The following is a 461,373-nucleotide window of genomic DNA, read 5'->3' on the forward strand; positions in this document are numbered from 1 at the left end:
GGGGTGAGTGGATTGATCATGACGATCAGTTTAATTACGCGCTTGCTGCACAAAATGTTAATTGGCCTAAGGCATGGTTTATTGCAGGAGAGAATGACACTGTATTAGGTAATCCATCTGATGTACAAGATATGATGGCTGAATGTGGTTTTCAGGCAGCAAAATACACTTTGTTGGCTAAAAAACATGGTTACCTAAACGATTATGGTCATGCTGACATGTTGACTCACAAACAAGCAAATGATGATCACTTTATTCAGATTAAAAAGTGGTATCTTGAGCAGAATGATTGAGTATTGATTCTTCATCACAATGCTTATTTTTACTAGATATTTAAGAGGCCGCTGGAGCTTGTTTAATCAACCCTGTACAGAGTTGAGGGAAACGTAATTTCACTTCAGAGGTGATATCTAGAAACTCACCTATACCAATGATTTTAAAGAGTTGTTCTTCAAGTTGTTTGGCTTTGTGATTTGCATGAATATTGATATATCCTAATTCACGCCGAATGTAGGTCATATCCGGTTTGTCTGCGGCACCAAAATACACTTTTAGTGCCATAAATTTGCCTAGTCTTTGGCTTTGTTCTATAAAAGATTGTTGTTCTGCTACACTGATATCTGCTGTAACTTTGCAATTTAGATTAATTGTGCCACGAGCGTGTCGAGTGATTTGAATGAATACTTCAAAAAAACGCATATTATCAGCGGCTTTCATGGTTTTGATTGGGTCGGTAATTTGACTTTTTAGGACCCCATCCGCCATGATCGGTGTGAGGTTATATTGCATTATTTGATCGGTATCTTGAGAGAATAAGTGGCTGATTTCATCTACTTTGGTGCCAATGCCAATGGCGGAAAGGGAGAATGATTTACTCTGTTTTTCAATAAAATATGGCACACTAACCAGTTCACGCATCATCAGATTTTTCATACCATCAGCAAGCTCTTTTTGCTCACCATCTTTATCTGACAGTTGAGTTAACTTTGCTTTATTGTGACTTATCAGTTTATTTAAAAACTCAACACCGATATGCGGTGAGTGACCAATTAATGCACTTAAATGCAGTATGCTGCCGTTTGAACGGGTTCTAATCAGTTGATACGGTAATGCACTTAAGTCAATCTGAGTAGCTTTAGCTTGTAAGCTAGGGAAACTAAGACTTACAGATGCCGGTGAGTTAAAGTCGAATGCTTCCTCTAAGGTTATTTGTAAGCCTCGGCTAGAAATATCATGGGTCACGCCTGAAGCGATCTTATTGCCTTGTTTAATTTTAACTAATGTTTTAAAGGCATATCTTGATTCATGACGACGCTCTGTAAATGGCATTGATATTCTTTTAATGCTATTCACACTGATTTTTGCTTGTGCAAAGGTTTTTAATTGGTTTACGTCTTGATTATTAAACCAAGTTTGGTATTGCGAATTTACATTCGGATTAGTTATATCGCAAACTTGAATAATATGGCTGAAACAAGCCAACTGTTGCTCAGTCAATGGTGAATATTGTGCATCATCGCCAGGAAGTGTCGAGGTTTTATAATTGAGCTTATGATCCACTTTTTGACTCACTAACTTATATACTCGCCAGCTAGATTTTTTTGAACCAAAACCTAAAAATAATCCTAAATGACTACTTTGTATCAGTTCAAATAATGTTGCTGAATAAAAGTGTACTTTTTCGTTGCTAATATGAGTAAAGCAGAAAATTAACTGATGTTCAGTAATATCTGGCGATTTTAATAAATGCACTAAGCGATTATTGGTTAACATTCCTGGTAGTTGGTTAATATCATCCTCATTTTGAAACAAATGCAGTAATGGTTGATTACCTCGACCAAGAAGGGCATGAGTGATACGAGGTTTACCTTCTTTAATTGAGATGTAGACTGGTAAATGAGGTTGCAGGGGTAAATAATGACGTTCGTAACCTAGTCCTGTCGCATTGACAATAACGTCGTTGACATCCACTTTGTAGCGGAATTTATAACTGCTAATTAATTGAGTAATAACTTTGTCGAGTTCTTCACTGCTACCAATACGTTTTAAGCGTAATATATCATTTTCATCTTTATTTTGAATATCAACAATAGCGTAATCAACACCTTGTTGTAAGTCTTCAAAGTAAAACTCTTCATTCAGTTCAAGCAGTTTTACTCTAATTGGTTTTTCTGGTTGGAGATTATGTTTTACGGGTAATTTTATCCTGGCGCCGCCAACTGATAAGTCTAGCGTAGCCCCTAATATTTCAGCTGATTCAGATTGTGATACTGAAATTTTAATGCTGTAGTTCATTCGCTCTTCACTGCGATTAAAATAACTGCCTAAAACGACGCCCGGTACTATAAAAGGTGATGCATTTAAGCTTGGTTCATTAGATGGACCTTCTTGTTTCAGAAGTTTACGTTTTTTGTGAGTTTTAATGACTTTTTCATATACACCTAAAGTATATTGGTTTCGATAAATGGGTAATGTTTGTTCAAGGGCTTCTTTTGAGGGCATGTCTAAAAAATGTCTTTGGTTACCAATGAGTACCTCTTCACATGCTAGCTCGGTTTTATCACGTAAATCGATTACACGAGTACACGGTGCCGATATACGGTTTAGCTCCATTTTAAGTAGAAAACGGGTAGAGTTTGATTCATCAGCCGTTAGACTTTCGAACAGTTCCTGAAAGTCAGGTTCCATTAATAAAGGCTTTAATTGTTCTATTAGTGCGCTGTGGTTGTCTAGGCTCATCTTCTATTATCGTTTTTAATGCTTATTGTGTGTCTGGCTGTTAATCTTATCGGCATGAAAAGACATTGCTTTATCAATAGTGTGGTCTGAAGTTAATCTTAACCCTATTTGAGATAAATGATAAAGTTTACAGTACAAACTCGTGTCTATGATTTGATATATCTTGGACTGAAAAGCGATCTTCCTCAACTTTTAAATTTATTAACCGAGCATTATGGCAAAGAATAAAACAGCATATGTGTGCAATGAGTGTGGTCAAGACTTTCCGCGTTGGCAAGGGCAGTGTAATGCTTGCCAGGAGTGGAACACGATCACTGAGGTACGTTTAGGCGCGAGCAGTGCAACACGTACTCATCAGTTTAGTGGTTATGCTGGCGCCACGAGTAAAGAAGTACAGACACTTGATCAAATTGACTTAAATGAATTACCGCGTATTGCCAGTACATTTGGTGAGTTAGATCGGGTTTTGGGTGGCGGTATTGTCCCTGGCAGTGCCATATTAATTGGTGGGCATCCTGGCGCAGGGAAAAGTACTTTGTTATTGCAAACTTTGTGTCAATTAGCGCAAATTATGCCAGCCTTGTATGTCACGGGGGAAGAATCATTACAACAAGTCGCAATGCGTGCTCATCGCCTAGGGTTACCGACTCAAAATCTACGTATGCTGTCTGAAACCAGTGTTGAAACTATTTGTGATATTGCGATACAAATAAAGCCCAAAGTGATTGTGATTGACTCTATTCAAGTCATGCATATGAGCGATATCCAATCTTCACCTGGTAGCGTATCTCAGGTACGAGAATCCGCTTCATATTTGACCCGATTTGCAAAACAACATGGCATAGCGGTTATTATGGTCGGCCATGTTACTAAAGATGGCAGTTTAGCTGGCCCTAAGGTATTAGAACATTGTATTGATTGCTCGGTGATGTTTGAGGGGGATAGTGATAGTCGCTATCGTACTTTACGCTCACATAAAAATAGATTCGGCGCAATTAACGAGCTAGGTGTTTTTGCGATGACGGAGCGTGGCTTAAAAGAAGTAGCTAATCCATCAGCAATATTTTTATCCCGTGGTGATGAAGCGGCCTCGGGATCGTTAGTGATGGTGGTATGGGAAGGTACGCGTCCATTGCTGGTGGAGTTACAGGTTTTAGTCGACAGTTCAGCCATGTCTAACCCTCGTCGGGTTGCGGTAGGTATGGATGCTAATCGTTTAGCCATGCTGCTTGCTGTAATGCACCGCCATGGTGGGTTGCAGATGGCTGACCAAGATGTGTTTGTTAACGTTGTGGGTGGAGTTAAAGTGACTGAAACCAGTGCCGATTTAACTTTATTGCTGGCGATGGTATCGAGTTTTCGCGGCGAAGTTTTACCGACAGATTTAGTCGTTTTTGGTGAAGTAGGCTTATCTGGTGAGATTAGACCTGTGCCTAATGGGCAAGAGCGTTTAATTGAAGCGGCTAAACACGGTTTTAAACGCGCTATAGTGCCTAAGGCAAACATGCCTAAAAAACCGCCCGAGGGAATGGACGTTATTGGGGTAAATAAATTAACTGAAGCGTTAAACGCACTCTAACTGTGCGTTTTTATCAATATTTGATTCCAAATTTAAGGGGTATTTATTCTTCGGGTTGGATCAACATTTCTAGCTCTCGATTAAGTAGTTCAGCATCACCTAAATTCAGTTCAATAATACGGCGTAAGTGGCTAATACTTTCAACATCGATATGTAAACAGCGTAAGCCTAAGTGCTTACTGGTTTTATGTACAATCTTGGTGCTCATGACTAACTGAATGTCAGAGTCAGGTAGTACAAACTCTAATGTGATATTACTGTCTTGTGTGCCGTTGAATGTTTCAGGGATGTCGACCAAAGCGCCATTAAGGCTTAAATCTAGAATCGTTGTGCGCCAGGTAGACTCGGCCTGGGCAAGATAGGCATTAGCACCAAATAGAATTCTCGAAAATTTGCGTCTCTCGTCCATTAGTCTGTCCTTTAATATTTAGGGTCAGTATTGCATTTGTTATTATCAATTAGCATACGATATAACCACACATAAAACACCCTGATTCAATTAATTTGTTTAATGATTATTAGTTTGGGTAACTCAATTGTGAATAAGGCACCTTGCTTAATAGCTGTGAATAAAGCGATTTGTTCCTTAATACTTGATTACCAGGCAGGCCCATATTCGTTTTATTAACATAACCAGCTATTTAGCCTCAGACTAGGGGGGAATAAATGCTGACTAAACAGCCTTTATCTTGCTAACTTCGTTTTCTTAACGTGCAATAGGCTAGCTATTGACGTGTTAATGTCCCTTGGTTTGAAAACAAATAACAAGTTTGCTATGAAATAAGCTAAATCTGTTGAAGTTAGCCTATTAAGCCCATCTATATAACCCGAGTTGAGGTTTAATTACGTTGTAGTGATTGCGCAAGCGCCATACTAACTTGGCTTGATTACTGATTACTGATTACTGATTACTGATTACTAGCCTGGGATATTTACCAAAACATTATGAGTCATTTATTGAAATGTTTTGACGCTTTGAACTTTCACTCAAGAGGATAGACAGGGTATCCTCGAGAGGTTAAGTTAAAACATAGCAAGTGTCCAAATAGAAAAAATGCCCTTCAGCTTAACTAACTGGCATTAACTCGAAGGTTGCTTTTACTTAATGGTTAACTAATTTAAGGTTAACCATTCGCTGCTAACCTGCAATATCATCATCAGGATCAACAATGGGGGAGTTTGGCATAATTCTGACCGATTTTATCATATTATCAGCCACTTCAATCACTTCAATATGGTAATCAGCTAAGCGTAAACTGGTTTTTGCGGCAGGGATATCCTCAAGATATTCGACAATTAATCCATTTAGAGTTTTAGGGCCATCAATAGGGAAATCCCATTTCATCTCTTTATTTAAATCACGAATGTTAATAGTGGCATCAATTAAAAAGCTGCCATCTTGTTGGATGTTAATATCTTCGCTTGGTGTAGCTATCATTGATGTAGTGAAGTCACCAACGATTTCCTCTAAAATATCTTCAAGTGTAACAAGTCCTTGAATGTCACCATACTCATCAACAACCAGTCCTATACGTTCTTTATTTTGCTGGAAATTTGCCAGCTGTACGTTCAATGGTGTGCCTTCAGGAATAAAATATAGCTCTTTTACTGCACGTAATAATGATGACTTACTAAATTGCTCTTTTGATTGTAGACGAAGAGCGTCGCGCAAATGAATAAATCCCACTGAATCATCAATGGTGTCGCGATACACTAATACACGAGTGTGTGGACTTTGGGTGACTAATTTATTAATGAGCTTAAAATCATCATTCATGTTGATGGCGTAAATATCGGAACGCGCAATCATAATGTCTTCTACAGTGACTTTTTCTAAGTCTAATATTGACAATAACATTTCTTGGTGACGCTGAGGTATAAGTGCACCAGCTTCATGTACAACGGTACGTAATTCTTCCTGGCTTAATGCATCATTAGTTTTCACCGTTTTAATGCCCAATAAACGCAAGAAACCTGTGGTAATAATGTTTAAGGTTTTTACTACTGGTAATAAGATAAACAATAACCATTTCAGCAAAATACTAGAAGGGAATGCAATTCGCTCTGGATGTAAGGCTGCATAGGTTTTTGGGGTCACTTCTGCAAAGATTAGCACAACAATTGTCAGTACACCGGTAGCTATAGCAACACCCATATCGCCAAATAATCGCATACCAATGATGGTGGCGATAGCAGAGGCAAGAATGTTAACCAAGTTGTTTCCAATTAGGATTAACCCTATTAGTCTATCTGGTCTGTCGAGCATTTTTAATGCGCGTTGGGCACCTTTATGGCCGCTTCCAGCAAGGTGGCGAAGTCTATACCGATTAAGGGTCATCATGGCGGTTTCTGAACCAGAAAAATAAGCTGACATCAGAATTAAAACCAACAGAAAAATGAGGAGTGCGCTGGTAGATATAGCGTCCAAGGAAGGGGGCTCCGTTATGGTAATTTGGCCGCTATATTAGCAGCCCAAATGGATAAATTGAATCAGCATTATTAACCACTGACGATAAGAGTCAAGCTATAGAGGTTTATAATATCAGCAAAATAAAATACAAAATGAACAATGAGTACTTCACGCCCTTCAAAGTCCCCGTTTTTAATGGTCATGATTATTTGTTTACAGTCATGATTTAGGTGGGTGTTAATTAATAATCAGTTCTTTAACAATACGAGCGCCAAAGTAGCCTAATGAAAGTAGCCCAGCACCAGATAAACTGTAAACCACGGCTGTGCGGATCCGACAGCCTATAGTGTAGTGTTGCCATAACATAGTGCCATATACGACCCAAGCCGCCATTGATAAAATAGCTTTGTGGCCCTTGCCATCAATAAACATATCCTCTAAAAACACAAACCCAGTAACTAACGACAAGCTTAATAAAATAAAGCCAATCACAATAAGATGATATAGCTGACGTTCTACAGTCATCAGTGGTGGCATAGCCAGGCTCATGAACATTTTTTTATTTTTAAGCTTGTTTTGAATAATCCATAATTGCAGTGCATAAAGTGCAGCAATCATTAAGGCACTGTAAGCCATCAGCGACAATACAACATGAGCAAGAATTTCAGGATGCAATTCAAAATGCATAATAAATTGAGGTGGTAGTAGCCACAGTAATGCGACCGAAATGATAGAGCAGGCGTAAATTACCGGAAGTACTACGATGACTTTTAGTCTAGGTAAAGTGACCATAAAGGTAAAGGTGATAATCCAGTTCACCATTGAAATAACATTGGTTAAACTAAAATTAAGTCCATCGGCAGTAAACATTGATTTCGACAGAGCAAAACCATGCATCAATACACCCAAACCAGAGATGAGCATGATGAGTTTACGGTTAGGGCCGTCAGCATGAAATAGTCGACTAGTCACCAGTACTAGTGCAATACAATAAAAAAACATAGCCGAAGCTGAAAAAATAACCATCCGATTTAAACCTATCAAGTTATATGTGCATGCTGACTGGATATAATATCGAGTCTCAAAACGTTCATGAACATTATTAGGTAAGATTAACATGAAGTCACCCTATAAGGGCAGTGACCTATTACGCAAAATTTAACAGTATCTGACTGTTAGCTGCAAATAATTTACCTTAATCGAGTCTGTTATGGGGAATAAGAGGCACTCGTGTCACGATTAATTATGGGTTTGATCCTTTTATAAATAAGGCGCAAGGCTAATCGTTCGAGCTAAAAATGAATAAATTGTCACACAAGCGCGCATCTTAAAATTTTTTGAGTATAATAGTGCGCATTATCGATAAGCGTATTAAGAGCGGTTAAATGTTTGAGAATCTATCTGACAGACTATCAAGAACACTAAAAAATATAAGTGGTCGTGGTCGATTAACGGAAGACAACATTAAAGACACCTTACGTGAAGTCCGCATGGCTTTGCTCGAGGCTGATGTTGCATTGCCAGTAGTAAGAGACTTTGTGAGCAGCGTAAAAGATCGCGCAGTTGGACAAGAAGTCTCAAAAAGTTTAAGTCCTGGTCAAGCGTTTATTAAAATTGTTCAAAGCGAACTTGAACGCGCTATGGGCGAAGCTAATGAAGAGCTTGACTTAGCCGCTCAGCCGCCAGCAGTGATCATGATGGCAGGTTTACAGGGGGCAGGTAAAACAACCTCGGTAGCCAAGTTAAGTAAATTTTTACGCACTCGTCATAAAAAATCAGTATTAGTTGTCAGTGCTGATGTTTATCGCCCTGCGGCAATTAAACAGCTTGAAACTTTGGCTGCTGAAGTTGAGGTTGAATTTTTCCCCTCTGACGTCAGTCAAAAACCGCTTGATATAGCAAAAGCGGCAATAGCTTATGCCAAATTAAAGTTCATTGATGTTGTGATTGTCGATACCGCAGGTCGTTTGCATGTCGATGAAGCTATGATGGATGAGATCATTGAGTTGCATGCGGTTATTAAGCCGGTAGAAACATTATTTGTTGTCGATGCAATGACAGGTCAAGATGCGGCAAATACAGCTAAAGCATTTAATGAAGCACTGCCATTAACTGGGGTCATTTTAACCAAGGTTGATGGTGATGCTCGCGGTGGTGCGGCGTTATCAATTCGTAGCATAACCGGTAAACCTATTAAGTTCTTAGGTGTTGGTGAAAAAACTGATGCATTAGAGCCGTTTCATCCTGATCGTATTGCCTCACGTATTTTAGGCATGGGCGATGTACTTTCATTGATTGAAGAAGTTGAACGCGGTGTCGATAAAGACAAAGCGATGAAACTGGCTTCTAAAGTGAAGGCTGGTGGTAGTTTTGATTTAGAAGATTTTCGTGAGCAGCTGCAGCAAATGAAGAACATGGGCGGCATGATGAACATGATAGAAAAACTGCCTGGTGTAGGTAAGCTGCCTCCAGAAGCTCTAGCGCAAGTTCAAGACGGCAAAATGACTGGCCAAATGGAAGCGATTATTAACTCTATGACCGCCAAAGAGCGTAAAAATCCTGATGTTATTAAGGGATCACGCAAGCGTCGTATTGCACTAGGTTCAGGTACACAAATTCAAGATGTAAATCGCTTATTAAAGCAATTTACTCAAATGCAAAAAATGATGAAAAAAATGTCAGCTAAAGGCGGCATGAAAAAAATGATGCGTGGTATGAGCGGGATGTTGCCGCCAGGTATGAAGATGCCTGGTCGTTAGTTTATCAATTTAATCTTCGGTAGTGACGCTTTGCTTGACGCTATAATCCTTTTTGCTGCAAAAAACGGCGCTTTGGGTTGCATTAGTTTCAAAGTAGGGTAAAATCTTCCGGCTTTCTTACTGGGACCTTCGCGAACACGGGTTCCAGTTTTTATTTTTGCTTCTAGCAAATCATTAGAGGAATAAAACGCATGGTTACCATTCGTTTAGCTCGTGGCGGCGCAAAAAAGCGTCCATTTTATAATATCGTTGTTGCTGATAGCCGCAATGCTCGTGACGGTCGTTTCATCGAACGTGTAGGCTTTTTCAACCCACTAGCTCGTGGTCAAGAAGAAACTTTACGTTTAGATTTAGATCGTGTTGAGCATTGGGTTGCTACAGGCGCGGCAACATCTGAGCGTGTTGCTAAGTTAATTAAAGACGCACGTAAAGCAGTAGCTTAATTGCGTTTAGGTATAGATAGATGAGTAGTAACCAACAGCCAATAGTGCTGGGTAAAATAGGCGCTTGTCATGGCATTAAAGGTTGGCTAAAAATCACTGCCTATACCAATTCTGTTGAAGGCATTTTTGATTATTCTCCTTGGCTTATTTATGACCAAGGAAAATGGCGTGAAGTTAAAGTCAGCCAATGGCGCTCACAAGGTAAAGCGGTTATCGCTGAACTTGAAGGTGTAGCGTCACGGGAACAGGCACAAATGCTCACAAATTGTGAAATTGCGATTATGCCTGAACAAATGAAAGAGCTCAGTGATGATGAATTTTATCACCGTGATCTTATCGGCTGTGAAGTGACTAATAATAACGGCTACAACATGGGCATCGTTGACCAGATCGTGGAAACAGGATCTAACGATGTTTTACTTGTTAAAGCTAATGCCAAAGATGCTTTTGGCAAAGTGGAACGTATGATCCCCTTTGTCCCTGAACAATTCATTTTAACAGTGGATTTGCAAGGCAAACAGATAATAGTGGATTGGGATCCTGACTTCTAAGTCGAGGTACAACATATGTGGTTAGGGGTAATAACCCTGTTTCCAGAGATGTTTCGTGCTGTTACAGACTTTGGGGTGACGGGTCGAGCCGTAAAAAACGGCCTGCTTAAGGTGCACACGTGGAATCCTCGCGATTTCACCCATGATAGACATAACACGGTTGATGATCGCCCATACGGTGGTGGACCTGGAATGTTAATGATGGTGCAACCTTTGCGAGATGCCATTCATGCAGCGAAAGTTGCAGCGGGTGACAGAGCGAAAGTGATTTATCTATCTCCTCAGGGTCGTAAGCTGGATCAGCAAGGCGTCACTGAGTTAGCTAAATCAGACAGTTTGATTTTAGTGTGTGGTCGCTACGAAGGTATCGACGAGCGCATTATTCAAACTGAAGTGGATGAAGAATGGTCAATAGGGGATTACGTGCTTTCGGGCGGCGAAATACCTGCAATGACATTAATAGATTCGGTGGCACGCCTAGTACCTGGTGTACTGGGTAAGCAAGCTTCGGCAGAGCAAGATTCTTTCTCTAACGGATTACTGGATTGTCCTCATTACACTCGCCCTGAAAACTTAGATGGCATGGACGTACCGGCAGTGTTGTTAAGCGGTGACCACGAAAAAATCAGACTCTGGCGGTTGCAGCAAAGTATCGGAAGAACTTTTCTACGACGACCAGAAATATTTGAAAATCTAGCTCTGACTGACGAACAAACAGCCTTATTAGCGCAGTTTGTAAATGAAACGGATACGTCCGTATAGTCATTGTTTCAGTTATTCTAGAATGGAGTAAGTTATGAACAACATCATTAAAATGCTCAACGATGAGCAAATGAAAACAGACGTACCTGATTTTGGTGCTGGTGATACAGTAGTAGTTCAAGTACGCGTAAAAGAAGGTGATAAAGAGCGTCTTCAGGCTTTTGAAGGTATCGTTATCGCTAAGCGTAACCGTGGTTTGCACTCAGCATTCACAGTACGTAAAATCTCTAATGGTGAAGGTGTTGAGCGTGCTTTCCAAACGCACAGCCCATTAATTGCTAGCATCGAAGTTAAGCGTCGCGGCCGTGTTCGTCGTGCTAAACTTTACTACTTACGTGAGCGTTCAGGTAAATCTGCACGTATCCGTGAAAAATTGGGAACTAAGTAATAGTTGTCAATTTAGTTTAAAAGATGCAGTGTTCGCACAACTAACCGCCGAAAGGCGGTTTTTTGTTTTTTGTATTAGTCACAGTCATGCTTGGGTTATATAAGCGTTTATTATCCCTAGCTGAGGTTATTTAGCCCTAAGCTTTATGTCATTAACCTAAATCATTATCTGAGTTTTATATTAACCACTTAGGCATAGCCACATGAACATTGAAATATCGGTAATTGATACGGCAGTAAAAGCATATTGGGATTAAATAAGCCTTGATCTCATTAAAATGCACAGGCATAGTTATCTTTATGCTGTAATGGTGTATCATTACAAAAATACAGTGGTTCTAGTTACGACGAATAGAGTGTAACTAGATTGATTTTTGCCTTATTACAGTGAGCCGATATCATGCAACAAGATACCATCAACAATATCCATATAAGTTCTGAGCAAATATTGTCAACGCCGTCACAACTGAAACAAGAATTACCTTTATCAGCGCATGCTTATCGTTATATTTTGGATGCGCGTAAAACAGTAGCAGACATTGTCCATAAACGGGATAGTCGGGTATTAGTTGTCACAGGGCCTTGTTCAATACATGATATTGATGCTGCTAAAGAATATGCGCTTAAGTTAAAAAAATTACACGATGAGCTCAGTGATGATTTCTACATATTAATGCGGGTTTATTTTGAAAAACCTCGCACAACAGTAGGTTGGAAAGGGCTGATTAATGATCCTAATATGGATGAGTCTTTTGATGTAGAAAAAGGGCTTCGTATGGCCCGCGAATTGATGATTTGGTTAGCTGAATTAGAATTGCCGGTAGCAACTGAAGCGCTAGATCCCATTAGTCCTCAATATATTTCTGAGTTAGTAACTTGGTCTGCTATTGGTGCCCGTACAACAGAATCTCAAACTCACCGAGAAATGGCATCGGGGTTATCTATGCCTGTTGGTTTTAAAAATGGCACTGAAGGTAAGCTAGATGTTGCGATTAATGCACTTAAATCAGCAGCCAGTAGTCATCGTTTTATGGGGATTAACCAAGAAGGCCAAGTCTGCTTGCTGCAAACTGCGGGTAATCCTGACGGCCATATCATTCTGCGTGGTGGTATTGCGCCTAATTATGATGCTCAAAGTGTTGCTGAGTGTGAAACACAAATTCATAATGCTAAGTTAAATGCACGTTTAGTGGTTGATTGCAGTCATGGAAATTCCTCTAAAGATCACAATCGTCAAAAACAGGTGTGTGAAGATGTATTTAATCAAATTGTCTCGGGCAATAAATCAATCATTGGTGTTATGCTTGAAAGCCATTTAAATGCGGGTAATCAAAGTACCAATAAGCCACTAAATGAACTCGAATATGGTGTGTCCGTTACTGATGCCTGTATTGACTGGGCAACCACTGAAACAATTTTACGACAAGGCGCTAACCAATTATCTGCCGTACTGCCAACGCGCTTTAATGTACTGCAAGTTGCTAATGGTTAATGAAAAGTATGATGAACGAAAAGACTACAGCCGATTTAGAAAAACTACGTGATTTAATTGATGGCGTTGATCAACAGCTTCTACATTTATTGCGTAAACGTTTAGATTTAGTTGCCCAAGTTGGTGCAGTAAAACACGCAGCTGGCGTGCCTATTTATGCCCCTCAGCGCGAAGCGTCTATGTTAGCTAAGCGTCGTGATGAAGCACAAAAGATGAATGTTTCTCCGCAGCTGATAGAAGATATCCTACGTCGATTAATGCGTGAATCTTATTTGAATGAAAAAGATGTAGGCTTTAAACAGGTAAAAACGGATTTAGGCCATGTGGTCGTGGTTGGTGGTGATGGTCAGTTAGGGCAGCTATTTACGCAAATGTTAACGCTGTCTGGTTATCAAGTGAAAAGCTTGGACAAGAATGATTGGCACCGCGCCGAAGCGCTATTTGATGGCGCTGGAATGGTATTGGTTACGGTTCCCATTAAAGTCACCTGTGATGTTATTCGTGAACATCTAACTCATTTACCAGATACATGTATTTTAGCTGATTTAACCTCGATTAAAGAACAGCCTGTTTTGGCAATGCTAGAAGCACACAAGGGGCCTGTGGTAGGTTTACACCCTATGTTTGGTCCAGATGTAGGCAGTTTAGCCAAACAAGTTGTGGTGGTGTGCCATGGGCGTCAGCCAGAATCATATCAATGGCTGCTTGAGCAAATTGCTATTTGGGGCGCAAGAATTGTTGAAGCTGAACCAGTTAAACATGATAAAGCAATGCAACTGGTACAAGCAATGCGCCATTTTTCTAGTTTTGTATATGGTGTGAATTTATGTGAAGAGCAGGCTGATATAGATACATTACTGCAATTTAGTTCGCCTATTTACCGATTAGAGCTGGCAATGGTAGGTCGACTATTTGCTCAAGATCCTGAGCTTTACGCCGATATTATTTTTGCACAGCAAGGCAGTCAAGATGCGATAAGCGATTATTTAGACAATTATCGAGACGCGTTAGCATTATTAAAGTCAGGTGATCGGCATGCATTTGTAGAAGAGTTTAAACGTGTCGCTAAGTGGTTTGGTGACTTTGCTCCACAGTTTCAACATGAAAGCCGTGCCATGTTACAGTCAGTGAATGATATGAAAACAGGTTAATCATTTTTCATTTTTTGTTGATTGCGTAAATGCAGTATAGGGCTTACATTTATATTCTAGTGGTCAGCTATATTATCGATGACAGTGCATGTAAAGTGCCCTTTACCTATTTTTATTCTGGAGATGTACCTATGACTTCATTTGATACGCTGTCAACGTCAACATCACAAGATAATGCAGTCGGTCATTTCCTGTATGCGATGATGAGTGCTTTTCCGCTTTTTTTTATTCCCGTGTTAATCAGCTTTTGGCTTAATCTTATTCAGAAAAACATTCAACCTAATTCATTACTTGCATCGCATTTACGTTGGCAACGACTCAGTATTATTGGACTGTGTCCCTTTTTTATAGCGGGCTATTTATTAAGTCCTGTGTGGCTAAGCGTGTCGCTATATCTTATTGGTATCACTTGGTTTAGTTACCGTATATTTAAAGGCTGGGTGAGTTTGAATGAAGGCTTAATGGTTTAAGTTTTATAGTGTCATTGAGTAGTAACAGAAAATGCCGGTTAATACCGGCATTTTTGTAGATAAATACTACTGATAAAGCTCACGAAGTAGGTTGCTATCAGCATCAATACAAGGCGCCGCTAATACAATACCATCTGCGTTAAGTTGCTTGGCTGCCTTCGCCTGTGGATATCGGTTATTGGCAGACTCATTAGCGATATTGCAGATGATAGGTAGGTGACACATTTGTTTTATGGTGACTAAGGATGATAAGTCCAGGCTGATATGGTTTGGCCTTGCAAAACTTCTTACCCCTGAGTCACACAAAATAACCTGCTGATTACCTTGAGCTAATACTATCTGCGCTGCTGCAAGCCAATCCTCCACACAGGCCATGTTATTACGTTCAATAATCACTGGTCGATTTAAACTACCGAGCTGGCCGAGTAAGTCTTGATTAAACATATATTGACCACTTAACATAACCATGTCGGCTAAGTGACCGCTGTTAATATCGTTTTCTTGTTCAATAAGCAAAACGCTTACTAACCCAGCTTGCTCAATCACCTGAAGATACTTCTTTAGTTGGCTTTCGCTTATTACGCCCGATGGATGATGAAGAATAATAGCTTGAAAACCTGCTTCTTTAGTTTGTTTTGCAAGAGTTGCTAACTCGGTATCAGTTTTTGGGGCATCAACTAATTGAAATGCGCCAAAATGATTATTACCTACTTGTAATTGTTTGCATTGAACCTCACTGTCCTGTGACTTATATTCGCGACTATATTTGGTTGTGGCTGGTGTAGTAAGCTGACTTGGAGGCTCGATAACTCTTGAGCTGTCCGGTTCAATCAGTAATTGAGCTTGAGACAGCTGTGTTGGCTTGACTGATTCACAAGGGTAGCAACCTAATACCTTAATAAAACGGGTTAATCGCTCTAATTCCTTAATGGCTTGTTGTACGTCATGATTGGCAAGGTTGCCATCAATGTCGATATAAAACATTTCTTCCCAAGGTGTACCAGGAATAGGACGCGACTCAAGTTTAGACATATTCAAGCTATGTGCTTTTAACACCAGCAGGGCTTCAACCAGCGCACCAGGTTTTTGTCCTGTAGCCATAATTAACGTGGTTTTAGCGGGTAATTGCGCTGGTACATCAACTGATTTTCGTGCAACCACAATAAACCGACTTTGATTTATCTTTTGGTTGGCGAGTCCATCTTCAATAGCGCTCAGCTGATATAAAGCACCTCCTTCAGCACTACCAATAGCGGCCACACTTAGGTTATCAGCTTCAATCACTTTAGACATCGCCTCGGCACTACTAGCGCAATATTCAAGTTTAAACTCTGGATGTAAGCTCAGGTAGCGACTGCACTGGCTAATTGGCTGTGGGTGCGCGTAGACGGTTTTAATTTTGGTCGCATCAGCACCAGGTTTTGCTAATAGGCAATGCCCGACCTCTATGGTGGTTTCCCCTACAATTGATAAGCTGGTATGTTGCAAAACGTCGTATACCTCATTAATTGATCCCGAAGAGGTATTTTCAATCGGTAAGAATCCGTAATCAGCATGACCAGATTCAACTGCGTTGACGATATCATCAAAGCTTTGGCAACCAAAGTCGATCATTGTCACCTGCCTACGGTCACAGTATCGAGTGGCGGCAAGGTATGAATATGAGCCTCTAGCCCCTAAAAAGGCGACAGTATAGTGTTGTTTCTGGGTGTCAGGATTGGCTCTGCCGTGTAAAAAAGCTTGCTGGTTAAGCACTGAGTCTTCAATGATGCTTTGGTAAAGCGAGATAACAAAATGTGCATCAAGCCCTTTGTCACGGCCAAGCTGAACAAGTCGTTCAAGTAATTCTTTTTCTCTTTGGGTATCTCGAATAGGTCTAACATCAATTTCTTTGCTGCGGGCCACTTCAAGACTTAATTCGCGACGTTTGGAGAGCAAGGTCAGTAACTCATTATCTAACGTCGTAATTTGTTCTCGAGTTAGATCCAATCCTTGTGGTTTATTCATACTAACCTCTTAATATTGTTCAATTCGATTGTAACTTCGATAGTTAAAACTAAAAAGCCTCCCATTTGGGAGGCTTTGGTATTTTCATTTTCTTTTTGATACAGAAAAACCGCCTCCCTATGTGGGCTGCATAAAAAAGAAAATAAAAACGCGACACAGTATTTCATTCATGGGTTAAAACTAAAACTTCGCTGGGTGAGTGTCAATGTAAAATTGCTCACTTTGACTTAAACCAGCATAAAAAAGCGCACCCGAGGATGCGCTGTGTGTTTCTGGTATGAGTATCAAGCTGCAGTATCCTCCTTATAGATATACTCAAAATCATCTTCTGCACGTTCAAATGTAGTATGACGTTGAGCTTGGGGTTTATGGGTCAGGCGATTTAGCTGTTTCTCCAGTTTTTTACCCATTGCAGTAATTGCTGCGTAAAGGTTGTCGTTTTTCGCCTGGGCAAATAGTTCTCCACTTGGCAAGCCTATTGAAGCTTCAATTTTAAAGAGCTGCTTTTCCTGAGTAATAATGACATGTGGGTTAATTAAGTGAACATCGTGTCTTGAGAGCTTGTCAAATTGTCCTTCAATACGTTCAAGAATAGGGGCAGTGACTTCAAGTTGCTTGCTAGTGATTTTCAGCATATTTTGAACCTTCTGTTGTATTACTTAACTTCAGACTACCAACTTAGAACAATTAAAATGTGATCTGTATCACATAAATGAGCGGAGGTTTTGTTAGGTGATATTAATTTGAGCGCGTAGGCATTTTCGTTATAAATAGCGTCAATTAAGCTTGAAAAGCTAATTAACTAGGCGCATATTTGAATGGATAACAACAGCGTGTTAGGCGGTTTAATCATGAGTTAACCGGTATTTTTTGAGGGTAAAGGTTATTTGACTTAAGTTAGCTTTTCATTGCTTCACTTCAACTTGAGCTAAGGGCGCATTCAATCAGTTCAATTCAACACGTTTATGCTATTTAACAGCAAACTAGCCATTGGTTTGAAAATAAGGCTTGTTAACACGTCAATAGCAAAGCTATTTCACGTTAATGCAATACCGATAGCAAGGGAAAAGGCTGTTTGATAAGTGTTTATTATCCCTAGTTGAGGTTACTTACACTTCTTTACGTTTTTATCCCCCCTAAATTGAATAAATAATTTTATAATGAGTGACGTTTTCGCTGATAGCGAAGTATGACAACATTTACCAAGGTCGAGCAATTAAATGCAATCTCAATTCAAGCAAATCAAAGTGTGGGATTTTCCAGTAAGAGCGTTTCATTGGGTTATGGTGGTATTACTCGGTGCATTATGGTGGAGTGCCGATGCAGGAGAGATGAGCCTACATCAAATATTCGCCTATTTATTACTGACGCTGTTAGCTTTTAGACTTGTTTGGGGAGTTATTGGTAGTGATACTGCAAAATTTACCCATTTTATCCGTTCCCCGAAAACGGTTGTTCAATACGCAAAAGATAAACATAAACCTCAGTCCTTAGGGCATAATCCGCTGGGTGGTTATATGGTTGTATTACTACTAAGCCTATTAACAATACAACTCGTGACAGGGTTATTTGCTACTGACGATATTTTTACTGAAGGTCCACTCTATAGTTATGTCTCCTCGGATGCTGTAAGTACATTGACATGGGTGCATAAACAAAACTTCAATATTATTCTTGGTTTTGCAGCAATGCATGTGTTGGCGGTCATTGTTTATCTTGTTAAAGGTGAAAATCTAATAACAGCAATGATAACAGGCTATAAACGTGTTAAAGGTGAATTACTACATCCTAAAATGACATGTATTTGGCTTGCGTTAATTGTTTTTGCTGTTTTATTTGCTGCGGTATGGTTTAGCTTACTGGCTGATGTCGTTAAATATATGTAGTCGATGCTTTAGCGTCTATGCTCGTTAAATTAAAGCCCATTCGATATCATCGATATAGGCTTTTTTATAAGGCTTGGTGGTTAATTTTAAAAGCTATTTCTTAGTCTTTTTTATAAACGTCGTGACAACCTTTACAGCTTTGACCTGTATCACCAAATGCTTTTTTGATTTGTCCTAAATCCGCATCTTGCGCAACTGCGGCAAGTTTAGTGGCATTTTTTTGGAACTCGTTCATCTTGCTATCAAAATCAGCTTTGTCGGTCCAAATTTTTGCTAATGCGTCAGTATTTCCTTTGTCTGAACCTACAATAAAGCCTTCATGAGGGATTTTAGACAGTGCAGCGACATTAGTTGCACGATCTGCAAATACCGTGGCATCAAATTCTTTTTTACCTTTTAACATCGCACCCATATCACCAAAATTGTAGGCAATTAAACTGAATGCTGACTGACGATATTTAATGGCGTGGTCAGTATCTTTAAAGTTATTCGCATAAACACTTGGGATGAGTAATGCAGTGGCAGTCATTGCTAGTAAAATTTTTTTCATCGTATTCTCTATTATTATCAGTTGTGTATTGGCTTTATTTTACACATTTATTGTATGAAATCACCTTTAGATTGTTTCTGAATGTGAGGCGAATTTACATAACTTCACTTTCGGGCACCACTATATAGTTTGTTGCAGCTTTTGCTTTCGGCTGTTTCCTTGTTATTATCAGTGTGACTTTATTAAAGAGAGTACCTATGAGAGCGAATTGGAGTTTGGTGGTCGATAAAATTTTGACTCATTCAAATCATGATGAATTAGCAGTATTATTTAGGCTATTACTGACAGAAGAAGAGCGTAGCGCTGTCGCTGGCCGATTAAAGGTGTTTCAAACCTTGTTAGAAGGTGAGTTAAGCCAAAGGCAAATAGCAGCTGAGTATCAAGTCAGTATTGCCACTATTACACGCTGCTCTAATTACCTTAAAAACATGTCCAATGAACAGCGTGCGCAAGTTCAAAAATTGATTTTATAGATACCTAGTCACAATCGTCAGTGTTCATTTCCCGAACTGATATTAACTATCGGTCATGGCTTTAAACTGGAATTTTATGACGTCTATAACTGGATCGCCTTAAAAGTAAGTAAGTCCCAAAGGTGACCAGACAAATAGCAAACAGCGCGCTAGAATCTTTCGGGATAAAACGATACAGCAAAGCTGCCGATAAAATATAGAGGAATGGCATGTATCCATAAAACCAGTCTGGCCATAACCCTTCTTTGCGCCTATGTTTAGTATCGGTTCGACGGTTTTGTGAGCGTAAGTTATAAATTCTGGCACCAAACAAAAACACTACAATAGCGGCTGCAATTGCATACTCTTGTTGGAGAAGCAAAATACTAACCCCGCCTATAGCAATATATGTATAAGGTAATAACTCATAAAGTGGCTTAATTAACATGAGCACTCCGTCGCTAATCATTAATTATTATTATTTTTATACTGGAAATAAGTCACGTTGCTAACTCATGTTTATTTCATTGTCCTTACTAATAAACAAGGTGAAAAGGGCAAGCGTAACGCTATTAAATCGTGTATCGAGTGATATCGTACAGAATAAAGTATAGCTTATAAAAAAAGTCGCTGACTATATTTTAGTCAGCGACTTTCGTTTATGCAAACTTTCTACAGATCTTATCAGGTGAAATAACCTAGCAGTTTAGTATAACAGTCTAGATTTATTACGAGTTACAACTACATTTGCCATTGCCAACACAACCCCGCCTTGGATATAACAAGGTTGTTGGTCATGATGATGTTAATGTCCACCGCCACAACTGCCACCATGGGCATGAATGTGTCCGTGAGCGATTTCTTCTGCAGTCGTTTCTCTCACATCAATAACTTCAACATTAAATGTTAATGCTTGACCAGCTAAGGGGTGGTTACCATCAACAATGACACTATCGTCTTTTATTTCTATGACTTGAACAGGACGTTGGCCCATCTCTGTTTCAGCGATAAAACGCATGCCAGGAACTATATCTTCAATGTCACCAAATGCAGTTAAAGGCACTTCTTGCTTCAAACCTTCGTGATATACACCATAAGCTTGTTCGGCGGGAATGCTTGCTTCAAACTTGTCACCAACAACTTTCCCTTCTAATTCAGCTTCTAGACCAGGTATAAGATTTTCGGTCCCCTGAATATAAATCATTGGCTCACCATCAAAAGAGCTTTCTAATAATAGACCCTGTGCATCGCTTAGCTGGTAATGAATGGTAACCGCGGCATGTTTTGAAATTTTCATAATGACTCCAATTGCTGATATGGGCGCATAATACCTTTATTTTTTTTGAGCTGCGATGATTTGTGTCAGATTTTGCACAATTATTACTGATTTAATTAACTCGCTATTATTTTGGCCCCGAAGAATAGATTGACATAGAAATTTACTTTTTTATGAAGTATCGCTGACTATTATCAGCGAGATCATTTTTACAGTGCTTTTTTTTAGGTAGGAGAATAGACTTATTTACCTTTATTGATTGAAAAATATGAATATTTATCTTCTGTTTGCATTTGGTTGACGCTGACGTAAATGCAGCGTTTACGTTGTTTTATTGCGTATGCAATTGACGTTTCAGTTTATGAAATATGAAATGTGAAATAAATCAACTTAAATACTAATTAATATTCAAATTTATTGGCAACTGGGGTTGACAATATAGTGTTAAAAAAGCAATTCTGTAAGCATTAGTGAATAAGAGTTACCCGCGACTAACAATATATGCGCTTGGTAGCATTGATGAAACCCGAATAAGTGAGCGATATGTCAGCCTACAAGTATGTTGTAATTACAATCATTACAACCACCACTATTAATATAGTGGGGGCGGGCTGATTCATCCTAAATAGAATTCAGTAACAAGCCCGCTTCCCACAAAAGAAGCGGGCTTTTTTATTATAAAATTTTGCATTAATGTCATGATATTGGCAGGAGAAGACGGTATGAAGGTGATGAAGTTTGGTGGTACGTCGTTAGCAAATTGGCCTCGTTTTTTAATGGCGGCTGATATTATTGCTGAGTCCTCTAAGGCTGAACCAGTAGCAACGGTCCTTTCTGCACCCGCAACAATTACTAATGCATTATTAGAAATGGTTGATTTAGCGGTAGAGGGAAAATCTTATCAAGCGGTTGTTGATCATATCGATCATGTTTTTAATCATTTATATACCCAAGCGGGTGAAACCTTGTTGTCTGTAGCTCAACAGGAATTACTTAAGCAGAAACTTAGCATGCAAATGCTGCAATGGAAGTCTAAGTTAGAGGGGATAGCCTTATTAGGAGAGTGCCCTGACTCTGTTAGGGCTGCCATTGTTGTTTCTGGCGAGCGTTTATCTGCAGCGCTAATGGAGCAAGTCATGCTTGCTAAAAATATTACTGCCGCACAGTTAGACCCTGTCTCGTTGTTCCTTGCCCATGGGCAGCCATTGGAGTCTGTCGTCGACATAAGTATCAGTAAACCTCGCTTTGCTGTATTGCCTTTAAGCAAATATAGGGTATGGGTTATGCCTGGTTTTACTGCCGCAGATGCCCAAGGCAAAATTGTCACCTTAGGGCGTAATGGATCAGACTATTCTGCTGCAGTATTAGCCGCTTGTTTAGATGCATCTAGCTGTGAAATTTGGACTGATGTAGACGGTGTTTATAATACCGATCCTCGCGCTGTGACAGATGCTAAATTACTGTCGCAGTTAAGTTATCAAGAGGCGATGGAATTATCATATTTTGGTGCCAAAGTATTACACCCTAAAACTATTGCTCCAATTGCGCAGTACCATATTCCTTGTTATATCAAAAATAGTTTTAATCCATCAGCTCCTGGTACTTTAGTATCGAACGATATAGATAAAACAGGTCTACAAGTTAAAGCGATTTCAAATCTTGATGATCAAACCATGTTTAACGTATCTGGACCTGGTATGAAGGGGATGGTTGGTATGGCCAGTCGTACTTTAGCGGCCATTTCACGTAGTGGTATTTCGGTATCATTGATCACCCAAAGCTCTTCTGAATACAGTATCAGTTTTTGTGTTGGAACCCGTGATGCGCCTAAAGCAAAATGGGCCCTTGAACAAGAATTTGAATTAGAAATTAAATCCGAATTACTTGAACCTATTGAGTTACGCCAAGGTTTAGCTATCGTGTCCTTGATTGGTGATGGCATGAAAACGCACAAAGGAGTTGCAGCTAAATTCTTCAGCGCGTTGGCTAAGGCGAGCGTTAACATTATTGCCATTGCTCAGGGGTCGTCAGAGCGCTCTATTTCAACCGTTATCCAGCAAAGTAAAACCAAACATGCTATTAGTGCTTGTCATCAAGCTTTCTTTGATGTGCAGCAATACGTTGATGTGTTTTTAGTGGGGGCTGGTAATGTCGGTGCGGGGCTGCTTGAACAAATAAAACAACAAAATGACATGCTAAAAGAGCAGCACATCAGTATTCGAGTATGCGGTATTGCTAATTCACGTCAAATGTTACTAGACAGTAATGGTGTTGATTTATCAAATTGGCAAGCTTTAATGGGGGATAATGCCCAACAATATGATTTAAATGCTTTATTGTTATGGGGACAAGAGCAACAATTGCTCAATCCTGTTTTAGTGGATTGCACCTCAAGCGAAGCGGTATCAGACCGTTATTTAGATGTGATGAATGCCGGGTTTCATGTGGTCACGCCAAATAAAAAAGCCAATACCCGTGATTATGCGTTTTATCAATCACTACGCAAAGTGAGTTTAGAACAACGTCGTCAATTTTTATATGAAACCACGGTTGGTGCAGGTTTACCCGTTATAGATAACCTGAAAAAGTTGCTGTGTGCAGGTGATAAACTGCATAAATTCAATGGTATTTTATCAGGATCGTTATCGTATATTTTTGGGATGCTCGATGAAGGAATGAGTTTATCGCAAGCTACATCAATTGCCGGGATAAATGTTTTACAGAGCCCGATCCCCGTGATGATTTAAGTGGAATGGATGTTGCTCGTAAAGTGCTTATTTTAGCTCGCGAAGTTGGCTTACCGTTAGAGCTTAGCGATATTAATATCGAGTCGGTATTACCTTCTGATTTTGATGATAGTGGTGATGTTGAGACATTTATGGCTAACTTATCCCGTCTTGATGCACAAGTCTCTATCCGTGTCGCTAATGCTAAAGCGCAGGGAAAGGTCCTACGTTACGTAGGCCAAATTGATCAAGGTAAATGTTATGTTCGCATTATTGAAGTCGATGCTACAGATCCTCTATATAGCGTAAAAGGTGGTGAGAATGCGCTGGCTTTTTACAGCCGCTACTATCAACCCATTCCATTTGTGTTACGCGGCTATGGCGCGGGGACAGACGTGACAGCCGCTGGCGTATTTGCTGACGTACTTAGAACCCTTAATTGGACACGTGAGGTGGGTTTGTAATGAACAGCAGTAATCAAGCTCAACTGAGTGTTTATGCGCCAGCATCAATGGGTAATGTGGGTGTTGGTTTCGATTTGTTGGGGGCAGCATTAGCGCCTATCGATGGCAGTCTACTTGGTGATAGAGTAACCATTAGTGGTATTGAATGCGGGGTTGAGTTTGCTCAAGTAGGTCCTTGGGCACATAAACTGCCAACGGATTTACAAGACAATATAGTTTATCAGTGTGCCGTTTTCTTTCTTGATAAACTACAACGTCAAGATGGCGTTAAACTTATTTTAGAGAAAAACTTACCTGTTGGCAGTGGGTTAGGTTCGAGTGCAAGTTCTGTAGTTGCCGCGTTATATGCACTTAATGAGTACTTTAAACAACCATTTGATCAACAAGCTTTACTTCTATTAATGGGCGAGTTTGAAGGACAGATTTCAGGGAGCGTCCATTATGACAACGTTGCTCCCTGTTATTTAGGTGGTATGCAGCTAATGCTTAACACCGTCGATAAGGTTTGTGCCGCGATACCGAGCTTTAAGCAATGGTATTGGGTGGTCGCATATCCTGGTATTTCATTGTCGACGGCTAAGATGCGTGCTTTATTACCTGCACAGTATGATAAAGCTGTGGCGATTGATTTTGGCCGTTATTTAAGTGCTTTTGTACATGCTAGTTATCAGCAAGATGCTGCTATGGCAATTGAAGTGCTTAAGGATGTACTAGCTGAGCCTTACCGCGCTGCAGCAATTCCAGGGTACCTTGATGCTAGAGAAGCTCTAGCGCAACAAGGGATGCTGACCACGGGTATTTCAGGCAGTGGACCAACATTATTTAGCGTCACCGACTCATTAGAAAAAGCTCAGCAGGCAAAGGCGTGGCTAGAGCAGCACTATGTGACAGAACAAGGTGGTTTTGCCCATGTATGTCAATTAGATGAACAAGGTACTCGACGGGTTTAGTATCGAAACAAAATTTTTAATTTAATAGGTAGTGGTAATGGAATTATATAATTTAAAACATCCTTCGCAGGAAGTTAATTTTAGTCAGGCAGTTCAATTAGGGCTTGGTAAGGATAGGGGACTATTTTTCCCTAAAACGATCCCTGTGCTAAACGATATTGACAGCTTACTGGCTATGCCATTTGCGCAGCGCAGTAAACTTGTTTTAGGTGCTTGGTTGGCTGATGAATTAGGCCAAGATAATGTTGACGTGCTTGTTGATAAAGCATTTACTTTTGATGCGCCTCTAAAAGAAGTTGATTCTAACCGCAGCTGTTTAGAGCTTTTTCATGGGCCAACCCTTGCATTTAAAGATTTTGGTGCACGTTTTATGGCGCAGTGCATCAATTTATTATCAGGCGATAAAGGGTTAACTATTCTGACAGCGACTTCTGGAGACACAGGCGCTGCAGTGGCTGATGCATTTTATGGCTTAGATAAAGTACAAGTCGTTGTGATGTATCCAAAGGGTAAAATCAGTGAGCTACAAGAGAAAATGTTCACTACGTTAGGTAAAAATATCCACACAGTGGCGGTAAATTCTGATTTTGATGCTTGCCAGCATTTAGTCAAACAAGCCTTTGATGATGAAGAGGTTAGAGAAGGATTGGCGTTGAATTCTGCCAATTCAATTAATATAAGCCGTTTATTGGCGCAAATTTGTTATTACTTTGAAGCCGTAGCGCAAGCTAAGCAAGCTGGTCATGAAAATTTTGTCTTATCAGTCCCTAGCGGTAACTTTGGTAATTTGACTGCAGGTTTATTTGCTAAAGCAATGGGGCTGCCGATCAAACGTTTTATTGCCGCCACCAATAGTAACGATACTGTGCCGCGTTATTTGCAAAACGGTGACTGGGCGCCACATGATACGGTCGCGACTATGTCAAATGCGATGGATGTGTCAGAGCCGAGTAACTGGCCCCGTGTAGAAGCTATTTGTCAGCAGATGGGCTGGCCATTATCAAACATTACTGGTTTAGCGTTAAATGAATTGCAAACCTCTGAAGCGCTTAAAAATCTATACCAATTGGGATATCAATCAGAACCTCATGCAGCGATTGCTGCTCAGGGATTACGTCAATTATTGGCTAAAGATGAATATGGGATCTTTTTAGGGACAGCGCATCCTGCAAAATTTAAAGATGTGGTTGATAGGGAGCTACAAGTTGACTTGCCTTTACCACCTGAACTTGCAGCTGTAGTTAATAAAACTATTCTATCTGTTGAATTAGATGCTGATTTCTCTCAGTTAAAGTCGCATTTATTGGCAACGCTTAGATAGTACATTTTTGATGATTAAAGTGGGCTTAATCATCAAATTAGCATAAACACAAAAGCACCTTAATGGGTGCTTTTGTGTTTATGGAGCAACTAGTGTGTTAATTATCTGGAATATGATCTCTGTCATAACTAATTTATATCACTGTAGTAGATTGGAAGTTAACTAGGCTGTTGACTACAATTTGAGTAAGTGAGATTGACATGACGGAGAAGACGATGCTTAAGCGATTAATGCGTGATCACCAGCATATAACCATTTTATTGAATATTCTCACCAACAAAAATGCTCGTTTAGCAGAAGGTGAAGCTGTTAACTTCAATCTTATCAGAGATATTGTTGAGTATATGCAAGGGTATGCAGAGCATAGCCATCATCCAGTAGAAGATATCACTTATCATTATTATGCCCAAAAGATGTCTATACCTAATAGTGATCAGCTTAGTGATGAGCATGATAAGTTAGCTCAAGTGTCCGGATCTTTAATGTACAGTTTAAATATGGTCTTATCAGATGTGGTGATTTCAAGAGATAAATTGATTAATGATTTAGCTAATTATATTCATTTACAAGTGGGGCATATGCAGTTCGAGGAAACGGAGATTTTTCCTCATTTAGCCAAAACATTAGACAGCAGTGATTGGCAAAACATTGAGTTGTTATGCCAGAATAAATTGGTCGACGATCCGTTATTTAGTCAAGATGATAACATTATTTTTGAGGAGCTTAGGCAATATATTGTTAAGGCAGAAAACAAAATAAATATCTGATTTGGAAAGTGTTATCAGTATGATCGAAAAGAGCACTCTAGGTGCTCTTTTATTATATTACTTTTTAATGAATAAATATTCGCTATTGTCAGTATTTATAACACTAAAGTATTGGCATCAAATTCAAAAGAATCATCAATATCCTGTAACTCTTTCAGTAAGCGTTGCTTATCCTTAATTGCTTCAATCTCTCGCCATTTACGCTTTTTATTAGATCCTTTTGAACGGCTTGGTCTTTCAACAACTTCGTCTAACGCACCACCATAGTCTAAACGATCCATGGTAACCTCCCTTGTTATTATGATGTCTCTATGCAAATAAGTATCATATTTCTATTGTAGGGTGCAACATTTATGTTTCAATTGTGTTAAATCGAAATGATAGTTTAATGAAGATATAGAATTTAATTGGTTTGACATGCTGAATAATGATAAGGCAGAGCAATAAAAAACCAGCTTTCGCTGTAATGCCGATCAGTTAAGAACTGAAGTGATAAAAAATATACCGATCTATTGACCGATCCTTTTAGTCTGCCAAAATCCGATAATCTTTATTATCGGATTTTTTTATGGAACTTTCAGAAGCACTTGCTCGCACTTCAATTAACCGACTCACCGAATTTTCATCTCTTGCTGATGTCCTTGAACCCGATATTATTCAATCTTGTCTAGACTCCAATGGTGTTGCCACATTAAGACGTCGAAAACTACCCATGGACGCTATGGTTTGGGCTGTTATTGGGATGTCTTTATTTCGCACTGAATCCGTTCGTCAATTGATTAACAAGCTTGATATTGTGCTGCCACAAGAGGTTGATTATGTGGCGAGAAGTGCTGTCACACAGGCCAGAAAAAAGCTTGGCAGTGATGTGGTTCGCGATATATTTCATCGCTCAGCGGCCACATGGCATCAACGTGCTGAACATCCTCATTGGTGCGGTTTGAACCTCTTTGGCGTTGATGGCGTAGTCTGGATAACGCCTGAAACGAAAGAGAATAGTGCAGCTTTTGCGCGCACAGCAAACAAATCAAGTGAGTCTGGTTACCCTCAAGTGCGCATGGTTTGTATGATGGAACTGAGTAGTCATTTACTGGTTGATAGCGTCTTTGACAGTGTGGCTGAAAATGAAATGAACTTAGCGGCTAAGCTTATCAAAAGTGTACCCGACAACAGCTTAACCTTGTTTGATAAAGGCTTTTACTCGCTAGGCTTATTACACGATTGGCAGGCTAAAGGCGTCAACACCCATTGGTTATTACCGTTAAAAAAAGGCACTCAATATGAAACAATCCGCAGTTTAGGTAAGCACGATAAGCTTGTCAGGTTAAGTACAACGCCTCAATCGAGAAAGAAACGCCCTGAATTACCATTAACAATAGAAGCCAGATTAACCACTCGTCAGATAAAAGGTAAACAGGTCAACATTCTGAGTTCAATGCTTGATGTTATGGCCTATCCGGGTGCAGAAATAGTTGATTTATATACACATCGCTGGGAGATAGAGCTGGGTTATCGAGAAATGAAACAATATATGTTAGAAAGTCGATTTACGCTGAGAAGCAATCTTCCAGAGTTAATAAATCAAGAGCTATGGGGACTATTATTAGCTTATAATTTAATACGTTATAAAATGATTTTAATGGCGAAATCGCTTAAAAATGTATTTCCAAATCAGCTGAGTTTTCGAGATGCTTCATCTCATATTATCAATCAACTCACTAATATGCCGTTATATGCACCAGGAAATGTTCCGAGGTTTATTTTAGATATAGAGAGAAATGCCAAGCAGTTTAAGCTGGAAGGAAAACGAGAAAGAAGTTATCCAAGGTGCTTAAAAGTCAGTAAAAATGGCTACCCAGTCGCAAAAATAAAAAATGCCGCTCACCTTAAGTGAACGGCATTAAGCTTTCGCTGGCTATTTAGTGGTTAAATCTGTCCTTGACGATACAAATTGATTAATGAATTACTAGAGCAATCTAATTCATTCGCATCCTTGCTAGCGCCGATCCTATTAAGAACATCGTTGCCAAGCAATTTACCTAACTCGACCCCCCATTGATCAAAGGAGTTTATTTGCCAAATAACACCTTGAACAAATGTTCTGTGTTCATATAAAGCAATTAATGCACCTAAAGTTTGCGGGGTTAATTTATCCATTAATAAAGTGTTACTTGGCTTATTACCAGTCATCACTTTATGTTTAGCAATAAGCTGTTTTTGAGCATCGTCAAGTTTACTTGAACTCATTTCGGCTAATGCTTCTTCGTATGTACGACCTTGCATCAACGCCTGAGTTTGGCCAAAGCAGTTTGAGGCTAATTGATTGTGGTGTTCACCTAGCGGATTATGGCTCTGTAAAGGCATGATAAAGTCAGCAGGAATAAGTGCTGTACCTTGATGCAATAACTGGTGATAAGCGTGCTGACCATTAGTACCTTCTCCCCCCATATCACTGGGCCAGTACTATAATCAACGGTATGACCATCTAAAGTGACTGATTTACCATTACTTTCCATATCTAGCTGCTGGAAATAAGCAGGTAAGCCACGTAAGTAATGGTCATAGGTCAAAATAACATGAGATTGAGCACCATGAAAGTTGCTATATAAGACCGATAACATTCCCATAATAACAGGCATATTTTGTTCAATAGGAGCGTGTTGGAAGTGTTGGTCCATATCAAATGCGCCGGATAATAATTGTTTAAAATTATCCATACCAACAACCAATGCTATTGGTAAACCAATAGCTGACCATAAAGAATAACGGCCGCCAACCCAATCCCACATCGGGAAAATATTGTCTGCATCCATGCCAAACTCAGTTGCTTTTGCCACATTAGATGTCACAGCAACAAAGTGCTGGGCAACATCTTGTTGCGATGCACCTTGAGCTAAAAACCACTCTTTTGCACTTAGGGTATTTGTAAGCGTTTCTTGTGTGCTAAACGACTTTGATGACATGACAAATAGAGTCGTTTCAGCGTTTAAGCCCTTTAATTTCTCACAAATTGATGTCGCATCTACATTGGCAACAAAATGACAGTTTAACCCTTTCCAATACGGTCTTAACGCCTGAGTGACTATTTTGGGGCCTAGAAAAGATCCGCCAATACCAATACTGACGATGTCAGTAATGGCTTTGCCTGTATAGCCTGTCCATTGTCCGCTTTGAACTTTTTCGACAAACTCAGCCATTTTAGCAAGAGTTTGCTGTACTTCAGGAACAATATTTTTTTCTTCTGCATTAATGGTTTGAGAAGCTTTGCTGCGAAGAGCTGTATGCAATACGGCTCGTTGCTCGGTATTATTGATGATGTCACCCGAGAACATGCCAGCAATTTTATCAGTTAACTGTGCTTCATTGGCGAGTTTGAACAGCAATGCTAATGTTTCTTCATTTACACGGTTCTTTGAATAATCTAACAGTAGCCCACAACTCTTTATGTGCATTGCATCAAAGCGTTGGCTATTCTTTTCAAATAACTCACGCATGTGCGGTAAAGCAGCCGTGTGAGTGGCTAACTGCTGCCATGTAGCCGATTGTGTTAATTGAGTCATTAATTCACATTCCTTGTTTAGCTTAACTTTTCTTTTAGCATGACCTCAAGCTTACCTTGGTCAATTGCAAAGTTACGAATACCTTCTGCTAACTTATCAACGGCCATTGGATCTTCGTTAAATGCCCAGCGGAATTCGGCTTCTGTTAGCGGTGTAGGAGCCGTTGATGATGCTGGTACTGCTTTAAGTTTCTCAGCAACAAGGATATTAGTATTGGCCAACTCTTCTAATAGAGCGGGTCCAATAGTTAAGCGATCACAACCTGCTAATTCGATGATCTCACCGATATTACGGAAACTTGCTCCCATTACAACCGTGCTATAACCGTGTTGTTTGTAGTAATCATAGATTTCAGTAACAGAAATTACCCCTGGATCAGTATCAGCAGTATAATCTTTACCCGTATCTTTCTTGTACCAGTCAAGAATACGGCCTACAAAAGGAGAAATAAGGTAAACCCCAGCTTCAGCACAAGCTCTTGCTTGAGCAAAGCTAAATAGTAAGGTTAGGTTACAGTTAATGCCTTCTTGCTCTAACTCTTTAGCGGCACAGATACCTTCCCAGGTTGATGCTAGTTTGATTAGAATGCGTGATTTATCAACCCCAGCTTCTTTATAAAGCTTGATAAGCTTATGTGCCTTATTGATAGAACCTTGCTTGTCGAAAGAAAGACGTGCATCGACTTCTGTAGAAATACGACCCGGTACTAACTTTAGTATCTCTATGCCGATATTTACCGCCAGTTTATCACCAGCATCTTCAATTTGCTGTGCTTGATCATTACTTTGGGTTTGAGCCCATGCAATTGCATTATCAATTAGAGGGGCATATTCAGGAATTTGCGCAGCTTTCAAAATCAATGATGGATTTGTTGTAGCATCTTCAGGTTGATAGCGTTTGATTGCTTCAATGTCACCGGTGTCTGCGACAATAGTAGTAAATGATTTGAGTTGAGTGAGTGCATTGGCCATGTGACGTTTCCTCTCGATAAGAAAATGGTTATTTTAATTCCTTTATTAAACGTGATTTTACTCTTTATTCCAACGTTTTGGTAAAAAAATTACCAAATATTGCGCAATTTTACTCATTTTCTGTTTTTTATTGTTGTTAAATTTCGACTTAGATGCAAATGGGTGTTTATTTAATTGAGGAGGAAAAACAGAATCATGACAGAAAGTAGAGGTTTAGAGGTTTTTACTATTGTTCATTAAACAAAAAAGCCGCTGATATCAGCGGCTTTTTATCGAAAACGATTTGTATTAAACTATTTTAATACAGCGCGTTTCTCTGTACCAGTAACGATTGCTTCAATACGACGATTCAGTCTATGCGCTTCAGCAGTATTACCTTGAGCTACAGGTTTAGTTACACCATAACCGACAGATTTAATACGGTTTGCACTGATACCATATTTAGTTCTCAATGCATTTGCAACTGAGCTAGCACGAAGATCAGATAACTTCATGTTATATGAGTCTTTACCTACGTTTGACGCATGGCCTTCAACAATAACAGTGTGCTCTGGGTTTTTCTTCATGTAGTCTGCTAACTTTTCTAAATCAGCAAATGAAGCTTGGTTAATCACTGCAGAGTTATTAGCGAACAAAATGCCACCTAAGTCATGCTTAGTTGTCGCGAATTCATATACTGTACAACCAGTCGCATCCACTTTGTGGTTGCTTGGTGTATTAGGACATTTGTCTAAACGATCAACAACGCCATCACTATCAGAATCTGCATCAGCAACAACTACTGGAGCAACAACAGCAGCAACAGGTGCTGCTTGGGTAGAACCAAAGCGGTAGCTTAATTCTAGACCCCAATAGTTACTTTCCATTTGTAAGTTGTTTAATACATCAGCATCAAGGTTTTCGTAACGACGATATTTAGCTGCTAACTTTAAGTTTTCGTTAAAGTTATAACCAACACCAACACCAGCAAATAAGGCAATGCCTGATTCGCTTAAGTTTACGCCGTTAAAAGACTGTTGATTCTCTAAAAGGTAGCTATAAGTACCTAGTTCTGATGATAAGCTCCACTTATTTGCTAGTGGATAAAAACCAACTAAACCTAAACTAACACCAGTAGCACCTACGTCATACATAGTATTATCTGTACCAGTCCAGTCAGCGCGACCTAGATCACGATAGCCTAATTCTAAACCGATATATTCATTGAATAAGTAACCACCAACTACATCCCAAGCGTATGGGGAGTCTTCACCACATACTTGAGTACCTGGTTGGTCACAGTTTTGCTCGTAATTGTTGACACCTAAGCCACCACCAACATACCAAGGTGATAGTTGTTCTGCAGCTGATGCAGCGAAAGGTAACATAGAGGTGAGTAATACTACTTTTAATGTGTTCTTCATCATTTATAAGTCCATTGTTATTATACTTCACCAAAACGCATATTTTACGATTATTGAAAACATACGCAACTGACACTTGAGAGGTGAATCCGTTATGTTTTAGTCAGCGATGTAATTATCATCGTTAATTATGTGATTTGCTATAGTAAATATGATTAATTTAGCTTTAATATCGAAATAATAGCATTTTTTGAGTATTTTGAAAGTTCCGCATTTACATTCTATTAATGCTTTCATGCTTTTGTTGCAGCTTTGTTAGGTTTCTTGGAGACTTTTTGCCAATTTACCTTTGGCGTTGAAGTATAAAAAATGCGTTTTTTAGGCGCATTTTTTATTTGAGTAGCTTAATTTACTGTTAAATCAATTAACAATAGTCCAATGCTAACGAGTCCATACCCAGTTTTCGATTTCAACAGGATCTACCCCATTTACCTTAATGTAGTTTTTATGATCAACCAAGCGTTGTAACATGTCAGTGGTAATGCGCACGTGTTGAGTTTCGTCAATTACGCTTTGTTGGAATAACTTGTATGCCATATCAATTACTAAGTGGTACCGAGAGGTGCCGTTACGTACACCCATATCAAATGGAGTTGTAGTTGAACCTTCTTCTTCGTAACCCTTAATACGGAAGCGGCGGTTACCTTTATAATCAAATACCAGTTTCTTGATGGTGTTTGGGTAACCGTGGTAGTTAAAGACCACGCCTTTATCTTCAGTGAATACTTCATCCATCATCCAAGGCTTGCTTTGGAACTCAAGGCTGCCTAAACCGCTGCTGTGAAGTTCTGACACACTCACAAAGCGGATACGTACTCTTGGTAATATTTCACGTATTAGCACTAAAGAGGCCATACATTCTTGAGTCGCATAGTCGCCACAACCGGCTAGTACAACATCAGGATTATTATCTGACGCAAAATCCCACACCATCATGCCATCTTTAGCTTGCTTGCGAGCTTCAGCTAACGACAACCACTGTGGTAGTGATTTCTTACCAGCAACGATAATGTTCAGTTTATCTCTATCTGCATATGCTTTTTCGGTATACACCAAAGTACTGTTAGCATCTGCTGGTAAATAAGCAGAGATAATGTTTGGGTGCTTCTCCAGCATAGCGCCTAGGAAAGACGGGTTCTGGTGAGAATAACCGTTGTGATCTTGACGCTCTAATAGCGATGACAATACTACGTTACAGGCTGGAATTGGCTTACGGAAATGGATCCCTTGGCTTGCATGAACGTATTTACAGTATTGGTCCGCCATAGATGACACTACTTGAGAGAAAGCCTCATAAGTTGGGAACATACCGTGACGGCCCGTTACTGTGTAGCCGTGTAACATACCAAAAAGTAAGTTTTCAGATAACAGCTCAATCACGCGGCCATCACGAGACATGTCTTGATCCCAGTTTTCAATTGGCCACTGCCAAGCACGATCTGTTTCTTCAAATACGGCTTGTAATTGGTTTGAATAGGTTTCATCAGGGCTGAAAATACGCAGGTTACGTTGATCGCGATTTAGTTTGAATGCATCACGCATCCATTCACCCATTTTGAGCATTGAGAAACCACGTTGACCACGGGGAGTTTCAGCGCCGTAACCTAGTTTAGCTAAGTCAGGGTTGGCTAAGGCACGCACCACTTCACCACCGTAGCTTAGGCGTTGACGACCACAGCAAAGATCTTTTGGTGGCATTAAAGACATAATGTCTTTATCAAATACGAGTTCGCCAGTATCAGTAATTTGTACTAGTTCATCAAACTTATAGCTGGCTAACCATGCATCTAATGCTTCAAGGTGGCCTTTATCTTTAGCACAGTTGCTAACGATAACTTGGTGTGACTCACAGTTACCAGCAAGTTTTTTACCCTCATATTCAGTAGTACCAGTCCAGCCTTTTGCTGTTCTCATTAAGATCACCGGCCAGCGTGGTTTAACTACGTCTTCACCAGAACGTGCACGGCGTTGAATGTCATTGATCATGTCATAGGACAAGTCCATAGCGGCTAACATCTGATCATAGATGTCAGTATCAAGTTCGTCGTCAACTATGATTGGGTGGTAGCCAAGACCACGGAATTCTAAATCAAGCTCTTCATGACTCATGCGTCCCATACGGGTTGGGCCAGAGATTTTATAACCGTTGATGTGAACGATTGGCAGAACTGCACCGTTATGCTTAGGTGCAACTAAACGGTTAGCATACCAAGATGCTGCTAGTGGGCCAGTTTCTGCTTCACCGTCGCCGATTAAACAGGCTGCAATCAGATTTGGGTTGTCCAGTACTGAGCCCCATGCCACAGACAATGAATAGCCAAGTTCGCCACCTTCTAAGATTTGTCCTGGTGCTTCTGGATTTGCGTGTGATGGGTAACCATATGCGGCAGAGAATTTTTTACAGATGTCTTCGATACCTGTTTCTGTATAAGGAATTGTCTCTGAGTAGAAATGGCTTAATGAACCTTCCATAAATAGGTTGGCCTGTACTGCAGGAAAACCATGGCCGGGGCCAACAAGATAGATGAACTCTCGATTATGTTTAACAATGAGACGGTTTACGTTAGCGTAGACAAAATTGATCCCAGGGCAGGTTCCCCAGTGACCTAGTAGCCTAGGCTTAATATCTGTGTGCTCAAGTTTACGTTTGTAAAGTACGTTTTGTTTCAAATAAATTTGCGAAGTTGCAAGGAAGTTAGTGGCTCGAACAAACTTTTTGAGTGCGGTAATTTCATTAGCAGTTGTCATATTGACCTCATTGGAACGAGAAATATTGAATGATTAATCTTAATTTAAGAACACTGTATTTCATATTGAGGCTTAATAATGTGTGGTGGGTCTAACTTTTGTTAATTACGTGGTGATATTTCACTGTAGAGTTATATTGTTTTTGTTGTAGTGTTGGTTTTGTAACGTGGAGGTTTGTTACGTTGCTGTTGAACTAGAGGCTGTGAAGTGATTTTTAAGGCAAATTTATTAAATTCTAATTGACTGCTTATGTTAATTTGAAGACAGAAAATACCATCGAATATCGTAATGAGTCTTAATGTAATTTCAAACTAAATTACAGATCATTTGTTGAAAAGGTATAATAAGCCAAGCCACAAGACTGGTTTTCAGTTAATCAAAATTTAAACCAATAATAATCAAGCAATTAAAATAACTTTGTTTGTCGTGATGACAGCATCTATGCCGAGATATAGATAAGCTGTCGCATGCAGGTAGCGTTATTTCAAAGGAATAGATAAGCATTATGGCAATGTTAGAAAAAATAATTAATTATTTAAACGGCCTGCTTTGGGGCGAGCTATTAGTTTATGGGCTGGTGGGAGCAGGTTTGTATTTTACGGTACGCCTAGGGTTTATTCAGTTTACTCAGTTTGGTCATGGCCTGAAATTACTCGCGATTAGTCGTAGACCCGGTAAAAATGGATTATCTTCTTTTCAAGTTTTCTGTACCAGCATGGCTGCTCGAGTCGGTGCGGGTAATATGGCCGGTGTTGCTTTTGCAATAGGTGTAGCAGGCCCTGGAGCTGTTTTTTGGATGTGGGCTATTGCTGTTTTAGGCATGGCAACCGCGATGATTGAATCTACTCTAGCGCAAGTTTATAAAGTGAAAGATGTGGATGGGCAATACCGTGGTGGCCCTTCTTATTATATGGAACAAGGATTAGGGCAGCGCTGGATGGGAGTGTTGTTTTCAGTGCTATTAATTATTTGTTTTGGTTTGGTTTTTAATGCAGTTCAAGCCAATACAATAGCCGGTGCGATGACCGCGGTATTTGATGTTGATCCATTGTATATAGGTATTTTGATTACGATCTTTAGTGGTGTAGTCATTATGGGTGGATTAAGAAAGGTTGCTAAAGTATCGGAATTTATTGTTCCTCTAATGGCATTGGTTTATATCATTATGGCGTTTATTGTCGTAATGATAAATATTGAGGAACTACCAAGAGTATTTATGCTCGTTATCAATAGTGCATTTGGTTGGCAAGAGGCTGCTGGTGGTGCTATTGCGTATAGTGTGTCCCAAGCTATGCAGGCAGGGATTGCGCGTGGATTATTTTCAAATGAAGCCGGAATGGGCAGTGCTGCTAATATTGCTGCAAGTGCTTCTCCCAACCCAAATCACCCAGCATCTCAAGGTTATATTCAAATGATGGGGGTATTTTTTGATACTATCGTTATTTGTACCGCAACAGCGGCAATAATATTGCTTTCGGGTGATGCTGCTGGTTCTGGTGAAGGCATTGGCATGACAATCAATGCATTAACTTTTCATGTTGGTGCATGGGGCGGTGCCTTTATTGCTTTAGCTATCTTGTTATTCTGTTTTACCTCTATTATTGCAAATTACTCTTATGCTGAAACTAACATCATGTTTTTGTCTGGTAACAGCAAAAAAGCATTACCTTTATTTAGACTGGTAGTATTAGGCATGGTGATGTTTGGTGCTATGGCTAAAATTGGTTTGGTATGGGATTTAGCTGATGTGTCTATGGGGCTAATGGCGTTGGTTAACATTGTCGCAATAGTGTTACTTTCAGGATTAGCCATTAGAGTCATTAATGATTATCGTCAGCAAGTTAAAGAGGGAAAAGATCCGGTATTTGATACCAGTAAATTTCCTGAGTTAGCAGATCAATTGGAAGAGAAAATTTGGCCAGACTTATCTGCTAATAACAAAAAATAAGCGACTGTTGTTTTTTATGCATTGATTTAATGCGTTAGTCTAATCGAAAAAACCATGCTTATTCAGCATGGTTTTTTTGTATCAGTCACGTATTATGGACAGTATTCAGATAAAGGAGTTAACCATGCTGGTTTTAGTATCACCTGCCAAAACATTAGATTTTGAACATCCGCCCATAACGGCAACGTTTACTCAACCGACATTATTATCCCATAGTGAATCACTGATTAAGATATGTCGGCAGCTAACTCCTGTTGATATTGCTAGTTTAATGAAGGTAAGTGATAAAATTGCCGGTTTGAATGCTGCTCGTTTTGCACAATGGCAGCCAGACTTTACCCCCACTAATGCCAAACAAGCTATGTTCGCTTTTAGAGGCGATGTTTATACCGGATTTGATGCAGACAGCTTGTCAGAACCGCAAATTGAATCCGCACAGCGACATATGCGTATATTGTCAGGTTTATATGGCTTGCTTAAACCTCTTGATTTAATTCAGCCTTATCGATTGGAAATGGGGACAAAACTAGCTAATTCAGCAGGAGATAATTTATATGCTTTTTGGGGGGAGATTATTACTGATGAAGTGAATAAAGCATTGGCAGAGCAGGGCGATGACATTATCGTTAATTTAGCTTCTAATGAGTACTTCAAGTCAGTTAAGGTCAAGCAACTTAAAGGGCAACTTATTACCCCAGTTTTTAAAGATTGTAAGAATGGTCAGTATAAGATAATTAGTTTTTACGCCAAAAAAGCACGCGGTTTGATGGCAAGGTATATTGTCAATAATCAACCTAAGACATTAAAACAGTTAATTGAATTTGACTTAGAGGGTTACTATTACAGTCCTGAGCAGTCTAAGGTTGATAGCCCAGTGTTCTTACGTGATGAGCAGCACTAGAAACCACTAATCCTGTAAAATGAAGATGTTGATTGCATCAACAGGATGATAAAAAATGCCCTGATGTTAAGGGCATTTTTATGAATAACACTTGGCAAAATATCAAGTAGGGTTCATCACTATGATCATTCAGACTTTTTTAATGGTCTTAGGTCAATCTCAGATTGCGCCATCATATAAGCAAATTGCACATAGGCTGCTACATTTTGAGCCAATGCCTTTGGATCGATTTTATCTAAAGTATCATTAGGGGTGTGATGATAATCAAAGTAATCAGTACCATCTTGTTTTAACGATGCAACAGGTACGCCCAAACTAGGCATCATAGAGACATCAGGGCCGCCAGAAGCGTCATTAGTGCCTAAAGCTACGCCGTTTAATGTCATAGTCGATACTTGGTGTTGAATTTGACTAAAGCTTGCTGGCGCAACATTAAAGTCAATTTGATAAACAGGACCTGCACCAAAATCAGATTCTGCTGCAATATAATGCTTTTCTAGTTCGCTGGCATGCATCTCTGCGTAGGCTTTTCCACCAACTAAACCTACTTCTTCAGCGGCATATAGCACAACACGAATAGTACGAGCAGGTTTTTGTGGTAAATCTTGAATTAACTTTGCCGCCGCAGTAACAATAGCGACTCCAGCTCCGTCATCAATCGCACCGGTGCCTTCGTCCCATGAATCTAAATGTGCTCCAATTAATACGATTTCATCAGGCTTGCTACTGCCAGTTACCTCGGCTATAACATTGTAAGAGGTAGCAATACCTAAATTTTCTGATGTCATATTCAATGACATAATAATATTAGGGTCACGCTTTAACATGGCGTTGATTAAGTCGGCATCTGGTGCTGACATTGCCGCAGCAGGAATTTTAGGTACATCTTCTTGGTAACGCATCATACCCGTATGAGCCATACGGTCATGATCTGTTCCAATTGAGCGAATGACTACCGCAACAGCGCCTTTTTTAGCGGCCTCTACAGCGCCTTTAGAGCGTCCACCAACAGTAACACCATAACCATTACCATCTTTATGTCGATCAGTTTTATGGTCGATAAAAACAATTTTTCCCTCAATGCGCCCAGGTGAGGCCAAAGTGAGCTCTTCTAACGATTCAAAGCGTACTATGGGTGCTTGAATGCCTGTATCTGGAGTGCCTATGCTACCGCCCAGAGCGGCGATCACCAAAGGCTGCTCAAACGGTGACACAATACTGGCAGATGTCATGGTCCCTCTAGACCATGCCGGAACTTGAACTGATTCTTTATAGACTTTATCAAAGCCCATTAACCACAGTTTTTCCATTGCCCATTCGACAGCCATAATATCCTTATCTGTGCCAGCTAATCGAGGTCCTACTTCTACTGTGAGTGACTCAACAATATCGTAGGCTCTATTTGAACTAAGCGCTTGTTGCGCTAATTGTTGACTGATTTGCGCATCTTCAGAGTCATTAATGACCCGTTCGAGCGATTTAGGTTTAGATGGTGTTGTTTGCTGGCAGCCAAATAATGCCACTGCAAATAAAGCTGTTAAGCTGAGGTGTTGATAATTTCGCATGAGTTTCCTTCAAATATTCTAACTATGTCTCATTTTTTTAAACAATCTACCAAAAAGTGTGCTTTATGTCCCGACTCTATTTTTAAGGTGACGCTATATTAGGCAAATGTTAGATGAGGAGAGTATTTTAGGTGATGGATATAGAGAAAATGCAGCAACAAGCCGATCATGCGGTGGTCTTATTAAAAGCGCTAGCGAATGAACGCAGACTGTTTATTTTATGTCACCTGCTTAATGATGGTGAAATGTGTGTAGGTGATATGAATAAAAAGCTAGGGCTAAGTCAGTCAGCTTTATCGCAACACCTTGCATGGTTAAGAAAAGATAATCTAGTTGGCACACGCAAAGAGGCACAAACTGTTTACTACTCATTAAAAAGCGATGAAGTAAAAGCGCTTATTCAGGTACTGAATAATATGTATTGCCACTAAGCGGTATTCGTTAAGCCTTAATCGTTATTAAGCGGTTAAGGTTTTTATTACCTACTTGGCTAAGTTGTGGCATTAGTTTTACTTCTATTAATTGGTTTAATGCTTACATCGAATAGATTAATTGAACTAATCCGCTGAATTTTAAGCATAAAAAAACCGGCCTAGGCCGGTTTTTTGAGATTGATTACTAAATTAAGCAACTAGTGCTTTGATTCTAGCATTCAAACGTGACTTTTGACGGCCAGCTCTATTCTTGTGAATAAGGCCTTTTGTCGCCATACGGTCAACTATTGGTTGTGCAACTGCGAACGCTTCTGTAGCCGCTTTGTGGTCACCGATCTTGATAGCAGCGATGACTTTCTTAACGTATGTACGTAACATTGAGCGACGGCTTGCGTTATGCTGACGACGCTTTTCAGACTGAAGCGCGCGCTTCTTTGCAGACTTGCTATTAGCCAAGGTGCAACTCCTAAAAACTGGATTTGATACTTTTAAAGGTCGAGGAATATGCCTGCTTTAAGTCGCTTTGTCAACGACTAAAATTGAAATCTCATCATAAATGATAAAATATACAATCGGCGTGCTTATCTTCAACCCACTCGTGTAATATGTGGCGTAATTCTAACAGCTCTTTAGCCTCTGTGACAGAGTTTGCTTAGAATATTTGCAACAAATCCCATTAAATTTTATGGGCAAGATGAGCTTTTGGGGGTCAATTGAGTAAAAAGTTAATTAAATCAGGTGTCGTTGTTAGTGCTATGACATTGATTTCTCGTGTAATGGGGTTAGTGCGTGATGTTGTTATTGCAAACTTAATGGGAGCAGGAAGCAGCGCAGATGTTTTTTTCTTTGCTAACAAAATACCTAATTTTTTACGTCGTCTATTTGCTGAAGGTGCTTTCGCACAGGCATTTGTGCCTGTTTTAACGGAATATCAAGAAAAACATTCAGCCGAGGAAACGCGGGAGTTACTCGGTAAGGTTACCGGTACACTAGGTTTATTGGTCACTATCGTGACCTTAGTTGGTGTTATTGGCTCCCCTATACTTGCTGCGTTATTTGGCGGTGGCTGGTTTTTAGACTGGTTGAACGATGGACCCAATGCCGAAAAGTTCGAGCTTGCATCATTAATGCTTAAAATTACTTTTCCTTACTTATGGTTTATTACTTTTACTGCGTTAGCAGGGTCAATCTTAAATACTAGAGGCCGGTTTGCAGTATCGGCATTTACACCGGTTTTTCTTAACATTGCCATTATCGGGTTTGCTTTATATGCATCTCCCACTATGGAAAGCCCAGAAATAGGATTGGCATGGGGGGTTTTTGTTGGTGGCCTGGTGCAATTTGTATTTCAAATCCCTTTTTTAATTCAAGAGCGCGCGTTAATTAAACCTTCTTGGGGTTGGCATCATCCGGGTGTGGTTAAAATTCGTACCTTAATGCTTCCCGCACTGTTTGGGGTATCCGTTTCTCAAATTAATTTACTGTTTGATACCTTTATTGCCAGCTTTTTAATGACGGGATCGATTAGCTGGCTATATTACGCTGATCGGTTACTTGAGTTTCCACTCGGATTATTTGGTATTGCTATCGCAACGGTAATTTTACCCGCTCTTTCTAGAAAGCATATTAACGCTGAAGGGGAAGGGTTTCGTCAAACCATGGATTGGGGCGTTAAAGCCATTTTGCTATTAGGCATGCCAGCTATGTTTGGTTTGATTTTGCTCGCGCAACCTATGTTGATGGTGTTGTTTATGCGCGGTGCATTTAGCCTCACCGATGTTGAAATGGCCTCGTACAGCCTAGTGGCTTATGGTGCAGGCTTGCTGAGTTTTATGATGATTAAAGTGTTAGCGCCAGGTTATTATGCTAGGCATGATACAAAAACACCCGTTAAGTTCGGTATTATTGCTATGGTAACTAACATGGTGTTTAACCTTATATTTGCTATTCCATTTGGTTATGTAGGTTTAGCAATAGCGACATCCTTATCAGCATTACTTAATGCTGGATTATTATACCGTGGTTTACATAAGGCTGGGGTGTACAATCTTAGCCGCGCAACATTGATATTTACGCTTAAAATTGTCATCGCGACAGCGGTAATGTCTGCAATGTTATGGTATTTTTTACCTGTTCAATCACAATGGCTTAGTTGGAGCATTAGTGAAAGAATGATGGCGTTAGTCGCGCTTATTTGTAGCGGCGCATTAACTTATCTGGTTACCTTACTTTTGCTCGGTGTCAGACCATGGAAAATAAAAACAGCCCCAGTTGTTCCTTAAGCGCAGATTTATAGTCGCTTAATAGAGTTAGTGGGTTTAAGTGAACGGTGGTTTGGGTATATAATCTGCCGATTTACTATTAATAAACAATTTAGGCAAGTATTGGCGTAATGGAATTAATCCGCGGTATACACAATTTATTACCTTCTCATCATGGTTGCGTGCTAAGCATAGGCAACTTTGACGGTGTGCACCGTGGTCATGCAGAAGTGATCCGTAATTTGGTAGATAAAGCGCATCATTTTCAACTACCTGCGACCATAATGACATTTGAACCACAACCTCAAGAGTTGTTTCGTGGTGAGCATGCTCCAGCAAGATTAAGTTTGTTAAGAGACAAAGCCAGGCTTTTGGAAGAATTAGAAGTTGACCGACTATTATGTGTTAATTTCACTCGCTCTTTTGCTAGTCAGCCAGCACAAGCATTTATTGAAGAATTATTAGTTAATAAACTGGGGATTAAATACCTGGTTGTTGGTGATGACTTTTGTTTTGGAAAAGGCCGTGAAGGCAACTTTGATATGCTGGTAGCGGCAGGCAAACAGTTTGGTTTTAGTGTTGTCAGCACTCAAAGTTTTGTTGTTGGTACCCACAGGGTGAGTTCAACGTTAGTTCGTGAACAGCTCATGTTAGGCAATTTAGAACAAGCAAGGCGGTTATTGGGTCATCCATTCATGCTGAGTGGTAAAGTGGCTCATGGGCAAAAAATTGGTAGAACTATTGGTTTTCCCACGGCAAATATTGCTTTAAAAAGAAAAGTAGTTCCAATACGCGGAGTATTCGCAGTACGATTTTTTTGGAACGGCAGTGATATATATGAAGGTGTTGCAAATGTCGGCTTTCGTCCGACAGTGCAAGGCCAAGTTTGTCAGTTAGAAGTGCACTTATTTGATTTTAATGGTGACTTATATGGCAAGCGAGTAGAAGTTGAATTAGTGGCTAAAATCCGTGACGAGCAACCATTTGAGTCATTGGATGCACTAAAAAAACAAATTTTGAATGATGCGAATGAAGCTAAGGCTTTGTTCTGCTTTGATGCAAGCTGATTATTCAGCTTAATTAACGGTATGGGATCAATGAGCGACTATAAACTGACTTTGAATTTGCCGGAAACAGAGTTTCCGATGCGCGGTAATTTAGCTAATCGCGAGCCAGAAATGTTAAATCGCTGGACGCAGGATGGGTTATATCAACACATTCGTGACAGTAGAACCGGCCGTAAACCGTTTATTCTGCACGATGGCCCTCCGTATGCGAATGGCAGTATTCATATTGGTCACTCTGTAAACAAAATCTTAAAAGACATTATTATTAAATCAAAAACCATGTCTGGTTTTGATGCGCCTTATATCCCTGGTTGGGATTGTCACGGCTTGCCGATTGAATTGAAAGTTGAGCAAAAAGTGGGCAAGCCAGGGCAAAAGATTTCAGCTGCTGAATTTCGTGAGGAATGCCGTAAATATGCTGCAATTCAAGTAGATGGCCAGCGCGATGACTTTATTCGTTTGGGTGTGTTAGGTGACTGGCAAAACCCTTACCTAACCATGGACTTTACGACTGAAGCCAACATTGTGCGTTCATTAGCCAAGGTTATCGATAGCGGCCATTTGCACAAAGGTGTAAAGCCAGTGCATTGGTGTACTGACTGTGGTTCTGCACTTGCTGAGGCTGAAGTTGAATACGAAGATAAAACATCACCAGCGATTGATGTCAGTTTTACCGCAGTAGATAGTGCTGCTGTTGCGGCAAAGTTTGGTGTTGAAAATTATGCTTATCCAGTATCAATGGCGATTTGGACCACAACTCCGTGGACATTACCTGCTAACCGCGCGTTATCTGTAAGTCCTGAGTTTACCTATAGCTTAGTTGAATTTACTAAAGATGGTGTGACCGCTGCAGTGATCTTAGGTCAAGTGTTGGTTGAGCAGTGTGTTGAACGTTATGGATTTGATTCACATAAAATTATTGGTGAAGTCAAAGGCGCAGAGCTTGAGTTAACTCGCTTTAAACACCCATTTTTAAGCTTTGATGTTCCTGCCATTCTTGGTGACCATGTTACCACTGATGCAGGTACTGGGATTGTTCACACCGCTCCTGGGCACGGTCAAGACGACTTCGTTGTGGGTCAGTTATACGGTTTAGAAGTGGCCAACCCTGTTGGCGATAACGGTGTATTCAAACCTGATACTGAGTTCTTTGCTGGCCAACATGTGTTTAAAGCTAATGACAATGTAGTCGCACTATTAAAAGAAAAAGACGCACTGCTTAATCATGTTGCTTACCGTCACAGCTATCCGCATTGCTGGCGCCATAAAACACCGATTATCTTTCGTGCAACACCTCAGTGGTTCATATCAATGGACAACAAAGGCTTACGGACTCAAGCTTTATCTGAAATCAAGAAAACGCATTGGCTACCAGATTGGGGTCAAAGTCGAATTGAAAAAATGGTTGAGAATCGTCCAGATTGGTGTATTTCACGCCAACGTACTTGGGGTGTACCAATCACATTATTTGTACACCGTGAAACCGATGAGATACATCCTGATAGCGTGTCATTGATGGAGCGCATCGCTCACCGTATTGAGCAACAAGGTATTCAAGCTTGGTGGGATTTAGATGAATCAGAACTATTAGGTGAAGAAGCTTCTCAGTATCGTAAAGTCACTGACACCTTAGATGTTTGGTATGACTCAGGATCTTCTTTTTCATCAGTGGTTGCAGCGCGCCCAGAGTTTCAAGGCCATGAAATTGATTTATATCTTGAAGGTAGTGATCAACACCGCGGCTGGTTTATGTCATCACTGATGATCTCTACCGCGATGAACGGCAAAGCGCCTTATAAGCAAGTGCTTACACACGGATTTACCGTTGATGGTAAAGGCCGCAAAATGTCTAAGTCTGTTGGTAACGTGATTGCGCCATTGCAAGTGACCAATAAATTGGGTGCCGACATTTTACGTTTATGGGTTGCAGCAACCGATTATAGCGGTGAAATGACTGTATCTGATGAGATTTTAAATCGTAGCGCCGATGCGTATCGCCGTATTCGAAATACCGCTCGTTTCTTGTTGGCTAACTTAAGCGGCTTTAACCCAGAAACCGATATGGTTGCGCCAGAAGATATGGTGGCATTAGATCGTTGGGTCATGCGTCGCGCTGATGCACTACAAAGTGAAATTATTGCTGCGTACGATCAATATAACTTCCACTTAGTGACTCAAAAGTTAATGCAATTCTGTTCAATTGAATTAGGTGCATTCTACTTAGATATCATTAAGGATCGTCAATATACCGCTAAGCAAGATGGTAACGCTCGTCGTAGTTGTCAATCTGCATTATTCCATATATCTGAAGCTATGGTACGTTGGATCACCCCAATTTTAAGCTTTACTGCAGATGAAATCTGGCAATTGTTACCAGGTAAACGCGATAAGTATGTGTTTACGGAAGAATGGTATCAAGGGCTACAGTCTGTCACTCTTGAAAGCGATTTAAGTGATGATTACTGGCAGAAGCTACTTGCTGTGCGCAATGAAGTGAATAAAGTGATTGAACAAGCCCGCCGTGATAAACGTGTTGGTGGTTCATTAGAAGCTGAAGTGACTTTATTTGCCGATGCAGAACTTGCCGCAGAGCTAGCTAAGCTAGATGATGAATTACGTTTTGTATTATTAACCTCAAAAGCGGTAGTTGCGCCTTTAGCTGATGCACCAGCAGATGCAGTGGTAACTGAACTTGAAAATCTAAAACTAGTGGTGACTAAAAGTGAAGCGCAAAAGTGTGAGCGTTGCTGGCACCATCGTGAAGAGGTCAGTACTATTGAAGCCCACCCAACATTGTGTCAACGCTGCGTGACCAATATTGAAGGTGAAGGCGAACAACGCGAATTTGCATAAGGATATAATGTTATGAGTACTGTTCCAGCGACATGGAAGGACAGTGGCTTGCGTTGGTATTGGGTAGCTGTATTTGTATTTATTGCAGATCAGTTATCTAAACAATGGGTACTGGAAAACTTTGATTTATATGAATCAATTCAGTTACTGCCATTTTTCAATTTTACTTATGTACGCAATTACGGCGCAGCATTTAGCTTCTTAAGTGATGCGGGTGGTTGGCAACGTTGGTTTTTTGCCGTTATCGCGATAGGTTTTAGTACCTTATTGACCATTTGGTTGAGAAAACAGTCACATAAAATGCTGCGTACAAATCTTGCCTACACATTAGTCATTGGTGGGGCATTAGGTAATTTAATTGATCGTTTAATGCACGGCTTCGTAGTGGACTTTATCGATTTCTATTGGAAAACTAGCCATTATCCAGCTTTTAATATTGCTGACTCTGCCATATTTATGGGGGCGATATTAATTCTGTGGGAAGCCTTTAAGCCTGATGTTGCTCAAACTGAGCAGGAGCAATCAAAGTGACCGATTTAAACAAACCTGATAACCATGCCATCTTGTGTCATATGAACCTTATTTTAGAAGACGGCTCAACCGCCGATAGCACTAAAGCATCAGGTAAACCTGCGCGGTTTAATTTAGGCGATCAAAGCTTAAGTCCAGCGTTAGAAGCGCAAATTAAAAATTTATCTGAAGGTGATAAGCATACCTTTACCCTTGATGCTAAAGATGCTTTTGGAGAGTCGAACCCTGATGCGATTCATCATATGGATCGTAGCCGTTTCCCTGCAAACATGAAGTTAGAGCCTGGTGTTATTGTCAGTTTTTCTGGCCCAGGTGGCAGTGAGATTCCAGGGATTGTGCGTGAAACAATAGGTGATTCGATTACTGTAGATTTAAATCATCCATTGGCTGGGCATAAAATTACTTTTGAATTGGATGTTGTACAGGTCATCACGGAGTAAACATTACCTATGTTAAAAGTCGATCCTACTTCAGCTAAACTCAACATTTTATTAGCTAATCCACGGGGTTTTTGTGCGGGTGTTGATCGTGCAATTAGTATTGTTGAACGCGCTTTAGAGTTATTTGAACCACCGATTTATGTACGTCACGAGGTCGTGCATAATCGCTATGTGGTGCAAAATTTAAAAGATCGTGGGGCGATATTTGTTGAAGAGCTAGAACAAGTGCCCGATAACTCAATTGTTATTTTCAGTGCTCACGGTGTTTCTCAAGCTGTAAGAAAAGAAGCTAAACACCGTGGTTTGAAAGTGTTTGATGCCACTTGTCCTTTAGTGACGAAAGTACATTTGCAAGTGACTCGAGCAAGCCGCAAAGGTATTGAATGTATTTTAATTGGCCATGAGGGTCACCCTGAAGTAGAAGGGACCATGGGACAATACGATAATGATCAGGGCGGCGTTTATTTAATTGAGTCACCTGAAGATGTCGCAGCATTGTCGGTTAAAAATGCTGATAATTTATGTTTTGTGACCCAAACAACCTTATCTGTCGACGATACGCTGGATATTATTGCCGCGTTACAAAAACGCTTTCCTTCCATTGAAGGGCCTAGAAAAGATGACATTTGCTATGCAACTCAAAATCGTCAAGATGCAGTGAGAAGCCTTTCTGCGCAAGTTGATTTATTGATTGTTGTTGGTTCTAAAAATAGCTCTAACTCAAACAGATTGAGAGAGCTGGCTGAAAAAACTGGTACTCAGGCTTACCTAGTGGATACAGCAGCAGATGTAGATCCTAGTTGGTTTAAAGATGTATCTAAGGTTGCAGTTACTGCCGGAGCTTCAGCACCAGAGGTACTGGTTCAGCAAGTTGTCAATGCAATTGCTGAGCATGCACCGAGTGCGATTACCGAAGTTGAAGGACGTAAAGAAGACATCGTTTTTGCTGTTCCTGCCGAGTTAAGGTAGCGTTAACGCTTTTTCTCAACCATACTGTACTGAATAAACCCGTAGCTTTAAGTTACGGGTTTTTTTGTGCTTAAAATTTAATCGGAGTATAGTTGTTGTTAATAATCGCTTTGCGGAAACGTAAACAGATTAAACTAGATTGTTACTAACTTGTAAGTTAGAATTATTTATCTACACATACGCTATAAGTTATAGATTTTTAAGCTTAAAACGTTAATTTTGAGGTCAGAAACATGACGATTGTCGAAGGCTTGACATATGCAGGTTAAAGTTAAAGGATTCTCTTTAATCGAGGTTATGGTCTCACTGGTTATTTTAGTGATAGGCCTTATTGGTATTTTTAATTTACACATAGTGGCTAAACAAGGCAGCTTTGAGTCTTTTCAACAAACTCAAGCATCTTATTATGCCAATGATATTGTTAACAGAATGCGAATGAATCCATCTGAGCTTAACAACTATGAAGGAACCTATAACGGAGGTACATCGGCGCCGACTAAAGCCTGTGATGTGGGAATTGGTGGTAATACTATTTGCACTAATATTGAAACCCGTTTATGGGATATTTACCAGTGGGAGCGCTCGTTTCAAGGTGAAAATGAAAAGTCTTCTGGTGCTAATGTCGGTGGTCTAGACTCTACCACAGCGTGTATTAATATTAATGACCGAGATGTCACCGTTGTTATGACGTGGCGCGGTATTCGAGCTTCAACTGATGGATTAAGCGAGGGCAGTACTTTTGCAAAAAGTTGTGGCACATCAAGTAATCGGCGTCGTGCGTTAGTTATTAATACCGCGATTTTGTAAGGTAAAAAAATGCCAAAAAAATTAACATTACAAACGGGTTTATCGCTTGTTGAATTAATGGTAGCCATGTTGATCAGCTTGTTTTTATCAGCGGGTCTTTTTAGCATGTTTAGTATGTCATCAAGCAATGTGACCACGACAAGCCAATTTAACCAATTACAAGAAAATGGCCGTATCGCATTAGCTATTATGGAAAGAGATATTAGTCAGTTAGGTTTTACTGGTGATATAACAGGCACTGATTTTACTGTTGGGGTTAATACTATTATATCTGCGACTGCCGTACCAAATGATTGTGTTGGTGCCGGTGTCAATAATGCGAGCTTTCCTATTAACCAGCCATCTCACTTTAGGCGCTTATGGGGTTATGAGGCCGGTGTGAGCGGCGAGAGTTTTACCTGTATTACCCCAAAGGCGAAGACTGATGTTATACAAATGAAGCGTCTTGTTGGTCCGTCCGTTTTACCTGCTAATATTAATCCAACTCGTTATTATGCCGCTTCAACATCTACCCAAATTGAAATTTTTAATGGCAATGCTGTTCCACCTACACTAATGAACAGCCGTATTTGGGAGTATCAGCATCATATTTACTATATTGAAAATGATGGCGATATTCCAATATTAAAGCGGCGGACACTTTCAATTGGCAACGGGATGAATAACGATGAACAATTAGTCGAAGGAATAGAAAATATGCGTATTTTGTATGGCTTTGACAATAATGGTGATGACACTGCAGACAGTTATATGCCAGTACAGAATGTCACGACACTGATGTGGGATAATGCATTTTTTCAGCGTTTGGTGTCTCTTCGGGTTTATCTGTTAGTACGAGGCACTCAAAAAGACAGAAGTTACACTAATGATGTGACATATACTTTGGGTGATAAAACCATTGGTCCGCTTAATGATAACTATCGTCGAAAGGTCGTTTCCACAACTATCGTATTAGAGAATCCAGTTCTGATTAGGAATTAATCATCTAGTTAGTAAGTATATTTAGGTAAAAGCAATGCAAAATTCAATAAAAAAGCAGCAAGGAGTAGTATTATTCTTCTCTTTGATCATTTTGGTCATAATGACGGTTATTGGTGTAGCGCTTGCAGTTAACTCTACCCAGTCATTGCGTATGGCAGGTGCTGGCTCTGAGCGAATAGAAGCCATGATGTCAGTTCAAGGCGCACAGGTAAAAGTAATCGCCGATAATGAAGGCGCTGTAATGAGCGCTATGAGTGTCGTCACTGTACTAAATGATGCGGCATTAGGCGTGACCAATACTATTACCCCTATGTCAGCAGGGGATGTTGACTGCCAACGCAGTATGAAAGCTAACTCGGGTACTTCGCTAATATGCCGACGTTTTGAAGTATCTAGTAATGCCAGTTTTGGTCGCAGTAATTTAGGGCAAGTTACTGTTATTTTAGGCTTTGAACAAGAAATGTTACCTTAGGAGCTAATTATGATAAAGCTAATATCGTTTTCATCGTTATTTGCGGTACTTTGCTTATCTGCCAATAGCTTCGCAGATGACACTGAACTGTATGTTTTTGAGTCGACAGCACGATCAGGTTCACGACCCCAGGTACTCATTATATTTGATACCTCGGGCAGTATGGACAGTAACTTTAAAACGGATACACCTTATGTTCGAGGTGATGAAAATGTCGATAAAGGGGGAACATTAAAACCTAAGACTAAGTTATTTTATACTCGTAGCAGTAGTAATATCCCTAACTCTTCTAGCAAGCAATTCTTTTTACACGAAGTTAATGGTTGTGATGTTGGCGAAAAGTATCTTCAAGACTACGGTATGTTTACAGGTTATATACGTGAACATAAATACGTTGGAGAGAACGGTACATGGTCTGAAATACCGTTAACAGACGGTTCAGGTATTACTCAAGTCGATTGTTATGAGGATATCGCTGAAAAAAATTATTACAACAATAACACTAACTTCTGGGGCTTTCCAGTTGATGGGTTAGGAACAAGTGCAACTCCTATTCGTTATACTGCTGCAAACAACTCCTCAACACCAGCTCAAATTGATGATGCTGTAGCTAAAGCTAAACTAACTAATTTTGGTATTGGCCAGCCGATTACCTTATATACCGAAAAATACATAAATTGGTATCATAGTTCAAAAGTACAAAAAAACTATTCCCGTCTAGAAATTGCTCAACGAGTAATAGAAGATACTATTGTCACGACCCCGGGGTTGATTTTGGGCTTTCGGTATTTAACTATAATGATGGTAATAACCGTAATGGTGGGAGAATTGTTTATGGAATATCTCCTTCTAATGAAGCATCAAAAGACAAATTGTTGACAACCATAGGTGCATTTAAAGCCGAAACCTGGACACCATTGTGTGAAACCTTGTATGAGTCATATCGTTATTTTGGAGGGCTAGGTGTTTATTTTGGTGATGATGACTCCAGTCGTAAACCTTCAAGGGATCCCTCTAGCGAATCAGAAGGTAAATACAAGTCACCTTTTGTGGGTAAACAATGTCAAGATAATGCTTATGTGATTTATGTAACGGATGGCGAGCCAACATATGATAATAATGCCGATGAACTTATATTAAAACTTGATGGCGTAACTGAAAAAAATAAAATTTATGGTAGTTATCTTCCAGCATTAGCCGGTTGGATGAATAAAAATGATGTTAACACCTCTGTTGATGGGGTCCAAACTGTTAGTACTTATACGATTGGCTTTAGTTCTGGTGCTGATAGCGCAGCGCCTATATTAAAAGAAACCGCATTGCGTGGCGGTGGCGCATATTATTCTGCGAAAGATGCACAAAAATTGCAGGAAGCATTACAACAAATTTTCTCAAATATTTTAGAGGTTAACTCGAGTTTTACTTCGCCTTCTATTGCAAGTAATAATTTTGATAGAACCCAAACCCTTGATTCTGTTTACTATGCAATGTTTTTGCCTAATAAAGGGCCTCGTTGGTTAGGTAACTTGAAAAAGTTCAAAGTAACTGGCAGTGGTGATGTTGTTGATCAATCAGGAAATAACGCCATTGATGATGATGGTAATCTAAAATCCTCAGCCTGTTCATATTGGACTTCAAAAGCTGTTTGTGATGCGACAAGTGGTGGTGGCGATGGCAATAATGTTGCTATTGGTGGTGCTTCATTAATGCTTCAAAATACAACCACTAGAACCTTGTATAGTAACTTTGGTTCCGGTGGTGCATTAAAGGCATTAACTAAAGCGAATGCAATAAATGGTGCAGGAATAGGTAATGAAGATGCACTCGCTCGTTTTATGGGAGTAGACAAATCCGAGTTAGATAAATTGTTTAAATGGACCCAGGGCATTGATGTCGATGATGAGGATAAAGACAAATCCACCTCAGATACGCGTGTTGATATTATGGGTGACCCTCTTCATTCAAAACCTTTGGCAATAAACTACGGTACAGCTGGTTCTCCTGATGTTCGTGTTATATTGGGGACAAACCAGGGTTTTATTCATATGTTTAAAGATAAAGGTAATACAGTAGAAGAGACTTGGGCATTTATGCCGCAAGAGCTATTACCTAATTTAAGAGAGTTACGCGCCAATATTCCAACAGGTGTCCACTCTGTATACGGAATGGATAGTCCTTCAGTTGCCTATGTTAAACGCAATGCTTCTGGTGTAGTAGAAAAAGCCTGGTTATTTACCGGTATGCGCCGTGGTGGTAAGTCATATTATGCCCTTAATATCACCGACCCAGATAAGCCATCATTTATGTGGAAAGTCAGTCCAGATTCTGCGGGTATGAGTGATATGGGCCAGTCTTGGGCTGAGCCTGTTGTTACGTTTATTCCAGGTTTGCCTGCAGGTAATACAACTCCTGCTAATGCGTTACCGGTAGTTATAATTGGTGGCGGCTATAATCCATCAACAAAAGATGGTGCAGGCGTTGGCCAGGATGATACTAATGGTCGTGGAGTGTATATTCTGAATGCAGAAACAGGTGCGCTGGTACATCACTTTGGCGTAGCGGGCGGTACCAATAAAACTAAACTTGATGGTATTGTTGATAGTATTCCCAACAGTGTTGCTGTGCTAGATAGTAATAATGATAGATTGACAGACCGAATATATGCAACCGACACTGGTGCTAATGTGTGGCGAATGGATCTTCCCAGTGCCTCACCAGACAGCACCACAGTGCCTTGGACCGCATTTAAGTTTGCAAGTTTAGGTGGAACCTCTCAAGCCAATGACCGTCGTTTTTTTGCAGAACCAGCAGTCGCTCAAACGGTATTTACTAATATATCTGAAGTCACAGTGACTCCAACAACAGGACCGTCAGTGACAACACGTACCTATCAAAACGTACCTTATGACGCTGTTACTATTGGTAGCGGTCATCGACCACATCCTCTTGATAAGTCGCGTTCAGATAAGTTTTTTGTCCTACAGGATAGAAATGTCGTGAGTAAGTCTTTTACCGGGACAGCAGGTAATACGGTTCCTGTTACTTTAGGGCTATCGAACCTTTACAATGTGTCTTCAGCAGCCCCTGTAACAGAAGATGAAAATGTTGCGTTTGGTAAGATGCGGGGTTGGTATTATAACTTTGGTGCGACGGGTGAAAAGAGTTTGTCTGCATCAACGATTATTCAAGGGCGCGTGTTCTTCACATCATACGTACCAGGAGATACAACATCTGCTAATCAATGTTTAGTATCAGGTAAAGGTCGCCTATATGGTTTTGATTTGCATAAAGGTACTCGCTCATATACGAAAGAGTTTATGGAAATGGGCGCTCGTGTTCCGGATACGCCACAGCTGGTTATTCCACCTAATGGTGAAGATGACAGTTACATGTACCTTATCGGTATTGGCAACGCGGGAGAGCAAATGGAGAAAATAAAAGATCCTCTAAACCCTAATCCAGACGGCTGCCAAGCTGGTGATGAAAAATGCATTGGTGCAGGACCAGGCGTAAACAAGATTTATTACCATATTGACGAGTAAAGTTAATGAAAATAACAAATGGTTTTACCCTTATAGAGATCATGATTGCCGTAGTTATAGTGGGTATTTTGGCATCTATCGCATACCCTAGTTATACTCAGTTTGTCGCTAAGGGCGCGCGAGCTGACGGTGTAGCGGGTCTGATGAGTGCAGCAAACAGGCAAGAACAATATTATCTGGATAATAAAAAGTATACCGATGATATGAGTAAGTTAGGTTTAGGAGCTGATCCCTGGATAGTGGATAACAAGTTTTATTCAATTGACGCTGTTGTGGTAAATAATACTAATTTTACATTAACCGCAACAGCACTGGGAACCCAGGCTACTCGAGATTCAGCTTGCGCTTCAATTACCTTAAATTCTACAGGAAATAAATTACCTAAGGAGTGTTGGAAATGAAGTTATTACCTTTATTTATCGTTGGTTTAACATTCAGTATTACTGCGTATGGTGATGAGTTACCTATAACCTATAAATGTTTTATTGAAACTCAGCACGGTGCAGATATTGCGAATTTTAGTTGGTTAGAAAATGACTTGGTAAAAGAGCAGGCTGCTATATTAACTCAGGATGTCAGCACTATGACAGGTAAGCGCGGTGTTGTAAGGCATATTGACGAATGTGTAAAACTCGATCAAAAGTTCAAGTCTAAAATAGCCAATAAAATAGATCAAGAAATCACTCAATAGTTTATAGTGTTAACTGTATGATTTGATAAGGTAACCAGAGTTTAACTTGGTTACCTTTTTAATTACAGTTTACACTAGTAGTAATAGCTGAAATACGACCTGAAACCCCAATAGCTATCCCTTTAGAGTCCGGATTGCTTTTATCCCCTGGGCAATAAATAATACTGCCAGTTTGAGCCTGATTCATTAACCCATCGGCATTAAATGTGTAACGTGATAACGTTGACTTGATAAAGTCATTACTGTCTACAGCATCGACGGTGCGTAAAATAGTGTCCTGTACACCATTATTATTTTCCAGTGTTCCCAATACCCCATTGTCAATAAATACACTAAACCCTTTAGTCCAGTCTGAGCCACAACTTGTACCATTAAATGGGCATATTGAGACTCTGCTACCATAGCTAACGGCTTGGCTACGGGCGAATAATATAGTGGATTCAATATTACTGATAACGCCTCTGGCGCGTTGTCCCTCGTACATGGATACTAATGATGGTACTGCAACAGTCATTAGTATGCCTGCGACGACGACAGTCACCATTAGTTCAACGAGGGTAAATCCTTTAGTGGCTAATTTCATTTTATTATCCTTGGTCATATGTATTCAGTATAACCAAGAGATCAATGAAATTCAGCGATTTATTCTATTCACGTAAATTTAAGTTGAACGTTAGGGTTTACAGGCAATATTTTTCTTAGTGGAAAATCTGACTCTGCCCGCTTGATTGATAATAATTGCTTTAGAGTAAGGGCTATCAAATGTTTCAGGACAATATGTTAGTGTACCATTTGTTCCTGATGCTAGACCGTCAGGCTGGTACCGTAAGGCTTTTCGGTTATATTGTATGATATCTTCTTTATGGAACTGGCTGACTTCTTGAATGATGATATCTTGGCCATCTAACTCATTCTTTTTTCCTGAATCAGTAAAGATTGAAAAGCCGGTATGCCAGTTATTACCGCATTTTCCTTGATATAAAGGACAAACCGTAATTCTTACGCCATAACTAATCGCCATGTTTCGAGCAAACTGCATAGATTGCTGAATAGTTCTGATATTACTGTCGACTCTTATTTGTTGCTGTAGTGATTTAAACGAGGGAAAGGCGATAACAGATAGTAGGCTAGTGATCATGACAGTGGTCATTAATTCAATAAGATTAAAACCTAAATGGCGTTGATATAACATCATAATAAACTCATCCTTGATTTATCAGTATGTCGCTCCCTGCGACGTCTGGCTAAACTATAGTCAAAAAATGGCTTTTTGCTTAGAATAAATCAATTTAAAAATAAGTCTAAAATGCAGCAGAAACTTACCTCAGTTTCGAGTAAGATATTCGATAGCGATATAAATTAATATAAACTGTAAAAGTTACATCATCTTAGGTAATTAAATTAACCTATTCAGCCCTTTTAGGAGTGATTAAATGAAGAAAGTAGAAGCCATTATTAAGCCATTTAAATTAGATGATGTGCGCGAATCACTCGCTGAAATTGGTATTACAGGTATGACAGTGTCTGAAGTCAAAGGCTTTGGCCGTCAAAAAGGGCATACTGAGCTATATCGTGGTGCTGAGTATATGGTCGATTTTTTACCGAAAGTAAAAATTGAGCTAGTTATACAAGATGAATTACTTGAGCAAGCTATCGATGTAATTGTTGATACGGCTCGAACAGGAAAAATTGGTGACGGTAAAATATTTGTCACCGATGTAGAGCGAGTTATCCGAATTCGTACCGGTGAAGAAAACGAAGAAGCTGTGTAAATTAAGGCCGTTATGGCCTTTTTTATTGGCTGAGTTTTCTGTTAGTCACTCTAGATTGTTATGAATTTTTATTGTTGGTATTTAATAGGGTTATGTAATGACTCAAAAAATTGTAATCGTAGGCGGTGGGGCTGCTGGTTTAGCATTAGCTTCTCGATTAGGTCGAAAATTTGGCCGTAATAAAAAGCTTGAAGTCTGTTTAATTGATAAAAGTACCATTCATATTTGGAAACCCAAATTGCATGAAGTCGCGGTAGGGGTGATAGATCAATCTATCGAAGGCCTGCAGTATCGCGATCATGGCTTAAAAAATGGTTATCAATATATTCGGGGCAGTATTGAAAATTGCCATCCAGATCAAAAGTGTATTTATTTAGCGCCAGTATTAAATGATGAAAATGAAGTTATTATCCCACAGCGTAAAGTTGAATATGATTACTTAGTGCTCGCATTAGGAGGTGTATCTAACAGTTTTAATACTTTAGGTGCAGAGAAAAACTGTATCTTCTTAGACAGTTTAGAAAGTGCTAATCGTTTTCATGACAAGTTGTTAGATGCGCTATTGCAACTCAACGAGACGCAGACGCACCTTAGCATAGGTATTGTAGGAGCAGGCGCAACGGGTGTTGAATTAGCCGCTGAGCTACATCATGTTATAGAGTCGGTCACTCAATATGGTTATGCCAATATTTCAAAGCAGCACTTAGAGATCCATCTAATTGAGGCCGCCGATAAAGTGTTGCCACAGTTGCCTGAACGAGTCAGTTTTCGTGCTCAAGCTGTGTTAGCCAAATTGGGTATTAAACTGCACTTAGCAGTGCAAGTAAAAGAAGTGACTAAATCAGGCTTTATCACTGCGACAGGTGAAACAATAAATGCCAATATCAAAGTCTGGGCAGCGGGTGTAAAAGGGCCTAAAGTGTTAGAAAACTTCACCGCATTACCGATTACCGCTCGAAACCAAATTGAAGTCGATGAATATATGAAAGTGAAGGGCGTAGACAATATCTATGCCTTAGGTGATTGTGCCCAGTTAATATTGGGTAATGGCAAGCCTGTGCCGCCAAGAGCTCAAGCCGCTGCACAAATGGCTGAAGCACTTTTTAGAAATATCAGTGCACAAATGAAACAGCAACAACAAAAAGTGTTTGTCTATAAAGATTATGGCTCTTTAGTATCACTCAGTCGTTTTTCTGCAGTGGGTAATTTAATGGGGAACTTACGTACAGGAACATTTTTTGTTGAAGGACATTTGGCTCGCTTGATGTATATATCACTTTATCAGCGTCACCTTATTAGCTTATATGGTTGGTTCTCAGCATTTGTATATCGCTTAGCGCAAAGGTTATTGCGCTGGAAAAGACCTAAGCTTAAATTACATTAGTCTTTATAAATCGCGGATATAAAAAATGCCTTATTTATAAGGCATTTTTTATGCAGTAAAAGACACTTAACTGTCTCTAGATTGTGGTGATGAGGCAGAATCTCGGATCACTGGAGTTGGAGTGAACACCTTAAAGGTTTCTTTTCCCTGATCTTTGCGTTTATCAATCAATAATTGTGTCGCAATTTTTGCAATTTCAATATTGGGTTGATGCACAGTCGTTAGTTTCGGCCAGGTTTGACGTGAGAAAGGGCTATCTTCGAATCCTACGATGGATAAGTCGGTAGGTATATCTAATCCCGCGAGGCGTGCAGCAAACAGCGCGCCAGCCGCTATTTCATCGTTACAGGCAACAATGGCAGAGGGCCTATTTTTCATAGCGATCAATTTATTCGCGCCTTCAACACCGGATTCAAAAGAGTATTTCCCGTCTAATACCCAGTTTTCGTTAACGGTTAAATTATTTTTCTCTATAGCTTGTTTGAAGCCATGTAGTCGCTCTTTTGTTGATGCATGTTGATGATCGCCACTTAAAAAACCAATATGTTGATGGCCAAGATTTATCAAATGTTGGGTTATTTCAACCGCTCCGTGTTTGTCGTTAACTAATACAGTTAAACCTTTATCACCTTTGATCTGTTCACCTGCGATGATTCTGACGTAATTAGCATTAATTTTATCTAGTGCCGCTAAAATATTAGGATCTTCTGACATCGGCGGGGTTAACACTAATCCTGCTAATCGAGAATGTTTCACCATACTAGTGAGTTCTTCACAAATTGTTGCCGATTTAGCATTACAAGGGTGAATGAGCAGTTCAAACCCCCTATCTTTACAAGCCGATAAAATACCATTTTGCATATCAATAATATAATAAGCATTTGGATTGTCATAGATGAAGCAGATGACATATGAACTTGTACTGGCTAAATTTCTAGCTGCAACATTAGGTTGATAATTTAATGCACTAATAGCTTGATTGACTTTATCTATTGTTGCTTGTTTTACCGAAGGTTCCTTGTTGGTGACCCTTGATACTGTTTTTATAGAGACGCCTGCATATTTAGCCACGTCATTAATGGTTACTTTCATGTGAAAATTAACTCTTATTCAGGCGAAATCCAATTAACTGATCCCCCGTAACAGATCAGCTAAAAAGGTTATTTATCTGTCAATAGTGCGAGTTTTTAAATAAATAGGCAATCATCAATTTATAACGGGTAGGATCTGTCCTATTTTAAAAGGGTAACAGAGTGTGATTTTTACATTACGTTTACATTCTTTACTGTTTTGTTTTATATAAGGTTATTTGATGTTTAGTCTGTTTATCAGACAAAATTACAGTAAAAAATAGCGCGAATAGTTATTTTGTTGTGGCGTGACTGTTAATTTTTGTGTAATCTTTGCTCTAGACATGACAGCGTTGTCATTCCGTCGGAATGGTTATGAACTCTAAAACGATAATAAAGTTATGGAAGGGGAAAAAAAGATGCGACCATCTACCTTTAAAAAAAATGTACTAGCGACTAACATCGCAATTCTACTTGGCAGTCTTGTATCTGTTGGCGCTTATGCTGCAGATGAAGCTGTTACTGACGATAACATTGAGAAAATTGAAGTACGTGGTATGCGTGCATCGATGAAAGCTTCTGTTAATGAGAAGCGTTTTTCAAATTCAGTTGTTGATGCTGTGACAGCGGAAGATATCGGTAAATTCCCTGATGGTGATGTAGGTGAATCATTAGGCCGTATCCCTGGTGTTGCTGTTAACCGTCAGTTTGGTCAAGGCCAACAAGTTTCAATCCGTGGTGCATCAAGCCAATTGACTAGTACACTACTCAATGGTCACTCAGTTGCTTCAACAGGCTGGTTTGATCAACAAGCGATTGACCGTAGCTTTAACTATTCTTTATTACCACCTCAAATGGTAAGTGGTATTGAAGTATATAAGTCTTCACAAGCTGATTTACCTGAAGGTGGTATCGGCGGTACAGTTATCGTTAAAACACGTAAACCGTTAGATTTAGATGCCAATACTGCATTTATCAGCGCTAAAGGTGATTACGGTACAATTTCAGAAGAAACTGATCCTGAGTTATCTGGCTTATATAGCTGGAAAAATGAAGATGAAAACTTTGGTTTCTTAATCTCTGGTGCAGGTGCTAATACACAGTATCAACGTAACGGTATTGAAACACTATTAGGTTGGGGGGAAATTGTTCCTTCAACATTCCAACAAGACCGTGAACGTACAGCATTAAACGTTGCTGCTCAATACAGAGCAAGTGATGCATTAGAATTTGGCTTAACCTATACAGGTTTAAGCTTAAAGGCGAACAACACAAACACCTCGATATTTTTATTCCCGACTCAACAAGGTGAAAGTACTTGTAACCAAACAAATGCTGCGGGTGTATGTACAGACATCACTCACTCAGGTGTTGGAGGGTTTGCTTGGAACCAAGCTTGGGCTCGTGAAGCTGAAATGAACTCAGATACCATTGATTTTGATTTCACTTACAACAACGATAATTTTAAACTTGAAGGCCGTGTAGGTAATACTACTGCTGACGGTGGCACTAGCTTAACATCTAACTACGGTGGCTCTATTGGGCAGCCTGGTGATTTCGCTGGTCACTATGATGCGACGGGTAAGATTATTGATATTGATATCGCTAAGAAAAACTTTGATGCCAGTGATTATAATGATCAACTATCAGGTGCTGGTTGGGCGTTAAAGAAACAGCCTAACACAGATGAAGAAACCTATGCCCAATTTGATATTACTGTACCAACAGATTTAGGTGCCATTTCATCGATTAAAACTGGGGTACGCTATGCAGACCATAGCGTAACTCAAGAAACTGATGCTGCCATTGTGGGTGATATCGCGGTTCGTGATGCATCATATTATTATGATGGCACTATGAGTTCAGGTGCAGGTTTTACTTTGCCTAGACCAAACTTTGATAACATGATCAATGATGCTAAAGCCGCAATTGAAGGCTTTACACGTGATAAATCTGGTTACGGCACATTGAACGAAGAGAACCTTTCTTTGTATGCAATGGCTAACTTCGAGGCTGAAGGTATCCGTGGTAACTTTGGTTTACGATATATTTCTACTGATGTTGAATCAGATTATTATGATTTAAGCAGCACGGGTCAGTTTGCTGATACATTGTCTACCGACTCATCAAGCTACAGTGACGTGCTACCAAGCATTAACGTTGCATTTGACCTAGCACCAGACTTAATTTTACGCACCTCAGCATCTCAGGTTATTTCTCGTCCTAACTATGCAGAATTGTTTGCGACTTCTAGCTTACCTGGCTTAAATGATGGTACGCCAAGTAATGAAAAGCTTAACCGTGGTTCAGTGTCATTAGACCCGTTTAAAGCTTCTCAAGCTGATTTAAGCTTAGAGTGGTACTTCAGTGATTCAGGCTTAGCCGCGGCAACATACTTTATTAAAGATGTTAGTTCGTTTATTTCTACTCGTCAGAAGTTAAATCAACAAATTGGTATTAATGATAATGATTTAATTGCTCAAGGTGGCAGTGCTTGTGGAGTTGGCGTGTATGACTGCTGGACTGTCAGCGAGAAGTACAATGCTAACGGTGGCCGTATTGAAGGGCTTGAATTACAACTTCAAGATTCTTATGACAATGGTTTAGGTTACTCTGTTAACTATACTTATGCTGATGCAGGTTCACCTTCAGAAAACTACCCTGATCAAATGGGGGTGTTCTCTGATTCTTCTAAGCACACTGTTAACTTAGTCGGTTATTATGAAATGGATGCCTTCTCTGCCCGTTTAGCTTATAACTGGCGCAGCGAGTACATGATGCGTGAATTACCATATTTCTATGGTAACCGCCAACATCAAGACTATGGCACACTTGATTTAAGCACCACTTATAGTGTGACAGAGTGGATGGATATTACGTTTGAAGCAGTTAACTTAACTGAAGAAGACAGTATTCAAACAGGTGTTTCGCCATTAAGTGCTGAAGTTATCCCTGAGTTCAAAGCTGATTACCCAGTTTGGAGCTTTGAAGGTGAAGCACGTTATAAAGTGGGTGTAGCGTTCCGTTTCTAATCAAGTAACCGAGTTGATTATAAAACTTTAAAGCCCAGCCTATGCTGGGCTTTTTATTATATATTGAGGTGCAATATGAATATTCAATCAGTTGCGATTATTGGCGGTGGTACCGCTGGCTGGTTAGCGGCTAATCATCTTGGTAAGGCATTACTTAATAAGAATGTATCAATTACCTTAATTGAGTCGCCTGATATCCCCACCATTGGTGTAGGTGAGGGAACCGTTCCTAGCATACGTAAAACATTACAAAGCTTTGGCATTAGTGAAACTGAATTTATTAAGCGCTGTGATGTGACATTTAAGCAGTCGATTAAATTTCAAAACTGGTTAGATAAAAATTACCATGGAAATAACAACTTCTATCACCATCTTTTTGACCCACCTAGTCCAATGGGCGATGACTTATCTGATTTTTGGCTTCAAGGCTCAACTAAAGCTTATGCCGATTTTGTGTCAAGCCAACATGCTGTTTGTGAAGCTAATCTTGCGCCTAAATTGATCACCACTCCCGAGTATCAAGCTGTACAAGGCTATGCATATCATCTTAATGCGGCCAAATTTGCATTACTACTTGCTGACAATGCAAAACAAAAATTCGCCGTTAAGCACATTAAAGCGAATGTATTGGGTACCCGTTTACACCAAGATGGCAGTATTGATGAATTAGTATTGGATTCATGTGATGAGCAGAAATTTGATTTTTATATTGATTGCAGCGGCTTTGAATCAATACTGCTAGCTAAAGCATTAAAGGTTCCCTTTGTTGACAAATCACAGCAGCTGTTTATTAATAAAGCGATTGTTGTACAAGTCCCTACAGAACCTGAAGCGATTATTCCACCTTATACCAAAGCAACAGCACATCAAGCGGGTTGGATTTGGGACATTGCCTTATCAAATCGTCGTGGCATTGGTTTAGTGTATTCCAATGCACATCTAGAGGATGAACAAGCTGAACAAAAGTTAAATCGTTACCTTAATGGGCGGCTAGATCAATACACTTACCGTACTATTCCGATGCAAGTGGGTTATCGACAACAATTTTGGGCAAAAAACTGTGTTGGACTTGGCTTAGCTCAAGGCTTTTTAGAGCCGATTGAAGCGACTTCAATTATGTTAACTGATTTTTCTGCTGGGTATTTAGCGAGTCGTTTCCCTACTGATAGTCATCAATGCGAGAGTTTATCAGTGCGCTTTAATCACACGATGATATATGCCTGGGAGAGGGTAGTAGAGTTCGCTAAAATGCATTACTGCTTATCCGATAGGACGGATTCTGACTTTTGGATGGACAATAAAGACACTAACACCATTCCACAAGGCCTACAGCAAAAGTTAGCTTTATGGCAGCAATATAGCCCATTAAGCGAAGATTTATTTTCAAAGTTTGAAGTATTTAATGTCGAAAACTACCTCTATGTATTATATGGAATGAAGTACATAACCAAAGCACCTCAATTAACCCCTAAATCAGTCCAAGTAGCTCAACGGCATGCAGCGCAGATAGCATTAAGAGGTCAAAAGTTGACTGAAAGTTTACCGGGGCATAGAGAATTATTGCAAAAAATTCACCAATATGGATTGCAAAAAATCTAAAAAGAATTCTTTTTGGTGGATATTTGAGCGGTTAACACCTTGTTATCTGGATAAGCTCAGTTCCCGCTTGAAAAAGTTGAGTATCTTGGTAGTTTCAAGTACTCATTTATTTTAAACATATTATAACAAGCCACAAAAGTTGTTATTACCACAACCCTATTTAACGAGAAGCGCCTCAAGGAGCCAAGATGTCTAACCAAATTACTCTACTCGATCATGCCAAACACGGTGATCTGAAAATCATTGCTAGCGATTTTTCTCATGTTGTAGATCAGCATATTGTACCAGTCACTTTACATGAGATTGCTAGAGCGGCAACTGAGTATCCAATCGTTTTTGTTAAGAACAATGATACCGGTGAGTTTCAATCTGTTGCCATGTTAGGTTTGAAGCCAGGTCAAAACTTAAGTGTTAAAGACGGTAAGTGGTTAGGTTTGTATATCCCCGCAGTGGTTCGTGACTATCCATTAGGCTTAATCTTAAACCCGGATGTTAAGGATAAAGTCTGGATTGGGGTTCGTGAAGAAGCCAAAGATATCAGTAAAACCGATGGGCAAGCGTTATTTGAAGGTGAGCAAGAAACGCCATTTTTAGAGTCACGTAAAAAGGCACTAATTGCACATTATGAAGAGGATCAAGCTACACGTGGTATTTTAGGTTTCTTAGCAGAAAAAGAACTACTTGTAAGCCAAACTCTTACGGTTGATGTTGCCGGTGAAAAACGCAATATTAATGGTCTATATTTGATTGATGAACAGAAACTAAATCAACTTGCAGACGAAGACTTTTTAGAGCTTAAAAAGCGTGGGTTATTAGGCCCAATTTTTGGTCATCTAGGTTCGTTAAACCAAGTTAATCGTTTAGCACGTATGGAAGTATTAGGACGTTAAATTTTAATGTTGATCATAATATGGCGCAGATTAAGGCGCCATATTTAGTTTATACCTGTCTAAAACCCTGCAAGTAGACTTCAGTTAATACAATAAGCCTATTGAGCTAAGCGATAAACAGCATTACCGTTCCCGTTAAGATTATCCATATCGCAAAAAATAGCTTAAGTTTCATAACAGAAAAAAACAGTGCGACCCGTTTAGCTATCAACCCTCCGATTAATGCCCCCGGCCCTGCAAAAAGTAATACTTCAAAATTGGCTAATGAGTCTGGACTTAGGGTGATTGGCGTTGCCGACCAAACGGTTACAGCGCTGACAACCACGCCTACCGCGATTGACAATTTGGTGCAGTACCCTCGAAGCATTAAGTAAATAACCGCTATTTCACCTACGCCAACAGATAACCAAGCAGTAATAATACCGCCGATAAAGCCTATACCACACAAGATGGCACAGTCTAATAGAGGTTTGCCTCCAAATTGAGTTGTGACATCGCTGCTCGGTTTCTTTAGGCTATTCAAAATGATAATACTGCCTAAAATGATTGAGAAAAGGCTAAAGCTAGTATGTAAAGATGCCGGAGCATTGATGTGCATTATTTTACTACACCATAGGCCAGCGATAGAGAATATTGAACAACAGGTGATCATGGTTATGAAGCCATGCCAGGTTTTATTATGATGATGTTGTTTTATATAATGATGACACCAGGTTAGTGCGCCGGCTGTCATGCCAAAACATTGGACCAGAAATGAAGTAGATATGGCTTCTTCGGGACTAAATCCTAATGTAGAAAATGCTGGAATAAATATAACTCCACCTCCAGCGCCAGTAGCACTAGCAAATACTGCACCGCATATGCCTAGCAAAACAAAAAAGCTATTATTGATTAATAACTGTGCAATATTAGGAGTATACCAAGCCCATAATAACCAAAAGCTAAATAAGATAAATGCAGCAATCAAGCTGGGACGGGGCATTTTAGCAACCAAACGATTTATTAGCATATAAAACAAACTACTGCTCCAAGGAAAGAGGCTTAATCCTATCAGTGTGTTGATGACCTGTCATCGTACTATGTTAATAATTTGTAGTATTTAAAATATGACAAAAATAATTTAACATGCTGATTAATATTAAGTTAATCGTTTTTTAATCTTGAGTTAATAAAAATATGTCAAAAAGATGTAGATCTTACGCCATTTATTAGGTAAGTTAGTAAATGACAGCGTTGTCATTGGTTGTTGATAACGTTGTTATTTAAGGTCAACATGAAGAGGAAGAGGTCTCCAATTCATGGGTGATAATGATTACTCGGTCGGGCGAGGTATCATTATCCATTTTAATATACTTTTAGTCTCTCCCCAGAAACGAGTATAGGCTGGGTACATGTCTTAACTGATTTATGTCCCAGCTTTTTTTTCCTTAAATTTAACATTGAACATTTATCAAGCACTTATTTTACAAATTGGTGAGCTGAATCAAACCAGCAGGATACTATTTTATAGGCTGTACCCTAAACTCAGTATTTTTTTGGTTATGATATCAACCGACACACTCAATAAGCCCTAATAAAAACAAAATTTATAACGAGGACGCTATGAAAACGACTTGGGCGCTCAGTGCCATAATGATGTCATTAAGTTTGACTGCATGCTCTCCATCACCATCGACAACTTCGATACCAACCTCTCCAACAGCGGCTAGCTGGCAGCAGAACCATCTTGCAGAATTTGCAGATCAGCTTATCGTTAAATACCGTTTAGTCTCCAACTTACCGGAAGAAGCCTGTCTTGCAGATGCTAAAGCAGATGAGCGTTGTTTTATTGCCGAAATTGATTTCATAAGTGAAAAAGATATGTTGCAAGGTGGTTGGGCAATATATTTCAGTCAATTGCGTCCAATTCAAGCAGTGCTTAACGATGAGTTTCATATCGAGCGTGTTAAAGGTGATCTTCATCGTTTAACACCAACTGATAAATTTACTGGTTTTAAAGCTGGGCAGGTAAAAACTTTACGTTTTCGCGGCGAGTTATGGCAATTGTCAGAAACTGACGCTATGCCGAATTACTACATAGTGGCTAAAGACGCTAAAGGTATTGAGTTAGCGCCACAGATCATAACTAGCACGCAAGTTCAGGTCGATGCTGACACAGGCATGGAAGTTCGCCCGTATGTTGAAGCATTTGTTGATGCTAAAAGACAGTATCAGCGCAGCGACAAAGATAAATTGGTTTGGGCAAAACCCGCGGTGTTATTTGAACACAATAAAGCGGTATCAGTTGAACCGACATTAACGGCTAATTCTTTATTGCCAACACCTCAAAAACAAACCCTGTTAGATAACGCTAAAGCGGTGTCTTTAGCTCAAGGGATCCAATTAAACACTCAAAGTTTAACTGATGCAAAATTGAATGCTGGTGACATTCAAGCGGCTTTAGCCCGTCTTGAACGTATCGGTGTGCCACAAACAGATAATGGTGTGCAAGTCTCATTTGCAGTGTTATCGCCAATTGAAAGCGTAAAAGTAGGCTCATACCAGTTAACGATTGCAGATACTGGCATTGTGATTAAAGCCGCCGATGCCAGTGGTTTTAGCTATGGTATAGCGTCAATAGCTTCCTTAATTAATGTGAATGATTTAACCATAAACGCTATGCAAATTGATGACAGCCCACGTTATCAATACCGTGGTATGCATGTTGATGTATCGCGTAATTTCCACAGTAAACAGTTTTTGTTAGATTTGCTTGATCAAATGGCAGCCTACAAGCTGAACAAATTACATTTGCATATGGGTGATGACGAAGGTTGGCGTTTAGAGATTGATGGCCTACCAGAGTTGACCGATATTGGCAGTAAACGATGCCATGATGTCACCGAATCAAGCTGCATTTTACCTCAACTAGGCAGTGGGCCTTTTGCTGAATCAAAAGTAAACGGTTACTACACAAAAGCTGACTATATCGACATTATTCAATATGCTGAAGCGCGCCAAATACAGGTTATTCCATCAATGGACATGCCAGGCCATTCACGTGCTGCGATTAAATCAATGGATGCTCGATACCGTAATTTCATGGCCAAGGGGGATGAGCAAGCGGCAAAAGAGTTCGTGCTAACAGACCCTGACGATACAACCCAGTATTCGTCGGTACAGCACTATGACGACAACACGTTAAACGTTTGTATGGAATCTACTTATCATTTTGTTGATAAGGTTATTACCGAAATAGCGGCTTTGCATAAGCAAGCGGGTCAGCCCTTAACCACTTATCATATTGGTGCAGATGAAACTGCAGGTGCTTGGTTAGCGTCACCTATTTGTCATGATTTTATTGCCAATAACCAATACGGTGTAACAGATATAAAGTTAGTGGGTCCTTACTTTATTGAGCGCGTAGCGAATATGTTGGCTAAAAAAGATATTCAACCCGCTGGTTGGAGTGATGGAATGAGCCATACAAAGCCAGCTAATATGCCATCTAACTCACAAAGTCATGTGTGGGATGTGGTGTCTCATAAAGGTTATCAGCGCGCTCATCAGCAAGTCAATAACGGTTGGACAACGATTCTGTCTAACCCTGAAGTGCTTTATTTTGATTTCCCTTATGAAGCAGACCCACAAGAACACGGTTACTATTGGGCGTCTAGAAGATTGAATAGCAAGCATATATTCAGTTTCATGCCAGGTAATTTACCTGCCAATGCAGAACAGTGGTTAGATATTGAAGGTCACCCGTTTGAGGCTGATGATCGTCCTCAAGTTGATGAGAATGGTAAACAAACCAGTGGGCCTATTATGACAGGCAAGGCCTTTGATGGCATTCAAGGTCAGTTATGGAGCGAAACATTACGCAGTGATCAAACCGTTGAGTATATGATTTACCCGAGATTACTAATGCTTGCAGAAAGAGCATGGAACAAACCTGAATGGGAAGTACCTTATCAGCATGCTGGCGCAGTATACAATCAAACTACACAGCATTTTAGTGTACAAATGAGACAGCAACAAGCTGCTGAATGGCAAAAAATGGCTAATCATTTGGGTCACAAAGAGTTAGCCAAACTTGATAAAGCGGGTATTGAATATCGAGTTCCTACAGTAGGCGCCATTATCAATGATGAAGGCGTACTCACGGCAAATGTTGCTTTCCCTGGACTGCAAATTGAATTCAAAGAGCATGGTAAAGTGTGGCAGTCTTACCTTAGCCCTGTTGCGGTTAAAGGTCAGGTTGAAGTGCGCGCTATTACACCTGATGGCAAGCGAAAAGGACGTACATTAGTTGTAAACTAGTTGTGGCCTTGTTAACTCATGAAGTCGTCAATAACGACAGTTTTGACGACTTTTTGTTTTATAATGTTAACTTTTTATATCATTATTATCATCCTATCCACTTGTTTTTTAATGACTATATTTTAAATTTAATTTAGTAAAACATTTTTATTCAAAAAATAAATGACAACGCTGTCATTTTAAGTGTAACATAGCCTTAACTTATTAGTTGGCTCAAATACAATCAAAAAACAGTAGCCATAAACTCAATACCGAGAGGAAAGTCATGGGTGAAAATCAGCTTAGTGATCCGCAGCTTTATATCGGCATTGATGGCGGTGGCAGTAAATGTCGTGCCACTATTTATAGTCATAACCATCAATTGTTAGGTACTGGCGTTGCGGGAAGAGCTAATCCCTTACATGGTTTAGAGCAAACTTTTAAATCGATCACTGAATCAACTCATCTTGCTCTGGCTGATGCAGGTCTCTCTACCGAGACTTGCAGTCAGCTTGTGGCGGGTTTAGGTTTGGCTGGCGTAAATGTTGGTCACTTTTATCAGCAGATTATTAATTGGCAACATCCGTTTAAAAGCATGTTTTTAACAACAGATCTTCATACCGCTTGTATTGGTGCTCATAACGGTGAAGACGGTGCGGTGATCATTACTGGTACAGGATCATGCGGATATGCCCATGTAGGTCATCAGAGTATCAGTTTAGGTGGCCATGGTTTTGCCCTTGGTGATAAAGGCAGTGGTGCCTGGCTTGGTTTAAAAGCCGCTGAGCATGTATTACTCGCCCTTGATGGGTTTGCAGCCAACACTCAACTAACACAAAAGTTACTGGCTCATTTCAATGTATCAGACGCTATCGGCTTGGTTGAAAATCTTGCTGGTAAGTCATCAAGTGTTTATGCCCAATTAGCGAGGTTAGTGATAGAAAGTGCCCATGACGGTGATGACGTTGCTAAAACTATTGTTAAAGATGGCGCTTGTTATATCAGTGAGCTTGCTCGACGACTTTTTAGCATTAATCCGAGCAGATTTTCAATGATTGGTGGACTAGCAGAACCCTTACTGCCTTGGATAGATGATGATGTTGCTAGTAAGGTTTCTCCTGCGCTTTCCTCGCCTGAATTTGGCGCGTGTTTATTTGCTCAAAAACAATTTAAAACCCAGTCGGTAGCTTAATAAAGTAGCGTCGATTTAATTGCCTAAAAACATGTAATTGAATCAAGCTAGTTTAAAAATGAGTTACTGGTAATGACATCACAATTTTGTATGAAGGTTTACTATGACAACTAATACCATAATGGAACAAGAAGCTCGCACTGCACCGCAAAAAATAGCTGAGCAACTAAAGGCGAATGAAAGCATTACAGAATTACTGGGTAAAAAGTTACGAGACTTTAAGCCGAAGTTTGTCATGATTGTTGGCCGAGGGTCGTCTGATCATGCTGGGGTGTTTGCTAAATACTTATTTGAAATAGAAGCGGGCATTCCAACATTTGCTGCAGCGCCTTCGGTTGCAAGCGTATATGGTAAAACATTACAGCTTGAAGGTGCTTTAGTGATTGTGATTTCACAATCTGGCCGCAGCCCTGACATTCTTGCTCAAGCAAGAATGGCTAAAAATGCTGGTGCTTACTGTGTTGCCTTAGTGAATGATGAAACAGCACCGATTAAAGATATTGTCGATGTAGTGGTGCCATTGCGCGCTGGCGAAGAGAAAGCGGTTGCAGCAACGAAAAGTTATTTAGCAACACTGTCTGCTATTTTACAAGTTGCCGCTAAATGGACCCAAAGTGAATCTTTAGCACAAGCGGTTGACTCGCTACCACAGGCATTGCAGACAGCTGTTGATGCAGAGCCGCAGCTCACTGCTGAGTCATTAGATGGAGTGAAAAACCTTGTGGTATTAGGGCGTGGTTTAGGCTATGCCGTGTCCAAAGAAATCGCCTTGAAAATGAAAGAGGTCTGTTCAATCCATGCTGAAGCGTTTAGCAGTGCTGAATTTTTACATGGCCCAGTCACCTTAGTTGAAAAAAAGCTGGCTATTGTAGATGTGTGTATTAATGATGAGTCTTACGCAAGCCATGTAGAGCAAATTGATAACGTTAAGCAACGTGGTGCAGATTTAGTTCATTTAAACCAAACTGCAGCGAATATTCATCCTCGTGTCGCACCTTTAGCATTATTACAACGTTTTTATATTGATGTTGCAGCGGTTGCCCTTGCTCGTGGTATTAATCCAGACCAACCTGCTGGGTTAAAGAAAGTGACACAAACACTGTAATACCTTCAATAAAACTAAAATAAAATGAGAGCATTATGAAACAAATTCTGATTGTTGAGCGATTATTCGATGGAGAACGTTTTCATCAAAATATGGCGGTGACTATCGAAGCTGGCTGTATTACTTCAGTGACACAAGCTGACGCTATGGATGATATTGAACCTAATACTATCTCTAAGCTAGCGGGTACGCTAACGCCAGGATTTGTTGATGTTCAAGTTAATGGCGGTGGCGGGGCACTGTTTAATGCTGAACCGAATGTTGAATGCATTGAAACTATTGGTCGTGCCCATGCAAGATTTGGCACGACGGGTTTTTTACCGACCTTAATCACAGATGATGTTGAAGTGATGGCGAAAGCTGCCGATGCGGTAGCCCTAGCTATTAAGCAAAATAAAGCCAGGGTGTTGGGCGTTCACTTTGAAGGGCCGCATTTGAGCATCCCTAAAAAAGGTGTTCATCCACAGCAATATATTCGCAGTATCAGTGATGAGGAGCTGGCTATATTTAGCCGCCAAGATCTTGGCATTAAAGTGGTTACCTTAGCGCCTGAAAACGTTTCAGCCCAAGTAATTAAAAGCTTAGTTAACGCTGGCGTAAGAGTCTGTCTTGGCCATTCTAACGCCGATTATGACACGGTTGTTGCCGCGCTTAACGCTGGCGCTACTGGCTTTACTCATTTATTTAATGCTATGTCAGCTTTAGGTTCACGCGAGCCTGGTATGGTTGGCGCGGCACTGGAAAGCCAAGATGCCTGGTGCGGTCTTATTGTCGATGGGCATCACGTACACAGCGCCGCAGCCAAAATAGCAATCAATGCTAAGCCGCGCGGTAAAATGATGTTAGTCACTGATGCTATGCCACCGGTTGGTATGAGTGAAGATGCGAGCTTTGAATTATTTGGTATAAAAGTGGTGCGTCAGGGGGACCGACTCAATGCAACAACCGGTGAGCTAGCGGGTTGTGTACTAGACATGGTTGGCGCAGTCAATAACACCGTTAGTATGCTGGGCTTATCTCATGGTGAAGCATTACGTATGGCATCGTTATATCCGGCCCAATTTCTGGGGTTACAAAATGACCTTGGTTTAGAGAGTTCCTCTGGTTTAGCAAATAATTCTAGCTTAGCAAAAAGTTCAGTTTCGCCTAATGGCTTAGGCTTGATTAAACCTGGATATAGAGCTGACTTGGTATTACTTAATCAAAAAAATCAGGTCAGTCGAACTTATATTGGCGGCAAAATAGTTTTTGCCCAGTAATCGACTCATCCGTTCAGTTTTTGCTTCTCGATAACAATAACAATAGAGGCCTGTATGCCTGTTAAGCCCACTGCGACAATAAATATTGAACAAACCAAGTCAGATAAGCCAAGGCTAAAATCTCTTGATGCTTTACGGGGTTTTGATATGTTTTGGATTATCGGTGGCGAGGGCTTATTTTCCGCCATGTTTGCGTTAACTGGCTGGGCTGGATGGCAGTTAGCCGCTGGGCAAATGCAGCATAGTCAATGGCATGGCTTCACCCTTTATGATTTAATTTTTCCTCTTTTTATTTTCTTATCAGGTGTCGCATTAGGTTTGTCGCCTAAGCGATTAGATAAACTACCTTACAAGCTACGCGCACCTTTATATAAACATGCCATAAAGCGTTTATTGTTGTTGATTTCTTTAGGGGTGCTTTATAACCATGGCTGGGGAACGGGAATTCCCGTCGATGCTGAACAAATTCGTTTCTCTAGTGTATTAGCCCGTATTGGTTTTGCTTGGTTTTTTGCGGCATTGCTAGTTTGGCATACCTCACTTCGAACTCAAATTTTTACCGCTTTAGGCATACTTGTTTTCTATTCATTATTATTGTGCTTTATGCCTTTTCCTGGTGGCCAAGCTGGTGTGTTCACTATGGATGGCAGCATCAATACTTATATAGACAGTGTGCTTCGCCCAAGTATTGCATATCAGTATAGAGCACTCGATCCTGAAGGCGTGTTATCAACCTTGCCTGCAGTGGTCAATGCGTTAGTCGGTGTTTTTGTGGGGCAATTTATTGTAAGACCGCACCATAAAGGCAATTGGGCAAAAGTGGTGACTATGGTGTTGTCAGCTTTGGTGTTGTTAGCCTTAGGTTGGTTGCTAAATCCCCTTATTCCAGTCAATAAAGATTTATGGACTCCAAGCTTTGTATTGGTTACCTCTGGTTGGAGTGTACTTTTTTTAGCATTATTTTATGCCATTATCGATGTGCTTAAATGGCAGAGATGGTCATTTGTATTTGCCGTGATAGGGACTAATGCCATTATTATTTACCTAGGTTCAAGTTTAATTGATTGGCAGTATATTACTCGCAGTGTGTTTGGTGGTGTTATTCAAGCATTTCCTTCTGCAGGTCAACCGCTTGTTGGCGTAGTGGGTTTAATCGCAGTGCAGTGGGTAATTCTGTTGTGGATGCATCGTCGTAATATATTTATCAGAATTTAAATTAAAGTTAGCATATTGTTGCTTTATAGTTAAATGACAGCGTTGTCTTAGTGGTGGATTTGTTCTATTATCGAACAAGATGGTTTATGTATGACTCAATTCATATTTAGACTGTTAAGACCCAAAAGGCCCTATAAATAAAAAATAAAGAGCAGGTTTATGGAAATGACAACTACAGAACAACAATCTAAAAGCAGCATTGTCCCAATGGCGATTGTCGCGACACTATTTTTTATTCTTGGTTTTGCCACATGGTTAAATGGCTCTTTAATGCCATATCTTAAACAAATTTTACAATTAACCCCTTTTCAAGCTTCACTCATATTATTCTCATTTTATATTGCGGTAACCTTTACGGCACTGCCTTCGGCTTGGCTGATCCGTAAAGTTGGCTACAAAAATGGTATGGCTTTAGGCATGGGCATTATGATGCTAGCTGGGTTACTGTTTATTCCTGCAGCTAAAACGCAGATATTCATACTGTTTCTACTTGCTCAACTTGTTATGGGAACTGGACAAACCTTATTGCAAACAGCGATAAACCCTTATGTGGTTCGCTTAGGACCTGAAGAGTCAGCCGCTGCTCGCGTCAGCGTGATGGGTATTTTGAATAAAGGTGCCGGTGTTATTGCGCCCATGGTATTCACAGCGTTAATCCTAGATAGCTTTAAAGGTCGCGTTGGTACTGAACTAAGTCAAATTCAAATAGATGAAATGGCTAATAGTTTGATTTACCCTTATTTAGGCATGGCTATATTCATTGGTATTCTGGCTATAGCGGTTAAGAAATCACCGTTGCCAGAGCTTGAAAAAGCGGAACGAGAAGAAGGTTCAGATAAAGGTCAAATCAAACAAGCTTTAGCTCAGCCTAATTTAGCTTTAGGTGTGGTAGCTCTATTTGTCTATGTTGCCGTTGAGGTGATTGCCGGTGACACTATTGGTACATTTGCATTAACGCTTGGGGTAGAAAACTACAGCATGATGACCTCATATACCATGCTGTGTATGGTGCTTGGTTACACCTTAGGTATTATTTGTATTCCACGGTTTATTTCACAGCCGAATGCATTAATGGTCAGTGCTATTTTAGGGTTAATGTTAACCGCTGGCATCGTATTTGGTGATAGTCAGTCTTACGTTATCGCTGATGTATTATTAGTGCCATTTGGCGGTGCTCAGCTTCCTGATACTTTACTGATGATTGCATTGTTAGGTTTGGCTAATGCGATTGTTTGGCCTGCAGTATGGCCACTGGCATTATCTGGTATGGGTAAGCTAACCAGTACTGGCTCAGCATTATTAATCATGGGTATTGCTGGTGGTGCTTTTGGACCACTATTTTGGGGATTAACCAGTTCAGCTACATCATTAGGAATGCAGGGCGGATATATGGTGATGTTCCCATGTTACTTATTCATTCTATTTTATGCCGTTAAAGGGTATAAAATGCGAAGCTGGAAATAGCTTGTTAATTGTTAAGTTCAGTTAATTGATTAAAGAGCGCACTCGCGCTCTTTTTTATGTCTAGAAATTACAGTAGATAATTTTTTTTGGTTCGTGTGGGGGGCGATGGGAGGTTTATTAACGTCAGTTGATTGTTTATGTATTCAATATGCCATATTAGCAGTATGGTATTAATCGCTGCTACAGCGTCTATCTATAGTGGCTTATATGAGATCAACTCTGCACTAACCAGTATTATGCTCTATATTCTATAATGGCTTTGTTTGATAGCCTAGGTTTGCATCATATCTATTATTCCACCCTGCTAGCTATAATTTTAAGAAATGGATAACGTTGGGGCATCGAAAAGTACGGTGCTGAAGCTATAGGGTTAAATATAAATGCTAAAATTAAGATACAAAAAAACCACTCATTGAGTGGTTATTCTGTTTATATGGTGCCGGCACCAAGAGTCGAACTCGGGACCTACTGATTACAAGTCAGTTGCTCTACCAACTGAGCTATGCCGGCTAAATTGTGGTGCCCGAACCGGAATCGAACCAGGGACACGAGGATTTTCAATCCTCTGCTCTACCGACTGAGCTATTCGGGCAACTAAACTAAGTGTCTAGTTATCTACTTCATACTCAACAATCTTACTTAGTAAGGCCTGTCTCGTTTGGAGTGCGCACATAATATAGTGATGGTTTTTATCGTGCAAGTGGTTTTTAAAAGTTTTTACTCGTTCGGTTAGTTTGTGCGCAAGATGGTGGTTTTTTAAATGCTGTCGCTGCTTTTTAAGACAAGTGCTAGGTAAAATAAGCATTTAGATAAAGATATCTAATGGTATTTAGCGGTTTAATGACAAGTTTTTAAGATAGTTCTATTTAATAGAATGATTTTAGCAATTTTTAGAGGTTTTATTTCAATAAATAGTAAGTAGACTGTTTGGATTCGTTTTAGCCATTGTTACTGAGTAAAAATCAAGGATCCGTCAATGTTAAACAATACTCCGACTCGATATGGATTGCTTAATATCTTAGTTCACTGGATATCCGCTTTAGCTGTTATAAGTCTATTTGGCCTAGGTTTTTGGATGGTAGATTTAACCTATTACAATAGTTGGTATAAAACTGCCCCCGATATTCATAAAAGTGTAGGGGTTATACTATTGTTGTTAACGCTTATTAGAGTTTTTTTGCGAGCAGTAACAGTAAAACCTAACCCTATTTCAAGCCACAAAACTTGGGAGAGAAAAGGGGCTAGTTTGGCACATAAGTTACTTTATGCCTTGATGATAGCCATTATGGTATCAGGCATATTAATCTCGACCGCAGATGGACGTGGAATATGGGTATTTAATTGGTTTGAACTACCAGGTGTAGGTGAGCTATTTAACGACCAGGCAGATTTAGCCGGATTGTTCCATCAATATGCTGCATATAGTTTAATCACTCTGGTGGTAGTCCATGCAGCCAGGGCGTTAAAACATCATTTTATTGATAAGGATTCAACCTTAACCCGTATGTTATGGGTTAAGCGCAAATAATGACTAAATCATTTATACAAAGGAAGCATTAACATGAAAAAACATCTAATAGCAGCATTAATGAGCACAGCAATGTTAACGTCTGCGTTTACCACAAGTACAGCCAATGCTGCTGATTACGTTATCGATACTCAAGGCGCGCATGCTTTTATTCAATTTAAAGTGAGTCATTTAGGCTATAGCTTTGTGATGGGCCGTTTTAATGATTTCTCTGGTGACTTTAGCTTTGATAGTAAGGATGTGAGCAAAGGCAATATACAGGTTAATATTAATACCACCAGTGTCGACTCAAACCATGCTGAGCGTGATAAGCATTTACGTAGCCCTGATTTTTTGAATACCGAGAAATTTCCACAAGCCAGTTTTAAATCAACTTCAGTAGAAGATAAAGGCGAGGGTAAGTTTGTTGTCAATGGTGACTTTACCTTTAATGGCGTGACTAAGCCGATAGCGATTAATGCGGTGATGATTGGCGAAGGTGACGATCCATGGGGTGGATACCGTGCAGGTTTTACCGGTACAACAAGCTTTAAAATGAAAGATTACGGCGTAAAAATGGACCTAGGCCCTGCATCCGCTAATGTCGAGCTTGAATTAGTTGTTGAAGGCATTAAGAAGTAATAAAGCCATAATTAAGATATAACGGTTAATCTGTAATAGCTTGCAGCATTAGCGTGAGAAACGGCCTGTAATTTAGATTACAGGCCGTTTCTATTTGAACAATTACACGACTGCAGAGATCAAGTGATGATAATTATCAGTCACTATATTTAACACTAGGGAATGTGTTGTGAGCGATTTGTTGATACAGGCAAGTTTAAGGTGACATAAATGAAGGAGGTTTCTAGCGGGCATAGCACCAATAAAAAAGGATAAGTAAATACTTATCCTTTAATCAAAAGCCGTCAGTATCGAATTAGTCTGCAGCAGGCGGCACGTAGCCTTCGATTTCAACGTCTTTGCCTTCAAATAAAAAGTTAACCATTTGTTCTTCAAGAAACTTACGGTCCTCAACATTCATCATGTTAAGCTTTTTTTCATTGATTAACATGGTCTGTTTTTTCTGCCATAAACCCCATGCTTCTTTACCAATGTTATCAAAGATACGTTTACCCAATTCGCCTGGATAAAGTTGAAAATCTAAGCCATCTGCTGACTTGTTTAAATGAACGCAATTTACCGTGCGAGCCATGTTTACTCCTTAATATGAACTGGGAAAACCACAGAGTCAGACTGTTGATTTAACACTGCATCAAGATTAGCTAAAATCTTTTCTGTTGCAGCGGCTAATCCGACTTTGGCTGGATGTTTGATGTTATACCAGAGTGCTGGGCTTTGTTCCATCACCCCATTGAATTGCTGAGATACTGTGGCGTTATTTTGATCTGACACTTCGACTACAATGGGTTGAATATCTAAGTGGAAGTGACTAAATGTATGCCGAAATCCGACTAAATCGATAGCCGATTTTTGCATCGATTGTACTGCTAAATGCTGCTCAATTGACGCTTGGTCTTCAAATTGCGGAAAACACCATAATCCCCCCCAAATTCCCGCTGGCGGACGTTGTACTAATTGTACTTGGCCTTGATTAAGCATTACTAGCATCCAGGCTTGTTTAGTTGGAATCGTCTTTTTAGGTTTTTTACCTGGGTATTGGGCTTGCTTACCACTAAGTTGGGCTGTGCAATCAATGGCTACAGGACAAGATGCGCATTGAGGTTTGCTTCTACTGCAAATGCTCGCACCTAAATCCATCATAGCTTGATTATACTTTTGCACATCGTCACTAGGGGTTAACTGTTCCGTTAACTGCCATAAAGTTTGTTCAACGGCTTTTTGTCCTGGCCATCCTTCAACTGCGCCATGTCGAGCTAATACGCGTTTAACATTACCGTCTAAAATAGGGTGATGCTGACCAAGCGACAATGACAAAATGGCTCCAGCTGTTGAGCGACCAATACCAGATAATGCCAGCACTTGTTCAAACTCTGTGGGAAATTCGCCCTTAAACGCATCACGAATGTGAATAGCAGCTTTATGAAGGTTACGTGCTCTAGCGTAATAGCCAAGGCCAGTCCAAAGATGAAGTACCTCATCCTGGGGCGCATTGGCTAAATCGACAACGGTAGGAAACCTTGCCATAAATTTTTCATAATAAGGGATGACTGTCGCAACTTGAGTTTGCTGCAACATTATCTCAGAAACCCACACTCTATAAGGGGTTTTGTTGATCTGCCACGGTAGTTTTTTACGACCGTGAACATCATACCAAGCGATAATTCGCTCAGCGAAAGTGGCTGTTATTTTCATTCGGGCAGTGTAGCGATACGCATATAATCAAACAAGGTTTATATAAACAATTCTGAGTAGATTAGGTATACTGTGTCGCTGAAATAAAAATTTAAGATTAACTATTATGATTAGGGCCGTTTCGTTGGAAATTGCGCCATTGTAATAAAGAGGCAAAAATGAGCGACGTTACCACAGCTGAATTTAATGAAGAAGGTAAGTACCTTCGTAAAATCAGAAGCTTTGTATTACGTGAAGGCCGTTTAACTAAAGGTCAATCACAAGCTATTGAATCACATTGGCCGGCAATGGGGCTTGATTATAGTCCTGAAGCATTGAATTTAAGTCAAGTATTTGGCCGTGAAGCTGATACCGTATTAGAAATTGGTTTTGGTATGGGTGGCTCTTTAGTGCAAATGGCTACCGCTGCACCAGAGCTAAACTACATAGGCATAGAAGTACACAAACCTGGTGTTGGTGCATGTTTAGCTGATGCTGGTGAAGCTGGCGTGACTAATTTACGTGTATATCATCACGATGCAATGGAAGTGTTAGAGCACAGTATTGCCGATGGTTCATTATCACGTGTGCAGTTATTCTTCCCGGATCCTTGGCACAAAAAACGTCATAATAAACGCCGTATTGTTCAGCCTGAGTTTGCTCAACTAATTCGCCGTAAACTTAAAATCGGCGGCGTATTCCATATGGCGACTGACTGGGAAAATTACAGTGAGTATATGCTTGAAGTGATGCAAGTTGCTGACGGTTATAAAAACCAATCTGCAGATGGCACAGTGGTCGAGCGACCAGATTATCGTCCATTAACAAAATTTGAAGCCCGGGTCATCGCTTAGGCCATGGTGTTTGGGATATTATGTTCGAACGTATTAGTTAATCACGTCTAAATTAGGAGACAGTATCATGGCAACAAATCGTAGCCGTCGTTTACGTAAGAAATTACGTGTTGATGAATTCCAAGAGTTCGGTTTTGACATTCAATGGACGTTTGAAGAGTCTGTGTCAGAGCAAGACATTGATAGTTTAATCGATCAATTTATTCATGAAGTGATAGAGCCTCGCCAATTAGGCTTCCATGGCGGCGGACATAAAGAATGGCAAGGTATTATCGCCACTCAACACATTGGTAAATGTACCGATGAAGATATTGCTGTGATTACTGATTTTTGGAAAAGTAAGCCAGTAAAAGATGTAGAAGCGACAACCTTATATGATATTTGGTGGGGTTAATTGCTAAGCCAAGCATTATTGCAAGAGGCGGTCGACAGTGTTCGGCCGCTTTTAGGTAAAGGTAAAGTAGCCGATTACATACCTGCATTAGCCAATGTTGATAACACTAAGCTTGCTATTGCGGTAACCACAGTCGATGGTCAAACAATTGGAGCAGGGGATTATCTAGAGCCCTTTTCCATCCAATCTATTTCCAAAGTGTTTAGCCTTACCCTCGCGCTTAATCTTTATCGTGAAGATGAAATATGGAGTCGAGTAGGTAAAGAGCCCTCAGGACATTCATTTAACTCGTTAGTCCAAGTGGAGTTAGAGCGGGGTAAACCGCGTAACCCATTCATAAATGCTGGCGCGTTAGTCATTGCTGACTTGTTACAAACTCGAAGCGGCGCACCAAAACATCAAATGCTAGAAGTGGTGCGTAAACTGAGCATGAATCCCTCAATTAGTTACGACAAAGTCGTCGCTGATTCAGAATTTGCCTTTAGTGCCCGTAATGCGGCAATTGCTTACTTAATGAAATCGTTTGGTAATTTTGACGGGGTCGTTGAAAACGTACTTAAAAACTACTTCCATTACTGCGCCTTAAGAATGAATTGTGCTGACTTATCTAAGTCGATGCTTTACTTAGCTAATCGTGGTAAAACCTTGTCAGGTGAGCAATGGATAACACCTATTCAGACAAGACAGCTCAATGCCCTGTTAGCCACCTCGGGTTTATACGACGGTGCGGGAGAGTTTGCTTATAGAGTCGGTATGCCGGGAAAAAGTGGCGTTGGCGGAGGCATTATTGCCGTGATCCCTGGAGATATGTCTGTATGTGTCTGGTCGCCAGAGTTGGATGTAAATGGCAACTCTTTAGCCGGTACCGCGATGTTAGAGCATCTTTGTCAAAAATTAGGTCGTTCGATCTTCTAAGTTAATTGCCGTTTTAATAAATGATAATGAATTTAACTAACTTTTAGTTTATTTTACTAAGTTAGTTTGGTTGTGTCGGCTAATCATATTTGTGTTTTCATGTAATGCATTGAAATTAAATTGTTTATTTTTGTTGGCATATTACCTGCTTATCATTGGTAATATACAAATAATTGTTAGTAATTGACTGTTTATTGTTAGTCAATTGTAATCCCATACTTAAAAAGGATTTATTAAATGACTCAAGATAATCAAACAACTAAGACCATTTTTACAGGCCAAAAGCTACTGACAGGGATGATATTCTCGGGACTGATTTTTACTGCCGGAGCCTATACTCCAGCAATGGCTAAAATGTCTTTAAACGATCAAAACTGCAACGTCACCTTACACTATGATGTCACCGTTGAGCCTAAATCCGTTAAGGTTAGCGAAAAGGGGCTAGAAAAATATCGTGTTGAGGTAGGGCAGTTATACGTTGAAGGTAAAGCGGTAGCATTAACGCCAGCACAGCAAAAAACATTAACTCAATACTCTGATGAAGTTTCTCGTCAGGTGCCTGAGGTAGTAGAGCTTGTCGGTGAGGTTGTTACCTTGGCGACCCAGGCGGTGACAATGGCGCTGACTCCATTACTCGGAGATGCAGCAGGTAGCCAAATTAATAAATTGATGAATGGCATTGAGCAGCGTGTTGATGCTATGGCTTTTCAACAGGGTGATAAGTATTTTATTGGCTCAACAGAGTCATCGTTAGAGCAAACCTTTAATGATGAATTTGAGCAAGAAATGGAAAATATTGTTTCAAACTCAATTGGTAGCTTAATGATGAGCATGGGAAGTCAGATAATGTCTTCTGAGGGTGGAACATTTGAACAGAAAATGAATGCCTTTGCCGCTAAAATGGACAATGTGGGTAAAGATATTGAGCTACAAATGGAGTCACAATCTAAGGCTTTAGAGGGGCGAGCTGACAAAGTGTGTGGCGATTTTGAAAAGTTAATGGTACTTGAGAATCAACTTAGAAAAGATATTCCACAATTAGCACCTTACAAGTTAGCGAGTTTAGAAGTGCAATCTTCATCTAAATAAGCTTATTTATTCCCTGACCCATAATACTGTAAGCAACTCAAGCGTGTTAACTTGAGGTTTGACCATGTAAGTCATTGGTTTACCGGTCTAATGTTCATCTCCTGACTTTCCCCTGCTTGTGCTTACCTTGCAGGGGCTTTTTATATTAGTGCTCCTCCTCAATGTTAACAGCCTTAGTTGAACCCTCAGTTTGTTCTGATAAAAAAATTCTCAATTATAAATATAGAGCAATGATATAGTTTTTTGTTATACTCATAAAAATTATAAGAAAAATACACTCTATTTAAATTTTTGTTAGTTTTTCGGATAATTGGCGTAACCTTACAACTTATTCGTGGTTAATTAGCGTTTAATAATGCGATTTAATCCACTGTTTTTCATTGATATGACATTCGTGGAAGATAAAGTGAGTAAAGAAATTGCCGAAAATCGTTTTCAATGTCGTAACAGCTTAAGGCGACTTTCATGTTAGAACTGTTAGAACCAATTGCCATTTTTACCCATGTTGCTCGCGCAGGCAGTTTTAGTGCTGCCGCAAGACGCCTTGGAATATCTAAATCTAAAGTTAGCACTCAAGTTGCTGATTTAGAACATAAACTAGGTGTTCAGCTTATTCAGCGAACCACGCGTAGTTTAAGTTTAACTGAAGCGGGTAATTTACTTTATTTACAAGGTGAAGAGTTGCTTCGCGACGCTGAACAAGCGGTTTCTAGTGTGCATAATTTGAATGATGCCACACGTGGTGTACTTAAAGTGGGTATTTCACAGTCTTTCGGAACAATGCATCTTATTCCTGCCTTACCAGCATTTATGGCTAAACACCCTGAGTTAGAGTTACAGGTAAGTTTGTTGGACCATAAAGTTGATGTCGTTAGCGAAGGTTTAGATTTGTTACTGACCATGTCAGAGCAACTACCTTTAGGCATGGTAGCGCGCCCATTAATGAAGTGTCAGTTTTTATTAGCGGCATCACCAGAGTATGTTGCTAAACACGGTAATATATCGCGCCCAGAACAGCTTGTTGAACATAATTGCCTTGTGTATCAAGGTGAGTGGCATGAGCACAGCATGTGGCAGTTCAAGAAGGGTGACGATTACTGCGAAATTGGTGTATCTGGTAATTTTCGAGTGGATAACGCTCCTGCATTAAAATCAGCAGCCGTCAGTGGCTTAGGCATTGCTTATCTTGCCAGTTATTTAATGGAAGATGAAATTGAAAAAGGCACATTAGTGCCTTTATTGACCGATTGGCAATTGACCAACAATTTACCATTGCAAGCAGTGTATCCACGACGTAAACACTTAGCCCCAAAAGTCAGTGCCTTTATTGACTTTATTAAAGGTCATATTGGTACATCGCCATACTGGGATACTAAATTCGAACACTTGTATAAATTACGTAAGTAATTTTGGAAACATTGTTCTTTAAATAGAATAAAGCCATGCTGAATAGCATGGCTTTTTTATTTTCATTTATTTTCATTGACTTAGGGGTTTTGTTGTCTGGTATGGGCTAAAGTGGTAAATCAATGGTTTACGAGTTTCTTGTTGTAAGGGTGTTGCAGTCTGTTCTTATTTGAATACAATAGGTGTTAGTTGATTCGAAATGATTTGAATAAGTACGATTTTGAGAAATGACCCCTTTTCATTAGCGTGTACAAATCAGCCACTTCGCAAGTTTTGAGTCACGGCTGGCAACGGTTTATAACTAAAACAATGCCAGCTTTGAAACCATCATCCTAGTTTAATTGGTTTACCCCAGACTTTGTCTGGGGTTATTTTTTTGTGCAAAAAAGCAGCAACCTATGGTTGCTGCATATCGTTAAAATACTTATCTTGTACTAAGGTGGTTATTTAATCGACTTAATCCACAGGTCTACTTTAGTTTCCAATACATCTAATGGTAACGGTCCATTCTTCAACACCAATGTATGGAAGTCACGAATGTCGAACTTATCGCCTAACTGTTTTTTGGCGTGTTCACGCAGTTCAAGGATCTTCAACATACCAACCTTATAAGCGGTGGCTTGAGAAGGCATGACTACATGACGCTCAACCATTTTGATCGCATCAGACTCTGCATTGGGTGTGTTATCAGTGTAGTAAGCAATACCTTGTTCACGGGTCCACTTTTTAGTGTGAATACCGGTATCAACCACTAAGCGACAAGCACGCCATAATTCCATTGCTAAGCGACCAAAGTCTGAATAAGGATCTGCGTATAAGCCCATTTCTTTAGGGAAGTATTCAGTATATAACCCCCAACCTTCGCTATAAGCAGTATAACGACCATACTTACGGAATTGTGGAATACCCTCTAATTCTTGTGCGATGGCAATTTGCATATGATGACCAGGAATACCTTCATGGTAAGCCAATGCTTCCATTTGATAGTTAGGCATAGCGCTCATGTCATACAGGTTAGCGTAATATATACCTGGTCGTGAGCCATCTGGTGCAGGCTGGTCATAGAATGCTTTACCGGCTGATTTTTCGCGAAATGCTTCTACCAGGCGGACAACTAAACTGGCTTTAGGTTTAATTTTAAATACTTCATCTAAACGCAATTCCATATTATCAATCAGTGCTTTAGCATCAGTGATGTAAGCATCACGACCCGCTTGTGTGTCTGGGTAGTAGAATTGCTTGTCATCTCGCATGAAGGCAAAGAACGCTTGTAAATCACCTTTAAAGCCTACTTTTTTCATGATAATACGCATTTCATCTTGAATACGCGCGACTTCACTTAACCCTAAGTCATGAATTTGATCAGAGGTCATGTTAGTCGTTGTTGTGCGGATTAAAGCGTTGTTGTAATAAGCTTCACCGTCAGGAAACTTCCATGCGCCATCTTTGTTGTCTGCTTTTTTCTCTAATTTAACAAGGTAACTTACTAAGCTTTCGTAGCCTGGTTTTACATTGGCTATTAAAGCGGATTTTGCATCAGCAAGTAATGACTCTTTTTCTGATTCAGTAATAGATAATTTTGCTACTTTGCGATTGAAATCAGCCCATAACGCACTGTCTTCACCGGTTGCATCAAAAGGTGCACCAGTAATAATGTTTTTGCTGTCTGATATTATGTAAGGGAATACGAATTTAGGTGCAATAATGTTTTTCTCTGCACGTATGGCCAATTCAGTTTCAAGTTGCTTTAGCAGCGGTTTTACGCCCACTAAACGACCAATATAAGCTTTAGCATCACTGATGTCGGTAATTTGATGTTGATTGATTAATAGTGAAGCAATCATTGAGTGCATGCCATACATCTGATTAACCGGGTAAGTATGGTAACGCCATTTATCATCAGCGATAGCTTGCTCTAAGCTTGCTTTAAATAACTCAAAACTTAAGGTTGTTTGTTGATCGAGTTTGCTGACATCTAACGTGAGTAATTGAGCTAACTGTGCTTTAGCCAGTGCAAGCTTTTTATCTGCACCAGCATCTGAAATATCACTCCATTTATCATAATCTTGCTTTATGCCTAAATAGGTTTGATTGATAGGGTCAGCCATAATACTTTGCATGAATAATTCATCAAACAATGCATTAGCTTTTTGAGACTCTGTTTGTGGGGTACTGACTGTCTCAACACTTTCTTTGGTGCTATCAACAGGCATTGACTGTGAATGGGCGTAAACATGACCGCTTAAAAGGCTAGAAAGAGTTAACGCAAGTAGAGTTGTTTTAGTTTTTATCAGCATTGCAGACATTCCAATCTTATTTTTAAAAACGCTATCCTAATAAAGCTGAAGGTAAAAGTGTAAATTGAAGTGTTAGTAAGTGTTTCGATATTGTGAAATTAACCTGAAAAGACATAGCGTGGTGATGTTGTATTAGCCTATTTGCAGATGAGTTAGAATAATCCAACTAGCCACCTCATGCTAACTTAATGCCTATTACAGTTAATAAGTTAGCATGAGCAAATTGATAACAATGAGGCCAGGATTTAATGAACGTCTATCAATAAATACGCTGGCAGGTATACGATAACAATAAATATCAGGCAGATTAAATAAACTGCGATAAAAGATCGTTTACAAACATATGGCCTTTTGAAGTCAATTGCCAATGAGTGTCGGTTTCAGTTAATAGGCCTCTATTAATCGATTTAACCATGCCTTCTTTAACCACTTCAGCACTTTGACCTGTTCGTGCTTCAAATTCCGCTTTAGGGATTGGCGTCATTAGGCGTAAACGGTTCATCAAATACTCTAAGGCCCTATCTTCGGTAATAACCTCTGTGGTTTCTGAGGTGTAATCTCTGGCTGCTAAGTAGCCCTTAGGGTGCTTAATTTTTACGGTGCGAGTAATGCTATCGGTATCGGGCTGAGTAATTTTACCGTGGGCACCACAGCCAATACCTAAGTAGTCTCCAAATTTCCAATAATTAAGATTATGTCGGCACTGAAACCCAGGTTTAGCGTAGGCAGATATTTCGTATTGCTCATAGCCTAACGCTGCAAGTCTTTGTTGTCCTTGCTCGTAAATGTGCCACAACTTTTCATCATCGGGTAATTGTGGTGGTTTAGAGTGGAATAAGGTATTGGGCTCAATCGTGAGTTGATACCAAGATAAGTGCGGTGGCATTAGTGCGCCTGCGGTATCAATATCATGCATAGCTTCATCAAAGCTTTGATTTGGTAGACCATGCATTAAGTCTAAATTGAAACTTAAGTAGTCAGCTTGTTTCGCTTTTTCTGCTGCGGTTTTTGCTTCATCTTGGTCGTGTATGCGCCCCAACAGATTAAGCTTTTCTTTAGAGAAACTTTGTACCCCAATAGACAAACGCGTCACACCAGCGGCGCGGTATGCAGCAAAATCATCGTGCTCAAGCGTGCCAGGGTTAGCTTCCATAGTAATTTCAATGTCTTCTTCAAAAGGGATCATGGCTTCAACCCCCTCGAGTAAACGTTGTATTTGGCTGGCGTCGAATAATGAAGGAGTACCGCCACCAATAAAAATGGTGTGAATAGGCCTTTGCTGGACATATCTCAAATCATTTTTAAGATCAGCTAATAAGGCATCGACATATTGCTGCTGGGGTAACTCGCCATTTTGACCATGGGAATTAAAGTCGCAATAAGGGCATTTTTGCACGCACCACGGAATATGGATGTACAAACTGAGTGGTGGTAATGACAACATCGATGGATAGCCTATTTAATTGGGTGTGATTACATTATTCGTTTAGCGGAAACGATTTAAAACTTCTATTCAAGTGGTTGCTTTGTAAGTGATTGTTATACTTGGATAATGCCTTTATCCTGCATGGCTGTCACTAACATGGCTAATGCCTTACCGCGGTGACTATGGGCATTTTTCTCATCACTGGTTAATTCTGCGGCGGTTTTATCAAATCCGTGCGGAATAAAAATAGGGTCATAGCCGTGGCCTTGTTCACCTTGGGGGGCTACATTAATAGTACCCTCCCATGCAGCCTGGCAAATAATTGGCGTAGGGTCTTTGGCGTGACGCATATACACTAACACGCACTGAAAACGAGCAGCACGATTCTGATGAGGCTTCATTTCGGTTAGCAGCTTTTGGTAGTTGCTTACTTCTGTCGCCCCTTGGCCTGAATAGCGTGCCGAATAGATACCCGGTTGACCATCTAACGCGTCAACTTCGATACCAGAGTCATCGGCTATGGCAGGTTTACCTGTAATTTCAGCAGCATGGCGAGCCTTAATAATGGCATTTTCAACAAATGTAGTGCCGGTTTCAGCGACTTCAGAGACATTAAACTGGCTTTGGGCAAGCACTTGAATATTGAATTGGGCCAACATTTGATCAAACTCGTTAAGTTTACCTTTATTGCCACTGGCTAACACAATTTGTTGTGAAATGGGTGCTTGCATGATATTGCCTTATCTTGTCATCTCAAAAGTTCGGCATTATACCTCAAGCAAGCGCTAAAAAAAGGCTACAGTTTGGCAAGCTATGTTAACCAGTAAAGTTTAATCAATATTTAGGTAATGCTTAGCTAACGTTTAGTGCGTCAAATAGCTGATATATAGTGTTATTTACTGTTTATTTAACCGCTATTTATTGATTAGGATTAATCGGCTAATGCTAATCAATATAGAATTTCTGTTTAAATTTTAACGAGGTATTTAACTTTTTAGCGTGTTTAATGACAATCGAAAAATTAATTTCTTGATCGTCACGATAGGGGACCTCAGCAATGTAATAAATGGCGTTACCTTCACGAATTTCTTTAAAGTTGAGCGCCATTTTGGCATCAAGCAAATTATTAGCTATTCCTGATATTTCAACCGCAACAGCTGGATTACCTGCTTGGCTTGTATCTAATACAGCGATATTGATAATGCCGTTATAGCGGCTACGCTCAATACCATAGGTTTTAGCTATAGCAGGCGTAATAAAGGTGCTACTAAGCGCCATATAATGAATGTCAAAACTACCGACTTGTTGCTTCTGTTCTGCTTGGGCTGGTGCTATTAACAGCATTAAGCTCATGATGAGTGCAAATGGAAATATTTTATTAAACATCTTAATATCCTTTTTAACAGCAGGGCAAACTGCCATATGTCTGAACGATAAGTATAGCGCTATAAATTGTGTGTCGCGGTTAAATCTATCGTTAAGCGTTGTAATAAACGTAACGTCACTGATTACCACAATCTAGTGTCGTTTTTTGATATAAAAAAGGCAGGCTATAAATAGCCTGCCTACACAAGGTGATATTTTTGTAACTAAATCATCGCCCAAAATGGAATGTATTGGGAAAATAAAATATTGATAAAATTCATCGCAATAAACAGCACTAATACGGATAAATCTAACCCACCAATTGCCGGAATAATCTTACGAATTGGCGCTAAAATTGGGTCGGTAAGCTGAGACATTATCATTATAATAGGGTTGTTGCCCTGGTTAAACCAGCTTAATACCGCACGGATCAGCAACATCCAAAATAGTAATACCCCAGCGTTTTTCAATACCGAAACTACCGAAAACAGTAATAAGGTCGCAATATCAATTCCCGCGCCAGCAATAAATGTCAGCAATAACATTTTTACTATTACTACGATTAAAGCTAATACTAGCGATGCAGTATCAATGCTTCCTATAGAAGGAATAACTCTGCGCATTGGTGCCACAATCGGTTGGGTGGCTTTAACAACAAATTGGCTAAATGGGTTGTAAAAATCGGCTTTAACTAGCTGTAGCCAAAAACGTAAAATAACCACCATTAAATATAAATCAAACAAGGTGCTAACTAAAAAACTCATCGCATTCATGATGTTGCCTTTACCGTTTTAGTGAACTGGGTGTAGTCATTGTGCTTATTTATCAAATTAAACCAATGCTGTAAAAATAGTATGAGTGATTTTAGCACTCAAAACTGATAACACACTTAATTTATAGACTTAAAATGTTTTTGCCATTTCTTCAGCTTTAGCCACACAATTACTCATCGCGCTATCGACTAATTCACGCAAGCCACCTTTTTCAAAGGTTTCAACAGCTTGGGCCGTTGTGCCTCCTTTTGAGGTGACATTGTTACGCAATGTTGCTAAAGATAAATCTTGATTCTGAATCACCATTTGCGCCGCACCTAATGCCGCTTGCTCGGCTAATGCCCGCGCTTTGGCTTCATCCATCCCCATTCTTTTACCTGTTTCTATCATTGATTCAATAAACAAGAAAAAATAAGCTGGCGAGCTGCCAGCAAGGGCGATAACTTGATTCAGTTCACTTTCTTTTTCGACCCAAATAACTTTGCCACCACTTTCCATCAAAGTTTGGCATATGGCTTTATGTGCTTCAGTAATACTGTTATCAGCAAAAATACCAGTCATGCCATAACCTATTTGTGTAGGCGTATTAGGCATAGTGCGAATAAGTTTAATGGGCTGATTGAAATATTGTTGGTATCTAGATGCTGGAATACCTGCAGCAATAGTGATGACTAACTTATTTGATAAGTCGAGCGTTTGCATCGACTCGCAAACTTGTTGCATCAATTGAGGCTTGACGCTGAGTACAATCACATCGGCATCTTTTGCCGCTTGAATATTATCGTTAGACACCAAAATACCAAAGTCAGCACTCAGGGCATCAAGCTTGGGTTGACTTGGGTTGGTCGCGTGAACTAATTCACTTGGGTAACCGTTTTTTACCAGTCCGCTAATAATGCTGCGAGTCATATTGCCCGCACCAATAAAACATACTTTTGCTTGTGTCATTGTATTGTCCAACTTTTAATTCAATTGTGTATCAATATTGTCTATATGAGGGCAAAAACGTCATTTTCAATCTTGGGTGCTTGAGGTATTGCTATTTAAAGCACATTTAACGACTAGTTTGAGACGACATATAATGATATTTGTTAATTTTGTTTACGATCTTTCGCCAAATATCGCACTGCCAATTCTTACCATGGTTGAACCATTAGCAATGGCCATATCTAAATCGCCACTCATCCCCATTGAAAGGGTATCAATTCCTGCAAACTTTTGTTGTAACTGTTGATATATTTGCTTCAGTTGACTGAACTCAGATTGCTGAACCTGAAGGTCATCGGTTGCGGTAGGGATAGCCATAACCCCGCGTAATGCTAAATTAGGCATTTGGTTTATTTGTTCCGCTAATGTAATAACCGCCTGTGGATCAATACCCGATTTACTGTCTTCTTGACTAATATTAACTTGAATACACACCTGCAGCGGTAATTTTTGTGCCGAGCGTTGATCGCTTAGCCGTTGAGCGATTTTTTCACGGCTTAAGGTATGCATCCAATCGAAGTGCTCTGCAACGATTTTAGTCTTGTTTGATTGTAATGGGCCAATAAAGTGCCATTCAATATCAGGATAAGCCTGCTGTAATGCAATAATTTTTTGCTCACTTTCTTGGACATAATTTTCGCCAAAAAGTCGTTGCCCAGCCTGATAAGCTTCTATAATGTCGCTAATTGGTTTGGTTTTACTCACCGCAAGCAGCTTTATCTCACTGGGCAAGCGTGAACATTTTTGCGCCGCTTGATTCATTCTACTCTGGGCGATTGATAATCTGTCTGCTATTGTTGTATTCATGTTGTTAAAATGGACGTCTCTATAATGGAAATCACTGAATTACTGGCCTTTAGTGTAAAACATAAAGCATCAGATCTACATCTTTCTGCAGGTGTTTCACCTATGATCCGTGTTGACGGTGAAGTCAGAAAAATTAACTTGCCACCGTTAGATCATCAAGGCGTACACAGCTTAGTGTATGACATTATGAACGACAAGCAGCGTAAAGATTACGAAGAACATCTTGAAATAGATTTCTCGTTTGAAGTACCCAACTTAGCACGTTTTCGTGTTAACGCATTTAACCAATCCCGTGGTGCAGGTGCTGTTTTTCGTACTATTCCTTCAGATATTTTGTCACTTGAACAACTCGGTGCGCCAGATATTTTCAAAAAGATCTCCAGTTATCCCCGTGGGTTAGTGTTAGTAACTGGACCAACAGGTTCGGGTAAATCAACTACGTTAGCGGCAATGGTCGATTATATTAATGAAAATCGCCATGAGCACATTTTAACGATTGAAGACCCAATAGAATTCGTGCATCAAAACAAGCAATGTTTGGTCAACCAACGCGAAGTGCACAAACATACCCATAGTTTTAATGCCGCGCTTAGAAGTGCATTGCGTGAAGATCCCGATGTTATTTTAGTGGGTGAGATGCGTGACTTAGAAACTATCCGCTTAGCTATGACAGCAGCTGAAACTGGTCACTTAGTGTTTGGTACCTTACATACCACTTCAGCGGCAAAAACCATTGACCGTATTGTTGACGTATTTCCTGCCGGTGAAAAAGGCATGGTACGTACTATGTTGTCTGAATCATTACAGGCGGTTATTTCACAAACGCTGGTTAAAAAGGTTGGCGGAGGACGTGTTGCTGCACACGAAATTATGATGGGGACACCGGCTATTCGTAACTTAATCCGTGAAGATAAAGTGGCGCAAATGTACTCAGCTATTCAAACCGGTATGGCTCATGGTATGCAAACATTAGATCAGTGCTTACAAACCTTAGTCAATCGTGGTTTGATTACACGTGAAGATGCCATGCAGAAAAGCGGTAATAAACAAGCCAACTTTTAAGGAATAGTACAATGGATGTCCGCCCTTTTTTAGCCACTATGGTTGAAAAAAAGCTTCTGATTTATTTATCACAGCTATGTTTCCACCCAGTGCCAAAATTGATGGTGAGTTACATACTCTTTCAGAGCAAAAGCTAACACCTGCCCAGTCATTAGAGTTTGTTGAATCTTTAATGACAGATGTGCAGAAAAAAGAGTTTAAAGAGTCTCGTGAATGTAACTTTGCCTATGCGGTATCGGGCTTAGGGCGTTTTCGTGTGAGTGCGTTTTGGCAGCGTGACTCCGCAGGCTGTGTTATGCGCCGTATTGAAACCAACATTCCTGAAGTGGATGATTTGAAGCTGCCGCCCATTCTTAAAGATTTAGTCATGAGCAAGCGTGGCTTAATTATTATGGTTGGCGGTACGGGAACGGGTAAGTCAACTTCGTTAGCAGCGTTAGTGGGTTATCGTAACGCCCATGCTCGTGGACATATTTTAACCATTGAAGATCCTGTCGAGTTCGTGCATAACCACCGTAAAAGTATTGTCACCCAAAGAGAGGTGGGTATTGATACCGTGTCTTTTGATGCGGCGCTTAAAAGCTCTTTACGCCAGGCACCAGATGTTATTTTGATTGGTGAAATCCGTACCCAAGAAACCATGGAATTTGCACTGTCGTTTGCAGAAACGGGTCACTTATGTATGGCAACTCTGCATGCTAACAACGCTAACCAAGCACTTGATCGTATTATGCATTTAGTGCCGGAAAGTAAGCATACTCAGTTGTTGTTCGATTTATCACTCAACTTACGTGGTATTGTTGCCCAACAGCTCATTGCTAAATCTGATGGTTCAGGCCGTCGTGCTGCAATTGAAATCCTTATCAATACACCGCGTATTGGTAGTTTGATTGCAAAAAATGAACTGCATTTACTGAAAGAAACCATGGCTAAGTCGAATGAGCAGGGCATGCAAACCTTTGACCAGGCCCTACTTGGTTTGTACTCTGAAGGTGAAATCAGTTATGCCGATGCATTACACCATGCCGATTCTCCTAATGATTTACGCCTAATGATTAAGCTTAAAACCAATGACACGTCTAATTCAGGCTTTTTGGAAGGTGTAACACTAGACATGGATTAAGCGAGGATAATTAGCGCTTAGTCTCATTTATAAATAAGCCGCAACAATCGTTGCGGTTTTTTGTTATAATAGATGCCCTTTTTTCTGTACCTTATCCCATAAGTAATTAAGCCGTCACTTTACAGCAGTTATTAAATGGGGCTTTGCATTCATTCCGTTAACACCACCCTAAGGATTATTTCATGTCTTTCCTCAAGAAATCATCACCATTACTGCTCGCTATTTTATCTTTCCAGCCCCAAGCCGTTGAGGTCACTGATGAGCTAGATATTGGTGGCGCAGTTCGCGTTAATTATGGCTGGAAAGACTATGACAATAACGCAAAACTAGAGTTTGAGTTATTTCGCGCCGATGTGAATTATAAAACTGATGATGGCTTGTTTGCGTCTGCTCAATATCGTTGGTACCAGGATATGGATGTCGTACATCATGCCTATATGGGCTATCAATTTGATGAGGCGCAATCAGTACAAGTCGGTGTTACCCAAGTGCCATTTGGACTATTGCCGTATGCAGCACATTCTTTTTGGTTTGGTGCGACATACTATATAGGCTTTGAAGATGATTATGATGCCGGAATACATTATCAGTATCAGCACGAAAATTTGCGTGTTGATTTAGCTTATTTTGCCAATGACGAATACGGTAACGGTAGCCGCTTTGATCGCTACTCTTTTGATGTTGCGACGACAGAACAGTCACCTTATCAAGAATCTGGCCAATTAAATGCCCGGTAGAATATGAGATAAGCCACAATAGTTTTAGCCATAAAGTGGGCGGTTCAATTCAATATGGCCAGCTAGATTATGTTGCCAGTGAAGGGGGCATTGATAGTACCTTTGCTAATGCAGATGATATAAACGCATTCGCAGGTGCAGTGCATTGGCAAGCAGATTGGCAAACCTGGCAACTTCAATTGCAATACTTACATTATAACTATGATGTTAAGCAGGCTAATCGTATCGCATTATCTGCATTTTCATATCCATTTGAAATAGCGGCGCAAGCAGATGTAGTCACGGCTAACGTATCAAAATCTATCGATGTTAAGTGGGGGCCTATTTCAAATATTAATTGTTATAACGACTACAGTACCGTCCTTGCATCTGGTAACGGACTGGCTGACTCGGTTCAAAATGTCACGGGTTGTGCTATTACTGCCGGTAAGTTTTATTCATACGTCGATTGGATAGCGGGTAAAAATATGTATTTTGTGGGCGGTGACGGTGTTGGTATTGATAATGGTGACACTTCGTGGCGCTCTCGCTTGAACATTAATGTCGGCTTTTATTTTTAATCGTATTTATACAATGATCTAAGCCCGCAGTTTAATCGTATGCACAACATGTACAACCCGTTATTCGTGTTGATTCAATCGCTGCTAGCCCCTGTGAGTTAGTGCTTACTAGCTCGGGTTTGAAAAGTAAGAGTATATTAAGTAAGGTTTTGTACGTTGGATCTCAGTATATTGAGTTAAATATAGTAGTAACTTCACGTGTTCATCAATTTAATAAGGATTACTTATGTCAGGTTTATCGCAAATGTTTTTAAAGGCTCTTCCTTCGATGGCAAAGTGTTCTTTGGTGTTATCATCGCTAGTGGTAGTGACTATTGGTATGACATTTTTCAGTGCTAATGCTAATGCTAATGCTAATGTCAGTGCAGCAAGTTGCCCTGACTATCTCAATGTTGAAGCACGTAAACTGCATTCAGACGATAACGTCAACTTGTGTGAGTTAACCCAAGGCAAAACAGTGTTAATTGTAAACACGGCTTCCAACTGTGGTTTTACCTCACAATTTGAAGGGCTTGAAGCTTTACATAAACAATATAAAGACAAAGGGTTAGTGGTTATTGGTTTTCCATCTGATGATTTTTTCCAAGAAGAAAAAGATGAGGCTAAAACCGCGGATGTTTGTTTTATCAATTATGGGGTGACATTCACTATGGTTGCCACCTCACCTGTGCGTGGTGACGATGCCAACTCAGTGTTTCAACACTTGAATGAAAAAAGCACTGCACCTAAGTGGAATTTCTACAAATATTTAGTATCTGGTGATGGCGAGACTGTGACCCAGTTTAACTCGCGCGTAAAACCTGATAGTGAAGAGCTTAAAAAGGCTATCGACAAGCAGTTAAGTCTTTAATTATTTACTTTCAGTCGCATTTTTAATAAAAAATTGAGACAAGAGAATATTTTCCAAATATCCTCTCGTTATAAAGAAACATAATCATCAGTGCATCATCAGTCTATTATATTAGGAGCGAGTTTTGGCGCGATTTTCAGGATTAGATAAAGAGACAGGGCACAGTGCTCGCGGTAAAACAGGCGTATTGCTATTAAACCTAGGTACACCTGATGCACCAACTGCCTCAGCCGTCAGACGTTATTTAGCAGAGTTTTTAGCCGATCCTCGTGTAGTCGAAATTCCTAAACTCATATGGATGATTATATTGCACGGTATTATTTTGCGGGTTCGCCCTGCAAAATCTGCTGCTTTATATAAACAGATTTGGACTGAAAATGGCTCACCTCTGCTGGCAATCAGTCAGCAACAGCAGGCTAAATTAGATAAATTATTAGCATCCAGCGGCGTTGATGCTAGCGTACACCTTGCTATGCGATATGGCTCACCCTCGGTGGCTGCAACTTTGCAAAAAATGCACAAGCAAGGAATTGATAACCTGGTGATATTGCCGCTATATCCTCAATACGCCGCGCCAACTACAGCATCAGCATTTGATGCGATAGCTAAAGAATTATATAAGTGGCGCTACTTACCTGCTTTACATTTTATTAATACCTATCATGATCATCCTGATCTAATTTCAGCCTTGGCCAATTCTATCGAACAAGATTTTGCTAAACATGGCAAACCGCAAAAGTTAGTTTTGTCCTATCATGGTATGCCTGAGCGCAATTTGCATCTAGGCGATCCATACTATTGTTTTTGCATGAAAACTACTCGTTTAGTGGTTGAAAAACTAGGGTTGACCGAAGACGATTACATTACAACGTTTCAATCTCGTTTTGGTAAAGCTAAGTGGTTGCAACCCTATACAGATGCAACTATTGAAGCATTACCCGCAAAAGGCATTAGTAACATCGCCGTTATTTGTCCTGCTTTCAGCGCTGATTGTTTAGAAACCTTAGAAGAAATTCAAGGTGAAAATCGGCATGTATTTGAAGGTGCTGGTGGTACAGACTTTAGATACATTGCATGTTTAAATGACAATGATGACCACATTCAAATGATGGCTAACATTGTAAAACCTTATTGTTAGTAACAGATCCGGCCCACAAGCATTGCCGGGATGACGTGTAGAAGCATTGCCGGGATGACGTGTAGAATCATTGCCAGGATGACGTGTAGAATCATTGCCGGGATGACGTGTAGAATCATTGCCAGGATGACGTGTAGAAGTATGCCGGAATGATTTTGCGTTTGTTGCTCACAGTTAATCATTTCAATACAGAATCTCTTCAATTTTTATGAGGAGATAACATCTGAATAATTGTAGTTTTAAAAATACACTTAATTTGTGCGTAAAATGTTCGTAATTTAGCCCTGCCTATACGTCATCCCCGAGAGCTTTTATCGGGGATCTATTTTTGTTGAAACTTAGTACCAACCCTACAGTATAAAAATTTACTTTCTCGCCTGTTCTATTTCAATTTGATAGACTAAATCCACTGTTACAAATCAAAAATTAATTATGAGAATAGATCCTAATATAAGGTTGGTATTCAGTACCGATAAAGGCCGTATTGAGCCAGAAAAACAAGTTGAAGCAGTACCTGATGGTGATGGCATAGTTCGGATCCATAAAGATACTAAAGGTCGAAAAGGCAAAGGTGTCAGTGTGATAAAGGGCCTGGCTTTAGAGCAAACTGAACTTAAAGCCTTAGCACAAAAACTTAAAAAACAGTGCGGTTGTGGCGGTACTGTGAAAGACTTCGATATCGAAGTTCAAACCGATAACCGTGAACAATTAAAAACATTATTAGAAAAAATGAGTTATACGGTAAAGCTAGCGGGTGGATAACGCCTTAAATATTAAAGCTCTCACATCAAAAAATTATTAATATAAAGCCTAGTATTCAAATAAGGGAAGATATTATGGATGGTTCAGAAGTCAGTGTTACTAAAAAAGGCCGTCTACTTGGTGACTGTCTTCAAGGACATCTATTAATTGCTATGCCATCGCTTGAAGAAACATTTTTTGAGCGTAGTGTTATCTACATTTGTGAGCATGATGAAAAAGGTGCTATGGGATTGGTTATTAATCGCCCTATTGGTCTTGATCTTGAAGACTTGTTAGATCAAATGGGACTGAATCCTTCACCTGAATCGGCTTTTTATATTAACGCTCAAGTATTGTCGGGCGGCCCAGTGTCACCAGATCGTGGCTTTGTGCTTCATAGTCCACAGTCGAATTGGATGAATAGCCATCAAGTAACAGACTATTGCATGCTCACCACATCACGCGATGTGTTATCAGCAATTGGTACTCAAAAATCGCCGGCAGATTATGTGGTTGCATTAGGCTATGCCGGTTGGGGGAAAGACCAATTGGAACAAGAGTTAGCTAATAATACCTGGTTAACCATTAAAGCCACTCCTGAATTACTTTATACCAAACAGCCTGAGCATTTATGGGATATTGCCTCTAAACAGTTAGGATTTGATATGTGGCAAATTTCATCCCAGGTAGGTCATGCTTAAGGTGATAAGTTGGAATGGTTAATCGCTAAAACTGCCGCACTGTTCATTGTTGGCATTTCTTTATTAACTGCCGAAGTCACGGTACATATAGCCAACAGTGTTTATAGCAGAGTCGTGTTCCAGTCAGACAGCATTAACCTTAAGCGCTGACGATAGGTTTAGAATATACACTTTAGCACCAAATTACTTCCTGAAGGAACATCATGCAACCTCAAACCATATTAGGTTTTGACTATGGTACCAAAAGCATTGGTATTGCAATCGGACAAGCTATTACAGCCAGTGCCAGCCCGTTAATGTCGATTAAAGCGGTTGACGGCATTCCCAATTGGGATGACATTGGCAAATTGATAGCCGAATGGCAGCCAGATCTAGTGGTAGTAGGGTTACCGTTAAATATGGATGGTACCGAGCAAGAAATGACCCAACGTGCGCGTAAATTCGCTAATCGAATTAATGGTCGCTTTGGTATAAAAGTCGCCACTCAAGATGAGCGCTTAACAACGGCAGATGCTAAAGCACGGTTGTTTGAGTTTGGTGGATTTAAAGCATTATCGAAAGGGCAAATTGATGCAGTTTCAGCAGTACTGATTGTTGAAAGTTATTTTGAAAACCAATTCGGAGACTAATCGGTTGTATCGTGATTTTAAATCTGACTATTCGTTAGCTTCAACAATATTTAATTTATTGATTAAATACTGAACTTGACAATCGTTTTACTGTCTATAACCTTGTGATTATTTAAATGTTTTTGGAGCTTCTATGAAAAAGTTAGTTTTAGCGATAGCGGTATTAGCCTTAAGTGCTTGTAGCACACTAAAAACCAATACCGATTTTGACCCTGCTGTAGCATTTGATCAATATAAAACATTCACTTGGGTTGCGACAAAAGAAGCAGACAAAGGTTATCACTTAGATGGACTGCTTGATCAGCGTGTTAGAGATGCTGTTGATAATCAAATGGCAGCCAAAGGATTAACTAAAGTTGCCGCTGAAGCGGATTTATTAGTTAATTACCTGACCAAAGTAGATAAGAAAATTAATATTGATACTTTTAATAACAACTTTGGCTATAACCCATACTATGGGCCAGGTTGGGGATGGAGTGGTTCAATGCACACTCAAACCACTGTACGTGAATATGAAGTGGGTACATTAATTATTGATCTAATTGACAACAAAACAGGTAAGTTAGTATGGCGTGGCAGTGTTGCAGACACCATCCGTGATCAAAACACCCCACAAGAGCGTGTCGATATTATCAATAGTGCCATTGGACATGTGATGTCAGCTTTCCCTCCACAAACAAAATGATAGTATAAAATTGATACTGGTTATAAAGCGCTTTTCTTTTGGACTGCGCTTTATTTGTTAACAGTTCTGTGAGCAGCTCTTCCTAAGTATAAGTATTACCAGGATAAGCAGACTCAAATAAACATGATCGACCAGCCATATAAGTAAGCATCCTCTGCTTTTTATCTTTACCCATTCTCACCCATTTGATAAAATTCTTAGCTGTGATAAGGAAATTCACCCTTCATATGTAAGTGAGTCATCATGAAATCTTGGTATCTTTTATATTGTAAACCGCGTGAAGAATTACGCGCGCAGCAAAATTTAGCGCTTCAACAAATTGAAAGCTACTTACCAATGATTAAAGAATCAAAAAAATCCAAATCTACCACCAAAATGGTCGACGTGCCTTTATTCCCTAATTATCTCTTTATCTACTTTGACCCTACCGAGTTCAGCGTGAGTAAAATTCACTCAACAAGAGGTGCAAGTCGGATTATTGGCTGCAAAGAAGTCATGACGCCTATAGACGATAGACTTATTAATAGCCTTAAAAGGCGGGTTAATGCATTTGTACCTGAGCAGGAAAAATGTTTAGCTAAAGGCGATAAAGTGACATTTATAGATGGTCCCTTTATTAATCTAGAAGCTATTTTTGAAGAGCGGAACGCTGAAAAACGTTGTTATGTGTTGTTTAATATTATGGGTCAACAGAAACGTATTTTAATTGATGAGCAAGCAATCAAAAAAAGTACAACAGATAATGAGTATTAATTAAACGAGTTGAACGAAAGTTGGTCAGTTAACTAGATATGTACTTATAATGTTGTAAGATATTGGCTATACAACTTAGTTTTAAGAGATGTAGCGACTAATCAACCCGTTTAATGTTTTTGCGTTATGGCATTTAAAATCAGTGGTTTACTGTATTTTCTTTATGTTTTTTTTGCTAGGTTTGGTCTATCAGTTTAATAAAATGGTTTTTAAGTGCCGACTGGCTGATTTTTCTACATATTTAACAACACACTTCAGTTATAATACGAGCCAAATTTTTCATTGGTTCACTTTGGACTAATGAATCTATAATTAAAAATAAGAAGTTTCGCGAAGCGAAGGGCACTATAGAAGCCGCAATCTATGGGCGGTAGCGTGTCTGGAAGGCAAAATACAGAAAAATTTCTGTCTTTTAGAGCGCGTCTAAGACCGTCTCGGTCGCTACGCGGAGCGATAGCATAGATCTTGAAAGTTCAGCATGCTGCCGATTTAATCCGTTTTGACTTTTGCTACCAAAAGCTTTACTTATTTTACCGAAACATTCCGTCATCCATAAGTGATACGGCCTGTAATCGCTTTATTTACCGCTTTTATAGCAGCGAAGCCCTCTAGCCGGACTAAGTCCGTTCTAGGCTCTCGATGCCACCCTAATTCTATTAATAATATTGGAGATACCTGGTGTTTCATAAAACCAAAACATTATTCATTGCAGGCTTATCTGCCTTTATTATACTCACTACGCCAGTAGACGCGGTTACCCCATCACCACAAATGATTGAGCAATTTAAACAGTTGCCTAAATCAGAGCAAGCAAGAATTGCAAAGCAATATGGTATCGATCCATCCGCTTTTGGCGGAACCAGTAGCACGGCGTCAAGAATTGAAAATCCTGAGGTGGTTACTGAACGAGCCGGTGAGTCGGAATCTTTAGCAACAAGAAAATCAGACTCTGAATCTGAATACGATTTTAAACGAGATAGTAAGCGTAATGAGCTAACTAGATTTGGTTATGAAATGTTTGCAGGTGAACCTTCAACGTTTGCTCCGGTGTCAGATGTTCCAGTACCAAGCGAATATATGATAGGCCCTGGCGACGTCATTAATGTTCAATTGTATGGTAAAGAAAATCAGGAATACAGTTTAACAGTGGGTCGCGATGGTAACCTTCAGTTTCCATCTCTTGGGCCTATACCTTTAAGTGGTATGAGTTTTTCAGAAGCCAGAGAGTCAATTAGCGAGCGAATTAAGCAACAAATGATTGGTATTGAATCTAATATCAGCATGGGTGAGCTTCGTTCTATTCGTATTTTTGTCGCGGGTGATGCTTATAAACCGGGCTCTTATACAGTGTCGAGTTTATCAACTATCACGCAAGCGCTATTTGTTGCGGGTGGTATTAATGAAATAGGCAGTTTAAGAAACATTCAAATTAAACGTGGTGGGCGTTTAGTCGGCAAATTTGATTTGTATGATTTGTTATTACGAGGTGATGCATCTGGTGATATTAATCTGCGTTCAGGTGATGTTGTGTTCATTCCAGCCGTTGGTGGGTTAGTAAGTGTAACCAGGAAGTCAGAAGACCTGCAATCTATGAAATATCGCCCAATGAAACTATCTCAGACATTGTTACTATGGCAGCAGGCGTAAAAGCCGGCGCATACCCTAAAGCCACCAGTTTGGAACGCTTTAATAGTAACGGATTGAAAAGTCTTATTAACCTTGATTTAACATCAGCCAAAGATCAAACTTTATTAGCTAAAAATGGCGATTTTATTCGAGTTAAAAATTCATCTAGCCAATTTGAAAACACCATTACGTTAGCTGGTGCAGTCGTTCGTCCTGGTAAATATCAATGGCGAGAAGGAATTACTATCGCCGATGTTTTGCCGAGTGTGTGGGGCGATTTAGCACCGAGTGCCGATTTAAACTACGCCTTAGTTATTCGTGAAGTGAATAAATATGGTGACATCAATGTGCTGCAGTTTTCATTAGGTGCAGCAATTGCAGGTGGTAGCTTAACTGATAATCTAGCTTTGTCGCCACGTGATAAAATTCTGGTTTTTAACTACGACGATGCTACTCAAAACCGTTTTGAGTTAAATAAATTGGTTAAGCAACGAGTTGCAAAAGTTGCTGAGCTTAAAGGTGACTCACTCTTAGGCAACGATTTATTTCAATCTGGTTTTGAATCATTAGACTTTTCAGGCAACAAAAAAGTCTCTAAAACAAACATTGGTGGTGTCATCATTACAGGCACTGAGGCGTCGAAAGAGCAAAGTGCTGTAAAAACTGAAGTGTCACAAATGTTAGCTAACTTATTTGACGATATTGAACTTATTAAAGTCAGCTATGCAATGAGCAGAGGCGAATTACTTTATCCAATCATTAGCAAGCTTTACCAACAGGGTAATAGTCATTCTAATGTTAAAGTTGTTGCTGCAGCGGGTAAGGTTAGACACCCTGGTTTATATCCTTTAAGTGAAAATTCAACTGTGAGTGACTTAATTAAAGCTGCTGGTGGCTTAACTGAAGGCGCATACATTGAAAAAGCTGAACTAACCAGGACACAAATTAATGCTAATGGTTCAGGTATCACGCATTTAAGTGTTGATGTCGCGTCGGCCTTAATGGGCGACCGGTCGGCTGATTTTGCTTTACAAAGTCGCGATGCTTTGACCATTCAAACTATTCCAGACTGGCAAGAAAGTAAAAGCGTTGAGCTTCGTGGCGAAGTTAAATTTCCTGGCGTTTATAATATCGCCCGTGGAGAAACATTAGCCAAATTGTTAGAGCGTGCGGGAGGTTTTACTGAGTATGCCGCGCAAAACGCATCTGTGTTTGTACGCGAATCAGTAAGACAGCAAGAAGAGTTAGAAATCAAAAAGCTTGCCAATCAGTTACGCCGTGATATTGCCAGTCGTGGTATTTCTAAAGATGGTATTCAAGTCAATTATGCTGATGCTCAAATGATGCTAACTGATTTAGAGAATATAAAAGCAGTAGGTCGATTGGTCGTTGATTTAAATGCTATTAGCTTAGGCATTGATGAAGCCGATTTGCAGTTAGAAGATGCCGATGTACTTTATATTCCAGCCATAAAACAAACAATCGCAGTCATGGGCGAAGTTCAACACCCATCAACGCATAGGTTTAAATCTGGTTATACGCTTGAACAATATCTTGCATTATCAGGTGGGCCACGCGAACGTGCAGATGAAGACCGTGTTTATATCATTAAAGCCGATGGCTCAGTGACTTTACCGAGTAACAGCGCTTGGTTTGCCAGTGATACAGAAATGTCACCAGGTGACACTGTAATAATGCCGTTAGACACAGAGTATAAAGATAACTTAACTCTTTGGACTCAAGTTACCGGAATTATCTATAACACCGCCGTAGCAATATCCGCTATTTCTGGCTTGTAATTTTACATCATAAACAACAGAGTAATGATTAGAGACATGCACTAATCATTACTTTCAGTACTCTGTTACAACAGTTATCACTGTTAATTTTATAATCATTTAAAGAGATAATTCATTAATGTCGACAGAAATACATAACTATCCCGACGCAAACTTTTCACCAAACTCATCGCAGAATAATTCAGATGAAATAGATCTTCGAGAGCTATTCTCAGTGATTTGGCAAGGCAAGTGGATAATTATTGCCATTACTTTTGTTTTTGCAGTTGGCTCGGTATTTTTTGCTATTAGTCAGCCAAATATTTATAAGTCAGAAGCATTATTGTCGCCAGCTGATACCCAGCAAGGCGGTGGTGGTTTAGCGGCGCTTGCTGGACAGTTTGGCGGCTTAGCAAGCATGGCAGGGATTAATTTAGCTGGCGGCGGTGGCGTAGACAAAACCCAAATGGCCATCGAGGTAATGAAATCACGTCAATTCGCTAGCTCATTTATTCAAAAGCATAATATTCTTGCTGATTTAATGGCCGCTAAAAAATGGGATATGGCAAATAATGCCATAATCTATGATCAAGAGTTATATAGTGCTGCAGAACAAAAGTGGCTTCGTCAAGTACAAGCACCTTTTCAGTCAGAACCTTCTATGCAAGAAGCGTATAAAGAATTCAGTAAAATCATGACAGTTAATGCAGCAAAAGACACAGGTATGGTGACTGTATCAGTAGAGCATTTGTCCCCAGTGATTGCTCAGCAATGGGTAAGCTGGTTAATCGCTGATATTAATAAAGAAATGAAAACGCGAGAGGTAGCTGAAGCAAATCGTAGTATTGATTTCTTACAGAAACAAATTCAGCAAACCAATGTTGCAGATATCCGCACTATTCTATACAAATTAGTTGAAGAGCAAGCTAAAACAGTGATGTTTGCCGAAGTGCGTGATGAATATGTATTTAAAACGATTGACCCTGCATTAGTACCTGAAGAAAAAGCTAAGCCTAAGCGTGCATTGATTGTTGTGTTAGGCACCATGTTAGGTGGTATGTTGGCTATAATGTTGGTATTAATTAGGTATTTTTCTAGAAAAGGAAGTTAGTACTTCATTACTGTATTTAATAACGACAGTTTGCTAGAACCTAAAGCCTCAAATTCACACAACGACACTCTTCTTAGAAATTAAAAATGTCTCACGTGAGTTTGAAAATTTAATATGAAAAAGTAAAATTTTATTATTTAAGGATATTTGTAATGATGTTTGATATAGCAAATGCCAAAGTTGGCATTATTGGCTTAGGTTATGTAGGTTTACCACTGGCTGTTGAGTTTGGTAAACAGCGTTCTACAATTGGATTTGATATTAATCAAGCGCGCATAGATGAACTCAGTGCTGGTCATGACAGCACATTAGAATGCTCAAGTGCGGAATTGTCGGAAGCAATAGAACTAGTTTATACCACATCACTAGAACTACTAAAAGAATGTAATGTCTTTATTGTCACAGTACCAACACCAATTGACGAGCATAAACAGCCAGATCTTACTCCTTTGATTAAAGCTTCAGAGACTTTAGGTAAAATAATTAAGGAAGGTGATGTAATTATCTATGAATCTACGGTTTATCCTGGTGCAACTGAAGAAGATTGTATACCTGTTGTAGAAGGTGTTTCTGGACTTAAATTTAATCAAGAGTTTTTTGCTGGTTATTCACCAGAGCGTATTAATCCTGGTGATAAAGAACATCGTGTCACCAACATTTTAAAAGTTACTAGTGGTTCGACACCAGAAGTCGCTGAATATGTAGATCAGTTATACAAGACAATTATTGTTGCAGGTACGCACAAAGCGTCTTGTATTAAAGTTGCAGAAGCGGCAAAAGTTATTGAAAACACTCAGCGCGATGTGAATATTGCTCTCATCAATGAACTATCTATTATTTTTAACAAACTTGGTATTGATACTCTAGAGGTGCTCGAAGCGGCTGGAACTAAGTGGAATTTTCTTCCTTTTCGCCCAGGACTTGTCGGTGGACATTGTATTGGCGTAGACCCTTACTATTTGACACACAAGGCACAAAGCGTGGGTTATCACCCTGAAATGATCTTAGCTGGCCGCCGCTTAAACGACGGCATGGGGCAGTATTTGGTTTCTCAACTAGTGAAAAAAATGCTAAAAAAGCGTATCCATGTTGAGGGGGCCAATGTATTGGTTATGGGCTTTACTTTTAAAGAGAATTGCCCTGATTTACGCAATACCAAAGTTATAGATATTATATCAGAGCTAAAAGAATATAATATTAACGTTGATATTATTGACCCTTGGTGTGCTAGTCGCGAAGCAGTGCATGAGTATGGGCTTTCTTTATGTGATGAGCCGAAAGTGAATCATTATGATGCGATTATTATTGCTGTTGCACATAATGAGTTTCGTGCTATGGGGGCTAAGGCAATACGTGCGCTAGGTAAATCTGAACATGTATTATATGACTTAAAATATGTTCTTGATAAACAAGACGTTGATATGCGTTTATAACTTATTAACTTATTAACTTATTTTTGAATTATAAAACCTAACACCTTAAAGAATTAGGAATATCAATGTCTCCTTATAGTGAAATAAAAGTACAATTACAAACCACCCCAAAAGTATGGTTAATAACGGGAGTTGCTGGCTTTATTGGTTCAAATTTGTTAGAAAAATTGCTTGAATTAAATCAAACGGTTGTAGGATTAGATAACTTTTCGACAGGTCATCAACACAACCTTGATGAAGTTCAGTCTTTAGTTACAGTAGAGCAATGGGCACGTTTTCGCTTTATTGAAGGAGATATTCGCGATTATTCTGTTTGTGAAAAAGTCTTGAAAGGCGTTGACTATGTGCTTCATCAAGCCGCACTAGGATCTGTGCCTCGCTCAATTTCTGACCCTATAACTACTAATGCAGTTAATATCACTGGTTTTTTGAACATGCTTCACGCTGCAAAAGAGGAGCAAGTAGAAAGTTTTATTTATGCTGCTTCTAGCTCTACTTATGGGGATCATCCAGCATTACCCAAAATTGAAAAGAATATCGGTAATCCACTCTCTCCTTATGCCGTTACCAAATACGTAAATGAACTTTATGCAGGTGTATACGCTCGTACTTATGGATTTAAAGCGATCGGATTACGTTACTTTAACGTTTTCGGTAAACGTCAAGATCCAAATGGTGCTTACGCTGCAGTTATACCGAAATGGATAGCAGATATGATCATGGATGAAAACGTGTTTATAAATGGTGATGGTGAAACTAGTCGTGATTTTTGTTTTATTGAAAATACGATTCAAATGAATATTCTAGCTGCTACTGCTGCTGATACAGCTAAAGATCAAGTATATAACGTTGCGGTGGGAGATAGAACAACACTAAATACCTTATATGGAAGTATTAGCGAAGCATTAATGGCCAACGGTATTGAATGTAAAAAATTACCGATATACAGAGATTTTAGAGCTGGTGATGTTCGTCATTCACAAGCTGATATATCAAAAGCACAAAATGCTCTAGGGTATCAACCAGAATACAAGATTCTTGAAGGAATATCTAAAGCAATGCCTTGGTACATAGAGTTTTTAGGTTCTAAATAATGAAAATACTTATAACAGGTGGCGCAGGGTTTATCGGCTCTGCTGTCGTTCGTCATATTATTTATAACACTCAGGACTGCATCATCAATGTTGATAAACTGACCTATGCCGGTAATCTTGAGTCATTGGTCAATATTGAGTCAAGTGACCGGTATGTTTTTGAGCAAGTCGATATATGTGATCGTGCTGAATTAGATCGAGTCTTTAAACAATACAGGCCTGATGCCGTAATGCACCTCGCCGCTGAATCTCACGTTGACCGTTCAATCACCGGGCCATCTGACTTTATTCAAACCAACATTGTAGGCACTTATACGTTACTTGAAGCGACTCGAGCATATTGGAACGAATTGTCAGACGAAGCGAAGAAAGCATTCCGCTTTCATCATATTTCTACAGATGAAGTGTACGGTGACTTACCTCACCCTGATGAAGTGAACAGTTCAGATGAGCTAACCCTCTTTACAGAAACGACCTCATATACTCCGAGCAGCCCCTATTCGGCATCAAAAGCATCAAGTGACCATTTAGTCAGAGCCTGGCTACGTACCTATGGTTTACCGATACTTGTAACTAATTGCTCCAATAACTATGGTCCGTACCATTTTCCTGAGAAGTTAATTCCTTTAGTAATTCTAAATGCATTAGAAGGCAAATCACTTCCAATCTACGGCAAAGGTGATCAAATTCGTGACTGGCTATACGTTGAAGATCATGCTCGTGCATTATACAAAGTGGTTACCGAAGGCAAGGTCGGAGAAACCTATAATATAGGTGGCCATAACGAAAAACAAAACCTTGAGGTAGTACAAACTATTTGTAGTATTTTAGATGTTTTAGTGCCTAAAGATAGCCCTTATGCCGAGCAAATTATCTATGTAACCGACCGACCTGGCCACGATCGTCGTTATGCTATTGATGCCAGCAAAATGAGTAATGAACTTAACTGGAACCCTATTGAGACCTTTGAAACGGGTTTACGCAAAACGATTCAATGGTACTTGGATAACCAAACATGGTGCCAACATGTACAGGACGGAAGTTACCAGCGTGAACGGCTAGGTATTACTACCTAATCGATAATTGATTATGTTGTTGAACGATTACAGATAAAAAGTTTATTTTAGGGATTATTTATGAAAGGCATTATTTTAGCTGGGGGCTCTGGTACTCGGCTTTACCCGATAACGATGGGCGTATCAAAACAGCTTTTACCCATTTATGATAAACCCATGATCTATTATCCACTTTCAGTGTTAATGCTAGCCGGTATACGTGAGATATTAATCATTACTACAGCAGAGGACTGCGATTCATTTAAGCGTTTGTTAGGTGATGGCTCACAATTTGGAATTGAGCTTACCTATACCGTACAACCTAGCCCTGATGGATTAGCTCAAGCATTTATTCTTGGTGAACAGTTTATTGGAAACGATGATGTATGCTTAGTGCTTGGGGATAATATTTTTTATGGTCAAAGCTTTACATCAAAATTAAAACACGCTGTCCAAAATGCTAAATGTGGACAAGGTGCTACCGTATTTGGTTATCAAGTAAAAGATCCTGAGCGTTTTGGTGTTGTAGAGTTTGATGTAAATCAAAAAGCGATTTCGATTGAAGAAAAACCTACTAAACCCAAGTCACACTTTGCAGTAACGGGTTTATACTTTTACGACAACTCTGTCGTTGAAATAGCGAAACAGGTTAAGCCTTCAGAACGAGGAGAGCTTGAAATTACCTGTGTTAACGAATTTTATTTACAGCAAAATAAATTGAATGTTGAAATACTTGGACGAGGTTTTGCGTGGTTAGATACAGGTACCCATGAAAGCCTACTTGAAGCAGCTCAGTTTGTTGAGACTATCGAAAAACGTCAAGGTTATAAAATAGCTTGTTTAGAAGAGATTTCATTTAATAATGGCTGGTTAAGTAAGCAACAAATTAATATATTAGCCAAACCATTTTTAAAGAATAGCTATGGCCACTATTTAATGGAACTCATAAAAGAGTAAATTATGATAGCACTCAATAAACCACTTCCCCCAGATTTAGAAAAACTAAACGCGTATTTAGTTCAAGTCAATGATAGTAGCTGGTACACAAATTTCGGCCCATTACATGAGCAATTAACTAAACGCCTTGAAGCATATTTAGGTGTTCAAAACTTACTGCTTGTATCAAACGGGACATTAGCACTTCAAGTTGCATGTAAAGCACTAAATATTAACTCCGCAATTACGACTCCATTTAGCTTTGTAGCAACAACAAGCTCATTGTTATGGCAAGGTATTGATATGGCATTTAGTGATATTGACATGAATAGTTATAATTTATGTCCAATAGCGCTTGATGATGCGCTGCAGCAAAATAATAACTATGATGGCGTAGTTGCAACTCATGTTTATGGTAATCCATGTGATGTTAATGGTATTGCAGATGTGGCAAATAAACACAATAAAAAAGTGATTTACGATGCTGCACATGCCTTCGGTATTAACGTCGGTGAGCAGTCTGTACTGAATTTTGGCGATGCAAGTACGTTAAGCTTTCATGCAACCAAAGTGTTTCACACCGTTGAAGGAGGAGCAATAGTTTTTAAGCATAGAACAGATTTTGATAAAGCAAAGCAACTTATTAATTTTGGAATACAAGCAGATGGTTCATTAGGTGAGCCAGGAATTAATGCTAAACTTAATGAATACCAATGTGCTGTAGGACTAACGCTACTTGATGATATAGACGGTGTAATAAAGCATCGCGCAGCGTTATTTAAAATTTACACCAATGAGCTAAATGGTATTGTAGAATTACCTCAATGGCATGCGCAAGCCAATTTTAATGGTGCTTATATGCCTATTTTCATCGCGTGTGTGCAAAAACAGCAAGATGTAATGCAAGCTCTGGCTAAAAATAATATTCAATGCCGCCGTTATTTTACACCTTCACTTGATTTAGCCTATGACCAACAAAAAAGTTTCGGCTGCGCTAATAGCCAGAAGATAGCTGGCGGGGTAATTTGTTTACCTTTGCATAACTTTATGAGTGTTAATGATGTGATAGCGGTCACTGACGTTATTAAGGAAGTACTATGAGTTTTGCCGTAATGCAGCCTTATTTATTTCCTTATTTGGGCTATTACCAACTGGTTAATGCTGTAGAAAAATTTGTTTTTTACGATGATGTTACCTTTATAAAAGGTGGCTATATAAACCGTAATAATATTTTATCTAATGGTAAAGCTCAGCGTTTTACTATTCCAGTGCCAGGCCTATCATCAAACACACTGATTAATGAACTCAATTTCGATTCGAATATTAAAAAAGTGCTTAAAACAATCGAACAGAGTTATAAGAAAACACCTTATTTTGAGCATGTTTTTCCACTTATTGTATCTGTATTGAGCGATGAGAATAGGCGTATAGATCATATTTGTGCAAAAAGCATTTCAGTAGTATTTGAGTATCTAGGTATTAATAAAGACTTTTATTTTTCAAGTGAACTTGAGTATAACCGTGATTTGTCTGCAGCTGATAAGTTGATAGCAATGGCTGATGTTTTAAAATCAAATGAATATATAAATAGCCCAGGCGGAAAATCACTTTACGATAAAAAATATTTTGCTGAAAATAAAATTCGTTTATCGTTTATTGAAATTGAAAAGTACGAGTACTTACAGAATACAAACGAATTCATTCCTCATTTATCTATGATTGATGTACTTATGTATAACAGTAAAGCTGATGTTATCGATATGCTGTCTAAATATAAGTTGGTCTAATAAATGGCTATAGGTGGCTACAACCAACTTTCACTGACAAGTTTGAACACTCAGTTAGATGTTAAAGCATATCGGTTTCAATCAGCACGTTCTGCTTTATATGCATACTTAGATACCGTAAAAATTAAAACGCTGTATGTGCCAAATTATATTTGCGACAGTATTTTTCCAGCCCTTGAATCATTAAATATCAATGTTATATTTTATTCTATTAATGAGCTGTTGCTGCCTGCTAATATCTCTGAATGTATAAGTACGCATGAGAGTAAAATATTAGTCGTGAACTATTTTGGCTTGCTTTCAGAGCAGATTAAAATATTAACCACAACAAAACCCGAATTTTTTATTGTTGATAATTCACAAGCTTTATTTTGTGAACACATAGAGGGCACTACAAGTATTTATTCACCACGTAAATTTTTAGGTATACCAGATGGTGGTTTACTACGAACGTCAATCAATATTGATATGCCTGATGATTGTTATGATGCAAGTAAAAATTGTGGTCACTTACTGCTGCGCGCAGCAGGCTATGTGCAAGCAGGATATAGCCAGTTTTTAGAGGCAGAGCAAGCGCTTGAATGTTTTATACCAAAAAAAATGTCAGTAATATCTGCATTCTTGATCAACTGTGCTGACATTAATCTAATTAAAGAAAAAAGACAGCGTAACTATAAGATTTTATATAACAAATTTAAATCACTAAACCAATTACAACTCCCGATTAATCATCAAGTACCGCTGTGTTATCCATTAAAAATTAGCCATGGCGTTGAAAGTGTTTACAAACAGCTTATTGATAATGCTATTTATTTACCTCGTTACTGGCAAAGTGAATTCAGTGGTGAGGTTGGGGTAGATATGTTTCAAAATACCTTGTTTTTACCCATTGATGAAAGATTAGAAGAAGATGATGTGCAAGCATTATCCGATATTATAGAGCAGAGGATAGAAAATGAATATTCAAGGTAAAGTAGTCACTTTGCGAGCAATAGAAATGGAAGATTTAGCGTTATTACATCAATGGGCTAATGAACCAGAAATTTGGGAAGGTCTCGGAGGGTGGCATTTTCCTTACTCTAGCACTAGTACTGAAAATTGGATAAAAAATATAAATAATAATGATCCAAAAAACCAAAACTTTGCTATTGAGACACCTGAACACGGTTTGATTGGTACAATAAACTTAGTCAACATAGATTGGAAAAATCGCAACGCCTTTAGTGGTGTTAGCCTTGGGAATAAAGATACTCGCGGAAAAGGTTATGCCTTAGATGCAGTCATGACGATTATGCGCTATGCATTCGACGAGCTAGGCTTAGTACGTTTAGATGGCGATATGATAGCAACAAATAAAGTATCAATAAACTTTTTTCAAAAAAGATGCGGCTGGGAAATCGAAGGTATCAAAAAAAGCTGGTTCTTTAGAAAAGGAGCCTTTCATGACAAAGTAGTTGTAGGTATTACAGCTGATCGTTATAAAGAGTTCTTGATAGAAAATGATTATTGGAGATAGTTAAAGATGCTGAAAAGTGTAGTGGTTGGGGCTGGTACAATGGGGCTAGGTATTTGTTACCTGTTAAGTAAAAACAAAGGATATGTTACGGTAATTGTTAAGGATTTAGCCAAAGAGACTGACAAGCGTGCCTTTTTAGAGCGTCTAGCAAAAAAAGATGAAAAGCGTAATAATCTGACCGATGGCGATACTGCGACAGACTTGATGGACCGGATTACTTTCTCTGATCATTATAAAAGTGTAAACGAAGCACAGTTTGTTATTGAGGCAGTATCTGAGAATATCGATGTCAAATTAGATATCATCAAAAATATAGCAATTTACAGTAAAGATACGACGATAGTCGCTACAAATACTTCAAGTTTGTCTATAACTGAATTGGCCAGTTCTTACCTATACCCTGAACAAATTGTCGGGATGCACTTTTTTAACCCTGCAACAATTATGCAGTTGGTTGAAGTTATTAAAGGTTTTAATACATCACAAAGCGCAGTAGATTTCGTTTTAAATCTCGCAAAAGACTTAGGGAAATCACCAATCGTGGTTGATGAGTATCCTGGTTTCGTCGTAAATCGTTTACTTATGCCTATGATTAATGAGGCTGTGAATTTACTAGATTGTGGTGTCGCGACATTAAAAGGTATTGATACCGCAATGAGGCAAGGAGCTAACCATCCAATAGGGCCGTTGGAGCTTGCTGATTTAATAGGTATTGATGTGGTCTATGCAATTTTAGATACTTTGTACGCAGAAACTGGTGAGCATAGATATAAACCATCATATACGCTAAAAAAAATGTGTTTAGCTAATAAGCTAGGCAGAAAAAGTAGCCAAGGTTTTTATACTTATTAAGTGAACTTTTTTATGTTGGTAAAGTTTGATAGTTTATGTCGCTGAAAAAAAATATAATTGCAAACTATGTTAGTCAACTTTATGTTACCGGAGTTGGTATATTAATACTTCCTCTTTATGTAAAGTACATGGGGGCTGAAGCATATGGTTTAGTCGGTTTTTTTGCTATGTTACAAGCCTGGTTTGCATTACTTGATCTTGGTCTAACGCCTACTATCAGTAGAGAGACTGCCCGTTATTGTGGTGCCAGCATGAGTGCGCTTGATTATCGGCAGTTATTCCGTGCTCTAAGTGGTATATTTATTACAATAGCATTGCTTGGCGGAATTATACTGTGGTTTTTAGCAGCTTCAATAGCAGTTAAATGGTTAAAAGTTGATACTATTCCAATTGATGAGGTTATATTTTCAGTCCAAATTATGGCTGTAAGTGTCGCTTTAAGGTGGATGACTGGTTTATACCGTGGTGTTATTACTGGGTGTGAGTTATTGGTGTGGCTTAGTGTCGTAAATACGATTATTGCCACGTTACGTTTTATCGGCGTATTTATTTCAATGTGGATATACGGTTTTACGCCGACCGTTTTTTTTGTACATCAACTCATTGTAGCCATTTTAGAGTTACTAATTCTTTATGCAAAAGCGACACTTACCCTACCCAGCAAAAAAAATTACCGCAAGCCATAGGTTTTTCATTTTCACCAATCAAACCTGTTTTAAAATTCTCATTAGCAATCGCTTTTACATCCGCGGTGTGGGTATTGGTTACACAAACAGATAAGTTAATACTATCTGGTATTTTGCCCCTTGCAGAATATGGGTATTTTACCATGGCGGTACTTGTAGCTGGCGGTGTAATGATTATAAGCGGTCCAATTAGTAGCTCTATAATGCCAAGAATGGCACGCCTTCATGCTGAGGGTAAACACCAAGAACTCTTGATCGTTTATAGAAACGCTACACAACTAGTGAGCGTAATATGTGGTTCTGCAGCGATTGTAATCGCTTTTTTTGCTGAGTCTTTGTTATATGTGTGGACAGGTGATCGTGAACTAGCCCGAAACACTTCATTGACACTTACTTTATATGTTATTGGCAATGGATTTTTAGCTGTGTCTGCATTTCCATATTATTTACAGTATGCTAAGGGTAACTTACGTTATCACTTAATTGGTAATGCTGTAATGGCTGTTGTATTAATCCCGAGTATTATCGTTGCCGCTACTTATTATGGTGCGGTTGGAGCTGGGTATGCATGGCTAGCCGTTAACGTGCTTTATTTAGTGAGCTGGGCGGGTTACGTACATCATAAGTTAGAGCCAGGCTTGCATTATAAGTGGATGTTATCAGACATCATTAAAGTAGTCGCAGCACCTGCGATGACTGTATATTTCTCAAAATATCTAATTAATACGTATTATATATCAACCTCGAGGTTTTCAGAGTTCGTGTTAATTATTATTGTTTCTTTAATTACTCTTATGCTTGCAGTGCTAAGTTCTTGTTATTTTAGAACTGGGTTATTTAGACTTATTTCATCAAAGTATAAAATGTCTTATTAGAAGCTATAGATTATCATGTTTTTATTAGTAACTTATATCTAATTGTGTTCTGGGAATAAATTTTGATTAATCATGAAGTGTTATCCGTAAGACCCAAGGTCTCTGTTTGTGTTGTTACATACAATCATAGTAAATATTTGGCTAAATGTTTACAAAGTATCATTGATCAAAAAACTAGTTTTAAATTTGAAATTATTGTCGGGGAAGATTGCTCAACCGATGACACTAAGGAAATCCTTGCTGATTTTTATTCTAGATATCCTCACGTGATAGTGCCGATTTACCACTCAATCAACGTCGGAGGTTCTGAGAATTACTTAGCAGTGCATAAGCAAGCAGTAGGGGACTATATTTGCCATGTTGATGGTGATGATTATTGCTTACCTGGAAAGTTAGAGTCGCAGGCTTCATATTTAGATAGTAACCATGACGTTAATTTAGTTTGGCATAGGATGGGTATTCTAAGCGCAACAACAGGTAAAATAAAATATGATAATTTAAATAAATCGATCTGTTCAAAAAAGTATACTCAAAGCGAACTGATGAAATATATTACTATTGGTTTACACAGTTCTGTAATGTATCGTTCCGAGTGTAGACTAAATCATTCTCCTTCTTTTCCTGTATTAGATTATTTAGCAAATGTAGAAATTATTCGTGATGGATATGCTTCATTTTGTAATGATGAAGTTTATGGCGTTTACCGAGCAGGTATTGGGATCGCTAGTGAAGGAGGTACGACGAAAAGAATTATGGGGCAAACAATTGAGTATCTATATGAGAAATACCCAAGATATAAAAGAGAGCTTTCCTGTGCATCATTACTAATTTTACTATTATTGTTGAAAAGTAAAAAATACCGAGATCTATTTTTTATGCTTCAAATAAATTATAAATTACTACATGTTAGCTCCTTTTATGAGCTATTAAAAAACAAAGAATTTATTTTAAAATTGAAACTTCCAAGTGATTCTAATTGAAAAGTGTTAAGTTTAGGTAATAACGGCTTGAGTTTTTATTTCTAATTAAATTCACTTCTGTATATAGGGTTTTATCTAGCCACTCTTTATTGTAAAAATAATATATCAAAGGATGAAATCTGCAATGCTTGTAGTTCAATACTACAAATGTAAGCATTAACAGAATACTTGCTTGTATTTTTTTAAGCTTTAGCTATTAATAATAGTTTAATTTCAAGACCAGTGGCTTTTATTATAAATCATTTTAATTTATTTGAAATGCCATTTTAATACATGAGTTATTTATTATTAAAGTGGTAAATGAAATTACCAAATTTTATTTTTGCTGAACTAATTACATCAAACCTGATTTGTGGGGTTTAGGGCTGTTGATCTTTGTTTGAACTTTGTGCTAAGAAGGTAATCTCGTATAATTCACTTCGCCAAAAACAAATACAACGGGATTTCCATGCCCCGATTAATGCTCACTGATGAGATGTGGTCTAAGCTAAAAGCTATTCTGCTTGATGATAGAGTTTATAACAAGTAAGAGCATCGATTTACGATGGAAGGGATCCTTTAACGATTGCGTGTCAGTTGCCCTTGGCGAGATTTACCTGAATTTTGGCTTATGGAATACCAGTTATCGTCGCTTTTTACTGTGGTCAAGAAAAGATATTTTACTCAGACTGTTCAAAACATTATCGACTAATAGTGATACTGAATGGGAATTTATTGATGGAATTTATGTAAAAGCCCATCAACACAGTTCAGGTGCATCATCCGATGAAAAGCAAGCAATTGGGCTAAGTCGTGGTGGTAATACAAGCAAAATCCATCTCGCTGTAGATAGCTATGGTTTACCGATAGAATTCATTGTTACTGGTGGAGAAGTTCATGATAGCAAAGCAGCTAATGCCCTTATTGAGCTATTGCCACAAAGTCATTTCATTATTGCAGACAAAGGCTATGACAGTGAAGCTATTAGAGATAAAGTGCGTGAATGTGGTTCAATGCCAGTGATCCCTAGAAGACAAAATTCGAAGCAAGGAAATGGCGATATAGATTGGTGTTTATACAAATATCGGCATTTAGTTGAAAATGCTTTTGCTCTGCTCAAGCATTTTAGAGCTATAGCGACCCGCTATGATAAATTGAAAATTAATTTTGAAAGCCTGCTGTCTCTAGCTGCTCTATAATTTTGTTGCCAATGTGAAAGATCAACTGCCTCTAGTTAGTTAAAGTTCATTAATTTAGTGTTAAACGTGAGTAAAGTATGACTTCTGAAAATAATGATAATGTTCAATTTGGTTTCTTTTTATACTCATTAATCTTTTTTGTTTTTTTATTCTACTTACTTAATACAGGATTAGATTTAAGTTCTAAAAAGGTTCCTTTAGCTATTTTCTCTATGTTATTGGGTGCGGCTTCTTATTTTTTTTGTTGTGAGGTCTCTTTTAAAGTAAAATTTCATATTTATTTGTGTGCATTTATAATTTTGTTCTTAGGTTTTTATTCTGCGGTTATAGAAATTTTTTTTGATTATTCTGATGGTAGTTTTGTATTCTTTAAGATCGCTATTAATGCAGTGGCTTCTTTGTTTTTTTCTTATTTTTTCTCTAAATTTCTTATTAAATTTAATTTTAACGTGTATCATGTTTTTAAAATGTTTTTTTATATAGCTACATTAAATGCAATGATTGTTATTTTTTCATTTCTTATTCCTGATTTCAGAGTTTTTTTGGAGTCATATTTATATCAAAATATAAATTCTAATATAGACTATGAAAGTGTGGACTGGCGATTACGAGGCTTGGCCGCAGCTGGTGGTGCTAGCACCTCAGTTTTTATGGCATTCTGTATGGTACTTGGTTTGATTGCTAGTCGGGCAAAGTATATTATCCCCACTAAAGCACTTTGTTTTTCATTAATAATATTAGTATCTCAAATGTTTATAGCTAGAACTGGACTTATGTTAGGTATGTTTTTTATTTTTTTTTGGTTCGCTATAGAGTTTTTTAAGTTCAAACCTAAGTTTGTCATTTTTAGTTTTTTATTGTTAATGATTTTATTTGGTTGTTTTTATTATTTTGAAAATGAAATTCAACGTATTCTTCCTTTTGCTTTCGAGGTTTTTTATAATTTGATGTCAGGTGATGGTGCAAGTAGCGAGTCAACAAAAGAACTTATGAGTATGTTGACATTTCCTGACCGTGTTCAATATTTAACATTAGGCTTCGGTTGCTTCGAAGGTTGCTTACTTTATCGGAGTGACTCTGGTTATTTAAAAACATTAGCTGCTATTGGTCTTCCTCTAACAATGCTTGTTTATTTATTTTTGTTCTTTGTTCTTTATTCATGGTTACCTAAAAGGATACCTTATGGTTCATATTTTTGGAAAGTAATGATATTATTCATTTTTATTATTGAAATAAAGGAGCCTTTTTTATATCAAAATTATTTATCAAGGGCTCTTATTTTTTTGGTTGTTTATTTGTTTGTAATAGACATAAAGGGTCGTAATGATGAAAGTTTATCATATAATAACTAGTTTAGATGTTGGAGGAGCTGAAACAGCTCTTAAACGACTAGTTATTGATACAAAAGATGATTATGATATTAAGATTTTCTCATTAACTACATCTGGGAAAATTGCTGGTGAGTTAATAAAGGAGGGGGTGGATGTTTATTCTTTAAATATTAAGACACTTCGAAATGTAATAAAAAGTATCAATCTGTTAAAAAATATATTTATTATGGATAAGCCTGATGTTATTCACTCTTGGCTTTATCATGCAGACCTTATTGGAGGGATAGCATCTAAGTTAGCTGGGGTAAAAAACGTTATTTGGGGGGTCCGTACTACACATTTAAAGAAAGGTTCTTTTTCTACAGTTGTCATTCGCCAACTTCTTTCTTTTCTCTCTTATTTCATTCCTTCTAAAATAGTATGTGTTGCAGAAGCTGCTCGTGATTTTCATGTGAAAATTGGGTATTCCAGAAAAAAAATGATAGTCATTGGAAATGGTTTCTCATGTGATCCTCAAAAATTATCCGAATTAGAGGTATTTCGTGAAAGAGAGCGTTTAGGTATTACTGTTTCTGATATTGTAATCGGGTCTGTAGGGCGTTTCAGTCAAGATAAAGCTCAAGATTTATTTGTGCAAGCAGCTTTGTTAGTTGCTCCTAATAATCCTGATGTAAAGTTCTTAATGGTAGGGAGAGAGATAGATATCAATAATTCACTCTTAATGAACCCTATTAAAAAAAGTGGATTTTCTAGCAAGTTTATTTTAGTAGGTGAGCAATCAGATATTTCTAGATGGTTTTGTTTATTCGATATTTTTTGCCTGCATTCCAGAACTGAAGGTTTCCCTAATGTATTAGGGGAAGCAATGAGTCACGGTTTATGCTGTGCATCGACAAAAGCCGGTGATGCTGAATTTATTCTAAGTAACACAGGAGTCTTATCTGAACATATTACTTCAGAAAGTATTGCTTTTTCCATAAATCAACTACTTATTTTATCAAGTGCACAACGTATTGCGTTAGGTCGTTTAGCTAAGAAAAGAGCAAATGATTATTTTAGTATTCAAAAAACAACATCCCAGTATAATAAATTATACAAAAAAATGATGGTAGGTAATTAGATATGTGTGGTTTCGCTGGCTTTTTATATAAGCAAAGTTTACCTGAGAATGTTAACTCAATTCTAGATGAAATGGGGATGTCAATATTATCTCGCGGGCCTGATAGCTCAGGGGTTTGGAGTTGCAATGAAGATATGATAGGCCTTTCACATCGTCGTTTAGCCATTGTGGATTTATCTCCTGCTGGACACCAACCCATGGTTTCACATTCCGGACGCTATGTAATCGCCTTTAATGGAGAAATTTATAATCATCTTGATATTAGAATAGAAATTGAGAAAGAGAAACCCGTTCAATGGTTTGGTCATTCAGATACTGAAACGTTATTAACAGGTATTGAGCTTTGGGGCTTAGAAACTACATTAAAAAAATCTATAGGTATGTTTGCCATATCGCTTTGGGATAAACATGAAAAAGCACTATATCTTGCTCGTGATCGATTTGGCGAAAAGCCTCTTTATTATTCAACTTTAGATAATATGTTTATTTTCGGATCAGAACTTAAAAGTTTGAGAGCTCATCCTGATTTTAAAACTGAAATATCAAGGGGCGCGCTCGCATTATTAATGCGCCATAATTATATACCTGCGCCTTATTCCATATATGAAGGTGTTTCTAAGTTGATGCCTGGTACCTTCTTAAAGAAAATAGGTCATGCACTCGAAATTAAAGAATATTGGAATATTCGCGATTCGTTTGTTGAAGAAGGTAACAGTTTCGAATCAAATACTGTCGCGATTGATTCATTAGAAACAACGTTAAAGCTAGCTATTAGTAGACAAATGATGGCTGATGTTCCGCTAGGTGCTTTTCTCTCCGGAGGCATAGACTCTTCATTGATCGTTGCTTTGATGCAATCTTTGTCCGATAGACCTGTTAAAACTTTTTCTATAGGTTTTACTGAAGAGGCTTTTAATGAGGCCGAACATGCTAAACGTGTTGCTAAGCATCTTGGTACCGAACATACTGAACTTTATGTCAGCGATCAAGATGCGCTCAATGTAGTAAAACAATTAGCGGATATATATGATGAGCCGTTTTCTGACTCATCGCAGATCCCAACTTTTTTAGTTTCTAAAATGGCTAGAAAGCATGTCACAGTTTCTCTTTCTGGTGACGCTGGTGATGAACTATTCTGTGGTTATAATCGTTATCTTATGACTGCTAAGCTTTGGAGTAAGTTGAGTCTAATACCATTGTTTATGCGTAATTTTTTGTCGAAAGGACTATTGTTAGTCACTCCTGATAACTGGAATAAATTTAATTTATTACTTCCAAGTGGTTGGAGAATGGCTAATTTTGGCGATAAACTCCATAAAGCTGCTGGTGTTATTACTTGTAGTAGTGTAGACGAGTTATATAAAAGTTTAGTCTCTCATTGGCAAAACCCTGAAGACATGGTGCTTAAATCACAAGAGCCTTTAACAGCAATAACCGATCCTGCCAGAAAGCCACATTTGTCGAATCCTATTAGCGAGATGATGGCATTAGATACAATTTCTTATATGACCGATGATATTCTTGTTAAAGTTGATAGAGCAGCCATGGCAAACTCCCTTGAAACTCGAGTTCCTTTTTTGGACCATACCGTTTTTGAACATGCTTGGAAAATGCCTTTTGAAACAAAATTAAATAATGGTGTTACTAAGGATTGTTTGAGAAAAATTCTTTACAAATATGTTCCCAAAGAATTAATCGAACGGCCTAAGGTTGGTTTTGGTGTACCTTTGGATAGCTGGCTAAGAGGCCCCTTAAAAGATTGGGCTGATAATTTACTCGATAAAGATAGATTAATAAATGAAGGTTTTTTTGATGCTGATCTTGTGGTTAATAAATGGGATGAGCACAAATCAGGTAAACGTAACTGGCAATATTTGCTTTGGGATGTACTCATGTTTCAGGTTTGGTACGAGAAACATCACAAATGAAAAAAAAGCTATTGTTCATCGTAAACGTCGATTGGTTTTTTTTATCTCATCGTCTTCCTATTGCTCTTGCTGCTAAGCAGCAGGGTTATGAAGTTCATGTAGCTTGTCAAATGACTAAGAAAGGTGAAGCATTGCATCATCATGGTTTTGTACTTCATGAATTGCCTATTGTGCGAAATGGGACATCTCTTCTTCAGGAATATAAAACGTTTTCGTCTATAAGGAAGCTAGTTAGAAAAATTAATCCTAGCCTAATGCATGCTATTACAATAAAACCTGTTTTATATGGTGGATTAGCCACAAGGTTCTCAACAATCCCGCTAGTGGCATCAATATCTGGGTTAGGTTATATTTTTATATCTGAGGGAGTAAAGGCTACTATTACTAGAACGTTAGTTGCTTTCCTTTATCGTTTGGCATTAAAACGTATAAATATTCGAGTTATTTTCCAAAACCCTACCGATAAACAGCTATTTGAGTCCGATAACATCATAGATGCAGAACAGGCTTTAATTATTAGAGGTTCAGGTGTTGAGCTTGATAAGTATCAAGTTATTGAAGAGCCTAAAGGTGCTCCTGTGGTTATGCTTTTGGCACGTTTACTTATAGATAAAGGCGTTTTGGAGTTTATTGAGGCTGCTCGTTTATTAAAAGAACAAGATGTAGTTTGTCGTATGGTGCTAGTAGGTAATCTCGACGAAAATCCCAAGTCAATTACTAAGCATCAGCTTGCGGCATGGGTTGATTCCGGATTGGTTGAATATTGGGGATTTAGTAGTAACGTTAATGATTCTTATGCAAAATCCAATATTGTTGTACTTCCTAGCTATCGTGAGGGATTACCCAAGTCATTAATTGAGGCCGGTGCAGCAGGTCGGGCAGTAATTACTACTGATGTTCCTGGTTGTCGTGACGCTATAACTCCAAATGTTACAGGGATTTTAGTTGATGTTAAGGATGCCGTATCACTTGCTACTGAGATACGACGGCTTTGTAAGGATAATCAGATGCGTTCAGCTATGGGAAAAGAAGGTCGTTTGCTAGCAGAATCGGAATTTGATATCAAAACTGTTATCAGTAAGCACTTAGATTTATATCGAGAACTGACAGAGGGTGTGTCGAATGTCAGATAATATTTTAATAACAGGTGCTACCGGTTTTGTCGGCACAACTGTAAGCTTAGCTTTGAATGAACTGGGCTACACTATAACGGAAATTGGTCGTCGTTTTTCTGGACTGAACCATAAGTTTTTCCCTGTTGAATTTGATGATGAAACTGAAGCTCTAAATGCTCTGGTTGGAATAGATATTGTCGTACATATGGCCGCTAGGGCACATGTTATGAAAGACTCTACGATTAATCCTCTTCAATCTTACAGGCTCGTTAATACTTATGGTACTCTCAAACTTGCAAGACAAGCAGCTTCCTTCGGAGTTAAACGTTTCATTTTTATCAGCAGTATTAAAGTTAATGGTGAATCCACTTCATTAGACAAATCCTTTACAGCTGATGATGTCCATCATCCTCAAGATGCATATGGTATTTCAAAGTCTGAAGCTGAGACCCAATTGTTAGCCCTAGGGCAACAAACCGGGATGGAGATTGTAATTATTCGACCTCCTCTAGTATATGGTCCTGGAGTAAAAGCTAATTTTGCCTCCTTACTCAATTTGGCTTCAAAAGGGTTACCTTTACCTTTTGCCTGCTTTAACCAAAATAAACGCAGCATGGTGTCAGTTGATAATCTGGTTAATTTGATTATTACTTGCATTGAGCATCCTAATGCTGCAAATCAAGTGTTTTTAGTCTCTGACGATGAAGATTTATCTACAGCAGACTTAATCAGCCGGTTATCGAAAGCTTGCGGTAAGTCAGGCTTTATGTTGCCTATTCCTGTTAGTGTATTTTCTATTTGTGCTAAAATTCTGAGGAAAAAAGATTTTATAGATCGTTTGTCGGGTTCTTTGACCGTTGATATATCAAAAACTAAGACACTACTAAGTTGGAGTCCGCCTCTATCCGTTGATGAAGGCTTTAAAAAGACTGCAGATGCTTTTTTATTGAGTAAAAAAAATGATTAAACTATTAGATTTTTTCGCCGCTTTTTTTGGCCTGTTGTTGCTTTGGCCAGTTTTGTTAATTGTTACCATTGTTGGTTTATTTGATACTGGCTCGCCTATTTTCATACAAGTCAGAGTAGGTAAAAATAAAAAAGCCTTCAAACTCATTAAATTCCGTACGATGTCACGCGATACTCAATCTGTAGCGAGTCATTTAGCGAGTAATGCAGCGATAACTAAATTCGGTAGTTTTCTACGTAAGACAAAAATTGATGAACTCCCTCAATTGATTAACGTACTTAAAGGTGAAATGAGCTTAGTGGGTCCTCGCCCTAACTTGTTTAACCAAGAGGATCTGATTAACGAGCGTGATGCTCTCGGTGTGTACAATGTACTGCCGGGTGTGACAGGGTTGGCCCAAGTGAAGAATATCGATATGTCCACCCCACAACTTCTGGCCGAAACAGATAGACAAATGATTGATGGATTAACTATTTCGAAATATTTTAAATATATTCTGATGACCGTTACTGGTAGTGGTTCCGGTGATGCAGTGAAGTAAAAGTTATAGTGTAAGTATTAAATTTTATTTTTTGTGTTTATTCTTTACTGGCTCGTATATGTAAACTAGTCACACTTCATGTAGTTTAAGCGTAATTTTTGTTTCCAATGGCTATTTGCTTTAACTATACAAAATTCAATTGATGTACCTATTTTTTAGGTTATAGTAGTTTTGATGAAAAATAATTTTATTCTGGAGCGAAAAATGGACTTTTTGCAAAGCATCTTTTCTTTGCCACGTGCCCACAAACGAGTGATCAGTTTGTCAATAGACACTCTGTTTATTTTATTTAGCTTCTGGTGTGCTTTGTTTGTTCGATTAGATAACGTTTCACTGTTATGGGACACATCCTATTGGATGGTGGCTGCGACAATTTTACCTATCAGCTTGGTTGCATTTACTCGGTTGGGTTTATATCGTGCAGTGTTAAGGTATATGGGATTGCAGGCTCTTATGGCAATATTTGTTGGTGTTGTAATATCAACAATCGCATTAGTCACAGTATCTTTTTATGCCGATACTAACATTCCTCGTACTGTTCCATTGATTTACATGGCTTTTTGCTTAGTGTTAATTGGTGGTTCGCGCTCTTTATTACGCTCTTTAGTGGGGACTGGTATTAAAAAAGTTGGTGAACCCGTTATTATTTATGGTGCGGGAGTCAGCGGGCGTCAGTTACTTACCGCCTTAGTGCAAAGTCACGAGTATTATCCTTTTGCGTTTGTTGATGATGATAAAACTCTTCATGGCACTGTACTTCAGGGGGTTCATGTTCATTCTCCTTCTATTATTCGCAAGTTAATTAAGCAAAAGTCTGCTACAAAAGTATTGCTTGCTATACCTAGTGCTAGTCGTTCTAGACGCCAACAGATTTTAAATTCACTCGAGCCTTTAGCTATTCAGGTTTTAACTATTCCAGCAATGTCAGACTTAGTCAGTGGTACAAAATTATATACTGATATAAAAGAAGTCGAGATTGACGATCTTTTAGGGCGTGATTCGGTGTTTCCCCGCCAGGACTTACTTGCTGCGAATATTAAAGGCAAAGTCGTTATGGTAACCGGTGCCGGTGGGTCTATAGGCTCAGAATTATGTCGCCAAATTTTGAAACAACAACCTAAAAAGTTGGTTTTGTTCGAGCTCTCAGAATTCGGACTTTATGCCATTGAGCGAGAATTAAGTGCTACGGCATTAGAGTTAGGGTTGGATGTTAAAATTTTACCTATGATGGGCTCGGTGCAACGTGAAAATCGTGTTAAAGCTATAATGGAGTCGTTTGGTGTACAAACGGTTTACCATGCAGCGGCTTACAAACATGTTCCGCTTGTTGAGCATAATGTTGTTGAAGGGGTGCGAAATAACGTATTTGGTACTTTATATACGGCCAGAGCAGCGGTTGAAGCTAAGGTTGAAACGTTTGTGTTAGTGTCTACCGATAAAGCCGTTCGTCCAACAAATGTAATGGGCACAACTAAGCGTATGGCTGAGTTAGTACTGCAAGCTTTTGCTAAAGAGAAACACAGCACTCGTTTTTGTATGGTGCGCTTTGGTAATGTGCTCGGTTCATCGGGATCTGTTGTGCCATTATTTAGAACTCAGATAGCTAACGGTGGCCCAGTTACCGTTACTCACCCTGAAATCACTCGTTTTTTCATGACAATTCCAGAGGCTTCACAGTTAGTTATTCAGGCTGGGGCCATGGGCAAAGGTGGTGATGTCTTTGTACTTGATATGGGTAAGTCAGTTAAAATTGTTGACTTGGCAAGCAAAATGATACGTTTGAGTGGCTTTGAAGTTAGAAGCGATACAAACCCAGACGGCGATATCGATATTGAGTTTAGTGGTTTACGTCCGGAGAGAAACTTTATGAAGAGTTACTTATTGGCGATGATGTAACGGGCACTGAACATGAACGAATTATGACTGCTAATGAGCTACATTTAACTTGGGCTGAGTATTCTAAAATCCTTGAACGCTTAGACATTGCTTGCCATGAATTTAATCATGAAGCAATTAGAGATATTTTGTTAACGACGCCAACAGGTTTTGCACCGACTGATGGTATATGTGACTTGCTGTACCAACAAAAAGCAAAGAATTCGGCTTCTCAAGGCAAAGTTGTTAACTTTGGGACTTAAATAACTGACCGCATTAGTTGCTTATTGTTCTTTATTTACTTATATAAAAAATATTGAAAGCCTTGAGTGAAAACTCAAGGCTTTTTTATTGGATTTTATTTCTCACCTATCTGACTCTGATTTTATCCCTTTTTTATTTCTCGAACTCTGCTATCGGGGATCTCGTTTTTAGTTTTATAAATGTTTGGAGAAGTAGATCCCGGCTCACAAGCTTTGCCGGGATGACGTTAGGCGGAAGCGTTACCAGGATGATGTTGCTTTCCTAAAGTTGCTTTCCAAGAAGACGATAAAGTATGACGTTCCATCTCGTCATCCCCGAGTGCTGTTATCGGGGATCCCGTTTTTAGTTTTATAAATGTTTGGAGAAGTAGATCTCGGCCCACAAGCTTTGCCGGGATGACGTTAGGCGGAAGCGTTACCGGGATGGCGTTAGGCGAAGTTTTTGGGGATCATGGTAGGTGAGGTTTTTTAGTGGGATGACGTTAGGTAAAGTTTTGGGGGATCATGATCGCTGGGTTAGGGGATCATTACTGTGCATTGTTGGGGGGCGATATGTGTGACATGCTCTAAATGACTATTGTTTAGTTTTTGTGTTAAGTTAAATCCATCTAAAATATAAAAAGGATTTTTTATGCAGATACTTCATCATGGTGCGGTTAATGGCGTGACTGGATCTTGTCATCAATTGGATATCAATGAAACCAGCAGTGTATCGAGTTATCTTATTGATTGTGGGTTGTTTCAAGGCGCAGAAACAGCTGGTAAATCTTCTGCACAACAGCTGCAAATTGAGTTTGATATTAGTGCTATTCAAGCATTAATTGTTACTCATTGCCATATTGACCATGTTGGTCGAATCCCTTATTTAATCGCTGCTGGTTTTAATAAACCGATTTATGCCACTAGAGCAACAGCGGCGTTGTTGCCGCTAGTGATTGAGGATGCGTTAAAAATCGGCGTGACGCGTGATAAAAAGTTGATAGATGCTTTCTTATTAAAGCTTGAGTCTTTAATACGGCCAATAGATTATCATCAATGGGTATCATTACCTTTAGTTGATCCCAATACTCAACAACATGAAGTTACTGAGGTAAAACTTAAGTTTAAACCCGCAGGGCATATCTTAGGTTCAGCATATGTGGAATTTGATCTAATAGGTAAAGCAAAACATCGAGTGGTTTTTTCGGGTGATTTAGGTGCAACTTATGCCCCTTTGTTAGCCAGTCCCCGCAGCCCGTATCGTGCAGATACGCTAGTGATTGAATCAACCTATGGCGATAAGAATCATCAAGGTCGAAAAGATCGCAGCAAGCAGCTTAAGCAGATTATTGAAAAGTGTGTTGCAGACAATGGCGTCGTACTTATTCCTGCATTCAGTATCGGCCGAACTCAAGAGTTACTATATGAATTCGAGCAGATAATAACTAAAAACCAGCATAATTCTATTTGGCAAAATATTGATATAATTGTCGATTCACCTATGGCTGCTAAGTTCACACAAAAGTACCTTGAGTTTCAGGCCCTATGGGACAATGAAGCTAAACAGGTGGTCAATAAAGGCCGTCACCCATTAGATTTTGAACAACTTTATACTATCGATAGTCATCAAGACCATTTAGCGGTGATAAATTACCTTAACTCCCGTAAAAAGCCTGCCATTGTTATTGCTGCCTCTGGTATGTGCAGTGGTGGTCGGATTATGAATTACCTAAAACGCTTTTTATCTGAGCCTACCGCTGATGTGTTATTTGTGGGCTATCAAGCTCAAGGTACACCGGTAGAGATATTCAAACCTATGGTCCGAAAGCCGGCTATGTGCTGTTAGATGACGAGCGTATTGATATTAAAGCTGGTGTTCATACTATAAGTGGTTACTCGGCTCATGCAGACCAGTCTAATTTAGTTAATTTCGTCAAACGTATGCACCATAAACCTAAACATATACGTATTGTGCATGGTGATGATGACGCTAAACAAGCACTTGCAGACAAGTATCGCCAAATGCTACCAGACTGTAATGTGGTGATTGGTAAAGCTTAGGGTCTACGTCATTTCGCGAGTTGTTATTTAAGGCATTTAGATTTTATAAATCAGATCCTGGCCCAGAAGCATTACCGGGATGACGATGGGTGATGCATTGCCTTTATGACTGCCGATGCGGCATTACCTATATGTCTGCCGGTTTGATGTTTTTTCTTCGTCATCCCCGAGATCTGTTATCGGGGATCTCGATTTTAGATATTTTGTATGAGGACAGGATCCGGCCCAGAAGCATTACTGGGATTACGGTGGTTTTGTATACCGAGGTGACGGTGTTACCGTAATACCGGTGGTACATCTTAATCGTTAACCCTTGGTAGACTTTGTATTGTCACTTACAATTAACCTTAATGATTTTGATATGGCTTAGTGAATGTCTTTGAAGATTTTAGTGACGGGTGGAGCAGGTTTTATTGGCTCGGCCTTAGTGCGTTTTATAATTGAAAAATGAATACGGCCAATACCTACTACGTTTGATTGAGGAAGTAAGATAATGCGTTTGTTGATCACTGGGGCCAATGGTCAGCTGGGGCGATCGCTAGTCGCATATTTGCACTGCGTTATGATGCCTCATGTTGAAGTATTAGCGTTAACAAAGCAGCAGTTAGATATTTCAAACTTTGATGCCGTTGAACAGGTAATAGCTCAATATCAGCCCGATTATATTATTAATACAGCAGCTTATACCGCAGTTGATAAGGCTGAAGATGATATTGAATTGGCTTTTGCAATTAATTGTGATGGTGCTGCGAATGTTGCTAAGGCTGCGAATAATATTGGCGCGACAATATTTTATATATCAACGGATTATGTTTTTGCAGGTGATAAGCAGGGCGATTACCAAGAAAACGATATTACCGCTCCTTTAAGTGTGTATGGCGAAAGTAAACTCGCCGGTGAAGTTGCTGTAATGCAAACAAATCCTAAACATATTATTTTACGTACCGCCTGGATGTTCAGCGAATACGGTAATAATTTTGTCCGCACTATATTACGTTTAAGTCAGCCTAACCCCACTTTAGCTATTGTTGATGACCAGTTTGGCGGGCCAACTTATGCTGGGCATGTGGCGCAAACTTTGATTTCTATAATGCTGCAGTTGGCTAATAATACGGCACTTGGTAAAGATGCTGAAAATGTTAACAATGATCAAGACAACCCCATTAATGATGCGCTTTACGGTGTATATCATTTTGCGGGTTTGCCACATGTTAGTTGGTATCAACTTGCTCAGCAGATACTTCAACAAAAGTCTTTGAATCATCATAAGCGGGCTGAAAATCATCGAATAGCAACAGAGTTAAATCTTGCTAAATTAAAGCCTATTCCCACAGAACAATATCCTGTTGCCGCTAAACGACCTAAAAACAGTAAGTTAGCTTGTCAAAAAATTATAGATACATTCGGTATTCAGTCCAGTGATTGGATGTCGGCTTTATCTAAGGTGGTGACAATATTAGCGCCACTTGGATTAGAAGATGATGCTTCGCAGATAAGATTTATACCTCCAATTAAGTCCGAAAAAGAGCAATAAATGAACGTGATTGAAACTAATATAGCCGATGTGAAAATCATCGAGCCTAAGATGTTTGGTGATGACCGAGGCTATTTCTGCGAAACCTGGAGTCAGCAGCAGTTTGAGCAATCAGTGACAGGCAAGCCGACTCATTTTGTACAAGACAATCATTCAAAATCGGTAAAAGGCACCCTGCGCGGATTACATTTTCAGCGTCAGCAGGCTCAAGGTAAGTTAATTCGAGTGATATCTGGTGAGATATTTGATGTTGCAGTTGATATTCGTATTGATTCATCGACATATGGCCAATGGGTTGGGATAGTGTTATCTGCTGACAATAAACGCCAAGTGTGGATCCCGGCAGGTTTTGCTCACGGTTTTTATGTATTAAGTGATTCGGCAGAATGTGTTTATAAGTGTACAGATTATTATCATCCACAATCAGAACAAACGGTCCTGTGGAATGATCCTAATCTAGATATTAAGTGGCCTGTACACGCAGAGCCTTTATTATCGGTAAAAGATCAACACGGACTGTTATTTAAAGATATTAGGCCACTTGTTGTTTGATTAGAGCAGATCCCGCCCACAAGCTTTGCCGGGATGACGTTAGGTGGGGCGTTGCTGGGACTTAGGTGGAAGCGTTACCTAGTAGATCCGGCTCACAAGCTTTACCGGGATGAAGATAGGTAGGAGCGATACGGGTATGACGTTAGGTGGAAGCGATACGGGTATGACGCTCCATCACGTCATCCCCGAGATCTGTTATCGGGGATCTCGTTTTTAGTTTTATGGTTGGTTTAGAAAAGCAGATCCCGCCCACAAGCTTTGCCGGGATGACGTTAGGTGGTAGCTATACTGGGATTTAGGTGACGTAAGATGGGCAATAGCCTTATGACAGTAGGTGGAAACGTTACAATTGCAGTGCTGATGTTTTCATCGTCATCCCCGAGATCTGTTACCGGGGATCTCGTTTTTAGTTTTATGGTTGGTTTAGAAAAGCAGATCCGGCCCACAAGCATTGCCGGGATGACGTTAGGTGGGGCTTAGGTGGAAGCGTTACCTAGTAGATCCTGGCTCACAAGCTTTACCAGTATGACGTTAGGTGGAAGCAGGGTTGATGTTTTCATCGTCATCCCCGAGATCTGTTATCGGGGATCTCTATTTTGGGGCTGTTAGTCGCTATGATGTTTGCATGATTAATTTAGCATAATATTTTAGTATTTAAAGTAAACCATAATAAAGATCGACCCAGCGAGGGTTACTTTTATCTATCAATTTTATTTTCCAATCACGATTCCATTTTTTAAGCTGTTTCTCGCGAGTGATAGCTTGATAAATATCATCATAAACTTCAAAATAAACTAATTGCTTGGTGTTATATTTTTTGCTAAATCCATCAAAAACGTTATTTTTATGCTCATATATACGCTTTACCAATGAAGCGGTTACTCCTATATAAAGAGTACCGTTAGGTTTGTTGGTGAGTATATAAACGTACGATTGCTGCTCCATAGCAATGAAGTCCTATCCATGGTCAAGTTATTCTTTAACCTTTATGTTAGTTCATAAATTTGACTTAGGGCTTGTCTATAACAAGATTGAGGCGCTTGTAATAATATTATTGAGGTCTAAAGTAGGGATAACGTCATCCGCTATATTTGTTAGTGCGGATGACGTCATTTAAATGAGTTAATCTAGCCCTAAAAAACCGCCTGTTTGATGTGCCCAAAGTTGGCTATAAATACCGCCGCTGGCGATAAGTTCTTGGTGGCTACCTTGTTCAACTATTTTGCCTTTGTCTAACACGATTAATCTGTCCATCGCGGCTATGGTTGATAGTCTATGAGCAATAGCGATAACGGTTTTACCTTCCATTAATTCATATAATGATTCTTGAATGGCCGCTTCAACTTCTGAGTCGAGTGCTGATGTGGCTTCATCTAAAAGCAAAATTGGGGCGTTTTTAAGTAGCACCCGAGCAATGGCGATACGTTGACGTTGTCCGCCTGACAGTTTTACACCGCGCTCACCGACTTGCGCGTCTAAGCCGACATTACCATGTGGATCTGTTAAGGCGGCAATAAACTCGGTGGCTTGTGCCTGTTGAATGGCTGCAACTAATTGTGCTTCGCTGGCATTAGGGTCACCATAAAGAATATTTTCACGGATCGAGCGATGCAACAGCGATGTGTCCTGTGTCACCATACCGATATGAGCGCGTAATGAGTCCTGGGTAACATCCTTTAATCCTTGATGGTCAATTAAAATCTCACCTTGTTCGATGTCATGAAAGCGCATTAATAAATTCACTAGGGTAGATTTACCCGCGCCTGAACGTCCTACTAAACCGACTTTTTCACCGGCTTTAATGTGTAAGTCTAACCCTTCAATTACCCCCGTTTTTTCCCCGTAATGAAAGCTAACCTGATTAAAATCAATCTGACCTTGGCTAACATTGAGCGGCTTGGCATCGACTTTATCTTCAATCAAAATAGACTTAGATAAGGTATTCATGCCATCTGTCACTGTGCCGATATTTTCAAATAATGAACTGATTTCCCACATTATCCATTGAGACATGCCATTGAGTCGCAGCGCTAAACTGACCGCAATGGCAATTGCGCCGACTGTGATAGCATCGTCCGCCCATAGCCAAATAGAGACTGCAGCAATGGTGAAGGCTAAAATGTAGTTGATAATTTGTACCGATACGTTAATCACGGTTACCAAACGCATTTGGCCGTAAACAGTTTTTAAAAAAATCATCATGCTGTCTTTGGCATACTCGGTTTCTTGCTGGGTATGAGAAAACAGTTTTACGGTGGATATATTGGTATAGCTGTCAACAATACGCCCAGTCATGGTTGAACGTGCATCGGCTTGTTCTGTGGCGATCGCTTTTAGTTTTGGCACCAGTTTCCATTGAATGGCCACATAGGCGGCTAACCAAATTAGCATTGGTAACATTAAGCGTAAGTCAGCACTGGCTATCATGACTAACATTGAAGTGAAGTACACTAAAATGTATACCAATACATCCAGTAGCTTCATCACAGTTTCACGCACAGCAAGGGCTGTTTGCATGACTTTGGTGGCGACGCGACCTGCAAAGTCATCTTGGTAGAATGAAATACTTTGTTTTAATAGGTAACGGTGCGCCATCCAGCGGATAGCCATTGGATAGTTACCTAGTAAGGTTTGATACACAATTGATGCATGCAGCCAAACCAGAAACGGGATAATGACTAACACAATAATTGACATGGTGATTAACGTGTTACTTTCATCTTGCCATAATGTTTCGGGGTCTTTAGTGACCAGCCAGTCAACCAGTTGCCCCATAAAGCCAAAAAGGGACACTTCTAGCATCGCCAATAGCGCCGTTAGCACTGACATGATAATTAATGGCCTGCCGAACCCTTTGGTATAATGACGGCAAAAAGCATATAAGCCTTTTGGCGGTTGAGTCGGTTCTTCTGGTGGCAAAGGTTGTACGAGTGATTCAAAAAATTTAAACATGCAAGGCTCTGGTTATTCTTAAATATTCTTTGTTGTTAGGATACCTCAAGTGATCAATAACCTCAGTATTATTTGCTGCTAATATGAATCGAAATATAAATGGCTGTGTTTGTGGTGGGTAAGTCAACTAGGCTTAGCGTGAGTGCCGATTTCCGCTAGTGCAAAGTGGTTTGCTGACGTACAGTAGGCTTCTTATTAATTCTACAGGTTTCATTGTGGCTATTCTTCCCGAACATGATTGCACTATTTTGGCAGAGGTTTGTCGTCAAGCTAGGCTTAGCCGTGATGCGCGATTTGATGGTCAATTTTATACTGGCGTTTTTAGCACGGGTATTTATTGCCGCTCTATTTGTCCTGCGTCACCGCCCCATGAGAGAAATGTTCGTTACTTTGATAGCTCAATAAAAGCCGCTAATCATGGCTTACGTCCATGCTTACGTTGTCGACCAGATAGCGCACCTCATTCTTATGCCTGGATTGGCACTCAAACCACATTGCAGCGAGCGATAAAGCTGATTGATAATGGCGCTATGTCGGGTGAATCGGCGCTTAGTGTTGAGCAGTTATCCGATAAACTTGGTATTAGCAGCCGCTATTTAGTGAAATTATTTAGTCAATATTTTGGCACATCACCAAAGCAATATGCCTTATATCAACAAGTGATGTTTGCTAAAAGATTATTACACCAAACGAGATTACCGATAACCGAAGTTGCACTTGCATCAGGGTTTAATAGTATTCGCAGTTTTAATGAAACGTTTAAGAAAGCACTACAATTAACGCCTACTGCGCTTAGAAAAGGTCTAAATAAGGTCTCTGTTAATAAAAGCGAAGAAATAGTTCAAACAGCATCGACACTTAAGCACAGCAATGATCAAAAAGATGACATTAACACTTGCGCAAGCATTACATTAAAACTCAGTTATCGCCCTCCATTAAACTGGTCTGCAATGCATGATTTTTATCATTTAAGGCAAGTTACCAATATGGAGTGGTTGGCTGAGAATGTTTATGGTCGAAGTTTTAATCTTAATGGTGTTAAAGGTATATTGCAGCTCAAGCACATAAAGACTCAGTCTTTGTTTGAACTAACCGTAAAATTTGTGCAACCAGAGGATTCGCGTTACTTAGCCGCAGTGGTGAATGCTGTTAGAAAGATGCTTGACCTAGATGCAGACATGTTGACTATTGAACGCCAACTGAAAAGTATTAAGGCTATCGATATTAATGCTGTTGTATTAAAGCCAGGGTTAAGAATACCGGCCACGTTTTCGGTGTTTGAAGCGGCATGTCGAGCTGTGCTTGGTCAACAAGTTAGCGTGGTACAAGCCTCTAAATTGCTCAATACCTTAGTTGAACATTATGGTGAGCGTATAATGCTTGATCAGCAAACGTTTCGCTTGTTCCCGACACCTGAAGCTATTGCAAGTGCTAGCCTAGATGAACTTAACATGCCAGGAGCAAGAAAGTTAGCCTTAAATGGGCTCGGTCAGTTTGTGAATGATCATCCGCAATCTTCACCACTGGATTGGCTTAATGTTAAAGGTATTGGCCCCTGGACTGTCGCCTATGCGCAAATGCGCGGTGAAAGTCAGTCTAATATATTGCTAACTGGCGATCTTGTTATCAAAAACCGCTTAAACGCATTATGTAACAAGGGCGGTATTAGCATTGAAACCGTCAAACAATATCAACAGTTGGCAGATCAGGTTGCTGAGCAAGCTGCACCATGGGGCAGCTACTTAACGTTTCAGTTATGGTCAGCCGAGTAAAATTGCGGCGACTTAATATCGATGCAGTTTAATGTAGATGCTATTTAGTTTTAGTGCGGCTTCATTAAAGCTCGCCAAGATTTAATTTACACTAGGGATAAATAACCATGGTTAATCAATATCAGCCGCCAGTATTAGCAGTTAATTTAACCAGCCCAGTAGGCCTGTTGTCAGTAAAAGCCTCAAGCGAAGGGCTGACTCATTTGACGGTTGTTGATATTGACCGCAAGTCAGCTGACGTTGAAATATTTGAGCAGGTTATTGAGCTTGAATTCAATAATGAGCAATCAGATGTGCTAAAACCACAACAAAAACATCAGGCTTTGCAACACATAAACAAGGTTCATCAGCAGTTAACCGAATACTTTGGCGGGAAACGAAAGATGTTTGAGTTATCACTCGCGCCTAAGGGCACTGTATTTCAGCATCAAGTTTGGCAAGCGTTATCAGCCATGCACTATGGTGAGGTTTGCAGTTACAGCGACATTGCTAATGGTATAAATCGCCCTAAAGCGGTCAGGGCTGTTGGGGCCGCAAATGGGGCAAACCCGATTGCAATAATCGTCCCGTGTCATAGGGTTATTGGTAAAAGTGGTAAATTAACCGGCTATGCCTATGGATTAGCGATGAAGCAGTTTTTATTGGCGTTAGAGATTAAATATCAAAACTAAGACGCCTGGTGAGACTTTGTCAGGAATGAATTAATAGAAAAGCTAGATCCGGCCCAGAAGCATTGCCGGGATGACGATAGTTAGACATTGCGCCATCCTTGAGGCTATTCTATTTCGTGAACCTGAGACTATTCTATTACGTCATCCCCGAGATCTGTTATCGGGGATCTGGTTTTAAATACTTTGTATGAATACTCGCTCCTGGCCCAGAAGCATTACCGGGATGACGATAGTTCGACATTGCTGGGATGACGATAGTTAGACATTGCGTCATCCTTGAGGCTATTTTATTTCGTGAACCTGAGACTATTCTATTACGTCATCCCCGAGATCTGTTATCGGGGATCTGGTTTTAAATACTTTGTATGAATACTCGCTCCTGGCCCAGAAGCATTGCCGGGATGACGGTAGCTCGACATTGCGTAATCCTTGAGGCTATTCTATTACGTCATCCCCGAGATCTGTTATCGGGGATCTGGTTTTAAATACTTTGTATGAATACTCGCTCCTGGCCCAGAAGCATTACCAGGATGACGGTAGCTAGATATTGCCGGGATGACGATAGTTCGACATTGCGTCATCCTTGAGGCTATTCTATTTCGTGAACCTGAGACTATTCTATTACGTCATCCCCGAGATCTGTTATCGGGGATCTGGTTTTAAATACTTTGTATGAATACTCGCTCCCGGCCCAGAAGCATTACCGGGATGACGGTAGCTAGATATTGCTGGGATGATGGTAGTTCGACATTACCGAGATGATGGTAGCTCGACATTGCGTCATCCTTGAGGCTATTTTATTTCGTGAACCTGAGGCTATTCTATTACGTCATCCCCGAGATCTGTTATCGGGGATCTGGTTTTAAATACTTTGTATGAATACTCGCTCCTGGCCCAGAAGCATTGCCGGGATGACGATAGTTCGATATTACCGGGATGACGATAGTTAGACATTGCGCCATCCTTGAGGCTATTCTATTTCGTGAACCTGAGACTATTCTATTACGTCATCCCCGAGATCTGTTATCGGGGATCTGGTTTGTTATTTCCTATTTAAAGTATTTTCGATAATGTCGTCGCTCTTTCTAAATTTTAGAATGGTATTATCAGCTTACAAAACCGCACTCAGCTTAGTGAATTATTTCAGACTTCACCTACAAACTAATGTAAAATTGCGGTTTACCCAAATTAATTGAATTGATACATGACCCAAACTGCTACTTTTACTGATTTTGGCTTATCTGCGCCTTTGCTAGCGCGGCTTGTTGAGCTAAATTATACCTCCCCAACACCGGTGCAAGCAGCGACAATTCCGGCGTTATTGCAAGGTCAGGATATTCTTGCCGGAGCAAATACCGGTTCAGGTAAAACAGCTGCGTTTGCATTACCTATCATTCAACATTTAAGCCTTGCCACCAAAAAAAGTACCTCAAAAAATAATAATGTCAGTTGCTTAGTGTTGGTGCCAACGCGTGAGCTAGCTAAGCAGGTGGCCGATAGTTTTCAGTCTTACGCAAGTCATTTAAATGGCTTGATTAAAACCGTGGCTATTTATGGTGGGGTGTCAGTTAATACCCAAATGTTAGCTTTGCGTGGTGGTGCGGATGTTGTCGTTGCGACGCCAGGGCGATTACTCGATTTACTGTCTTCAAATGCACTTAAGTTAAATACAGTTTCGCATTTAGTGCTGGATGAAGCTGATCGCATGTTAAGCCTTGGTTTTACCGAAGAGTTAAATCAAGTATTAGCGTTAATGCCAAAACGTAAACAAACATTATTATTTTCGGCGACATTTCCCGAAGATGTTCAAACCTTAGCTTCATCATTGCTGACTAAGCCACTTGAAATACAATTGCAAAGTGCTGAAGCGAGCACTCTGGTGCAACGTGTTTTTACTGTAAACCGTGAATCTAAAACAGCTTTGTTAGCGCATTTGATCAATGAAAATCAATGGCGCCAAGCGCTTATTTTTGTGAATGCTAAAAATACCTGTAATCATTTAGCGCAAAAATTGGCTAAAAGAGGCATTAATGCTGAAGTGTTTCACGGCGATAAAGCTCAGGGTGCAAGAAATCGTGTATTAGAAGCTTTCAAATTGTCTGAAATTGATGTATTAATTGCCACCGACATAGCAGCTCGCGGTATTGATATTGAAAAACTACCTGTGGTGATTAATTTTGACTTGCCACGTAGTCCCGCTGATTATATGCACCGTATTGGTCGAAGTGGCCGAGCTGGTGAAGTGGGTTTAGCCATTAGCTTGCTTTGTCATGATGATTATCATCATTTTTCAGTAATAGAGAAAAAAATCAAATTCGCCTTGAACGTGAGCAAATAGCTGGCTTTGAGGCTGATGAAGAAATGCCATTAAGCGCGCAAATCGTTAAACCAATGGCTAAGCCGGCAGGAACGGGAAAAAAGAAGCGTAATAAACTTCCTCCTGAAAATGTAAATGTTTGGTCTAAAAACGAAATTAAGTAGTAGGTATATGAAACAAGTTTTTTGGTTAATAGATGGGCAACTTGCAGGACGTAGTGGTCCCAATAAAGATGCATGGGATTTAACAGAGTTAAAGGCCGCAGGGTTTGGTGCGATAGCCTCTCTGAATGATGGTGCTATGTGTGACACACAAGCTATGGCTGATTTAGGTATAGCGCATCAAGTATTTAACTTACCTGATAATATTCCACCTGTTGAAAGTGATGTTGAAATTTGTGCTGAAATTATGCCTAAGGTATTAGCATTTATTCGTCAGGCTGAATCGGAAAATAAAGCAGTATTACTACATTGCCGTTCGGGGATTAATCGTACCGAACTTATGATGGCGTATTATTTAATGGAAAATGGTGCTGCACCTGTGCATGCAGTGAGTCAGGTACGCAATGCCAGTGGATTAGCGTTTGACGCTGAAGGCTGGGACCAGTTTGTTTACGACGTGTTATACAGATTACAAAGTTCATCTAACTAATTATTTGTATTGGTTAGAATAAAGGAATACTTAACAGTTCAATGCTGAGTCGGTTTATTCATGATTCTGTACTGTTCTGCTGAGTATTCCTTTTTTATTGGATGTCACCTTCTGAGGCAATATCCATTTTACTTAACGATTATCTCCAAATGGTATTGAAATAGTCATTTATTCTTTTTTGCTATATTTTTTCAAATAGAAAATTGAATCGATAGCACAATAATGACAACCATTTACTGCTATATTGTCAAAGTAGTCATTTTATATTTTTAGTGAGGACACTCAATGGCATCAAAGGTTAGTAAAGCAAGTCAATCACAAGGATTGCTCTTGTTTCATTTAAATCAGAGTCAATTGTTTGCATTGGGCACATTAAAAATTCGTGAGTTGGTGCCTTTTACTGCATTGACAAAAATCCCTAATTCTCATCCTAGTATTATGGGCGCAGCGGCTGTGCGTGGTGGTACTATTCCGGTTATCGATATGGCCGCAGGTATTGGATTTAGACCGATTGATGAAAGTGAATTAAAAAATTGTTTTATTATTATTACTGACTGCCAGCGAATGGTGATTGGTTTTGTTGTGCGTGCAATAGACAAAATTATTGAATGTAATTGGCGCGATATTGAACCGCCGGCGACTAATTTAGGCAAGAACGCCTTTTTAACGGGAGTCACGCGTTTTGAAGGTCAGTTAGTGCAATTGTTAGATGTTGAGTTATTACTATCAAAAATCTTCCCGCATGACCCATCAGTTAACCGTGCCATTTTGACCGATGTGCAACGTGAAAAACTCAAACCTTTGCGTATTTTAATTGTTGATGACTCAAAAGTTGCCCGTAAGCAGCTATCCGATGCATTAGATTCAATGAATATTGCCTACCAAGTGACATCTAATGGCCAAGAAGCATTAACTATGATGGTTGATGCGGCAAAAGAGCGCAGACCAGTAGACTTACTGGTGAGTGACATAGAAATGCCTGGTCTTGATGGATATGAGTTATCATTTGAGGTCAAAGATAATCCCGACATTGCTAAAGCTTATATTATTTTACATACCTCGCTTTCAAGTGAAATTAGTTTAAGCCAAGCTAAGCAAGTTGGTGCTAATGAAGCGTTAACTAAGTTTGATGCCAAAGAGCTGATTGAAGCCATGCTTCGTGGTGCAAAATATCTTAGCGATACAGCAAACTTGGTTAAATCCCCCCGTTAGCATGTTTAATTTATGTGGCTAACATGGAAGTTTAGGGTAATTTCTGCATCAATTTAACGTCTTTGCTAGACTTTGCCCGTCGCATCCTGATATACAGACCCCAGTAAGTAAATCAATAATAATAAATAATGTTAAGGTAAAGTAATGAATCAAAACACATCACTGTTTGCACGTATTGCTAATGGTAGCTTAGTACTACAAATTATTGGCGGGATCATTTTTGGCGTTATCCTTGCCTCTGTGTCAAGCGAAGCCGCAGGGCAGGTTGCTTTTTTAGGTGATCTATTTGTCGGCGCATTAAAAGCTATTGCACCTATTTTAGTGTTCGTTTTAGTCGCATCATCTATTGCGAATCAAAAGAAAGACAGCCAAACCAATATGCGTCCAATTATCATGCTGTATTTGATTGGTACTTTAGCCGCAGCGATTACCGCGGTTATGTTCAGTTTCATGTTTCCAACCACATTATTATTAGCCACAGGTATTGAAGGTTCTAACCCTCCACAGGGGATTGGCGAAGTACTAAATACTTTAATGTTTAAAGTGGTTGATAATCCGGTTAATGCATTAATGACAGGTAATTATATTGGCATTTTAGCCTGGGGCATTGGCTTAGGTGTGGCAATGCACCATGCAAGTGAGTCAAGCAAACGTATGTTATCTGATATAAGCGATGGCGTGTCGACCATTGTACGGTTTGTTATTCGTTTAGCGCCTATTGGTATTTTCGGTTTAGTTGCGGCAACTTTTGCCACCACGGGCTTTGCAGCGTTAGCCTGGTACGGTCAACTATTGTTGGTGCTAGTTGGCGCTATGTTGTTTATTGCATTGGTGGTAAATCCACTAATTGTATACATTAAAATTAAACGTAACCCTTACCCACTGGTATTAAAATGCTTACGTTCAAGTGGCGTTACCGCGTTTTTCACCCGTTCAAGTGCCGCTAATATTCCAGTTAATATGGCCTTGTGTGAAGAGTTAAAGCTGCATAAAGATACTTATTCAGTGTCAATTCCACTGGGCGCCACTGTTAACATGGGTGGGGCTGCGATTACGATTACAGTACTGACTTTAGCTGCTGTTAATACCTTAGGAATTCAAATTGATATTATGACGGCAATTTTACTCAGTGTCGTTGCTGCAGTATCTGCTTGTGGCGCATCAGGTGTTGCTGGTGGCTCGTTATTGCTAATCCCTTTGGCATGTAGCCTATTTGGTATTTCAAATGATGTCGCTATGCAAGTTGTTGCGGTTGGCTTTATTATTGGGGTTATTCAAGACTCTGCTGAAACAGCCTTAAATAGTTCAACTGATGTGGTGTTTACCGCTGCGGCTTGTGAAGCGGCGGAGAATAAAGCAAATCTAGTTTAATCGCTATGTTATTGCGTTTTTTATATTCAACAGACCCCGATACAATGATGCTAATGTCATAATAGTCATGTAATAGTGTTGATGTATTTGAAACAAAAATGCCGCCCCTAAAAAGGGGCGGCATTTTTATTGGAATAAGCAGGTTAAATCACGAACCAAGAGGTGCTAAAAATGAGCCAAGCTAACAAATGCTAATAGGGTTTGCTTATAGGGATGAGTAATCGTTAACGACTGAGCATGTAATTTTAATCGTGGGCTAGCATCTATGCCAGCTTTATCAGCATAAAATGTGTCGCCAAGAATAGGATGACCTAACGCCAACATATGTACCCTAAGCTGGTGGGTTCTACCAGTATGCGGGCTAAGTTCAATTAAAGTGGAGTGGGGACGTAGTTCAATGACTTTATAGTCGGTTATAGCCGTTTTGCCTTGGTCGGTGACATGTTGAAAAGGCGGATTATCTATCATTGGCCCTAAAGCTAAATCAATTTGGCCTGCTTGGCTGGCGATATGGCCAATGACTTCTGCAATATAGACTTTTTTAGCCTGCCGATTTTGAAATTGAGTTTTTAAATGTGATTCCGCTTTTTTATTACGGGCGAAAATTAAAATACCTGAGGTGTCACAGTCAAGTCGATGAACCAAAATGGCGTCAGAATATCGCTCAAGTACCCGATTAATCGCACAGTCACGAGTTTCAGGCGCTCGCCCTGGATTAGATAATAATCCTGACGGCTTATTGATTACAATAATGTCTCTGTCTACGTATCGAATGTCTAGCCAAGGAATGCTGGGTGGCTGATAAGTAAAAATGTGCATTGATTTTCTCTTTGGTCACTTAATACAGAGTGCAGTTTAGGGCTCTACAGTCAGTTCAGGTTTCTACAATAAGTATTGCTAATGATATTGCTTGTTTGAGTTTACAAAAAAGTCGTCAGCCATAAACGTAATTTTAAGCCCCAACTCGTGGTGACACCTGCGGTAACAAAGCGGATATGCTGATTATTATCAATAATATAAATAGAAGGAAAAGCATTTGCGCCCCATTGTTGCGATAAACTCGGCTGATTTAATACTTGTGGTAATTGTTCTTCGTTAATGACTTCAAAACTGAGCTGATTCAGTTGCATATGTTGTGCGATATCATCATCAGAGCCTGAAGCAACGGCAATCGATATGACTTGATAATCGGTTGACTCAGCAACTGAGTTGACCATTGGTGAGGTTATTTTACACGCTGAACACCAGGTGCCCCAAAAGTAAACCAGTGTGGGCTTAGTTGATGTTGATGCTAACGACGTTAAGTCAAAAGGCTGTTGGTTTATCGTCACAGCCGTTAAAGTGGGCGCTTGGCCATTGATCATGTCGCGTTGTAAATAAGCGGCTATAGCGAAAAAAATCACTAGCATAATACCGAGGTCGCGCAGTTGTTTTAGCCAGAATGAGCCGGTACGCATACGTTGGCGAAGTGAGATTTTACTGTTCATTAGCTGTTATCCTAAGCGTTAATAGCTTCATCTTATTTACCGTATAATAAATGGCTAAATACTTAATGATTAAACTAAATATTCTGCAGGCGTTTTACGACTATAAATACGGCTGTACGCCATTAGTTGAGGGTAAAAGGTGCGGAATGCAATTTCAATTTCGATGTAAAGTTTATCAACATCTTTTATCGCGCTATTAAATAACTCAGGTTTAGACAGACGCTTACTGACGCCAGTAATGGCCTGGTTCAAACCTTGTTTCGATTGATAACTGCTTAACCAGTCTTGTTGAATAATACTTGGAATAATCGTTTGCAGTTTGGCTGGTAAGTCTGCAGTTGTCTGCATGCATTGATAAGCTTTTTGAGTGAAATCTTGTAATGATTGTTGATGATATTCTTCCCAGTAATAAGCCAGATAATGATCAAATGCGAGATCGATTAAAATAGGCGCAACCCGACGAGAACTGGTTGGAAACTGAGTTAATAAATCCTTAATGATTTCATGAGAGTCCGTCACTATGTCAATTTGTCTATGTAACCAGATCCCTTGCTGCAAGTGTTTAGGGTGATCGATTATGCTGCCTTTAGCAAAATCACCAGCAAGATTAGCAGAGAGGTGGGTGTCGCTAATATCTGCGAGATGTAAATGTGCTAAAAAGTTCATAATTTTATACTTCTTTTTTAAAAATTTTACAGTATGATAGCGGGTGAAAAATAATCAATCTATTCGTTAGTTATGCATTAATCCAATGCATTGATAACGCATCGAGCTAATGTATCACAGAGTCTGTCTCGGCTGAATGAATAAAGCCGTAATCATGATGCTATTAAGATTATTTAGAAACACGATTAATATTATTTTTAGGATCATGGAAGATGAAAAGCTGGATTAATAAAATATTAGGTCGCGAACCTATGCAGGTACGCCGCAAAGTACAGGTCGATTTACATTATCATTCTTACCGTTTTAGTATGGATGATTTTAAACATTCAAATACTGACAATGCCACTAATATAGATGGATTAGCTTCTGGTGAAAGTGAAGCATCTGATATCGCTTCTTCTCCGGACTCTTTAATTAAGTGATCAACGAGTAAATCGATTAAGTCATGACATAGGTTAATTGCTCGAATTACTAGCGTTTATAACCAGGCCATACTAATAATATTGTCATAAATAGGCAGTCTAGACTTGATATTAATTGATGGTAGCCATAGACTGGCGGCCGTTTTTTGCCTAGTTGAGATCCCATTATGCGCGTCACTGACTTTTCGTTTGATCTTCCTGATGAATTGATTGCACGGTATCCAACCGCACAACGTAATGCATCACGTTTACTGACGCTTGATGGCCATAATGGCGCGTTAGCGGATAAAACATTCACCGATTTATTACAAATGATAAATCCTGGTGATTTGATGGTGTTCAACAATACCCGCGTGATCCCCGCACGATTATTTGGCCAAAAATCAACTGGCGGAAAACTAGAAGTCCTTGTGGAGCGCATGTTAGATGACAAGCGTATTCTGGCTCACGTGCGCAGTTCAAAATCGCCAAAAGTAGACAGTTTAATTAATTTAGATGCTGGCTACCAAATGAAAATGGTTGCTCGCCATGATGCTTTATTTGAGCTTGAGCTGCTATCTGATAACACGATTTTAGAAGTCCTTGAGCAAATCGGCCATATGCCGTTACCTCCTTATATTGACCGTCCCGATGAAGATGCTGATAAAGAGCGTTATCAAACAGTGTATAACCAAAAGCCAGGTGCAGTTGCTGCCCCTACGGCGGGTTTACACTTTGATGATGCAATGCTTGCGGCATTGAAAGATAAAGGCGTAAATATTGCGTTTGTTACGCTTCATGTTGGTGCGGGTACTTTTCAGCCAGTAAGAGTGGATAACGTGCTTGAGCACATCATGCATTCGGAATGGGCGGATGTGCCAAAAGAGGTGGTTGAGTTAATTGCACAAACTAAAGCCGCAGGAAAGCGTGTTGTCGCGGTCGGTACGACTTCTGTACGTTCGTTAGAAAGCGCAGCTAAAGCATGTGGCGATAATCCATTAACCGAGTTTTGTGGTGATACAGATATTTTTATTTATCCTGGTTATCAATTTAAAGTCGTTGACGCTATGGTGACTAATTTCCATCTTCCTGAGTCGACATTAATCATGCTATTGAGCGCATTTGCCGGTTATGAAGAGGTGATGAAGGCCTATCATCACGCAATTGAGCAAAAATATCGCTTTTTTAGCTATGGCGATGCGATGTTTGTGACGAAAAAAGCCCCGTAAGTGGTAAAATTGATTTAAAATAAGCGCCCACTCATATGTGGGCTTTTTTATTGAATTTTTACGGGTTTGACTGTTCATTACTTGAAGTATGAACATTTGCCCTCATTACTATTGAAACAACAACGAGTCAGACTGTTTATCTGACAAGGTGATTTATGAAATTTGAGTTAGATACAACCGATGGACGTGCGCGTCGTGGCCGCCTAGTATTTGAGCGTGGCACAGTAGAGACGCCAGCCTTCATGCCTGTAGGGACTTACGGTACTGTAAAAGGTATGACCCCAGAAGAAGTCCGCGAGACGGGCGCTGATATTCTACTCGGAAATACCTTCCATTTATGGTTGCGTCCTGGTGAAGAAATCATGCGTAAGCACGGTGACTTACATGACTTCATGAATTGGCAGCGGCCAATTTTAACCGATTCGGGTGGATTTCAAGTATTCAGTTTAGGTGATATACGTAAGATCACTGAAGAAGGGGTACATTTTCGTTCACCAATTAATGGTGAAAAGATTTTCTTAGACCCTGAAAAGTCGATGCAAATTCAAAATTCATTAGGCAGTGATGTAGTGATGATTTTTGATGAATGTACACCTTATCCAGCAACACATGATGAAGCGCGTAAATCGATGCAAATGTCTTTGCGTTGGGCTAAACGTTCACGTGATGAGTTTGACCGTTTGGAAAATCCTAATTCGTTATTCGGTATTATCCAAGGTGGTGTATTCGAGGATTTACGTGACGAATCTATCGAAGGCTTAACCAATATCGGTTTTGACGGTTATGCGGTTGGCGGATTAGCGGTAGGTGAACCTAAAGCAGACATGCATCGCATTCTTGAACATGTTTGTCCACAGTTACCTGCTGATAAACCGCGCTATTTAATGGGCGTAGGTAAACCAGAAGACTTAGTTGAAGGTGTGCGTCGTGGTGTTGACATGTTTGATTGTGTTATGCCAACACGAAACGCTCGCAATGGTCATTTATTTACCAGCGAAGGTGTGATTAAAATTCGTAATGCACGTCATCGTGATGACACTTCAACGCTCGATCCTAAGTGTGATTGTTATACCTGTAAAAACTATTCACGCGCCTATTTATATCACTTAGATCGTTGTAATGAGATCTTAGGTGCGCGTTTAAACACCATTCATAATCTACGTTATTATCAAATTTTGATGGAAGGTTTGCGCGGTGCGATTCAGACAGGTACATTAGACGCCTTTGTAAAAGACTTCTACACCGGTTTGGGACGTGAAGTGCCTGAGTTTAAAGGCTAATTTACTGTTTATTTAGGCTTTTTTGTTCATTTAATTGTTTATTTATAAGAAGAGAGAAAACTATGTTTATTTCAAATGCATATGCAAGCGCAGCTGGCGGACCTCAAAGTGGCGGCACCATGGAATTAGTGTTCATGCTGGTCATGTTCGGCTTAATCTTTTACTTCATGATTTTCCGTCCACAGTCAAAGCGTGTTAAAGAGCATAAAAACCTAATGTCATCGATTTCAAAAGGTGATGAAGTGCTTACTAGTGGTGGCATTTTAGGCAAAGTGACCAAAATCAATGATGAAAATGATTATGTATTATTAGCGATTAATGATAACAATCAAATCACCATTAAGAAGGACTATATTGCGGCAGTATTACCTAAAGGTTCTATTGCATCGCTATAAGCCAAGAGGGCGTCAGAGTGTTAAATAAATACCCTATGTGGAAAAACTTGATGGTGATAATTTTTATCGCCGTCGGGTGTTTTTATGCAATGCCGAACCTTTTTGGTGAAGACCATGCTGTTCAAGTTGTCGCGACTCGTAGTGCTGAAGTCACAGTCACCACGCAATCAAACATCACAGCCGTACTTGAGAGCAAAGGCATAGCGATTAAACGCTCTGAGCTCGAAAATGGCCAATTGTTAGTGCGTGTCAGTGATCCTGAACAGCAACTACTGGCTAAAGAAGCGATTGCAGAGGCATTAGGTAACAACTATACCGTTGCATTGAACTTAGCGCCGGCAACACCAGAATGGCTTGAAGCTGTTGGTGGCTCACCAATGAAGTTAGGTCTTGATCTTCGTGGTGGTGTTCACTTCTTAATGGAAGTGGATATGGGCGAAGCGTTACGTAAAATGGAAGAAGCTAAAATAGCTGATTTTCGTAGCCAACTGCGCGAAGAGAAAATTCGTTACGCGGGGATCCGTAAAACCCCTAAAGGTATCGAAATTAAATTTCGTGATGCCGAAACTGTGGGCGTAGCTGAACGTTTTTTGAAAACCAAAAGCAACGACATGGTTTATTCAGATGGCAGTCGTGATGGCAATTTCTTTTTAGTTGCCGATATGAGCGATGCTTATATCAAGCAAGTTAAAGAAGAAGCGTTACAACAAAACATTACTACTATCCGTAACCGTGTAAACGAGTTAGGGGTAGCTGAGCCAGTTGTTCAACGTCAAGGCGCCGAGCGCATTATTGTTGAATTACCAGGTGTTCAAGATACGGCACGTGCTAAAGAGATTTTAGGTGCAACCGCTTCAATTGAATTCCGTATGGTCGATGACAAAGCCGATCCCGCTGCTGCGGCAAGTGGTCGAGTGTCAGCTGCTTCAGAGGTTTATCCTCGACGTGACGGTGGAATAGCTGTTCTGCGTAAAGAAGTGATGTTAACCGGTGATCATATTACAGGTGCACAACCTACTTTTGATGAGTATAGCCGTCCGCAAGTGGCGATTAACTTAGACGCTAAAGGCGGTAATATTTTCTCAAACGTGACCAAGGACAACATTGGCAAACCAATGGCGACCTTGTTTATTGAATACAAGGACAGCGGTCTACGTAATCCTGATGGCACTGTGAAAATGACTAAGATTGAAGAAGTCATTTCGGTTGCCACTATTCAAGCACGTTTAGGACGTAACTTTGTCATTACCGGCCTTGAGCATAAAGAAGCGCAAAGCTTGGCTTTACTGTTACGTGCTGGTGCCTTGATTGCACCTGTGACGATTGTTGAAGAACGTACCATTGGTCCAAGTTTGGGTGCTGAAAATATTCAAAACGGTATGCAAGCCATGATTTTTGGTTTGGCTATCGTATTGATATTTATGCTGGTTTATTATCGTGCATTTGGCTTTATTGCTAACTTGGCACTGCTTGCTAACCTAGTGATGGTTGTCGGCGTGATGTCAATGATCCCTGGAGCAGTATTAACGCTTCCTGGTATAGCCGGTATGGTATTGACCGTAGGTATGGCCGTTGATGGTAACGTACTTATTTATGAACGTATTCGTGAAGAGTTACTGGCTGGACGCAGTGTTCAGCAGGCGATTCATGAAGGTTATGCCAATGCATTTTCAACCATTGCTGATGCCAACATTACCACCTTTATGACAGCGCTCATTTTGTTTGCTGTTGGTACTGGTGCTGTGAAAGGTTTCGCGGTGACCTTAATGATAGGTATTGCGACTTCAATGTTTACCGCCATTGTCGGTACTCGTTCAATCGTGAATGCGCTTTGGGGCGGTAAACGTCTTAAAACGCTGTCAATTTAAGGGAGGAGTTGAACATGTTTCAGTTATTTTCAGTTAATAATACCGTCAACTTTCTTCGCCATGCTGCGCCGATAAGTATTATTTCGATGCTTCTAGTGATTGCCTCATTTGTTTCTTTAGGAACAAAAGGCATTAACTGGGGGTTAGATTTTACCGGTGGTACGGTTGTTGAAGTAGAGTTTTCAAACCCTGTTGATTTAAATGTGTTACGCGGCAAGCTTACTTCTGTAGAAACGGAAGGTGCAGTGGTACAAAACTTCGGTTCAAGCCGAGATGTGCTATTTCGCTTACCTGTTCGTGAAAACATTAAAAGCGACCTACAAGCCATTGGCATTATGAAAGTGGTTAATTCAATGGATGACAACGCGATTCAAAAGCGTGTTGAATTTGTTGGACCTCAGGTAGGTAAACAGTTAGCCGAGCAAGGTGGTCTAGCGGTTATTGTCGCATTAATCTGTATTTTGATTTATGTGTCGTTTCGTTTTGAATGGCGATTAGCTGCGGGCTCTGTAGCCGCGCTTGCCCATGACGTTATTGTTACCTTGGGCGTATTTTCTATATTACAGCTTGAGTTTGACTTAACCGTTTTAGCGGGACTATTAACCGTAGTGGGTTACTCACTGAACGATACGATTGTTGTCTATGACCGTATTCGTGAGAATTTCCTCAAAATGCGTAAAGGCACGCCTGAAGAAATTGTTAACCAATCAATTACTCAAACAATGAGCCGTACTGTTATTACGACTGGTACTACGCTAATTGTGGTTATCGCGCTATTTTTAAAAGGTGGCACTATGATCCACGGTTTCGCTACCGCGTTACTGTGTGGTATTTTTGTGGGTACTTACTCATCGATTTATGTTGCGAGTTATTTAGCGATTAAATTGGGTATTAACCGTGAGCATATGATGCCAGTTGAAATTGAAAAAGAAGGTGCCGATCAGCCTCCAATGATGCCTTAATCAGCATGAGTTGAAAGCATAGAGTAAGCACAAAAAGCCACTTCATATTAATGAAGTGGCTTTTTTATGTTTAATCCCTACAAACTACATTTTTAACTCGAAATGGTATTCAGCTTGGCCATTAGTGGTTGATGAAAAATGGCCTTTACCTACAATGTTAGTAAAATCACCACGACCTGAATCAGCCACAACAGTAAATTCGCTGCTAGCAATGCCATTTCTATACTGCCCCAAGTGTTGTAAGGTTAGTGTGCCGGATAAATTGTTTATGGTGGCAGTGATAGTCTCATAACCAACAAATACCGCTTCAGTGGCTGACTGGTAAACCATTAAATACATTACATCAGCTTTACCATTGAGTTCGCCTGTGTAGTGTTGACTGATTTTTGCTTGAGTGTGTTTCACATCATTCTCAAACGTCGCATAAGCCTTTTCATCCCATGCTGTAATTTTGGAAGTACTGTTAACTATTTTAATTGAAGCCATCATCCACTCTTTTCTATATTTCAATGATAAAGTTATAGTCTTAATTGTTGATGTTGTCGAATGACGGATAAGCAACATAATCTCATCTCGACAGCTAATAACTTTGTCAGTAGGATGAATGCAAAATTTTGCTAAAGTGATAAATTAAACTTTGGTTTTAATGACGCGAAAAGCAATGTAGTAGGATAATAATAATGGAACAACGCAAAGTGTTATTAACCGGCGGCAATTTACTTCAAGCACATACTTGGAAAGGTTTGTTGGAAACCAGTGGGATTGAAGTTGATTTACGTGGTGAGGCATTAATGGGAGGTGTAGGTGAGTTACCTGTTGATCTTCAAAGTGTTGAGTTATGGATAGATACAGAACACATAAGTACAGCCCAAAGCATTTTGGCTAACTTAGATGTTGAGCAGCCACAATGGCAATGTATACAGTGTCATGAAACCAATGAAGGTAGTTTTGAGCTTTGTTGGCAGTGTAGCTCTCCCAAAAGTGAGACTCACAACTAAGTTTATGGCTCCTTTTTGCATTTTTATCGATTTATTTACGTATCCGTTTGTCGATAAGTTAAGCAATTCATTATCAAATTAAATGCTTTTATATTCAGGATTCAGTACAGGGGGAATTATGCAGTCTACTTCAGCATTTGCGCAATTGGTTGATTCAATTAATGACAAAGTCACTCATGTTAGCATTGAACAATATCAAGCAGATGACAAATGGGTATTAATTGATGTTAGAGAAGATCACGAATGGTTACAAGGCCATTTACCTAACGCAAAACACTTAGGTAAGGGAATTATTGAGCGTGATATTGAAACGCGATTTCCTGATAAATCAACACCGTTATTGCTGTATTGCGGTGGTGGACATCGCTCATCATTAGCCGCTTATAATATTCAGCTAATGGGATATACCCAGGTTGGATCATTAGTCGGTGGTTTTAAAACCTGGGTTCAACATCAATTTCCAGTGGTGCAAGATTAAGTGCAATATTTTCCATTATTTGTCGATACAAAAGAACTGTTTGTTTTAATCGTTGGTGCGGGTGAAGTGGCCAGTCGAAAACTTGATTTACTGGCCCGTACTGATGCCACTATTCATGTCATTGCACCACAAGTGGCTGCAGATATTGAAGCTTATGCCAATAAAGGCAGAATAAAGCTCTCGCGCCGAGAAATTTCTGTAGAAGACATGTCATGTTATGACCTCATTTATTTAGCGACTGCAAACGAACAGCTGAATACTGAATTAGCCGTCATAGCAAGTCAGAATGGTATTTGGGTTAATGTTGTTGATAACCCTAAATTCTGCCGCTTTATTACGCCATCAATTGTTGATAGAGGACGACTTGTTGTGGCGATAAGCACCGCAGGTGCTGCGCCGGTATTTGCTCGTACAATTCGTGCACGTTTAGAAACCTTACTACCTAATTCATTAGCCCCTTTATTTGATTATGTAGCGAGCAAGCGAGAGGACGTGCAGCAAAAGCTCACCAACGGCAAAGAGAGACGATTATTTTGGGAACGATTTTTTAATCTTAATCAAGATCGTTTCGATACCACCACTGAAGCGCATTATCAGCAAGCATTTAGCAGTTATGCTAGCCGTGGTGAAATTTTATTGTTGGATGAAACAACCCCAGCAAGCTTATTGCCGATAGCTGTCATGCCACTATTGCAAAAACTGGACGTAGTATTTTTTGAGAATGATTTAGATGAGTATACCAATGAGCTGTTAAGGCGTGACGCATCACGCGAGTCATTACCTGCGTTAAGCACTATTTCAAAACAGTTTGAGCTTGGTGATAGGATGTTGCTTGTCGCGCCATCTGAAAAAATTAATCAACTTAAAGCACACTTTCCCATGGCAAAACATTTAAGACCAGGGGCTATTTAAACGTATTTCATTTATGATTGCGTTTATCTTTTATAACCGAGTTAGCACCTAACTCGGTTTTTTATTTTTGAGGTCAATATGGCGCCTAAATCTACCGTCTATAAAGTCAATTTACAAATAGCTGATATGGACAGACATTACTATGGTGAACATCCATTAACGATTGCACAGCACCCATCAGAAACCGATACTCGTATGATGGTGCGTTTATTGGCATTTGCGCTCAATGCCAGTGAATCTTTGCAATTTAGTAAGGGGCTTTGTGTTGATGATGAGGCTGAATTGTGGGATGTCGATTTATCTGGTGTGGTGAATTTGTGGGTTGAGTTTGGTCAGGCCGATGAAAAGTGGCTGCGCAAAGCCTGCGGACGGGCAAAAAATGTCATTTTGTATACTTATGGTGGTCGCAGCGTTCCTATTTGGTGGCAACAAAACCAAAGTACTTTAAGCCGTTACAAAAACCTAAAAATAGTCAATTTCCCTGAAGCAGCGGTAGAGCAATTAGCTGCATTTGTTGGCCGTAATATGGCGGTGCAAATCAATATTAATGAAAGCCAAGTATGGTTATCTAATGCCGATATTAGCGTACTTGTGGAACCTGAAATACTACAATAATTTTAATAATCACTGGCTTTTCTATGGTCAGTGATCCTTCTTTTAACTATCTTAAAACCTTCTTACCTATCACAACCCATACTTGATAAAGCTGAATTGAACCTTAATTATCGAAGTGTGAACTAAATTTAATCCTTCGATGTGTTGTGAAATGCTTACCTTGGGCAGATAATAAATTTCAGTTAATAACAGTTGTAACTCTTTATAATGCATATAAATCAGTATATTAGATTTATTTTTGCTAAGGATGTCGTTGTGAAAAAATTAACCCTACATGCTGTAGAAGCTATTGATGAGTTGGCTTGGCCTGATAATCATCAAGAGCATACCCTTTATTCATCTGCTTTAGATGTGTTTACCGACTTTAAAAACGTAAAACCTCTTGTTATCGATGCACACTCTTCTGCAATTGAAGTTGAACGTTTGATGAAAAAAGCACACGTTAGATTAAAGTTAGTTGTTGATAAGAAAGAACATTTTATTGGTTTAATCAGTTATGATTTATTGAGTAGCCAAGAAATTGTTAAAAAGTTAGGCAAAGGCGATTTACGCGAAAATTTGTTAATTAGTGATTTTATGATCCCGAAATCTGAATTAAAAGCGATTGCCTATGCTGATATTGTCAATGCTAAAATTGGTGATGTGATTGAAACCTTAAAAGCAGCAGGCCAACAACATTGTTTAGTGACAGATCATGAGGATCACACAATACGTGGTGTGTTATCAGCAAATGATATCGCTAAAAAACTACAGTTAGAGATAGATGTCAGTACGCCAACCAGCTTTGCGAGTATTTTTGAAGCGATCTCAATCATCCCTCAACCTCTCGTTGTATAAAGTATCAATAAAAAGCCCCGTGTCGCTAAATCGCTTCACGGGGCTTTATTATGTTAACCATTTAAAACAGGATTACGTTATTGATTAATTACTGAAAACTCAGTGTCCAAGTATCGATATAGCCAGTATCACTTCTGGCGTTGTCTACTGCTTTTAACTTCCAAGTGCCACTAGATTCAACACCGCTAAAGTTTGCCGTATAGGTTTTATTGATATTGTCAGCTGAGCCACCAGTGTTGCTATGCAAAGTCACTTTTTGGCCTGTAGGGCTAATCAGTTCAACTTTTAAATCACCAATATAGGTATGGATGATCCCCACGTTCACCGAAACTGTACCTGAGTTACCAGTACGTGCCACATTGATTGAACTGGTAATACCGGTAGTATTGTTATCAGGAATGCTAAAGTTATTGGTATTCGTATAGCTTGCTGGGCCACCGGTGTTTCCACCACCTGTGCTACCTGCGGTGTAATTAGCAACTAAGTTTACACCACTAAATGCGCTGTAACCTTTAACCATTACATAATAGGTACCAGATTGTACTGTCGTTATCGGGCAAGATTCGTTATTACCGCCTTTCCAAGGACGACAGTCATAGCTAGTGGTTGATGGTGAAGCGCCATACTGAACATATAAGTCAGCATCACCAGTACCACCGCTCATGGTAAAGCTTAGGTTTGTCGCACCTGTTGGCACATCTAATGAGAAATAAAGCTCCTCATCTTTTGTACCTGTAAGATTCGATTTTGCCACGCCATTAACAAGCACTAAATCTCCGCCACCATTGCCCGGGTTTGTTGGACCATCACAAGATGCATCTAAATACGCTTTCGCCGCGGTAGCATTAACCATGCCGTAACCGGTTTGATTGTCACGTCCTGCAACACTTAAATCATCAGCAGTTGCATTTAATGCGGCACGAACTTGCGTAGCGGTACATTGTGGATGATAGCTCCACACTAAGGTGGCTACACCTGAAACGTGAGGTGTTGCCATAGATGTACCATTGTAATACGCGTAGTCCTTGTTGCCTTGGTTAGCAATAGTAGTACTTAAGCCAAGCTTGTTACGCAGCGCTAAACCAGTTGCTCTGTCTACAGACATTGTAGGAATGGTGATTTCGCTGTTAGCGTCAACTAGGAATGGGTTTTGTAAACCAGGTAAGGCACTATTACTGTAAACAATTGCGCCAACAGCACCTGCTGTTTTACACGCTTTGGCGGCATTGATCTCAGGATAACTGCTGCCTTGATTACCAACACGCTCCACTAAACAAATTTTGTTACTCATGTTGCCACAATTAAAGCTGGTTCCGCTCACGGTACATTCAGCTAGTGTAGCGGTCACTTGAGCATTAACTGGGCTAGGGGTGTAGCTGGTTCCAGATGGTGTTAAACGATTATGGGGTACAACGCCATTATTGAAATAGGATTGACCACCAATAGTGATGTCAGCCAAGCGGCCTTCACCAACTGTTACCGTTGATAGAATAGCTTCACCTGGTCCAGATATTTCTACTTGGTTAGTGTATTGAGAAAATGCAGCACGATCACGATTACTATCAACAGCAGCAACAGACATAACACCATCATATGATGCAGGATAACTGTGAGTGCTGTCACCAGCATTACCTGCTGCAGCAATCAGCAATACACCATTATTATAATGTGCATTTAATGCATTACGTTCTGTGGTAGTAGAACCACTGCCACCTAAGCTCATAGTCACCACGTTAGCACCATTGCTCACACAGGTGTCAACGGCAGCGACAAGTGATGAAGAATATCCCCATCCAGCTTCATTAAAGACTTTAATGACATGAATTTTGGCATTTTGGTTAGGCATTACGCCAACAACGCCTTCATTGTTGGCAATGGCTGCAATTGTACCTGCTACATGCGTACCGTGGGCATTATTATTGCCTGGTTGATACCAGTTACCTGTACCTGAGTTATTGGTACCTGTGACATTATTACCACTTAAGTCATTGTGACTACGGTCGTATCCTGAGTCGATAATACAAATAGTACGGTTACCTGTTTGGCTATCGCTAAGAGCTGTAGCACCTACAAAGGTTTGGCCCCATGGCGTAGTTTCAGCCAGTAAACGGCGTGGCATATCTTCTTCGACATATTCAACGTCAGCACGAAGACGAAGCGACTGCACTGATTTTGAATCTAATTTAACGGTATAGCTATTACCACGAGCAATACGTTTCATTTCTTTAGCTTGAACACCGTTTAGCGCTCTAAAATGAGAAAATATTTCGTGTGAACGCGGTTGGTAGTCAACGGCATTATCTGATTGGCTGGTTGCTTGAGAGTTAAACTGTTGTAGATTTGATTGCATAGATGTGTCATTTCTAAACTTTACAATATAACGTTTAGGTAATGGCGAAGTATTGTCTAAGCTGGCCGCTGAAATCCCATTTTGTGATGTTAAGTTTAGGGATTGAGGTGCAGCATACAAGCTAGTAGATACAGCAAGTGCTATACCTGAGAGGCTGAGTAAAATTAAAGGTCGTTTATTTTGCATTTTTTATATTCCATGTGATGTTTTGCTATTTATATTTTTTATGAGTTGAACTCACGGGTTAATACTCAAGGGTGAATTTTGTTCAACCGCTAAAATGTAACAGGGTGATTGCATATGTAAACAAATTGTTACCGTTTGCTGTTTTGTATAATGTTATTGTTAGTTTATATCGCTGTGCTTTTATGTATTTTTTGTGATTTTTTATGCATCTTGTTGAGCGGCTATATTGAGTGAACATACCTGCCACATAAGAGACCTCTAATGATCGAAACAAAAAAATCTATGGTGATGTAGTGTTCAATTATGCTTAATGTAAAATGTGATCTTGTGTCTTGGGTCGTATATAGATAAAAGGAATAACATATACATGAATGGAATATTAAGGCGGGCTAGTAAGGCTGATGCATTACCAGCCTTTGAACTCAGAAATCTTGCTATATTATCTCAATGTGTTGATTGTTATGGTGTTGATGCTATGACTAAATGGACTGAAGGTGAGATGCCTGCTGCATACGCAGAGAAGCTATTAAATGATGGTTATGTCTACGTTGTTGACGGGCTGCCAAATGCACCAGAACAACAGTTAATTATTGCCACTGGTATGCTTGATGTTAGCACCGGGTTTATTGATGCGCTGTTTGTTCATCCACAATACATGAAGCTAGGCATTGGTAAACTCATGTTGGATCATCTTGAGCTTATCGCGAAGGCATCTGGATTGGTTTTTATTGCATTAGAATCAACCTTAAATGCAGCCGATTTTTACCGTAAATGTGGCTTTAATGGTAATAAGAAGAGTGTTTATCATTCGCCTAGAGGCTTTGATTTAGACTGTGTTGTGATGCAAAAACAATTGGTTTAGTTAACTTTTCGATAGTTTTTATTGGGGGAGTTAAAGAGAAATGCCTTCATCGGTTAAATAAAGGCATTTTAAAATCATATGCGACTAGTTCGTTAAAACTGCACATTCGAACCGTTTAATTTAAGGTTTTGATGTTATTAGTGCATCAATGCCGCCAGCGTTAGCGGTATGATTAAACCCTGCTTGAGTTAATGCATCATCGGCAATGCTGCTTCGACGCCCACTTCGGCAATATAAAACAATATTGTCATCTTTCTTAAGCCCGAGTTGTGCCACGCCTGCAACAATGTTCTCAAAAGGGATATTAATAGCACCTTCAACATGCCCCTCAGCAAACTCTTCCGCTGTACGCACATCAATGACTAACGCTTGTTGCTCAATCATTTGCCACGCTTGTGCGGGCGTGACATCTTTTGCATAACTTGTTGGTAAAAATGCTATTAAGCCTACTGTCAATATCGTTAACAACAAGGTTTTAGGATTGGTTTTTTTTATGGTTTTCATTAAACTTAATGTCCTTTATTCTATGGCAACTTAGCTGCAGTAATCGTCGTTAAAGCATTATTTTTGGTGGTAATTGCTTATTTTTCGATGGCAAGCATAGCTTCAGTTTTTAAGCCTAGCTTTTTCATTACCATTGCCGCCAGGCAAAAACCGGTAAATGCGCTTTGAAATAGGTTAGCACCTACAAACACGGTCAGCCAGATAAAATGATGGCTAACAATAGTGGTTAGTACTAATGATAGTAATACCATAAAGCCAGCAAAGGCCATAATAGTACGTTCGACAGACATTCTGTTCGCTTTGTGAAGTGTTTCATTTACCATGGTGTTTCTCCTTTATTGTACTGTTAATCGGCTGCGCATCACTGCAAAGTACAACACAGGGATGACAACTAGGGTTAAAATTGTTGAGATAAAAATGCCAAAGATTAGGCTAATAGCAAGGCCGTTAAATATTGGGTCATCTAAGATAAACAAGGCCCCAATCATCGCCGCGAAAGCGGTTAACATTATCGGTTTTGCTCGAACAGCCCCTGCACTAATGACTGCTTTGTCTAATGCGACGCCTTGAGCTAACTGCTGGTTGATAAAGTCCACCAGTAATATCGAATTTCGCACAATAATACCCGCTAGGGCGATCATGCCTATCATTGATGTGGCGGTAAATTGTGCACCTAATAACGCATGTCCAGGCATCACACCAATGATGGTAAGCGGTATTGGCGCCATGATAACCAATGGCACTAAATAAGATTTAAACTGGCCAACGACTAATAAGTAAATGGCTATCATGCCAACCGCATAAGCAATGCCCATGTCGCGAAAAGTCTCATAAGTAATTTTCCACTCACCGTCCCATAATATCGCCACTTGTGATAGTCCATCTGGCTGATTAACAAAATGTTGGGCTATGGGGTAGGGCTTATCAATATTGGCATCATCAATTTGAGCTGAAATATCAAACATACCATAAAGTGGGCTATCGGTTGGCCCCGCCATGTCTGCGACGACCATGATCATCGGTAGCATATTTTTGTGCACAATAGCGGCGTTAATGTTGCCTTGATGAATGCTAGCGACAGAGGATAAATAAATTGGCTCACCGGCTGTGTTTATCATTTTTAAATTAAGCACCTGCTGTAAATCCACTTTGTCAGCGTCATCTAACTGCAGCCTAATTGGGGTGGGATATTTATTGGTTTGAGAATGTAAATAGCTGACATCTTTGCCGCCAATACTAGTGGCAATGGAATTAACTATTTGTGTGTAAGATAGTCCAAGTAAGCTGGCTTTTGCACGGTCAATATTAACTTGCCATTGCTGCTGCTTGGCGGGTAAATAAATATCCACATCAACCACATGTTCAGTATTGTTAAAGCGCTGCTCTAAATCGCTAGCAGCTTGCTCACGAAGTGCAGTGGTCGGCGCGTAAACTTCAGCCAAAATGGGCGACCATACCGGCGGGCCTGGCGGCACTTCAACAACTTTGATGTTGGCATTATAGCGATTGGCAATTTCTTTAAGTGGCGCCCGTACAGCCAAAGCAATACTGTGACTGTCGCGGCTACGGTGTGACTTATCAACCAAATTAACTTGAATGTCGCCTAGTTCCTGGCTGCTACGCAAAAAGTAGTGGCGAACCAGACCATTAAAGTTCATTGGTGCGTGGGTTCCGGTATACCATTGCTGGTGGTCAATTTCTTCCACTGTACTAAGGTACAGGCTCATCTCTTGTAATACTCGTTGAGTTTGTTCAACGGGCGTGCCTTCGGGTAAATCTACGATCACCTGAAACTCAGACTTATTATCAAATGGCAGCATTTTAAGCACCACAGCTTGCATTACAGGCAGCGCAAGTGCGACAGCAATCAGTGCAACAATACCAACGGCAAGGCCTTTTCGAGCTTTGCCAGCATGCTCGCCAAGTAAAAATGGTGACATTAAACGACTAAATAATTTAGCCATTTTATCATTTGGTTGATCTATCTCAGCGGATTCGGAGTGCTCAGCTTTTGGGTGGTGTGCGAGTAACTTATAAGCCAACCAGGGCGTTAAGATAAAGGCGATCGCCAAAGATAACAGCATGCCCATACTGGCATTAATGGGAATTGGGCTCATGTATGGGCCCATTAAACCAGAGACAAATGCCATAGGAAGTAGCGCTGCAATAACCGTAAATGTGGCTAATATAGTTGGGCCGCCCACTTCATCAACCGCTTCGGGAATAATTTCAAGTAAAGGTTTATTGCTTAACGCCATATGCCGATGAATATTTTCTACTACCACAATGGCATCATCGACCAGTATTCCAATGGAGAATATAAGGGCAAACAGCGAAATACGGTTTAGGGTAAACCCCCATGCCCACGAGGCAAACAAAGTTAGCGCTAGTGTAATAATAATCGCGATACCAACTACGGCTGACTCACGCGCCCCCATGGCAAATAACACCAATAACACCACTGCCGATGTCGCAAATATTAGTTTAAAAATAAGCGTGTTTGATTTATCGCCTGCGGTTTGGCCATAATCGCGTGAGACGGCAATGCCAACATTATCAGGGATTAACAAGTTATCCACTTTTGCAATTCGGTTGAGCACAGCATCCGCAATATCAACTGCATTTTGGCCAGCTTGTTTACCTATCGCGATAGTCACGGCTGGGTAGTCACCAGTGCTGTCAACATGCCTGACATTGTGTTTTGGTGTATCGCTTTTTAAGGTGATCTCAGCAACATCGGATAAATATACCGTTGATGGCATATCTTGTTTGTTTGCGGTGGTATTAACTTTAATAAGTAGATTTTTAACATCATCAATAGTATTGATAAATTGTCCTGCACGGACTTTAATTTCTTGGTTTTGCTGTACCAAAGAATGCAACATAGAGATTTGATTATTATCTTGTAAACGCTGGGATATTTGCTCAATAGTGATCCCAAAGCTATTCATTTTAGCACTATCAAGACGGACGTTTAGCACCATGTCATGACGGCCCTGGGTATAAATCTCTTTGGTTCCCGGTATCCGTTTAAGTTCTGTTTCTAATCCGTTAGCAATTTGTGTGAGCTGCTCGGCGGTCATGTCGGCAGACTTAGCATACAAGGTCAGGCTAACGATAGGCACGTCATCAATGCCTCGGGGTTTAATTAATGGCTCACCTATACCAGCAGCGTGATTAAACTTATCTCGGTTAGAAAATAGTTGATTGTAAATGTTGACCACGGCTTCGTCGCGGGGAATACCCACTTCAAAAACGGTAATAATTAATGCGCCATCGGGTTGGGAAAAAGAGTAAAGGGTATCAACGCCTTTAATTTCGGAAATAATCTGTTCAGCAGGAAAAGTCACCTGGTGCTCAACTTCGCTGGGTGTCGCACCTGGATAAGGTATAAATACGTCCGCAAAGGTGACGTCAATTTGCGGGTCTTCTTCTTTTGGGGTGACGATGACCGCAAAAAGTCCCAATAATAAACCTAATATTGCCAGTAAAGGCGTAATTGCACTGGCTTGAAAGGTTCTGGCTATCCTACCTGAAAAACCAACAACAGGTGTATGTGATGGGTTCATCTGTTTATTCCTGCTTAGTGAGTTGTGGTTTGGCCAAGATGAAGCACATAGTCGGTCGCGTTTAATACTATTTCGTCTCCAGGCATGACACCCGCGAGGACTTCCACCATTTCGACACCTTGATCATTTATATAGGCATTACCTAAGCGAATTTGAGTTTGTAAGTAGCGCTGTTGTTGCTTGCGATACGCAGTGGTCATTTCGCCAACTTGATATAGCGCTGATTTCGGAATACTAATCACCTCTTTAGCTGCAACGGGGAGGGCGACTTTTAACCATTGCCCTGCTTGCAAAGTGTTATCAGGGTTATTGATAATAGCGCGCACTTCAATACTGTGATCTGACTGAGTGCTAAATTGAAATGGATTGATTTGCTCACTAATATATCGATGCTTATCATCAGACAAACTCAATGTCGTCAGAGAGTTTAGTTGTTGGCGATACTGCTGCGGAACATAAAAAATAGCTCTAAGCTTATCGGTGGCATAGCCTGACAGCAGCGCTTGACCATAACTAATTGTTTCACCTTGCTCTATCATTTTAGCGGTTAAACGGCCGGTAAATGGGGCGCTAACAACGGTATAATTAACACTTTCTTTGGCACGAACTAAACGAGCTTGCGCGGCTGACACTGCTTGTTTTGTGCTTTTGGCATTGGCCGTGGCTTCATCCATTGCACCTTGGGATATCGCACCTTTGGGAAAGAGTGTTTGATAGCGTTTAAATTGAGCTTGTGCTTCCACGTTCATCGCTTGTGCTTTAGCCAGATCCGCTTCTGTAGCAGCGAGTTCAGCACCTTGTTCTTTATTGGTAATTTCCAATAATGCAGCGCCCTCAGGCACCAGATCGTTTACATCATAATGAACCGCTAATACTCGCCCCGAAGTTTGTGCTGCCACGGTAGCCGCTTTGACGGGTTCAACTTTTGCATCAAGTTGTAAATAACTTGCTTGCTGAATTAATTGAATTTTAATCGTTTCAAAATGGGTGTTTTGCGCTAAGGTCACCTTAGATGTAACAAGCGCGGCTATTACCAGTATGACCTGAGTGAATAATTTGGATAGACGACGTGCTGACGTGTTCATATAGAGTAGCCTAATTAATGTTTATAAGAAAATTCTAATGGACTTTAGTAAAGCTTGCAAGTTGTTTATTAGAAAAAGTTAATGGATTAGGCATTGCTTAAGTTATCGGCAGATAATATTGAAAAGCAGCCATAAAAAAACCGCTCTAAAAAGAGCGGTTTAAATATTCAATATAATCTATCAGAACTTATGCTTACTAAAATTTATGCTTATTAAAATTTATAGTTATATTGAGCTGAGTAATAGGTTGCTCCTGACTCAGTAAATGCATTTACCGTGGAACCTAAAGCACTTTGCTCAATAACATGTACCTTTTCGCCAACAACCTTAGTAATACCAAAATCAAGTGAAGATTTTGGTGACATATTATAAGTGAAACCTGCTGAATACCACATGCGATCTGAATCTGGAATCGATAATGAAGAGACTTCGCCCACTACGCCATCATCACTGGCAATACCGGTTCTTACTGTCCAGTTGTTATCGATATCATAGGTTGCCCCTAAGCTAAGAAACCAAGAGTCTTTCCAGTGGTATTCTTTTAAGCTATGTGACGCGGTGCCTTTGTCACCCTCGTTGAGTGAAATCTGATCAAAGCTGCTCCATTGAGTCCATTGCGCCGTATAGTGCACCGCAAACTTTTCAGTTAACTGATGAAAACCAGCAAATTGAGCGATATCAGCAATAGGAATATTAATTTCCTCAAAATTTTCAGCTAGGTAACGTACATCACCACTGGCATTCATTTCTGGGCTGAAACGATAACTTAAACCAAATCGGTTATTGGGGTTAACTTCATATGCTAGGCCAACAATGCCGCCTAAAGCCCAGCCATCGGCTTCAACATCGACCAATGAGCCAACAATATTACTGTTTCTGGTTAAGGTGCCAGAGCCTTGAATCACATCTAAACCTAGGCCAAGACTAAGTGATTCATTAATGCGATATGACACACTGGCATTTAAGTTTATTGTGGTTACTTCAGTATTACCGAGTAAGTCCGCTGGTGCTGGAATGGTATTTGGGCCGAGTGAGCCATGATTATTGGCTAACGGGGTTAAATCTGTACCCGTGCCATAGTTACTGAATACGGCAAAACCATAAGCAAAGGTGTCATTAACAGGGTTAATAAAATAGGCATTAGGAATAACTTTGGCTTCAGCGGCGTTATCAATATGTCCGAGTTCAAATGTTTGCCCCATGAAGTCCATTTGAGCATCACTTACCTCTACGTTAACATCGGCATATGACACGCCAACTGAAAGTGCTTTTTGATCAAACAAAGCCATTGCCGCAGGGTTACGTGCTAAAACAGCTGCATTGTCAGCAATAATGGCATCCCCAGCCATCGCTCGACCAATACCCGCAGCAGATTGGCTATTAAGTTGAAAACCTGCAGCGGTCGCTTGAGTGCTTGTAAGTGCTACCGCAGCAGCGAGTAATGTCTTGTTGAATTTAGTCATTGTTTATTACCTATTTTGAGCTGTCATTATGATTGAAATTATGACTGGGTAAGCCAATTTCACTTTGCAGCTTTGAATGTGCAGGCATCTTAGGTAACAGGGGAGAAGCTAACAAGTCCGACCACCTGTTAGTTGTTGTTAACATTGGGTTAATTCAAAAGGTGGCTTTCTGTGATTTTAAGAGGTGATTAATGGATTTGTATTTTAACTTGTTATTTAACAGCTTGTTATGTTTTGTTTTGGTTGTTTTTGTTGTTAAATCTATGTTGCTTTCAAACGCAGCTATTAGGTAAATTTAAAGTGTAAAAAAGCGTACATATGTACGCTTTTTTACACAAAGGTTGTTTATTTGTTCAGTTTGAATGATTTGAGTGCTTAAGCTGTTATTTCAATTGATCACTATTTCTGGCTTTGTAGGTTTTGTTCAAACGCATTGAACTGGCCTTGTACTTCCGCCGTGGGTGGGAATAACTTACTAAATACTATTCCAAAAATAGTGGCGAATAAGAAGCCTGGAATAATTTCATATAAATCGAAAATCCCGCCTTGTAACTGCTCCCAGCCTACAACGGTTACCGCACCAACTAATATTGTGGCTATAGCGCCGTTACGGCTAAATTCTCTCCAGAACAGCGATAGAATGACCACTGGACCAAATGCCGCCCCAAAGCCCGCCCATGCATAACTGACTAAGCCTAACACGCTGCTTTGTGGGTCAAGGGCGATAATGCCCGCGACGAGTGCGATACTGATAACACCCATTCGACCCACTAGCATTAATTCTTTACTGCTGGCTTTAGGGCGTAACCATTTACGGTAGAAATCTTCCGTTATGACACTTGAACAAACCAATAGTTGTGAATCAATAGTGCTCATAATGGCCGATAAAATAGCCGCAATTAGCAAGCCTCCTACCCACGGATTAAACGCTGCTCGGGCTAAGTGAATAAACACGGTTTCAGGGTTTTCTAAAGGTGATTGGGCAAAATAGAGAGTACCCGCTATGCCAGTGGCTAAAGCACCAGCTAATGCGAGCAGCATCCAACTCATGGCTATACGACGGGATAAGCGTAAATCTTTCGCACTGCCAATCGCCATAAAGCGCGATAGGATATGTGGTTGGCCAAAATAGCCAAGTCCCCAGGCAAGTAACGAGACTAAACCAATAACCGTGGTGTTTTCACCCACAAATGACAGCATGGCAGGATCTAAACTGTCCATATTTGCCTGAGTGTCAGCGTGATTAAATATGGCGATAGGCACAATAATTAACGCAACTAGCATTAAACAGCCTTGAAAAAATCAGTCCAGCTGACGGCAAAGAAGCCGCCAACAAAGGTGTATGACACAATAATTACCGAGCCAATGACTAAGGCTAGGGTGTAATCAAGGCCAAAGACTTTTTCAAATAAAATAGCACCACCGACCATGCCAGATGAGGCATAGAAGGTAAAAAATATTAAGATGGTTACCGCAGACACTAACTTCAGTACACCATTATTATCGTTAAATCTATGTTCGAAAAAATCGGGTAGGGTGAGGGAGTTATCGGCAAGTTCGGTATAGACTCGTAAGCGCTTTGCTACAAATAGCCAGTTAAGCCATGCGCCAAACACTAAACCAAAGCCAATCCAGGCTTCGCCCAGTCCACCTAAATAGACTGCACCAGGCAAGCCAAGTAACAGCCAGCCAGACATGTCCGATGCGCCGACACTTAATGCAGTAACCGCTGGGCCCATTTTGCGACCGCCGAGAATATAATCATCGACAGATTCCGTTTTTTTATAGGCCCAAAAACCGATCCCCATCATAACGGCTAAATAGCCGATGAAAGTGATTAAAATAGGTGCTTGAATTTCCATGATTGTTCCATATGGTTATTTTTATGGAGCAATGCTAGCAGAAGATTGATGTAGTTCACACTTTCACTGAGGGAGGAAAGCAAAAAAACACTCAGCCACACTGTAAAGCATGGCTGAGTGTTATATTAAACTTGTGTCGATTACCTTAAATAAACGTTTGCTCAATTTCGCGTTTAATGTAATTAAGATCTGATTGCTGTTCACCAACAAGTAGCATATAGGCTCCAGCAAACTTGAACCCTTGTCCTTTGTATTTCGCATCGGAAAAGGCTTCATCTAAGGTTAATCTGTTTTCTGCAGGCACAATAAACAAGGTGACTTTGTGGCCATTTTCATCTTGCATAACCAGATGCAAAGATTGAACCCCTTGAAAATCGCAGTATGCGGTAAAGAAGACTCTTCCTGGCTGCTGAATAAATTTAGATTGTTGTAACCCAGATAGACTGGCTAACTTGAAGTTGACGTCATTAAAACCGATGTTTTGTTCCATCTGTAGCGCTTTGGTTTCATGGTAAACATGGGCTAAAGCATTCTCAGATAAATCAATTGGGGTAAAACGTAGCATACTAAAGCTTACCCCAACAACAAATGCAATAGAGGCAGCCATAGCGATTAAATAGCGAGTACGTTTTTGCGTTTGTTGATGTTGATTTAGCTGTTGACGCAGTATTAACTTGTCGGCTAAGTCATCAGGTACCGCAATGTTAAGCGCTTGTGTCAGTCGAACATCAAGGGCTTTTAACTCTTTAACCAATTTCGCATCATCTGAGTTATTTACAATATGTTGTAAAAAGTCATCTGACTGATTATTGGGATCGCCATAAGCTTGGCGACGAAATTGTAGATCATCCATTTGATTGACCTCTTACTGCTGGGCTGTCTAATGCATCTTTTAATTGGTTTCTAGCACGAAATAATCGTGTCATCACTGTGTTGCGATTTAATTCAAGCATGTCAGCGATTTCTTCTCCACTAAATCCACCAATGAGCTGTAATAGCAAAGGTTCACGATACTCTAGATCAAGTTTGCCGATTTGCCTGCGCAGCCAATATTGCTCAGTTTCATCTTCAGTGCTACTAGAGATAACATCTTCAAGTAGCTCTTGCTCTACATCACTGTAATCAAACTGTTTACGCTCAAAACGTCTGGCATTTTCTCGACGTAAAATAGTAATAAGCCAGGCTTTGGCTGCTTTATCATCTTTTAAAGAATCTAACGCACGCCATGCCCGTAAAAAGGTTTCTTGAGTAATGTCTTCAGCCACATGTTTATTACCGCATAACCAATAGGCATAACGGAAAATGTCGGTATGAAGTGCCCTGACAAGGCTATCGTAACGTCTTTGTTTATTTACCATGTCAGATAAGACCGAAGGGTCGGACTTTTTCTTTCGCAGAATTTCAAACATTTTTATATTTTTCTCATAATAGTTACCGTTAGCTTACTGGGTCGCAGACAGAGTGCAACTACTATTGTGGATGTTATTTTATTGCTGGGCGTAAGAGTTACAAGAGGCTGTTATGAAAAAAGCTAATAACTATAAGTGGTTACAAGGTGCCAAATAACAGCTCCCGTTTTATGTTAGTCGATAAAGCGGGAGCACAACTTATATGATAAATCTTAAGGATTTAATTTAGCGATGATTGAATCAGCGTGGTTATTGCTGTTAGGTTGATACGATTGGATAGCCTCAATAAGCTGTTTTTTATTCACCAGGGTTTGATGTTGGCTGTAGCGGCCTGATTGTAAAACACCAATAGCTTGTGACAGTAATGCTGAAAGCTGACTAATTTCTGCCAAAGTGACGTTGCGCTTTAATCGTGCCGAAAAATACTGTTGCAGCGTGCTAATTACCTCGCTGACATTATTACGATCGCAGGCATCCACTATGGCGGCTAAGTTAGCCATATCTGTTGTTGGACGTGAAGTGACGTTTATGTCACGAGCCTGTATATGATACCTTTGGCCTGCGGCTTTACGCCATAACACTAAGGTGACTAACCATAGTGCTGCAAATAATCCGGTTAACCATGGCCAATAATCTGCGCTGTTATTAGATTGAGTTTGAGAGGTAACAATTAGTGCATTATCTGTCATTTGACCGGCAACAACCGTAATGGTTTTAGCGGGTAGAATGGCATATTCTTGTTGCCTTAATTGAATATTCCACCAAGGGACTTTTATTTCTGGCAGGATATAAGTCCCTGGTTTAGTGGGCACCATAGCGGCGGTTAAACTGTATTGAGAAATCACTTGGCCATCACGAATACCCGTTTGGCGTATCGGCTTTTCAGGGTAAACTTTCATCCCTTCTGTTGTCGGCATCGCCAGTTCTGGAAGGCTATGTTCATCAACATTAATGGCAATCAAACTGATGGTTCGAGTGATAGGGCTACCTGCTTCAAAGGTGGTTTTGTCATCTGGCCATACTTCGCGTAATGAGACTAAATCACTCACTAACCACTCACCTTGGTAACTCGGTGGGTAGCTATTTATTTGAACCACTTTACGATCAGCTTCGGTTTGCATTGGAATGCTTTCATTAAAACCAAACATACCGCCACGGTTTTGTGTTTCAATTAATACATCACCTGAAAAAGTCGCACCGTTAATAATAATTTCACCAGGTAAGCCTGCAACAATACCGTAGTTACGCTCTATCACCCTAAAACGGCGACCATTTACGATTTCAGTGCTATCGGTATCTTCACCAATTTGTTTTATTTGTGCACCTTTCACCACAGGTGCACTGAGTACGCCGCGTTGTAACTCCACCGCTAAATAGAGTTTCACTTTATAGTTAATTAACTGACCTACATAGGCTTCATCAACATTAGTGCTGGCTTCAATATACAAATTAGCAGCCGCTTGAGGCTGACTGCCGGCGGGGTTAACCTGTAGCGTAATGGGGGATGAACTTACTCCGCCGATAGTGAACGCTGGAATAGTGACTTTACCGGTATATTTAGGCGACAACAGCACTTGCCAGCGGGTTTCTTTGGTGGTGGTAAAATTGATCATTTGGGTACTTCGACCCACGCTCGTACGGCCTACAATAAAGTTATCTAATAATGAAGAAGTATCTAATGCGCCGGCGTTGAGATCGTCATCGGCACTGATATTTAGCACAAAGTATTCACCTTCGCTGACCGGATTTTTGTCGATACTGGCTTCGACCTGGGTGAGCGCCATAACCGAAGGAGCCATAAAAATAAGGATTAGGCTTAATAAAATTCGAATTACCACTGTTCTTTTTCCTTGACCTGTTGACGACGTTTTTGATATTCCAATTGCATTTTATTGCGGATTAATACTTGTGGGTCTTCATTTATTGCTCTTAATGCTCGTTCCATATCTTCGGGCAATGGTTGTTGGCCTATCGTTGTTGGACTAATGGCTTGATTGATAGGCTTGCCATCTTCATCTAATGTCTCTTCTAAAGATTTTCCTGATGCCATTTGCTGATTTGATTGTTCAACATTTTTAGCATCGCTACTTTCAGCATTAGCACTTTGCTCAGTATTGGCTTGCATACTCGCTTCATTACTTGGCGCGGGTTCATCCGCCTCAGTTGAGCTTTCTGAAGCACCTGATTCAGACTGATCGCTGTCAGTATTTTGTGCTGCTTGATCATCAGGCTTATCATTGGATTGACTGCCAGATGATTGTTGCTGATTTTTGTCCTGGTTATCTTCAGGCTGTTGTTTGTCTGGTGCTTCATTGTTTTTAGAATGTTTATCTTGCTCAGCATTTTCAGACTGCTTGCCTTGTTGGTCCTGGTTTGACTGATCAGAGTCTGAACTTGACTCTTGAGCGTCTTGTTGCTGATCATTTTGTTGGTTACTGTTTTTCTGGTCTTGATTTTGTTGCTGATTTTGTTGATTGTCCTGCTTGTTATTTGGGTCATTACTTTGTTGATCTTTATCCTGTGAGTCATTTTGCTCATTATTATCGCTATCTTGCTGATCTTTTTGTGACTGTTGTTCAAGTAATTGCTGCGCTAAGGCTAGGTTTTCTTCAGCCTCAATAAAGTCAGCTCGTAACCCTAAAGCCTGCTGGTAGCGTTTAATCGCTTCAGGTAAATTGCCTAACTGCATCAAACTATTGGCTTGGTTATATAAGCCTTCGGCGCTGTTGTCTAATTCGAATCCTTCAAGTGCTTGTTGGTAGTTTCCAGCTTTATAATGGGCGCTAGCTTGCCAATTAGGTGGACTGAAGTTAGCCGCAGCTTTGGCGTACTCTTTTTTATCAAAAGCTTGCTGGGCTTGTTGATCAGCAGTTAGCCATAAATTGTCCCAAACATTGGCCTGTGCAGGCTGGCTATAACTTGTGCTAAAAGCGAATAAACCTATTAGCCCAGCTAAAGGTAACCAGGATGTGGGTAATATAAGGTTAGCTAGTACGCCGTGTTTAAAGCTTAATAACATAGGTAACAGTAATAATAGTGCTAAATAGGGGCCTAAATCTTGCCATGATTCACCCTCAAGCTCAGTGGCTTTTGCTTGGCCATCTTCGGCAAGCCATTGGACTAACTGCTTAATATCGCTACCATCCGACTTTGCTGCTATCAGAATTCCTGAGCCTTGCTTGGCCAGTTTGTGCAGTAATTTGATATCGGTTTTAGCGACAACCACTTCATTGCTGCTATCACGCATTAATTGGCCATCAGATAGCTTTATCGGGGCACCGGTTTTACTGCCAAAGGCTAATATTGATAAACGATAGCGGCTATTTTTTAATTCGTTATATACCTGATTAAATTGCTGATCAGAAACTCCATCAGTCATTAAAATAATATCGCCAGTAACGTGACCACCTTGGGCTAAAAGCTGCTGGGCTAATGTAATGGCTGATGACAAATTAGACCCTCTTACAGGCATAATATCCGGTGATAATGTCGGTAATAAATTCAGTAAGGTGCCATTGTCACGCGTTAAAGGGCTAATGGTAAAGGCATCACCTGCGTAGGCAATTAAGCCTGTTTCGCCTTCTTTTATGTCAGACAATAAATCTGTCGCGCGAAAGCGAGCGTGGGATAACCTGTTTGGAGTCAGATCGGTCGCGTACATGGAGTAAGACATGTCCATAATCAACACTCGACCTTGATCTGTCGCAAATACCGGTAAGTTTTGTTTACTGATAGCAGGGCCTGCTAATGCTAATACTGCAATAATCCAGCAAAAAGCCAGCAATCCCTTAGGCTTATTGCTTTGCTTAGAACCGTCGTTGATCAACATGCGGCTAAGGTGCGGCGCAATATAAGCTTTCCAAGCAGATTGCTGCTGATGACGGCGCCAAAATAGTAAGCTTAATAAAATAAGTGGCACTAGAGCTAATAGCCACTCTGGGCGGATAAAATGGATCATACTATTTTACCTCCACGCTTAAATGCAGGTAATACCAGACCAGCTTGAAAGTGTTGCTGGGCACTAATTAACATACTGAGTAATAACGACATTAATAAAGGCCAGTAGAATAGTTCTTTCTTGGGACGATAACTTAATTGATCGCGGCTAACCGGTTCTAATGTATCTATGGTCTGATAAATTCTTGCCAGATCTTCACTGTTTCTTGCGCGAAAGTACTGCCCGTTGGTCATGTCTGCTAACTTTTGTAGCTGGGTTTCATCTAAATCCATTGATGGGTTAATGCGTTCTTTACCAAAAATAGTACGGCGTTCAAGTAACTCGGCGCCCACACCTACGGTATAAATGGTGATGTTTCTTTTTGCAGCAATTTCGGCTGCCATTTCAGGCTCAATATTACCTGCATTGTTAGAACCGTCGGTTAACAAAATCAGTACCCGATTACTTTCATCAACCATTTCAAAACGCTTTACTGCTAATGCAATGGCTTCGCCAATAGCGGTTTGTTTACCAACTAAACCAATTTGAGCATCGGTTAAAAACTTTGCTACAGAGCGTCTATCTTGGGTCAGTGGGGCTTGTAAATAAGCATGATCAGCAAATAATATTAATCCGAGCCGATCGCCTTTACGACGTTCAATAAAGTCGGCTAACACATGCTGAATTAAGGTAAAACGGTCCACAATTTTTCCATCAATCACCATGTCTTCAATTTGCATACTGCCTGATAAATCTACGGCCATCATTAAATCACGACCTTTAGATGGTAGCTCAATAGGGTCGCCTAACCATTGCGGCCTTGCGACTGCACATAATAAACATATCCACATTATCCAATATAGCTTGCGTGAGCGCTTAACCGTTTGTTGGCTGTGATTTTTAATGGAGTGACTGACACCGGGAAGTTGTAAGTGCCCGCCTTGGTCAACAATTTTTGTTTGTCTAAAAAATAACGGTAATGGCAATAAAATAAGCACAAAAGGCCAAGTGACACTTAACATGCTGCCTCCTGCTGATCTTGTTTATCGGTATCTTGGTTGCTGACAGGCTCAAAGGGGGATTTATTGGCTAGCCACAGACTGGCCAGCATTAATAATTGCTGATTATCGTCCAGAGTAAGCCCTTTAGCTTGGTGGCGTTTGACTAATAGCGTGCCTATAAGCTGTTGTTTAGTCGGTGGTAAGCGTTGATCTAGCCAATTAAACCACGGCTGACCATTTAAATGTGCCAGTGATTGCCTTGGCAAATAGGTCATTGCGGTGCGTTTAAGTAAGCTATTAACCTCTGAAGCAAAGTTATCTGCATTACTGTCCATCGATTGCAGTATTTTAAGCGCAGTTTTACGTGGTGCGTGATAACGGCGTTGTTTGATAATTTTACTCATGATCCAGCTCAATATTAGGACTGCTAACACAAGTAATAACCAATAGCCTGGGGCGATTGGCATAGAGGAAACCATGTTAGGCAATAAAATGTCATGCATTTGGGCTAACGGCGAAACACCTTGGTTAGCCGCAGCGGCGGGAGCAACTGCCGATGATATGATTGAGTTAATTAAAATAGGTAACATTTAGCGTAATAATTCCAATTGGTCACTCAATGGTTTACCTGCATCGATGAATTTAGGTTGTACATTGAGTTGCTTCATTAATTGCACAAAGCCTTGTTGGGCTGCTTGCTGCTCTACTAACCATTTTTGGTAGCTGTCACGGGTTAATGTTAATTGCTGCTTGCCGTCACGTACCGGAAAAGCAAACTGTTTGGGCAAGTTCAAGGTACCTTGGCGAAGTGGATCTGTTATGACAAATGCACCGATATCACAATGACGTTTTAGTTGTGTTAGCGGCGCAAGGCATTGCTGGCTGAAAAGCTGGCCGTCGGTAATGATCCACACTAATGACCCAGGTTTTGCTATCCGCTGTAATCGCTGGCAAGCTTTGAACATATGCTCGGGGTCTTGCGGCAAATTATCAAATTGATTGAGCTGTTTTTGATGTACATCAATTAAACCTGATGACAGCTGCAACATGCCTTGTCTGCGGCTGCGGGGCTTAAGCTCTAAATGGGTGGTTTCACTGGCAATTAATGCGCCCAGTTTATCGCCGTGTTTTACCGCGCTCCAGGCAATGGTTGTTGCCACGTGCGCAGCCTGAACGGCTTGTAATAATAATTGTGACCCAAAATATAAACTGTGGCTCAAATCGACTAATAATAGAATAGGGCGTTCGCGTTCTTCAATAAACAATTTAGTGTGGGCCACCCCCGTACGCGCGGTGACTCGCCAATCAATAGAGCGCACATCATCACCATTTTGGTAATGACGTACCTCTGCAAACTCCATACCGCGGCCTTTGACTAAACTTGCTCTATGACCTGCCATGGCTGCTTTAGTGCGTGTTTTGCGGTCGGCAATAACATGAGACAGGCTTTGGCAGGCAATTAATTCCTGCTCGTTCAAGTTTATGCCATCACTAAATAACGGCAGTGACAATTCTGCTGTACTCATTGTTTAAGGCACTGCGACTTGAGATAAAATTGTGTCAATAACGCGATCAGCCGTGATGCCTTCTGCCTGTGCTTGATAGCTTAGTAATAAACGGTGACGTAACACATTAGGGGCAACGGCTTGAATATCTTCTGGCGACACATAATCGCGGCCATAAAGCCAAGCTCTTGCACGGGCACAACGTTCTAATGAAATCGTTGCACGTGGACTGACACCATATTCTAACCATTTAGCCAATTCAGGGCTGTATCGTTCAGGCTGACGAGTGGCCATGACGATTTCAACAATGTATTGTTCAAGGGGCTCTGCAAGGTATATTTCTAGTGCTTGGTCTCTTGCAGCAAATACATCGGCTTGCGCCACCGGCTCAGTAATGGGCAGTTGATGGCTAATCGCTTCTTTACGTGACTGACGTAAAATAAGGCACTCAGTTTCCGCATTGGGATAATCCAAATTAATGTGCATCAAAAAACGATCTAACTGCGCTTCAGGTAATGGGTAGGTACCTTCATTTTCTAGCGGGTTTTGAGTTGCCATGACTAAAAACAGTTTAGGTAACGGGTAACTGGTTTTACCGACCGTCACTTGACCTTCTGCCATTGCTTCTAATAAGGCTGATTGTACCTTAGCCAGGGCACGGTTTATTTCATCAGCTAGAATCAAATTATGAAAAATAGGCCCAGCTTCAAATTCAAATGTACCTGTTTGTTGGCGATAAATATCAGTACCGGTTAAGTCAGCTGGCAGTAAGTCGGGGGTAAATTGAATACGATGAAACTCGCCCTCAACACCATCGCACAGGGCTTTAACGGCGCGGGTTTTAGCTAGGCCAGGAGGGCCTTCAACCAGTAAGTGACCGTTAGCAACTAAGGCAATTAAAAGATTTTCAGTCAACACAGGTTGACCTAAAATAACAGTGTCGAGATAAGTTCTTAAAGAATGAAATCGGCTTAAAGGCATACGGTTACTCAATCATTTGCTAATAACATGAAGACAATGCGCCTTATGTTATGAATTCTATATGGATTTAGCTAGTAGGATTAACAGATTTTAACCCTTAATGAAACCAATAAGCGCAATAAGCTACACTAAGGATATTTTGCTGTTAATAGCTAAAGCCTGTGATAACAGATGTGGTGCTATTTCAAGATATATCTAAACATGTGTTTAAAACCAGCAAATAAAAAGTTAGAATCAAATAACACTTTGATGGTCTGACCACTGTGGTCGGGCGAAACGGATATTAACAACTTGAGCTTGTGTCGCCAGGTTAACTATAAAAAGAGGGTGAAAAATGAGTGATAGACAACAGGTAACAAATGCCCGCGGAGAGCGTATTGCAATCGTCGCCGGTTTAAGAACGCCTTTTGCAAAGCAGGCTACCGCATTCCATGGCGTATCAGCATTAGATATGGGCAAAATGGTAGTTAATGAGTTGTTGTCTCGCTCAGAATTAGATCCCAAAACTATTGAGCAATTGGTCTATGGTCAAGTTGTTCAAATGCCTGCAGCGCCCAATATTGCCCGTGAAATCGTGCTAGGTACTGGTATGGATGTTTCTACCGATGCTTACAGCGTAACGCGAGCGTGTGCGACATCTTTTCAATCAGCGGTTAACGTTGCAGAGTCAATTATGACAGGTAACGTTGAAATTGGTATTGCAGGTGGTGCTGACTCTTCATCTGTACTGCCTATTGGCGTGTCTAAAAAGCTAGCCCATGCATTAGTTGACTTAAACAAGGCGCGCACTTTTCAGCAAAAATTTGCCATTATGCGTCGTTTAGGCCTGAAAGATTTAATGCCAGTACCGCCTGCGGTTGCTGAGTATTCAACCGGTTTATCTATGGGGCAAACCGCTGAGCAAATGGCTAAGACCTATGGTATTAGCCGTGCCGATCAAGATGCATTAGCCCACCGCTCACACACGCTTGCGACACAAACCTGGAACTCAGGCGTATTGCAGCAAGAGGTGATGGCAGCGCATATTCCACCTTATAAACAGTTTATCGACCGTGATAACAACATCCGTGAAGATTCTGTACTTGAGTCTTATGCCAAGCTTCGACCTGCATTTGACCGCAAACACGGTACGGTGACCGCGGCTAACAGTACACCATTAACCGATGGCGCATCAGCGATCATTTTAATGAGCGAAGGTCGAGCCAAAGCACTTGGGTATCAGCCAATTGGTTATATTAAAAGTTATGCTTTTACTGCCATTGATGTCTGGCAAGACATGTTAATGGGCCCATCATATGCGACGCCATTAGCACTGAAACGTGCTGGTATGGAATTAGAAGATTTAACCTTAGTTGAAATGCACGAAGCATTTGCAGCTCAAACCCTTGCCAATATGCAGATGTTTGGTTCGAAGAAGTTTGCGGCAGAAAAATTAGGCCGTAATCGTGCTATTGGCGAAATCGACATGAGTAAGTTTAACGTGTTAGGTGGCTCATTAGCTTATGGACATCCTTTTGCGGCAACCGGTACTCGTTTAATCACTCAAGTATGTCAAGAACTTAAGCGCCGTGGCGGCGGAACTGGTTTGGCAACGGCGTGTGCCGCGGGTGGTTTAGGTGCTGCAATGATCGTGGAAGTGGAGTAATTACAATGGAAAAGACATTTAATTTACAACGTCGTGACGACGGTATTGCTATTTTGACTATGGATGTTCCTGGTGAAACCATGAACACCTTAAAAGCTGAATTTGGTGCTGAAATTTCAGAGATTCTGATTGAAATCAAAACCGATGCTAGCATTAAAGGCTTAGTCGTTGTTTCTGGTAAAAAGGATTCATTTGTTGCCGGTGCTGATATCAGTATGCTGGCCGCTTGTAAAAGCGAGCAAGATGCAAAGGATTTATCGCAGCAAGGACATGTGGTATTTAACGAATTAGCGGGTTTGAATATTCCTGTGGTTGCAGCAATAAACGGCGCGTGTTTAGGCGGTGGTTTAGAGCTGGCTTTAGCGTGTCATCTACGCGTTTGTAGCGATGACAACAAAACCGTACTTGGTGTGCCTGAAGTACAGTTAGGTTTATTACCTGGTGGCGGTGGAACACAACGTTTACCTCGCTTAGTGGGCGTGGCTACCGCCTTAGATTTAATGTTAACCGGTAAGCAAGTTCGTCCAAAGCAAGCGTTAAAAATGGGCTTAGTGAATGATGTTGTCCCTAACTCAATTTTATTGGCGACAGCAATTGAGCTCGCTAAAAAAGGTAAAAGTGCAGCTAAACCAGTTAAGCAATCGAAATTAAATCAATTCTTAGAATCGAGTTCATTTACACGTGACATCATGTTTGATCAAGCGCGTAAACAAGTTGAAAAGAAAACTGCTGGTAATTATCCTGCTCCTGCAAAAATTATTGACTGTGTTCGCCAAGGCTTAAATAAAGGCATGGCCAAAGGCTTAGAGATTGAAGCAACTCACTTTGCTAATTTAGTGATGTCCAAAGAGTCAGCAGCACTGCGCAGTATTTTCTTTGCTACTACTGAAATGAAAAAAGAAACCGGTGCTGAAGGCACTGAACCTCGCATCGTTAAAAAAGCCATGGTATTAGGTGGTGGTTTAATGGGCGGCGGCATTGCTTCTGTTACTACAACCAAAGCTAAAATTCCGGTACGAGTAAAAGATATTTCAGAGCAGGGGCTAAGTAATGCCCTAGCTTATGCATATAAATTGCTGGATAAAGGCGTTAAGCGCCGTCATATGACGCCTGCTGCCCGTGATAATGTGATGTCTTTAATGACGACTACAACTGACTATAAAGGTATAAAAGATGCTGATATCGTCGTTGAAGCCGTATTTGAAGACTTAGCATTAAAGCATCAAATGGTTAAAGATGTTGAACGTGAATGTGGTGAAAATACTATTTTTGCCTCTAACACTTCATCATTGCCTATTGGTCAAATTGCTGCTGCAGCAGCGCGTCCTGAAAATGTGATTGGCTTACACTATTTTTCACCGGTTGAAAAAATGCCTTTAGTGGAAGTCATTGCCCATAAAACCACGTCACCTGAAACTATTGCTACTACAGTCGCCTTTGCCCGTAAACAAGGTAAAACACCGATTGTGGTTCAAGATGGTGCTGGTTTTTACGTCAATCGTATTCTGGCGCTTTACATGAATGAAGCGGCGCAATTATTACTTGAAGGTCAGCGAGTCGAGCATCTTGACCGCTCATTAATTAAGTTTGGTTTCCTGGTTGGTCCAATGACTTTATTAGACGAAGTGGGCATTGATGTTGGTGCTAAAATATCGCCTATTTTAGAAAAAGAATTGGGTGCACGTTTTTCTGCTCCAGCTGCATTTGATAAGTTACTTGCCGATGATCGTAAAGGGCGTAAAAACGGTAAAGGTTTTTATCAATATGGTCCTAAAGCGAAAAAAGCTAAGTTGGTTGATGAATCGGTTTATGGCGTATTAGGTATTAAAGCTTCATCTGATAAAGAAGCCAAAGAAGTTGCCGAGCGTTGTACTATTCAAATGCTTAACGAAGCGGTTCGTTGCCTAGAAGAGGGCATCATTGCTAACCCAAGAGATGGTGATATCGGCGCTATTTTTGGTATTGGTTTTCCACCCTTTTTAGGTGGCCCTTTCCGTTATATTGATTCGTTGGGTGCCAAAAATTTAGTGGATACTCTGAGCCGTTATCAGAAACTATATGGTGATCGTTTTGCTCCCTGTGAAATGCTAAAGAATATGGCCACCGAAGGAACACATTTTCATACTAATTAATGAAATTTGATTCACTGCATTTGCTTTTGATTAATAAAGCGGCAATTGTTTGCCGCTTTTTATTGCCTTAAAGGAATACTTTTGCCTGAATTTTAATCGAACTAAGTGATGCTTTACGCTATAATGCTGGCCGTTTATAATCTTTTGGTATTATTAGGATGTATGATATTTGTTATAAACCAAAAGAAACTTTAATAATACAAATAGCCTAGGCTGAAAGTGGAGTGCTGTAGTGCAGCATGTTCAGCGATAATAATGATGGAATGCAGTTAACTGAGAGTACGAAGAGGTTTCAGTGATTTTTCAATTAGATTGGTTATTACTTTCGCTAGTGCTAGTCGTGAGTAGCGTGTTTCTTGGTTTTTCTGCATATTATGCGGGCTTAGCCGTCAAACGCTGGGCGTTTTTGGGTGTCATTTTAGGGCCAGTAGCATACCTGCTATTCAATACACATAAGCATTTAGCTTATCGTAAGGTAGAAGGCGCAAGAGCTCATAGAGTCAACTTTTGAAGCTTAGTACGTTGCTGTAATGAGATATACTGGCCAGATGAATCAGATAGATGAATTCGCAATAGATAATTATTCAGGTTGGCAAAGTATAATTGAGCCAATAAATTATTATTAGCATGTTTAGGGTCTGTTGATCTTCGCTGCAAACACAAGCTGAAAGATCAACCGCTCCTAATAACGGTAAATGTCTAGACAATAAAAAAGGAGCTTACAGCTCCTTTTTTATTGATATCTTGCTTAGTTATTTCCACCAAGCTTTAGCTTGAGTTACTTCTAAACGCTCTAATCCTGCAGGTAATTTCACTTTCTTACGTGCTGGTTTAGCTAAACCCAATGCAATTTTTAATGAATTAAACATAGTTATATTCCTTATGCAGTTTGAGTGTTTAAGACTTTAACGCCTGGAAGTTTAGCGACTTGAGTTTCAAGTACTTTAACGCCTGGAAGTTTAGCGACTTGAGTTTCAAGTACTTTAACGCCTGGAAGTTTAGCGACGTGAGTTTCAAGTACTTTAACGCCTGGAAGTTTAGCGACTTGAGTTTCAAGTACTTTAACGCCTGGAAGTTTAGCGACGTGAGTTTCAAGTACTTTAACGCCTGGAAGTTTAGCGACGTGAGTTTCAAGTACTTTAACGCCTGGAAGTTTAGCAACGTGAGTTTCAAGTACTTTAACGCCCGGAAGTTTAGCGACGTGAGTTTCAAGTACTTTAACGCCCGGAAGTTTAGCGACGTGAGTTTCAAGTACTTTAACGCCCGGAAGTTTAGCGACTTGAGTTTCAAGTACTTTAACGCCAGGAAGTTTAGCGACGTGAGTTTCAAGTACTTTAACGCCAGGAAGTTTAGCGACGTGAGTTTCAAGTACTTTAACGCCCGGAAGTTTAGCGACTTGAGTTTCAAGTACTTTAACGCCCGGAAGTTTAGCAATAGAAATGTCCGTTAACTTTAAAACTTGAGTGCTATTTTTCTCAATTGAGAAGAGTTCTGCTGATGCTGCAGTTGAAAGTATTGATAAAACAGATAGTGCAATTATTCCTTTAATCATTTTCAGTCTCTCTTAGCTCAGGGTTATTATTAAATTGTTATTTTTGACAACTAACGGTTCAATAGCATTTCCTGTGCCAATGTTGACTAAAAGTAGTGTATTTGTTTTTTTTATGGTTTTTTACGCAATCTAACTTTATTAGAATCTGCAGTTAACAGAGCTTCAAAGTCTTTTTCAGGAATCGGTTTGCTGAATATATACCCTTGTATTTCTTCACAATTAAGTGCTTTTAAAATGTTAAGTTGTGCAGCCTGTTCTACACCTTCACCTACAACAGTTAACCCCATATTATGAGCAATAGTAATAATCGAATCGACCATTTTTAAATCGCGATCAGATTTGTCGATATCATCAACAAATGATTTATCAATTTTTAAGCAATTGATTGGAAAACGCTTAAGGTAAGATAATGATGAATAGCCCGTACCAAAGTCATCTAAAGCGAGGCTAACGCCCATTTTTGCAAGCTGTTGCATCACTTTAATAGCATTTTCAGGGTTCTTAATTACCGTTCCCTCGGTGATCTCTAACTCTAAATGATGGGCTGGAAGCTTAGTGAGTCGTAAAATTGACTCTATTCTTTGCTGTAGATCTGGGAGTGCAAATTGACGTGACGATAAATTGACGGCAACGCGGCCATTGAATAAGCCTTGTTCTAGCCACTTTTGAGCAGCAAAACACGCTTTACGCAACACAACATCACCAATTTCAACGATTAAGCCGTTTTCTTCAGCTAGTGGGATAAAATCATTAGGTGGAATAATGCCATGTTTAGGGTGGTTTAATCTGACGAGAGCTTCCATACCAGTTAAACAGTCACTTTTTAAATCGACTTTTGGCTGGTAGTAGACTTCAAATAAGTCGTCCTTTAAGGCCTCACGAATTAAGTTCTCAACTTCTAATTGTCGTAATGCATTTTGGTTAAGAGACTCAGAGTAGAATTGATAACGACTACCACCAGCTGATTTTGCATGGTACATAGCAATATCTGCTTTGCGTAATAATGCTTGTTCGTTTTGTTCGTCTTCTGGATAAAGCACAATGCCAACACTTATACCTAACACCAAAGAGTCCTCATTGATTTCAAATGCAGGTTTGAGCGACTGAATAATATTAGATGCAATCATGGCACTAGAACCAATATCTGGATTTTGGTCAATAAGTAATGCGAACTCATCACCACCCAGTCGATATAAGCTGGCATGGTTGGGGATTGAGGTTTTGATACGTTCAGCAACGGATATAAGCAATTCATCGCCTACTTGATGACCTAAGGAGTCATTTATTCGCTTAAAATTATCTAAATCTAAGACCATTAAAGTATGATGAATATCTTTTTTCACTAGGTTGTTTAAAGTCACCTGTAAACTTGAGCGATTTGGCAAACCAGTGAGTAAGTCGTTATTGGTTAATTTTCGTAACTCTTCTTCTTGTTGTTTACGGCGGGTGATATCTGAAAAAACCCCGACATAATGACTCGTCTCACCCTGTTCGTCATACATAGCATCTATGGTCAGCTCCATCAAAAAGAAGCTTCCATCACCTTTACTTGCTTCTATTTCGCCATTCCAACGTCCTTGTTGACGTAATGCACTTCTAATTTGCTCTGAATAAGAATTAGGATAACGAGTAAATTTTAGCTGTTGTTGTAAGAAGTTATCGCGACAACACAGCGCGATATCGCAACATGCTTCATTTACTTCAACAAACACATAATCTTGGTTGAGAATGAACATCCCCTCAGAAATATTCTCAATTGCACGGGCAAAAAGCTTAAGCTGTTCTTCAACTTGCTTAATATTATTAATGTCTTTTATTGTTCCGGTCATACGAACGGGGTGATCTTTCTGATCTCGTTCAACTATTTTAGCCCTGTCTAAAATCCACATCCATTGGTTATTGCGACCTTTTACCCGATAAGCTATTTCGAAGTGATCTGTGATACTGCTAAAATGATCATTGAGGGCTTTTTGCACTCTAGGTTGATCTGTGGGGTGAATATTACTTTCTTCGCCTATTTGTCCCGAACGACGTCCATCCTGAGGGAAATCTAATGTTCCCCAAATATTAGAGCGAAATATTTTACCGCTTTCTATATCCCAATCCCACATTTCATCGCCACTGCCCCAAAGTGAAAGCTTAAGACGCTCTTCACTAAGTGCTATTTGTTTTTGAATTTGACGACGACGAAGAATAGCTTTTGTGATTACTAATAGTAAAATTAAAAGTATAAAGCTATAAACAATTTTAGCTCGAATGGATAGCCACCATGGTGGCGTAATTGAAATCTCAAGTGACTTTATATCTGATTTGTGGCCTGTTAATTTGTCTTCTGCAAAAACATTAAATGTATACATACCATGAGGCAGGCTAGTGTAAGTTGCAGTATTATTCCTGGTAGGTAACCAATCCGCATCTATTCCTTCAAGGAAATAAAAAAAACTGAATTTAGATACATCTTTACCAATAATATTAAAGTTTAATGAAAAAGGGTAATCTGAGTTTTTTAGTGTTATTTTATCGGTATATTTAATTGGGTTGTTTAGTATGCTTGATTCTAAATTTACTGCTTTGTTGAATACTGATAGTTCTGTAATAGATACTGTGTTTTCATCTTCGTCATTAATGATGTTTTTTATTTTTTCAGGTGTGATTATTGTTAAACCTTCTACCCCACCGATGATTAAACTAGCACCTATTTGCAAGGAGGATTGGGTACTATAATCCTTCAAGCTACCATGGTCACTATTGATTTTTAGTAGGCTTTTTGTATCTAAGTCATATAAATTTATCTCCATGTTAGATGGAGATACTAAAAGATTGTCAAATAATGAAATTGAATAGATTACTTTATTTGTGTGGATAACCTCTTCTGTTGTTCCATTAGTTAAATTGAAACTATTTATTCCAGTCCTAGTTCCGAATAATATTTGGTTATCTTTAAGTAATAAGCTGAATACTAAGTCTTTATTGTATAATGATGAAGTTTCATTATTCTTATGGATCAGCAATCCTTTTTGAGATGCTATAAATACTGTATCTTCAATATAGAAAAAGTCATAAATAGGATAGTTTGTCCTAGTATCTATAACGTTTGTTTTGTTTCCATCACTATCGAAGGATATGATCCTACCATCAAAAGTTGATGCTGAAATGTATTGGTTATTAACCGCGTTAACTCTTAATATATTCTCATTTGAAACTTTCAGTGTTTTATCGAGTATTGTATTTAAAATGTATAGGCCTGTAGATGTACCAATAAATATATTGTTATTGATTTTTGAGATTGTTTTGTGACCGCTAGGTAAATTAGAACCAATTTCGTTGATAATATCTAGTTTTTTATTTAAGACTAATACTTTTTCAGATGCACTTGCTATGTATATATATTCTGTGTCATTAGTGATGGACCAAATATCTTCAACCTTTAATGCGCTTTTTTTTGCTAGGTTGTTCTTTTTACTGATTACTTTGAATCCATCTTGTAAGTTAGAGATAAATATTTCATTGTTGTTGCTAAACACTGATAATTGTTTATTTCTTGAGGGTGTTAACTCGAATGCTCCCACTGTTTTAGTACTGAGTTTTGTTGTATTATTAAGTATGGCGCTATTTAGTTCATAAATGTGAGTTTTAGAAAAAACTTGAATGTCACTGTTGTTTTTATAAATAGTTGTAATGACATCACTACTGTTTTTTGTACTGACTTTTTGTTTTTCCCAATATAATCCAGATATATTTGAGTATAGTATTTTCCCATTGTATATTTCAAAGTCATAGGTTTTTTTACTTAGTATTTTTGTTTTTAAGTTTTTTATTTCTATGATATCACCATCATAATTTCTTATTATTATAGTGTCTCCTATTACTCTTATTTTTTTTATTTCTTTTAATTTGGTGTTTTCAACTTTGTTTATCTGTTTACTTAAATCGTGGTTGAATATATATAGTGTGTTATTTAGCCCTATGTATAGTTTTTCATTCGCAATGTGAGTAGACCAAATTGCTTGTGTCCAAATAGGGTGTTTATCCGTGTTTGTTTGAAATTTTTCAGTTTTATTATCATATAAAGCTAAACCGTTATCCGTACCAACTAAGATAATTCCGTCTTCATTTATAAGTAGATTTCTAATAAATGAACTTGGTAGGCTATCTTTTTGTGAATCATTATAATAGGTCTTAAATTCAGTTCCATCAAATCTGTTTAGCCCGTTAACTGTGCCCACCCAAACATAGCCTTCACTATCTTTTATGATGCTAGTTACAGTATTTTGTGATAAGCCATCAGCAACACTATATTGTTTATAATTAAGCGTGATATCAAATTGTTCAGGATTTATATCTGAAAAAGACATTGATGTAGCGAATGACGATTGAAAACATGCAAAAAGAAGTAGTAATAAAGATAAGATTTTAGGCATAATTTAATTTTCTTGTTCTCGTAGATGCCAAGTAGAAGCGTTGATTAGTCTACTTTTTCAGAATCCATGGGGTTTGTCAAAAGTCTGTTAACAAAAATGAGACTAAGTGTTGTTTTTTCACTCTTTTTGAGAGGGTGAAATTTCATACGAGTTAGTTTTTTTAGTTAACTATTGCTAATTAATTAGTGATTTACACTGATTACTTTAATAAAATTGGTTTTTTGTATGGCCAGATCTGATGTTAAATATTTACAAAGTAATTTAATGTATAACAAGGATTATCTCTAAAAGTTAAATTTTTCAGCAGCTTGCTTAAATTTTCTTAGATCTAGAATCATATTGTTTGACTCTAGTTGCTGCTGGGAATGTTGTTCACCACAACTGAACAAGATTAAGCGGTTGCAATGCTTGCTTCGCATATGTTGCATCATAAACTTGATTAAGTCTGCTCTAGTGAGCTTTTCAACCTTTGCTGCAACATTTTCACGTTGATCAAATTGATAATCTCTATTACCCAAGCTAACCCAATAGCGTTGCCCACGGGTTTTGAGATTAGAATCGTGCTCCATAATTTGGCTTATTAAGCCTTGTTTAGTACTTTCCCATTGGTCATTAGTTATCTGCATGACTGCATAGCTAAAGTCTGCTATAAACTCATCAATGGCTTCAAGTAAAACTCGAGGACCAGTGGAAGGGGATTGAATATAAAAAATCAGTCCAGGGTGCCTATTGAGTGGCAGGTAGCCTGTGCCGACCATATAACCTAACTGTTGTTTTGTGCGCAGTTCATGAAAAAAGGTTGATGACATTGTATGATTCAATAAGCTGAACAGTGCCATTTTATCTGTGGTAGCTTCACTGGATTGATAATAAACAATAATTGCACTGTCTTGGTGTTGAATTACTTTTTCACGTAAGAGGGTGCCTACACCTTGTAAGTTGACCAACTCCCGTGATGATTCATGGCTAGGTTTTGTCACTAAGGACAGTAAATGTTGTAAGTGTTTACCTAATGCTTGAGCTTCTGACACTAACCAATCACCATAGACAAGCCCCTCTAAGTAGATTTTTTCATAAAATTCACTGACATGATTATGAAGCTCATCTAAGGTAATTGTTTCAAGCTCTTCTGCCATTCTGACCGGTTCAAAACTACGCTTTTGTAAGGTCACCGTTAGGCTGGTAAATAATTGCGATATGGGTTTTGCTTGGGCAACATTATTCCAGCTTCTTAAAATTTGCTTACGGATCATGTTAAAGCGTTCTTGGGTAAATTGTCGCTCTCGGCTTTTATGAATGATCAACGCGAGTAAGGTTTCCTGGTTGCCCGTAAACCCAGTAAGGTGAAGAGTAATTCCACCTTGATGCGGATAAATATTATAATTTAATCCTGCTACTTCAGCTTGGTAGGTTGATTCAGTTAAGTAGTCTAGTAATAATTCCACATACAAGCGGGTTAAGGTTGCATGACGTGGTGACATACTGGCTTTTTGGGAATCAAGTGATAAGTAAAGATGCCCTTTAGGTACATTAAACTCATCATCTTTTCTATGCCAAATTCTATAACCTTCGCCCTCTGCGACTACTACAGGTACCGGGTGTTGGCTTGCCTCATTTCTAGATTGAGGATCTGGCACGATAAATGGGTTAACTTGAGGCAGTTTTAAGGCAGATCTGATCTCAGTTTGTTGCCAATATGCTAACCTTGATAACTCAATATCTGATACTTTATAAGGTGTGTGGTACCAAGCAGCTTGCTTGTCGGTATCAAGATCTTGGGCTACAACCTGTAGACGCATATTAAGTGGGTGCATTAACTCAAGTAATGACAGTGTTTCAGCCACATCCAAGTTATCCATTCTATAATCACCGTACACTACATCTTCAATATCATAGTGATGCATATTAATGCTGAGGTGACTGGCAAGATCTAATGCTTTAATTTGTTCTTGAAATCGAAAAGCGGTATTTAATAAGTTAGCGCGCTCTTGATAGCGCCAATCTTCAAGTCCATGTGTTTTGATAAGTTGAATATACTCAAAAATACATTTAACCACTTCATCAATAGCATTAAAGCCTTTATCAGTTAGCTGAATACTGACGGAGTAGTCTTTAAAGTTAAATCCATTAATACCTCCGCCAGCAGATAAGTTATTAGCTAAGCCTTGTTCTTTTAGATAAGACAATAAGCTGCCTGGGCTTTCATTGCCCAGTAGGTGACTAATAAAAGTTAATGGTTTGCGTTTATAAAATTGGTCAATACCAGGAGCGAAAAATTAACACTGATGCGTTTTTGTTGCTTTAAAGGGATAATTGAAATTTGTTTTAAACGCTCTGCATCAGTAATGAGTGCTTCTGAGGGGTAGTGTTTACTTACTCCTCGATTAACTATGCCTTCAAAGTAGGTTTTTGCCCATATTTCAGATTGGTCCAGTGAAGCTGGGGAAACCAAGCATAACGTCATAATATTTGCACAATATTGCTGCTGATAAAATGACAATAACTCTTCACGTAATTCAGATTGAGGGCCAGCTAATGTTGAGAGGTTTCCTACTGAAAACTTAGAAAAAGGATGGGCTTGGTTAGTGGTTTCTTTTTGCACCTGATAAACACGGCGAATATCGTCTTTTAGTTTTAAACTATATTCAGACTCAATAGCATGGCGCTCTCTATCGACGAGTTCGATATCAAATTTAGGCGCAATAAAAAATTGGCTGAAGCGATCTAGTGACTCTTCAAAAACATCAGCATTAATGGTGTAAAAAAAGTTTGTTTGTTCTGTGCCTGTCCACGCATTGTTACTACCGCCATGCTGATTAATAAAAGCATGATACTCACCTGAGTCAGGGTATTTCTCCGTTCCTAAAAACAGCATGTGCTCTAAAAAGTGTGCCATACCTGGGCGTTCAACAGGATCGTCAAAATGACCGACTTGGACTGCCATTGATGCGGCAGCTTGGCTGGTTTGTGCATCTTCAACCAATAATACCCGGAGTTGATTCGATAAGCGGGTAAAACGGTATAAACGATGATCATTTTGACTAGTATGTATTGCTGGAAAATCGGACAAGTGAAAGCTCCAAGTTACGGTTCTAGTTATATATTGATATTGTTATCGGTTTTTAGCAAATAACTCGTCAAACTTTATTACCACTATCGACTAAAGTTAGGTTAAATTTTATTTGCCGACGGTTTCGTAACCGGCTTAATGGCGCTACAATTGTTGCACTAGTGAAATAAGATTGATAATGAGTTAAGTATGCAGCTATTTTTGATGCGCCATGGTGAAGCCAGTTTTGATGCGCCATCAGATCGTGAAAGGATGTTAACGCATCACGGACGATACCAAACAGGCCAAATGGCTAACTTACTTAATAATAGAATGTCTCAGCTTGATCTGGTGTTAGTCAGTCCTTATTTACGTGCTCAGCAAACGTGGCAAGTCGTCAGCAAACACCTACCTAAAGCGAGAAAGTGTGTTGTTGTAGACGATATCACCCCTTCAGGTGATCCTAAAATGGCAGCTGAAGTTATTCTTGCCTATGCGCAGCAATATAAAGCGGATACGGTGTTAGTGATTACTCACATGCCGATAGTGAGTTTTTTGGTGAGTGAATTAGTTGCAGGAGTTGAACCGCCTATTTTTGCCACCTCTGCTTTTGTACAAATTGATAAACATTCAGAACAAGCAAGCTTTGTGGCAATGAATTACCCTAGTGCGGTTTAACGTTTATTTCTATAAAGTTTCAGTGAAATAATAGGGCTGTTTATCTTGGAAGATAAGCAGATAAATAGTCGACTATTAATCAAGCTAACATTTTATCAGGCTATCTTCGATGTGGCTGATCACCAATATCAATCAAAATCAATAACGCAGCATCACCGCCCCATTCCTTAGGTGCTTGATGAAAGGCCTTTACTTTTGGGTGTTGTGCTAGCCACATAGGCAATTGCTGCTTTAATATCCCCATACCATACCCGTGCATTACACTGCAGCACATACTATTTTGTTTAACACATGCTTGAATAAGGGCCGCAAGCTCAAGTTTGGCTTCTGACTGCCTTAATCCGTGTAAATCGAGTAATAGGTCTGGGACGTAATCGCCACGGCGTAAACGTTTTAACTCTATTTTATCAACGCCGTCATTTGTCCAGCGCATTGGTCCCGTGACGGGCAATAACGGTTGATAGGTGTCAGAAAAGTAGCTACTTGAATGAAGCAGTTGCTCTTTTATTTCCACTTGCTGTTTGTTTTTTACGGGTTGTTTAAAGTGATGCGCTTGTTGCTTAAGGGGTTTAATGCCGGCAACCAAATCACTAAACGACTCGAAATCAGTGATATTTTTGTCATTCATGGCGATATTGTATTGAATTCTAGCCCATCTTAATAGACATCAGTTACAATGCTGCAGAACTATTTTTTAGGAGTGTGTTTTGGATAAAATTTTTGTAGATGAAGCGGTAACCGAGTTAAGTACTATTGGCGATATGCTCCGTTGGGCTGTCAGTCGTTTTAATGATGCCGGAATTTTTTATGGCCACGGTACAGACAATGCTTGGGATGAAGCCATTGCATTAGTTTTTCATGCATTACACCTACCGGAAGAAATAGGTCAGCAAGTTATTCAGAGTAACTTAACGAGCAGTGAAAAACATAAAATCGTTGAGTTGATTATTCGTCGCGTTCGCGAGCGATTACCGGTTCCTTATTTAACCAATAAAGCCCATTTTGCCGGATTAGAATTTTTTGTTGATGAACGTGTGTTAGTACCACGTTCACCGATTGCTGAAATGATTAATAATAATTTCAGCCCTTGGTTATATAACAAGCCTGTACATCGCATTATGGATTTGTGCACTGGTAGTGGCTGTATCGCAATTGCTTGTGCTTATGCTTTTGAAGATGCTGAAGTTGATGCGCTTGATATTAGTGAAGATGCCCTAGAAGTTGCTCAGATTAATATAGAAACCTTGGGTGTGTTAGATCGTGTATTCCCAATTCAGTCCGATATGTTTGCAGCGATTGAAAAAGGACCTCATTACGATTTGATCGTATCTAATCCTCCTTATGTAGATGCTGAAGATATTGGTGATATGCCTAATGAGTATCATCATGAACCAGCCATTGGCTTAGCATCGGGGCGTGATGGGTTAGATTTAACCAAGCGTATTTTAGCCAACGCCGCAGATTACTTAACCGAAAATGGTTTGTTGGTGGTTGAGGTAGGAAATTCTATGGTGCATTTAATGGAACAGTTCCCTGATGTACCCTTTATGTGGGTCGATTTTGAATTTGGTGGTGATGGGGTATTTGTATTAACCCGTGATCAGCTAGTTGAAAATCAATCACTTTTTACCATCTATAAAGATAGTGAATAATCATGTTGTAATAGTGTAGCATTACGTTATTCAGTTTTTATTGGTAAAGGGATCAAAGCGTATGTCAGGAAACAGTATTGGGCAAAACTTTGTCGTCACCACATTTGGTGAAAGTCACGGTGTGGCACTTGGGTGTATTATTGATGGTTGCCCACCAGGGCTAGAGTTAACCGTTGAAGATATGCAACATGATCTTGACCGTCGCCGCCCAGGTACGTCACGCTATACCACAGCACGTCGTGAAGCTGATGAAGTGAGGATTTTATCCGGTGTATTTGAGGGTAAAACCACAGGGACTTCGATTGGTCTATTAATTGAAAATACCGATCAACGTAGCCAAGACTATTCCAACATAAAAGATTTATTTCGCCCAGGACATGCAGATTACACTTACCAGCAAAAGTATGGTCTTCGTGATTATCGTGGTGGTGGGCGCTCATCAGCCCGTGAAACCGCAATGCGTGTTGCAGCTGGTGCTGTGGCTAAAAAGTATTTAAAAGCGGTGCATGGCATTGAGATCCATGGCTATTTATCACAACTGGGTCCAATTAGTGCTGAGTCTGTTGATTTAGCGCAAGTAGAACAAAATGCCTTTTTCTTCCCTGATGCGTCTAAGCTTGATGCGTTAGATGAATATATGCGCGAGCTGAAAAAGTCGGGCGATTCTATTGGTGCAAAAATTACCGTGTTGGCTACAGGAGTGCCGGTTGGTCTAGGTGAACCAGTATTTGACCGTTTAGATGCAGATATTGCCCACGCATTAATGGGGATCAATGCGGTAAAAGGTGTTGAAATTGGTGATGGATTTGGTGTGGTGACACAGAAGGGCTCAGAAGGGCGTGATTTGATGTCCCCCCTTGGATTTGAGTCAAATCATGCTGGTGGCGTTTTAGGTGGCATATCCTCAGGTCAACCGATTGTGGCTAATATTGCATTAAAGCCAACATCAAGCATTAGCGTGCCAGGTAAAAGTATGACAGCCCAAGGCGAGGTGGCTGATGTTGTCACTAAAGGTCGTCATGATCCTTGTGTCGGCATTCGCGCCGTGCCTATTGCTGAAGCTATGTTAGCGATTGTATTAATGGATCATCTATTACGACATCGCGCTCAAAATCAAGATGTTATTAGCCAAACACCTGTAATCGGAATGCGTTAAATGCCAATCAGTTCTAGCCCTGAGTTTCAGCTTCGCTGGCTCAGGGCTTGTTATTTTTTCTTCTTTGCTATTCTTGGTGTTCTCGTTCCCTATCTTGGGGTGTTTTTTGATGCCCGCGGGTTTGATGCCCAAGAAATAGGTTCATTACTTGCCATACTGATGGCAACACGGATTGTAGCACCCAATCTTTGGGCTATAGTCGCAGATAGAACAGGGATGAGGGCGGGGTTAATTAAGTTAGGTGCTTTTTGTGCCGCACTGACTTTTATCAGTTTTTTCTTTGAGGGGGGCTTTTGGTATTTAGCGATTAGCTTGACCATCTATACCTTCTTTTGGAATGCTATTCTAGCGCAACTTGAAGTCATCACCCTCGAGACATTAGGTGGCAATGCCAATCAATATGGTGCAATTCGAAGTTGGGGCAGTGTTGGCTACATTGTGTTAGTCGTGTTAGCTGGCGTAAGTATTGAACGTTTAGGCGCAGAGGTATTACCTTACATCGGTATGGTTCTATTTATTGGGCTATTAATATGTTCAATGCCACTACCTTCGACTAAAGCAGCTGTACTAAGCAGTGCTGAACGACCTAAATTATTGTTAGACAAATCAATCATCCTCTTCTTGTTATCAGCCTTATTATTGCAAATGAGCGTTGGGCCTTTTTATGGTTTTTTTGTGCTTTATCTTAAGCAAGTGGGTTATTCAGAAACCTTTGCTGGGATCATGGTTGCTTTTGGGGTGTTGGCCGAAATCGTTATCTTTTTATACGCGTCAAAATTGATTGGCAAATATGGTTTACGCTTGCTACTCATTGTTAGTATTGTGCTGACCTCCGCGCGCTGGTTAATTTTAGGGTATTATCCCGATGTTATTGTAATGCTGATATTCAGCCAAACATTACATGCATTTACCTTTGGTTTAACCCATGCGGTGTCTATTCAATTTATTCATCGCCACTTTGGTATTCATCATCGCAGTACTGGTCAAGCCTTATATGCCAGCCTAAGTTTTGGTGTGGGTGGTGCGTTAGGCACCTGGATTAGCGGCTATATTTGGGGGGATGGCAGTGGTGCAGCTCATGTTTGGTTATTCGCAGCAGCTTGTGCAATTACCTCTGCCGTAGCTGTAGTGTTTATTCCTGATATAAATGGAAAAAAACAGCGCAGCTGATATTGCGAATTCAAATGTAGATTTACTGTTTCATTCAACTGCAACATAAATAGAAGGAGTTAATGTGAAACCGTTTCGTTTAGGGTTACTCATCAATCCATTAGCAGGTTTAGGCGGCAGTGTCGGTTTAAAAGGATCAGACGGTGTTGTCGAGGAAGCATTGGCCAAAGGAGCAGAGCCCAAAGCACATCTGCGTATGCAGCAAGCGCTAGAGGTCGTGGCCGCTTATAAAGACCGAATTGAAATCGTGACCTCGTCTGGCAATATGGGCGAAAACTTGGCTGTTAAACTGGGCTTTAATACTCAGGTTGTGCATCACTGCGGTGATAAACAGAATCAATCTGGTACAGATTTAAGTGAACTTAATAATATCACTCAAAGAGTATTTACCACCCAACAAGATACTCGTGACGCAGTAAAGGCATTATTAGATCAGTCACTGGATTTATTACTCTTTGCTGGTGGTGATGGTACAGCCAGAGATGTGTATTCTATTGTTGATGATGCAATTCCGGTTTTAGGCGTACCCGCAGGCGTTAAAATTCATTCAGGCGTTTATGGCATCACGCCTAAGGCTTCAGGCTTAGTGATTAAAATGTTGCTTGACGGTGAGCTGGTGAGTTTAATGACCGCAGATGTCATGGATATTGATGAAACCGCATTCAGACAAGGCACAGTTAAAGCCAAACGTTTCGGTGAAATGTTAGTGCCTGCTGAGCCGCGTTATGTACAAGCGGTAAAAATGGGCGGCAAAGAAACCGATGAATTGGTATTGGCCGATATTGCCGCCGATGTGATTGAGTCTATGGAGGATGAGATTTTTATCATGGGCTCTGGCAGTACCGTTGCTGCAATTATGGATGATCTTTATTTAGATAATACTTTGCTTGGCGTTGATGTTATTCAAGATAAACAGTTAATTGCCACTGATGTAACAGCTCAAGAGTTACTGCAGATAACCAATGGTAAACCAACCAAGCTTGTGATTACCTTGATTGGTGGTCAAGGGCATGTGCTTGGAAGAGGTAATCAACAATTATCACCAGCCTTGATAAAACAGCTGGGTAAAGACAATATTTTGATTGTTGCCACAAAAACTAAGCTAAAAGCACTTGAAGGACGGCCATTAATTGTGGATAGTGGCGACCCAGAATTAGATGTAGCCCTTACAGGCTATTATAAAGTAGTAACCGGTTACCATGATTACGTCATGTATCAAGTGGCTAACCCAGATTTGGTGGAATAAACCCATGTTAGAAAAGTATGATGTCGCAATGGAATCTTGGATAGAAGAAACCGTTAGCAATGGTGATGATGATGCATTGTTTGCCAGTGGTTACCTACAAGGTCATATTGCAGTGGTATTAGCAAAACTTGAAGTGGAAGCTGATCAAGGTCTTGAGGCACTCGATGAACAAGTCATTCAATGTCTTGCGCTCGCAAATGAAGAACTTAATGACGCTGATTACGTATTAGTTGCCCAAGCTTGGCAGCAATTACGCGGCCGTATTGTGTCTGCAGTAGCATAGTTAATGTCACCTATTATATTAGATGATAAACAGTCCGAGACCGCATTAGAGCTAACCTCGCATCATGTAGCCATTGGGCTAGTTAATCCTAAAACCCCAGTGAATGTGGGCGGGATTATGCGAGCGTCAGGCTGCTATGGCGTCAATGAGGTTTTTTATACAGGTCGGCGTTATGATTTTGCCGTCAAAGCGGATATTCAATATGAAGTTGATAAAAAGCAAGCGGCCAAAACCATTCCACTTAAAGGCGTTGAATCATTATTAGCCCAAGTGCCACAAGGCAGTAAAGTCATCTGCGTTGATCTTGTGGTTGGTGCTATTCCATTACCGCAATTTATCCACCCAGATAATGCCTTTTATATTTTTGGCCCCGAAGATGGCACTATTCCTCAGCAGCTTATCGATGCTGCTGATGACGTGGTTTATGTGCCGACAAAAGGGTGCATGAATCTTGCCGCTTCAGTAAACGTGTTACTGTATGACCGATTAGCTAAATCCACTGAGCATCAAACCGATGATAAGCTGATTATGAAAAATCGCGATACCAATAACCGTACCCGCGTGAAACACTGGTTAAAGAAGAAGTCATAAATAGTAAGGTGTTTTGTTTGCCACTATCAAAGCACTTTGCTTCTCTCTAAGTTTAACGCTGTTGTGGCTTTGGCTTGCTTCATCAACAAACATCCCATTGTTAGTCTCTGTAAAAACTTATCATAATTATGATTCACTCCTAGGCACCCTTAATTAGCGATGCTTTTTTTGACTTAAATAAAGATCTGTTCTCGAATCGATACTATTCGTTGGCTGGTATAAAGTTGGCTGATATAAAGAGCTGAGTCCGACGAGTTGCTTTAAGTTTTGTTTTATATGTGGGATTTTATAGCTAGAGATAAATATGATAATAAATTGGTTGCGGGAGCCGGATTACTGTTAACAAGAGAGGCGACGACCTTTGTTGGCTGGTATAAAGTTGGCTGGTATAAAGAGCTGAGCCCGACGAGTTGCTTTAAGTTTTGTTTTATATGTGGGATTTTATAGCTAGAGAAAAATGTAATAATAAATTGGTTGCGGGAGCCGGATTTGAACCGACGACCTTCGGGTTATGAGCCCGACGAGCTACCATACTGCTCCATCCCGCGACTGTATTTATTCTTTTCTTGCATTAAAACTAACTGGCGTTAATTTTAAATTGGTTGCGGGAGCCGGATTTGAACCGACGACCTTCGGGTTATGAGCCCGACGAGCTACCATACTGCTCCATCCCGCGACTGTATTTATTGCTTTTACTGGGTAAATCTATTTTTTACATTAGTTATAAATTGGTTGCGGGAGCCGGATTTGAACCGACGACCTTCGGGTTATGAGCCCGACGAGCTACCATACTGCTCCATCCCGCGACTGTATTTATTGCTAAATATTGCTTTCACATTTTATTGGTTGTGGTTGCCGGATTTTAACTGACGACCTTTGTAGGTAATAAGAGCTGAGCCCATCATATCTACAAACTTAACAACACTATTTTATTGGTTGCGGGAGCCGGATTTGAACCGACGACCTTCGGGTTATGAGCCCGACGAGCTACCATACTGCTCCATCCCGCGTCCGATAAACGCTGCTTTTATGACTCGCATCCTTAAGAAAGTTTGCTGTGCCCTTCAAAGCGGAGCGAACTATAACGACTGACCTATGGCTTTGCAAGTGTATTTTTAAAATATGCAGTTGTTTGCGGGTAAAGTGTTCTGTTTGGTTGTTTAAATAGCGATTTGTAGCGTTAAGCTCTAGAAGAGAGAGCAATCATTGTTACGTTAGGTTACAGAAGCACGACCAAATTAGATAAGTCGTTGGGGATATCCGTTTGAACAGGTATAATGCGCCTCAGAATTTATTGAGTAAAGATGACTAGCCAACCCATGTTTAATTTTTTTGCTGCCTCCCCGAAAGGGTTTGAATATAGCCTTGCTTGTGAACTGAAAGAATTCGGTGCACAAGAGGTAAAAGAAAGTGTTGCAGGTGTTTATTTTTCTGCACCCCTTGAACTCGCCTATCGAATCACTTTATGGACAAGGTTAGCAAGCCGAATTGTGTTGGTTATCTATAAAGGACCTTGTGAGTCACCTGAGCAGTTATATAACGCTGCTTACTGTATTGATTGGCCATCGCACTTTTCGAATAAAAAAACTTTTAGTATCGATTTTCACGGTACTGGCGGTTTTATTAACAACACCCAGTTTGGTGCGTTAAAAATCAAAGATGCTGTAGTTGACCGTTTCCGCGACGATGGTGACAATCGTCCAGATGTTGAAAGGGTAAACCCTGATTTTAAAATTGATGCTCATTTCCGTAATGGACAAGTCACCATTTCGATGAACTTTTCGGGTGCATCGTTACATCAACGTGGTTACCGTTCAACAACAGGTGAAGCTCCGTTAAAAGAAAACCTGGCAGCCAATATGTTGGTACGCAGTGGCTGGCAAGCAAATCAAACGACTATCCTTGACCCATTTTGTGGTAGCGGTACGGTATTGATTGAAGCAGCTTTAATGGCCGCTGATATTGCACCTGGCTTGAAACGTGAAAAATTTGGTTTTGAAAATTGGCAAAGTCACAATAAAGCGATGTGGCAAACCATTTTTGACGAAGCCCAGGCTCGTGCCACTTTAGGTAAAAGCCGTTGTAAAATTAAGTTTTACGGATCTGATATTGAAGCGCACCTCGTTTCAATTGCTAAACGTAATGCTGAAAATGCTGGTGTAGCAGAGTTTATTGAATTTACGGTTTCTGACGCTTTAGATGTCTCGCCACCAGTAAGCGAGGGCTTCTTAATCACTAACCCACCTTATGGCGAGCGTCTTGGAAGTGTGACTGAGCTATTACAGCTTTACTATCAACTAGGCGACAAGTTCAAAAAAGAATTTGGTGGTTGGAAAGTGGCTATGTTGTGTAGTGATGTAGAGCTTATCTCATCGCTGAAGCTGAAAGCCGATAAACAAATGAAAATGTTTAACGGTGCACTCGAATGTGTGTTTAACCTTTATACCTTACATGCCACCGATACTCGCCGCATTGCGCCTGAATTGCCTGAAGGCGTGGATATTGTTGATATTGCTCCTGCGTTTTCTAATCGTATTAAAAAGAATATGAAGCAGTTAGAAAAGTGGGCAAAGAAAGAGAATATCAACAGCTACCGTATCTATGATGCCGATTTACCTGAATATAACGTCGCTATCGACAAATACGTTGATTATGTCGTGATTCAAGAATATTCAGCGCCAGCGACAATTCCTGAAGCTGTTACTAAACGTCGTGTTAGCGATGTGTTGTTGTCTTTACCGGTGCCTTGGGGATTAGTCCAGACCGAATTACATTAAAGACTCGCGAGCGCCAAAAAGGCACCAATCAATATGAAAAGTTGGATGAGAAAAAGTTAGAAGTGATCACCCAAGAATATGGTGCACGCTTCAAATTAAACTTAACTGGTTACTTAGATACGGGTCTGTTTTTAGATCATCGTGTTACCCGTAAACTTGTGGGTGAAAAATCACGTGACCGTAATGTATTAAACCTATTTGCTTACACGGGCACCGCATCGGTTCACGCAGCATTAGGTGGGGCAAAATCGGTTACTACGGTTGATATGTCTAATACTTATATTGGTTGGGCGAAAGAAAACTTTGCTTTAAACCGTCTGAACGGCAGAAATTATCAATTTGTTCAAGCCGACTGTTTACAGTGGATTAAAGAGAATAGTGATAATAAATATGAACTTATTTTTATTGATCCGCCTACATTTTCTAACTCAAAACGTATGGAAGACAGCTGGGACGTTCAACGTGACTACGTCGATATGCTGGGTGATGCGATCAAATTGTTGGCAGTAGGAGGTGAAATTATCTTCTCCAACAATAAACGTAAATTTAAAATGGATATCGATTTACTCACCAAGATGGGCATGAATGTAGTCAATATAGATGACCAATGTTTGCCGCTTGATTTTAAACGTAATCCTCATATTCATAATGTTTGGTTAATCACCCATGCCAAGTAATGGTGAATATGTGTTGTATCATACCGAAGGCTGTCACTTATGTGAGTTAGCTTTAGCTTTGGTTGAGCAATCAAAAGTGAGTTTTAAGCATGTCGATATTTGTGAAGTTGCAGACTTAGCCCAGCGCTATGGCACTTCAATTCCCGTGTTTGCTAATGGTCAGCGTGAAATATGCTGGCCTTTTAATGCGTCTGAATTAGCGCAATTTTTAGGAGAGTAGTGTGAGTCTTGTTCGAATTAGTAATGGCTCATTAGCCTATGGTTACACGCCATTATTGCAAAATGCCGATTTTACCATTGAGCCTGGCGAACGGGTGTGTATCGTTGGCCGTAATGGTGCGGGAAAATCGAGTTTAATGAAAATTTTGTCGGGTGATGTATTACTCGACGATGGCGAATTTAACATCACTAATAATGTGAATGTCAGTCGCTTACAACAAGACCCTCCTAAAGCTGAAACTGGCACCGTTTATGCGTATATTGCCGCGGGTTTACAAGAAGTTGGTGAAGCTTTAGAGAAGTATCATCAATTGTCTCACGACATCGCCGATGCATCGCCCGAAGAAATGGAGCGTATGTTAAAGGAAATGCAGCCTCTTCAGGACATTCTTGATCATAATAACGGTTGGCAGCTAGATTCGCGCATTATTCAAACCTGTGAGCTACTTCGCTTAGATGCTGATAAACCGTTATCAGAATTGTCAGGTGGCTGGCAGCGTAAAGTCGCGTTAGCGCGTGCGTTAGTTAGCGAGCCAGACTTATTATTACTTGATGAACCAACCAACCATTTAGATATCGATACTATCGAATGGCTTGAGCAGTTCTTATTGAATTTTAAAGGCGCTATTGTATTTGTCAGCCATGACCGTGGTTTTATTCAACGTATGGCGACCCGAATAGTCGACTTAGATCGAGGTGTGGTGACATCTTGGCCTGGTAACTATCAAGCTTATCTTGATGGCAAGCAAGAATGGTTAAGAGTTGAAGCTGAAAAGAATGCCCAGTTTGATAAAAAATTGGCTGAAGAAGAAGTCTGGATAAGACAAGGTGTTAAAGCACGTCGTACTCGAAATGAAGGACGAGTGAGATCTCTTGAAGCTTTACGCAGAGAACGAGGGGAGCGTTTAAATCGTCAAGGTAATGCCAAGATGGCAGTGTCTGATGGTCAACGTTCTGGCAAACTAGTGTTTGATATTCTAAATGTTGATTACAACATTCCAGAGAAAAACTTAGTTAAAAACTTCAGTTCAACAGTGATGCGCGGCGACCGTATAGCCTTAATTGGGCCTAATGGTTGTGGTAAATCAACCTTAGTTAAACTACTTATTGACCAACTTAAACCACAGTCTGGTGAAATTAAGGTCGGTACCAAGTTAGAGGTCGCTTACTTTGATCAGTATCGTGAAGCACTTGACCCTGAGAAAACCGTTGAAGAAAACGTCGGTGAAGGCAAAAGTACAGTCACAGTAAATGGTCAAGACCGCCATATTTTAAGCTACTTACAAGATTTCTTATTCTCGCCTATGCGAGCAAGAACCCCCGTTAAAGCCTTATCTGGCGGAGAGAAAAACAGACTCTTGCTTGCGCGGTTACTGTTACGTCCAGCAAACTTAATTATTCTAGATGAACCAACAAACGATCTTGATATTGAGACCTTAGAGTTGTTAGAGTCATTACTGGCTGATTTCGAAGGAACTTTATTGATCGTCAGTCACGACAGGGCATTTATCGATAATACGGTTACCAGTAGCTGGTGGTTTACCGGAAATGGCCATTGGAGTGAGTATGTTGGTGGTTACCAAGATGCGGTATCTCAAGGGGCAAAGTTTTATTCTGAGGAACCTGTGGCAGAAATCGTTGTCCAAGCTCCAGTAGTTAAAGAAGCTGCCCCTGCTAAGGCTGCTGAAAAACCAGTGAAAAAGCTATCTTATAAGATGCAACTAGAACTGGACGAGTTGCCCGCTAGAATGGAGCAGTTAGAGCAAGAAATCGCAGCCTTACAAGCAAAGACCAACAATGCTGACTTTTATAGTCAGCCGCAAGATACGGTTAATAACGCATTACAGCTATTAGCGACAACCGAACAGAATTTAGAAAAATGTTTTGAGCGTTGGGAAGAGCTTGAATCATTAAAATAAAGAATAATAAAATAGGAATAGTTTACATGAAGTTAAAGTTAGACAGAGCCTTATCATTGGTTGCTATCAGTGTGTTAAGTGTTATTGGCAGTGCGCAAGCTGCCCCTGTATATGAAATTGTTAATCTAGATGAAGCCACTTATGATTTACGCGGTACGCTGACAGGCACTCGAGCAGGTTATGCATTAGGTGTTGATAATAACGATGAATTAGTCGGTATTTCAAAAGGTAAGAAAAAACTTAATACAGAGGATATCGAAGGCGGCATCATAGATGTTGAAGACGGTATTGCACCAGCAGAGCAAATTAGTTATTCAATTTATAAACCAATTGAAGCAAATAATTTTACTTTTACTGCAGCAGCTAATGCCGCTGAAGCATGGAAGCCGACTTTTTTTAGCATTGCTGGTACGACCGCACCTGATGCGTTAGACGCTGAAGGCAAGCAAGTCGTTAATTCAGTTGATAGCTATTTGTACGGTATGAATAGCAGTGGCATTAAAGTGGGTGCCTTTAGTGCGCCAGAACAAAAAATAGTTTATCAAGGTACCCTAGAAGATCAAGATTATTGGTATATTCGTGATTTTGAGCTGCGGGGTGTCGCGGTTAAATCTAACGAAAGTCCAGCGGTTGAATTGCCTTTGGTTCCGCCATATACCACCTTTACGCGTGAAGCGAATGGTGACAAGCCTGCCGCTACTGTTGAGTTAGGTGGTTGGTCTTCTGCGTCGGCTGTTAATGACAGCAATATAGTCACTGGTTACGGTAGTACAGGACTGGCTTCATTTAGTAAAGACCGAGTCAACCTTTGTATAGATAATTACAATCCTGAGGCAGAGAATCCTTTACCTATCGACATTTGTGTTCAAGCAGAGCAATATCCTGTTAATAACCGTCGTAACATTCAATATCAAACTCGTGCACTAGTGTGGGATTTAAATAATATTGATGCTGAGGGTAAGCCTTTGGTTACCGAGTTACCTTTAGGGCTAACTCCTGGTGATTCAACACTGGTATTTACCGCACAGGGATTAGGTATTAATAGTCAAGCAGATATAGTTGGACGCTCTCATGTCTATCGTAATGGTGACACTAACAATTTACGCCAGGATGCCGCTTTCTGGAAGAAAGATGCAAATGGTGTATATCAGTATAATTGGGTAGATTTTAAAGATAATGATATTTTATCTTCCGCTTTATATGATGTTAATGATGATGGTCTAATGGTTGGTAACTACCGAAAATATATCGGGGGTTATTTACGTGATAAGTTTTTTATTTTTGACTCTAATAATACAACCGAGTTACCGATAACACCTGAGGATTTTAACCTAGGACTTTCTGATCTGAGTAGTAAAGCGAAAGGCATTAATAATAAAGGCCAAGTAGTTGGTCATATTGAAGTCACTTACGACAAAGAGAAACCTAGACCAAAAGCGGGTTTTTTATATAATCATGCCGATAAAGAGTTTCTCAATATTAACAACCTTTTGGTTTGTGAATCAAAAGGATATGAAGCCGCTGGTGATTCATGGGCTCGTAGAAAAATTACTATCCAAGATGGTACAGGTGAAGAGCTCACCTATGACTCAGAATTTTATGTCGTAGAAGCTAATAATATTAATGAAGATGGTACGATTGTAGGCACCGCATTTATTAGAAAACCACAGTATCAATTCGATATTTTTGGTAACTTGATAATTAATGAAGAAAATGGCTTACCTTACTTTGCACTAGACGGTAACGGAAATCCGGTAACATCGTATCTTCCGCGTATGGTGGTATTAAAACCCACTAGCGGTGAAGCGTGTACTTACACTGACGTACCAGAAGAAAAGCCTTATGAGCGTAAAGGTGCAGCGAGTTTTGCATGGTTATTTGCTCTGCCATTATTATGGTTAAGACGACGTACAGTAAAATCAGCTAGTTAATCACAGTTTATTAAACTCAGATAAGTGGCGATAAAAGCCAAATGCTGATACGGATATTGTGTAGGCTATGAAATATTAAAAATCGAGAAAATATTCTCGATTTTTTTTATTTTCATTCTCAATATGTTAATTAACCTTCATGGTAATTGATGTTTTTTTGTGTTGATCTTGTTTGAAAAACGAGCTATTTATATTTGTCTGGCTTGTTAAATATAATGGGTTTTAGGTATAGCGAGTCAGTTTAATCACAAACGAGGACGCTTGCATGAAAAGACAAAAAAGAGATCGATTAGATAGAGCTTTTTCAAAAGGATTTCAAGCTGGAATAGGAGGACGCTCTAAGGAATTGTGTCCCTATGCTAGTTTAGATCCCCGCTCGCAATGGCTTGGCGGTTGGCGCGAAGGTATTGATGGCAGGTTGAATGGACTATTTAATAAATGATCTGAATCATTTGTGCATTATATAGACCAAAAAATGCCCTCACGTTGAGGGCATTTTTATATATTACGATAAGCTTGATTTAGAAAGTAGAAGTGTCGCTAAACACGCCCACTTTTAAATCTTTAGCTGAATAAATTTGACGACCATCCACTTCTAATGTGGCATCCGCAATACCCATCACCAATTTACGGTGAATAGTGCGTTTAATATTAAGTCTATAGGTCACTTTTTTAGCATCTGGTAAAACTTGCCCAGTAAATTTAACTTCACCAACGCCTAATGCACGGCCTTTGCCGTCTGCGCCTTCCCAGCCTAAGTAAAACCCAACTAATTGCCACATAGCATCTAAGCCTAAGCAACCTGGCATTACAGGATCAGTAATAAAGTGGCAGTCAAAAAACCATAAATCAGGGTTGATATCGAGTTCAGCAACGATTTCGCCTTTACCAAATTCACCGCCATCATCATTAATAGTGATAATACGATCCATCATTAACATATTGTCGACGGGTAAACGTGGGCGATTAGGGCCGAGTAAATTGCCGTGACCACATGCGACGAGTTGTTCTTTGGTAAAACTGTTTGCTCTTTCCATTTTTCTCAATACCACTAGAATGACTTTTTGATGCAGACAAGATAGCGAACACGTGTAAGCTAAACAACTCCGATCACTAAATAATACCTAATTTTGCTAATAATCTTGCAAAAAAGTTAAGTTCGACCTCATCCCCATGTCCTGCAAGACGATCGAGTCGTTGTTGTACCATACCGTATAAGGTTTCTGGTGGAAAATCATTATCTTCATTCGCCACACCTGCAGGAATAGACATCAGTAGTTCAACAGCTTGGTCCATGTGCTCAATAGCGTAAATATGGAATTGTTCCTCAGCTACGGCAGCAATAACCTCTGGCTCAAGGTTTAATTGTAAAATGTTAGCCTTAGGAATAATAACACCTTGTTCACCCGTTAACCCTCTACGTGAACATAAATTAAAGAAACCTTCAATTTTCTCATTTACACCGCCAATGGCCTGTACATTACCAAACTGATCTAATGCACCTGTAATGGCTAAGGATTGTAAAATAGGGTGTTCAGCAATGGCGGACATTAAACAGCAGTATTCAGCTAGTGAAGCACTGTCACCATCAATCTCTTGATAGGATTGTTCAAAAACAATATTGGCATTTAAATGAAGTGGCGCATCACGGCCAAAGATGCGATATAAACAAGACGAAAGGATCATCATGCCTTTTGAATGAATATTGCCTCCAAGCTCAGATTTTCTTTCAATATCTGCAATTTCTCCGTCACCATAATGTACAGATGCTGTAATACGGGCAGGTTCACCGTAAGAGTAATCGCTACTATCAATAACCGTTAATGCATTAATTTGCCCAACCATAGCGCCTTCGGTAGGGAGATTAATAAAGTTATCATCAAAACTTTGGGCTGAATAAATTTCTGAACTATTGTGACGAAACTTGAGTTGCTGTAGAGCTTTAGCCACGGCATTACTGTTAACGCCGTTGCCTTGTTTATTACTTGGTAGGCTAGGTGTGAAAGCCTTAGCTTGAAGCATTAACGATCGCATACCTATCATGTTCAAACTTAATCTTTGCTGGTGCTCAATTAATCTAGAGCTGTACCAAAGTAACGGTAATATGCTTGATGTCTCCAGCACTATACCTTGCTTATTGGCTAAGGTTGCTAACCACTGCACATATTGCGTTTCTGAATGTTTGGTTAAATCTAACTCATAACTTATTTCAGCCAATATCGGAAAATGCTGACTAAATAATCTGTCTTCACTTTGTAGGTGACTATAAGATATACCCGAGCCAACTAATATAATTTTACAGTTTAGTGGAATAGGGGCTAAATCTTGATTAATACGATACTCACCATCAGATAGGATTTGTAACAACAACTCCCATAGACCTTCGCGCTTCCAAATTGATTGCAAGCAAATAAACACAAAATGATTAGAGGCTAAAGCACCCGCTTTATATTGGCTATTTTTATCAGTTTTCTGCATTTTTCCAATAAGGTCATTGCGTTTAATTGGGCCTTGTAGATAACAAAATAGTGATTGTTGTTTGGCAATTGTGCCTACATTCTCTGGCGGACGTTGTGGTTGCCATTTAAATTTAACCGGCAGGAGTTCTTCTGTCGATTTTGTGGCCACTAAGTATTGATCCGCAGGCGTGTCAGCTTGTGTACATAATGCTTCAATAAAATCGACACGGTCCACACCGGAAAATCAGCCAGAAACAGATTTTGCCCGCTTACTTTATTCATTAATTTAAAGCTATCAACAACTCTATCCTGACCCAGCAATAAGTGACTTGGATAAAAAGTACTTGGTACCTCTTTAGGTACATGAAATTGTGGTGCCAGTTTGGCACTAGGAAGCAATGTTAGATTCATAAATTAATAAGTGGGCGATATACTGGAAAATAATGACTCAAATAGTAGCATAAAGTGCTGTAAAGTCTTTAAATGAATCGTCTAGCAAGTTAACAGTTATTAAGGGATATAAGCCCAAGTAGGTCGGTTTTAATCCTTTTTGCATAAAAACACATCATAGTGGTCAAATGCTAAACATTTAGATTTTTTTTTAAAGTTTATAGTTTACAAGCACCAGAGATACTTATATTATGCGTCTCGTTCGGAGGGATGGCAGAGTGGTCGAATGCACCGGTCTTGAAAACCGGCAACGGTTTATCCCGTTCTAGGGTTCAAATCCCTATCCCTCCGCCACATTAAATACGAGAAAAGCCGTTGATAATCAACGGCTTTTTTGCTTTCTAGCATTTGAAAAATCATATTCTCAGACCCAAAACGGATGACTGAGACATATGTACCTATTCAGAGCCACAAATTGTACCTATTACACCCGCATGGTGTTGCCTGCTTCTCTGCGTGATAAAGGCTTCGCTGCCGACATCAAAGTATCCTTACTCACTAAACAGCGCTCTATCGCGATAGGTCGTAACCTTGTGGTTGCGGGTATCTTACGACCATTAATCAGTAACTTAACCCCACAATCACAGCCTGATGTGTTTAAAGCACACGTTAATCAATTGATTAATGATGCGCGTGTAGGCTTTGTTGGGGTAACCGAAACGCTTGATGAAAATGCCAAACCAGTGCGGGAAATCATCCAGTTTATTCCCACTCGGCCAACGCAATTAGCCCATAATAGTGCGACATATGACAATTATCCCTCGTCAACAAACTTGGCATTGTCAAATAGTTCGGGTAGTAAAAAGCAAACAAATTCAGTAGATAACGTCACATTAACGGATGCACTAATTAAGTTTATTGCGTCTAAACAAAAGCAGTCTGTCTCAGTCTTAACGGTAAAGCAGCTAAATCAACGTATAGGCCACTTTATTGAGCGAACCCACCTAGATGATGTATTCGACATCACCAGCGCTGAGGCGATGGAATACAAGGATTGCTTGTTAGAAGAAGGTCGAAGCCATAAAAGTAATAAAGGCTACCTCGCGGCTGTGTCGCAGTTCTTTAAATGGTGCAAACTGATGCGCTACACCAGCGCTAATCCGTTTGATGAAGTGAAACTGTCCAAGCCAAGTAATCAAGCTGGACATGATTTAGCGCGTCAGCGCTGGCAACCTGAGCAATTAAAACACGTACTGCAATCACAAGACTTTATCGATAAACAAGCTGACTTTAAATGGATAACACTATTGATGCTCTATCACGGTTTACGGCCTTCAGAAGCCTGTCAGCTACACAGCAATGATATAACCGTCATCGATGGCATCAATGTCATATACGTCACCAATGATGGCATGAGCCAACAACTCAAGACCGCACAGTCAAAACGAACCGTTCCACTACATCAAAAACTCATAGAACTCGGTTTTATAGATTTCGTTCAAACCATTACTGACCGAACATCAAAAAGCTATCACATAAAAAATAGTCCGTTAAAAAGCGGCCAGTTAACAAGCAGTCCGTTATTTCATTATCAACCCAGTAACGATGGTGTTTGGTCACATAAGTTTTGTCGTGAATTTGGCAAATTACTCGACCAACTTAACTTTATTGCAGGTAAACGACCTACAGCCTATTCATTCCGTCACACCTTTATTGATGAGCTTAAACAACTACAAATTGAAGAATCGATGGTGGCACAGCTTGTTGGACACGCTTATCACAACATCACTTATGGGCGATACGGTAAGCAATATGATGTCAAAACACTCAATCCAGTGGTAGATAAAGTCGAGTACGCGCTGAATTTGTTACAACCCATATAAAGCGTTTGATTGAAAAGGGGTCAAGGGGAACACTTGCCGATGCGGTATTAGGCACGACATACCGCTTAGTCGGTCACTAGCGGTATCTTTTTTACTTTTTGCGCTAATTTACGCCCGTATGATTGAGGAAACTGATTTGTATGAGCGTTTTTTTGGCTTAATTGGTCACCGTAGGATGGAACAAATGACAACAGTCAGTAAATCCTGAGTGACTTTATACGCCAAAATTTGCTCTCACAGAACCAATACCAGTCTGAGAAATAATGAAACGTACCCGCGACATCATTTCTCAGCAGCATTTATCAAATCCTACGGGCGTAAATCGATAGTAAATCTTGCTGGGAAATCGAATTTTCACTTTTTTCGCGTTAATTTCACGCTCATTTCACGTAAAGAATGCAATTTAAACCGCTTCGCACTCAGTGAGTGCGAAGCAAAAACAGCCCACAATTATGTGGGACTACAACGTAACTTGGTACGCTTGTATCCCACTTTTTGTTCCAAAAAGGTCGGATACAAGCTCGGGCAAGGGGAAACCCCTTAACCCCAAAGCCACATGCTACGCATGTGAAAATCAAAAGCGTAAAAGACAAAATCAGCATTGACACTTTTATATGGTACGTACTGATTTTATGTACAGTTATAATGGTGTTTCATCGATTTACGCTAAAAATCGATTGAAAATCGTTCTTTAGTTGTATCACTTTAAAAATATAGAAATCATAATTATCTGATTTTATTGTCTTTAATTTTTAGTACAATAAAGGAAAATCCTACTTTACGCGCAAGCTCGGTTTGTTTTTTACATGGGTCATATTTTATTGCTTTACTTCAATAAGATAGTAAATGTAGGATGATATTAATCAATAAGTTAAGGGACTGGCTTTACAGCGCAAGCCCTTCAATAAGCGTTATGTTTCAAGGAGAGTCATGAAGTATCTATCTATTTTCGTTGCATTATTATCTACCCAATCATTTGGCTGGGAATGCAACGATCCGAATGGATATATCAAAAAGGAAGGTGTGTTAGTCGTCAAAAAAGTGTGTGACACCGAGTTATGTCAATTCACTATTGAGGCTCCGCACAGTCTCGAAGATCGAGCATTCCAAGATTTTACTTTGTCACAAGAGCACGAAGGTAAGCCTATATTTGTCGCTCCACTTCAGCACAAGCAAATGGGTGCTGTATTTTCTACCGAGATCACCATCAAGAAGTCGAAATTATCGGGCTTCTCTGTAATGGCAAATTACTTAAACTTTGGTTACGGTTGCACCGCAGGTTCTACCGTTTACCTAGAAAAAACATAACAAGGCGCTAAAATCAGAAAAACTAAAGTCGGCCATCGCTTCGCGATTATAGCCAACTGTAGTTTTCTGCTTAGCTTAGCGTTATAAGCCATGGAAAAGTATGAGATGGACTCTTTTTTTATCGTGTACGTTGCACTAGCCATTTATCTTGTACTGAATCTAGCAGTTTCATTTTTCTTGGCGAAAAGAGATGACTTAGATACTGTTCAAAAAGTTGCACAAATCATTATCGCCTGGTTAATCCCATATATAGCTGCAATTGCTCTTTGGCAATTTAACAAAAGTCAGGATCGCCCTATCAAGAAACATTCTGAATTTGGTGGCGGCCCCAGAGATAGTAGCGGGGCTGGCTCAGATGGTAATCATTAACAATGTCTTATAATCGGGTAGCCGGAGGTATCTAGCCTCCAGCCCCCACACCACCCTGCATGCGGCTCCGCACAGGGCGGTTCATTTAGAACATCTAACTAGCTTTCTGGTTAGGATATTGAACTGCGATCCATCCGTCTCTCAATGAATATAATCCTGCTTTCTTCAGATATTCATTACTCAGCGCTTGCTGTATCCCAGGTGTTTTAGAGCTACGCCAAGGGCCTTTACTTGTGATACCACAAGCAACAGCGGCTTGGATTTTCTGTTCATTTACAACCAGTTTAGCCTAGTGGCAAGGTATTGAGTAATGCTCATTAGTACTCGTTCGCCTGCGAGTTGAAACTTTACCAAGATGATAAAATCGTCCGCGTAGCGGGCGAATTGATGCCCTCGACTTTCCAGCTCTTTATTCACACTACACTCAGCACTGAATCCAAAAGTGATCGGCATGGATATTATTAGGCGATCGGGATGGATGGTAGTATGCAGCATTAACAGTCATAATGATTTAAAGCTTTATGGTGATAGCTAATTTGGTATTATGCAAACCTAGCATCACAGTTGAGGAATTCAAGATGAACAAGAAAGTTGAGGCATATGGTGTTAATGCAATTATTCGTCCGAAAATAACAGCCACTAAAGAGCTTGATTTGTCTGGAATTTATGGACAACAAATTGTTAAGTCTGAGACAAAGCTAGCTTTGAGAACACACCGTAAAACGTTCGAGAAATTGGCTGATATGTAATGGATATCATTTGCTTTCCATTCGAGCGTGTTATCGAAATCAATACTTTTATTTTAGAAACTGAACCTGGCATGAAAGGGCAGGTAGATGTTTCAAAATTACAAGGTGCATTAGGGCGTATTGATAATGCAATTGTGTACGATGGTTTAGATGATATTTTTGAAATTGCTGCAAAATATACTGCAAGTATTGCTATTGCTCATTCACTACCAGATGCGAATAAACGCACAGGATTGATTGTTGCACTTGAGTATTTGTCATTAAATGATTTTGAACTTACAAGCGACAACACACTATTAGCCGATGCAGTAAGAGATTTAGTTCTTGGTGTGATTGGTGAAAGTGATTTTGCTGACATATTGTATGCCCAATATGCGCAAGAAAATCAGTAGTATTGTTTTTAAATTGACAAAATACTCAATAAATATTTAAATGTCATATATCGACTACGAATGTTCACTATCTGAGATGTGATTTTTCGATTAGTGATTGATTATAATGAATTTTAGTTTTATTTTGTGGCTGATTGCTTGGGTTCAAATCCCTATCCCTCCGCCACATTCAAATAAAAAGGCTCATCAGAAATGATGAGCCTTTTTATTTGGGCGAAAGAAAGGGCTTTAAACCCTGGGTTCCTCTTTATTACAAGCAGGCTATCCCTCCGCCATATTCTAATGAAGAGGCCTATCGAAAGATAAGGCTTTTAGTTTGGCGAGAGATAGGGCTGTGAGCCCACAGGTTTATCAGCTAACCAGTTGACTAGAAAGGCGATTATGGCGCATAAGCTAGTCGTAATATTGGTGTTACAGATACACATAATAGTCATCAAATATACAGTCTCTTGAATGGCTATCAATGACTTTATTTGCTATTTTGATGAAGTCCGCAACACCAATATTTGGCCAGCTTTATGAGCTTGTATCACACTTAATCTGACACTCGTTTGACCAAGCCGTAGTGCTTTTTCCCGCGTTGAATTAACCAATATTGATCATACAAAGGGAAGCTCAATGTTGAGTTACCTGACTCAACTTTTTCTCCATTGATGCTAATAGCATTACTTTCAATCAACTCTCTTGCAATACGTTTCGAATTAGCCAAACCTGATTGAACTAATAACTCAACTAAATCATGTTGCGTGCTTTGTATACACGGCAAACCATCTAGCTCAAGCTGCTTGAGTTCATTCAAACTCAATTGTTGTACGTTACCGCTAAACAAGGCTTGAGTAATCCGCTCAGCACTTGCTAGCCCCTCATCACCATGAACAAAATGTGTCATTTGTGCTGCCAGCATGCGTTGCGCTTTAGGCTTACTGGTATTGGCATTGTCTTGTGCCTCAATCTCCGCGATGTCGTCACAACTCAAAAAAGTGTAATAGCGCAAGAAGTTGTAAACATCGGCATCGTCCACCGATAACCAAAATTGATAAAAAGAATAAGGCGATGTTTTGATGGGGTTGAGCCACACCGCGCCACCTTCGGTTTTACCAAATTTAGTGCCATCCGATTTAGTGATTAACGGTAATGTAAGCCCAAATACTTGCTCATTGTTTTGACGACGGGTGAAATCGATGCCGCTGACGATATTGCCCCATTGGTCATTACCACCAATTTGCAAACGACAAGCATATTGACGATTAAGCTCTGCAAAGTCATAAGATTGCAGCAGTGAGTAACTGAACTCAGTGAATGAAATTCCCTGGTCTGGACGCTGTAAACGCTGTTTTACCGATTCGCGATTAATCATACTATTTACCGAGAAGTGTTTACCCACGTCACGAAAAAAATCAATCACATTTATGTTCTTAACCCAGTTAGCATTGTTAACCATCAGTATAGGCTTAGTTTTATTATGCATTAATTGTTGGATCTGATTAGACAAATCTTGTCCCCATCCAGAGACCACATCTTCTGAATGTAAACTTCGTTCAGTGGCTTTAAAACTGGGATCACCAATCATACCCGTTGCCCCACCAATTAAAGAAATTGCTTGATGTCCTGCATCCTGAAAACGTTTGAGCATGATAAGTGGTACAAGATGGCCGATGTGCAAACTGTTTGCGGTTGGATCAAAACCACAATATACCGTTTGAGGCTTATTGAGGAGTTGTTGTATTTGCTTTAAGTCACTGGTATTGGCGATTAAACCACGAGCTTGTAAATCTTGGATTAGTGTCATTGTCTTGTCCTTAGAAGCTAGAGTCGCATCTAGATTAAGGCGCAATGCACACACTCAACATATCCTAAAAGGGACAGTTTATGATCTTGAATAAGTGATCATATGGTTAAAAAACAATTGAAATAACTCACTCAGTGAAGCGACATTTAACTGTACATAAATACGTTTTCGATGGTTCTTTACCGTGCCTTGGGTGATATTAAGCTGCTTAGCGATATCTTCGGTATCAAAACCTTGAGCAATTAGCGCCACGACTTCTTGCTCACGTTTGGTGAGTAATGCTTGCCCGAAAGTGGTTAGTGCTTGTTGAATAGACTCACGTATTTCAGTTGATGAATGACTGCGATTCAATACCGTTTCGGCTAAATTGAATTCGTTTTGCTTCCAGTGCTGCTGACACAAAGATTGAATGATACAAAAGTAGGATTTAAGTTTACTGATTTGTTGCTGAGTAAAACATTTATCGTCCCGCATATGACCGAAATAAAGCATCACCCATCGCTCTGGTTCAATCTCAATCAACATACTCAACTCATCTTTCCAGCCTGTTTGATGATAAAACTGCTGACAATAGGCTTTATAATCGAGGTTTTTATGTACAACGTCTTTTAACGTAAAAATACCTTGCTGCTTCTGGATAGTTAATTTTTGATAGAAGGGATCATGTTGAAACGATGTGGTGAGATAATATTGAAACAACAATTCACGATCACTTTCGATTGAGTCATACAGATAAATAGGACGCTTACCTTCTCGATAGCCGAGTATAACCGCACAATCGAAACGCAAAACCAAGCTTATCATCCCCATCAGTTTTGGGGTAAATCTTGGTGTATTAAGCGCAGAAATCACTTCTGACAATTTTATATTGAAAGTGTCGTTCAGCATGAAGTTACGTGTCGGTGAAAAGTAATGATAAGCATATATCATGTTAGCTATTATTCAAAAATGAATGCTGGCTTTATGCAAAAAATAACAGGTGATATACAGACACAGCAAGTGAGAAAAACGATGATTTACTTACTGAAGGCTTGAGCTTAAATATTGTATTTAATCGCTCACTTTTGTGATTGGTTTGAATGTGACTCATTTGCCGCTAAACCTTGTCGTATGTTGCAGATGTTGATAAAAAGGGCGGGATTCAAATTGATACTTTATAAGTTTACTTAATCCCGTTTTTTAGATCCTCGATAAACTTAGTTACGGCCAAAAACGCGATAGTGGCCATAACTAAGTAGATTATCGCAAGTAGATATTTATACGTAAGTGTTATGGACTATCGTCTGCATTGGCGAATGTGTAATCTAGTATGATTAACAATTAATTATGTCAGGGCTAGTAAACACCCTGTGCCAACATGGCATCGGCCACTTTGACGAAACCGGCGATATTCGCGCCATTCTCATAGTTCACATGGCCTTCTTTATCTTCACCGTAGTTGACACAAGTAGCATGAATACTTTGCATTATCTCTTTGAGGCGAGCATCAACTTTTTCTCGGCTCCAAGACAGACGTTGCGCATTCTGACTCATTTCTAAACCAGAGGTTGCAACCCCGCCAGCATTAGCGGCTTTACCGGGCAAATAGCACCTTGGCTGCGTGAAAGGCTTTTACTGCTTCGGCGCTACTCGGCATATTTGCCCCTTCAGCCACCACTAATACGCCATTGGCGATTAGCACCGTGGCATCTTCTTCCAACAATTCGTTTTGGGTGGCACAAGGTAAAGCAACTTGAGTCGGTAGATGCCAAGGAGTGCGGCCGCTAAAATATTCGAGCTCCATTTCATAGGCGTAGTCTGCTACACGTTGACGTTGTTCATTTTTTAACTCCATAAGTCTAGCTAACTTCTCCAGGGTAAAACCTGATGGATCGTAGACAGTGCCGTCTGAGTCAGAGGCTGTGATGACACGCGCACCCAATTCCATCGCTTTTTCGATGGCATATTGCGCCACGTTACCAGAACCCGATACTGAGACTGTCATGCCAGCTAGAGATTGGTTATTGTTAGCTAACATAGCTTCGACAAAATAGAGGAGCCCATAACCAGTGGCTTCAGGTCGGATCAAGCTGCCGCCGAATGAAAGTCCCTTGCCGGTGAAAACACATTCGGCGCTGTTGGTAAGCTTTTTCATCATGCCCGCCATATAACCCACTTCACGTCCGCCAACACCGATATCACCAGCCGGTACATCGGTGTTAGCACCCAGATGGCGATAAAGTTCCAACATTAATGCTTGGCAGAAGCGCATGACTTCACCCTGACTCTTGCCTTTGGGATTGAAATCACTGCCACCTTTGCCTCCGCCCATGGGTAAAGTTGTTAGGGCATTCTTGAAAGTCTGCTCGAAGGCGAGAAATTTGAGTACTGACAGATCTACCGAAGGGTGAAAACGCATACCACCTTTAATTGGCCCTATGGCCGAGCTGTGTTGGATGCGATAACCGCGATTGACTTGTACCTGACCTGAATCATTGACCCAGCTTACCCTAAATTGAACCAGCCGTTCAGGCTCTACTAAACGATCCAATAGCCCATGTTCCAGATAACGTGGGTTTTGAGCTAAAAATGGCCAAATGGAGGTGATAACCTCATTTACAGCCTGAATAAACTCTGGCTGGTTAGCATTACGTTTTGCCACTTGGGCTATAAAATTTTCTTTAGAAAGGGAATGACTCATCGCTAACTCCTATAGTAAATCACATCGGCTTTATGCCAGATAAAGGCCATGCCCTGTATTAATCTAAGTGCTACATGCTTGGTTTGCTTTCATAAAACACTAAGGTTTGTAAAAAAAATTGACTCATCTGTACCATGAGAACCAAGTCATCAAATGCTTAAGATGGTAGTTTTATGCATTTAATTCACATAAATAGCAAGCGTTAATTATATGTTCACTTTGTTGTTAGACCATTTATATTGTTGGGGTGTAAGTTTTAGTGTTTGATATATATGTTATTTTTGTGACTTTTGCTCGTGTGGTGTTATAGCCAATAAATACATAAAAACTTTGTTTTAAAATGTATTTGTATGCATTTTATAATGTTGAGCTTTTTTAGAGGTTGAGCCTAGTATGAAGAAGTCGATCTATTATTTAACATTACTATGCGCATTAAATAGTATTGATAATAATGTTGTGAACTATGATTTGTAGGACACTTTGAAGTGACGACCATGTAGAGCATAGCTTTACTATGAATAGCTAAGCTGTCAGCTGAGGTAAGTGAACGCACTTTATTGATAATTGCTTTTAAGCATTTGCCATTAACCGGCTTTTGAACTCATAAGTGGCAACACTTTATAAGCGGATGCAGTAACAGGTTAGGTGTTTGGTAAAAGTGAATTGACTGAATGAGATTGTGCACTTGGCTAATTTGTGACTCTATGATGAGTTTGACCCATGAGATTTTAATTTTAATTTTTGAATCTAATATCGTTGTTGCCACGTATAGACTGTGTTGGAGGTATTTTTACGCCACAATGTAATGAATGAAATAAAATGAATGATAAGCCGCAATAATGCTATTGAATGATTATGGGAAGCGCTGCAGATTATGGAACAAGACACTTTATTGGGGTTGCTTAGTGCAACTGGTGCCGGTGATAAGCAGGCCTTTGCTGAATTGTATCAATTGACCAGTGGTCAGTTGTTTGCCGTTAGCCTAAAAATGCTGGGGCGACGAGAGCTGGCCGAAGAAGCGTTACAAGAGGCTTATGTAAAAATTTGGCATAACGCAACAGAGTATCAGCATGGTAAGGGGGCGGTATTAACCTGGATGATCAGTATTGTCCGTTACCGTGCTTTAGATATGCTGCGCTATCACAAGGTCAGAAAAGAAGAGGCACTTGAGGACGGGCAAGAAGCGATTTTTGAAGCGTCAACCCCAGATGATGGTCCTGATGTGGCTAAGAGTAAACTCGATGACTGTATGGGCGAGCTTGAACCACAGCAAAAGCAAGCTATTCATTTAGCTTACTATAATGGCTTAACACATCATGAGGTAGTAGGGCACTTAGACTTACCACTTGGCACGATTAAAAGCTGGATCCGTAGAGGCTTACAACAACTGCAGAGGTGTTTAGCATTATGAATTATCGCGACCCCGAATTAAAAGAAGCATTAGCCGCTGAATATGTATTGGGCACATTACGTGGTCAAGCACGTCGTAGGTTTCAAAAGTTAATGATGCAAATCCCTAGCTTGCGTGAAAGCACCTGGGTATGGGAGCAACATTTACACGGCATGAATGACAAGCTAGCGCCGATAAAACCAGACGCGCGAGTATGGCAGCAAATTAGTCTACGTCTTGGATTTACTTCACTTGAGGCTAAAACCGAGACTGGACAAGGTGTTGAGTTGACGGCTGACACTGAATCTAATGTGGTGTCTATAGCATCATTTAAAACCCGTTTATGGCAAGGTGCCGCGTCATTGGCTACCGCCGCCGCAATCATAATGGCGGTTGTGATGGTCAAGCAGCAACCAATAGATATGCCTATTGCGCAACAAATGGCGGTTGTACAAGGCGCACAGTCACAAGCTTTATGGTTAATTGAAGTGACAGATAGCACCATTGAGGTACGTTCAACCAGTAACTTCAAGCCATTGGCGAATAAAGATTACGAGTTGTGGATGATAGCAAAGGGTGTAGAAAATCCGATATCACTCGGTTTGTTGCCGAAATCAGGCCAATTATCATTGCCTAAAAACAGTCAGTTTGATGCGGTTGATATTGTGGCGTTAGCTGTGAGTTTAGAGCCATTAAACGGCTCACCTAATGGTTTACCTACTGAGGTACTTTACACCGCTGAGTTAGCGATCTTATAACTAAAGTAACCGTAGACAGAATGGTAACTGTGGTATTTATTGAAAGTGTAAGTGCGACTCAGTAGCGCATTAATCCATTACGGTTAGCATTGCTTACAGCATGATACTTAATAAAAATGGCCTGAATTTGATTCAGGCCTTTTTTTATCATTAATTTACCAAATTAGTTTTTTCTATAAAAAAAATAAAAATATATTTCATATTTAATTGTATTAAAACAGTATCTTAAGAATTACTTTGGTTAAATGTAAAAATTAAATCCAATTTGTTGCATCCAATATCGCAGCTCAACCGTTTACTGATATGACTCTATTAAATAACAAGGAAATAGTCATGCAAGTACTCAAAGTATCGCTTATCGCAAGTATCGTATGCAGCAGCTTATTAGGCGCAAATGCTTTTGCATCGAGCCACAGAGAAGCACCGAACATTACCCGTATGCCAACATTAGACTCTACTGACTTTTATGCCTTTAACAGTTATGAGGCTGGACGTGAAGAATACGTCACGTTAATCGCTAACTATATTCCATTACAAGACGCTTATGGTGGACCGAACTATTACGCAATGGATCCCGCAGCGGTATACAGCATTCACATCGACAATGATGGTGATGCAGTAGAAGATTTAACCTTTCAATTTAAGTTCACTAACGAATTAGCTAATAACAACCAAGGTATTGCGTTAACCGTTGGCCCTGCGGGTAATCAACGCACGGTAGCTGTGCCGCTTAAAAATATTGGCGCTATTACCGCTGGCGATCAAAGTGCAGCTAACTTTACAGAGTCTTATCAACTGAGTTTAGTTAAAGGACCACAAACCGACGGTATGGCTACCGTGTTAAGTAACAGTAATGGCGCCACCATGTTCCATAAGCCACTTGATTATATCGGTAATAAAAGCTTTGGTGACACAGCAGCCTATGCCGACTACGCCAGTCAGTTTGTGTATCAATTTTCTATCGAAGGTTGTGCAAGTCCTGCCAAGGTGTTTGTTGGACAACGTAAAGATCCATTCGTAGTTAACCTAGGTAAAACGTTTGATTTAGTTAACTATGTACCCGTTGAAGGTGATAGTGCTCCCGGTGCTGGCGATCAAGGTGGCTTCCCAGGCGGCATTACTCAATCAAGTGACAACGATAATTTAGTCGATAAAAACGTTACGGCACTGTCTATCGAAGTACCAAAATCTTGTTTAACCACTCAAGGTAACGGCACCATTGGCGCATGGACAACGGCAAGCTTACCGCAAGCGCGCATTTTAAATCCAAACGCTAAAATCGGTAAAACTGAAGTTAATGGTGGGGCGCTTACCCAGGTGTCTCGTTTAGGTAATCCGTTAGTTAATGAACTGGTTATTGGCTTAAAAGATAAAGACACATTCTCGAGTGCACATCCAAAAAATGACACTCAGTTTGCTGATTATGTGACTCACCCAAGTTTACCAGAGCTGCTAAACATACTGTTTAAAGATGCAGTGAATCAAACCTTGGGCGCTAATATTGAAACCCTAGCACCGACTAACTTTCCTCGTACCGATCTTGTTACTGCATTTTTAACCGGTTTTGCCGGTGTAAACCAACTTGAAACCGTTACGCCGTCTGAAATGCTGCGATTAAACACAGGTATTCCTGCTAAACCACGTGACATGCAGTCAGCTTTTGGTGTTGCGGGCGATGACTTAGCCGGTTTCCCAAATGGCCGCCGTCCTGGTGATGATGTGGTTGATATTGCGCTACGTGTTGTGATGGGGCGTTTATGTTATCCGATCCCAGTAAACGGAACCGACACTGACTTAGGTTTGTGTACAACCGATGATGCAAGTGTAGGTAATGTGCCCTTTACTGATGGTGCTCCTGTGAATGCCAGCATGATGATGGACCACTTTCCTTACCTAGCGACGCCATTGTCTGGTTCAAAATAGGGAGTCTTAGATGAATACATCAACTAGAAATTTAACCAAACCGCTATTGTTAGTCAGCCTTTTGAGTGCCAGTTTATTGGCCGGTTGTAACTCTGATAATGACGCGATGAAAAGTGTTAATCAAGCTCCTGTAGCTGACGACATTATGCTAACCACAGTGACTGAAACGGCCGTTATGGGCCAAGTTAAGGCTACTGACAGCGACAATGATCCATTAATGTTTACGCTAAAACAGCAACCAACGTTAGGGATGGTGAGTTTACAAGCTAATGGCGAGTTCATTTATACGCCAGCAAATGAAGTCACTGGCATGGACAGCTTTACGATTACCGTAACCGATAGTGTTAATGCCCCGGTAAATGTGATGGTGTCGGTCGCTATTGATGCTCAGCAGTTGCAGTTTTCAAGTTTAAGTCGTGAGGCATTTTTACAAAATGCTAATGATAAACCGTTACGGATTAATGGCCGCGAAATAGAAAATGATGTCAGCGGAATTAACTTTTACGACGACTTATTGCTTGATCAGTAACCGCATGAGTTAACCCGTTATACAAGGACGTTTATTGCCATGGAAGGCATTAGGAGAATATATGCAAGGTGTAGCAACTAGAATAAAACGTGCCACAATAACAGCCTTAATCGGCGGCTGCTTAGTGTTGGCTAATACCAGTGTGGCTGAGCCATACACACCTAAAAGTGATGATGAAGTGGTCGCAAAGTGGAAAGTGCTTGATGATTCTCCTAACATTAAATCTGATCAAATTAGTCTAACCCAAATCAGTGACTTTATTGAACAAGGGCAGTATCCGGGAGAAGCCGATTATCGTTATGGTCGCGCTAAAGCTTGGCTCCAAGCGAAAATGAATAACACTAGCCCAGATGCACAAACCTTGTATTTATATGCCCGAGTATTACAGCATCAACATCAATTTGATAAAGCGATTAAAGTGTTGCAGCGCGCAATTAGTTTAGATCCCTCAGCGATAAATAGTTGGTTATTAAAAGCCAATATTCATTTGGTGCAAGGAGATATTATAAGTGCGCGTGAAGCTTGTTTAGCCTTAATAGGTAAGGCGAGCATTTTACTTATTTCGGCCTGTGCATTAGAGGTTTCAGCACAAAACGGCAAACTAGCAGAAAGTTATCAAGAGCTAGCTAGGTTATACACGGTATACAGCCCGACTAATGAGCAAGAAAAACAGTGGATCAGCCAAATACTGGCTGATATGGCTTTAAGGCAAGCACAGGCCGACAATGCATTAGTGCATTTACAGCAAATTGAGTTAAATGTTGCCCCTGTCAGTTTATTAGCCCTATGGGCCGATGTGCAGATGTCGCTAAATCAGTATGAACAAGTTATTGATAAAATTGGTGATATTGTTAATAGACATCCGGTTAAAGATGATGCTTTATTACTGCGCTTAGCTAAAGCAGAAAAGCAGCTTAATACCAACCTTGAATGGCAAACATTATTTGCCCAACGCGTTGAGTTGCGTGAGCAAAGACAAGACAGTTTACACGCATCAGAACTGGCACAATATTATTTATACGTAGATGTGCAGCCGATAAAAGCACTTTATTGGGCCAAAATTAATTGGCGGGTGGCAAAGCAAATTAACGATCGACTTTTACTCGAAAATGCTAGGTCACTGTTAAAAAGTAGCCAGCAAGATAAAGAGACGGCATAAGCGGTGTATTTGGGATAATAAGGGAATAGACAGTGAATGTAATTAAACCAGTATTATTGATGATGAAAGTCTGTGTGATCTTACTAGCAATTCTGTCTAGTTATGGCAGCATGGCTCATCAAATGAGCACCAGTTATTTGTCGATAAAAATTGACGCTCAGGGGCAAGTTCAGGGAACATGGCAACTTCGTCTATTTGACCTTTCTCAGCTAATTGATATTGATAATAATCAAGATGGCCAACTTACCTGGCAAGAGATACAGATTAATAAACTTGCCACTAGCCAGTATTTACAGTCAGCTTTACAGATCAGTCGTGAGCAAACCTGCGGGCTAATTTTTGATGTTGATCAGCAAATCGATCAACATTTTAATGAAGGGTATTTAGTGACTTCATTTAGTGGCCAATGCCATAGTATGGGGGCATTAAAAATTGATTATCAAGCGATGTTTGAAATCGATACCGACCATAAATCGATAGTCACTATTGAAGCACCCGAGCATCAATATACTCGAGTCATCAGTAATGATAATCGCACCTTGTTGATTAATCTCGCTGAAAGCCAAATTAGCGATACCTTTGTTGAGTATGTTTATCAAGGCATTATTCATATTTGGAAAGGCACCGACCATATTCTATTTTTATTAGCTTTACTGCTAACGTGTGTATTAAGCCGCGAGCAAAAACAATGGCAAGGGATTAAAAGTAAAATCCAAATTGTAAAACAAACTGCTTGGATTGTTACCGCATTTACGCTGGCGCATTCAATTACGCTTACCACCACAGCAATGGGTGTTATTAATTTTAGTAGCCACTGGATAGAGCTGGGTATTGCCTTATCAGTATTGTTAGCAGCCTTGAATAATGTTTGGCCAGTCGTGTTGAGATTAGGCTGGATTACCTTTGCATTTGGCTTATTACACGGTATGGGGTTTGCGGGAGTTTTAGGTGAACTTGGATTACCTGAAAATCAAAAAGTATTCACTATTCTAGCGTTCAACTTAGGTGTAGAAGTTGGGCAACTCGCTATTTTAATGCTGGTATTACCTTTGTTAATGTTGGTTCGCCACACACTCTGGTATAAAAAGTGGGGGATGCAACTGGGGTCAATCATGATTGCCTTAATGGCCATTCAGTGGTCTATAGAACGCTTTTAATAGGTAATATCGACATATTATAGATGTTGCTATTTTAGAGGGGTTAACTTCCAATGAGGAAAAGATTGTTCGAGTTAATCCCCTTTGTTTTTCGTAGATCAATGTTATGCAAGCCGTTATGCTTGGTCTTTACAGCAATATCTTACGACGCAGCTATTAGTCCCTGGCCATCTTTTGTAAAAACTCTAAGCGTTGCAGTTCTTGCTCATCGGGTTGCCATTGCTCATCTGATAGTTGCTCTACAGCAAAGTCGCCAAGATCAAAACTAGCTTGCTCGCTATGGCCATAACGCGTTAACTCTCCAGGCACTCCTGGGCGAAGCTCTAATACAAAAGTCGCTATTTTGAACGGACCTGAGTGTTGTGCAAGTACCGCTTTATAGGCTTTAAGCTCGATTTCAGCCTCACCTTGTGACAGTTTTTCTGAGCCGGTAAGTAGTGCTATTGGCTGACCGTTTTGTTGGTGTAAGTTGGCCCGTAAACGATAATAGCCCGCTTTTTCAACGGCGAGTTTGACGGGGATAACCATATCACTGCCTTCTGCCCGTACGTTACCTACACCGGTAATCGTGGCTGCTGGATAACTGTACTCAATACCTGTTGATATTGTTTGTTTTTTGCCTTTAGCGCTAAATGTCACCCTGACTTCTATGGGGCCGTCCCATTCTTCTTTGGCGTCTAACCTTGCAGTCCATTCCCCTTTACTGCTAAGCATATCCTCTTTGCCTAATATGTCATTACTCTGATTTTGTTCGCTTTTAAGCGAGACATTTACCGAGGTCACTGCCATGCCGTTGACGACAAGTTTAACTATTACAGGTTCAGGGTAGCTGAAACGATATTGGGGGAGCACTATGCTAGCGCTGCCACCGTCTTGTAACATAACGGATTGTGGCAGGTAATTATTGGGATTAAGTAAGTGGGTATCTTCAGCTGTTAATGGCATTGAGTAAGCTGGTAGCGTCAGCTCACTTGCATAAGCATCGGCCAACAAAGAGAAACTCTCACTGATAGACTCTGGAATGGTTTCTACTTGATCCTTTATCCTGGGCTTTGTCTGAACAGTTTGAGTTGACGGCTGAGTAATAGAAGGCTCCTTTTGGGGCGTAATCGACGCCTGATCGGGCAATGTTGCCGGCTCAGAGGTGAAATACCAATACCCTGCTAGACCGACTAGCAGGGTAATAGTACTGACAACTTTTTTATTAGGCTTTTTCATTAATAGTTAATTTGCCGCTTGATAAACGAGTGATGACATACTCGTGCTCGCTGAATTGCGGACTAATCGGTAACGTGAACTAAACACCCACCAACCGCGTTTTTCTTCATAGGTATTAAACTGCAAATTGCCACCATTTAGGTAATTAACACGGCTATTCGCTGTTGTTACTTCATCTTTAGCGCTGTTTAAAATCGTGTCACCGTGGCTGTAGCCTTCACTCATTAACATAGGATAATGATATGGCATAAACTGGCTTGGACCACTGACCGATTTAAGTTTACCATCGAATGCAACACTCGTTGAGCAGCTGTTATAACTGCCTACTGATGCAGCACCACAGCTTGAGTGACTTGCGACAACACCATCATCTTCACCGGGTAAAAACGCACCTGTTGCCCCTAAAAAGTCAGACCCTGCCCCAGCAAAACGTAAACGTGGCACTCTACTGCCAGGAAAGGCTGCAAGTTGGCGAGCACTATTAACCCGTAAATCATTAAGCACACCAATTGTTGATGGTGTTGGAGTGGTACCTAACCATAGGGAAACTGCAAATCTTAATGTGGCATCGATAAGCCCTGTGCCATTGGCAACATTGACGGCAAGATCGGCTAATTCAACACCACCACCTGCACCAGCAAAGTCGAAGGTAGCCACAATGTTTAATGGCTGTAGACCGGCATTTTGTAACCATAGTGCCTGATTATCAATAATATAACGGGTAACTAAATCACCAGTAGAGTGGGTTACAAATATGCAGCCGCTGGCACAGGTGCCATCACGGGACATTTGCTGTAATTTAGGCCATACGTAATTGCTAGTGATCTTGTTTGCAATACGTTCTTGTGATGGCCAATCGATACGTTCATCGGCACGATCCCGCCAATATTCGGCCCAATATTGATCGCCATTATTGCTAACTTGGGCACCGGTGGGTTTACTTTGTAAGTTGTCAGGTTGAAAGCCGTGTACTAAAACGACTGGGTGGCCACCTACAGCAGCTTGAGCTGCACCACTGAGTAAGCCCGCCAAGAGTAGAAATAGTGATTTATTCATTTGATATCCTTGTCTATTGCCTGCTACTGCGGCCACAATTACGACGATCATTACGACGATCATTACGGCGATCAACTACCGCAATAGTGGCGCTAGCATTTTTATTAAAATTCGGGGTTTAATTAATTTTTTTTACTTTCAGCAATCAACATAGAGGAGAAAAAAAGATTGCAACAGTTAAAAATTTGCCATTTTATGGCAATGAAGGGGCTTGCGTTTGAATGTTTTATGCTCAACTTTATAAGGTTATTTCAAAGGTGTTTGCCATGAGTGATTTTACGACATGGTAATTGTCAGTTTTAATTAGATGTCGATTAACAATTTATTAACACTGGCGTTTTAAGTTTTTACTCCAATTATTTTTAAAAGAGGTTACTTAATCTATGATTACTTGTTATTTCGCTTTGTTAGAATAAAAAACAAGCTTGCGTAGGTATTTTTAGCTGCAATCGCGATTATTACTAGCATCGTATTTAATTGGTTGGTCACAACAAGCGCGATGTCACCTATTACCGATATCCTTTCTAAGTTAAAAGTGATTAAAAGTATTGTAGAACAAACCAACTTGTTAGCGCTAAATGTTGCTATTGAGGCCGCTAGAGCCGGATAGCAAGGACGAAGCTTTGCGGTTGTTACTGATGAGGTACGTACTTTAACTAAGCGTACTCAATAAATCGTCGCATTATCGCTATTAATGACATTGCCCAGCACTCGATTATGGCTGCTGAAGAGTTATATCCTCAGTGAATAATTTATTAAAACTAACGAACGCCATGCGTGTTCAAGTGGGAACCTTTAAACAGCATTAAGTTGTCTGTATAAGTATAAGTATAACCCTAGAGTTAGCTTGTTTTTAATAAGACATTTTACAAAAAAGAAGCCAATAGTTTCCTATGGCTCCTTAATTTATTACTGTTACGCTAATCTGTTAACTGGTCACTCAATTGGTCACTTAGTTAGCTAAAAGATAAGCTACTAAGCTTTCATCGCCTTTTCTCCACGTGAAAGACCGACGACACCAGAACGAGACACTTCAATTACTTTAGTGACTTCGGTTAATGCTTTGATAAAAGCATCAACTTTATCACTTGTCCCCGCCATTTGTATGGTGTAAAGACTTGCGGTTACATCAACAATTTGGCCACGAAAAATGTCCGTAGTACGTTTAACTTCCTCACGGGTATCACCAATGGCTTTTACCTTGATTAAGGCTAACTCGCGTTCAATATGAGCCGCTTCAGTGATGTTAGCGACTTTTAGAATATCAATAAGCTTATGCAGTTGTTTTTCTATCTGTTCTAGCACTTTTTCATCAGCTACTACGGTAATGTTTAACCGTGATAACGTGTGATCTTCCGTTGGCGCAACGGTTAAGCTTTCAATGTTATAACCACGCTGTGAAAACAAGCCGACAACGCGAGAAAGGGCACCAGGTTGGTTTTCAAGTAATACAGAAATAATACGACGCATTAGCTTTTCTCCGTTTTGCTTAACCACATTTCATTCATTGCACCACCACGAATTAACATGGGATAAACGTGTTCAGTCTCATCAACACTAATATCAACAAACACTAATCTGTCCTTAATGGCCAATGCTTCGGCCAGTTTTGACTCTAACTCGTTTGGATCGCTAATGGTCATCCCTACATGACCATACGCTTCGGCAATTTTGGCGAAGTTAGGCACAGAATCCATGTAGGAGTGTGAGTGGCGGCCGGAATAAATCATATCTTGCCATTGTTTAACCATGCCTAAAAAGCGGTTATTCAAGTTAATAATTTTAACCGGAGTATCGTATTGCAATGCTGTTGATAGCTCTTGAATATTCATTTGAATAGAACCATCGCCAGTAACACACACGACAGTTTCCTCAGGGAAAGCCATTTTAACGCCCATCGCCGCAGGTAAACCAAAGCCCATGGTGCCAAGGCCACCAGAGTTAATCCAGCGGCGTGGTTTATCAAACGGGTAATATAGTGCGGCAAACATTTGATGCTGGCCCACATCAGAAGAGACATAAGCATCACCATTGGTTAGCTTGTATAAAGTTTCGATAACTTGCTGTGGCTTAATGCGGTCAGTGGTTCTATCAAACTCTAAGCACTGTTGAGCACGCCATTGGGTGATTTGTTGCCACCATTCATTTAATGCTTCAGTGTCATTTTTTCCCTTACTGCTAGCTAACAACTCAAGCATTGTATCAAGGATATTATCTGCTGAACCTACAATTGGAATGTCTACCCTGGACCGTTTTTGAAATAGAAGAGGGGTCAATATCTATGTGTAAAATTGTGGCATTAGGGCAATACTTATCAACATTGTTAGTCGTACGATCATCAAAGCGAACGCCAATACCAAAGATTAAATCACAATTATGCATAGCATTGTTGGCTTCAAATGTACCATGCATACCCAACATGCCTAAGCTTTGCTTATGGGTGCCAGGGAACGCCCCTAAGCCCATTAATGTGCTAATGACTGGAATATTAAGTTGTTCGGCAAGTGATAAAATTTGTTGATCACACTCAGAAATAATTGCCCCACCACCGACATAAAGCACTGGCTTTTTGGCTGCTAATAACGCTTGAAGCCCACGACGGATTTGACCTTTATGGCCAGTTGTCGTTGGATTGTATGAACGCATTTTTACACTGTCTGGGTAAACATAGTCATAAAGGTTATCAGGGCTTAAACAATCTTTAGGTAAATCAATGACCACAGGGCCTGGGCGACCTGTAGAGGCGATAAAAAATGCCTTCTTAACTATTTCAGGAATATCTGCGGGGTTTTTTACTAAAAAGCTGTGTTTAACGATAGGTCTAGATATACCAATCATGTCACATTCTTGGAAGGCATCATTACCAATTAACGAGCTTGGTACTTGGCCAGATAACACCACCAAGGGAATAGAGTCCATATAAGCTGTTGCAATACCGGTAATGGCATTTGTTGCCCCAGGACCTGAAGTGACAAGTACCACGCCAACTTTACCCGTGGCGCGGGCATACCCATCGGCCATATGAACAGCAGCTTGCTCATGACGGACTAATATATGTTCTACACCAGCTATTTTATGGAGGGCATCATAGATATCTAAAACAGAACCACCGGGGTAACCAAAAATATGGCTAACACCTTCATCTATTAATGAGCGCACAATCATACTGGCGCCAGAAAGCTTTTCCATGAAATGAATCCTCTTAAGTTACCGTTATGGTAAACAGTATCTTGCATACAACGACGGTAATCGTTCTAAAAAATAAACTTAAACGGTTATTTAAGTCTGTTAAAGGTAAGACTTGCCTTAATCCTATTATCCGCTCTGCAGAACGGATAAGCTTCATCATATGTAAATCTATATTTACTGCAAGTGTTTTGTTTATTTTTTTAATTTGTTTGAAAATATTTCATATTTAATCTATGTAAAATGCTGTTGACGCAATAGTCTGTAGGGCACATAAACAAAAAAGCCATCAAACAAGTGTTTGATGGCTTTAAGTCACTTACGCGTTAACTTACGAATGATAGTTATCAGTTATCAGTTATCGTATGAGATTTACTTTGATAGTTTTGTAATATCTGACATGCGGCAACCATTAAAATGGCGACTAACATTAAGCTAGCGAATGGCACAGCAGTGCCATTATAAAAATAGGCGAGTAGCGGTCCCGCAGTTGCCCCGAAGCCAAATCGTAATGTACCAATAACCGCAGTAGCCGTACCGGTTTCTTGCTTGAATTTCATTAGCACAATCGCATCAGCATTCACAGACATAATCCCTAATGCGCCCATTAATGGGATCAGCATCATCACTGTAAAGTGGTAACTTAAATCAGACACATTAACCAGTACCAGTCCAATAGCGGCGATAGCGGCAAAAAAGGTACCCGCATGCAGCATACGTTTTGAGCCATATCGACTGACAATGCGTGAGTTCACAATGTTGGCTAACATTAATGCACCGACATTAGAGCTAAAGAGGATGGCAAACAATGACTTGTCTAATTCAAATACTTCCATGTACACAAATGGAGATGCGGTTAAATAGCAAAAGAATGCAAAAGAGGTTAGTACGCCACTGGCAATGTGTAATTTGACACCTTGGCGAGAAAAAACGGTGTAATAAGATCGAAAAAACGATTTTTGGCTACGTTGTGCTAAGTCTGTATCACTGGGCATTTTTAGCTTTGTTAGCACCACGATAAGTAGTAATGCTGCGTAGAAGCTTAATATAAAGAAGATTAAATGCCAGTCACCCAATTCTAATATAAAACTGCCTATTGTTGGGGCTATTAATGGTGCTAACATCATGATTAAACTAACGTAAGACATGCCCTTGGCGGTATTGTCACCGTAGATTTCTTTAATATAACCTGGTACCACAACTGTGGCAGCAGCGCCAATAAAGGCTTGTAAAAAACGCAGCACAAGAAACTGTTCAATAGTTTGACTAAAACCGAGTAATAAACTGATCACACTAAAACCAATTAATCCAGTAATGACTAAAGGTTTACGGCCAACTCTGTCAGCAATCGGACCAAATGTTAGCATGCCTAACGCATATCCTGCCAAGTAGATACTGAGCGATTGCTGCACCATGGTTACATCGGTACCAAAACCTTTAGCTAAAGTTGACATAGCAGGTAAGTACATATCAATGGCTAAGGGTGTTATCGCAACGATTGCCGCTAACATAGGGAGCAGCATTGCTAAGTGAGGAAAAGCACTTAGAACAGCTTTGTTTGAAGATTGAGACACAAAAACCTCAGGAAATTAGGGAAAAGCCATTTGGAGTAAATAAATGAGAAATTATATTTCAGCAGAATAGTTTAGCATGTAATTCGGACTTTGGATTTGAGATTTTGTAATCAAAAGTCTCAATTTTTCTAATCATCTAACAAAGCGGGTTAATGTCTATCAAGGTCTATTACTACATTATGTCGCATCAGTTCCTAAATAGATGTCATATTTTTGTGTTAGAAAAAAATTACCTATAAGTTGCTGTAATTTGCCTAATAAGAACCTATGATTGCAGCATTAGCTGTAATGACAAGGAAACTGCTGTGTTGTCACGTTTGTATGAGTTTATGCCTGGTTTAAATACACTGATTAATTATGAGCGAAAGTGGTTTGCTGACGATGTTAAAGCAGCATTATCCGTTGCTGCGGTAGCGCTTCCTGTTGCAATTGCTTATGCCCAACTTACTGGTGTTAATGCTGCTGTTGGTTTGTATTCATGCGTTTTGCCTATGATGATATACGCCTTATTTGGCACATCTAGACAACTTATTGTTGGACCAGATGCAGCAACTTGTGCGGTTATTGCCGCAGTGGTAACGCCACTCGCGGCCGGTGACAGCGTTAAGCATTGGCAACTGGTGATGACCATGACTGCAATGACAGGTTTTTGGTGCTTAATTGCCAGCCGATTTAAGTTAGGGGTATTGGCTGACTTTTTGTCCAAGCCTATTTTAATGGGGCTATTAAATGGTGTCGCTATTACCATTATTGTGGGTCAGTTTTCAAAAATATTCGGTTTTACTTTCGACGAAAGATATTTACTTGAACGTTTAGGTGGCGCCCCCACTTATTTGTCCAAAACACATATCCCAACCTTTTTAATGGCAATTCTGACCGTGGCTATTTATTTCGGTATGAAACGGCTTAGACCAAGCTGGCCCTCCTCGATGTTTGCCATCGCTTTTGGGGCGATATTAGTTTGGGTGTTTAACCTTGAACAATTTGATGTCAAAACTATAGGCACAGTAGCTGGTGGGTTACCTTTATTTCAGGCCCCCGAATTTAACGTTGGGATTATTCGTGAACTTGTTATGCCCGCGCTTAACTTAGCGGTAGTCAGCTTTGTCAGTATGATGCTAACGGCCCGCAGTTTTGCTGCTAAAAATGGTTATGATATTGATGCGGATAAAGAGTTTAGAGCATTAGGACTGGCTAATATCGCCTCGGCATTATCACAGGGCTTTGCGGTAAGTGGCGCCGATTCCCGTACCGCTGTTAATGATGCCAATGGCGGTAAAACACAATTAGTGTCAATTATTGCAGCGGCTATTATTGCCATAATCGCTATTTTTCTGACTGCGCCGCTGGAGTTTATTCCCAGTGCCGCGTTAGGTGTGGTATTAGTGATAGCGTCAGTGCATCTGTTAGATTTAAAAGCGGTATGGCAATTAAAACGACGTGACAAACAAGCTTTCTACTTAGCGTTCACAACTTTGTTTGCGGTATTGTTTATTGGTGTTATCCCTGGGATCACATTGGCAGTATTGCTGGGGTTGTTCCAATTTATTCGTACTGTGATGCGCCCAACCGATCAAGTTTTAGGCGTTGATATTACAGGTGTGATTAGAAGTTTAGACAGCAGCGACAAAGCCAAAGCTGTACCTGGTATTTTTATCTACCGTTTTAATTCACCATTAACTTACTTCAATTCAGGTTATTTTAAACGTCGCTTGTTAGAGCAATACGCAAGACAAAAAGGCGATGTAAAATGTGTCATTATTGATGCTGTGCCTTGTTTTACCCACCTTGATTTAAGTGTAATGGCAATGCTTGCCGATCTAGATACGCTTTTCAAAAAGCGTGGTGTGCGACTTGAGCTTGCTGGACGAAAGCGTCAATTACGGTCATGGTTTGAACAAACGGGGATGAAATCAGGCGACGAAGGTATTTATATTCGTTCAGATTTGTATCTAGCGTTAAAAGTGAATCAAAGTAAACAAGCAGCAGATGCGGTAATTCAGGATCACACTCCCGATACAGGGCAAGATAAGCCAGAACTAGATAAGTTAGAGCTAGATAAAGTTGTGTTGAACCATAGTCAGATATAATTTGGGGGGTGAATTAGGGTGGGTCTTTGTGGCTGAAATTGGTTAAGAGGAAACCGCTTTGTTCTTTACATAAAAGTGCAACGCAAAATGTGATATCAAATCATTTAAGAGAATGTTTGCAGATCACCGCTAAAGAGATAATCTCGACAGTTTAACAGGCCTAGCAATAGCAGAGTTTTCTATGACTGTTATAGATTGCTTTTTTTGTTGTCATACTGCCATTGTTAAACTAACATTCGCAGCCTAAATGAGTATTCACACTCTATTGAAAAATTTGGGCGTATTTAATTATTCCCTTTTAATTTAGCAACACCACGCCCCCTCGAAATTCTGACTTAATTTTGTTACATAAGTCCTAAAGTAAAGTAAAAAGCGTCGTCTCTTTGGATGTAGCATGTATGGTTTCGCCGATAAGTGAAGCAGTGCTGGATGTGATCGCAGATGCGTTAGTCGATAAAGGATACATCCTTTTATCTGATATCATTCCTGATTATGTAAGTTTAGCCCTGCTTGAAAAAATGCAGGTTAAGCATGATGTTGATTTTAAATATGCGGCAATTGGCCGTGGTATTGAACAACAAGTCAATGCTGAAATACGCTCAGATAAAATCAGTTGGCTTGATAAGCAAGATCATACAGACAGAGCATATCTGTCTATTATGGAACAACTCAGAGAGGGTCTTAATCGACGCTTATTTATGGGGTTGTTTGATTATGAAAGTCACTACGCCGTTTATGAACCTGGTGCACATTATAAGAAGCATGTCGATGCTTTAAAAGGCAGTCAAAATCGAATTCTGACAACGGTATTTTTCCTTAATCCACATTGGCAGCTAGATGATGGTGGCGAGTTGCTTATTTATGATGAATTTGATGTACCGCTTGAAACGGTTCAGCCTCAAATGGGCACGTTAGCGATATTTTTAAGTGAACGTTTTCCCCATGAAGTGTTACCGACATTAAAAACCCGCAATAGTATTGCTGGGTGGTTTAGGGTAAGTCATGCAACACATGGTTTTTAATGACTATTGTTTATAATGAATTGGGTTGTTTTTGGATCAATTAAACAGATAGCCTTAAGGTGAGTCGCTTTAGTCGTTAGATTAACAATAGATATGCCTTAGTTATCTAGAAATGCCACATTAATTGTGGCATTTTGGTTTAATGGGTTGTTTTCATTGGAGCTAAATTCGATTAAGGTAATATACTCTGATGGTTGTTAATTAAATTTTCAGTAGCATTTTTTGATTCTACAAACAGATTTTATGCCTTAAAATCAGCACACTAAATAGGACGGGATATGAGTATCAAAGGAAAGTGGTTTTTAACGGCCTCGTTAGTATGTTTAAGCCAAGGTGCACAGGCACAAGATCAGGCGGAGCAGGCTTTTACCGATGAGGTTGTTCAGTGTGCGGCCTATTACCAAATCGCTTCAGAAGCGATTGCCTCGATGAATGCGCCGCAAATGCAGGCTGTGGGTGAACGCTTAAAAATATCGGCCACTGATGCTGCCACATTGGCGAGTCAATATCGCAGCGTAGAGCAGGTGGATAGAGATATCGTCGTCCAGAAACAACAACAAATTGCTAAGTTAGGTGGGTCGACTAATTTGGGCGGATTAATGGGGCAATATAAAGAGCTATGTAAAACCGTTGTCTATGAACCTCAAAAAAGACTGGATTATTGGTCGATGGTGACCATGTAATTATCGCCTTGCTCATCTTAAGTTACTGATGAAAACCGTATTCAATGAATGCGGTTTTTTATTAGGTATTCACAAACTATTTTTGTGTAGACCATAATTAGCCGCTAATCGAGGTAATATTTTTTGTTCCTGTAACTGTGATATCCACTTTGTGAGTTGTTGTTTACTTATGGGAGCTTTGGGGTTTAATAAAATACCATGGTCATATTTTTGATCCCATTTTTTAGAGACTAACAGCTGTTGTTTGATCTCAGGATATTGGGCTAAATAAAATTGTAAATAAGACCATGTTACCAGGGCAATATCGGCCCTACCTTTAAGAATGCTCACAATTGAAGCTTTGTTGGAACTGACAAATTGGATGTTGTACTGAGTATTAAGTTGCTTAGGATCGACACCCCACTGGGCAAATGCATAATGATAGCCCTTTACTAAACTCAGTACCTTTGTACTAAAGTCATCGAAGTAGGCTTGTTCGACCGCTTTGTCTTTTAGTGCGATAAATAATTCACCATCATGAATGTTCAATGGTACAAACTCATGTTCAATATTTTTCCAGCCCCAAATAGGGCTTTCAAATAATATCATGTCAAAACGTTTCATTTTATACGCTTTATAGCGGTTACTAATACTGGTTGCAACAAATTCAAATTGTACTTCTGATTGAATGCCGTTTAATGCTTTTACGACATCAATTGATAATCCGGTATAAAGCCCATCATTTGATTGACTCAGGTAAGGAGCAAATTGATAGCCAGCAACCTTAACGATAGGTTTACCGTAGGCTGATTGCACTGACAGGGTTGCCAAAATGAGTAATATGAATAACAGGCGATGCATAAGATTTTTTATTAGTTTTATATATGTGTACGAAAAGGTATCACAATGGTTGTAAGATAAATACACTAAATTCAAAGCAACAATAAGGTGTGTTGAGGATATCTTTATGATAAATAAACTTTAAATGAGGAAGTTATGTGGTTGCAAAAAAAGTCTAGTGAGTCGCTCAAAAAACGAGGTTTCACCTTATCTGATGATGCGTTATTACAGTCATTGAAAACCTTTGAAATAGGCTTAGCGCATTTTTCATTCGACATACTTTAGCGTCACTGACATTATTAATAAACATGCCGTTCCAATGGTAAGAGAAGATTTTGAACGACACCCCAATGTTACTGTATCCAATGTTACTGTATCTGAAAATGCGCCTTCATTATAGACATACATATGAAGGTGTGATGACATGCCTGCTCATCTTAAATCAACACTTATATAGGTGCTGAACTCACTATCTCCATTCGTAATGGTCGCCTTAATGTGGGGATATGGCAGGGGGCATACCTGTGTGAATATCGAGTTCAAGGTTCAGCGCCCAGTATCATCGCAACTTTAAAATGGCCAGTAAGTAATCAGCTTGAGTCTTTGAGGCTTTTTATTTAGTTGAAATTCAGCTTATCGTGCCGGTCTTGCTTGTGTGAGTTGAAGGATTAGTGATAAATTTGTTGGCTTGAAACTTCAAAAGCATCATATGTTTTATTATGTTGATGTTTCGCAAAACAAAAAATGCCAATGTTCAGGATGAATGGCAAATAATAAATAGGTGGTTGAAGTTGATATCAGTATATTTAGTTGATGATCATGAATTAGTTCGTACAGGGATCCGTCGCCTGTTAGAAGATGAGCGTGGGATAAAAGTCGTTGGTGAAGCACATGACGGTGAAACCGCCGTACAATGGTCTCGCCAAAATGAAGCTGATGTGATTTTAATGGATATGAACATGCCTGGTATGGGCGGTTTAGAGGCGACGCGTAAAATACTGCGTTATCAGCCTGATGCTAAAATAATTGTATTAACGGTACAAACTGAAGATCCTTTCCCGAAAAAAGTCATGCAAGCAGGCGCATCAGGCTATTTAACCAAAGGGTCAACCTCCCCTGAAGTGATCCGCGCGATTAGCCAAGTGTCTCGTGGGCAGCGTTATCTGTCCCCTGAAATTGCCCAGCAAATGGCGTTAAGCCAGTTCGATAGTAGTGATGAAAATCCTTTTACTAGCCTTTCTGAGCGTGAGTTACAAATCATGTTGATGATAACCAACGGTGAAAAAGTGAATGAGATTTCTGAAAAGCTTAATTTAAGTCCTAAAACGGTTAACAGCTATCGTTATCGCTTATTCGCTAAGTTAGCGATTAATGGTGATGTTGAATTGACCCGCTTAGCCATTCGATACAAAATGCTCGACACGGGTTCATTCTAATCAAAGCTTGCGATAACCCGAATTAGGTTGTCGTGATTTTTATTTGTGTCACCATTAACTGTGTTGTAATCAATTATGTCTCACGGGTTCCAATCTAAACCATTCCTTAGCACTGTGACATCATCACCAGGCGTTTATCGTATGTACGATAAACTTGATAAAGTGATTTATGTTGGCAAAGCCAAAGATCTTAAAAAGCGTTTAACCTCTTATTTTCGCGCTAATTTACCCAATGTAAAGACCCAGGCATTAGTGGCTAATATTGATCATATTGATGTCACTGTCACTCACAGTGAAACGGATGCGCTAATTCTAGAAAATGACTATATCAAGCAATACATGCCTAAATACAATGTATTGCTACGTGACGATAAGTCTTATCCTTATATTTTACTGAGTGGTCATAAACATCCGCGTTTGGCTTATCATCGCGGTGCAAAGCGTGAAAAAGGTCATTATTTTGGGCCCTATCCTAACGGTGGTGCTGTACGCGAAAGCCTTAATTTAATGCAGAAGTTATTCCCAATTCGTCAATGTGACGACTTGTACTACAAGTCTCGTTCCTGGCCGTGCTTACAGTATCAATTATCTCGTTGTAGTGCCCCCTGTGTAGGTATTGTGTCTGATGATGATTATCAAGAGCAGGTAAAACTAGCCACGCTATTTTTACGCGGTAAAGATCAACAGGTGATCAGCACCTTAGTTGATAAAATGGAACACGCTGCGATTAACATGGCCTATGAGCAAGCGGCTCAATATCGTGATCAAATTAGTGCCTTGCGTAAAGTGAGCGAACAACAGGAAGTTTCTAATAATAAAGGCGATATGGACGTGATTGGGGTGCATTATGCGTCCGGAGTTGTCTGCTTCCACTTGCTGTTTATTCGAGAAGGTAAGATTTTTGGTAGCCGCAGTTATTATCCCAGTGTGCCAGCCGAGACTGAGTTAGATGAAGTGTTATCATCATTTTTGGGGCAGTTTTATTTAAATGAAGATGTCCAGCGTACAGTACCCAAAGAAGTGATCCTCAGTCATGACTTTGAGGGAATGGAGTTAATCGCAGCCTCAATAGAGCAAGCGTTACAGAAAAAGTTTTCGATAAAAACCCAGGTCCGTGGTGAACGAGCCAACTTTTTACGCTTAGCCATAACCAATGCCAGTAATGCCGTCGCGACTAGGTTGTCGCACAAGAATACTATTGAACAACGATTTAGCCTACTTGAAGAAGCTCTAGAGCTGTCTACGCCAATAAACCGTATGGAATGCTTTGATATTAGCCACACCATGGGGGAGAGCACTGTGGCTTCGTGTGTGGTGTTTAATCGTGATGGGCCACACAAGGCTGATTATCGGCGCTACAATATCAACGGTATAACCGGCGGAGATGACTATGCCGCAATGGAACAAGCGATTGGCCGTCGTTTTGACCGAATTGATGAAACCGGTAAGGTTCCAGATATCTTATTTATTGATGGTGGGTTAGGGCAGCTGCGTATTGCACAAAACATCGTTGATGAAAAATGTGCTCACTTAGCCAAACCACCTTTACTGGTCGGAGTGACTAAAGGAGAAGGGCGCAAAGCTGGGCTGGAAACTTTTGTATTAGGCGGCTCAGAAGAAATTATTCAAATAGCCAGCGACTCACCGGCATTTCATCTTGTTTTGCATATTCGAGATGAGTCACATCGTTTTGCCATCACAGGTCACCGTAATAAGCGCCAGAAAACCCGTAACACTTCAACTTTAGAATCGATAGCGGGTGTCGGCCCCAAAAGACGCAAAGCGTTATTGCAACATTTGGGCGGATTACAGGAAGTAAAGAGTGCTAGCGTGGCAGAATTGACAAAAGTTCCCGGAATTAGCCTAGAAATGGCACAAACGATTCATGACACATTGCGAGGGGGCTAAAATTAAGGCAAGATTGGCGCAGCTTATGAATAATTGGTCTATTTATGCCGTTTAACTTACCTATCGCATTAACACTGTTTCGTTTAGTGTTACTGCCTGTTTTTATATTTTTCTTTTACTTGCCATATACTTGGGCACCTTTCGCTGCGGCATTTATTTTCTGGCTTGCGGCGGTGACAGATGCATTGGACGGCTATGCCGCCCGAAAATTAGGGCAATTAACCCGTTTCGGTGCTTTTTTAGATCCAGTTGCAGATAAGGTGATGGTGTCGACAGCATTAGTCTTGTTGGTTCAGCAAAATGATAATATTTATTTAACTCTAGCGGCATTGTTTATGATTGGCCGTGAGATAGTCATTTCAGCATTACGAGAGTGGATGGCTGAAATCGGTAAACGCGGTGTCGTTGCCGTGTCTTGGATTGGCAAATATAAAACTGCAGCTCAAATGGCCGCAATAGTCGGTTTGATTTGGCAACCTACGCCATTTTTGACGGATATGGCTTATGCGTTGTTCTATGTGGCAGCATTACTTACTTTCTGGTCGATGATAAGTTACATTTCAGCGGCTTGGAATGATTTAACCGCTGAATAGCACATAAATACTTCAATAAGATTATTTAGTGCGCAAACGATAAGTTTTAATAAAAACAGCAATTGACACCAGGGATGAAATCGGTAAAATGCACCCCCGTAGACAAGAGATGAACAGCCGGATAGCCTTGGTGCTTAAAGCGAGTTAATCAGATTTACGCGACATTAGCTCAGTTGGTAGAGCGATACCTTGCCAAGGTATAGGTCATCGGTTCGAACCCGATATGTCGCTCCAAATCCTTTTTTACATGTGGCGCGATGGCAGAATGGCTATGCTGCGGATTGCAAATCCGTCGACCTCGGTTCGACTCCAGGTCGCGCCTCCACTAAATTGCGTTTGATTGTTAATTTATATTGACTATTAAAACAACACTTTGCCCGAGTGGTGGAATCGGTAGACACAAGGGATTTAAAATCCCTCGCTGAATAAGCGTGCCAGTTCAAGTCTGGCCTCGGGTACCATTATTAGACTCACTTTGATATTTCATATCTGGATTGAGTGATGGATAAACCAGCCTCGACATTGCGTCGGGGCTTTTTTATGTCTGTCAGTTTGTAATGTGATTATTTTTTAGAGGGGCAACCCTGCTAGCAAGCACGCCAAAGCAAGCGTGCCACTCTTGGTTATCAGAACAGTCTGGCCTCGGGTACCATTATTAGACTCACTTTGATATTTCATATCTGGACTGAGTGATGGATAAACCAGCCTCGACATTGCGTCGGGGCTTTTTTATGTTTGTCAGTTTATAAAATACTATTTTTATAAATGCTTTTTAAAAGTGCATTGCTAATCTGGTACGCCAAAGCAAGCGTGCCACTCTTGGTTATCAGAACAGTCTGGCCTCGGGTACCATTATTAGACTCACTTTGATATTTCATATCTGGACTGAGTGATGGATAAACCAGCCTCGACATTACGTCGGGGCTTTTTTATGTCTGTCAGTTTGTAATGTGATTATTTTTTAGAGATGTTTTTTAAAAGTGCATTGCTAATCTGGTACGCCAAAGCAAGCGTGCCACTCTTGGTTATCAAAACAGTCTGGCCTCGGGTACCATTATTAGACTCACTTTGATATTTCATATCTGGACTGAGTGATGGATAAACCAGCCTCGACATTGCGTCGGGGCTTTTTTATGTCTGTCAGTTTGTAATGTGATTATTTTTTAGAGGGGCAACCCTGCTAGCAAGCACGCCAAAGCAAGCGTGCTACTCTTCGTTATCAGAACAGTCTGGCCTCGGGTACCATTATTAGACTCACTTTGATATTTCATATCTGGACTGAGTGATGGATAAACCAGCCTCGACATTGCGTCGGGGCTTTTTTATGTCTGTCAGTTTTTAGCGATATTTTTAAGACTGTAGCCCTGAGAAGTTTTAAAAGGAAAGATGAGCTGAAGAATAGACAAGACAAACGGTTAATCGTTTGTCCTGCTTAAAATGATGGTACTGCTTTTAAAACCAATATCTTGGATAGTGGCGTAAAGGGTTTCTTGATAGGTTATTAATCACTAATGCGATAATGAGTAAAATTAATGCGCCTGTGGCAATAGGAGATAGTACGAAATAGTATCCATGATCATTGCCGCCCATTACCGCAATTAGAGCTGTAGCACCGCCTGGTGGGTGCAATGTGCGGGTGAAGTGCATTGCGACAATCGACAATGACACCGCAAGCGAACCCAAAAGTGCGATATCTAGTGATAAGTATTGTTGTAACGATACGCCAATAAAAGCAGATATAATGTGCCCACCGAGTAAATTTCTTGGTTGGGAAAAGTCTGCTTGAGGCGCGCCGTAAATTAATACTGCAGATGCGCCAAATGACCCGACTAAAAACATGCTTTGCAGGATATCGATATCTGAAATTCGGTTCAAAATAGAAATGCTATATATACCGATAAATGCGCCAACCCAAGACCAGGCAACTTTTGAAAATGGCATTCTCGGAGGGCAAATAGCCCCACCTTTCATTCTTGAAAAAACGACTTTGATCATAAGATAAACACTTCACTCAGTACTGCTGTTGCACATTTAATATCATTATTGGTACCAAACATCTGAATCCGCTTGGCGTGTTAATGACAATTATAAATCAGAGGTTATTCACAACAAAAATTATCCAGATTAATGTGATTTCAACTCTAAACATGCTTGATTTTAAGCAAGTTACCATCTCCTGTTGTGAGTATGGCTGCGCAATTTATCAGGTAGCATAGGGTAAAGCAACGGCTGTTTCTTGTTGGTTTTTATCAATATTCGGGACAAAATTGATAAATAAGGGATTTCTTAACTTACTTAGGTTTCTAATCATTTAAATATAAATTATATCCATTAGTTAGAGATGAGGCTGGCTCATATTGTACGTGAGGCTTATTCATATTGACGCCTGTTTTTATGATTGACTTAGGTACTTGCTGAGGTGACGTAAAATTGTGCAGATAAAAGATGGTGATATTGATTTTAGCTTCGATATGTCAGTGATTGATTTATCAGGTAATCACTGACATATCGGCCGGTAATAAAGCTAAATAACCTCAGTTTGAGATAATAATCTCTTATTAAATAATAACTTCTATTGCTAGGCGTGTTAATGCTTTTTGTTGTTAAAATAAATGACAAGTTTGCTACAAAATAAGCTAAATCTATTGGATTTAGCTTATTGAGCCCACCTTATACCCAAGTTGAGGTTAAATATAACGAGTGGAGTGTAGTCACATTCACATTATGATCAAAGCACAGATCATTGCTAATATTTATATCATTGCCATTAATTGCGGATAAAACTCACTGTCTAACTGTGCTATTTCAGTTTGCTCTTTAAGTACAGCAGATAGAATTTCATGGCTTGTTAAAGGATTCGCTAATACGACTCGGAATACAGTTGTGGCTTGGCGTTGATAAATTGCGGGTCGAATACGGGTGCGTGACACAAAAGATTTACCCTGTTCACGTTGATGTTTCTGAATAAACTGGGTTAGTCCATCAAGTAATTCATTGATGGTGGCTATTTTCTTTAAATTATTATTTTTGACCGCTTGGTTTAGTAAAGATTGTACTTGTTGGGGAACATAGCGGTAAGTTAACAGGCAAAGCTCTGGCTCAGTCACTAATTCAAACTCAGCGTGTTGCTTGATCAGCTGTGCAAAGTAACGGGCTTTCTCTAAGCTGTTATTGATTAATATTTCATAGCCTTCTTGGCCAATAATTTGCAAACATGCGTGGACTAACATCGCCATACCAGGACGAGAACCTTCTAAGGTTTGGCTGCCGAGGTCTTTTGAACCGACACGGAGAATATATTCCGCATGATGAGCAATTGCATGAGCCAGTTCAGGATTTTTAAATAGCACCATACCCGCACCCATAGGTACATACATTTGTTTGTGGGCATCAATAGTCACAGAGTCCGCCAGTTCAATCCCTTTAAGTAAATGGCGATACTTATTTGACAATAAACTGGCACCGCCCCAGGCTGCGTCAACGTGAAAATGGCAGTCCAGTTCAGCGGCTAGTTTGGCTAACTCGGTTAATGGGTCAACATTTCCGGTCTCTGTGGTGCCTGCAACGCCCACAATCGCCATCACTTTGATATTACTTTGTTTAAGCTTTAACGCTGCTTGGCGCATGGCAGATACATCGACTTTGTTATTGTCATCTGTAGGGATGCTAATAATATTGTCTCGGCCAATACTAAGTAAGTCAGCCGCTTTACCTAAGGAATAATGACCCCGTTCAGACACTAGAATAGCCAAGTCATCATAGCCATAATGACGCAGAGCTTTAAGCATGCCTTCGCGGCCGACACCTTTGAAACTGCCTTGTGCTTTTAACACTTGATTACGTGCTATCCACAGCGCAGTAATATTTGCCACAGTACCACCAGAGCAAAATGCGCCTAAAGAATGATTGGCGCTGTGCATCCATTGTTGATAAAACGGCTCGTCTTGGTCATAAATTAAATGATGCATCATACCTAAAACCTGGCGTTCAAGCGGAGTAAAGGCTTTAGATGTTTCTATTTTAACGAGATTTTGATTAAGCCCAACCATCATTTTAGACAAGGGCAATACAAAATAGGGTAAAGCTGAGGTCATGTGGCCAATAAAACTGGGGGCTGATGTGTGCACCGAGTGTGCCACCAAATTTTGCATAATCTCATCAGTGTAATCCGATACAAAACGAGGCATGCTAGGAATTTCATACGCCTGAAAGTCCGTTTCTATGTCTGCTAATGGTTTTTCTAATGCGGCAATGCTATTTCCCAGAAAACCTGCGAGGTCTTGGGAAAGCTTTTGTTCGATAATACTTAAGGTCGATTGAGCATCTTCTGGCACAGTAAAAATGCGCAATAAACTTTGTTCTGATGCGTCAGCTTGACGGGTTATATTCGAGGTCATTTAGGCTTGCCGTTATAATAAAAATGCGCCCAATGAGTATTGATTAATCTTGATAGAAGTACAATAACACTCATTGACGAAATGAGGGGGCTAACTTTACTTTATGGCTTTGTTTGCTTCAAGTTTTTATCTTCACTGCCAGCAGGATAATGGTCATATTTATGTTTCAGCTTGATTTAACCATAACGCTATAGCTTGAATTTGATGAGTGCCACAATATTTGCTGAGGTGCACGCTGGCATCAGTTTGCACTTCATCTGTGGAGTAGGCACCGGAGAATGGAAAATACAATAGTCATGTACGCCATGATAGCATTGGCACGTTCACCTAAACTGCCAATAATAGCTATTTATTGCAATCAGGTTATTATAATCAGAGTATTGAATGAGTCTTAGTTGACGATTTTTAACTCATTTAATATGCTTAGTTTATCTATGGCCAACTGAAACGTTCAATTAACGCACTAAAGCCATGTTTATCGGTATGCCTGCACTAAATAGCAGTCAGTTATGCTACTATTAGCCACTAATTAGCCACTAATTAGCCACTAATTTTTGTGCTGTTTTAATTAAAGAATAACATTTATTATTTAATTAACGTTTTGGTGCAAAGTGTTATTTTTTAAGGGAGACATTATGTCTATTAAGACAAGTATCAACCCGCCAGTATTTTTCTCTTCAGTTATTCTTATCACTATGATGGTTTTACTATGCGCCATCGCCCCGACTGAAGCCAGCCAGTTTTTTAAATCAGTACAACACTGGTTAGAAGTTAAAACAGGTTGGATGTATATACTCGGCGTTGCCATTTTTTTGGTTTTTATCATTTTTGTCATGATGAGCCGCTTTGGAGATATTAAGCTGGGACCAGAGCATTCTGTGCCTGATTATAGCTATAAAAGTTGGATCGCCATGCTGTTTTCAGCAGGTATGGGCATAGGACTGATGTTCTTTGGTGTTGCAGAGCCTGTAATGCATTACCTGGCGCCACCCGATGCTACACCCGAATCTATTAAAGCGGCCAAAGATGCGCTAAAAATTACCTTTTTCCATTGGGGAATTCATGCATGGGCAATTTATGCCGTGGTGGCGTTGTCACTAGCCTATTTCTCATATCGTCATAAACTGCCTTTATTACCTCGCTCCGCTTTATACCCGTTAATTGGCGAGAAAATTTATGGGCCAATCGGCCATGCCGTTGATACTTTTGCGGTACTGGGCACCATGTTTGGTGTGGCGACTTCATTAGGTTTTGGGGTGCTGCAGATAAACTCAGGTTTGAGCTATCTTATTGATGGCCTGCCTAATAACACTACAGTGCAGGTGGTGTTAATTGTGATCATTACAGCCATTGCGACGTTATCGGTGTTTTCTGGTCTCGATAAAGGGGTGAAACGTTTAAGTGAGTTGAACTTAGGGTTAGCATTATTATTGATGTTATCAGTATTAGTGTTGGGTCCAACGGTGTTATTGATGCAATCTTTTGTGCAAAATACCGGTGGATATTTAAGTGAGATTGTTGGTAAAACTTTCAATTTATATGCCTATGAGCAAAAAGATGACTGGATAGGCGGCTGGACGCTATTGTATTGGGGCTGGTGGATTTCATGGTCTCCTTTTGTGGGCACCTTTATTGCGCGCGTGAGTCGTGGACGAACTATTCGTGAGTTTTTAATCGGGGTGTTATTTGTACCATCAGCGATTACTTTCTTATGGATGACAGTATTCGGTAATACAGCAATCGATGCGATAGCAAATCATGGTGCGACGTATTTATCTGAAGCGGTATCGAGTGATGTATCCGTTGCACTATTTAAGTTCTTTGAGCACATGCCATTCTCGACTATTTTGTCAACAATAGCCGTCTGTTTGGTGGTGACATTCTTTGTGACATCATCTGATTCTGGCTCTCTGGTTATCGATAATTTAACTTCAGGTGGTGACAATAACGCACCTGTTTGGCAGCGTATATTTTGGGCGGCATTACAGGGTGTTGTAGCATCTGTGTTATTGCTGGCAGGTGGTTTACAAGCGTTACAAACCGCTGCTATAGCCAGTGCTATGCCGTTTTTAATCGTGATGCTATTAATGTGTGTCGGTCTGTATAAAGCGTTAAAAGATGATTGGCTTAAAATTAACAGCGTACAGTCACACAATACTAGTGTGCAATATGTTAAAGCTAATATGACCTGGCAAGACAGGTTAGATGTTTTAGTGTCTATGCCCAGTAGAGATGATGCGCAAACATTTCTGGATACCATAGCTCAACCTGCTTTAACTGAAATGAGAGAGACCTTAATAAAAAAAGGCCAATTGGCTGATATTATTTTTAAGGATGAACGAGTTAGGTTAGTGATAGGCCCTGACGATCCATTGTCATTTGTATATGGTCTTCGTGTTCGAGCTTACACAGTAACAGGCACAACAGAAGGAAATATTAACTCTGATCAAGCCTATTATCGTGTCGAAGTATTCCTTGAACATGGTGGCCAGCAATATGATGTTATGGGATACACTCAAGAGCAAATTACAGCGGATATAGTGACGCAATATGAACGTTATTTACATTATGTGCATTTATCCCATGCGGAACTTGTCGATTAATCGACACTAATTAAGGCACATTTGTGCATTAGTAAAACAAAATCATTGCCCCAAGCGATAAGCCTTATTATCCTTGGGGCAATTTATTTGTGGTGAGGTTATATTGACATGGCTGGTGAGAGTAAATTAGATAAAGTATTGGCTGAAGCAAGAGATTATAAAGCCAAGCGTGAAACAGGTTATCGTGAACAGGCGTTAAAACTTTACCCTTGGGTGTGTGGCCGCTGTACTCGCGAGTTTACTCATAAAAACTTGAGTGAGTTAACCGTGCATCATCGTGATCATAACCATGATAATAATCCATCGGACGGCACCAACTGGGAACTATTGTGTTTGTACTGCCATGATAATGAGCATTCACGTTTTGAAGAGTTGATTCGTTACGGTAGTACCACAGAAACTAAACAAGATGCAGCAACCCATAATCCGTTTGCGAATTTAAAATCGATGATGAAAAAGTAATCTTATTTATTCATAGTGCCGATAAACATATCAGCTTGAATGCCGCTATGGGTCAAGCTGAATGCTATATTCAAGTTGGCTCAAGCGTCTCAGTTATTACATTAATTTGATTTTTAATGCTTGCCGCGACTTGTGGCAGCACTTTGATTTAGTACTTTGATCTAGTACTTTGATCTAGCACTTTAAATTAGCACTTCAAATGAGGTCGCTGAGATAAGAGAACGATCAATGTCGACAGTGTCACTTAGCAAGCGGGGGTTACTTCCAGCCTTGAAGCCAAATATTATCGTCTTTTAAATCTTGCCAATTGAGTGGCATTGTCCGTTTGGTCATCACAGCTTCAATTACGCATGCAATAACGCAATCTTGTTCATCAAATTCAATTTCAGTCACTAAAAAATGTTTTTCTTTATGGCTAGGTTTAACGGCAGTCCACTTACTATTGAGTAGTTTTGCAGGATTAATTTTGTTCATTACACAGTCTCTATATTTTTCAGCAGATAATGGCGTTATAGCCAGAAAAGGTCGAATAGCCTATTTAACTCTCTGATATTTACTGGTTGAAATACAAATCAGATCAATAAACACGCTTAACTTTCTCACAAAGGCCGATATTGACTATGTTAAGTTGTGTAATACTGTCTAATTAAAGCAGTCTTTTTTCAGCATCTAACCATTTAGCTCTTGATAACGCTTGGCTATTTTTACTGTCAGCAAACTGTAATTTACGCGATTCAAGCTGATTTAAAATTTGTTGTTGTTGCTCATCATTGGCCTGTGACCAGATAACAATTTCATCGATATGTCGATAACAGCCCATACAAAAATCATCTTCATTTAAGCCACATCGTGCCACACAAGGAGAGTGCATTAAATTTACCTGCCTATTTTTCGGTAATCATAGGTTTGGATATTATCATGTTTAAAATTGAGCTGTTACAATTGCAGTTACCGATTTGCTAATGTGTTAACTGTCATTATGACCCAACAGGTTCAAATATCTCAGCAAGATAGTGCGTTAACGCAATCTGCAGCGTCCCCTCAAAAAGAGGTTATAAAGCAAGATTACGCCACTCGGCTAGGTGAATTGTCGACGCTATTAAGGTTAACTCAACCTTTATGGCAGGTGGTGGCGTTTGATTGCAAGCACTTACCTTGGCAGCAAGCATTTCCGACATTAGCTGCAAAGTTATGGCACATTCCAGACGCGGATATTGATCTTATAGACAGTAATCCCTCATTATTGTTAAGCCGTTTACTGCCTGCATTACAGCAGGATTTTCAAGCAGCCAAACAGCAGCAGACTTTAAGTTTACTGCCGTTACTAAAGTGTCATGCCTATGAGTTGGCTGCCAAAATAAATCAGCCAATTGATGAGTCTTCACTCAAACATTTTCGTGGCCATATTAAAGGCCGTAAATGGCAGCAAATTATGGCTTTTACCGAACGTGTTTTTGCCGAACAGATTGCTGACTACACAGATACTGATAACAATGACCATCTTCCTGTACTTGAGTGGTGCGCGGGGAAGGGGCATTTAGGCCGATTAATAGCCAAAACACAACAGCGTTCAGTGACCAGTTTAGAGTGGCAACAGGATCTCTGTGAACAGGGGCAGTCTTTTGCTGAACAATGGCAGTTAGACCAGCAATTTATTTGTGCAGATGCGTTTGCCGATGTTGGCGTAAAGCGTTCGCCGATTACGTCCAAGCAACATGCTGTGGCTTTACATGCTTGTGGCGATTTACATGTTCGTTTGCTTCGTTTGGCGAGTGAAGCAGGCACCCAGATTATTTCAATTTCTCCCTGTTGTTATCATTTGATCCAAGATAGCCATTATCAAGCATTATCAAGTACCGCAAAACAAGCTGAATTGAGCTTGTCTCGGCATGACTTACAATTGCCATTACAGCAAAGTGTGATTGCCAATCAAAAACACAATGCCCTAAGACAACAAGAAATTGCATGGCGTTTAGGGTTTGATAGTTTGCAGAGAATGGTGCGTCAAACGGATCAATATTTGCCTGTACCTACCATCAAGCAAAGTCAGTTAGCAGGCAAGTTTAGTGACTTTTGTTTTTGGGCGGCGGCCCAGAAAAATATATCGATACCCAGTGATACTATTTTTGATGATTATCTTCAGCAAGGGGTCACTCGCCAAAAACTAACTCAACGGATCGATTTGGTCAGGCACTTATTCAGACAAGCTATCGAGCAATGGTTGTTATTAGATAGAGTGTGTTTTTTAACCGAACAAGGTTATAAGGTAACACTGACGCAATTTTGTCCAACTGAAGTTACCCCAAGAAATGCCCTAATTCATGCCCATAAAACACATTTGGTTTAATTTATGCTATTAAGCTTTTGTTTAAACTGTTTTATTTTATAAAAGTCTGATTGATTCAGTTATCTAGCGCAAACTTAACTAACAGCAAGCGAATAATTAAATAGCAAAACTCAGTGAGTTTTAACGGTTTTTTATTGCAGTTTTAAGCCATTCTTGTTCAAATGTCGGGTTATTAGTGAATGACAACAAATCAAGCCACCTAACAGTGATGTTAATCTAATAACATCTTGGTATTAATGACCCTGTGCTTTGGATATGTAAACCAAATCTGAGTGGTATTGAATAAAAGTGAACAAATGGTTTAATGAAATACTCTCGTGTGTTTATCAATAGTCTGGCTTATGAGCTAGCGCCTCAAATCGTCTCAAGTCTGGATCTCGAATCTCGTCTTGCACCTTTATATCAAAAGTTTCGTATTCCTATGGGGCAACTTGCAGCCTTAACTGGCATCACTGAACGTCGTTGGTGGCCCAAAGGTTATCGACTCTCTGACGGTGCAATTGCCGCTGCAAATAAAGCCGTTAATGAAACTGGCATCAATGTGAGCGACTTAGGGGCTGTGGTTTATACCGGAGTGTGTCGTGATCAACACGAACCCGCTACAGCTTGCCGTATTGCAGCTAAGTTAGGCGTGTCTAAAGACACCGCTATTTATGATATCAGCAACGCATGTTTAGGTGTTTTATCCGGTATTTTAGATATTGCTAACCGTATTGAGCTAGGACAAATTAAAGCCGGTATGGTGGTGTCCTGTGAATCTGCGCGCGATATCGTTGAAGCCACCATTGACCATATGTTAGCTGAGCCCACTATGCAAAATTTTGCTCAGTCATTAGCAACCTTAACCGGTGGCTCTGGCGCGGTGGCAGTGATTTTGACTGATGGCAGTTTACCGCTTAAAAATACCCGTCAGCACCAATTATTAGGCGCAAGTCATCTTTCTGCGCCTGAACATCACAATTTATGCGAGTGGGGCTTACAAGAAGCCGGCCATATGTTGTACCGCGAGTTTATGCGTACCGATGCGGTAACCTTGTTAAAAGAAGGCGTCGACTTAGCTAAACACACCTGGGATCACTTTCTTGAACAACGTGATTGGGTGGTGGAGCAAGTTGATAAGGTTATTTGCCATCAGGTAGGTGCATCTAATCGTAGGCAAGTGTTGAATGCGTTAAATATTCCGCAAGAAAAAGAATATCCAACCTACCAAACCTTAGGCAATATGGGCACGGTCTCATTGCCTGTTACTGCGGCAATCGCCCATGATGAAGGTTTTTTATGTCAAGGTGATCAGGTTAGCTTTTTAGGTATAGGCAGTGGTTTGAACTGCATGATGTTAGGGATTAAGTGGTAAAAATCCCTTATTAATTGAACACAACTCATTGAAGATAAAAAAATAAGCATTCAATAGGACACATCATGACGTCGCATATAGAACAACTAAAAGCGCTATTACCATTTAAACATCATTTTTTAGACCGCAATGGTCATCAGCTGCATTACATTAATGAAGGCTTGGGTGAGCCTGTTGTTATGGTGCATGGTAATCCAAGTTGGAGTTACTATTATCGTAATTTAGTCAGTGCCTTAAGTGTTGACCATCAATGTATTGTGCCAGACCATATGGGTTGTGGCTTGTCTGACAAACCCAATGATCCTGATTATGATTATACCCTTAGTAATCGTATTGATGATTTAGAAGCGTTATTAGACAGTTTAGACATTACTGAAAACATCACTTTAGTGTGTCACGATTGGGGCGGGATGATAGGCACAGGGTTTGCCGCGCGTCACCCTGAGCGGATTAAACGGTTAGTGTATTTAAATACCGCAGCGTTTCATTTGCCAAAATCTAAGCCGTTTCCCTGGGCATTGTGGATTTGTCGCGAAACCTTATTAGGCACCTTATTAGTGCGCGGTTTAAACGCTTTCTCAGCTGCGGCATCTTATGTGGGTGTTAAACGTAAGCCGATGGATAAAGCGGTACGTGAAGCCTATGTTGCGCCGTTTAACTCGTGGAACAATCGTATTTCGACCATTCGTTTTGTGCAAGATATTCCATTAAAAGCTGGCGATCGTAACTTTGATTTAGTCACTGATATTGGTGACAGCTTAGCTAAATTTGCTGATGTGCCCACTTTGATTTGTTTTGGGCTACAGGATTTTGTGTTTGATAAACATTTTTTAGCTGAGTGGCGAGTGCGTATGCCCCATGCTGAAGTGCATGAGTTTGAAGACTGTGGACATTATATTTTGGAAGACGCCAGTGATGATGTTATTGAGCTAATCCAAAGATTTATCAAACAAAACTAAAGGCTCTTCGGAGCCTTTTTCATTAAAGACTTAAGCATTTTTATCGGTAATAACGGCAAATTGATTTAATTGGCATTATTTTTTATTCCACTTTGATTAAGTAACTCAGCTATTTATGACTAACATAACATCTTTGCCTGATCCTACAGCGGTTCAGCACACCCAGCCTGACTCAGTGATTGAATATGCTAATTTGTGTCAGCATTTAGTAAATGCCGCTATGCATAGTCCTGATTTATTAGCGGTTGCCGTGCAACAGGCTAAAGGTCACGGACAATATCAATACCAAGAGTTAACCTTTGCCGAACTGGATAAACAATCCGACGAGATGGCCTATAAGCTAAACGCAGCAGGTATTAAACGGGGCATGAAAGCGGTATTAATGGTGACGCCAAGTATCGCTTTTTTTAATCTCACTTTCGCCCTTTTTAAAGCCGGTATTATTCCTATTTTAGTCGACCCAGGCATGGGGGTTAATAATCTAAAGCAATGCTTTATTGAAGCCAAACCTGACGCATTTATTGGTATTCCTAAAGCGCATATAGCAAGGCGTGTACTCGGTTGGGGTAAAAAGTCAGTCAAGTATTGCATTAATGTGGGCGGTAATAGAATTCAGCGCTGGCTAGCCGGTTGCCTCAGTATTGAGTCGTTAAAGCAGGTCAATGGTACCCAGTACAATCGTTATCCCATGGTGAGATTAGCCGAAGATGACATGGCTGCAATTCTGTTTACCAGTGGCAGTACCGGCACGCCTAAAGGCGTAGTTTACAGTCATAAAATGTTTGAGGCTCAAATCAGTGCCTTAAAAAATGACTATGGCATTAGCGTCGGCGAACGCGATCTAGCCACTTTTCCGCTGTTTTCTTTGTTTGGCCCCGCATTAGGCATGGCATCTATTGTGCCAGACATGGACGCCAGTAAACCTATTACCGCTAACCCTGCACATTTATTTGCCGCCATAACCCAATATCAATGCAGTAATATGTTTGTTAATCCGGCATTACTTGAGCGTTTAGGCAAAGCGGGTGAGTTAAGTCAGCACAAATTATCCAGCGTAAAACGGGTAATATCCGCCGGTGCGCCGGCAACCATTTCTTCCATTAAATGTTTTAGCCACATGCTTAACCAAGGGGTTGAGGTATTAAACTCTTACGGTGCCACAGAGTCTTTACCCATCAGTAAAATAACCAGCAATGCATTGTTTGCTACCACTGAGCAAACAGATAACGGCGGCGGGATATGCGTTGGCAAAGCGATTGACGGCGTTGAGCTAGCGATAATCGATATTACCGAAGCTGCCATTACAAATTGGGATAGCAGCTTAGCATTACCAGCCAATCAAATAGGGGAAATTGTGGTTAAAGGCCCTATGGTGAGTCAGCAATATTATCAACGCGATAGCGCCACTGTTAGCGCCAAAATAGCTGATGGCTCTGTTGTGCGTCATCGTATGGGCGATGTTGGCTACCTTGATGATAATGGCTTATTGTGGATGTGCGGCCGTAAAGCACACCGAGTCGATGCCACAGTGGCTGGGGTATTGAATAAGCGCTATTTTTCTATTCCCTGTGAGCGAGTATTTAATACTCATCCACAAGTCATGCGGTCGGCTTTAGTGGCGGTTAATGTTAATGGTAATATTGTGCCACTTTTGTGTATTGAACTTGATAAAGCCATCGTGTGTTCAACCTCAAAAGTGCTTTATCAACAACTGCTTGAACTTGCGATTAAATATTCACATACCCAAGGGATTAATCGCTTTTTAATTCATCCCGACTTTCCAGTTGATGTGCGTCATAATGCTAAAATATTTCGTGAAAAACTGGCCGTTTGGGCACAAAAAAAGTGGAAAGAGTAATGATAGTAAATACACCCGCTTTGAGCGATTATCATGTTGATGAAAAAGCCGCGTTACAAAAGCTAAAACACACAGTCTCTAAGGTGTTTGTCACGGGCGCAGGCGGATTTTTGGGCTTTGCCATATGTCAGCGCCTAGTTGCAGTGGGTATTGAGGTTGTCGGCTTTGCCCGCGGTGATTATCCAAAGCTGAAAAACATCGGGGTTAATTTAGTTCAAGGTGACATTGCTAATTTACCGCATTTAAAGCATGCGATGCAGGGGTGCGATTTAGTGTTTCATGTAGCCTCAAAAGCGGGAGTCTGGGGCAGTAAACAAAGCTACTTTTCACCGAATGTTGACGGTGCCCAGAATGTCATTACCGCATGTCAGGACTTAGGCATTCAAGCTGTAGTTTATACCAGCACCCCAAGTGTGACCTTTGCTGGCGTCGATGAAAATGGCATTAATGAGCAAGCTCCCTATGCCAAACACTACTTAAACTATTACGGTGAATCTAAGGCTATTGCCGAAAAAATGATGCTTGAGGCGAATAGTGCCACGTTAAAAACCACTGCACTGCGACCACATCTTATCTGGGGGCCAAGCGATCCTCATCTTGTTCCCCGAGTGATTGAGCGTGCTAAAGCAGGGCGCTTAAAGCTTGTTGGTCGACAAGATAAGTTAGTCGATACCATTTATGTTGATAATGCGGCCTATGCCCATATTCTAGCTGCGGTTGATTTAACCTCAGCGGCCAAGTCCGCAGGTAAAGCGTATTTTTTAAGTAATGATCAACCAATTACCATGGCGCAAATGCTCAATAAAATACTCGCCTGCGTCGACTTGCCGCCGGTTAGCAAGCGAGTACCTGCAGGGCTAGCCTATGGCGTTGGGGCACTGCTTGAATCGGTTTATTTGGCATTAAATAAAACCGAAGAGCCGATAATGACCAAGTTTGTCGCCAAGCAGTTATCAACCAGTCATTATTTTGATATAAGCGCCGCTAAGCAAGATTTAGGCTATCAGCCGTTGATATCGATTGATGAAGGCATGCAGCGATTAGCTGATTCGCTAACCAGTGCGCTGTAGTTTATGCCGTTAATCAGTTCGCTACACGTTTGACACACAGGCGGATATGCAGACTTTAGTGTAATTTACTGTTCATCCTTTTAAGGTATGCTGCTAGCTAATTTACCGTCGCGCCTTATTTACTATCAATACTATAAGGAAGTAGTGTTATGAATATCACACCCGTTATTTTATTCTCAAGCGCCCTATTATTAGCTTGCCGCCGCAGTCTATTGCTGATTATTACTAGTTTGACTATGATTCAAGTAGGGCATGCTATTCCGTTAAATGATCAGCTTGAAGCGTTTTATGCCGAAAAAAATCAAGTTAACACTCACACTTTGGTTGGCACATGGGAGTTAATCTCAGGCCAATATCTTGACGATAAACAGCAGTGGATCGATTATAAAAGTCTGCATTTAACGTCGCTCAAAATCATATCTAAAAGTCATTTCAGTTTTACCACGATGAAGTCTGTCCAGGGCACTAAACAATTTTGGGCAGCAGGAACCGGCACTTATCAGCTTACCGACAAATTTTATATCGAAAAACCTGCACTGAATTCATTTGGAGTCGCTGAAGATGAAAGCTTCAAATTTGAATATCAGCTTAAGCAAAACCAATTACATACAAAGCGTATTGAAAATGGTGTGTTAAAAGAACAAGAAGTGTGGCAACGAATTTAATCAAAACGCGTTATGTGGGTTTGTTAAAGGTGGGGCAATAGGGATTGTTTAAGTTGTTCTCGAATCGAGCCTAATAACCGATTATTTTCATAAGTTCGCCTGCTTTTATTTATATTTTCGTTTTCATACAGTTGTAATTGTTTCAGGCTGATTGACCAGTCATCAGGTTGTAAATCATTCATAGGTAGTAGGTGCTATTAAGGCGGTTTTTTGATAAGTTGTTTATTCTATAAGTATTTTTTAGCATGGAAGTAGAGAAATAATATTCAAAATTTTTTGCACGCTTTATTTTGCGATTATTGAGGTGAAAAGTACTTTACATCAATGATATAGTAAATGTAGTATTTTATTAATCAATAACTTAAACGACCGACATTGAATGATGCGCCGTTGAATAAGCTGTTAGGTCTTAGGTTGAGGTTCCCAATGCGTTTGATACTTACCGCGATTCTTATGCTTCAGCTCTCATCTTGCGCTTCCTTGCCAAAGGGTCCACTCATGTTGACAAGCTCTGATTTCTTTCACCTGAAGTTTCTCGAAGGTCGTTGGGAAGGAACGGGACCTGATGGAAAACCATTCTATGAAGAGTACAGCTTTTCAAGTGAATCACAGATGGAATCGAGTCGTTTTGCAGATTCGAGTTTTCGCGAGGTGAAAGACGGTAGCTCTGTGACGTTGAAAGAAGGTCGAATCACTTCACAGTGGAATGAGTTCACTTGGTCGGCCTCAACGATTTCGCCAGGCAAAGCTTGTTTCGAGCCGATCAACGCACCAAGTTCGTTCTGTTGGGAAAGTACTTCTGACTCTACGGTTGAGGTCACGCAACGCTGGAAGGACGAGAGCGGGACCGAGCAGAAGTATGTAGTTCCCATGCGTCGGCTTTAGGACCTAACATGGCGCTAAAGACAGTATTTTGAGATACAGGCTAACGAGATACTATGGCGTCAATAGTTAATTTTATACTTTTGGCGCTTCCCATAAAACGCCATCTCTTAACATCGAATTTAAGATCACAACCCTCTTTCTAATACAGGTAATAATAGCCACTTTCTTTGGTTTTACTGCCGCAACTAACCGCTGATAAGTCTCTTTGAAATCAGATTGTGGCAATGTCACGAAGGTGAATCATGATGATTTGCGAGCCGACCGTCCGCCCCATGGACGAGGTGGTTGAGCTATAGGGATATACTTGTGCGTGTCGGTGAGTGAATGTCATGGTTCGCCTGTAAAGTGAACTTAGACGGTTCTAGTTTGATCTTGGCCAAGTCCCACGAGTTATTGGCTTATCAGAGTAGCATTGCATCACCACTCTGTAACATTGTATTTACATATTCTTCATAGATTATTTTGCTTATCCATATTGGTTATATCTTATTCCACTGTATCTTGAATCGACTCACTACTTTAAAACTACTACAACTAAAGTGAGCTAGGAGAACAAGATGCAAGACAACAAGCAAGCCAAATGGAATTTGGCGACATTAGCAATTCATGGTGGTCATCAGCGTGAAGCCTTTGGTGCCCTAGTGACCCCACTTTACCAAAGTGCCACATTTGTATTTGATAGTGTAGAACAAGGTGGGGCTCGCTTTGCCGGAGACGAAGCTGGCTATATTTATACTCGTTTAGGTAATCCCACTACTTCAGAGCTTGAGCGTAAAATGGCGTTGCTAGAAGGAGCCGAAGACGCAGCGGCTTGTGCCTCTGGTATGGCTGCGGTATCAAGCGCGCTACTTACGCATTTACAAGCAGGTGATCATTTAGTCGCTTCTAAAGCTGTTTATGGTTGTACCTTTGCATTAATGACAACCCAATTAAGCCGTCTAGGCATCAAAGCAACCTTAGTCGACTTTGCTGATTTAGCAGCGATTGAAGCCGCTATTACCCCACAAACCAAAGTGCTTTTCTGTGAAACTCCAGTTAACCCCCATTTAGATGTGTTTGATTTAGCTGCCATGGCCAGTATTGCTAAAAAGCATAAGCTGGTGTCGATTGTTGATAACACCTTTATGACGCCGTTATTGCAACAACCATTGGCGATGGGGATTGATATGGTGATCCATAGCGCGACTAAATATCTTAATGGTCATGGTGATGTGATAGCTGGCATAGTCTGTGGCAGTAGTGAGCATTTACATAAACTGAAATACGAAATATTAAAAGATTTTGGTGGGGTTATTTCTCCCCACGATGCATGGCTTATTTTACGCGGTTTAAAAACCTTAGATGTGCGTTTAGCACGTCATTGTGACAATGCTGAAGTATTAGCAGAGTATTTAGATAAACATCCTGCATTTGGTAAGGTATTTTACCCAGGCCTTGCTAAACATGCCGGACACAAATTTATTGGTACGCAAATGAAACGTGCTGGTGGCGTTATTGCCTTTGAGCTAAAGGGGGACAAGCAAGATGCGATGAAGTTTGTTAATCGTCTAGGTCTGTTTACCATTGCGGTGAGTTTGGGCGATGCCGAGTCACTTATTCAGCACCCAGCATCGATGACCCATTCACCTTATACACCTGAAGCTAGATTGGCAGCCAGGATAACTGATAACCTGTTACGGATTTCGGTTGGTCTTGAAAACGTTCAAGATCTGATTAATGACATTGAGCAAGCACTAAGCTAATTGCTAGATGTTAAATATAAGATTTTATTGGTCTTATGTTAATTGTGTCAGTTGCGTATGTAGTCAGTGGATAGAATAATTGCAGCTTGTATCCAACTTGCTGCATAAGTTCTGGCACGATATCAACAAAGTGAGTTCTTGGCAGTTTTCGATTCAATATCTCAGCACCTAATACACCGTGGCAGCAGCAACAATCCCAAACCTGCTCGGGGGGATCATATTGATAATTTGACCCAAACGGTGACTGAGCTTCATATTATCAATTTCAGTCAACTTGATTTAAAAAACAGGATTGCAACGGCAAAAATACTGGTTCGCTAGCGCAGATAATCTCGATTTATATAGATATTAGCGTGATTCTTCCATAAAATGGCAAGTTAACTTTTTTGCCGCTATCTTGACCATTTTCAGCGGCGCACTTGGGTGTAATGAATGTCGGCTAAACTGTTTAATCTTCCTATCAAGTTGTCTCACGAATTATTGGCTAAATTGTTTACAGCCATTCAAATTCAAAAGGCGCAAAACTACCTGATCCAGGGGCGAGTATTGGAAGTCACCGCTAGCCACGATAACCATAATATAGAAGCTTATACCCAAGGTGCAGCAGATGAGCCGTATCGACAAGACATCAGTTTAGTCAACGTGAACCATAAAGTGATTATGCGCTCTTATTGTACCTGTCCTGTTAGGCGAGACTGTAAGCATGTTGCCGCGGCCTTATTGGCATTAATAGATAATAAGCCGGTTGAAGAGCAAAGAGTTTCCCAGTGGTTAACCCAGCTAAATGGGTTAGATAAACCCCACGCTAATTATGATGAGGAAGCCATACCCGAGCGCATTATTTACTGTTTATCTAGTGATCCCCAAGGCGTGTATGTTGAGTTAAAAAGTAGCAAGCTAAATAAAAAGGGCATGTACAATCGCGGCAGTAAACTGACCATTAGTGATTTACGTTTGCATCTGCCTTGGTGGGTAGGCCCTGAAGATAAGCAAATTATCGGTTTATTATTTGCCAATAATTTGCAAGGTAATAAGGTTTACCTTGAAGGCGAGATTGGTTACTTAGCCTTAATGAAAATGATGCAAGCGGATGTGGCTTTTTGGGAGGATAACCGTTTCCCACTGGCTACCTGTGACAGTATTACCCCTGAATTTATCTGGGCTGATATGGAAAAAAATCACACTCAAATGCAGATGACTATGCCAGGACTAAACAACTGGGAGTTTGTTGCGACTGAGCCGCCATTATTTATTGAACTCGATTATTTGAAACTAGGGCAAATTGACACTGACTTGTCGGTTAGTCGACTCTCTTTACTGCAACAAATGCCACCCGTGCCAAAAGGTAAATTGGATGACATTAGCCATGCTTTATTAAAACATTTTCCATCGAAAATAGTGCCTATTCCAAGTGAAATTGAATTTAAAGAAATTAGCCAAACCCTGAAAGCTCGGCTGACATTTTGTTTAATTAATCGCACTGACAGCGTGTTAAAACAGCCAGCAATACGGGTTGAATTTTGCTATGGCGATATCCGTTTTGATGCCAGCGAGCAGTTTGAACACATCAGTTTGCTTAAAAAAAATAATGTGCAATATCAGGTCCACCGTCAAGTTGAGCATGAACAGCAACGCTTGAGTGAACTATATGAGCTGAATTTATTTCCGGTGTTAAATGAGCTTTTAGATTTAAGCCAGAACAAACGCTATTTTGTCAGCCAAGGTTTATTGCCCGAAGCCATTTTTGCTTGGGCTGAACTGTCCACCGACGGCGCTGACGAACTGATTGAAAAAGGATTTGATGTTCGCTTTGATAATGACTTTGACTTACACATTATTGATGCAGAGCTTGCAGTAGACCTAGTTGATGAAGATGAATCAGGTTGGTTTTCACTGTCGTTAACCGCTGATATTGATGGCCAACGTATTTCATTGTTAGCGCTGGTGGCAAAATGGTTGCAACAACATGGTGAACCCGATGATGAACAAGAGCTGATATTACCCAGTGACAATGGCCGCTTTATTAAAATTAAAGCCAAAGCGATTAAGCCATTGATTTCTGTTATTCAAGAGTTGTTTAATCGCAATTCATCCGATGCTATTCAAATTCCTCGCAATCGCGCCCATTTGTTAAATGATCTTACCGCCAGTGAAGTGCGGTTACTGAATGGCGAGCGCATACGTTTGCTTGCCAGTAAGTTAGCCTCGTTTAACGGGATAACGCCAATTGAATTGCCCGACGGGCTGAATGCCACTTTACGAGATTATCAAAAGCAAGGCGTAGACTGGTTGTGCTTCCTTAAGGAATACCAACTCGGTGGCATTTTGGCAGATGACATGGGTTTAGGTAAAACGGTTCAGGCGTTAGCTTTTTTATTGTATGTGAAACAGCACACCGCCGTTAATGATCGTAAACCGAGCCTGATTATTTGCCCAACTAGTTTGGTGGGTAACTGGCAAAAAGAAGCTGAAAAGTTCACCCCAAGTTTAAAAGTGATTGTGATACACGGTAGTCAACGCCATCAATGGTTAACCAAGCTAGAGCAGTATGATGTGATAGTAACCACTTACCCATTAATTATGCGTGATGAAGATATTTACCATGAACATGTTTTTGAGCACATTATATTAGATGAAGCTCAGCAGATTAAAAATGCTCAGGCTAAAGTCACTCAAGTGATTAAAACCTTGAAAGGGCGCTTTAGATTATGTTTGTCAGGTACGCCGCTGGAAAATCACTTAGGTGAACTGAAATCATTAATGGATTTTTGCTTGCCTGGGCTGCTTGGCCAACATACCTATTTTAATAAAGAGTTTAGAGGCCCAATCGAAAAACAAGGTGATGCGGACAAGTCGACTTTATTAAGCAAACGTATTTCACCGTTTATGTTAAGACGGACGAAAAAGCAGGTTGTGGCAGAATTGCCGGAAAAAACTGAAATTATTCAATCATTGGAACTTGAAAAAGATCAGCGAAATTTATACGAGTCTATCCGTCTGGTGATGGAGAAAAAACTGCGTGAATTGTTTGCTAAAAAAGGCGTGTCGAGTAGTCATATTGAGTTTTTAGATGCGTTATTAAAACTGCGTCAGGCCTGCTGTGATCCTAGACTAGTCAAATTAGAACAAGCACAAAAAGTAACTGATAACGCTAAGTTGAACTGGTTAGTTGAAAACTTGCCAGAAATGTTAGAGGAAGGCCGCAAAGTACTTATTTTTAGCCAATTTACTTCAATGTTAACCCTGATTGAACAAGAGCTTAACGTATTAGGTATTGCCTACAGTAAGTTAACCGGCCAAACCAAGCAGCGTCAAAATCAAATTGATGCGTTCCAAGAAGGTGATAACTCAGTATTTTTGATTAGCTTAAAAGCTGGTGGCACAGGGCTTAATTTAACCGCAGCGGATACCGTGATCCATTATGATCCGTGGTGGAACCCTGCGGCAGAGCGTCAAGCAACTGATAGAGCGTACCGTATTGGTCAACAAAACCCCGTTTTTGTGTATAAGTTAATTGCAGAGGGGACGGTTGAAGAAAAAATTCAAGCGATGCAACAACATAAACAAGGGTTAGCTGATTCTATTCTGTCTGATGGCCAAAAAGGGCCTTGGAAAGGCAGTGCTGATGATTTATTGGCATTATTACGTTAGTGAGACAGGAGTAATTTATGCGCTATTTTAAGAAAGCATGCGTTTTAATGACATTTTTATTATTAGGGTGTACTGATTCAAATGTCCCTAAAGTGCTATCTGCTCAAACAGCGGATGAAAATATTCATACTATTCAAATACAATGCTCAGAGGTCTGGTATCAACAGGTTGAAACGCGGTTAACCTCAGGGGACGGTCAAGGCCACGGGCCAGATCTTGGTAGTGAAGAATGGCAAAGTGTTATCGAATTTAAGTTAGGGATAAGAGGCGACAGCTCAGTGCCTCAACGCAATACTGATCAATGGTGCACTTTTATCGACGGACTGCTTCAGCATTGATAAACCTGGTATGTTTATAGTCATAGTATTCTAGTGATCATAACGTTTTTATAACTATGGTATTTTTATAGCAATAGCATTTTAATCGTCATGTGTATTTTTGTTATCAGCGACAGTATTAGTGCTGTGCTTTATTCGCTGCTGCAATACTTGAAGGTATAAATGAACATCATATTACTCACCCATCAACGAGAACTAGGCCGTGAAACCAATACGGGTAGGTTGGTTAGTGCCGTGATGTTGAACCAAGTTAATGTGGTTATATGGGATAGAGTTAAACCAAATCGATATTTACTCGACCTTATTGCCGGTCAAAAGGTGGGGTTATTATTTCCCAAACAAGAACATAGCGGGTTGAATGATATTCAAGCACCACAGCAATGTTTTGTTGATATCGATAGTGACAATGCCCACCAATTAGCCGCATTTAGCCATGTAATTTTGATTGATTCAACATGGCAAGAAGCTCGCAAGATATATAATCGAAGTGATTATTTGCATCAATTGACTAAAATCACCTTAGACAATGAACACCCATCGACTTTTAGCCTGAGAAGAAATCAAATTGAAGGAGGGCTGTGCACCGCAGAATGTGCTTGTTTGCTGTTATCTTATTCTGGGCAGTATAAAGAGGCGAGTGAGTTACGGGAAAAGCTAGCGAATTTCAATCCCAAAGGTGAGAGGGGTGAAAGTTATAAATAAATTTAGGCAAGTTCCATTTGCCCAAATTTCAATCACAAGATAATTCATTTGTTAATATAATGTTAAGTGGTGGTGCAATGCAAGGGCTTTACAAAAAAACCGCTAATCTGCAAGACAGATTAGCGGTTTTTGGTTTAGGTTTTTACCGTTCTATATTCTAATGCGTTATGATCTCGTGCGTCAGAACTAACCGCGTTCGCTATAGTTTATAGTGCATACTCAGCATAATCATATGCGCTGTGTAGTCATGGTTATTACTGCCAAAGCCAAGGATATTCCAAATAGCATCTGGGGTGATGTCGTTAGCGGCATCATTATCTAAGTACTTTTCAATTTTATAGTCTAACCGTAGCCCCATTTTGTCAGTCGCTTGATAGTGTGCATACAGATTAACATTATGTACTTTGGCAAAATAATCACCATAGTCACCGGTAATACCCTGCCTAACCTGTGTGGTGCTATCAGAATCTGAATAGGTGTAATCTAGGCCTAAGCGTAAACGGCTATCCATTAAGTTGTTGTAACTTAACCCCGCACCCATTACATCAATGACATCTTCAATATCAGCTTGCCACGTCGCAGTAGCGAAGTTACTGCTACCCGATTGAGCTGACTCGATAACTTGATGGTTATAAAATGCATTTAGCATAACATCGGCACTAAATATATAGCTTAAGTTAGCATCAAAACTGGTGTCTTTAGATTCAGTTAAGCCGATCGCGGTATTGGTATAGTCATCAAGCGCATAACGTACGCCAAAATCAATGGTTAACTCATCAATTGGAGTATGACTTACACGGGCTTCAACTTGGCTTCTGTCTCTGTCAGCAAGATAGTATTTACGCAGTAATTGATTCTGCTCTTGTGATGTCCATTCAGAAACTTCATAGTCTGAACCATCTCGTTGGCTAAAGCTGCCTTTTACCCACATGTCCCAATTGGCGACACTATTGACACGAATTCGCGCCCAAAGGTTATTATCGTCAGTGATTTCACGATCTTGATAGCTTCGCTCGTCACGTCTGAATTCATAACCCCCGTCTAATTTAATACCATAGTTGATACGATAATCGGCTCCTAATTTAGCGCGATGTGAAGTGTGATCATAAGGGGTATTATAAGCCACTTGACCGTTAACATTATTGATACTAATTTGGCTCCACTGTTCTACTTGAGTGTTGTTTTCTCTGTCGCTGTAATCATAACTGCCATTCACTCTTAACGTACGGCTAATTCTGCTGACGGCTTTTAAGTTCATTCCAGTGAGATCAACACTTGCATCCAATGACTCAGCAGGCAATTGATAACCGTAACCCGATGTGACAAATTGTTGATCTTGACTCATTTGCCCCATCATTAACCGACCAGATACCGCTGTGACAGAATCATTGAACTGACCCATAAGCGACACAGTATGGGCTTCATTATCGGGATCAAGCGCCATATAACCACGGGTTTGAGCGCCAAAAGTGGGATTAAAAACACTGTCATAACTTAATTGGTTGTTAGCATTTTTAAATGATGAACCATTGTAGTTTAAGCTAGTAAACCAATTATCGCCTTTAAGCTTAATGCCCGCTTCTAACGTATCAGTGGTGTAATCGACGGGCTCAGCAAGCATCATTGACTGGTTAAAAAAACTGCCTGAAGTTTGCTTTACGCCTGTTTTATCTTCACGTTGGTAATTCACAAAGGTAGTGAACAACGACTCCGTTTGGTATTCAATGCCTAACCCCGTTTTTTCGCGTTTAAGTGATAATTCAAGTGGATTAAGACTTGAGTAAAGCATGGGCATTTGTGAGCTTGCCCCAGCTGTTACCCAGTTGTCAGGTAAGGTTAAATCGTTACTGCCAACACCTTGGTAGGGTGTTTGTGCGGTATTCGTTTTATAACTAGCAATTGAGCGATAATTGAAATTTAAATTGTATGTGCCCAGTTTGCCAATATTAATATCAGCACGGCCATTGTCCATTCCGATATCGGTGGCGTCTACTTTGGCTCTATATCCCTGGTTACTACGATAATTTATATCTGCATCGAGCTTGCCTGCAAACTCGTTATCACTTTGAAAGGCGTTAGCTGACTTTATATCGCTTTCGCTGTTATAGCCTGCGCCCACACCAATACTGCCTGTAGTGACGGTTTCGACGGCACACCCTTTACAGGCCCATGCATCAAATTTTACATTGTCTGTATTGGCATTGGCTAAACCATAACCTCCGGCCATAGCGGTAAAGCTGGCTGGCGCTAATAAGGCGAGGGTAATTAAGTTTAATTTGTACTTCATAGTGTTAACTCCCTAGCGCTGTAATAGCTTGCCTGATGGATGGTTAGAACCATGTACCTGGCTGTGACAATTTAAGCAACTGCGTCCACCGGTAAATGCATTATCACCAACAGTAGAACCCATACCTGTATTACCTAAATAGGCATTACTTGCATGGCCATCGCTGGTATGGCATTGCTGGCAAAGTTGCGGTGCACGGGTTTTCAGCATGGCGTCATTCACACTACCGTGTGGATTGTGGCAACTGACGCAGTTTTCGGTTACTGGAGCATGCTCCCATAATTTGGGGCCGCGTTTTTCGGTATGACATTCGTAACAGGTTTCATTTACGCTTGGTTTGATTAAATCAGCATCAGCCAAGCTACCGTGTGGATTATGACAATCACTGCATGTCATTTGATTCCATTTCATTGGGTGGCTAGAGCGCTTGTGCATGTCGGTTTTTTGTTTAGTGTGACAGCTAGTACAAACTGCCATTTCAGTCTGTTTAGACAGCACTGGGTCTTTGGCGGTATGAACACTGTGACAAGAGGCACAAGAAACATCAGCATTATCATGGTGGCTTGTGTTCCACGACATACGTTTGTCATCTAAGTGACAACTCATACAGACACTGTTTTGCTTATCTGCTGGCAGGGTAGAGTTTGGACCAAAGGCGATCATTGGCTCTTTACCGCCTTTGTTATGGGCACCTTGCGGACCATGACAGGCTTCACATTGTAAGCCCGCCATTGGACTTTTGCTTGAATCAATCGCACCATGTACGCCTTTAAAAAGATCCATGACCTTTTCTGAACGTTTGTGACACATTAAACAAGAGTCTGCACCTTTAGGTGAGTATTTGCCTTCAGCAAATTTTGTATCTAAGGTCGCTTCCACTTCGGCAGGCGACATTTTTTCATCCCATTTTGCGGCACTCGCCGGGCTGGTTAACCCCATTAACAGCACCAGTGAAAACAAGGCTGATAACAAGGTTCTAGATGGTGTTTTGGTCTTCATAAGTCGACTTCCTAATTTGTCCATAAAAGCGCTAAATAACTAAATTATTAAGCGCATTGCCAATAAGTAAGGGGGAAGTGGTGAGCTTCTCCCTGTGGGCAAATTAAAACTTCATCGCTGCATGGTTTTCAATGCTGGGCACATGACAACCTAAGCAGAACTCAAGTTGCGCTGCGTCATTCGCTTCCTGATATGAACCATTCACAACGGCGCCTTGACCTTCAGCGTGTGCTTTTATTTCATCAAACCCATGACAAGATGCACAAGTGGCTGTAATTGGTGTGGTGTAAAGGCTACCACTGTAATTAGGGTTATCAGTGGCCAGTGCTCCCTTTACTTTGAATGCATCAAGGTTGAAGTCATTATGACATTGGGTACAGTCGCTAATAATAGCTTGTTCGCCATGTACGCTATGCAGCTTCATTTCAATCGCGCCCTTATTTGCACCAGAAGCATAAGTACCGTCAGGTGTATGACAAGCAACACAAGCATCGACACCAATAATGACTTTGCCATCAACTTCACGGCCTAACTGTTCAGTCATAACAAAACCTGCATGATGGCCTTTATGGATTTCAAAGGTTTCACCATGACAGTTTTGGCAAGTACTGAAACTAACCGAGTCAGTGTGGCGATAACTAGGTGCAGCCCCTGATAATGTTCCATAAGCTAATTCAGCTTTCATTGATGTTGTCGCTACGCCGTCAGCACAATCAATAGCCTGCATGCCGTTATTACACATTTCTAACCCGATCATAGTGAATGCGGTATCAGTATCACCGGCACCAAAAGGAAGTGAGGCGATATTAAAGTGTAATACACCATCAAGGATAGTGACCTTATCTTGCAGTAAACCACTGCTAACTAAGTCTTGGGTGACTTTTTTGTAACCCGTAACCAGGCTTGGGTTGTAGCCCATGATAGGGAAGTTAGGACCAAGGTTGGTGATAGTTTCCAGGCGCTTAATTTTGCTCACTAAGGTGCTAGCATCAACTTTAGTCCCATTAGCATCAAGTATGGTGACCGATAGTGTTGCCGATAAATCATTTGGGCCTGCTTTATTCGCAACCAAAGTTGCACTCATGCCATACATGTCAATAAAAGCGGCTTTTTGCGTAAATGGGCTAGTATGAATGTCTTCAGTCCAGCTAGCATTATGACAGGCAATACAGTTTGAGTTATCGAGTTGTTGTGAGTGACCATTACCCGCTTTAAAGTCAATATTAGTGTGGCAACTTGTACAGGTTTCCATGGTTGGAATACGTGACCAATTTTCCCATTCTGAAAGTGCCTCATCTTTAACATGACAAGACTGACAGTTATTGTCGATTAAATGCTCAGCAGCAGCACCTGTGTATTCTTTACCATTTTTATCGGTAAAGGTTTTTGATGTGTTATGGATGTTGTGAACCAAATGGTTCCACTGACTTTCCATTGACATTGAGCTGCTATGACAAGTGGCGCATGTTTCTTGGGTATAATAGTTGCTATGACGAGTGGTTAAGGGTTTATCTTCGGCGTGACAACTTGTACAGGTTGCATGTGAGACTATATTTTTTGTGTACTGTGCTTGATAGCCGTCACCGTCAAAATCTCTTACTATTTCTTTTCTAGGTACAGCCGTTACGCCGTCAAGTAGGGTGGAGCCTTGCCCGCCAGCGTAAACATTATAACGTTGAGTCAGCGCTTGGTTGTAACCTTGAACGTCGAATGTGAAAGTATAGTGGCCATTTTTCAGGTCAGTATAATTTGCGGTACCTGACACTCTAGCGGTGCGAGTCCATTGTGCACTGTTACCTCCTCCAGTGGCGCCTACTGGCGTTAATTGTGCTGCAGTAATACCTAAATCTTGTAAACCAATAATGGGCATATCTTGTTCGTTGGTTGCGAACACATTAACCACAGGTTTGCCATCGATATAGGTGACGCTAGTAACATCTAGGTTAAGTACTTTAATATCAGCTGCAGGCTCACCACCAGGTAATCCTGGGTTGCCCGGTTGCCCATCATCTCCACCACCGCAGCCTGCTAACGTTAATGATATTGCGACTAATATTAGTGCTATTTTTGAGTGTTTTATGTTCATCATATTTCCCTGCAAAGGTAAGACATATTCTTAACTGTCAGTATTTTTCTGCGTTTTACGTCAAAGCGTATTGTTTTCAGTTAAGTCGATGTTGGAAAACCTTGTTAATAATAAGATTACGTTATTAAAGTGAGTAAATCTTCATCGGTCTTTATATTGTGTGAAGCCGGTCAGACTATTTATAAAGTGGTAGGTGAATTATTCATATAGACACCAATAAAGGTAACGTTAGCTAGCAAAGCCGCTCTATAGAGCGGCTTAATTTTCACTTTCCGTTAACCGTTAATGACCGCCCCAATTTGAATGAGACCGAAGGATGCGAGCATCGGTATGACACGTTGAACATGTTTCTTGAACATTCATGGCTCCATAGTCAGCAGCAGGAACACCAAGTTGATTTATAGTGCCCACTACTCCACCATTACTTTCAATATGGCCAATTGTTGAGTTGTTTAATCCATAGGGCGGTAGGTGACAACTGACACAGGCTGCTGTTTGCGGTGAAACAACGAGTAAGCCACCATTGCTGTCTTTACCAAATGCGACAGGCGATGCCGTTGTTTTGATATTCTGAATTGAGAAGCCATCATCAGCGTGACAAGCTTGGCATTCTGTTTTCTTGAAGAATAAATCACCGCTTGAGTCGTAAACATAGTGCTTAGCATGTACCTTGATAGCTAAGTTTGAGTTTGATCGGGTGCCATTATGACAAGTTGCACATCCATCAAGATCATTTGAATAGCGATGAGTAATCTCAGTGGTATGGCATTGTTGACAGTCAGCCATTTTAGCGTGTTGCATGCGTGGCGATGAGTTAACAGGGCTGCCATCTAGGTTATAGTAGAAAGTATCTGAGGTAAGGTATGGCGCATATTGTTTACTTCTATCGCCATCTTCCTGGTTTAAGTCATCCACAACACAGTCCGCAATAATGCCTTTTTTAGAGCAAACGTGAAGTTGGCTGCTTAATGCTATGGTAGATTTTGCATCAATTAACGTTTTAATATTGAAACTCGTAGCGCTAATTAAAGCATTGATAGAACCATCACTTTGTTGAGTAAAGGTATTAATACCGACTTTTTGGTAGTTAACTAAAAAGTCATCGCCTAAAGTACCGTTGATCACAATCGCGCTATTAAAACCGCCATATTTGTAAGGGCGAGGGTCAATTTGCTTAAGGGTAACCAGTTCAGAGCCATGTTTAACAGTAAAATTAGCCGTGATAGATGATTCATCTGCAGCTAGCGTCATTGAGTTAAAGGTGACTTTTAGTGCCGATGCTAAGTGAGTACTGTTAAGTGTGTAGTGCGCATCTTCTGCACCACGACCACGGCCTTCGCCACCATGACAAGCTAAACAGTTTTTACCTTGCTGATGTGAAGCTTTTGTTCCTGCAGCTTTAGCCGCTGGGCTTGGGCTATGACAACTCCAGCAAGATGTGGTATCCACATCTGCTTTCCAGCCATCAGTTAGGTTGAAGTCTTGATTTGGGTTGTGGCAGGTTAAACAGTTGGATGTCATTTGCGGATAAACACCGCTACTTGAGGCATGTGAATTAGTATGGATACTATGAACCATACCTTTGATTGAGCCGTCATATGCATATGCTTCACCTATGACATTGCCGCCGGAATCTTTATCTTGTTTTAAATATCGGTTGTAGTCGGTATGGCAGAATGAACAAGCTTCTTCGGTATTATGCTTGCTACCATGCATTGACAGTTTGCCTGCTTGTCCTTCGCGGTGACAGCTTTGGCAGTCAGCGTTTGCAAGTATTTGCAGTGGTTTATCAACTTGCACATCGGTTGCCGGTACCCAATAGAAAAAGCTATTGTCGACCATAGTTTTTGATAAATTATTTGTTGTTTTTATTGATAAATAGACACCATTTGTCGTGTCGGCTACATAGTCATATTTGGCTAATGTATCGATAGTTTTATCTATTTTAATTGAGTAGCTACCATTATTGTTGTCAACAAAACAATCAGTGCACTGACTTTTTGTGCCATCAAAATAACTAGAGCCGGTAAAGTATCCTTCGCCTTTATCTTTATTAAAGTAACTTAACCAGATTTTACGCTCAGGATTAGGGTTAATCGTCTCATTTTCCCCCAGCTCTGTTGCAGCCCCGACACGACCAAAAGAGATAGTGGCAATATCTGTTTGAACAAGCCCTAAAATAGCGGCGCCGTTAGCATCGGTAAGATTGAAGCTGAGGGTAAGCCGTTTATTTTCGTCTACTTGTGCTGAAGTGATAGTGCTTTTGATATTGTTTGCAGATTTTATTGGTGTGCCAGTCGGGCCATCAATACCGTCCTCACCATCTTTACCATCGCTGCCACAGCCCATTAGTGCAAAGGAGAGTATCCCTGCACTAAAAACAGCTTTTGCTGTTGTATTGAAATTGAATCGTTTCATCATATTTCCCTGCTTATTTTATCACTTCAAATGTTAATCATTATAAAGTGTATGGTTTTTACCTGTGGACAGTGTAGCTAACCTCAAGCACTTGTTCAGCGTGATGATGTAAGAGTTGTGAACTATGTCAGACTATTCCTTTAGTGGTACTTTTTTTCGTGGTGATAATGGTTGCTTACGTGAGTTTTTTCAGCAAAAGACATCTACTTTTTGCCAACTACAGTTCCATTAGTAGAAACTGTTATGTAATAAATAGATTAGCAACATTTGCCAGATTTACGCTTTAAAGGTGAGTGTTTTTTAAGCTATTATCAATAACTGGGTGATGAGTCACACTTTGTAACTGGCTGATAAAAAATTAACTGGTAATAGATTGCATTACTGTTAATGGCGGGCGTATTTAAACGTAGTGTTAAGTTTTTTCTCAGATAAGAGGCTATTGTATATTGCGATTACTGAGCGCTTCATTATTTGCGTAGGTATTAAGTGATGATGAGAATTGTTGGCGGGGAAATGGTTTGGCTGTGTTAGGTGGCTAAAATTAGTGTGCCACTACAGTTCTTATATCTTAAATGAAAGAGTGAAATTGAGCGATCATTGTTCAAGTAAGACATTAAAGACAAAAAGACCAGATTTAGGGGTTGATTGCATAGGAGGGTTAAGGGATAATCCCCGTGTTCTAGATGAGTTTGTGTTTATATCACTTGTTTAGAAGTCTATGGTGACCCTAGGGTCCCCCCGCAATGATAACTTGTGAACTCGGCCAGGCCGGAAGGGAGCAACCGCAGCAAGCGACTCGTGTGCCGGGGTGTCGGCTCTAGGGGAGCCTCCAATATACTCCCCAAAAATAATTAACTTCAGTATTTAGCTTATTCATACACTTATGGTGCAGTCTTTCTAAGCTTTCTATATTACTCATTAAGCTCTATTAAATTATTCAGAGTGTCCTAACTGCACAATTGGTTCACTTGGCGCATTGTTATTCAGCTCCTTTTCCTCTTTCAATTTATTGTGTAAATTGGCTTTTAAAAATGCTCTTGAACGCTCTAAAGCTGTGTTTATTTCGTCCTTCATCTGTTTAAGCTCATTGTAATCTTCAAAAAAATAAGTGTCTACGAGATGTCGAATGTAGCGTACGGGTAACTGGTTTAACGTGACACAACAAAGATCTGCAAGATAATCTTCAGGCAATTCTTCCATTAAACCTTCATCGCGCAAGATTTCCAAAAGTAAGACTTCATAATAATTACGAAATTCTAAATGCATGATTTACTCCATTATGTATCGTGTTAGTTTTACCATTTATTATAGTAGAAAGAAAAACCATTTATCATTTAGTTTATTTTTACACCCAAACTTGGTTTGCTGCAATCAGCAATTGACTGTGCCTTTGGGTTAACTCATCTGGCTGGCGGCTATATCCGCCACCTATTACTGCAGCAACTGGAATGTTGTGATGCTTGGCTAGGGTTAATACTAGCTTATCTCTTGAGTGAATACCCTGTGTAGAGATATTGAAGTACCCTAAATCATCATCTTGATGAATATCAACGCCAGCATCATAAATAATGAGGTCAGGTTGGTGCAGTTGGATTAAATAGCCAAATATACTGTCAATGTATGATAAATACTCCTCATCAGAGCAGCCCTTATCAAGTTCAATATCATAATCGGAAAGTGGTTTTCTCGATGGGAAGTTTTGTTTGCAGTGAATTGAACAACTGATGATGTTGGGATTATCTTGGCAGAGTGTTGCTGTGCCGTCGCCTTGATGAACATCACAATCGAAAATTAACACTTTATCGACTTGTTGTGTTTCTATTAGGTGGCTAGCTGCAATAACCAAATCATTGAAAACACAAAAACCGCTGCCAAAATCATGGTGAGCATGATGGTAGCCACCTGTAAAATGCAACGATATTTGATATTTAAGGGCAAGTTGGCAGGTTAATAATGTGCCATTTACCGCATGTAAAGTGCGTGTTACTAAGCTTTCGCTCCAGGGAAAGCCTATTCTACGCAGTGCTTTAGGGTGAATGGAGCCATTGATAAACGTATCTACATAATCAGCACAATGTACTTTTTTTATCAGATCAATTGCTATTTTATCAGCTTGGTGGTGCATGCTTAGGCAAACTAAATGTTGCTCAATAGCGAACTCAAACAAGTTTTGATATTTGCTGGTTGGAAATCGATGGTGAGATGGTAACGCCAGCTTTGAGTAGCTGGCGTGATAAACAAAGGGGATTTTCATTAACGATTACAGTTGCTTTATAGCCCAGCCCATAAATTCTTTACGGGTTTTCTCATCGGCTTGTAACCACCAATACTGCAACATTTGCTCAGCTTGTGCTGCGCTAGTCGCTTTTGGCAAGTTATCTGTATTGAGTGGGTTAACAGTGACAGCTGTCGCGGCTACCGCTGGTGAAATCGTAGCTGGTGTTGTTGCAGCAGTATTCACGGTGAGATTGTTGCTTGTCGCATTTGCTGACATGGCATCGATATCTGCGGTTTTATTGCCACCGAATAAGTTAGCAAAAAAAGACGCTTCTTCAAGTTGGGTATTTTCTACCGAATAACTGACCGACCCCTTGTCTTGGCGAGTAATTATAATGTCAGGTTTTTTAGCAAAATATTTTGGACGTTTTACGACTTCACCTGTCGCTGGAGAAAGGGTGTAATTAAAATCTCCATCAACATTGAGGGTGACAATAAAAGGCGCTGATTTTATAAAGCTTTGACTATCGCTGAAATTATCTTGAACCATATCATGGTATCTAATGGCGATTTTATGGCTGCCAGTGGTTAAGTTTAAATCTGATTTATGTTTAAACGAATTTGTTTCTATCTGTTGACCATCTAAAGCCAAATATTCAAACGACATTGGAATGGTAAGATTAGCTGCCATCAGTGAGGTTGATGAAAGTAATGCTAAAATTGCACTGGTGGATACGAATGATTTCATTGTTGCTCCTTAACGATTTAAACTTTGGCGTGGTCGCTCAAAGTGTTGTATCCGCTCTTCAATATAGCTAATGGCTTGGCGGCATTTACCTAAACGACGATGCATTAAAAGAATGTCATTTTGCAATGTAATTTTGTCAGCAGCATGACATACCTCTAGGTTTGATTCCATCTGTTGAATTTTGAGTTCGATTTTTTTAGCCCAGTCAAAATGTTTACTCAACTCTTGATAAAGTTGATGACTGTTTTGCATGATGTTATTGGCAATCCACCCAAAGCCACTATCTTGTACAGATTGTTGTTTTTTAGCATATCGAGCACGATTACTGGCTTTTTTCTGCTCTGCAGATTTTAAGTTTAATCCTGTTGTCAGTAGAGCTCGTCTTAATGCGGTGAACCTATCTTGAATGCGCTGACAACTAAGTTCAATAGTGCTTTTAGCTAAGTTAAGGGTCAATTGTTTTTCTAATTGAGCGATATCTTTTTTTAGTTGCACAATGCAGGGGCTTAATTGAGCACCTTCTTGGATAAAAACGCTATGATTAAATCGTTCAACATGTTGCAGTGTTTTCTTTTGATGATCGCCTAATTGATTATCATGTTGCAGTGCTTCTTGTTCAATATGAGCAAGTTGTTGTTTCAGCATTAGGATTAATTGTTGGGTGTTCATGCCCAAGCGCTCCAAGCTAGATGGGTAGCAATTGATACCACAGAGATAATAAATAATGGCTTGATAAAGGGAATACCAAATCGAATCGCACTTCTCGCGCCAATAAATGATCCCGCCATCATGCACACTCCCATCCATAGGCCTAATAACCAATTAACTTGCCCTAAACTTGCAAAAATAATCAGTGCAGTAATATTACTGATAAGGGTCATTATTCTTGCTAAAGCGCAACTTTCTAGTAATGGCAACTTATGTAAAGAAATAGAGGATACCGTCCAAAAAGCGCCAATCCCAGGCCGGCAAATCCATCGTAACCTCCTAATATCAATCCCTGAATACCTTGACGTGAATTAGTGGGCGCTTTGGTTGGCGCAATAAAATGTTTACTGCCCATGGCCTTTGGGCTGAATAACGTGTAAATCGCAATACTGATGATAAGCAGTGGAAGTAACTTCTCAAGCCAACTTGAGTTAATTAAAAATACCAGCCCACTACCTAGTATTGCACCAACAAAAGTAGCAATAGCACAGGCCTTCCAAAATGCTGGCACAAATAACTGCTGCTTATAATAGGTATAGCTAGAGGTCACTGAGCCAAAACACGCGGCTAATTTATTGGTCCCCAATGCTAAGTGTGGTGGTATGCCCATGGTAAGCAAGGCGGGAATAGATAATAGTCCGCCGCCGCCGACAACAGCATCAATAAAGCCTGCAATAATTCCGATAACAGCCAATGCCGCAAGATGGCTTGGGTCTAACATTAATTCCAAGGAAATACCTACTCTATCACCCGCCGAAAGGGCGGCAATGCATCAATTAACGATTTACCGTAACGTTTAGTCACTAAACGACGGTCTAAAATAGTTACGCGCCCATAATCTTGTTCTTTTCGCAGTAATCTACCACAACTTTGGACTAACTTGCGCGAAGCATCTGGAATGGTGAGTTGTAAAAATGGATTACCACCTTTGACTTTTATATATTCAGCATGGGCTTGTTCAACCGGTGATGTCGGCACGGCAAAGGGCAGTTTGGTAATAATAAGGTTAGTGAGATAGTCACCAGGCAAATCCAGTCCTTCAGAGAAACTACCTGTGCCGAAAATAATGCTCGGTTTATCATCATCACAGCGTTGTTTATGTTGACTTAAAATTTGTTGTCTTGGCATAGTACCTTGAACGAAAAGTTGCTCACTAGGGATTTTCCCTTCAACTAATTCGACCACTTTGTCCATTTGCCAATATGATGCAAATAATACTAAAGACGCCATTTCTCCTTCAATTAAGGCAATGATTTGGCTGGCAAGTTCTGCGGTGTAATCATCATCTGTTGGCTCATTATCCATATGGGGAATAAAAAGCGTGGCATTATTTTCATAATCAAATGGTGATTGCAATGCTAAAAAGCGGCTGCCATCATTGATACTTAAACCAACCTGATGGGCAAAGTGATTGAAGTTATTAAGCGCTCTGAGTGTAGCACTGCACAGCACTACCCCAGCGGCCTTTTGCCATAACATGGATTCAAGCATAAAGCCGACTTCAATAGGTGAAGCACTGACTAAATAATCTTGTTGTTTACCGGTAATTAACTCAATCCATCTTGCGGTAGGCGCGCCTTTTTTATTGTCTTCTTTAGCGATCATTTTCCACACTTTATGCAGATTCTCTAATCGTTGCAGAATAAAACCTGTTTCAGACAGTAGGCCTTCAGATTGGTGTTTTGGGACTTCACCATCTTTAATTGCCTCAGACAAAACTGAAACCACTTTATTAAACTGTTTTAAGCCGCTACCTGTCGCCGTTGCGATGTTTTCAGCTTGAATGGTTAACGACTGGGGTAATTGACCGTGCTCAAAGCGCCATCTGGTTTCTGGGTTGGCAAAAAATTGCGGTTGGGTATCACAAAATTGAGCCACTTGATTAAGTAAGCTAATAATGTCGGTGATGTGATCAAGCATGGCTTGAACCAGGGCAATAATATTATTAGTTTTTAACTGGTTCTGCAGCTTGCTACAGGTTTTAGTTGCCTTGTCTAGCCAATCACATGCGCCACGTATAGTCGCCTGCCCGCTAGAGAAATCCCTTGCCACTATGGGTAAGTGATGGGCTTCGTCTATGATGTAAAACATATCTTCAGGCTCAGGTAAAATAACCCCTCCGCCTAATTCTAAGTCAGCAAATAATAAACTGTGATTAGCAATAAGCACGTCCCATGTGTCAACATCTTCACGGGCTTTATGGAAAGGGCAGTTATGGTGTGCAGAGACTTGGCGATGGCAGCTGTGTTTGTCGCAACATATTTGTTGCCATAAAAAATCTGGAATAGGCTCTTTTAAACTGTCGAGTTCACCGTTCCATTTTTTCTGGTGATAATCCTGATGTATTTTTTGCAGTTGCTCAACTTGGCTCTGATCTGGCTTAGTTTGCCACATCGCCATTTGCGAACTGTCTTGAGAGCCCATCATCCCCTCTAATTTTGCTAAGCAAACATAGCGTTGACGACCTTTCACTAAGCCAAATTTAAAATTTAAACCTGAATGCTGTAAAAAGAACGGCAAATCTTTATGTAGCAGCTGCTCTTGCAGTGCAACCGTTGCAGTAGCTATGCAGACTTTTTTCTTACTCGCGATACCTAATGGAATAGCACCTAAAAGGTAGGACAGTGATTTGCCAATACCGGTACCCGCTTCAACAACAATGATAGGGCGTTGTTTGTCATATTCACCGGCTAAAGTTTTAGAAATTTCTGCCACCATATAATTTTGTTCACGGCGTGAACGAAATTGTGGCATTGCCGAGGCAATGTCTTTATAGATGGTGCGAATTTGCGTTTTTACCTGGTCAGTGAGCATGAGTAGTTTTTATTCTGCGGTGACTGATTTATGCTGTACATAATAACAGTGAATCTTTGTGCTTAAAACAGATAATCAAATTGAACTCAAATCTCTTGCCCGTAAATAAGGCCCTTATTCGTATTGAAGGGCTAGTGCTTACTCGTCATGCCAGCTATCGGCAGGGGCAGTTGGTGCTGCAATATTATATTAAAACGACTAGTGGACCTGTGCTCGTTGAACTTCATAACGAGGATGTTGTGTGCTTTTGCCGTCAAACTGACGTGGTCAAGCTAACGCCTTATTTAACTCAAGCTCGTGTGGCTGCTTTGGCGATGACCAACTTTGATCATCAAATTGTTTGTGGCATTTATTTAAAAACTAGTGCTGCACTTAAGCAATTGCAGCGTATCGCGAATGATATAGGGGTGCCTTTATATGAAACTGATATTCGTGCCGAGCAACGTTATTTGATTGAGCGATTCATCGCATTTGATATCGAATGCGAAGGTATTATGGCGTCTACGGTAAACAACTTACCTGTACTCATTGCGCACAGGGCAAGAAGAGGTGTAGTTAGGACACCCCAGTTAGTTATAAAAGAGGATTTGTTGCAAGATGCTGTTAGCAATAGTGTTGTTTTGCGGGCAGGGGGGCAGATAAACAAAATGTATTGTCAAAAAGAAGTCATTTAAAGGTTATTTCCCTCGATTTTGAATGCAGTATGCAAGGCGAGTTATATTCGGTTGGTCTTTATGGGACAGACTATCAGTGTGTCATGATGGTGGGCGATCAAGCGCGATACCCTGAAGCTGAAAATTACATTGTGTGGGTTAAAGATGAAGTCGCTTTACTGCATCGATTAATAGATTGGTTTGGTCTGTATGACCCCGACGTTATTATTGGCTGGGCAGTAGTCGTGTTTGATTTAGCCTTACTATTCAAACGTTGTAAACATCATCATATTCCGCTCACTATTGGTCGAGGCTGTAGTGAGTTAACTTGGAAAGTAGAAGATAAATATCGCCCAGAAACCTTAAGTTTACCCGGTCGAGTTGTACTAGATGGTATTGATTGGCTTAAAGCTGCATTTTATAGTTTCGATCGTTTTTCGCTTGAGTTCGTTGCACGTGCTTTATTAAATGAAGGCAAAGCGATTGATCATGTTGACAATCGAGGCGATGAAATAAGTCAAATGTTCGTTGACGATAAGCTCAAGCTTGCGCATTACAATTTAACTGATTGCCGACTAGTGTGGGATATTTTTGATAAAACTCAGCTACTTGATTTTGCCATCGAGCGGGCTAAGTTAACTGGACTGGAGTTTGGCCGAGTCGGTGCCTCTGTCGCCGCTTTTTATCACTTATACCTGCCACATTTACACCGCAGTGGTTTTGTTGCCCCCCAAATGCCTGCAAGTAATGGGCTGGAAAGCCCTGGCGGCTATGTAATGGAGTCCATGCCGGGACATTATAAAAATGTGTTAGTTCTTGATTTTAAAAGCTTGTACCCCTCTATTATTCGTACTTTTCTGATAGATCCAAAAGGTTTGGTTGAAGGGTTAAAGTTAGCTGAGTCAAATGATGACACTAGTGAAGTGCTAGTTGATGGCTTTTTAGGGGCAAAGTTTAATCGTCATAATCCCATTCTTCCTAAGTTGATCGCTAGTTTAGCCGCACAGCGAGAGCAGGCTAAAGCAGACCGCAATGCACCATTATCGCAAGCTATCAAGATTATTATGAACTCCTTATATGGCGTACTAGGGTCAAAGGGCTGTGTATTTCATGATGCAAAGCTCGCCAGTTCTATTACGATGCGCGGTCACCAGATAATGAAAATGACCAAGAATTGGATAGAAGAAATGGGTTATCAAGTCATTTATGGTGATACCGACTCGACTTTTGTTTGGCTTGGTAACGACATTCAATTCAATGCGTCAGAGATTGGCTTACAGATGGCCAAAATCATTACCGATAAATGGACTCATTGGTGTGCAGCAGAATTTAATTTGGCGAGTTATCTTGAACTAGAATTTGAAAGTCATTTTCAACAATTTATTATGCCCACTTTGCGGGGAAGTGATATAGGCAGTAAAAAACGCTATGTTGGCTTGAAATTAGATAAACATGGTAAGCCAGAAATAGTGTTTAAAGGGATGGAGCAGGTAAGAAGCGACTGGACCCCGCTTTCTAAGCGTATTCAATATCAGCTTTATCAGCGATTCTTTAACCAACAAGATATTAGCGAATTTTTAGAATCCCAAGTGGCTTTATTAAAGCAAGGGGTATTCGATCAAGAGTTGGTGTTTAAAAAGCGTCTGAAACGTAATGTTGAAGACTACACAGCTAAATCAACTCCACATGTTAAAGCGGCAAAGTTGATGGCCGAATATCAGCAAAATACCGATTGGTTAAAAAGAGGGACGGTAATTGAGTATGTTATTACCACAGCAGGCGTTCAGCCTGTGTGTGATAAAGACTGGTTAATGGACTATGACTATTATATAGAAAAACAAATCCAACCTATTGCAGAGCCCATTTTATCATTGCTTGGTTTAAGTTATGACGATTTTTCTAATGGCCAAATGTCGTTAATCTAATGTTACAAAAATGATTGTGTTGACTGTTTTGTTATAACTTCAGTATCGGAAGATTAAGCGCAGCTGTTTATTTTTAAGCCTATATAGCGTTCTAAAACCCTAGTTACCATGAAGTTTACTCGTTTTTTATGCTCTATATAAAATTATATGCTCTGCAGAATCAGACTTCTACATCAGATCTCTAGCAGTTACTGTGGAATTTTTTTATATACACCTGCTGTTATAGCGTTAAAAATAAAAAATTAACCATTCATCTGTGCAGTTTGCTATCTATCTGATTTTTTTTGTTTTAATTTTAGATGATATCCATTTGTTCATAAAAATGAACGGATATGATATATCAACTTGATTAACTTTTGTTCTTACGATGCATCAATTGTTGATTACTTGTTTCAAATGTGATTTTATTGCGTTGCAAATGTGATTTTATAGCGAAAGGTGTTATAGTATCTCAACACCAATACTTCAAATTATGAAGATTGGAATTATAAGAAAGACAAATATATCCAGGGAGATAGACAATGCATAAGAACGTATTAGCTAAATCAGTGCGCTTGGCTCTGATCAGCGGTGCAGCAGCAGCTGCATTTAGCGCACCAGCAGTTTTTGCTGCTGAAGAAGGCGCAGCAGTTGAACGAATCGAAGTAACTGGTTCGCGCATCAAAAGAACTGATTTGGAAACTGCAAGTCCAATTACAGTATTCTCTTCTGCCGATATCGCCGCTACCGGTGTATCAACAATGGAAGACTTTATTCAAACAATACCTGCAATCAATGGTGGCGCTGAAGGTGCTTCAAATAACAATGGTAGCCGTGGTTTCGCAACTGCTTCTCTTCGTGGTTTAGGTTCTGGTCGTACCTTGGTATTAATCAATGGTCGTCGTTTTGCTTCTGGCGATTTGAACTCAATCCCAACAGCTTATGTTGAACGTGTTGAAGTATTACGTGATGGTGCATCGACTGTTTACGGTTCAGATGCAATTGCAGGTGTTATTAACTTTATTACTAAAAAAGACTTTGAAGGTGTTGAATTTCAAGTTCAGTATGACGAAACTTCAGAAGGCGATGGTGAGAAAAGTTTAGTTTCAATGACTACTGGTACATCTAGCGATAAAGGTAACGTTGTACTTTCATTACAATATACTGATCGTCAAACGATTTTCCAAGGAGACCGTGATTTTTCTGAATGTCCTATTTTTGAACGCGGCGGAGAGAAAGTTTGTGGCGGTTCAGGTACTATCCCTTATGGTAACTTTGGTGGACGAGTTAAAGATCCTGTTACTGGCTTAGTACGTCCGTTTGATCAAGCTGTTGATGGTTATAACTATGCAACTACTAGTTACATGGTTACTCCTCAAGAAGTATTTAGCATCAACGGCGCAGGTCGTTATGAGCTAAGTGATAATGTTAGTAGCTTCTTAGAAGGTGGTTTTACTAACCGTAAATCAGATCAGTTAATGGCTGCAGAAGGTACTTTCTGGGCTCCTAAAATGCCAGCTAGCAACCCGTATAACCCTGTTGGGGAAGATATTTATGTTGCGCGTCGTTTAACCGAGTCTGGTGGACGTGCGTTTACTCAGGATTTCTCTGATTACCGTATGGTGTTTGGTTTTGATGGTACAGTTTTCGATTCGTATGACTGGGACATATCGTATAACTTTGCGCGTTTTGTTGATGCTCGTTTAGATGAAGGTCGTGTAAACCCAACTCGTATCGAGACTTTACTTGACCCAGATTTGTGTGCTGCCGATAGTGATTGTCCAGAAGTTTGGAACATTACAGAAGCTAATACATTAACGCCTGCAATGCTTAATTATGCGTTTGTACCAAACTCTCCAATTGTTCGTGGTGAAACTCGTCAATTACTAGGTAATATTTCTGGTGGTTTAGGCTTTGAACTACCAGGTGGTGAAGTAATGTTTGCTGCTGGTTTTGAAAAGCGCTGGGAAGAATACCAAAGTGTACCAGATGGTGCAGCTTCAATTGGTCAAATTTATGGCGTTGGCGGCGAACCTACTGAAGGTGAGTTTTCTGTAGACGAATTATATGCAGAAGTAGATTTACCTATTTTAGAAGGTCTTCCTTTTGCGGAATCTTTACGTGTTACTGCAGCCGTTCGTTATTCTGATTTTGATTTCTTAAATGACTCTGCAACTAACTCGAAATTTGGTTTTGAGTGGGTTCCAGTTGATGGTTTATTACTTCGTGCAACTCAAGCTACAGGCTTTAGAGCACCTGGTATTGGTGAGTTGTTTGCACCACAAAATCAAACTAACTTAGCATATAGCGAGCCATGTACTAATTATGCTACTGGTTCACAAAGCGCAATTGTTAAAGCTAACTGTGCTGCAGAAGGTTTACCTGGAAACTTCCAGTTATCATCTAACCAGTCTGCTACTTTAGTTGGTGGTAACCCAAATCTTAAACCTGAAGAGTCTGATAGCTTAACGGCAGGTTTTGTATATAGCCATGATATCGGTATTAGTTTCAGTGTTGATTATTTTGACATCGAAATTACTAATGGTATCGGTACAGCTGGTACTGACAACGTGGTTAGTGCGTGTTGGGCAAGTGCTAACTTCTCTGACCCGTTATGTGCTCTAGTTAAAGGTCCAAGCGCAACTGGTGACTCACCACACCCAAGCTCACCTTACCGTACTACTTTAGGTGCTGTAGCGGGTATCTCATTAGCGAATGAGAACTTGTCAACATTTGAAACCAGTGGTTTCGACTTTGACTTGTCATACAAAACTGACCTAGGTGCTGGTAACTTATCTGCAGTGTTAAATGGTACTTACTTAGATAAGTATAACTACTCTCCATTCGCTGGTGGTGAGGTTGTTGAAGCTGCTGGTAAAGTTGCTGCTGACCAATGGGAAACTACACTTGCAGTATTCTCTCAGTTAAAAACTAACTTAACGTTAAGTTATGCTATGGATGACTGGACTGTTACATGGCAGTCACGTTACCAGTCTGAAGGCGAAGATTATTTCGCAAGCGATGACAACTTAGATAACATAGCTGATGCAGTTTTCTATCATGACGTTCAAGGTACATACTTCGTATTAGAGAATACTTCTCTAACTGTAGGTATCAAGAACTTATTTGATCAAGAAGCTCCATACCTTACTAACAACCAAGATATGAATACAATTCCATCTTCATATGATACTGCTGGTCAGTATTGGTATGCTAAAGTAAATGTTAAATTCTAGATTGTAATGTCTAATAAAAAGCCAGCATTTGCTGGCTTTTTTTATGTGGGAGAATATTTAGATGGATAAGATACTATCTGAGCTATCTCATTGTTATCGTAATGGTCTTTTTAATGAGATTATTAAGCTTGTTGAAGCAAACCCTCAGCTTTTACGAAATATTCAAGTTGCAAACTTACTAGCTGTTTCTTATCGTCGTATAGGAGCTTTTGAAAGTAGTAAGAAATGCTTTGAATCTATTCTAGTTTCTTCAAAACACCCTGGAATTTATGTTTCATATGCCATGCTTTTATCTGAGATGAAACAGTTTCAGAAAGCATGTCAGCTTTTAGAGAAAGCTATCGAGTTAGACCCTGTGTATTTTGATGCTTTTTTAAACTTAGGGATAGTAGCGACTGAAAAAGGAGATTATAAAAAGGGGTTAAATTCCTATAAGAAAGCCCTACAAATTAAGCCTCAGCACTTTGGTGCATATCTAGGTTACATTCAATCATTAATGAGAGTAGAGGATCTAAACAGGGCTTTAGTGCTTTGTATGCAGGCTAAGTTTGATGCACCGTATCAGTTAACTTTTAGATTGCTTGCAGTCACAATTAAGCTTAAGCAATTTAGTTTAATCGAAGCTGAAAAGGATTTGTTAGCACTTATGGACACTTATCCATCACGATTAGATGTTAAAGTGTTGATGGTTAGGTTAATGCTACAGAAAGGGGATGTATTAGAAAGCATAGAAATACTAAAGGAAATCAACACAGAAGCTCCGTATGACATAGAAGTACAAACTTTATTATTTGAATGCTTAATGTCTAGTAAGGCACATCATCCATTTGAGTTTTATGAGTTAGCTTGCCAGTCGCAAGTGAATAAACCTTTATTAATCGACTATTTTTTGAAACTGATGAAGTTAAAATACTTCGATGTCGCTGAGCAGTTAATTGAAGTAAATGCAATAGAAGTGAAAGAAGATGATACATTTTCTGTTTTAAAAGCTATGGTGTATAGAGAAAAACACTGTTTTGCTAAGTCTCTAGCGCAACTCGAACATATTGATATTAATAACGCTTTATATGCTTCAGCTCTCTACGAGAAGGCCGTAACTCTACTCTGTGCTAAAGAATATTATCAAGCTTATGAAAACGTTCTTGAAGGTATTAAACTAGAACCTGAAGTTAGTCGATGGCAGTCTTTGGAGTATACATGCCGTAAATGTTTATCTTTAGTTAGCTCTATCGATCTTACGACAGATATTTGGATAATAGACAATCTCTTAACACCTGAATTGTTGAATGAGTTAAAAATGTTTTTATTATCACTGCATAAATTAAAAAAAGATTTCATTATGCAGTCGATTCGTGATGGAAGCCAAACTGAAGGTAACTTATTCCATCGAGATATCCCCATTCTAAACAAAGTTAAGGCGCAGTTTATTGAACAACTACAAATAAATTGTAAGAAACGAGGAGTTATTCATACCGGTGTGATTAATGGGGCATGGTCTATTTTAATGGGTGAAAATGGAAAGCATGTTAACCATACTCATTCCGAAGGTACTTACTCGGCATGCTTTTATGTATTGATACCTAAAGGCTGCAAAGAGCAGGGGAATGGTTGGTTTAAGTGCGGTGGAGCTAATATTAGTCAAACATTTATCGATGAAGACGACTATTATATAGAACCTATAGAAAATAGATTAGTCATTTTTCCTTCACATTTATCGCATGGCACTAATTCACTGGTAGGTACCGAAAAAAGGCTAACATTAGCTTTTGATTATAAAGTCTTTTAGGTGTTTTTACGTTTAGGGCTGAAACTTATTGTCAGTTTTACTCCTTTGGAAGCAGGAATAAGTGCAGTCGTGTGAATAGAGCTATTAGTATTAATTCGCTTTATCTCGATTAAATGTTTACTAATTAACCTTTAATTATAATTATAAAGCTGAACTCCTCTTTCCACTTGTTTTTGATGTTTTCAAATGTTGACACAGGTCAACATTTTGTGAAATGATGCTACCAGGTCTATGCCTAATTAGGTGTAGAAAAGGGAAGAAAAACTAACAATCACAAGAGAAAGATAGACTTAGCGTTATTAACGATTTATTAACATTGTTATAAGTCATTTACAATAATAATGTCTACACTTTTTTAATTCACTTCAAATTGGTTGGGAACTATGTCCAAGGTAAGCAATAGAACAAAAATCGCTACTGCACTTGTCGGCGCACTGGCTTTAGCCAGTAGCAACTTGGTAGTTGCAAATCCTCTTGCCGATGTGCAAAAGGCGGACAGCAGAATTCATGCTGACACTGCAGCGTCACAACAAAAAGTTGACAAATATTTTGACCAAGCTCAAGACATGTTGTTTGAGTACGGCAATGTTGCAGATGAACGCGAATCGCTAAAGTCTTATAATGACTACGTAGCTGGTTTAGTGGCTGATCAACAAAAAACACTTGATTCAATACAAACAGACATCAATGGCGTTGATAAATTACGTCAAGGCGTTGTGCCATTAATGTTTAAAATGGTTGATGCGTTAGAACAGTTTGTTCAATTAGATCTTCCTTTTAATACTGAAGTGCGTACTGAACGTGTTGAAAATCTAAAAAATATCCTAGATACAGCAGAAGTCACTTTGGCTGAAAAGTATCGTTTGATCCTTGATGCGTATAGCATTGAGCGTGAATACGGTAACTTTGTATCAGTTAATACTGGTAAGTTAAGCTTAGATGGTAAAGAAGTACTTGTTGATTTCTTTAATCTAGGACGCGTAGCACTTTACGCTCAAAGTTTAGATCAAAAAATTGCGTGGATGTACGATGCTGAAGCTAAAACTTGGAACAAGTTAGATGACAGTTATTTACGTGACATCACCAAGGGTATTCGCATTGCTCGTAAGCAAGGTGCTCTAGATCTATTCGCATTACCAATTCCTGCTGCGGAGACTGCTCAATAATGAAGAAGTTAATTACTACAGCTGTATTAGCTGCAAGTTTGTCTTTAACTGCTGGCATGGTTTCTGCTGCTGATGCACCTAAAACTATCGACCAATTATTGCAAAAAGTTAAAGTTGAACGTGCCAATGAAGGCAAAAATAACTCGAAACGTGAAAGAGAATTTCAAAACGAACGTGGTGACAAAGCGTCGCTATTAAAACGTGAGAAAGATGCTTTAGCTTCAGAGAAGCAACGCGGTAAGGATCTTAACCAAGCGTTTTTAGATAACGAGCGTAAAATTGCTCAGTTAGAAGAAGATTTAAAAACAGCTCAAGGTGACTTAGGTGAAATGTTTGGTGTTGTTAAAGGTGAAGCTGGCGATTTCGCTGGTAAGCTAGCAGCGTCTAATATTTCTGCTCAATATCCTGGTCGTGATGCGTTCATCGCAGAGTTAGGGTCGCGTAAATCATTACCGAAAATTGAAGAACTAGAACAATTCTGGGAAGCGCAATTATTCGAAATGGTTGAGTCTGGTAAAGTTGTTAAATTCACTGGTAATGTGACAGCAATCGACGGTAACGTTGTTAGCACTTCTATCTACCGTGTGGGCGCATTCAACTTGACTGCTGATGGTCAATATGTTGTTTACAAGCCAGAGTTAAGCCTAATTCAAGAGCTTTCACAACAGCCTGAAGGCTACCAAGTATCTGCAGTCGGTTCATGGGAAAATACCACTACTGGTGTATCTGAGTTCTATATTGACCCAGCTCGCGGTGTATTACTGAATATTTTCACCAACAAAGCTAGCATTCAAGATCGCTTAGAAGCTGGTGGTCCAATTGGTTATATTATTCTAGTGTTGCTTGCTTTAGGTGGTTTAATCGCATTAGAGCGTTTAGTCACGTTAACAATTACTTCTGGTAAAGTTAAAAGCCAACGTAAGAATATTGATAATCCAGGTAAGAACCCACTTGGCCGTATTTTAAAAGTATATCAAGACAACAAAGATGTTGATGTTGAAACATTAGAGTTGAAACTTGACGAAGCTATTTTGAAAGAAACTCCTGCTTTAGAAGCACGTATTTCGATCATTAAAGTACTAGCCGCTATCGCTCCAATGATGGGTCTTCTAGGTACAGTAACCGGTATGATTGCAACATTCCAATCAATCCAGTTATTCGGTACAGGTGATCCTAAGTTAATGGCTGGTGGTATTTCTATGGCTCTTGTAACAACAGTACAAGGTCTGATTGCAGCGTTACCATTAATGTTATTACACGCAATTGTTGTTGCTCGTAGTAAGTCTATTGTTCAAGTTCTTGAAGAACAAAGCGCTGGTATCATTGCAGAACATGCTGAGAAGAGGGCTGACTAATGATGCTATTCCTGATGGATATATGGGATTCCGTCAGGGGCTTCATGGCCTCCGGGGGAGATGTCCTCTGGTTGGTAGCAGCTGTGCTTTTCCTAATGTGGGTATTAATGCTTGAGCGTTACTGGTATCTAAATTGGATATCACCAAAGCAACATCAAGCTGTTATATCTGCGTGGGAATCAAGAGATGAAACACACTCTTGGCACGCTCACCGTATCCGTGAAGCTTGGGTGTCCCAAGCTAAGCAAGATTTGAATGCACGTATGCTGTTAATCAAAACCCTAGTTGCAATCTGTCCGATGATTGGTTTACTAGGTACCGTAACTGGTATGATTTCAGTATTCGATGTGATGGCAGTTCAGGGGACGAGTAATGCTCGTCTAATGGCAGCTGGTATCTCAATGGCCACAATGCCGACAATGGCGGGAATGGTAGCAGCGCTATCGGGTGTGTTCTTCAGCACTCGTTTAGACTCGAAAATGAGAATCAGATTAGAAATGCTAAAAGACAGCATGCCTCACCACTAAAGAGAGATTGAACATGGCACGTAAGAAGCATTCCAGTATAGACGAGGAAGCGCAAATTGATATGACCCCGATGCTTGACATCGTATTTATCATGTTGATCTTCTTCATTGTAACAACATCATTTGTTAAGCCATCTGGCTTAGACTATAACAAGCCTAAAGCGTCACAGGCTACGTCTAAACCATCGGCAAACATCTTTATTGGCATCAGTAAATCTGGCGTCATTATGATGGAAAATCGTCAGGTTGATATTGAGCGTGTAACTGCTAACGTAGAACGTATGTTAGCGGAAGCACCGGAAGCTGCAGTACTAATTCAAGCAGATAAAGATACTACTCATGGTTTAGTAGTTAAAGTGCTTGATAACGTTAAAGCAGCGGGTATCGACAAAATTTCTGTATCAGCGGGGAATGACTAATATGCTAAGAGCACTCGTATCAATCATAATTGGTGCCGCAGTGACTTTTGGTCTGTTTGCCTTCATGGCATTCTTAGTCGGCGGCGGTGCACAGCGCAACGATGAGTCGACTGAGACCCCTGTTATTGAAATTACGATGGATAAGCAGGATTCGAAGGCACAGAAGAAACCAAGGGTAACTCCTAAGCCACCACCACCACCAGAGCAACCACCGAAGCCGGATACTACTCCGCCAGATGCTTCAAACAATATTGACACTAATATGTCGTTTAATATGGGTGGAGTTGAAGCGGGATCAGCATCAACAGGCTTTAAGCTTGGTAATATGATGACTCGTGATGGTGATGCTACACCTATTGTTCGTATCGAGCCTCAATATCCAATTGCTGCTGCTCGAGATGGTAAAGAAGGTTGGGTACAACTTTCATTTACAATCAATGAACTAGGTGGTGTAGATGACGTTGAAGTTATCAAAGCTGAACCAAAACGCTTATTTGATCGCGAAGCAATTCGTGCTCTTAAAAAGTGGAAATATAAGCCTAAAATTGTTGATGGCAAAGCGCTTAAGCAAACGGGCATGGCTGTGCAACTTGATTTCACTTTAGAGAAAGGAGGTAGATAATGCGCAAGATTACAACTATTGCAACAGCACTACTTCTTTCTGTTTGTGGAAGTGCAATGTTGAGCAGTGTCGCAATTGCCGCCGAAAAGTGTGAGATTGACAAGCGTCAGTCTCGTGCTGTTGGCGAAAGTGCAGCTAAAAAAGTACAAAAATCTTTTGAGGCATACACTGAAGGCAATTTAGATGAAGCAATTTCCATCTTACTAGAAGCTAACCCTAGAAATGATTTCGACAAAGCTTATGTCGATCGTATGCTAGGTAACTTTTACGCTGAGAAAGGTCAGATGCAAACGGCAATCAAATATTTAAAGACTGCTGTTCAAGCTGACATTCTTGGTGGTACAGATCACGCTGCGACAATGCGTTTGTATGCTGATTTGTTACTTCAAGAGAGAAAGTTCAAGGAAGCTATTCCATACTATTACAAATGGATGGACTTTACCTGTAAGGCTGATTCACAAATGTATCGCCGTGTTGGTATTGCCCACTCAGAGTTAAAAGAATGGAATAAAGTACTTGAAGTTGCTGATAAAGGTTTATCTTTAGCCGATGAGCCGGATAAAAACTTATATCAAATGAAACTAACGGCATACTTTAATCAGAAAAAGTATAAAGATGCAGTTAAAGTTTTAGAGACTATGGTGCCTTTATTCCAAGATGATAAGCGTCTATGGGTTCAGTTAGCACAGTTTTATTTGATGACTGAGGATTACGATCGTTCTTTAGCAACTTATGACTTAGCTTATAAAGCTGGTTTCTTAGATACTGATGGGAACATCACTCGTTTGGCACAACTTTTAGCGCAAAAAGGCTCGCCTTATCAAGCCGCTAAAGTTTATGAAAAACACTTGAAATCAGGGTTGATTCCAGAAAATCAGAAAACGTTAAATATTCTGGCTGGATTCTATCACAATGCTAAAGAGTTTAAGACTGCAGCAAGTTACTATGGTAAAGCAGCGGTTGCAGGTAATGATGGTGAATTATATTTGAAGCAAGGACGTTTATTGTCTATTGACCAAAACTATAAAGAAGCTATTGTTGCACTTGAAAAAGCACTTGACTTGGGCATTGATAACCCAGGCGAAGCGCAATTTGAGTTAGCGTTAGTGCATCTAACCTTAAAACAGTATAAGTCAGCTTATAATCGTGCTGTTCAAGCATCGAATGATAAAAAGACCGCTAGAAGTGCTAAAAGCTACATTTCTTATATCAAAGAAAAAGCCCGTATACATAACGTGGCCCTGTAGTTAACAGCTATTTCTAAGCATTTAAAAAGCCCCGTAAGGGGCTTTTTGTTATGCGCATTTTATGAGTTATTGTAAGTAGGTTAGAGCTTGATGACGAGTATGGTCTAGCGCTAACTCATTTGAGAGTGATTCCACTTGAACAAATAGACCTTCAATATTTTTATTATCACTTGGCAGGCATACTCCCCCAGCTAGTTTATAATCAACACTAAAATTATGATCTTTACCATACTTGGTGAAAAATTGAGTTATTTGCTCGTCAATCCTTTGTAAAACAACTTTAGTGCCTTGTTCATCGATATTAAATAAACCAAGGGCGAAATGGTTTGTATCTAATCTTGCGATTAGATCGGTTGCGCGTAAAAGTGCTTCTTGCACCTGATTAGTAAATAATTCCAGTAAATGAGACTGTTTAACTGTTTCATGTATGTGTGAGCAAAGATACAATAACGCTAAGCTTTGTTTTTCACGCTGATGGCGATGCCATTCACGATTAAACACCTCCATAAAGTAGGTTTGATTGTAGACACCCGTTTCAGGATCTCGAAAGCTTGAATTGCGAAAAGAATAGATCATTGAGGAACTCCATTGAATATTCTTATTTAATTATAGATATGATTTTTGATTCATGTGTAACAGGACTAATAAAAATGAAGAAAACCTTCCTAGCAGCCAGCATATCGTTACTATTTGCGGTCCAAGGTTGTAGTGATAATACACCGCAGACATCTTCGACTGAAGCGGCTGCAGCTCAATCAAGTTCGCAATCAACAAAAGTAACTGCTGAACAAGCTTATCTAACTATGGTTGATAGTTTTTTCAAAGAGCAATTAAAGCTTGAGCCAATCTATGCCACATTCGTAGGTGTGAATGAATTTAATGATCAGTTTGGTAAATCATTGTCTGAGCAGTATTTAAAGGCTCGCCATGATCTTAATGCCAAGTATTTCTCACAGGCTAAAGATATTAATGTTGATGCTTTGCCTGCGGATTTGAAAATCAGCTATAGCATGTTTATTTACGATCGTGACATGGAGCTGATGGGTGAGACTTATCCTGAACATTTTTTACCGATGAATCAATTTTATAACACGGTTTTCACTATGGTTCAGTTAGGTACAGGTGAAAGCGCACAACCTTTTAAAACGGTTGAAGATTATCAAAATTGGCTTGCTCGTTTAGACGGATTCGTTAATTGGCTCAAATTAGCTCAAGTGAGAATGGACGAAGGTATTAATAGTAAGGTGGTGCTACCTAAAGTATTGGTTGATAGAATGATCCCTCAGCTATCAGCTCAGGTAGTCTCTACTCCTGAAGAAAGCCTATTTTATTCACCAATAAAATTGATGCCTGAATCATTTACCAATGAACAAAAAACATTACTTACTCAAGAGTATAAAACGTTTCTAAGCGTTAAATTAATTCCCGCATTAGCAACCCTTCGTGATTATGTTCAAGATACCTATTTACCGAATGCAAGAGCTTCTGACGGTTGGTGGGGATTACCGAACGGGAAAGTATGGTATCAACACTTAGCGAATAGCCATACAACGACCAAAATGCCTGTTGATGAAATCCATCAGATTGGTTTGTCAGAAGTGAAGCGTATTTTAGCTGAAATGGATAAAGTCAGGCAGCAAGTCAAATTTGAAGGCGACTTAACAGCATTTTTTGCTTCTGTATCATCAGAGCCGCAATACTTCTTCACTAACAAGCAAGACTTGATCGATGGTTATATGGGATTAAAAGATACTATTAACCAAGTACTGCCTAAATATTTTAATGTTATGCCTCAAGCTGATTATGTAGTGAAATCAGTAGAAAGTTTCCGTGAGCAGTCTGCTGCAGGTGCATCATACCAATCACCAGCTGTTGATGGTTCTCGTCCCGGCGTTTTTTATATCAATACATTTAATTTAAAAGCTCAGCCGAAATGGGGGATGACCACGTTATCTTTACACGAAGCAGCACCAGGTCACCATTTTCAAATAGCGATTAAACAAGAATTAACTGAAGTTCCTGAATTTCAACGTTTCCAAGGTTATACAGCTTTTGAAGAGGGCTGGGCACTTTATGCTGAGTACTTAGGCATTGAGATGGGGTTGTTCTCCGATCCGTATCAGTATTTTGGCAAACTGTCTGATGAAATGCTACGCGCTATGCGCTTAGTTGTTGATACAGGACTTCACGCCAAAGGGTGGAGCCGCGAACAAGCGATTCAATACATGAAAGATAATTCCCCAATGGCTGAGTCTGATATTGTTGCTGAGGTTGAGCGTTATATGGCTATTCCAGGTCAAGCGTTATCCTATAAGGTCGGTCAGTTAACGATTCTAAAATTACGCGCTGATGCTGAAAAGCAATTGGGTGATAAATTTGATATTAAAGATTTCCATGATCAAATTCTCACTACAGGTTCATTACCTATGGCTGTAATGGAAAGAAAAGTTTCTGATTGGGTTGATGCCGAATTAGCAAAACATTAATTTTCATACGTGTGTCACACATCTTCTTTATGCTAAGGTGTGCGGCACATTTATTTCAAAGTAAGTAGGAGTCAGAATGGTACAAGCAACCGCAAGACATTTGTTAGTCAGTACAGAAGAGCAATGTAACGAATTAAAGCAACAAATTGAAAATGGAGCAGAATTTGCTGAGATAGCGAAGTCTTACTCTTCATGCCCTTCAGGTTCTCAAGGCGGTGACTTGGGTTCTTTTGGCCCAGGCATGATGGTAAAAGAGTTTGATGAAGTCGTATTTAATGCGCCATTAAACCAAGTGCAAGGTCCAGTGAAAACTCAGTTTGGATACCATTTATTAGAAGTGACTAGCCGAGGTTAGTCTTTCTATTAGTCATGATGTTAAAGGCGACGAAATGTCGCCTTTTGTTGTTATTGTTGGTGAGAATAATGTGGACATAGCACTGTATAGCGATAGATTAATTATAAGAAGCTTACAGCCTAAAGATTGGAATAATTTTTTAGCTATCAATCAAGATCCCCAAGTTAATCAATTTGTTCGTGAACCGACTACTGAATTAGTATTACACACGAAGTTTGAAGCAAGCTTACTGCCTTGGTGTATTGAAAGCGGGGAATGGCTAACGTTATTGATTGAAACGATTGATGGCGAGTTTGTCGGCTTAACCGGTTTCTATTGTCAGGACTTTTATTCAAAGCGCGTAGAGGTGGGTTACTTATTGTCTGCAAGTATGCAGGGGATGGGCTATGGATCTGAAAGTCTGCGAGCTGTAGTAGACTGGGGGCGCTTACAATTTGATATTCATAAATATGTTGCGGTTTGTGCTCAAGCCAATTTGCCTTCCATTAACGTATTGCAGAAGGTGGGCTTTATTTTAGAGGGCACTTTTTTACAGCATACCTATCTAGCTGGCAAATGGATTGATGACTATCAATTTGGTTTAGTGTTGTCTACAGCATAAAGATGTTTCAAAATTCATGAGAAAACCCTTTTTTTAGTAAGAGGTTTGTCACATAATACTAAATACAATTGAAAACAATTCTCGTTAACACTAAAAACTTAGATCTAGATAAAGTTTTAACAGTCTAATCTTCGTTAGAATTGTCTGGTTATCAGTGATGTAAAAGGCGTACCTTAATGAAACTTAGCGAGCTAAGTCCTGGCGATAAGGCAATGATTTGTCAAATTGGCCATCTTTCTCTTCCGCAAACGGTAAAGCGTAAATTACTCTCAATGGGAATTACCCCTAACACTCACTTTAGCTTAGTGCGTCGAGCGCCAATGGGTACCGGTGTTGAACTTAATCTTCGCGGTAGCCATATTTGTATGCGTAAAGACTTAGCTGAAGTTATTGAGGTGGTTAAATCATGATTAAACAATTCCATTGCGTCACTGTAGGTAACCCTAACGCAGGTAAATCGACTCTTTTTAATGCGCTAACTGGCTCAAATCAACAAGTGGGTAATTGGTCAGGTGTTACGGTTGAAAAGAAAACTGGCCAGTTTAGTCTTGTCGATACAGAGGTTTTTTTAACTGACCTTCCAGGTATCTATGATTTATTACCCGCAGGTAACAGCTGTGACTGTTCGCTAGATGAGCAGATAGCTCAACAATATTTAGCTGATGAAAAAATCGATGCCATTATAAATCTGGTTGATGCCACTAATATAGAACGTCATTTGTACTTAACTGTGCAACTACGCGAACTTGGCATCCCTATGGTTGTTGTGCTTAATAAAATAGATGCCGCTAAAAAACTTAAAATTGATATAAATATCGAACAAATGGCAGTAGCACTTGGCTGTCCTGTCATTGGAGTGTGTTCCCGAGATCTGAACGATGTTGAACGCGTTAAGTCTGGTATATCATCGATTGTTAATAAAGACGTAGTAGAAAAACCACTTGAGCTTAACTATCACGCCTCAATTGAACAAAGTGTCATTACTTTACAACAACAAAGTGACTTGCATAACTTACCGTACTTGAGCCGTGGACGTGCGTTAGCCATGCTAGGTAATGGTAATGGTAATGGTAATGGTAACGGTTGTGGTAGCTGTGACAGTAGCCAGCTGAAAGATATTGTTAGTGCTTGCTCTAAAATAGCAGAACAAAGCGGTGAAGATATAGAAGTGATGGTGGCAACAACCCGATATGATTTTGTTGAAACAATCTTTCATGCTTCTGTTAATGTTGGCCAGCACCTTAGTATGACAGATAGGTTAGACCGTTTTGTTTTACATCCATTTTTAGGTATTCCGGTGTTCTTATTCGTCATGTATTTGATGTTTATGTTCAGTATCAATGTTGGCAGCTCTTTTATTGATTTTTTTGATATGACGGCCGGCGCTATTTTTGTTGATCATTTTGGTGCCATGTTAAGTTCACTAGGCTCTCCAGATTGGTTGGTAACAATTCTAGCCGGTGGCGTTGGTCAAGGTGTTCAAACCGTTGCAACCTTTATTCCCGTTATTGCCGCATTGTTTTTAGTGTTATCTGTGCTTGAAGCATCGGGTTATATGGCAAGAGCGGCTTTCGTTGTTGACGGTTTAATGCGTCGAATTGGTTTGCCTGGAAAAGCTTTTGTGCCAATGATAGTCGGTTTTGGCTGCTCTGTTCCGGCGATTATGGCCACACGTACTTTAGGCAGTGAGCGTGAACGGATAGTAACCGGTATGATGGCTCCCTTTATGTCTTGCGGCGCACGGTTACCTGTTTATGCATTATTTGCCGCGGCTTTCTTCCCTGAGTCAGGGCAAAATTTAGTTTTCTTGCTTTATATTATTGGTATTTTTGCCGCTATTGGCACAGGATTATTGTTACGCCATACCGTATTGCCTGGTAGTAGCAGCGCTGTGGTGATGGAGTTGCCAAGCTATGAAATGCCGCGAGCTAAAGCGGTAATGTCTCGAACGGTTAAACGGACAAAAAGCTTTATTCTTGGTGCGGGTAAAACGATTGTAATTGTAGTGACGCTGCTTAACTTTATTAATGCTATTGGTGTTGATGGTAGTTTTGGTCACGAGGATAGCCAAGAGTCTTTATTAAGTGTCGCCAGTCAACAAGTGACTCCTTTATTTTCTCCTATGGGGATAGAGCAAGATAATTGGCCTGCAACTGTAGGTATTATTACCGGAATATTTGCTAAAGAAGCGGTAGTTGGTACCTTAAATAGTTTATATAGTACGCCTAACGCTGGTGATGAAGAATTAGCATCATTAGGTGCAACATTCCATGCAGCGTGGTTAACAATACCTGAAAACTTACTCGGTATAGCGCCTGATGATCCATTGTCGATTGATGTGGGTAGCGTTGACAATATTGACACTGCTGCGGCAGAGTTAGCGGTTGATAAATCAACATTCAGTGCCTTGCAATCTGGCTTTAGTGGGCAAATAGCTGCTTTTTCATACCTATTGTTTATTCTACTTTACACGCCATGCGTTGCCGCTATGGGCGCATTGGTTAATGAATTTGGCGTTAAGTGGGCAAGGTTTGCCGCACTGTGGACATTTGCTTTAGCATACGGCTCAGCAACGGTTGTTTATCAAGGTGCAACATTCAGTGAACACCCTGTACAATCAACAGCATGGATAAGTTTCTTTATCTTTGCGCTGGTGATCTTCTATGCTTGGTTAAAGAAGAAAGGGCTCAAAGCACAGCAGATTATTCCAGGGATAAAAATTATTACTGGTTAATCTAATTAAGTGATGAATATTGAACCATAAACCCAGCTCAAAGCTGGGTTTATGGTTTTTTTTACGCTTTTTGTAGTGCAATAGTTGTAACTGCTACAGTTCTGTAGGATCATCTTATTTTTGACAATATCGCCATGTGTGCCGAGAGGATTTTCATGAGTCAAGTGGACACCGAAGTACGTCCAAGTAACTTCATTCGTAATATCATTGACGAAGACCTAAAAAGTGGTAAGCACAATCAGGTGCACACTCGTTTTCCCCCAGAGCCGAACGGCTTTTTACATATTGGTCATGCCAAGTCTATTTGCTTAAACTTTGGTATTGCGAAAGATTATCAAGGCCAGTGTAACTTACGTTTTGATGATACTAATCCTGAAAAAGAAGATATTAACTATGTTAAATCTATTCAGGAAGATGTGCGCTGGTTAGGATTTAATTGGTCTGGCGATATTTGTTATTCTTCTAACTATTTTGATCAACTTCATCAATATGCGATTGAGTTAATCACCAAAGGTTTAGCTTATGTTTGCTTCTTAAATGGTGAGCAAACACGTGAATATCGTGGCACCTTAAAAGAACCTGGTCGTAATAGCCCTTACCGTGATACTTCAGTTGAAGATAACTTAGCGTTATTTGAAAAAATGCGTTTAGGCGAATACCAAGAAGGTGAGTGCGCTCTGCGTGCTAAAATTGATATGGCATCCCCCTTTATGTGCATGCGCGATCCGGTAATTTACCGTATTCGTTTTGCTCATCATCACCAAACCAGGGACAAATGGTGCATATATCCAATGTATGACTTCACGCATTGTATTTCTGATGCACTAGAAAATATCACTCATTCTATATGTACTTTAGAGTTTCAAGATAACCGTCGTTTATACGATTGGGTATTAGATCATTTAAATGATTTCCAAGCGCCAAACCGAACTCGTCAATATGAGTTTTCGCGTTTAAATCTTGAATATACCTTAATGTCTAAACGCAAATTGAACGACTTAGTCACACGCAAACTTGTCGACGGTTGGGACGATCCGCGTATGCCAACTATTGCAGGTTTGCGTCGCAGAGGTTATACACCAGGCTCTATTCGTGAGTTTTGTCAGCGTATCGGCGTGACTAAACAAGATAACTTAATTGAAGTAGGCATGTTAGACGCCTGTATTCGTGAAGAGTTAAACGAACATGCACCACGTGCCATGGCAGTACTTCGCCCAATTAAAGTGGTTATTGAAAACTATCCACATAGTGAGCCTGAAAGTATTCAAGCTGCTGCGCATCCATCTAATGAAGCGATGGGCACCCGCGAGTTATTTTTTGGGCGTGACTTATTTATTGATGCTGAAGACTTTAAAGAAGAAGCGAATAAGCACTTTAAGCGTTTAGTGTTAGGTAAAGAAGTACGTTTACGCAATGCATATGTGATTAAAGCAGAGCGCTGTGATAAAGACGCTGATGGCAATGTGACAACCGTTTATTGTAGCTTTGATGATCAAACCTTGGGCAAAAACCCAGCTGATGGTCGTAAAGTAAAAGGCGTGATCCATTGGGTTGAAGCCACTTCTGCAAAACCGGCTGAGTTTCGTCTATATGAGCGTTTATTTACTGACGCAAACCCAGCGACATTTGATACAGTGGATGAAGTGATTAATCCTAATTCATTGGTGGTATTAAATGGATTGGTCGAGCCTAGTTTGGTGAGTGCACCAGCTGAAAAAGCATACCAATTTGAGCGCGAAGGTTACTATTGTGCTGACAATAAAGACTCAAGTGCTGATCGTTTAGTATTTAACTTAACAGTACCGTTAAGAGATTCTTTCGCTTAACTCGTATCATGTTATATAAAGGCGCTATATGCGCCTTTTTTATTATTTTTTAACTATGTAGAAATGCTGATGAAAATAATTGCTGATGAGAACATGCCTTTTGTTGAGGCATTATTTGCCGACCTTGGCCAAATAGAGTTCGTCAATGGTCGAACCCTAACGGCTAAACAAGTCAAAGACGCCGATGTATTATTAGTGCGCTCAGTTACTAAAGTTAATCAAGCTTTGTTGCAACATGCCCATAAATTGAAATTTGTCGGCAGTGCCACAATTGGCACTGATCATATTGATATCGAGTATTTGCAACAGCGTGGCATTATGTTCTCAAGCGCCCCTGGCTGTAATGCAACTGCGGTAGGCGAGTTCGTTTTTATTGCACTTTTAGAGTTAGCGAAAAGATTACAAACGTCATTGAAAGGTAAAGTGGTCGGTATTGTAGGGGCTGGAAATACAGGCTCTGCAGCCGCGAAATGCTTTGAAGCATACGGACTACAAGTTTTGCTATGTGATCCAATTAAGCAAGCTGAAGGCGATAGTCGTCAATTTACTTCGCTTGATGAATTGCTTGAACGTGCAGATATTGTGTCTTTACATGTGCCTATAACCAAAATGGGTCCACATAAAACCTGGTATTTATTCGATGAGAAAAGGCTAAAGTCATTAAAAACAAATCTTTGGCTAATCAACTGCTGTCGTGGTGAGGTTATTGATAATCAAGCATTAATAAAAATTAAACAAACGCGAACTGATTTGAAAGTTATTCTGGATGTATGGGAAGGTGAGCCTAACCCAATGGCCGAACTGGTTCCCTTAGTTGAATTTGCGACCCCCCACATTGCTGGATATAGTTTAGAGGGTAAGGCTAGAGGGACTCATATGCTATATCAACAGCTTTGCCAGTACTTAAACATAGCCGCTAATCAATCATTGAATTACTTATTACCAAAATTTGAGTTTAGTCAGTTATTGAATGCCACCGACTTAGATGAAACCAGCTTACTTAAAATGTGCCGTTTAGTATTTGATTTACGTGATGATGATGCGCTATTTCGACAGCACTTTGGCAGCGCCTCTGGGTTTGATTTACTGCGTAAGCAACATACCCACAGACGAGAGTTTAGTGCCTTATCGGTTAAATACCCTGTTAATGATGCAAATAGTGCAAGTACAGATTGCAAAAACACCTTGTCATCATTGGGTTTTTCACAATAAAAGAGCCTCTTTACTAACTATTCTTAACCTGTTTAACCATAAGATTAGCTAGTTGAGAAAAAATCACCTAAGCGTTCGGTTTTTAACTAATCAGGCCTAGCATAAGCGCAGTAAACTAGGTAGATTGTTAGTCAGATTAGGTTGTCAGTTCAATAAGATTATTAGGAGTCGAGCGTTCATATGTCTCAGGAATTTAATGTTGTCGTTTTAGGTGCATCGGGCGCAGTGGGTCAAACAATGATTGAGATCCTTGAAGAGCGAAATTTCCCGGTTGCTAAGTTATTTCCTTTAGCAAGTAGTCGCAGTGCTGGTGAAACCGTGAGTTTTCATGGTAAACAAGTTGAAATTCTTGATGTAGAAAAATTTGACTGGTCTCAAGCTCAAATAGGATTTTTCTCTGCAGGTGGTGATGTCTCTGAAAAGTGGGCGCCAATCGCAGGTGAAGCAGGTTGTGTTGTTATTGATAATACCTCACATTTCAGATATGACATTGATGTGCCATTAGTGATACCTGAAGTGAATCCTGAAGCGATTGCCGATTTTCGTAACCGTAACATTATTGCTAATCCTAACTGTTCAACTATTCAGATGTTGGTTGCATTAAAGCCGATTTATGATGCATTTGGTATAACGCGTATTAACGTGGCTACCTATCAATCGGTTTCTGGCACGGGTAAAAAAGCCATTGATGAGCTAGCGGGTCAATGTACTAAGCTACTGCAAGGTTTACCTTCAGAGCCTAGTGTCTATCCGAAGCAGATAGCATTTAATGTGTTACCACAAATTGATAAATTTATGGAAAATGGTTACACCAAAGAAGAAATGAAAATGGTGTGGGAAACACAGAAAATATTTGGTGATAGCGAAATCGTGGTTAATCCAACCGCAGTTCGGGTGCCCGTATTTTATGGTCATTCAGAAGCCATTCACCTTGAAACCCGCGAACCCGTTGATGCCGAAGCTGTTAAAGCTGTACTTCGTGGCGCACCTGGGGTGGTGGTATTTGAAAGTGATGATGAATACCCAACAGCGGTAACCGACGCGGCGGGTCAAGATCCTGTTTTTGTAGGACGTATCAGAAAAGATATTTCTCATTCTCATGGTATAAATTTATGGGTAACGGCCGATAACATTCGTAAGGGTGCGGCCTTAAACAGTGTTCAAATTGCTGAAATTTTAATTCGGGATTACTACTAAATATCCGATGAGTTAAATTTATCTCAGGTAATTGAGTGATTTAGACTAAAAAGCCCGCATTTTGTGGGCTTTTTTAGTTTTAGGCTTGCCTCTATAGTAGCAGGGCTGACAAACTTAGTTTATAGTCGTAAAAATGCCAAAATTTCATTAATCATCAATAATGTTTATAACAGTTAACGAAATTTTATAGCAAGTAATTAACGATAGAAATGACCTAAAGCCAATTGTCATCATGACAAATGTTTCGTGCTAAAAGGGAAGGATTGAATGACATCTCGTAATTCATATTGGGTAGGTTTACTTTTATGTGCCACCTCAGCAGTCTCAGGAATTCAACTTTTTGCTTCGGCTCAAGCTGATACGCTTAAAATAACTGGCCCTAATGGCGAGGTTAAGCAAGCAAATAAGCAATATGGCCCCACGACTTCAGCTGATACTTTTTGGAGCATAGCTCAGAAGGTACGTCCTAATGATCAAGTTACTATTTATCAAGTCATGGCTGCATTATTTGATGCCAACCCTCAAGCATTCAGCGGCAATAATTTTAACACCTTAGAAAGAGGCATGATCCTAACGGTGCCTTCGGCGGACGTGATTGCCTCTATTCCAAAGGAACAAGCTAAATTACGTGCAGAGCGTGACGATAGAGCGGTGAAACCTATTGTTAAACAAACGCCACGCCCCGTTGCTACGCCAGTAAAAGTTGAACAAGTATCAACCACAATACCTGAAAAACCATTGCAAATTATTGCTCAACAACCTGCCAAAATGAATGAAGCTGAGCCTATTAATGCAGCTAAAAAGAATGAGCTTATTACGCTAAATACTCAACTCGACAGCGCCAATAATAAAACATTGATGCTGACAGATGAGCTGGCAAGAGCGCAAGACCAGCTGATGGCGACACGCAGTGATAATCAAATTTTAAAGCAAAAGTTAGCCGAATTAACCCAGAGCATTGGCCGCCTAGAAGAAGATTTACAGCTTTCTGGTGAAAAGCAAGCACAGCTAATTGCAGAAAATGAAGCTCTGAGAATTGAGCTTGAAGAGGCTAATAAACCACCTATAGAGCAACCTACTGATTTCTGGCGAAACTTAACCAGTAACACTGGGTTATTAATTGCAGCAGCAAGCTTACCCATTTTATTGATCTTTGGCGTTATTGTTTTAATTATGCGTCGTCGTTCAAGTGCGTCAGTGCCGGCAGAAAACAAATTAACCACTAATACAGAACCAAACGACACAGACAGTGAAAATGATCTGGAAGGTCTGGCTATTCATCTAGATGATAACGATGAAGAGTCCATCGATGATTTATTAGATTTAGACAGTTTAGACATGCAGTCAGAAGCGGATTTAGTGATTGATGATGACAAAGTTGACATGGCATCTGAAATGTTTTTAACCCAATCTGAAGATGAAATTGCTGTTGAGCCTGAGGCCGAAGAGGAAGATGAAGGAACTTCACTTGATGCTTTGTGGGCTGAAGCTATGGATGAGCAAGACTCAGAACTTGAGCCACTTGAAACGGATGAAGATTTAGACAGTTTATTGGCAGGCTTAGACGATGATGAAACTGTAGCTGTAGCGCCAGAAGATGATTTAGACGCATTGCTTGCTAATCTTGACGGCGACGATGAAGCCGATGCACCTGTAGCCGCAGCGCCAGAAGATGATTTAGACGCATTGCTTGCTAATCTTGACGACAAAGCTGATGAAGCCGATGCACCTGTAGCCGCAGCGCCAGAAGATGATTTAGACGCATTGCTTGCTAATCTTGACGGCAAAGCCGATGAAGCTGATGCACCTATAGCTGTAGCGCCAGAAGATGATTTAGATGCACTGCTTGCTAATCTTGATGGTGAAACCGATGAAACCGATGAAGCCGATGCACCTGTAGCCGCAGCGCCAGAAGATGATTTAGACGCACTGCTTGCTAATCTTGACGACGAAGCTGATGAAGAAGGTGAAAGTAGCTCTGTTGCAGATAAGCAAGTTGATCAACAACATAACATTGATGAATTATTAGCTGGCTTTGATTCACCTGATGGAGATATTTCAAGTGAGAGTGCCGCTGAACTTGAACCAAAGGATGAAGCCAACAATGTCGCTGTCGACAAAAGTTTAGCCGACGAAGATGACATCGATTCACTATTAGCAGGTTTTGATCTTATTGATGAAACCGCAGAAACCGAAACAGAAGATTTAGCCGATGCAATTGCCGCGGAACTTGAGTCAGATGATGAAGTTGATGCAAATGAAGTTAATACCGATGATGATATCGATGCACTGCTAGCCAGTTTTGAGGCAGACGATGCCACAACGGAACATGATGAAGAACGTCCTACAAGCACATCAGAAACCGCCACATCAGAAACTGAAGAAACCGAAACAGAAGATTTAGCCGATGCAATTGCCGCTGAACTTGAGTCAGATGATGAAGTTGATGCAAATGAAGTTAATACCGATGATGATATCGATGCACTGCTAGCCAGTTTTGAGGCAGACGATGCCACAACGGAACATGATGAAGAACGTCCTACAAGCACATCAGAAACCGCCACATCAGAAACTGAAGAAACCGAAACAGAAGATTTAGCCGATGCAATTGCCGCCGAACTTGAGTCAGATGATGAAGTTGATGCAAATGAAGTTAATACCGATGATGATATCGATGCACTGCTAGCCAGTTTTGAGGCAGACGATGCCACAACGGAACATGATGAAGAACGTCCTACAAGCACATCAGAAACCGCAGAAAACGAAACAGAAGATTTGGCCGATGCAATTGCCGCGGAACTTGAGTCAGATGATGAAGTTGATGCAAATGAAGTTAATACCGATGATGATATCGATGCACTGCTAGCCAGTTTTGAGGCAGACGATGCCACAACGGAACATGATGAAGAACGTCCTGCAAGCACATCAGAAACCGCCACTGAAGATTTGGCCGATGCAATTGCCGCCGAACTTGAGTCAGATGATGAAGTTGATGCAAATGAAGTTAATACCGATGATGATATCGATGCACTGCTAGCCAGTTTTGAAACTGAAGATGCCACAACGGAAGAAGATGAGTACGTTGCCGACGAGCTTGCAGTAAACACATCTGAAGCTGCATCAGAAGTTGCTGAAACTGAAGATCTGACAGATGCTATTGCCGCGGAACTTGAATCAGCAAGCCTTGAGGATGAAGCAGAAGAAACTTTGTCTCTTGATGAAGATGAGTTCGACGAAGATAATTTATCAAGCTTAATTAATGAACTTGAGCAGGCGAAAGAAACCACAGAGCAGGATGAGTTGAGTTTTGATACATTAGAGTCAGAGCTTAACCAAGCAGCGTCTACAGATGTAAATAGTGACAACAATATCACCGAAAGTGATGATGTTGATGACTCTATTTTATCCGAAGCAGAAAATGAGCTCGATGCACTTTTAGCTGAAATGGGCACTGAAGATGGGACTCTAAGCGACCAGTCCACCAATGACGATCAAGAGTTAGATTTTTATGAATCTGCGTTTGACAATACATCAGCAGAAGTGAATAGCCCAGTAAAACAGGGCCCAGCTAAAGTAGAGAAAGACGCTAACTTTTTTAATGATTTAAAAGCGACTAAAAAAACACCTGTTGATTTATTGGACTGGGAAACTGATTTATTTAATCCTATTGCGAAATCCGCAGCACCAACTGACCCCCTTATTGATAAAAATCCGGATGTGGTAGGTGATGATGTAGATATCGATTTCAGCATTAATGACGACGATGAAGACGACGACTTTATCCTATCAGATGATGGATTAACCGTTGATGAAGCGATAGCCGCACTTGATGCCAAAGAGTCTAAATCGACATCGGCCGGTATTTCTGAGACCGAGCTAAGTAACTTTGAACGCGAGAATGGCTTTATTGATATCAATAAATTGCTCAATGACGCAGATGAAGACGATAGCCTTGGTGGTGATCGATATAAAGAAATTGATGTTGATATGGGCGAGTTTGAGTCACTTATTGGTAATGCTGACATGATCGATGTAGATGACGAAGAAAACTCGGTTAGCGCTAAATTAGACTTAGCGCGTGCTTACATTGAAATTGATGATGAAGATAATGCCAAAGCATTATTAAAAGAAGTTCAAATGAATGGTAATGATCGCCAACAAGCCGAAGCAAGCTCGTTGATGAAAAAGTTATCCTAACTCTAACATCTTGAGTTTACAATCTAGGGTTTAAAATCTAGGTTTAAAATCTAGGTTTAAAAATCTAGAGTGTAAAATCACTATTTAAAACGGCGCCTAGACATGCGCCGTTTTTTTTATGCTAGAATGCGCGCCATTTTGATGTAAAGTGAAAGGTCAAGTTATGCGCATAGCGTTAGGTGTCGAATATGATGGCAGTAATTTTTTTGGTTGGCAGCGACAAGCCGAAGTCGATTCTGTGCAGGAACAACTGGAAACCGCGCTTTCGTATATAGCCAATGCTCCGATTAGATTGCATTGCGCGGGTCGCACTGACTCAGGCGTACATGGCACGGGTCAAGTGGTGCATTTTGATACCGACGTGATACGTCAAATGTCAGCGTGGACATTAGGGGTCAATACTAAACTGCCTAATACTATTGCAGTGCGCTGGGCAAAAGAAGTCGATGACAGCTTTCATGCTCGCTATAGTGCAACAGCTAGACGTTATCGTTACATTATTTATAACCATTCTTTACGCGCCGGAGTGCTGTCTCAAGGTGTTAGCCATTACCGTGGTGAAATTAACGAAACCTTAATGCACCAAGCCGCACAAACATTGCTAGGCGAACATGATTTTACCAGCTTTAGGGCACTGCACTGTCAGTCTAAAACCCCTTATCGCACCGTGCATCATGTCAGCGTGACTCGTCAAGGTATGTATATTCTGGTTGATATTAAAGCTAATGCTTTTTTACATCATATGGTCAGAAATATCGTTGGATCTTTGATTGAAGTGGGCTTAGGTCATCAGCCTATCAATTGGTTAGCGCAGTTATTACTCGAGAAAAATCGAAAACTTGCAGCACCAACAGCCAAACCCAATGGTTTATACCTTGTTGACGTTTCTTACCCTGAGCAATATGATTTGCCTAAGTTGGCTTTAGGGCCATTGTTTATGCTCGACTGATAAGGACAAAGGCTGCTAACCGTGATGCATACAGATACCATTACTGCACCAAATAAGGATGCTAATTTAGCTGAGTGGCTACATTATCTACTCGCGATACATCCGAGCGAAATTGAGATGGGACTCGCCAGAGTATCTATTGTCGCCGAGCGTTTAGGGGTAGTTAATCTACAACCTGCACAGGTAATCACGGTTGCGGGAACTAATGGCAAAGGTACTACCTGCGCCATGTTAGAATCGATATTAATTCAAAGCGGTAAAACCGTTGGTGTATACAGTTCGCCGCATTTACTGCTTTATAATGAGCGGGTTAGAATTAATCAACAAGATTGCAGCGACGATCAATTTATTGCTGCATTTCAAGCCATCGAACACGCTAGAGCCGATATATCGCTGACATTTTTTGAGTATGCGACTTTGGCTGGTTTATATTTATTTAAACACGCTCAGTTAGACGTGATTATTTTAGAGGTTGGCTTAGGTGGCCGCTTAGATGCAACCAATATAATTGACTCTACCGCGACCATAATCACCTCCATTGATTTAGACCATCAAGAATACTTAGGTGATACCCGTGAGCTAGTCGGGCGTGAAAAAGCAGGCGTGTGTCGCAGCGGATGTTTCAGCATCATAGGTGAGCCCAATTTACCGCAGTCGGTAATTGACTATGCACAGCAAATTAACTGCCAGCTTATTAGAGTAGGGCACGAGTTTGATTATCAGCTTAATAATGCTAACTGGACTTTCTCTACTCACATAAAACAATCTCCCGCATTTAAATTACCTAGCTTGCCATTAGCTAATGCGGCATGTGTCGTTGCGCTTATAGATAAGCTTTGGCCTGAAATAGACTATTCAACGATTAATAAAGGCCTTGAGTTAGCTAGTTTACCAGGTCGATTAGAGTGCGTTAATCAAACCCCATTAGTTTTGGTTGATGTGGCACATAATCCACACGCTGCAAAATACCTTGCGACACAATTGCGCAAAAGAGTCACGGTATCAGGTAAGGTTGTCGCTATTTGTGGCATGCTAAAAGATAAAGATATAGCAGGCGTATTAGCCGAACTTGTTGATGTTGTCAGCCATTGGAACATGGTGACTCTGTCCACCGATCGCGGTGCCAGCTCAGCACAATTGATCGCCTTGATGGAACCGATTGCACAAGAACAGCTAAATCATCATACAGCTATTGAATTAAATGCTTTTAATGATATGAATGAGGCTTGGGCAGCGGTAAATGCTACTCTTGAGCCTAATGATGTGGTAATTGTATTTGGCTCTTTTTATACTGTCGCTGCTTTTAAATTGTTAATGTAATACTGGGATAAAATCTTGAAACTTCAATTTCAAAACCGTTTGGTTGGAACTATAGTGCTTGTTGCTCTTGGGGTGATTTTTTTACCCGATCTTTTAGATGGTAAAAAAGCCAAAGTAGTCGAAGAGTTTACTGAAATACCTTTACGCTCAGCGCCTCTGGTTCAGAGTAAGCCGTTAACACCAGATGATTTTGAAGTCCTTGATGTTGCCAGTGTTGATATCGATAACGACGATAATCAATCTCAATTGGATCCTGATATTGTTCCTTTAGGTACTAATGCTGCAAAACCAGTAACAAAAGAGCCTGCGGCTAAAAAAGAGATTGAGTCCGCTAACACTCAACCTAAAACTGTTCCAAGCAAACCTGTAATAAGCCAACCAATTGTTGTGCCTAAGCCAAGTGTTAAAGCCGCTTCAAGCCCGATTAAATCTGGCTACACTTTACAATTGGGCGGGTTTAATAATGCGGCTAATGTTAATGCATTAATCGCTAAACTCAGACTATCAGGTTATACCGCCTATACACTGCCTGCCAAACCGGTAGAAGGCACATTAACTCGAGTATTTGTTGGCCCTGAAGTGTCAAAAGATAAGCTTGAAGCACGCCAAACTGCAATAGCAAAACTGACCGGGTTAACAGGCAGAATTCTTACTTATGATCCAATGGATAAGTAATCTTATTCGAGATACTTACTAAGTCATCATTAATGGTTATTTATTGATTTTATAAGTGTTTTAATTTTAATCAGTAATTTATCTGTTGTAGAAATTGATTGTTCTGATTCATGTATGATTAATTTAGTCGATCGGGGGTGAGAAAAGTCTTCACCTCTGTTAGAATCGCGCCGTCTTAGTGTTTACCTGGATCCCCATCTCAATGGTTTGGATTGATTACGCAATTATTATTGTTATTAGCTTATCTACCATTATTAGTTTAGTGCGTGGATTTGCCAAAGAAGCCATGTCGTTAGTGGTATGGTTTGCGGCTTTTTTTATCGCCAGTCAATTTTATCTCGACCTTGCCGTTCATCTAACGCAGATGCAAGATGCAATGGTGCGTAATGGTGTCGCAATCGCCATTCTTTTTATCGCGACGCTTATTATTGGTGCACTTGTTAATTATCTTTTAGGTCAACTCGTTGCTAAAACTGGATTGTCAGGTACCGACAGAGTACTTGGTTTGTGTTTTGGTGCTATTCGCGGGGCGTTAATCGTCAGCGCGTTACTCTTTTTCATGGATGCGTTTACTGGTTTCCCTTCAACCGATTGGTGGAAGGCATCAGTGCTCGTGCCCGAATTTGGTGTGGTTATTCAGTGGTTTTTTGACTACTTGGAAAATACATCAAGCTTTGTACCCAAAATCTAAAACAATAAAACACCTTACAGTAAGGAACCTTACCCATGTGTGGTATCGTCGGAATAGTAGGCAAGTCTACAGTTAATCAAACGATTTATGATGCGCTGACAGTGCTTCAACATCGTGGACAAGACGCAGCAGGTATAGTAACCGTTGACGTAAATGCATTTCGTTTACGCAAAGCAAATGGTTTGGTTAAAGATGTATTTGAACCAAAGCATATGCAACGTTTACAAGGTAATGCTGGTATTGGGCACGTACGTTACCCAACCGCGGGTAGCTCAAGCGCGTCTGAAGCTCAACCGTTTTATGTTAACTCACCGTTTGGTATTTCATTGGCTCACAATGGTAATTTAACCAATACCACTGAATTAGCTGAAAGCTTGATAACCAAACGTCGTCATATCAATACCACTTCAGATTCTGAAATTTTATTGAATTTGTTAGCGGATGAGTTGCAAGAAACACGCAGCTTAACGTTATCAGCAGACGAAGTATTTGATGCTGTTAGTAAAGTACATGCTCAAACCCGTGGTGCTTATGCGGTGGCGGCCATGATCATCGGCCAAGGCTTAGTGGCATTTCGTGATCCTTTTGGTATTCGTCCATTAGTATTAGGTAAGCATGAAACCGCATCAGGCACTGAATACATGGTGGCATCTGAAAGTGTAGCTTTAGACGCTGTTGGTTTTGAAGTAATGCGTGATGTTGCTCCTGGTGAAGCGATTTACGTAACACTTGATGGTCAATTATTTACTCGTCAATGCGCTGTTAACCCAAGCTACTCTCCATGTATTTTCGAGTTTGTTTATTTTGCACGTCCTGATTCGACTATCGATAATATTTCGGTATACGCAAGTCGTGTGAATATGGGCACCAAGCTAGGTGAAAAAATCAAAAAAGAATGGGACGAGCACGACATTGACGTGGTTATTCCTATTCCTGAAACCTCGTGTGATGTGGCACTAGAAATTGCTCGCCATATGAACTTACCGTATCGCCAAGGTTTTGTTAAAAACCGTTATATTGGTCGTACGTTTATCATGCCAGGTCAACAAGAGCGTAAAAAATCTGTACGCCGTAAACTGAATGCCATTAATGCCGAGTTTAAAGGCAAGAATGTGTTATTGGTTGATGACTCTATTGTACGCGGTACGACTTCAGAACAAATTATCGAAATGGCGCGTGATGCAGGGGCTAAGAAAGTGTATTTTGCTTCAGCAGCACCTGAAATTCGTTTCCCGAACGTTTATGGTATTGATATGCCAACCACTAATGAGCTAATTGCCCATGGTCGTGATGCAGATGAAATTGCCAAGCTTATCGGTGCTGACGGTATTATCTTCCAGGATTTAACTGACTTGATTGAAGCGGTTAGAATGGAAAACCCTGAAATTAAGCGTTTTGAAACATCGGTATTTGATGGTCATTACATTACTAATGACGTTGACCAAGCATATTTAGATCACATCATGCAGTTACGTAATGATGATGCTAAAGCGAATCGCACCAAAGATATCGGCACTAACTTAGAAATGCACAATGAGTGTCATCCATAAGTTAACTTGCTAGCCGATGTAATGATAAAAGCCTGCGAAATGCAGGCTTTTTGTTTTTTATCGCCCAAAATATGGTTTTTTATCATACTCGAATAAGAATGAATTATTTTGTGACACGTTTTTGTCCATGCGACGTGAAGTCGTATGAAGCGCTGTTCACCGCGTTGTGTGAACTATCTGCATTACCAGATGCCCCTATAACTCTGAATAAAGTAGCGAGCCAGACAATGTAACTAAGTCCATTGGGCGGCAACAGAATCGTGAGAGGACGTGCCAAATTCCGCATTTGTAATATTGAGTTGTGGCTTCGTTTCTTTCAGTTGATAAGCAATCAATCCGCCTATCATATTCAACATAAACCCATGCACGCTTCGATGTCTTGTATGTTCTATTTGTGAAATGTTTTTTAGCTGGTCATTGATAGTTTCAATGATAAATCGACGTGAAAGCATCGCTCTGTCCCATAGGGATAAAGCTTTAGCTTTCATGTTTTTACGGACATTGTTGACGATAGTAACACCTTGCTCGAGTAAGTCGCTCGCCAGGGCTTTGCTGATGTAGCCTTTGTCGGCATAAAGCTTATCCATCGAGTTGACTACCATCCCCGAAACTGGCTGAGTGTCATGCACATTTGCGGGCGTTATTTTGGCGGCTACAATGCCGCCTTTGTGATTAACGATTAAGTGAAGTTTAAATCCGTAGAACCATCCCATCGTGCCTTTTCCTCGACTAGCGAGGCCAGATAAACTTTTATGCCTTGGAATGCGTAAGTTGTGACAGACCTTGATACTCGTTGAATCAATAAATTCAATCCCTGTTGGCTGACTTCTGATGGTGCAAAAATAGCTGCACAATGGCACAACTGTCATGGGCATTAATTCCAAAAAGCGACTGTAACTGAGTAGGTGTGGAAAATCAGATTTAAAAAATCGAGCAAGATAACCCGTATAGAAGTTCTTGAAGTCACGATGGCATTTAGTTCAATTTTTTATCCCGAGTTGTTCAGATTAATTATTGTGTGGGGACGTCAGGCTCTGCCCCCATTTGTTCTTTATTCACCCCCATTTATTCAAAATGGCTGGCTTGATTTTAATTCTTAACATAAGTTGCTTGGTCTTGGCAGGTATAATTTTTAGCATTACCACATATGCGACTTTGAACTGATTGTGATTCGGAAGTTGGCAGTGACAAAGAGTGTGCCAAGCTAAAAGACGAATGGACTTTAAATGAAGTCGTTCATCCCCCCAAAACAGCATATTCAAATTGGAACAAGTAATGAAAATAATGGAAATAGTTAAATTAATCCCTTTAGTATTACTCGTTTTTCTCGCCAGGTGCGAATTAATAGGACCTTCAGTAAGAATATCTGGACCTAAAGTTATCGTTGATGAAAACTCAAATAACAATGGAACCCATTGTCCTCCTGGCCAAGCAAAAAAAGGCAAGTGCTAAAATATATCAAGTTGTAGTATAGCCGCCGCAAGGCGCACTAACTAATTTAGTAAGGTCAGGATAAACTTTCATAAATAAATCCTCCAACCCATTTGGGTCCAGTAACGAGTTAACCCTTGTGTTTATCTAGTGTTGCAACAGCCATCAATGAAGCTAAATCGAAGAGACAAAAATTCGGGTGCAGATGAGCCAGCGAGTATTCAAAACATGGATGTTTTGGTTAAGCCCACATGGACGTGCTTGCGGCGTCTCGCTGGATCATCTGCACTTGAAGTCAATCTGACGTCTATGAGGGTTTAATTACTGTTATAAAATGAAACCTGCCAACCCGCTTTTGTCCAGTAACGAGTTAACTCTTGTGTTGCCACTGCTACCAATGAAGCTAAATCGAAGAAACAAAAATTCAGGTGCAGATGAGCCAGCGAGTATCCAAAACAGGGATGTTTTGGTTAAGCCCACATGGATGTGCTTGCGGCGTCTCGCGGGATCATTTGTGCATGGAGTCACCTGCCAACCCGCTTTTTTCCAAATAAGCGTTAACTTTTAAACCTTTAAACATCCAATTTATATCGCTTTGCCTTTGAGTAACTTTCGCATCCACATGCGATTAGGGCTTAACAGGGTTTGTGTTTCAAGGTTAATTGGCATGATTTCACCACACAGATTTGCTGCTAGACATTCGGCTACAAGTGGCGCTGAACTTAATCCCCGTGAACCAAATCCGCCCAGGACAAATAAGCCATCATGAATTGGGGCAGGGGTTGTTTGCCAGTGTTGTTGCCATAAACTGGGTTTATCTTTACTGGCTTGCTGAATTTGATAGCCTTGATTGAGTTTTTCCATATCAATTGCATATCCCATTACCGGAAAATGGTCGCGACTGACCATTCTTACACCGACACGGGCATCATTGCCGCTAACATTAATGTCATTGGGCCAGCTTACATTAGCAAAGCTTTGACTCATTTTTTTACCATTTTCAACTTGTTCGATGGGGCAAAAGTCTAAATGCTGAGGACTTTTAACATAACTGGCGCCGACACAGTGTTGTTGCTGAAAAACCAGGGTTAAGTATCCATTAGCACAAATTACCGTTTTTAGACTGGCTAATTCCCCCTTTGAAGGCACATGGCTAACCTGGCCTCTGAAGCCGCTAAGGGGGATTTCACGGGTTTGTTGAAAATGGGTTAAGTCTGCGCCGTTGGCAATGACTAACTGGGGGTGAAAGGCGATAGGTGAGCCTTGTTGACTATTCTTTTTTTGACTATTTTTTTGTTGATTAGGCTTTTGCTGGCTAGATTTTTGTTCAGTAGCGCATAAGGCCCAACCTTGTTCTGTCTGCTCAATTGATTCAATTTTGCAGTTCATTTTTATGGTAATACTGCCAATGGCCACAGCATGATCTAATGACGCTTGGGCAAGTTCATAGGGGCAAATCCAGCCACCTAAGGGATAAAACAAACCCGTTTGCTTTATTTCTACCCTGGCAATATCGCTCGCCTGATCTGCGGATACCTTACGGGCTATATCATCAGGCCACTCTTGCCCGTTGATTATTTTATTGAGTCTCGCTTTGCTGCGATCATCAAATCCTGTGTGCAGCACGCCACAAAAGTCATGGCTGACTTCATACCCTTGACTGGTAAGCCGTTGCACCCTTTGTCGGCTATACAAAAAAGCTTGTTGATAAAACTGACTTAGTGCGTCATTTTCTGGGGTAAGTAAAGGGTAAATCGCGCCTTGTCGATTACCTGATGCACCTTGACCAATTGCGTCGTCCTGACAATAAAGCACGACACTTTTACCTCTTTCAGCTAACGATAAAGCAAGCGATGTGCTGGCGATACCACCACCAATAATGCCAATGGGTTGCTCAATTAATGCGGGTGTAAGTGGGCCTTGGTAGGCAAACGAGTTTTGTTGTTGGTGCCTTAAGGCATGACGCTCTTGGCAAGCAATAATATCAATAGTGCTAGTCGATGTTGTTTGTCCAGTTGCTTGTCTAGTCAGGTGTTTGGTTATCGAGTCTGTGGGTTGTTCGGTGAGTAACTGAAATCCTGCTTGGGCAACAGTTGTTTGTAGTGAGCTGAAGAGTGGATCCTTGTTGGCTATTGGTCTATCGTAAATACTAATGGCGCTATTATCATGGCTAAGTCTGCCGAGTTGCCAAACATTGGTTGCCTGATAAAAGTGATCCCTTAATAATGGGGTCATCGTATCGGAACACGCATACCAATGATGAACTTTATGGTGAATATTGGCTAGGCTTGATAATTGCAGTTCACTGCGACTAAAGTGGCAGTCTAACGTAATATCATCTTGAATATTAATGCGTTGACACCCTTTAATCGGTGCAACGGCAATATCTGCAATAAAATCGTGTAATATTTGTTTGAAATGTAATATAAAAGCATTAAATTCAGCTTGTTGTTCTTTACTATGATAAGTAAATAAACTCACATGTAAGCGACAATGCTGCCAGGCTGGGCAAGTTTGTTTTAGTTGGGTAAACGCATCGATTAAATCATTAATATGTGTCGGTTCCGCTAGGCCTAAATGCCCAACATGGATCAGCTTTGTTGCTGTATCAGGTTGTTTTATAACACGCTGGAGATAATGCTGATAATGATTTACCATGAATAAATTGGTGCTTTTACTCAAAATAGTTTACTCAAACAGGAATAATTAACATTATTTTACCTGTGTTTATGGAAAGCTGACCACTTAAATGCCGTAAAACAGATATTATTGCCGCAATTAAGTGCCGACATCTACTAAATGGATATCAAATAATGAAAAGAGTCGTGATCACCGGACTAGGTATAGTTTCAAGTATCGGTAACAATAAGCAAGAAGTGTTAGATTCACTTAAAGCGGGTCGTAGTGGCATTACCCATTCAGCGCAGTTTGAAGAAATGAAGCTACGCAGCCACGTTTGGGGCGATATTAAAATGAACCCAGCGGATCACATTGATCGTAAAGCGTTACGTTTTATGGGCGATGCAGCTGCTTATGCTTATATCGCGATGCAAGAAGCGATTACCGATGCTAATCTGACCGAAGAGCAGTATTCACATGACCGTGTAGGGTTAGTTGTGGGTACCGGTGGTGCGTCTTCTTCAAACCAAGTTCAAGCCGCTGACACTTTACGTGAAAAAGGCGTCAAACGTGTAGGACCTTATATAGTGCCACGCATTATGTCTAGTACCGCTAGCGCGTGCTTGGCAACACCGTTTAAAATAAGAGGCGTTAACTATTCAATTAGCTCTGCCTGTGCAACATCTTCACACTGTATTGGCCATGCTGTTGAGCTTATCCAAATGGGTAAGCAAGATATGGTATTTGCTGGTGGTTCTGAAGAAGTAGATTGGACATTGACCATGGGCTTTGATGCTATGGGCGCGTTATCGACTAAATATAATGATAATCCAACCAAAGCATCGCGCACCTATGATGCTGACCGTGATGGTTTTGTTATTTCTGGCGGCGGCGGCATAGTTGTTGTTGAAGAGCTAGAGCATGCTTTGGCACGTGGTGCTAAAATTTATGCTGAAGTTATTGGTTATGGCGCATCCTCTGACGGTTACGACATGGTTGCACCATCAGGCGAGGGCGCTGTTCGTTGTATGAATCTAGCGTTAGCTGATGTTGATACCCCAATTGATTATGTTAATTCCCACGGTACTTCTACTCCAGTAGGTGACGTGCGCGAATTAGAAGCACTTCGTGCGGTATTTAAAGATAAAATGCCACCAGTTGCTTCAACTAAATCACTTACTGGCCATGCTTTAGGTGCAGCAGGTGTACATGAAGCTATTTACAGTATGTTGATGATGGAAAATAACTTTATTGCACCAAGTATTAATATTGATAACCTTGACGAGCAAGCAAAAGACATTCCTATTGTACGCGAATTACGTGAAGCTAACTTAACCACAATCATGAGCAATAGCTTTGGTTTTGGTGGCACAAATGCCACATTGGTTATGCGTAAATATAAGTAAGTTTTTAAATTACCCAATAAAAAACCAGTCGCTAGACTGGTTTTTTTTATTGTTATAATTCAGGTCATAACTAATTTTATTGTTATAATTCAGGTCATAACTAACGCTATATAAATTCTTAATCTATTGCATCATAGGACCAAAACCTAGGCTCCATAAAATAACACTCGAACCCATTAAGGCAACCAGTAATACTAAACCTGCTGTTACTACCGAGCTTGCGTAGATAAAGCCTTTTTCTTCAGGAATGTTCATTATAATGGGAACGCCAGCATAAAGCAGGTATACAGAGTAGGCTAAACCGAATAATCCTACGATCATAATAAACCATAGAACCGGATATAAAGCAGCTAAACCGACCATAAATAAAGGGGTTGCGGTATAGGCGGCAAGTTCAACAGCTTGAGTATAAGTTGGATCAGCATCAAATGTTTTACCCATCCAGTAGGCTAGGTACGCTAAAGCCAGTACGCCTGCAATAAGACCAAAATACATACCTACAGACATTATCATTGCACTTTCACTGGTTAGAAATAAAGCTTCACCAGCGCCAGGATTCCAACCAATGTGTGCAGTTGCAAAATAAGCACATATTGCAGGGATGAGGGCGATAAGCAGTACATGACTTAGGCTGCTTTTTAATGCCTCATGGTTTTTTTCGATTGTTTCCCACTCTTTTTTTGGATGAGTGTAAAGTCCCATTAAGTGATTTAGCATCATTATTATTATCCTTGTTTAGCACATTACAACAAGCTCGCCAAACTACAGACGAACTGACTACAGCTCTTTACAATCGCCTTAATCAGTCCTGCATATACTTAGCACTACAAAACTGAGTAGTAACATTGCTAAGTAATAACCTCATTCCTAATTTGAAGTTTATCCATTTAAGGTGATTGAATGCGCTTGTTAATATTAAGTTAAAACTAACCGCGCTTAAGACTATTTATTGAACATAAATAGCATTTCGTCAAGCGGTATTATGTTTTTGTGTTCATAAAAAAAATATCTGAAGGTAAGATAGTCAGATATTTTGATAGGATACTGGGCTCTATGCAGCAACTACTTGCACCAATTAATGATTTTTTAGGTTGTGAAACCCCGAACAGTTGGATTGAACATGCTAAAAAACCGCAGCAATTAACAGATTTATTAATCGACCACTGCAATTGTGAGTTAAAAGCCGCGCAAACTGCAATGATGATGGTACGTAAATATGCAATTGATAAAAGCAGCGCAAATATATTAAAAGTCTGGGCTAAGCCCTACGAAGACTTTGTGTATAACCAAGCCCGTGATGCCAATGCTTTTCTTAACCGTGATGTGAAAAAGAATGATATTACCAGTGAATTAGTTGCTAACCATAGTTTGAGTATTAGCGCTGATTTATTATCAAAAATGATTAAGTTGATTAAAGAAGAGTTTCATCACTTTGAGCAAGTGCTGCAAATTATGACCGCTAGAGGTATTGATTACCGCAATATGCGCGCAGGTACCTATGCTAAACAGCTCATTAGCCATGTACGCACCCATGAACCGGTGACTATTGTAGATAAATTGATAGTGGGCGCATTTATTGAAGCTCGCTCATGTGAGCGGTTTGCTAAAATTGCTCCTCATTTAGATGATGAACTTAGTAAGTTTTATATTTCATTGTTACGTTCAGAGGCGCGGCACTATCAAGATTATCTATCTCTTGCTCAAGATGTGGCGGATGAGGATATAAGCGATCGTATCGCTTATTTTAGAGTGCAAGAAGCGGCATTAATTATGGCCGAAGATACAGAGTTTCGATTTCACAGTGGCGTGCCAAAATAGCTGAGTGCTAGACATTGCGAAATTTAGTGATGCACCAATCATCGCCCTGTTAAGCGAGTAAATGATGTTGCACAGCTTTTACTATCAGGTCGTGCATCATTGCGCTTAGTATCTATTTGGGTTTTGGATGTTGGCTCTACAGGTTTTTGATTAAGTAAAGTGGGCCATGTATGATTATTTACGGGTTATCAATAAACGGTAATTGCACCAATTCACAACCTGATTGATCAACCATTAATACACTGCCCTGGGTATACCAATCACCAACCACTACGCGTTTTTTGCCTTGCGCTAGTAAGTGAATATTAGGGCGGTGAGTGTGACCATGTATCATAAGATTACAGTCGGTTTCAGTCAGTAAACGTTGCACAGCGCTCGACTCAACATCCATGATTTCATAGTGTTTTTGTTGATTGCCCGATTGGCTTTTTTGCCTGATTTTAGCGGCAATATTTAGACGGGTCTGTTTGGGTAAGTGTGAATAAATCCAACGGACTATGGCTAGGCTGCGAAAGCGTCTAAAACGCTGGTAGCCTATATCTAAAGTGCATAAGCTATCGCCATGTAGAATAACCGTTGAGTGACCATAAAGATTAGTTTTATATACATCGGGTAATAACGTCATGCCTGCCTTGCGACAGAATGCCTTGCCGACCATAAAATCTCGATTACCTTGGGTAAAAAAAACTGGTATATGCTGAGATACTCGATGAATCGCATTGGCAATATCGACAGTATATGCTTCGGCAATATCATCCCCCATCCACACTTCGAACAAGTCACCAATAATATAGAGTGCTTCTACATTATCTAAGCCTTGTTTGAGAAACTGCAAGAATGCCTGGGTGATGTCAGGGCGATCTGCACTTAAATGCAAATCACCCACAAAAGCTGTACGCATTACTTAACAGATACGCTTTGGATAACAATCGCTTCTAATGGTACATCTTGATGCATACCACGGTTACCTGTTGCTACCACTTTCATTTTTTCAATGATGTCTAAACCTTCAACAACTTCACCAAACACACAGTAACCCCAGCCTTGAGAAGTCTCTGACTTAAAATCAAGGAATGTATTGTCATTCACATTGATAAAGAATTGCGCAGTTGCTGAGTGAGGATCAGAAGTACGCGCCATGGCTACCGTACCTTTGCGGTTTGATAAACCATTGTTTGCTTCGTTTTTAATTGAAGCATTAACACGTTTTTGATCCATTTCTTCTGTAAAGCCACCGCCCTGGATCATAAACCCATCAATTACACGGTGAAAAACAGTGCCTTCGTAAAAGCCTTCTTCCACATATTTCATGAAGTTAGCCGCTGTGATAGGGGCTTTTTCAGCATCAAGTTGTAAACTAATGTCGCCAAGGTTTGTGTGTAAAGTAATCATGAAGTCTCACTTAGATAAAATAATTTGCGCCGATTCTAACTTATCTTGATTGCTGCTTAAAGCATTGTGTTCAAAAGCGTGTCCATCATGCTAGAATCGTTAGGAATTATTTTTCGATTAATATGCTTAAAAGAGAACTTCGATGTTAAAGATTTACAACAGTATGAGCCGTGATAAACAAGAATTTAAGCCAATAACCCCAGGTAAAATTGGGATGTATGTTTGTGGCATCACTATCTATGACTTATGCCATATCGGTCATGGCCGTACCTTTGTATCTTTTGACATGATAGTGCGTTATTTACGTTACATCGGCTATGAGGTTAACTTTCAACGTAATATTACCGACGTTGACGATAAAATTATTCAGCGTGCCAATGAAAATAACGAATCTTGCGATACGTTAACCGAGCGTTTGACCGCTGAAATGCATAAAGATTTTGATGCGCTGAATATGGTACGTCCAGATTTTGAGCCTAAAGCAACATTGCACATGCCTGAAATTATTGAAATGGTGCAGCGTTTATTAGACCGTGGCCATGCTTATGTCGCCCCTAATGGCGATGTATTATTTAGTGTTGCCTCATATAAAGATTATGGCCGTTTGTCTGGGCAAAACCTAGACCAACTACAAGCTGGTGCTCGCGTAGAAGTGGATCAAGGCAAACAAAACCCAATGGATTTTGTGCTATGGAAAATGTCGAAACCGGGTGAACCAACGTGGGATTCACCTTGGGGATCAGGCCGTCCTGGTTGGCATATTGAATGTTCTGCCATGAACAGCAAACATTTAGGGACGCATTTTGATATTCATGGCGGTGGCTCTGACTTACAATTCCCGCACCATGAAAATGAAATAGCCCAGTCCTGCTGTGCCCATGACACGCCTTATGTGAACTACTGGATGCATTCAGGCATGGTAATGATTGACCGTGAGAAAATGTCTAAGTCATTAGGCAACTTTTTTACTATCCGCGATGTACTTGAGCATTATGATCCAGAAACCGTGCGTTATTTCTTATTGTCTGGCCATTATCGTAGTCAGTTAAATTATTCTGAAGATAATTTAAAACAAGCCCGTGCCGCATTAGAGCGCTTATACACAGCGCTTAAAGATCTAGATTTAACCGTTGAGGCTGCGCCCGCAACTGAATATATCGCTAAATTTAAATCCGCTATGGATGATGATTTTAATACGCCAGAAGCTTATTCAGTACTCTTTGATATGGTACGTGAAATCAATCGTCTTAAGTTGACAGATATGGCAGCAGCTTCTGCATTAGGCGTTAGCCTACAACAGCTAACATCAGTACTTGGCATTGTTAGCCAAACACCCGATGCGTTTTTCAAAGGTGAGGGGACTGATGATGAAGTGGCTGAAATTGAAGCTTTGATTGTTGAACGTAATCGTGCTCGTACTGAAAAAGATTGGCCTGCTGCGGATGTCGCTCGCGATCGCTTAAACGAGCTTGGCGTCGTGTTAGAAGATGGCCCAAGTGGCACAACATGGCGTAAAAAGTAAACCTATAGGTTTATTACAGTTCATTTTACTAAGCCTACATTGTTGTAGGCTTTTTTATATCTGAGTTTCGATGAAACTCATTTAAAACAATAATAATTAGCCGAGTAAAGTGAGTTTAAATCATGGTTACAAAAATGCCTGCAACTTAGCAGGCATTTCTGTGGATAAGCGCTTTGTAAATCACTTAGCTATGGTATTGCTCACAAGCATAGAGGGTGTTTTCAAGTAAACTGGCAATGGTCATAGGGCCAACACCGCCAGGAACAGGGGTAATAAAGGCTGCATTTTGTGCAGCAACCTCATATTGTACATCACCGACTAAACTGCCATTGTCTAAACGGTTAATGCCAACATCAATTACAATAGCGCCTGGTTTAATCCATTCTCCTGGAATAAATCCTGGCTTACCCACAGCAACAACCACAAGATCGGCTTGACGCACTTTTTGTTCGAGATTTTTAGTAAATCTATGGCATGTCGTCGTAGTGCAACCCGCTAGTAATAACTCTAATGTCATCGGTCTACCGACAATGTTAGATGCACCAACAACGGTGGCGTCTAAACCATAGGTATCAATACCGGTTGATTTTATCAGCGTCATAATGCCCATTGGAGTACAAGAGCGTAATACCGGATTACGTTGTGCTAAACGGCCTACATTGTAAGGGTGAAAACCATCAACATCTTTATCTGGGCGAATGTGCTCAATGACTTTAGAGTCGTCAATATGCGCTGGTAAAGGTAATTGTACTAAAATACCATCAATAGCAGGATCTGTATTACATTTGTCGATTAATGCCAGTAAGTCTGCTTCTGAGGTTGATACATCAAGATCAAAGGATTGTGACTCAAAACCTACTTCTTCGCAGGCTTTACGCTTGCTGCCGACATAAACTTGTGATGCTGCATCACTGCCGACTAGAATTACTGCCAGCCCTGGTACACGAAGTCCAGCATCTTTACGAGCGGTGACCTTTTGTTTAAGAGTGGTGCGTATAGATTGTGCAATGGCTTTACCGTCAATAAGTTGAGCAGTCATGGCTGTAGAGTTTCCTTTGAGAGACACAGGTATAGATTGGTATTGATCGGACGCTATTCTAACAGGCGTATGAAAGAGTGTCATTTGCTAGACTAGGAAAATACAGTGAATAAACTATTCGCACTATGATGCTAATCATTTTTTGCTGTTTAAAGCATCATATAGATTATTCTGTTAAAAAAATCGTTGACGCTAGCAAAGTGACTCGTTAATATGCGCTCCGTTCTTGAGACTATATAGCACCTTATATGTTCTTAGGTGCAATTTTCGGTGATTAGCGCAGCCTGGTAGCGCATCTCGTTTGGGACGAGAGGGTCAGAGGTTCGAATCCTCTATCACCGACCAAATTTAAATTATTTGTTTATGTTTATACTAAACAGATGATGTGACAAGTGATAGACTTGTCAAGCCTGACAGGAAACAGTGAAAGCTGTACCATGCGCCCGTAGCTCAGTTGGATAGAGCACCCGCCTTCTAAGCGGGTGGTCGCAGGTTCGAATCCTGCCGGGTGTACCATTTCAGTGGTGATTGTAGCTCAGTTGGTAGAGTCCCGGATTGTGATTCCGGTTGTCGTGGGTTCGAACCCCATCAGTCACCCCATTATTCTCAGGTTAATCTTAGTAAGATAAGTGTTAACCTGCTGAAGTAATCGAACATAATTCGTTCGATTGTATTAAAAGCGACCTTAGGTCGCTTTTTTTATGCCTTAAAAGCCACTATTGACACTCGACTAAGCAAAAAACGCTAGCTATAATGTCGCGTCTTGATAAATATCTACTATGAACCACTAGTGCCAGCGTTTTCAGCATTTATAAATAGCTGTGCTGGGTCTACTAGTCAAATCCACGGTCAAGAAACGAATACTTAGTAGTTGAAATTTCGACTGCTACAAAGGACGTTAGACATATTTCGAGGTAAAACAATGCAAGTTTCTGTTGAAACAACTCAAGGCCTAGAGCGTCGCCTAACCATTTCTGTTCCTGCTGGACAAATTGAGAAAGTGGTAAAAGACAATTTATTACGTGAAGCAAAACGTGCACGTATTCCAGGTTTTCGCCCTGGTAAAGTACCTGCTTCTGTAATTGAAAAGCGTTATGGTGCCGCTATCCGTCAAGATGTGACTGGCGAAATCATGCAGCGTAACTTTATTGAAGCAATAGTAGCTGAAAAACTAAACCCAGCAGGTGCGCCAGTATTTGCTCCTGGTAAAGTTGAAGGTGAAAATTTTGAGTTTGTTGCTACTTTTGAAATCTACCCAGAAGTGACACTAGCTGGTTTAGATAGTATTCAAGTAGAGCAACCAAAAGCTGAAGTTAACGATACTGATGTTGATGCTATGATTGAAACATTACGCAAACAGCATGCAACTTATGCCGCTGTCGAGCGTAATGCTGCTGATGGCGATAAAGTTAAAATGAACTTTGTTGGTAGCGTAGATGGTGAAGAGTTTGAAGGCGGCAAAGCTGATGACTTCGAACTACAACTTGGTAGTAACCGTATGATCCCTGGTTTTGAAACCGGTATTATTGGTCACAAAACAGGTGAAGAATTCGAAATCGAAGTCTCTTTCCCTGAAGATTACCATGCAGAAAACTTAAAAGGTAAAGCGGCCAAGTTCGTTATCACCTTAACTGAAGTTCAAGCGGCTAACTTACCAGAAGTTAATGACGAGTTTGCTTCATTATTTGGTATTGCTGACGGCGGCTTAGATGCCCTTAAAGCTGAAATCCGTAAAAATATGACCCGTGAACTTGAACAAGCGTTAAAAGCGAATGTTAAAGAGCAAGTTATCACTGGTTTATTAGCTGCTAACGATATTACTATTCCATCGGCACTTGTTGATGGCGAAGTCAATGTGTTACGTCAGCAAGCCATGCAACGTTTTGGCGGCGACGCTAAAAACATGCCTGAGTTGCCAGCGGATCTGTTCACTGAACAAGCTGAACGTCGTGTGAAGATTGGTCTGTTATTAGGCGAAGTTATTAAAACTAACGAACTTAAAGCAGAAGATACACGTGTTAATGCACTAATCGAATCTATGGCTTCAGCTTATGAAGATCCATCAGAAGTTGTTGCTTACTACAATGGCAACAAAGAATTAATGCAAAACATGCGTAACGTTGCTTTAGAAGAACAAGCAGTGGAAGCATTACTAAAATCAGCAAAAGTAACCGTTAAAGACGTCGCTTTTGAAGAATTTATGAACAAGGCTACCGGTCGCGCGTAACCTTCGCTTGACTTAACAAGCCGTTCGCCATTTATAATGGTTCGTATGAGGTTCTCATACGAGCCATTTTTTATTTTAGGGAAATGAATAATGTTTAAAGCGCCAGAATCTGTACTTAATGCTCTTGTGCCTATGGTTGTTGAACAAACGGCTAAAGGTGAACGTTCATACGATATCTTCTCTCGTTTATTAAAAGAGCGTGTGATCTTTTTAGTCGGGCAAGTTGAAGAGCACATGGCTAATTTGATTGTGGCTCAATTATTGTTCTTAGAGTCAGAAAGCCCAGACAAAGATATATTTTTATATATTAACTCACCAGGTGGTTCTGTGACCGCGGGTATGGCGATTTATGACACTATGCAGTTCATTAAACCCAATGTGAGTACAGTATGTATGGGGCAGGCGTGTAGCATGGGTGCATTCTTACTTGCTGCCGGCGCAAAAGGTAAACGTCATTGCTTACCTAACGCACGAGTGATGATCCACCAACCATTAGGTGGATTCCAAGGTCAAGCGTCTGATATCGCTATCCATGCTCAAGAGATGTTAGGCATTAAGAATAAATTAAATGAAATTCTTGCTGAGCATACAGGTCAACCAATCGACGTTATTGAGCGTGATACTGACCGTGACAACTTTATGAGTGCGACTAAAGCCGCTGAATATGGCTTAATAGACTCAGTAATTACCACTCGTAGCTAATACAAGCTGATTTTTTGCTGTGACTGGGTTATTCTTACTTTAATTGTGAGAATAACTCAGATATACAGCTTGAAAGTATATCGACAAGCAGAGCTCAGGCGTTAAGTCTAGGCTGCAACCAGAGGTAGAATAATGGGCGATAACAAAAATAACGGTGACAGCACAAAGCTGCTGTACTGCTCTTTTTGCGGAAAAAGCCAACATGAAGTCAGAAAACTGATTGCTGGCCCATCGGTATATGTATGCGATGAGTGTGTGGAATTATGTAATGACATTATCCGTGAAGAAATCAAAGAGATTTCACCTAAACGTGATGATGACAAATTACCTACACCCCATGAGCTACGTAATCATTTGGATGATTATGTTATTGGCCAAGATCAAGCTAAAAAAGTATTAGCAGTGGCTGTATATAATCATTATAAACGCCTTAAAAACGCGTCGCCAAAAGATGGTATCGAGTTAGGTAAAAGTAATATTTTACTTATAGGACCAACCGGTAGTGGTAAAACATTACTTGCTGAAACCTTAGCGCGCTCACTGAATGTGCCATTTACTATGGCCGATGCAACAACATTAACCGAAGCGGGTTATGTTGGTGAAGACGTTGAAAACATCATTCAAAAGTTATTGCAAAAATGCGATTACGATGTTGAGAAAGCACAACGTGGCATAGTCTATATTGATGAGATTGATAAAATCAGCCGTAAGTCTGACAATCCATCAATTACTCGTGATGTGTCAGGTGAAGGTGTTCAACAAGCTTTACTTAAATTGATTGAAGGGACTGTTGCTGCTGTTCCTCCTCAAGGTGGACGTAAGCACCCTCAGCAGGAGTTTTTACAGGTTGATACCTCTAAAATACTGTTTATATGTGGTGGCGCATTTGCAGGCTTAGAAAAAGTCATTGAGCAACGTATAAACACAGGTACCGGTATCGGTTTTGGTGCTGAAGTGAAAGGCGAAGCTGATAAAGCGACTATTTCTGAAATTTTAGGTCAAGTTGAGCCTGGGCGACTTAGTTAAATTTGGTTTGATTCCTGAATTTATCGGTCGTTTACCCGTTGTAGCTACTTTGACTGAACTTGATGAAGATGCGTTAATTCAAATTCTATCCAAACCTAAGAATGCGTTAACTAAGCAATATGCCGCATTGTTTGAAATGGAAAATGTAGAACTTGAGTTCCGCGACGATGCCTTAAAAGCCATTGCTAATAAAGCCATGAGCCGTAAAACAGGTGCACGTGGTTTGCGTTCAATTGTCGAAAGTATCTTACTTGACACTATGTACGATATTCCTTCTCAAGAAGGCGTTGTTAAAGCTGTGGTTGATGAGTCCGTGGTTAAAGGTGAATCTGCACCTATTTTGATTTATGAAAATAATGAATCAAAAGCAGCCTCTGGCGAGCAATAAATATACAGCTAGGTAATAAGTTGAAAAATAAGGAGTCCATTGGGCTCCTTTTTTCGTATTGACCATTGAAACTGAGTGCATCACCCCAATATACTCAGTAATAAGTCTTTTCATGAAACGGAATCGAGCCATGACCCAAGAGCGTGAAGCGCATATCGAACTCCCCGTATTACCACTACGTGATGTTGTGGTATATCCCCATATGGTTATTCCGCTATTCGTCGGACGGGAAAAATCTATCCGTTGCTTAGAGTCGGCAATGGAACAAGACAAGCAAATTCTATTAGTGGCGCAACGAGATGCAGATCTCGATGAACCAACAAAAGATGACATTTTTGATATTGGTACCGTGGCATCAATATTACAGTTACTAAAACTGCCTGATGGAACCGTAAAGGTATTAGTTGAAGGTGGTCAACGGGCTAAAATTACTCGTTATACCCAAGAAGATACTTTTTTTGCCGCAACAGCTGAATATTTAGAATCTGAATCGTTAGCGGAAAAAGAAGAGGAAGTGCTGGTTCGCAGCGCGATAGGGCAATTTGAAGGCTATATTAAGCTGAATAAAAAGATCCCACCTGAAGTATTAACATCGCTAACCGGTATAGATGAGGCAGCACGTTTAGCCGACACTATGGCGGCGCACATGCCACTCAAGCTTGAAGACAAACAGTCTGTGCTTGAGATGATCAATGTTGGCGAACGTCTAGAATACTTAATGGCGATGATGGAAGCTGAAATTGACTTATTACAAGTTGAAAAGCGTATCCGTACCCGTGTTAAAAAACAGATGGAAAAAAGTCAGCGTGAATATTATTTGAATGAGCAAATGAAAGCCATTCAAAAAGAGCTAGGCGATATTGACGAAAGCCATGATGAGTTTGAGCTTTTAGGCAAGAAGATTGAAGAATCTGGCATGCCAAAAGACGCCAAAGATAAAGCCAGTGCTGAATTAAACAAATTAAAAATGATGTCTCCAATGTCAGCTGAAGCGACAGTTGTCCGCAGCTATGTTGATTGGATGACCTCAGTACCATGGAAAAAACGTTCGAAAATAAAACGTGATTTAGCCAAAGCACAAGATGTATTAGATACTGATCATCACGGTCTTGAAAAAGTCAAAGAACGTATTTTAGAGTACTTAGCGGTTCAAAGCAGAGTCAAACAGCTAAAAGGTCCTATTTTATGTTTAGTTGGGCCACCGGGTGTAGGTAAAACCTCATTAGGCCAATCGATTGCTAAAGCGACTGGGCGTGAATACGTACGTGTTGCATTAGGTGGCGTGCGTGATGAAGCGGAAATTCGTGGTCATCGTCGTACCTATATTGGTTCTATGCCAGGTAAAATTATTCAAAAAATGGCTAAAGTGGGTGTTAAAAATCCATTATTCCTGTTGGATGAAATTGATAAGATGAGCTCTGATATGCGTGGCGATCCATCGTCTGCATTACTTGAAGTCCTAGACCCTGAACAGAATGCGACCTTTAACGATCATTATTTAGAAGTCGACTACGACTTATCTGATGTGATGTTTGTGGCGACCTCAAACTCAATGGATATTCCAGGCCCTCTATTAGACCGTATGGAAGTGATCCGTTTATCGGGTTATACCGAGGATGAGAAACTCAATATTGCCAAGCAACATTTGTTGACTAAACAGATTGAGCGTAATGGTCTTAAAGCAAAAGAAATTAACATTGAAGACAGCGCAATTTTAGGCATTATTCGTTATTACACCCGTGAAGCTGGTGTGCGTTCGTTAGAGCGTGAATTATCTAAAATATGCCGTAAAGTTGTGAAGCAAATTTTATTAGATAAAAACGTTAAAACCGTTAAAGTGAATCAAGACAACTTGAAATCATTTTTAGGTGTGCAGCGTTTTGACTACGGCAAAGCAGAGTCTGCTAACCAGATTGGTCAAGTGACAGGCCTTGCTTGGACTCAAGTTGGCGGTGACTTGTTAACGATTGAGGCTACATCCGTAGCTGGCAAAGGTAAGCTTACCTATACCGGCTCACTGGGTGATGTTATGCAAGAGTCTATAAAAGCGGCAATGACGGTTGTACGTGCTCGTGCAGAGCAGTTAGGTATTAATGCTGACTTTTATGAAAAGCGTGATATCCATGTGCATGTACCTGAAGGCGCTACACCAAAAGATGGCCCATCAGCTGGTGCTGCTATGTGTACTGCCTTAGTGTCTAGCCTAACCGGTAACCCTGTGCGCAGTGATGTGGCAATGACGGGTGAGATAACGCTTCGTGGTGAAGTATTACCTATTGGTGGCTTGAAAGAGAAATTGCTTGCAGCACATCGAGGTGGCATTAAACACGTGTTGATCCCTAAAGAGAATGAACGCGATTTAGAAGAGATTCCACAAAATGTGATTGCTGATTTGCAAATACATCCAGTACGTTGGGTAGATGAAGTCCTTAAATTAGCGCTTGAGCGTCCGGTTGAAGGCTTCGAAGTGGTTAAAAAGTAGCTCTTTAGTGATAAAATTGCTCTAGAGCATGAAAAAAGTGAAAAAAGGGGCTTAACAAAACGCTGAGCTGTGGTAGCCTAGGTTTGTGGAGAGTCAGGCACACCAAGCCCTTGGCGCATCTGACTTTGAGCTGTATCCAATTTTTATTTTTTGGTTTTCTATGAAATTTGACATAGTGTTGAGTTTTTAACAAAAAGCCTCCGCAGACCGCTCTAAACATGGATTTGGTTGCGGCGCGACAATAACATTCAAGGGGATGACATGAACAAATCTGAACTAATCGAGAAAATTGCTTCTGGTGCTGATATTTCTAAAGCTGCTGCTGGTCGTGCGTTAGACTCATTTATTGCTGCAGTAACTGAAGGTTTACAAGACGGTCAGAAAATTTCTCTAGTTGGTTTTGGTACTTTTGAAGTACGTCAACGTGCTGAACGTACTGGCCGTAACCCACAAACGGGTAAAGAAATTAAAATTGCTGCTGCGAACATTCCTGCGTTCAAAGCTGGCAAATCACTAAAAGATGCGGTTAACTAAAAATAGTTAATTACGTCGCCTTTTGTTAGGCATTCGTGAGTTAAGCACTGCTTTTGCGGTGCTTTTTACGAAATGGAATGTCAGTTGTTAAGTTCACTGATATTCGGAGTATTGGGTTGTACCCTTGGTAGCGTCTGATAACTCCATGTAAACAAGGCGCATCACAAGAGATGCGCCTTTTTATTTTAATCGCAACAAGCGAGAATTCAGATGTTAGAAAAAATCCGCGAAGGATCACAGGGAATTGTTGCTAAAACGATTCTAGTGCTTGTGATATTTTCATTTGCTTTTGCTGGTGTTAGTAGCTATTTAGGCTCTAGTACTGGTGTACCTGCTGCTATTGTTAATGGAGTTGAAATTCCTGAAACTGAATTAGAACAAGCTTTCCAAAATGAGCGTGCTAGTTTAAAACAACAATATGGTGAAATGTTTGACGCTTTATCGGCTGATGACAGCTATATGCAAGGTATCAGAAAAGGTGTATTAGATCGTTTAGTCGCCAACACTCTAGTTAACCAAGCTGCAGTTGACCTTGGTTTACGAGTTTCTGATGAACAAATAAAACAAGCTATTTTTACTGAGCCTGCATTTCAAACTGACGGTCAGTTTGATAATGATCGCTATCAAGCAGTATTGCGTCAATTGAACTATCAGCCAATCACATTCCGCAATTCGATGCGTGTTGATATGACGCGCAGTCAGTTATTGAAAGCATTGATAGGTAGCGAGTTCGTACTTGATGGTGAAGCAAAGCAACTTGCTGAAGTACAAAGCCAAACCCGTGATATTCGTTATATCGCTGTTGATTCAACTCCTTTTTTAGCATCAGCTGATGTCACTGCTGAAGAAGCTAAAACGTTTTATGATGCTAACTTAATGCAGTTTATGAGCCCAGAGCTTGTCAGCCTTGAGTATGTTGAATTAAATGTCAAAGACATGATCAATGATATTATTGTCGATGATGCTGAAGCCACCGAATATTATCAAGATAATCAATCACAATATCAAACACCTGAAAAACGTCTAGCGAGCCATATTTATGCTGCCAGTGGTGATGATGCTGCCGATAAAGCAAAATTAGATGCTATCGCTGCACGTATTGCTGCAGGTGAAGACTTTGCCGAATTAGCCAAAACTGAATCAGATGATAAGTTCAGTGCTGAGCAAGGTGGCCAAATCGATTGGTTTGAGCAGGGCGTTATGGATACTGCATTTGATGAAGTATTATTCAGTCTTGAAAAAGGTCAAGTATCAGAGGTTGTTAAAGGTGAGTTTGGCTTCCACATTATTAAACTAGTGGATGTTCAACCAGGTGCAATAGCTGCGTTTGATGATGTTAAAGCTAAAATTGTTGCTCAAATTAAAGAAACCAAAGCATTAAGTATATTTTATGGCTTACAAACTAAGCTTGCAGATACTAGCTATGAAATCCCTGACACATTAATTGATACCGCAAATGCAGTGAATAAAGAAGTCCAGACAACCGCTTTGTTCACACGTGATAACCCTCCGGCTAATTTAAACAAGCCTGATTTAGTTAAAGCGGCATTCTCAGAGCAAGTATTGAGCAGTGGTCTGAATAGTGAAGTGATTGAGCTTGACCCTAATCATGTCGTTGTTATACGTGTTAAACAGCATCAAGATGCCGGTACAATGAGTTTTGACAAAGTTGAAGCCCAAATTGTACAACGCCTTAAGAATGACAAAGCCAATGAAGCTGCACGTGAAAAAGCGGCGACTTATATGACCCAGCTTAAAGCGGGTGACTTTGCTATTAGTGGTGCTAAATTAGTTACAGTGGCTAAATTAGATCGTTTTAATCAAGACATTGATGCAGCGATTGCTAATAAAGCATTCAAAATGCCAGTACCAGAGGCCGATACAGTGTCAATTGATACTGTTGCGTTAGGTGCAGGTTATGCGGTTGTTGTACTTGATAAAGTTAACGCTGCTGAAAATATTGAAGCGAGCTTATTAGAATCAATGAAAGAGAGTTTATCGCGTCAATATGGCCAAGCGGATTACCGTGCGGTGATAGATACGTTAAAGTCAAAAGCGCAGATTGAGTACCCAGTAGCTGAATAGTGTTTAGCAATACGAAAAAAGCCAAGGTTAATAAAACCTTGGCTTTTTTGTTTGTCCTGCCATATTGACAGCAACTTTGCTCATGGTTTCCACCGCTTTGGCTAATTTCTGCATGCCAACATCAGTTTATATAATGACTTTAATCAGTTATCTTGAGAGGATAACTTTGATTAAATATGATTGAAAGGGCTTTACAGTGGATCTTGAGCAGCAATTTGAAGGTGTTTTACAATTTATTGATAATAACTTAAGTGAAAACCTGCACTTTGAACGATTGGCTGTGGAAGCGGGTGTGCCCTTCAACCACTTTGAGTTTATTTTTTATAGTTTGTATCACACCCAAGTTGCTGACTACATTGCGTTGTTGAGAAATATTGAAGCGGCCCAAACTTTAGGGTTTGATAAGAGTGTCAGTATACTTGATGTTGCCAAAGCAGCAGGGTATTCGTCTGCTGTTGAGTTTACTCAAGCTTTTACATCAAGTATCGGTCAAACCCCAGAAGCGTTTAGACAAGCACCCGATTGGGGTAATTTTTTTATAAAACAACAGCCACTAAAAACATTATCACAAGGTCATAACACCTTAACAGATGTTGATGTCAATATTGAAGCTATACGGCTTGATAGACTTGATTTAGTGTTGATAAAACATCGTGGTCCTAAAGAGTATTTATCGCAAACTATGCAGGCTTTAAGCGCTTTTAAGAAAGCACATCAATTACCGCTTTCAGATTGTCGAAGATTCAATTTTATTTATAATTTGCCACAAAATATGAATACGGATCACGCGATTGATATTGGCGTGAGCATCACCCCAACTAAGGCAAGTGAGCTACAGGTTGTAATGGCTGATTCAAAATATTTTAACGTTACCGCCTTGCAGAGTGGAATATACGCAACTTTCTCGCATAAAGGCTCTGAAATAGCGCTTCAAGATAAAATTAACTATCTTTACCACACTTGGCTAACTAAAAATGATTTTACGCTTACAGAGCATCCTTTGGTCTTTGAGCATGTGGAACGCATCGAGGACGCTAACGATGTCCATGTGAAAGTTTACTTGGCTGTGACCCCGCATCTTGAATGTATGTAAAAGGGCTTCAATATGAGTATATTGATAACTTTTAGCATGCTAAACCGCTAAAATAAAAAACCAGCCAAGTTGGCTGGTTTTTTAATCGCTGAGTTTACTATTTAACCTCAACTCGGGTTAAGAGATGGGCTCAATAAGCTGAATTCCACAGATTTAGCTTATTTTGTAGCAAACTTGCCATTTGCTTTGAAAACAAGTCACATTAGCACGTCAATAGCAGGCCTATTGTACGCACTCTTGTGAAAAAATAACGCTGCTAGCAAGTCAAAGGGCTGTTTGGTAAGCGTTTATTATCCTGAGCAGAGGTTATTTATAAACTAACAACATCAAACTCTACATTCGGGTTTACGTCTGCTTCGTAATCAATACCCTCAATACCAAAACCAAATAGCTTTAAAAACTCTTCTTTATATTCGCGGTAGTCCGTAAGTTCAGATAAGTTTTCTGTGGTTACTAGTGGCCATAAATCACGACAATGTTTTTGAATTTCCTCACGTAATTCCCAATCATCTAAACGTAAACGATTGGTATCATCCACTGCAGGGGCTTGGCCATCAGCGCGGAATAAGCGTTCACTGAACATACGGTAAATTTGATCCATACAGCCTTCGTGAAGACCTTCTTGGCGCATTTTTTTGAATACCATAGCGATATACAATGGCATAACAGGAATAGCCGAACTGGCCTGAGTTACAACGCTCTTTAAGACAGCAACATTGGCAGAGCCACCTGTGGTGGCTAACTTGGTGTTTAATGAGTGCGCTGCACGGTCTAAATCCATTTTAGCCTTGCCAAGTGCACCGTGCCAGTAGATAGGCCAAGTTATTTCGGTGCCAATATAACTGTAAGCGACGGTTTTACAACCATCAGCCAGGACGCCGGCTTGGGACAGTGCTTCAATCCATAACTCCCAATCTTCGCCACCCATAACGGTTACAGTATCGGCAATCTCTTGTTCAGTAGCAGGTTCCACAGAGGTTTCAATAATCGTGTCTTTATTGGTATCAACAGCAGTAGCACTGTAGGTTTCACCTATTGGCTTTAACGATGACCGAATTACTTCACCGGTATCAGGTAATTTACGCACTGGTGAGGCAAGTGAATATACCACCATATCAATTTGACCTAAATCTTGCTTGATAAGCTCAATGACCTTTTGCTTTGCTTCATGGCTGAATGCATCACAGTTAATGCTTTTTGAATACAAACCTGCAGCTTTAGCAAATTTATCAAACGCGGCAGAGTTATACCAACCTGCTGTGCCAGGTTTGGAGTCTGAGCTTGGTTTCTCAAAAAAAACACCAATAGTGGCGGCATCACTACCAAATGCAGAGGCGATACGTGAAGATAGGCCATAGCCACTAGATGAGCCGACAACCAGGACTTTTTTAGGGCCTTTAGTGATTTTGCCTTTTGCCTTAGTTAAATCGATTTGTTCTTTTACGTTAGCTTCACAACCAACTGGGTGAGTAGTGGTGCAAATAAAGCCACGAATTTTTGGTTTAATAATCATAAGTCAGTTTCTTCCTTTATCGTTGGCACTAGGATAATTAGATCGTCGCTGAAATGGCACTTATTTTTGTGTAAAGTCGCCATTTAGGCCAGTGGTTGGATCAGTTTAACGTCTTTGCATGAAATGAGTTTGCTCTTGAATGAGCCTTTGAGTGTATTCATGCTGTGGCGAAGTGAATAAATCTTCAGTACTGGCTTTTTCGACCATACAGCCATTTTGAAGAACCATAATTTTATCGCTGATGTGACGGATAATATTTAAGTTATGCGACACAAATATATAAGATAAGCCTAAGTCTTTTTGCAATTTTAACAACAAGTTAATAATTTGCGACCGTACAGATAAATCGAGTGCTGTTAAAGCTTCATCGGCAATAATAATTTTGGGATTTAACATTAACGCCCGTGCAACGGCAACACGTTGTTTTTGGCCTTCAGATACCATATGAGGATAAAAATTAACGTGTTCAGGCAATAAACCAACCTTACGTAGGGTATCAATTACCTGTACTCGGCGCTCTTCAACGGTAAGGTTTGTACTAAACCTAAGTGGCTCATTTAATAACTCACCTATGGTTAATCTTGGATTTAAAGAGGTATTTGGGTCTTGAAAAATCATTCTAATCAAACGACAGCGCTGTTTTACGTTACGTGACTCTAAGGCCTCACCTTCAAAAAAAATATCACCACTACTTCTTTGTTCAGCACCGACTAAAATACGTGCTAGGGTTGATTTTCCAGAGCCGACTTCACCCACAATAGCCAATGTTTCACCGCGCCCAAGCTCAAAGGAGACTGGTAAAAGGGCATCATAGTATTGTGGTACAAACCTTTTGTAGCCGGTTAAGTATTGTTTACTCAGGTTGGTCACTTTAAGCAAAGGTGTTGTCATCGGCTTCTTGCTCATTTTTGTAAGGGAAGTGGCAGGCAAATGCACGATCTTTTACGTGCTCTATTTTAGGCTGTTTGACGCATTGCCGCTTAGCTTCCGGGCAGCGAGGGCCTAATCGACAACCGATAGGAAGATTTTGAATCGAGGGCGATGACCCTTGTAATGTTGGTAAATTCGATTTATGTCGCATTTTACCAGTATACTCAGGTAAGTTCTTTAGAAGCGCCCGTGTATATGGATGAAATGGACTGGCAACTATTTCTGTGGTGGGGCCTGATTCCATCATTTGCCCACCATATAATATGGTTAAATTATCACAATATTGCACTAAAGTTTCAAGCTCATGGCTAACTAATAGAATAGAGACATTTTGTAATTGATTGAGTTGTGACAATAATCTGAATATTTGCGCCTGGGTATTTTGCTCCATCGAGTTTGTTGGTTCATCAGCAATCAATAACTTGGGGTGGTTAGCGACGGCCATGGCGATCATCACTTTCTGGCATTCACCTTCAGATAACTCCCATGGATAGAATTTCATCAAAGATTTAGGGCTTTTAATGCCCACTTTATGTAACCATTTATGCGCGTTGAGATAGGTGTCTTTTGATCTACGCCAAAAAGGGACATTCTTATTGGGTATCATAGCCTCAATTAATTGGCTTCCTACCGTTTTTACCGGATCAAGACTGCCTGATGGATCTTGAAATATCATTGCCATATCTGAGCCCATTAAGCAGCGGCGTTCTTTGGCAGTTAATTCTAGTAAGTTTTTACCGTCAAACATCATTCGGTCGGCGATAATATGCCAGTTAGTGCCCAAAATACCCAAAATGGCCTTAGCCAATATACTTCGTCCCGAACCCGAACCACCCACTAACCCATGAATTTCTCCCGAGTTCATAGTAAGGCTGACCTTTTCTAACACGGCGACTCTACCTTGCTCGGTATCGAGTTCTATGGTCAGGTTTCGAATATCAAGTAATGGCATAAATTAGTTTCTTATTGGTGCAATAGCTGAACGTAATCCGTCACCGACGAGGTTAACGGCCAGTACGCTGAATAATATGGCCACGCCAGGAATGGTAACCGTCCAAGGGGCCAGTAATAAATTATCTAAGCCCTGGGCAATCATAGACCCCCATTCTGGACTAGGTGCTTGGGCGCCAAGGTTTAAAAAGCCTAATGCCGCAATATCTAATATAGCTGCCGAAATTGCCATAGTAATCTGAATAATAAGCACTTCCCACACATTAGGCATAATCACATACCAAAAAACTTGCAGGTTATTAGCGCCGTCAAGTTTAGCGGCTGTTACATATTCTTTTTGTAATTCTTCATGAACCGCCTGGTGAATCGTGCGAATAAATTGCGGTACCATTGCAATCCCAACAGCCCAGAATACGTTATAAAGTCCAGGTCCTATGACTGCTACCACGAGTATAGCCATTAATAAGGATGGAATAGATAACAGGGCATCGAGCAAGTGCCCTAAAATACTAGATTTTAATCCTCGCATCATGCCGGAAACTGAACCGATTAAAAACCCCAAAAATAACGCACAACTTACAATGATGAGTGACATGCCAAAGGTTAATTGAACACCGTGTAAAATACGGCTGAATATATCTCGGCCGAGATCATCAGTGCCCAGAAAATATTCTACGTGTCCTAATGGGTCCCAAGACGGTGGTAGTAATAAAATTTGTTGATTTTGTTCATTAACCGCATAAGGCGCAATAAAAGGCGCTAAAATAGTCAGTAAAAGTAAAAAACACACTCCCCATAATCCAATTAGTGCAAATGGATTTTTAGAAAATGCTGCCCATACCCTACCAGCAGGGGTTGCAATGTAGTCTTGTTTGTAAATCTTAATAGGAGGCATACAGTTCCTTCTTGCTCATAGGATTGATCACTGTATGGATAAACTCTATCAGTATGCTTAAAAAGATAATTAACAGTGACACAGAGAATATACCTGCTTGAATGACGGTGTAGTCGCGTTGGTAAATACCAGAGACTAACCAACTGCCCACACCGCCATGCAAAAATAACTTCTACAACAATACCATAGCTTGCAAATGAGCCTAGCATAATCCCGATACTTTTAAGCACTGGGATCATTGCGTTTGGTAATGCATGACGAATAATAATTTTGAATGTATGTAATCCCCTTGCTTCAGCAGCACGAATGTAGGTTTGATTCATTACATGTAACATTGCCTGATGAGTAATGCGCACTATTAAGGTAAAAGGCAAAACGGCAAGTGTAATAGCAGGTAAAATCAAATGCATTATTGCATCGACAAAAGCCTGCATCCGATAAACTGAATCAGATAGTAAGGTATCAATTAACATGAATCCACTTACTGGTTCAATTTGATAAAGCAAGTTTATTTGTCCAGAGGTCGGTAACCAGCCTAAGTTGACACCAAACCACAGTGATAAAGTGAGTCCAAGCCAAAATATCGGAGTGGAATAACCGGTTAAGGTCAGTCCTAATATACTACCTTGAATAAGTTTGTTTTTACTTAGTGCTGCAATAACACCAATTGGCACGCCCAAGAATAACGCGATAGCGCCTGAGAATAGCGACAACTCAAATGATGCAGGTAAAACTGTTTTTAATTCAGTATAAATAGGCTGTTGTGAGTTGATTGAAATGCCCATATTGCCTGATAAGCGTTGTTGCACATAGGCGATAAATTGTCTTACATTATTACTGTCTAGTTTAAAGTCTTGGGATATTTGGGCTAATTGTTCAGTGGTCGGTTGTTGAATGCCCGTTAAAGCATAGGCCTGATCCACCGGAAAAAGGTGAGTGGCATAAAATAATACCGCCATCATGATTAACGTTGTGGCTAAAAATAAACTGGTACGTCTAAAAAAATATTGCCACATAATTAGTTACTCTCTGGGGTGGTCTCAACTATTTTGGCAAAGGCGATACCGCCGTAAGGTCTTACTTGCATTGACATTATAGTATCTTTTTTTAAGATAACCTTTTGAGCATGCGCAATTGGAATAAGCGGCACTTGGTCACTTAATATGGCTTCTGCGGCTTGGTAAAATGCCTTACGCTCTTCACGTTCAGTGGTATTTTGAGCACTGGTTAGTAAGTGGTCAAAATCTTTTTGGCACCATTTTGAACGATTATTGTGTGATGCTAACGCAGCGCAGCTCAGTAAAGGAGTAAAGAAGTTGTCAGGATCACTATTATCTGCGTTCCATCCAATCAGCACCGAATCATAATCATCACGCACAAGCTTTTGGGTAAATACACTCCAGTCATATGAAACGATGTTAATTTTGACACCTATTTTAGCCAGATCAGCCTGAATTAATTCTGCAGTTTTAAGCGCATTAGGGTTATAAACGCGAGCGACTGGCATAGCCCAAATATCTATTGATAATTTATCAATACCTGCTTCATTTAACAGTGCCTTAGCTTTTGTTGGATCATAGTTATTGGCATTAATATTGTCAGAATAAGCCCATGACGCCGGAGGCAAAACCCCTTTTGCTTCTACAGCAATGCCATTATATACCACGTCTAAAATATTTTGTTTATCAATAGCGTGCGCGAGTGCACGTCGCACTTTAATATCATTTAAAGGTGGCTTTTGAGTATTAAGAGCCCAAAATGCAACGTTAAGCCCAGGTTTAATATCCACTTTAATGTGTTTATGTTGATCGACTATCGCTAGCTCCCCAGCTTTAGGCAAGGCTGATACGCTACAGTCGCCAGTAATTAACTTAGTGATACGCGCGGTACTTTTAGGTGTGATATCGAAAACTAAATGCTCGATATCCGCTGCAGTACCCCAGTAATAAGGATGTCTGTTATAGCGAATATACTCGTTTTTAACATATTGATTTAACTGAAATGGACCTGTACCAATGGGCTGGGAATCAATCAGTTCAGGTTCACCGCTTTTGAGCAACATATCGCCATACTCTGCAGACAGCATCACTGCAAAGTCGGTGGCTAAATTCGATAAAAATGAAGCATCTTTGCGGTTCAAGTGAAAAACAACATGATGGGAATCAATTTTTTCAATTGAATCAATAAGCTTGTTAAAACCAATGCTTTGGAAAAATGGATAGCCGGTGCGGCTAACAGAATGATAAGGGTGTTGCGAGTCAATAATGCGATTAAACGAAAATAAAACGTCGTCGGCATTAAACGCTCTTTGTGGCTTAAAACGACTTGTTTGATGGAATAAAACATCACTGCGCAACACAAACGTATAAGTTAAGCCGTCATCACTTATGTGCCACTCAGTGGCTAATCCCGGCACTATGTCACCAATAACTGGGTCGTAGTTTACTAATCGACTGTATATTTGATGAGAAGTCGCATCGATAGTTGTGCCTGAAGTAACAAGTTGAGGATTAAAACTTTCTGGGTTACCTTCACTACAATATACCAGTCCAGGCGGCAGGGTTGTTTGACCACACGCACTGAGCATAAGCCCACTAAGACATATAAACATGTGCTGAATCTGTTGTCTCAAAGACATTGCCATAGCTAAATCGTATTTTGCGAGTCTGGAAGTCTATTTTAGCAGTGTAAATATCTTGGTAGCAAACAAGTTATTAAATTGTTTTTTTTAACTTTTTATCTTTGCTCTATTAATGACATATTGATTAAAGGGCAAACAGACAATTTAGCTTCACAGTAAGTTGTATTTTTTCAGAATGCCGCGTAATTGATGATAACTAAGTCCTAAGTTTTCAGCTGTTTTCTTCTGATTAAACTGACTTTCAGTTAAAGCTAACTGCAACAGTGCGACTTCTTGTTTTTCAGTGTGCTCTTTAAAATCGATGGGGAAGCTGATTGGATCCAATATGGGCACAACTTTGTCGTGTCCAATTGTCACAGCATCGGGTGTTGTTAAAGCGGTTTCTGCCGTAAGTGGCTTGGTATAAGTATCGTCAGTATTATTCGAGATAGCAGGTTGAAAAAATGTCTGCTGACGTTCTTTGGTTTTAACACGCGTTTGCGGTCGATAAGGAGACGCAAATGGATCAAGAATGATATGATCTATTTGCTGACCTTCGCTACCTTCACGATATACGCTACGTTCAACCACGTTTTTTAGTTCTCGTATATTACCAGGCCATGTATAGCTTAATAATTGTTCAACAGCTAAAGGGCTAAAACCGCCAAAATAGTCTAGCTTGAGTTGTCTTGCCATACTGATGGCAAAGTACTCTGCTAAGTCCATAATATCTTCTGTACGGCAACGCAGTGGCGGTAGAGTGATCACATCAAATGCTAATCGGTCTAATAAGTCGGCTCTAAACTCACCGGATTCAGCCAATGAAGGTAAATCTTCATTGGCGGCACAGATTAAGCGCACATCGGTTTGTACTGTTTTACTGCCACCGACACGTTCGAATTCACCGTATTCAATCACCCGTAATAATTTTTCTTGAATAAGCCCTGAGGTATTTGCTAATTCATCTAAAAATAAGGTGCCGCCATCTGCGCGCTCAAAACGGCCCTCATGTTTTCCTTTTGCCCTGGTAAATGCGCCCGATTCGTGACCAAAAAGTTCGCTTTCGAGTAAGTTCTCACTTAAAGAAGAGCAATTCAGTTTGATAAAACTCTGATCCCATCTACCTGAAAGATAATGCAGCCGCTCTGCGATTAACTCTTTACCCGTGCCACGTTCACCAATAATAAGCACAGGTTTTGACAAAGGGGCTATTTTAGATACATGCTCTAATACTTCGAGTAACGCATTGGATTGACCGATAAGGTTATCTTGCTGAAATTGCTTATTCACAGTATTTTAGTCTTTTACGCTAATTATTGGTGAAAATCATAATAGATGGCTTAAGAGAATAAATAAAGAAAAACATCATTTTCACTTTAAGTATCTGAAAATAGAGTGTTTGTAAATGTTGGCACACATAGTGTATTAGTCTATGCGACATCTACATATAACTTTGAGGAACACATTATGGGAATTTTCTCTCGCTTTGCTGATATCGTTAATTCAAACATCAGTGCAATACTTGATAAGGCTGAAGATCCAGAAAAAATGGTTCGCCTTATCATCCAGGAAATGGAAGATACAGTCGTAGAAGTGCGTTCTACTTCAGCAAAAGTGTTAGCTGAGAAAAAAGAACTCCTTCGTCGTATCAGCCGAGTGCAAGAGCAAGTACAGGATTGGGAAGATAAAGCTGAATTAGCTATTTCTAAAGATCGTGAAGACTTAGCCAAAGCAGCGTTAGTTGAAAAGCAAAAAACCGCTAGCTTGCTGGCAACGCTTGAAGCGGAATTAAAGGTAGTTGAAGAACACATTGCTCGCTTGAAAGATGAAGTGGCGCAATTACAAGAAAAGCTAACCGATGCGCGCGCTCGTCAAAAGACGATAATCATGCGTAAGCAAACAGCGACTTCTCGTCTAGAAGTTAAAAAGCAACTTGATTCAAGTAAAATTGATGATGCTATGATGAAGTTTGAACAATACGAGCGCCGTGTTGAAGGACTTGAAGCGCAAGTTGACGCTTATGATTTAGGCAAAAAATCGACCTTAGATGATGAGTTCGCCGCGCTTAAAGCTGAAGACTCAGTTAACGATGAGCTGGCAGCATTAAAAGCAAAGATGAAAGCGAAAAACCAACCTAAATCAAAAGTATAATAATTTTTCAGAGGTGAGTTATGGATATGGATCTTCTTATTGCACCAATTATCATCTTTTTGGTTATTGTGGCACCTATCTGGTTGGTTCTTCATTATCGCAGTAAGCGACAAGTGAGCCAGGGGCTCACTGAAGAAGAATTTAACCAACTAAATGATTTAATTGCTAAAGCTGAAAAAATGGGTGGTCGTATTCATACGCTTGAAGCAATTCTTGACAGTGAATCTCCAGAATGGAGGACCAAACATGAGTGACTCTAAAGGGCGAACCTTATACCGAATTCCCCAAACGGGTAAAATTGCAGGTGTATGTGCGGGGATTGCAGAGTATTTAAATTCTGAAGTATGGTTGGTCAGAGTGGTCGCTGCATCAATATTTTTACTCGGAGGTAGCGGGGTTATCTTAGTTATTTACATCGCAATGTGGATGATTTTAGATGTCAAACCGCGAGTGCAACAACACCAAGACAACCATAAAGACATTGAGCTTAAAAAGAAAGTTTGGCAAGCTGGCGAACCAGCAAAACAGGCATTGTTTGATGTCAATCGACAGTTTTCAACATTGGAAGCTCGATTACAAAAACTTGAACAACATGTTACTTCAGACACCTTTGATTTGAAACGCCAAATCAATAGTCTGTAATCAAATCTAGGGCGGTTATCCGCCCTTATTTTATTTGGAATCAGCCATGAATTTATTGGATCGATCGCTCAATAAAATAACTCAGTCAGCCCAATCTTTACTTCATCGCAGTACCGACCGACATGTTCGCTTAGCGGTAACGGGTTTATCTGGTGCTGGTAAAACAGCATTTATTACTGGACTGGTGAATCAGCTGCTACATGCTGGTTTGAACTTCGATAAAAATCCTTTACCTTTATGGCAAGTTGCGCGTGACGGGCGTTTGTTGGCGGTAAAGCGGTCATTACAACCTGATCTTGATATCGCCAGTTTTGATTATCAAAGTGCAATGCAAGCTTTGGGTGAACAGCCTCCGCTTTGGCCGCCATCGACGCGAAATATTACTGAACTGCGTCTAGCGATTAAGTATCGTCCAGAGCAAGGTGTGTTAGCTAAGCTCACTGACTCAGCAACTTTGATTGTTGATATTGTAGATTATCCTGGTGAGTGGCTACTCGACTTACCTATGTTAAAACAAGATTTTACTGCTTGGTGCTTGAGCCAGCAGCAGAGCGTGAGTCGATTACAAAGCTCCCCTCTGTATGATGAATATGTAAAACAGACCCTAGCGCTGGACTTATCTGCCCCAGCAGATGAGCAAGCTTTAAAGCAAATAGCCGATAGCTATCAGCAACTTTTACAAGATATGGTACACAATCAGGGCTTTTATTTTGCCCAGCCAGGCAGAATGTTATTGCCAGGCGAGTACGAAAATACGCCTCTGTTAACATTCTTTCCCTTATTGTCATTATCGCCCGTTCAGCATGCTGAGCTGAGTCAGTCTGATGCCGCCAGCACTTATCAGGTGTTAAAAAAGCGCTACCAGCAATATGTCATTCAGGTAGTTAAACCGTTTTATAAAGATCATTTTGCTAAGTTTGACCGTCAAGTTGTGTTGGTGGATTGCTTAAATGGCCTCAACCATGGCCAAAGCCAATTTAATGATATGGGGTTAGCATTAAATAGTATTATGGAAAGTTTTCAGTTTGGGCAGTCAAGTTTATTAAAACGCTTGTTTTCGCCAAAAATTGATAAGGTGCTTTTTGCTGCTAGTCAGGTGGATCGTGTTACCCGAAGTCAACAAAGTCACATTTTGAGCTTGTTAACTGACATGTTAAAACAAAGCCAGCATTTCGCTCGCTTCGAAGGTTGCGAAGTCGAAACCATGGCGGTTAGTGCAATAAAAGCGACTCAACATGGCATGATTAATACCGCAGATGGCCAACAAGAAGTCATAAAAGGACGGGATAAAACGGGAAAATTAATCACCCTTTACCCTGGTGATGTTCCGAGTCATTTACCCGATGCTGAATTTTGGCATCAACAAGGGTTTGGTTTTCCAACCTTCGCACCACCTTACCAAGATTTTGTATCTGAAAATGGTGTCAATCCGCAGAATCGCCTTTATCCCCATATTCGTTTGGATCATCTATTAGAGTTTTTACTGGGCGATAAACTTGCCTAATGAGTGAGTATTGAATCTATGGAACAAAGTAATAAAGTAAAACAAGCTAAAATATTTTCTGAAGATGAAGTTGAAGCGAGCATTGAAAAGCAGCACTCAGCTTCTAGTCGTGCTGGAAATAATCATGCAGACAATAGCAGCACAGACAAACCGTCAAAACCGATTAAGCCGGCACAGTCTTTTGATGAGGCCGATTTTATTGATGAACTGTCATCTATGTCGAAAATTAACGCTGATAGCGATGAATTCAACCAAATGCTGCCAGAGAGCGTACTGGATGAAGTGACAAAAGAAGCGAGAAAACCGCATCGTTGGTCGTTACTGGCAAAGCTATCTTTACTCGCTATTTCACTGTTGGTCATAGTACAAACTGTAACGGGTTTGATTAATGCATTTGAGCAAAGTCCTTATCTATTTAGCTTTTACTCTATGGTACTCGCAGTGGTGATTAGCTGGGTTGCTATGATAAGCATCAAAGAGTGGCGTAAGTTAGCGGCCTTAAAGCAGGTCAGTGTCGATCAAGACACTGGCTCAAGACTCGCTGAGAGTATGCAAATAGGGGAGGCTGAGGCTTACATTCAAACATTACTGCAACGGTATCCTGATAATAACGCCAAGCGTGCGTATTTATCTCAAGTTAGTGTGGAACATAATGATGCCGAAAAAGTGTTATTGTTTGATGATTTAGTACTGAGCGAACGTGATGAGCTTGCAAAACAATATGTTGCTAGATTTGCTGCTGAGTCGGCTTTATTGTTAGCAGCTAGTCCTTTAGCTGCATTAGATATGGCGTTGATATTGTGGCGAAATCAAGCAATGATTTCAAAAATTGCTAAGGTTTATGGTATTGAGCTTGGCTATTGGAGCCGGATTAAACTTATTCGATCGATTATTGTTAATATTATTTATGCGGGTACTGCCGAAGTGGCGACTGACTTAGGCACTCAACTATTGTCTGTTGAGTTAACTGGTAAACTTTCAGCGCGAGTTGCGCAGGGCTTGGGCGGAGGTTTATTAACCGCAAGGTTGGGTTATCAAGCTATGAGTCTATGTCGACCGATCCAGTTTAATTCAAAGAATAAACCTAAGTTAACTAAAATACACCAACACTTATTGGCCGAGATAAAAGGACTAACGATTAATGCATTGAGTCAGTCAAAAGCATTAAAAGAAGAGGGGGTTAAGCAAAAAGCTCAATAAATCAACATGGTGGGTTTGTGTGTTTTTTGATCTTAGTCTAGCCTTAAAGTCTGCTTTAATGATTAAGCAGATTCTTGAGCTACCGCCAGGGAATAGGGAAGTCGGCACTTAGGCTCTGATTATGGATAACAGGAGAACACTATGAAAATATCACCTTTTTGGCTTGCCACTATAATGGCGATAGGACTTGTTGCCGTTGCTAATAACGCAGCTTATGCAGCCCAAGAAAAACCTACAACGCCAACAGTAAAAGCTGCCGCTGAATCTAGCGCCAGTATGACGGCTAAAGTAAACCTCAATAAAGCCGATGCGGCCCAGTTGCAAACCCTAAATGGGATAGGTGAAGCAAAGGCAAAAGCAATCATCGAGTATCGTAATAAAAATGGCAAATTTACGGATATAAAGCAGTTAACTCAGGTTAGCGGTATTGGTGAGAAGTTATTAACTCAAAACGCTGACAGGTTGGCTATTTAATCCTAGCTATAAATTAAATCCTAGCAATAAAAAAGGAAGCATTAAGCTTCCTTTTTTGTTTAACCCTAACTGTTACCGCTTTTTACCTCTAATCTAAACTGAGGTGATTTAGGTATATGCAGCCTAATAGAGGTTGTCTAGTTTATTGTGCGTTTAACGCTTCACCATTGGTGTTGAGTGAATCATCACCCATTAAAAACACATAGGTTGGCATAATATCTTCAGGTGTTTTTAATGCTTGTGGATTTTCTGCTGGGTAAGCTTTTGCACGCATTTCAGTACGGGTCGCACCAGGGTTAATGCTATTTACTCGTACAGAGGTGTTGTCACATTCATCAGCAAGCACTTGCATCATGCCTTCGGTGGCAAACTTTGAAAATGCGTAAGGCCCCCAATAGGCTCGACCTTTTCGGCCTACGGCACTTGAAGTAAAAATAATAGAGGCATTTTTAGCCTTTCGCATGACAGGTAATAATGCTTTGGTCATAATTGCTGCAGCGGTGACATTGACTTTCATTATTTTTTCTAAAGATGTTAAGTCGATATGTTCAAACGGTCCAAGTGCACCTAGATGTGAAGCGTTATGTAACAGGCCATCTAATCGCCCAAATTGCTCAGCAATAGTGTCAGCCATATCGAGATAATGTTGCTCAGTTGCGCCGCTTAAATCTAAAGGGATTATTGCAGGATTTGGTGAACCTTGAGCGACAATTTCATCGTATACTTTTTCAAGTTTTTTAACGGTTTTACCCAGTAGTATTACCGTTGCACCATGTGCTGCGTAGGTTAATGCTGCCACGCGGCCAATACCATCACCAGCACCTGTTACTAATATTGTTTTGTTATTAAGTAAATCTTTTTTAGCTTGATATTCCAACATGATTCATTAATTCCTTGGGACGGAACAGCCCGTCAAATCTACAATCGAACAAAAGGTAAACGACCGTTTTAAACAAATGACTGATATTTGTATGTCAAACAGTCAACTGCGTGTAATAAACTTGTAGCTAACTCTATATATTTACGTTAACTTGAGACTAGCTAAGGACTAAAATAAGTCCTTATGGTCACAGGATTGGACTATTGTGACCAATTTTTGGGGAAAACAAAATTATTACAACAAGATTTGGGGAAAAAAGATGAAAAGACTCATTTTGGGTGTTGCTATCGCATCTGCTCTAGGACTAACGGGTTGTTCAGAAGAAAGCTTCAATGAAGCAAGAGAAACAGCAACGCCATTAGTGCCAGTTTCGCATATGCAATTTGATCCAGCCAACGGTAAAGTGCCATTACCAAACGATTTACTCTTCAGTGGTACAAAAGATGGCACATTAAATATTCCTGGTGAGGATGGTATTGATTACGTCAATCCACAACTTGCACTCGGTGCGCTTGATGGTTGGTCAACCTCATCTCCTATTACTATTACTGTTGACCTTGCCACAGACTTAGATGGTAATAAATTAACATTGGATGCCGCATCGGTATTTCAACCAGGTGCCGTAAGAGTATTTGAAGCAACTGTTGGCGGGGCATTATCAAGTGACCCAGAATGTAAGTCGGCCGCTTCAGTTTCAGCTTGTAAAGTGGGGGAAGAATTATCATTTGGCGTAGATTTTGTGTCTAAAGCTTCTGGTAACAAAGTCGCTATAGTGCCACTTAAGCCGCTTAAACCTGGCCAATCATATATTTATGCAACCACTAACCTGATTCAAGATTCACTAGGTCGTGGCATTGCCCCTTCAACGACCTATGGCTTGTTGAAATTAGATATTGACGTTAATCCTCTAGCAACGCCTGCACAATTACAATTACAGGGATTAGTCAATAGCTATGAAAAAGGCATGGCAGCTGAGCACGGTGTCGACGCAGAAACCATTAGTTTCTCTGGATTATTTACCACTCAATCTGTAAAGGATGTATACGAAACGACCAAGTTACTTATGGCATCTCGTGCACCTTATAAGCCTGCGTTTGTTCAAACGCCAACTCCTATGCCTAACGGTGCGGGAGGCATAGTCACTGTTGCACAAGCCGCTGGATTGACACCAGCTGATGGTGCTGCTTATGTGGTTTCTAGTTTAGCGGATGTGTATACCGCAACAATTAAGTTACCTATATATGGTAGCTGCTCGTCAAGTGCATGTTTAAGCCCAGAAGGCGCGCCGTTAATTAATGGCCGTTGGTTTGCTCAAGGCGACAGTCCAGTATCGGTCTTATTGGCAATTCAAGCTGGCACTATGAGTCAAGCAAATTTTGCCCAACAAGCTATTAGTTTTAATATTGACCCAAGTGCGGCACTTGCTAATCCTGCTTTGTTAGCAGGTTACCCTTGGATGTTAGATGATGGTACACCTGCAGATGCGACTAAACATTTAACCAAGTTTAACCCTATTCCAAAAATCATGAGTTATGAAACTGTGCCGGTATTGATTGCGATGCCAAATGCGCAAAAAGTGGCTGCATTTCAAGCATCTCAAGGTTTAACTTTTATACCGCCAACCAATGGCTGGCCAACTAACATTGCATTGCATGGTTTAGGGGGCGGTAAAGAGATGGCATTAGCCTACGCAGGATCATACGCTGCAATGGGTATAGCCACTTTTGCAATTGATATGCCGCTGCATGGTGCGCGTTCATTTGATGCTAACAAAGATGGTATCTATGAGGTTTCTGCAACGGATCCTTCATACGGTGCAGTGATAGGCAAACCAGAAGCATTCAAAAATGGCAATCCATTAGTATTTGTTAATATTGCAAGCACATTATCTGTGCGTGATAATTTCCGTCAAGCGACTATGGATCATTTAGCTGTGCGTTTATTGCTTACAGGCATGTACGCTCAAATAGCCCAAGCTGGTGGTCAGCAAGTATTTGATATGAATAAAATCAGTGCCCAAGGTTTAAGCCTTGGTGGTATTGTGGGAACCACTTTCTCAACCTATGCAAGCACTGGTTTAGTTGATCCTACATCGGGTACCCAATTACCAAATGCCTATGGGATCACTGCATCATCACTTGTTGCTCCTACAGGTGGTTTAGCGGGTGCTTTCGCTGGTTCTGCGACATTTGGCCCAGTGTTATTCAGTACTATCACTCAATCACCTACCTTTATAGCGCAAGTTAAAGCTGCCAATACTGCTAAGTATGAAGAGGGGACTCCTGAATATGCTGCATTAGTTAAAGCGGTTTATGCTGAGTTTTTACCTACGTTTGCCTTTGCTGTGCAAACGGCAGTAGACAGTGCTGACCCAATTAACCATGGTGCTAAATTAGCTGCAACGGGTTTACCAGTGCATTTAATTGAAGTCGTTGGCGATGGTGCTGGCAATTTACCGGATCAAACTTTACCTAATACAGTGACAGGTTTCCCACTTTCAGGTACGGAGCCATTAATTACTTCTCTTGGCTTAGGTTGTGCTGATTCAACAGCTGCTGGTTCTGCTGCAGTTCGCTTCTCTAAGGGACATCACAGTTCAATTGTCAGCCCGCGTGAAACTGCGGCAACTGATGGTATGGCGGCGCAAGCTACTGTTGAAATGCAATCTCAAGTGGCCATGTTTGCTCGTACTGCAGCGTTAGGTTCGGCAACAGTGTTAGTCTCAGACTCTAGTGTGATTAAGTCTTGTAATTAATCATCACAATTTAGTCTCTAGATTGTTTAAAAACCCAGCACAAGCTGGGTTTTTTATTGTTTGTTTCTCAGTAGATGTTGGTAAACTAGGATAATATTTTTTTTCGGAGTAAATTTTGAATTTTTTAATTGAGTACGGCATGTTTTTGGCTAAAGCGGTCACCATAGTGGTTGCCATTGTGACGGTAGTCGTTGTTGTTATTGCCAGTGGGATGAAAAACAAAACTGACAAAGGCGAGTTAATACTGACAGATTTAAGTGATGAGCTATTACAATTAAAGCATGATTTGAAACATGAGTTATTGTCTAAGAAACAACTTAAAGCTTACGAGAAACAAGTTAAAGCAGAAGACAAAGCTACTGACAAAAATGAACAACCCAATAAGAAAGTGTATGTTTTAGACTTTAAAGGCAGTATTGATGCCGGCGAGGTTGCGTCGCTGCGTGAGGAAATTACCGCTATTTTGATTATTGCTGACGAGGGTGATCAAGTATTAGTCAATGTAGAAAGTGGCGGTGGTATGGTTCATGGTTATGGCTTAGCATCAAGTCAATTAGACCGTTTACGCCAAGCAAATATTCCCTTCACTGTGTGTATTGATAAAGTGGCTGCCAGTGGCGGTTATATGATGGCTTGTGTGGCCAATAAAATTGTTGCTGCCCCGTTTGCTATTGTGGGCTCAATTGGTGTTGTGGCGCAACTACCTAACTTTAGTCGTTTGCTTAAAAAACATGAAATTGATTATGAGCAACATACCGCAGGTAATTTCAAACGAACGTTAACTGTGTTTGGTGAAAATACCGATGAAGGGCGAGAGAAGTTTCAACAAGAGTTAGAAGAAACTCATGTGCTATTTAAACAGTTTGTGGGTCATTATCGTCCCACTTTAGACTTAGATAAAGTCGCCACTGGCGAGCACTGGTATGGCAAACAGGCGATAGAGTTAGGTTTAGTGGATGAAATAGCCACCAGCGATGATATTGTGTTGCAGTTAGCCAAAGATCATCAAGTGTACAAACTTAAGTATCAAATGAAGAAAAAGTTAGCTGATAAAATTGCCCATGGTGCATCTCTATCGGTTAACAGTGTGGTCAATAAGCTTACAGAACTTAATCGACCAATTTGATTTGCTGCAACAGAGTAGAGCGTAATGTTTAAGCAAGGTGGCTATAACGCTAATTTGATGGTGGGTGACCAATGTTATCCTGCCTTTGAACTGCGTAATCTTTTGCTGTTTATCCAACACGAATTAGGTGACAAGTTGGTGCAAACCGTTTGTCAGCAAATTGGTGTTGGGATGGTAGAGTTAGCCGCGAGTCAATTTGTTTATGTATGGCAAGTCGATTTTGCGCTTGAAGCCTTACGACTTAATAGTACCCATGATATGGGCGCAAGGTTGGGCGCAAGTTACCAGGTTGAGAGCTTAGATTTACTGTTGCCTTATTTAGGCCAGTTTGATTCTTTAGGTGACTGTTTACAGTTTGTGGTTAAAAATCCACAATTGGTCGGCAGCTTTACTGACAGCTTAGTGCGGGTCGAGGATGATAAAATTTGGATTCGGTGGTTGAATACCGGTAAGTCGAATACAGAAAAATATTCTTTTCAGTTTCAACACAGTATTTGTTCTCTTGTTGGTTTAGCTAGGGAGCTGGCGGATCGACATATCATGGTAAGTGATATTCACTTAGCTGAAACGTGCGATCAAAGTGTTACTGGTAATAGCTATTTTTTGTCCGAATTTACCGGCGCAAACATTTGTTATCAGCAAAGTTATTTTGAGTGGAGCATTAAACTGGAATGGTTAACTTTACCCATTACCTATATTTTTGAACCTAAAGTTGATCATTTACAAACGCCGCATTCACCATCATTAATTGAAACCGTTTTACAGCAACTTCGTCAATCTATGCCTGCAATGTTAACTTTGCAGGGGATGGCAGAAAAAATGCACATGAGTGATAGAAGTTTGCGGCGTAAACTAGCATCAGCGGGGAGCAGTTATCAAAAGCTGGTCGATCAGGTTAGATGCCAAATGGCAATTAAAATGATTTTATCCGATAAGATGCATGTTGAAGATATTGCCGAATTAATGGGTTACAGTGATGTCAGCCATTTTCGGCAAAGCTTCAAACATTGGTTAGGCCATCCTCCTGGTTACTTCTTACGTCTAAATCAATCCGAATAGGTGTTACTGACAATGGCCTAAACTGGATGGCAATGAATCTATCCAGCGTTTAATTAACTCAGTCCCCTCGGAATGAATCACCTCTCTGCCAATAGGGGGCATACGGTCTTTGGCTGACAACAGCACTTGTCGATTATGCACAATAGAGCGTTCACCATTTCCTGGCACAATATCATATGCAAGGCCATCAGGGCCGCCATCCCACCCAGGAGGCTGTTTACATATACCATACTCGAATGTGGTGTGGTCAACATCAAAGCTTAACCTCAGTCCTGAGATACTGGCAAAACCTTGCGGGTTATGACAATGGGCGCAGTTAATGTCTAAGTAGCCTTTTGCGCGGGCGGTTAACTCTTTGGTATTATCGTTTAATGCAAATGATCGCGGTGCGTTAGTTAAGCTTAGCTGTTGTAACCAACCTTTATTTTCAAATAGTTGAAGTTGATTAATCTCTTGACCGTTGGCGAGCATAACATTTCTATTCAGAGTATGTGCTTTTAAGCCAATGGGCATAATTTTACTGGTTTGTGCAGATACCACTTGGTGGCATATTTTACATTCTGCTTTACTTGGGATGTGGTATTTAAATTGAACCACCTCACCCTGGTTATTCATTTCATGTTCAATATCAGCCCGGCAATCAATAATTTTGCTTGTTGGTTCTGCCATTGATATGTCAGTGCTGTCCAGCCCGTTTCTCGGTGGATTAGCAGCCGTGTTTCTATTAATATCTCGTTTTCACTGCCACTCAGGCTTGTGTCATAGGGAAGGGCGAAGGTTTTCACTAATACAGAGCCTACAGGTGGTGTCATACGTACGTTTGCTTGGTAATCGAATGACAATCCTTGTGGTATAAACAAAAAACGGTATTTACTGGCATAGTTAGAAAAAAGCTCAGTTGATAAATGGTATAAATGACCAGGTGCCCTGGGTGAGGCCGTGGGGATACTGGAGTCGATAAATAAACTGTAGTCAGCTAAATCATCACAATCTTTATTCATCAATGCTTGCCAGTTCACTTCAGAGGTTTGGCTGTTACACACATCATCTTCGCTTGGCGGATTAACCGTTGGCGGCGAAACAACTGGTGGAGTAACGGCTAATGGTGGTGACGTAGTGGCATCATTACTTCCGCCACAACCACTAAAACAGGCCAACAATAGCAATACAAGTATTGAATCATAGTGAGATTTTTTTGCAGAGGTGTAACCCAGTTTGGTATTGTTTTTTGGAGGCATCTTATGGTTCTCCACATAATAAAGCCGGGTGACCCTGGCTTTAAATCAGTGACAAAAATTATCTTATGAGCAACTTGCAGCGGGTAAGCGTTTAATCCATTCACTGATCAATGCCACACCCTCTTTATGGGATAGGCTGCGACCAATCTCAGGCATGCGATCACCTGGATTATTACTTTCCATGCGGAAATGCAGAATAGACTCAGCAGGTTTACCTGGCACGATATCGTAACCTAAGTTCCCTCCGCCATAAGCGACAGGAGACTTACAGGTGCCGTGAGAGAATCCGGCATCTTCTGCATAGGCACGCCAGTATTCTACTTTTAAGCCTGTGTTAGATGCGTTGCCTTCAGGACGATGACAATGGGCGCAGTTAATATCTAAATATCCTTTGGCGGTATTCATTAACTGGGTATCAGACATACTGATAATATTCGCTTCATCACCATCTTGGAATTGAGGAATACTATCAACATCTGCTAAATCAGGTACGCCTTGTAAAATACCCGCGGCTTGCCATTTAGATAATTGATTCATTGTGCCATCTGTATAGGCATAATCACGGTTTAAATGACGCGCTTTAGGGCCAATAGGCATAAACACTGCGTTGCTATCATCATCCTTTTTAAATTGATGGCATTGTTTACATTGGTTCATGCTAGGCACAACATAGTCAAAGTCTAATGCTTCGCCTTTATGGGTAACTTGCTTACCTTGAATAGCACCCGCTTTAGCGATAACCGCATCTGATTTGTCAGATTTCCAAACATAAGGTAATGCCGTCCAACCTGTTTCACGATGAATCAATAAGCGAGTTTCCACTAAATCTTCATTGGCAAAACCGCGGTTATTGGTATTTTCAGGTAACGCGAATGTCTTACTAATGACAGTGCCGACAGGAAAGTCAAATGACTCATTTTCGGTATACTGGGCTTTGGTTCCTGAAGGGACATACACAAAGCGATATTTAGTCGCATGATCAGTAAATAACGGGGTATTTAAATCATATGGCAAGCCACCAGAATTAGGTGCCGCGGTTGGGTTTTTCATATCGGAAAATAGATTGTAGTTTGACAGATTTGGACAGTTTGCTTTAAGCAAAGCATTCCAATTAACATTACTGCCTTCTGCTTCACAAAGTGTTAAATCACCATCACCGACTAAACCCCCTTCACCTTCACCAATTGAGCCTCCACCGCCGACTAAGGTGCCGCCGTCACAACCGGCGGTATCATCATCAACACCGCAACCAAAAATTTCATCGCCAAAGGTGACGGTATGAACCGGTAAACTAACTTGAGAACATGCCATTAAATCAGTTTGTGGTTGCTGATATAAAGTATCAGGTATGCTCATATCGGTATTAGAGTTAGCAAATAAACGACCAACACTGACATCACCGTTATTTTGGATACAAACATTGTCGCTACCGTCAGTGGCAAATGGTAATTCTTGTAGACCTAAATAAGCCGCAGTACCATTATTTGATAACATTTCACCCAAGCCGTCATATAAAATGCCGGGTAATTTTCCGTGGGTTAAGAAGTAAGCTTTAATGATATCCTCAATCAAATAACCTTTGGGTTTAGATCCGTATTCAGTAATCACGTTATCGTGAATATGAATGTTACGTGGAGTAGGGCGCCAGCCGTCGCTGATTGCTTGACCTGGCTGGCCATAATTAGCCACAAAACTGCTGATATCAGGCTCTGCAATAAAGAAACTGGATATCGTTAAGCCAACAGTATCGTGGTTGGTTATTTGGTTATTAAATATTTCAACTTTATCAGTCGCCAGTACAATCACCCCAGTACCTGGTGGCACAATATGTACACCTGCAGGATTTGACGAAGCATTAGCAAAGTTTAAGGTGTTATTATCATATACTTTGTTATTAAAAATACGCACGCTAGAGCCGTAGCGATGGTTATTAATCGGTAAATCAAATACTAAAATACCACCGGTATTGCCCATGGTTTCATTGTCATAGACGTCGGCATATTTAGAGTTTTCAATTTCAATACCGGCTACGTTTTCTTTGGCAATGTTACGACGCACCACAATATATTCAGACTGGCCAACATATATCCCCGCATCGGCACTGCCGCGCACATAAGTGTCTTCAATTAGAATATTCTCACATTCTACAGGGTATAAACCATAAGCACCGTTATCTTGATCTAACTCGCCTTCCCAAATAGTGGCTAGTCGACGTAAAATAATGCCATTGGTATTTTTGAGTTTTATGCCGTTATTTTTAGCTTCGTTTACCGATAAATCTTGAATGATTATGTTAACTGCGTTTTGGACAAAAATACCATCGCCTGAATTGGCATCTGAAAAGTCTAAAACGGTTTTATTCATGCCGTAACCCATGATGGTGACGTTTTTAGCAAAGGTACCATCACCATCGACATCACCATCAAATAGCAAAGTGGATTGAATTTTAAAGTGACCTTTGGGCAGCACGATTACCGCATTCGATTGTGCGTTAATTAATGCCTCTTGAATACTAATAGTGAGGTTGTCGCCAGCTTCAACCATGATAGCGCCCTCTGGAAAAGTGGGTACGATTTCGGCTGGTGGTTGTACAACTGGCGGTGTTTCTATTGCGGTAGATTTGTCATCGGAGTCACACCCCGTCAGTCCTAGACTGACAGCGGTAGCGACTAATGTTGGTATGAGCCAAGGCAATTTCTTGTTGAACATAGCATCTCCTGCTTTTTATTATTGATGTATTTGATTGAGCAAACCACTACGGCTTTTTATCCGTATGCTATTCAACATGCCTTGTTTGGATATTGTTAATCAATGTGAGATCTGGCCACAATTATGTAACAGTTGTTTTTTGCCGTTTTAAAAACAAAAACGGTAGCCTAAGCTACCGTGTTAAATGTTTTTATAAAACTTTGATATAAATACTATTTTTTTAAGCCTTGTAACTTAAATGCTGGTGAAAGCGTAAAATCACATCAATGTGTTCTTTATCGATATCAAATTCATTAGTTAAGGTGCGAATAGCTTCTTCAACTTGATTCATGAATCGACCAAAGCCTTCATCATTAACGTCACTTTTACCCGCTACGATCACGAATCGAATGGCTTCAACTAATTTTTGATCATCCCAGTGCAGTATTGGTGCTGGAGCATCAGCGTTAGGGTCAAAGCCAATCATTTGAAATTCAGCTGTGCTATTTAAACGCTCAAACTTACTATTACGTACTAGCGGTACTTTACCGTTTGCGACCATGGCCACACGAAATAGTTGGTTATTCTGCGTTGCGGCAATAAATTTATCAGCGACATTTTGATAGCTTGGACCAAAATTAGTCATATTTTCAGACAGTAATTGCTTTTTGATACGACGACCAATAGGAATGCTGACCGTAACATAATTAAGCGTACTGACATCTTCTGGTAGATCACATTCCCGACGTTTATAGCGGTTATCTACCGCACGTAGTTTGTAACCGTAGGTTTCTTTAATACCTTTACTTTTAGCAAAGAAATCGTATGAAATGTGCTGATGGTCACGCACCTTAATTGTAATATCTTTAACTGGTAGCAAAGGTTTAATTTCAGCTAGAAACTTTTGTACGTTGGCATGGAAGGTCGCGGAGTTACTGCGCAGTTCAGTACCCGTTGCTAAAAATACAATTTTAAGTTTTTTAGCTCTATAACCGGCAATACTGTGCAAACGGTTTGCTTCATGGTGAGCAGGATTATAGAAAAAACGCAATTGCTCTTCAGTTGACAGGCAATATGCTTCGCTATGAAAACGCACCATTGGCAGTTTGTCAGTGGCAATAACATGAACATTAAACAAGTCATGCTTCTCGGCTACTTGATAAACTAACTTACTGAATTCGTGGTAGCAAGTGTCTACATCTGTGTATTCAGCTAAAAAAGCATCAGTTAGTGGAAAACCCACCGATATATATTGGTTTTTGCGTGTTGCGGTAGGTAGATATACTTTCTTTTGACGACTGACGGACATAATTTTTCCTTTTAGTCTTGTTTAGGTCTTATTGTAAATATTGTTTGAGTAAATAATATAGATCTAATGTTTTAAACAAATCCCTGTCGTTACATTCTAAAGACTAAATCTTAAAATAATATGACTTTTTGTTATTTTATGTTGAATATATTTAACCCGTATCACTTTTTTAGCGCATCAATGATCCAAGGTTTCATCCATTGCGTAATAACAGGCTGAGCTTCTACATTAGGATGTATTCCATCGCGCTGCATCAATGCTGGGTTAGGTGCTATTTGGGGCATGAAAAATGGGATAAGCGCGATATTATATTCTTTAGCAGTTTGATTAAAAACATCGTTGAACATTTTGCTATAGCGTGGCCCGTAATTGGGCGGCACCATCACTTCAGTAAGCAGAACATCTGCCCCCGCTTGTTGTGACAGCGCAATGATTTTTGTAAGATTTGATTTCAGCAGGGGTGGGGGGAACCCACGTAATCCGTCGTTACCGCCCAGTTCTATCACAACAAGGTCAAATTGCTCTGATTCCAGCAAACTCGGGAGCCTTCTTGCCCCTCCTGCCGATGTTTCACCACTGACAGAACCATTAATAATGTGGTGTTCAGGGAGTTCATTACGTAATAATTGTACCCAACCTTGGCCTTCTTCCATGCCATAACCTGCACTTAAGCTATCACCTAGTATCAAAATCGTGGCAGCATAGCTGGTAGAAGAAAATGAAATGATAATAATTAGCGCCGCAAAACTGCGCTTTATAGCTGATGTTAAGAAGGATCCTATGTCGACAAATTTTGCTACAGATTCTAGTGCCATTACAGTAACTAACCTCATTAAAACGGTGGTAACTCAAGAAGGAGAATTGACTATCCTTAAGGGCATCAACATGGATGTCAAGCAAGGAGACAGTGTTGCAATATTAGGACCCTCTGGCTCGGGAAAGTCAACCTTACTTGGTTTACTCGCCGCATTAGATACACCAACATCGGGGGAAATATTACTCGATGGAGCGGCATTATCGGGATTGAATGAAGAGCAAAAAGCAGCTTTAAGAAAGCGTAAAGTCAGCTTTGTTTTTCAGTCGTTTATGTTAGTTGATACTTTGACAGCGCTTGAAAACGTGATGTTACCCGCTGAGCTTGCTGGAGTTAAAGATGCCAAGCAAAAAGCACAAAACATGCTTGAGCGGGTAGGCTTATCCCATAGATTAACCCATTTACCGAAACAGCTTTCCGGTGGGGAGCAGCAGCGTGTTGCTATTGCAAGGGCATTTATTTGCGAGCCTAAAGTACTGTTTGCCGATGAGCCAACCGGAAATTTAGACAGCGTTAACGGTGATAAAATTGCCGACATGTTGTTTCAACTCAATCAAGAAAGCGACACTACATTAGTGTTAGTTACCCATGACTTACAGCTGGCAAAACGCTGTAAACGACAATTTGTTATGGATAATGGTTTATTAACCGAACCTAATGCGACCGTCGCAAGTGCCAATGTGCCTCAATTTGAAGCCAACGGGGAGGCGCACTAATGGAATGGCAGTTAGCATGGCGTTTATTCAAACGTGAACTAGCGCAGGGGCAGTTGCTGCTTATCGTACTGGCTATCACCTTAGCCGTGTTGTCAGTCAGTGGTCTTGCTCGGGTAAGTGAACGCTTACAAGTGGCTATTAATGGTGAAGCCGCAACCTTTATTGCTGCCGATAGAAGTATTGATTCACCAGTACAGCTTGACCCAAATGTATTGCAGATAGCCGATGACCTAAACCTTAACCATGTTACTAACATGCAGTTTAACTCTATGGTTTATGCTGGAGACAAGTTTCAGTTAGTGACCATAAAAGCCGTTGGAGAGGGTTATCCTTTAAAAGGCAAGGTGGAATTATCTACTGGTGAAACATCACTGTTACCTGCTAAAGGTGAGGCCTGGTTTGAAAACCGTTTAGGCGGACTTTTAGGCTATCCAAAGTCATTAGAACTCGGTAATAGTGATTTGGTGTTATCTGCCGAGATAAGTCGTTTACCCGATGGCGGCTTTAATCCATTTGCTTCGGCCCCTGTGTTATTAATGCGCCTTGATGATGTTGACGCCACGGGCATTATTCAACCTGGTAGCCGTGTTAGCTACATATACCAATTCACTGGTGATACAGATGCATTAACTGCCTTTGAAGCGCAAGCAAAACCACTACTGAATAACAGCCAGCGTTGGATTGATGTGCAATCGGGTGATTCACCTATTGCCTCGGCGGTGAAACGTGCAGAGCGTTTTTTACTATTAGCCAGTTTATTAGGCATTGCTTTGGCGTGTGCCGCTATCGGAATTGCTGCGCAGCGTTATTGTCAGCGCCATTATGATGTGGTTGCCATGCTAAAAACCTTTGGCGCATCGGCGAAACAAATCAGATTGTTATTTGGCTTTCATCTTATGTTGGTCACCTTGTTAGGTATCGCACTAGGTTTGTTTGGTGGTGTACTGCTTGATCTCGCCATTACCCAGTTTTTACCCCCAGAAATAGCAGCATATTCACCGCCTTATTCACGGCCTTTGTTGTTGGGTATGTCAACGGGTCTTATCAGTGCCTTTATGTTTTCAGCTTATCCGTTAATGCGATTATTGGCCATTCCCCCCTTACGAGTACTACAACGTCAACTTGAAGGCCTGCAATTTGGCATGTGGTTGCATTTGTTACTCAGCTTAGGTGCTATGGCGCTATTGGGCTACTTGTATTCCCGTAGCATTGCTTTGACCATGACAGTGGTACTTACTGTACTTTTGTTAGGCGCATTACTCAGCATATTGGGTTTTGTGATGATCCGCATGGGCCATAGCGTTGGGATGAAAACCACTAATCCACTGCAATTAGCATTAGCAGGTCTTCGTCGCCGCGCAAGACAAAATGCGGTGCAACTAGTTGGTTTTAGTAGTGCGTTGGTATTGTTGCTGACTATTTTAGCCCTAAGACAAGATTTGCTTAATGAATGGCAAAAACAGCTTCCAGAAGATGCACCTAATTACTTTTTAGTTAATATCGCACCGGAAGACAGTCACCCATTACAGCAGTTTTTAGATGATAATCGGATTCAGGCAACCGATATTTATCCTGTTATTCGTGGCCGTTTAACCCATATTAATGGTGAAGAATTAATTTCAGATGAGCAAGAACGGACAGGGACAGCTGGCCGAGTCGGTATTTCGCGAGAATTAAACCTGACCTATCGTGACACGTTACCGCCTAACAATCCGATTGTGGAAGGGGTGTTTAATCAGGCTGATGATGAAGTGTCGGTTGAATCAGGTGTGGCTGAACGTTTAGGCTTAGCACTTAATGACAGTATGACATTTAGTATTGATAACCAGTCAGTTACCGTAAAAGCAACCAGTATTCGCAAGGTGCAGTGGGAAACCTTGCAGCCTAATTTCTTTATGATTTTTAGGCCTAAAGCCTTAGCGCCTTTTTCCTATACTTCCATGGCCAGTTTTCATTTAAATGATCAAGATTTAAAGGCGCAAGGTAGCGAGTTAAGCGCTAATGGCGTTGTGTTGCAGTTGATCCAGCAGTTTCCGACGATTTCAGTGATAGATGTCGGCGCAATGGTGGGACAGTTACGGCAAATTATTGATCAAGTGTCGTTATCGCTAACCTTAGTATTAGCATTGGTATTGCTTGCCAGTGCGTTAGTCTTGATAGCGCAAACCGAAGCGGGAATGGCCACTCGCCAGCGGGAACTTGCCGTACTGAGAACTTTTGGTGCATCAGGTTGGTTACTGCGCGCAGCAACCGGTTTAGAGTTTGCTCTGCTTGGTGCAATAGCGGGGTTTTTAGCTGTTATTGTTGCTGAGTTTGCTCTTTATATGCTTAAAACCCAGGTATTTGAACTGGTAGTTTATATGCATTGGGAGTGGTGGATTATTGCGCCAATATCTGGCGCATTAGTGGTGGCATTGTTAGGTGTCTGGCGTTGTCGTCAATTACTTAATCAATCATGCAGTGAATTACTCAAAGCAGGTTAAACCTTAAAGGGAGGTCGCTGAATATCTCCCTTTTTAAACTGTTTTTAGCATATGCTTCAACGTTATTTTCGTTCAGTTTTTGCTGCTGCAATATTGTTAGCACAAAGCTAACGTGAGTCTATTTGAGTATCAATTTTATTAAATCAGGTTTTGCAATCTGATGGCACACAGTGAATAATCGACACCGTTAACGTTGATAGTATTTATTATTGGAAGGTTTTTTAGCACTATGAAATTTAGTCCGTTGGTCGATGAACTGATCCAATCTCTGCGCATTTTACCCGGTGTTGGCCCTAAATCGGCACAACGTATGGCATTTCAATTACTAGAACGCGAAAGAAAAGCGGGCATTAAGCTTGCTGAGTCATTACAAAAAGCCATGTCTGAAGTAGGTCATTGCCAGCGTTGCCGCACTTTTACCGAGCAAGCACTTTGTCCAATTTGTGCCAGTCATAAACGCGGCAATGCAGAAATAATATGTGTGGTCGAAACCGCAGCAGACGTACTAGCCATTGAAGCTGGCGGCCATTTTAACGGCCGATATTTTGTACTGTTAGGGCATTTATCCCCTTTAGATGGTGTAGGGCCTGAAGAACTTGGCCTAGCGTTGCTTGAGCAGCAATTATCCTCAGATGATGTGCAAGAGCTTATTCTAGCCACTAACCCAACCGTTGAGGGTGATGCTACTGCCCATTTTATCGCTGATATGGCACGTCGCCATAACGTAGTGATCAGTCGTATTGCCCATGGCGTGCCAGTTGGCGGTGAATTAGAGTATGTTGATAGCACTACATTAGCGTTGTCTTTTAATGGTCGTATTAAGTTATAAGCTCGATATAAAACTGCCCCATTGTCCTTTTGAATAAATTTGCCATCATTGACCGTTAGTTAATGATGGCTTAAAAAAGCAGCAAAAAAATTATTCCCCCTTGAAAAGTGATCACCAAGCCCCATCTCTTGTATAACGAAACATTAAAGAGTGGTGGCGTTTGCTAGGTGATATTAATCTCATCAGCCAAATGTCATCGTTTATGTAAAAAGTAATATCAAGGGAATTATTCATGTCACAACAAGAAACACATGGCTTTCAAACCGAAGTTAAACAATTACTGCATTTGATGATCCACTCTCTGTACTCAAACAAAGAGATTTTCTTACGTGAATTAGTTTCAAATGCGGCCGATGCTGCGGATAAATTACGTTATTTAGCACTAAGCAATGACGACCTATATGAAGGTGATGGCGATCTACGCGTTCGCGTCAGTACCGATAAAGAAAAAGGCACGGTAACCATTTCTGACAATGGTATCGGTATGACACGTGATGGTGTTATCGAGCATTTAGGCACGATTGCTAAGTCAGGTACCAAAGAGTTTTTCAGTCATTTATCGGGTGAAGCGTCTAAAGATTCACAGTTAATTGGTCAGTTTGGTGTTGGTTTTTACTCAGCATTCATCGTAGCGAAAAAAGTGACCGTGCGCACTCGTGCAGCAGGTAAGCCGGCCAGCGAAGGGGTATTGTGGGAATCAGCTGGTGAAGGTGACTTTACTGTTGATAACATCACTAAAAATACCCGTGGTACTGAAATCACTTTACATTTGCGTGATGAAGAAACTGAATTTGCTGATGATTATCGCTTGCGCTCTATTATCACTAAGTATTCTGATCATATCTCTGTTCCTGTGCAAATGTTTGAAGCAGGTCAACCTGAATCAGACGGCCCAGACGGTGAGAAAATTCCTGCGACTGAAGGTTCTTGGAAATCAATGAACAAAGCCACTGCGCTTTGGACTCGTAATAAAGCCGATATTTCTGATGAAGAATACCAAGAGTTTTACAAGCATATTTCACACGATTACAGCGACGCACTAAAGTGGGCGCATAACCGTGTTGAAGGTAAGCAAGAGTACACCAGTTTATTATATATCCCGGCAAAAGCACCGTTTGATATGTTTAACCGCGATCAAAAACATGGCTTAAAGTTATTTGTGCAACGTGTGTTTGTGATGGATGACGCTGAACAGTTTATGCCAACTTATTTACGCTTTGTAAAAGGCTTGATTGATTCGAATGATTTGCCGCTGAACGTGTCTCGTGAAATTTTACAAGACAACAAAGTGACCCAAACATTGCGTCAAGCATTAACCAAACGTGCTTTAGGTATGCTTGAAAAAATTGCTAAAGATGATCCAGAGCAATATCAATCTTTCTGGGCTGAATTTGGTCAAGTATTGAAAGAAGGTCCAGCTGAAGATTATGCTAACCGTGAACGTATAGCCGGTTTACTGCGTTTTGCGTCGACCAATGACAATAGCGCGGCAACCACTGTGTCATTAGAAGACTATATTGGCCGTATGAAAGAAGGCCAAGAGAAAATTTATTACATAGTGGCTGACAGCCATGATGCAGCGGTAAATAGCCCTCATCTTGAGCTATTACGTAAAAAAGGCATTGAAGTCTTATTGATGTCTGAGCGTATCGATGAATGGTTAATTAACCACTTAACTGAGTTTAAAGGTAAGCAGTTACACTCAGTCACTAAAGGTGATTTAGAGTTAGGTTCATTAGAAGATGAAGCCGACAAAGAAGCACAAGAGAAAGTCGCCGAAGAAGCTAAGGGCTTAGTTGAGCGCATCAAAGCAGCCCTAGACGGTAAAGTGGCTGATGTTAAAGTGACTTCACGCTTAACCGATACTCCAGCTTGTGTAGTCACTGGTGAAGGCGAAATGTCGACCCAAATGATTAAATTGATGCAAGCAGCAGGTCAGCCTGTGCCTGACTCAAAACCTACATTTGAGATTAACCCAAGCCATCCTTTAGTTGAGCGTTTGAGTAATGAGCAAGATGAGCAATTATTTGCTGATTGGTCTAACTTGTTATTACAGCAAGCCCAGCTATCAGAGAAGGGCAGCTTAGCCGACCCTTCAGCGTTCATTAAATTAATGAACCAAATGTTGATGTCGAGCTTTAAGTAACACTAAGCGGATAGAAAAAGCGGACTCTGTGTCCGCTTTTGTATTTTAAGGGAAATTATGGAACACATCATTTCGTTAACCAAAGAGAATATTCAACAAGTTGTTGATGCCTCGATGGAAAAAGTGGTTGTACTGACTTTTTTTGCTCAGCAAAAGCCTGAAAGCATTCAAATGCTGCAAACTCTGGAACAGCTTGCGGCAGCACAAGCTGGCCGCTTTATACTGGCCAGTGTTGATTGCGAAGTGGAAATGGAAATTGCCCAGTATTTCCAAATTGAAAGCTTACCCACTACGCTGATTTTAGATAAAGGCCGCCCAATTGATGGCTTTGCTGGTGTGCAAGATGCTGCGAGTGTCGCAAGCTTGCTAGATAAGCATTTACCAGCACTTTGGATGCAAGCTTTTGATGGCGTAAAAGCGCAGCTTGCTCAAGTTGAGCCGTTAACCGATGAAGCGTTAACGTTACTTGTTGCGCAATTAAAAGAGATTGCTGTACAAGCCGATAATCTGGCTGATGTGCGTTTGGTGTTAGCGGATGTTTATTTACAGTTAGGCGCGCTTGCCGATGCCAAACCGTTAATTGAAGGGATTGGACTGGCTGATCAAGACAGTTACTATCAAAACTTAAAAGCTAAGTTGGCATTAGCGGAAGATGCAGCAGATACGCCTGAAATTCGTCAACTGCAACAACAGCTTGAGTTAAGTCCAGGCGATATCAGTTTATCTATCGACTTAGCTAAGGCACTGAATAAAGCTCAGCGTAATGAAGAGGCGTTAGCGTGTCTTTTTAGCTTTTTAGAAAAAGATCTCAGTGCTGGTGACGGTAAAGTTAAACAAATGTTTCTTGAAATCATGACCGCCATGGGGCAGGGGAATGCGTTAGCGAATCAATATCGTCGTAAATTGTATACCTTGCTGTATTAAACATTGGCGTTAATTGATTAAGCGAATCTTATTAGATATAGGTCTAATGGAGTGCTTTGCCACTATCAAAAGTGCGGCAGATATGCGAAAATCGCCGCCCTAAAAAGAATATAATCTTAAAAGAGGACTTTAGAGATGCGCATTATTTTATTAGGTGCCCCAGGCGCTGGTAAAGGTACTCAAGCTCAGTTTATTATGGAGCAATATGGTATCCCACAAATCTCTACCGGTGATATGTTACGCGCAGCGGTTAAAGCGGGAACACCACTTGGTATAGAAGCCAAAAAAGTGATGGATGCAGGCCAGTTAGTTTCTGATGACTTAATCATTGGGCTAGTGAAAGAGCGTATCGCACAAGATGATTGTGTTAAAGGCTTCTTACTTGATGGTTTCCCTCGCACAATTCCGCAAGCTGATGCAATGACAGCCAATGGCATAGTGATTGATCATGTTATTGAAATTGACGTACCAGACGAAGAAATTGTTAAGCGCATGAGTGGTCGTCGCGTTCATTCCGGCTCAGGTCGTGTTTACCATGTTGTATTCAATCCACCTAAAGTGGAAGGTAAAGACGATGTTACTGGTGAAGATTTGGCTATCCGTCCTGATGATGAAGAGTCTACAGTACGTAAACGTTTAGGCATTTACCATGAGCAAACTAAGCCGTTGGTAGATTATTACGGTAAAGTGGCTGCTGAAGGCCGTACTGTATACAACAAGTTTGATGGCACCCAAAGTGTTACTGCTGTAAGTCAGCAATTGGCTGCAGTACTGAAATAATCGCTTAATCAATTTGGTCACAATACCTTGTTTCGTATTGTTTAAAAGCCTGCATTTGCAGGCTTTTTTATTTACAGCGTCATGCTAAATTCAATAGCATGTGCTTATTGAATTCAACCTAAACAAGGGTTAATGAATTATTGGCCGAGTAATAAAACAGTGATTTGTATTCGATGAGTAAGCGGTACTTTTGATTAATTCTAAACAGCGCAACTACCCGAGCAGAAATATCGATAATATTCTCCCAAGCCGTTATTAATTCAGCAGTAAGCGTTATTGTTTTATTTGCTGTTTGGGTGATGACAATATTGATATAGACATGATGATTGACCTGGTTAGAGAACAGGTGTCTTGACGGGGGCGTGGCAGGATAAAGTCATTTAATCTCATGAGGTTAATGTGATATGATGCGCCGCCTTTTATTAGAGGCGTTTTTATTTAATCATGGCTTTGAGCAATAATAAGCTAAACTGATATTTATATTTCGCTGCATGGATGCAAACTCATGAGAATCGATGATGAAGTTTCCTGGTCAACGTAAGTCGAAACATTACTTCCCTGTTAGCAACCGCGATCCACTTCTGGCGCAGTTACCCCATCAACCGCAAGCATTTTCTACTTATATATGTGGCATTGACCAAACTTTAGTGGATATTGAGGCGAAAGTTGCCGATGAGTTGCTTGAACGTTACGGTTTGCCTAAAGGTAACTCAACACTCATCAATGATGATAGCGCCCATGCGCTTTATAATGAACTGAAATCCAATGATATGATCAGTGACGAGTTTGCTGGTGGCACTATAGGTAACACAGTCCATAATTATTCTATTTTAGCCGATGATCGTTCAGTATTGTTTGGTGTCATGAGCCAAAACATTATGGTTGGCAGCTATGCTTACCGCTACCTGTGTAATACTTCTTCAAAAGTAGATTTAAACTATTTACAACCCGTTGATGGTCCTATTGGTCGCTGCTTTACGCTTATTTCGGCTGATGGCGAGCGTACTTTTGCGATCAGCAAAGGTTCGATGGATAAGTTAACACCGCATTATATTAATCAGCAAGTGGTGCAAGAAAGCTCAGCATTAGTGATTACGGCTTATTTAATGCGTGCTAGTGATGGCGATGGTATGACATCTGCGGCGATGAAAGCGATTGAATATGCTAAAGCCGCTGAAGTGCCCGTGGTGTTAACCCTAGGGACTCGCTTTTTAATTCAAGAAGACCCAGCTTGGTGGCAAAACTTTATCAAAGAGCATGTCACTATTCTGGCAATGAATGAAGATGAAGGTGAAGCGCTGACCAGGTTAAAAGACCCATTATTAGCCAGTGAAGCAGCACTTGAGTGGTGCGATATGGTGTTGACTACTGCTGGTGCAATTGGTTTATATACCGCGGGATATGCAGAAGACAGCGCAAAGCGTGAAACCAGTCATCTTTTATTACCGGGTGCGATACCTGAGTTTAATCGGTATGAATTTTCGCGTCCTATGTTAAAAGCTGACTGTGCAACTCCGCTTAAGGTCTACGCTCACATTGCGCCTTATATGGGTGGACCTGATTATATTCGCAACACTAATGGTGCGGGTGATGGCGCGTTATCAGCTTTATTACATGATTTGTCTGCAAATACCTTTCATAAAACCAATGTGCCAGGGTCAAGTAAACATAAACGTGATGGTTTATGTTACTCATCATTTTCGCAAGTGTGTAAGTATGCTAATCGCGTTGCTTATGAAGTATTAGCTCAACATAGCCCGAGGTTATCGCGTGGGTTACCAGAACGTGAAGACAGTTTGGAAGAGTCTTATTGGGAACGATAATTCTTTATTCAGCCTAATAAAATAAACACAAACGATAATGTTTTGCCATTATCGTTTTTTTACTCTTTTTTTGAGCTATTTTTTTATAGAATAGCCTTAATCGCATTATTAAGGAGCTTAAAGTGAAAGGACAAATTTTACGTGAAATGCATGTGCTTAAGGTTATTGAGCCAGATTTTGAAGTACAAAGGCGTATTGCATTTATTAAAGCTAAGCTCAAGGAGGCTCATTGCTATTCATTAGTACTTGGGATCAGCGGTGGGGTCGATTCATCTTTAACTGGTCGTTTATGTCAGTTAGCGATTGACAGCTTAAATCAAGAGTCAGCAGATAAGCGTTATCAATTTATTGCTGTACGTTTACCTTACCAAGTTCAAAAAGATGAAGATGAAGCACAATTAGCCTGTCAATTTATTCAGCCGACTAAACAAGTTACCGTCAATATTGCTGAGGGTGTTATTGGCGTGCATCAAGCCACTTTAGCAGGGTTAAACGATGCGGGAGTATCTTTACCAGAAGAAAGTAAGATCGATTTTGTTAAAGGTAATGTAAAAGCCAGAATGCGTATGATTGCCCAATATGAAATAGCCGGTATGGTAGGTGGTTTAGTGGTTGGCACAGATCATAGCGCAGAGAACATTACTGGTTTCTATACTAAATTTGGTGATGGAGCATGTGACTTAGCGCCATTGTTTGGTTTAAATAAACGTCAAGTTCGTCAACTGGCTGCTTTTTTAGGTGCACCAGATATTTTGGTTTACAAAGCGCCCACTGCGGATTTAGAGGAAGATAAACCACAATTAGAAGATGAAGTGGCACTTGGCATGACCTACGATCAAATTGATGATTTTCTAGAAGGTAAAGCGGTTAATGCAAGCGTGGAAACAAAGCTTGTTGCTATTTACCAACGTACTCAACACAAGCGTAAAGCAATACCGACTATTTACGATTAATACAACAGTAATGATGCCTTTATCTAAAGGCGGTATGGCACACATGCTTAACTTAATGTGTGCCATTTAATTTTATGCGATTCAAACTCGCACCATTCAAATTTGCTCCAAGTTATCCAAGTTAAATTAGTGCAGCTCAGTGTTAAGCAGTAATTAGCCGCTTACCTATGCTATTATATTAACAGCATTATTTTTAAGGAATTAACTTGCTAGCTAACGTTAAGTCTAGATTATTGTTCAAGATGAGCGCGATGGTCATCATAACATTGATGCTGGCGACCGTTATGGGTTGTAATCAAATTGCGCTAAACAAAAGTCCAGATAGTATTCAGCGTCTTGTGCAAGAAAGCCTTGTTGATGGTGTATTGTCAGCCGATACCAGTATTGCGGTCACATTAGGCAGAAGCCGTACATTGTCAGTGTGGGATATTGCGACAAGCAAATTATTACATCAATGGTCTGATGATGACTTTGAGCAGGCTAATTACTTATTGGCATTGTCAGGTAATAAGCAATATCTCCTCGCTGCCGGTAAAATCAGTATTTCAATGTTTAACCTTGAAACGGGCAAATTAGTTATACGCTGGCCCGCTCAGGGTTTTAATCCCGATGCAAGTATAACCAGTCTTTTCTTAAGCCAAACTGGCAGCACTATTTTGGTCGGTATGAGTGATGGCTCTATTACGGTTATTCAACAAAGCAGTATGACAATGTCACGCTTTAAACAGCACAGTGCCGCCGTTAACCATATTGAACTATCCAATTTTGAACAACAGGTATTATCCACAGGCCTTGATGGTGAAGTGCATATTTGGTCCAACTATAGTGGAGAATTGATAAACAGTTTTTCACTTCCGCAGCGGATAACCAGCGTGACCTACGATGAAGCTAATAGCCGTTTATTTATTGCCGATGCACTTGATAACAATGCCATTATTGATTCTCAAACCGCATTACCGGTTAGTCAGTTAGATTACCTTGAGCGTTATCGCTATTTTCGACAAGCTTTACTTATTAATAATGCTGATAATTTAATTACTGCAACCTCAAAACAAACCGTTATTTATTGGGATGCTTTGACTGGTAAGGAGCTGTTTGATTTTGATATCACCGCCTATAACGCAGGTACAACCGTACTTTCTATGCGAGTTCAGCCTAATGGTAAATTATTAACCTTAAGCTCAGATGGCACGCTGGAAGTTTGGCGTTTATAAACGTTTGCAACTTATGTTTGCAACTTATAACGGTTAGCTACTTTGGTGTAGCATTGGCCTTAATAACTCAATTAAGGCGTTAGGGAATTGGCGATAATCTAAATAGGGGCTCAGAAAAACCTGTTGATGATACAGAATGGTCTGGTTTTTATTCAATGACAGGCTTTTATTAAGCAATTCACTTTTAATGGTAAAGCGTGAAAAAGTATTTTTACCGCAAATAATATGCAAGATAGCAGGATCAAGTAATATATCGTTATCTCTCTCTATTGGCTCAGAAACAATCGCGATTGCCACTGGCAGATGCTCATCACTGTTTTGCTGAAGTAGCCTAGTTTGAGTTTCTCGCCAACAAGATAATTTTTTACAAACAAGCTTACTAATGATAACGGTGATTTTACGCCAATGGTTACCATTGGCATCAATTAACTGCTTGACTGCATCTGTTTCACTTTCACGCCAATCAGGTGGAATAACGGGTGGCGTGGGTAAGTAAAAAATCACTTTCGGCGAAAGGGATCCAAAGTAGTGGCTGATAATATGGCTTGAAAGTGTATTATTGGTAACTGTATTCATGTTTTTTATCTTTTAGCATACTTGCTATTATAATAACGTATTATATCAGGCTATTTTAAGCCTTTATTTATGCAAGCTTTATCATTGTTTTAGCATAAGGGGATTCATGCGCGCCATCGTTATCGGTTCGACCAAGCATATGTTATTTGCGCTGTTTTATAGCACTATAGGTACGGCTATTGCGTTAATTCTTATTGCTGTCTGGCTATTGAACGCTAGGCCAGATCTGTCACTTTGGCATACCACACATCTTACAAATGAATATCATCAACAATCAGGTTTAAATAGTTTTAAGCAGTATTTAGCATTAGAAGATAAACTATTTGCTGAAGTCGAGCATAAAATATACCAACAATATCAACCCGAAGTGACCTCTCCGATAAATCGTTATGAAAAAGGCAGCTCATCGGATCCAGCTTTATGGCATGAAGACTGGAATCGATCATTTGAGTGGCCAAATGATGATGCCGAATTTGGTTTGTTATTGATCCACGGCATGTCTGACTCGCCTTACTCTCTATCGCACATTGCCGAGCACTATCGACATCAAGCCCATATAGTTGGATTAAGATTGCCTGGTCATGGCACCACACCTTCTGGGTTGACCGATATTACCTGGCCAGATCTCGCAGGCGCTGTGGCGTTAGCAACCTCTCATTTATCGGATAAATTAAAAGGTAAACCATTATATGTTGTAGGTTTCTCTACTGGTGCAGCGCTTGCGCTTAACCATCAATTAGAAGCAATAAACCTGAATAAGCCGACTCATTATGACAAGATGATTTTTATCTCTCCGGCAATTGGGTTAGCTCCCATTGCGCAGGGGGCATATTGGCAGGCTAAATTAGGGGCGCTGCTTGGGCAGGAAAAACTGTTTTGGAATAGTATTGACGTTGAGTATGACCCATTTAAATATATGTCATTTGCAGTTAATGCAGGCGATGTTGTTTACCAGTTAACCCTGCGCAATAAACAATTATTAGAAAAATTATCATTAGAGCAAAAACAGAAAATTGCACCTATTCAAACTTTTCAATCAGTCATCGATGATACCGTTTCTTCTGTGAATGTTGTCGATGAGCTTTATCGGTATTTACCTAAAAACAATCATGAATTAGTCATGTTTGATTACAACCGCAGTACCGGTTTTAGGCTGTTAATGAATCTTGATCCAATCACATTTTTTGAACCATTTTGGACAAATAATGATATGGATTATCGTTTAACACTTATTGAAAGTCAGCAGCAGCAGTCAAGAGCTGTGCAAGCTAGAGAGCTTGGCATATTGAGTCAGCAAGCTCCGCAAAAACTATTGCTTGAATGGCCCAAAGGTGTGTTTTCGCTGTCTCATATTGCACTTCCATTTCCTATAGAGGATCCACTTTATGGTCCTTTAGTGATAGAAAAGACAGAAACAGTACAAATAGGCTTGGCGGTATTTCAAGCTGAAAGGGGGCTGTTTTCAGTATCTGCAGCGAATATGTTGCGCCAAAAATGGAATCCATTCTACCCTTATATGATGGATAGAATGGATAAATTTATGACTCTACCTCAGGGTTGATAATTGTCACTATAGTACGATTACGACCCTGAGCTTTAGCTTGATACAGATTATCATCGGCTATTTTTATCCATTTATCTAACTTAGTATCAAAATTTGCATTGGCAGTGATAGCACCAATGCTGGCGGTGATATCAAATGTTTTAGTTCCATCTGGAGTGTTAATTGTCATTTGAGACAGTTTTACTCTGAATTCATTTAAATGATGTTCAATGTGGAGCGCATTCGACATAGGTAAAATTAAAATAAATTCCTCTCCACCATAACGCGCTAGAATATCAATATCACGCTTAAAGTGTTGAGACAGCTGTGCTGACACTTGACGTAAGCATTCATCCCCCGCTAAATGGCCATAACTGTCATTAACGGTTTTGAAAAAATCTAAATCAAGAATAGCCACGGTAATTGCTTGTTCATTTCGAAGGCAAAACTCTCTCACGTCATGGAACTTAAGTTCAGCAAAACGGCGATTAAACAATTTAGTTAATGGGTCTTTATCGACCAGTTCTTTGAGTTTCTTGTTGGCTTTTTCTAATTCTTGGGTGCGATCGACTACTGTTTCTTCTAATTTGAATTGTTGAGTTATCAGTTGTTGTTTACTGGTTAACAACCTTTGGTAAAGGCTATACACTTCTTTAGGATAGCTATCATCTAGAGTTTGGCTATTTAAGTCATGTTGGCTAAGGTGGCCAAATTGGTTAGCCACTATTTCTAGGGGAATAGTAAGTAGTTGACTAATTCTATTCGAAATGAAAAAACTGACAAAAAGGGCGCCAAGCAGCATTAAAAAACTGGTTTGCATTTGTTGTTCAGCCAGCTGCAGTAATGGCGAGAATGGTTCGATAATATAAACTTTCCAACCATTTTTTAATTGCTTTTGAGCATAAATATATTCAGGAATTCTGGATCCTGTATCAGTAATATTCATCAAGGGTAATTTAGTCAAATACAGTCCATTGTGGATACTGTATTTAAAAGGCGACATGACGTTTAAATTGAGTGTATCTGAGGCATAGATAATATTATTGGTTTCATCGGTCAAAATTAATGATTGGTTTCTCTGTTGGCTGAAATCAGAGTCGATTGCGGAAAAATATTTTAGATCTAACGAAGCTTCAATTATGCCCAATGGTTGCGTAGTATTTTGTTTACTATAATAGGGCGCGCTAATAGCAATAATGGGGTCGGTGCCAAAGCCTCTGCCTAGAAATACCGAAGAAACAAACACCCTTTGATTATAAAATGCCTCGATAAAGTAATCCCTATCTTTGACGATGATATTTTTATTCTTAGCATTATTTAGTCGCGAAGCTGGTGATGTGGCTATTATCTTTGATTGGCTATCTGTGACTAGCATACTGATAAAGCCTGGATAACTTTTATGCAAATTGCTCAGAAGTGCTTGTAACTCTTGTGGTGACTCATTAGCTATACTGAAGTAGCGTGCTGCATTTTCAATCACTTTTTGATGGTTATCGATGTATTGTTCGCCAGCATTACTTAAATGAAAAACCGTTTCTTGCTGATTCTTAGTGATTAAACTTTGCTGTTTATCCAGTGAAATATAGTTGAAGTAAAGTGTTGAAAATAATAAAGATAATGTAATCATTAGCGTAACAAAATAAGTCATCTGTTTACTAAGACTTCTACGCTGTTTGTCTTTAATTTTGGTTTCAAACATCCATAACTTGGGTATCATCAACACTAATAAAGAGGCAATGCTAGTATAAATTAAGCTATTTATCGCTTGCTTGATGGTCACAAAAGATAAATGTTCTGTAGGCATCGCTAAAAATAGTTTAACCATTAAATAGAAAATGGGCATGCCAATAACAAGCCAAAATATAATATTGCCATATAAGGCATAGATATCTTTTCTACGGCAAAAACCTAAAAACAGTGCTTCTAACCCAAAAATGAAGAAAACATGATAAGTGTCCCAAGTGAGCATTAAACTGGTTGAGGCTAATAATGATGTAGCTAACGCATACCAAGGGCCACATAAAATGGCGACTATGACAGTGAGTGTATTACCTAGTACAAACTGGACGTTTGCGAAGAAGGGGATAGGATAAAAATTAATAATCAGTGCAATAACACCCATTACGATTGAAAATATCAGATTCTGTGGATTTAACTGCAATTTCTTCAATGAAATATCCTTTCTCGCTATCATAGAAAAATTTTACCTTCCTTATAGCTCAATCACAAGCGATTGACTCTGAATTACTGTTTAAATCTAAGATAGTTAACGTTAATTTAGATAAATTGATATGCGCCTCTATAAGTTGGCCGCCTTTACTTTAAGATAAATTAATACATTTAAATATCTACTCGTTAGCAGCAAATTCTTTTTTATCGACCAATTGGCGAGGCATCTCTTACTCAATTCTCGTCAATAACGGGTTATTTTAGTTCGACCTTGGTCTAGTTTTTTCAATAGCTATAGTCATAAATATTTTTGATGGAATTACTTATCCTGTTGTTTATTAATAGTTAATTTTCGTATCTATGTTATTTGTTATTACTGATTAGACTAAGGTCTTGATTGTCGAACCCCTGTGAGTTGCTAAATTAACAATGACTTTACAATTCGACTTTAAAAAAACAATACAGGGGAAGTCGCAATGGCTTTTGAAAATAATGAAAAGGCAGCAGGGTATTGGCGTGAAAATTTACGTTTAGTACTTGGACTGCTAGTAATTTGGGCTGCAGTATCATTTGGCTGCGGTATTTTATTAGTAGACGTGCTTAATGAGTTTTCCTTTATGGGGTTCAAGTTAGGCTTTTGGTTTGCGCAGCAGGGTGCAATGTATGTATTCGTGGCGCTGATTTTTGTTTATGTGGCAAAAGCAAACGCCCTAGACAAAAAATATGATGTTCACGAAGATTAAGGAGCACTGAAAAATGGATGTTCAAACATTAACATATCTTATTGTTGGCGCGACATTTGCGCTATACATTGGCATCGCCATTTGGGCGCGAGCAGGTTCGACTAAAGAGTTTTACGTTGCTGGTGGTGGTGTGCATCCGGTAATGAATGGTATGGCAACCGCTGCAGATTGGATGTCAGCGGCATCATTTATCTCATTAGCGGGTATTGTGTCATTTACCGGTTATGATGGGTCTGTATATTTAATGGGCTGGACCAGGGGCTATGTTTTACTGGCCTTGTGTATGGCGCCTTACTTACGCAAGTTTGGTAAATTTACGGTTCCTGACTTTATCGGTGATCGCTACTACTCACAAACTGCCCGTACAGTTGCGGTAATTTGTGCCATCTTTATCTGCTTTACTTATATTGCAGGCCAAATGCGTGGTGTTGGTGTGGTCTTCTCTCGCTTCTTAGAAGTGGAAGTTGAAACCGGTGTATACATAGGTATGGCTGTGGTTTTCTTCTATGCTGTTTTAGGCGGAATGAAAGGGATTACCTACACTCAGGTTGCACAGTATTGTGTGCTAATTTTTGCCTTTATGGTTCCCGCTATTTTTATCTCTGTGATGATGACGGGCCATATCCTGCCACAAATTGGTTTTGGTGCAGAGCTAGTTGACGCAGCAGGTAACGGTACTGGGGTATATTTGCTCGATAAGCTCGATGGTCTTTCTGCCGAATTGGGGTTCTCCCAGTACACTGAAGGCTCTAAAGACATGATTGATGTGTTCTTTATTACTGGTGCTTTGATGTTTGGTACCGCAGGTTTGCCACATGTTATTGTGCGTTTCTTTACGGTACCTAGAGTAAAAGATGCACGTATATCAGCAGGTTGGGCGTTAGTGTTTATTGCGATTATGTACACTACAGTCCCAGCTTTAGCGGCTTTCTCTCGGGTAAATATGATCGAGACTATTAATGGGCCTGACTCTACCGGTGTCGCTTATGAAACTGCACCACAGTGGATTAAAAACTGGGAAAAGACAGGGTTAATTACCTGGGACGACAAAAACAACGATGGCAAAATATCTTATGCTAATGGTGATTCAAATGAAATGACCATTGACCGCGATATTATCGTGCTAGCAACGCCTGAAATTGCCAGTCTTCCAGCATGGGTTATTGCTTTAGTTGCTGCAGGTGGATTAGCTGCTGCACTATCAACCTCAGCAGGTTTACTGTTAGTCATATCAACATCGGTGTCACATGATTTACTCAAGAAAAACCTGATGCCCGATATATCTGATAAAAAAGAGCTGATGTATGCGCGGATCGCTGCTGCATTGGGGGTCGTGATGGCGGGTTACTTTGGTATTAATCCCCCTGGATTTGTTGCCGCTGTAGTCGCAATAGCCTTCGGTTTAGCCGCTGCATCACTTTTCCCAGCAATTATTATGGGGATCTTCTCTAAAACGGTAAACAGAGAAGGGGCAATAGCGGGTATGGTATTAGGTTTGCTATCTACTGCTGCTTATATTGTGTACTTTAAGTTTATTAACCCAGCAGCCAATACAAGTGAACACTGGTTCTTTGGTATTTCACCTGAAGGGTTCGGAATGGTCGGTATGTTTATTAACTTTGGTGTTGCTTTTGCTGTTAGTAAAGTCACTAAAGCCGTTCCTCAAGATGTGGTTAATATGGTTGAGTCGATTCGTTTCCCGCAAGGGGCTGGCGAAGCACAGGACCACTAATAAATCACAGATTAGTTAGTTTACCTAAAGAGCGCTTTGGCGCTCTTTTTTTATTCACCGAATATACTGTAGCTTGGGCTTAAGTCTTATAGCCAATATTGAGTTACCACAGGTATATTAAATAAAACCGCCTGTGAGAAAACAATATGAATGCCAGTGAATTACAGCCAATAGAGCAGTTTCTACACAGCCATGCACCGTTTGATATATTGTCTAAAGCACTAGTGGAGCTTTGTGCCGGGAAATTAGTATTGGTTATTACGCCAAGACGTCGGCATTTGTTGAGTTTGATCCACATAATCCTAAATTATATCTGGTTAGAAGTGGTGCATTTGAAGTCAGAGATCCACAAGGGGTGTTAGTGGATAGAGTGGCGGAAGGTGAATGTTTCGGTTTTTCGACACTTCTGTCAGGCGAGAAAGTGGTCAATAAAGTTGCCATTTTAGAAGATGCGCTGGTTTATCATATTCCACAGTTATTATTCACTGAGTTAAGAAGTCATAATCGTCAGTTCGATACTTTTTTTACTCGCGCTTTCGCTCAACGATTACGTAATGAACATAAGTTTAAAGCTAAAGAGCTCACCACAACCAGTCGTATTACTCATTTCATGTCTAGAAATCCAATCTGTATTGCAACCAATGCCAGTGTACAAAATACTGCAAGATTAATGCGCGATAACCGGGTGTCATCGGTATTGGTATTAAATGAACATGGTTTAGTCGGTATTGTTACAGATCGGGATTTACGAAATAGGGTATTAGCTGAAGGATTTGATGGGAATATTTGTATTGACCAAGTGATGACAACTCAACCCCAAACGGTGTCCTCGAATGCGCTGATATTTGAAGCTATGCTATTGATGAGCCAGTATAATATTCATCATTTACCTGTAGTTGATAATAATCAAGTTAACGGAGTGGTGACCAGTACTGATATTTTGCGTGCGCAACGTTCACAGCCGTTATTGCTAATTGGCGAAATAGACCGCCAAGACTCAATTGATAAACTGATCCTCGTCAGTAAGCAGATCCCGGCATTACTCCAAAACCTGATTAGTGCAGATGCAAGGGCTGAAGAGATTGGCAGAGTGTTGACCTCGGTTACCGATGCCTTAACTCGACGCTTAATTGTACTTAATCAGCAATTATTGGGTAAAGCACCGATGGCTTTTTGTTGGTTAGCTTTTGGCTCGCAAGGTAGGCAAGATCAAGTGGCTTGTTCAGATCAAGATAATGGTTTGTTGTTAGCACATGAGCCGGATGAGTTAGCCGCTGTATATTTCGATAAATTATCCCATGCAGTTTGCAAAGGGTTAGACCAATGCGGTTATATCTATTGTCCTGGGGACATTATGGCGCAAAATCCTAAGTGGCGATTATCACTACAAAAATGGCAACTTAAATTCAAAAAGTGGGTGCTCACACCAGAGCCTAAAGCCTTAATGCACGCGAGTATTTTCTTTGACATGCGTGCGGTTTATGGTCCGAAAACCTTGTTTGATGAGTTACAAAACTCAGTCATGTCGCATACCCAGAACAATGATATTTTTTTAGCTGGCATGGCGGGTAACTCATTACAGCAATCTCCGCCATTAGGTTTTTTTAGAAAATTTGTACTTGAACGAGATGGAAGTGAAGTCAAAGGAATGGACTTAAAACATAAGGGCAGCGCATTGATCAATGATATCGCCAGAGTCTATGCTCTAAGTGCTGGCATTAAAGAGGTCAATACCGCTAAACGTATTCGCGCCTTAATGGACGCCAATATCATTAACCGGAAAGATGCGCTCAATTTAGCCGACGCCCACGAGTTTATTGCGCATATGCGCTTAGCTAATCAGGGATATCAGGCTACCAATAACTTGGTTGTCAGTAACTTTTTAAAGCCGCAGGACTTATCATCTTTATTGCGTCATCAATTACGCGATGCGTTTAAAGTGGTACATGATGCTCAATCGGGTCTAAAACTTAAGTTTACTCGGAGTTTTTAGTGGTTAATCATTTATGGCTTAAAAGTCGATTTTGGTTAGATGCACTTATCAACCCCCGTGGTGACAATAGGATATTAGCTGACTACCAACAGGCATTAACAAATCAGTTTAACCAAACAATATGTGATGCAAAGTTGATGGCGATTGATTTGGAAATGACAGGTCTTGATTCTGAGAAGGATCAGATAATCAGTATTGGCATTGTGCCTATTATTCAGGGGCAATTACCGCTGGCTAAAGCTCAGCATTTAATGATTTCAATCAACGGTAGTGTCGGCATAAGTGCCACAGTTCATGGTATTGTAGACCATCAACTAACAGATGCCTTGCCGATTGATTTAGCAATGAATTGGTTACTTAAAGAAACCCAAGGACATATTTTAGTGGCGCATCATGCCCCGATGGACATGGCCTTTATTCAAAAAAACTTACACAGAGTATTTGGACAGAAAATACTATTGCCTTTTATTGACACCTTAGCGATTGAAAAAACACGCTATCTACGCCAGCATGGCCAATTAGTTGAAGGATGTGTTCGATTAGGACAAAGTAGAGCGCGGTATCATTTGCCTGTATACGGTGGCCATAATGCACTGATAGATGCGATAGCTTGTGCAGAGTTATTATTAGCGCAAGTATCAGCTTTAGGTGGACTTAAAACCATCAAATGTCATGAATTAATTGGTTTAACTAAATAACTTTAATTAACAGCTTTAATTCAAACGCAAAAATATGCCAGTCAATTGACTGGCATATTTTATGAGTACAATAGGACCTCGTTTTTTATAATAGCTCTATCGACCTTCTTGCTCAGCCTTTTTGAAAAAATAATCTACCGCAGGTTTGATGAGCTCCAATGCCGTTTGCTCACACTCCGGTACTTTAGCATCACTCTTATTCACTGGCGTAATTCGTTCACCCCATTTGAAGAGTAAAGCTGCTGAAGTCAGGCCGGCACCAAATGCACATGACAAAATAGTTTGTCCTGGCTTAATTAAGCCTTTATCTAATGCATCACAAATTGCAATAGGAATCGTCGCCGCAGAAGTGTTGCCATAGTTTTCTATATTAACGATGGCTTTTTCTTTAGGAATTTTCATTCGGCTAACTAATGTATCAATAATACGCTCGTTAGCCTGATGGGGAATGACCCAATCGACATCATCTTTATCGATAGCGCATTTCTCAAGCACTTTAGTACTTAACGACCCCATGCCTTGAATCGCACGTTTAAATATTTCTTGGCCATTAAATTGGATATAGAAATCTAAAGAGCTACTATCTAAGCGGTCCATTTGACTACCAAAATTTGACTTTAAAATCTCACGTCCCTCAGGGTCGTTATTAAGCTCGTAACCTAATACTCCGCCTGCTTCTTCGCGTGCCTCTAACACTACAGCCCCAGCACCATCACCAAATAGCACCGCAGTTTCACGGCGAGACCAATCTAAATAAAAAGACAAACGCTCAGCACCGATAATGAGCACTTTTTTATTTTGGCCGCTTTTAATTAGCGAACTGGCTAGTCCCACACCGTATAAAAAACCACTGCATGCAGCATTAATATCAAATGCACCACATGTCGCGCCAATATTGGCTTGTACGGTAGAGGCAATATTAGGAATGAGTGTGTCAGGGCTAGCTGTTGCTAAAATAATTAAATCTAACTCACTGCCGTCGATCCCTGCGGCAGCTAAAGCATGCTTTGCCGCTACGCTGGCAAGAACAGAAGTATTTACATGACTAATATTGCGTTTGCTAATTCCGGTACGAGATTTAATCCACTCATCAGAAGTTTCCATAAAAGTGGCAAGGTCATCGTTGGTTAGCGATGCAGGAGGGACAGCTTTTCCCCATCCGGTGATATGTGCATACTGCATAAAACTTCTCTCAATGTATAAAATAAAACAGGCAATTAAGGCAATGTTTAACCACTTTTAAAAAGTTGGCTAGTTTAGATGCTGAACAACCAATTTTTTAATGGCTTCAGCAGCGTGAAGAATGTGTTCACGTAATAAGTGTGTGGCTTTTTCAATATCTTTTTTCTTACATAACTCAAGCAACTCGCGGTGCTCTTTTTCTGCAGTGGGGATCCCACCTGTTAACAACAGCTGCAAACGAATATAGCGATCGCAATTAGTATTTAAACCGTGAACGACCTCAAGAGTGTGGTTGCGATTAGCTGCTTTATATAAGCAGGTATGAAATTGGGTATTAAGCTCACTCCAACTCGCTACAGAATCTTGACGTTTAAACGCCATTTCTAGGGCTTTAAGTACCGTTTCGGCGTCATTAATGTCTTCATCTTGTAAATTAGGTATTGCTTTAGCCAGTAAATCAGACTCAATCATGGCTCTGAGCTCGAATAACTCTGTTACCTGTTCGATTGACAATACTGTAGCTGTTGCGCCTTTATGAGGTTCAAACTTAACTAATCCTTCGGCTTCTAATTGTACCAAGGCTTCACGAACAGGAATGCGGCTAACGTTCAATTGTTCTGCAATAGCAGATTGACGTAATGGTTCGCCACCTTTTATACCACCAGAAAGGATCTGTTCTCTGAGCACTTCAACTACGAGTTGAGTACGCGTTTTGTGAATGATAGGGGGTATATTAGTCATTAGCTCTTTTTGTTTTCGCGAAAATAACCGAGCAAGGTTACCGCTTCATGGCATCTTAATAAAGTGAAACATGGTCATTGTCGATAATTATCCTTTAATGGACTGGCTCAAATGCCAAGACGATGTGATAATTAACCCAGAAAATTAATGAGGGTGTATAAGTGAATAAAGCAGTTTTTCTTGACCGAGACGGGGTGATCAACAAAGATCATGGCTATGTATATCAAACCGATGACTTTGAATATATTGAAGGCGTGTTCGATGCCTGCCTCGCTTTGAAGAAAATGGGCTACAAACTTGTTGTTGTGACTAATCAGTCGGGTATTGCCAGAGGCATGTACAGTGAGGATCAATTTCATTTTTTAACAGAATGGATGGATTGGAACTTTGCAGACAAAGGTATCGAACTGGATGGTATCTATTATTGCCCGCATCATCCGGAAAAGGGATTAGGTGAATATAAGCAAGATTGTGATTGCCGTAAACCAAAACCAGGCATGATGTTAGAAGCGGCCAAATTTTTAAACATTGATTTAGCCAATTCAATTATGGTCGGCGACAAAGCTGGTGATATGCGTGCTGCTAAAGCTGCGGGTATTGGTCATAGTATTTTAGTTCGCAGTGGTAAGACGGTCGACGAAGCTGGTATTGATATCGCTTCTATTGTTGTAGATAGCATTGCTGACGTCCCCGCTTTTGTAAAAACACTCAGCTGATATACGGCTAAAAATGGCCTTTAGGGCCTTTTTTGATGGTTAATTACACGCTTAGTGTAAAAACTGTTCGGTTAGTCGTTTTTTTTGAAAGTTTTTGCAAAAAGGGGTTGCGGTAAAATCTACTATCCCTATAATGCGCACCACTGACACGGAACACGGCGTCTAACGCAAGTTACCAGGTCCGCTCTTTAACAATTTATCAAGTAATCTGTGTGGACATTCACAGGTATTGAGTTATTCGAAATTGTCTTCTGTTCTTCGGAATGTTGGCAATCAAAAAATTTAACTCAATGATGAGAATGTTCATAGTAATATGAAACTACAGCAATGTAGTTAGTAATTTGTTAGCTCTTTGAGCGAAGCGAATTATGACAGTAGAATTCATTGAGTCGTTCGACGTAGTCGAACAAAAAAACTTTAATTGAAGAGTTTGATCATGGCTCAGATTGAACGCTGGCGGCAGGCCTAACACATGCAAGTCGAGCGGCAGCGGGAAGATAGCTTGCTATCTTTGCCGGCGAGCGGCGGACGGGTGAGTAATGCCTAGGGATCTGCCCAGTCGAGGGGGATAACAGTTGGAAACGACTGCTAATACCGCATACGCCCTACGGGGGAAAGGAGGGGACCTTCGGGCCTTTCGCGATTGGATGAACCTAGGTGGGATTAGCTAGTTGGTGAGGTAATGGCTCACCAAGGCGACGATCCCTAGCTGTTCTGAGAGGATGATCAGCCACACTGGGACTGAGACACGGCCCAGACTCCTACGGGAGGCAGCAGTGGGGAATATTGCACAATGGGCGAAAGCCTGATGCAGCCATGCCGCGTGTGTGAAGAAGGCCTTCGGGTTGTAAAGCACTTTCAGTAGGGAGGAAAGGTAGGCGTTTAATAAACGGTTACTGTGACGTTACCTACAGAAGAAGGACCGGCTAACTCCGTGCCAGCAGCCGCGGTAATACGGAGGGTCCGAGCGTTAATCGGAATTACTGGGCGTAAAGCGTGCGCAGGCGGTTTTTTAAGCCAGATGTGAAAGCCCTGGGCTCAACCTAGGAATAGCATTTGGAACTGGGGAACTAGAGTCTTGTAGAGGGAGGTAGAATTTCAGGTGTAGCGGTGAAATGCGTAGATATCTGAAGGAATACCGGTGGCGAAGGCGGCCTCCTGGACAAAGACTGACGCTCATGCACGAAAGCGTGGGGAGCAAACAGGATTAGATACCCTGGTAGTCCACGCCGTAAACGATGTCTACTCGGAGTTTGGTGACTTAGTCACTGGGCTCCCAAGCTAACGCATTAAGTAGACCGCCTGGGGAGTACGGCCGCAAGGTTAAAACTCAAATGAATTGACGGGGGCCCGCACAAGCGGTGGAGCATGTGGTTTAATTCGATGCAACGCGAAGAACCTTACCTACTCTTGACATCCACAGAAGATTGCAGAGATGCGATTGTGCCTTCGGGAACTGTGAGACAGGTGCTGCATGGCTGTCGTCAGCTCGTGTTGTGAAATGTTGGGTTAAGTCCCGCAACGAGCGCAACCCCTATCCTTATTTGCCAGCGAGTTATGTCGGGAACTTTAGGGAGACTGCCGGTGATAAACCGGAGGAAGGTGGGGACGACGTCAAGTCATCATGGCCCTTACGAGTAGGGCTACACACGTGCTACAATGGCGTATACAGAGGGTTGCAAAGCCGCGAGGTGGAGCTAATCTCACAAAGTACGTCGTAGTCCGGATTGGAGTCTGCAACTCGACTCCATGAAGTCGGAATCGCTAGTAATCGTGAATCAGAATGTCACGGTGAATACGTTCCTGGCCTTGTACACACCGCCCGTCACACCATGGGAGTGGGCTGCAAAAGAAGTGGGTAGTTTAACCTTCGGGAGAACGCTCACCACTTTGTGGTTCATGACTGGGGTGAAGTCGTAACAAGGTAGCCCTAGGGGAACCTGGGGCTGGATCACCTCCTTACCTATACGACTAACTCAATACCTAAAGTGCAGAGATGCATGTGAGTGTTCACACAGATTACTTGATAGAAAGAAAGAGAAATTATGTTGGGTCTGTAGCTCAGCTGGTTAGAGCGCACCCCTGATAAGGGTGAGGTCGGTGGTTCAAGTCCACTCTGACCCACCAATCTTTCCTACTCTGCGTTGGAAGATAACTCGTTTAGTGAACTAAATGTCGTCATCATCCGCCTTGATTAGAAATGATTGGCAAGCCAAATAAATTGGCTGACCTTCTTAGAAGGTGAACATAAATTCTCGCTGTATGTAAAGGGGTTATAGCTCAGCTGGGAGAGCGCCTGCCTTGCACGCAGGAGGTCTGCGGTTCGATCCCGCATAGCTCCACCATTCATCTTAGATGAAATACATACACATTGGTCAGAGATGCCAAAGATAAGTGAAAAATTTATCTTTGGCTTTTTTAAGCCCGCTCTTTAACAATTTGGAAAGCTGATAGTACTAACTAAAGGCGCATAGATGATGATTCGTTGTCGTTTGTGTGATTATGTTAGTGCGAAAAACGTTAATACGAAAGTATTAACACTTGAGTTCTCAAAACACTGTTTAAGTGTCTTGAATATTCTAAAAACTAAGGCGAGTCACACTTCCTGGTCGGGAGTGAGACAAGTAAAAACCAGCTGGTCACAATATGACCCTGTTTTTCTTAGGCTCTTTTAGCAATAAAAGAAACTAAGCGCAGTTAATCGCTTATTAGGCAAGGCTTGAAGTTGAACGACGAATGAGTGTAGCAGCGCTACATGATTGAATCGTGAAACTGAAAACGCAGCATAATAAGATGAGTAACAAGCGAAAAAAGAAAGACTCATTTGGGTTGTATGGTTAAGTGACTAAGCGTATACGGTGGATGCCTTGGCAGTCAGAGGCGATGAAGGACGTAATAACTTGCGAAAAGCGTTGGCGAGCTAGTAATAAGCATTTGAGCTAACGATATCCGAATGGGGAAACCGGCCACATAAGTGGTCATCATGCAGTGAATACATAGCTGCATGAGGCGAACCTGGGGAACTGAAACATCTAAGTACCCAGAGGAAAAGAAATCAACCGAGATTCCCCTAGTAGCGGCGAGCGAACGGGGATTAGCCCTTAAGTCTATGGGGTGTTAGTGGAATGTGTTGGAAAGCACAGCGGCACAGGGTGATAGCCCCGTACATGAAAACTAACCATAGATGAAAACGAGTAAGGCGGGACACGTGACATCCTGTTTGAATATGGGGGGACCATCCTCCAAGGCTAAATACTCCTGACTGACCGATAGTGAACCAGTACCGTGAGGGAAAGGCGAAAAGAACCCCTGTGAGGGGAGTGAAATAGAACCTGAAACCGTATACGTACAAGCAGTGGGAGCGGTTCTTGAGACCGTGACTGCGTACCTTTTGTATAATGGGTCAGCGACTTACGTTTTGTAGCGAGGTTAAGCGAATAGCGGAGCCGTAGGGAAACCGAGTGTTAACTGCGCGTTTAGTTGCAAGGCGTAGACCCGAAACCGAGTGATCTAGCCATGGGCAGGTTGAAGGTTGAGTAACATCAACTGGAGGACCGAACCGACTTATGTTGAAAAATGAGCGGATGACTTGTGGCTGGGGGTGAAAGGCCAATCAAACTCGGAGATATCTGGTTCTCCTCGAAAGCTATTTAGGTAGCGCCTCGAGCGAATACCATTGGGGGTAGAGCACTGTTAAGGCTAGGGGGTCATCCCGACTTACCAACCCTTTGCAAACTCCGAATACCAATGAGTACTACTCGGGAGACAGACAGCGGGTGCTAACGTCCGTTGTCAAAAGGGAAACAACCCAGACCGTCAGCTAAGGTCCCAAAGTGTATGTTAAGTGGGAAACGATGTGGGAAGGCTTAGACAGCTAGGATGTTGGCTTAGAAGCAGCCATCATTTAAAGAAAGCGTAATAGCTCACTAGTCGAGTCGGCCTGCGCGGAAGATTTAACGGGGCTAAACATACCACCGAAGCTACGGGTTTGCAGTTTACTGCAAGCGGTAGAGGAGCGTTCTGTAAGCGGTTGAAGGTGAAGGGGTAACCCACACTGGACGTATCAGAAGTGCGAATGCTGACATGAGTAACGATAAAGGGAGTGAAAAACTCCCTCGCCGAAAGACCAAGGGTTCCTGTCCAACGTTAATCGGGGCAGGGTGAGTCGACCCCTAAGGTGAGGCCGAAAGGCGTAATCGATGGAAAACAGATTAATATTTCTGTACCTCTGCTAACTGCGATGGAGAGACGGAGAAGGCTAGGCTAGCGCGGCGTTGGTAGTCCGCGTTTAAGGTAGTAGGCGGTGTTCTTAGGCAAATCCGGGAACACGTACTTAAATGTACACGTTGAGAGCTGATGACGAGTCACTAAGGTGATGAAGTAGTTGATGCCATGCTTCCAGGAAAATCTTCTAAGCTTCAGGTTAGTAGGGATCGTACCCCAAACCGACACAGGTGGTCGGGTAGAGAATACCAAGGCGCTTGAGAGAACTCGGCTGAAGGAACTAGGCAAAATGGTACCGTAACTTCGGGAGAAGGTACGCTGCTGTTGGTGATGGGACTTGCTCCCTAAGCTGACGGCAGTCGCAGATACCAGGTGGCTGCAACTGTTTATCAAAAACACAGCACTGTGCAAAATCGCAAGATGACGTATACGGTGTGACGCCTGCCCGGTGCTTGAAGGTTAATTGATTGGGTTATCGCAAGAGAAGCTCATGATCGAAGCCCAAGTAAACGGCGGCCGTAACTATAACGGTCCTAAGGTAGCGAAATTCCTTGTCGGGTAAGTTCCGACCTGCACGAATGGCGTAATGATGGCCACGCTGTCTCCAGCCGAGACTCAGTGAAGTTGAAATTGCGGTGAAGATGCCGTATACCCGCGGCTAGACGGAAAGACCCCGTGAACCTTTACTATAGCTTGGCACTGAACATTGAACCTACATGTGTAGGATAGGTGGGAGACTTTGAAGCTTCGTCGCTAGATGGAGTGGAGTCAATCTTGAAATACCACCCTTGTAGTTTTGATGTTCTAACTCTGGCCCCTTATCGGGGTTGAGGACAGTGCCTGGTGGGTAGTTTGACTGGGGCGGTCTCCTCCCAAAGAGTAACGGAGGAGCACGAAGGTTGGCTAAGTACGGTCGGACATCGTACGGTTAGTGCAATGGCATAAGCCAGCTTAACTGCGAGACATACACGTCGAGCAGGTACGAAAGTAGGTCATAGTGATCCGGTGGTTCTGAATGGAAGGGCCATCGCTCAACGGATAAAAGGTACTCCAGGGATAACAGGCTGATACCGCCCAAGAGTTCATATCGACGGCGGTGTTTGGCACCTCGATGTCGGCTCATCACATCCTGGGGCTGAAGTCGGTCCCAAGGGTATGGCTGTTCGCCATTTAAAGTGGTACGCGAGCTGGGTTCAGAACGTCGTGAGACAGTTCGGTCCCTATCTGCCGTGGGCGTTGGATGATTGAGGGGAGCTGCTCCTAGTACGAGAGGACCGGAGTGGACGAACCGCTGGTGTTTGGGTTGTCATGCCAATGGCATTGCCCAGTAGCTACGTTCGGAATCGATAACCGCTGAAAGCATCTAAGCGGGAAGCGAGCCCCAAGATGAGTCATCCCTAGAGCTTTAAGCTCTCTAAAGGGCCGTAGGAGACTACTACGTTGATAGGCAAGGTGTGTAAGCGTTGTGAGGCGTTGAGCTAACTTGTACTAATGACCCGTGAGGCTTAACCATACAACCCAGATGGGTTTTACTGATACGACTTAGTATTAGGATGGGACACTTAAGCAGTGCGAGAACTCAAATAAGCAAAGCTCTGATAAGGGCGTAAGCAAATCAGCTTTCCGAATTATTATTTAATGCTAATGATAGCGTTGAATAAACCAAATTTGTCTGGAAACCATAGAGCTGTGGCACCACCTGATCCCATTCCGAACTCAGAAGTGAAACACAGTATCGCCGATGGTAGTGTGGGGTCTCCCCATGTGAGAGTAGGTCATTTCCAGGCGCCAAATTTCTCTGAAAAGAGAGTGATAAGCCCGTTACTAATGTAACGGGCTTTTTTTACGTCTGCGATTTGAGGATAGCATTTGAGCATAAAAGTGGTGTGGCCGATATGCCCATGTGAAAGTAGGTCTTTCCAGGCGCCAAATTGACTCGAAACATTTCTCTGAAAAGAGAGTGATAAGCCCGTTACTAACGCAACGGGCTTTTTTACGTCTGCGATTTAAGGATAGCATTTGAGCATAAAAATAGTGTGGCCGATATGCCCATGTGGGAATAGGTCATTTCCAGGCGCCAAATTGACTCGAAACATTTCTCTGAAAAGAGAGTGATAAGCCCGTTACCGATGTAACGGGCTTTTTTACGTCTGCGATTTGAGGATAGCATTTGAGCATAAAAGTAGTGTGGCCGATATGCCCATATAAGGATAGGTCATTTCCAGGCGCCAAATTGACTCGAAACATTCTCTGAAAAGAGAGTGATAAGCCCGTTATTAACGTAACTGGCTGTTTATGTCTATCATTTGCAATTATGTCTATTATACTAAAGATACCCACTGTATTTATTTACTACTATAAACTGATCACGGACACAAATATTGTGAAACAATTAGCTGACCTAGTGCATACTTGGCAAGATAAGCTACTGAAATTGAATACATTAACCGATGCACATTTTGTTATGTGCTTTAATGATGAGGTGTCAGTATGGGCTCCTAAGATAATATCATCTAATTCATTGTCGGTATCACAACAAGATTGTTTGCATCAGAAGTTGTCCCCTTTGCTTTCAATTGATAGTTATGCATCAGGTTTACTGTCCGAAAATATCGATATAACTCCTTTTGTACATTTTTCGTCATTATTTTTTCCGGCGCTGTATAACAATGTATTCGCTGTTTTTACTATTGATGATGATTCAAAGGCTAATAGCTTATTATTTAGTTTATTAGTGAGCCAGTTTGAGTCAGATTTACTGGCCATAACCGCCAATGATACTGTGCGAGATCAGAATTTTATTGTTCAAGAAGTTATTGATTCATTTGATGAACATATTTGGATTAAAAGTACTGATGGGTATTATTTGTCGTGTAATCATAGTGCGGAAAAAACATGGAAAAAAAGTAAGTTTGATATTATTGGTAAGACAGATCATCAGATTTTTGATAAACGAACCGCTGATTTATTTATTGAAAGTGATAAACACGCTATATCAGCTGGAAAAAGTATTATTGTTGCTGAATGCGAAGACTTTGATTTATCAACTAACAAGGTGTGGTTAGAAACGGTTAAATCGCCTATTTATCGTGCTGGAAAGGCGATTGGGGTTTTGGGGTTTACCTGGAATATCGCCAAGCATAAAGCTGCTGAAGAGCAATTAATGCTGGCTGCATGTGTGTTTGAGAATTCACTTGAAGGGGTCATAATTACCGACGCTGAAGGTTTGATCTGTAATGTTAATCAGGCCTTTACGGATATCACAGGTTATCAACTGGATGAGGTTAAAGGTAAAAGTCCTAGTATGTTAAGTTCTGGTAGACACAGTAAGAGCTTTTTTTCCAAGATGTGGAATACCTTACTAGTTTTTGGTAAATGGCATGGTGAAATTTGGAATCGGCGTAAAAATGGTGCTGTTTTTCCTCAAGCTATAACCATCAGTGCTGTTTATGATCAAGACAACAGTGTGAAGTTTTTTGTGGGAATTTTTGCTGATATTTCTCTATTGAAACAAACCGAAGAAAAACTTAAAAATTTAGCCTATGTCGATCCACTGACTAATCTACCCAACCGAATGCAATTTGTGACTAATCTTGAGCAAGAAATAAATCATGCCGCACGAAATAACAAGCAACTAGCGGTATTGTGCGTCGACATCGATTTTTTTAAAAATATTAATGAAAGTTTAGGTCATTTGATTGGCGATGACATTATTGTCGAATTATCTAAGCGATTATCTTTCGCTTTATCGGACTTTGATATTTTGGCACGTCTGGGCAGTGATGAATTTGTTGTGCTATTACCCAATATTTCAGGCACAGATTCTGTTCTATCAAGTATTAGTCAATTACGACGAGTTTTTGAACGACCTTTTATTGTTGATAACTCACCGTCTATTCGTTTGACCGCCAGTATTGGAATATCTATTTATCCTAATGATGGGGTAGATGCCAATGGGTTACTTCGCAATGTTGACGCCGCTATGCACCGTGCCAAATTGAACGGACGCAATAGTTATGCTTTTTATAACGAGAGCATGACAATAGAGTCAATTGAGCAGTTAAAATTACAATCAGCATTACATCAAGCCATTATTAATAATGACTTTTATCTTGTTTATCAACCTAAAATAAATTTGTCTAATGGTCAAACTCAAGGATTTGAAGCTTTGATCCGGTGGACAGACTCAGTGCTTGGTAATATACCGCCTTCAGAGTTTATCCCGCTAGCTGAGAAAATAGGCTTAATTAATGATATTGGGTTATGGGTATTAAAAACAGCGTGTATACAAGGGGTTAATTGGCTGGCGCAAGGTAATAAATTTAGTCGGATCTCTGTCAATGTGGCCAGCTTACAGTTACAGCAAAGTGATTTTGTCGACAAAGTGAAGCAGATATTATTAACCTCTGGTTTATCAGCTAATTACTTAGATTTTGAAATAACCGAGTCATGTATGATGAATAATCAAGCTGAGGTCATTAAGGATCTTAAGCAACTGTCTGCTATGGGGATTACTATCAGTATTGACGACTTCGGCACAGGTTATTCTTCGTTAAATTATTTAAAAAAATTACCGTTAAATATCTTAAAAATAGATCAATCGTTTGTACGCGATATTCCAACTGATGTGAATAATACCGCGATTGCAAAAGCGATTATTGCACTTGGTCATGCTTTGAATTTACAGATAATAGCTGAAGGCGTTGAAACGGAAGAGCAAGCGACATTTTTACGCGATAGTGGTTGTGATTTTGCTCAGGGGTATTTGTACAGTAAACCTAAACTAGCTGCTGATTTAGACGATTTTTTTTAGCTGGTTAACCGTAAAATGATTAGTTCTATACAAAGTTGATTCACTAATAATCATTTTTGGCATGAGTTGTATGCCGACCCCGTTAAATCTGCTGCTGATTAACCTACATAAGACTTATCTTATGGTTTTTTGGGTTTATATTTTATGTTTACTCGCTCATAGAGTGACTTTTGTTTAGAATGTTGTCCTCATAGTCCTTTGGCCATTTGCTAATAGGAACTGATTCACACTGAGGTGGACTGTTTTTCCGCCTAGGAGCTTTAATGCAACTGTTTGTAAAAGATTTAACCGTAATCGACTTTTCTTATCTTTGCCCAATTCGCGGTATGATCGGCGAAAGCTGGATTGTTGATGTGCTGCTTGATGGTGGATTAGACGAACAAAATATGGTGCTTGATTTTTCTAAAGTCAAAAAAACCATTAAAAATACTATTGATGATGTTGCCGATCACCGTTTGTTAATTCCAACGGCGTGTAGCGAAGTTAGATGGCAACAGCAGGGTGACAGAGTATGGATGGATTTTGCCAGTCAAAAAGGCGATATTCATTTGGCTTGCCCATCGCAAGCCTTTGCGTTAATACCAACAGAAGTCATCGATTTTGAAAGTGTGAATGACTTTTTACAAAAAGCCCTTCGCGAAGCATTACCTGATAATGTGCAAGATATTAACATAACGCTACGTAATGAAGTGCTGAGTACGCCTTATTATCATTACAGCCACGGTTTGCGTAAGCATGACGGTAATTGTCAGCGCATTGCCCATGGCCATCGTAGCCCTGTGACCATATTTGAAAATGGTATTGCTGCGCCTAAATGGGACGAATATTGGGCTGAGCGCTGGCATGATGCTTATTTAGGCACTGAAGAAGATATTGTCCCTATTGCTGATCTTCAATTATCAAAACAAGCTAATGTCACAGATGATACCCATTACGGTTTTCATTATGTCGCGCCGCAGGGAGATTTTCAGTTAGCCATGCCTAAAAATTGTTGCGATATTATTCCCCATGACACCACAGTTGAGTTGCTGGCCGAATATATGGCAGTCACTTTGGCGGCTAAAGTGCCTGAAAGTCATTTTAAAGTGATTGCCTATGAAGGCATTGGCAAAGGTGCTATTGCTGTCAGAGGATAGACTTTAGCAATAGATAAAAGTCATCATTATTTGTTATATAGCTGTTTGTTATTTGGGGAAACCATAAATTGAGTACGATGAAATTGTCCGCGCTAGCTTGCTGTGCTTTATTATCAAGTGTGCTTATTTCTACCGCTAGCGCTGAAATTACCTTCCAAGGTCAATTTGAACAAGGTGCATTAGTGCGCGGCACTGTGCCTGTAGGTAGTGCTATTAAGCTCAATGGTGAATTGATAAAGGTTACACCGAAAGGGCAATTCGCTATAGGTTTTGATCGTGATGCTAAAGCTGAGCAAATGTTAGAGGTGACCTATCCAACAGGATTAACTGAGCTTAAGCCTATTAAAGTCGCTAGCCGTGAATATAAAATTGATCGTGTTACCGGTATTAGTACCACCATTATGAAGCCTGATCCGGTTGCGCAAAAACGTGCCGCTGAAGATGCTAAGCAAACCTTCGCTGCCCGTGAAACCTTTATTGAACAAGACGCTTTTATGCAGGACTTTATTTGGCCTGCAACCGGTCGAATTTCTGGGGTATATGGCAGTCAGCGTGTGTATAACGATGTGCCAGGTAACCCACATTTTGGCGTTGATGTTGCCAGACCAACCGGTACCGTGGTTGTGTCTCCTGCTGACGGCGTGATTACCTTAGCAGTAGCAGATATGTTTTATTCGGGTGGCACGTTGATTATTGATCATGGTTATGGTGTCAGTTCGACATTTTTACATTTAAGTAAGTTATATTCAAAGGTTGGCGATAAAGTCACTCAAGGTCAAAAGTTGGCTGAAATTGGTGCAACAGGCCGCGTGACCAGGCCACATTTAGATTGGCGTTTGAACTGGTTTCAAATGCGTTTAGATCCTGTCTCTATCGTGCCATCGATGTCGAGTGTGTTAGCTGCGGAAAAAGCAGCTAAAAAATAATGCTTTGATAGGCTAAACAGCATTAATAAGATTGTTAAAAATGGAGAACTCAGAGGTTCTCCTTTTTTATTGGTATGTATCTAGAAGGTCCACTTTACAGAGCGAAGCCTAGAAGGTCCACTTTACAGAGCGAAGCTTAGTCGCCTGTTAGTTCACCAATAACCGTAAAAGGTTAGGGCTTGTTGATCTTTCAAGGTTTTTTTACAGCGAATAGTTGGTCATTTGTACAAGTCAGAGACTTTGTGGTGTCGTTATTCTATATAAAAAGCCGATAACGCAGTAAAAACGATTAACAAACGCTGCACGAAAGGGTTGGCTAAAAACGTTTTACTCTTTGTTGAATGCATCTGTGTGAATAAAGAGTTGCTTAGATGTCTAGGCATCAATCCATTCGCTTCAATTAAAACGTTTTTAACTCGAACAAAATTCAACCAGCAAAGATCAACAGGCCTAGTTCGCTTGTTCACTGTCGATAATTTTTTGAATATCGTGAGTATGTACTTTGACACAAATGCCATTCGCCTTAAACGCGATGGTGGGGTTGGCCAAACGCTCGTTATCACCTTTAGGAGAGCTAAGTTTAACCTTTATATTCGTTTCCCCCGCTATTACAGCTGCAAGTTGCGGTATTTTCGCTATTAACTGGGATGCTAAATCATCACAGGTTTGCGCATTTGACGGAAAAACTAACTCCACATGCTCCCAACCTTCCACTGGATACATTTTATCTGATGGAAAGGGCAGTTCAACGCAGGCAATAGCTGTGGTCCCCATCAGCAAAGGTTCAGATAGTTTAATGATTAAAATGGGGCGACCATTAATCATATTATTTGAAATAATTTTACCTTGCTGAGCAAACTCATCTGCAAGTGCTTGGGCGGTTTGGTTATTATTGACACGTAAAGCGGCGTGATCACAAGCTAACGACAGCGAGGTTAATCCAAGCTGCTTGATAAAAGCTTGGATTTGTAAGCTAAAGTTTGGCCAAGTATGTTGTAAAATGCTGTAATTCATAAAGAGTCCAAAGGCTTGGGTTGTTTAGATGGCCTGTTGACTATGGCCAAATCTCAATGGGCGTGCCTTCATCAATCATGCGCCACAATTCATCCATTTCTTTATTGGTTACGGCAATGCAACCGTTAGTCCAGTTGTATTTTTGCGCCTCTTCAGGTGACATCGATGAGCGAGGGTTTTGACCGTGGATCATTATCATTCCCCCAGGGCTAATACCTAAAGCCTGCGCACGAAGCTTGTCTTCATCATTGGGATATGAAATATGGATAGATTTGTAAAATGCACTGTCAGGTTTTTTATAGTCAAGAACATATCGTCCTTGCGGCGTACGTTGATCGCCTTCTTTTAATTTATGTCCCTGTGGGGCATCTCCCATTGCAATAACGTAGGTTTTTAATACTTTGCCATCGCGCATAATTGACATACGAGATTCGGACTTATTGACCACCACTAAATCGATTTTAGCATGTGGCTGAACTGAAGAAGCACTGGCAAAAAATGGGCAAGTAATACTGAGGGCGAAAAACCAATAACGCAAGTGCATGATATCTCCGTATAATGAATATTATTATTTTTATAAAGCGTGTAAATTAGCTGTTTCACTCGGCTAATCAGTTAATTGAAATGATTTTAACGTTATCCGTTTGTAAATGGTATGGTTATGTCAGATATCTTTTTTCAGGGCTTGAGCTAAACGGGTATGAACGAAGCACACTTAGAAGACTCGCCGCTAAAACAGCGTTTGCGAACTATCATTTTTGGCACTGATACTGCTGAGGGTAAAGCGTTTGATATTGCGCTTTTACTCTCAATTGTCGCGAGTATATTGCTGATAAGCTTAGATACTATTGACAGTTTACATGCTGATTATGGTGAACTGATTCTCATTGGTGAATGGATATTTACCATCATATTTACCCTTGAATACGCACTAAGGCTTTATTGTTCGCAGAATCGCTTACATTATGCCCGCAGTTTTTTTGGCATAGTTGATCTATTGTCTATTTTGCCAAGTTACCTGGCATTGGTATTTCCTGGGGCAAATTTTGCACTGGCGATTAGGGTATTAAGATTATTTAGGGTATTTAGAGTATTAAAGCTACTGCGCTTTCTTGCCGACGGTAATTTATTATTAAAAGCCATGCTGCAATCAAGTCGAAAGGTGTTTATATTTTTCTTTTCGGTGAGCTTGATAATATTAGTGTTAAGCGTGGTTATGTATGTAGTTGAAGGCCCTAATAACGGTTTTAGCTCAATTCCTAAATCTATGTATTGGACTATTGTTACCATAACCACAGTGGGATATGGCGATATCACTCCACAAACGCCGCTAGGGCAAGCTATTGCTGCGTTAACCATGTTGATCGGTTATTCAATCATCGCCATTCCTACTGGTATTTTAACTGCCGAAATTTCTCAAGAAATGGTCAAAATACGCGATCTGCGTAAATGCAGTAATTGTGGCAAAAAAGGTCATGATAATGATGCCCAGTTTTGTAATCACTGTGGCAGTGAGCTGGAATCGCTGGCCTCGTTAACTCAGCCATAATGTTTTGTTCTTTATAGGCCAAATAATGCTGTATAAACCCAATAAAGTCGTATAAGTTAATCGCGATCATTTAAGAGGATATACATGACCACAGCCAAGTTTGTAGAAGGTCCGATTTTACGACATATATTAGTGATGAGTTCTACTGCCGCGGTGGGGATTTCAGCATTATTTGTAGTCGATTTATTAGATATCTTTTTTTTAAGTTTACTTGGTGAGCAAGAGCTTGCGGCTGCAGTGGGTTATGCTGGCACCATTTCATTTTTTACCACCTCGATTGGGATCGGATTATCTATTGCAGTAGGTGCTTTGGTTTCAAGATCAATAGGGGGAAAAAACAGTGCTCAAGCAAAACGCTTATTTTTAAACAGTGCCGTGGTGACATTCATTATCAGTGTGTTAGTGGCATTGATCATTATTAGTTTTATCCCTGAGTTACTCAACCTCGTAGGTGCCAAAGGTTATACCGCTGAACTTGCACAAAGTTATTTATATATATTAGTGCCATCGTTACCGGTAATTTGTCTTGCTATGGCACTGGGCGGAGCGCTTCGAGCAGTAGGTGATGCCAAGTTGTCGATGATGTCGACATTAACTGGCGGCGGCGTTAATGCGGTACTCGATCCGATTTTTATTTTTGTATTCGCTATGGGAATAGAAGGCGCCGCTATTGCATCGGTTTTATCACGCTTTGCAGTCTTGTTTATCGCAGGGCATGGGGTTTTGATTAAGCATCAGCTGGTTGGCAAATTTAACTTTGATGAGTTCAAGCAAGATTTACCGATTATTTTTGCGATTGCAGGACCAGCAATGTTAGCCAATATAGCAACACCAATAGGCAATGCGGTAGTGACCCGTGCTATTGCTGATTTTGGTGACAGTTATGTCGCTGGTTGGGCTATTTTAGGCCGGTTGATCCCGGTTAGTTTTGGGATGATTTTTGCGTTATCCGGAGCCGTCGGGCCGATTGTCGGACAGAATTTTGGGGCTAATGAATTCGAGCGAGTTAAACAAAGTTTGAATAAAGCGATTCAGTTCTGTGTGATTTATGTTGTCAGTGTATCGCTCATTTTATTCTTACTTCGTCATCACATTGTCAGTGGTTTTGATATGAAGGGTGATGCAGCAGAGCTGATATTGTTCTTTTGTCAGTATATCGCCGTGTTTTTCATTTTTTCGGGAATTTTGTTTGTCGCCAATGCCTCTTTCAATAACTTGGGCAAAGCTAAATACTCGACCTTTTTTAATGTGGGTAAAGCAACGATAGGTACGATTCCATTTGTCTACTTTGGCGCGCTGTGGGGCGATGTTTACGGCGTATTAATTGGTCAGGTAATCGGTTCAATTATTTTTGGTATTGCCAGGGTGATAATGGCCTACCGATTAGTGGATAAATTATCACATACTGCTATAGCTGAATTGTCTGCGCAGGTTTTTACTAAACCAGAAGCGTTACCTTTAAACAGCACAACTATCTCTTCACCATTGTCATCAGCATCTGCTCAAATGGCTCAGTTAGATGATGAGCCCCTGTGTAAGCAATTAGGTGGAACAGATGATAAACCTAAACCCACTTAAGCCTAATGAGTGTACGTAAGTTTGATGCAGATTCATTCAATACCCAGTGGTTTATCAATATACTGGGTACTGAATTAAATGATTATCAGTGTGTTAAGTGAATAAGTAATGTGATAAATCAGTGTTAGGTTCAATCGGCACTTCTTGTTGTTCTCCCTGAAACAAATAACCGAGTTTATTACCCACTAATGTCAGCTTATCACCAGCTAATTTAAGCGCAGTACCTTCTTGAATGGCAATAATAGGGGTGAGCGGATCCACTTGAGTAAATTCATACAAACGCTGGGCACGGGTTTCGCCATTATGTCCAGGTGCTTGATAATTACTGTAATGTGGATTGATTTGAAACGGCACCAGGCCGATAGCCGTAAAGGAAGGCGGCTCTATAATTGGCATATCGTTAGTGGTACGAATAGATAAACCAGCAATGTTAGAACCAGCACTCCAGCCCACATAAGGCTTGCCTTCACTGACCTGCTGTTTAATCAGATTAATGAGGTCATAGCGATATAATTCATTGATTAATTGAAACGTATTACCGCCACCGACAAAAATCCCATCGGCATCTTTTATGGCTTGCTTTGGATCGCCATACTCATCAATGCTACTAATACTTATGGGTAGGTTAGCTAAGCCTAGGCGGACTTTTTCTAAATAGTCACTGTAGCTCATGCCAACACCAGCATAAGGAATAAATAACCATTTTTGCCCAGCAACACACAATGGTTTTATAAGCTCAACAGCATGTTGTAAATAGGGGGTATCGCCCACTCTAGAAGCGCTTAGTAATAAAACATTAACGGGCATAAAATATCCTTTTTATCTTTAGGGTCTGTTGATCTTTCAAAGTTGTTTTTGCAGCGAATTGTCGGCCATTTGTACAAGGCAGAGACTTTGTGGTGTCGTTATTCTACATAAAAAGTCGATAACGCAGTAAAAATGACCAACAAGCGCTGCTCTAAGGGGGCGGCTAAAAACGTTTAACTCTTTGTTGAATACATCTTTGTGAATAAAGAGTTGCTTAGATAACTAGGCATCAATCCATTCGCCTCAATTAAAACGTCTTTACTTGAACAAAATGCAACCAGCAAAGATCAACGGGCTCTAATAAATACAATCGATTAAAGACATATTAACAAAGTTCATCGCCGCAAGATAATACAGATGGCTTTACTGTTTTACGATAGAAAGTTTAAGTTTCAATTAAGTATCTGTACCTAAAATCTGCACGTAATTATGTATCTTGGTTGATTAAATCATATTTAATCTGTAATACCTTGAAAATCATTTTACCGGACATATTATGTCTGTAGAATGTATCGATATCGGCAATCTTGCCAACACAGGAGCTAAAATGAAGCGTATCTTTTTGTTAATTGCGACCAACATGGCAATTTTGCTAGTGGCCTCAATTGTGATGTCTATTCTAGGGGTTAACACTTCTACTATGAGTGGATTATTAGTGTTTGCTGCCATTTTCGGTTTTGGTGGCGCCTTTATCAGTTTAGCCATTTCAAAATGGATGGCAAAGAAAACCATGGGTTGTGAAGTGATCACCAATCCACGTGATAACACCGAACGCTGGTTAGTTGAAACCGTGGCTCGACAAGCTGAGCAAGCGGGCATTAAAATGCCAGAAGTGGCTATTTACCAATCTCCAGAAATGAATGCTTTTGCCACAGGTCCAAGTAAAAATAATTCATTAGTTGCGGTCAGTTCTGGTCTACTTTATGGCATGACTCAGGACGAAATTGAAGGTGTTCTAGCCCATGAAGTAAGCCATGTTGCTAATGGCGACATGGTGACTTTAACCTTAATTCAAGGTGTGGTGAATACCTTCGTTATTTTTGCTGCACGCGTCGTTGCAGGCATTATTAATAATGTGGTGTCTAGCAACAGTGAAGAAGGTGAAGGCTTAGGTATGTTTGCCTATATGGGCGTAGTGTTTGTATTAGATATGTTGTTTGGTATCTTAGCGTCAATCATAGTGGCTTACTTTTCTCGTATTCGTGAGTTTAGAGCCGATGAAGGCGCTGCACGTTTAGCGGGTAAAAATAAGATGATTGCAGCGCTTGAACGTTTGAAGACTGGCCCAGAAGCAGGTGCAATGCCAGCTCAAATGTCGGCTTTAGGTATTAGCGGTAAGCGTTCAATGGCTGAGTTTATGATGAGCCACCCACCACTGGAAAAACGTATTGCTGCGTTAAAAAACAGCTAATATTAGCACTAGAATAGACCACCAAACTGGAGCCTTGTGCTCCAGTTTTTGTTTTATTGCCTTTATTGTAAATGGATTGATATAGCGCCCATTTTAAGTTCACTCTTAATGCTAACGTCTTGTTATAGGGGGACAGTTGCTTAACTGCAGTTGTTGGACTAAATTGGATTTAAGTTAGCCAAATCACCCTAATAAAACCCTAGTTGTGAATCATTATTATCCTATTAAAGGCTATTGTGATTGGGTGAATAAAAGGAGATTTATATGAAAAACACATTATTATCTTGCCTATTTACGGTTTGCGTTGCGCTGTTTACTTTTTCTGTCGATGGGTTTGCCGCACAAGAAAACTTAGCGGATTATCATACAGGCATGAATGGATGTGAGAGTTGTCATGCTAATGGCGAGCCTTCTGTTGACGGCGGATATGAATTTGAGCAGTGCCAAAGTTGCCATGGATCGCTAGCTGGAATGAGCGATAATCATAAACCGCATGATAGCATGTTGTTGTGTGTAGATTGTCACGCGGTACATGAAGTAAATGTGGCTGAGCAACCTACTTGTGAAGCGTGTCACGATGATGGTCGTGTCGCAAAATAACGATATAGCATAAAGTGTTGGTGCTTGGATAATACCGACATTTCCAGTCACATTGTAATCGATTTTATCTGCTTTAAATAACACCTCTATAAAGTCATCGCTTTCTAAACTAATATCCCTATAAGTCAAAACACCTCTAAAGTGGCATTTAAATGCTTTTTTCAATAGGGTGCGCAAGTCTGGTGCATATTATTGCACTTTGGTTGCACAATTTTATATTGTCTCCCTAAGTAAATTTATAAAATACCTTTTATTTCAACGTATTTTAGCCGCAAAAAAAGCCAATGGCGCTAAGCTGGTGGTAATCGATCCTTTATCAACAGCAACCGCTAAGCAGGCCTATTTACACTTGGCAATAACCCCTGGTGCTGACTTAGCATTATTTGTCGGCTTGCTGGGTTTTATAGCGGATAGCAACACGCTTAATCACAGTTACATTGGTGCTCACACCGAAGGTTTTGCTAACAGCCGACTGCCCGTTTGTGGTGGTGTCTGAAGTCAGCCCTGACTCTGATACGGCTAAACTGGCAGATATTACTCCCTGCCCAAAGCTGGTCTGAAAAGTGTGGCACAGTCACCAATAGCGAGCGCACTATTACTCGTCAGCGTGGTTTTATTACTGCCAAAGGCCAAGCTAAACCAGATTGGTGGGCAGTAAGCCAAGTGGCGACTAAAATGGGCTTTAACGGTTTTGAATTTGAACATAACGCTGCGGTATTTACCGAGTTTGCTTTACTCAACGCCACAGTGAAACAGGCATAGCCTGCTAAAGTGTTTAATCTTGCTGGTTTATCTGAATTAACTAAAGCACAGTATGATGATTTAGCACCAACACAATGGCCTTTAAGCTAGTGACTACCTTAGCTATGTCTGTGTTGGCGTATTATTTTTATATCAACTGCTTACTGTTACTTCTGTTAAGTTTTCGATAGCGTTAGAGATATAAATATAAACAAAAGTGACAATTGCACTCTTTTGGCTAATATTTAATGTAATACTAATTTGGTACTTTAATGCTTTAGCGTTTCATCTAGGCTGATGAAGCAGCACTGTATGTTAGTCCGTTTACAAGGAGAGGTAGATAATGTTTAAAGTAGCCAACTGGATGGTAGTGTCACGATCGCATTTATTGATGGATTTATTGGCAGTGCGATGGCCACAAGAATTTTTAGTTAAATTAACCTGTGTGCAGCCAGGTAACATGGCCGACTTTTTTGCGGTACAGAAATGCAGCTTAGTTGTTTTTGATTTGTCGACCATAGATTTACAACAAACCTACCAATTACAACGAGTGATTGAAAGGGAATTAACCGATACCAAAACCGTGTTTATCAATTTTCCAAAACAAGTCGATGCAAAATTTTTGATCAACCCTAAGACCACGTTGGGTGTTTTTTATACTGATGCGACTTTAACCAATATTGGTATAGGGCTGGAAAGTATTTCAAAAGGGCAAAGTATTATACCTGCGAGTTTACAAGCAGATTGTAATAATCTAGACAGTGAAAATGATAATGATAACCTCACCATTAGAGAGCGAGAAGTATTACAGGCATTATTATCTGGTAATACTAACCTTGATATCGCCAATAAATTATTTGTGAGTGAATCAACAATTAAGACCCATTTGTACCGCGCATTTAGAAAAATTGGTGTTTCAAGTCGTGGTCAAGCCATTGCCTGGGCTCAAACTCATGTTCATGAAGTGATGGTTTAGTTTAATGACTAGGTTTAATGACTAGGTTAATTAGCTTAGAAGATATCACCTCTAACACGATATCTTCTAAGGCTAATACTTAAGTGATTCATGCTTAATCACTAGGCATTAGGGGTTAAGTTATTTTGCCTGTTGAGCAAGCCAAAGTTTGACCAAGTTATTATCTTTAATCTTCAACACCACAGTATCTTTAACCGCCGCTTGAACCACTAAACTACCTTGCATCAATTCATCACGTCTAAACCAATGCAGTTTAATTGACTCATTAATAGGGTAGTGTTGCAGTTGCTGCTCAAATTGACCGTTTACTTGTAAATTATCCGCGGCTATTAATAAGTCACCCGCACTTAAGCCAGCTTGATGGGCAGGACTATCTTGGGTGACAGCAAGTATTTTTAACCCCAGTCCTTCCGCTTTAACACGAGCCCCAAAGCCAATTTTAAAACCTTTGGCTTTACTGCCGCCAGTGTCACTGCTGCCTTCACTGCTTCGCAGGCTCATTTCAACACCCACTTTAGCCAGTAAGTCAGCTAAAGGCAGATCCTCTGTGTTGTATAAAAAGCTAAAAAGATCATCACAATTACGATTTAATAATGACTCAACAATGCGTTGATGACTTTGATTATCAGTGCCTTTTTCGGTTAAACCGTACTCTTGCCACAGAATACGCATTACATCATCCAAGCTTTTTTTGCCCTGGGTTTCAAGCCTTAGGGTTAAGTCTAACAGTAACGCAAATAATGCCCCTTTGGTGTAATAGCTGACAATGGCATTAGCGGCATTTTCATCTTGTTTATAAAACTTAGTCCAGGCATTAAAACTTGATGACGCTAAACTTTGTTTAAAACGACCTTGACCGCGATAAACGCGAGTCATGGTTTCACTCAATAAAGTTAAATAGCTTTCCTGGTCAATACAGCCACTGCGATAAGTGATTAAATCATCAAAGTAAGAGGTGATACCTTCATAAGCCCATAACTGCTCAGTGTAGCTTTCTTGGGATAAATCAAATGGGGTAAATTGTTCTGGCTTAATCCGTTTTACATTCCAACTATGGAAGTATTCATGGCTACAAAGGGACAAGTAAGTGCGATAGCCAGTTTCTACTTCACCTTGTTCGCTTTTAGGTAAATCATTGCGTGAACACATTAATGCCGTTGAGGCTTTATGCTCTAACCCACCAAAGCCGTTATCTAATACTGTGGTCATAAACACATAGCGTTTAAAAGGTGCAGGGGTGTTAAAAAAAGCGATTTGATATTCACAAATAGCGCTTAAATCTTGCTTTAAACGAGCCATATTAGCGCGATGCTTACCACTTAATACAATATCGTGCGGCACACCCGCCGCTAAAAAAGTGTCAATGGTTAAGTCGCCCATTTCAACGGGGTGATCAATTAAGTCCTGGTAGTTTTCAGCGGTAAACTGGCCAAAACCAAATTGTTGCCCCGATGAGCGTGTCATGCTGGTGGCTAACTTCCACTGGGCTAATTCATTCAACGCTGGTGGCGCTATCGTAACCTGTTGAGGGTGATGCTCTAATCCATTGGCGGCCAGAAACACCGAACTACCATTAAAAAAACCATGGTTAGTATCAAGGTGAGCAGTGCGCACCGATAAGTCCCAAGCATACACTTGATAACGTAATGTAATTGTGGCGGTTTGATTATCTACTTGCCATGTCTGTTTATCGAGTTGAGTGAAGTCTATTTGTGCATCATGTTCATCAAAAAATTGAATGTCGATGATGTTTTTAGCAAAATCACGGATCATATAACTGCCCGGTAACCAAGCGGGTAAACTGAATATTTGATGCTGTTGAGCATTATTTAATGTCGCGGTGACAGCAAATAAATGGGCTTTAGGGTCGATGGCATGAATGTGGTGATGCATAACAGGTCCAGTCACTAGAAACGATAATGCACACATGCTGCCAAAATTGCTGGGTTTACGCAAACGGCTGCAATCAAAAAGCATCATTAGCGGTTATATTTATTGAAAAATACTATAAACTTAAACCTATCGACACTCTGTCATTCAACATGGCTATCGCAAAAAGGACACTCAAATGGCTGAAGAAACCATTTTTAGCAAAATTATTCGTCGTGAAATTCCTGCAGACATTCTTTACCAAGACGAATTAGTCACTGCGTTTCGTGATATTTCACCGCAAGCCCCGACGCATATTTTGATTATTCCTAACCATTTAATTGCTACCGCAAATGATGTTAAAGCATCGGACGAATTAGCCTTAGGTCGCATGATGACAGTTGCGGCCAAGCTTGCCCATGAAGCTGGCATTGCCGAGGACGGCTATCGATTGATCATGAACTGCAATAAACATGGTGGCCAGGAGGTGTATCATATACATCTTCATTTGTTAGGCGGTGAGCCACTTGGACCTATGTTGAGTCGTGGCTAATGAAAATCAATTCTGACTTTTTCCCGTTAACGGAAGTGGCTACCTGGTTTATTAATCAATTAGCCCAATGCCGTCGTTTAGGCTTGTCGGTTAAAGAAGCCAGCGAGCACCATGTACTAATTGAGCTGCCTTATAGCCAAGATATTATTGGTTATCCAGATACAGGCGTTATTCATGGTGGCGTTATCACCACATTGATTGATACAACCTGCGGCACCGCGGTAGTTTGTGCCATTTTAAAAAAATATCAAACCTTAGAAATTTCACCCACACTCGATTTACGTGTCGATTACATGAAACCCGCTGAGCCACACAAAGCAGTGTATGCGTTTGCTGAATGTTATCGACTATCCTCTAGCGTCGCTTTTACCCGCGCAATCGCTTATCAAGACAGCATTGATGAGCCTATTGCCCACGCCGTTGGCACCTTTATGCGTATCAGTCCTGAAATGGTCGGCGAAGAGTTTCGTCAGGCATTAATGGGCAATTTACCGGAGGCCAAACATGACTGACTCTAAAACCTTAGTAACCCAAAAAGAGACTCCAGACACAGCAGCCTCTTTAGATGTTAGAGATGTGGTAAAACGTGCGATTGAACTGAATGACTACAGTTATTTACTGGCCAAAGTGCCGTATTCACAATTTATTGGTATGTCGGTTGAGCGTTTTGGCGATGAAATGGTATTTAAATTACCTGCTAAGGATGACAACATAGGAAACCCTATATTGCCAGCCATACACGGCGGGGTAATAGCTGGTTTTATGGAAATGTCAGCAATTGTGCAATTAATGGTGTTTATGCAAGCCAAAAAGGTGCCTAAAATTGTTGATTTTTCCATTGACTATTTACGCGCCGGTTTACACCAGGATACCTTTGCTGAGTGTAAAATTACTCGCCAGGGACGCAGAGTGGCAAACGTGAGCATTAATTGTTGGCAAACCAATAGAAAACAATTAATTGCGACGGCTAGAGCGCACTTTTTAATCGAATAACTTAATGGGGTTTACAATGAATATCAAAAAATTAACAGCTTATTTTGTATTATTTACCAGTTTGTTGTTATCAGCCTGTGCTAATCATACAGCGGGTATTTCAGTTAACTCCCAGGGCGAAGTGCGAGTCGACAACAACAGTTTTAGCCGACAAGTATCTGTCACTAATGTTAATGAACGCCAAACAGCAGATTTAATTCAAGCGGTTGCACAAATCAATAGCTTAGTTGCAACCGATTTACGCTTACAGTATAAATTCACCTGGTTCGATGCCAGCGGTTTTACCATTGAAGATGAATCTACTAGCTGGAAGTCACTTAAGTTACACGGCAAACAACAAATGCAAGTTAATGCGGTAGCTCCTAATGCCACAGCCACTCGATTTGAAGTGTATATTCGCCAGGCCTTTTCAAATTAAGTGATCATTTAGGCAACGGTTTGTTGATATTTCACGGTTATCAAAGGTTAACAAATCTGAGTTTATGAAAGCCAGCATTTGCTGGCTTTATTTTTAGTCATAAAAAAGTATTAGTTTTGCCTGCTAGCGAGCTAAATTTAAGATATAATCCTTTCCGCCAAGGGGTGTTTTACTGGTTGAGTCTTATATTTAACCAGAAAACTGAGATATCAAAAGATGAACCCTTAGAACCTGATCCGGCTTATACCGGCGTAGGAATGGGCCACTTCGATCTCATGGATGTGCACTTCTTTATCGCTACTTGCCGGATCTCAAACTTAATATTTGAGGTCCTATGCTCCCTGTAAAAAATATCTTCCCAGTAAAATCATCACTCGCATTCGCTGTATTTACTGCGCTTTATGCCACCAATGGTATTGCAGCCACTGGATCTATTGAGCGCACAGCACCTGAATCTGACAAGATGGAGGTGATTGTCGTCAATGCAGATTTTAGTAATATCAGTCTTGATAAAATGCCTTCAAGTGTCACGGTTATCAATGCCCAGCAATTAGAAGATGAAGGGGCGCAGCATTTTGAAGATGTATTAAACTCTATCGCTAACTTTAACTGGTCGGGTGGTAGCTCACGTCCAAAATACTTCCAAATACGCGGTATTGGTGAACAAGAACAATACCAAGGTGCACCAAACTCATCGGTTGGATTTATTGTTGATGATATTGATTTATCAGGTCTTGGCATGGTGTCAAGCATGTACGATATGCAACAGGTTGAAGTATTACGTGGTCCACAAGGCACACAATATGGTGCCAATGCATTAGCTGGTTTAATTTATCTTAAAAGTAATGACCCAACAGATACCTTCGAACATGGCGCTAAAGTCAGTTTAGGTGATGATAATCTGCAAACTTTTGCCGGTTTTAGCTCCGGCCCTATTACAGATTCAGGAAAACTGCTTTATCGCGTATCCCTGGAAAAACATGATCAAAATGGTTACAGAAACAACAGTTATTTAGGCCTTGACGATAGCAATCAACGTGATGAGCTTACCACCCGAGCAAAATTACGTTGGTATGCCACCGATGTTGTACAAGCAGACTTAACCTTATTACACGCTAATTATAACAATGGTTATGATGCATGGACTCTTGATAATAACGGCTTTGATACTTCAACGGATCAACCAGGTATTGATAATCAAAAAACCACTGGCGTAGGGTTAAAACTGTCGTTCACTGGGGCTAAGTATTTTGAACTAACCTCATTAACCTCATTTGCGCAAACCGATCATGAGCATGGCTATGACGGTGATTGGGCTAACCCAGATTATTGGGGCAGTAAAACCTGCAATGAATATGATGATGATTGGAATGTCATCGGTTCTGCCCCTTGTGTTTACGATTATACCTGGAACAAAAAAGGCGATCGTAGCACTGTTTCACAAGAGTTTCGCTTCACATCAAACCAGGCAAGCCGAATTTTTAATGACTCAACTGACTGGTTAGTTGGCTTGTATGCCATGAACCTTCAAGAAGACAATGACTTATATTCTGAGTACAACACCTGGCCCGATGAAGTGCTGCAGTCAAACTATGATGCGTCTAATTTTGCCGTGTTTGCACAACTGGATAGCCATTTAAGCGATGACTATATACTTTCTAGCGGATTACGCCTTGAGCGTCGTAACAGTGAATACTCAGATACTAATAATGACAATTTCAAGCCATCTGAAGACATGTGGGGTGGCCATATAGCCTTGTCTAAAGCGCTTAACGCGGCACACAACGCTTATGCGAAAGTAGCGCGCGGTTACAAGGCGGGTGGGTTTAACATGACTCTGCCTACTGAATTGGCTGATAAAAAACAATTTGATACTGAAATTTTATATAACTATGAATTGGGTGTTAAGTCAGTTTGGTTAGCGGGGGCAATTGATACTAATGTTGCGCTTTTCTTTATGGACAGAGAAAATCAGCAAGTTGCGGCGTCGTTACAAGACCCTGAAAATCAACAGCGTTTCATACTATTTACTGAAAATGCAGGCAGCTCAAGTAACTATGGCGCCGAACTTGATTTGAATTGGTATGCCACTGAAAACATTCAAGTGTATGGTAGTTTTGGCTGGTTAGAAACAGAATATGGTGAATATAACTACCAAGATAAAAATGGCACTGTTGTCGATTTATCAGGTCGTGAGTTAGCTCACTCCCCTAACTTTACCTACAGCGCGGGTGTGACTTATCTGGCTGACTCAGGTTGGTTTGCCAATATTAATACTAGCGGTAAAAGCGACTTCTATTATTCAGACAGCAATGACTCCCAATCAGAAGCTTACAACATAGTAAACACTCGTCTAGGTTATGAAACCCAAACTTGGTCGGCCTATTTATGGGGACGTAATGTATTTGATGAAAACTATGGTGTGCGTGGATTTTACTTTGGTAACGAGCCCGACATTGATTGGGCTGATAAGCAATATATTCGCTACGGTGATCCCCGTCAGATTGGCGTAACCTTTGATTATAAATTTATGTAATTTTTTAATTGAGCTCATTTGCATTGTTTGTTGGTGTTAGACGTTGTTAAGTGAGCTTATAGATTGTCGCGCCTGGTATCGTCAGGCGCGACAAATCCCATTTGAGGTGAGATATGAAATTAACTGCAGAAATTAGCATGTATCCATTTAACGAAAATTACCTAGACCCTATTAAGTGGTTTATTGGCCGAGTTGACAGCTATAGCAATATTGAGCGAGTAACCAATGCTATGGCGACACAGATCTGTGGTGAATATGCCGATGTCATGTCGATGTTGGCGATTGAAATGCAAGCAGCGCATGTTAAGTGGGGCAAAGCGGTATTTGTATGTAAGTTTATTGGTGGTGAACTTGATTTAGCCCACAGTGAGTAATGTTTATGTTTGAATTTAGCCAAACTATAAGCCAGGCCTTAAATGACATTAGCGCTATGACAGCCTGGGAAGCCGTTGCGGTGATATTAGCTGTGGTGTACTTAGCGTTAGCTATGCGCACCAATATTTGGTGTTGGGCTGCAGCCTTTATCAGTACGGCAATTTATACGGTACTTTTCTGGAAAGTGTCTTTGTTAATGGAGTCAGTGCTTAATATTTATTATATGGCGATGGCAGTTTATGGTTATTGGATGTGGATGCAGCAACCTAGTAATAGTCCAGAACATGCAATTGTTGACAGTGGATCTACTATTGTCAGTTGGTCGTTCAATACACATATTATGTTGATATCAATGACATCAATTGTATCAGTTATTGTGGGTTACCTTATGGCAACCTACACCCAAGCATCATTTCCTTATCTAGATGCTGCAACCACTTGTTTTGCAATTATGACTACGTTTTTGGTGGCCAAAAAGGTACTTGAAAATTGGTTCTATTGGATTGTTATCAATACGCTATCAATCTATTTGTACTTTAGTAAAGGTTTAATGCTGACGACTGCACTGTTTATACTTTATGTGTTTATGGCAGGGGTTGGATACTTTATGTGGCGTAAAACATGGCTTACAGAAACAGATTCAACTTCAGAACCGCTATCTCAAAATGGTTGAATTAGAAGCGCTAGTTGCTCAGTCAGCATTAAACTTATTGCCTGATAATGTTGTCAGCTTGCTGCTCGAGCTTGTACCTGCTAATCAACTGGGAGAATTAGCTCAACATTGCGTCGGTGTTGAGCACTTGTCAGGAGGGTTGAGCAATCAGAATTACCTGCTTAAATGCCAATTTGAACAGGTGCAAAAATCACAAGTACTAAGAGTTAATCAAGCAGATGCAGTATGGTGTTCTCGTCAAGATGAAGTGGCAAGTTGGCGCCATGCTCAAGAAAAAGCAATAGCACCTAAATTACATTTTTACAGTGATAACTATGAAATTTATCTCAGTGATTTTATTACCGAAACTACACCTTGGAATAAAGCTTATCATGAGTATGGTGTTAATACCCCTCGTCAGAGTGAGCTACTCATAGGCACATCAAAATCACAACCTGTTATGCAACTGCTTAATGTATTAAAAGTATTATCAACGCTGCCTTTACCTGAAAAAAAGGTGAGTATACAACAGCAATGGCAAGAGTATCAGCTGCAGCTTACAGACTCTTTTCAGTACCAAACTGCTGAATGGCAACACTGTTTTAAGCAAATAAACAATCAAAGCGAAATGGTTAAACAGTGGTTTTATGCGTTAGAGGAATGTTTAATTGCGCCGACTTTTTGCCATAGAGATTTAACTCCCTTTAACTTGTTGTTGAACACTAGCGGCTATCAAAGTGCAGATTTAGCCAAATTAATCTGTATTGATTTTGAATATGCAGCCACCAGTCATCCTCTTGTTGATTTAGCTTCAATATTGGCAACCCATAGTTTATCCACACAACAAACAGATACTCTGTTGCAAGCCTATTTTCAATGGCAAGCACAAACGGCATCTCCCTCATTGAATGATAATGCCGCTAAATGTGTAGCATATGCGATAAATTGTTATTGGCTATTTTGTGCTATGTGGGCTTTATTGATGGCAAGAGATAATCGCCAAAGCTTTCAGCCCTTGTACCATAGATATTATTCATTAATTGATTTTAGCAGCCCACAAATCAGAACGTAGAAAATAGCCATTCACTGCTGCAAAATGTCTCTTCAAAGATCAACAGCCCTAAGAATATATATTGTCCAGTCTTGCTGAGTTTTGGTTTGAATGCGTTTTTTGAAATATTATTGGCTTATGCAGGGTCTTATCTAGGGCAATCGTTGATTTTTGCTGGTTTGTTGCAGCGAAGATCAACCGGCCCTAATCATACCTATTTAAATATTATTTCAGACATGGTTCAAGCGCTAGATTGTTGAAACGTCCGTGTTAATGAAAGGAAGCAAGATGCAAATATTATTTGTTTTATATCAAAAGATACTTCACAAGCTGGCTTATATTGAGGGGCTTGCGCCACTGGCACTACGAATTTACCTTGCGCCAGTATTGATGCAAGCTGGATACAATAAATTAGCCCATTTTGAAGATACAGCGACCTGGTTTGGTCATCCTGATTGGGGACTTGGCCTGCCAATGCCTGAAGTCATGGCCGCTTTAGCTGCTGGGACTGAATTTATCGGTGGATTTTTGTTACTTATTGGATTAGCAACAAGGCTGATAGCATTACCTTTGATAGCAACAATGGCAGTGGCAGCTTTTGCAGTTCATTGGCAAAATGGCTGGTTAGCCATTGCTGATGGTAACTCATGGCTTGCTAATGACAGAGTGCTAGAGGCTGGAGATAAATTAGCCGCGGCTAAAGCTATTTTGCAGCAACATGGCCATTATGAATGGCTAACAAGTTCGGGTAACTTTGTGATTTTGAATAATGGTATTGAGTTTGCTATTACCTATTTGCTAATGCTATTAGCGCTACTGTTTATCGGCGGAGGGCGTTTCGTCAGTGTCGATTATTATATTCAGCGCTTTATGGCCAAAACTACCTAGATATTATTCATGGAATGAGGATGAGTAATGGTATTAGGCTTATTTAACCTCAATTAAACCTAATGTAAATATCCCACCAAACCGGTGGGATATTTGTTATTATCAGCCCAAGTAAAGTCATCAGTAGGACAAATATTTTGAAAGCATCTGAACTCTTATTAACTCGCCAGTCTAGCCCAAGGCTAACCACTCCAGCACCAACGATAGAGCAACTTGACTTTATTCTTAATGCCGCAGCTCGTGTACCTGATCATGGTGGATTAACGCCATGGGAGTTTATTATTGCTCAGGGTGATGGCCTGACTCGTCTTGCTGAAATATTTGTCAGTGCAGCAAAAAAGTCACAAGCCGATGAAGCATTAATCGAAAAAGCTGAAAAAATGCCCTTTAGAGCGCCATTGGTTATTACTGTGGTAGCCAAAACCCAAGTTCATCCTAAAGTGCCTATGTTAGAGCAACACATTGCAGCAGGTTGTGCAGCAATGGCGATGCAGCAAGCAGTATTTTCATTAGGTTTAGGGGCTGTATGGCGCTCGGGAGATTTTGCTTTTGACAGAAACGTGCATCAAGATTTAGGCTTGAATGACAATGATCAAATAGTCGGCTTTTTATATATAGGTACGCCAACAGTAACGGCGCCAATAAAGTCACTTAAAGAGGGACGTCAGTTTGCGCGCTTTTTGTAGTAAGTAAATACTTTGTAGTGCGTAAATACTAAGGGGCGTTATCTAGCCCTTTATACTTGAAAGCCTTGTATGTGCTGTATATTACCTTGTGAGCACATACATTTGGGCTTTAATGCTTACGATATGATTTAAGATAAGATTTACTGAGATTATCAAATAACCACTTTATTCAAGCGACTCTAGTGGTAATGAGTTTTGAAACACATAATAACCTAATGGCCCCATCAATAAGCTTATTCCACTCCAAAACCAGCGTTTACTGTTGCTTATATGCGCATGCGAGGTAATCGCACGATAACAAAATAAAACATGTAATAGCATCAGGGTAATAAGCAGTAACACTAGCGTAATATCCATATTGTCCATGTCATTTTTCCTTTGCGTTTCTGCAATGACTTTCATTAAGTGTAATTGTTAATTGTAACTTTGCTGCAAAATAGTTAAAAATCCATATTATTATTTAGCCGCATTAGATACTGTAAGTTAATCTACCTGAAGTTTACTCTAAATAAAAGAGACTTAAGTCATTAAAATTTAAATATTTATTTCTAATCACATAAGGTTAATACTTAATAACTATTTTATGATGATTTTAGTGGTATTGCTTTTTTTCATCTAACCAAAGTGGGTATTTAATCATCACTTGTTTAAATAAATCATTGCTAATTAGCAATGCTAGCCATTGTTGTACTTTGATATAACCACAAGACTCAAACCATTTAGGCTCAACCGCGGCAAATTGTCTAATAAAAGGAAAAATAGCGTAATCGGCAAATGTCGGACTATGGGCAAACAAAAATGTCTGTTGAGTCAGTTTATCTTCAAGCTGTTGCACAAATTCCTCAGCGTTATGTCGATATGCTGATTGACTCATTTGTGGGTGTCTGTCGGCATACTTATACTTATCTAACCAAGGCTTAAACTGGTTATCATTTTGATTAACAAATGCTTGCTGCTCTTCAGAACAAATACTTTGAATAACTAATTGATATTGAGTGTTATCTAAATATGGGCATGTTTCTAGTGGGTACTGTGTAATAGCAAATTTAAATATATCTATACTTTCAGCAATAATCTGCTGTTGATAAGCTAAAACAGGCACAGTCGCTTTTGCTGAAATAGCTACCATTTCAGCAGGTTTATTTTTGAGTTCAATTTCACGCACATCGGGATTAAGTTTACTGAGATGTAGCCCTATCCTTGCTCGCATAGCGTAAGGACAACGACGGAAAGTATATAAATAATTCATCATGCTAACCTCAGGTAGAAATAATTAATAAAGCGGTATTCTACCGTAAAAGACCTATGACTGAGGGGAAATGGTGTTGAAAAGGTGTTTGATGGATTAATTACTGTTATTTTAGTGCGATTTAGTTATAATTCCGGCCGTTTTTTGGCGTCATGCCACACTTTTTTCGATCACAATGCACTGGAAATGAAGTTCCAGCCAGCGGAGATATTATGTCTACTCATTCTACACCAGCAGTGTCTACACCAGCAGTTACATCAGAGTTTGTGGTGTGCGCGCTATATAAATTTGTTGCTTTACCTCACTTTGAAACGATTAGACAACCCTTGCTGAGTGTGATGGAGCAGCATGATGTAAAAGGGACTTTGTTATTAGCCAGCGAAGGCATTAACGGTACTGTAGCCAGTAATAAAGAAGGCATTAATGCTTTACTTACATGGTTAGACTCACAGCCTGATTTAGATAACATAGTCACTAAGATTTCATTTGATAATGAAATGCCTTTCTATCGCACCAAGGTTAAGTTGAAAAAAGAAATTGTGACTATGGGCGTAGAGGGCATCGACCCGCGTAAAGTTGTCGGAACGTATGTTAAGCCTAAAGACTGGAATGCACTTATTTCAGATCCTGATGTATTGCTAGTTGATACACGTAACGACTATGAAGTACAAATTGGTACTTTTGAATACGCGGTTAATCCTGTGACAGAAACATTCCGTGAATTTCCAGCGTATGTTAAGCAAAACCTTGATCCTGCAAAGCATAAGAAAGTGGCTATGTTCTGCACTGGTGGAATACGTTGTGAAAAATCAACCGCATACTTAAAAGAGCAGGGCTTTGAAGAGGTTTATCACCTAGAAGGTGGCATTCTTAAATATCTTGAGGAAGTTCAGCCAGAAGACAGTTTATGGAAAGGTGAATGTTTTGTGTTTGATAATCGCGTTGCCGTGAATCATGCACTCGAAAAAGGTCAATATGACCAGTGTAATGCTTGCCGCATGCCAATTACTGAACAAGAAAAGCTTTCTGTTGCGTATGAGCAAGGTGTTAGCTGTCCGCATTGTATTGACAAGGTAACAGACGAGCAGCGTCAACGTTTTATTGAACGCGAACGCCAAGTACAGTTAGCTACGCAACGTGGTGAGGTTCATATTGGCAGTGATGTGAATCAAGTCATTGAAAAGCGCCGACAAGACAAAGAAGCATTAAAAAAAGCGCAAGAGAAGCAAAAGCAGAAGTAGTTATTGTCCAAAATCTTAAAATAAAAAAGCCTCAATAAATGAGGCTTTTTTGTTTTAATTATTCGCGATTATGGACAGTAGTTGCCGTTGCTAAAAGAGCAATGTAACCCGTTACCACTTTTTCTTTGGCTGGAATAACATGTCTAAATCATCACCCTCATTTTTTCTTGCCTGAGGAACCGCTGGGCCAGAGTTTTTCTGCGCACCCATAATTTCATCTAATAACTGTTTAGCTTCATCTACTTTGCGAGTGATGAAGGGATCATTCGGTGTTTGTGCTTTAATTAGGTGTAATGTGGATAACGCTTTAGTGACCATTTGCTTACTCGAGCCATATTGCTTCATGTAGCATGCAGCACGTGCGCGCGAAATCATAGACTCCACATTAATACGCTGCTGTAAGCTATCAATTCGCATCTCTTCTACATTAAACACCGAGGGATCAACTTTGCCTTTATTATGCTCGGCACGTAATATTGCTTTAAGCTTTTTTAATGTTTTTACTAAGTCTAATATTTGTCGATCATTGTCAGGTAAGCGAAAGTTCTCAACAGGGGGGACTTGAGGTGTCGCAGCAGAAATACTGTTAATTTGGATATTTAAGTCGGCTAAACGACGCTGATAATCACCCAGAAGTTGGCCAGAGGCATGTGAGATAGATTGTTCAAGTGCATCCTGTATACGTCTATAAAGTATTAAGATGATATGACTAGAACAAGATGCCACACTTGAGTTAGCTAAAACCGTTTCAGTTTCATCAATAATAGCGCGGTGTCGAGAAACTTCTAACCTCCGCTCTGCTTCAGCTCGCTCTTTTTGTTGTTGAATAATACTGAAGCCAATAATGAGTAGCAGTAGCGCGCCAATCAGCATTAATATTAGGATTAAAGACATAGGTTTTCCATGTTGTCATAGTGATTACGTGTCCAGTATCTAAAAAAAATTAGAAACAACACGAGTCTATTTAATGTTTTAATAATAGATGAATAGCAAAACCAAAATTAATTTATATCTTAGCGTAAGTTATGCTTACTGTCGTTGAAAACTCAGTCATTTTAATGATAAAAATTGTTGTTAGTTGTTGAATGATCATCAAAAGCACCGTTTTTGTACTTTATGACACTTGTGAGTGCGCTACCTTAAGCTTATTTCAGGGGACTCTACGCCATTTTAGTCGATTATTTCTACTTGTCTTATATGCCAATTTGCATTACATTTATTGCCAAGTATAACATTTAGTTATAGATGGGTTGTGGGTACTGCCGCCATACTGCGTCATTACTGTGAATATTCCAATTAAATCGCAAGGAATCGTGCCATGAAGCTGCAACAATTAAGATACATCGCCGAAGTGGTCAAACATAACTTGAATGTATCTGCTACAGCCGAAAATTTATATACCTCTCAACCAGGGATCAGTAAACAAGTTCGTATGCTAGAAGATGAGCTTGGCATTCAAATATTTGGCCGTAGTGGCAAGCATTTAACCCATGTGACACCCGCTGGTTTACAGGTTATTGAAATAGCAAATGATATACTTGGCAAAGTAGAAAGCATTAAAAAAGTGTCTGAAGAATACACCAAGCCAAATCAAGGTGAGCTAAATATTGCTACCACAGATACTCAAGCTCGTTATGCTTTACCGCAAATTATTAAAGAATTTATTAAGCGTTACCCTAAAGTTAATTTACATATGCATCAAGGTACGCCGAGTCAAATCAGCGAGCAAGCGGCTAGAGGTGAAGCAGACTTTGCCATTGCAACAGAGGCTATGCACCTTTATACCGATTTAATCATGCTACCTTGTTACCACTGGAATCGTTCAATTGTGGTCACTCGTGATCATCCTTTAGCCAATATCACTAAACCTAGCATTGAAGATTTAGCTAAATATCCTTTAGTGACTTACGTATTTGGTTTTGATAAAGCGTCTGAAATTGAAAAGTCGTTCAATCGTGCTAATTTACAGCCTAGAGTGGTGTTTAGTGCCACCAGTGCCGATGTATTGAAAACTTACGTTCGTCTTGGCTTAGGGGTAGGGGTTATTGCATCGATGGCAATTGATGCCAATATTGATAAAGATTTAATCGCGATAGATGCCAGTCATTTATTTGCTCACAGCACGACAAAAATTGGCTTTAGACGAGGCAGTTTCTTGCGGGGCTACATGTACGACTTTATGCTACATTTTGCACCACATTTAACCCGTACCGTAGTTGAAAACGCGGTTGCTTTACGTGACCAACAGCTTATAGACGAAATGTTTGCTGATATCCCTCTGCCTGTTCGATAAGGTGTTAGGGTCAGTTGATCTTCGCTGCAAAAAACAACCTTGAAAGATTCAGGCCCTAATTACTTAGTGGATAATCGAAGAGTGTGCCCAAGCAGCCTGTTATGACATTACTAACATAAAAAAATCACGCCGCGGCGTGATTTTTTATGCAAGCATAACTGACTTGTTTTAATCCAGGGCGTAACCATTAGGGCCGATTAGAGCGCCGTCTAAGTAAGCTTGATTTTGCTTCATTTCAAGCCTGCCTAAACTAAACCATTTAACCACAAGGGGATAAATGGCGTGCTCCTGCTCATGCACGCGTTCGGCTAATGTTTCAGCATCATCTTCAGCATAAATCGGTACTTTAGCTTGTAAAATAACCGGTCCAGCATCGAGCTCAGGAATAACAAAGTGCACACTAGTGCCATGCGCTTTGTCTTTTGCATCAATAGCGCGTTGATGAGTATTAAGGCCAGTATATTTAGGTAATAATGACGGATGAATATTGATCATCTTACCTAAATAACGAGCGACAAAGTCATCGGATAAAATACGCATAAAACCGGCAAGTACGATTAGGTCTGGCTGGTATTTTTCAATACAAGTAGCAAGACGAATATCATACTCTTCACGCGTTTCACCTTTGCGAGCAATGACACAACTGGTATCAATTTCACTATGATGAGCGCGTATTAAGCCATATGCGTCCGGTTTGTTGCTGATAACACCAACCACTTCAGCGTTTAGGTTGTCATCACAACCGTCTAAAATAGCCTGTAGATTACTACCGTTACCTGAAATCAACACCACAACGCGACAGCTAGCAGGCATTATACAATCTCCACTTGCTCTTCATCGGCATTACGATTAGCAATTTCACCAATTAGCCAAGCGTTTTCACCTTCAGCAGTTAATAATGCTAATGCAGCGTCAACTTTCTCTGTTGGTAGCGCAATGACCATGCCCACACCACAGTTAAAGGTTAAGTACATTTCACGCTTAGCGATATTGCCGTTGGTCATTAACCAGTCGAACACAACAGGCCATTCCCAAGAATCACCCTTAACAACGGCTTTGCAATCTGCTGGTAATACGCGTGGAATGTTTTCCCAGAAACCGCCACCAGTGATATGCGCCATCGCGTGAACTTCAGTTTGCTCAAGCAGCTTTAATAATGATTTTACATAAATCTTAGTTGGCTCAAGTAAGTGATCAATTAACGGCTTACCAGCTAAGTCTTGCTTAGGATCAGCTTTGCTGACTTCTAAGACTTTACGAATTAACGAATAACCATTTGAGTGAGGACCGCTAGAACCTAAAGCAATAAGAGAGTCACCGGCTTTAACTTTTGTGCCATCAATAATGTCAGCTTTTTCAACAACACCAACACAGAAGCCGGCTAAATCGTAATCTTCACCTTCGTATATACCTGGCATTTCAGCGGTTTCGCCGCCAATTAACGCACAACCAGATTGAACACAGCCTTCAGCAATACCATTAACAACTGAGGTTGCAGTTTCAACGTCTAGTTTGCCAGTTGCATAGTAATCTAAAAAGAATAATGGCTCGGCACCCGAAACAATCAAATCATTCACACACATGGCAACAAGATCGATTCCAACAGTGTCATGTTTCTTATGATCAATCGCCAGTCTCAGTTTAGTACCAACACCGTCGGTGCCAGACACTAATACAGGGTGTTTATATTTAGTCGGTAATTCACATAATGCGCCAAAACCACCTAAGTTGCCCATAACTTCAGGACGACGGGTGCGTTTAACAGCAGTTTTAATGTTACTAACTAATGCGTTACCTGCATCTATATCAACGCCGGCATCTTTGTAACTTAATGGTGTAGGAGTGCTCACGGAGGATCCTCTCGGGTACATCGTTTAAGGAATTTTATGCGGCAACATTCTACCAGCTTGTGCCGTTACTCGAAAGCCATGATTTAGCTTTATCCGCCAGATAAAACACCAAATTGCTCGATTTTTATTGGCTTAGCGCACGATTTACAGCATTTATAAAACTTTATGTTTTATAGAAGGGATAAATACACTAAAATTCGTTAAATTTGGCTGTAATTAGACAAAGCTGGGAGATTGAAGATGAAAGTTGTTGAAGTAAAACACCCTCTTATTCGCCATAAAGTAGGATTGATGCGTGAAGCAGAAATCAGTACTAAGCGTTTTCGTGAATTGGCGACCGAAGTCGGCAGTTTGTTAACCTATGAAGCTACCGCAGACTTTGAAACTGAAAAAGTCACTATTGATGGTTGGAACGGTCCTGTTGAGGTCGATCAAATCAAAGGTAAAAAAGTCACTGTAGTGCCTATTTTACGTGCGGGTTTGGGTATGATGGATGGGGTACTTGAACATATACCCAGTGCACGAATTTCTGTTGTGGGTATTTATCGTGATGAAAAAACCTTAGAACCAGTACCGTATTTTGAAAAAATAGTCAGTAATGTTGACGAGCGTATCGCATTAGTCGTTGATCCTATGTTAGCCACCGGCGGCTCTATGATAGCCACCATCGACCTATTAAAGGCTCGTGGCTGTACATCAATTAAAGCACTCGTGCTTGTTGCCGCGCCAGAAGGCATTAAAGCCCTTAGCTTAGCTCATCCTGATATTGAACTTTACACCGCCTCAATTGATGATTGTCTAAATGAGCAAGGTTATATTTTGCCGGGTTTAGGTGACGCAGGTGATAAGATTTTTGGCACTAAATAAGTAAACATTAAGCAATTGGCATCGCCGATTAGCATCGCCATTGTTTAGTAAAAAAAGCTCAGTTAAAAAAGGTTAGTTAAACAAATGGGAACCCGCGGGTTCCCATTTTTGTATCTGTTAATTGCATTATTGAGTTACGAATGCTTTGTAGCTGTCCGGCTTTTCAAATTATAAAACAATAATGAAGTCACTATAAAACCATTGCGGCCAGCCAACCAAAACCTAATAAAGGCAGGTTATAGTGCATAAAGGTTGGAATAACGCTGTCACGAATATGGTCATGTTGTCCGTCGGCATTTAAACCCGCGGTAGGACCCAAGGTTGAATCAGATGCCGGTGAACCTGCATCGCCTAATGCGGCAGCCGTGCCGACAAGGGCAATAGTGGCAGCGACTGAAAAACCAAAACTCAGTGCCAACGGTACGTAAATGGTGGCAATAATGGGAATAGTTGAAAAAGAAGAGCCGATTCCCATAGTAATAAGTAAACCGACAACCAGCATGAGTATCGCCGCTAATGCTTTATTGTCACCAATAAAATCCCCTAATGAGGCCACTAAAGTACTCACCTCGCCAGTTGACTTAACTACCGCAGCAAAACCGGCAGCGGCTATCATAATAAAACCAATGTTGGCCATCATATGCACGCCCTGGTTAAATAAATCCTGGCCAACACTTTGTTTAATGATCCCCGAAAAACGGAAAATAATAAATCCGGTTAAGGCACCAAATATCATCGAGTCTGTTTCAAGTTGCACTATTAAGGTAGCCACTATAGCGATCAAAGAAATGATAATACTTTTAGTGTTAATGCTTGCCTGCTCAGGCTCAGCATTAGTTTGCGCAGCAATGACTTGGTATTCTCGCGGTTTGCGGTAACTCACAAACATGGCAAATAATAGTCCGCACACCATTCCTAATGCTGGTAATAACATCGCTTGTGGCACCTGAGCGTGAACGGCCTCTAAACCATTACTGTTCAAATTTGCCAGTAAAATGTCATTTAAGAAAATACCACCGAAACCAATAGGTAAAATCATATAGGTCGTAACCAAACCAAATGTCAGCAAACAGGCAATAAGGCGACGATCAATTTTTAATGCGGTTAATACATGTAATAGTGGCGGAATTAAAATAGGAATAAAGGCAATATGAATAGGCAAAATATTTTGCGAAGAAACCGCCATTGCTAAAATAGTGACCAATAACATCCATCGCACCACTTGAGTGTTATTATTGTTTGGCTCTTTCCCCAACTTTTTAATAATGGCATTAGAAATTAGCGTGGTTAAACCAGAATGTGATAATGCCGCAGCAAAAGCGCCCAATAGGGCATAACTTAATGCTATTTGTGCGCCGCCACCTAAACCATCATTGAAGGCTGAAATTGTTTGGTGGATATCAAGTCCACCGACAATGCCGGCAACTAAAGCACTTATTGTTAGTGCGATAACCACATTTACTCGAACAAAACTTAATGCCAGCATTAGGCAAACTGCAATCACAACCGCATTCATATTATTTAATTCTATTTATTATAATGATAAGGCGTTTATTTATGCCGTTATTTGTTTGGCTTGTCCAGTAAAGCCTTTATTTTATTGATGTACTATCAGCGCGGTGCGCTTACCGGGATTATCAATGTTAAATAATCAGACCGAAATGTAATCTATTGTGGGCCATTTTTAGCTATTTGTTTTTAAAACCCTAATAACAGTAGGGGTGTGATGAAGGGTTTTTCAGCAGGTAAAACAAAATTCATTCAAAATCACTTATCGGGGGAGCAAATAAAAGGTATGGTATAGCACATTGTGGAAGGTTGAACATTGCACTTTCCGTTAGAATTTAAACAAGCCATTAATGGAGATATAAAATGAGCGTATTAGTAGGTCGTCCAGCCCCAGACTTTACCGCAGCAGCAGTACTTGGTTCAGGCGAAATTGTTGACAACTTTAACCTTGCTTCGGCAACTAAAGGCAAGCCAACCGTTATCTTTTTCTATCCTTTAGATTTTACTTTCGTATGCCCATCAGAGCTAATTGCGTTTGATCACCGCATGGAAGAGTTCACTAAGCGTGGTGTTGAAGTTATCGGTGTGTCTATTGACTCACAGTTCACTCACAATGCATGGCGTAACACGCCAGTAGACAAAGGTGGTATTGGCCAAGTTAAATACACTTTAGTTGCTGACGTTAAACACGAAATTTGTAAAGCATACGATGTTGAGCATCCAGAAGCGGGTGTTGCTTTCCGTGGTTCATTCCTAGTAGACAAAGAAGGTCAAGTACGTCACCAAGTGGTTAACGATTTACCATTAGGCCGTAACGTTGACGAAATGCTACGTATGATCGATGCACTTCAATTCCACGAAGAGCACGGTGAAGTATGTCCAGCAGGTTGGTCTAAAGGTGATAAAGGCATGACAGCAAGCTCTGAAGGTGTTGCTTCATACTTAAAAGATCACTCTAGCAAGCTATAATCTACGCTTGTTGAATATCAAAAAAGCTGCCTAGGCAGCTTTTTTTGTACGCGTTATTTAGTTAACTTAATCGTCGGTATCACTATTGTCAGTATCTTCATCTGACTCATCCATAATCGCTAATGGCCAACCGCCAAGGGTTTTCCAGCGATTAACGATATAACAGAAAAGTTCAGCAGTACGTTCAGTATCATACAGTGCTGAATGAGCTTCTTTATTATCAAAATCAATGCCTGCCATTTTACACGCTTTGGCTAATACCGTGTGGCCAATAGCTAACCCCGCAAGGGATGCTGTGTCAAAGCTAGCAAAGGGATGAAATGGTGAACGTTTTAAACTATTTCGCTCAATACATTGATTAACAAAACCAAGATCAAAGGCTGCGTTATGGGCCACAACAATACTGCGGTGACAGCCAACAGCTTTTTGAGCTTTTTTAACTTCTTTAAATATTTCTAAAAAAGCCGACTTTTCATCAACAGCGCCTCTAAGCGGGTTGGTTGGGTCTATGCCATTAAAAGCTAATGCAGCGGGTTCAAGGTTTGCACCTTCAAACGGCTCAATGTGATAATGCAGGGTTTTATCTAGACTTAAATAGCCATCATCATCCATTTTTAACATGGTCACTGCGATTTCAAGCAATGCATCTGTATTAGCATTAAATCCGGCTGTTTCAACATCAATCACCACAGGAAAATAACCGCGAAATCGATATTTAAATTTATTGCTGTTGCAGATGTCACTCATGTAATTCTATTACCCCATTAAACCTGAATATTGCTGCCATCAAAAAGACAAACCTAGGTTCGTCGTAGCAAATTAGTCGAGCATTATACCCAAACTGTCTGAATATGCTCGTTTCAGTGATAATTTAACCTCAAGAAAATGATTTAGTCGCCGATAGATGAACAGGGAATAAAATCGGCAGGTGGCACCATGTGGCAAAAAATCATATTAATATCCAGTTTGTGTATCAGTGCTTCTGCAAGCGCTGATTTACGTCACTATGTTGCCTCCCTTGAAAACTCAGCCTGGCGAGTCGGCGAAAATAGCCCAATTGAATGCCGGTTAGAACATGATATTCCAGACTACGGCAAAGCTATTTTTTCCAGTAAGTCGGGAAAGGACCTCAATTTACTGTTTACCCTTGATATGTGGGCTAAGCCCGATGCGGTAACCAATGCTAAATTAATCAGTCGCGCACCCACCTGGCGACCTGGTGATGCCTCAAAAGAAATCATCGCACTAAAGTATCAAAAACAATTTAACGGTGAAGTGCCTAAAAAAGCCGCCTGGACTATGCTAAATGAATTAAGCCAAGGCCGTCAGCCAACGTTTTATTATGCTGACTGGTATGATGCATCAAGTAAAGTGGCGGTGGGGATCTCGGCGGTTAACTTTGCCAGTAAGTATCGCGAGTTTCGCTCATGTCTAGCTAATTTATTACCCTACAGTTTTGATGATATTGCCTTTACGGTTTTAAACTATCAAGATGGCGGAACCGAGCTTACTCGCTTCTCAACTTATCAGCTTAAAAAAGTACAAGAATACTTATCATATGATCCTAATGTCGAGTTAGTGGTTGTTGATGCCTACACCGACAGTTACGGTGGCCGTTCAATTAATCAAAAAGTGTCAGACAAGCGTGCCGATTCAGTCAAAAGTTTATTAATAGCCAGTGGCATTTCACAAGACCGTATTACCACCGAAGGCCATGGTGAAAAACGTCACGTTGCTGGTAATGACTTAGCGTCAGAGCGACAAATAAACCGAAGAGTGGTGATTAAAATCACTAAGCCAATCTAGGTTGTTACCACAGTGATGTAAGCGGGTAATAACAGATTGTTAGCACGTCATTGTTAGCACAGCAGTATTGGCAGCGATTTATTAGCACGAATTAACAAAAGCCTGAAATCATGTTCAGGCTTTTTTGTGGGTTATGTTGCTAAATTTTAGATAAAAAAAACCCACTCAAACCGAGTGGGTTAAATAATTTGCAATCAACAAATTAAAGGAAGGAAGTCAAGCATAAGAACTGGGAATAAGTTACTGTTTCACAAACACTAACTTGAAGTTCATTGTTTTCTCATCAAATCGATGTGTCCTGAAAACAAGCTCATAATAGATTTATTGCTCTAAATGCACAAGATAGATTTTTTCCGCTTTACCATTAGATTTTCTAATATATAAATGGGTTGAGTTTGAATTTAAAATGGCCTCTGGATAGCGCCTTAGTAGGTTTTATCAAGCATTTTTATATTTGGGTGAATAAATATTCGCATAAGCTGCATTATTCATTAAAAGTAAATGTTAACAAATATGATAAAGTGAGCGTTTAACTGAAAAAATCAGATTTTATTGGGTTATTTTTTTAATTTAAGAGTGGTTTTAATACTTTTGGTGGATAAATCGTAGCGATTTGGCATTATTCGAAATTCATATTTAACTCAGCAACAGGGCATATAATCAAAGGGCATTTATGAGCTAATTAACAGCCACCTTTTTGCAGTTTGAAGGCTACAAAAGATTAAAAATTTTTCATCTAAGTCGGTTTAAACCCAGATTATGTCATTTAGGGCTGTTTTGCTCTAAATAAAGTCGGTTTTTAGCGGGTGAGATGATTCACAACTGCCTTGCTACTCGGTATAGTATGCAAAATTTTTTAAGTAAAGAACGAGTCATAAAATGACGTTTAATTGGCCTGTAACAGTGTACTATGAAGACACCGATGCTGGTGGCGTTGTTTATCATTCAAATTACTTAAACTTCTTTGAAAGAGCACGCACCGAATGGCTTAAATCAATGGGCATTCGCCAAACAAAATTGTTGGCAGATGACATTGCTTTTGTTGTTAAACGTGCTGAATTAGATTTTCGTCGCGCGGCAAAGTTTGAGCAAGATTTTATGGTTGAATCTTGTATATCGTCATTGAAAAAAGCGTCGTTGGTGTTCCAACAGCGTTTAATTGATGAGCTAGGAGAATGCTATTGTGAGGCAACAGTGACAGTCGCTTGTGTGTCCTTATCTAAAATGCGTCCCATAGCCATCCCAGAATTTATCGTTCAGGAGTTTAAGAGTGCACGCTGATATGTCTTTTATAGGTTTGTTTTTACAAGCCAGTGTGTTGGTAAAGCTAGTTATGTTTACTTTATTAGGTTTATCTATTGCATCTTGGGCGGTGATTATTCAACGCCGAAAAATGCTCAATTCAGCCCGGGTAAAATCCGCGCGTTTTGAAGATACTTTTTGGTCCGGTGTTGATTTAAACCGCTTATACAAAGAGCTAACCGCTAGAGGCGAAAGTATTGCTGGTTTAGAAGCTATGTTTGTTGCTGGCTTTAAAGAATACTCAAGAGTGATTAAAGTGAACAGCAAGTCACCTGATGCGGTAATGGAAGGGACATCTAGAGCCATGCGCGTGAGTTTGTCACGTGAAATGGAAAAGCTAGAAAATAACTTACCTATGCTAGCCACAATCGGTTCTACCAGTCCGTATATTGGATTGTTTGGTACCGTATGGGGAATTATGAACTCGTTCATCGCCTTAGGTACAGTAGAAAACGCCACGTTATCTATGGTTGCACCAGGTATTGCTGAAGCACTTATTGCTACCGCTATGGGTTTATTTGCGGCAATTCCAGCCGTTGTTGCCTATAACCGTTTTGCGACACAAGCTGAAAAGCTCGAGATGGCTTACGCAAACTTTATGGAAGAGTTTTCTAACATTTTACAGCGCCAAGCCTATAGTGAAAAGGAAGCGGTGTAATGTACCAACGTAAGCGTAAGCGTCCTATTGCTGAAATTAACGTCGTACCGTATATCGACGTTATGTTAGTGCTATTGATCATTTTTATGGTTACGGCGCCAATCGTTTCTCAAGGTGTTAAAGTTGAATTGCCACAGGGTAAAGCAGAATCATTACCGCCAGATAGCAAACCCCCAATCGTAGCGTCTATTGATGCCGCGGGTGAATATTTTTTAAACGTTGGCACCTGGTCTAATAGTGACCCTTTAGACCTGGATGAAATTTCAATTCAAGTCGGCGCGATGATCCAACTTGAACCATTACGCCCTGTGGTGGTGAAAGCGGATAGAAGTATTGCCTATGAAAGTGTTATTCAACTCATGGTTAGCTTGCAACAAGCGGGTGTGCCTGCGGTAGGGTTAATGACTGATTCACCCAAGGAGAAATAGGTGGCTGATCAATCTAATATTAAAATACCTGCAGCGATTTCTGCCGGTATCCACATTGGTGCGATTGTTATTTTAGCGATAGGTGTCAGTTTCGATGATAAACCTAAATCAATGCCATCTGCTCCAAGTGCGCCTGCTATTCAAGCTGTTATGGTTGATCAACAAAAAATCACTCAGCATGTAGAAAAGTTAAAGCAACAAAAGCAAGATACTGAAAACAAAGAAAAGGCACGTCAAGCAGAGTTAGAGCGTAAAGCCAACGAAGCCCGTAAACAACGTGAGCAAGAACAGCAAAAGATAAAGAATTTAGAAATAGAACGTAAGCAAAAAGAAATTGAAACACAAAAGGCCAATGACGCCGCTAAAGTTGCCCAAATAAAAGTACAGCAAGAAAAAGAGCGTGCGAATAAAGCTGAAGCCGTTCGTAAGCAAAAAGAGCTAGAGCAAAAAGCGTCGGAAGCCGCCGCCCAAAAAGCGGTCGAAAAACGTAAGCAAGAAGAAGCTGCAGCCAAACAAGCCGCGGATGAACGTAAGCGTAAAGCGGAAGAAGATGATCGCAAACGTAAGTTAGAGGAAGAACGCCAACGCAAAGCGAAAGCCGATGCCGATGCAAAAGCACGTCAAGAGCAAGAAATGACAGATGCACTAGCGGCAGAGCAAGCCACATTATCGCAAACGCGTAATAAGCAAGTGATGTCAGAAGTAGATCGATTTAAAGCGATGATCATTGCCACTATTCAGCGTAACCTTGTGGTTGACGAATCGATGCGCGGAAAAAGTTGTCGCGTGTTTATTCGATTAGCACAAGATGGTTTTGTGACGTCAAGTCAAACGCTAGATGGCGATCAAGTGGTGTGTCGTGCAGCAAAAGCAGCAATAAACAAAGCAGGTCGTTTACCCGTATCGACAGAAGCGGGTGTGTACGACAAATTAAAAGAAATTAATTTAACGGTTTCACCGGAATTTAATTAGTATATTAATGTATTACCGATACAAAATAATGCATTAAAAATGCGAAGGGTATGAAGGAGTCTCATGAATAATTTGGTTAAATGGTTCGCATTGGCATGTGTTGTGATAATAACGCCAGCACGTGCGGCCTTGGATATTGTGATCACCCAAGGTGTTGATCAATCGCGTCCTATCGCTGTCGTGCCGTTTATTTGGCAAGGTGAGGGGCAAGCACCTGCATCTATTTCAGATGTGGTCATGTCTGACTTATCGAGAAGTGGTACTTTTTCGCCACTCGACACACGTGCACTACCTCAGACTAATATAAATACCTTGGCTCAGTTTAACGCCGCTAACTGGGGCAATGTGTCTGCAGATGCATTAGTTATTGGTTCAGTTAAACCCTATGGTACGGGTCAATTTTTGGTAAGCTTTGAGCTTATCGACCTAGTAAAAGCACAGCTGCAAGCTGGCAAAGGGCCTGTTAACAATAGCGAGCTGGTTTTAGAAAGCCGCGAAACCGTGATTAACGCCAGCCAGTTTAGACAATATGCCCATCGCATCAGTGATGTAGTCTATGAGAAGTTAACTGGAATAAGAGGCGCGTTCTTAACTAGAATCGCTTATGTTGTGGTTAAACAAGGTCAAAAATCACCATACCATTTAATGATTGCCGACTATGATGGTTACAACGAGCAAATGTTATTACGCTCGCCTGAACCGTTAATGTCACCAAGCTGGTCACCAGATGGTCGTCGCTTAGCATATGTGAGTTTTGAAAATCGCAAAGCAGAGATTTTTGTACAAGACATATATACCCAAACGCGTACATTAGTCAGCAGTTTTGACGGTATCAACGGCGCGCCTTCTTTTTCACCAGACGGTAAAAAGTTAGCCGTGACCTTGTCAAAAGACGGTCAGCCAGAAATTTATACAGTGGATATAGCCACTAAAGCAACTAAACGTGTCACAGATCACTACGCCATTGACACCGAGCCTTCATGGTTCCCAGATGGTAAGTCGCTGCTTTTCACGTCTGAGCGTGGTGGTAGACCGCAGCTTTATAAAGTGAATTTGGATACAAATAAAGTCAGTCGCATGACTTTTGAAGGCGAATGGAATTTAGGTGGTTCAATTACACCTGATGGTCGCAGCATGATTTTTGTGAATCGTACTAATGGACGTTTCAATATTGCCCGAATGGATTTAGCAACACGCTTTATGCAGGTGTTATCATCTACTAGACTAGATGAATCTCCAAGTGTTGCGCCTAATGGCACTATGGTGATCTATGGTACGACTCACGAAGGTAAACAAGTACTGGCAGCGGTTTCTACCGATGGCAGATTTAAGGCAAGATTGCCTGCTGGACAAGGTGAGGTGAAATCACCAGCCTGGTCCCCATTTCTTTAATTAAGTATCGATAAGGATTTAACATGGATCTGAATAAGTTGTTCAAAGCTATGATGGTTGCAGTTCCGCTAATGGCACTGGGTGCCTGTAGCTCAACTTCAGACTCTGACACAGATGCTAGCGGTTCTACTTCTGGTTCATCTAGCAGCGAGTATGGCAATGGTGGTATTGAAACAGGTGGTGCTGGTGCAGTGTTAAGCCCAGCTGAACAGCAACGCTTAAAAGAGCAAGAATTACGTCGTCAAAACATAATTTACTTCGACTTCGATCGCAGTGAAGTACAAACTGACAATGCAGACATTCTTATGGCACACGGCAATTATTTAGTTGAACACCCAAATGTTCGCGTATTAATTGAAGGCCATGCTGACGAACGCGGTACACCTGAATACAACATCGCACTAGGCGAACGTCGCGCTAAAGCGATTGCTAAATACTTACAAGGCATGGGTGTACAACCTAGCCAAATGAGTGTCGTAAGCTACGGTGAAGAAAAGCCTTTAGACTTTTCTCGCACTGACACCGGTTTTGCTCAAAACCGTCGTGGTGTGTTAGTTTACTAAGCGTTATTGAAGTATAAGGTCAACCTACTTGGTTGACCTGTTAGGAGATTTACATGAAACATGCCGTATTAGTTGCGGCAATGTTCTTTGGTGCAGGGGCAGCAGTAGCTGCTCCCGCTCCTGTAGAGGATGTTGCTAGTGGTTCAAGCGATGATCGTTTAGCACGTATTGAACGCATTATTAAAGCAAAGCAACAAGGTGAATTTGACATGCAACGTCGACTAGACGCTTTGCAAAGAGAAGTGTTGGATTTACGGGGCATTACAGAGCAACAAAATTACCAGATTAATCAAATGTTGCAACGTCAACGCCAGCTTTACGAAGACATAGCCAACTTATCAACTAAAGCAGCTCCAGTGGCGAATGCACCTGCTGTTAGCGATGCAGTTAGCGTTGCAGCTTCAAACTCGACATTAGGCGAAACAGGTAGCTATGAAGCTGCTGTTAACTTAGTGCTTAAAGACCGTAAGTATGATGAAGCCATTCCAGCCTTCCGTAGTTTCATAAAGCAATATCCGCAATCAAGCTATGCAGCTAATGCAAACTATTGGTTAGGTCAGCTATTGTTTAATAAAGGTGAGCATGCAGATGCTAAAGGCGCCTTTAGTGCCGTAGTGAGTCAATTTGCTGATTCAAACAAGCGTGGTGATAGTTTAGTTAAGTTAGGAATGATTGCTGAAAAAGAGAGCGATATTGCCGGAGCAAAAGCACTCTATAATAAAGTATTAAAAGAATACCCTAACAGTGCATCTGCACGCCTAGCACAACAGCAGTTATCAGCACTTAATGGCTAAGAAAGCCAAAAAACAGTCTCTTAGACTGTTTTTCATGCAAACAGTAACAAATTATAAATTTGCGCTTGCATGACAAAATGAAAAAGGTATTATAGGCGCCCTCAGAACGGCATAGCTTTTCGGGGGATGTTTTAAAGTAATTTGTAACATTCTTGGTGCACTTAGTTAGTAAATTTGCCCCAGTTAATCTTTCATAGGTTAGCAAAACCAAGATTGGTCATTGGTTCAGTCGTTGTAGCAACATAAACAGTTGGCTTTTGTTCCAGTTAACTATTACAGGTTAGCAAAATATCGTTGGGTCGTTAGCTCAGTCGGTCTTGAAACATAGACAGTTGGCTTTTGTTCCAGTTAATCATTTATGGTTAGCAAAACCAAGATGGGTCGTTAGCTCAGTCGTTCTTGAAACATAGACAGTTGGCTTTTGTTCCAGTTAATCATTTATGGTTAGCAAAACCAAGATGGGTCGTTAGCTCAGTCGGTAGAGCAGTTGGCTTTTAACCAATTGGTCGAAGGTTCGAATCCTTCACGACCCACCACTTTTTAAATAGTGGATAAAGAATTTAAAGTAAAACTAGATGGGTCGTTAGCTCAGTCGGTAGAGCAGTTGGCTTTTAACCAATTGGTCGAAGGTTCGAATCCTTCACGACCCACCACTTTTTAAATAGTGGATAAAGAATTTAAAGTAAAACTAGATGGGTCGTTAGCTCAGTCGGTCTTGAAACATAGACAGTTGGCTTTTGTTCCAGTTAACTATTACAGGTTAGCAAAATATCGTTGGGTCGTTAGCTCAGTCGGTAGAGCAGTTGGCTTTTAACCAATTGGTCGAAGGTTCGAATCCTTCACGACCCACCACTTTATTTGAGAGTGGTAAAATAATTCATTTACTAGATGGGTCGTTAGCTCAGTCGTTCTTGAAACATAGACAGTTGGCTTTTGTTCCAGTTAATCATTTATGGTTAGCAAAACCAAGATGGGTCGTTAGCTCAGTCGGTAGAGCAGTTGGCTTTTAACCAATTGGTCGAAGGTTCGAATCCTTCACGACCCACCACTTTATTTGAGAGTGGTAAAATAATTCACTTGTATCGTTGGGTCGTTAGCTCAGTCGGTAGAGCAGTTGGCTTTTAACCAATTGGTCGAAGGTTCGAATCCTTCACGACCCACCACTTTTTAAATAGTGGATAAAGAATTTAAAGTAATACAGTTTATAAAGCAAAACTAGATGGGGTCGTTAGCTCAGTCGGTAGAGCAGTTGGCTTTTAACCAATTGGTCGAAGGTTCGAATCCTTCACGACCCACCACTTTTCCTCTCGTCTAATATCATCTCCAGTTAAATATTATCGGTTAGCAAAACCAAGATGGGTCGTTAGCTCAGTCACTTTTCGTTTAGATCAAAAGCTGCAATTGGCTTTTAACCAATTGGTCGAAGGTTCGAATCCTTCACGACCCACCACTTTTTTACATCTCCAACTCCCCGTATTTAACCCTTCAGTGCTTGAAATCATTTATACCAGTTTTTCATTTCCTGAATTACCATCCGTTGAATTCCCGTTAACCATTTAAATATCAACAAAACCAAGATGAACCATTAGCTCAGTCGTTCTTGAAATATAGACAGTTGGCTTTTGTTCCAGTTAAATATTATCGGTTAGCAAAACCAAGATGGGTAGTTAGCTCAGTCACTTTTCGTTTAGATCAAAAGCTGCAGTTTTCTTTTAACCAATTGGTCGAAGGTTCGAATCCTTCACGACCCACCACTTTTCCTCTCGTCTAATATCATATCCAGTTAAATATTATCGGTTAGCAAAACCAAGATAGGTCGTTAGCTCAGTCACTTTTCGTTCAGATCAAGTGCTGCAGTTGGCTTTTAACCAATTGGTCGAAGGTTCGAATCCTTCACGACCCACCACTTTTCCTCTCGTCTAATATCATCTCCAGTTAAATATTATCGGTTAGCAAAACCAAGATGGGTCGTTAGCTCAGTCACTTTTCGTTTAGATCAAAAGCTGCAATTGGCTTTTAACCAATTGGTCGAAGGTTCGAATCCTTCACGACCCACCACTTTTCCTCTCGTCTAATATCATATCCAGTTAAATATTATCGGTTAGCAAAACCAAGATGGGTCGTTAGCTCAGTCACTTTTCGTTTAGATCAAAAGCTGCAGTTGGCTTTTAACCAATTGGTCGAAGGTGCGAATCCTTCACGACCCCACCACTTTTCCTCTCGTCTAATATCATATCCAGTTAAATATTATCGGTCAGCAAAACCAAGATGGGTCGTTAGCTCAGTCACTCTTTGTTCAGATCAAGTGCTGCAGTTGGCTTTTAACCCATTGGTCGAAGGTTTAAATCTCACAACTCAACACTTGTTTATTTCTGCGTATTAAACTCTTCATTAGTTAACATCATGCAGTAAATCCTTTTAAATCTAATAAACAATTTTCTGAAACACACAGCCTAAAATAGATCACATGCTAATAAGGGGTGGTATAGCGGCTGTAAGCTAATATCAGCTGTTAAATAGGGGAGGTGGATATCAGTAAATACACCCAAGTATAGCTTGTTGATAAACAGTGATGTTAGCCACATTAACGCAGTGAGTAATATAAAAGGCTGTTTGATAAGTGTTTCTTACTTTGTGTTAACGCTTTTGATGACGCAGATTTTTTGATGAGGCTGAGATACTTGGTACTACTAAGGCTGTAGTGTGGCGATTAACCATGCCTGACTCTGTCTATATCACTCCGCTATAGATCCCGCTATAAATCCCGCTATAAATCACTCCACTGTATATAACCTAGCGAGTGTGGTTGAGCTGAAATACAGCGATTGGGAACAAAGGGTAAGGTGAAATTTAGTCAATAAAAAAGCCCATATAAATGGGCTTTAAAAATAACTAGATGAACTAGTGAAACAGGGGATTAGTTGCCAGAAACGCCGTTTCCGCCGCCACCGCCGCCACCGCCATTATTTCCACCGGTATTACCTTGGCCTTGGCCAGGGTTCGGTCTATTAGAAGCATTTATAGCCGTTTGGTTGCCTGAATTGCCAGAGTTGTTACTACCAGCAGCAGTCGCTATTTGAGTTGCTGCGGCAACAACACTTGCAGAAACACCGTTTGCTGCAGCAACTGCAGCAATAAGGTCTGTTGATACGCCAGCTTGCTGAGCCGCGGCAAGTATTTTAGTCTGAGCAGCTTCATCAGCACCAGCAGCAACAAGAGCTGCAGCTAAAATGGCTTCAGCTTCAGCCGCAGTAGAGTTTGCAAACATTTGTTCGGTATATTCGCCTACAGTACCAGCTTCAACAGCAGCCTGTAAGCCAGCATTATATTCTTCTAGGCTGACAGCTGAAACACCTGCAGACAATAAAAGAGAAAGTACAACCGCAGCGGTTTGTAACTTGCGCATCATTGTGTTCCTTACAATTAGTTAAAAATCATTAAGTTTAAGTTCTGTTTCAATTGTATCAGCACTTACTCGCAAAAGTGTATTAAAATTACGCACAGAGTACAAGCCGTTTCCCTGTAGGCCGTCAATGTTCAATTGCACGCATTGCTGGCTTATCGCTAAGGTTTCTATTTGTGGTGCTATCATTTTAATCCCAATACCATGGCATATCTGGGTAATGGTTTGAATGAAAAACTGTGTATCTGATTGTTCTATATCACGTATGTAACTGCCATCAATTTTAATGTAGTCCACGTCTAAATTTTTAATGTATTGGAACGAGCTTAAACTAGAGCCAAAACGCTCAATAGCAACTTCAATGTTTAATGCTTTCGACTGACGAATAAATTGCTTAGTTGACTCCAGTGACAGCATCGCACCAGACTCATTAAACTCAAACAACAAGGGCGGCAGTTTCGACTGCAATTGTTTGTAAGTTGCAAATAGCCATTCAGTAAAGACAGTATTGTGTTGTGCATGGTTACTAATGTTGATCGCCACACGGGTATTTTTAACATGATGTAGTTTGTAAAAAATAAAACAAATAACCGTTTGCTCTAACTCTTGCAGCAAACCTAAACGTTCAGCCATAGCAAACACATCAATGGTCGATAGCGTTTCATTGTTATGTTTGAATCGCACAAAACACTCTACATAAAGCAGTTGGCTATGGGTATCAACCACAGGCTGCAGCATCAAATCAAACAGCTTGTCTAATGGAATACACTTAATCGCAAAATCCTGCGGCTTAGTGTGAATGATCTCAGCTTTAAAATACTCAGTAAACCTCTTCAGAATCACCACCCACTCTTCACGTGAATGGGTTGAGGTAGCAGGCGATGAGGTTAATCCCATTGCCGGAGAGTCTAAGTAACTGTCATGGGTTAACTGGGTATCTAAACGTTGCGCGGCATCAGAAAAGGTTTCTGAGTAGTCAACACTGGTTAATGCATGCTTTGCAAAACCCTGGATAAACCGATTGGTGTTTGCTACCGAAAACGCATCGCCCATTTTGCCATCTAAAACAGACACTAGGTCATGGGTGGTTTGCGACAAAATAGCAAACTCAGATCCCGACACCCTATAAATGCTGACATCACTATAAAGCGATACTTGGTCAGCTAGAATCGTCGCGCCTTCAGTAATGTATGCATCACCGTGGGTGTAACCCTCAGTATCGTTAATATACTGTAATGACGTTAACGACACTAAACCAAAATATAAACGGTTTCCGTTGGTTTCTGCTTCATGTTTTAACGAGTCAAACGCCTTCATCAATGCGCGTCTGTTAGGTAGGCCTGTGTGACTGTCGATATACACTTCTTTGGATAACTTTTCAGCGTGCAGTGTTTGTTCTGAAAACGAGCGCTGAATATTCGTCACCATTTTGTTAATCGCATTTACTACCGTGTTTAACTCGGTCGTAAAGGGTTTGATCGGGTTTAGGTCAAAGCGCTTTTCAATCACCGCCTCAGCCTGTAGTTCAATCCGTTTTAGCGGTGCAAGTACCGACTTAATAATCAAGTAAGCAAACAATAAAGCGATAAAAAATTGCATCAAAGTGGTCGTTAATGCACTAATGCTATGGTCCCACAATGTTTTATAAGACGTACCCGCATGGGACTGTACTTCAAGTGTACCGGCTATGTTCCAACCATTGCTGACTTCACTTACCATTACCGGTGGCGTTAACGGCAGTAAAGCCATAAACCATTTAGGTACACCAAAATTACCGTGTTTATTAAGCCGCTCAAACTTAAGCTCACCTTCAACATTGGTAAACGAAATACGCTGATAGTAACCCGAGTCAAAAATAGCATTCGTCATGGTTGCTGCAATCACCATACCTTCTTCATCCATATAAGGGGATATAGACAAGCCTAAACTAATGGCCGCCCCTTGTGCATGAGACGCTAATTGCTCATTTAAATAACTGCGCATGTTAGACACGTTATTATAAAGCGACGCACCAAAACTGAACAAAGACAAACACGCAATCAGCAAATATAACTGCGCCCGTAAAGACATTCCCTTTCTAAACATAATATTTAATCCTTATTCACCGTTTTCTATACGTTGCATTAAAACCGACCAATCGGTAGTGCCTTTACTATCTGGTTTTGCCGAACTTAACCCATGCGCCTTAGCTAACCATAAACCTTGCCCATTAAATGAATAAATTGGTTTTAAATCGGGTCGACGATTGGCCGATAACACCTTACGATTAAGGTTATCTAATACAAGGGGCAAAGATGATGGCGTTTCAAAGTAAATTAATACCATATGTGGCTCATCAAAAGTTAACGAGCGCACATACATTAACCGCAGCTTGTGTTCATCCATTCCCATGCCAAGCAAAGTCATGTATTTGAAAATTGCATAATCTTCACAATCGCCCGCACCAGTGCCTAAAGACTCTGTCGGCGTAGCCCAGTAATCTAAGGTGTTCCAGTGTGCTAAATCAGACTTAAAATTAATACGCCTATTGGCAAAGGTATTGGCCAATAGCAATCTGTCATAATCATCTAAATCGCGACCTTCATTTATGGTTTCACGCCAGTCATAAAAATCATTTAGTTTTGCTTCGCCGTAACGCTGGTTTATACCAGCAAAAAAATCGTCATTAAACAAACCGTCGCTTAACGTGGCAAAACACACAGCCGAAAACACCACAGGCATCATTAACCAGTGGCGATATTTACTCATATCAAAAAAAACACATTTAATACGCGCTATTCCTGCTGTTTATCAATGAATTAGAAAAAGTTAATCATAATCAACTTATCAAGGTAAGTTAATTGGCAACAATAATGATGCACATCATAATCTAGTTAACCGTTAAACGACAATAAAATGACAACTCGAAAGCAAAGTCTTTTTAATTGAATCTATTGCCATTTTTCTAAGTAAGCCAAAAGTGTGACAGATGTTTAACAGGCAATATCGAGTGCAAAAAAACGTGAGCAAAACGTTAAACAGGAAAGTTAAATCAATTTCAAAACCCATTCCGCTAAATCTAAACCGCGACGTTAAGTTTAGGTAAGCTCAAGCTAAATTCAACCGCAGTATTTTAAAGCGGCGGTTTTTTGACAAAAGTCATATTAGTTAATCATATTCGTTAGTCATATTGACTGAATAGCAGTGGCAGCAGGTTGATCGTTAAATAACAAATTGGCTCGAAACATCCCAGTTAGTCGCTAAAGCTTTTTATCACAGTCCAATTTTAACCTGGCTAAGGCAGAGGTGCACAGTAAGGCCACAGTAAGACATATGAATAATAACGAATTACGCTAAGTAGTTGTGCCCATATGGCAGTAATAATATGGCCAGAATAATCATGGCGAAACAATATAACTGTAACAATTGCCACATAAGCTATGCCATAAACGTCAGCACTAGCAGCGCAACAGCAATGCAATAAACAATGGCAGTAAACAATGACAATACAAGCAATGTGAGACCTTACGGTAAGGCCGTTGCTAGTTGCTAGTAAGAAAGAATGTAAGTAAGCATAAAGGGCTAGGGTGAAGTTTTAAGCGGATAAATTAACCAAACACTTACACAGTAACTAATGTGATTTCAAGCGATTAAAGTGGTAACAAAAGAACATGAAAAAAATCATTAACAAAAAACGCCGCAAAGCGTCAAAAAACTGTCATTAATTTGTTGGATACCATATAATCTGCGAATTATCAGTGAGCGGATGAAGCACTAGCAGTAAAAAAGGAAATTTTAAACAAGGCATGAAGCCATACACAGCTACTTTTGAGCCAAAATCAGCCGATTTCACTCCTCTAGCTTTTCTGTGTCCCTTTCCCTTGGTTATTTCCTGTTGTATCTCAAACACCCACTTAATGCATACCGCATTAGGTGATGTTAGCAGAGCATAACGACTACTTTAGTCTGATACCCCAACACTCTTTTTAAAGAGTGGTAAATCAAGCAAAAATTGAAGCGCACACAGCAATCTGGAAGCTGCAATCTAGTGGCGGTAGCGTGTCTTTTTTTAATGGTGGCTTGCACAGGTTTACTATTTAAACATTCTTAATGGAACTAACTTAAAGCTAGGATTGGATATGATCAAAGTATTATCAGTATTTGGCACCAGACCCGAAGCCATCAAAATGGCACCCTTGGTTAAGGCTTTAGAAGTCGCAAATGGCATTGAAGCCAAAGTGTGTGTTACCGCGCAGCACCGTGAAATGCTTGACCAAGTACTGAACTTATTTGAAATAACACCAGACTATGATCTTAATATCATGAAACCTGGCCAAACCCTTTATGACGTTACCACTAATATTTTACTGGGCTTAAAGCCAGTGTTAGAAGAATTCAAACCTGACATAGTGTTAGTGCATGGTGACACAGCAACTACCTTATCAGCCAGTTTAGCCGCTTATTACCAACAAATTCCGGTAGGGCATGTTGAAGCAGGGTTAAGAACCGGCAATATATATTCACCCTGGCCAGAAGAAGGTAACCGTAAACTCACCAGCGCCATAGCCACATTGCATTTTGCGCCTACATCCTCTTCACAAGCCAACTTAGTGAATGAAGGTATTAATTCAAACCTTATTACCATAACCGGTAACACAGTTATTGATGCACTATTAACCATTAAAGCCAAGCTAGAAAACGATGTACAACTAAATAAAACGCTGGCGCAGCAATATCCGGTAATCGATAGCAGTAAAAAAATGATTTTAGTTACAGGCCATCGCCGTGAAAGTTTTGGTGGCGGATTCGAGCGTATTTGTGAGGCGCTAGTCACTATTGCCAATAGTCATCCAGAGTGCCAAATTATTTATCCAGTACATTTAAACCCAAATGTACGTGAGCCTGTTAACCGTATTCTTGAAAATGTAAAAAATGTCCACTTAATCGAGCCTCTAGATTATTTGCCTTTTGTGTACTTTATGAATCAGTCGCATATTATTTTAACCGACTCTGGCGGAATTCAAGAAGAGGCGCCTTCATTAGGTAAGCCTGTGTTAGTGATGCGTGACACCACTGAACGACCAGAAGCAGTTGATGCCGGTACGGTTAAGTTAGTGGGTACAGACAAACAAGCGATTATTGATGCTATTGAAACCTTATTGGTGGATCAGGTGCAATATAACACCATGAGCAAGGCTCATAACCCATATGGTAATGGTCACGCTTGCAACATCATCATAGACACAATAAAGCAGCACTTTAGCCAAAAAGTTAACTAATACCAGAAAGCACTTGCCGTCATTCCCGAATGCTTTAATCGGGGATCCAGGTGTAGCTCTAAAGCACTTGCCCGTAACAGCCAAAGCCTAACACCTAGATTCCGGCCCACAAGCATTACCGGAATGACGTATTCGGTCCGTCATTCCCGAGATCCTTTATCGGGAATCCAGGTGTAGCACTTAAGCACTTGCCGTCATCCTCGAATGCTTTAATCGGGGATCCAGGCGTTGAACTTAAGCACTTGCCCGTAACAGCCAAAGCCTAACACCTAGATTCCGGCCCACAAGCATTACCGGAATGACGTATTCGGTCCGTCATTCCCGAGGTCTTTTATCGGGAATCCAGGTGTTGAGCTTAAGCACTTGCCGTTGCTTTTAAACTCAGCCAAACCAGTCAGAGTTCAATTTGGCCAGTGCTTTACAAATACGTATCAAATTCAATTTAAGTTTACTAGGAAATATCATGTCGTTTAAAAAGGTTTCTGTTATTGGTTTAGGTTATATCGGTTTACCTACAGCAGCGGTGTTAGCATCACGCGGGTTAGAAGTGGTGGGTGTTGATGTCAATCAACAAGCCGTCGATACCATTAATGAAGGCCGTATTCACATTGTTGAGCCAGATTTAGACATAGTGGTACGCGGCGTGGTAACAACCGGTAATTTACGCGCAACAACTATTCCTGAACCTGCAGAAGCGTTTATGATAGCCGTGCCAACCCCTTTTAAAGAAGGCAATGCACCAGATCTTAAATACATTGAAGCCGCAGCAAAAGCCATAGCACCAGTATTAGAAAAAGGTAACCTGGTTATTCTTGAATCGACTTCACCTGTAGGCGCAACTGAAAAGTTATCGGCATGGCTGAAACAAGCCCGTCCAGACCTATCATTCCCGCAAGACTTAGGTGACAACGCAGATATTAAAGTGGCTCACTGTCCTGAGCGCGTATTACCTGGTTATGTATTACAAGAGCTAGTGTCTAATGACCGCGTAATCGGTGGTATGAGTAAAGCCTGTAGTTTAAGAGCCGTCGAATTGTATGAAACCTTTGTCCGCGGTGAGTGTGTTATCACTAATGCCCGTACAGCTGAAATGGCCAAACTAACTGAAAATTCATTCCGTGACGTTAATATTGCTTTTGCCAATGAACTATCGGTTATTAGTGACAAGTTAAAAATCAACGTATGGGAGCTGATTAAGCTAGCGAATCGTCACCCGCGAGTAAACATATTAAGCCCAGGTCCAGGTGTAGGCGGGCATTGTATTGCGGTTGACCCCTGGTTTATTGTCGATAGCTGCCCAGATGAAGCCAATATTATCCGCCAGGCGCGATTAACTAACGACGCCAAACCGTTTTATGTTATCGACCAAATTATTCAAGCCGCTGACCAATTCAAAAAACCAGTCATCGCCTGTTTTGGCTTAGCCTTTAAAGCCGATATTGATGATTTACGTGAAAGCCCTGCATTACAAATTGTTGAGCACCTAGCCGGTTTAGGCATTGCAGACATATTGGCGGTAGAGCCAAACATAAAAGAGCTACCTAATAAGTTAATACAGAAAAACGTAGAACTCGTGACATTAGAAACCGCACTCGAAAAAGCTAATGTAATAGTTGTGTTAGTTGATCATAAACAATTTAAAGCGGCTGATAAAAGTCAGTTTGCTAAGAAAGTGATTATTGATACGCGTGGGATTGTTTAATTAAATGTTAGCAAAAAAAGTCCTATCAACCTTCTTTGTAAAAGTTTTTGCTTCACTATCTTCATATTTAGTATCTATTTTACTTGTGAGAGAAGGTGGAGCAGAACTGGCAGGTGAGTTTTTTTCTTGGTTAGCTTATCTTTTACTTATATCATCAATTATTCGATTTGGTCTAGACCATAAAATAGTCAAAGAAGTCGCACAGTCGGCTGGAAACGCAACAAATATTATTCTGGGTAATGCTTTAATCCTTTGCTTACTCGTTAGTTCTATTATTATTCCTATCGTATATTTTTTTGCACTTTATGTTGGGGGGTGGTCAAATTATATTGCTGTTATAATTTCTATATCATGTTTTATATTTTCTATCGTTTATCTTTTAGGGAATGTTTTTCAAGGTTTAAATCGTGCAGATCTTAGTATTTGGTCACAAGAGATTCTCGTTTGGAGCGTTTTGTTTATATTTTTAGTTTTCTTTGAATCTATTAGTTTTCTGCAAGTTTGGAGTTTATATTTAATAGGGCTATTTGTTTCTTTAATTATATCTGCAAGAGTTTTGTTTATGAAATATCAATTGTTTCCCGATTTCAGTCAAATAAAATTGTTAGCTTTTTATGTAAAAGACACTCTACCTTACTTTAGCGGAATCGTTGGTCATGTAGCTCTTCAATGGTTGCCATTAATTTTTTTATCAATATTTTCAACTTCAGAAGATGTAGGTTTTTTTGTTGCTATTCAAAGAACCGCTTTACTTATTGCTTTTGCCTTGGGTGTATTTAATCTTGTCACAAACCCTATATATGCAACTTATTTTTCTGAGGGTAAAACTAATTCTGTAGGTGAAGTTTCACGTGCAATATCTTTGTTAATGCTTTTTGTTTCATTGCCATTTTTGATTATTCTAATTTTTTATGGTGAGTTGTTAATTGGTTTTTATGGTCCTGAATTTAAACTCCTTCATAGTGTTTTTATCGTTGTAGCCATAGCTCAACTATTTAATGCTGTTACTGGTTCCGCTAGTTATATTCTAACTATGGGAGGAAAGGCAAAGTTAGTAGAGAAAAGTGTAATTATAACTCTATTTGTTACAATTATAATCGGGGGCCAATTGACATTCTTTTACGGTCTTTGGGGGGCTGCTATTACCAGTGCTTTGAGTATAATTTTATTTAATGTTTTGAATGTGTTTTTTTTATATAAGTATATGAATATAAATATTATTCCTAACGTAAAATCAATATTGTATTTATTTTATTATGTTAAATTTTTTAAGCGAAATTGTAATGTTGATTGATTTTGTTTTTGCATTAACACTCTTGATATCACTCCTATCATTGACAATATTAATTTTTAAAGGAATGAATTGTGCGCCTTCTTCTACGTTAATGTTTTTACTTGCTTGTTTTTTATTTGTTACTGAAGCAAATTTTCGTAATAGAGAGTTAGATGATTCTTCAATTGATTTTCAAATATTGTTAAGATTAGGGGTTTGGCTTTTAATTACAACTTATACTCTAGTATATTATAAGAGAGTATTCAGTCTTTTATTGGATGTTAATGTTAGGTTTCTTACCTTATTTTGTATATTTTGCTTTATTTCGACAATTTATTCACCTATACCAGTTTATACGGCAGTTAATTCGCTTGTTCAGTTATGTTTTTTAATATTTGCTGCATCAATAGCCATTAATTTGGACTTAACTAAAATTTGCATGGCAATATTTTACATGAGCATTCTGTTTCATTCTATTTCATTAATTCTTGTACCAATTTTTCCAGAGTTGACCGTGATGGAGTTTTGGGGACAAGGCGAAATAGGTGGCACGCGAATAACAGGGTTATCTGGTTCAGCTAATGCATATGGTCAAATGGCTGGTTTGGCAATAGTTATTACACAATATCTGAGAAAGAAAATCATAATAGGGAAGTTATTATATGTTAGCGCAATACTATTGTTTAGCTTTTGTATTATAGCCTCATGGAGTAGGACATCTATATTTATAGCTATTGTTGGTTTGTTTATAATAGAAAAGGAATTGGTTTTAAAATATATTTATCATTATATTTTATTATCTATTTTTGCAGTAATTACTTATTTCATGATATTTGATGTTGATGATTTGTTATTGAAATTTTCTAGAAATGGTTCAATAGAAGAAATACTTACATTTACTGGGCGGACAGACATTTGGGCAGCTGTTTGGAATGAAGCATTATTAAGCCCTGTTGTTGGGTATGGTTACGCTTCAACCAAACTACTGCTGCCACAAATATTTGAAACTGAGTGGGGGTGGTCAACGGTCACTGCTCACAGTATGTTTTTTCAATCTTTTTTTACAACAGGTTTTATTGGTGTATTCTTGCTATTTAGTACTTTGTTTATATTTTTAAAACTTTGCGGAATAATTAAAGATCGTTTTATAAGTTATATATTTTTTCTAGTTGTTATAAATGGAATATTAGAGTCCGGAATTGGCGGTCCAATACCAAATACACTTTCATTTTTATTTTTTTTGTTTTACTTAGTAGCTATAAAGAAATATAACGAAAACACTAAGGGTTGAGTGATGTTTGCTATATATATTTATAATGTAAATTTATTAACTTACTTTTAAGGTGAGCAGCATGTGCGCGATTACAATATATAGAGTTTCAAAGTTTTTTTATTTATACAAAATATATCCTTTAGTTTGGGTGTTGAAATTTATAAACTTAGTTGTATTTAGTTCTGTAATACCCCCGCAAGCTAAAATCGGACGTAATGTTATGGTCGCTTATAGAGGTATAGGCGTTGTTATTCATAAAAATGCAGTTATAGGTAATAAGGTTAGTATCGGACAAGGGGTGACAATTGGTCGAAAGGTTAAACAAAATGAAGCTCCTCTAATTGGTAATAATGTCTATATAGCTACTGGAGCAAAGGTTCTTGGTAATATAGTAATTGGTAGCAATGTAATTATTGCCGCTAATAGTGTGGTTATAAATGATGTTCCATCCAACTCTATCGTAGGAGGAATTCCTGCTAAGGTAATTAAATCAATTGATGTCGATGTTTTTTCGATAATGGATGGCATATATGACTGACACTAAATATGAATATGATGGTGTAATTGTTTTTGGAGCAGGGGATTGGTGGGTTCATAATCGTGGACACTATGATATGCAATTTTCTAAGAAGTTTAGTGCTACTATACCGGTACTTTATGTTAATAGTACCGGTATGAGAATGCCTTCTTTATTTTCGGGTGATGGTACTTTTAAACGTATTACTCGTAAATTTAAAAGTTTATTTAAAGGGTGTGTTAAATTTGATAGTAATTTTTTCGTAGCTACACCTTTTGCTGTGCCAGGTAAATTTGGTTACTTGCTAACTGCTTGGATAGTGCCATTGATGATAAAGAAATGGTCTAGATCAATAGGTATAAGAAATCCTTTGTTTTGGGTTGCAACGCCAATGGCTTACCAATGGTTTAATATTTTTCAACATTCACCAGTCGTCTATCAAAGAACAGACTTCTATGAACATTTCCCTGAAGTTGATTTTCATAAAATAAAGTCTTTTGATAAGGGGATGAAAACTAAAGCAAATATAATACTTTATTGTTCTCACTATATTTTAAATGAAGCAAAAGGCACTGATTACGAATATAAGTGTCATTTTATAGATCATGGTGTAGATTTCAAGTTGTTCAAAAAGGCTGGTGATGCTTCTGATAAAATTGAAATCTTAACTAACTTGTCTAAAGTTAGCTCGCCAATTGCTGGTTTTATTGGCGCATTAGAAGCCGACGTTGTCAATTCTCAATTAATTACCCAAGCAGCTAAAGATAATCCAGAAATAACTTTTATTTTGGTAGGCAAGTCAACTTTCAATGAAGACGTATTTAAGCTTGACAATATAATTTTAGTTGGTCAGGTTGATTATTTAGAAGTACCAAAGTACATGGCATTTTGTGATTTATTATTAATGCCTTGGAATGACAATGAATGGATAAAGGCATGCAATCCTATAAAGCTTAAAGAATACTTAGCTATTGGAAAACCTATAGTAACGACATATTTTCCTGAGTTAGATTATTATGACGGTTTAGTTAATATCGCTTCTGATAAACATGATTTCTCTACATTAGTTAAAAATATTGTAAATAAGCCAGTTGATTTAAACGAGATTAAAAGAATGAGAGCAAGAGTTGAGAGTCATACTTGGGTTAATAAGTTATCTCATGTAGAACAAGAGTTATCTTTGCTAGGCTTTAAAAAGTTGGAATTATAGTCGATGGACGTTTTTGAAATAGAACCTTATTATGATCCATATGATTTATGGACAACTTCTTTTGGTCAGGAAGTAAGAAATGGTTTTTATAAAGGTAAGTTATTAAGTAAGTTTATGGCTGCAGGTATAGCTTCTTGTGAATTATTTATTCCTGAATTCACTAGAAATATTTTAAATACTAAAAAGTCATTGCATCCTATTTCTGTTTCTCAATATATATTGATAGCCTATGAAAACTCATGGATTAATGAAAGTAATGCACTAGAAACTCTTTGTTTATTAAAGGAGCAAGCTGCTGTTAATAGTGAAAATTCGTTTGCATTTGGACTCGGATTTACCTGGGTATCGAAGAATGGTACATACTCTAGTCAACAGCCTTTTGTTACACACACGCCTTATGCAATGGAGGCGTTATTAAAGTTAAGTAGTTTTGAATCAGTAAATATTATTTCTTTAGCTTTATTTAATAAAACTTGGGGCTTTCTTGAATCTTTGAAAGTTATGTTTGACGATGATGATAAATTAGCTTTATCTTATGCGCCTGTTAGTGAACCAAGAATTGTTGTTAACGCTAATAGTTATGCTGCATATTCTTATGCTCTTCATTCTATTCATGGTCATCCTGAAAGAAGGTCTACCGCGAATGACAAAGCAATTAGTATTTTAAATTGGATTGTCTCATGCCAGGAAAGTAATGGTTCATGGCTATATTATGCAGATAATGAACCTGGGAATTTTATAGATTGCTTTCATAGTTGTTTTGTAGTGAAAAACTTGATTAAAGTTAAAGAGCTTTTGTCAATAAATTCTACTAAATTAGATGCTGCAATTAATAATTCTATTCGTTATATTATTGATAATTTTTATCAAAGTAATGTAGGGCTTGTGAAAAGATTTTCTGTTCAGGATATTAAAGATCCATATAAATATATATTATATGATCAAGCCGAATTTATAGGTGTCTTGATTGATAGTGGGAATGTTGATTTTGCATTGGAAGTCTCTAGTAAGGTAGAGGCTGAATTCAAAGTTAATAATATTTATTATGCGCAAATAGATCTATTTGGCCGGCGTGTTGGTGAAAACTACATGAGGTGGGGGATTATACCTTATCTTTACCAGTTAAGTAGATTGAATTCATTAAGGTGCTCAATATGTGTGGTATAGCAGGTGCAGTTAATATTCCATTTGTAAAGGATCAACTTAACATCATTTCTCATCGCGGTCCAGATTCTAGTGGGTTTCATGAAGTTGATTTTGAAAACTCAAAACTTTACCTAGGTCATACTCGTTTATCCATACTCGATACATCATCGGCTGGTGCGCAGCCTATGTTTAGTCTTTGTAATCGTTGGTTGATATCTTTTAATGGTGAAATATATAACCATATTGAGCTTAGGAAATTACTTAATATAGATTTTACTAGTTCTTCAGATACTCAAACATTAGTTGAATTAATTTCTATTTATGGAGTAGAAGATACTTGTAAGAAATTAAACGGGATGTTTAGCTTTTGTGCTGTTGATCTGGAAAATGGTGAACTTTATCTCGTAAGAGATAATTTTGGTATTAAACCTATTTATTACTATTCATATAGAGAACAGTTTGCTTTCTCTTCAGAGGTGAAGTTTTTAACAAGAGAATTAAAAATAAAACCAGAGGTTTCACGTTCTGGAATTGAAGAGTTTTTTTCTATTAGATTTGTTGCATCACCTAATACTCTGTTATCGAACATAAAAAGAGTTAAACCAGGTTCTATAATAAAATATGATATTAATAAAGGGGTGCTAGTCGATGAAAAACAATTTATATCTCTTAAAGAAAACAAGTTTGAAGGTTCTATTGAGGATGCTGTTTCGCAATATCAAGTAAAACTTCAAACAGCTGTGAAACGTCAACTATTGTCTGATGTACCTGTTGGAATGTTACTTTCCGGTGGAGTCGATTCAGCGTTAGTGGCTGCGATGGCTGCGGATTCTGGTCATAAATTACCTTGTTACTCTGTTGGTTTTGGTGATGGCTTTGCTGAGTGTGAGTTAAGTAATGCTAGGCATACAGCTGCAGTATTAGGTTTAGATTTTAATGAAGTACTCGTATCACCAGATGATTTGCTTGATTCGTTTATCAATATTGCTAAAACTATCGAGGAACCTTTAGGTACAACTTCCATTTTACCAATGTGGAGTTTAGTTCATGCTGCAAAAAAAGATGTTTCTGTAGTATTAACAGGGCAAGGTACTGATGAGCCTTGGGGGGGATACAATAAATATCAAGTCGAAATAGTACGTAACTTTTTTAAGAATAGTGGCTTTTGGCAAGCGATTAAATTTTGTTCGCCTTCATTTATGTACAAAAATGAAAGTTTTAGAAGAGCAATCTACTCTTTAGCTGCTAATGACGTTGGCTCTCAAGTTATACATGCATCATCATTATTCTCGGAAAGTGATCGGTATAAATTATGTGGAACAACTAACAGCGGCAATTTGAATGAAACATTAGCTTTTTGGTGTAATTGGGCTAAACAAGGTAAGTTAACTCAGGCAGAGTTGATGATGCAAGTTGACTCTAGAATGAGCTTGGCTGACGATTTGTTGCTTTATGCTGATAAGCTTTCTATGCATGTTTCACTTGAGACAAGAGTACCTATGCTTGATGTCGACTTAGTTGAATTTGTAGAGTCATTACCATTGAATTATAAAGTTAAGTTTAAAAATGGAAAATTGGTTCATAAGCTTATGGCTGAAAAATACTTACCTTCTAGTATCGTACATCGAAAAAAATTAGGTTTTCATGTGCCTTTCTCTACGTGGTCAAAAAGTATATGGAAGGGGTTTATAGAAGATCATCTTTTATCAGAGAACTTGCCTCATTTTAATTATATTAATAGGAGTGCTGTTTTGGATATTTGGACTCGCCATCAATCAGGTAATGAAGATTTAGGTAAGCAAATATTTTCACTATTAATGTTTTCATTATGGAGCCAAGAATACGATGCTAAATAGATTATATGTTCTAGATTGTCCAATGGATTCCGGAAGCATGAAAGATACTGTACATTTAATAGAGCAAAGATTAAACGAAGGTAAATTCACTCAACATGTCGTTGTCAATGTTGCCAAAATTGTCCATATGCAAACAGACTCTGTGTTAGCCGAGTCTGTTAATGCCTGTGATGTGATTAATATTGACGGTATGGGCGTGGTGTTTGGTGCCAGATTTTTAGGCCACGATGTGCCAGAACGTGTTGCTGGCGTAGATTTGTTTCATGAATTATTAAAAATGAGCGCCAAACGGGATTTTCCTGTGTTTCTTTTAGGGGCAACAGAGGATGTTGTCACTAAAACCGCTGAAAAAGTTCAATTGCTTTATCCTAACTTAAAGGTAGTTGGCTTTAATGATGGTTATTTTTTTGGAAAGAAAGAGGGGGAGGATGAAGAAGCTGTAGTGGATAAAATCCGCCAGTCGGGTGCTAAATTATTATTTGTCGCCATTACCTCACCGAAAAAAGAGAACTTTATCAATAAGTGGCAAGACAAGTTGGGCGTTGATTTTGTAATGGGTGTGGGTGGTACCTTTGATGTGGTGGCGGGTAAGGTCAGCCGTGCGCCAGTTTGGATGCAAAAAAATGGCCTTGAATGGTTATACCGCGTTATTCAAGAGCCTGGGCGAATGTGGAAGCGCTATTTATTCACCAATAGCCAGTTTTTACTTTTACTGCTTAAAGCCAAATTCCTTAAAAAGTAAAATTAAAAAGTTGAGATGGACGTTTTGTTAATTCAATTTGGTGTACCAGTCACTTTTAGTGTTATGAACAGCAACAGCAACAGCAACAGCAACAGCAACAGCAAGATCAGTTAATTATTTTAGGTGGAACACATGGATAGGCCATCCCAGTTACAGTTCTCGCACACCAACTCTAGTTTTATACTCAGAATGTTAGATATCACCATTATTGTGCTGTCACTGTTAGTGATTATGCAGGGTTATAAGGTGGCATTTAATAAAGATTATTTATTAGTATTGGCCGGCGTATTGTTAATGTTCAGTTATATCAGCGAGTCGTTTGGTTTATATCGGTCATGGCGCCTGGGCAAGTTTTCTCATATGTGCCGCATGTTGATTGCGATTGTGGTGATCTGCTTTTTATTGATGTTTACCGTGTTATTTTTATTTAAATATACCGAGCTGTATTCACGGGTGGTAATGACGGGTTGGTTTGTATTGTCTGTGATCTCGTTAGTGGCCTGGCGTATGGTGGTGCGTGAAATAAAACGTGTGCGTCGTATACGCGGCTATAGCGTTGAAAAAGTCGCCATTGTTGGGTTAACCGATACGGGGATGAACTTGTATGAAGAAATTTGGAAACATGATGAGTTAGGGTTTGATTGTATCGGCTTTTTTGATGACAGAGACGCTAGCCGTATTGAAAAACACGAGCCTAAATTAATTGAAGGTAATATTAACCATGCAATTGAATTAGCTAAAAGTGGCGATATTCAAAAGCTGTATATCTGTTTACCTATGTTAGCCGAACAGCGCATTGCTGATATTATTGAGCAACTAGGCAACAGTACGGTTGATGTGTTAATTACCCCAGACTTTTTAATGAAAAATTTAATGCATGCCCGCATTGGTAACGTAGGTGACGTTGATACTATTAGTGTGTTTGAGTCACCGGTTAATGGCATGAAGCGCTTTTATAAACGCAGTTTTGATGTGGCCTTTAGCCTGTGCGCCATTATTGCGATATCGCCAGTGTTATTAGCGGTGGCGGTGGCGGTGTTTGTGACCTCTCCTGGTAATGTGATTTTTAAGCAAGACAGATACGGCTTAGATGGCCGTAAAATTAAAGTGTGGAAATTTAGGTCGATGACGGTAACTGAAAATACCGCCGTAGTCACCCAGGCCACTAAAGGTGATGCCCGCATTACTAAAGTGGGCGCATTTATTCGCCGTACCTCACTAGATGAATTACCGCAGTTTTTTAATGTACTTCGCGGTGACATGTCAGTGGTTGGCCCCAGGCCACATGCGGTGTCACATAACGAGCAGTACCGCAAACTGGTGAGTTATTACATGCTGCGCCACAAGGTATTGCCAGGTATTACCGGTTGGGCGCAAGTGAATGGTTGGCGCGGTGAAACCGACACCTTAGACAAGATGGAAAAACGCATTGAGTTCGACCTGGCTTATATTCGTAACTGGACCTTGTGGTGGGATGTCAGAATTGTATTTATGACCTTGTTTAAAGGTTTTGTTGGCAAGAATGTTTACTAGCGTTATGTCTTTGTCAGTATTTTTTAAATTATGTTAGCTAGATTGCTTAATGCCATTATTTGGCGATAAGTTGTCATGCTTGTTTCAAATTGAAGTGGCAGTATAGATGTGATTTGTAATCTCATTTAGCTGTTGTCTGTTTTTTTATAAGGATATACAAGATGAACATCCCTTTTAAATTTAGTTGCTCTTGCGTTGCTCTGTTTAGTGTATTTGCTTTGTCGCCCGCTATTGCAGCTGATGAACAGCCTGGTGTGATTCAAACCGCATCTGGTATTGATTTAATTCCGTACCTTAATACCGGTTTTAAATATGATGACAACATTGCCAGTACAAAAACCTTTAAAACAGATAGTTGGATTTTAGGCGTTACCCCTGGCTTACAAGGGCAATTATTGGATGGTAATAATGAATATACCTTCCAAACTAATGTTGATTATGGTCATTTTTTTAGTAGCAGTGAAGATGACTTTTTAGATTTTAATTTGGGTGGTGCGGCAGATGTTGAGCTAAACCAGTCAAATAAATTTAACCTTAATGCAAATTATGATGCTGGCCATGAAGAACGGGGTAGTGGTGTTTTTGAAGGTAATGGCGAGGTTCAAAATGAACCGGCTACTTTTGATACCTACAAAGTAGGTGGTTATTACGAATACGGCGCGCAAACTACGCCAGCACGTGTGCAACTGAATGCCAGTTATTTTGATAAAGAATTTACTAACTTTGAAGCCTTAACAGTTTATCGTAATTATGCCGACACTAAGTATGGGGCAGTTTTTTATTACGACAGTGGTGCATCGGTTAGCTGGGTATTTGATGCCAGCGTAGTCAACACAGATTATGATGTTGCAGACTTAAGTGGTGACCGCGACAGCACTAGCACGTTTTACCGTGTCGGTGTGGACTGGGAGGCAACGGCAATGACTTCAGGTTCTATCCGTATAGGTAACCAGGACAAAGACTTTGACAATGCCAGCCGTGATGACTTTAGTGGTTTATCGTGGGATGCCAGTGTTACCTGGTCGCCATTAACCTATTCAGCATTAACCTTCAATACCGGTAACAGCGCTAAAGACCCAAATGGTGCAGGTAACTATATTGAGTCAACCACTTATGGTGTTAGCTGGGACCATGGCTGGAATGACTTTTTGTCAACTAACCTGGGTTACAATCAAACCGATGATGACTATAACGGCGTAGTACGTAACGACGAGTTAAAAGTGTATTCGCTTTCAGCGGCTTATGTTACCACGCGTTGGTTAACGCTTGTGGCTGGGGTGGATATTACTGACAGCTGGTCTAGCGATGCAAACTTTGGGTTTGATCGTAACGTTTATTATATTAATGCTCAGATGACATTATAGGTTTTAAGATGAAGTGGTTTTTTATTCCGTGTTTGTTTGCCTTGCTGGTGCTGTTAAGTCCGTTAACGTCTGCTGCAGTACCTGATGACAGTTATCGCCTAGGTGCAGGTGACACCATTGTAATTAAAGTGTTTGGACAAGACGACCTGACACTTGAAACGCAAATTACCAATAGTGGCAAGGTAAATTACCCTTTTTTAGGTACCATTTCGATTAAAGACTTGTCGATAAAGCAAGTTGAAGAATTGGTATATGAAGGTTTAAAAGGGGATTATTTGGTTGAGCCTAATGTGTTTGTTGGCATTGTGCTTTATCGACCATTTTATATTCACGGTGAAGTAAAAACCCCAGGTGGCTACCCCTACCAGCCAGGCATGACAGTTAATCAGGCTGTTGCTTTGGCAGGGGGCCTTACCGAGCGTGCCTCGCGAGATAAAATTTTTATCTCGCGCGAAGGCACTAAGTCAGACTTAGTGAACGGTACTATTAATAGTCAAATTAGCGCTGGCGATACTATTACCATTGAACAGAGATTTTTTTAATGACATCGCAAGCCAATTTATTTCTACACGAGTCTAACTCACCAGAGAAAGCCGGTGAGCAATTGATTGATTTACGCAAGCTAATTAAGCCGGTATTGCAGTCAAAGTGGCGTATTTTATCGTTCGCAATATTAATTACCGCGTTAACTACCTTTGTGGTGTTTAGCTTACAACCTATTTTTAGCTCAACCGCGACGCTGTTGATTGAATCAGAACAGGCGAAGGCGATTAAAATTGAGCAAGTTTATGGTATTAATTCTGGCCAACAGGAATACTATTTAACCCAGTTTGAAATTATTAAGTCGCGCTCTATTGCTGAGCGGGTATTTAACCAATTAGATTTAATTAATCACCCTAGTTTTGAAGCTAAGCCTTCAGCCTTGTCAGAGATAAAGTCACAGGTTATATCCTGGTTCGATTTTTTACCTCATGACGATAATGAGGCTGAGCCTAATGATGCAATTAGAAAGCAGAAATTAGTTGATGCTTTTATGCAAAATATTAGCGTGTCGCCAGTGCGTAAAACTCAGTTAGTGAATATTAGCTATAACAGCCCAGATGCCAAATTAGCCGCTGCTGTGGCTAATGCTATTGGCGATGCTTATATTGTTAGCCAGTTGGAAGCTAAGTCAGGTATGACCCAAAAAGCTAACGTATGGCTAGGCGGGCGGTTAGAAGACTTGCGCATAAAGTTAGATGCGTCTGAGCAAAAGCTTGAATTGTTTAAAACCCAAAACGGCCTAGTTGACGTTGAAGGGGTAACTGCGTTAGATGCAAAAGAGCTTGAGCGCTTAAGTGATGAAATTACCGTTGCTAGATCAACCAAAGCCCAGGCAGAAAGCTTTTTGGCGGTAGTTAGGCAGTATGGTAAGTCAGACATTGGCCGCCTAGAAAGCTTGCCTGAAGTGACCTCACATATGTCGGTACAAAACGTTAAAAAAGAGGTGATTTTAGTTGAGCGTAAAGTGTCTGAACTGTCGCAGGTTTATGGCCCTAAGCACCCTAAAATGATCGGCGCCAATGCTGAGTTAGCTACAGTGCAGCAAAACCTGCGCACTCAGATTGGTAGATTAGTGCAAGGTATTGAAGATGAAGCACAATCTGCTACCCAAAAACTGAAAGCCCTAGAAGCGCAATTTAGTCAGTCTAAAGGCTCGTTTCAAAATTTAAGCTCAGTTGATACCGACTATCGCAGATTATTGCGTGAGGTAGCGACTAATAGTCAGTTATTTGAAAGCTTTTTATCGCGTCAAAAAGAAACTGAAGTTACCGGTGACTTTGACTCGCCAGTAGCACGCTTTACTGACTATGCTGTTATTGCATTACATCCGATTAAACCGAAGAAAAAGCTGATTGTGGTATTAGCCTTTGTTGCCAGTTTAGGCCTAGGTATTGTGTTGGTATTAGTGTTTGATGCACTGAATGACACCATTAAATCTACCGCTGATGTTGAGCAGCAATTGTCGCAACGTGCTTTGGGTTATATCCCTAAAGCCGCTAAAAAAGAAGCCTTTGAAAAAATTAACTTTGCCTTTTTTGACCCCGAAAAACGCCTACATGCTGAAAGTGTGCGATCGATTCGTACCTCACTGTCGTTATTAGCCATTGGTGAGCCTTTGTCGGTAATAGAGGTGACATCTTCGTTTCCTAACGAGGGTAAAACCGCTGTGTCAATGAACATAGCCTTTGCTTATTCAGCAATGGAAAAAGTACTGATTATTGACGCCGACATGCGTAAACCTAATATGGGTATGCGTTTTGGTTTACCTAGCTTTCAACATGGTTTGGCCAACTACCTTACCGGTACCGATGCATTAAGCCAGTGTATTGTTGAAAACGTGAGGCCGAATGTTGATTTAATGCCAGCAGGGGCAATACCGTTAAACCCGCTAGAGCTGTTGTCATCGCCTAAATTTGCTGAATTGTTGGCTGAGTTAAAAGGTCAATACAGCAAAATTATTATTGATACCCCTCCGGTTCATGCGGTGAGCGATGCTTTGGTTATATCATCACATTGTGATGCGGTAGTTGCGGTTGTTAAGGCAAATCATACTCGCACCGAAGCCATTAAGCTGACATTAGCTAAGTTAACTCAAGCCCGCGGTAAGGTGTTTGGGGTGGTATTAAACCAATTTAATACTGACGAAGCGCGCCAGTATTATGGACACTATGGCTACTATGAAGCCTATGGCCAGGATGCTAATGCAAAAACTGATGGAAAACCGGCCTAGTGTTTGATTTACATTGTCATATTTTACCTGGCATAGATGATGGGGCTAAGTCGATTGACGAAGCCTTAGCATTAATTGAACTAGCGGAACAGCAAGGTATTACCCATATGGTGGCCACGCCACATATTCATTTGGGCGTGTTTGATAATAATATCAGCACAATTACCGCAGCATTTAAGTTACTGCAACAAGAGTATGCACTTAGCGGGGGTAAGGTAAAAATTCACGCCGCTGCCGAAGTGCGCATTTGCCCTGAAATCATGTTTTTTATAGAGCGCCAACAATTGCCTTTTATTGGTCAGTTTGACGGTAAAAATGTGTTATTGCTTGAGTTACCCAGCAGTCATATTCCGCCTGGCACAGATAAATTAGTCAGTTGGTTGTTAGCTAAAAATGTATTGCCTATGATTGCTCATCCTGAGCGAAATAGAGAGCTACAAGCCCACCCCGAACGCATTGAGTTATTTGAGAGGTTAGGCTGTTTATTACAACTAACCGCCGCCTCGTTACTGGGTGATATGAGTGATGCGGCTAAAGCCTTGGCTGAAACATGGATTATACAAAAGCGCTACGCCATTATGGCGTCTGACTGCCATAGTATATCGCGCCGTCCACCTAAGCTTGCCCAGGCATGGCAAAGAGTGTGTGAGTTAACCGATAAACAGTATGCTGATGACGTTACCCTTAATACGCCTGCGTTAATTTCTGCTTGTTTATTTAATGATTAATATTTTATGTCGATAACCCTTTATGCTCGCCAGTGTTGTTTGCTAGTGCTGTTATTCGGCCTAGTGAGTTTACTGCCCTTAGTGTTTAACCAGGGCGTTGCGAGCGCCTACCATTTTAAATCCAATTATTACCTTACAGCGTGGCAAGCTAAAACCGTTATTGATGAACCTCAATACCGTGATGCTTTAGCGGCAGCTACCAAAGCGTATAACCTAAATGATACTAGCCCGCACTACGGCATTACCTTGGCTAAAGTGATGGAGTGGGGCGTTTATTCAGGTTTTGATGCTTTTTCTAATGATGAATTTAATCACTTATTTAGCCGAGCACTAAACTTGCGCCACAACTGGCCCGCGGCTTATAGCGATTACGCATTTAATTTAGCATTTTACCAAGACAGGCCAGACCTAGCCTTCGAACAGCTTCGCGCAGGGCTAGATTATGGCCAGTTTGCCCCAGAGGTGGTGCAACAAGTATTGTCGGTTGGCTTTGCCCATTGGGACGGTATAAGTATGCAAGACAAGTATTTAGTGTTTGAAATGTTAAAAACCGCCGCGATAATGGGATATGACACCCGCCGTCATTTAGTGCAGGTTATTGCTACATATCAGAAAAAACCTTTAGTTTGCAGCTACCTTAGCCACCAGTTAAACACGCTACCAAAGGGTACAACCAACTGGATAGAACATACCTTGTGTAAAAAAATGTAGGTTAACGCGTCATCCTGGTAATGCTTCTGGGCCGGGAACTAGTTCAATAACGTCATCCGGAAATGCACGCTAACGTCATCCTGGTAGTGCTTCTGGGCCGGGAACTAGTTCAATAACGTCATCCTGGTAGTGCACAAGATATCGTCATCCCGGCAATGCTTCTGGGCGGGATCTAAAGCTTTGGCACTGGTTTTAACGGCTAAAGCAAGAATAGATCCCCGATAAAAGCACTCGGGGATGACGGTAACATCATCCTGGCAATGCTTCTGGGCCGGGATCTAGTTCAATAACGTCATCCTGGTAATGCTTCTGGGCCGGGATCTAAAGCTTTGGCACTGGTTCTAACGGCCAAAGCCAAGAATGGATCCCCGATAAAAGCACTCGGGGATGACGGCAAAATAAGCATAGCAAACTGGCTTTTACTACGTCATCCCGGCAATGCTTCTGGGCGGGATCTAGTTCAATAACATCATCCTGGTAATGCTTCTGGGCCGGGATCTAAAGCTTTGGCACTGGTTCTAACGGCCAAAGCCAAGAATGGATCCCCGATAAAAGCATTCGGGGATGACGGTAACGTCATCCTGGTAGTGCTTCTGGGCCGGATCTAAAGCTTTGGCACTGGTTCTAACGGCCAAAACCAAGAATAGATCCCCGATAAAAGCATTCGGGGATGACGGAAACGTCATCCTGGTAATGCTTCTGGGCGGATCTAAAGCTTTGGCACTTGTTCTAACGGCCAAAGCCAAGAATGGATCCCCGATAAAAGCACTCGGGGATGACGGAAACGTCATCCTGGTAATGCTTCTGGGCCGGGATCTAAAGCTTTGGCACTGGTTCTAACGGCTAAAGCCAGAAATGGATCCCCGATAAAAGCATTCGGGGATGACGGTAAAAAGGAACTAAAGCTTTGGCACTGGTTCTAACGGCCAAAGCCAAGAATGGATCCCCGATAAAAGCACTCGGGGATGCACGCTAACGTCATCCTGGTAATGCTTCTGGGCGGGATCTAAAGCTTTGGCACTGGTTCTAACGGCTAAAGCCAAGAATGGATCCCCGATAAAAGCACTCGGGGATGACGGCAAAATAAGTATCAACAGACTCGGTTTTTTTATTTGCAGCCAACAAGGTTATTTAACGTTTTATGAAACATTCTTTACTAGGAAATAGTTTTTTTATTGTTGCACTTTGTTTGCTTATTATTTGGATACCCATCCCGCTGGCCAGTAATCGCATTTGGGCCTGGTCTATTTTTGAGTTTTACATAATTAGTTTGTCGATTGTGCACTTAGCTTTTTGTGTTGTGCGTAAGCAGCCTTTATTTACCCAGTCATGGCAGAAATATGCCTTGCTGCCGATAGGCCTATTGTTGCTGTTTACCTTTTTACAATGGACAGGTTTTGTCACGGGTATTGATACGGTTGATGGCTTTCAGACTTTTCAGCAGTTGATTAAAACTCTGTGCTTTGGCTTGTTTGTGTACCTGTTAGCTGTGCATTGTCAGTCAGCAAAACTGCTACGTTGGGTGTGTATTGCGATTATTGTGTCTGGCTGTATTCAAGCGTTTTACGGCAGTGTATTGAATTTACTGGACTTACCAAAGTCGCCAATATTTGGTATTAGTGATGGCGACAGAGCGAGAGGATCATTTGTATATCAAAACCATTTTGCTAACTTTTTAGCCCTGTCGATTAGCATTGCATTTGGCTGGTTAATATCTGAGTTAGCCACAACCCGTTCAAGCCAGTTTGATTTTAGGGCTTTTATGTTAGGTGTGTTTGAAACCCTAATAAGCAGTAAAATTATTTTGCGTCTGGCGATTGTGATTATGATTATTGGTTTGATTTTAAGCCGTTCACGCATGGGTAACGCCGGATTTTTTACTGCGTTAATTACCGTAGCCTTACTGGCATTAATCATTTATCGTAATCCGCCCAAAATGTTAAAGCCGTTGGTGATCAGTATTTTTATTTTAGATCTGATTATTGTTGGATCTATTTTTGGGGTAGAAAAGGTTAAGCAGCGCATTGAAGATACCTCGTTTGCGGCAGAAACCCGCGATGATGTGGTGCGTGACAGTATTCCAATTATTGAACAACACTGGTTAACTGGTAACGGCGCTGGCAGTTTTTATACTGTTTTTCCCCAATATCAAACCGTGCCTTATTCTGGTTTTTATGACCATGCCCATAATGATTATGTTCAATTTGCGGTAGAATATGGGGTTGTCATCACAGCGTCACTTGGGTTGTGGATAATATATTGTTTGTGGCTAGCCTGCCGAACCATGTATTTACGCAATAATAAGCTTTACAAAGGGATTGCATTTGGCTGTGCAATGGCAATTGTGCATATGATGATTCATTGTACGGTTGACTTTAATTTACAGTCTCCGGCGAATACCTTGCTGTTTTTAACCATATTAACCCTGTGCTGGTTGGTGCGTTATTTACCCACAGAGCGGCCATCTGACTTGTCATCTAAGCTGCAATAAAAATTACCCTTAAGTTATTGTTCTAGGTTCTAGCTTTTAGGTTGTGAGATTAAGGGCTTTGGCTAAGTTGACTCATGTAAGTGATTATAAATTATCAATTTTATTTTAATTAGCAATACGCTATATAAGGACATGTATGAAAGTTGTTATTCCTGTTGCTGGATTAGGTACACGGATGCTGCCAGCAACCAAGGCTATTCCTAAAGAAATGTTGCCATTGGTGGATAAACCCCTTATTCAGTACATTGTTGATGAATGTGTTAGTGCTGGCGTGAAAGAAATTGTGTTGGTAACCCATGCCAGTAAAAATGCGATTGAAAACCATTTTGATAAATCTTACGAGCTTGAATCAACCCTAGAGAAGCGGGTTAAGCGTCAGTTGTTACATGAAGTGCAGTCAATTTGTCCTAGAAACGTGACCATTATGCATGTGCGTCAAGGTGAGGCTAAAGGCCTAGGACATGCTATTTTGTGTGCTAAACCGTGTATTGGCGACAACCCGTTTGCGGTTGTGTTACCGGATGTGATTTTAGATTCGTATTCAGCTGATCAACGCACTGAAAACCTTGCGTCTATGTTAATTCGTTACCGCGAAACACTGGCCAGCCAAATTATGGTAGCGCCAGTACCGGATGATCAGGTTAATAAGTACGGTATTGCCGATTGTGGCGGCGAAAAGATTAACCCTGGTGATTCAACTAAAATATTCAACATGGTTGAAAAGCCTGAACTTGGCACAGCACCGTCAAATTTAGCGGTTGTTGGCCGTTATGTGTTGTCTGAAAAAATTTGGGACTTACTGGCTAAAACGCCTCCTGGTGCAGGTGATGAAATTCAGTTAACCGATGCCATTGATATGCTAATTGCCACAGAAACGGTTGAAGCATTCAATATGACAGGTAAGTCACATGACTGTGGCGATAAACTTGGCTATATGAAAGCCTTTGTTGAATACGGCATACGCGACCCTAAACTGGGCAGCGCATTTAAAAATGAACTCGCTGGTTTATTAGAAGAGTACCGATAACTCCTTTTATATTTAACTTAATCGGCTGATGCATCTGTAATCGATGCATTGGCCTTTTTTATGGTGACAACTGCAACAGCAACTTTAGTCTTTGCGATAGTGTCAGTCATCACTTTGTGTTAACCATTCTAGGTATACATCTAGCTACGCATCGATTGATTCATTTCTCTGTCACTTCAACTATCACTTCCACTATCACTTCAACTATCACTATCCTCCTGAAAAATTCGCCAATAATTATTTTATTCAATACGGTTAATGCTAATACTTTGAAAATACAGTCCCTGCTATGACGGGTTTGTTTACGTTGCTCTACTTTTGTCTTATAGACCTATTGCTAATGTTTCCTTGTTGTTAATTAAGACATATTGCATAGGATTAAAACAATAATTTGGAGAGCATGGATGAAACACTTAAAACTGGCTGCATTGATTTCTGGGGCAATGCTAGCTATGGCAGGCACGGCGCAAGCTAATACCGACATGACGTTTGGTGGCTATATTAAAGCTGATGTGATGTTCAGTGACTATGGCAATGGCGCACCTGAGTCGGGCAACTTATCGCGCCAATTTTATGTACCTGGCACTATTTACGGTAAAGAAGGCAGTGGTGAGCAGGTTGTTGACTTTCAAGCACGTGAAACTCGCTTCAATTTTAAAACCGTTACTGATATGGAAGGGGGTCACTCTTTAACAGGATTTATCGAATTAGACTTTATGACCCATACCGACGGTAATGAGCGTGTATCCAACAGCTATTCGCCGCGGATTCGTCATGCCTTTGTCAGCTATGACAATTGGACGATTGGTCAAACCTGGACCACATTTCAAAACCCTGGTGCGTTACCCGATAATTTAGATTTTGTTGGTGCTGCAGACGGTACGCCATTTGTGCGTCAGTCGTTAATTAAATATACCAGCGGCAATTTTCAGTTTGCGTTAGAAAACCCTGAAACAACTTTAACCCCAAATGGTGGTGGCGGTCGTATTACCAGCGGCAGTGGCGTTATTCCTGATGTGGTGGCCCGTTACAACTTTACCTCTGGTGGCGGTGCTGCGTATTCATTAGCGGGTATTGTGCGTCAATTGAACATTGAAGAGGTACAAGGCGGAACGCAACTTGATGCCAGCGAAATGGGTTATGGTGTGAGTTTTGCGGGTGTTATTCCGGTGGGTAAAGATGATTTTAAATTTACCGCAACCTATGGTGAAGGTTTAGGCCGTTACATGGCATTAAACTATGTTAACGCTGGGGTATTAGATGCTAATGGCGAGATTGAAACTATTACCTCTTATGGTGGTTTTGCTGCTTATCGTCACTGGTGGAATGAGCAATGGCGTACTAGTGTGACACTATCAGGATTTTCTGCCGACAATAATGCCGTGTTAACCGGCGGTGGCGTCAATAAAGAAGCCTACTCAAGCTATATTAACTTACTGTATTCACCGTCTAAGCCAGTGACTTTTGGTGTTGAGTTTATGCGGGCATTGAACGAGCGAGAAAACGGCACTGACGGCGATTTAAATCGCATTATATTCTCGGCGAAATACGTACTTTAAGTGATTTTAGCTCGGGTTAATCAATAAGATAACCGATAAAAAAAGGGCCATAACACTGTTATGGCCCTTTTTTATTATTTTATATTCAACCGTTTAGTCTAGTAGACCATGTTGACGAACATATTGATCATATTCGGTATAGCCACCAATTGGCGCTTCATCAACAAATACCTGTGGCACTGTTTCTACTGTTTTACCGACACTTTTTGATAAGTCAGCTTTAGAAATACCTTCAGCGTGAATATCAACATACTTGAATTTAAAATCTTCACGGTGTGCGGCTAATTTTTCAGATAACTCAACAGCGCGGACACAATACGGACAGCCTGGACGGCCAAAAATAACAACAAACATAGTAACTCCTACTTGGCTAGATGCTGTGTTTATAACACAACTTTTTTGCAAATGATAACGTGATTAAATGAATTTAGCTTAACCCACATAAAGCTAACCCAAATAAAGCTAACTGAAATCTGTTTTATGTTTACCTTGATAGTCAAAAAATAGATCAATTAATTTCCAGTGATGTTTTTGTTTTTTTAACAGCAATAAGTCGGGCTTTCTAAATCGGCTTTGATCACTTAATACCTGTTCTACTTTGTCATATCGCGGATGTAACATGCCCGGTGTGCGGGTGTGGCTAATGACAAATACCGCATAAAAGGCTTTTCTTTGTGCTGGGGTATCAAACTTAAAGCTTTGTTTAAAGTCATTGCCTTCAATATCAAGGTAGCGCACCAGCAGGCCTTGCTCATTTTGGCTGATTAGCATCTCCTGGCATTTAAATAAGTGATGATGCTGTGATTGTAATACTTGTTTTAAGCGCTTGTCAGGGTCGATTAATGTTGAGCTGCAGGTTTGGCAAATGCGTGCTGCTATATCATTTTCGGCGCCGCAGTCTGGACACACTTTCGACCTGAAACGAAAATCACACTGTTGCTTCGCATCTAGTTTATCTGTAGCGGCATTAAATGTATCGGTTTTAGCCAGGACTAACCCCTGACATCGACGCCCAAAATGTTCGATGATGTCACCGTCGTTATCGACTAATCCCCAAAATGTATTGGCAAACTGGCACACGGGGCAGTGTACTTGTACGGGCACTGACTTGCTGTTGGGTTTGGCTTGACCCACTTCAGGAAAATACAGGTCAAAACCATTGGCGGCATAATCAATCACCAAACAATCGGCTTTACCTGGCGCTAAACGCAGCCCACGACCAACCATTTGCTGAAACAAGCTAACCGATGCCGTAGGCCTTAAAATGGCAATTAAGTCGACATGGGGTGCGTCGAAGCCGGTTGTGAGCACCGCCACATTGACTATGTATTTAATTTGCTGTGCTTTAAAGGCGTCGATAATGGTGTCGCGCTCATGATGCGGCGTGGCGGCGGTGATTAATGCGGCTTTGGTTGGCGTGGCGGTATTGTCGATAAGCTTGTTTAATAAGCCGATAATTTCCTGCGCGTGGCGCACGGTTGCTGCAAAAATGATCACCCCTTTACGGGTGCTAGCCAACTGCACTATTTGTTTCACTATCGCGGTTGTCGCGCGGCCTTGGTGGTTAAGTATTGATTCCACTTCCTGCTGACTAAAATCGCCAGTTTCTGTCGGTTCAAGTTGACTAAAATCGTACTGGGCACTGAGGCCATCAAATAACTTAGGCGCCGTTAAAAAGCCTTGTTTAATCAGCGGGCGCATGGGCAATTCAAAAATGCATTTATCAAACACTGCAGTGTCAGTATTGCCAATTTTGCCGTGGTAATGGTGATGATATATCCAGCCAATACCTAGGCGATAAGGGGTGGCGGTAAGGCCTAAAATTTTAATAGCTGGGTTTTGCTTTTTTAAGTGCTGCAGAATTAGCTGATACTGGCTGGTTTTTTCATTACTGACCCGATGACATTCATCAATAATTACCAGTGAAAAGGGCTGATCAAACTTATCTAATGCCCGCGCCGCTGACTGTACGCTGGCGACAACCGTTTTACCGTTGGCTTTTTTCTGGTTTAATCCGGCGGAGTAAATATTGGCAGCTTGAGTGAGTAAACCGACTTTTTCAGCATTTTGCGCCACTAACTCTTTTACGTGGGTCAGCACTAATACGTTGCCGTTGGCGATACGAGCCAGTTCAGCAATAACAATGCTTTTACCTGCGCCGGTTGGCAAAGCTAATACTGCCGATTGTTGGCTGCTGCGAAAGTGCTTTATGGCAGCGTTAACCGAGTCTTGCTGGTAATCACGCAGTTGCAAAGCAGGTTTGTCAGTAGAAGCTTTCAAATATTAGGTTCAATATGCATTGGGTTAACTGTGGCCAGATAATATCATGATTATAGGGCTAAGTTTGCTTTAACCGCCTCGGCAAAGGTTCTAGAAACCGGCACTTCGAGATGATTACTTAACAACAATGACATTTTTCTATTTTCTTTACTCACCGACACCACAGCCTGGTTTGCAACCCACCAGGATCTATGTGTTTGTAAACCTGGAAACCCTTCTAGCTGCACCAAAGCATCTTTTAAGCGCATTAACAGCATATGCTGGCCTTTGTCTGTGTGCACTTTTAAATAGTGGTCATCCATTTCTAAACACAGTAATTGCCCGCGCTTTTCTAGCGGTAATAGCGCCATAAACTGCTCAATTTGAATGGTATTGACGTCTTGACTTTGTTGATGCTGTTCAATGACCTTTTTTGATTGCTCAATGACTAGCTTTGACAGCTCAAGTTGCTGTTTTTGATGGTGAAGATGGTTTTGTAACATACTGGTAAAGGTAATTATGCTGCCTATCACGAGAGTGTTAGGCAGTGCGAGTAAAAAATGGTGATTTAACTGTAACGTGTGATCAAAAAACAACCAGCCAATAAAAGGCACAATTAGACTCATTACTAAGCTGGCTAACAGTGATGAAATGGCTACCCGATGCCAGGGAGTGGTTACGCTTTTTGCGAGGTATTTATGGCCTACACTAATCAGCGGCATATAAATTAAGTAGCCACAAAGGCAGGTAAACACCCAATAACTCATCGACAAAAATAGGGTGTATTGATCCATACCAAAAGGACGCATAAAGCCGATAAATAGCCCAATTAATACCACAACAAGTAGTTGCTGAAATAATTTTAGTTTAGTTTGTTTAGGTTTTAGTTGTTGATTATTTAAGGGTATTTCACGATTCGTCAAAGGTACACATTCCTTTTTAGTTACATTTTACGAAGTTTTTGAGTCACTTTACGAAAAGCCACTTTGATTTTTTATCGCTCCATTCTATCGTCTTTTCAACACGAAGCAATGGCGAGATTGGCTCGGCTTATGTCAGCGCTAACCACCCATTGCAATAATACTTTTATCATAAACGATAGGAATACAACAATGACTAGATTTACTTCAAAACTGGATCGATTATTCACCCATAAAGCAGCGACTCGATTAACTCAAACCTACAGCAACAATATGGGGAAATCATCATTATTGGCAGTTTCAGTATTATTTGCATCAATGTGGGTTAATTCATCCACTTTTGCCGCAGATATTAAGCTTGAGATTGCAGGGGTAAATAGCCAGCCAAGTAAGATTTATGTGCAGCTATTTAGCGGTGAAGCTAACTACTTAAGTGGCAATGCGCTAAGTGCGACTTATATTCAGGCTAAAGCGGGCAATAACATTGTGGCTTTTAGCAATGTTGCTGCGGGTGAATATGCTGTGCGATTTTTTCAGGACGAGAATAATAACGGCACTTTAGACACCAATTTATTTGGCATGCCGTCAGAAGGTTATGGTTTTTCTAACAATGCCAAACCTGATTATGGCCTGGTAGCTTATCAGGAGGCCGCTTTCAGCATCACCGAAGATGCAGCGACTCAGATTAACCACACGCAAATCATTTATTAACCGATCCATTTTGAGATAACAATTTTGGAGATGATCATGCAACGCAGACAGTTTTTAAAAGGGGTGGGAGTAATAGGGGCATCAAGCATGTTGCCCGGTGCAGTGAATGCATTGGCATCTTCTGCTCCTACTGTGGTTAATATTAAGCAGAAATTTAATCAGGCGCTGGCACAGCACCCTGAGTTAATCGGTTTTGCTAATGTTGAAGCTAATTTTGAGTCGCAAACCCTGGCGATTGAGGGGCGCATTCCCGCCGATTTACACGGTAAATTTTATCGTAACGGGCCAGCAAAGTATGAGCGTGGTGATAATCGTTATTTACATGCTTTTGAAGGCGACGGTATGTTGCAGCGTTTTGATATTAGCGACCAAAAAATAGTCCACCGAGGCCAATTTATTAACACGCCTAAGTTTGCTAAAGAGCAGCAGGCACAGCAATTTGTGTATTCAGGGCCTGATACCAAAATAGCCGATGCTTTACCTGTGACCAGCGGTGATATAGTTAATACCGCCAATACCAATATTATTGCCGTGGGTGATGATCTTTGGGCGCTTTGGGAGGCGGGCTCACCGACAAAAATTGACCGAGATTCAATGCAATATACTCAACAGGTTAATTTGGGCGCGGGGTCAAAATATGCAAACAGTTTAAAAGGATTACCTTTTTCAGCGCACCCTAAAATTGACCCTAATGGAGATATTTGGAATTTTGGTTTGCATCCATCAGGTCGGGTGGTGATTTATCAATTAGCGGCTAATGGTAAAGTTAAAAATGCGGGGCTAATTAACAGCCAATACCGTGGCGGTATGTTGCATGATTTTTTGATTACCGATAAGAGCGTGTTAATCATTTTGCCGTCATTGTTTGTTGATAAAGCGATTGAAGGTCACTTTGCCCGTACCCAATATAATAGCGATATTCCGATGAGTGTGTTGGTGATCAATAAGCAGTCACTTAACGTAACCAAACGCTTTGAGTTACCCGCGGGTTTTGCTTTTCATTATGGTAATGCGTGGGAAGAGGCTAATGGCACCATTCATTTTGACGCTAGCTTGTATCCTAATGTTGATGTGCTGCATAAGCTGGCTAATGTGATGCAAGGTAAAATGTCGCAGGCAAGTGTAAAGGCGCAAACAGCCTTATTTAGTCTGTATATTGATGGCACTTATCATATGCAAACGGTGGGCGACAGCAGTGAGTTTCCGCGGGTGTGCGATCATCTTGTTGGCCTAAAAAATCAGTCTTTGTATCACTTGTCTGCCAAAAAGAGCAGCTTATGGAGCGATACCTTGTCGTCTTTGCATATTGATACCGGCGCTACGCAGCATTATCATTTTGGTGATGATTATCTAGTAGAAGAGCATGTGAGTGTTTGCCCTAAAGGCGTTGAAGGCAGTGGTTACTTAATGGGTACTGCGTTGCATGTGCCCACAAAACGCACTTGTTTGAATATTTTTGCCGCTAATGATTTAGCATCAGGGCCATTAGCTAGAGCCTGGTTGCCTTATCATTTGCCACTAGGGTTTCACGGTAATTTTGTTGCCAGCTAGTACGTATTTAACACTATTTCGATATGTACTTGCTGCTAATTTGCTTAACTGATTCCCTTAGCTAATTCTCCGAAAAATCCGTTTAGCGAAAAGCAGAACAAAAAAAGCCCCTCATGAAGAGGGGTAAAAAAGAGAAACTGGTTAGAATTCTCTTAGGTGGATGGAAATCAAATAATGGCAATAAGCATCGCGTTGTTTACTGTGTTGATTGTTACGCTTTTTACTGCGTAAGCGAGTTGAACAGCTGGGGGGACTGTTCAACTCTTGTTATTGTTACTCGGTTTTGTTTAAACGAGATTCTATTAAGGTGTCAATTACCGCAGGATCTGCCAGGGTTGAAGAGTCCCCTAAGTTAGTCACTTCGTTTGCGGCAATTTTACGCAAGAAACGACGCATGATTTTGCCTGAACGGGTTTTAGGTAAACCGGTTGCCCACTGAATTAAATCAGGTGTAGCCAAGGCGCCGATTTCTTTACGAACCCACTGACGTAACTCTTGACGTAGCTCTTCAGTTGGTTCGATATCGCGGATTAAAGTGACGTAGGCGTAAATGCCTTGTCCTTTAATATCATGCGGATAACCTACAACAGCGGCTTCAGCGACTAGTTCATGTGCCACAAGTGCGCTTTCAACTTCAGCTGTACCTAAGCGGTGACCTGATACGTTAATGACATCATCCACTCGACCGGTTATCCAGTAGTAACCGTCTTCATCGCGGCGAGCACCATCGCCGGTAAAGTACATACCGCGGAAGGTTTTAAAGTAGGTGAGTGCAAAACGGTCGTGATCACCAAAAATGGTACGCATTTGTCCTGGCCATGAATCAAGAATAACTAAGTTACCCTCAGTTGCGCCTTCAACAATTTCACCCATGTTATCAACCAGTGCAGGTTGAACACCAAAGAATGGTCGGGTTGCTGAACCTGGTTTGGTATCAGTTGCGCCTGG

361 protein-coding genes, 24 tRNA genes, 3 rRNA genes, 1 other RNA gene, 25 pseudogenes, 1 riboswitch and 1 other annotated feature (2 of these 416 only partly in view) are annotated in these 461,373 nt (G+C 40.3%); of the genes and pseudogenes, 285 read left to right on the forward strand and 129 right to left on the reverse strand.

Translation table 11 applies throughout. The features are described from left to right. Nucleotides 1-293, forward strand: partial view of an alpha/beta fold hydrolase gene (locus L0B17_RS06780; RefSeq protein WP_443019943.1) — the 3' portion only. It extends 664 nt beyond the left edge of the window; 293 of the gene's 957 nt are visible here — the last part of the coding sequence; the start codon falls outside the window, past its left edge; it ends in the stop codon at nucleotides 291-293. A gap of 40 nt (nucleotides 294-333) precedes the next feature. Here L0B17_RS06780 and L0B17_RS06785 read toward each other — a convergent pair whose 3' ends face one another. Beyond that, nucleotides 334-2,739 (reverse strand): PilZ domain-containing protein, encoded by a 2,406-nt coding sequence (locus L0B17_RS06785; RefSeq protein WP_235088621.1) that lies wholly within the window; start codon nucleotides 2,737-2,739, stop codon nucleotides 334-336. A gap of 214 nt (nucleotides 2,740-2,953) precedes the next feature. Between L0B17_RS06785 and radA the strand changes: the two genes are divergently transcribed. Continuing rightward, entirely contained in the window at nucleotides 2,954-4,318 is a 1,365-nt protein-coding gene (gene radA / locus L0B17_RS06790) for a DNA repair protein RadA (RefSeq protein WP_235088628.1), read from the forward strand. 43 nt (nucleotides 4,319-4,361) lie between these two features. Here radA and L0B17_RS06795 read toward each other — a convergent pair whose 3' ends face one another. The 3 genes from L0B17_RS06795 to L0B17_RS06805 all read right to left on the reverse strand — a co-directional run bounded on the left by L0B17_RS06795 (nucleotide 4,362) and on the right by L0B17_RS06805 (nucleotide 7,754). Continuing rightward, a complete protein-coding gene (locus tag L0B17_RS06795; protein ID WP_235088630.1) occupies nucleotides 4,362-4,727 on the reverse strand; it encodes a PilZ domain-containing protein in 366 nt (121 codons plus the stop codon). Between the two features lie 729 nt (nucleotides 4,728-5,456). After that, complete coding sequence (locus L0B17_RS06800) at nucleotides 5,457-6,746, reverse strand: HlyC/CorC family transporter (protein ID WP_235088638.1); 1,290 nt, start codon at nucleotides 6,744-6,746, stop codon at nucleotides 5,457-5,459. Nucleotides 6,747-6,965: 219 nt separating this feature from the next. Continuing rightward, nucleotides 6,966-7,754 (reverse strand): cytochrome C assembly family protein, encoded by a 789-nt coding sequence (locus tag L0B17_RS06805; protein ID WP_235088643.1) that lies wholly within the window; start codon nucleotides 7,752-7,754, stop codon nucleotides 6,966-6,968. 359 nt (nucleotides 7,755-8,113) lie between these two features. Between L0B17_RS06805 and ffh the strand changes: the two genes are divergently transcribed. The 8 genes from ffh to L0B17_RS06845 all read left to right on the forward strand — a co-directional run bounded on the left by ffh (nucleotide 8,114) and on the right by L0B17_RS06845 (nucleotide 14,743). Further along, complete coding sequence (ffh, locus tag L0B17_RS06810; protein WP_235088644.1) at nucleotides 8,114-9,487, forward strand: signal recognition particle protein; 1,374 nt, start codon at nucleotides 8,114-8,116, stop codon at nucleotides 9,485-9,487. 191 nt (nucleotides 9,488-9,678) lie between these two features. Next, entirely contained in the window at nucleotides 9,679-9,930 is a 252-nt protein-coding gene (rpsP, locus tag L0B17_RS06815) for a 30S ribosomal protein S16 (RefSeq protein WP_011638368.1), read from the forward strand. Between the two features lie 20 nt (nucleotides 9,931-9,950). Beyond that, on the forward strand, nucleotides 9,951-10,481 hold the full coding sequence (rimM, locus tag L0B17_RS06820; RefSeq protein ID WP_235088647.1) for a ribosome maturation factor RimM: 531 nt from the start codon (nucleotides 9,951-9,953) through the stop codon (nucleotides 10,479-10,481). Between the two features lie 15 nt (nucleotides 10,482-10,496). Then, the gene (trmD, locus tag L0B17_RS06825) at nucleotides 10,497-11,243 is read left to right on the forward strand and encodes a tRNA (guanosine(37)-N1)-methyltransferase TrmD (RefSeq protein ID WP_235088649.1); all 747 of its coding nucleotides are present in this window, start codon (nucleotides 10,497-10,499) and stop codon (nucleotides 11,241-11,243) included. A gap of 34 nt (nucleotides 11,244-11,277) precedes the next feature. Continuing rightward, entirely contained in the window at nucleotides 11,278-11,631 is a 354-nt protein-coding gene (gene rplS / locus L0B17_RS06830; RefSeq protein ID WP_235088650.1) for a 50S ribosomal protein L19, read from the forward strand. A 399-nt stretch (nucleotides 11,632-12,030) separates the two neighbouring features. Next, complete coding sequence (locus L0B17_RS06835) at nucleotides 12,031-13,122, forward strand: 3-deoxy-7-phosphoheptulonate synthase (RefSeq protein WP_235088652.1); 1,092 nt, start codon at nucleotides 12,031-12,033, stop codon at nucleotides 13,120-13,122. Between the two features lie 11 nt (nucleotides 13,123-13,133). Beyond that, entirely contained in the window at nucleotides 13,134-14,273 is a 1,140-nt protein-coding gene (gene tyrA, locus L0B17_RS06840) for a bifunctional chorismate mutase/prephenate dehydrogenase (protein ID WP_235089655.1), read from the forward strand. Nucleotides 14,274-14,302: 29 nt separating this feature from the next. Further along, complete coding sequence (locus L0B17_RS06845; protein WP_235088654.1) at nucleotides 14,303-14,743, forward strand: hypothetical protein; 441 nt, start codon at nucleotides 14,303-14,305, stop codon at nucleotides 14,741-14,743. Between the two features lie 66 nt (nucleotides 14,744-14,809). On the opposite strand, the gene L0B17_RS06850 is transcribed toward L0B17_RS06845, so the two are convergent. Both L0B17_RS06850 and hpf read right to left on the reverse strand, forming a co-directional pair. After that, nucleotides 14,810-16,750, reverse strand: coding sequence for a chorismate mutase (locus tag L0B17_RS06850; protein ID WP_235088655.1), 1,941 nt, complete (start codon nucleotides 16,748-16,750; stop codon nucleotides 14,810-14,812). Nucleotides 16,751-16,797: 47 nt separating this feature from the next. Then, nucleotides 16,798-16,918, reverse strand: a sequence feature (Phe leader region). A gap of 116 nt (nucleotides 16,919-17,034) precedes the next feature. Then, a complete protein-coding gene (hpf, locus tag L0B17_RS06855; protein ID WP_235088657.1) occupies nucleotides 17,035-17,385 on the reverse strand; it encodes a ribosome hibernation-promoting factor, HPF/YfiA family in 351 nt (116 codons plus the stop codon). A 585-nt stretch (nucleotides 17,386-17,970) separates the two neighbouring features. Between hpf and L0B17_RS06860 the strand changes: the two genes are divergently transcribed. Further along, on the forward strand, nucleotides 17,971-18,636 hold the full coding sequence (locus L0B17_RS06860; protein WP_235088658.1) for a cytochrome b/b6 domain-containing protein: 666 nt from the start codon (nucleotides 17,971-17,973) through the stop codon (nucleotides 18,634-18,636). 100 nt (nucleotides 18,637-18,736) lie between these two features. Here the strand turns inward: L0B17_RS06860 and L0B17_RS06865 are convergent, their stop codons facing one another. Next, complete coding sequence (locus tag L0B17_RS06865; protein WP_235088659.1) at nucleotides 18,737-19,186, reverse strand: c-type cytochrome; 450 nt, start codon at nucleotides 19,184-19,186, stop codon at nucleotides 18,737-18,739. Between the two features lie 197 nt (nucleotides 19,187-19,383). Between L0B17_RS06865 and trpR the strand changes: the two genes are divergently transcribed. Beyond that, entirely contained in the window at nucleotides 19,384-19,659 is a 276-nt protein-coding gene (trpR, locus tag L0B17_RS06870) for a trp operon repressor (protein WP_235088660.1), read from the forward strand. A 61-nt stretch (nucleotides 19,660-19,720) separates the two neighbouring features. Here trpR and L0B17_RS06875 read toward each other — a convergent pair whose 3' ends face one another. Both L0B17_RS06875 and L0B17_RS06880 read right to left on the reverse strand, forming a co-directional pair. Further along, a complete protein-coding gene (locus L0B17_RS06875; RefSeq protein ID WP_235088661.1) occupies nucleotides 19,721-20,086 on the reverse strand; it encodes a hypothetical protein in 366 nt (121 codons plus the stop codon). A gap of 280 nt (nucleotides 20,087-20,366) precedes the next feature. Further along, a pseudogene (locus L0B17_RS06880) lies at nucleotides 20,367-20,935 on the reverse strand (FKBP-type peptidyl-prolyl cis-trans isomerase). Between the two features lie 701 nt (nucleotides 20,936-21,636). On the opposite strand from L0B17_RS06880, the pseudogene thrA reads away from it, so the two are divergent. The 4 genes and pseudogenes from thrA to L0B17_RS06900 all read left to right on the forward strand — a co-directional run bounded on the left by thrA (nucleotide 21,637) and on the right by L0B17_RS06900 (nucleotide 27,142). Further along, nucleotides 21,637-24,104: pseudogene (thrA, locus tag L0B17_RS06885) on the forward strand (bifunctional aspartate kinase/homoserine dehydrogenase I). Beyond that, nucleotides 24,104-25,054 (forward strand): homoserine kinase, encoded by a 951-nt coding sequence (thrB, locus tag L0B17_RS06890; protein WP_235088662.1) that lies wholly within the window; start codon nucleotides 24,104-24,106, stop codon nucleotides 25,052-25,054. The pseudogene thrA and the gene thrB overlap by 1 nt, the downstream one beginning before the upstream one ends. A gap of 37 nt (nucleotides 25,055-25,091) precedes the next feature. Continuing rightward, nucleotides 25,092-26,375: a threonine synthase gene (gene thrC / locus L0B17_RS06895; protein WP_235088663.1), complete on the forward strand. Its 1,284-nt coding sequence runs from the start codon at nucleotides 25,092-25,094 to the stop codon at nucleotides 26,373-26,375. Between the two features lie 215 nt (nucleotides 26,376-26,590). Continuing rightward, a complete protein-coding gene (locus tag L0B17_RS06900; protein WP_235089656.1) occupies nucleotides 26,591-27,142 on the forward strand; it encodes a hemerythrin domain-containing protein in 552 nt (183 codons plus the stop codon). 95 nt (nucleotides 27,143-27,237) lie between these two features. Here the strand turns inward: L0B17_RS06900 and L0B17_RS06905 are convergent, their stop codons facing one another. Then, on the reverse strand, nucleotides 27,238-27,423 hold the full coding sequence (locus tag L0B17_RS06905; RefSeq protein WP_226413992.1) for a DUF3545 family protein: 186 nt from the start codon (nucleotides 27,421-27,423) through the stop codon (nucleotides 27,238-27,240). 287 nt (nucleotides 27,424-27,710) lie between these two features. On the opposite strand from L0B17_RS06905, the gene L0B17_RS06910 reads away from it, so the two are divergent. Further along, nucleotides 27,711-29,036 carry an IS4 family transposase gene (locus tag L0B17_RS06910; protein ID WP_235086337.1) on the forward strand — a complete coding sequence of 442 codons (1,326 nt, stop codon included), beginning with the start codon at nucleotides 27,711-27,713 and terminating at the stop codon, nucleotides 29,034-29,036. Between the two features lie 32 nt (nucleotides 29,037-29,068). On the opposite strand, the pseudogene pgi reads toward L0B17_RS06910, so the two are convergent. From pgi to L0B17_RS06930, 4 genes and pseudogenes are all read right to left on the reverse strand, one after another. Beyond that, nucleotides 29,069-30,702, reverse strand: a pseudogene (pgi, locus tag L0B17_RS06915) (glucose-6-phosphate isomerase). 17 nt (nucleotides 30,703-30,719) lie between these two features. Further along, nucleotides 30,720-31,673, reverse strand: coding sequence for a transaldolase (gene tal, locus L0B17_RS06920; protein WP_235088664.1), 954 nt, complete (start codon nucleotides 31,671-31,673; stop codon nucleotides 30,720-30,722). 293 nt (nucleotides 31,674-31,966) lie between these two features. Continuing rightward, complete coding sequence (locus L0B17_RS06925) at nucleotides 31,967-33,079, reverse strand: OmpA family protein (RefSeq protein ID WP_235088665.1); 1,113 nt, start codon at nucleotides 33,077-33,079, stop codon at nucleotides 31,967-31,969. Between the two features lie 378 nt (nucleotides 33,080-33,457). Next, nucleotides 33,458-35,824, reverse strand: coding sequence for a phosphoketolase family protein (locus L0B17_RS06930; protein ID WP_235088666.1), 2,367 nt, complete (start codon nucleotides 35,822-35,824; stop codon nucleotides 33,458-33,460). A gap of 511 nt (nucleotides 35,825-36,335) precedes the next feature. On the opposite strand from L0B17_RS06930, the gene L0B17_RS06935 reads away from it, so the two are divergent. Together L0B17_RS06935 and yaaA are read left to right on the forward strand one after the other, a co-directional pair. Then, nucleotides 36,336-37,772 (forward strand): alanine/glycine:cation symporter family protein, encoded by a 1,437-nt coding sequence (locus L0B17_RS06935; RefSeq protein ID WP_235089657.1) that lies wholly within the window; start codon nucleotides 36,336-36,338, stop codon nucleotides 37,770-37,772. A gap of 124 nt (nucleotides 37,773-37,896) precedes the next feature. After that, nucleotides 37,897-38,673: a peroxide stress protein YaaA gene (gene yaaA / locus L0B17_RS06940; RefSeq protein WP_235088667.1), complete on the forward strand. Its 777-nt coding sequence runs from the start codon at nucleotides 37,897-37,899 to the stop codon at nucleotides 38,671-38,673. Nucleotides 38,674-38,798: 125 nt separating this feature from the next. Here yaaA and L0B17_RS06945 read toward each other — a convergent pair whose 3' ends face one another. Then, nucleotides 38,799-40,238, reverse strand: a complete 1,440-nt coding sequence (locus L0B17_RS06945) for a M20/M25/M40 family metallo-hydrolase (RefSeq protein ID WP_235088669.1) — start codon at nucleotides 40,236-40,238, stop codon at nucleotides 38,799-38,801. A gap of 134 nt (nucleotides 40,239-40,372) precedes the next feature. Between L0B17_RS06945 and L0B17_RS06950 the strand changes: the two genes are divergently transcribed. Next, nucleotides 40,373-40,669, forward strand: a complete 297-nt coding sequence (locus L0B17_RS06950; protein ID WP_226415862.1) for an ArsR/SmtB family transcription factor — start codon at nucleotides 40,373-40,375, stop codon at nucleotides 40,667-40,669. Nucleotides 40,670-40,861: 192 nt separating this feature from the next. Here the strand turns inward: L0B17_RS06950 and rpsT are convergent, their stop codons facing one another. Continuing rightward, complete coding sequence (gene rpsT, locus L0B17_RS06955) at nucleotides 40,862-41,128, reverse strand: 30S ribosomal protein S20 (RefSeq protein ID WP_235088670.1); 267 nt, start codon at nucleotides 41,126-41,128, stop codon at nucleotides 40,862-40,864. A gap of 257 nt (nucleotides 41,129-41,385) precedes the next feature. On the opposite strand from rpsT, the gene murJ reads away from it, so the two are divergent. The 13 genes from murJ (at nucleotide 41,386) to L0B17_RS07020 (ending at nucleotide 55,286) form a co-directional block, all read left to right on the forward strand. Continuing rightward, nucleotides 41,386-42,954: a murein biosynthesis integral membrane protein MurJ gene (gene murJ, locus L0B17_RS06960; protein WP_235088671.1), complete on the forward strand. Its 1,569-nt coding sequence runs from the start codon at nucleotides 41,386-41,388 to the stop codon at nucleotides 42,952-42,954. 110 nt (nucleotides 42,955-43,064) lie between these two features. Beyond that, on the forward strand, nucleotides 43,065-44,000 hold the full coding sequence (gene ribF / locus L0B17_RS06965) for a bifunctional riboflavin kinase/FAD synthetase (protein WP_235088672.1): 936 nt from the start codon (nucleotides 43,065-43,067) through the stop codon (nucleotides 43,998-44,000). A 30-nt stretch (nucleotides 44,001-44,030) separates the two neighbouring features. After that, nucleotides 44,031-46,853: an isoleucine--tRNA ligase gene (ileS, locus tag L0B17_RS06970; protein WP_235088675.1), complete on the forward strand. Its 2,823-nt coding sequence runs from the start codon at nucleotides 44,031-44,033 to the stop codon at nucleotides 46,851-46,853. Between the two features lie 12 nt (nucleotides 46,854-46,865). Then, on the forward strand, nucleotides 46,866-47,384 hold the full coding sequence (gene lspA, locus L0B17_RS06975) for a signal peptidase II (RefSeq protein WP_235088676.1): 519 nt from the start codon (nucleotides 46,866-46,868) through the stop codon (nucleotides 47,382-47,384). 41 nt (nucleotides 47,385-47,425) lie between these two features. Then, a complete protein-coding gene (fkpB, locus tag L0B17_RS06980; RefSeq protein ID WP_235089659.1) occupies nucleotides 47,426-47,824 on the forward strand; it encodes an FKBP-type peptidyl-prolyl cis-trans isomerase in 399 nt (132 codons plus the stop codon). Nucleotides 47,825-47,833: 9 nt separating this feature from the next. Further along, nucleotides 47,834-48,793: a 4-hydroxy-3-methylbut-2-enyl diphosphate reductase gene (ispH, locus tag L0B17_RS06985; RefSeq protein ID WP_235088678.1), complete on the forward strand. Its 960-nt coding sequence runs from the start codon at nucleotides 47,834-47,836 to the stop codon at nucleotides 48,791-48,793. A 258-nt stretch (nucleotides 48,794-49,051) separates the two neighbouring features. Further along, nucleotides 49,052-49,600, forward strand: a complete 549-nt coding sequence (pilV, locus tag L0B17_RS06990) for a type IV pilus modification protein PilV (RefSeq protein WP_235088682.1) — start codon at nucleotides 49,052-49,054, stop codon at nucleotides 49,598-49,600. Nucleotides 49,601-49,609: 9 nt separating this feature from the next. Then, nucleotides 49,610-50,581, forward strand: a complete 972-nt coding sequence (locus L0B17_RS06995; protein WP_235088684.1) for a PilW family protein — start codon at nucleotides 49,610-49,612, stop codon at nucleotides 50,579-50,581. Between the two features lie 46 nt (nucleotides 50,582-50,627). Then, nucleotides 50,628-51,053: a pilus assembly PilX family protein gene (locus L0B17_RS07000; RefSeq protein ID WP_235089666.1), complete on the forward strand. Its 426-nt coding sequence runs from the start codon at nucleotides 50,628-50,630 to the stop codon at nucleotides 51,051-51,053. Between the two features lie 9 nt (nucleotides 51,054-51,062). Continuing rightward, complete coding sequence (locus L0B17_RS07005; RefSeq protein ID WP_235088685.1) at nucleotides 51,063-51,932, forward strand: hypothetical protein; 870 nt, start codon at nucleotides 51,063-51,065, stop codon at nucleotides 51,930-51,932. Then, nucleotides 51,929-54,595, forward strand: coding sequence for a pilus assembly protein (locus L0B17_RS07010; RefSeq protein WP_235088686.1), 2,667 nt, complete (start codon nucleotides 51,929-51,931; stop codon nucleotides 54,593-54,595). The genes L0B17_RS07005 and L0B17_RS07010 overlap by 4 nt, the downstream gene beginning before the upstream one ends. Before the next feature lie 5 nt (nucleotides 54,596-54,600). Next, complete coding sequence (locus L0B17_RS07015; protein WP_235088687.1) at nucleotides 54,601-54,996, forward strand: type IV pilin protein; 396 nt, start codon at nucleotides 54,601-54,603, stop codon at nucleotides 54,994-54,996. Continuing rightward, nucleotides 54,993-55,286, forward strand: coding sequence for a TapY2 family type IVa secretion system protein (locus tag L0B17_RS07020; protein WP_235088697.1), 294 nt, complete (start codon nucleotides 54,993-54,995; stop codon nucleotides 55,284-55,286). The genes L0B17_RS07015 and L0B17_RS07020 overlap by 4 nt, the downstream gene beginning before the upstream one ends. A 58-nt stretch (nucleotides 55,287-55,344) precedes the next feature. Here L0B17_RS07020 and L0B17_RS07025 read toward each other — a convergent pair whose 3' ends face one another. Then, nucleotides 55,345-55,869 (reverse strand): GspH/FimT family pseudopilin, encoded by a 525-nt coding sequence (locus tag L0B17_RS07025; RefSeq protein ID WP_235088705.1) that lies wholly within the window; start codon nucleotides 55,867-55,869, stop codon nucleotides 55,345-55,347. A 90-nt stretch (nucleotides 55,870-55,959) separates the two neighbouring features. After that, nucleotides 55,960-56,481 (reverse strand): GspH/FimT family pseudopilin, encoded by a 522-nt coding sequence (locus tag L0B17_RS07030; protein ID WP_235088714.1) that lies wholly within the window; start codon nucleotides 56,479-56,481, stop codon nucleotides 55,960-55,962. A gap of 238 nt (nucleotides 56,482-56,719) precedes the next feature. Here L0B17_RS07030 and glnB point away from each other — a divergent pair, with 238 nt between their 5' ends. Then, nucleotides 56,720-57,058: a nitrogen regulatory protein P-II gene (gene glnB, locus L0B17_RS07035; protein ID WP_226414035.1), complete on the forward strand. Its 339-nt coding sequence runs from the start codon at nucleotides 56,720-56,722 to the stop codon at nucleotides 57,056-57,058. A gap of 97 nt (nucleotides 57,059-57,155) precedes the next feature. Then, nucleotides 57,156-58,442: an NAD(P)/FAD-dependent oxidoreductase gene (locus tag L0B17_RS07040; protein ID WP_235088716.1), complete on the forward strand. Its 1,287-nt coding sequence runs from the start codon at nucleotides 57,156-57,158 to the stop codon at nucleotides 58,440-58,442. A gap of 66 nt (nucleotides 58,443-58,508) precedes the next feature. Here L0B17_RS07040 and L0B17_RS07045 read toward each other — a convergent pair whose 3' ends face one another. Further along, nucleotides 58,509-59,534: a LacI family DNA-binding transcriptional regulator gene (locus L0B17_RS07045; RefSeq protein ID WP_235088717.1), complete on the reverse strand. Its 1,026-nt coding sequence runs from the start codon at nucleotides 59,532-59,534 to the stop codon at nucleotides 58,509-58,511. Nucleotides 59,535-59,931: 397 nt separating this feature from the next. On the opposite strand from L0B17_RS07045, the gene L0B17_RS07050 reads away from it, so the two are divergent. From L0B17_RS07050 to L0B17_RS07060, 3 genes are all read left to right on the forward strand, one after another. Beyond that, nucleotides 59,932-62,544, forward strand: a complete 2,613-nt coding sequence (locus tag L0B17_RS07050; RefSeq protein WP_235088719.1) for a TonB-dependent receptor — start codon at nucleotides 59,932-59,934, stop codon at nucleotides 62,542-62,544. Between the two features lie 75 nt (nucleotides 62,545-62,619). Next, nucleotides 62,620-64,143, forward strand: a complete 1,524-nt coding sequence (locus L0B17_RS07055; protein WP_235088721.1) for a tryptophan halogenase family protein — start codon at nucleotides 62,620-62,622, stop codon at nucleotides 64,141-64,143. Between the two features lie 188 nt (nucleotides 64,144-64,331). After that, on the forward strand, nucleotides 64,332-65,033 hold the full coding sequence (locus tag L0B17_RS07060; RefSeq protein WP_235088723.1) for a SapC family protein: 702 nt from the start codon (nucleotides 64,332-64,334) through the stop codon (nucleotides 65,031-65,033). 106 nt (nucleotides 65,034-65,139) lie between these two features. Here the strand turns inward: L0B17_RS07060 and L0B17_RS07065 are convergent, their stop codons facing one another. Further along, nucleotides 65,140-66,015 carry a sulfite exporter TauE/SafE family protein gene (locus L0B17_RS07065; protein ID WP_235088725.1) on the reverse strand — a complete coding sequence of 292 codons (876 nt, stop codon included), beginning with the start codon at nucleotides 66,013-66,015 and terminating at the stop codon, nucleotides 65,140-65,142. 620 nt (nucleotides 66,016-66,635) lie between these two features. Here L0B17_RS07065 and L0B17_RS07070 point away from each other — a divergent pair. The 6 genes from L0B17_RS07070 to nagP all read left to right on the forward strand — a co-directional run bounded on the left by L0B17_RS07070 (nucleotide 66,636) and on the right by nagP (nucleotide 75,546). After that, nucleotides 66,636-69,332, forward strand: coding sequence for a family 20 glycosylhydrolase (locus tag L0B17_RS07070; RefSeq protein ID WP_235088728.1), 2,697 nt, complete (start codon nucleotides 66,636-66,638; stop codon nucleotides 69,330-69,332). Between the two features lie 265 nt (nucleotides 69,333-69,597). After that, the gene (gene nagK / locus L0B17_RS07075) at nucleotides 69,598-70,503 is read left to right on the forward strand and encodes an N-acetylglucosamine kinase (protein WP_235088729.1); all 906 of its coding nucleotides are present in this window, start codon (nucleotides 69,598-69,600) and stop codon (nucleotides 70,501-70,503) included. A gap of 103 nt (nucleotides 70,504-70,606) precedes the next feature. Next, a complete protein-coding gene (nagB-II, locus tag L0B17_RS07080; RefSeq protein ID WP_235088731.1) occupies nucleotides 70,607-71,608 on the forward strand; it encodes a glucosamine-6-phosphate deaminase NagB-II in 1,002 nt (333 codons plus the stop codon). A 35-nt stretch (nucleotides 71,609-71,643) separates the two neighbouring features. Beyond that, entirely contained in the window at nucleotides 71,644-72,867 is a 1,224-nt protein-coding gene (gene nagA, locus L0B17_RS07085) for an N-acetylglucosamine-6-phosphate deacetylase (protein ID WP_235088732.1), read from the forward strand. A 54-nt stretch (nucleotides 72,868-72,921) separates the two neighbouring features. After that, entirely contained in the window at nucleotides 72,922-74,082 is a 1,161-nt protein-coding gene (nagX, locus tag L0B17_RS07090; RefSeq protein WP_235088733.1) for a transmembrane glucosamine N-acetyltransferase NagX, read from the forward strand. 159 nt (nucleotides 74,083-74,241) lie between these two features. After that, complete coding sequence (gene nagP / locus L0B17_RS07095; protein WP_443019926.1) at nucleotides 74,242-75,546, forward strand: N-acetylglucosamine MFS transporter NagP; 1,305 nt, start codon at nucleotides 74,242-74,244, stop codon at nucleotides 75,544-75,546. A gap of 434 nt (nucleotides 75,547-75,980) precedes the next feature. On the opposite strand, the gene L0B17_RS07100 is transcribed toward nagP, so the two are convergent. Together L0B17_RS07100 and L0B17_RS07105 are read right to left on the reverse strand one after the other, a co-directional pair. Next, a tRNA-Thr gene (locus L0B17_RS07100) sits at nucleotides 75,981-76,056 on the reverse strand. A 7-nt stretch (nucleotides 76,057-76,063) separates the two neighbouring features. After that, nucleotides 76,064-76,138: transfer RNA gene (locus L0B17_RS07105), tRNA-Phe, on the reverse strand. A gap of 384 nt (nucleotides 76,139-76,522) precedes the next feature. Between L0B17_RS07105 and L0B17_RS07110 the strand changes: the two genes are divergently transcribed. Continuing rightward, nucleotides 76,523-77,074 carry a cytochrome b gene (locus tag L0B17_RS07110; RefSeq protein ID WP_235088734.1) on the forward strand — a complete coding sequence of 184 codons (552 nt, stop codon included), beginning with the start codon at nucleotides 76,523-76,525 and terminating at the stop codon, nucleotides 77,072-77,074. A 33-nt stretch (nucleotides 77,075-77,107) separates the two neighbouring features. Continuing rightward, complete coding sequence (locus L0B17_RS07115) at nucleotides 77,108-77,695, forward strand: YceI family protein (protein ID WP_235088735.1); 588 nt, start codon at nucleotides 77,108-77,110, stop codon at nucleotides 77,693-77,695. 295 nt (nucleotides 77,696-77,990) lie between these two features. Here the strand turns inward: L0B17_RS07115 and L0B17_RS07120 are convergent, their stop codons facing one another. After that, nucleotides 77,991-78,266 carry an oxidative damage protection protein gene (locus L0B17_RS07120; RefSeq protein WP_235088739.1) on the reverse strand — a complete coding sequence of 92 codons (276 nt, stop codon included), beginning with the start codon at nucleotides 78,264-78,266 and terminating at the stop codon, nucleotides 77,991-77,993. Nucleotides 78,267-78,268: 2 nt separating this feature from the next. Then, nucleotides 78,269-79,387, reverse strand: a complete 1,119-nt coding sequence (mutY, locus tag L0B17_RS07125) for an A/G-specific adenine glycosylase (RefSeq protein WP_235088740.1) — start codon at nucleotides 79,385-79,387, stop codon at nucleotides 78,269-78,271. A 158-nt stretch (nucleotides 79,388-79,545) separates the two neighbouring features. On the opposite strand from mutY, the pseudogene trmB reads away from it, so the two are divergent. The 5 genes and pseudogenes from trmB to L0B17_RS07150 all read left to right on the forward strand — a co-directional run bounded on the left by trmB (nucleotide 79,546) and on the right by L0B17_RS07150 (nucleotide 84,025). After that, nucleotides 79,546-80,261 (forward strand): annotated as a pseudogene (gene trmB, locus L0B17_RS07130) (tRNA (guanosine(46)-N7)-methyltransferase TrmB). Nucleotides 80,262-80,287: 26 nt separating this feature from the next. Then, complete coding sequence (locus tag L0B17_RS07135; protein ID WP_226414077.1) at nucleotides 80,288-80,614, forward strand: 50S ribosome-binding protein YggL; 327 nt, start codon at nucleotides 80,288-80,290, stop codon at nucleotides 80,612-80,614. Beyond that, nucleotides 80,615-81,529 carry a glutaminase B gene (gene glsB / locus L0B17_RS07140; RefSeq protein ID WP_235088742.1) on the forward strand — a complete coding sequence of 305 codons (915 nt, stop codon included), beginning with the start codon at nucleotides 80,615-80,617 and terminating at the stop codon, nucleotides 81,527-81,529. A 237-nt stretch (nucleotides 81,530-81,766) separates the two neighbouring features. Beyond that, complete coding sequence (locus L0B17_RS07145; protein WP_235088744.1) at nucleotides 81,767-82,618, forward strand: YggN family protein; 852 nt, start codon at nucleotides 81,767-81,769, stop codon at nucleotides 82,616-82,618. 465 nt (nucleotides 82,619-83,083) lie between these two features. Continuing rightward, on the forward strand, nucleotides 83,084-84,025 hold the full coding sequence (locus tag L0B17_RS07150; protein ID WP_235088746.1) for a LysR family transcriptional regulator: 942 nt from the start codon (nucleotides 83,084-83,086) through the stop codon (nucleotides 84,023-84,025). Nucleotides 84,026-84,468: 443 nt separating this feature from the next. On the opposite strand, the gene L0B17_RS07155 is transcribed toward L0B17_RS07150, so the two are convergent. The 7 genes from L0B17_RS07155 to L0B17_RS07185 all read right to left on the reverse strand — a co-directional run bounded on the left by L0B17_RS07155 (nucleotide 84,469) and on the right by L0B17_RS07185 (nucleotide 91,680). Further along, the gene (locus L0B17_RS07155; protein WP_235088747.1) at nucleotides 84,469-86,322 is read right to left on the reverse strand and encodes a DUF885 domain-containing protein; all 1,854 of its coding nucleotides are present in this window, start codon (nucleotides 86,320-86,322) and stop codon (nucleotides 84,469-84,471) included. Between the two features lie 307 nt (nucleotides 86,323-86,629). Continuing rightward, complete coding sequence (gene hemW / locus L0B17_RS07160; protein ID WP_235088751.1) at nucleotides 86,630-87,766, reverse strand: radical SAM family heme chaperone HemW; 1,137 nt, start codon at nucleotides 87,764-87,766, stop codon at nucleotides 86,630-86,632. A gap of 95 nt (nucleotides 87,767-87,861) precedes the next feature. Beyond that, the gene (gene rdgB, locus L0B17_RS07165; protein WP_235088756.1) at nucleotides 87,862-88,479 is read right to left on the reverse strand and encodes an RdgB/HAM1 family non-canonical purine NTP pyrophosphatase; all 618 of its coding nucleotides are present in this window, start codon (nucleotides 88,477-88,479) and stop codon (nucleotides 87,862-87,864) included. 214 nt (nucleotides 88,480-88,693) lie between these two features. Continuing rightward, nucleotides 88,694-89,101, reverse strand: a complete 408-nt coding sequence (locus tag L0B17_RS07170; RefSeq protein ID WP_235089669.1) for a DUF4426 domain-containing protein — start codon at nucleotides 89,099-89,101, stop codon at nucleotides 88,694-88,696. Nucleotides 89,102-89,337: 236 nt separating this feature from the next. Further along, nucleotides 89,338-89,886: a YggT family protein gene (locus tag L0B17_RS07175; RefSeq protein ID WP_235088758.1), complete on the reverse strand. Its 549-nt coding sequence runs from the start codon at nucleotides 89,884-89,886 to the stop codon at nucleotides 89,338-89,340. A gap of 129 nt (nucleotides 89,887-90,015) precedes the next feature. Continuing rightward, entirely contained in the window at nucleotides 90,016-90,834 is an 819-nt protein-coding gene (gene proC / locus L0B17_RS07180; protein WP_235088765.1) for a pyrroline-5-carboxylate reductase, read from the reverse strand. Nucleotides 90,835-90,987: 153 nt separating this feature from the next. Then, on the reverse strand, nucleotides 90,988-91,680 hold the full coding sequence (locus L0B17_RS07185; RefSeq protein WP_235088770.1) for a YggS family pyridoxal phosphate-dependent enzyme: 693 nt from the start codon (nucleotides 91,678-91,680) through the stop codon (nucleotides 90,988-90,990). Between the two features lie 24 nt (nucleotides 91,681-91,704). Here L0B17_RS07185 and L0B17_RS07190 point away from each other — a divergent pair, with 24 nt between their 5' ends. The 38 genes and pseudogenes from L0B17_RS07190 (at nucleotide 91,705) to rfbC (ending at nucleotide 130,832) form a co-directional block, all read left to right on the forward strand. After that, a complete protein-coding gene (locus tag L0B17_RS07190; RefSeq protein WP_226414088.1) occupies nucleotides 91,705-92,742 on the forward strand; it encodes a type IV pilus twitching motility protein PilT in 1,038 nt (345 codons plus the stop codon). Between the two features lie 11 nt (nucleotides 92,743-92,753). Then, nucleotides 92,754-93,865 (forward strand): annotated as a pseudogene (locus tag L0B17_RS07195) (PilT/PilU family type 4a pilus ATPase). A gap of 182 nt (nucleotides 93,866-94,047) precedes the next feature. Beyond that, on the forward strand, nucleotides 94,048-94,602 hold the full coding sequence (locus tag L0B17_RS07200; RefSeq protein ID WP_235088774.1) for a hypothetical protein: 555 nt from the start codon (nucleotides 94,048-94,050) through the stop codon (nucleotides 94,600-94,602). A 35-nt stretch (nucleotides 94,603-94,637) separates the two neighbouring features. After that, nucleotides 94,638-95,162, forward strand: coding sequence for a hypothetical protein (locus L0B17_RS07205; RefSeq protein ID WP_235088776.1), 525 nt, complete (start codon nucleotides 94,638-94,640; stop codon nucleotides 95,160-95,162). Between the two features lie 319 nt (nucleotides 95,163-95,481). After that, complete coding sequence (locus L0B17_RS07210; RefSeq protein WP_235089673.1) at nucleotides 95,482-96,012, forward strand: glutathione peroxidase; 531 nt, start codon at nucleotides 95,482-95,484, stop codon at nucleotides 96,010-96,012. Between the two features lie 124 nt (nucleotides 96,013-96,136). Beyond that, nucleotides 96,137-97,150 carry a ferrochelatase gene (hemH, locus tag L0B17_RS07215; protein ID WP_235088785.1) on the forward strand — a complete coding sequence of 338 codons (1,014 nt, stop codon included), beginning with the start codon at nucleotides 96,137-96,139 and terminating at the stop codon, nucleotides 97,148-97,150. Between the two features lie 432 nt (nucleotides 97,151-97,582). Continuing rightward, nucleotides 97,583-97,912 (forward strand): stress response translation initiation inhibitor YciH, encoded by a 330-nt coding sequence (gene yciH, locus L0B17_RS07220; RefSeq protein ID WP_235088787.1) that lies wholly within the window; start codon nucleotides 97,583-97,585, stop codon nucleotides 97,910-97,912. A gap of 74 nt (nucleotides 97,913-97,986) precedes the next feature. Then, nucleotides 97,987-98,592: a YqgE/AlgH family protein gene (locus tag L0B17_RS07225; RefSeq protein ID WP_235088796.1), complete on the forward strand. Its 606-nt coding sequence runs from the start codon at nucleotides 97,987-97,989 to the stop codon at nucleotides 98,590-98,592. Between the two features lie 9 nt (nucleotides 98,593-98,601). Further along, nucleotides 98,602-98,742, forward strand: coding sequence for a hypothetical protein (locus L0B17_RS07230; protein WP_235088798.1), 141 nt, complete (start codon nucleotides 98,602-98,604; stop codon nucleotides 98,740-98,742). 53 nt (nucleotides 98,743-98,795) lie between these two features. Then, the gene (ruvX, locus tag L0B17_RS07235) at nucleotides 98,796-99,221 is read left to right on the forward strand and encodes a Holliday junction resolvase RuvX (RefSeq protein ID WP_235088806.1); all 426 of its coding nucleotides are present in this window, start codon (nucleotides 98,796-98,798) and stop codon (nucleotides 99,219-99,221) included. Between the two features lie 133 nt (nucleotides 99,222-99,354). Further along, nucleotides 99,355-99,906, forward strand: coding sequence for a DUF4136 domain-containing protein (locus L0B17_RS07240; RefSeq protein WP_235088811.1), 552 nt, complete (start codon nucleotides 99,355-99,357; stop codon nucleotides 99,904-99,906). 243 nt (nucleotides 99,907-100,149) lie between these two features. Further along, a complete protein-coding gene (rfaH, locus tag L0B17_RS07245) occupies nucleotides 100,150-100,659 on the forward strand; it encodes a transcription/translation regulatory transformer protein RfaH (protein WP_235088815.1) in 510 nt (169 codons plus the stop codon). A 678-nt stretch (nucleotides 100,660-101,337) separates the two neighbouring features. Further along, a pseudogene (locus L0B17_RS07250) lies at nucleotides 101,338-104,084 on the forward strand (SLBB domain-containing protein). A 118-nt stretch (nucleotides 104,085-104,202) separates the two neighbouring features. Then, nucleotides 104,203-105,174 carry a Wzz/FepE/Etk N-terminal domain-containing protein gene (locus L0B17_RS07255; RefSeq protein ID WP_235088820.1) on the forward strand — a complete coding sequence of 324 codons (972 nt, stop codon included), beginning with the start codon at nucleotides 104,203-104,205 and terminating at the stop codon, nucleotides 105,172-105,174. A gap of 152 nt (nucleotides 105,175-105,326) precedes the next feature. Further along, a complete protein-coding gene (gene tviB / locus L0B17_RS07260) occupies nucleotides 105,327-106,607 on the forward strand; it encodes a Vi polysaccharide biosynthesis UDP-N-acetylglucosamine C-6 dehydrogenase TviB (protein ID WP_272491888.1) in 1,281 nt (426 codons plus the stop codon). 65 nt (nucleotides 106,608-106,672) lie between these two features. Beyond that, a complete protein-coding gene (locus L0B17_RS07265) occupies nucleotides 106,673-107,701 on the forward strand; it encodes an NAD-dependent epimerase/dehydratase family protein (protein WP_235088828.1) in 1,029 nt (342 codons plus the stop codon). Further along, nucleotides 107,701-108,777: a dTDP-glucose 4,6-dehydratase gene (gene rfbB, locus L0B17_RS07270; RefSeq protein WP_235088830.1), complete on the forward strand. Its 1,077-nt coding sequence runs from the start codon at nucleotides 107,701-107,703 to the stop codon at nucleotides 108,775-108,777. Before L0B17_RS07265 ends, rfbB begins: the two co-directional genes overlap by 1 nt. Before the next feature lie 60 nt (nucleotides 108,778-108,837). Further along, the gene (rfbA, locus tag L0B17_RS07275) at nucleotides 108,838-109,713 is read left to right on the forward strand and encodes a glucose-1-phosphate thymidylyltransferase RfbA (RefSeq protein WP_235088834.1); all 876 of its coding nucleotides are present in this window, start codon (nucleotides 108,838-108,840) and stop codon (nucleotides 109,711-109,713) included. 3 nt (nucleotides 109,714-109,716) lie between these two features. Further along, nucleotides 109,717-110,793: a DegT/DnrJ/EryC1/StrS family aminotransferase gene (locus tag L0B17_RS07280; RefSeq protein WP_235088835.1), complete on the forward strand. Its 1,077-nt coding sequence runs from the start codon at nucleotides 109,717-109,719 to the stop codon at nucleotides 110,791-110,793. Continuing rightward, entirely contained in the window at nucleotides 110,790-111,479 is a 690-nt protein-coding gene (locus L0B17_RS07285; protein ID WP_235088836.1) for a WbqC family protein, read from the forward strand. The genes L0B17_RS07280 and L0B17_RS07285 overlap by 4 nt, the downstream gene beginning before the upstream one ends. A 3-nt stretch (nucleotides 111,480-111,482) precedes the next feature. Continuing rightward, nucleotides 111,483-112,451: a hypothetical protein gene (locus L0B17_RS07290; RefSeq protein WP_235088837.1), complete on the forward strand. Its 969-nt coding sequence runs from the start codon at nucleotides 111,483-111,485 to the stop codon at nucleotides 112,449-112,451. After that, entirely contained in the window at nucleotides 112,435-112,995 is a 561-nt protein-coding gene (locus L0B17_RS07295; protein WP_235088840.1) for a GNAT family N-acetyltransferase, read from the forward strand. The genes L0B17_RS07290 and L0B17_RS07295 overlap by 17 nt, the downstream gene beginning before the upstream one ends. A 6-nt stretch (nucleotides 112,996-113,001) precedes the next feature. After that, nucleotides 113,002-113,847, forward strand: coding sequence for a 3-hydroxyacyl-CoA dehydrogenase family protein (locus L0B17_RS07300; protein WP_235088848.1), 846 nt, complete (start codon nucleotides 113,002-113,004; stop codon nucleotides 113,845-113,847). Between the two features lie 35 nt (nucleotides 113,848-113,882). Continuing rightward, nucleotides 113,883-114,533 (forward strand): oligosaccharide flippase family protein, encoded by a 651-nt coding sequence (locus L0B17_RS07305; RefSeq protein ID WP_235088856.1) that lies wholly within the window; start codon nucleotides 113,883-113,885, stop codon nucleotides 114,531-114,533. Between the two features lie 47 nt (nucleotides 114,534-114,580). Then, nucleotides 114,581-115,408 (forward strand): lipopolysaccharide biosynthesis protein, encoded by an 828-nt coding sequence (locus L0B17_RS07310; protein WP_235089676.1) that lies wholly within the window; start codon nucleotides 114,581-114,583, stop codon nucleotides 115,406-115,408. A 62-nt stretch (nucleotides 115,409-115,470) separates the two neighbouring features. Next, complete coding sequence (locus L0B17_RS07315; protein WP_235088858.1) at nucleotides 115,471-116,388, forward strand: glycosyltransferase family 2 protein; 918 nt, start codon at nucleotides 115,471-115,473, stop codon at nucleotides 116,386-116,388. A 448-nt stretch (nucleotides 116,389-116,836) separates the two neighbouring features. Further along, a pseudogene (locus L0B17_RS07320) lies at nucleotides 116,837-117,566 on the forward strand (IS5 family transposase). A 77-nt stretch (nucleotides 117,567-117,643) separates the two neighbouring features. Beyond that, the gene (locus L0B17_RS07325; protein ID WP_235088860.1) at nucleotides 117,644-118,918 is read left to right on the forward strand and encodes a hypothetical protein; all 1,275 of its coding nucleotides are present in this window, start codon (nucleotides 117,644-117,646) and stop codon (nucleotides 118,916-118,918) included. Continuing rightward, the gene (locus tag L0B17_RS07330; RefSeq protein ID WP_235088861.1) at nucleotides 118,890-120,017 is read left to right on the forward strand and encodes a glycosyltransferase; all 1,128 of its coding nucleotides are present in this window, start codon (nucleotides 118,890-118,892) and stop codon (nucleotides 120,015-120,017) included. The genes L0B17_RS07325 and L0B17_RS07330 overlap by 29 nt, the downstream gene beginning before the upstream one ends. A 2-nt stretch (nucleotides 120,018-120,019) precedes the next feature. Continuing rightward, the gene (gene asnB, locus L0B17_RS07335) at nucleotides 120,020-121,945 is read left to right on the forward strand and encodes an asparagine synthase (glutamine-hydrolyzing) (protein ID WP_235088868.1); all 1,926 of its coding nucleotides are present in this window, start codon (nucleotides 120,020-120,022) and stop codon (nucleotides 121,943-121,945) included. Further along, nucleotides 121,942-123,078: a glycosyltransferase family 4 protein gene (locus tag L0B17_RS07340; protein WP_235088869.1), complete on the forward strand. Its 1,137-nt coding sequence runs from the start codon at nucleotides 121,942-121,944 to the stop codon at nucleotides 123,076-123,078. Before asnB (L0B17_RS07335) ends, L0B17_RS07340 begins: the two co-directional genes overlap by 4 nt. Next, nucleotides 123,068-124,027, forward strand: coding sequence for a UDP-glucose 4-epimerase family protein (locus L0B17_RS07345; protein ID WP_235088872.1), 960 nt, complete (start codon nucleotides 123,068-123,070; stop codon nucleotides 124,025-124,027). The genes L0B17_RS07340 and L0B17_RS07345 overlap by 11 nt, the downstream gene beginning before the upstream one ends. Continuing rightward, nucleotides 124,020-124,568, forward strand: a complete 549-nt coding sequence (locus L0B17_RS07350) for a sugar transferase (RefSeq protein ID WP_235088874.1) — start codon at nucleotides 124,020-124,022, stop codon at nucleotides 124,566-124,568. The genes L0B17_RS07345 and L0B17_RS07350 overlap by 8 nt, the downstream gene beginning before the upstream one ends. Nucleotides 124,569-124,772: 204 nt before the next feature. Beyond that, nucleotides 124,773-126,706 (forward strand): annotated as a pseudogene (locus L0B17_RS07355) (polysaccharide biosynthesis protein). Between the two features lie 631 nt (nucleotides 126,707-127,337). After that, nucleotides 127,338-128,746 (forward strand): annotated as a pseudogene (locus L0B17_RS07360) (MBL fold metallo-hydrolase RNA specificity domain-containing protein). Between the two features lie 373 nt (nucleotides 128,747-129,119). After that, the gene (locus L0B17_RS18265; protein ID WP_443019944.1) at nucleotides 129,120-129,197 is read left to right on the forward strand and encodes an NAD-dependent epimerase/dehydratase family protein; all 78 of its coding nucleotides are present in this window, start codon (nucleotides 129,120-129,122) and stop codon (nucleotides 129,195-129,197) included. A gap of 42 nt (nucleotides 129,198-129,239) precedes the next feature. Continuing rightward, on the forward strand, nucleotides 129,240-130,280 hold the full coding sequence (gene rfbD / locus L0B17_RS07365; RefSeq protein ID WP_235088876.1) for a dTDP-4-dehydrorhamnose reductase: 1,041 nt from the start codon (nucleotides 129,240-129,242) through the stop codon (nucleotides 130,278-130,280). Then, complete coding sequence (gene rfbC / locus L0B17_RS07370) at nucleotides 130,281-130,832, forward strand: dTDP-4-dehydrorhamnose 3,5-epimerase (protein WP_235088881.1); 552 nt, start codon at nucleotides 130,281-130,283, stop codon at nucleotides 130,830-130,832. Between the two features lie 654 nt (nucleotides 130,833-131,486). On the opposite strand, the gene L0B17_RS07375 is transcribed toward rfbC, so the two are convergent. Together L0B17_RS07375 and L0B17_RS07380 are read right to left on the reverse strand one after the other, a co-directional pair. After that, on the reverse strand, nucleotides 131,487-131,777 hold the full coding sequence (locus L0B17_RS07375) for a GIY-YIG nuclease family protein (RefSeq protein ID WP_235088882.1): 291 nt from the start codon (nucleotides 131,775-131,777) through the stop codon (nucleotides 131,487-131,489). A 177-nt stretch (nucleotides 131,778-131,954) separates the two neighbouring features. Continuing rightward, a complete protein-coding gene (locus L0B17_RS07380) occupies nucleotides 131,955-133,784 on the reverse strand; it encodes an ABC transporter ATP-binding protein (RefSeq protein WP_235088883.1) in 1,830 nt (609 codons plus the stop codon). 215 nt (nucleotides 133,785-133,999) lie between these two features. Here L0B17_RS07380 and L0B17_RS07385 point away from each other — a divergent pair, with 215 nt between their 5' ends. The 6 genes and pseudogenes from L0B17_RS07385 (at nucleotide 134,000) to sstT (ending at nucleotide 141,778) form a co-directional block, all read left to right on the forward strand. After that, nucleotides 134,000-135,556, forward strand: coding sequence for a DNA-3-methyladenine glycosylase 2 family protein (locus L0B17_RS07385; protein WP_235088884.1), 1,557 nt, complete (start codon nucleotides 134,000-134,002; stop codon nucleotides 135,554-135,556). Between the two features lie 107 nt (nucleotides 135,557-135,663). Further along, nucleotides 135,664-136,227: a methylated-DNA--[protein]-cysteine S-methyltransferase gene (locus L0B17_RS07390; protein WP_235088885.1), complete on the forward strand. Its 564-nt coding sequence runs from the start codon at nucleotides 135,664-135,666 to the stop codon at nucleotides 136,225-136,227. Nucleotides 136,228-137,431: 1,204 nt separating this feature from the next. After that, nucleotides 137,432-138,708: pseudogene (locus L0B17_RS07395) on the forward strand (DEAD/DEAH box helicase). A gap of 7 nt (nucleotides 138,709-138,715) precedes the next feature. Then, a complete protein-coding gene (locus L0B17_RS07400) occupies nucleotides 138,716-139,195 on the forward strand; it encodes a protein-tyrosine phosphatase family protein (protein WP_235088888.1) in 480 nt (159 codons plus the stop codon). 285 nt (nucleotides 139,196-139,480) lie between these two features. After that, nucleotides 139,481-140,407 carry a chemotaxis protein gene (locus tag L0B17_RS07405; RefSeq protein WP_235088889.1) on the forward strand — a complete coding sequence of 309 codons (927 nt, stop codon included), beginning with the start codon at nucleotides 139,481-139,483 and terminating at the stop codon, nucleotides 140,405-140,407. Nucleotides 140,408-140,551: 144 nt separating this feature from the next. Further along, nucleotides 140,552-141,778, forward strand: a complete 1,227-nt coding sequence (sstT, locus tag L0B17_RS07410) for a serine/threonine transporter SstT (protein WP_235088891.1) — start codon at nucleotides 140,552-140,554, stop codon at nucleotides 141,776-141,778. Between the two features lie 165 nt (nucleotides 141,779-141,943). Here sstT and L0B17_RS07415 read toward each other — a convergent pair whose 3' ends face one another. From L0B17_RS07415 to L0B17_RS07425, 3 genes are all read right to left on the reverse strand, one after another. Then, on the reverse strand, nucleotides 141,944-142,597 hold the full coding sequence (locus tag L0B17_RS07415) for a pseudouridine synthase (RefSeq protein WP_235088893.1): 654 nt from the start codon (nucleotides 142,595-142,597) through the stop codon (nucleotides 141,944-141,946). Between the two features lie 101 nt (nucleotides 142,598-142,698). Beyond that, nucleotides 142,699-143,265, reverse strand: a complete 567-nt coding sequence (locus tag L0B17_RS07420; protein ID WP_235088895.1) for a protein disulfide oxidoreductase — start codon at nucleotides 143,263-143,265, stop codon at nucleotides 142,699-142,701. 69 nt (nucleotides 143,266-143,334) lie between these two features. Beyond that, entirely contained in the window at nucleotides 143,335-143,931 is a 597-nt protein-coding gene (locus L0B17_RS07425) for an acyl carrier protein phosphodiesterase (protein ID WP_235088897.1), read from the reverse strand. A 212-nt stretch (nucleotides 143,932-144,143) separates the two neighbouring features. On the opposite strand from L0B17_RS07425, the gene L0B17_RS07430 reads away from it, so the two are divergent. From L0B17_RS07430 to secF, 6 genes are all read left to right on the forward strand, one after another. Further along, the gene (locus L0B17_RS07430) at nucleotides 144,144-144,353 is read left to right on the forward strand and encodes a hypothetical protein (protein ID WP_235088898.1); all 210 of its coding nucleotides are present in this window, start codon (nucleotides 144,144-144,146) and stop codon (nucleotides 144,351-144,353) included. A gap of 167 nt (nucleotides 144,354-144,520) precedes the next feature. After that, nucleotides 144,521-145,561 (forward strand): tRNA preQ1(34) S-adenosylmethionine ribosyltransferase-isomerase QueA, encoded by a 1,041-nt coding sequence (queA, locus tag L0B17_RS07435; protein WP_235088900.1) that lies wholly within the window; start codon nucleotides 144,521-144,523, stop codon nucleotides 145,559-145,561. 155 nt (nucleotides 145,562-145,716) lie between these two features. Continuing rightward, nucleotides 145,717-146,841 carry a tRNA guanosine(34) transglycosylase Tgt gene (tgt, locus tag L0B17_RS07440; protein WP_235088904.1) on the forward strand — a complete coding sequence of 375 codons (1,125 nt, stop codon included), beginning with the start codon at nucleotides 145,717-145,719 and terminating at the stop codon, nucleotides 146,839-146,841. A gap of 62 nt (nucleotides 146,842-146,903) precedes the next feature. After that, nucleotides 146,904-147,236, forward strand: coding sequence for a preprotein translocase subunit YajC (gene yajC, locus L0B17_RS07445; RefSeq protein ID WP_235088905.1), 333 nt, complete (start codon nucleotides 146,904-146,906; stop codon nucleotides 147,234-147,236). A gap of 17 nt (nucleotides 147,237-147,253) precedes the next feature. After that, a complete protein-coding gene (gene secD, locus L0B17_RS07450; protein ID WP_235088907.1) occupies nucleotides 147,254-149,104 on the forward strand; it encodes a protein translocase subunit SecD in 1,851 nt (616 codons plus the stop codon). A 14-nt stretch (nucleotides 149,105-149,118) separates the two neighbouring features. Continuing rightward, on the forward strand, nucleotides 149,119-150,066 hold the full coding sequence (gene secF, locus L0B17_RS07455) for a protein translocase subunit SecF (RefSeq protein WP_235088915.1): 948 nt from the start codon (nucleotides 149,119-149,121) through the stop codon (nucleotides 150,064-150,066). A gap of 84 nt (nucleotides 150,067-150,150) precedes the next feature. On the opposite strand, the gene L0B17_RS07460 is transcribed toward secF, so the two are convergent. After that, entirely contained in the window at nucleotides 150,151-150,555 is a 405-nt protein-coding gene (locus L0B17_RS07460; protein WP_235088916.1) for a DUF3224 domain-containing protein, read from the reverse strand. 191 nt (nucleotides 150,556-150,746) lie between these two features. Here L0B17_RS07460 and L0B17_RS07465 point away from each other — a divergent pair, with 191 nt between their 5' ends. The 5 genes from L0B17_RS07465 (at nucleotide 150,747) to L0B17_RS07485 (ending at nucleotide 153,906) form a co-directional block, all read left to right on the forward strand. Then, complete coding sequence (locus tag L0B17_RS07465) at nucleotides 150,747-151,064, forward strand: putative signal transducing protein (protein WP_235088918.1); 318 nt, start codon at nucleotides 150,747-150,749, stop codon at nucleotides 151,062-151,064. A gap of 118 nt (nucleotides 151,065-151,182) precedes the next feature. Then, nucleotides 151,183-151,542, forward strand: a complete 360-nt coding sequence (locus L0B17_RS07470) for a rhodanese-like domain-containing protein (RefSeq protein WP_235088920.1) — start codon at nucleotides 151,183-151,185, stop codon at nucleotides 151,540-151,542. Further along, nucleotides 151,543-152,454, forward strand: coding sequence for a precorrin-2 dehydrogenase/sirohydrochlorin ferrochelatase family protein (locus L0B17_RS07475; RefSeq protein ID WP_235088921.1), 912 nt, complete (start codon nucleotides 151,543-151,545; stop codon nucleotides 152,452-152,454). It abuts the gene before it with no gap. A 78-nt stretch (nucleotides 152,455-152,532) separates the two neighbouring features. After that, nucleotides 152,533-153,069: a YaeQ family protein gene (locus L0B17_RS07480; protein ID WP_235088923.1), complete on the forward strand. Its 537-nt coding sequence runs from the start codon at nucleotides 152,533-152,535 to the stop codon at nucleotides 153,067-153,069. A 255-nt stretch (nucleotides 153,070-153,324) separates the two neighbouring features. Next, nucleotides 153,325-153,906: a CBS domain-containing protein gene (locus tag L0B17_RS07485; protein WP_235088926.1), complete on the forward strand. Its 582-nt coding sequence runs from the start codon at nucleotides 153,325-153,327 to the stop codon at nucleotides 153,904-153,906. An 88-nt stretch (nucleotides 153,907-153,994) separates the two neighbouring features. On the opposite strand, the gene L0B17_RS07490 is transcribed toward L0B17_RS07485, so the two are convergent. Beyond that, nucleotides 153,995-156,442, reverse strand: a complete 2,448-nt coding sequence (locus L0B17_RS07490) for a S8 family serine peptidase (protein WP_235088927.1) — start codon at nucleotides 156,440-156,442, stop codon at nucleotides 153,995-153,997. A 367-nt stretch (nucleotides 156,443-156,809) separates the two neighbouring features. Here L0B17_RS07490 and L0B17_RS07495 point away from each other — a divergent pair, with 367 nt between their 5' ends. Beyond that, the gene (locus tag L0B17_RS07495; protein WP_235088929.1) at nucleotides 156,810-157,304 is read left to right on the forward strand and encodes a GNAT family N-acetyltransferase; all 495 of its coding nucleotides are present in this window, start codon (nucleotides 156,810-156,812) and stop codon (nucleotides 157,302-157,304) included. Between the two features lie 120 nt (nucleotides 157,305-157,424). On the opposite strand, the gene L0B17_RS07500 is transcribed toward L0B17_RS07495, so the two are convergent. From L0B17_RS07500 to L0B17_RS07565, 14 genes and pseudogenes are all read right to left on the reverse strand, one after another. Beyond that, nucleotides 157,425-157,808, reverse strand: coding sequence for a rhodanese-like domain-containing protein (locus L0B17_RS07500; RefSeq protein WP_235088930.1), 384 nt, complete (start codon nucleotides 157,806-157,808; stop codon nucleotides 157,425-157,427). 77 nt (nucleotides 157,809-157,885) lie between these two features. Further along, the gene (locus L0B17_RS07505) at nucleotides 157,886-158,098 is read right to left on the reverse strand and encodes a YgaP family membrane protein (RefSeq protein WP_235089678.1); all 213 of its coding nucleotides are present in this window, start codon (nucleotides 158,096-158,098) and stop codon (nucleotides 157,886-157,888) included. A 45-nt stretch (nucleotides 158,099-158,143) separates the two neighbouring features. After that, nucleotides 158,144-161,377: an efflux RND transporter permease subunit gene (locus L0B17_RS07510; RefSeq protein ID WP_235088931.1), complete on the reverse strand. Its 3,234-nt coding sequence runs from the start codon at nucleotides 161,375-161,377 to the stop codon at nucleotides 158,144-158,146. Nucleotides 161,378-161,391: 14 nt separating this feature from the next. Then, a complete protein-coding gene (locus tag L0B17_RS07515) occupies nucleotides 161,392-162,462 on the reverse strand; it encodes an efflux RND transporter periplasmic adaptor subunit (protein ID WP_235088933.1) in 1,071 nt (356 codons plus the stop codon). A 212-nt stretch (nucleotides 162,463-162,674) separates the two neighbouring features. Continuing rightward, nucleotides 162,675-163,925, reverse strand: coding sequence for an OmpP1/FadL family transporter (locus L0B17_RS07520; protein ID WP_235088935.1), 1,251 nt, complete (start codon nucleotides 163,923-163,925; stop codon nucleotides 162,675-162,677). Nucleotides 163,926-164,324: 399 nt separating this feature from the next. After that, a pseudogene (putP, locus tag L0B17_RS07525) lies at nucleotides 164,325-165,787 on the reverse strand (sodium/proline symporter PutP). Between the two features lie 145 nt (nucleotides 165,788-165,932). Continuing rightward, nucleotides 165,933-166,640 carry a DUF3379 domain-containing protein gene (locus L0B17_RS07530; RefSeq protein WP_235088936.1) on the reverse strand — a complete coding sequence of 236 codons (708 nt, stop codon included), beginning with the start codon at nucleotides 166,638-166,640 and terminating at the stop codon, nucleotides 165,933-165,935. Further along, nucleotides 166,633-167,196 carry a sigma-70 family RNA polymerase sigma factor gene (locus L0B17_RS07535; RefSeq protein WP_235088938.1) on the reverse strand — a complete coding sequence of 188 codons (564 nt, stop codon included), beginning with the start codon at nucleotides 167,194-167,196 and terminating at the stop codon, nucleotides 166,633-166,635. The genes L0B17_RS07530 and L0B17_RS07535 overlap by 8 nt, the downstream gene beginning before the upstream one ends. A 212-nt stretch (nucleotides 167,197-167,408) precedes the next feature. Continuing rightward, nucleotides 167,409-169,034: a BatD family protein gene (locus tag L0B17_RS07540; RefSeq protein ID WP_235088939.1), complete on the reverse strand. Its 1,626-nt coding sequence runs from the start codon at nucleotides 169,032-169,034 to the stop codon at nucleotides 167,409-167,411. Continuing rightward, nucleotides 169,028-171,154, reverse strand: coding sequence for a VWA domain-containing protein (locus L0B17_RS07545; protein ID WP_235088941.1), 2,127 nt, complete (start codon nucleotides 171,152-171,154; stop codon nucleotides 169,028-169,030). Before L0B17_RS07545 ends, L0B17_RS07540 begins: the two co-directional genes overlap by 7 nt. Continuing rightward, nucleotides 171,151-172,155 carry a vWA domain-containing protein gene (locus L0B17_RS07550; RefSeq protein WP_235088943.1) on the reverse strand — a complete coding sequence of 335 codons (1,005 nt, stop codon included), beginning with the start codon at nucleotides 172,153-172,155 and terminating at the stop codon, nucleotides 171,151-171,153. The genes L0B17_RS07545 and L0B17_RS07550 overlap by 4 nt, the downstream gene beginning before the upstream one ends. Continuing rightward, nucleotides 172,149-172,724 carry a DUF4381 domain-containing protein gene (locus tag L0B17_RS07555; RefSeq protein ID WP_235088944.1) on the reverse strand — a complete coding sequence of 192 codons (576 nt, stop codon included), beginning with the start codon at nucleotides 172,722-172,724 and terminating at the stop codon, nucleotides 172,149-172,151. The genes L0B17_RS07550 and L0B17_RS07555 overlap by 7 nt, the downstream gene beginning before the upstream one ends. Next, entirely contained in the window at nucleotides 172,725-173,660 is a 936-nt protein-coding gene (locus L0B17_RS07560) for a DUF58 domain-containing protein (protein WP_235088946.1), read from the reverse strand. A 3-nt stretch (nucleotides 173,661-173,663) separates the two neighbouring features. After that, nucleotides 173,664-174,620, reverse strand: coding sequence for an AAA family ATPase (locus L0B17_RS07565; RefSeq protein ID WP_235088948.1), 957 nt, complete (start codon nucleotides 174,618-174,620; stop codon nucleotides 173,664-173,666). Between the two features lie 334 nt (nucleotides 174,621-174,954). On the opposite strand from L0B17_RS07565, the gene fadI reads away from it, so the two are divergent. The 3 genes from fadI (at nucleotide 174,955) to L0B17_RS07580 (ending at nucleotide 178,908) form a co-directional block, all read left to right on the forward strand. Continuing rightward, on the forward strand, nucleotides 174,955-176,265 hold the full coding sequence (fadI, locus tag L0B17_RS07570) for an acetyl-CoA C-acyltransferase FadI (protein ID WP_235088956.1): 1,311 nt from the start codon (nucleotides 174,955-174,957) through the stop codon (nucleotides 176,263-176,265). A 5-nt stretch (nucleotides 176,266-176,270) separates the two neighbouring features. After that, nucleotides 176,271-178,397, forward strand: coding sequence for a fatty acid oxidation complex subunit alpha FadJ (fadJ, locus tag L0B17_RS07575; protein WP_235088966.1), 2,127 nt, complete (start codon nucleotides 176,271-176,273; stop codon nucleotides 178,395-178,397). A 295-nt stretch (nucleotides 178,398-178,692) separates the two neighbouring features. Next, nucleotides 178,693-178,908, forward strand: a complete 216-nt coding sequence (locus L0B17_RS07580; RefSeq protein ID WP_235088967.1) for a hypothetical protein — start codon at nucleotides 178,693-178,695, stop codon at nucleotides 178,906-178,908. A gap of 369 nt (nucleotides 178,909-179,277) precedes the next feature. On the opposite strand, the gene L0B17_RS07585 is transcribed toward L0B17_RS07580, so the two are convergent. The 3 genes and pseudogenes from L0B17_RS07585 to L0B17_RS07595 form a co-directional block, all read right to left on the reverse strand. Beyond that, entirely contained in the window at nucleotides 179,278-179,949 is a 672-nt protein-coding gene (locus L0B17_RS07585) for a hypothetical protein (RefSeq protein ID WP_235088969.1), read from the reverse strand. A gap of 110 nt (nucleotides 179,950-180,059) precedes the next feature. Next, nucleotides 180,060-184,304, reverse strand: coding sequence for an EAL domain-containing protein (locus L0B17_RS07590; RefSeq protein WP_235088977.1), 4,245 nt, complete (start codon nucleotides 184,302-184,304; stop codon nucleotides 180,060-180,062). A 350-nt stretch (nucleotides 184,305-184,654) separates the two neighbouring features. Beyond that, a pseudogene (locus L0B17_RS07595) lies at nucleotides 184,655-187,440 on the reverse strand (insulinase family protein). Nucleotides 187,441-187,629: 189 nt separating this feature from the next. On the opposite strand from L0B17_RS07595, the gene sixA reads away from it, so the two are divergent. Next, nucleotides 187,630-188,097, forward strand: coding sequence for a phosphohistidine phosphatase SixA (gene sixA, locus L0B17_RS07600; protein WP_235088983.1), 468 nt, complete (start codon nucleotides 187,630-187,632; stop codon nucleotides 188,095-188,097). 100 nt (nucleotides 188,098-188,197) lie between these two features. Here the strand turns inward: sixA and smrB are convergent, their stop codons facing one another. Continuing rightward, nucleotides 188,198-188,725: an endonuclease SmrB gene (gene smrB, locus L0B17_RS07605; protein WP_235088984.1), complete on the reverse strand. Its 528-nt coding sequence runs from the start codon at nucleotides 188,723-188,725 to the stop codon at nucleotides 188,198-188,200. Nucleotides 188,726-188,804: 79 nt separating this feature from the next. Between smrB and prmB the strand changes: the two genes are divergently transcribed. From prmB to L0B17_RS07635, 6 genes are all read left to right on the forward strand, one after another. Beyond that, entirely contained in the window at nucleotides 188,805-189,749 is a 945-nt protein-coding gene (gene prmB, locus L0B17_RS07610; protein ID WP_235088990.1) for a 50S ribosomal protein L3 N(5)-glutamine methyltransferase, read from the forward strand. A gap of 61 nt (nucleotides 189,750-189,810) precedes the next feature. Beyond that, nucleotides 189,811-190,905 (forward strand): chorismate synthase, encoded by a 1,095-nt coding sequence (gene aroC / locus L0B17_RS07615; protein ID WP_235088995.1) that lies wholly within the window; start codon nucleotides 189,811-189,813, stop codon nucleotides 190,903-190,905. Next, on the forward strand, nucleotides 190,906-192,075 hold the full coding sequence (locus L0B17_RS07620) for an MFS transporter (protein ID WP_235088997.1): 1,170 nt from the start codon (nucleotides 190,906-190,908) through the stop codon (nucleotides 192,073-192,075). It abuts the gene before it with no gap. A 64-nt stretch (nucleotides 192,076-192,139) separates the two neighbouring features. After that, nucleotides 192,140-193,321 (forward strand): ATP-NAD kinase family protein, encoded by a 1,182-nt coding sequence (locus L0B17_RS07625; protein ID WP_235088999.1) that lies wholly within the window; start codon nucleotides 192,140-192,142, stop codon nucleotides 193,319-193,321. Between the two features lie 4 nt (nucleotides 193,322-193,325). Next, nucleotides 193,326-193,604 (forward strand): YfcL family protein, encoded by a 279-nt coding sequence (locus L0B17_RS07630; RefSeq protein ID WP_235089001.1) that lies wholly within the window; start codon nucleotides 193,326-193,328, stop codon nucleotides 193,602-193,604. A 3-nt stretch (nucleotides 193,605-193,607) separates the two neighbouring features. After that, entirely contained in the window at nucleotides 193,608-194,195 is a 588-nt protein-coding gene (locus L0B17_RS07635) for an RNA methyltransferase (RefSeq protein ID WP_235089003.1), read from the forward strand. Between the two features lie 471 nt (nucleotides 194,196-194,666). Here the strand turns inward: L0B17_RS07635 and L0B17_RS07640 are convergent. The 4 genes from L0B17_RS07640 to L0B17_RS07655 all read right to left on the reverse strand — a co-directional run bounded on the left by L0B17_RS07640 (nucleotide 194,667) and on the right by L0B17_RS07655 (nucleotide 195,205). Next, nucleotides 194,667-194,743: transfer RNA gene (locus L0B17_RS07640), tRNA-Met, on the reverse strand. 51 nt (nucleotides 194,744-194,794) lie between these two features. Further along, nucleotides 194,795-194,871 (reverse strand) — tRNA-Met (locus L0B17_RS07645). A 53-nt stretch (nucleotides 194,872-194,924) separates the two neighbouring features. Beyond that, nucleotides 194,925-195,001: transfer RNA gene (locus L0B17_RS07650), tRNA-Met, on the reverse strand. Nucleotides 195,002-195,128: 127 nt separating this feature from the next. Then, nucleotides 195,129-195,205, reverse strand: a tRNA-Met gene (locus L0B17_RS07655). 309 nt (nucleotides 195,206-195,514) lie between these two features. On the opposite strand from L0B17_RS07655, the pseudogene rlmKL reads away from it, so the two are divergent. The 5 genes and pseudogenes from rlmKL to rmf all read left to right on the forward strand — a co-directional run bounded on the left by rlmKL (nucleotide 195,515) and on the right by rmf (nucleotide 202,160). After that, nucleotides 195,515-197,649, forward strand: a pseudogene (rlmKL, locus tag L0B17_RS07660) (bifunctional 23S rRNA (guanine(2069)-N(7))-methyltransferase RlmK/23S rRNA (guanine(2445)-N(2))-methyltransferase RlmL). Continuing rightward, on the forward strand, nucleotides 197,639-197,869 hold the full coding sequence (locus L0B17_RS07665; RefSeq protein WP_235089005.1) for a glutaredoxin family protein: 231 nt from the start codon (nucleotides 197,639-197,641) through the stop codon (nucleotides 197,867-197,869). The pseudogene rlmKL and the gene L0B17_RS07665 overlap by 11 nt, the downstream one beginning before the upstream one ends. A 1-nt stretch (nucleotide 197,870) precedes the next feature. Beyond that, nucleotides 197,871-199,787, forward strand: coding sequence for an ABC transporter ATP-binding protein (locus L0B17_RS07670; protein WP_235089006.1), 1,917 nt, complete (start codon nucleotides 197,871-197,873; stop codon nucleotides 199,785-199,787). 26 nt (nucleotides 199,788-199,813) lie between these two features. After that, nucleotides 199,814-201,718 (forward strand): DUF3466 family protein, encoded by a 1,905-nt coding sequence (locus L0B17_RS07675; protein ID WP_235089007.1) that lies wholly within the window; start codon nucleotides 199,814-199,816, stop codon nucleotides 201,716-201,718. Between the two features lie 265 nt (nucleotides 201,719-201,983). Continuing rightward, nucleotides 201,984-202,160, forward strand: coding sequence for a ribosome modulation factor (rmf, locus tag L0B17_RS07680; RefSeq protein ID WP_235089008.1), 177 nt, complete (start codon nucleotides 201,984-201,986; stop codon nucleotides 202,158-202,160). 79 nt (nucleotides 202,161-202,239) lie between these two features. Here the strand turns inward: rmf and fabA are convergent, their stop codons facing one another. Together fabA and L0B17_RS07690 are read right to left on the reverse strand one after the other, a co-directional pair. Beyond that, nucleotides 202,240-202,755, reverse strand: a complete 516-nt coding sequence (fabA, locus tag L0B17_RS07685) for a bifunctional 3-hydroxydecanoyl-ACP dehydratase/trans-2-decenoyl-ACP isomerase (RefSeq protein WP_235089009.1) — start codon at nucleotides 202,753-202,755, stop codon at nucleotides 202,240-202,242. A gap of 76 nt (nucleotides 202,756-202,831) precedes the next feature. Further along, nucleotides 202,832-204,588, reverse strand: a pseudogene (locus tag L0B17_RS07690) (S16 family serine protease). Nucleotides 204,589-204,831: 243 nt separating this feature from the next. Here L0B17_RS07690 and L0B17_RS07695 point away from each other — a divergent pair. The 4 genes from L0B17_RS07695 to L0B17_RS07710 all read left to right on the forward strand — a co-directional run bounded on the left by L0B17_RS07695 (nucleotide 204,832) and on the right by L0B17_RS07710 (nucleotide 208,127). Beyond that, a tRNA-Ser gene (locus L0B17_RS07695) sits at nucleotides 204,832-204,921 on the forward strand. A 98-nt stretch (nucleotides 204,922-205,019) separates the two neighbouring features. Then, a complete protein-coding gene (locus tag L0B17_RS07700; protein ID WP_235089010.1) occupies nucleotides 205,020-206,450 on the forward strand; it encodes a site-specific integrase in 1,431 nt (476 codons plus the stop codon). A gap of 930 nt (nucleotides 206,451-207,380) precedes the next feature. Next, nucleotides 207,381-207,758 carry a hypothetical protein gene (locus tag L0B17_RS07705; RefSeq protein ID WP_235089011.1) on the forward strand — a complete coding sequence of 126 codons (378 nt, stop codon included), beginning with the start codon at nucleotides 207,381-207,383 and terminating at the stop codon, nucleotides 207,756-207,758. A 90-nt stretch (nucleotides 207,759-207,848) separates the two neighbouring features. After that, nucleotides 207,849-208,127 (forward strand): hypothetical protein, encoded by a 279-nt coding sequence (locus L0B17_RS07710; RefSeq protein WP_235089014.1) that lies wholly within the window; start codon nucleotides 207,849-207,851, stop codon nucleotides 208,125-208,127. Between the two features lie 94 nt (nucleotides 208,128-208,221). Here the strand turns inward: L0B17_RS07710 and L0B17_RS18270 are convergent. After that, nucleotides 208,222-208,389, reverse strand: a pseudogene (locus L0B17_RS18270) (group II intron reverse transcriptase/maturase); the annotation flags it as partial. A 316-nt stretch (nucleotides 208,390-208,705) separates the two neighbouring features. On the opposite strand from L0B17_RS18270, the gene L0B17_RS07720 reads away from it, so the two are divergent. After that, a complete protein-coding gene (locus tag L0B17_RS07720) occupies nucleotides 208,706-208,876 on the forward strand; it encodes an acetyltransferase (protein ID WP_235089016.1) in 171 nt (56 codons plus the stop codon). After that, entirely contained in the window at nucleotides 208,876-209,268 is a 393-nt protein-coding gene (locus tag L0B17_RS07725) for a type II toxin-antitoxin system death-on-curing family toxin (protein ID WP_235089018.1), read from the forward strand. Before L0B17_RS07720 ends, L0B17_RS07725 begins: the two co-directional genes overlap by 1 nt. A gap of 535 nt (nucleotides 209,269-209,803) precedes the next feature. Here the strand turns inward: L0B17_RS07725 and tyrS are convergent. The 3 genes and pseudogenes from tyrS to gdhA all read right to left on the reverse strand — a co-directional run bounded on the left by tyrS (nucleotide 209,804) and on the right by gdhA (nucleotide 213,737). Beyond that, the gene (gene tyrS, locus L0B17_RS07730; RefSeq protein ID WP_235089027.1) at nucleotides 209,804-211,057 is read right to left on the reverse strand and encodes a tyrosine--tRNA ligase; all 1,254 of its coding nucleotides are present in this window, start codon (nucleotides 211,055-211,057) and stop codon (nucleotides 209,804-209,806) included. 78 nt (nucleotides 211,058-211,135) lie between these two features. Beyond that, the gene (locus L0B17_RS07735; protein ID WP_235089029.1) at nucleotides 211,136-211,945 is read right to left on the reverse strand and encodes a LuxR family transcriptional regulator; all 810 of its coding nucleotides are present in this window, start codon (nucleotides 211,943-211,945) and stop codon (nucleotides 211,136-211,138) included. A gap of 447 nt (nucleotides 211,946-212,392) precedes the next feature. Then, nucleotides 212,393-213,737: pseudogene (gdhA, locus tag L0B17_RS07740) on the reverse strand (NADP-specific glutamate dehydrogenase). A gap of 874 nt (nucleotides 213,738-214,611) precedes the next feature. Between gdhA and L0B17_RS07745 the strand changes: the two are divergent. The 6 genes from L0B17_RS07745 to L0B17_RS07770 all read left to right on the forward strand — a co-directional run bounded on the left by L0B17_RS07745 (nucleotide 214,612) and on the right by L0B17_RS07770 (nucleotide 220,653). After that, nucleotides 214,612-215,148: a sigma-70 family RNA polymerase sigma factor gene (locus L0B17_RS07745; RefSeq protein ID WP_235089031.1), complete on the forward strand. Its 537-nt coding sequence runs from the start codon at nucleotides 214,612-214,614 to the stop codon at nucleotides 215,146-215,148. Further along, nucleotides 215,145-215,885, forward strand: coding sequence for an anti-sigma factor (locus L0B17_RS07750; RefSeq protein ID WP_235089040.1), 741 nt, complete (start codon nucleotides 215,145-215,147; stop codon nucleotides 215,883-215,885). Before L0B17_RS07745 ends, L0B17_RS07750 begins: the two co-directional genes overlap by 4 nt. Nucleotides 215,886-216,218: 333 nt before the next feature. After that, complete coding sequence (locus tag L0B17_RS07755; protein WP_235089041.1) at nucleotides 216,219-217,808, forward strand: DUF4331 domain-containing protein; 1,590 nt, start codon at nucleotides 216,219-216,221, stop codon at nucleotides 217,806-217,808. A gap of 10 nt (nucleotides 217,809-217,818) precedes the next feature. Continuing rightward, complete coding sequence (locus L0B17_RS07760) at nucleotides 217,819-218,337, forward strand: Ig-like domain-containing protein (RefSeq protein ID WP_235089042.1); 519 nt, start codon at nucleotides 217,819-217,821, stop codon at nucleotides 218,335-218,337. Nucleotides 218,338-218,398: 61 nt separating this feature from the next. Next, nucleotides 218,399-219,496 carry a tetratricopeptide repeat protein gene (locus L0B17_RS07765; protein ID WP_235089043.1) on the forward strand — a complete coding sequence of 366 codons (1,098 nt, stop codon included), beginning with the start codon at nucleotides 218,399-218,401 and terminating at the stop codon, nucleotides 219,494-219,496. 32 nt (nucleotides 219,497-219,528) lie between these two features. Beyond that, nucleotides 219,529-220,653, forward strand: coding sequence for a HupE/UreJ family protein (locus L0B17_RS07770; RefSeq protein ID WP_336246492.1), 1,125 nt, complete (start codon nucleotides 219,529-219,531; stop codon nucleotides 220,651-220,653). A gap of 156 nt (nucleotides 220,654-220,809) precedes the next feature. On the opposite strand, the gene L0B17_RS07775 is transcribed toward L0B17_RS07770, so the two are convergent. Together L0B17_RS07775 and L0B17_RS07780 are read right to left on the reverse strand one after the other, a co-directional pair. Further along, entirely contained in the window at nucleotides 220,810-221,871 is a 1,062-nt protein-coding gene (locus tag L0B17_RS07775; protein WP_235089044.1) for a hypothetical protein, read from the reverse strand. Nucleotides 221,872-221,877: 6 nt separating this feature from the next. Beyond that, complete coding sequence (locus L0B17_RS07780) at nucleotides 221,878-222,927, reverse strand: hypothetical protein (protein ID WP_235089045.1); 1,050 nt, start codon at nucleotides 222,925-222,927, stop codon at nucleotides 221,878-221,880. A 517-nt stretch (nucleotides 222,928-223,444) separates the two neighbouring features. Here L0B17_RS07780 and L0B17_RS18160 point away from each other — a divergent pair. Then, nucleotides 223,445-223,597: pseudogene (locus L0B17_RS18160) on the forward strand (methyl-accepting chemotaxis protein); the annotation flags it as partial. Nucleotides 223,598-223,902: 305 nt separating this feature from the next. Here the strand turns inward: L0B17_RS18160 and ilvN are convergent. From ilvN to L0B17_RS07800, 3 genes and pseudogenes are all read right to left on the reverse strand, one after another. Then, nucleotides 223,903-224,397: an acetolactate synthase small subunit gene (gene ilvN, locus L0B17_RS07790; RefSeq protein WP_235089049.1), complete on the reverse strand. Its 495-nt coding sequence runs from the start codon at nucleotides 224,395-224,397 to the stop codon at nucleotides 223,903-223,905. After that, nucleotides 224,397-226,116: pseudogene (locus tag L0B17_RS07795) on the reverse strand (acetolactate synthase 3 large subunit). The gene ilvN and the pseudogene L0B17_RS07795 overlap by 1 nt, the downstream one beginning before the upstream one ends. 344 nt (nucleotides 226,117-226,460) lie before the next feature. Further along, nucleotides 226,461-227,636: a multidrug effflux MFS transporter gene (locus L0B17_RS07800; protein ID WP_235089682.1), complete on the reverse strand. Its 1,176-nt coding sequence runs from the start codon at nucleotides 227,634-227,636 to the stop codon at nucleotides 226,461-226,463. Between the two features lie 380 nt (nucleotides 227,637-228,016). On the opposite strand from L0B17_RS07800, the gene L0B17_RS07805 reads away from it, so the two are divergent. From L0B17_RS07805 to L0B17_RS07815, 3 genes are all read left to right on the forward strand, one after another. Then, entirely contained in the window at nucleotides 228,017-229,777 is a 1,761-nt protein-coding gene (locus L0B17_RS07805; protein WP_235089684.1) for a SulP family inorganic anion transporter, read from the forward strand. Between the two features lie 398 nt (nucleotides 229,778-230,175). After that, nucleotides 230,176-230,799 (forward strand): 2OG-Fe(II) oxygenase, encoded by a 624-nt coding sequence (locus tag L0B17_RS07810; RefSeq protein ID WP_235089058.1) that lies wholly within the window; start codon nucleotides 230,176-230,178, stop codon nucleotides 230,797-230,799. Nucleotides 230,800-231,077: 278 nt separating this feature from the next. Further along, a complete protein-coding gene (locus tag L0B17_RS07815; RefSeq protein WP_235089060.1) occupies nucleotides 231,078-231,482 on the forward strand; it encodes a hypothetical protein in 405 nt (134 codons plus the stop codon). A gap of 69 nt (nucleotides 231,483-231,551) precedes the next feature. Here the strand turns inward: L0B17_RS07815 and L0B17_RS07820 are convergent, their stop codons facing one another. Then, nucleotides 231,552-232,322 (reverse strand): substrate-binding periplasmic protein, encoded by a 771-nt coding sequence (locus tag L0B17_RS07820; protein ID WP_235089061.1) that lies wholly within the window; start codon nucleotides 232,320-232,322, stop codon nucleotides 231,552-231,554. A gap of 135 nt (nucleotides 232,323-232,457) precedes the next feature. On the opposite strand from L0B17_RS07820, the gene L0B17_RS18100 reads away from it, so the two are divergent. The 7 genes from L0B17_RS18100 to L0B17_RS07855 all read left to right on the forward strand — a co-directional run bounded on the left by L0B17_RS18100 (nucleotide 232,458) and on the right by L0B17_RS07855 (nucleotide 236,699). Then, complete coding sequence (locus L0B17_RS18100; RefSeq protein WP_268834037.1) at nucleotides 232,458-232,586, forward strand: hypothetical protein; 129 nt, start codon at nucleotides 232,458-232,460, stop codon at nucleotides 232,584-232,586. Between the two features lie 506 nt (nucleotides 232,587-233,092). Beyond that, nucleotides 233,093-233,737 carry a UvrY/SirA/GacA family response regulator transcription factor gene (gene uvrY, locus L0B17_RS07830; protein WP_235089065.1) on the forward strand — a complete coding sequence of 215 codons (645 nt, stop codon included), beginning with the start codon at nucleotides 233,093-233,095 and terminating at the stop codon, nucleotides 233,735-233,737. A 75-nt stretch (nucleotides 233,738-233,812) separates the two neighbouring features. Beyond that, the gene (gene uvrC, locus L0B17_RS07835; RefSeq protein WP_235089068.1) at nucleotides 233,813-235,645 is read left to right on the forward strand and encodes an excinuclease ABC subunit UvrC; all 1,833 of its coding nucleotides are present in this window, start codon (nucleotides 233,813-233,815) and stop codon (nucleotides 235,643-235,645) included. A gap of 44 nt (nucleotides 235,646-235,689) precedes the next feature. Next, the gene (gene pgsA / locus L0B17_RS07840; RefSeq protein WP_235089069.1) at nucleotides 235,690-236,238 is read left to right on the forward strand and encodes a CDP-diacylglycerol--glycerol-3-phosphate 3-phosphatidyltransferase; all 549 of its coding nucleotides are present in this window, start codon (nucleotides 235,690-235,692) and stop codon (nucleotides 236,236-236,238) included. 158 nt (nucleotides 236,239-236,396) lie between these two features. Next, nucleotides 236,397-236,472, forward strand: a tRNA-Gly gene (locus tag L0B17_RS07845). Nucleotides 236,473-236,489: 17 nt separating this feature from the next. Next, a tRNA-Cys gene (locus tag L0B17_RS07850) sits at nucleotides 236,490-236,563 on the forward strand. Nucleotides 236,564-236,613: 50 nt separating this feature from the next. After that, nucleotides 236,614-236,699 (forward strand) — tRNA-Leu (locus L0B17_RS07855). Between the two features lie 991 nt (nucleotides 236,700-237,690). Here L0B17_RS07855 and L0B17_RS07860 read toward each other — a convergent pair. Next, nucleotides 237,691-238,230 carry an HPP family protein gene (locus tag L0B17_RS07860; protein WP_235089687.1) on the reverse strand — a complete coding sequence of 180 codons (540 nt, stop codon included), beginning with the start codon at nucleotides 238,228-238,230 and terminating at the stop codon, nucleotides 237,691-237,693. A gap of 761 nt (nucleotides 238,231-238,991) precedes the next feature. Further along, nucleotides 238,992-240,635 carry a pyridoxal-dependent aspartate 1-decarboxylase PanP gene (gene panP, locus L0B17_RS07865; RefSeq protein ID WP_235089070.1) on the reverse strand — a complete coding sequence of 548 codons (1,644 nt, stop codon included), beginning with the start codon at nucleotides 240,633-240,635 and terminating at the stop codon, nucleotides 238,992-238,994. Nucleotides 240,636-241,270: 635 nt separating this feature from the next. On the opposite strand from panP, the gene L0B17_RS07870 reads away from it, so the two are divergent. Both L0B17_RS07870 and L0B17_RS07875 read left to right on the forward strand, forming a co-directional pair. Next, on the forward strand, nucleotides 241,271-243,238 hold the full coding sequence (locus L0B17_RS07870; RefSeq protein WP_235089071.1) for a BCCT family transporter: 1,968 nt from the start codon (nucleotides 241,271-241,273) through the stop codon (nucleotides 243,236-243,238). Nucleotides 243,239-243,346: 108 nt separating this feature from the next. Beyond that, nucleotides 243,347-243,700 carry a YajD family HNH nuclease gene (locus tag L0B17_RS07875; protein WP_235089072.1) on the forward strand — a complete coding sequence of 118 codons (354 nt, stop codon included), beginning with the start codon at nucleotides 243,347-243,349 and terminating at the stop codon, nucleotides 243,698-243,700. A 258-nt stretch (nucleotides 243,701-243,958) separates the two neighbouring features. Here L0B17_RS07875 and L0B17_RS07880 read toward each other — a convergent pair whose 3' ends face one another. After that, nucleotides 243,959-244,174, reverse strand: a complete 216-nt coding sequence (locus L0B17_RS07880) for a TIGR02450 family Trp-rich protein (protein ID WP_235089073.1) — start codon at nucleotides 244,172-244,174, stop codon at nucleotides 243,959-243,961. A 172-nt stretch (nucleotides 244,175-244,346) separates the two neighbouring features. Continuing rightward, a complete protein-coding gene (locus L0B17_RS07885) occupies nucleotides 244,347-244,571 on the reverse strand; it encodes a DUF1289 domain-containing protein (RefSeq protein ID WP_235089074.1) in 225 nt (74 codons plus the stop codon). A 108-nt stretch (nucleotides 244,572-244,679) separates the two neighbouring features. Here L0B17_RS07885 and L0B17_RS07890 point away from each other — a divergent pair, with 108 nt between their 5' ends. From L0B17_RS07890 to L0B17_RS07920, 7 genes are all read left to right on the forward strand, one after another. Further along, nucleotides 244,680-246,047 carry a methyltransferase gene (locus L0B17_RS07890; RefSeq protein WP_235089075.1) on the forward strand — a complete coding sequence of 456 codons (1,368 nt, stop codon included), beginning with the start codon at nucleotides 244,680-244,682 and terminating at the stop codon, nucleotides 246,045-246,047. 304 nt (nucleotides 246,048-246,351) lie between these two features. Beyond that, nucleotides 246,352-247,401 (forward strand): 3-oxoacyl-ACP synthase III, encoded by a 1,050-nt coding sequence (locus L0B17_RS07895; RefSeq protein ID WP_235089081.1) that lies wholly within the window; start codon nucleotides 246,352-246,354, stop codon nucleotides 247,399-247,401. A gap of 65 nt (nucleotides 247,402-247,466) precedes the next feature. Next, complete coding sequence (locus L0B17_RS07900; RefSeq protein ID WP_235089083.1) at nucleotides 247,467-248,360, forward strand: alpha/beta fold hydrolase; 894 nt, start codon at nucleotides 247,467-247,469, stop codon at nucleotides 248,358-248,360. Nucleotides 248,361-248,475: 115 nt separating this feature from the next. Beyond that, nucleotides 248,476-250,218, forward strand: a complete 1,743-nt coding sequence (gene oleC / locus L0B17_RS07905) for an olefin beta-lactone synthetase (protein WP_443019927.1) — start codon at nucleotides 248,476-248,478, stop codon at nucleotides 250,216-250,218. Next, the gene (oleD, locus tag L0B17_RS07910) at nucleotides 250,218-251,288 is read left to right on the forward strand and encodes a 2-alkyl-3-oxoalkanoate reductase (RefSeq protein ID WP_235089087.1); all 1,071 of its coding nucleotides are present in this window, start codon (nucleotides 250,218-250,220) and stop codon (nucleotides 251,286-251,288) included. The genes oleC and oleD overlap by 1 nt, the downstream gene beginning before the upstream one ends. Nucleotides 251,289-251,437: 149 nt before the next feature. Further along, on the forward strand, nucleotides 251,438-251,953 hold the full coding sequence (locus L0B17_RS07915) for a hypothetical protein (RefSeq protein ID WP_235089089.1): 516 nt from the start codon (nucleotides 251,438-251,440) through the stop codon (nucleotides 251,951-251,953). A 498-nt stretch (nucleotides 251,954-252,451) separates the two neighbouring features. Next, complete coding sequence (locus tag L0B17_RS07920) at nucleotides 252,452-252,838, forward strand: hypothetical protein (protein ID WP_235089091.1); 387 nt, start codon at nucleotides 252,452-252,454, stop codon at nucleotides 252,836-252,838. Between the two features lie 72 nt (nucleotides 252,839-252,910). Here the strand turns inward: L0B17_RS07920 and L0B17_RS18275 are convergent. Beyond that, nucleotides 252,911-253,048: pseudogene (locus tag L0B17_RS18275) on the reverse strand (IS110 family transposase); the annotation flags it as partial. Between the two features lie 347 nt (nucleotides 253,049-253,395). Between L0B17_RS18275 and L0B17_RS07925 the strand changes: the two are divergent. The 4 genes from L0B17_RS07925 (at nucleotide 253,396) to L0B17_RS07940 (ending at nucleotide 259,271) form a co-directional block, all read left to right on the forward strand. Then, nucleotides 253,396-254,580: a trans-sulfuration enzyme family protein gene (locus L0B17_RS07925; protein WP_235089092.1), complete on the forward strand. Its 1,185-nt coding sequence runs from the start codon at nucleotides 253,396-253,398 to the stop codon at nucleotides 254,578-254,580. Between the two features lie 432 nt (nucleotides 254,581-255,012). Beyond that, nucleotides 255,013-258,231, forward strand: coding sequence for a DEAD/DEAH box helicase (locus L0B17_RS07930; protein WP_235089095.1), 3,219 nt, complete (start codon nucleotides 255,013-255,015; stop codon nucleotides 258,229-258,231). A gap of 47 nt (nucleotides 258,232-258,278) precedes the next feature. Then, complete coding sequence (locus L0B17_RS07935; protein WP_235089096.1) at nucleotides 258,279-258,569, forward strand: hypothetical protein; 291 nt, start codon at nucleotides 258,279-258,281, stop codon at nucleotides 258,567-258,569. Between the two features lie 162 nt (nucleotides 258,570-258,731). Continuing rightward, the gene (locus L0B17_RS07940; RefSeq protein WP_235089098.1) at nucleotides 258,732-259,271 is read left to right on the forward strand and encodes a tRNA-uridine aminocarboxypropyltransferase; all 540 of its coding nucleotides are present in this window, start codon (nucleotides 258,732-258,734) and stop codon (nucleotides 259,269-259,271) included. A gap of 199 nt (nucleotides 259,272-259,470) precedes the next feature. Here the strand turns inward: L0B17_RS07940 and L0B17_RS07945 are convergent, their stop codons facing one another. The 4 genes from L0B17_RS07945 to L0B17_RS07960 all read right to left on the reverse strand — a co-directional run bounded on the left by L0B17_RS07945 (nucleotide 259,471) and on the right by L0B17_RS07960 (nucleotide 267,064). Next, nucleotides 259,471-261,558: an MtrB/PioB family decaheme-associated outer membrane protein gene (locus L0B17_RS07945; RefSeq protein ID WP_235089103.1), complete on the reverse strand. Its 2,088-nt coding sequence runs from the start codon at nucleotides 261,556-261,558 to the stop codon at nucleotides 259,471-259,473. A gap of 12 nt (nucleotides 261,559-261,570) precedes the next feature. Then, complete coding sequence (locus tag L0B17_RS07950) at nucleotides 261,571-262,557, reverse strand: DmsE family decaheme c-type cytochrome (RefSeq protein ID WP_443019928.1); 987 nt, start codon at nucleotides 262,555-262,557, stop codon at nucleotides 261,571-261,573. 103 nt (nucleotides 262,558-262,660) lie between these two features. Continuing rightward, on the reverse strand, nucleotides 262,661-264,646 hold the full coding sequence (locus L0B17_RS07955; RefSeq protein ID WP_235089106.1) for an OmcA/MtrC family decaheme c-type cytochrome: 1,986 nt from the start codon (nucleotides 264,644-264,646) through the stop codon (nucleotides 262,661-262,663). A gap of 279 nt (nucleotides 264,647-264,925) precedes the next feature. Then, nucleotides 264,926-267,064, reverse strand: a complete 2,139-nt coding sequence (locus L0B17_RS07960) for a multiheme c-type cytochrome (RefSeq protein WP_235089107.1) — start codon at nucleotides 267,062-267,064, stop codon at nucleotides 264,926-264,928. Nucleotides 267,065-267,788: 724 nt separating this feature from the next. Between L0B17_RS07960 and ffs the strand changes: the two genes are divergently transcribed. Further along, nucleotides 267,789-267,885: signal recognition particle sRNA small type (gene ffs / locus L0B17_RS07965), an RNA gene on the forward strand. Nucleotides 267,886-267,994: 109 nt separating this feature from the next. Here the strand turns inward: ffs and L0B17_RS07970 are convergent. The 6 genes and pseudogenes from L0B17_RS07970 to dinG form a co-directional block, all read right to left on the reverse strand. Further along, nucleotides 267,995-268,327, reverse strand: a complete 333-nt coding sequence (locus L0B17_RS07970; RefSeq protein ID WP_235089109.1) for a late competence development ComFB family protein — start codon at nucleotides 268,325-268,327, stop codon at nucleotides 267,995-267,997. 79 nt (nucleotides 268,328-268,406) lie between these two features. After that, entirely contained in the window at nucleotides 268,407-269,315 is a 909-nt protein-coding gene (locus L0B17_RS07975; RefSeq protein WP_235089110.1) for a histone deacetylase family protein, read from the reverse strand. A gap of 6 nt (nucleotides 269,316-269,321) precedes the next feature. Further along, the gene (locus L0B17_RS07980; protein ID WP_235089112.1) at nucleotides 269,322-270,026 is read right to left on the reverse strand and encodes a DUF2057 domain-containing protein; all 705 of its coding nucleotides are present in this window, start codon (nucleotides 270,024-270,026) and stop codon (nucleotides 269,322-269,324) included. A gap of 9 nt (nucleotides 270,027-270,035) precedes the next feature. Continuing rightward, nucleotides 270,036-270,695, reverse strand: a complete 660-nt coding sequence (locus tag L0B17_RS07985) for a primosomal replication protein (RefSeq protein WP_235089114.1) — start codon at nucleotides 270,693-270,695, stop codon at nucleotides 270,036-270,038. Beyond that, nucleotides 270,692-271,455, reverse strand: a pseudogene (locus tag L0B17_RS07990) (sulfite exporter TauE/SafE family protein). The gene L0B17_RS07985 and the pseudogene L0B17_RS07990 overlap by 4 nt, the downstream one beginning before the upstream one ends. A gap of 17 nt (nucleotides 271,456-271,472) precedes the next feature. Then, complete coding sequence (dinG, locus tag L0B17_RS07995; protein WP_235089116.1) at nucleotides 271,473-273,548, reverse strand: ATP-dependent DNA helicase DinG; 2,076 nt, start codon at nucleotides 273,546-273,548, stop codon at nucleotides 271,473-271,475. A gap of 314 nt (nucleotides 273,549-273,862) precedes the next feature. On the opposite strand from dinG, the pseudogene L0B17_RS08005 reads away from it, so the two are divergent. From L0B17_RS08005 to L0B17_RS08045, 9 genes and pseudogenes are all read left to right on the forward strand, one after another. After that, nucleotides 273,863-276,126: pseudogene (locus L0B17_RS08005) on the forward strand (DNA polymerase II). A gap of 521 nt (nucleotides 276,127-276,647) precedes the next feature. Then, a complete protein-coding gene (locus tag L0B17_RS08010) occupies nucleotides 276,648-279,341 on the forward strand; it encodes a TonB-dependent receptor plug domain-containing protein (RefSeq protein WP_235089127.1) in 2,694 nt (897 codons plus the stop codon). Between the two features lie 61 nt (nucleotides 279,342-279,402). After that, a complete protein-coding gene (locus tag L0B17_RS08015; RefSeq protein WP_235089129.1) occupies nucleotides 279,403-281,127 on the forward strand; it encodes a putative 2OG-Fe(II) oxygenase in 1,725 nt (574 codons plus the stop codon). A 383-nt stretch (nucleotides 281,128-281,510) separates the two neighbouring features. Beyond that, nucleotides 281,511-282,293, forward strand: coding sequence for a DUF3450 domain-containing protein (locus L0B17_RS08020; RefSeq protein WP_235089130.1), 783 nt, complete (start codon nucleotides 281,511-281,513; stop codon nucleotides 282,291-282,293). Continuing rightward, on the forward strand, nucleotides 282,293-283,648 hold the full coding sequence (locus L0B17_RS08025; RefSeq protein WP_235089132.1) for a MotA/TolQ/ExbB proton channel family protein: 1,356 nt from the start codon (nucleotides 282,293-282,295) through the stop codon (nucleotides 283,646-283,648). The genes L0B17_RS08020 and L0B17_RS08025 overlap by 1 nt, the downstream gene beginning before the upstream one ends. Further along, nucleotides 283,648-284,175 (forward strand): MotA/TolQ/ExbB proton channel family protein, encoded by a 528-nt coding sequence (locus L0B17_RS08030; RefSeq protein ID WP_235089134.1) that lies wholly within the window; start codon nucleotides 283,648-283,650, stop codon nucleotides 284,173-284,175. Before L0B17_RS08025 ends, L0B17_RS08030 begins: the two co-directional genes overlap by 1 nt. Before the next feature lie 13 nt (nucleotides 284,176-284,188). Then, nucleotides 284,189-284,593 (forward strand): ExbD/TolR family protein, encoded by a 405-nt coding sequence (locus L0B17_RS08035; protein WP_226414450.1) that lies wholly within the window; start codon nucleotides 284,189-284,191, stop codon nucleotides 284,591-284,593. Between the two features lies 1 nt (nucleotide 284,594). Further along, nucleotides 284,595-285,215: an energy transducer TonB gene (locus tag L0B17_RS08040; RefSeq protein ID WP_235089135.1), complete on the forward strand. Its 621-nt coding sequence runs from the start codon at nucleotides 284,595-284,597 to the stop codon at nucleotides 285,213-285,215. After that, nucleotides 285,215-286,462, forward strand: coding sequence for a tetratricopeptide repeat protein (locus L0B17_RS08045; RefSeq protein WP_235089137.1), 1,248 nt, complete (start codon nucleotides 285,215-285,217; stop codon nucleotides 286,460-286,462). Before L0B17_RS08040 ends, L0B17_RS08045 begins: the two co-directional genes overlap by 1 nt. Nucleotides 286,463-286,528: 66 nt before the next feature. Here the strand turns inward: L0B17_RS08045 and L0B17_RS08050 are convergent, their stop codons facing one another. Further along, nucleotides 286,529-287,038: a GGDEF domain-containing protein gene (locus L0B17_RS08050; RefSeq protein WP_235089146.1), complete on the reverse strand. Its 510-nt coding sequence runs from the start codon at nucleotides 287,036-287,038 to the stop codon at nucleotides 286,529-286,531. 74 nt (nucleotides 287,039-287,112) lie between these two features. On the opposite strand from L0B17_RS08050, the gene L0B17_RS08055 reads away from it, so the two are divergent. From L0B17_RS08055 to purF, 14 genes are all read left to right on the forward strand, one after another. Beyond that, nucleotides 287,113-288,948 (forward strand): DUF885 domain-containing protein, encoded by a 1,836-nt coding sequence (locus L0B17_RS08055; protein ID WP_235089147.1) that lies wholly within the window; start codon nucleotides 287,113-287,115, stop codon nucleotides 288,946-288,948. A gap of 76 nt (nucleotides 288,949-289,024) precedes the next feature. Then, nucleotides 289,025-289,303 (forward strand): peptidylprolyl isomerase, encoded by a 279-nt coding sequence (locus tag L0B17_RS08060; protein WP_235089149.1) that lies wholly within the window; start codon nucleotides 289,025-289,027, stop codon nucleotides 289,301-289,303. 34 nt (nucleotides 289,304-289,337) lie between these two features. Further along, a complete protein-coding gene (locus L0B17_RS08065; RefSeq protein WP_235089151.1) occupies nucleotides 289,338-289,904 on the forward strand; it encodes a GNAT family N-acetyltransferase in 567 nt (188 codons plus the stop codon). 176 nt (nucleotides 289,905-290,080) lie between these two features. Beyond that, nucleotides 290,081-290,314, forward strand: a complete 234-nt coding sequence (locus tag L0B17_RS08070) for a FeoA family protein (RefSeq protein WP_235089153.1) — start codon at nucleotides 290,081-290,083, stop codon at nucleotides 290,312-290,314. Beyond that, the gene (gene feoB / locus L0B17_RS08075) at nucleotides 290,311-292,638 is read left to right on the forward strand and encodes a Fe(2+) transporter permease subunit FeoB (RefSeq protein WP_235089156.1); all 2,328 of its coding nucleotides are present in this window, start codon (nucleotides 290,311-290,313) and stop codon (nucleotides 292,636-292,638) included. Before L0B17_RS08070 ends, feoB begins: the two co-directional genes overlap by 4 nt. A gap of 155 nt (nucleotides 292,639-292,793) precedes the next feature. Continuing rightward, the gene (gene glnS / locus L0B17_RS08080) at nucleotides 292,794-294,464 is read left to right on the forward strand and encodes a glutamine--tRNA ligase (RefSeq protein ID WP_235089158.1); all 1,671 of its coding nucleotides are present in this window, start codon (nucleotides 292,794-292,796) and stop codon (nucleotides 294,462-294,464) included. A gap of 69 nt (nucleotides 294,465-294,533) precedes the next feature. Further along, complete coding sequence (locus tag L0B17_RS08085) at nucleotides 294,534-295,676, forward strand: 4-phosphoerythronate dehydrogenase (protein ID WP_235089160.1); 1,143 nt, start codon at nucleotides 294,534-294,536, stop codon at nucleotides 295,674-295,676. A 180-nt stretch (nucleotides 295,677-295,856) separates the two neighbouring features. Then, nucleotides 295,857-296,873 carry an aspartate-semialdehyde dehydrogenase gene (locus L0B17_RS08090; RefSeq protein ID WP_235089168.1) on the forward strand — a complete coding sequence of 339 codons (1,017 nt, stop codon included), beginning with the start codon at nucleotides 295,857-295,859 and terminating at the stop codon, nucleotides 296,871-296,873. A 267-nt stretch (nucleotides 296,874-297,140) separates the two neighbouring features. Continuing rightward, on the forward strand, nucleotides 297,141-301,070 hold the full coding sequence (locus tag L0B17_RS08095) for a FimV/HubP family polar landmark protein (RefSeq protein ID WP_235089169.1): 3,930 nt from the start codon (nucleotides 297,141-297,143) through the stop codon (nucleotides 301,068-301,070). Between the two features lie 163 nt (nucleotides 301,071-301,233). After that, entirely contained in the window at nucleotides 301,234-302,019 is a 786-nt protein-coding gene (gene truA, locus L0B17_RS08100) for a tRNA pseudouridine(38-40) synthase TruA (RefSeq protein ID WP_226414479.1), read from the forward strand. Between the two features lie 24 nt (nucleotides 302,020-302,043). Further along, the gene (gene folC, locus L0B17_RS08105) at nucleotides 302,044-303,339 is read left to right on the forward strand and encodes a bifunctional tetrahydrofolate synthase/dihydrofolate synthase (protein WP_235089692.1); all 1,296 of its coding nucleotides are present in this window, start codon (nucleotides 302,044-302,046) and stop codon (nucleotides 303,337-303,339) included. Nucleotides 303,340-303,354: 15 nt separating this feature from the next. Continuing rightward, entirely contained in the window at nucleotides 303,355-304,014 is a 660-nt protein-coding gene (gene dedD / locus L0B17_RS08110; protein WP_235089172.1) for a cell division protein DedD, read from the forward strand. 202 nt (nucleotides 304,015-304,216) lie between these two features. Beyond that, nucleotides 304,217-304,705: a CvpA family protein gene (locus tag L0B17_RS08115; RefSeq protein ID WP_226414484.1), complete on the forward strand. Its 489-nt coding sequence runs from the start codon at nucleotides 304,217-304,219 to the stop codon at nucleotides 304,703-304,705. Nucleotides 304,706-304,740: 35 nt separating this feature from the next. Further along, nucleotides 304,741-306,255 carry an amidophosphoribosyltransferase gene (gene purF, locus L0B17_RS08120; RefSeq protein WP_235089173.1) on the forward strand — a complete coding sequence of 505 codons (1,515 nt, stop codon included), beginning with the start codon at nucleotides 304,741-304,743 and terminating at the stop codon, nucleotides 306,253-306,255. 233 nt (nucleotides 306,256-306,488) lie between these two features. On the opposite strand, the pseudogene L0B17_RS08125 reads toward purF, so the two are convergent. Continuing rightward, nucleotides 306,489-307,235 (reverse strand): annotated as a pseudogene (locus tag L0B17_RS08125) (IS982 family transposase); the annotation flags it as partial. 1,036 nt (nucleotides 307,236-308,271) lie between these two features. Next, nucleotides 308,272-310,368, reverse strand: coding sequence for an FAD-dependent 5-carboxymethylaminomethyl-2-thiouridine(34) oxidoreductase MnmC (gene mnmC, locus L0B17_RS08130; protein WP_235089175.1), 2,097 nt, complete (start codon nucleotides 310,366-310,368; stop codon nucleotides 308,272-308,274). 131 nt (nucleotides 310,369-310,499) lie between these two features. On the opposite strand from mnmC, the gene fabB reads away from it, so the two are divergent. Next, nucleotides 310,500-311,711 (forward strand): beta-ketoacyl-ACP synthase I, encoded by a 1,212-nt coding sequence (gene fabB, locus L0B17_RS08135; RefSeq protein ID WP_235089176.1) that lies wholly within the window; start codon nucleotides 310,500-310,502, stop codon nucleotides 311,709-311,711. 123 nt (nucleotides 311,712-311,834) lie between these two features. Here the strand turns inward: fabB and L0B17_RS08140 are convergent, their stop codons facing one another. Then, the gene (locus L0B17_RS08140; RefSeq protein ID WP_235089177.1) at nucleotides 311,835-312,431 is read right to left on the reverse strand and encodes a Yip1 family protein; all 597 of its coding nucleotides are present in this window, start codon (nucleotides 312,429-312,431) and stop codon (nucleotides 311,835-311,837) included. Between the two features lie 333 nt (nucleotides 312,432-312,764). On the opposite strand from L0B17_RS08140, the gene miaE reads away from it, so the two are divergent. After that, a complete protein-coding gene (miaE, locus tag L0B17_RS08145) occupies nucleotides 312,765-313,529 on the forward strand; it encodes a tRNA isopentenyl-2-thiomethyl-A-37 hydroxylase MiaE (RefSeq protein ID WP_235089178.1) in 765 nt (254 codons plus the stop codon). Nucleotides 313,530-313,707: 178 nt separating this feature from the next. Here miaE and L0B17_RS08150 read toward each other — a convergent pair whose 3' ends face one another. Together L0B17_RS08150 and L0B17_RS08155 are read right to left on the reverse strand one after the other, a co-directional pair. Further along, complete coding sequence (locus L0B17_RS08150) at nucleotides 313,708-314,430, reverse strand: UDP-2,3-diacylglucosamine diphosphatase (protein WP_235089179.1); 723 nt, start codon at nucleotides 314,428-314,430, stop codon at nucleotides 313,708-313,710. Beyond that, nucleotides 314,430-314,921, reverse strand: coding sequence for a peptidylprolyl isomerase (locus L0B17_RS08155; RefSeq protein ID WP_235089180.1), 492 nt, complete (start codon nucleotides 314,919-314,921; stop codon nucleotides 314,430-314,432). The genes L0B17_RS08150 and L0B17_RS08155 overlap by 1 nt, the downstream gene beginning before the upstream one ends. Nucleotides 314,922-315,063: 142 nt before the next feature. On the opposite strand from L0B17_RS08155, the gene cysS reads away from it, so the two are divergent. After that, entirely contained in the window at nucleotides 315,064-316,443 is a 1,380-nt protein-coding gene (cysS, locus tag L0B17_RS08160) for a cysteine--tRNA ligase (protein ID WP_235089181.1), read from the forward strand. Between the two features lie 184 nt (nucleotides 316,444-316,627). Here cysS and folD read toward each other — a convergent pair whose 3' ends face one another. Then, nucleotides 316,628-317,482 (reverse strand): bifunctional methylenetetrahydrofolate dehydrogenase/methenyltetrahydrofolate cyclohydrolase FolD, encoded by an 855-nt coding sequence (gene folD / locus L0B17_RS08165; protein WP_235089182.1) that lies wholly within the window; start codon nucleotides 317,480-317,482, stop codon nucleotides 316,628-316,630. A 268-nt stretch (nucleotides 317,483-317,750) separates the two neighbouring features. Here folD and L0B17_RS08170 point away from each other — a divergent pair. The 10 genes and pseudogenes from L0B17_RS08170 (at nucleotide 317,751) to L0B17_RS08215 (ending at nucleotide 328,019) form a co-directional block, all read left to right on the forward strand. After that, nucleotides 317,751-317,827, forward strand: a tRNA-Pro gene (locus L0B17_RS08170). A gap of 94 nt (nucleotides 317,828-317,921) precedes the next feature. Beyond that, a tRNA-Arg gene (locus tag L0B17_RS08175) sits at nucleotides 317,922-317,998 on the forward strand. A gap of 8 nt (nucleotides 317,999-318,006) precedes the next feature. Next, nucleotides 318,007-318,082 (forward strand) — tRNA-His (locus L0B17_RS08180). A 322-nt stretch (nucleotides 318,083-318,404) separates the two neighbouring features. After that, nucleotides 318,405-319,709 (forward strand): trigger factor, encoded by a 1,305-nt coding sequence (gene tig, locus L0B17_RS08185; RefSeq protein WP_235089185.1) that lies wholly within the window; start codon nucleotides 318,405-318,407, stop codon nucleotides 319,707-319,709. A 90-nt stretch (nucleotides 319,710-319,799) separates the two neighbouring features. Beyond that, complete coding sequence (gene clpP, locus L0B17_RS08190) at nucleotides 319,800-320,411, forward strand: ATP-dependent Clp endopeptidase proteolytic subunit ClpP (protein WP_235089186.1); 612 nt, start codon at nucleotides 319,800-319,802, stop codon at nucleotides 320,409-320,411. Nucleotides 320,412-320,543: 132 nt separating this feature from the next. Next, nucleotides 320,544-321,825, forward strand: a pseudogene (clpX, locus tag L0B17_RS08195) (ATP-dependent protease ATP-binding subunit ClpX). Nucleotides 321,826-321,955: 130 nt separating this feature from the next. Continuing rightward, entirely contained in the window at nucleotides 321,956-324,307 is a 2,352-nt protein-coding gene (lon, locus tag L0B17_RS08200) for an endopeptidase La (RefSeq protein WP_235089693.1), read from the forward strand. Between the two features lie 261 nt (nucleotides 324,308-324,568). Continuing rightward, nucleotides 324,569-324,841: an HU family DNA-binding protein gene (locus L0B17_RS08205; RefSeq protein WP_226414554.1), complete on the forward strand. Its 273-nt coding sequence runs from the start codon at nucleotides 324,569-324,571 to the stop codon at nucleotides 324,839-324,841. A 210-nt stretch (nucleotides 324,842-325,051) separates the two neighbouring features. Beyond that, nucleotides 325,052-326,926, forward strand: coding sequence for a SurA N-terminal domain-containing protein (locus L0B17_RS08210; RefSeq protein ID WP_235089188.1), 1,875 nt, complete (start codon nucleotides 325,052-325,054; stop codon nucleotides 326,924-326,926). A gap of 196 nt (nucleotides 326,927-327,122) precedes the next feature. Then, a complete protein-coding gene (locus tag L0B17_RS08215) occupies nucleotides 327,123-328,019 on the forward strand; it encodes an AraC family transcriptional regulator (protein ID WP_235089190.1) in 897 nt (298 codons plus the stop codon). Between the two features lie 310 nt (nucleotides 328,020-328,329). On the opposite strand, the gene fabV is transcribed toward L0B17_RS08215, so the two are convergent. From fabV to pspF, 7 genes and pseudogenes are all read right to left on the reverse strand, one after another. Further along, nucleotides 328,330-329,532 carry an enoyl-ACP reductase FabV gene (gene fabV, locus L0B17_RS08220; protein WP_235089192.1) on the reverse strand — a complete coding sequence of 401 codons (1,203 nt, stop codon included), beginning with the start codon at nucleotides 329,530-329,532 and terminating at the stop codon, nucleotides 328,330-328,332. A gap of 105 nt (nucleotides 329,533-329,637) precedes the next feature. Beyond that, nucleotides 329,638-330,423 carry a peptide ABC transporter ATP-binding protein gene (locus L0B17_RS08225; protein WP_235089200.1) on the reverse strand — a complete coding sequence of 262 codons (786 nt, stop codon included), beginning with the start codon at nucleotides 330,421-330,423 and terminating at the stop codon, nucleotides 329,638-329,640. Then, the gene (locus tag L0B17_RS08230; RefSeq protein ID WP_235089201.1) at nucleotides 330,404-331,414 is read right to left on the reverse strand and encodes an oligopeptide/dipeptide ABC transporter ATP-binding protein; all 1,011 of its coding nucleotides are present in this window, start codon (nucleotides 331,412-331,414) and stop codon (nucleotides 330,404-330,406) included. The genes L0B17_RS08225 and L0B17_RS08230 overlap by 20 nt, the downstream gene beginning before the upstream one ends. 3 nt (nucleotides 331,415-331,417) lie before the next feature. Next, a complete protein-coding gene (locus L0B17_RS08235; protein ID WP_235089202.1) occupies nucleotides 331,418-332,308 on the reverse strand; it encodes an ABC transporter permease subunit in 891 nt (296 codons plus the stop codon). After that, nucleotides 332,295-333,324 (reverse strand): annotated as a pseudogene (locus tag L0B17_RS08240) (ABC transporter permease subunit). Before L0B17_RS08240 ends, L0B17_RS08235 begins: the two are co-directional and overlap by 14 nt. Before the next feature lie 2 nt (nucleotides 333,325-333,326). Further along, nucleotides 333,327-334,895, reverse strand: a complete 1,569-nt coding sequence (locus tag L0B17_RS08245) for an ABC transporter substrate-binding protein (RefSeq protein WP_235089203.1) — start codon at nucleotides 334,893-334,895, stop codon at nucleotides 333,327-333,329. Nucleotides 334,896-335,099: 204 nt separating this feature from the next. After that, nucleotides 335,100-336,218 carry a phage shock protein operon transcriptional activator gene (gene pspF, locus L0B17_RS08250; protein WP_235089208.1) on the reverse strand — a complete coding sequence of 373 codons (1,119 nt, stop codon included), beginning with the start codon at nucleotides 336,216-336,218 and terminating at the stop codon, nucleotides 335,100-335,102. 177 nt (nucleotides 336,219-336,395) lie between these two features. On the opposite strand from pspF, the gene pspA reads away from it, so the two are divergent. The 6 genes from pspA (at nucleotide 336,396) to L0B17_RS08280 (ending at nucleotide 340,899) form a co-directional block, all read left to right on the forward strand. Then, nucleotides 336,396-337,079, forward strand: a complete 684-nt coding sequence (gene pspA, locus L0B17_RS08255; RefSeq protein ID WP_235089210.1) for a phage shock protein PspA — start codon at nucleotides 336,396-336,398, stop codon at nucleotides 337,077-337,079. A 20-nt stretch (nucleotides 337,080-337,099) separates the two neighbouring features. After that, nucleotides 337,100-337,333, forward strand: coding sequence for an envelope stress response membrane protein PspB (pspB, locus tag L0B17_RS08260; RefSeq protein WP_235089213.1), 234 nt, complete (start codon nucleotides 337,100-337,102; stop codon nucleotides 337,331-337,333). Further along, nucleotides 337,326-337,721, forward strand: coding sequence for an envelope stress response membrane protein PspC (gene pspC, locus L0B17_RS08265; RefSeq protein WP_235089215.1), 396 nt, complete (start codon nucleotides 337,326-337,328; stop codon nucleotides 337,719-337,721). Before pspB ends, pspC begins: the two co-directional genes overlap by 8 nt. 46 nt (nucleotides 337,722-337,767) lie before the next feature. Then, the gene (locus L0B17_RS08270; RefSeq protein WP_235089216.1) at nucleotides 337,768-339,225 is read left to right on the forward strand and encodes a YcjX family protein; all 1,458 of its coding nucleotides are present in this window, start codon (nucleotides 337,768-337,770) and stop codon (nucleotides 339,223-339,225) included. Nucleotides 339,226-339,243: 18 nt separating this feature from the next. Further along, nucleotides 339,244-340,425 (forward strand): TIGR01620 family protein, encoded by a 1,182-nt coding sequence (locus L0B17_RS08275; RefSeq protein WP_235089221.1) that lies wholly within the window; start codon nucleotides 339,244-339,246, stop codon nucleotides 340,423-340,425. 141 nt (nucleotides 340,426-340,566) lie between these two features. After that, the gene (locus L0B17_RS08280; RefSeq protein WP_235089223.1) at nucleotides 340,567-340,899 is read left to right on the forward strand and encodes a ComEA family DNA-binding protein; all 333 of its coding nucleotides are present in this window, start codon (nucleotides 340,567-340,569) and stop codon (nucleotides 340,897-340,899) included. 142 nt (nucleotides 340,900-341,041) lie between these two features. Here the strand turns inward: L0B17_RS08280 and L0B17_RS08285 are convergent, their stop codons facing one another. Next, nucleotides 341,042-341,779, reverse strand: a complete 738-nt coding sequence (locus L0B17_RS08285) for a YciK family oxidoreductase (RefSeq protein ID WP_235089225.1) — start codon at nucleotides 341,777-341,779, stop codon at nucleotides 341,042-341,044. A gap of 259 nt (nucleotides 341,780-342,038) precedes the next feature. On the opposite strand from L0B17_RS08285, the gene L0B17_RS08290 reads away from it, so the two are divergent. The 3 genes from L0B17_RS08290 (at nucleotide 342,039) to L0B17_RS08300 (ending at nucleotide 346,719) form a co-directional block, all read left to right on the forward strand. Next, nucleotides 342,039-344,534, forward strand: a complete 2,496-nt coding sequence (locus L0B17_RS08290) for a VolA/Pla-1 family phospholipase (protein WP_235089226.1) — start codon at nucleotides 342,039-342,041, stop codon at nucleotides 344,532-344,534. 115 nt (nucleotides 344,535-344,649) lie between these two features. After that, nucleotides 344,650-345,660 carry a protease SohB gene (sohB, locus tag L0B17_RS08295; RefSeq protein ID WP_235089228.1) on the forward strand — a complete coding sequence of 337 codons (1,011 nt, stop codon included), beginning with the start codon at nucleotides 344,650-344,652 and terminating at the stop codon, nucleotides 345,658-345,660. A gap of 24 nt (nucleotides 345,661-345,684) precedes the next feature. Continuing rightward, a complete protein-coding gene (locus L0B17_RS08300; RefSeq protein ID WP_235089229.1) occupies nucleotides 345,685-346,719 on the forward strand; it encodes a helix-turn-helix domain-containing protein in 1,035 nt (344 codons plus the stop codon). A gap of 3 nt (nucleotides 346,720-346,722) precedes the next feature. On the opposite strand, the gene L0B17_RS18190 is transcribed toward L0B17_RS08300, so the two are convergent. The 5 genes from L0B17_RS18190 to L0B17_RS08320 form a co-directional block, all read right to left on the reverse strand. Next, nucleotides 346,723-347,388, reverse strand: coding sequence for a hypothetical protein (locus tag L0B17_RS18190; protein WP_336246493.1), 666 nt, complete (start codon nucleotides 347,386-347,388; stop codon nucleotides 346,723-346,725). Further along, entirely contained in the window at nucleotides 347,331-347,957 is a 627-nt protein-coding gene (locus L0B17_RS18195) for a hypothetical protein (RefSeq protein WP_336246494.1), read from the reverse strand. The genes L0B17_RS18190 and L0B17_RS18195 overlap by 58 nt, the downstream gene beginning before the upstream one ends. Before the next feature lie 63 nt (nucleotides 347,958-348,020). Beyond that, nucleotides 348,021-350,666: a parallel beta-helix domain-containing protein gene (locus L0B17_RS08310; RefSeq protein WP_235089230.1), complete on the reverse strand. Its 2,646-nt coding sequence runs from the start codon at nucleotides 350,664-350,666 to the stop codon at nucleotides 348,021-348,023. A 220-nt stretch (nucleotides 350,667-350,886) separates the two neighbouring features. Next, complete coding sequence (locus L0B17_RS08315; protein WP_235089231.1) at nucleotides 350,887-351,954, reverse strand: DUF3083 family protein; 1,068 nt, start codon at nucleotides 351,952-351,954, stop codon at nucleotides 350,887-350,889. A gap of 161 nt (nucleotides 351,955-352,115) precedes the next feature. After that, nucleotides 352,116-352,712: an arylesterase gene (locus L0B17_RS08320; RefSeq protein WP_235089694.1), complete on the reverse strand. Its 597-nt coding sequence runs from the start codon at nucleotides 352,710-352,712 to the stop codon at nucleotides 352,116-352,118. A 22-nt stretch (nucleotides 352,713-352,734) separates the two neighbouring features. Here L0B17_RS08320 and L0B17_RS08325 point away from each other — a divergent pair, with 22 nt between their 5' ends. From L0B17_RS08325 to L0B17_RS08365, 9 genes are all read left to right on the forward strand, one after another. Further along, the gene (locus tag L0B17_RS08325; RefSeq protein ID WP_235089232.1) at nucleotides 352,735-353,484 is read left to right on the forward strand and encodes an ABC transporter ATP-binding protein; all 750 of its coding nucleotides are present in this window, start codon (nucleotides 352,735-352,737) and stop codon (nucleotides 353,482-353,484) included. Then, nucleotides 353,484-355,967: an ABC transporter permease gene (locus L0B17_RS08330; protein ID WP_235089233.1), complete on the forward strand. Its 2,484-nt coding sequence runs from the start codon at nucleotides 353,484-353,486 to the stop codon at nucleotides 355,965-355,967. Before L0B17_RS08325 ends, L0B17_RS08330 begins: the two co-directional genes overlap by 1 nt. 229 nt (nucleotides 355,968-356,196) lie before the next feature. Further along, a complete protein-coding gene (gene recR, locus L0B17_RS08335) occupies nucleotides 356,197-356,796 on the forward strand; it encodes a recombination mediator RecR (RefSeq protein ID WP_235089235.1) in 600 nt (199 codons plus the stop codon). A 232-nt stretch (nucleotides 356,797-357,028) separates the two neighbouring features. Beyond that, nucleotides 357,029-358,942 carry a molecular chaperone HtpG gene (gene htpG / locus L0B17_RS08340; RefSeq protein ID WP_235089236.1) on the forward strand — a complete coding sequence of 638 codons (1,914 nt, stop codon included), beginning with the start codon at nucleotides 357,029-357,031 and terminating at the stop codon, nucleotides 358,940-358,942. A gap of 57 nt (nucleotides 358,943-358,999) precedes the next feature. Then, a complete protein-coding gene (locus L0B17_RS08345; protein ID WP_235089237.1) occupies nucleotides 359,000-359,866 on the forward strand; it encodes a tetratricopeptide repeat protein in 867 nt (288 codons plus the stop codon). 135 nt (nucleotides 359,867-360,001) lie between these two features. Further along, nucleotides 360,002-360,646, forward strand: coding sequence for an adenylate kinase (gene adk / locus L0B17_RS08350; protein ID WP_235089238.1), 645 nt, complete (start codon nucleotides 360,002-360,004; stop codon nucleotides 360,644-360,646). Nucleotides 360,647-361,164: 518 nt separating this feature from the next. Beyond that, the gene (locus L0B17_RS08355; RefSeq protein ID WP_235089696.1) at nucleotides 361,165-362,469 is read left to right on the forward strand and encodes an inosine/guanosine kinase; all 1,305 of its coding nucleotides are present in this window, start codon (nucleotides 361,165-361,167) and stop codon (nucleotides 362,467-362,469) included. A gap of 122 nt (nucleotides 362,470-362,591) precedes the next feature. Next, nucleotides 362,592-363,422, forward strand: a complete 831-nt coding sequence (gene nadE, locus L0B17_RS08360) for an ammonia-dependent NAD(+) synthetase (protein WP_235089241.1) — start codon at nucleotides 362,592-362,594, stop codon at nucleotides 363,420-363,422. Nucleotides 363,423-363,706: 284 nt separating this feature from the next. Continuing rightward, entirely contained in the window at nucleotides 363,707-364,636 is a 930-nt protein-coding gene (locus L0B17_RS08365) for a WD40 repeat domain-containing protein (protein ID WP_235089243.1), read from the forward strand. A gap of 33 nt (nucleotides 364,637-364,669) precedes the next feature. On the opposite strand, the gene L0B17_RS08370 is transcribed toward L0B17_RS08365, so the two are convergent. Then, nucleotides 364,670-365,212, reverse strand: coding sequence for a DUF6942 family protein (locus tag L0B17_RS08370; RefSeq protein WP_235089245.1), 543 nt, complete (start codon nucleotides 365,210-365,212; stop codon nucleotides 364,670-364,672). A gap of 106 nt (nucleotides 365,213-365,318) precedes the next feature. Here L0B17_RS08370 and L0B17_RS08375 point away from each other — a divergent pair, with 106 nt between their 5' ends. After that, nucleotides 365,319-366,773, forward strand: coding sequence for an alpha/beta hydrolase (locus tag L0B17_RS08375; RefSeq protein ID WP_235089246.1), 1,455 nt, complete (start codon nucleotides 365,319-365,321; stop codon nucleotides 366,771-366,773). Here the strand turns inward: L0B17_RS08375 and L0B17_RS08380 are convergent. Continuing rightward, nucleotides 366,751-368,949: a diguanylate cyclase gene (locus L0B17_RS08380; RefSeq protein ID WP_235089255.1), complete on the reverse strand. Its 2,199-nt coding sequence runs from the start codon at nucleotides 368,947-368,949 to the stop codon at nucleotides 366,751-366,753. The genes L0B17_RS08375 and L0B17_RS08380 overlap by 23 nt on opposite strands. 451 nt (nucleotides 368,950-369,400) lie before the next feature. Between L0B17_RS08380 and L0B17_RS08385 the strand changes: the two genes are divergently transcribed. The 4 genes and pseudogenes from L0B17_RS08385 (at nucleotide 369,401) to L0B17_RS08400 (ending at nucleotide 374,090) form a co-directional block, all read left to right on the forward strand. Next, on the forward strand, nucleotides 369,401-369,667 hold the full coding sequence (locus L0B17_RS08385; protein ID WP_235089257.1) for a DUF4212 domain-containing protein: 267 nt from the start codon (nucleotides 369,401-369,403) through the stop codon (nucleotides 369,665-369,667). A 13-nt stretch (nucleotides 369,668-369,680) separates the two neighbouring features. Further along, on the forward strand, nucleotides 369,681-371,399 hold the full coding sequence (locus L0B17_RS08390) for a sodium:solute symporter family protein (RefSeq protein ID WP_235089259.1): 1,719 nt from the start codon (nucleotides 369,681-369,683) through the stop codon (nucleotides 371,397-371,399). Between the two features lie 146 nt (nucleotides 371,400-371,545). Then, a pseudogene (locus L0B17_RS08395) lies at nucleotides 371,546-373,392 on the forward strand (DUF294 nucleotidyltransferase-like domain-containing protein). Beyond that, on the forward strand, nucleotides 373,392-374,090 hold the full coding sequence (locus L0B17_RS08400) for an exonuclease domain-containing protein (protein WP_235089261.1): 699 nt from the start codon (nucleotides 373,392-373,394) through the stop codon (nucleotides 374,088-374,090). The pseudogene L0B17_RS08395 and the gene L0B17_RS08400 overlap by 1 nt, the downstream one beginning before the upstream one ends. Nucleotides 374,091-374,186: 96 nt before the next feature. Here the strand turns inward: L0B17_RS08400 and L0B17_RS08405 are convergent, their stop codons facing one another. Both L0B17_RS08405 and L0B17_RS08410 read right to left on the reverse strand, forming a co-directional pair. Continuing rightward, nucleotides 374,187-375,272: a ketoacyl-ACP synthase III gene (locus L0B17_RS08405; RefSeq protein WP_235089263.1), complete on the reverse strand. Its 1,086-nt coding sequence runs from the start codon at nucleotides 375,270-375,272 to the stop codon at nucleotides 374,187-374,189. A gap of 69 nt (nucleotides 375,273-375,341) precedes the next feature. Next, nucleotides 375,342-376,013, reverse strand: coding sequence for a GntR family transcriptional regulator (locus tag L0B17_RS08410; protein ID WP_235089265.1), 672 nt, complete (start codon nucleotides 376,011-376,013; stop codon nucleotides 375,342-375,344). 161 nt (nucleotides 376,014-376,174) lie between these two features. Between L0B17_RS08410 and gmhB the strand changes: the two genes are divergently transcribed. The 9 genes from gmhB to L0B17_RS08455 all read left to right on the forward strand — a co-directional run bounded on the left by gmhB (nucleotide 376,175) and on the right by L0B17_RS08455 (nucleotide 387,828). After that, nucleotides 376,175-376,729 carry a D-glycero-beta-D-manno-heptose 1,7-bisphosphate 7-phosphatase gene (gmhB, locus tag L0B17_RS08415; protein ID WP_235089266.1) on the forward strand — a complete coding sequence of 185 codons (555 nt, stop codon included), beginning with the start codon at nucleotides 376,175-376,177 and terminating at the stop codon, nucleotides 376,727-376,729. A 418-nt stretch (nucleotides 376,730-377,147) separates the two neighbouring features. Then, nucleotides 377,148-378,691: ribosomal RNA gene (locus L0B17_RS08420) — 16S ribosomal RNA — on the forward strand. A gap of 88 nt (nucleotides 378,692-378,779) precedes the next feature. Then, nucleotides 378,780-378,856 (forward strand) — tRNA-Ile (locus L0B17_RS08425). A 142-nt stretch (nucleotides 378,857-378,998) separates the two neighbouring features. After that, nucleotides 378,999-379,074: transfer RNA gene (locus L0B17_RS08430), tRNA-Ala, on the forward strand. Nucleotides 379,075-379,564: 490 nt separating this feature from the next. Then, a 23S ribosomal RNA gene (locus L0B17_RS08435) occupies nucleotides 379,565-382,466 on the forward strand. Nucleotides 382,467-382,624: 158 nt separating this feature from the next. After that, nucleotides 382,625-382,740, forward strand: a 5S ribosomal RNA gene (rrf, locus tag L0B17_RS08440). The 16S, 23S and 5S rRNA genes sit together here with 2 tRNA genes alongside, the layout of an rRNA operon. 596 nt (nucleotides 382,741-383,336) lie before the next feature. Further along, nucleotides 383,337-385,766, forward strand: coding sequence for a sensor domain-containing protein (locus L0B17_RS08445; RefSeq protein WP_235089268.1), 2,430 nt, complete (start codon nucleotides 383,337-383,339; stop codon nucleotides 385,764-385,766). Between the two features lie 263 nt (nucleotides 385,767-386,029). Then, a complete protein-coding gene (locus L0B17_RS08450; RefSeq protein ID WP_235089270.1) occupies nucleotides 386,030-386,902 on the forward strand; it encodes a 6-carboxytetrahydropterin synthase in 873 nt (290 codons plus the stop codon). 77 nt (nucleotides 386,903-386,979) lie between these two features. Then, on the forward strand, nucleotides 386,980-387,828 hold the full coding sequence (locus tag L0B17_RS08455) for a M23 family metallopeptidase (RefSeq protein WP_235089271.1): 849 nt from the start codon (nucleotides 386,980-386,982) through the stop codon (nucleotides 387,826-387,828). 450 nt (nucleotides 387,829-388,278) lie between these two features. Here the strand turns inward: L0B17_RS08455 and L0B17_RS08460 are convergent, their stop codons facing one another. Continuing rightward, entirely contained in the window at nucleotides 388,279-388,842 is a 564-nt protein-coding gene (locus L0B17_RS08460) for a VOC family protein (RefSeq protein ID WP_235089272.1), read from the reverse strand. A gap of 40 nt (nucleotides 388,843-388,882) precedes the next feature. Then, the gene (locus L0B17_RS08465; RefSeq protein WP_235089275.1) at nucleotides 388,883-389,386 is read right to left on the reverse strand and encodes a L,D-transpeptidase family protein; all 504 of its coding nucleotides are present in this window, start codon (nucleotides 389,384-389,386) and stop codon (nucleotides 388,883-388,885) included. 156 nt (nucleotides 389,387-389,542) lie between these two features. On the opposite strand from L0B17_RS08465, the gene L0B17_RS08470 reads away from it, so the two are divergent. Next, nucleotides 389,543-390,391: an ion transporter gene (locus L0B17_RS08470; RefSeq protein WP_235089276.1), complete on the forward strand. Its 849-nt coding sequence runs from the start codon at nucleotides 389,543-389,545 to the stop codon at nucleotides 390,389-390,391. An 84-nt stretch (nucleotides 390,392-390,475) separates the two neighbouring features. Next, nucleotides 390,476-391,969 (forward strand): MATE family efflux transporter, encoded by a 1,494-nt coding sequence (locus L0B17_RS08475; protein WP_235089277.1) that lies wholly within the window; start codon nucleotides 390,476-390,478, stop codon nucleotides 391,967-391,969. A gap of 93 nt (nucleotides 391,970-392,062) precedes the next feature. On the opposite strand, the gene pepE is transcribed toward L0B17_RS08475, so the two are convergent. Further along, the gene (gene pepE / locus L0B17_RS08480) at nucleotides 392,063-392,776 is read right to left on the reverse strand and encodes a dipeptidase PepE (RefSeq protein ID WP_235089279.1); all 714 of its coding nucleotides are present in this window, start codon (nucleotides 392,774-392,776) and stop codon (nucleotides 392,063-392,065) included. 547 nt (nucleotides 392,777-393,323) lie between these two features. Here pepE and htpX point away from each other — a divergent pair. The 5 genes from htpX (at nucleotide 393,324) to L0B17_RS08510 (ending at nucleotide 396,504) form a co-directional block, all read left to right on the forward strand. After that, complete coding sequence (htpX, locus tag L0B17_RS08490) at nucleotides 393,324-394,187, forward strand: protease HtpX (RefSeq protein ID WP_235089698.1); 864 nt, start codon at nucleotides 393,324-393,326, stop codon at nucleotides 394,185-394,187. Nucleotides 394,188-394,451: 264 nt separating this feature from the next. Next, nucleotides 394,452-394,787, forward strand: coding sequence for a cytochrome c3 family protein (locus L0B17_RS08495; RefSeq protein ID WP_235089281.1), 336 nt, complete (start codon nucleotides 394,452-394,454; stop codon nucleotides 394,785-394,787). A gap of 298 nt (nucleotides 394,788-395,085) precedes the next feature. Further along, a complete protein-coding gene (locus L0B17_RS08500) occupies nucleotides 395,086-395,283 on the forward strand; it encodes a hypothetical protein (RefSeq protein WP_235089283.1) in 198 nt (65 codons plus the stop codon). Next, the gene (locus L0B17_RS08505; protein WP_235089284.1) at nucleotides 395,268-395,549 is read left to right on the forward strand and encodes a molybdopterin-dependent oxidoreductase; all 282 of its coding nucleotides are present in this window, start codon (nucleotides 395,268-395,270) and stop codon (nucleotides 395,547-395,549) included. The genes L0B17_RS08500 and L0B17_RS08505 overlap by 16 nt, the downstream gene beginning before the upstream one ends. A 322-nt stretch (nucleotides 395,550-395,871) precedes the next feature. Further along, on the forward strand, nucleotides 395,872-396,504 hold the full coding sequence (locus L0B17_RS08510) for a LuxR C-terminal-related transcriptional regulator (RefSeq protein WP_235089286.1): 633 nt from the start codon (nucleotides 395,872-395,874) through the stop codon (nucleotides 396,502-396,504). A gap of 120 nt (nucleotides 396,505-396,624) precedes the next feature. Here the strand turns inward: L0B17_RS08510 and L0B17_RS08515 are convergent, their stop codons facing one another. Beyond that, a complete protein-coding gene (locus L0B17_RS08515; RefSeq protein WP_235089288.1) occupies nucleotides 396,625-398,397 on the reverse strand; it encodes a M61 family metallopeptidase in 1,773 nt (590 codons plus the stop codon). Nucleotides 398,398-398,572: 175 nt separating this feature from the next. On the opposite strand from L0B17_RS08515, the gene hinT reads away from it, so the two are divergent. The 10 genes from hinT (at nucleotide 398,573) to L0B17_RS08565 (ending at nucleotide 406,525) form a co-directional block, all read left to right on the forward strand. After that, nucleotides 398,573-398,926, forward strand: a complete 354-nt coding sequence (hinT, locus tag L0B17_RS08520) for a purine nucleoside phosphoramidase (protein WP_235089290.1) — start codon at nucleotides 398,573-398,575, stop codon at nucleotides 398,924-398,926. Next, complete coding sequence (locus tag L0B17_RS08525; protein ID WP_235089292.1) at nucleotides 398,926-399,438, forward strand: PaaI family thioesterase; 513 nt, start codon at nucleotides 398,926-398,928, stop codon at nucleotides 399,436-399,438. The genes hinT and L0B17_RS08525 overlap by 1 nt, the downstream gene beginning before the upstream one ends. Further along, complete coding sequence (locus L0B17_RS08530; protein ID WP_235089294.1) at nucleotides 399,431-399,919, forward strand: PaaI family thioesterase; 489 nt, start codon at nucleotides 399,431-399,433, stop codon at nucleotides 399,917-399,919. The genes L0B17_RS08525 and L0B17_RS08530 overlap by 8 nt, the downstream gene beginning before the upstream one ends. Before the next feature lie 22 nt (nucleotides 399,920-399,941). Beyond that, complete coding sequence (locus L0B17_RS08535; RefSeq protein WP_443019945.1) at nucleotides 399,942-400,337, forward strand: YcfL family protein; 396 nt, start codon at nucleotides 399,942-399,944, stop codon at nucleotides 400,335-400,337. Nucleotides 400,338-400,487: 150 nt separating this feature from the next. After that, nucleotides 400,488-400,612: riboswitch (TPP riboswitch) on the forward strand. 59 nt (nucleotides 400,613-400,671) lie between these two features. Beyond that, entirely contained in the window at nucleotides 400,672-402,873 is a 2,202-nt protein-coding gene (locus L0B17_RS08540; RefSeq protein ID WP_235089297.1) for a TonB-dependent receptor, read from the forward strand. Between the two features lie 113 nt (nucleotides 402,874-402,986). After that, on the forward strand, nucleotides 402,987-403,247 hold the full coding sequence (locus tag L0B17_RS08545; RefSeq protein WP_235089299.1) for a YkoF family thiamine/hydroxymethylpyrimidine-binding protein: 261 nt from the start codon (nucleotides 402,987-402,989) through the stop codon (nucleotides 403,245-403,247). A gap of 5 nt (nucleotides 403,248-403,252) precedes the next feature. Continuing rightward, the gene (gene pnuC / locus L0B17_RS08550; RefSeq protein WP_235089301.1) at nucleotides 403,253-403,921 is read left to right on the forward strand and encodes a nicotinamide riboside transporter PnuC; all 669 of its coding nucleotides are present in this window, start codon (nucleotides 403,253-403,255) and stop codon (nucleotides 403,919-403,921) included. Then, nucleotides 403,914-404,972, forward strand: coding sequence for an aminoglycoside phosphotransferase family protein (locus tag L0B17_RS08555; protein WP_235089303.1), 1,059 nt, complete (start codon nucleotides 403,914-403,916; stop codon nucleotides 404,970-404,972). The genes pnuC and L0B17_RS08555 overlap by 8 nt, the downstream gene beginning before the upstream one ends. Nucleotides 404,973-405,239: 267 nt before the next feature. Then, nucleotides 405,240-405,839 (forward strand): HvfX family Cu-binding RiPP maturation protein, encoded by a 600-nt coding sequence (locus tag L0B17_RS08560; RefSeq protein WP_235089305.1) that lies wholly within the window; start codon nucleotides 405,240-405,242, stop codon nucleotides 405,837-405,839. Nucleotides 405,840-405,976: 137 nt separating this feature from the next. Next, nucleotides 405,977-406,525: an NAD(P)H nitroreductase gene (locus L0B17_RS08565; RefSeq protein WP_235089306.1), complete on the forward strand. Its 549-nt coding sequence runs from the start codon at nucleotides 405,977-405,979 to the stop codon at nucleotides 406,523-406,525. A gap of 165 nt (nucleotides 406,526-406,690) precedes the next feature. On the opposite strand, the gene L0B17_RS08570 is transcribed toward L0B17_RS08565, so the two are convergent. Further along, nucleotides 406,691-406,891, reverse strand: a complete 201-nt coding sequence (locus L0B17_RS08570; protein ID WP_235089308.1) for a hypothetical protein — start codon at nucleotides 406,889-406,891, stop codon at nucleotides 406,691-406,693. 226 nt (nucleotides 406,892-407,117) lie between these two features. Further along, nucleotides 407,118-407,777, reverse strand: a complete 660-nt coding sequence (locus L0B17_RS08575; protein WP_235089310.1) for a glutathione S-transferase — start codon at nucleotides 407,775-407,777, stop codon at nucleotides 407,118-407,120. 209 nt (nucleotides 407,778-407,986) lie between these two features. Between L0B17_RS08575 and trhO the strand changes: the two genes are divergently transcribed. After that, a complete protein-coding gene (gene trhO, locus L0B17_RS08580; RefSeq protein ID WP_235089311.1) occupies nucleotides 407,987-409,015 on the forward strand; it encodes an oxygen-dependent tRNA uridine(34) hydroxylase TrhO in 1,029 nt (342 codons plus the stop codon). A 111-nt stretch (nucleotides 409,016-409,126) separates the two neighbouring features. Here trhO and L0B17_RS08585 read toward each other — a convergent pair whose 3' ends face one another. Further along, complete coding sequence (locus L0B17_RS08585) at nucleotides 409,127-409,909, reverse strand: hypothetical protein (RefSeq protein WP_235089312.1); 783 nt, start codon at nucleotides 409,907-409,909, stop codon at nucleotides 409,127-409,129. Nucleotides 409,910-410,333: 424 nt separating this feature from the next. On the opposite strand from L0B17_RS08585, the gene cysB reads away from it, so the two are divergent. Then, entirely contained in the window at nucleotides 410,334-411,308 is a 975-nt protein-coding gene (cysB, locus tag L0B17_RS08590) for an HTH-type transcriptional regulator CysB (protein ID WP_235089318.1), read from the forward strand. Between the two features lie 168 nt (nucleotides 411,309-411,476). Here cysB and purN read toward each other — a convergent pair whose 3' ends face one another. Both purN and purM read right to left on the reverse strand, forming a co-directional pair. After that, a complete protein-coding gene (gene purN / locus L0B17_RS08595; RefSeq protein ID WP_235089322.1) occupies nucleotides 411,477-412,121 on the reverse strand; it encodes a phosphoribosylglycinamide formyltransferase in 645 nt (214 codons plus the stop codon). Further along, entirely contained in the window at nucleotides 412,121-413,158 is a 1,038-nt protein-coding gene (purM, locus tag L0B17_RS08600) for a phosphoribosylformylglycinamidine cyclo-ligase (protein ID WP_235089323.1), read from the reverse strand. The genes purN and purM overlap by 1 nt, the downstream gene beginning before the upstream one ends. A gap of 240 nt (nucleotides 413,159-413,398) precedes the next feature. Between purM and upp the strand changes: the two genes are divergently transcribed. Continuing rightward, nucleotides 413,399-414,025 carry a uracil phosphoribosyltransferase gene (upp, locus tag L0B17_RS08605; protein ID WP_235089324.1) on the forward strand — a complete coding sequence of 209 codons (627 nt, stop codon included), beginning with the start codon at nucleotides 413,399-413,401 and terminating at the stop codon, nucleotides 414,023-414,025. 190 nt (nucleotides 414,026-414,215) lie between these two features. Here the strand turns inward: upp and L0B17_RS08610 are convergent, their stop codons facing one another. Next, nucleotides 414,216-415,541 (reverse strand): Na+/H+ antiporter family protein, encoded by a 1,326-nt coding sequence (locus L0B17_RS08610; RefSeq protein ID WP_235089325.1) that lies wholly within the window; start codon nucleotides 415,539-415,541, stop codon nucleotides 414,216-414,218. A 356-nt stretch (nucleotides 415,542-415,897) separates the two neighbouring features. Here L0B17_RS08610 and L0B17_RS08615 point away from each other — a divergent pair, with 356 nt between their 5' ends. Beyond that, entirely contained in the window at nucleotides 415,898-416,503 is a 606-nt protein-coding gene (locus L0B17_RS08615) for a peroxiredoxin (protein WP_235089326.1), read from the forward strand. A gap of 66 nt (nucleotides 416,504-416,569) precedes the next feature. Here the strand turns inward: L0B17_RS08615 and rnt are convergent, their stop codons facing one another. Beyond that, nucleotides 416,570-417,250 (reverse strand): ribonuclease T, encoded by a 681-nt coding sequence (gene rnt / locus L0B17_RS08620; RefSeq protein ID WP_235089328.1) that lies wholly within the window; start codon nucleotides 417,248-417,250, stop codon nucleotides 416,570-416,572. 189 nt (nucleotides 417,251-417,439) lie between these two features. Here rnt and L0B17_RS08625 point away from each other — a divergent pair, with 189 nt between their 5' ends. The 17 genes from L0B17_RS08625 to L0B17_RS08705 all read left to right on the forward strand — a co-directional run bounded on the left by L0B17_RS08625 (nucleotide 417,440) and on the right by L0B17_RS08705 (nucleotide 426,625). Beyond that, on the forward strand, nucleotides 417,440-418,309 hold the full coding sequence (locus L0B17_RS08625; RefSeq protein WP_235089329.1) for a flagellar protein MotY: 870 nt from the start codon (nucleotides 417,440-417,442) through the stop codon (nucleotides 418,307-418,309). Nucleotides 418,310-419,188: 879 nt separating this feature from the next. Then, nucleotides 419,189-419,590 (forward strand): tol-pal system-associated acyl-CoA thioesterase, encoded by a 402-nt coding sequence (ybgC, locus tag L0B17_RS08630; protein WP_235089330.1) that lies wholly within the window; start codon nucleotides 419,189-419,191, stop codon nucleotides 419,588-419,590. Next, the gene (tolQ, locus tag L0B17_RS08635; protein ID WP_235089332.1) at nucleotides 419,580-420,269 is read left to right on the forward strand and encodes a protein TolQ; all 690 of its coding nucleotides are present in this window, start codon (nucleotides 419,580-419,582) and stop codon (nucleotides 420,267-420,269) included. The genes ybgC and tolQ overlap by 11 nt, the downstream gene beginning before the upstream one ends. Continuing rightward, a complete protein-coding gene (tolR, locus tag L0B17_RS08640; RefSeq protein ID WP_235089334.1) occupies nucleotides 420,269-420,697 on the forward strand; it encodes a protein TolR in 429 nt (142 codons plus the stop codon). The genes tolQ and tolR overlap by 1 nt, the downstream gene beginning before the upstream one ends. Further along, nucleotides 420,698-421,669 carry a cell envelope integrity protein TolA gene (gene tolA, locus L0B17_RS08645; protein ID WP_235089336.1) on the forward strand — a complete coding sequence of 324 codons (972 nt, stop codon included), beginning with the start codon at nucleotides 420,698-420,700 and terminating at the stop codon, nucleotides 421,667-421,669. It abuts the gene before it with no gap. Nucleotides 421,670-421,732: 63 nt separating this feature from the next. Continuing rightward, nucleotides 421,733-423,061, forward strand: a complete 1,329-nt coding sequence (tolB, locus tag L0B17_RS08650; RefSeq protein ID WP_235089338.1) for a Tol-Pal system beta propeller repeat protein TolB — start codon at nucleotides 421,733-421,735, stop codon at nucleotides 423,059-423,061. A 23-nt stretch (nucleotides 423,062-423,084) separates the two neighbouring features. After that, nucleotides 423,085-423,624: a peptidoglycan-associated lipoprotein Pal gene (gene pal / locus L0B17_RS08655; protein WP_235089340.1), complete on the forward strand. Its 540-nt coding sequence runs from the start codon at nucleotides 423,085-423,087 to the stop codon at nucleotides 423,622-423,624. Nucleotides 423,625-423,677: 53 nt separating this feature from the next. After that, nucleotides 423,678-424,418 carry a tol-pal system protein YbgF gene (gene ybgF, locus L0B17_RS08660; protein ID WP_235089341.1) on the forward strand — a complete coding sequence of 247 codons (741 nt, stop codon included), beginning with the start codon at nucleotides 423,678-423,680 and terminating at the stop codon, nucleotides 424,416-424,418. A 460-nt stretch (nucleotides 424,419-424,878) separates the two neighbouring features. Beyond that, a tRNA-Lys gene (locus L0B17_RS08665) sits at nucleotides 424,879-424,954 on the forward strand. A gap of 41 nt (nucleotides 424,955-424,995) precedes the next feature. Further along, nucleotides 424,996-425,071, forward strand: a tRNA-Lys gene (locus L0B17_RS08670). Between the two features lie 123 nt (nucleotides 425,072-425,194). Then, a tRNA-Lys gene (locus L0B17_RS08675) sits at nucleotides 425,195-425,270 on the forward strand. A 120-nt stretch (nucleotides 425,271-425,390) separates the two neighbouring features. Further along, nucleotides 425,391-425,466 (forward strand) — tRNA-Lys (locus tag L0B17_RS08680). A 39-nt stretch (nucleotides 425,467-425,505) separates the two neighbouring features. Then, a tRNA-Lys gene (locus tag L0B17_RS08685) sits at nucleotides 425,506-425,581 on the forward strand. A gap of 59 nt (nucleotides 425,582-425,640) precedes the next feature. Continuing rightward, nucleotides 425,641-425,716, forward strand: a tRNA-Lys gene (locus tag L0B17_RS08690). Between the two features lie 59 nt (nucleotides 425,717-425,775). Then, nucleotides 425,776-425,868: transfer RNA gene (locus L0B17_RS08695), tRNA-Lys, on the forward strand. A gap of 515 nt (nucleotides 425,869-426,383) precedes the next feature. Then, a tRNA-Lys gene (locus L0B17_RS08700) sits at nucleotides 426,384-426,476 on the forward strand. Nucleotides 426,477-426,535: 59 nt separating this feature from the next. Continuing rightward, nucleotides 426,536-426,625: transfer RNA gene (locus L0B17_RS08705), tRNA-Lys, on the forward strand. A 710-nt stretch (nucleotides 426,626-427,335) separates the two neighbouring features. On the opposite strand, the gene L0B17_RS08710 is transcribed toward L0B17_RS08705, so the two are convergent. Genes L0B17_RS08710 through L0B17_RS08720 form a run of 3 tightly spaced genes read right to left on the reverse strand, consistent with a single transcriptional unit; the run spans nucleotide 427,336 to nucleotide 430,569 of the window. After that, nucleotides 427,336-427,827, reverse strand: coding sequence for a hypothetical protein (locus L0B17_RS08710; protein ID WP_235089343.1), 492 nt, complete (start codon nucleotides 427,825-427,827; stop codon nucleotides 427,336-427,338). Nucleotides 427,828-427,845: 18 nt separating this feature from the next. After that, nucleotides 427,846-429,906: a bifunctional diguanylate cyclase/phosphodiesterase gene (locus L0B17_RS08715; protein WP_235089345.1), complete on the reverse strand. Its 2,061-nt coding sequence runs from the start codon at nucleotides 429,904-429,906 to the stop codon at nucleotides 427,846-427,848. Nucleotides 429,907-429,918: 12 nt separating this feature from the next. After that, entirely contained in the window at nucleotides 429,919-430,569 is a 651-nt protein-coding gene (locus L0B17_RS08720) for a transglutaminase-like cysteine peptidase (RefSeq protein WP_235089347.1), read from the reverse strand. Between the two features lie 1,373 nt (nucleotides 430,570-431,942). On the opposite strand from L0B17_RS08720, the gene wecB reads away from it, so the two are divergent. The 18 genes from wecB to L0B17_RS08810 all read left to right on the forward strand — a co-directional run bounded on the left by wecB (nucleotide 431,943) and on the right by L0B17_RS08810 (nucleotide 454,984). After that, nucleotides 431,943-433,079 carry a non-hydrolyzing UDP-N-acetylglucosamine 2-epimerase gene (wecB, locus tag L0B17_RS08725; RefSeq protein WP_272491894.1) on the forward strand — a complete coding sequence of 379 codons (1,137 nt, stop codon included), beginning with the start codon at nucleotides 431,943-431,945 and terminating at the stop codon, nucleotides 433,077-433,079. 463 nt (nucleotides 433,080-433,542) lie between these two features. Further along, complete coding sequence (gene wecC / locus L0B17_RS08730; RefSeq protein WP_235089350.1) at nucleotides 433,543-434,781, forward strand: UDP-N-acetyl-D-mannosamine dehydrogenase; 1,239 nt, start codon at nucleotides 433,543-433,545, stop codon at nucleotides 434,779-434,781. A 4-nt stretch (nucleotides 434,782-434,785) separates the two neighbouring features. Further along, nucleotides 434,786-436,075: an oligosaccharide flippase family protein gene (locus tag L0B17_RS08735; RefSeq protein ID WP_235089359.1), complete on the forward strand. Its 1,290-nt coding sequence runs from the start codon at nucleotides 434,786-434,788 to the stop codon at nucleotides 436,073-436,075. After that, complete coding sequence (locus L0B17_RS08740) at nucleotides 436,065-437,345, forward strand: O-antigen ligase family protein (protein ID WP_235089360.1); 1,281 nt, start codon at nucleotides 436,065-436,067, stop codon at nucleotides 437,343-437,345. The genes L0B17_RS08735 and L0B17_RS08740 overlap by 11 nt, the downstream gene beginning before the upstream one ends. 61 nt (nucleotides 437,346-437,406) lie before the next feature. Next, nucleotides 437,407-437,865 (forward strand): serine O-acetyltransferase, encoded by a 459-nt coding sequence (locus tag L0B17_RS08745; protein ID WP_235089362.1) that lies wholly within the window; start codon nucleotides 437,407-437,409, stop codon nucleotides 437,863-437,865. Continuing rightward, complete coding sequence (locus L0B17_RS08750) at nucleotides 437,858-439,054, forward strand: glycosyltransferase (RefSeq protein ID WP_235089364.1); 1,197 nt, start codon at nucleotides 437,858-437,860, stop codon at nucleotides 439,052-439,054. The genes L0B17_RS08745 and L0B17_RS08750 overlap by 8 nt, the downstream gene beginning before the upstream one ends. Before the next feature lie 3 nt (nucleotides 439,055-439,057). Next, nucleotides 439,058-440,221 (forward strand): hypothetical protein, encoded by a 1,164-nt coding sequence (locus tag L0B17_RS08755; RefSeq protein WP_235089366.1) that lies wholly within the window; start codon nucleotides 439,058-439,060, stop codon nucleotides 440,219-440,221. Beyond that, nucleotides 440,209-442,056, forward strand: coding sequence for an asparagine synthase (glutamine-hydrolyzing) (asnB, locus tag L0B17_RS08760; RefSeq protein ID WP_235089368.1), 1,848 nt, complete (start codon nucleotides 440,209-440,211; stop codon nucleotides 442,054-442,056). The genes L0B17_RS08755 and asnB (L0B17_RS08760) overlap by 13 nt, the downstream gene beginning before the upstream one ends. Nucleotides 442,057-442,093: 37 nt before the next feature. Beyond that, the gene (locus tag L0B17_RS08765; protein WP_272491891.1) at nucleotides 442,094-442,798 is read left to right on the forward strand and encodes a WecB/TagA/CpsF family glycosyltransferase; all 705 of its coding nucleotides are present in this window, start codon (nucleotides 442,094-442,096) and stop codon (nucleotides 442,796-442,798) included. A gap of 132 nt (nucleotides 442,799-442,930) precedes the next feature. After that, nucleotides 442,931-444,331, forward strand: coding sequence for an undecaprenyl-phosphate glucose phosphotransferase (locus tag L0B17_RS08770; protein ID WP_235089378.1), 1,401 nt, complete (start codon nucleotides 442,931-442,933; stop codon nucleotides 444,329-444,331). 161 nt (nucleotides 444,332-444,492) lie between these two features. Next, nucleotides 444,493-445,695 (forward strand): outer membrane beta-barrel protein, encoded by a 1,203-nt coding sequence (locus tag L0B17_RS08775; RefSeq protein ID WP_235089380.1) that lies wholly within the window; start codon nucleotides 444,493-444,495, stop codon nucleotides 445,693-445,695. An 8-nt stretch (nucleotides 445,696-445,703) separates the two neighbouring features. Beyond that, complete coding sequence (locus L0B17_RS08780) at nucleotides 445,704-446,237, forward strand: polysaccharide biosynthesis/export family protein (protein ID WP_235089382.1); 534 nt, start codon at nucleotides 445,704-445,706, stop codon at nucleotides 446,235-446,237. Next, on the forward strand, nucleotides 446,237-448,468 hold the full coding sequence (locus L0B17_RS08785) for a GumC family protein (protein ID WP_235089384.1): 2,232 nt from the start codon (nucleotides 446,237-446,239) through the stop codon (nucleotides 448,466-448,468). Before L0B17_RS08780 ends, L0B17_RS08785 begins: the two co-directional genes overlap by 1 nt. Next, nucleotides 448,468-449,196, forward strand: coding sequence for a tyrosine-protein phosphatase (locus L0B17_RS08790; RefSeq protein ID WP_235089385.1), 729 nt, complete (start codon nucleotides 448,468-448,470; stop codon nucleotides 449,194-449,196). Before L0B17_RS08785 ends, L0B17_RS08790 begins: the two co-directional genes overlap by 1 nt. A gap of 6 nt (nucleotides 449,197-449,202) precedes the next feature. Further along, complete coding sequence (locus tag L0B17_RS08795; RefSeq protein ID WP_235089387.1) at nucleotides 449,203-449,907, forward strand: hypothetical protein; 705 nt, start codon at nucleotides 449,203-449,205, stop codon at nucleotides 449,905-449,907. Between the two features lie 1,141 nt (nucleotides 449,908-451,048). After that, nucleotides 451,049-452,398 (forward strand): O-antigen ligase family protein, encoded by a 1,350-nt coding sequence (locus L0B17_RS08800; RefSeq protein ID WP_235089389.1) that lies wholly within the window; start codon nucleotides 451,049-451,051, stop codon nucleotides 452,396-452,398. Between the two features lie 136 nt (nucleotides 452,399-452,534). Continuing rightward, nucleotides 452,535-453,425: a UTP--glucose-1-phosphate uridylyltransferase GalU gene (galU, locus tag L0B17_RS08805; RefSeq protein WP_235089391.1), complete on the forward strand. Its 891-nt coding sequence runs from the start codon at nucleotides 452,535-452,537 to the stop codon at nucleotides 453,423-453,425. Nucleotides 453,426-453,829: 404 nt separating this feature from the next. Beyond that, on the forward strand, nucleotides 453,830-454,984 hold the full coding sequence (locus tag L0B17_RS08810) for a DcaP family trimeric outer membrane transporter (RefSeq protein ID WP_235089392.1): 1,155 nt from the start codon (nucleotides 453,830-453,832) through the stop codon (nucleotides 454,982-454,984). A 93-nt stretch (nucleotides 454,985-455,077) separates the two neighbouring features. Here L0B17_RS08810 and L0B17_RS08815 read toward each other — a convergent pair whose 3' ends face one another. From L0B17_RS08815 to L0B17_RS08825, 3 genes are all read right to left on the reverse strand, one after another. Continuing rightward, nucleotides 455,078-455,338 (reverse strand): GrxA family glutaredoxin, encoded by a 261-nt coding sequence (locus tag L0B17_RS08815; protein ID WP_226414840.1) that lies wholly within the window; start codon nucleotides 455,336-455,338, stop codon nucleotides 455,078-455,080. A gap of 108 nt (nucleotides 455,339-455,446) precedes the next feature. Continuing rightward, entirely contained in the window at nucleotides 455,447-457,264 is a 1,818-nt protein-coding gene (locus tag L0B17_RS08820) for a DEAD/DEAH box helicase (RefSeq protein ID WP_235089394.1), read from the reverse strand. Nucleotides 457,265-457,314: 50 nt separating this feature from the next. Further along, a complete protein-coding gene (locus L0B17_RS08825) occupies nucleotides 457,315-458,166 on the reverse strand; it encodes a LytTR family DNA-binding domain-containing protein (RefSeq protein ID WP_235089396.1) in 852 nt (283 codons plus the stop codon). Between the two features lie 189 nt (nucleotides 458,167-458,355). Between L0B17_RS08825 and L0B17_RS08830 the strand changes: the two genes are divergently transcribed. Further along, nucleotides 458,356-458,874, forward strand: coding sequence for a DUF2141 domain-containing protein (locus tag L0B17_RS08830; protein WP_235089398.1), 519 nt, complete (start codon nucleotides 458,356-458,358; stop codon nucleotides 458,872-458,874). A gap of 36 nt (nucleotides 458,875-458,910) precedes the next feature. Next, complete coding sequence (locus tag L0B17_RS08835) at nucleotides 458,911-460,425, forward strand: carotenoid oxygenase family protein (RefSeq protein ID WP_235089399.1); 1,515 nt, start codon at nucleotides 458,911-458,913, stop codon at nucleotides 460,423-460,425. A 273-nt stretch (nucleotides 460,426-460,698) separates the two neighbouring features. On the opposite strand, the gene acs is transcribed toward L0B17_RS08835, so the two are convergent. After that, nucleotides 460,699-461,373, reverse strand: the 3' portion of a protein-coding gene (gene acs, locus L0B17_RS08840) for an acetate--CoA ligase (protein WP_235089401.1). The gene runs 1,278 nt beyond the window's last position; the window shows 675 of its 1,953 coding nt (coding positions 1,279-1,953); its start codon lies off the right edge, out of view; it ends in the stop codon at nucleotides 460,699-460,701.

Source organism: Shewanella sp. OMA3-2 (genome assembly GCF_021513195.1).
Lineage (GTDB): Bacteria > Pseudomonadota > Gammaproteobacteria > Enterobacterales > Shewanellaceae > Shewanella.

What these genes read in the sequence shown, in the direction of transcription:
- purF (WP_235089173.1), top strand. Translation starts at nt 304,741, where the DNA reads ATGTGTGGTATCGTCGGAATAGTAGGCAAGTCTACAGTTAATCAAACG.
- L0B17_RS07970 (WP_235089109.1), bottom strand. Translation starts at nt 268,327, where the DNA reads ATGCATTTAGAATTTCGTAATTATTATGAAGTCTTACTTTTGGAAATC.
- L0B17_RS07700 (WP_235089010.1), top strand. Translation starts at nt 205,020, where the DNA reads ATGTACCTATTCAGAGCCACAAATTGTACCTATTACACCCGCATGGTG.
- L0B17_RS08355 (WP_235089696.1), top strand. Translation starts at nt 361,165, where the DNA reads ATGAAGTTTCCTGGTCAACGTAAGTCGAAACATTACTTCCCTGTTAGC.
- proC (WP_235088765.1), bottom strand. Translation starts at nt 90,834, where the DNA reads ATGACACAAGCAAAAGTATGTTTTATTGGTGCGGGCAATATGACTCGC.
- L0B17_RS07550 (WP_235088943.1), bottom strand. Translation starts at nt 172,155, where the DNA reads ATGTTAAGTGTCACTTGGCCTTTTGTGCTTATTTTATTGCCATTACCG.
- pal (WP_235089340.1), top strand. Translation starts at nt 423,085, where the DNA reads ATGGATCTGAATAAGTTGTTCAAAGCTATGATGGTTGCAGTTCCGCTA.
- L0B17_RS07635 (WP_235089003.1), top strand. Translation starts at nt 193,608, where the DNA reads ATGTCACCTATTATATTAGATGATAAACAGTCCGAGACCGCATTAGAG.
- L0B17_RS07505 (WP_235089678.1), bottom strand. Translation starts at nt 158,098, where the DNA reads ATGTCTGTCGAACGTACTATTATGGCCTTTGCTGGCTTTATGGTATTA.
- L0B17_RS07720 (WP_235089016.1), top strand. Translation starts at nt 208,706, where the DNA reads ATGAACAAGAAAGTTGAGGCATATGGTGTTAATGCAATTATTCGTCCG.
- L0B17_RS07590 (WP_235088977.1), bottom strand. Translation starts at nt 184,304, where the DNA reads ATGTCTTTTTCAGATATAAATCCTGAACAATTTGATATCACGCTTAAT.
- L0B17_RS08830 (WP_235089398.1), top strand. Translation starts at nt 458,356, where the DNA reads ATGACTAGATTTACTTCAAAACTGGATCGATTATTCACCCATAAAGCA.
- cysS (WP_235089181.1), top strand. Translation starts at nt 315,064, where the DNA reads ATGTTAAAGATTTACAACAGTATGAGCCGTGATAAACAAGAATTTAAG.
- L0B17_RS08375 (WP_235089246.1), top strand. Translation starts at nt 365,319, where the DNA reads ATGCGCGCCATCGTTATCGGTTCGACCAAGCATATGTTATTTGCGCTG.
- L0B17_RS07045 (WP_235088717.1), bottom strand. Translation starts at nt 59,534, where the DNA reads ATGAAAGTAACCATTAATGACGTGGCTAAATATGCAGGCGTCTCTATA.
- L0B17_RS07330 (WP_235088861.1), top strand. Translation starts at nt 118,890, where the DNA reads ATGATGAAAGTTTATCATATAATAACTAGTTTAGATGTTGGAGGAGCT.
- L0B17_RS07725 (WP_235089018.1), top strand. Translation starts at nt 208,876, where the DNA reads ATGGATATCATTTGCTTTCCATTCGAGCGTGTTATCGAAATCAATACT.
- L0B17_RS07420 (WP_235088895.1), bottom strand. Translation starts at nt 143,265, where the DNA reads ATGAACAGTAAAATCTCACTTCGCCAACGTATGCGTACCGGCTCATTC.
- L0B17_RS06935 (WP_235089657.1), top strand. Translation starts at nt 36,336, where the DNA reads ATGTTAGAAAAAATAATTAATTATTTAAACGGCCTGCTTTGGGGCGAG.
- L0B17_RS08325 (WP_235089232.1), top strand. Translation starts at nt 352,735, where the DNA reads ATGTCGACAAATTTTGCTACAGATTCTAGTGCCATTACAGTAACTAAC.
- L0B17_RS07545 (WP_235088941.1), bottom strand. Translation starts at nt 171,154, where the DNA reads ATGATCCATTTTATCCGCCCAGAGTGGCTATTAGCTCTAGTGCCACTT.
- L0B17_RS07285 (WP_235088836.1), top strand. Translation starts at nt 110,790, where the DNA reads ATGAGTTTTGCCGTAATGCAGCCTTATTTATTTCCTTATTTGGGCTAT.
- L0B17_RS08055 (WP_235089147.1), top strand. Translation starts at nt 287,113, where the DNA reads ATGAAGAAAACCTTCCTAGCAGCCAGCATATCGTTACTATTTGCGGTC.
- L0B17_RS07705 (WP_235089011.1), top strand. Translation starts at nt 207,381, where the DNA reads ATGAAGTATCTATCTATTTTCGTTGCATTATTATCTACCCAATCATTT.
- L0B17_RS08410 (WP_235089265.1), bottom strand. Translation starts at nt 376,013, where the DNA reads ATGACTAATATACCCCCTATCATTCACAAAACGCGTACTCAACTCGTA.
- rfbD (WP_235088876.1), top strand. Translation starts at nt 129,240, where the DNA reads ATGCGTTTGTTGATCACTGGGGCCAATGGTCAGCTGGGGCGATCGCTA.
- L0B17_RS07620 (WP_235088997.1), top strand. Translation starts at nt 190,906, where the DNA reads ATGCCAATCAGTTCTAGCCCTGAGTTTCAGCTTCGCTGGCTCAGGGCT.
- nagA (WP_235088732.1), top strand. Translation starts at nt 71,644, where the DNA reads ATGAAACAAATTCTGATTGTTGAGCGATTATTCGATGGAGAACGTTTT.
- thrC (WP_235088663.1), top strand. Translation starts at nt 25,092, where the DNA reads ATGGAATTATATAATTTAAAACATCCTTCGCAGGAAGTTAATTTTAGT.
- L0B17_RS07775 (WP_235089044.1), bottom strand. Translation starts at nt 221,871, where the DNA reads ATGAAAAAGCCTAATAAAAAAGTTGTCAGTACTATTACCCTGCTAGTC.
- L0B17_RS07325 (WP_235088860.1), top strand. Translation starts at nt 117,644, where the DNA reads ATGACTTCTGAAAATAATGATAATGTTCAATTTGGTTTCTTTTTATAC.
- L0B17_RS07405 (WP_235088889.1), top strand. Translation starts at nt 139,481, where the DNA reads ATGGCATCAAAGGTTAGTAAAGCAAGTCAATCACAAGGATTGCTCTTG.
- L0B17_RS07565 (WP_235088948.1), bottom strand. Translation starts at nt 174,620, where the DNA reads ATGCCTTTAAGCCGATTTCATTCTTTAAGAACTTATCTCGACACTGTT.
- L0B17_RS08750 (WP_235089364.1), top strand. Translation starts at nt 437,858, where the DNA reads ATGACTGACACTAAATATGAATATGATGGTGTAATTGTTTTTGGAGCA.
- L0B17_RS08715 (WP_235089345.1), bottom strand. Translation starts at nt 429,906, where the DNA reads ATGTTTAGAAAGGGAATGTCTTTACGGGCGCAGTTATATTTGCTGATT.
- L0B17_RS08015 (WP_235089129.1), top strand. Translation starts at nt 279,403, where the DNA reads ATGGATAAGATACTATCTGAGCTATCTCATTGTTATCGTAATGGTCTT.
- rfbB (WP_235088830.1), top strand. Translation starts at nt 107,701, where the DNA reads ATGAAAATACTTATAACAGGTGGCGCAGGGTTTATCGGCTCTGCTGTC.
- L0B17_RS08085 (WP_235089160.1), top strand. Translation starts at nt 294,534, where the DNA reads ATGAAAATAATTGCTGATGAGAACATGCCTTTTGTTGAGGCATTATTT.
- L0B17_RS07225 (WP_235088796.1), top strand. Translation starts at nt 97,987, where the DNA reads ATGGATGGTTCAGAAGTCAGTGTTACTAAAAAAGGCCGTCTACTTGGT.
- dinG (WP_235089116.1), bottom strand. Translation starts at nt 273,548, where the DNA reads ATGCTCACTGACCAGGTAAAAACGCAAATTCGCACCATCTATAAAGAC.
- ruvX (WP_235088806.1), top strand. Translation starts at nt 98,796, where the DNA reads ATGCAACCTCAAACCATATTAGGTTTTGACTATGGTACCAAAAGCATT.
- L0B17_RS08140 (WP_235089177.1), bottom strand. Translation starts at nt 312,431, where the DNA reads ATGATGCTAAATCACTTAATGGGACTTTACACTCATCCAAAAAAAGAG.
- L0B17_RS08365 (WP_235089243.1), top strand. Translation starts at nt 363,707, where the DNA reads ATGGGTTGTAATCAAATTGCGCTAAACAAAAGTCCAGATAGTATTCAG.
- L0B17_RS06995 (WP_235088684.1), top strand. Translation starts at nt 49,610, where the DNA reads ATGCCAAAAAAATTAACATTACAAACGGGTTTATCGCTTGTTGAATTA.
- rfaH (WP_235088815.1), top strand. Translation starts at nt 100,150, where the DNA reads ATGAAATCTTGGTATCTTTTATATTGTAAACCGCGTGAAGAATTACGC.
- clpP (WP_235089186.1), top strand. Translation starts at nt 319,800, where the DNA reads ATGTTTAAAGCGCCAGAATCTGTACTTAATGCTCTTGTGCCTATGGTT.
- hemW (WP_235088751.1), bottom strand. Translation starts at nt 87,766, where the DNA reads ATGTTGTCATTACCACCACTCAGTTTGTACATCCATATTCCGTGGTGC.
- L0B17_RS08625 (WP_235089329.1), top strand. Translation starts at nt 417,440, where the DNA reads ATGTGGCAAAAAATCATATTAATATCCAGTTTGTGTATCAGTGCTTCT.
- pspC (WP_235089215.1), top strand. Translation starts at nt 337,326, where the DNA reads ATGAGTGACTCTAAAGGGCGAACCTTATACCGAATTCCCCAAACGGGT.
- L0B17_RS07005 (WP_235088685.1), top strand. Translation starts at nt 51,063, where the DNA reads ATGATAAAGCTAATATCGTTTTCATCGTTATTTGCGGTACTTTGCTTA.
- pepE (WP_235089279.1), bottom strand. Translation starts at nt 392,776, where the DNA reads ATGCCCGTTAATGTTTTATTACTAAGCGCTTCTAGAGTGGGCGATACC.
- L0B17_RS07925 (WP_235089092.1), top strand. Translation starts at nt 253,396, where the DNA reads ATGCAAGACAACAAGCAAGCCAAATGGAATTTGGCGACATTAGCAATT.
- L0B17_RS08775 (WP_235089380.1), top strand. Translation starts at nt 444,493, where the DNA reads ATGAACATCCCTTTTAAATTTAGTTGCTCTTGCGTTGCTCTGTTTAGT.
- fadJ (WP_235088966.1), top strand. Translation starts at nt 176,271, where the DNA reads ATGGAAAAGACATTTAATTTACAACGTCGTGACGACGGTATTGCTATT.
- L0B17_RS08115 (WP_226414484.1), top strand. Translation starts at nt 304,217, where the DNA reads ATGGTTTGGATTGATTACGCAATTATTATTGTTATTAGCTTATCTACC.
- tolB (WP_235089338.1), top strand. Translation starts at nt 421,733, where the DNA reads ATGAATAATTTGGTTAAATGGTTCGCATTGGCATGTGTTGTGATAATA.
- L0B17_RS07255 (WP_235088820.1), top strand. Translation starts at nt 104,203, where the DNA reads ATGTCGACAGAAATACATAACTATCCCGACGCAAACTTTTCACCAAAC.
- L0B17_RS08405 (WP_235089263.1), bottom strand. Translation starts at nt 375,272, where the DNA reads ATGCAGTATGCACATATCACCGGATGGGGAAAAGCTGTCCCTCCTGCA.
- L0B17_RS08765 (WP_272491891.1), top strand. Translation starts at nt 442,094, where the DNA reads ATGAAAGATACTGTACATTTAATAGAGCAAAGATTAAACGAAGGTAAA.
- L0B17_RS06910 (WP_235086337.1), top strand. Translation starts at nt 27,711, where the DNA reads ATGGAACTTTCAGAAGCACTTGCTCGCACTTCAATTAACCGACTCACC.
- tyrA (WP_235089655.1), top strand. Translation starts at nt 13,134, where the DNA reads ATGAACGAAAAGACTACAGCCGATTTAGAAAAACTACGTGATTTAATT.
- L0B17_RS07630 (WP_235089001.1), top strand. Translation starts at nt 193,326, where the DNA reads ATGTTAGAAAAGTATGATGTCGCAATGGAATCTTGGATAGAAGAAACC.
- L0B17_RS08205 (WP_226414554.1), top strand. Translation starts at nt 324,569, where the DNA reads ATGAACAAATCTGAACTAATCGAGAAAATTGCTTCTGGTGCTGATATT.
- L0B17_RS07175 (WP_235088758.1), bottom strand. Translation starts at nt 89,886, where the DNA reads ATGAATGCGATGAGTTTTTTAGTTAGCACCTTGTTTGATTTATATTTA.
- L0B17_RS07460 (WP_235088916.1), bottom strand. Translation starts at nt 150,555, where the DNA reads ATGATGGCTTCAATTAAAATAGTTAACAGTACTTCCAAAATTACAGCA.
- L0B17_RS08210 (WP_235089188.1), top strand. Translation starts at nt 325,052, where the DNA reads ATGTTAGAAAAAATCCGCGAAGGATCACAGGGAATTGTTGCTAAAACG.
- purN (WP_235089322.1), bottom strand. Translation starts at nt 412,121, where the DNA reads ATGCCTGCTAGCTGTCGCGTTGTGGTGTTGATTTCAGGTAACGGTAGT.
- L0B17_RS08515 (WP_235089288.1), bottom strand. Translation starts at nt 398,397, where the DNA reads ATGCATCACCACATTCATGCCATCGACCCTAAAGCCCATTTATTTGCT.
- L0B17_RS07050 (WP_235088719.1), top strand. Translation starts at nt 59,932, where the DNA reads ATGCGACCATCTACCTTTAAAAAAAATGTACTAGCGACTAACATCGCA.
- L0B17_RS06945 (WP_235088669.1), bottom strand. Translation starts at nt 40,238, where the DNA reads ATGCGAAATTATCAACACCTCAGCTTAACAGCTTTATTTGCAGTGGCA.
- L0B17_RS07425 (WP_235088897.1), bottom strand. Translation starts at nt 143,931, where the DNA reads ATGAACTTTTTAGCACATTTACATCTCGCAGATATTAGCGACACCCAC.
- L0B17_RS06930 (WP_235088666.1), bottom strand. Translation starts at nt 35,824, where the DNA reads ATGACAACTGCTAATGAAATTACCGCACTCAAAAAGTTTGTTCGAGCC.
- L0B17_RS07135 (WP_226414077.1), top strand. Translation starts at nt 80,288, where the DNA reads ATGGCAACAAATCGTAGCCGTCGTTTACGTAAGAAATTACGTGTTGAT.
- L0B17_RS06950 (WP_226415862.1), top strand. Translation starts at nt 40,373, where the DNA reads ATGGATATAGAGAAAATGCAGCAACAAGCCGATCATGCGGTGGTCTTA.
- L0B17_RS08455 (WP_235089271.1), top strand. Translation starts at nt 386,980, where the DNA reads ATGAAATTGTCCGCGCTAGCTTGCTGTGCTTTATTATCAAGTGTGCTT.
- yaaA (WP_235088667.1), top strand. Translation starts at nt 37,897, where the DNA reads ATGCTGGTTTTAGTATCACCTGCCAAAACATTAGATTTTGAACATCCG.
- L0B17_RS07930 (WP_235089095.1), top strand. Translation starts at nt 255,013, where the DNA reads ATGTCGGCTAAACTGTTTAATCTTCCTATCAAGTTGTCTCACGAATTA.
- L0B17_RS07750 (WP_235089040.1), top strand. Translation starts at nt 215,145, where the DNA reads ATGAATTATCGCGACCCCGAATTAAAAGAAGCATTAGCCGCTGAATAT.
- L0B17_RS08615 (WP_235089326.1), top strand. Translation starts at nt 415,898, where the DNA reads ATGAGCGTATTAGTAGGTCGTCCAGCCCCAGACTTTACCGCAGCAGCA.
- rplS (WP_235088650.1), top strand. Translation starts at nt 11,278, where the DNA reads ATGAACAACATCATTAAAATGCTCAACGATGAGCAAATGAAAACAGAC.
- L0B17_RS07070 (WP_235088728.1), top strand. Translation starts at nt 66,636, where the DNA reads ATGAAAACGACTTGGGCGCTCAGTGCCATAATGATGTCATTAAGTTTG.
- panP (WP_235089070.1), bottom strand. Translation starts at nt 240,635, where the DNA reads ATGACCTCGAATATAACCCGTCAAGCTGACGCATCAGAACAAAGTTTA.
- L0B17_RS07190 (WP_226414088.1), top strand. Translation starts at nt 91,705, where the DNA reads ATGGAAATCACTGAATTACTGGCCTTTAGTGTAAAACATAAAGCATCA.
- L0B17_RS08385 (WP_235089257.1), top strand. Translation starts at nt 369,401, where the DNA reads ATGGCTTTTGAAAATAATGAAAAGGCAGCAGGGTATTGGCGTGAAAAT.
- L0B17_RS07115 (WP_235088735.1), top strand. Translation starts at nt 77,108, where the DNA reads ATGAAAAAACATCTAATAGCAGCATTAATGAGCACAGCAATGTTAACG.
- rfbC (WP_235088881.1), top strand. Translation starts at nt 130,281, where the DNA reads ATGAACGTGATTGAAACTAATATAGCCGATGTGAAAATCATCGAGCCT.
- galU (WP_235089391.1), top strand. Translation starts at nt 452,535, where the DNA reads ATGAAAGTTGTTATTCCTGTTGCTGGATTAGGTACACGGATGCTGCCA.
- sstT (WP_235088891.1), top strand. Translation starts at nt 140,552, where the DNA reads ATGAATCAAAACACATCACTGTTTGCACGTATTGCTAATGGTAGCTTA.
- L0B17_RS07495 (WP_235088929.1), top strand. Translation starts at nt 156,810, where the DNA reads ATGAATGGAATATTAAGGCGGGCTAGTAAGGCTGATGCATTACCAGCC.
- L0B17_RS07665 (WP_235089005.1), top strand. Translation starts at nt 197,639, where the DNA reads ATGCCAAGTAATGGTGAATATGTGTTGTATCATACCGAAGGCTGTCAC.
- L0B17_RS07875 (WP_235089072.1), top strand. Translation starts at nt 243,347, where the DNA reads ATGGCTGGTGAGAGTAAATTAGATAAAGTATTGGCTGAAGCAAGAGAT.
- L0B17_RS07200 (WP_235088774.1), top strand. Translation starts at nt 94,048, where the DNA reads ATGTCTTTCCTCAAGAAATCATCACCATTACTGCTCGCTATTTTATCT.
- rnt (WP_235089328.1), bottom strand. Translation starts at nt 417,250, where the DNA reads ATGAGTGACATCTGCAACAGCAATAAATTTAAATATCGATTTCGCGGT.
- L0B17_RS08270 (WP_235089216.1), top strand. Translation starts at nt 337,768, where the DNA reads ATGAATTTATTGGATCGATCGCTCAATAAAATAACTCAGTCAGCCCAA.
- L0B17_RS08035 (WP_226414450.1), top strand. Translation starts at nt 284,189, where the DNA reads ATGGCACGTAAGAAGCATTCCAGTATAGACGAGGAAGCGCAAATTGAT.
- L0B17_RS06845 (WP_235088654.1), top strand. Translation starts at nt 14,303, where the DNA reads ATGCAGTATAGGGCTTACATTTATATTCTAGTGGTCAGCTATATTATC.
- truA (WP_226414479.1), top strand. Translation starts at nt 301,234, where the DNA reads ATGCGCATAGCGTTAGGTGTCGAATATGATGGCAGTAATTTTTTTGGT.
- pspA (WP_235089210.1), top strand. Translation starts at nt 336,396, where the DNA reads ATGGGAATTTTCTCTCGCTTTGCTGATATCGTTAATTCAAACATCAGT.
- L0B17_RS07755 (WP_235089041.1), top strand. Translation starts at nt 216,219, where the DNA reads ATGCAAGTACTCAAAGTATCGCTTATCGCAAGTATCGTATGCAGCAGC.
- L0B17_RS07210 (WP_235089673.1), top strand. Translation starts at nt 95,482, where the DNA reads ATGACATTTTTCAGTGCTAATGCTAATGCTAATGCTAATGTCAGTGCA.
- L0B17_RS07145 (WP_235088744.1), top strand. Translation starts at nt 81,767, where the DNA reads ATGACTCAAGATAATCAAACAACTAAGACCATTTTTACAGGCCAAAAG.
- L0B17_RS08745 (WP_235089362.1), top strand. Translation starts at nt 437,407, where the DNA reads ATGTGCGCGATTACAATATATAGAGTTTCAAAGTTTTTTTATTTATAC.
- L0B17_RS07280 (WP_235088835.1), top strand. Translation starts at nt 109,717, where the DNA reads ATGATAGCACTCAATAAACCACTTCCCCCAGATTTAGAAAAACTAAAC.
- L0B17_RS07530 (WP_235088936.1), bottom strand. Translation starts at nt 166,640, where the DNA reads ATGGATGATCTACAATTTCGTCGCCAAGCTTATGGCGATCCCAATAAT.
- fadI (WP_235088956.1), top strand. Translation starts at nt 174,955, where the DNA reads ATGAGTGATAGACAACAGGTAACAAATGCCCGCGGAGAGCGTATTGCA.
- pnuC (WP_235089301.1), top strand. Translation starts at nt 403,253, where the DNA reads ATGTTTGAATTTAGCCAAACTATAAGCCAGGCCTTAAATGACATTAGC.
- yajC (WP_235088905.1), top strand. Translation starts at nt 146,904, where the DNA reads ATGTTTATTTCAAATGCATATGCAAGCGCAGCTGGCGGACCTCAAAGT.
- L0B17_RS07870 (WP_235089071.1), top strand. Translation starts at nt 241,271, where the DNA reads ATGTCTATTAAGACAAGTATCAACCCGCCAGTATTTTTCTCTTCAGTT.
- L0B17_RS08570 (WP_235089308.1), bottom strand. Translation starts at nt 406,891, where the DNA reads ATGGACAATATGGATATTACGCTAGTGTTACTGCTTATTACCCTGATG.
- nagK (WP_235088729.1), top strand. Translation starts at nt 69,598, where the DNA reads ATGGGTGAAAATCAGCTTAGTGATCCGCAGCTTTATATCGGCATTGAT.
- tyrS (WP_235089027.1), bottom strand. Translation starts at nt 211,057, where the DNA reads ATGACACTAATCCAAGATTTACAAGCTCGTGGTTTAATCGCCAATACC.
- L0B17_RS07515 (WP_235088933.1), bottom strand. Translation starts at nt 162,462, where the DNA reads ATGAACACGTCAGCACGTCGTCTATCCAAATTATTCACTCAGGTCATA.
- L0B17_RS07300 (WP_235088848.1), top strand. Translation starts at nt 113,002, where the DNA reads ATGCTGAAAAGTGTAGTGGTTGGGGCTGGTACAATGGGGCTAGGTATT.
- L0B17_RS08450 (WP_235089270.1), top strand. Translation starts at nt 386,030, where the DNA reads ATGCAACTGTTTGTAAAAGATTTAACCGTAATCGACTTTTCTTATCTT.
- fkpB (WP_235089659.1), top strand. Translation starts at nt 47,426, where the DNA reads ATGAACCTTATTTTAGAAGACGGCTCAACCGCCGATAGCACTAAAGCA.
- L0B17_RS18195 (WP_336246494.1), bottom strand. Translation starts at nt 347,957, where the DNA reads ATGCCTCCAAAAAACAATACCAAACTGGGTTACACCTCTGCAAAAAAA.
- L0B17_RS07885 (WP_235089074.1), bottom strand. Translation starts at nt 244,571, where the DNA reads ATGCACTCTCCTTGTGTGGCACGATGTGGCTTAAATGAAGATGATTTT.
- rfbA (WP_235088834.1), top strand. Translation starts at nt 108,838, where the DNA reads ATGAAAGGCATTATTTTAGCTGGGGGCTCTGGTACTCGGCTTTACCCG.
- L0B17_RS07950 (WP_443019928.1), bottom strand. Translation starts at nt 262,557, where the DNA reads ATGAAGACCAAAACACCATCTAGAACCTTGTTATCAGCCTTGTTTTCA.
- L0B17_RS07585 (WP_235088969.1), bottom strand. Translation starts at nt 179,949, where the DNA reads ATGATTAAAGGAATAATTGCACTATCTGTTTTATCAATACTTTCAACT.
- L0B17_RS08390 (WP_235089259.1), top strand. Translation starts at nt 369,681, where the DNA reads ATGGATGTTCAAACATTAACATATCTTATTGTTGGCGCGACATTTGCG.
- L0B17_RS07940 (WP_235089098.1), top strand. Translation starts at nt 258,732, where the DNA reads ATGAACATCATATTACTCACCCATCAACGAGAACTAGGCCGTGAAACC.
- L0B17_RS07305 (WP_235088856.1), top strand. Translation starts at nt 113,883, where the DNA reads ATGTCGCTGAAAAAAAATATAATTGCAAACTATGTTAGTCAACTTTAT.
- L0B17_RS08525 (WP_235089292.1), top strand. Translation starts at nt 398,926, where the DNA reads ATGAAAATCAATTCTGACTTTTTCCCGTTAACGGAAGTGGCTACCTGG.
- L0B17_RS07020 (WP_235088697.1), top strand. Translation starts at nt 54,993, where the DNA reads ATGAAGTTATTACCTTTATTTATCGTTGGTTTAACATTCAGTATTACT.
- L0B17_RS08300 (WP_235089229.1), top strand. Translation starts at nt 345,685, where the DNA reads ATGTTTAAGCAAGGTGGCTATAACGCTAATTTGATGGTGGGTGACCAA.
- L0B17_RS06835 (WP_235088652.1), top strand. Translation starts at nt 12,031, where the DNA reads ATGCAACAAGATACCATCAACAATATCCATATAAGTTCTGAGCAAATA.
- L0B17_RS07520 (WP_235088935.1), bottom strand. Translation starts at nt 163,925, where the DNA reads ATGACTAAATTCAACAAGACATTACTCGCTGCTGCGGTAGCACTTACA.
- ribF (WP_235088672.1), top strand. Translation starts at nt 43,065, where the DNA reads ATGGAATTAATCCGCGGTATACACAATTTATTACCTTCTCATCATGGT.
- nagB-II (WP_235088731.1), top strand. Translation starts at nt 70,607, where the DNA reads ATGACAACTAATACCATAATGGAACAAGAAGCTCGCACTGCACCGCAA.
- L0B17_RS08710 (WP_235089343.1), bottom strand. Translation starts at nt 427,827, where the DNA reads ATGATGCGCAAGTTACAAACCGCTGCGGTTGTACTTTCTCTTTTATTG.
- L0B17_RS07890 (WP_235089075.1), top strand. Translation starts at nt 244,680, where the DNA reads ATGACCCAACAGGTTCAAATATCTCAGCAAGATAGTGCGTTAACGCAA.
- pilV (WP_235088682.1), top strand. Translation starts at nt 49,052, where the DNA reads ATGCAGGTTAAAGTTAAAGGATTCTCTTTAATCGAGGTTATGGTCTCA.
- L0B17_RS06900 (WP_235089656.1), top strand. Translation starts at nt 26,591, where the DNA reads ATGCTTAAGCGATTAATGCGTGATCACCAGCATATAACCATTTTATTG.
- L0B17_RS07380 (WP_235088883.1), bottom strand. Translation starts at nt 133,784, where the DNA reads ATGTTTAAATTTTTTGAATCACTCGTACAACCTTTGCCACCAGAAGAA.
- L0B17_RS07800 (WP_235089682.1), bottom strand. Translation starts at nt 227,636, where the DNA reads ATGCTGCTCCCTATGTTAGCGGCAATCGTTGCGATAACACCCTTAGCC.
- L0B17_RS08310 (WP_235089230.1), bottom strand. Translation starts at nt 350,666, where the DNA reads ATGTTCAACAAGAAATTGCCTTGGCTCATACCAACATTAGTCGCTACC.
- L0B17_RS08010 (WP_235089127.1), top strand. Translation starts at nt 276,648, where the DNA reads ATGCATAAGAACGTATTAGCTAAATCAGTGCGCTTGGCTCTGATCAGC.
- L0B17_RS08555 (WP_235089303.1), top strand. Translation starts at nt 403,914, where the DNA reads ATGGTTGAATTAGAAGCGCTAGTTGCTCAGTCAGCATTAAACTTATTG.
- L0B17_RS06875 (WP_235088661.1), bottom strand. Translation starts at nt 20,086, where the DNA reads ATGTTAATTAAGCCACTTTATGAGTTATTACCTTATACATATATTGCT.
- L0B17_RS07900 (WP_235089083.1), top strand. Translation starts at nt 247,467, where the DNA reads ATGACGTCGCATATAGAACAACTAAAAGCGCTATTACCATTTAAACAT.
- L0B17_RS08235 (WP_235089202.1), bottom strand. Translation starts at nt 332,308, where the DNA reads ATGCCTCCTATTAAGATTTACAAACAAGACTACATTGCAACCCCTGCT.
- L0B17_RS07945 (WP_235089103.1), bottom strand. Translation starts at nt 261,558, where the DNA reads ATGAAGTACAAATTAAACTTAATTACCCTCGCCTTATTAGCGCCAGCC.
- L0B17_RS08475 (WP_235089277.1), top strand. Translation starts at nt 390,476, where the DNA reads ATGACCACAGCCAAGTTTGTAGAAGGTCCGATTTTACGACATATATTA.
- L0B17_RS08465 (WP_235089275.1), bottom strand. Translation starts at nt 389,386, where the DNA reads ATGCACTTGCGTTATTGGTTTTTCGCCCTCAGTATTACTTGCCCATTT.
- L0B17_RS07560 (WP_235088946.1), bottom strand. Translation starts at nt 173,660, where the DNA reads ATGAGTACAGCAGAATTGTCACTGCCGTTATTTAGTGATGGCATAAAC.
- L0B17_RS07955 (WP_235089106.1), bottom strand. Translation starts at nt 264,646, where the DNA reads ATGATGAACATAAAACACTCAAAAATAGCACTAATATTAGTCGCAATA.
- fabV (WP_235089192.1), bottom strand. Translation starts at nt 329,532, where the DNA reads ATGATTATTAAACCAAAAATTCGTGGCTTTATTTGCACCACTACTCAC.
- ileS (WP_235088675.1), top strand. Translation starts at nt 44,031, where the DNA reads ATGAGCGACTATAAACTGACTTTGAATTTGCCGGAAACAGAGTTTCCG.
- L0B17_RS07345 (WP_235088872.1), top strand. Translation starts at nt 123,068, where the DNA reads ATGTCAGATAATATTTTAATAACAGGTGCTACCGGTTTTGTCGGCACA.
- trpR (WP_235088660.1), top strand. Translation starts at nt 19,384, where the DNA reads ATGAGAGCGAATTGGAGTTTGGTGGTCGATAAAATTTTGACTCATTCA.
- tal (WP_235088664.1), bottom strand. Translation starts at nt 31,673, where the DNA reads ATGGCCAATGCACTCACTCAACTCAAATCATTTACTACTATTGTCGCA.
- L0B17_RS08800 (WP_235089389.1), top strand. Translation starts at nt 451,049, where the DNA reads ATGAAACATTCTTTACTAGGAAATAGTTTTTTTATTGTTGCACTTTGT.
- pspB (WP_235089213.1), top strand. Translation starts at nt 337,100, where the DNA reads ATGGATATGGATCTTCTTATTGCACCAATTATCATCTTTTTGGTTATT.
- L0B17_RS06905 (WP_226413992.1), bottom strand. Translation starts at nt 27,423, where the DNA reads ATGGATCGTTTAGACTATGGTGGTGCGTTAGACGAAGTTGTTGAAAGA.
- L0B17_RS08245 (WP_235089203.1), bottom strand. Translation starts at nt 334,895, where the DNA reads ATGCTCAGTGCGTGTGGTCAAACAACCCTGCCGCCTGGACTGGTATAT.
- L0B17_RS07015 (WP_235088687.1), top strand. Translation starts at nt 54,601, where the DNA reads ATGAAAATAACAAATGGTTTTACCCTTATAGAGATCATGATTGCCGTA.
- L0B17_RS07430 (WP_235088898.1), top strand. Translation starts at nt 144,144, where the DNA reads ATGAAAAGCTGGATTAATAAAATATTAGGTCGCGAACCTATGCAGGTA.
- L0B17_RS07350 (WP_235088874.1), top strand. Translation starts at nt 124,020, where the DNA reads ATGATTAAACTATTAGATTTTTTCGCCGCTTTTTTTGGCCTGTTGTTG.
- L0B17_RS08810 (WP_235089392.1), top strand. Translation starts at nt 453,830, where the DNA reads ATGAAACACTTAAAACTGGCTGCATTGATTTCTGGGGCAATGCTAGCT.
- L0B17_RS07510 (WP_235088931.1), bottom strand. Translation starts at nt 161,377, where the DNA reads ATGAACCCATCACATACACCTGTTGTTGGTTTTTCAGGTAGGATAGCC.
- L0B17_RS08470 (WP_235089276.1), top strand. Translation starts at nt 389,543, where the DNA reads ATGAACGAAGCACACTTAGAAGACTCGCCGCTAAAACAGCGTTTGCGA.
- queA (WP_235088900.1), top strand. Translation starts at nt 144,521, where the DNA reads ATGCGCGTCACTGACTTTTCGTTTGATCTTCCTGATGAATTGATTGCA.
- hpf (WP_235088657.1), bottom strand. Translation starts at nt 17,385, where the DNA reads ATGCTGAAAATCACTAGCAAGCAACTTGAAGTCACTGCCCCTATTCTT.
- tolR (WP_235089334.1), top strand. Translation starts at nt 420,269, where the DNA reads ATGTACCAACGTAAGCGTAAGCGTCCTATTGCTGAAATTAACGTCGTA.
- aroC (WP_235088995.1), top strand. Translation starts at nt 189,811, where the DNA reads ATGTCAGGAAACAGTATTGGGCAAAACTTTGTCGTCACCACATTTGGT.
- rdgB (WP_235088756.1), bottom strand. Translation starts at nt 88,479, where the DNA reads ATGCAAGCACCCATTTCACAACAAATTGTGTTAGCCAGTGGCAATAAA.
- L0B17_RS08370 (WP_235089245.1), bottom strand. Translation starts at nt 365,212, where the DNA reads ATGAATACAGTTACCAATAATACACTTTCAAGCCATATTATCAGCCAC.
- L0B17_RS07480 (WP_235088923.1), top strand. Translation starts at nt 152,533, where the DNA reads ATGGCGCCTAAATCTACCGTCTATAAAGTCAATTTACAAATAGCTGAT.
- L0B17_RS07810 (WP_235089058.1), top strand. Translation starts at nt 230,176, where the DNA reads ATGGTTTCGCCGATAAGTGAAGCAGTGCTGGATGTGATCGCAGATGCG.
- L0B17_RS07295 (WP_235088840.1), top strand. Translation starts at nt 112,435, where the DNA reads ATGAATATTCAAGGTAAAGTAGTCACTTTGCGAGCAATAGAAATGGAA.
- L0B17_RS18265 (WP_443019944.1), top strand. Translation starts at nt 129,120, where the DNA reads ATGTCTTTGAAGATTTTAGTGACGGGTGGAGCAGGTTTTATTGGCTCG.
- L0B17_RS08780 (WP_235089382.1), top strand. Translation starts at nt 445,704, where the DNA reads ATGAAGTGGTTTTTTATTCCGTGTTTGTTTGCCTTGCTGGTGCTGTTA.
- ybgF (WP_235089341.1), top strand. Translation starts at nt 423,678, where the DNA reads ATGAAACATGCCGTATTAGTTGCGGCAATGTTCTTTGGTGCAGGGGCA.
- L0B17_RS07815 (WP_235089060.1), top strand. Translation starts at nt 231,078, where the DNA reads ATGAGTATCAAAGGAAAGTGGTTTTTAACGGCCTCGTTAGTATGTTTA.
- L0B17_RS08155 (WP_235089180.1), bottom strand. Translation starts at nt 314,921, where the DNA reads ATGATTACTTTACACACAAACCTTGGCGACATTAGTTTACAACTTGAT.
- sixA (WP_235088983.1), top strand. Translation starts at nt 187,630, where the DNA reads ATGCAGCTATTTTTGATGCGCCATGGTGAAGCCAGTTTTGATGCGCCA.
- L0B17_RS08755 (WP_235089366.1), top strand. Translation starts at nt 439,058, where the DNA reads ATGGACGTTTTTGAAATAGAACCTTATTATGATCCATATGATTTATGG.
- L0B17_RS08290 (WP_235089226.1), top strand. Translation starts at nt 342,039, where the DNA reads ATGAAAAGACTCATTTTGGGTGTTGCTATCGCATCTGCTCTAGGACTA.
- asnB (WP_235088868.1), top strand. Translation starts at nt 120,020, where the DNA reads ATGTGTGGTTTCGCTGGCTTTTTATATAAGCAAAGTTTACCTGAGAAT.
- L0B17_RS07400 (WP_235088888.1), top strand. Translation starts at nt 138,716, where the DNA reads ATGAAACAAGTTTTTTGGTTAATAGATGGGCAACTTGCAGGACGTAGT.
- L0B17_RS08575 (WP_235089310.1), bottom strand. Translation starts at nt 407,777, where the DNA reads ATGATGAATTATTTATATACTTTCCGTCGTTGTCCTTACGCTATGCGA.
- L0B17_RS08150 (WP_235089179.1), bottom strand. Translation starts at nt 314,430, where the DNA reads ATGCGTACAGCTTTTGTGGGTGATTTGCATTTAAGTGCAGATCGCCCT.
- L0B17_RS08495 (WP_235089281.1), top strand. Translation starts at nt 394,452, where the DNA reads ATGAAAAACACATTATTATCTTGCCTATTTACGGTTTGCGTTGCGCTG.
- L0B17_RS08050 (WP_235089146.1), bottom strand. Translation starts at nt 287,038, where the DNA reads ATGATCTATTCTTTTCGCAATTCAAGCTTTCGAGATCCTGAAACGGGT.
- uvrC (WP_235089068.1), top strand. Translation starts at nt 233,813, where the DNA reads ATGTCTCACGGGTTCCAATCTAAACCATTCCTTAGCACTGTGACATCA.
- L0B17_RS07765 (WP_235089043.1), top strand. Translation starts at nt 218,399, where the DNA reads ATGCAAGGTGTAGCAACTAGAATAAAACGTGCCACAATAACAGCCTTA.
- L0B17_RS07500 (WP_235088930.1), bottom strand. Translation starts at nt 157,808, where the DNA reads ATGAAAACCATAAAAAAAACCAATCCTAAAACCTTGTTGTTAACGATA.
- L0B17_RS06865 (WP_235088659.1), bottom strand. Translation starts at nt 19,186, where the DNA reads ATGAAAAAAATTTTACTAGCAATGACTGCCACTGCATTACTCATCCCA.
- thrB (WP_235088662.1), top strand. Translation starts at nt 24,104, where the DNA reads ATGAACAGCAGTAATCAAGCTCAACTGAGTGTTTATGCGCCAGCATCA.
- lspA (WP_235088676.1), top strand. Translation starts at nt 46,866, where the DNA reads ATGAGTACTGTTCCAGCGACATGGAAGGACAGTGGCTTGCGTTGGTAT.
- ispH (WP_235088678.1), top strand. Translation starts at nt 47,834, where the DNA reads ATGTTAAAAGTCGATCCTACTTCAGCTAAACTCAACATTTTATTAGCT.
- L0B17_RS07820 (WP_235089061.1), bottom strand. Translation starts at nt 232,322, where the DNA reads ATGCATCGCCTGTTATTCATATTACTCATTTTGGCAACCCTGTCAGTG.
- L0B17_RS08585 (WP_235089312.1), bottom strand. Translation starts at nt 409,909, where the DNA reads ATGTCTTTAATCCTAATATTAATGCTGATTGGCGCGCTACTGCTACTC.
- L0B17_RS08275 (WP_235089221.1), top strand. Translation starts at nt 339,244, where the DNA reads ATGGAACAAAGTAATAAAGTAAAACAAGCTAAAATATTTTCTGAAGAT.
- L0B17_RS08380 (WP_235089255.1), bottom strand. Translation starts at nt 368,949, where the DNA reads ATGATAGCGAGAAAGGATATTTCATTGAAGAAATTGCAGTTAAATCCA.
- L0B17_RS07060 (WP_235088723.1), top strand. Translation starts at nt 64,332, where the DNA reads ATGTCTAACCAAATTACTCTACTCGATCATGCCAAACACGGTGATCTG.
- L0B17_RS07415 (WP_235088893.1), bottom strand. Translation starts at nt 142,597, where the DNA reads ATGCACATTTTTACTTATCAGCCACCCAGCATTCCTTGGCTAGACATT.
- hinT (WP_235089290.1), top strand. Translation starts at nt 398,573, where the DNA reads ATGGCTGAAGAAACCATTTTTAGCAAAATTATTCGTCGTGAAATTCCT.
- mutY (WP_235088740.1), bottom strand. Translation starts at nt 79,387, where the DNA reads ATGAAAATAACAGCCACTTTCGCTGAGCGAATTATCGCTTGGTATGAT.
- L0B17_RS18190 (WP_336246493.1), bottom strand. Translation starts at nt 347,388, where the DNA reads ATGGCAGAACCAACAAGCAAAATTATTGATTGCCGGGCTGATATTGAA.
- glnB (WP_226414035.1), top strand. Translation starts at nt 56,720, where the DNA reads ATGAAGAAAGTAGAAGCCATTATTAAGCCATTTAAATTAGATGATGTG.
- recR (WP_235089235.1), top strand. Translation starts at nt 356,197, where the DNA reads ATGAAATTTAGTCCGTTGGTCGATGAACTGATCCAATCTCTGCGCATT.
- L0B17_RS08540 (WP_235089297.1), top strand. Translation starts at nt 400,672, where the DNA reads ATGCTCCCTGTAAAAAATATCTTCCCAGTAAAATCATCACTCGCATTC.
- L0B17_RS07760 (WP_235089042.1), top strand. Translation starts at nt 217,819, where the DNA reads ATGAATACATCAACTAGAAATTTAACCAAACCGCTATTGTTAGTCAGC.
- L0B17_RS07150 (WP_235088746.1), top strand. Translation starts at nt 83,084, where the DNA reads ATGTTAGAACTGTTAGAACCAATTGCCATTTTTACCCATGTTGCTCGC.
- rmf (WP_235089008.1), top strand. Translation starts at nt 201,984, where the DNA reads ATGAAAAGACAAAAAAGAGATCGATTAGATAGAGCTTTTTCAAAAGGA.
- L0B17_RS08090 (WP_235089168.1), top strand. Translation starts at nt 295,857, where the DNA reads ATGTCTCAGGAATTTAATGTTGTCGTTTTAGGTGCATCGGGCGCAGTG.
- miaE (WP_235089178.1), top strand. Translation starts at nt 312,765, where the DNA reads ATGCAGCAACTACTTGCACCAATTAATGATTTTTTAGGTTGTGAAACC.
- glnS (WP_235089158.1), top strand. Translation starts at nt 292,794, where the DNA reads ATGAGTCAAGTGGACACCGAAGTACGTCCAAGTAACTTCATTCGTAAT.
- L0B17_RS07880 (WP_235089073.1), bottom strand. Translation starts at nt 244,174, where the DNA reads ATGAACAAAATTAATCCTGCAAAACTACTCAATAGTAAGTGGACTGCC.
- ilvN (WP_235089049.1), bottom strand. Translation starts at nt 224,397, where the DNA reads ATGCGTCGTATTATTTCTGTATTACTTGAAAACCAACCTGGTGCCCTT.
- L0B17_RS08330 (WP_235089233.1), top strand. Translation starts at nt 353,484, where the DNA reads ATGGAATGGCAGTTAGCATGGCGTTTATTCAAACGTGAACTAGCGCAG.
- L0B17_RS07390 (WP_235088885.1), top strand. Translation starts at nt 135,664, where the DNA reads ATGGTTAATCAATATCAGCCGCCAGTATTAGCAGTTAATTTAACCAGC.
- upp (WP_235089324.1), top strand. Translation starts at nt 413,399, where the DNA reads ATGAAAGTTGTTGAAGTAAAACACCCTCTTATTCGCCATAAAGTAGGA.
- L0B17_RS08285 (WP_235089225.1), bottom strand. Translation starts at nt 341,779, where the DNA reads ATGTTGGAATATCAAGCTAAAAAAGATTTACTTAATAACAAAACAATA.
- yciH (WP_235088787.1), top strand. Translation starts at nt 97,583, where the DNA reads ATGAGAATAGATCCTAATATAAGGTTGGTATTCAGTACCGATAAAGGC.
- L0B17_RS08345 (WP_235089237.1), top strand. Translation starts at nt 359,000, where the DNA reads ATGGAACACATCATTTCGTTAACCAAAGAGAATATTCAACAAGTTGTT.
- L0B17_RS07030 (WP_235088714.1), bottom strand. Translation starts at nt 56,481, where the DNA reads ATGATGTTATATCAACGCCATTTAGGTTTTAATCTTATTGAATTAATG.
- L0B17_RS07980 (WP_235089112.1), bottom strand. Translation starts at nt 270,026, where the DNA reads ATGAAATCATTCGTATCCACCAGTGCAATTTTAGCATTACTTTCATCA.
- L0B17_RS08025 (WP_235089132.1), top strand. Translation starts at nt 282,293, where the DNA reads ATGAAGAAGTTAATTACTACAGCTGTATTAGCTGCAAGTTTGTCTTTA.
- nagP (WP_443019926.1), top strand. Translation starts at nt 74,242, where the DNA reads ATGGAAATGACAACTACAGAACAACAATCTAAAAGCAGCATTGTCCCA.
- L0B17_RS08510 (WP_235089286.1), top strand. Translation starts at nt 395,872, where the DNA reads ATGTTTAAAGTAGCCAACTGGATGGTAGTGTCACGATCGCATTTATTG.
- smrB (WP_235088984.1), bottom strand. Translation starts at nt 188,725, where the DNA reads ATGAATGACAAAAATATCACTGATTTCGAGTCGTTTAGTGATTTGGTT.
- nagX (WP_235088733.1), top strand. Translation starts at nt 72,922, where the DNA reads ATGCCTGTTAAGCCCACTGCGACAATAAATATTGAACAAACCAAGTCA.
- L0B17_RS06805 (WP_235088643.1), bottom strand. Translation starts at nt 7,754, where the DNA reads ATGGTTATTTTTTCAGCTTCGGCTATGTTTTTTTATTGTATTGCACTA.
- L0B17_RS07375 (WP_235088882.1), bottom strand. Translation starts at nt 131,777, where the DNA reads ATGGAGCAGCAATCGTACGTTTATATACTCACCAACAAACCTAACGGT.
- L0B17_RS08460 (WP_235089272.1), bottom strand. Translation starts at nt 388,842, where the DNA reads ATGAATTACAGCATTTTACAACATACTTGGCCAAACTTTAGCTTACAA.
- L0B17_RS06860 (WP_235088658.1), top strand. Translation starts at nt 17,971, where the DNA reads ATGCAATCTCAATTCAAGCAAATCAAAGTGTGGGATTTTCCAGTAAGA.
- L0B17_RS07985 (WP_235089114.1), bottom strand. Translation starts at nt 270,695, where the DNA reads ATGAACACCCAACAATTAATCCTAATGCTGAAACAACAACTTGCTCAT.
- adk (WP_235089238.1), top strand. Translation starts at nt 360,002, where the DNA reads ATGCGCATTATTTTATTAGGTGCCCCAGGCGCTGGTAAAGGTACTCAA.
- L0B17_RS08610 (WP_235089325.1), bottom strand. Translation starts at nt 415,541, where the DNA reads ATGAATGCGGTTGTGATTGCAGTTTGCCTAATGCTGGCATTAAGTTTT.
- feoB (WP_235089156.1), top strand. Translation starts at nt 290,311, where the DNA reads ATGATTAAACAATTCCATTGCGTCACTGTAGGTAACCCTAACGCAGGT.
- L0B17_RS07535 (WP_235088938.1), bottom strand. Translation starts at nt 167,196, where the DNA reads ATGTTTGAAATTCTGCGAAAGAAAAAGTCCGACCCTTCGGTCTTATCT.
- L0B17_RS08545 (WP_235089299.1), top strand. Translation starts at nt 402,987, where the DNA reads ATGAAATTAACTGCAGAAATTAGCATGTATCCATTTAACGAAAATTAC.
- L0B17_RS07170 (WP_235089669.1), bottom strand. Translation starts at nt 89,101, where the DNA reads ATGAGCTTAATGCTGTTAATAGCACCAGCCCAAGCAGAACAGAAGCAA.
- L0B17_RS07895 (WP_235089081.1), top strand. Translation starts at nt 246,352, where the DNA reads ATGAAATACTCTCGTGTGTTTATCAATAGTCTGGCTTATGAGCTAGCG.
- pgsA (WP_235089069.1), top strand. Translation starts at nt 235,690, where the DNA reads ATGCCGTTTAACTTACCTATCGCATTAACACTGTTTCGTTTAGTGTTA.
- folD (WP_235089182.1), bottom strand. Translation starts at nt 317,482, where the DNA reads ATGACTGCTCAACTTATTGACGGTAAAGCCATTGCACAATCTATACGC.
- L0B17_RS07465 (WP_235088918.1), top strand. Translation starts at nt 150,747, where the DNA reads ATGGAACAACGCAAAGTGTTATTAACCGGCGGCAATTTACTTCAAGCA.
- L0B17_RS07120 (WP_235088739.1), bottom strand. Translation starts at nt 78,266, where the DNA reads ATGGCTCGCACGGTAAATTGCGTTCATTTAAACAAGTCAGCAGATGGC.
- L0B17_RS08020 (WP_235089130.1), top strand. Translation starts at nt 281,511, where the DNA reads ATGTCCAAGGTAAGCAATAGAACAAAAATCGCTACTGCACTTGTCGGC.
- L0B17_RS07745 (WP_235089031.1), top strand. Translation starts at nt 214,612, where the DNA reads ATGGAACAAGACACTTTATTGGGGTTGCTTAGTGCAACTGGTGCCGGT.
- fabA (WP_235089009.1), bottom strand. Translation starts at nt 202,755, where the DNA reads ATGGAAAGAGCAAACAGTTTTACCAAAGAACAACTCGTCGCATGTGGT.
- L0B17_RS08225 (WP_235089200.1), bottom strand. Translation starts at nt 330,423, where the DNA reads ATGACAACACCTTTGCTTAAAGTGACCAACCTGAGTAAACAATACTTA.
- cysB (WP_235089318.1), top strand. Translation starts at nt 410,334, where the DNA reads ATGAAGCTGCAACAATTAAGATACATCGCCGAAGTGGTCAAACATAAC.
- L0B17_RS08835 (WP_235089399.1), top strand. Translation starts at nt 458,911, where the DNA reads ATGCAACGCAGACAGTTTTTAAAAGGGGTGGGAGTAATAGGGGCATCA.
- L0B17_RS07735 (WP_235089029.1), bottom strand. Translation starts at nt 211,945, where the DNA reads ATGCTGAACGACACTTTCAATATAAAATTGTCAGAAGTGATTTCTGCG.
- L0B17_RS08095 (WP_235089169.1), top strand. Translation starts at nt 297,141, where the DNA reads ATGACATCTCGTAATTCATATTGGGTAGGTTTACTTTTATGTGCCACC.
- L0B17_RS07340 (WP_235088869.1), top strand. Translation starts at nt 121,942, where the DNA reads ATGAAAAAAAAGCTATTGTTCATCGTAAACGTCGATTGGTTTTTTTTA.
- L0B17_RS07915 (WP_235089089.1), top strand. Translation starts at nt 251,438, where the DNA reads ATGAATATCACACCCGTTATTTTATTCTCAAGCGCCCTATTATTAGCT.
- L0B17_RS08560 (WP_235089305.1), top strand. Translation starts at nt 405,240, where the DNA reads ATGCAAATATTATTTGTTTTATATCAAAAGATACTTCACAAGCTGGCT.
- lon (WP_235089693.1), top strand. Translation starts at nt 321,956, where the DNA reads ATGACCCAAGAGCGTGAAGCGCATATCGAACTCCCCGTATTACCACTA.
- L0B17_RS18100 (WP_268834037.1), top strand. Translation starts at nt 232,458, where the DNA reads ATGTGGTTGCAAAAAAAGTCTAGTGAGTCGCTCAAAAAACGAGGTTTC.
- trmD (WP_235088649.1), top strand. Translation starts at nt 10,497, where the DNA reads ATGTGGTTAGGGGTAATAACCCTGTTTCCAGAGATGTTTCGTGCTGTT.
- L0B17_RS08070 (WP_235089153.1), top strand. Translation starts at nt 290,081, where the DNA reads ATGAAACTTAGCGAGCTAAGTCCTGGCGATAAGGCAATGATTTGTCAA.
- L0B17_RS07710 (WP_235089014.1), top strand. Translation starts at nt 207,849, where the DNA reads ATGGAAAAGTATGAGATGGACTCTTTTTTTATCGTGTACGTTGCACTA.
- fabB (WP_235089176.1), top strand. Translation starts at nt 310,500, where the DNA reads ATGAAAAGAGTCGTGATCACCGGACTAGGTATAGTTTCAAGTATCGGT.
- L0B17_RS07110 (WP_235088734.1), top strand. Translation starts at nt 76,523, where the DNA reads ATGTTAAACAATACTCCGACTCGATATGGATTGCTTAATATCTTAGTT.
- oleD (WP_235089087.1), top strand. Translation starts at nt 250,218, where the DNA reads ATGATAGTAAATACACCCGCTTTGAGCGATTATCATGTTGATGAAAAA.
- L0B17_RS08040 (WP_235089135.1), top strand. Translation starts at nt 284,595, where the DNA reads ATGCTAAGAGCACTCGTATCAATCATAATTGGTGCCGCAGTGACTTTT.
- tgt (WP_235088904.1), top strand. Translation starts at nt 145,717, where the DNA reads ATGAAATTTGAGTTAGATACAACCGATGGACGTGCGCGTCGTGGCCGC.
- L0B17_RS07675 (WP_235089007.1), top strand. Translation starts at nt 199,814, where the DNA reads ATGAAGTTAAAGTTAGACAGAGCCTTATCATTGGTTGCTATCAGTGTG.
- ybgC (WP_235089330.1), top strand. Translation starts at nt 419,189, where the DNA reads ATGACGTTTAATTGGCCTGTAACAGTGTACTATGAAGACACCGATGCT.
- L0B17_RS07040 (WP_235088716.1), top strand. Translation starts at nt 57,156, where the DNA reads ATGACTCAAAAAATTGTAATCGTAGGCGGTGGGGCTGCTGGTTTAGCA.
- L0B17_RS07185 (WP_235088770.1), bottom strand. Translation starts at nt 91,680, where the DNA reads ATGAATACAACAATAGCAGACAGATTATCAATCGCCCAGAGTAGAATG.
- L0B17_RS07920 (WP_235089091.1), top strand. Translation starts at nt 252,452, where the DNA reads ATGTTGACAAGCTCTGATTTCTTTCACCTGAAGTTTCTCGAAGGTCGT.
- rpsP (WP_011638368.1), top strand. Translation starts at nt 9,679, where the DNA reads ATGGTTACCATTCGTTTAGCTCGTGGCGGCGCAAAAAAGCGTCCATTT.
- L0B17_RS06795 (WP_235088630.1), bottom strand. Translation starts at nt 4,727, where the DNA reads ATGGACGAGAGACGCAAATTTTCGAGAATTCTATTTGGTGCTAATGCC.
- L0B17_RS07975 (WP_235089110.1), bottom strand. Translation starts at nt 269,315, where the DNA reads ATGAAAATCCCCTTTGTTTATCACGCCAGCTACTCAAAGCTGGCGTTA.
- htpG (WP_235089236.1), top strand. Translation starts at nt 357,029, where the DNA reads ATGTCACAACAAGAAACACATGGCTTTCAAACCGAAGTTAAACAATTA.
- L0B17_RS07240 (WP_235088811.1), top strand. Translation starts at nt 99,355, where the DNA reads ATGAAAAAGTTAGTTTTAGCGATAGCGGTATTAGCCTTAAGTGCTTGT.
- L0B17_RS06925 (WP_235088665.1), bottom strand. Translation starts at nt 33,079, where the DNA reads ATGATGAAGAACACATTAAAAGTAGTATTACTCACCTCTATGTTACCT.
- L0B17_RS07470 (WP_235088920.1), top strand. Translation starts at nt 151,183, where the DNA reads ATGCAGTCTACTTCAGCATTTGCGCAATTGGTTGATTCAATTAATGAC.
- L0B17_RS08045 (WP_235089137.1), top strand. Translation starts at nt 285,215, where the DNA reads ATGCGCAAGATTACAACTATTGCAACAGCACTACTTCTTTCTGTTTGT.
- L0B17_RS07025 (WP_235088705.1), bottom strand. Translation starts at nt 55,869, where the DNA reads ATGAAATTAGCCACTAAAGGATTTACCCTCGTTGAACTAATGGTGACT.
- L0B17_RS08720 (WP_235089347.1), bottom strand. Translation starts at nt 430,569, where the DNA reads ATGAGTAAATATCGCCACTGGTTAATGATGCCTGTGGTGTTTTCGGCT.
- radA (WP_235088628.1), top strand. Translation starts at nt 2,954, where the DNA reads ATGGCAAAGAATAAAACAGCATATGTGTGCAATGAGTGTGGTCAAGAC.
- L0B17_RS07265 (WP_235088828.1), top strand. Translation starts at nt 106,673, where the DNA reads ATGTCTCCTTATAGTGAAATAAAAGTACAATTACAAACCACCCCAAAA.
- tviB (WP_272491888.1), top strand. Translation starts at nt 105,327, where the DNA reads ATGATGTTTGATATAGCAAATGCCAAAGTTGGCATTATTGGCTTAGGT.
- rimM (WP_235088647.1), top strand. Translation starts at nt 9,951, where the DNA reads ATGAGTAGTAACCAACAGCCAATAGTGCTGGGTAAAATAGGCGCTTGT.
- L0B17_RS07055 (WP_235088721.1), top strand. Translation starts at nt 62,620, where the DNA reads ATGAATATTCAATCAGTTGCGATTATTGGCGGTGGTACCGCTGGCTGG.
- L0B17_RS07155 (WP_235088747.1), bottom strand. Translation starts at nt 86,322, where the DNA reads ATGCTGATAAAAACTAAAACAACTCTACTTGCGTTAACTCTTTCTAGC.
- L0B17_RS07805 (WP_235089684.1), top strand. Translation starts at nt 228,017, where the DNA reads ATGCCTGGTTTAAATACACTGATTAATTATGAGCGAAAGTGGTTTGCT.
- oleC (WP_443019927.1), top strand. Translation starts at nt 248,476, where the DNA reads ATGACTAACATAACATCTTTGCCTGATCCTACAGCGGTTCAGCACACC.
- L0B17_RS08315 (WP_235089231.1), bottom strand. Translation starts at nt 351,954, where the DNA reads ATGTCCGTCAGTCGTCAAAAGAAAGTATATCTACCTACCGCAACACGC.
- L0B17_RS07065 (WP_235088725.1), bottom strand. Translation starts at nt 66,015, where the DNA reads ATGCCCCGTCCCAGCTTGATTGCTGCATTTATCTTATTTAGCTTTTGG.
- L0B17_RS08530 (WP_235089294.1), top strand. Translation starts at nt 399,431, where the DNA reads ATGACTGACTCTAAAACCTTAGTAACCCAAAAAGAGACTCCAGACACA.
- L0B17_RS08060 (WP_235089149.1), top strand. Translation starts at nt 289,025, where the DNA reads ATGGTACAAGCAACCGCAAGACATTTGTTAGTCAGTACAGAAGAGCAA.
- L0B17_RS08065 (WP_235089151.1), top strand. Translation starts at nt 289,338, where the DNA reads ATGTCGCCTTTTGTTGTTATTGTTGGTGAGAATAATGTGGACATAGCA.
- tig (WP_235089185.1), top strand. Translation starts at nt 318,405, where the DNA reads ATGCAAGTTTCTGTTGAAACAACTCAAGGCCTAGAGCGTCGCCTAACC.
- secF (WP_235088915.1), top strand. Translation starts at nt 149,119, where the DNA reads ATGTTTCAGTTATTTTCAGTTAATAATACCGTCAACTTTCTTCGCCAT.
- asnB (WP_235089368.1), top strand. Translation starts at nt 440,209, where the DNA reads ATGTGTGGTATAGCAGGTGCAGTTAATATTCCATTTGTAAAGGATCAA.
- L0B17_RS08795 (WP_235089387.1), top strand. Translation starts at nt 449,203, where the DNA reads ATGTCGATAACCCTTTATGCTCGCCAGTGTTGTTTGCTAGTGCTGTTA.
- L0B17_RS08030 (WP_235089134.1), top strand. Translation starts at nt 283,648, where the DNA reads ATGATGCTATTCCTGATGGATATATGGGATTCCGTCAGGGGCTTCATG.
- L0B17_RS07555 (WP_235088944.1), bottom strand. Translation starts at nt 172,724, where the DNA reads ATGTTACCTATTTTAATTAACTCAATCATATCATCGGCAGTTGCTCCC.
- L0B17_RS08770 (WP_235089378.1), top strand. Translation starts at nt 442,931, where the DNA reads ATGGATAGGCCATCCCAGTTACAGTTCTCGCACACCAACTCTAGTTTT.
- htpX (WP_235089698.1), top strand. Translation starts at nt 393,324, where the DNA reads ATGAAGCGTATCTTTTTGTTAATTGCGACCAACATGGCAATTTTGCTA.
- L0B17_RS08280 (WP_235089223.1), top strand. Translation starts at nt 340,567, where the DNA reads ATGAAAATATCACCTTTTTGGCTTGCCACTATAATGGCGATAGGACTT.
- L0B17_RS07960 (WP_235089107.1), bottom strand. Translation starts at nt 267,064, where the DNA reads ATGATGAAACGATTCAATTTCAATACAACAGCAAAAGCTGTTTTTAGT.
- L0B17_RS08740 (WP_235089360.1), top strand. Translation starts at nt 436,065, where the DNA reads ATGTTGATTGATTTTGTTTTTGCATTAACACTCTTGATATCACTCCTA.
- L0B17_RS07780 (WP_235089045.1), bottom strand. Translation starts at nt 222,927, where the DNA reads ATGAATAAATCACTATTTCTACTCTTGGCGGGCTTACTCAGTGGTGCA.
- L0B17_RS07290 (WP_235088837.1), top strand. Translation starts at nt 111,483, where the DNA reads ATGGCTATAGGTGGCTACAACCAACTTTCACTGACAAGTTTGAACACT.
- ffh (WP_235088644.1), top strand. Translation starts at nt 8,114, where the DNA reads ATGTTTGAGAATCTATCTGACAGACTATCAAGAACACTAAAAAATATA.
- L0B17_RS08815 (WP_226414840.1), bottom strand. Translation starts at nt 455,338, where the DNA reads ATGTTTGTTGTTATTTTTGGCCGTCCAGGCTGTCCGTATTGTGTCCGC.
- L0B17_RS08785 (WP_235089384.1), top strand. Translation starts at nt 446,237, where the DNA reads ATGACATCGCAAGCCAATTTATTTCTACACGAGTCTAACTCACCAGAG.
- L0B17_RS07935 (WP_235089096.1), top strand. Translation starts at nt 258,279, where the DNA reads ATGACATTTTTATTATTAGGGTGTACTGATTCAAATGTCCCTAAAGTG.
- trhO (WP_235089311.1), top strand. Translation starts at nt 407,987, where the DNA reads ATGTCTACTCATTCTACACCAGCAGTGTCTACACCAGCAGTTACATCA.
- L0B17_RS06785 (WP_235088621.1), bottom strand. Translation starts at nt 2,739, where the DNA reads ATGAGCCTAGACAACCACAGCGCACTAATAGAACAATTAAAGCCTTTA.
- folC (WP_235089692.1), top strand. Translation starts at nt 302,044, where the DNA reads ATGCATACAGATACCATTACTGCACCAAATAAGGATGCTAATTTAGCT.
- L0B17_RS08230 (WP_235089201.1), bottom strand. Translation starts at nt 331,414, where the DNA reads ATGCCATTACTTGATATTCGAAACCTGACCATAGAACTCGATACCGAG.
- L0B17_RS08735 (WP_235089359.1), top strand. Translation starts at nt 434,786, where the DNA reads ATGTTAGCAAAAAAAGTCCTATCAACCTTCTTTGTAAAAGTTTTTGCT.
- L0B17_RS06850 (WP_235088655.1), bottom strand. Translation starts at nt 16,750, where the DNA reads ATGAATAAACCACAAGGATTGGATCTAACTCGAGAACAAATTACGACG.
- wecC (WP_235089350.1), top strand. Translation starts at nt 433,543, where the DNA reads ATGTCGTTTAAAAAGGTTTCTGTTATTGGTTTAGGTTATATCGGTTTA.
- L0B17_RS07490 (WP_235088927.1), bottom strand. Translation starts at nt 156,442, where the DNA reads ATGCAAAATAAACGACCTTTAATTTTACTCAGCCTCTCAGGTATAGCA.